Annotated in this window: 349 protein-coding genes, 1 other RNA gene and 2 riboswitches (1 of these 352 cut by a window edge); of the genes, 156 read left to right on the top strand and 194 right to left on the bottom strand. The window is 68.6% G+C overall.

Going from position 1 to position 362,500, the window contains the following annotated elements; translation table 11 throughout:
• Together AC1RRF_RS01750 and AC1RRF_RS01745 are read right to left on the bottom strand one after the other, a co-directional pair.
• Positions 1-244, bottom strand: the 5' portion of a protein-coding gene (locus AC1RRF_RS01750; RefSeq protein WP_492832243.1) for a CBS domain-containing protein. 185 nt of this gene lie to the left of the window's left edge; 244 of the gene's 429 nt are visible here — the first part of the coding sequence; its start codon is at positions 242-244; its stop codon lies beyond the left edge, outside the window.
• Between the two features lie 48 nt (positions 245-292).
• Entirely contained in the window at positions 293-967 is a 675-nt protein-coding gene (locus AC1RRF_RS01745; RefSeq protein ID WP_492832241.1) for a rhomboid family intramembrane serine protease, read from the bottom strand.
• Positions 968-1,099: 132 nt separating this feature from the next.
• Between AC1RRF_RS01745 and hfaA the strand changes: the two genes are divergently transcribed.
• From hfaA to AC1RRF_RS01725, 4 genes are all read left to right on the top strand, one after another.
• Entirely contained in the window at positions 1,100-1,525 is a 426-nt protein-coding gene (gene hfaA, locus AC1RRF_RS01740) for a holdfast anchoring protein HfaA (RefSeq protein ID WP_492832239.1), read from the top strand.
• Positions 1,522-2,538: a holdfast anchoring protein HfaB gene (gene hfaB, locus AC1RRF_RS01735; protein WP_492832237.1), complete on the top strand. Its 1,017-nt coding sequence runs from the start codon at positions 1,522-1,524 to the stop codon at positions 2,536-2,538. Before hfaA ends, hfaB begins: the two co-directional genes overlap by 4 nt.
• A complete protein-coding gene (gene hfaD / locus AC1RRF_RS01730) occupies positions 2,465-3,721 on the top strand; it encodes a holdfast anchor protein HfaD (protein WP_492832235.1) in 1,257 nt (418 codons plus the stop codon). Before hfaB ends, hfaD begins: the two co-directional genes overlap by 74 nt.
• Positions 3,722-3,856: 135 nt before the next feature.
• Complete coding sequence (locus AC1RRF_RS01725; RefSeq protein WP_492832233.1) at positions 3,857-6,703, top strand: M16 family metallopeptidase; 2,847 nt, start codon at positions 3,857-3,859, stop codon at positions 6,701-6,703.
• A 126-nt stretch (positions 6,704-6,829) separates the two neighbouring features.
• Here the strand turns inward: AC1RRF_RS01725 and AC1RRF_RS01720 are convergent, their stop codons facing one another.
• Entirely contained in the window at positions 6,830-7,681 is an 852-nt protein-coding gene (locus AC1RRF_RS01720; protein ID WP_492832231.1) for a hypothetical protein, read from the bottom strand.
• Between the two features lie 153 nt (positions 7,682-7,834).
• On the opposite strand from AC1RRF_RS01720, the gene AC1RRF_RS01715 reads away from it, so the two are divergent.
• Positions 7,835-8,377 carry a PAS domain-containing protein gene (locus tag AC1RRF_RS01715; protein ID WP_492832229.1) on the top strand — a complete coding sequence of 181 codons (543 nt, stop codon included), beginning with the start codon at positions 7,835-7,837 and terminating at the stop codon, positions 8,375-8,377.
• Here the strand turns inward: AC1RRF_RS01715 and AC1RRF_RS01710 are convergent, their stop codons facing one another.
• Entirely contained in the window at positions 8,378-8,911 is a 534-nt protein-coding gene (locus tag AC1RRF_RS01710; protein ID WP_492832227.1) for a gamma carbonic anhydrase family protein, read from the bottom strand. It abuts the gene before it with no gap.
• A gap of 287 nt (positions 8,912-9,198) precedes the next feature.
• Between AC1RRF_RS01710 and AC1RRF_RS01705 the strand changes: the two genes are divergently transcribed.
• A complete protein-coding gene (locus AC1RRF_RS01705; RefSeq protein ID WP_291835247.1) occupies positions 9,199-9,990 on the top strand; it encodes a PhoH family protein in 792 nt (263 codons plus the stop codon).
• 19 nt (positions 9,991-10,009) lie between these two features.
• Here the strand turns inward: AC1RRF_RS01705 and AC1RRF_RS01700 are convergent, their stop codons facing one another.
• On the bottom strand, positions 10,010-11,272 hold the full coding sequence (locus AC1RRF_RS01700; protein WP_492832225.1) for a cation:proton antiporter domain-containing protein: 1,263 nt from the start codon (positions 11,270-11,272) through the stop codon (positions 10,010-10,012).
• Positions 11,273-11,447: 175 nt separating this feature from the next.
• Here AC1RRF_RS01700 and lspA point away from each other — a divergent pair, with 175 nt between their 5' ends.
• Both lspA and AC1RRF_RS01690 read left to right on the top strand, forming a co-directional pair.
• Complete coding sequence (gene lspA / locus AC1RRF_RS01695; protein ID WP_492832223.1) at positions 11,448-11,990, top strand: signal peptidase II; 543 nt, start codon at positions 11,448-11,450, stop codon at positions 11,988-11,990.
• Between the two features lie 60 nt (positions 11,991-12,050).
• Complete coding sequence (locus AC1RRF_RS01690; protein WP_492832221.1) at positions 12,051-12,614, top strand: DUF3035 domain-containing protein; 564 nt, start codon at positions 12,051-12,053, stop codon at positions 12,612-12,614.
• Between the two features lie 76 nt (positions 12,615-12,690).
• On the opposite strand, the gene AC1RRF_RS01685 is transcribed toward AC1RRF_RS01690, so the two are convergent.
• From AC1RRF_RS01685 to AC1RRF_RS01620, 14 genes are all read right to left on the bottom strand, one after another.
• On the bottom strand, positions 12,691-13,596 hold the full coding sequence (locus AC1RRF_RS01685) for a DMT family transporter (RefSeq protein ID WP_492832219.1): 906 nt from the start codon (positions 13,594-13,596) through the stop codon (positions 12,691-12,693).
• A gap of 81 nt (positions 13,597-13,677) precedes the next feature.
• Positions 13,678-14,157 carry a single-stranded DNA-binding protein gene (gene ssb / locus AC1RRF_RS01680; RefSeq protein ID WP_492832217.1) on the bottom strand — a complete coding sequence of 160 codons (480 nt, stop codon included), beginning with the start codon at positions 14,155-14,157 and terminating at the stop codon, positions 13,678-13,680.
• Positions 14,158-14,324: 167 nt separating this feature from the next.
• Positions 14,325-14,759 (bottom strand): hypothetical protein, encoded by a 435-nt coding sequence (locus AC1RRF_RS01675; RefSeq protein ID WP_492832215.1) that lies wholly within the window; start codon positions 14,757-14,759, stop codon positions 14,325-14,327.
• The gene (locus tag AC1RRF_RS01670; RefSeq protein WP_492832213.1) at positions 14,759-15,430 is read right to left on the bottom strand and encodes a hypothetical protein; all 672 of its coding nucleotides are present in this window, start codon (positions 15,428-15,430) and stop codon (positions 14,759-14,761) included. The genes AC1RRF_RS01675 and AC1RRF_RS01670 overlap by 1 nt, the downstream gene beginning before the upstream one ends.
• A 73-nt stretch (positions 15,431-15,503) precedes the next feature.
• Positions 15,504-18,230 carry a transcriptional regulator gene (locus tag AC1RRF_RS01665; protein WP_492832211.1) on the bottom strand — a complete coding sequence of 909 codons (2,727 nt, stop codon included), beginning with the start codon at positions 18,228-18,230 and terminating at the stop codon, positions 15,504-15,506.
• 262 nt (positions 18,231-18,492) lie between these two features.
• Entirely contained in the window at positions 18,493-19,326 is an 834-nt protein-coding gene (locus AC1RRF_RS01660) for a flagellin (RefSeq protein WP_492832209.1), read from the bottom strand.
• Between the two features lie 129 nt (positions 19,327-19,455).
• The gene (locus AC1RRF_RS01655) at positions 19,456-19,740 is read right to left on the bottom strand and encodes a flagellar protein FlaG (protein ID WP_492832207.1); all 285 of its coding nucleotides are present in this window, start codon (positions 19,738-19,740) and stop codon (positions 19,456-19,458) included.
• 97 nt (positions 19,741-19,837) lie between these two features.
• Positions 19,838-20,671 (bottom strand): flagellin, encoded by an 834-nt coding sequence (locus AC1RRF_RS01650; protein ID WP_492832205.1) that lies wholly within the window; start codon positions 20,669-20,671, stop codon positions 19,838-19,840.
• Between the two features lie 346 nt (positions 20,672-21,017).
• Complete coding sequence (locus AC1RRF_RS01645) at positions 21,018-21,503, bottom strand: hypothetical protein (protein ID WP_492832203.1); 486 nt, start codon at positions 21,501-21,503, stop codon at positions 21,018-21,020.
• Positions 21,500-21,883 carry a M15 family metallopeptidase gene (locus tag AC1RRF_RS01640; protein ID WP_492832201.1) on the bottom strand — a complete coding sequence of 128 codons (384 nt, stop codon included), beginning with the start codon at positions 21,881-21,883 and terminating at the stop codon, positions 21,500-21,502. The genes AC1RRF_RS01645 and AC1RRF_RS01640 overlap by 4 nt, the downstream gene beginning before the upstream one ends.
• Complete coding sequence (locus AC1RRF_RS01635) at positions 21,883-22,158, bottom strand: hypothetical protein (protein ID WP_492832199.1); 276 nt, start codon at positions 22,156-22,158, stop codon at positions 21,883-21,885. The genes AC1RRF_RS01640 and AC1RRF_RS01635 overlap by 1 nt, the downstream gene beginning before the upstream one ends.
• Positions 22,155-22,310 carry a hypothetical protein gene (locus AC1RRF_RS01630; RefSeq protein ID WP_492832197.1) on the bottom strand — a complete coding sequence of 52 codons (156 nt, stop codon included), beginning with the start codon at positions 22,308-22,310 and terminating at the stop codon, positions 22,155-22,157. Before AC1RRF_RS01630 ends, AC1RRF_RS01635 begins: the two co-directional genes overlap by 4 nt.
• 8 nt (positions 22,311-22,318) lie before the next feature.
• The gene (locus AC1RRF_RS01625) at positions 22,319-23,797 is read right to left on the bottom strand and encodes a DUF2793 domain-containing protein (RefSeq protein ID WP_492832195.1); all 1,479 of its coding nucleotides are present in this window, start codon (positions 23,795-23,797) and stop codon (positions 22,319-22,321) included.
• A 147-nt stretch (positions 23,798-23,944) separates the two neighbouring features.
• On the bottom strand, positions 23,945-24,424 hold the full coding sequence (locus AC1RRF_RS01620; RefSeq protein ID WP_492832193.1) for a DUF4112 domain-containing protein: 480 nt from the start codon (positions 24,422-24,424) through the stop codon (positions 23,945-23,947).
• A gap of 31 nt (positions 24,425-24,455) precedes the next feature.
• Here AC1RRF_RS01620 and AC1RRF_RS01615 point away from each other — a divergent pair, with 31 nt between their 5' ends.
• Complete coding sequence (locus AC1RRF_RS01615) at positions 24,456-25,448, top strand: endonuclease/exonuclease/phosphatase family protein (protein ID WP_492832191.1); 993 nt, start codon at positions 24,456-24,458, stop codon at positions 25,446-25,448.
• Here AC1RRF_RS01615 and AC1RRF_RS01610 read toward each other — a convergent pair.
• Genes AC1RRF_RS01610 through AC1RRF_RS01585 form a run of 6 tightly spaced genes read right to left on the bottom strand, consistent with a single transcriptional unit; the run spans position 25,429 to position 30,276 of the window.
• A complete protein-coding gene (locus AC1RRF_RS01610) occupies positions 25,429-26,646 on the bottom strand; it encodes a CCA tRNA nucleotidyltransferase (protein WP_492832189.1) in 1,218 nt (405 codons plus the stop codon). The genes AC1RRF_RS01615 and AC1RRF_RS01610 overlap by 20 nt on opposite strands.
• A complete protein-coding gene (locus AC1RRF_RS01605; protein WP_492832188.1) occupies positions 26,643-27,305 on the bottom strand; it encodes a CoA pyrophosphatase in 663 nt (220 codons plus the stop codon). Before AC1RRF_RS01605 ends, AC1RRF_RS01610 begins: the two co-directional genes overlap by 4 nt.
• Positions 27,302-27,865 (bottom strand): DUF1285 domain-containing protein, encoded by a 564-nt coding sequence (locus tag AC1RRF_RS01600; protein WP_492832186.1) that lies wholly within the window; start codon positions 27,863-27,865, stop codon positions 27,302-27,304. The genes AC1RRF_RS01605 and AC1RRF_RS01600 overlap by 4 nt, the downstream gene beginning before the upstream one ends.
• Before the next feature lie 41 nt (positions 27,866-27,906).
• Complete coding sequence (locus tag AC1RRF_RS01595) at positions 27,907-28,380, bottom strand: GNAT family N-acetyltransferase (RefSeq protein WP_492832185.1); 474 nt, start codon at positions 28,378-28,380, stop codon at positions 27,907-27,909.
• A gap of 34 nt (positions 28,381-28,414) precedes the next feature.
• On the bottom strand, positions 28,415-29,188 hold the full coding sequence (locus AC1RRF_RS01590; RefSeq protein ID WP_492832183.1) for an enoyl-CoA hydratase: 774 nt from the start codon (positions 29,186-29,188) through the stop codon (positions 28,415-28,417).
• Positions 29,185-30,276, bottom strand: a complete 1,092-nt coding sequence (locus AC1RRF_RS01585; protein WP_492832181.1) for an MBL fold metallo-hydrolase — start codon at positions 30,274-30,276, stop codon at positions 29,185-29,187. The genes AC1RRF_RS01590 and AC1RRF_RS01585 overlap by 4 nt, the downstream gene beginning before the upstream one ends.
• A 136-nt stretch (positions 30,277-30,412) precedes the next feature.
• Here AC1RRF_RS01585 and AC1RRF_RS01580 point away from each other — a divergent pair, with 136 nt between their 5' ends.
• The 5 genes from AC1RRF_RS01580 to AC1RRF_RS01560 all read left to right on the top strand — a co-directional run bounded on the left by AC1RRF_RS01580 (position 30,413) and on the right by AC1RRF_RS01560 (position 34,873).
• Entirely contained in the window at positions 30,413-31,420 is a 1,008-nt protein-coding gene (locus tag AC1RRF_RS01580) for a hypothetical protein (RefSeq protein WP_492832179.1), read from the top strand.
• Between the two features lie 109 nt (positions 31,421-31,529).
• A complete protein-coding gene (gene xth / locus AC1RRF_RS01575; protein ID WP_492832177.1) occupies positions 31,530-32,327 on the top strand; it encodes an exodeoxyribonuclease III in 798 nt (265 codons plus the stop codon).
• A gap of 11 nt (positions 32,328-32,338) precedes the next feature.
• A complete protein-coding gene (locus AC1RRF_RS01570) occupies positions 32,339-32,845 on the top strand; it encodes a hypothetical protein (protein WP_291838819.1) in 507 nt (168 codons plus the stop codon).
• Positions 32,846-32,924: 79 nt separating this feature from the next.
• Positions 32,925-33,830, top strand: coding sequence for a cobalamin biosynthesis protein CbiG (locus AC1RRF_RS01565; RefSeq protein ID WP_492832175.1), 906 nt, complete (start codon positions 32,925-32,927; stop codon positions 33,828-33,830).
• Between the two features lie 41 nt (positions 33,831-33,871).
• A complete protein-coding gene (locus AC1RRF_RS01560; RefSeq protein WP_492832173.1) occupies positions 33,872-34,873 on the top strand; it encodes a glycerophosphodiester phosphodiesterase in 1,002 nt (333 codons plus the stop codon).
• Here AC1RRF_RS01560 and glyS read toward each other — a convergent pair.
• Genes glyS through AC1RRF_RS01545 form a run of 3 tightly spaced genes read right to left on the bottom strand, consistent with a single transcriptional unit; the run spans position 34,870 to position 38,530 of the window.
• On the bottom strand, positions 34,870-37,176 hold the full coding sequence (gene glyS / locus AC1RRF_RS01555) for a glycine--tRNA ligase subunit beta (protein WP_492832171.1): 2,307 nt from the start codon (positions 37,174-37,176) through the stop codon (positions 34,870-34,872). The genes AC1RRF_RS01560 and glyS overlap by 4 nt on opposite strands.
• Entirely contained in the window at positions 37,176-37,646 is a 471-nt protein-coding gene (locus AC1RRF_RS01550) for a DUF2314 domain-containing protein (RefSeq protein WP_492832169.1), read from the bottom strand. The genes glyS and AC1RRF_RS01550 overlap by 1 nt, the downstream gene beginning before the upstream one ends.
• Positions 37,643-38,530 carry a glycine--tRNA ligase subunit alpha gene (locus AC1RRF_RS01545; RefSeq protein ID WP_492832167.1) on the bottom strand — a complete coding sequence of 296 codons (888 nt, stop codon included), beginning with the start codon at positions 38,528-38,530 and terminating at the stop codon, positions 37,643-37,645. The genes AC1RRF_RS01550 and AC1RRF_RS01545 overlap by 4 nt, the downstream gene beginning before the upstream one ends.
• Positions 38,531-38,646: 116 nt before the next feature.
• Here AC1RRF_RS01545 and AC1RRF_RS01540 point away from each other — a divergent pair, with 116 nt between their 5' ends.
• Positions 38,647-39,387 (top strand): polysaccharide deacetylase family protein, encoded by a 741-nt coding sequence (locus AC1RRF_RS01540; protein ID WP_492832165.1) that lies wholly within the window; start codon positions 38,647-38,649, stop codon positions 39,385-39,387.
• Between the two features lie 163 nt (positions 39,388-39,550).
• Here the strand turns inward: AC1RRF_RS01540 and AC1RRF_RS01535 are convergent, their stop codons facing one another.
• The 5 genes from AC1RRF_RS01535 to AC1RRF_RS01515 form a co-directional block, all read right to left on the bottom strand.
• Positions 39,551-40,471: a hypothetical protein gene (locus AC1RRF_RS01535; protein WP_492832163.1), complete on the bottom strand. Its 921-nt coding sequence runs from the start codon at positions 40,469-40,471 to the stop codon at positions 39,551-39,553.
• A 113-nt stretch (positions 40,472-40,584) separates the two neighbouring features.
• Positions 40,585-41,517 carry a fasciclin domain-containing protein gene (locus tag AC1RRF_RS01530; protein ID WP_492832161.1) on the bottom strand — a complete coding sequence of 311 codons (933 nt, stop codon included), beginning with the start codon at positions 41,515-41,517 and terminating at the stop codon, positions 40,585-40,587.
• A gap of 222 nt (positions 41,518-41,739) precedes the next feature.
• Positions 41,740-42,606, bottom strand: a complete 867-nt coding sequence (locus AC1RRF_RS01525; RefSeq protein ID WP_492832159.1) for a 4-(cytidine 5'-diphospho)-2-C-methyl-D-erythritol kinase — start codon at positions 42,604-42,606, stop codon at positions 41,740-41,742.
• Between the two features lie 3 nt (positions 42,607-42,609).
• Complete coding sequence (locus tag AC1RRF_RS01520; protein WP_492832157.1) at positions 42,610-44,469, bottom strand: tetratricopeptide repeat protein; 1,860 nt, start codon at positions 44,467-44,469, stop codon at positions 42,610-42,612.
• 67 nt (positions 44,470-44,536) lie between these two features.
• Positions 44,537-46,189 (bottom strand): electron transfer flavoprotein-ubiquinone oxidoreductase, encoded by a 1,653-nt coding sequence (locus AC1RRF_RS01515; protein WP_492834122.1) that lies wholly within the window; start codon positions 46,187-46,189, stop codon positions 44,537-44,539.
• A 199-nt stretch (positions 46,190-46,388) separates the two neighbouring features.
• Here AC1RRF_RS01515 and AC1RRF_RS01510 point away from each other — a divergent pair, with 199 nt between their 5' ends.
• Together AC1RRF_RS01510 and AC1RRF_RS01505 are read left to right on the top strand one after the other, a co-directional pair.
• Positions 46,389-47,183 carry a uracil-DNA glycosylase gene (locus AC1RRF_RS01510; RefSeq protein ID WP_492832155.1) on the top strand — a complete coding sequence of 265 codons (795 nt, stop codon included), beginning with the start codon at positions 46,389-46,391 and terminating at the stop codon, positions 47,181-47,183.
• Between the two features lie 150 nt (positions 47,184-47,333).
• The gene (locus AC1RRF_RS01505; RefSeq protein WP_492832154.1) at positions 47,334-49,001 is read left to right on the top strand and encodes a lytic transglycosylase domain-containing protein; all 1,668 of its coding nucleotides are present in this window, start codon (positions 47,334-47,336) and stop codon (positions 48,999-49,001) included.
• A gap of 185 nt (positions 49,002-49,186) precedes the next feature.
• Here the strand turns inward: AC1RRF_RS01505 and AC1RRF_RS01500 are convergent, their stop codons facing one another.
• On the bottom strand, positions 49,187-49,831 hold the full coding sequence (locus tag AC1RRF_RS01500; protein ID WP_492832152.1) for a glutathione S-transferase: 645 nt from the start codon (positions 49,829-49,831) through the stop codon (positions 49,187-49,189).
• A gap of 10 nt (positions 49,832-49,841) precedes the next feature.
• Complete coding sequence (locus tag AC1RRF_RS01495) at positions 49,842-51,200, bottom strand: Gfo/Idh/MocA family protein (RefSeq protein ID WP_492832150.1); 1,359 nt, start codon at positions 51,198-51,200, stop codon at positions 49,842-49,844.
• A 103-nt stretch (positions 51,201-51,303) separates the two neighbouring features.
• On the opposite strand from AC1RRF_RS01495, the gene purB reads away from it, so the two are divergent.
• Genes purB through AC1RRF_RS01480 form a run of 3 tightly spaced genes read left to right on the top strand, consistent with a single transcriptional unit; the run spans position 51,304 to position 53,838 of the window.
• Positions 51,304-52,605, top strand: a complete 1,302-nt coding sequence (gene purB, locus AC1RRF_RS01490) for an adenylosuccinate lyase (RefSeq protein WP_291837775.1) — start codon at positions 51,304-51,306, stop codon at positions 52,603-52,605.
• Positions 52,605-53,336 carry a 2OG-Fe(II) oxygenase family protein gene (locus tag AC1RRF_RS01485; protein WP_492832148.1) on the top strand — a complete coding sequence of 244 codons (732 nt, stop codon included), beginning with the start codon at positions 52,605-52,607 and terminating at the stop codon, positions 53,334-53,336. Before purB ends, AC1RRF_RS01485 begins: the two co-directional genes overlap by 1 nt.
• Entirely contained in the window at positions 53,323-53,838 is a 516-nt protein-coding gene (locus AC1RRF_RS01480) for a DNA-deoxyinosine glycosylase (protein ID WP_492832146.1), read from the top strand. The genes AC1RRF_RS01485 and AC1RRF_RS01480 overlap by 14 nt, the downstream gene beginning before the upstream one ends.
• A gap of 63 nt (positions 53,839-53,901) precedes the next feature.
• Here the strand turns inward: AC1RRF_RS01480 and AC1RRF_RS01475 are convergent, their stop codons facing one another.
• Positions 53,902-54,225, bottom strand: a complete 324-nt coding sequence (locus tag AC1RRF_RS01475) for a DUF1476 domain-containing protein (protein WP_492832144.1) — start codon at positions 54,223-54,225, stop codon at positions 53,902-53,904.
• 275 nt (positions 54,226-54,500) lie between these two features.
• Here AC1RRF_RS01475 and purC point away from each other — a divergent pair, with 275 nt between their 5' ends.
• The 8 genes from purC to purQ all read left to right on the top strand — a co-directional run bounded on the left by purC (position 54,501) and on the right by purQ (position 61,653).
• Positions 54,501-55,259 (top strand): phosphoribosylaminoimidazolesuccinocarboxamide synthase, encoded by a 759-nt coding sequence (gene purC, locus AC1RRF_RS01470; RefSeq protein ID WP_492312498.1) that lies wholly within the window; start codon positions 54,501-54,503, stop codon positions 55,257-55,259.
• The gene (gene purS / locus AC1RRF_RS01465; RefSeq protein ID WP_492832143.1) at positions 55,259-55,495 is read left to right on the top strand and encodes a phosphoribosylformylglycinamidine synthase subunit PurS; all 237 of its coding nucleotides are present in this window, start codon (positions 55,259-55,261) and stop codon (positions 55,493-55,495) included. Before purC ends, purS begins: the two co-directional genes overlap by 1 nt.
• Entirely contained in the window at positions 55,492-55,623 is a 132-nt protein-coding gene (locus tag AC1RRF_RS01460; RefSeq protein WP_492832141.1) for a hypothetical protein, read from the top strand. Before purS ends, AC1RRF_RS01460 begins: the two co-directional genes overlap by 4 nt.
• A 50-nt stretch (positions 55,624-55,673) precedes the next feature.
• Positions 55,674-56,144 carry a YbhB/YbcL family Raf kinase inhibitor-like protein gene (locus tag AC1RRF_RS01455; protein WP_492832139.1) on the top strand — a complete coding sequence of 157 codons (471 nt, stop codon included), beginning with the start codon at positions 55,674-55,676 and terminating at the stop codon, positions 56,142-56,144.
• A gap of 70 nt (positions 56,145-56,214) precedes the next feature.
• A riboswitch (cobalamin riboswitch) is annotated at positions 56,215-56,419 on the top strand.
• A 105-nt stretch (positions 56,420-56,524) separates the two neighbouring features.
• The gene (gene metE, locus AC1RRF_RS01450; RefSeq protein WP_492832137.1) at positions 56,525-58,879 is read left to right on the top strand and encodes a 5-methyltetrahydropteroyltriglutamate--homocysteine S-methyltransferase; all 2,355 of its coding nucleotides are present in this window, start codon (positions 56,525-56,527) and stop codon (positions 58,877-58,879) included.
• Complete coding sequence (locus AC1RRF_RS01445) at positions 58,876-59,634, top strand: acyl-CoA thioesterase (protein WP_492832135.1); 759 nt, start codon at positions 58,876-58,878, stop codon at positions 59,632-59,634. Before metE ends, AC1RRF_RS01445 begins: the two co-directional genes overlap by 4 nt.
• Before the next feature lie 45 nt (positions 59,635-59,679).
• Entirely contained in the window at positions 59,680-60,957 is a 1,278-nt protein-coding gene (locus AC1RRF_RS01440; RefSeq protein ID WP_492832133.1) for an MFS transporter, read from the top strand.
• Positions 60,958-60,990: 33 nt separating this feature from the next.
• Positions 60,991-61,653, top strand: a complete 663-nt coding sequence (gene purQ, locus AC1RRF_RS01435) for a phosphoribosylformylglycinamidine synthase subunit PurQ (RefSeq protein ID WP_492832131.1) — start codon at positions 60,991-60,993, stop codon at positions 61,651-61,653.
• 8 nt (positions 61,654-61,661) lie between these two features.
• Here purQ and AC1RRF_RS01430 read toward each other — a convergent pair whose 3' ends face one another.
• Entirely contained in the window at positions 61,662-61,856 is a 195-nt protein-coding gene (locus tag AC1RRF_RS01430) for a hypothetical protein (RefSeq protein ID WP_492832129.1), read from the bottom strand.
• A gap of 78 nt (positions 61,857-61,934) precedes the next feature.
• Between AC1RRF_RS01430 and AC1RRF_RS01425 the strand changes: the two genes are divergently transcribed.
• Positions 61,935-62,732, top strand: coding sequence for a TspO-related membrane protein (locus AC1RRF_RS01425; protein WP_492832127.1), 798 nt, complete (start codon positions 61,935-61,937; stop codon positions 62,730-62,732).
• On the opposite strand, the gene AC1RRF_RS01420 is transcribed toward AC1RRF_RS01425, so the two are convergent.
• Complete coding sequence (locus tag AC1RRF_RS01420) at positions 62,729-62,974, bottom strand: hypothetical protein (RefSeq protein ID WP_492832126.1); 246 nt, start codon at positions 62,972-62,974, stop codon at positions 62,729-62,731. The genes AC1RRF_RS01425 and AC1RRF_RS01420 overlap by 4 nt on opposite strands.
• Entirely contained in the window at positions 62,974-63,120 is a 147-nt protein-coding gene (locus AC1RRF_RS01415) for a hypothetical protein (RefSeq protein ID WP_492832124.1), read from the bottom strand. Before AC1RRF_RS01415 ends, AC1RRF_RS01420 begins: the two co-directional genes overlap by 1 nt.
• Positions 63,121-63,225: 105 nt before the next feature.
• Here AC1RRF_RS01415 and purL point away from each other — a divergent pair, with 105 nt between their 5' ends.
• Genes purL through AC1RRF_RS01395 form a run of 4 tightly spaced genes read left to right on the top strand, consistent with a single transcriptional unit; the run spans position 63,226 to position 68,481 of the window.
• Entirely contained in the window at positions 63,226-65,424 is a 2,199-nt protein-coding gene (purL, locus tag AC1RRF_RS01410; RefSeq protein ID WP_492832122.1) for a phosphoribosylformylglycinamidine synthase subunit PurL, read from the top strand.
• Complete coding sequence (locus AC1RRF_RS01405) at positions 65,424-65,783, top strand: DUF305 domain-containing protein (protein ID WP_492832121.1); 360 nt, start codon at positions 65,424-65,426, stop codon at positions 65,781-65,783. Before purL ends, AC1RRF_RS01405 begins: the two co-directional genes overlap by 1 nt.
• Positions 65,780-66,859, top strand: coding sequence for a glycosyltransferase family 4 protein (locus AC1RRF_RS01400; RefSeq protein WP_492832119.1), 1,080 nt, complete (start codon positions 65,780-65,782; stop codon positions 66,857-66,859). The genes AC1RRF_RS01405 and AC1RRF_RS01400 overlap by 4 nt, the downstream gene beginning before the upstream one ends.
• 47 nt (positions 66,860-66,906) lie before the next feature.
• Complete coding sequence (locus AC1RRF_RS01395) at positions 66,907-68,481, top strand: alkaline phosphatase D family protein (RefSeq protein ID WP_492832117.1); 1,575 nt, start codon at positions 66,907-66,909, stop codon at positions 68,479-68,481.
• Between the two features lie 2 nt (positions 68,482-68,483).
• On the opposite strand, the gene AC1RRF_RS01390 is transcribed toward AC1RRF_RS01395, so the two are convergent.
• From AC1RRF_RS01390 to AC1RRF_RS01320, 15 genes are all read right to left on the bottom strand, one after another.
• Positions 68,484-69,323, bottom strand: a complete 840-nt coding sequence (locus AC1RRF_RS01390; protein WP_492832115.1) for a DUF5694 domain-containing protein — start codon at positions 69,321-69,323, stop codon at positions 68,484-68,486.
• Positions 69,324-69,407: 84 nt separating this feature from the next.
• A complete protein-coding gene (locus AC1RRF_RS01385) occupies positions 69,408-69,725 on the bottom strand; it encodes a BlaI/MecI/CopY family transcriptional regulator (RefSeq protein ID WP_492834121.1) in 318 nt (105 codons plus the stop codon).
• Between the two features lie 5 nt (positions 69,726-69,730).
• Complete coding sequence (locus AC1RRF_RS01380; protein WP_492832113.1) at positions 69,731-70,186, bottom strand: hypothetical protein; 456 nt, start codon at positions 70,184-70,186, stop codon at positions 69,731-69,733.
• Positions 70,187-70,243: 57 nt separating this feature from the next.
• A complete protein-coding gene (locus AC1RRF_RS01375) occupies positions 70,244-70,678 on the bottom strand; it encodes a hypothetical protein (protein WP_492832111.1) in 435 nt (144 codons plus the stop codon).
• Positions 70,679-70,740: 62 nt separating this feature from the next.
• A complete protein-coding gene (locus AC1RRF_RS01370) occupies positions 70,741-71,562 on the bottom strand; it encodes a TIGR00282 family metallophosphoesterase (protein WP_492832109.1) in 822 nt (273 codons plus the stop codon).
• A 2-nt stretch (positions 71,563-71,564) separates the two neighbouring features.
• Positions 71,565-72,125 (bottom strand): 5-formyltetrahydrofolate cyclo-ligase, encoded by a 561-nt coding sequence (locus tag AC1RRF_RS01365; RefSeq protein ID WP_492832107.1) that lies wholly within the window; start codon positions 72,123-72,125, stop codon positions 71,565-71,567.
• Entirely contained in the window at positions 72,122-72,349 is a 228-nt protein-coding gene (locus tag AC1RRF_RS01360; RefSeq protein WP_492832105.1) for a hypothetical protein, read from the bottom strand. The genes AC1RRF_RS01365 and AC1RRF_RS01360 overlap by 4 nt, the downstream gene beginning before the upstream one ends.
• Positions 72,350-72,372: 23 nt before the next feature.
• Positions 72,373-72,534, bottom strand: a non-coding RNA gene (gene ssrS / locus AC1RRF_RS01355) — 6S RNA.
• A 52-nt stretch (positions 72,535-72,586) separates the two neighbouring features.
• Positions 72,587-73,945: a S41 family peptidase gene (locus tag AC1RRF_RS01350; RefSeq protein WP_492832103.1), complete on the bottom strand. Its 1,359-nt coding sequence runs from the start codon at positions 73,943-73,945 to the stop codon at positions 72,587-72,589.
• Complete coding sequence (locus AC1RRF_RS01345; protein WP_492832101.1) at positions 73,942-74,424, bottom strand: MarR family winged helix-turn-helix transcriptional regulator; 483 nt, start codon at positions 74,422-74,424, stop codon at positions 73,942-73,944. The genes AC1RRF_RS01350 and AC1RRF_RS01345 overlap by 4 nt, the downstream gene beginning before the upstream one ends.
• Positions 74,425-74,490: 66 nt before the next feature.
• Positions 74,491-75,945 (bottom strand): TIGR01777 family oxidoreductase, encoded by a 1,455-nt coding sequence (locus AC1RRF_RS01340; protein ID WP_492832099.1) that lies wholly within the window; start codon positions 75,943-75,945, stop codon positions 74,491-74,493.
• 1 nt (position 75,946) lies between these two features.
• Entirely contained in the window at positions 75,947-76,612 is a 666-nt protein-coding gene (locus AC1RRF_RS01335) for a DUF4166 domain-containing protein (RefSeq protein ID WP_492832097.1), read from the bottom strand.
• A 16-nt stretch (positions 76,613-76,628) separates the two neighbouring features.
• The gene (locus AC1RRF_RS01330) at positions 76,629-77,171 is read right to left on the bottom strand and encodes a GbsR/MarR family transcriptional regulator (protein ID WP_492832095.1); all 543 of its coding nucleotides are present in this window, start codon (positions 77,169-77,171) and stop codon (positions 76,629-76,631) included.
• Between the two features lie 59 nt (positions 77,172-77,230).
• On the bottom strand, positions 77,231-77,545 hold the full coding sequence (locus AC1RRF_RS01325) for a cell division protein ZapA (RefSeq protein WP_492832093.1): 315 nt from the start codon (positions 77,543-77,545) through the stop codon (positions 77,231-77,233).
• The gene (locus tag AC1RRF_RS01320; protein WP_492832091.1) at positions 77,545-77,802 is read right to left on the bottom strand and encodes a hypothetical protein; all 258 of its coding nucleotides are present in this window, start codon (positions 77,800-77,802) and stop codon (positions 77,545-77,547) included. The genes AC1RRF_RS01325 and AC1RRF_RS01320 overlap by 1 nt, the downstream gene beginning before the upstream one ends.
• A gap of 97 nt (positions 77,803-77,899) precedes the next feature.
• On the opposite strand from AC1RRF_RS01320, the gene tkt reads away from it, so the two are divergent.
• The 4 genes from tkt to purT are packed head-to-tail and all read left to right on the top strand — an operon-like array spanning position 77,900 to position 82,341.
• Positions 77,900-79,894 carry a transketolase gene (gene tkt, locus AC1RRF_RS01315; protein ID WP_492832089.1) on the top strand — a complete coding sequence of 665 codons (1,995 nt, stop codon included), beginning with the start codon at positions 77,900-77,902 and terminating at the stop codon, positions 79,892-79,894.
• A gap of 4 nt (positions 79,895-79,898) precedes the next feature.
• On the top strand, positions 79,899-80,297 hold the full coding sequence (locus AC1RRF_RS01310; protein WP_492832087.1) for a VOC family protein: 399 nt from the start codon (positions 79,899-79,901) through the stop codon (positions 80,295-80,297).
• Complete coding sequence (locus AC1RRF_RS01305; RefSeq protein WP_492832085.1) at positions 80,297-81,130, top strand: alpha/beta hydrolase; 834 nt, start codon at positions 80,297-80,299, stop codon at positions 81,128-81,130. The genes AC1RRF_RS01310 and AC1RRF_RS01305 overlap by 1 nt, the downstream gene beginning before the upstream one ends.
• Before the next feature lie 14 nt (positions 81,131-81,144).
• A complete protein-coding gene (gene purT, locus AC1RRF_RS01300) occupies positions 81,145-82,341 on the top strand; it encodes a formate-dependent phosphoribosylglycinamide formyltransferase (protein ID WP_492832083.1) in 1,197 nt (398 codons plus the stop codon).
• On the opposite strand, the gene AC1RRF_RS01295 is transcribed toward purT, so the two are convergent.
• From AC1RRF_RS01295 to AC1RRF_RS01285, 3 genes are all read right to left on the bottom strand, one after another.
• On the bottom strand, positions 82,312-83,568 hold the full coding sequence (locus tag AC1RRF_RS01295; protein WP_492832081.1) for a S41 family peptidase: 1,257 nt from the start codon (positions 83,566-83,568) through the stop codon (positions 82,312-82,314). The two genes, purT and AC1RRF_RS01295, sit on opposite strands and share 30 nt — an antisense overlap.
• A gap of 9 nt (positions 83,569-83,577) precedes the next feature.
• Positions 83,578-84,831 (bottom strand): S41 family peptidase, encoded by a 1,254-nt coding sequence (locus AC1RRF_RS01290; protein WP_492832079.1) that lies wholly within the window; start codon positions 84,829-84,831, stop codon positions 83,578-83,580.
• A gap of 104 nt (positions 84,832-84,935) precedes the next feature.
• Positions 84,936-85,655, bottom strand: a complete 720-nt coding sequence (locus tag AC1RRF_RS01285; protein ID WP_492832077.1) for an EF-hand domain-containing protein — start codon at positions 85,653-85,655, stop codon at positions 84,936-84,938.
• A 129-nt stretch (positions 85,656-85,784) separates the two neighbouring features.
• Between AC1RRF_RS01285 and AC1RRF_RS01280 the strand changes: the two genes are divergently transcribed.
• From AC1RRF_RS01280 to AC1RRF_RS01245, 8 genes are all read left to right on the top strand, one after another.
• Positions 85,785-86,501, top strand: a complete 717-nt coding sequence (locus AC1RRF_RS01280; protein ID WP_492832075.1) for a response regulator — start codon at positions 85,785-85,787, stop codon at positions 86,499-86,501.
• The gene (locus AC1RRF_RS01275; RefSeq protein ID WP_492832073.1) at positions 86,498-88,024 is read left to right on the top strand and encodes an ATP-binding protein; all 1,527 of its coding nucleotides are present in this window, start codon (positions 86,498-86,500) and stop codon (positions 88,022-88,024) included. The genes AC1RRF_RS01280 and AC1RRF_RS01275 overlap by 4 nt, the downstream gene beginning before the upstream one ends.
• Positions 88,024-89,331 (top strand): S41 family peptidase, encoded by a 1,308-nt coding sequence (locus AC1RRF_RS01270; protein ID WP_492832071.1) that lies wholly within the window; start codon positions 88,024-88,026, stop codon positions 89,329-89,331. The genes AC1RRF_RS01275 and AC1RRF_RS01270 overlap by 1 nt, the downstream gene beginning before the upstream one ends.
• Before the next feature lie 114 nt (positions 89,332-89,445).
• Complete coding sequence (gap, locus tag AC1RRF_RS01265) at positions 89,446-90,453, top strand: type I glyceraldehyde-3-phosphate dehydrogenase (protein WP_492832069.1); 1,008 nt, start codon at positions 89,446-89,448, stop codon at positions 90,451-90,453.
• Complete coding sequence (locus AC1RRF_RS01260) at positions 90,453-90,791, top strand: hypothetical protein (protein WP_492832067.1); 339 nt, start codon at positions 90,453-90,455, stop codon at positions 90,789-90,791. The genes gap and AC1RRF_RS01260 overlap by 1 nt, the downstream gene beginning before the upstream one ends.
• Complete coding sequence (locus AC1RRF_RS01255; protein ID WP_492832065.1) at positions 90,788-91,987, top strand: phosphoglycerate kinase; 1,200 nt, start codon at positions 90,788-90,790, stop codon at positions 91,985-91,987. The genes AC1RRF_RS01260 and AC1RRF_RS01255 overlap by 4 nt, the downstream gene beginning before the upstream one ends.
• A gap of 11 nt (positions 91,988-91,998) precedes the next feature.
• Positions 91,999-92,775, top strand: coding sequence for a crotonase/enoyl-CoA hydratase family protein (locus tag AC1RRF_RS01250; protein ID WP_492832063.1), 777 nt, complete (start codon positions 91,999-92,001; stop codon positions 92,773-92,775).
• Positions 92,776-92,860: 85 nt separating this feature from the next.
• Positions 92,861-93,886 carry a class I fructose-bisphosphate aldolase gene (locus AC1RRF_RS01245; protein ID WP_492832061.1) on the top strand — a complete coding sequence of 342 codons (1,026 nt, stop codon included), beginning with the start codon at positions 92,861-92,863 and terminating at the stop codon, positions 93,884-93,886.
• A gap of 43 nt (positions 93,887-93,929) precedes the next feature.
• On the opposite strand, the gene AC1RRF_RS01240 is transcribed toward AC1RRF_RS01245, so the two are convergent.
• Complete coding sequence (locus AC1RRF_RS01240; RefSeq protein ID WP_492832059.1) at positions 93,930-94,568, bottom strand: DUF2799 domain-containing protein; 639 nt, start codon at positions 94,566-94,568, stop codon at positions 93,930-93,932.
• A 126-nt stretch (positions 94,569-94,694) separates the two neighbouring features.
• Between AC1RRF_RS01240 and AC1RRF_RS01235 the strand changes: the two genes are divergently transcribed.
• From AC1RRF_RS01235 to rpoH, 4 genes are all read left to right on the top strand, one after another.
• Complete coding sequence (locus AC1RRF_RS01235; protein ID WP_492832057.1) at positions 94,695-95,696, top strand: RluA family pseudouridine synthase; 1,002 nt, start codon at positions 94,695-94,697, stop codon at positions 95,694-95,696.
• Complete coding sequence (locus AC1RRF_RS01230) at positions 95,693-96,394, top strand: hypothetical protein (RefSeq protein ID WP_492832055.1); 702 nt, start codon at positions 95,693-95,695, stop codon at positions 96,392-96,394. The genes AC1RRF_RS01235 and AC1RRF_RS01230 overlap by 4 nt, the downstream gene beginning before the upstream one ends.
• Before the next feature lie 12 nt (positions 96,395-96,406).
• On the top strand, positions 96,407-96,712 hold the full coding sequence (locus AC1RRF_RS01225; protein ID WP_492832053.1) for a GNAT family N-acetyltransferase: 306 nt from the start codon (positions 96,407-96,409) through the stop codon (positions 96,710-96,712).
• Positions 96,713-96,924: 212 nt separating this feature from the next.
• Positions 96,925-97,812, top strand: a complete 888-nt coding sequence (gene rpoH, locus AC1RRF_RS01220; protein WP_492832051.1) for an RNA polymerase sigma factor RpoH — start codon at positions 96,925-96,927, stop codon at positions 97,810-97,812.
• An 81-nt stretch (positions 97,813-97,893) separates the two neighbouring features.
• On the opposite strand, the gene AC1RRF_RS01215 is transcribed toward rpoH, so the two are convergent.
• The 16 genes from AC1RRF_RS01215 to AC1RRF_RS01140 form a co-directional block, all read right to left on the bottom strand.
• Positions 97,894-98,700, bottom strand: a complete 807-nt coding sequence (locus AC1RRF_RS01215) for a response regulator (RefSeq protein WP_492832049.1) — start codon at positions 98,698-98,700, stop codon at positions 97,894-97,896.
• Positions 98,701-98,773: 73 nt separating this feature from the next.
• Positions 98,774-100,069: an adenylosuccinate synthase gene (locus AC1RRF_RS01210; RefSeq protein ID WP_492832047.1), complete on the bottom strand. Its 1,296-nt coding sequence runs from the start codon at positions 100,067-100,069 to the stop codon at positions 98,774-98,776.
• Positions 100,070-100,141: 72 nt separating this feature from the next.
• Positions 100,142-101,305: a phosphoserine transaminase gene (locus tag AC1RRF_RS01205; RefSeq protein WP_492832045.1), complete on the bottom strand. Its 1,164-nt coding sequence runs from the start codon at positions 101,303-101,305 to the stop codon at positions 100,142-100,144.
• A 7-nt stretch (positions 101,306-101,312) separates the two neighbouring features.
• Positions 101,313-102,233, bottom strand: a complete 921-nt coding sequence (locus AC1RRF_RS01200) for a DnaJ C-terminal domain-containing protein (RefSeq protein WP_492832043.1) — start codon at positions 102,231-102,233, stop codon at positions 101,313-101,315.
• A gap of 90 nt (positions 102,234-102,323) precedes the next feature.
• Positions 102,324-106,028 (bottom strand): baseplate multidomain protein megatron, encoded by a 3,705-nt coding sequence (locus tag AC1RRF_RS01195; protein WP_492832041.1) that lies wholly within the window; start codon positions 106,026-106,028, stop codon positions 102,324-102,326.
• Positions 106,029-106,033: 5 nt separating this feature from the next.
• A complete protein-coding gene (locus AC1RRF_RS01190; RefSeq protein ID WP_492832039.1) occupies positions 106,034-106,489 on the bottom strand; it encodes an NlpC/P60 family protein in 456 nt (151 codons plus the stop codon).
• Complete coding sequence (locus tag AC1RRF_RS01185) at positions 106,486-107,136, bottom strand: phage/gene transfer agent baseplate hub protein (RefSeq protein WP_492832037.1); 651 nt, start codon at positions 107,134-107,136, stop codon at positions 106,486-106,488. Before AC1RRF_RS01185 ends, AC1RRF_RS01190 begins: the two co-directional genes overlap by 4 nt.
• Positions 107,137-107,139: 3 nt before the next feature.
• Entirely contained in the window at positions 107,140-107,763 is a 624-nt protein-coding gene (locus tag AC1RRF_RS01180) for a phage distal tail protein, Rcc01695 family (protein ID WP_492832035.1), read from the bottom strand.
• A complete protein-coding gene (locus AC1RRF_RS01175) occupies positions 107,763-108,290 on the bottom strand; it encodes a phage tail tape measure protein (RefSeq protein ID WP_492832033.1) in 528 nt (175 codons plus the stop codon). Before AC1RRF_RS01175 ends, AC1RRF_RS01180 begins: the two co-directional genes overlap by 1 nt.
• Positions 108,283-108,459 carry a phage tail assembly chaperone gene (locus tag AC1RRF_RS01170; RefSeq protein ID WP_492832031.1) on the bottom strand — a complete coding sequence of 59 codons (177 nt, stop codon included), beginning with the start codon at positions 108,457-108,459 and terminating at the stop codon, positions 108,283-108,285. Before AC1RRF_RS01170 ends, AC1RRF_RS01175 begins: the two co-directional genes overlap by 8 nt.
• Complete coding sequence (locus tag AC1RRF_RS01165) at positions 108,456-108,746, bottom strand: GTA-gp10 family protein (RefSeq protein ID WP_492832029.1); 291 nt, start codon at positions 108,744-108,746, stop codon at positions 108,456-108,458. The genes AC1RRF_RS01170 and AC1RRF_RS01165 overlap by 4 nt, the downstream gene beginning before the upstream one ends.
• Positions 108,746-109,156, bottom strand: coding sequence for a phage major tail protein, TP901-1 family (locus AC1RRF_RS01160; protein ID WP_492832027.1), 411 nt, complete (start codon positions 109,154-109,156; stop codon positions 108,746-108,748). The genes AC1RRF_RS01165 and AC1RRF_RS01160 overlap by 1 nt, the downstream gene beginning before the upstream one ends.
• Positions 109,157-109,173: 17 nt before the next feature.
• A complete protein-coding gene (locus AC1RRF_RS01155; RefSeq protein ID WP_492832025.1) occupies positions 109,174-109,572 on the bottom strand; it encodes a DUF3168 domain-containing protein in 399 nt (132 codons plus the stop codon).
• On the bottom strand, positions 109,569-109,877 hold the full coding sequence (locus AC1RRF_RS01150) for a phage head-tail adapter protein (protein ID WP_492832023.1): 309 nt from the start codon (positions 109,875-109,877) through the stop codon (positions 109,569-109,571). The genes AC1RRF_RS01155 and AC1RRF_RS01150 overlap by 4 nt, the downstream gene beginning before the upstream one ends.
• Positions 109,874-110,140 carry a head-tail connector protein gene (locus AC1RRF_RS01145; protein ID WP_492832021.1) on the bottom strand — a complete coding sequence of 89 codons (267 nt, stop codon included), beginning with the start codon at positions 110,138-110,140 and terminating at the stop codon, positions 109,874-109,876. The genes AC1RRF_RS01150 and AC1RRF_RS01145 overlap by 4 nt, the downstream gene beginning before the upstream one ends.
• Before the next feature lie 92 nt (positions 110,141-110,232).
• Positions 110,233-111,456: a phage major capsid protein gene (locus tag AC1RRF_RS01140; RefSeq protein WP_492832019.1), complete on the bottom strand. Its 1,224-nt coding sequence runs from the start codon at positions 111,454-111,456 to the stop codon at positions 110,233-110,235.
• Between the two features lie 109 nt (positions 111,457-111,565).
• On the opposite strand from AC1RRF_RS01140, the gene AC1RRF_RS01135 reads away from it, so the two are divergent.
• Positions 111,566-112,357 carry a hypothetical protein gene (locus AC1RRF_RS01135; protein WP_492832017.1) on the top strand — a complete coding sequence of 264 codons (792 nt, stop codon included), beginning with the start codon at positions 111,566-111,568 and terminating at the stop codon, positions 112,355-112,357.
• On the opposite strand, the gene AC1RRF_RS01130 is transcribed toward AC1RRF_RS01135, so the two are convergent.
• From AC1RRF_RS01130 to AC1RRF_RS01115, 4 genes are all read right to left on the bottom strand, one after another.
• The gene (locus AC1RRF_RS01130) at positions 112,341-112,787 is read right to left on the bottom strand and encodes an HK97 family phage prohead protease (RefSeq protein ID WP_492832015.1); all 447 of its coding nucleotides are present in this window, start codon (positions 112,785-112,787) and stop codon (positions 112,341-112,343) included. The genes AC1RRF_RS01135 and AC1RRF_RS01130 overlap by 17 nt on opposite strands.
• Complete coding sequence (locus tag AC1RRF_RS01125) at positions 112,784-113,011, bottom strand: hypothetical protein (protein ID WP_492834120.1); 228 nt, start codon at positions 113,009-113,011, stop codon at positions 112,784-112,786. The genes AC1RRF_RS01130 and AC1RRF_RS01125 overlap by 4 nt, the downstream gene beginning before the upstream one ends.
• A gap of 2 nt (positions 113,012-113,013) precedes the next feature.
• Positions 113,014-114,174: a phage portal protein gene (locus AC1RRF_RS01120; protein WP_492832013.1), complete on the bottom strand. Its 1,161-nt coding sequence runs from the start codon at positions 114,172-114,174 to the stop codon at positions 113,014-113,016.
• Positions 114,175-114,344: 170 nt separating this feature from the next.
• Entirely contained in the window at positions 114,345-114,812 is a 468-nt protein-coding gene (locus AC1RRF_RS01115) for a YcgN family cysteine cluster protein (protein ID WP_492312446.1), read from the bottom strand.
• Between the two features lie 88 nt (positions 114,813-114,900).
• Between AC1RRF_RS01115 and AC1RRF_RS01110 the strand changes: the two genes are divergently transcribed.
• On the top strand, positions 114,901-116,607 hold the full coding sequence (locus AC1RRF_RS01110) for an Hsp70 family protein (protein WP_492832010.1): 1,707 nt from the start codon (positions 114,901-114,903) through the stop codon (positions 116,605-116,607).
• On the top strand, positions 116,598-118,454 hold the full coding sequence (locus AC1RRF_RS01105) for a J domain-containing protein (RefSeq protein WP_492832008.1): 1,857 nt from the start codon (positions 116,598-116,600) through the stop codon (positions 118,452-118,454). The genes AC1RRF_RS01110 and AC1RRF_RS01105 overlap by 10 nt, the downstream gene beginning before the upstream one ends.
• Positions 118,455-118,457: 3 nt before the next feature.
• On the opposite strand, the gene AC1RRF_RS01100 is transcribed toward AC1RRF_RS01105, so the two are convergent.
• Together AC1RRF_RS01100 and AC1RRF_RS01095 are read right to left on the bottom strand one after the other, a co-directional pair.
• Positions 118,458-118,796 carry a DMT family transporter gene (locus AC1RRF_RS01100; RefSeq protein ID WP_492832006.1) on the bottom strand — a complete coding sequence of 113 codons (339 nt, stop codon included), beginning with the start codon at positions 118,794-118,796 and terminating at the stop codon, positions 118,458-118,460.
• Positions 118,793-119,371: a TetR/AcrR family transcriptional regulator gene (locus tag AC1RRF_RS01095; RefSeq protein ID WP_492832004.1), complete on the bottom strand. Its 579-nt coding sequence runs from the start codon at positions 119,369-119,371 to the stop codon at positions 118,793-118,795. The genes AC1RRF_RS01100 and AC1RRF_RS01095 overlap by 4 nt, the downstream gene beginning before the upstream one ends.
• A gap of 52 nt (positions 119,372-119,423) precedes the next feature.
• Between AC1RRF_RS01095 and AC1RRF_RS01090 the strand changes: the two genes are divergently transcribed.
• From AC1RRF_RS01090 to AC1RRF_RS01060, 7 genes are all read left to right on the top strand, one after another.
• On the top strand, positions 119,424-121,280 hold the full coding sequence (locus AC1RRF_RS01090) for an ABC-F family ATP-binding cassette domain-containing protein (RefSeq protein ID WP_492832002.1): 1,857 nt from the start codon (positions 119,424-119,426) through the stop codon (positions 121,278-121,280).
• A 56-nt stretch (positions 121,281-121,336) separates the two neighbouring features.
• Positions 121,337-122,320 carry an alpha/beta hydrolase gene (locus AC1RRF_RS01085; protein WP_492832000.1) on the top strand — a complete coding sequence of 328 codons (984 nt, stop codon included), beginning with the start codon at positions 121,337-121,339 and terminating at the stop codon, positions 122,318-122,320.
• Between the two features lie 644 nt (positions 122,321-122,964).
• A complete protein-coding gene (locus AC1RRF_RS01080) occupies positions 122,965-124,011 on the top strand; it encodes an ABC transporter substrate-binding protein (protein WP_492831998.1) in 1,047 nt (348 codons plus the stop codon).
• Positions 124,004-124,759: an ABC transporter ATP-binding protein gene (locus tag AC1RRF_RS01075; RefSeq protein ID WP_492831996.1), complete on the top strand. Its 756-nt coding sequence runs from the start codon at positions 124,004-124,006 to the stop codon at positions 124,757-124,759. The genes AC1RRF_RS01080 and AC1RRF_RS01075 overlap by 8 nt, the downstream gene beginning before the upstream one ends.
• Positions 124,756-125,508: an ABC transporter permease gene (locus tag AC1RRF_RS01070; protein WP_492831994.1), complete on the top strand. Its 753-nt coding sequence runs from the start codon at positions 124,756-124,758 to the stop codon at positions 125,506-125,508. The genes AC1RRF_RS01075 and AC1RRF_RS01070 overlap by 4 nt, the downstream gene beginning before the upstream one ends.
• A 75-nt stretch (positions 125,509-125,583) precedes the next feature.
• Positions 125,584-126,474, top strand: coding sequence for a hypothetical protein (locus AC1RRF_RS01065; RefSeq protein ID WP_492831992.1), 891 nt, complete (start codon positions 125,584-125,586; stop codon positions 126,472-126,474).
• Positions 126,471-127,565: a DUF2336 domain-containing protein gene (locus tag AC1RRF_RS01060; RefSeq protein ID WP_492831990.1), complete on the top strand. Its 1,095-nt coding sequence runs from the start codon at positions 126,471-126,473 to the stop codon at positions 127,563-127,565. Before AC1RRF_RS01065 ends, AC1RRF_RS01060 begins: the two co-directional genes overlap by 4 nt.
• A 63-nt stretch (positions 127,566-127,628) precedes the next feature.
• Here AC1RRF_RS01060 and AC1RRF_RS01055 read toward each other — a convergent pair whose 3' ends face one another.
• From AC1RRF_RS01055 to AC1RRF_RS01035, 5 genes are all read right to left on the bottom strand, one after another.
• Entirely contained in the window at positions 127,629-128,060 is a 432-nt protein-coding gene (locus AC1RRF_RS01055) for a Ros/MucR family transcriptional regulator (protein ID WP_492834119.1), read from the bottom strand.
• A gap of 143 nt (positions 128,061-128,203) precedes the next feature.
• Complete coding sequence (locus AC1RRF_RS01050) at positions 128,204-129,421, bottom strand: DUF2336 domain-containing protein (RefSeq protein WP_492831989.1); 1,218 nt, start codon at positions 129,419-129,421, stop codon at positions 128,204-128,206.
• 111 nt (positions 129,422-129,532) lie between these two features.
• Positions 129,533-130,513 (bottom strand): cysteine synthase A, encoded by a 981-nt coding sequence (gene cysK, locus AC1RRF_RS01045; RefSeq protein ID WP_492831987.1) that lies wholly within the window; start codon positions 130,511-130,513, stop codon positions 129,533-129,535.
• A 140-nt stretch (positions 130,514-130,653) separates the two neighbouring features.
• Positions 130,654-132,165, bottom strand: coding sequence for a methyl-accepting chemotaxis protein (locus tag AC1RRF_RS01040; protein ID WP_492831985.1), 1,512 nt, complete (start codon positions 132,163-132,165; stop codon positions 130,654-130,656).
• Positions 132,166-132,295: 130 nt separating this feature from the next.
• Positions 132,296-132,784, bottom strand: coding sequence for an Lrp/AsnC family transcriptional regulator (locus AC1RRF_RS01035; protein WP_492831983.1), 489 nt, complete (start codon positions 132,782-132,784; stop codon positions 132,296-132,298).
• 90 nt (positions 132,785-132,874) lie between these two features.
• Between AC1RRF_RS01035 and AC1RRF_RS01030 the strand changes: the two genes are divergently transcribed.
• The 5 genes from AC1RRF_RS01030 (at position 132,875) to AC1RRF_RS01010 (ending at position 138,057) form a co-directional block, all read left to right on the top strand.
• Positions 132,875-133,783 carry an EamA family transporter gene (locus AC1RRF_RS01030; protein WP_492831981.1) on the top strand — a complete coding sequence of 303 codons (909 nt, stop codon included), beginning with the start codon at positions 132,875-132,877 and terminating at the stop codon, positions 133,781-133,783.
• A gap of 63 nt (positions 133,784-133,846) precedes the next feature.
• Entirely contained in the window at positions 133,847-135,193 is a 1,347-nt protein-coding gene (gene fliI, locus AC1RRF_RS01025; protein ID WP_291832623.1) for a flagellar protein export ATPase FliI, read from the top strand.
• Between the two features lie 13 nt (positions 135,194-135,206).
• A complete protein-coding gene (locus AC1RRF_RS01020) occupies positions 135,207-135,617 on the top strand; it encodes a flagellar export protein FliJ (RefSeq protein WP_492831979.1) in 411 nt (136 codons plus the stop codon).
• Positions 135,618-135,721: 104 nt separating this feature from the next.
• Positions 135,722-136,927 (top strand): alpha/beta hydrolase family protein, encoded by a 1,206-nt coding sequence (locus tag AC1RRF_RS01015; protein WP_492831977.1) that lies wholly within the window; start codon positions 135,722-135,724, stop codon positions 136,925-136,927.
• A 56-nt stretch (positions 136,928-136,983) separates the two neighbouring features.
• Positions 136,984-138,057 carry an endo-1,4-beta-xylanase gene (locus AC1RRF_RS01010; protein WP_492831975.1) on the top strand — a complete coding sequence of 358 codons (1,074 nt, stop codon included), beginning with the start codon at positions 136,984-136,986 and terminating at the stop codon, positions 138,055-138,057.
• Here the strand turns inward: AC1RRF_RS01010 and AC1RRF_RS01005 are convergent.
• A complete protein-coding gene (locus tag AC1RRF_RS01005; protein ID WP_492831973.1) occupies positions 138,054-138,809 on the bottom strand; it encodes a competence/damage-inducible protein A in 756 nt (251 codons plus the stop codon). The genes AC1RRF_RS01010 and AC1RRF_RS01005 overlap by 4 nt on opposite strands.
• A 23-nt stretch (positions 138,810-138,832) precedes the next feature.
• On the opposite strand from AC1RRF_RS01005, the gene sfsA reads away from it, so the two are divergent.
• Positions 138,833-139,555, top strand: a complete 723-nt coding sequence (gene sfsA, locus AC1RRF_RS01000; RefSeq protein WP_492831971.1) for a DNA/RNA nuclease SfsA — start codon at positions 138,833-138,835, stop codon at positions 139,553-139,555.
• Positions 139,556-139,597: 42 nt separating this feature from the next.
• The gene (gene map / locus AC1RRF_RS00995; RefSeq protein WP_492831969.1) at positions 139,598-140,422 is read left to right on the top strand and encodes a type I methionyl aminopeptidase; all 825 of its coding nucleotides are present in this window, start codon (positions 139,598-139,600) and stop codon (positions 140,420-140,422) included.
• 84 nt (positions 140,423-140,506) lie between these two features.
• Here the strand turns inward: map and AC1RRF_RS00990 are convergent, their stop codons facing one another.
• Positions 140,507-145,417, bottom strand: coding sequence for a putative Ig domain-containing protein (locus AC1RRF_RS00990; RefSeq protein ID WP_492831967.1), 4,911 nt, complete (start codon positions 145,415-145,417; stop codon positions 140,507-140,509).
• Positions 145,418-145,726: 309 nt separating this feature from the next.
• On the opposite strand from AC1RRF_RS00990, the gene radC reads away from it, so the two are divergent.
• Both radC and AC1RRF_RS00980 read left to right on the top strand, forming a co-directional pair.
• Entirely contained in the window at positions 145,727-146,464 is a 738-nt protein-coding gene (radC, locus tag AC1RRF_RS00985; protein ID WP_492831965.1) for a RadC family protein, read from the top strand.
• A gap of 28 nt (positions 146,465-146,492) precedes the next feature.
• Positions 146,493-147,011, top strand: a complete 519-nt coding sequence (locus AC1RRF_RS00980; protein ID WP_492831963.1) for a GNAT family N-acetyltransferase — start codon at positions 146,493-146,495, stop codon at positions 147,009-147,011.
• Between the two features lie 10 nt (positions 147,012-147,021).
• Here AC1RRF_RS00980 and AC1RRF_RS00975 read toward each other — a convergent pair whose 3' ends face one another.
• Positions 147,022-148,320: a calcium-binding protein gene (locus tag AC1RRF_RS00975; protein WP_492831961.1), complete on the bottom strand. Its 1,299-nt coding sequence runs from the start codon at positions 148,318-148,320 to the stop codon at positions 147,022-147,024.
• Positions 148,321-148,565: 245 nt separating this feature from the next.
• On the opposite strand from AC1RRF_RS00975, the gene AC1RRF_RS00970 reads away from it, so the two are divergent.
• From AC1RRF_RS00970 to AC1RRF_RS00955, 4 genes are all read left to right on the top strand, one after another.
• A complete protein-coding gene (locus tag AC1RRF_RS00970) occupies positions 148,566-148,805 on the top strand; it encodes a BolA family protein (protein ID WP_492831959.1) in 240 nt (79 codons plus the stop codon).
• A 4-nt stretch (positions 148,806-148,809) separates the two neighbouring features.
• On the top strand, positions 148,810-149,733 hold the full coding sequence (locus AC1RRF_RS00965) for an aldo/keto reductase (RefSeq protein WP_492831957.1): 924 nt from the start codon (positions 148,810-148,812) through the stop codon (positions 149,731-149,733).
• Positions 149,734-149,883: 150 nt separating this feature from the next.
• Positions 149,884-150,237, top strand: a complete 354-nt coding sequence (gene grxD / locus AC1RRF_RS00960; RefSeq protein WP_492831955.1) for a Grx4 family monothiol glutaredoxin — start codon at positions 149,884-149,886, stop codon at positions 150,235-150,237.
• A complete protein-coding gene (locus tag AC1RRF_RS00955) occupies positions 150,237-150,665 on the top strand; it encodes an acyl-CoA thioesterase (RefSeq protein WP_492831953.1) in 429 nt (142 codons plus the stop codon). Before grxD ends, AC1RRF_RS00955 begins: the two co-directional genes overlap by 1 nt.
• Positions 150,666-150,671: 6 nt before the next feature.
• Here AC1RRF_RS00955 and AC1RRF_RS00950 read toward each other — a convergent pair whose 3' ends face one another.
• The 6 genes from AC1RRF_RS00950 to rpsD form a co-directional block, all read right to left on the bottom strand.
• Positions 150,672-151,286 (bottom strand): energy transducer TonB family protein, encoded by a 615-nt coding sequence (locus AC1RRF_RS00950; protein ID WP_492831952.1) that lies wholly within the window; start codon positions 151,284-151,286, stop codon positions 150,672-150,674.
• Between the two features lie 66 nt (positions 151,287-151,352).
• On the bottom strand, positions 151,353-151,739 hold the full coding sequence (locus AC1RRF_RS00945) for a hypothetical protein (protein ID WP_492831950.1): 387 nt from the start codon (positions 151,737-151,739) through the stop codon (positions 151,353-151,355).
• Positions 151,736-151,864 (bottom strand): hypothetical protein, encoded by a 129-nt coding sequence (locus AC1RRF_RS00940; RefSeq protein WP_291832670.1) that lies wholly within the window; start codon positions 151,862-151,864, stop codon positions 151,736-151,738. The genes AC1RRF_RS00945 and AC1RRF_RS00940 overlap by 4 nt, the downstream gene beginning before the upstream one ends.
• A 136-nt stretch (positions 151,865-152,000) precedes the next feature.
• Positions 152,001-152,381: a hypothetical protein gene (locus AC1RRF_RS00935; protein WP_492831948.1), complete on the bottom strand. Its 381-nt coding sequence runs from the start codon at positions 152,379-152,381 to the stop codon at positions 152,001-152,003.
• Positions 152,378-152,596: a hypothetical protein gene (locus tag AC1RRF_RS00930; RefSeq protein WP_492831946.1), complete on the bottom strand. Its 219-nt coding sequence runs from the start codon at positions 152,594-152,596 to the stop codon at positions 152,378-152,380. The genes AC1RRF_RS00935 and AC1RRF_RS00930 overlap by 4 nt, the downstream gene beginning before the upstream one ends.
• A 224-nt stretch (positions 152,597-152,820) precedes the next feature.
• Positions 152,821-153,438, bottom strand: a complete 618-nt coding sequence (gene rpsD / locus AC1RRF_RS00925) for a 30S ribosomal protein S4 (protein WP_492831944.1) — start codon at positions 153,436-153,438, stop codon at positions 152,821-152,823.
• Positions 153,439-153,643: 205 nt separating this feature from the next.
• Here rpsD and AC1RRF_RS00920 point away from each other — a divergent pair, with 205 nt between their 5' ends.
• Positions 153,644-154,810 carry a serine hydrolase domain-containing protein gene (locus AC1RRF_RS00920; protein WP_492831943.1) on the top strand — a complete coding sequence of 389 codons (1,167 nt, stop codon included), beginning with the start codon at positions 153,644-153,646 and terminating at the stop codon, positions 154,808-154,810.
• Here the strand turns inward: AC1RRF_RS00920 and AC1RRF_RS00915 are convergent.
• Positions 154,807-157,203 (bottom strand): bifunctional diguanylate cyclase/phosphodiesterase, encoded by a 2,397-nt coding sequence (locus tag AC1RRF_RS00915; RefSeq protein ID WP_492831941.1) that lies wholly within the window; start codon positions 157,201-157,203, stop codon positions 154,807-154,809. The genes AC1RRF_RS00920 and AC1RRF_RS00915 overlap by 4 nt on opposite strands.
• A 262-nt stretch (positions 157,204-157,465) precedes the next feature.
• Positions 157,466-158,080 carry a superoxide dismutase gene (locus AC1RRF_RS00910; RefSeq protein ID WP_492831939.1) on the bottom strand — a complete coding sequence of 205 codons (615 nt, stop codon included), beginning with the start codon at positions 158,078-158,080 and terminating at the stop codon, positions 157,466-157,468.
• A gap of 158 nt (positions 158,081-158,238) precedes the next feature.
• On the opposite strand from AC1RRF_RS00910, the gene AC1RRF_RS00905 reads away from it, so the two are divergent.
• On the top strand, positions 158,239-158,481 hold the full coding sequence (locus AC1RRF_RS00905) for a hypothetical protein (protein ID WP_492831937.1): 243 nt from the start codon (positions 158,239-158,241) through the stop codon (positions 158,479-158,481).
• On the opposite strand, the gene AC1RRF_RS00900 is transcribed toward AC1RRF_RS00905, so the two are convergent.
• The 6 genes from AC1RRF_RS00900 to AC1RRF_RS00875 form a co-directional block, all read right to left on the bottom strand.
• Complete coding sequence (locus tag AC1RRF_RS00900; protein WP_492831935.1) at positions 158,478-158,705, bottom strand: hypothetical protein; 228 nt, start codon at positions 158,703-158,705, stop codon at positions 158,478-158,480. The genes AC1RRF_RS00905 and AC1RRF_RS00900 overlap by 4 nt on opposite strands.
• A complete protein-coding gene (locus AC1RRF_RS00895) occupies positions 158,702-159,673 on the bottom strand; it encodes a motility-associated ABC transporter substrate-binding family protein (protein WP_492831933.1) in 972 nt (323 codons plus the stop codon). The genes AC1RRF_RS00900 and AC1RRF_RS00895 overlap by 4 nt, the downstream gene beginning before the upstream one ends.
• 26 nt (positions 159,674-159,699) lie before the next feature.
• On the bottom strand, positions 159,700-160,533 hold the full coding sequence (fghA, locus tag AC1RRF_RS00890) for an S-formylglutathione hydrolase (RefSeq protein ID WP_492831931.1): 834 nt from the start codon (positions 160,531-160,533) through the stop codon (positions 159,700-159,702).
• An 8-nt stretch (positions 160,534-160,541) separates the two neighbouring features.
• Positions 160,542-160,925 carry a VOC family protein gene (locus AC1RRF_RS00885; RefSeq protein WP_291838376.1) on the bottom strand — a complete coding sequence of 128 codons (384 nt, stop codon included), beginning with the start codon at positions 160,923-160,925 and terminating at the stop codon, positions 160,542-160,544.
• Positions 160,926-161,003: 78 nt separating this feature from the next.
• Positions 161,004-161,402 (bottom strand): VOC family protein, encoded by a 399-nt coding sequence (locus AC1RRF_RS00880; protein ID WP_492831929.1) that lies wholly within the window; start codon positions 161,400-161,402, stop codon positions 161,004-161,006.
• Between the two features lie 16 nt (positions 161,403-161,418).
• Positions 161,419-162,525: an S-(hydroxymethyl)glutathione dehydrogenase/class III alcohol dehydrogenase gene (locus tag AC1RRF_RS00875; RefSeq protein WP_492831927.1), complete on the bottom strand. Its 1,107-nt coding sequence runs from the start codon at positions 162,523-162,525 to the stop codon at positions 161,419-161,421.
• 260 nt (positions 162,526-162,785) lie between these two features.
• Here AC1RRF_RS00875 and AC1RRF_RS00870 point away from each other — a divergent pair, with 260 nt between their 5' ends.
• On the top strand, positions 162,786-163,508 hold the full coding sequence (locus tag AC1RRF_RS00870) for an NAD-dependent deacylase (protein WP_492831925.1): 723 nt from the start codon (positions 162,786-162,788) through the stop codon (positions 163,506-163,508).
• Here the strand turns inward: AC1RRF_RS00870 and AC1RRF_RS00865 are convergent.
• The 5 genes from AC1RRF_RS00865 to AC1RRF_RS00845 form a co-directional block, all read right to left on the bottom strand.
• On the bottom strand, positions 163,505-164,077 hold the full coding sequence (locus AC1RRF_RS00865; RefSeq protein WP_492831923.1) for a manganese efflux pump MntP: 573 nt from the start codon (positions 164,075-164,077) through the stop codon (positions 163,505-163,507). The two genes, AC1RRF_RS00870 and AC1RRF_RS00865, sit on opposite strands and share 4 nt — an antisense overlap.
• Positions 164,078-164,297: 220 nt before the next feature.
• Positions 164,298-164,612: a YnfA family protein gene (locus AC1RRF_RS00860; protein WP_492831921.1), complete on the bottom strand. Its 315-nt coding sequence runs from the start codon at positions 164,610-164,612 to the stop codon at positions 164,298-164,300.
• Between the two features lie 5 nt (positions 164,613-164,617).
• The gene (locus AC1RRF_RS00855; protein ID WP_492831919.1) at positions 164,618-164,848 is read right to left on the bottom strand and encodes a hypothetical protein; all 231 of its coding nucleotides are present in this window, start codon (positions 164,846-164,848) and stop codon (positions 164,618-164,620) included.
• A complete protein-coding gene (locus AC1RRF_RS00850) occupies positions 164,841-165,635 on the bottom strand; it encodes an RNA methyltransferase (protein ID WP_492831917.1) in 795 nt (264 codons plus the stop codon). Before AC1RRF_RS00850 ends, AC1RRF_RS00855 begins: the two co-directional genes overlap by 8 nt.
• Before the next feature lie 38 nt (positions 165,636-165,673).
• Positions 165,674-166,702 (bottom strand): phospholipase C/P1 nuclease family protein, encoded by a 1,029-nt coding sequence (locus tag AC1RRF_RS00845; RefSeq protein WP_492831915.1) that lies wholly within the window; start codon positions 166,700-166,702, stop codon positions 165,674-165,676.
• 137 nt (positions 166,703-166,839) lie between these two features.
• Here AC1RRF_RS00845 and AC1RRF_RS00840 point away from each other — a divergent pair, with 137 nt between their 5' ends.
• The gene (locus AC1RRF_RS00840; protein ID WP_492831914.1) at positions 166,840-167,865 is read left to right on the top strand and encodes a M28 family metallopeptidase; all 1,026 of its coding nucleotides are present in this window, start codon (positions 166,840-166,842) and stop codon (positions 167,863-167,865) included.
• A 5-nt stretch (positions 167,866-167,870) separates the two neighbouring features.
• Here the strand turns inward: AC1RRF_RS00840 and AC1RRF_RS00835 are convergent, their stop codons facing one another.
• Positions 167,871-168,455, bottom strand: coding sequence for a glutathione S-transferase family protein (locus AC1RRF_RS00835; protein WP_492834118.1), 585 nt, complete (start codon positions 168,453-168,455; stop codon positions 167,871-167,873).
• 218 nt (positions 168,456-168,673) lie between these two features.
• On the opposite strand from AC1RRF_RS00835, the gene AC1RRF_RS00830 reads away from it, so the two are divergent.
• The 4 genes from AC1RRF_RS00830 (at position 168,674) to AC1RRF_RS00815 (ending at position 171,963) form a co-directional block, all read left to right on the top strand.
• Positions 168,674-169,294 (top strand): 3D domain-containing protein, encoded by a 621-nt coding sequence (locus AC1RRF_RS00830; protein ID WP_492831912.1) that lies wholly within the window; start codon positions 168,674-168,676, stop codon positions 169,292-169,294.
• A gap of 90 nt (positions 169,295-169,384) precedes the next feature.
• Positions 169,385-169,759: a BlaI/MecI/CopY family transcriptional regulator gene (locus AC1RRF_RS00825; protein WP_492831910.1), complete on the top strand. Its 375-nt coding sequence runs from the start codon at positions 169,385-169,387 to the stop codon at positions 169,757-169,759.
• On the top strand, positions 169,756-171,531 hold the full coding sequence (locus AC1RRF_RS00820; protein WP_492831908.1) for a M56 family metallopeptidase: 1,776 nt from the start codon (positions 169,756-169,758) through the stop codon (positions 171,529-171,531). Before AC1RRF_RS00825 ends, AC1RRF_RS00820 begins: the two co-directional genes overlap by 4 nt.
• Positions 171,532-171,636: 105 nt before the next feature.
• Complete coding sequence (locus AC1RRF_RS00815; protein WP_492831906.1) at positions 171,637-171,963, top strand: UrcA family protein; 327 nt, start codon at positions 171,637-171,639, stop codon at positions 171,961-171,963.
• A gap of 19 nt (positions 171,964-171,982) precedes the next feature.
• Here AC1RRF_RS00815 and AC1RRF_RS00810 read toward each other — a convergent pair whose 3' ends face one another.
• Complete coding sequence (locus AC1RRF_RS00810) at positions 171,983-172,306, bottom strand: Mpo1-like protein (protein ID WP_492831904.1); 324 nt, start codon at positions 172,304-172,306, stop codon at positions 171,983-171,985.
• 117 nt (positions 172,307-172,423) lie between these two features.
• Between AC1RRF_RS00810 and AC1RRF_RS00805 the strand changes: the two genes are divergently transcribed.
• Positions 172,424-172,633, top strand: coding sequence for a flagellar hook protein FlgE (locus AC1RRF_RS00805; RefSeq protein ID WP_492831902.1), 210 nt, complete (start codon positions 172,424-172,426; stop codon positions 172,631-172,633).
• Here the strand turns inward: AC1RRF_RS00805 and AC1RRF_RS00800 are convergent.
• On the bottom strand, positions 172,630-173,157 hold the full coding sequence (locus tag AC1RRF_RS00800; protein ID WP_492831900.1) for a hypothetical protein: 528 nt from the start codon (positions 173,155-173,157) through the stop codon (positions 172,630-172,632). The two genes, AC1RRF_RS00805 and AC1RRF_RS00800, sit on opposite strands and share 4 nt — an antisense overlap.
• A gap of 75 nt (positions 173,158-173,232) precedes the next feature.
• Positions 173,233-173,916 carry a winged helix-turn-helix transcriptional regulator gene (locus tag AC1RRF_RS00795; RefSeq protein WP_492831898.1) on the bottom strand — a complete coding sequence of 228 codons (684 nt, stop codon included), beginning with the start codon at positions 173,914-173,916 and terminating at the stop codon, positions 173,233-173,235.
• Between the two features lie 99 nt (positions 173,917-174,015).
• On the opposite strand from AC1RRF_RS00795, the gene AC1RRF_RS00790 reads away from it, so the two are divergent.
• On the top strand, positions 174,016-174,366 hold the full coding sequence (locus AC1RRF_RS00790; RefSeq protein WP_492831896.1) for a DUF1428 domain-containing protein: 351 nt from the start codon (positions 174,016-174,018) through the stop codon (positions 174,364-174,366).
• Positions 174,367-174,412: 46 nt separating this feature from the next.
• Here the strand turns inward: AC1RRF_RS00790 and AC1RRF_RS00785 are convergent, their stop codons facing one another.
• The 3 genes from AC1RRF_RS00785 to dnaG all read right to left on the bottom strand — a co-directional run bounded on the left by AC1RRF_RS00785 (position 174,413) and on the right by dnaG (position 179,157).
• Complete coding sequence (locus AC1RRF_RS00785; RefSeq protein ID WP_492831894.1) at positions 174,413-175,162, bottom strand: extensin-like domain-containing protein; 750 nt, start codon at positions 175,160-175,162, stop codon at positions 174,413-174,415.
• A 102-nt stretch (positions 175,163-175,264) separates the two neighbouring features.
• Positions 175,265-177,217, bottom strand: coding sequence for an RNA polymerase sigma factor RpoD (gene rpoD, locus AC1RRF_RS00780; RefSeq protein ID WP_492831892.1), 1,953 nt, complete (start codon positions 177,215-177,217; stop codon positions 175,265-175,267).
• Between the two features lie 68 nt (positions 177,218-177,285).
• On the bottom strand, positions 177,286-179,157 hold the full coding sequence (gene dnaG / locus AC1RRF_RS00775; RefSeq protein WP_492831890.1) for a DNA primase: 1,872 nt from the start codon (positions 179,155-179,157) through the stop codon (positions 177,286-177,288).
• A 215-nt stretch (positions 179,158-179,372) separates the two neighbouring features.
• Between dnaG and AC1RRF_RS00770 the strand changes: the two genes are divergently transcribed.
• Positions 179,373-179,639 carry a hypothetical protein gene (locus AC1RRF_RS00770; protein WP_492831888.1) on the top strand — a complete coding sequence of 89 codons (267 nt, stop codon included), beginning with the start codon at positions 179,373-179,375 and terminating at the stop codon, positions 179,637-179,639.
• Positions 179,640-179,675: 36 nt separating this feature from the next.
• On the opposite strand, the gene carA is transcribed toward AC1RRF_RS00770, so the two are convergent.
• A complete protein-coding gene (carA, locus tag AC1RRF_RS00765) occupies positions 179,676-180,833 on the bottom strand; it encodes a glutamine-hydrolyzing carbamoyl-phosphate synthase small subunit (protein ID WP_492831886.1) in 1,158 nt (385 codons plus the stop codon).
• A gap of 46 nt (positions 180,834-180,879) precedes the next feature.
• Positions 180,880-182,217: an amino acid permease gene (locus AC1RRF_RS00760; RefSeq protein ID WP_492831885.1), complete on the bottom strand. Its 1,338-nt coding sequence runs from the start codon at positions 182,215-182,217 to the stop codon at positions 180,880-180,882.
• 121 nt (positions 182,218-182,338) lie between these two features.
• On the opposite strand from AC1RRF_RS00760, the gene AC1RRF_RS00755 reads away from it, so the two are divergent.
• Positions 182,339-183,331 carry an acyl-CoA thioester hydrolase/BAAT C-terminal domain-containing protein gene (locus AC1RRF_RS00755; protein WP_492831882.1) on the top strand — a complete coding sequence of 331 codons (993 nt, stop codon included), beginning with the start codon at positions 182,339-182,341 and terminating at the stop codon, positions 183,329-183,331.
• Between the two features lie 4 nt (positions 183,332-183,335).
• Here the strand turns inward: AC1RRF_RS00755 and AC1RRF_RS00750 are convergent, their stop codons facing one another.
• Positions 183,336-184,202: a hypothetical protein gene (locus tag AC1RRF_RS00750; RefSeq protein ID WP_492831880.1), complete on the bottom strand. Its 867-nt coding sequence runs from the start codon at positions 184,200-184,202 to the stop codon at positions 183,336-183,338.
• Positions 184,203-184,362: 160 nt separating this feature from the next.
• On the opposite strand from AC1RRF_RS00750, the gene AC1RRF_RS00745 reads away from it, so the two are divergent.
• On the top strand, positions 184,363-185,058 hold the full coding sequence (locus AC1RRF_RS00745; protein ID WP_492831878.1) for an HAD family hydrolase: 696 nt from the start codon (positions 184,363-184,365) through the stop codon (positions 185,056-185,058).
• 78 nt (positions 185,059-185,136) lie between these two features.
• Here AC1RRF_RS00745 and AC1RRF_RS00740 read toward each other — a convergent pair whose 3' ends face one another.
• Positions 185,137-188,079: a TonB-dependent receptor domain-containing protein gene (locus tag AC1RRF_RS00740; protein WP_492831876.1), complete on the bottom strand. Its 2,943-nt coding sequence runs from the start codon at positions 188,077-188,079 to the stop codon at positions 185,137-185,139.
• Between the two features lie 360 nt (positions 188,080-188,439).
• Between AC1RRF_RS00740 and AC1RRF_RS00735 the strand changes: the two genes are divergently transcribed.
• From AC1RRF_RS00735 to AC1RRF_RS00710, 6 genes are all read left to right on the top strand, one after another.
• Entirely contained in the window at positions 188,440-188,754 is a 315-nt protein-coding gene (locus AC1RRF_RS00735) for a hypothetical protein (protein ID WP_291838124.1), read from the top strand.
• Positions 188,755-188,782: 28 nt separating this feature from the next.
• A complete protein-coding gene (carB, locus tag AC1RRF_RS00730) occupies positions 188,783-192,082 on the top strand; it encodes a carbamoyl-phosphate synthase large subunit (protein WP_492831874.1) in 3,300 nt (1,099 codons plus the stop codon).
• 2 nt (positions 192,083-192,084) lie between these two features.
• Complete coding sequence (locus tag AC1RRF_RS00725) at positions 192,085-193,374, top strand: glycosyltransferase (RefSeq protein ID WP_492831872.1); 1,290 nt, start codon at positions 192,085-192,087, stop codon at positions 193,372-193,374.
• Positions 193,371-193,643 (top strand): DUF1294 domain-containing protein, encoded by a 273-nt coding sequence (locus tag AC1RRF_RS00720; protein WP_492831870.1) that lies wholly within the window; start codon positions 193,371-193,373, stop codon positions 193,641-193,643. The genes AC1RRF_RS00725 and AC1RRF_RS00720 overlap by 4 nt, the downstream gene beginning before the upstream one ends.
• A 71-nt stretch (positions 193,644-193,714) precedes the next feature.
• Positions 193,715-194,338, top strand: a complete 624-nt coding sequence (locus AC1RRF_RS00715; protein WP_492831868.1) for a methyltransferase family protein — start codon at positions 193,715-193,717, stop codon at positions 194,336-194,338.
• A 67-nt stretch (positions 194,339-194,405) separates the two neighbouring features.
• Positions 194,406-195,191 (top strand): COG4705 family protein, encoded by a 786-nt coding sequence (locus tag AC1RRF_RS00710; protein WP_492831866.1) that lies wholly within the window; start codon positions 194,406-194,408, stop codon positions 195,189-195,191.
• Between the two features lie 10 nt (positions 195,192-195,201).
• Here the strand turns inward: AC1RRF_RS00710 and AC1RRF_RS00705 are convergent, their stop codons facing one another.
• A complete protein-coding gene (locus tag AC1RRF_RS00705; protein ID WP_492831864.1) occupies positions 195,202-196,497 on the bottom strand; it encodes a dicarboxylate/amino acid:cation symporter in 1,296 nt (431 codons plus the stop codon).
• 111 nt (positions 196,498-196,608) lie between these two features.
• On the opposite strand from AC1RRF_RS00705, the gene AC1RRF_RS00700 reads away from it, so the two are divergent.
• The 4 genes from AC1RRF_RS00700 (at position 196,609) to AC1RRF_RS00685 (ending at position 199,111) form a co-directional block, all read left to right on the top strand.
• Positions 196,609-197,271, top strand: coding sequence for a glutathione S-transferase family protein (locus AC1RRF_RS00700; protein ID WP_492831862.1), 663 nt, complete (start codon positions 196,609-196,611; stop codon positions 197,269-197,271).
• Between the two features lie 79 nt (positions 197,272-197,350).
• Positions 197,351-197,551, top strand: coding sequence for a hypothetical protein (locus AC1RRF_RS00695; protein WP_492831860.1), 201 nt, complete (start codon positions 197,351-197,353; stop codon positions 197,549-197,551).
• 103 nt (positions 197,552-197,654) lie between these two features.
• Positions 197,655-198,128, top strand: a complete 474-nt coding sequence (gene greA / locus AC1RRF_RS00690) for a transcription elongation factor GreA (RefSeq protein ID WP_492831858.1) — start codon at positions 197,655-197,657, stop codon at positions 198,126-198,128.
• 50 nt (positions 198,129-198,178) lie between these two features.
• Positions 198,179-199,111: a mitochondrial fission ELM1 family protein gene (locus AC1RRF_RS00685; RefSeq protein WP_492831856.1), complete on the top strand. Its 933-nt coding sequence runs from the start codon at positions 198,179-198,181 to the stop codon at positions 199,109-199,111.
• Here AC1RRF_RS00685 and AC1RRF_RS00680 read toward each other — a convergent pair.
• A complete protein-coding gene (locus tag AC1RRF_RS00680; protein WP_492831854.1) occupies positions 199,108-199,422 on the bottom strand; it encodes a glycine zipper domain-containing protein in 315 nt (104 codons plus the stop codon). The genes AC1RRF_RS00685 and AC1RRF_RS00680 overlap by 4 nt on opposite strands.
• A 69-nt stretch (positions 199,423-199,491) precedes the next feature.
• Between AC1RRF_RS00680 and trxB the strand changes: the two genes are divergently transcribed.
• On the top strand, positions 199,492-200,502 hold the full coding sequence (gene trxB / locus AC1RRF_RS00675; RefSeq protein ID WP_492831852.1) for a thioredoxin-disulfide reductase: 1,011 nt from the start codon (positions 199,492-199,494) through the stop codon (positions 200,500-200,502).
• A gap of 12 nt (positions 200,503-200,514) precedes the next feature.
• On the opposite strand, the gene AC1RRF_RS00670 is transcribed toward trxB, so the two are convergent.
• From AC1RRF_RS00670 to AC1RRF_RS00655, 4 genes are all read right to left on the bottom strand, one after another.
• Positions 200,515-200,922 (bottom strand): response regulator, encoded by a 408-nt coding sequence (locus AC1RRF_RS00670; protein ID WP_492831850.1) that lies wholly within the window; start codon positions 200,920-200,922, stop codon positions 200,515-200,517.
• Positions 200,923-201,024: 102 nt separating this feature from the next.
• Positions 201,025-202,548 carry a sensor histidine kinase gene (locus tag AC1RRF_RS00665; protein WP_492831848.1) on the bottom strand — a complete coding sequence of 508 codons (1,524 nt, stop codon included), beginning with the start codon at positions 202,546-202,548 and terminating at the stop codon, positions 201,025-201,027.
• Between the two features lie 83 nt (positions 202,549-202,631).
• Positions 202,632-203,771, bottom strand: coding sequence for a cell wall hydrolase (locus tag AC1RRF_RS00660; protein ID WP_492831846.1), 1,140 nt, complete (start codon positions 203,769-203,771; stop codon positions 202,632-202,634).
• Positions 203,772-203,924: 153 nt separating this feature from the next.
• On the bottom strand, positions 203,925-204,404 hold the full coding sequence (locus tag AC1RRF_RS00655; protein ID WP_492831844.1) for a Dps family protein: 480 nt from the start codon (positions 204,402-204,404) through the stop codon (positions 203,925-203,927).
• 297 nt (positions 204,405-204,701) lie between these two features.
• On the opposite strand from AC1RRF_RS00655, the gene AC1RRF_RS00650 reads away from it, so the two are divergent.
• Positions 204,702-208,232, top strand: coding sequence for a PAS domain S-box protein (locus AC1RRF_RS00650; protein WP_492831842.1), 3,531 nt, complete (start codon positions 204,702-204,704; stop codon positions 208,230-208,232).
• Between the two features lie 45 nt (positions 208,233-208,277).
• On the opposite strand, the gene AC1RRF_RS00645 is transcribed toward AC1RRF_RS00650, so the two are convergent.
• The gene (locus tag AC1RRF_RS00645; RefSeq protein WP_492831840.1) at positions 208,278-208,640 is read right to left on the bottom strand and encodes a DUF6481 family protein; all 363 of its coding nucleotides are present in this window, start codon (positions 208,638-208,640) and stop codon (positions 208,278-208,280) included.
• Positions 208,641-208,788: 148 nt separating this feature from the next.
• The gene (locus AC1RRF_RS00640) at positions 208,789-208,974 is read right to left on the bottom strand and encodes a hypothetical protein (RefSeq protein ID WP_492831838.1); all 186 of its coding nucleotides are present in this window, start codon (positions 208,972-208,974) and stop codon (positions 208,789-208,791) included.
• Between the two features lie 522 nt (positions 208,975-209,496).
• On the opposite strand from AC1RRF_RS00640, the gene AC1RRF_RS00635 reads away from it, so the two are divergent.
• Positions 209,497-210,495, top strand: coding sequence for a cell wall hydrolase (locus AC1RRF_RS00635; RefSeq protein ID WP_492831836.1), 999 nt, complete (start codon positions 209,497-209,499; stop codon positions 210,493-210,495).
• 3 nt (positions 210,496-210,498) lie between these two features.
• On the opposite strand, the gene AC1RRF_RS00630 is transcribed toward AC1RRF_RS00635, so the two are convergent.
• From AC1RRF_RS00630 to ku, 10 genes are all read right to left on the bottom strand, one after another.
• Positions 210,499-210,714, bottom strand: a complete 216-nt coding sequence (locus AC1RRF_RS00630; protein ID WP_492831834.1) for a hypothetical protein — start codon at positions 210,712-210,714, stop codon at positions 210,499-210,501.
• Between the two features lie 76 nt (positions 210,715-210,790).
• Entirely contained in the window at positions 210,791-211,636 is an 846-nt protein-coding gene (nadC, locus tag AC1RRF_RS00625) for a carboxylating nicotinate-nucleotide diphosphorylase (protein ID WP_492831832.1), read from the bottom strand.
• Between the two features lie 5 nt (positions 211,637-211,641).
• The gene (locus AC1RRF_RS00620) at positions 211,642-213,162 is read right to left on the bottom strand and encodes an L-aspartate oxidase (protein WP_492831830.1); all 1,521 of its coding nucleotides are present in this window, start codon (positions 213,160-213,162) and stop codon (positions 211,642-211,644) included.
• Positions 213,159-214,010, bottom strand: a complete 852-nt coding sequence (locus tag AC1RRF_RS00615; protein ID WP_492831828.1) for a metalloprotease — start codon at positions 214,008-214,010, stop codon at positions 213,159-213,161. Before AC1RRF_RS00615 ends, AC1RRF_RS00620 begins: the two co-directional genes overlap by 4 nt.
• A 111-nt stretch (positions 214,011-214,121) precedes the next feature.
• Complete coding sequence (gene nadA, locus AC1RRF_RS00610) at positions 214,122-215,201, bottom strand: quinolinate synthase NadA (RefSeq protein ID WP_492834117.1); 1,080 nt, start codon at positions 215,199-215,201, stop codon at positions 214,122-214,124.
• Between the two features lie 238 nt (positions 215,202-215,439).
• Positions 215,440-215,964 (bottom strand): methylated-DNA--[protein]-cysteine S-methyltransferase, encoded by a 525-nt coding sequence (locus tag AC1RRF_RS00605; RefSeq protein WP_492831826.1) that lies wholly within the window; start codon positions 215,962-215,964, stop codon positions 215,440-215,442.
• The gene (locus AC1RRF_RS00600) at positions 215,945-217,048 is read right to left on the bottom strand and encodes a bifunctional transcriptional activator/DNA repair enzyme AdaA (protein ID WP_492831824.1); all 1,104 of its coding nucleotides are present in this window, start codon (positions 217,046-217,048) and stop codon (positions 215,945-215,947) included. The genes AC1RRF_RS00605 and AC1RRF_RS00600 overlap by 20 nt, the downstream gene beginning before the upstream one ends.
• A gap of 157 nt (positions 217,049-217,205) precedes the next feature.
• Positions 217,206-218,303: an HAAS signaling domain-containing protein gene (locus tag AC1RRF_RS00595; RefSeq protein WP_492831822.1), complete on the bottom strand. Its 1,098-nt coding sequence runs from the start codon at positions 218,301-218,303 to the stop codon at positions 217,206-217,208.
• 26 nt (positions 218,304-218,329) lie between these two features.
• A complete protein-coding gene (locus AC1RRF_RS00590) occupies positions 218,330-218,659 on the bottom strand; it encodes a PadR family transcriptional regulator (protein ID WP_492831820.1) in 330 nt (109 codons plus the stop codon).
• Positions 218,660-218,796: 137 nt separating this feature from the next.
• Complete coding sequence (ku, locus tag AC1RRF_RS00585; protein WP_492831818.1) at positions 218,797-219,654, bottom strand: non-homologous end joining protein Ku; 858 nt, start codon at positions 219,652-219,654, stop codon at positions 218,797-218,799.
• Between the two features lie 134 nt (positions 219,655-219,788).
• Between ku and AC1RRF_RS00580 the strand changes: the two genes are divergently transcribed.
• Genes AC1RRF_RS00580 through AC1RRF_RS00565 form a run of 4 tightly spaced genes read left to right on the top strand, consistent with a single transcriptional unit; the run spans position 219,789 to position 223,510 of the window.
• Complete coding sequence (locus AC1RRF_RS00580; RefSeq protein ID WP_492831816.1) at positions 219,789-221,042, top strand: GTP cyclohydrolase II; 1,254 nt, start codon at positions 219,789-219,791, stop codon at positions 221,040-221,042.
• On the top strand, positions 221,029-222,267 hold the full coding sequence (locus AC1RRF_RS00575) for a URC4/urg3 family protein (protein WP_492831814.1): 1,239 nt from the start codon (positions 221,029-221,031) through the stop codon (positions 222,265-222,267). Before AC1RRF_RS00580 ends, AC1RRF_RS00575 begins: the two co-directional genes overlap by 14 nt.
• Before the next feature lie 20 nt (positions 222,268-222,287).
• Positions 222,288-222,917 carry a uracil phosphoribosyltransferase gene (gene upp / locus AC1RRF_RS00570; RefSeq protein ID WP_492834116.1) on the top strand — a complete coding sequence of 210 codons (630 nt, stop codon included), beginning with the start codon at positions 222,288-222,290 and terminating at the stop codon, positions 222,915-222,917.
• Entirely contained in the window at positions 222,917-223,510 is a 594-nt protein-coding gene (locus AC1RRF_RS00565) for a hypothetical protein (protein ID WP_492831812.1), read from the top strand. Before upp ends, AC1RRF_RS00565 begins: the two co-directional genes overlap by 1 nt.
• Positions 223,511-223,555: 45 nt before the next feature.
• Here the strand turns inward: AC1RRF_RS00565 and AC1RRF_RS00560 are convergent, their stop codons facing one another.
• Together AC1RRF_RS00560 and AC1RRF_RS00555 are read right to left on the bottom strand one after the other, a co-directional pair.
• Positions 223,556-227,131, bottom strand: a complete 3,576-nt coding sequence (locus AC1RRF_RS00560) for an ABC transporter permease/M1 family aminopeptidase (RefSeq protein ID WP_492831811.1) — start codon at positions 227,129-227,131, stop codon at positions 223,556-223,558.
• Positions 227,132-227,136: 5 nt separating this feature from the next.
• Positions 227,137-228,015, bottom strand: a complete 879-nt coding sequence (locus AC1RRF_RS00555; protein WP_492831809.1) for an ABC transporter ATP-binding protein — start codon at positions 228,013-228,015, stop codon at positions 227,137-227,139.
• A 164-nt stretch (positions 228,016-228,179) separates the two neighbouring features.
• On the opposite strand from AC1RRF_RS00555, the gene AC1RRF_RS00550 reads away from it, so the two are divergent.
• Positions 228,180-229,985 carry a type I secretion system permease/ATPase gene (locus tag AC1RRF_RS00550; RefSeq protein WP_492831807.1) on the top strand — a complete coding sequence of 602 codons (1,806 nt, stop codon included), beginning with the start codon at positions 228,180-228,182 and terminating at the stop codon, positions 229,983-229,985.
• Positions 229,982-231,385 (top strand): HlyD family type I secretion periplasmic adaptor subunit, encoded by a 1,404-nt coding sequence (locus tag AC1RRF_RS00545; RefSeq protein WP_492831805.1) that lies wholly within the window; start codon positions 229,982-229,984, stop codon positions 231,383-231,385. The genes AC1RRF_RS00550 and AC1RRF_RS00545 overlap by 4 nt, the downstream gene beginning before the upstream one ends.
• An 86-nt stretch (positions 231,386-231,471) precedes the next feature.
• Here AC1RRF_RS00545 and AC1RRF_RS00540 read toward each other — a convergent pair whose 3' ends face one another.
• Positions 231,472-233,586 carry a malate synthase G gene (locus tag AC1RRF_RS00540; RefSeq protein ID WP_492831803.1) on the bottom strand — a complete coding sequence of 705 codons (2,115 nt, stop codon included), beginning with the start codon at positions 233,584-233,586 and terminating at the stop codon, positions 231,472-231,474.
• A gap of 256 nt (positions 233,587-233,842) precedes the next feature.
• Here AC1RRF_RS00540 and AC1RRF_RS00535 point away from each other — a divergent pair, with 256 nt between their 5' ends.
• The 3 genes from AC1RRF_RS00535 to AC1RRF_RS00525 all read left to right on the top strand — a co-directional run bounded on the left by AC1RRF_RS00535 (position 233,843) and on the right by AC1RRF_RS00525 (position 236,632).
• Positions 233,843-234,478: a DUF1345 domain-containing protein gene (locus tag AC1RRF_RS00535; protein WP_492831802.1), complete on the top strand. Its 636-nt coding sequence runs from the start codon at positions 233,843-233,845 to the stop codon at positions 234,476-234,478.
• Positions 234,475-234,858 (top strand): hypothetical protein, encoded by a 384-nt coding sequence (locus tag AC1RRF_RS00530; RefSeq protein WP_492831800.1) that lies wholly within the window; start codon positions 234,475-234,477, stop codon positions 234,856-234,858. Before AC1RRF_RS00535 ends, AC1RRF_RS00530 begins: the two co-directional genes overlap by 4 nt.
• Positions 234,859-235,126: 268 nt before the next feature.
• Positions 235,127-236,632 (top strand): DEAD/DEAH box helicase, encoded by a 1,506-nt coding sequence (locus AC1RRF_RS00525; RefSeq protein WP_492831798.1) that lies wholly within the window; start codon positions 235,127-235,129, stop codon positions 236,630-236,632.
• A 95-nt stretch (positions 236,633-236,727) separates the two neighbouring features.
• Here the strand turns inward: AC1RRF_RS00525 and AC1RRF_RS00520 are convergent, their stop codons facing one another.
• Together AC1RRF_RS00520 and ctrA are read right to left on the bottom strand one after the other, a co-directional pair.
• A complete protein-coding gene (locus tag AC1RRF_RS00520; protein WP_492831796.1) occupies positions 236,728-238,023 on the bottom strand; it encodes an OmpP1/FadL family transporter in 1,296 nt (431 codons plus the stop codon).
• Between the two features lie 242 nt (positions 238,024-238,265).
• Positions 238,266-238,973 carry a response regulator transcription factor CtrA gene (gene ctrA / locus AC1RRF_RS00515; protein ID WP_492831794.1) on the bottom strand — a complete coding sequence of 236 codons (708 nt, stop codon included), beginning with the start codon at positions 238,971-238,973 and terminating at the stop codon, positions 238,266-238,268.
• 280 nt (positions 238,974-239,253) lie between these two features.
• Between ctrA and AC1RRF_RS00510 the strand changes: the two genes are divergently transcribed.
• From AC1RRF_RS00510 to AC1RRF_RS00500, 3 genes are all read left to right on the top strand, one after another.
• Entirely contained in the window at positions 239,254-239,610 is a 357-nt protein-coding gene (locus tag AC1RRF_RS00510; protein ID WP_492831792.1) for a helix-turn-helix domain-containing protein, read from the top strand.
• Entirely contained in the window at positions 239,607-240,317 is a 711-nt protein-coding gene (locus AC1RRF_RS00505; RefSeq protein ID WP_492831790.1) for a DUF6456 domain-containing protein, read from the top strand. The genes AC1RRF_RS00510 and AC1RRF_RS00505 overlap by 4 nt, the downstream gene beginning before the upstream one ends.
• Before the next feature lie 159 nt (positions 240,318-240,476).
• Positions 240,477-241,016, top strand: a complete 540-nt coding sequence (locus AC1RRF_RS00500; RefSeq protein WP_492831788.1) for a hypothetical protein — start codon at positions 240,477-240,479, stop codon at positions 241,014-241,016.
• Here AC1RRF_RS00500 and AC1RRF_RS00495 read toward each other — a convergent pair.
• Positions 241,007-241,438, bottom strand: coding sequence for a SufE family protein (locus tag AC1RRF_RS00495; RefSeq protein ID WP_492834115.1), 432 nt, complete (start codon positions 241,436-241,438; stop codon positions 241,007-241,009). The genes AC1RRF_RS00500 and AC1RRF_RS00495 overlap by 10 nt on opposite strands.
• Before the next feature lie 173 nt (positions 241,439-241,611).
• Between AC1RRF_RS00495 and AC1RRF_RS00490 the strand changes: the two genes are divergently transcribed.
• Entirely contained in the window at positions 241,612-243,306 is a 1,695-nt protein-coding gene (locus AC1RRF_RS00490) for a sensor histidine kinase (RefSeq protein WP_492831786.1), read from the top strand.
• 4 nt (positions 243,307-243,310) lie between these two features.
• Here AC1RRF_RS00490 and AC1RRF_RS00485 read toward each other — a convergent pair whose 3' ends face one another.
• Entirely contained in the window at positions 243,311-244,012 is a 702-nt protein-coding gene (locus AC1RRF_RS00485) for a winged helix-turn-helix transcriptional regulator (protein ID WP_492831784.1), read from the bottom strand.
• A 151-nt stretch (positions 244,013-244,163) separates the two neighbouring features.
• Here AC1RRF_RS00485 and AC1RRF_RS00480 point away from each other — a divergent pair, with 151 nt between their 5' ends.
• Entirely contained in the window at positions 244,164-245,294 is a 1,131-nt protein-coding gene (locus AC1RRF_RS00480; RefSeq protein ID WP_492831782.1) for an acyl-CoA dehydrogenase family protein, read from the top strand.
• On the opposite strand, the gene AC1RRF_RS00475 is transcribed toward AC1RRF_RS00480, so the two are convergent.
• Positions 245,291-246,706, bottom strand: a complete 1,416-nt coding sequence (locus tag AC1RRF_RS00475; RefSeq protein WP_492831780.1) for an aldehyde dehydrogenase family protein — start codon at positions 246,704-246,706, stop codon at positions 245,291-245,293. The genes AC1RRF_RS00480 and AC1RRF_RS00475 overlap by 4 nt on opposite strands.
• A 96-nt stretch (positions 246,707-246,802) precedes the next feature.
• On the opposite strand from AC1RRF_RS00475, the gene AC1RRF_RS00470 reads away from it, so the two are divergent.
• Positions 246,803-247,702 (top strand): LysR family transcriptional regulator, encoded by a 900-nt coding sequence (locus tag AC1RRF_RS00470; protein ID WP_492831778.1) that lies wholly within the window; start codon positions 246,803-246,805, stop codon positions 247,700-247,702.
• Here AC1RRF_RS00470 and AC1RRF_RS00465 read toward each other — a convergent pair.
• Entirely contained in the window at positions 247,699-248,571 is an 873-nt protein-coding gene (locus tag AC1RRF_RS00465) for a hypothetical protein (protein ID WP_492831776.1), read from the bottom strand. The two genes, AC1RRF_RS00470 and AC1RRF_RS00465, sit on opposite strands and share 4 nt — an antisense overlap.
• A 56-nt stretch (positions 248,572-248,627) precedes the next feature.
• Between AC1RRF_RS00465 and AC1RRF_RS00460 the strand changes: the two genes are divergently transcribed.
• From AC1RRF_RS00460 to AC1RRF_RS00450, 3 genes are all read left to right on the top strand, one after another.
• Positions 248,628-248,966, top strand: a complete 339-nt coding sequence (locus AC1RRF_RS00460) for a DUF1491 family protein (RefSeq protein WP_492831774.1) — start codon at positions 248,628-248,630, stop codon at positions 248,964-248,966.
• A gap of 130 nt (positions 248,967-249,096) precedes the next feature.
• Positions 249,097-249,477, top strand: coding sequence for a hypothetical protein (locus AC1RRF_RS00455; protein ID WP_492831772.1), 381 nt, complete (start codon positions 249,097-249,099; stop codon positions 249,475-249,477).
• Between the two features lie 73 nt (positions 249,478-249,550).
• Positions 249,551-251,098, top strand: coding sequence for a DUF1570 domain-containing protein (locus AC1RRF_RS00450; protein WP_492831770.1), 1,548 nt, complete (start codon positions 249,551-249,553; stop codon positions 251,096-251,098).
• A gap of 6 nt (positions 251,099-251,104) precedes the next feature.
• Here AC1RRF_RS00450 and AC1RRF_RS00445 read toward each other — a convergent pair whose 3' ends face one another.
• Complete coding sequence (locus tag AC1RRF_RS00445; RefSeq protein WP_492831768.1) at positions 251,105-251,245, bottom strand: hypothetical protein; 141 nt, start codon at positions 251,243-251,245, stop codon at positions 251,105-251,107.
• 207 nt (positions 251,246-251,452) lie between these two features.
• Here AC1RRF_RS00445 and AC1RRF_RS00440 point away from each other — a divergent pair, with 207 nt between their 5' ends.
• Positions 251,453-253,093 carry a DUF1570 domain-containing protein gene (locus AC1RRF_RS00440; protein ID WP_492831766.1) on the top strand — a complete coding sequence of 547 codons (1,641 nt, stop codon included), beginning with the start codon at positions 251,453-251,455 and terminating at the stop codon, positions 253,091-253,093.
• Between the two features lie 51 nt (positions 253,094-253,144).
• Positions 253,145-254,776, top strand: a complete 1,632-nt coding sequence (locus AC1RRF_RS00435) for a peptide chain release factor 3 (RefSeq protein WP_492831764.1) — start codon at positions 253,145-253,147, stop codon at positions 254,774-254,776.
• Here AC1RRF_RS00435 and yczE read toward each other — a convergent pair.
• Entirely contained in the window at positions 254,751-255,368 is a 618-nt protein-coding gene (gene yczE, locus AC1RRF_RS00430; protein ID WP_492831762.1) for a membrane protein YczE, read from the bottom strand. The two genes, AC1RRF_RS00435 and yczE, sit on opposite strands and share 26 nt — an antisense overlap.
• A 59-nt stretch (positions 255,369-255,427) precedes the next feature.
• On the opposite strand from yczE, the gene yczR reads away from it, so the two are divergent.
• From yczR to AC1RRF_RS00415, 3 genes are all read left to right on the top strand, one after another.
• Positions 255,428-256,864, top strand: coding sequence for a MocR-like transcription factor YczR (gene yczR / locus AC1RRF_RS00425; protein WP_492831760.1), 1,437 nt, complete (start codon positions 255,428-255,430; stop codon positions 256,862-256,864).
• Positions 256,865-256,970: 106 nt separating this feature from the next.
• Positions 256,971-257,315, top strand: a complete 345-nt coding sequence (locus tag AC1RRF_RS00420) for a hypothetical protein (protein ID WP_492831758.1) — start codon at positions 256,971-256,973, stop codon at positions 257,313-257,315.
• Positions 257,316-257,416: 101 nt separating this feature from the next.
• Positions 257,417-258,658 carry a hypothetical protein gene (locus tag AC1RRF_RS00415; protein ID WP_492831756.1) on the top strand — a complete coding sequence of 414 codons (1,242 nt, stop codon included), beginning with the start codon at positions 257,417-257,419 and terminating at the stop codon, positions 258,656-258,658.
• Between the two features lies 1 nt (position 258,659).
• Here AC1RRF_RS00415 and cysQ read toward each other — a convergent pair whose 3' ends face one another.
• Positions 258,660-259,445 (bottom strand): 3'(2'),5'-bisphosphate nucleotidase CysQ, encoded by a 786-nt coding sequence (gene cysQ, locus AC1RRF_RS00410; protein WP_492831754.1) that lies wholly within the window; start codon positions 259,443-259,445, stop codon positions 258,660-258,662.
• 89 nt (positions 259,446-259,534) lie between these two features.
• Between cysQ and chpT the strand changes: the two genes are divergently transcribed.
• From chpT to AC1RRF_RS00380, 6 genes are all read left to right on the top strand, one after another.
• Positions 259,535-260,191, top strand: a complete 657-nt coding sequence (gene chpT, locus AC1RRF_RS00405; RefSeq protein WP_492831752.1) for a histidine phosphotransferase ChpT — start codon at positions 259,535-259,537, stop codon at positions 260,189-260,191.
• Between the two features lie 104 nt (positions 260,192-260,295).
• Positions 260,296-260,667, top strand: coding sequence for a response regulator (locus tag AC1RRF_RS00400; RefSeq protein ID WP_492831750.1), 372 nt, complete (start codon positions 260,296-260,298; stop codon positions 260,665-260,667).
• A 4-nt stretch (positions 260,668-260,671) separates the two neighbouring features.
• Complete coding sequence (locus AC1RRF_RS00395) at positions 260,672-261,487, top strand: CheR family methyltransferase (protein WP_492831748.1); 816 nt, start codon at positions 260,672-260,674, stop codon at positions 261,485-261,487.
• A 65-nt stretch (positions 261,488-261,552) separates the two neighbouring features.
• Positions 261,553-263,448: a M20/M25/M40 family metallo-hydrolase gene (locus AC1RRF_RS00390; protein ID WP_492831746.1), complete on the top strand. Its 1,896-nt coding sequence runs from the start codon at positions 261,553-261,555 to the stop codon at positions 263,446-263,448.
• 163 nt (positions 263,449-263,611) lie between these two features.
• Positions 263,612-264,712, top strand: coding sequence for a recombinase RecA (recA, locus tag AC1RRF_RS00385; RefSeq protein WP_492831744.1), 1,101 nt, complete (start codon positions 263,612-263,614; stop codon positions 264,710-264,712).
• A gap of 297 nt (positions 264,713-265,009) precedes the next feature.
• Positions 265,010-265,471: a hypothetical protein gene (locus tag AC1RRF_RS00380; RefSeq protein WP_492831742.1), complete on the top strand. Its 462-nt coding sequence runs from the start codon at positions 265,010-265,012 to the stop codon at positions 265,469-265,471.
• 59 nt (positions 265,472-265,530) lie between these two features.
• Here AC1RRF_RS00380 and AC1RRF_RS00375 read toward each other — a convergent pair whose 3' ends face one another.
• Entirely contained in the window at positions 265,531-265,869 is a 339-nt protein-coding gene (locus AC1RRF_RS00375) for a hypothetical protein (RefSeq protein WP_492831740.1), read from the bottom strand.
• A 225-nt stretch (positions 265,870-266,094) separates the two neighbouring features.
• Here AC1RRF_RS00375 and alaS point away from each other — a divergent pair, with 225 nt between their 5' ends.
• The gene (gene alaS, locus AC1RRF_RS00370) at positions 266,095-268,746 is read left to right on the top strand and encodes an alanine--tRNA ligase (RefSeq protein ID WP_492831738.1); all 2,652 of its coding nucleotides are present in this window, start codon (positions 266,095-266,097) and stop codon (positions 268,744-268,746) included.
• 1 nt (position 268,747) lies between these two features.
• On the opposite strand, the gene AC1RRF_RS00365 is transcribed toward alaS, so the two are convergent.
• From AC1RRF_RS00365 to AC1RRF_RS00350, 4 genes are all read right to left on the bottom strand, one after another.
• Positions 268,748-269,455: a hypothetical protein gene (locus tag AC1RRF_RS00365; protein WP_492831736.1), complete on the bottom strand. Its 708-nt coding sequence runs from the start codon at positions 269,453-269,455 to the stop codon at positions 268,748-268,750.
• Positions 269,456-269,490: 35 nt separating this feature from the next.
• Entirely contained in the window at positions 269,491-270,042 is a 552-nt protein-coding gene (locus tag AC1RRF_RS00360; protein WP_492831734.1) for a DUF2939 domain-containing protein, read from the bottom strand.
• A 77-nt stretch (positions 270,043-270,119) separates the two neighbouring features.
• On the bottom strand, positions 270,120-270,713 hold the full coding sequence (locus AC1RRF_RS00355; protein WP_492831732.1) for a DUF2939 domain-containing protein: 594 nt from the start codon (positions 270,711-270,713) through the stop codon (positions 270,120-270,122).
• Between the two features lie 243 nt (positions 270,714-270,956).
• Positions 270,957-272,171, bottom strand: a complete 1,215-nt coding sequence (locus AC1RRF_RS00350) for an NADP-dependent isocitrate dehydrogenase (protein ID WP_492831730.1) — start codon at positions 272,169-272,171, stop codon at positions 270,957-270,959.
• A gap of 254 nt (positions 272,172-272,425) precedes the next feature.
• Between AC1RRF_RS00350 and AC1RRF_RS00345 the strand changes: the two genes are divergently transcribed.
• The 3 genes from AC1RRF_RS00345 to AC1RRF_RS00335 all read left to right on the top strand — a co-directional run bounded on the left by AC1RRF_RS00345 (position 272,426) and on the right by AC1RRF_RS00335 (position 275,793).
• Positions 272,426-273,580, top strand: coding sequence for a DUF1176 domain-containing protein (locus tag AC1RRF_RS00345; protein WP_492831728.1), 1,155 nt, complete (start codon positions 272,426-272,428; stop codon positions 273,578-273,580).
• Positions 273,577-274,488, top strand: a complete 912-nt coding sequence (locus AC1RRF_RS00340) for an NAD(P)/FAD-dependent oxidoreductase (protein ID WP_492831727.1) — start codon at positions 273,577-273,579, stop codon at positions 274,486-274,488. Before AC1RRF_RS00345 ends, AC1RRF_RS00340 begins: the two co-directional genes overlap by 4 nt.
• 351 nt (positions 274,489-274,839) lie before the next feature.
• Positions 274,840-275,793: a LysR substrate-binding domain-containing protein gene (locus AC1RRF_RS00335; protein WP_492831725.1), complete on the top strand. Its 954-nt coding sequence runs from the start codon at positions 274,840-274,842 to the stop codon at positions 275,791-275,793.
• 4 nt (positions 275,794-275,797) lie between these two features.
• Here the strand turns inward: AC1RRF_RS00335 and AC1RRF_RS00330 are convergent, their stop codons facing one another.
• The 8 genes from AC1RRF_RS00330 to AC1RRF_RS00295 all read right to left on the bottom strand — a co-directional run bounded on the left by AC1RRF_RS00330 (position 275,798) and on the right by AC1RRF_RS00295 (position 286,887).
• The gene (locus AC1RRF_RS00330) at positions 275,798-277,603 is read right to left on the bottom strand and encodes a DUF885 domain-containing protein (RefSeq protein WP_492831723.1); all 1,806 of its coding nucleotides are present in this window, start codon (positions 277,601-277,603) and stop codon (positions 275,798-275,800) included.
• A gap of 10 nt (positions 277,604-277,613) precedes the next feature.
• A complete protein-coding gene (locus AC1RRF_RS00325) occupies positions 277,614-279,443 on the bottom strand; it encodes a DUF885 domain-containing protein (protein ID WP_492831721.1) in 1,830 nt (609 codons plus the stop codon).
• 85 nt (positions 279,444-279,528) lie between these two features.
• Positions 279,529-281,382 carry a M61 family metallopeptidase gene (locus AC1RRF_RS00320; RefSeq protein ID WP_492831719.1) on the bottom strand — a complete coding sequence of 618 codons (1,854 nt, stop codon included), beginning with the start codon at positions 281,380-281,382 and terminating at the stop codon, positions 279,529-279,531.
• Positions 281,383-281,451: 69 nt separating this feature from the next.
• Positions 281,452-283,506: a cell cycle histidine kinase CckA gene (cckA, locus tag AC1RRF_RS00315; protein WP_492831717.1), complete on the bottom strand. Its 2,055-nt coding sequence runs from the start codon at positions 283,504-283,506 to the stop codon at positions 281,452-281,454.
• Positions 283,507-283,735: 229 nt separating this feature from the next.
• Positions 283,736-284,827 (bottom strand): Glu/Leu/Phe/Val family dehydrogenase, encoded by a 1,092-nt coding sequence (locus tag AC1RRF_RS00310; RefSeq protein WP_492834114.1) that lies wholly within the window; start codon positions 284,825-284,827, stop codon positions 283,736-283,738.
• A 152-nt stretch (positions 284,828-284,979) separates the two neighbouring features.
• Positions 284,980-285,978, bottom strand: a complete 999-nt coding sequence (locus tag AC1RRF_RS00305) for an alpha/beta fold hydrolase (protein ID WP_492831715.1) — start codon at positions 285,976-285,978, stop codon at positions 284,980-284,982.
• A complete protein-coding gene (locus AC1RRF_RS00300) occupies positions 285,975-286,559 on the bottom strand; it encodes a uracil-DNA glycosylase family protein (RefSeq protein ID WP_492831713.1) in 585 nt (194 codons plus the stop codon). The genes AC1RRF_RS00305 and AC1RRF_RS00300 overlap by 4 nt, the downstream gene beginning before the upstream one ends.
• 13 nt (positions 286,560-286,572) lie before the next feature.
• Positions 286,573-286,887 (bottom strand): DUF3253 domain-containing protein, encoded by a 315-nt coding sequence (locus AC1RRF_RS00295; RefSeq protein ID WP_492831711.1) that lies wholly within the window; start codon positions 286,885-286,887, stop codon positions 286,573-286,575.
• 48 nt (positions 286,888-286,935) lie between these two features.
• Between AC1RRF_RS00295 and AC1RRF_RS00290 the strand changes: the two genes are divergently transcribed.
• Complete coding sequence (locus AC1RRF_RS00290; RefSeq protein ID WP_291832232.1) at positions 286,936-287,370, top strand: PaaI family thioesterase; 435 nt, start codon at positions 286,936-286,938, stop codon at positions 287,368-287,370.
• Here AC1RRF_RS00290 and AC1RRF_RS00285 read toward each other — a convergent pair.
• Positions 287,354-287,890, bottom strand: coding sequence for a TetR/AcrR family transcriptional regulator (locus AC1RRF_RS00285; RefSeq protein WP_492831709.1), 537 nt, complete (start codon positions 287,888-287,890; stop codon positions 287,354-287,356). The genes AC1RRF_RS00290 and AC1RRF_RS00285 overlap by 17 nt on opposite strands.
• Positions 287,891-288,115: 225 nt before the next feature.
• Between AC1RRF_RS00285 and AC1RRF_RS00280 the strand changes: the two genes are divergently transcribed.
• From AC1RRF_RS00280 to AC1RRF_RS00270, 3 genes are read left to right on the top strand one after another with little or no spacing between them, the layout of a single operon-like run.
• A complete protein-coding gene (locus AC1RRF_RS00280) occupies positions 288,116-289,312 on the top strand; it encodes an efflux RND transporter periplasmic adaptor subunit (RefSeq protein ID WP_492831706.1) in 1,197 nt (398 codons plus the stop codon).
• 7 nt (positions 289,313-289,319) lie between these two features.
• Positions 289,320-292,562 (top strand): efflux RND transporter permease subunit, encoded by a 3,243-nt coding sequence (locus AC1RRF_RS00275; protein ID WP_492831704.1) that lies wholly within the window; start codon positions 289,320-289,322, stop codon positions 292,560-292,562.
• Positions 292,562-294,001: an efflux transporter outer membrane subunit gene (locus AC1RRF_RS00270; RefSeq protein WP_492831702.1), complete on the top strand. Its 1,440-nt coding sequence runs from the start codon at positions 292,562-292,564 to the stop codon at positions 293,999-294,001. Before AC1RRF_RS00275 ends, AC1RRF_RS00270 begins: the two co-directional genes overlap by 1 nt.
• 85 nt (positions 294,002-294,086) lie before the next feature.
• Here the strand turns inward: AC1RRF_RS00270 and AC1RRF_RS00265 are convergent, their stop codons facing one another.
• Positions 294,087-294,740 (bottom strand): hypothetical protein, encoded by a 654-nt coding sequence (locus AC1RRF_RS00265; protein WP_492831700.1) that lies wholly within the window; start codon positions 294,738-294,740, stop codon positions 294,087-294,089.
• A 195-nt stretch (positions 294,741-294,935) separates the two neighbouring features.
• Between AC1RRF_RS00265 and AC1RRF_RS00260 the strand changes: the two genes are divergently transcribed.
• Positions 294,936-296,099 carry a helix-turn-helix domain-containing protein gene (locus AC1RRF_RS00260; RefSeq protein WP_492831698.1) on the top strand — a complete coding sequence of 388 codons (1,164 nt, stop codon included), beginning with the start codon at positions 294,936-294,938 and terminating at the stop codon, positions 296,097-296,099.
• A 40-nt stretch (positions 296,100-296,139) separates the two neighbouring features.
• Positions 296,140-297,609, top strand: a complete 1,470-nt coding sequence (locus AC1RRF_RS00255; RefSeq protein WP_492831696.1) for a S41 family peptidase — start codon at positions 296,140-296,142, stop codon at positions 297,607-297,609.
• Positions 297,610-297,628: 19 nt separating this feature from the next.
• Here the strand turns inward: AC1RRF_RS00255 and gltB are convergent, their stop codons facing one another.
• The 4 genes from gltB to AC1RRF_RS00235 all read right to left on the bottom strand — a co-directional run bounded on the left by gltB (position 297,629) and on the right by AC1RRF_RS00235 (position 305,824).
• Positions 297,629-302,110 (bottom strand): glutamate synthase large subunit, encoded by a 4,482-nt coding sequence (gene gltB / locus AC1RRF_RS00250; protein ID WP_492831694.1) that lies wholly within the window; start codon positions 302,108-302,110, stop codon positions 297,629-297,631.
• Positions 302,107-303,540, bottom strand: coding sequence for an NAD(P)-dependent oxidoreductase (locus AC1RRF_RS00245; RefSeq protein ID WP_492831692.1), 1,434 nt, complete (start codon positions 303,538-303,540; stop codon positions 302,107-302,109). The genes gltB and AC1RRF_RS00245 overlap by 4 nt, the downstream gene beginning before the upstream one ends.
• 170 nt (positions 303,541-303,710) lie before the next feature.
• Entirely contained in the window at positions 303,711-304,391 is a 681-nt protein-coding gene (locus AC1RRF_RS00240; RefSeq protein ID WP_492831690.1) for a TorF family putative porin, read from the bottom strand.
• 89 nt (positions 304,392-304,480) lie between these two features.
• Positions 304,481-305,824: an ammonium transporter gene (locus AC1RRF_RS00235; RefSeq protein WP_492831689.1), complete on the bottom strand. Its 1,344-nt coding sequence runs from the start codon at positions 305,822-305,824 to the stop codon at positions 304,481-304,483.
• Between the two features lie 254 nt (positions 305,825-306,078).
• A riboswitch (SAM riboswitch) is annotated at positions 306,079-306,202 on the top strand.
• 99 nt (positions 306,203-306,301) lie between these two features.
• Between AC1RRF_RS00235 and metX the strand changes: the two genes are divergently transcribed.
• The 3 genes from metX to AC1RRF_RS00220 are packed head-to-tail and all read left to right on the top strand — an operon-like array spanning position 306,302 to position 309,707.
• The gene (metX, locus tag AC1RRF_RS00230; RefSeq protein ID WP_492831687.1) at positions 306,302-307,291 is read left to right on the top strand and encodes a homoserine O-succinyltransferase MetX; all 990 of its coding nucleotides are present in this window, start codon (positions 306,302-306,304) and stop codon (positions 307,289-307,291) included.
• The gene (gene metB, locus AC1RRF_RS00225; RefSeq protein WP_492831685.1) at positions 307,288-308,478 is read left to right on the top strand and encodes a cystathionine gamma-synthase; all 1,191 of its coding nucleotides are present in this window, start codon (positions 307,288-307,290) and stop codon (positions 308,476-308,478) included. Before metX ends, metB begins: the two co-directional genes overlap by 4 nt.
• Positions 308,478-309,707: a homoserine dehydrogenase gene (locus AC1RRF_RS00220; protein WP_492831683.1), complete on the top strand. Its 1,230-nt coding sequence runs from the start codon at positions 308,478-308,480 to the stop codon at positions 309,705-309,707. Before metB ends, AC1RRF_RS00220 begins: the two co-directional genes overlap by 1 nt.
• Positions 309,708-309,766: 59 nt before the next feature.
• On the opposite strand, the gene AC1RRF_RS00215 is transcribed toward AC1RRF_RS00220, so the two are convergent.
• A complete protein-coding gene (locus AC1RRF_RS00215) occupies positions 309,767-312,640 on the bottom strand; it encodes a TonB-dependent receptor (RefSeq protein WP_492831681.1) in 2,874 nt (957 codons plus the stop codon).
• Between the two features lie 229 nt (positions 312,641-312,869).
• Between AC1RRF_RS00215 and AC1RRF_RS00210 the strand changes: the two genes are divergently transcribed.
• Positions 312,870-314,195: a pectate lyase family protein gene (locus tag AC1RRF_RS00210; protein WP_492831679.1), complete on the top strand. Its 1,326-nt coding sequence runs from the start codon at positions 312,870-312,872 to the stop codon at positions 314,193-314,195.
• Here the strand turns inward: AC1RRF_RS00210 and kduD are convergent.
• Positions 314,192-314,947 carry a 2-dehydro-3-deoxy-D-gluconate 5-dehydrogenase KduD gene (gene kduD, locus AC1RRF_RS00205; protein ID WP_492831677.1) on the bottom strand — a complete coding sequence of 252 codons (756 nt, stop codon included), beginning with the start codon at positions 314,945-314,947 and terminating at the stop codon, positions 314,192-314,194. The genes AC1RRF_RS00210 and kduD overlap by 4 nt on opposite strands.
• 203 nt (positions 314,948-315,150) lie before the next feature.
• On the opposite strand from kduD, the gene AC1RRF_RS00200 reads away from it, so the two are divergent.
• On the top strand, positions 315,151-315,810 hold the full coding sequence (locus AC1RRF_RS00200; RefSeq protein ID WP_492831675.1) for an RpiB/LacA/LacB family sugar-phosphate isomerase: 660 nt from the start codon (positions 315,151-315,153) through the stop codon (positions 315,808-315,810).
• A gap of 31 nt (positions 315,811-315,841) precedes the next feature.
• On the opposite strand, the gene AC1RRF_RS00195 is transcribed toward AC1RRF_RS00200, so the two are convergent.
• From AC1RRF_RS00195 to AC1RRF_RS00175, 5 genes are all read right to left on the bottom strand, one after another.
• Positions 315,842-317,314: a serine hydrolase gene (locus AC1RRF_RS00195; RefSeq protein ID WP_492831673.1), complete on the bottom strand. Its 1,473-nt coding sequence runs from the start codon at positions 317,312-317,314 to the stop codon at positions 315,842-315,844.
• A 92-nt stretch (positions 317,315-317,406) separates the two neighbouring features.
• Positions 317,407-318,648 (bottom strand): M56 family metallopeptidase, encoded by a 1,242-nt coding sequence (locus tag AC1RRF_RS00190; RefSeq protein WP_492831671.1) that lies wholly within the window; start codon positions 318,646-318,648, stop codon positions 317,407-317,409.
• Positions 318,645-319,010, bottom strand: a complete 366-nt coding sequence (locus tag AC1RRF_RS00185) for a BlaI/MecI/CopY family transcriptional regulator (RefSeq protein ID WP_492831669.1) — start codon at positions 319,008-319,010, stop codon at positions 318,645-318,647. Before AC1RRF_RS00185 ends, AC1RRF_RS00190 begins: the two co-directional genes overlap by 4 nt.
• A 70-nt stretch (positions 319,011-319,080) precedes the next feature.
• Positions 319,081-320,124 (bottom strand): LacI family DNA-binding transcriptional regulator, encoded by a 1,044-nt coding sequence (locus AC1RRF_RS00180; RefSeq protein ID WP_492831667.1) that lies wholly within the window; start codon positions 320,122-320,124, stop codon positions 319,081-319,083.
• A gap of 61 nt (positions 320,125-320,185) precedes the next feature.
• A complete protein-coding gene (locus AC1RRF_RS00175; protein WP_492831665.1) occupies positions 320,186-321,553 on the bottom strand; it encodes a pectate lyase family protein in 1,368 nt (455 codons plus the stop codon).
• Positions 321,554-321,683: 130 nt separating this feature from the next.
• On the opposite strand from AC1RRF_RS00175, the gene AC1RRF_RS00170 reads away from it, so the two are divergent.
• From AC1RRF_RS00170 to AC1RRF_RS00135, 8 genes are all read left to right on the top strand, one after another.
• Positions 321,684-322,499, top strand: coding sequence for a 2-keto-4-pentenoate hydratase (locus tag AC1RRF_RS00170; protein ID WP_492831663.1), 816 nt, complete (start codon positions 321,684-321,686; stop codon positions 322,497-322,499).
• The gene (locus AC1RRF_RS00165) at positions 322,496-323,485 is read left to right on the top strand and encodes a TRAP transporter substrate-binding protein (protein ID WP_492831661.1); all 990 of its coding nucleotides are present in this window, start codon (positions 322,496-322,498) and stop codon (positions 323,483-323,485) included. The genes AC1RRF_RS00170 and AC1RRF_RS00165 overlap by 4 nt, the downstream gene beginning before the upstream one ends.
• A gap of 40 nt (positions 323,486-323,525) precedes the next feature.
• Positions 323,526-324,035 (top strand): TRAP transporter small permease, encoded by a 510-nt coding sequence (locus AC1RRF_RS00160; protein ID WP_492831659.1) that lies wholly within the window; start codon positions 323,526-323,528, stop codon positions 324,033-324,035.
• 2 nt (positions 324,036-324,037) lie between these two features.
• Positions 324,038-325,318, top strand: coding sequence for a TRAP transporter large permease (locus tag AC1RRF_RS00155; RefSeq protein WP_492831657.1), 1,281 nt, complete (start codon positions 324,038-324,040; stop codon positions 325,316-325,318).
• Entirely contained in the window at positions 325,315-326,409 is a 1,095-nt protein-coding gene (locus tag AC1RRF_RS00150) for a sugar kinase (RefSeq protein WP_492831655.1), read from the top strand. Before AC1RRF_RS00155 ends, AC1RRF_RS00150 begins: the two co-directional genes overlap by 4 nt.
• A gap of 96 nt (positions 326,410-326,505) precedes the next feature.
• The gene (locus tag AC1RRF_RS00145; protein WP_492831653.1) at positions 326,506-326,724 is read left to right on the top strand and encodes a hypothetical protein; all 219 of its coding nucleotides are present in this window, start codon (positions 326,506-326,508) and stop codon (positions 326,722-326,724) included.
• A 291-nt stretch (positions 326,725-327,015) separates the two neighbouring features.
• Positions 327,016-328,647, top strand: a complete 1,632-nt coding sequence (locus tag AC1RRF_RS00140; RefSeq protein WP_492831651.1) for an MFS transporter — start codon at positions 327,016-327,018, stop codon at positions 328,645-328,647.
• On the top strand, positions 328,640-329,086 hold the full coding sequence (locus AC1RRF_RS00135) for an MAPEG family protein (RefSeq protein WP_492831649.1): 447 nt from the start codon (positions 328,640-328,642) through the stop codon (positions 329,084-329,086). The genes AC1RRF_RS00140 and AC1RRF_RS00135 overlap by 8 nt, the downstream gene beginning before the upstream one ends.
• A gap of 5 nt (positions 329,087-329,091) precedes the next feature.
• Here the strand turns inward: AC1RRF_RS00135 and AC1RRF_RS00130 are convergent, their stop codons facing one another.
• Complete coding sequence (locus AC1RRF_RS00130; RefSeq protein ID WP_492831647.1) at positions 329,092-330,381, bottom strand: cystathionine gamma-synthase family protein; 1,290 nt, start codon at positions 330,379-330,381, stop codon at positions 329,092-329,094.
• Between the two features lie 153 nt (positions 330,382-330,534).
• Between AC1RRF_RS00130 and acs the strand changes: the two genes are divergently transcribed.
• Positions 330,535-332,487: an acetate--CoA ligase gene (gene acs, locus AC1RRF_RS00125; protein ID WP_492831645.1), complete on the top strand. Its 1,953-nt coding sequence runs from the start codon at positions 330,535-330,537 to the stop codon at positions 332,485-332,487.
• A gap of 39 nt (positions 332,488-332,526) precedes the next feature.
• On the opposite strand, the gene AC1RRF_RS00120 is transcribed toward acs, so the two are convergent.
• The 17 genes from AC1RRF_RS00120 to AC1RRF_RS00040 all read right to left on the bottom strand — a co-directional run bounded on the left by AC1RRF_RS00120 (position 332,527) and on the right by AC1RRF_RS00040 (position 353,188).
• A complete protein-coding gene (locus AC1RRF_RS00120; protein ID WP_492831643.1) occupies positions 332,527-334,347 on the bottom strand; it encodes an alginate lyase family protein in 1,821 nt (606 codons plus the stop codon).
• The gene (locus AC1RRF_RS00115) at positions 334,344-336,470 is read right to left on the bottom strand and encodes a bi-domain-containing oxidoreductase (RefSeq protein ID WP_492831641.1); all 2,127 of its coding nucleotides are present in this window, start codon (positions 336,468-336,470) and stop codon (positions 334,344-334,346) included. Before AC1RRF_RS00115 ends, AC1RRF_RS00120 begins: the two co-directional genes overlap by 4 nt.
• A gap of 120 nt (positions 336,471-336,590) precedes the next feature.
• On the bottom strand, positions 336,591-337,361 hold the full coding sequence (locus AC1RRF_RS00110) for an AglZ/HisF2 family acetamidino modification protein (protein ID WP_492831639.1): 771 nt from the start codon (positions 337,359-337,361) through the stop codon (positions 336,591-336,593).
• A gap of 3 nt (positions 337,362-337,364) precedes the next feature.
• Positions 337,365-337,979 (bottom strand): imidazole glycerol phosphate synthase subunit HisH, encoded by a 615-nt coding sequence (gene hisH, locus AC1RRF_RS00105; protein WP_492831637.1) that lies wholly within the window; start codon positions 337,977-337,979, stop codon positions 337,365-337,367.
• On the bottom strand, positions 337,976-339,193 hold the full coding sequence (locus tag AC1RRF_RS00100; protein ID WP_492831635.1) for an N-acetyl sugar amidotransferase: 1,218 nt from the start codon (positions 339,191-339,193) through the stop codon (positions 337,976-337,978). The genes hisH and AC1RRF_RS00100 overlap by 4 nt, the downstream gene beginning before the upstream one ends.
• Positions 339,194-339,325: 132 nt before the next feature.
• Positions 339,326-340,648 (bottom strand): hypothetical protein, encoded by a 1,323-nt coding sequence (locus AC1RRF_RS00095; RefSeq protein ID WP_492831633.1) that lies wholly within the window; start codon positions 340,646-340,648, stop codon positions 339,326-339,328.
• Positions 340,649-340,676: 28 nt separating this feature from the next.
• Positions 340,677-340,907, bottom strand: coding sequence for a hypothetical protein (locus AC1RRF_RS00090; protein ID WP_492831631.1), 231 nt, complete (start codon positions 340,905-340,907; stop codon positions 340,677-340,679).
• Positions 340,908-341,025: 118 nt separating this feature from the next.
• Positions 341,026-342,009 (bottom strand): glycosyltransferase family 4 protein, encoded by a 984-nt coding sequence (locus AC1RRF_RS00085; protein ID WP_492831629.1) that lies wholly within the window; start codon positions 342,007-342,009, stop codon positions 341,026-341,028.
• A gap of 126 nt (positions 342,010-342,135) precedes the next feature.
• Entirely contained in the window at positions 342,136-343,395 is a 1,260-nt protein-coding gene (locus AC1RRF_RS00080) for an MATE family efflux transporter (protein ID WP_492831627.1), read from the bottom strand.
• Positions 343,392-344,300 (bottom strand): GDP-mannose 4,6-dehydratase, encoded by a 909-nt coding sequence (locus tag AC1RRF_RS00075; protein WP_492831625.1) that lies wholly within the window; start codon positions 344,298-344,300, stop codon positions 343,392-343,394. Before AC1RRF_RS00075 ends, AC1RRF_RS00080 begins: the two co-directional genes overlap by 4 nt.
• On the bottom strand, positions 344,284-345,318 hold the full coding sequence (gene gmd, locus AC1RRF_RS00070; protein ID WP_492831623.1) for a GDP-mannose 4,6-dehydratase: 1,035 nt from the start codon (positions 345,316-345,318) through the stop codon (positions 344,284-344,286). The genes AC1RRF_RS00075 and gmd overlap by 17 nt, the downstream gene beginning before the upstream one ends.
• Positions 345,319-345,465: 147 nt before the next feature.
• Entirely contained in the window at positions 345,466-346,653 is a 1,188-nt protein-coding gene (locus tag AC1RRF_RS00065) for a DegT/DnrJ/EryC1/StrS family aminotransferase (RefSeq protein WP_492831621.1), read from the bottom strand.
• A 135-nt stretch (positions 346,654-346,788) separates the two neighbouring features.
• Positions 346,789-347,373, bottom strand: coding sequence for a sugar transferase (locus tag AC1RRF_RS00060; RefSeq protein ID WP_492831619.1), 585 nt, complete (start codon positions 347,371-347,373; stop codon positions 346,789-346,791).
• Positions 347,370-348,617, bottom strand: a complete 1,248-nt coding sequence (locus tag AC1RRF_RS00055; RefSeq protein WP_492831617.1) for a glycosyltransferase family 4 protein — start codon at positions 348,615-348,617, stop codon at positions 347,370-347,372. The genes AC1RRF_RS00060 and AC1RRF_RS00055 overlap by 4 nt, the downstream gene beginning before the upstream one ends.
• A gap of 10 nt (positions 348,618-348,627) precedes the next feature.
• Complete coding sequence (gene wecB / locus AC1RRF_RS00050; RefSeq protein ID WP_492831615.1) at positions 348,628-349,743, bottom strand: non-hydrolyzing UDP-N-acetylglucosamine 2-epimerase; 1,116 nt, start codon at positions 349,741-349,743, stop codon at positions 348,628-348,630.
• Positions 349,740-351,002, bottom strand: coding sequence for a UDP-N-acetyl-D-mannosamine dehydrogenase (wecC, locus tag AC1RRF_RS00045; protein WP_492831613.1), 1,263 nt, complete (start codon positions 351,000-351,002; stop codon positions 349,740-349,742). The genes wecB and wecC overlap by 4 nt, the downstream gene beginning before the upstream one ends.
• Before the next feature lie 272 nt (positions 351,003-351,274).
• Positions 351,275-353,188 carry a nucleoside-diphosphate sugar epimerase/dehydratase gene (locus AC1RRF_RS00040; protein WP_492831612.1) on the bottom strand — a complete coding sequence of 638 codons (1,914 nt, stop codon included), beginning with the start codon at positions 353,186-353,188 and terminating at the stop codon, positions 351,275-351,277.
• Positions 353,189-353,308: 120 nt separating this feature from the next.
• On the opposite strand from AC1RRF_RS00040, the gene AC1RRF_RS00035 reads away from it, so the two are divergent.
• The 5 genes from AC1RRF_RS00035 to AC1RRF_RS00015 all read left to right on the top strand — a co-directional run bounded on the left by AC1RRF_RS00035 (position 353,309) and on the right by AC1RRF_RS00015 (position 359,588).
• Positions 353,309-354,154 (top strand): polysaccharide biosynthesis/export family protein, encoded by an 846-nt coding sequence (locus AC1RRF_RS00035; protein WP_492831610.1) that lies wholly within the window; start codon positions 353,309-353,311, stop codon positions 354,152-354,154.
• 168 nt (positions 354,155-354,322) lie between these two features.
• Positions 354,323-356,608: a GumC family protein gene (locus tag AC1RRF_RS00030; protein ID WP_492831608.1), complete on the top strand. Its 2,286-nt coding sequence runs from the start codon at positions 354,323-354,325 to the stop codon at positions 356,606-356,608.
• 74 nt (positions 356,609-356,682) lie between these two features.
• Positions 356,683-357,849, top strand: a complete 1,167-nt coding sequence (locus AC1RRF_RS00025) for a hypothetical protein (protein ID WP_492831606.1) — start codon at positions 356,683-356,685, stop codon at positions 357,847-357,849.
• Between the two features lie 116 nt (positions 357,850-357,965).
• Positions 357,966-358,190 carry a hypothetical protein gene (locus AC1RRF_RS00020; RefSeq protein WP_492831604.1) on the top strand — a complete coding sequence of 75 codons (225 nt, stop codon included), beginning with the start codon at positions 357,966-357,968 and terminating at the stop codon, positions 358,188-358,190.
• A 153-nt stretch (positions 358,191-358,343) separates the two neighbouring features.
• Positions 358,344-359,588, top strand: a complete 1,245-nt coding sequence (locus AC1RRF_RS00015) for an O-antigen ligase family protein (RefSeq protein ID WP_492831602.1) — start codon at positions 358,344-358,346, stop codon at positions 359,586-359,588.
• 93 nt (positions 359,589-359,681) lie between these two features.
• Here AC1RRF_RS00015 and AC1RRF_RS00010 read toward each other — a convergent pair whose 3' ends face one another.
• Together AC1RRF_RS00010 and AC1RRF_RS00005 are read right to left on the bottom strand one after the other, a co-directional pair.
• Positions 359,682-361,004 (bottom strand): hypothetical protein, encoded by a 1,323-nt coding sequence (locus AC1RRF_RS00010; RefSeq protein WP_492831600.1) that lies wholly within the window; start codon positions 361,002-361,004, stop codon positions 359,682-359,684.
• Positions 361,005-361,312: 308 nt separating this feature from the next.
• Positions 361,313-362,500: calcium-binding protein (locus AC1RRF_RS00005; protein WP_492831598.1), on the bottom strand; the 1,188-nt coding region annotated here is incomplete at its 5' end.

Here is a 362,500-nt window from a genome sequence, read left to right as displayed (position 1 = left end):
CGAAGACCACGTCGCCGGTCATGAAGTCGGACACCGGCCGCGTCAGCCCGCCCGCGCCCTCACGCGCCACGGCCCGAACCACGTCTCGTTCGGACAGGACGCCGACCACGCGGTCGTCCTGACAGACGATCAGCGCGCCGACACGGCGGCGCTCCAACTCGCCGCAGGCCTCGGCCAGGCTCAGGCCCGGCGCGATGGCGTAGACGGCGTCTCCCTTGTCCTTGAGAATCTCGGCGACCAGCATGGCGGCGTCTCCCCTTCCCTTGAGAGCGGCGGCCGCGGCGGGGCCGCATCAGACGGGAGGATCACCCGGATCGGCTTTCGAATCAAATCCGGTCCGATCGCTGAACATCCGGCTCCACGGCCCGATCGCCACCAGTCCGAACAGATAGCCGAAGGCGTGCGCCTCCCAGGCGACCCTTCCGCCTTCGGAGCCCGGAACCAGGCCGATCAGCCCGATCGCCAGGTTCACGCCCATCAGAATCGCCGAAATCGTCAGCACCCGGCGGTCTGTCAGGGGACGCAGGCGGCCGTTTCGGCGGCCGAGCAGCCGGATCGCGGCTCCGGTCAGGCCGAACACCGCGCCCGACGCGCCGACGACGATGTCATGGCTCTTTATATGCAGCAGGCCGTAGCCCAGCGCGGCGACCAGGCCGCACGCTATATAGAAGAGCAGGAAGCCCGCCGCGCCGCGCAACCCGGGCATCAACCGCGCCACGGGCGGACCGAAGGCGATCGCCCCCGCCGCGTTCATCGCCACATGGCTCCAGCCGGCATGCAGGAACATCGCCGTCAGCACGCCCGGCCACCAGCCGCCCTCGGCCAGCGACGCGGGCTGGAAGGCCAGTCCCAGTCCGCCGTCGGGCAATTCTCTCTGCATTATAAAGAGTGCGGGGATCGAAACGGCGACCAGCAGCGACGCCAGGGGCGCGTTGAAGATCCGTTCCGGAGGCGGCGTTTCACTCATCGGGCCGTCCGCTCCGCGAAGTGCGAGGTCGCCGTCCGACGTTCTGGCAAGCGGTTCTTAATAACCATGTCCCAGATTGGCGCGCGGAGTGCTTAGCGCTCGGTAAACCGTGTTTCGGGGAGAATCGTCGCCATGCCAGCCAGATTGAAGGTCGCCGCCGCGATCGTGCTCGCCGCCGCCACCCTCCCCGTCACCGCCCAGGCCCAGTCCGCGGGCTCGTCCAGCATGGGGACCTATACGTCCGGTTATGGCGGCGCGCGCTACAGCACCGCCCAACCCCAGACGGGCTCGACCCGCGACGCCAACGGCAACCGGCTGATCGTCAACGGCATCATCCAGTCGGGCGCCAGCAGCTATTCCAGCACCTCGGGCGGCGTGGGCTCCACCTACACCGGCGCGGGCCGAGGCCAGACCATCGGCGGCTCCACCGCCATCGGAAACAGCCTGAACGTCGTCGTCCAGGGCAACCACAACACGGTCATCGTCAACTCCAGCCAGGTCAACAACGGCAACGTCACCGCCGGCACCGACCTCAACGGCACCCTGAGGCTTCCATGAGCGCTGGCCGGACCCTTCGGCTGTTCAAGACCTTGGGCGTGGCCTGTGCGGCCGCCGCCCTGTTGAGCGGCTGTATCTCTGCGACCGCGAACTCGCGCGGCGTCTACGCCACCCCGATCGGCAATGCGCCGGTGACGGCCAACCCGACGCCCTATTCGGCGGCCTTGTACTGCATGGCCGACTACGCCCGCCGCTACAGCCTGCCCTCCCCGCGCATGGCGGTGGGCCGGATCGCCGACTACACCGGCACGGTCTCCGCCGACGGCGGACGCCAGGTCACCGGCGGCGCCTCGCTGATGGCCATGACCGCGCTGGCCAAGTCCGGCGCCCGGATGGTCGAGCGCTATGACACCTCGATCTCCGAGATGGAGCTGCGCTACGCCAACAACCGCCTGATCGGGGACGAAGGCCCCGGCGGCGCGGACGACGTCCAGTACCGCCGCATCATCGCAGGCTCGGTGCCGGGCTCCGACTTCTACATCATCGGCGGCATCACCGAGGTGAACCACAACATCCGCTCGGGCGGATTCGACATGGCCGCGGGCCAGGCCTCGACCGACACCCCGCTGTCGACCGCCTTCGCCGGCCGGGCCTATGTCATGAACATCGCCATCGACCTGCGGCTGGTGCAGACCACCACGAACGAGGTCGTCGATGTCGTCTCGTACCAGAAGCAGATCATCGGCCGCGAGATCTCGGCCGGGGTGTTCGACTTCCTGAACGGCAACGTCTTCGACATCTCGGCGGGCGAAGGCGCGCTGGAGCCCGTCCAGTTGGCCGTGCGCGCCCTGATCGAACGAGCGACGGTCGAGTTCATGGCCAATCTGTATGGCGCTCCCGGTCCCGAGGTCTGCCTGCAGGCCGGTCCGGATCCGCTGGGCGGCACGGTCGGCGCGACCGGCGGCTACTATCCGGCTTACCCCAACACGGAGACCAACAATGGTCAGACCCGTGCGGATCCGTCTCGCTGGCACGATCGCCGCGACGGTGATGTGCGTCGCAGCCGCTACTGAGGCCGCCGCGCAGACACCCCCGCAGGACAACAGCCTTGTCCTGAACAACCAGCTTCAACTCGGCGATGTCTTCGCCGACCAGACGCTGAACGTGGTCGATTCCCAGGATCAGGTGACTGTCGGAACCACCGCAAACGGCAACAGCGCCTCGGGCGCGGTCGAGAACGGCACGGTTACGGTCCGCTCGACGCAGGACATGCGGGGCGATTCCATCGCCACGACCTCGGTCGCCCTCGGCGGCGACACCTCGGGTCCCGTCGCGGTGCAGTCCAATGCAGGCGGCAACTATCTGGCGGTCAGCGGCTATGGCGCCGACGTCACCGTCGAGGCGACCCAGCGCAACACCGGCGGTCTGGTCGGAGCCCAGACCGAGGTCGGCGACGAGAACGCGCGCCTGCTGGCCGGAGGCGTCGTATCGGCCACGGCTACCTCCAACACCGTCTCCCTCTATGGCGAAGGTAGCGTCGTTCAGGGCACGATCGAACAATCGTCCTCCGCCACCGTGCGGGCCTACAGCCGTCTGGACAGCCAGTATGTTCCGGCCGCCGCCGAGGTGCAGGCCCAGGCCATGGGCAACGCCATTGGGGTGAACAGCGGTCAGACCTCAGGGCAGAACTTGGCCTTCGACCAGACCTCGACGGGTGCCTTCATCGAGGCCGAGGCCAGCGCCAATACCGGCAACGGTTGGGATCTGGCCGCGCGCGCGCGCGCCGTCGGCAACTACGCCAACAGCTACAATTCCGGCGGCTCGGTCGTGACCAGCTCGGCGCAGGACAACTCGTCCTTCATCCGGTCGGCGGCGACCACCACCGCCTATGATTATGGTCGTGCCCAAGCCTATGCGTCGGGCGCGGGCAACCAGCTGTCGGTGGGCAACAACGACGTCTACGTCGAGATCGACAACAGCCAGATCAACACCGGCGGCGTCGACGTCTCGGCGACCTTCTCGGGCACGAACGGTTATGACGTCTATGTAGGCGCCGAGGCCGTGGGCAACGCCGTCACCGGCTACTCGTGCTCGGAATGTCAGGGCTATCTCGAGGCCCGCAACACCCAGACCAACTCCGGCGATGTGTCGGCCCAGGCCAACACCGCCGTCGCGGGCTCCAATCGCGCGGTGATCTCCAGCGCCACGGCCACCGGCAACTCGGCCAACTTCTACGTCTCGCGGCCGTCGCATTAAACTTCGGTAACTTGAGCAGAAGGGGCCGGTCGCCGAAGGGTTGCGTCGGGGCGTCGGCGTTTTCAGATATCGCGGTCCTTCCTGTTTGCCGGCGCGCCCGCACGGGCTCCATTGCGCCATCGGAGTCGACCGACCATGCGTTCCGCACGCCGCCTTCTTCTGCTCGTCGCCGCCTCGGCCGCCGCCCTGACGGCCGCCGCCCCGGCCCTGGCCCAAACCGCGCCGACCGACCCGTTCGCGCAGGGCGCTAGCGACATTCCGGCCGATACCAATGTCCGCTTCGGCGTGCTGGCCAACGGCATGCAGTACGCCGTCATGCGCAACGCCACCCCGCCGGGGCAGGCCTCGTTCCGCCTGCGGATCGACGCGGGCTCGCTGATGGAGAACGACAACCAGCTCGGCCTGGCCCACTTCATGGAGCACATGGCCTTCAACGGGACGACCAACATCCCCGAGAACGACCTGCTGCGCATCCTCGAGCGTCTGGGCCTGGCCTTCGGCGCCGACACCAACGCCTCCACCGGCTTCGACCAGACCCTTTATATGCTGGAGCTGCCGCGCACGAACGACGAGACCGTCGACGCCTCGCTGCGCATCATGCGTGAACAGGTGTCCGAAGCCCTGATGGCCGCCGACGCCGTCGACGCCGAGCGCGGCGTCATCGAGGGCGAAGAGCGCCTGCGCAACACCCCCGGCCTGCGCTCGGTCAAGGCCCAGCTGGCCCTGCTGGCCCCCGGCCAGCGCATCTCGCAGCGCATGCCGATCGGCGACCTGAACATCATCCGGAACGCCCCGCGCGACCGCTTCGTCGAATTCTACAACGCCTACTACCGCCCCTCGCGCGCGACCTTCATCGCCGTCGGCGACTTCGACGTCGACGTCATGGAAGCCAAGATCCGCGGCGCCTTCGAGAGCTGGCAGCCCAAGGCCGCCGACGGCCCCGAGCCGGACCTCGGCACCGTCGCTCCGCGCCAGCCGGAAACCCGCATCCTGGTCGAGCCGGGCATCCAGTCGAACATCCAGCTGAACTGGACCAAGGCCCCGGATCTGGATCCCGACACCGTGGCCGAGCGCCGCGACAACCTGATCACCAACCTGGGCCTGGCCGTTCTGAACCGCCGCCTGGGCGAGATCTCGCGTCGCGACAACCCGCCGTTCACCTCGGCCAGCGGCAGCGCTTCGACCCTGGTCGACAGCCTGGAGATCGCGTCGGTCTCGGCTAGCTTCAATCCGGGCGGCTGGAAGGCCGCGCTGGAGTCGATGGAGCAGGAGCAGCGCCGTCTGGTCCAGTACGGCGTGTCCGACGCCGAACTGCAGCGTGAGATCACCGAGTACCGCACCGCGCTGGAGAACGCCGTCGCCGGCGCCGCGACGCGCCGGACGCCCGCCCTGGCCGGCGGCATCGCCAACGCGGTCAACGCCCGCACGGTCTTCTCCTCGCCGCAGACCAACCTGGACCTGCTCAACGCCGCGGTCGCCGGCCTGACGGCGGCGCAGGTCAACAGCAATCTGCAGACGGTCTTCACCGGCGGCGGCCCGCTGGCCCTGGTCGTCACGCCGGTCGAAATCGAGGGCGGCGAAGCCGCCGTCACCGCCGCGCTGACGGCCTCGCGTCAGGTTCCCGTCTCCGCCCCGGCCGCCCAGGCCGCGCTGGAATGGCCCTACACCCAGTTCGGAACCCCGGGCACGGTGGCCAACCGCCGCGAGATCGCCGAGGTCGGCGCCACCGTGGTGACCTTCGCCAACGGCGTGCGCCTGACCGTCAAGCCGACCGACTTCCGCGACGAGCAGATCCTGGTCAGCGTCCACACCGGGATCGGCGAACAAGGCCTGCCGACGGATCGCTCGACTCCGCAGTCGCTGGCCGGCTTCTACGTCGCGCCGGGCGGTCTCGGCCGCCTGACCTTCGACGAACTGAACCGCGTCCTGAACGGCCACGTCTATTCGGCCGGCTTCTCGGTCGACAGCGACAGCTACTCGTTCTCGGGCGCCACCCGTCCGGCGGATCTGGGCCTCGAGATGCAGGTCCTGACCGCCTACCTGACCGATCCGGGCCTGCGCGCGGCGCCCTTCGAGCAGATCAAGGGCCTGTTCCCGCAGATCGTGGCGCAGCAGATAGCGACCCCCGGCGGCGCCTTCCAGGTGCAGGCCTCGGGTCTTCTGGCCAGCGGCGACAAGCGCGAAACCTTCCCGTCGGCGCAAGAGGTGGCCAGCTGGACCATTGAAGACGCCCGCGCCGGCGTCACCACCGGCCTGAGCACCGGCCCGATCGACGTGGTCGTGGTCGGCGATGTGACGGTCGAGGACGCCATCGCGGCCGTCGCTCCGACGCTCGGCGCCCTGCCCCGCCGCGGTCCGGACGCCAGCCCGGCGCCCGGCGCGACCGAACTGCGCTTCCCGGCCCCCACGGCCCAGCCGGTTCGCCTGACCCACAACGGTCCGGCCGAGCAGACCCTGGCCTACATCGCCTGGCCGACCACCGACGCCGTGGAAGACCGGACCGAGGCCCGCCGTATCTCCGTCATGATGGAAGTGATGAAGCTGCGCGTGCTGGACGAAATCCGCGAGAAGCAGGCCCTGGCCTATTCTCCGAACACCAGCGCCAGCGCCTCGGACACCTACCGCGGTTACGGCTCGATCGCCGTTCGGGCGGAAATCGCGGCGGACAAGGTCGATCCCTTCTACGCCGCGGTCGGTTCGATCGTCGCCTCGCTGCGGGACGCCCCGCCGACCGAGGACGAACTAAACCGCGCCCGTCTGCCGGTGATCGAGGCCCTGCGCCGCAGCCAGGCCAGCAACGAATACTGGCTGGCTCAGCTGTCCGACGTGGCCGAGAAGCCGGGTGACGTGCAGCAGACCCTCACCCACATCTCGGACCTCGAATCGGTCACTCCGGCCGACGTTCAGGCCCTGGCCCGCCAGTACCTGCGCGACGACACCGCCTGGAAGGCCATCGTGGTCTCGGCTCAGGCCCAGCAGTAAGCGATAAAAAAGGCCCCGGTCTCAGGACCGGGGCCAGTTTCGCTTCTCAGGATCGCCGGCGGAGAGCCGACGACCTCATATCTTTAGGCGTTCGCGCCTGACGGCAGGCTGAACACGCCGTTCAACCTAGAACACCCGTCCGCCGACCCCGCCGTCCAGGGTCATGGCTCCGCCGGACACGGCCATGCCAGACCGTTCGACCACTTCCTCGCGATACTCGGTGTAGGTTTCCTCGCGCATCCACGTCAGGATTTTCACCCCGGCGCCATAGCGGCGCAGCAGCGAACGCTCGTTGCACTCCCGCTCGGCCCGCTGGGTCCGGCATTCGACGTTGCCGCCGCCGTACCACAGGGCCTCGCCCTTGCGGCAGCTGACGGTCTCGCCGTGGTCGAAGCGAACCTCGCCCTGATATTCGGCCCAGGTGAACTGCAGCGAGGCGCCCGCCAGGCAGCGATACAGCTCGCCCTCGTAAGATCCGTCGACCTCCCGGTCGGGACGCACCTGCGAGGCGGGATGCGGAATGGCGCGGTCGTCGATGCACACAGCCTGGATGACCACGCGCTTCTCCCACCGGCGGCGCGACTCATAGGGCACGCGCACGACTTCGCGCACCCGCGCACCCTCGACCATCAGGCCGTTGATCGTGGTCGGATAGGGCTGATCGACCGTGACATAGGCCGAACCGCCGCCGCCGACCCAGGTCGAGCCGCCGGCGCGGGCGTTCAGGCCCACATTGGCGCGGGCGCCGGCGTTGGCGGCCGCGTTCACGTTCACATTGACGTTCACATTGCCGCCGCCGCAGCAGGACGGGGGCGGAGGCGGCTGGCAGCACACCGGAGGCGGCGGAGGGGGCGGCGGAGGCGGAGGCTCGCAGCACGGCGGGGGCGGCGGCGGACAGCCGCCGTTGCACTGGGCCGCGGCGTCGTCGGCGACCGCCGACAGGGCCAGAAAGCCCGCCGCAGCCGGCAGCCAGGTCATGATCCGCACCCCCATGGGCCGACCTCCAGATGAGTTTTCGCGCGGCCCGCAAAGCGCGCGGACCGTTCCAAACTGCATCAGACGCCAAAAGCCTTGCGTTTCCGTTGCCTTCGCGGCCCGCCCCTTGCGGCATTCCGTCCGGAGACGAATGTCGTGTTTCACCCTGATACGCAGCTGCTGATCGATCACTGGACCGGCCTGGCCCGCGCCGCGGACGTGCGCGGCGGGATTCCGGCGCGCGCCGGGCTGCATCCGGAGGTCCTCGGCCGCCGCCTGCCCCGCGTCTTCGTGGCTGACTGGCAGGACGGCCAGGCCGTGCTGCGCCTCGCCGGGACAGCGCTGGAGCTCTTCTATCGCCGCCCACTCGCGGGAGAATCACTGGCGGCGCTGTGGCGGCCCGCCTCGAGCGACCTGATCGAAGCCGCCCTGGCTCAGTCCGTTCGCGAAGCCCGGCCCGTGGTCGTCGTCGGCCTGGCGCCCGGCGATCCCGCTGTTCCGGTCGAGATGGTGGTCGCCCCCCTGCGCGGCGCCACCGGGCGACCGGATCAGCTTCTCGGCCTGTTCGCGCCCGCCGCCGCCCTGACGCCGCTCGCCCGGGGGGCCGCCCTGCTGACCGCCCGCGTCGCGGTCGCCGCCGGAGAGCCTGGGCGTCCCCCGCTCAGCCTCGCCGCCGTCCAGGGCCGCCGCATCGCCTGATCACGCCTCGACCACGGTCAGGTCGCGCACATACCGCTTCCAGTTCTGGACATAGTGGGCGGCCGAAACCCTCAGCGCCTCGATCTGTCCGGGCTCCAGCTCGCGCACGACCTTGCCCGGCTGACCCATGACCAGGGAGTTGTCGGGAATCACCTTGCCCTCGGTGATCAGGGCGTTGGCGCCGATCAGGCAGTTCTTCCCGATTTTCGCCCGGCCCAGAACCACCGCGCCGATGCCGATCAGGGTGTTGTCGCCGATCTCGCAGCTGTGAAGCATGACCATGTGGCCGACCGTGACCCCATCTCCGATGGTCAGGGGCTCGCCGGGATCGGAATGCAGCACGCTGCCGTCCTGGATATTGGTGTCCCGGCCGATGGTGATGGGGTCGTTGTCGCCACGCACGACAGCCCCGAACCAGACGCTGGCGCCGGGTTTGAGAATCACGTCTCCTGTCACCACAGCATTTGGCGCAACCCAGTATTCGCCCTTCGGCGGAAGCTGCGGTTTCTTGTCCGCCAACGCATAGATCGTCATGGAACCATCACCTCATCTTTGGCCTAATCAGCGCTTTAAGCCTTCGTAAACCACGCTAGCATCAATCTGTTGATGCGATTCGAGACCGACATTTCGGCCCCGGATCCGTAACCGGATCAAGCCCGGTCCGGTCAAGCAGGGGGAACGCGCGTGGTGCGTTCGGTTCGGCGGCTCCGTCCGCTGGAAGTTGGTCCTTCCTCCGACCCGGGCGGATGCGTCGCATCCTCTTCTCTCCTCCCCACGATCGTTCGAGGCGATGCTTTTGCGGCATCGCCTTTTTTCATGCCCTGGAGGCGTCCATGACCAAACGTGCGGCCCTGAAGCGTCAGACCCGTGAAGCATCTCGTGAGTTCGGGGTGCTCGATACGAGCCAATTCATCCAGGACTCCAAGGTACGGCGCTTGCCGACCCATGCGGGCTGGTCGCCCAATCCGTCGAATGACGAGCGGGACCAGGCCTATCTGAAGACGCTGAAGCCCAAATCGGACGGCCAGGCCGAGCTGATGACCATGATCGATCATCACAACCTGGTCCTGGCGCTCGGGCCGGCAGGCACGGGCAAGACCTATCTAGCCGTGGCCAAAGCGGTCGAGGCGCTGGAAGCCGGCAAGGTCGGACGCATCGTCCTCAGCCGCCCCGCTGTCGAGGCCGGCGAATCGATCGGCTTCCTGCCGGGCGACATGGAGGACAAGCTGGCCCCTTATCTGCGCCCGCTCTACGACGCCCTGTCGGACCGTCTCTCGATGAAGCGGGTCAAGGCGCTGATGGCCGAGGGCCTGATCGAGATCGCCCCGATCGGCTACATGCGCGGCCGCACCCTGAACAACGCCTTCATCGTCGTGGATGAGGCCCAGAACTGCACCTATGTGCAGCTGAAGATGCTGCTGACCCGCCTGGGCTGGCACTCGACCATGGTGGTCACCGGCGACCCGCAGCAGTCCGACTTGCTGCCGGGCATCTCCGGTCTGTCGGACATCGCCGAACGCCTCATGCCCGTGCCGGACATCGCCGTGGTGCGGCTGGCCGAACAGGACATCGTCCGTCACCCGCTGGTCGCCTCGATGATCGGCGTCCTCTAGAGACCGCCAACCTTTCCGATCAGATCAGGTCGCGAACCGGAACGCTCTCCACCTTGGGGGGCGTTTTTGGTTTGGCCCCGATGCGGTCGATGAAGGCGAAGACGAACGGGTTCAGCGAAATCGACAACAGGGCGGCGGCCAGGATCAGGTCATGCGTTTCCTGCCGCATCCCGCCCAGTTGGACGCTCAGCGCCGCCAGGATGAACGAGAACTCGCCGATCTGGGCCAGGGCGGCGGCGACGGTCAGGCTGGTCGCCTTGTCCAGCTTGAACACGGTCGTGATCGCCAGCGCCGCGATCGACTTGCCGACGATGACGATGGCCAGCAGGCCCAGCACAGCCAGCGGACGGTCAATCAGGATATGCCAGTCGAACAGCATCCCCACGGAGACGAAGAACAGCACGGCGAAGGCGTCGCGCAGCGGCAGCGACCGCTCGGCGGCGTTGTGGCCCAGCGGCGAACTGTTCAGCACCAGCCCGGCCAGGAAGGCGCCCAGGGCGAAGGAGTGGAACAGCGCATAGGCCACCCAGGCGATGCCCAGGGCGATGGCCAGAACGCCCAATGTGAACAGCTCGCGCGACTTGGTATGGGCGATGCGCACCAGCACCCAGGGCAGCACCTTGGCGCCCACGACCAACATGACGGCGGTGAAGCCCGCGACCTTGAACAGCGTCCAGCCGATCGACCCGGCCAGCTCGCCGCCGTTCAGCGTACTGCCCGGCTGGATCACCAGCAGGGGCAGGATGACCAGGGCGATGACGATCACCAGATCCTCGACGATCAGCCAGCCCATGGCGAGACGACCGACGTCGCCCTTGACCTGTTTGCGCTCTTCCAGCGCCCGCAACAGCACCACGGTCGAGGCGACGGACAGGGCGAACCCCATCAGTATGGCCTCGAGATCGGTCATGCCCATCAGCCTGCCGAGGCCCCAGCCCAGCGCCGTCGCCGCCGTGATCTGCACCAGGGCGCCCGGGATGGCGATCTTTCGCACCTTCATCAGGTCGGCCAGCGAGAAATGCAGCCCGACCCCGAACATCAGCAGGATCACCCCGATCTCGGCCAACTGGGGCGCCAGTTCGGTATCCGCGACGAAGCCCCCCGTATGCGGTCCGACCACGATGCCGGCGACCAGATAGCCCACCAATGGAGACAGCTTCAGCCGGTTGGCCAGCATTCCGAACAGGAAGGCCAGCACGAAGCCGCCCACCAGAGTCAGGATCAGGCTGTCGGCATGGCTGGCCACGTTGGCGGCTTGCTCGGCCACATCGGCATGCGTCATCGGCGCTCCTTCGAGTGCGTGGGGGAATCCTTGCGGGTTGAAGCGTCACATCTGGGGCCTGAAGCCCCGCCGGACAAGGAGAAACCGGGTTCCGCGACGCTGTGCCGCCAGAAAAACCCTTCGCGCGCGAGGCGCGGGCTGCTAACCCGAACCGCTCAATCTTTCAGCGAACCGAATGAAAATCCCTCGTATCGCCTACGCCGCCTACGGCTTCGCCCTTGTTGTGGTCATCCTCGATCAGCTGACCAAGGCCTGGGTCCTGTCGGGCCTGAACATGCTCGACGCCGGCGGTGCGATGCTGGACCGGGAGCTGTGGGGCTACCGCTCGATCGAGGTGCTGGGCTCGTTCTTCAAGATCACCTTCGTGGCCAATGACGGCGTCAGCTTCGGCCTGTTCGGCGGCGGCGCCGGCCGCTGGGTCCTGAGTGTCTTCTCGATCGGGGTCGCGGGCCTGCTGGGCTGGTGGGCGTTGAAGGCTGACCGCCGTCTGCTGATCACCGCCATCGGCCTGGTCATCGGCGGCGCCATCGGCAATGTGATCGACCGCATCCGTTTCGGCTTCGTGGTCGACTTCGCCGACTTCTCCGGCACCGGCGTCTTCCCGTGGGTATTCAACGTCGCTGACAGCGCCATCACCATCGGCGTGATTCTGCTGATCCTCGACAGCCTGCTCTCCGAACGCGCGGCCAAGGTTGGCCTCGCCGCCGAAAAGTCGTAATCAGCCGCTTCCACTAGGGTTTACGCGTGCGCCTGTCGGCGCGCTGCACCGGGATTGATCATGCGTCTTCGCACTACCGCCGTTCTGACCCTCGCCGTGTCCACGCTCGCGCTCGGCGCCTGCAGCAGCCTTCAGCAGGGCATCGGCCTGTCCAAGGTGACGCCGGACGAGTTCCTGACGGTCTCCACCGCGCCGCTGACCATGCCGCCGGAGTACGGCCTGCGTCCGCCCGCCCCCGGCCAGCCGCGCCCGCAGGAGCTGGCTCCGGAATCGGCCGCCCGCCAGATCCTTCTCGGCCAGCGCCAGGCCGTCACCCGTTCGCCCGGTGAGCAGGTGCTGGTGGCCCATGCCGGCGGCGACCGCGCCGACCCGCTGGCGCGTTATGTGATCGACGACGAGTTCGGCGACCTGGCCCACAAGGAAGAAAGCTGGGCCAACCGCATCATGTTCTGGCGCCGCGACGACGCATCTACCCAGGCCGCGACGACCACCCAGACCTCGGAAGGCGCCCAGACCATCGACGCCGCCAGCGAGTACGCCCGCATGCAGGCGCTCACCGGCGGCCGCGGCGGCATCACCATCACGCCGCGCCGCGACTCGGGCTTCAAGCTGCCGGGCCTCTAGGTCCGGATCCAGCACCACGGAATCAGGCCCGGACGCCCACGGCGTCCGGGCCTTTTACGTTCAAGACTCCTGGAGGTCAGGCCTTGGCGGCGCCGGCGCGCAGGCCCCGCTCGGCGAGCGCCACCACAGCCACGCCGCCCAGGGTCATGGCCGCGCCGGTCAGGATCTGCGGGGTCAGAACATCGTCCAGCAGGGACCAGCCGATCAGTATCGAGACCACCGGGGTGGCGAGCAGATAGGGCGTCACCCGGCCTGCCTCGCGCTTCTGCACCAGCCAGAAGACCAGGGTCGTGGCCAGCACCGACGAGACCAGCCCGGCCCAGATCAGGCAGGCCCAGATCAGGGCGTCGGCGTTCTGGATCGCTTCCCACTGCCCCCGCTCGAACATCGCCGAACCGAACGCGAGGGTCGGCAGGGCGACAAGCGACAAAAGACCCTGCATCTTCAGCGGCGGGATCGAGGTGGTGCGACGGGCGATGACCGTGGTGATGGCCCAGGCGCTGGCGGCGGCCACGCCGACGGCGATTCCCTTCCAGTCCTCTATGGCGTGGGCGTCCAGCGTCATCCAGGCCACGCCCAGGAAGGCCACGCCCATTCCGATCAGGGCGAATCGCGACAGCCGCTCGCCCAGCAGCAGGAAGGCGAACAGGGCGGTGAACGGCACCCACAGCTGGGTCGCGACCGACACCGGACTGACGTCGTGCGCCAGCCAGAAGGCGAAATAGACCAGACCGTAGTGCAGCGGCCCGCCGATGCAGACGATCAGCAACAGGCTCTTCCAGTTCGGGAAGGGCGGACGGACGAAGGGAATCAGACAGGCCGCCGCGATGGCGAATCGCAGGGCGCCGGTCATCAACGGCGGCAGAACTTCGGTGGCCACCTTGGCGGCGGCGTTGTTCACGCCCCAGATGACGACGATCGCGACGATGGCGCCGATCTCGATGAGGCTGAGCGGGCTGTGAGGCTTGTCCGGGGTGATCACCGCACCGGGTTAGCCCGTGAACGTGTCGGGTGCGAGACCCGCACCCGACACTTCACATTTCGGAATGTGGCTTTCGGCCGATCAGAACGGGATGTCGTCGTTCAGGTCGTAGCTTTCCTTGGGACCCGAGGGCTTGTTGGCACCGCCGGTCGAGAAGCCCGAGGAATAGTCATCATCGCCACCACGCGACTGACCGCCGCCGGCGCTGTCGGCCCGGCCGCCCAGCATGGTCAGCTCGCCGCGGAATTTCTGCAGCACGATCTCGGTGGTGTATTTCTCAACGCCGCCCTGCTCGTACTTGCGGGTCTGGAGCGAGCCCTCGATGTAAACGGTCGAGCCCTTCTTCAGATAGTTCTCGGCGACCTTCACGATGTTCTCGTTGAAGATGACCACACGATGCCACTCGGTCTTTTCCTTGCGCTCGCCGGTCGCCTTGTCGCGCCACGTCTCCGAGGTCGCCAGGGACAGGTTGGCGACGCGTTCGCCCGAGTTGAGGGTGCGGATCTCCGGGTCCTTGCCCAGGTTGCCGACCAGAATGACTTTATTGACGCTGCCCGCCATCATCGAGCTCCTTTAGCTAGCTGGCCCACCGCGCTTTCCGCGCTGATTCAGGCCCTTCCCACGTGGCCTAGCGCGCTTTCGCGCCGCCGGGGCCGATTTGTCGTCGCAATCCACAGAAGCGCGACTTGTTCCACCTTTGTTCCGCACTGTCCAGCGCGAAGCCGATCCTATCGCGGCGGAGCGGCGACCGGCGCGGGCGGCCCGCGGGGAGCGTCCACTTCCTGCTGGATCGCGCCGGGAATGGCCAGGCGGCCGTCGCCGGTCCGGGCCAGCGCCATGAAGCGCGAGCCCTCCAGGGTCTTGCCGAACGAGACGCCGGCGCGATCAATGAAGATGAACTGTCCCTGATAGGAGCCGATGACTTCGCGACGGCTGCCGCCCAGACCGAGGAAGCGCAGCCGCATTTCTTCGAGACGGGCGGCGCAGAATTCGATCTGCGGCTGGTCGCGCGCGACGACGTTGAATGTCGGCGCTTCGCCTTCCTTGCCCAGTTCGACCGCGTAGCAGACGCCCGGATCGAAGGGCGCTTTGGTGGTGTTCTGGCAGGCGGCCAAGGCCAGGACCCCGAGGCCAGCGGCGAGAATGATGGAGGTGTGCTTCATCAATGGAGATCCGGGAACTGGCAGCGGCGATCCTGATCCGCCAGCAGGCGGAAGCGGTTGTTGTCGGGCGATTGTTCCACGCGGCGCGGGACAAGGCGCAGGGTCGTTTCGCCCCAGCGGCCATACAGCGCCTCGCCCGGGCGCACGCAGGTGCCGGCGTACAGGGCGACGACGCACTGGTTCAGGCTCACGCCCGACGACACCGTCCGCCAGTCCGATCCCGTGTAGCGCAGGCAGGCGCTTCCGCCCGTCGGCTGCGGCGCGGGCTGGGCCGGCTGGGTCGATTCGATCGGTGTGGCGTCGGGTTGGACCTCGGTCAGCTCAACCGGAGGCGCGGACGGCGGCGGGGTCAGGGAGGCGGTCGGGGCGGCGACCAGATTGCCGGTCGCATCGACGCCGACGTCCAGCGCATCCGTGGCCAGGCCGTTGCGGCGCGCGCAATCGGTCAGGGTCGCCATGCCGACAAACTGGCCGTCGACGTAGCAGCGCAGTTCGCGGGTGGAATCCAGGCCTGGCGCATCAGCCACGGAGACAGTCAGCCCGCCTTGCGCCGCGGGCGGCGGCGCGGCGGGCTCGTCACGCCCGCCCGTCATCAACAGGCCGACGATGACGGCGATCACGACGGCTGCAGCAGCGCCGATCGCGATGAGGATACGGTTGTCCTTGGGCATGAAAGGCTCGCGCGGATGAAGGCCCCAATAACCCCGCCGGAGCAGGGCCCGTCAACGCTTTACGTCGACAGGGTCAGCCGCCGGTCAGGCGCGACAGCGCCGCCTGGTAGTTGGCCAGCTGGGCGGTCAGGTAGGCCGGGGCCTGGCCGGTGACCGCGGGCTTGTTCGATTCCGGGGACAGCGAGCGATAGGCGTCGCGGATGGCCTTCATCGCGGCCTGCAGCTTCTCGCCCGACGTCTTGATCGCAGCGGCGTCGGTCAGGGTCAGGTTGGTCGGAAGGCCCAGGCCGAAGGTCTTGGTGACGTCGTCGCCGGTCGTCTTGCCGATATAGCCCTGCGACAGGCCCAGGCCCGCCAACGCGTCGCGGCCGGTCTCGCCCGAGGTCAGTACGGCGCCCTTCACCCCGTCTCGGGCGACGATGGACAGGCGCTGCAGGCCGGTCCGCAGGGCGGTGGCCAGGTCGCCTGGCTCGGCGCCCTTGGCTGTTTCGGACACCACGGTGACCTTCAGCCTCATGTTCGAGGCCTGCTCTATCTTGCGGCCCAGGCTCTGCAGCGTGTCGCGGGCCTCGATGGTGACCGGCACGGCGCGGCCGCCGTCGGCGGGCGACACATAGAACCGGTCGCCGACCCTCAGGGAGGTGGCGTTGGTCAGGGTCTTGGACTGGCTCTGGTCGATCTCGCCCTGCGGCAGGCCCAGCCGGTCCAGCACGCTGGCCCCGCCCGAGGCGACCGCCAGCGTCAGAGGCTTCGCCTGCCCTCCGTCGCCTTCCCAGTCGCGCCGCCACTCGACCGCGCCGGTCGTCGGATCGATACGGGTCAAATAGGCCTTGGTCGGATCGGTGGCCTTGGCGGCCTCGGGCCGGTCGGCGATGCCGGTCAGCCAGACCTTGCCGTTCTGGATCTTCATGTCCGCGGCGCTGTCGTCGCCCGCGCCGCCGATATAGGTCAGGCGGTCCTCGGTCGAGGCGGCCAGACTGTCGTCGATCACGGCCACGAAGGCGTCCTTGCCGCCATGGTGAGCCGTGGTGATCGTACCGATGCCCAACGAGGCGTTGCGGGTCGTGCCGCTGATGATCACCTTGCCGTCCACGACGGCCAGGCCGCCGATCTCGCCACTGGCCTCTCCCAGGTCGCGGGTGGCGGCCAGGGTCGGTTTGCCGTCCGCCGCGAGGTTGAACTGGCGCACGACGATGCGGCCGTCCTCGACGCCCGCCGAATAGAGCTTGTTCCCGTCCACCACGATGGCGTCGACGCCGTCGGTTCCGGCCGTGCCAAACTGGGAGACGCCCGCCGCCTTGGAGACGACAGGCGCATACTTGTGTTCCTGGGTCTCACTGAAGGCCTGGACGTAACCGTCCCAGCCGCCGACCCCGACCGTGCCGGTCATGGCCGACTGGGCGCGCCCGCCGACATAGATGGTGCCGTTCGGGCCGAAGCTGACGGAGGTCGCCTCGTCGGCGGCGCGGGCCCCGCGACGCTGGGTCCAGACCTCCTGCCCTTCCGCGTCGAAGACAGTCACGAAGCTGTCGGCGACGGTGGCCACGTCGCCCGCCTTGCCCGCATCCAGCGCGCCGGTGACCGAACCGGCCACGGCCACCCGGCCATTGGCGTCGACGGCGATGGCGTAGCCGCTGGCGGTGGAGGCGGCGCCGATGGCCTGGGTCATGACCACGCGGCCAGCGGAGTCGAGCTTGATCAGCGCGACATCCTTTTGACCCTTGATCGGCTGGGTGTCCGGACCGGCCTTGAGGTCGGCCACCATCCAGACCGAGCCGTCAGGGCCCGTCGTGCTGGCGCGGACGGTCTCGACGCCTGGCGGCAGGGCCGTCTGGGAGGCGCGTCCCTCGACCCACTGGGTCTCGCCGACGCCGGCGACAGGCGGGGGCGCGGCGCCGCCGGTGTCGCTCTGGAATTTGAGCATCTGCAGACCGCCGGCCGTGCCGGAGCCCTGCACCACATAGACGGCGTCCGCGGCCGTGGTCGGGGTGAAGCTGACCTTCTCGGTCGTCACGCCGCGCACGACCAGGGCGAATTGGTCGGGTCCCGCCGGCAGGGTGACGGTCTTGCCGTTGACCGTCATGGTCTTGGGCTCGGGCTTGACCAGCTCGCGACCGATGCGCGTCTCCACGCCCGCATCCCCGAGCTTGGCGTTGATGTGATCCAGCACATTGGTCAGCGTCCGGGGCTTGGTCCCCATGTCCTTAAGGTCGATGGCCACCGACTTGGTGGTGTTGTCGCCCTTCTTGACCGTGATGTTGAACTGCACCTCGCCGGCGAACGCCGGGGCCAGTGCATCGGGCGAGCCCTCGTGGATCGGCCCCGTGACCGAGATCGCCCCGTCGCGCGCCACCGCGGCCGTGGTCTTGCTGGTCGTGGAAGACGTGCCCTGGACCAGACGGATGCCGTCCAGATCGGCGCCCGGCAGCCATTTGCTGACCTCGGCCATGCCCGCCGCGAACCGCTTGTTCAGCTGCGTCATCTCCAGGGCGCCCACACCCTTGGTCCCCGCGCGGGTGATCAGGGCGTTCATGGTCTCGAGGCCCTGATAGAGGGCGAAAAGCTTCTTGTAGTCGGTCGAGGCGTCCTTGATGTCGAGCTGGGCCGCGCCTTCGTTGATGAAGTCCCGGCCGCCCAGGGCGGCGCGCAACAGGGCGCTCTGCTCCGGCGCCTTGACCGAGGTCGACCATGGCGGCGTCGGCTGGGCCTTCGACTTCGCGAGCGCGTTCAGGGTCGAGTACGACGTCGAGGGCGACGCCGTTCCACCGTACAGACCCAGAAGATAGCTGTTGTTGATCACAGGACGCTCCTGACGCGCAGTGTGACGCCTGAGCCGTAACGAGGGCTTAACGACCGGGTTCGGAGCGACTTCCGCAGCGACTCAGGGAACAATGGTCGTCAGCGCCCGTTTATCGCGTGCCGGATACGGAGGAGTGCCCCATGAGAGCCTTCGTCAACGCCCTGAAATCATTGCTTTCCTTGTACGGCTTCGGGCCGCGCGGCGCGAACCGCCGACGACCCGAACCCGTTTCCATCGGCCGCTCCGGGAGCCGCCGGCTGGCTTAGCCCTGGAAGAGCGACAGGATGATCTGCGGCGCCTGGTTGGCGATCGACAGCGATTGCACGCCCAGTTGCTGCTGGACCTGCAAGGCTTGAAGCCGGGCGCTTTCCTTGGCCAGGTCGGCGTCGACCAGGTTGCCGATGCCCGATTCCAGCGTGTCGACCAGCTTGGATACGAAGGTGTTGTGCGCCTCGATCTGCTTGGCCTGGGCGCCGATCTCGCCGAGGGCGGCGTTCAGTTGGGTGATCGAATCGTCCAGCTTGTCCAGGGCCGTGGTCGCGCCCGTCAGGGTCAGCAGGCTGTCGCTCAGCGACAGTTCCAGGATCGAGCCGCCCAGCGACAGGTTCTTGGACGCCAGGGTCACGAAGGCCGAAGCGTCGGCGTTGGCCAGGAATTTGATGCCGTTGGTCAGCGAGCCGTTCAGGATATTGCCGCCGTCGAAGCTGGCGTTGTCCACGGCCGACTTGATCGCCTTCATCAGGGCCTTGAAGTCGGCGTTCAGCAGCTGACGCGACTGGGTCTTCAGTGACGTGTCTTTCGCCGCCGTGACCTTTTCCTTGAGCTGGTTCAGCAGGTCAGAGATCGATTCGCCCGCCGACAGCGCCACGTCCGCGATCGAAGTCGCGCGGTCCAGGCTCTGCTTGACCGCGCCGAGCGCGCCAACATCCGCGCGCTGGGTCTGGGCGATGGCCCAGATCGCGGCGTTGTCCTTGGCGCCCTGGACCTTCAGGCCCGTGGAGACGCGACCTTGCACATCCGCCAGGCGGCTGTTCGTCGTGGTCAGGTTTTGCAGCGCGATCTGCGCGGCGACATTGGTATGGACGCTATTCGTCATCCGACTCGGCCCTTCGAGGTTTGGCCAAGGCTAGAGGACGAACTGTGCACACATGGTTAACGGCGATTCACCACGCGTCTTAACCGCGCGGATCGCTCCTGCGCGGCGTTTCGATGGGTCTCGGATGCGTCAGGCCCGGGTGTCGATCACCGCGCCGGCGCTATAATCGGTGTCCTGCATCAGGCCGACGACCTGTTCGCGGGGCAGTTGCTTGACGACCTCGCCGGTGATCCGGTCCATCGTCTTGTAGATGAACGATCCGGACCGGGGTCCTTCCTCGATCACCAGGCGGTAGCGAGCGGCCTGTTCGGCTTCCTGCTGCGCCCTGGAATCATGGAAATCGCCGCCGGTGGCGACGGGGACGGACGGAACCTCGTAAGCGGCTACGGCGCCGATCTTCGCATTGCTTTGCATGTCTCCTGCCGACCGTTTTTAAAACGGCGGTTCCCTTCAAGGGGACTGGAGAGCGGTTGGGCGGGGCCCGAGGACCCCGCCCTTCCGGTCAGATTCCTTAGCGGAACAGTCCCAGCAGCGTGGAGGTCGAGGAGTTGGCGATCGACAGAGCCTGCACACCCAGCTGTTGCTTGGTTTGCAGCGCTTGCAGTCGGGCGCTTTCCTTGGCCAGATCGGCGTCGACCAGGTTGCCGACACCGGCTTCGATGGTGTCTTGCAGCTTGCCGACGAAGGTCAGGTGCGTGCCGAACGACTTCGAACCCGTACCCAGTCGAGCGAGCGAGGCCGAAACCTTGTCGATCGAAGCGTTGACGGCGGTCAGCGCGGTGCCGGCCAGCGTCGAGGTGCCGATCGTCATGGCCGCGGTGACCGTGACGTTGGCGCCGCCCAGCGACAGGTTTTCACCCGACACCTTGATGGTCGTGCCCGAGGTGTTCGCCAGGGCCTTGTAGCCACCCGTGCCGGTCGAGTTGTCCAGCAGGTTGACGCCGTTGAACTTGGCGTTCGAGACCACGGTCCCGATCTGGTCGCGAATGGCCTTGAAGTCTTCGTTCAGGGCCGAACGGGCCGAGGTGGTCAGGCTCTTGTCGGTGGCCGCGAGGGCCTTTTCCTTCAGTTGGCCGAGCAGGTCAGAGACCGACTCACCAGCCGAAAGCGCCACGTCCACGGCCGACTGACCGCGGTTCAGGCTGTCCTTGACAGCGCCCAGGGCGCTGATCTCGGCACGTTGCGAGGTGGCGATGGCGAAGATGGCGCCGTTGTCCTTGGCGGACGAAACGACCTTGCCGGTGTTGATACGGTTTTGAACCGTTTGCAGTTCGCTGTTGGTGACCGACAGGTTCTGCAGGGCGACCATTGCGCCCACGTTCGTATTAACGCTGTTCAGCGCCATGACGAGTATCCTTGTTTCAAGGTGTCCGACGCCATTTTGGCTGCCGGGAGCATTTTGCTCAGGGGACACCGCAGCAAGGGCGGGGCCAGTCGCAATTCCGCCGTGCCAGACCAGCGATCGTTGTTTTTGCTGCGTTAGTTCCTGTTAAGCACGTACGAACCCCGGCAGTTTTTGCCGGGTCCCGGCAAGATCTGCCGGGCAAGGCCTGCAGAAACTGCCGCAGCCCTACGATCCGCCCTTCCGCCAGCGGTCCTGCAGGTCGCGTTCGGCCCGCAGGGTCTCGACCGCCGCCTGCCGGGCGGCGTCACACTCCGCCAGGGCCTGGCCGCGCGCCATATAGGACGCCTCAAGGTCGGCCAGGGTCGGCGCCGAAGGCAGCTGATCCAGCCGGCACGGCGTCAGCGCCGCCTGCGGTAGAGCCAGCCTGGGCGGCGACACAGACGGCCGGGGCGAGGCGGCACAGCTCGCGGTCATGATCGCGCAGACGAGCGGCGCGATCAGGAGGCAGCGGGAGATCGGAATCATGGGCGTTCCTCGCCTCGGCCTCGGCGGCGGCGGTGACACGCGCCAGACCGACCGATTGTTGATGTTGTTGTTCAAGGCGGCGGGCTTGCGCCGTCGCGCCTTCGACCTCGAGCCTGCGGGCGTAGGCCTCGGCGGACGCCGCCTCAGCCTGCCGCTCGGCGCGGTCCAGACGTCGGGCGCCGAGACCGAACGGATCCCAGTGCAGGCCCAGGCCGCGCCCGGCGACAAGCAGCGCCACGATCAGGATGATGGCGGCCAGTCCGACGCCCGCCGGCGTGAGGGCGCGCAGGAGGGTTCGGGGGCTCACGGGAAGACCTTCCGGTCGAGCTCGAAATGCGGGCCGTCGCGCAGGGTCGTCCAGTCTCCGCCCCAGACGATGGCCGTTCCCTGCAGGGCGGCGGCGGCCTTGAAGGCCGCGGCGATGCGCGGATACAGCGGCCAATCCCATCGCACCTGCCCGTCGACCAGGGCGGCGACGTCGACCGCGTGGCCGGTCAGGTGACGCGAGCGGTTCGTCCGGCTCGCCCCGGCGCGCACGAGGGCGGCCTGACGATCAGGGGTGCGCAGCCCCTCGGTGACCATGAAGTCCACCGGCGTCAGGGTGATCGCCTCCCGGACCACGGCGACCAGGCGGGGGTGCACGCCGGCCATGCGGGCCTGCGAGCGGGCGGAAAGGCGGAAGGCCATCAGCGCCCCTCCCCGTCCGGGCCGGGCCGCAACAGGCGCAGGCTGACGATCAGCTGCTGCGCGCTGGGCGCGACCAGATAGAGCACCATGGTCAGGGCCAGCAGGCTCATCAGCCCCTCGACCAGCCGCGGCGCCGCCTCGGCGGGGACCAGGGGGATCAGACGGTCCAGCACCAGCCAGGCGACGCCGCTGGTGGCGAACACATAGAGGCGGCGCCACAGCCACCGCCCCTCGGCCAGCGGCGAGACCTCGTCAGCGGGCGCAGGGTCGGTCATCGGTCGTCCTCCATCTCGTCAAGGCGCCATCCGTGGCGCCGCCAGCCCACATCCGCGGACGCGAGCAGTTCATCCTTCGTCAGCCGCAGCGGGATCTCCCGGGCTTCGGGATCCAGGGTTTCGGCCTCGTCGGGGGTCCAGTCGGGGTGCATGTCGGACCTCATCCCTGGGCGATCAGCCAGACGACGCCGGGCGCGCCGGAGCCTCCGACACCGCCCGCGGCCACGCCGGCGCCCCCGCCCCCGCCGCCGCCGCCCGCCGTCCCTGCGGCGCCTCCGGCATGACCGGCGCCCGACGCGACGGCCCCGCCGCCTCCACCGCCGCCGCCTGCCCAATGAAGGGTCGTGAGCGGCGCGGCGGCCCCGACTCCGCCCACTGAGCCGACGCCGGCCGCGCCGCCGGCCGCCCGTATCGCCACCGCGCCACCATCGCCGCCCATACCGCCGGATCTGACGTTTCCGCCGGCATCGAGGCCGCCGCCCGCGCCGCCTCCGCCCGAGCCGTCCGGCCGATCGAAGGTTCGGCCCGCGGCTCCAGCGGCCGAAACGCTCGAGGCCCCTCCGCCATTGGCGTTGGGCGTACCGGCCCCGCCGTCGCCCGCGGCTCCATTGACGCCGCCGCCCAGTCCGCCGCCCCCGCCGCCGCCGGCCGAGATCAGCGCGGTCCCGCTCAGGTGCACGATGGAGGCGCCGCCCGCGGTTCCCGCCGCGGCTGCGCCGCCGGCGCCGCCGGCGCCGATCGTCACGGTCAGCGCCGAGGTCAGCCGATCCGCCGCCCAGACAGCTCGAACGGCGCCCCCGGCGCCGCCGCCTCCACCACCGTATCGAGCGCCCGAGGCGCCGAAGGCTCCGGCCCCGCCGCCGCCTCCACCGCCGACCACGACGGCCTCCACGCTTCGCGCCCAGGCGGGCGGGGTCCATGATCCGCCGGAGGTGAAGACCGTGGTCTCCCGGCGACCCGCGCCTTGGCTGAAGGATACCCGCCCCGTCGCGCGGTCGACGCTCAGCGCCGTGCGCCAAGCCACCCCGTCGGGACTGACCTTCAGCGTCAGGTCGTCGTCGCCGACGAGCCCCAGTTCGGCGCGGCCTCCGTAGCCGGACTGGAACAGCAGGGAGAGAATGTCCGTTGGCGACGCCTTGTTGAGCGTCATCCTCAGATCGCCGTCGCCGCCCTCGGCGGTTTCCCGCGCGGTCCACAGCGCCTTGTTCAGCTTGGCCGCGAAGGGATTGGCCGCGTCCGCCGCCGTCCCCACGCCAAGACGGTCCAACGGCCCGACCTCGCCCAGCCGCGCGCCAAGCCGGTTCCAGCCGCCGTCTTCTCGCACCACGAACACGGCCTCGTCGGCCACCCAGGCCAGCAGGCCCTCGGTCGCTTCGACGCCGATCCAGCCGCCCATCTCGGCCCGAACCAGATCACCGGCGGCGAAGGCGCTCCAGGCAGACCCCTCGGCCCCGTCCGGCAGGATATGGAGCCGGCCGTCCTCGGGCGCCTCCGGCTGGACCGCCGTCGTCCGGCTGGCGACCGTGGTCTGGACCAGGGCGTCCAGCCGGGTCAGCGCCTCGTTGAGGGTCACATGCTTCTGCATCTGCCCGGCCGCCAGATAGGGCAGGCCCAGGCGCGCGGACTGGTCGTCGCTCATGAAAGTCTCCGAAACATCGTCGGAGATCAGTGTGCGGGCGTGGCGTCCTCAGGCGGGATCATGACGCTGGAGAGGAGCTATTTTCCCATTGATTCAGAGCGTTAGACGTCGCCAATCCGATGGTTCAACATTAACTCCCGCGCCTTCTCAGTCGTGGAGATAGACGATGCGGCGCAGGTTCGGATCGCTCTTCACCTTGGCGACATGACGGTCATGCTCGCCGGAGGCGCGAGCCTCGCGCTCATTGGCCTCGACCCAGTGGGTGGTCTGGATATCCTTCTGCAGCGCCTTGGCCGCCATCAGGTGACCCGGAAACAGCACGTCGACGACGTTCGGCACGAAGTCGAGGAAGGGCACCTCGCCCACCGCCGTGGTCACGCTGTCCAGACCCAGATAGCCCGCCATCCGGACGATGGTCCCGGGCGCCGCCTTGGCCCGCACCGCCTGGACCATCAGCCAGCCGGCGGCGCCGATCGTATAGACGCTGCCCACCAGCGGAACCCAGGTCAGCAGGCCGTCCATGCCCACCCCGAACGGTCCGATGCCGATCACCCGGTCCGAGAGCTTTTTGACGCCCTCGACATTGGTCCAGATTTTCTCGATATCGCCGATGGTCCGTCTGGGCATTCCATCCTCCGAAGCGAGACCGTAACGCGCCATGGAGACCGGCGTTCATCATAAAGCGCAAGGGCGTTCTTCCACCTGGGCGACGGTCCGGCGCTGGGGCGGCGCCCTGTGCGCGCTCGGCTTCATCGGGGTGCTGATCGTCTCCGCCGCCATCCGCTTCGGCGTGGGGCATCGCTGGGTGGACATCCTGGCCCAGTTCACCGCGCCGGGACTGCTCGCGGTGATCGTCGCGACCCTTTTGCTGGCCGCCCTGCGCCTGAAGGTCGCCGCATGGGCCGGCGTGGCGGCGAGCCTGGCCTTGCTGGCCTGCGTCGCGCCGCAGTGGTTTCCCCCAGCAGGCAAGCCTGAAGCCGGAGCGCCCATGGTCCGGCTGTATTCAGCCAATGTCTACTATCTGAACGACGACGTCGCCGCGATGCGCCGCTCCATCGAGGCGGCCGACCCGGACATCGTCATCCTGATCGAACTGGGACGCGGACCGATCGGTCGGCTGGATGAGTTGCTCGCGGACTATCCCTACCGCGCCGCCTCGATGCGACCGGACGTGACGCGCGGGCCGTCGCGTTCGATCATCGCCTCGCGCTGGCCGTTGCGGCAGATCGAGAACCGGCCGGACGGGCTGCATTCGGTCACCGCCGTCGCGCAGACCCCGCTGGGCGCGCTGAACGTCGTCGGCGTCCACCTGACCCGTCCCTGGCCGTTCCAGCCGCAGTGGGGCCAGATCAGCCAGACCATGGCTCTGGGCGACATCCGCCGGACGCTGACCGGGCCGGTGATCGTGGCCGGAGACTTCAACAGCGTCTCTGACGCCCGCATCGGGCGACAGATGAAACAGGACCTGGGCCTTGCTCCAGCCGGCGGCTTTCCCGGCACCTGGCCGAGCCAGTTGCCTTCGCCCCTCGGCGTCACCATCGATCAGGTGTGGCGCTCGCCCGACCTGGCCTTCGTCAGCCGCAAGCTGGGGCGGCCCAACGGATCGGACCACCGTCCGGTCGTGACCGAGTTCACCCGCGCGGCGCGCTGACCAATGCGGCCAGCCGTTCGGCGTGGCCCTCGCTCGGGAAGTCGGCGGCGATCCAGCTGTCCTCGAAGGCCTTGAGCAGGCGACCCGTCTCGGGACCCGGTTCAAGGCCCAGGCGCGCCACCTCCTTGCCGCCGACCGGCAGGCGCGGCGGAACCCAACCCTTCGCGACGGCCAGCAGCCGCGCGGCGTCCTCGCTCCGTTCCGGCGCGGCGGCGTGAAGGCGCATCAGTCCGTCGGCCACGGCGCGTCCGCCCTGGCGATAGACCGCCGCGCGAGCCTGGGCGTCGCTCATATCCAACGACACGACCGGCGCCGCCAGGGCCGAGCCGACCAGCCGGTCCCGCGCCGCGTTCGGGAACCGCAGCCGTTCCGACGCCCGGCGCATGGCCTCCGCATCCACGGGGAACAGGGTCATCAGCCGGACCACCGGGTCTTCGCTCAGGTCCACCACGGCGTCGAACAGCGTCAGGGGGCCGGCCTCGGGCAGCACCTGCGCCAGCACGCCGGTCTGCGCCATGGCCGCCATGGCGGGACGCGGGTCCTTCGCCGCCAGCAGCTTCATCAGCTCCTTGGACACCCGCTCGGCGGACAGCCGGGTCATGCCGGGCGCCAGGTCACGGCAGGCGTGCAGCCCGGCGGCGTCCGGCTCGCCCCGCCCGTACCAGGCGAAGAACCGGAAGAAGCGCAGGATGCGCAGGTAGTCCTCCTGGATGCGCGTGCGCGGGTCGCCGACGAAGACGATCCGGCCCGCCGCCGCGTCATCGACGCCCTGCCCCGTCGGATCGAACACCCGGCCCTCGCCGTCCGCATAGAGGGCGTTCACCCGGAAGTCGCGGCGCGCGGCGTCCTCGGCCCAGTCGTCGGTGAAGGCCACGGTGGCGTTGCGCCCATCGGTCGAGACATCCCGGCGCAGGGTGGTGATCTCGAACGGCTGCCGCTCGGCCACCGCCGTCACCGTGCCGTGGGCGATGCCGGTGGGCACGGCCTTCAGCCCGGCGGCGCGAATCGCCCGCTCGGTCTCTTCCGGTTTCAGCGTCGTGGCGATGTCGATGTCGTCGATCTCGCGGCTCATCAGGGCGTTGCGCACGCAGCCGCCGACGAAGCGGGCGCAGCCGGGGCCGCCCGCCGCTTCCAGCGCCGCCAGGACCGCGCGGGTCGCGGACGCCGTCAGCCAGGCCTGTCCGGTCAGCACGGTCACGCCGCATCCTCACCCGCGGCGGCGACCGGTTCGGCCTCGTCGCCGTACAGCCGGGCGCACAGCCCCCGCACGATCCCCGCCGTCGCGCCCCAGATGTAGCGCTCCTCATAGGGCATGGCCCAGAACCAGCGGCGCGGCTGGCCCTCCAGCTCGTAGGACTCACGCCGGTGATTGGCCGGATCCATCAGGAAGTCCCACGGGGCCTCGAACACCTCGGCCACCTCGTCGGGGGAGGGGGTCACGGACGGCGGCTCGGCCAGCCAGCCGATCACCGGCGTGACCAGGAAGCCGGTCACGGTTTCATAGGCGTCGCCGACGCCCAGCACCTCGACCACGCCGGGGTCGAGGGCGACCTCCTCGAAGGCCTCCCGCAGAGCGGCCTCGACGGCCGTCTCGCCGGGATCCAGGCGACCGCCGGGGAAGGCGATCTGACCGGTGTGGCTGGCCAGAGTGTCGGAGCGACGGGTCAGCAGCACCGTCGCGCCTTCCGGGCGGGCGATGACGGGCACCAGAACCGCGGCCGGGCGCAGGGCTTTCCCCGTCGATCGCGCACCGGGATTCAGATCGTAGTCCGAGCGTGCGGCGGCGTCGTCCACCGACCAGCCGTCAGGATGGATCAGATGCTCGATCAGCCGGGTCCGAAGCGTCGCCAGACTCATTCGACGCCGGCCCCGACCGGTCCCAGGGCGAAGGCCGCGCCGCCCGAGCGGACGGTCAGCCGTCCGTCCTCGACCGAGGCCGCTTCGACCAGCTCATAGAAGACCGGGCGGGCGATCCGCGCCCACAGGTCGGCGCGGACGCGCACGCGGGGCGCGGGCTCTCCGGTCGCCGAATCGGTCTCGACCACGATGGGCGCGTCCGGCCCGGCCGCGGTCTCGTCGCCGACATCGGTCGTGAAGACCAGCGCCTCGCCCCGGCGTTCGACCGACACGGCGCGGAACGGCAGGTCCTCGACGGTGATGGCCAGCTTCTCGCCCGGCGTGACCAGCACATAGCCGTCGGCGTCCTTGCGCAGGATGGTCGAGAACAGCCGCACCAGTTCGGCCCGGCCGATGGGCGAACCCTCGTGCAGCCAGACGCCGTCGCGGCGGATGAGGATATCGATGTCGCCGCAATGGGCCGGATGCCACAGGTGCACCGGCGGCAGGCCGCGGCCCGGAGCCTGCTTCGCCGCCTCGGCCATGGCGGCCAGTCCTGTTGTCTTGTCGGCATCGGCCATGGGAGCAGACTTAGGCGGTCCGCCCCGGCGTGCAAACCCGCTCAGGCGGGATGGACGATTCCGGAGGGCTCGCCCTCGCCCAGCCACAGCACGCGGCGCGGATCCACCGGCCCCTGCAGGCGGACCTCCGGGGCGTGGCGGAAGCCGAACCGGCCGAAATACGGCGCGTCGCCGACCAGCAGCACGCCGGTCTGACCCGCGTGGTCGATGCAGGTCTGCACCAGATCCGCGCCCAGCCCGCCCTTTCGGCTGTCCGCCGAGACGGTGATGGGCCCCAGGAACAGGGCGGGACGGTCGCCGACCATGACGGTCCACAGCCGCACAGCGCCGATCACCCGGCCGTTCTCGCGCGCCACGAAGCCGGCGGCGACGCCCGCCTGCTCGCGGATGCGTTCGGCGGTCTTGGCGTAGCGGCCCGGGCCGAAGGCGGCCATGACCAAGGCTTCCACCGACGCGGCGTCGGCGGGCGTTTCGGCGTCGATGCGCACGGCGGTCTGGAAGGCGGCGTCGGTCATGAGCGCGCGCACCTAAGGCGCGCGCTCCGGGGAATCAACCGACTTTCGAGAAATCGGGCGCGCGCTTCTGGGTGAAGGCCATGAAGGCCTCCATCGCCTCAGGGCTCTTCATCTGGCTGCCGAAGGCTTCGCCCTCGCGCTGCATCAGCGCCCACAGGCGTTCGGCGTCGCGCATCAGCCGCTTGGTCTTGCGGATGGAGTTGGGCGCGCGGGTGGCCAGTTTGGCGGCCAGCTCCGCGGCTGTGGCCTCGACCTGATCGGCGGCGACGGCGCGGTTGGCCAGGCCCCAGGCCACGGCGGTCTTGCCGTCGATCGGCTCGCCCAGGGCGAAGACCTCGAACGCCCTCTGGTGGCCCAGCACCGCCGGCAGCAGCATGGAGGACGCGGCCTCCGGCGCCAGGGCCAGGTTGATGAAGGGCGCCGACAGCAGCGCGTCCTCCGCCACCACCACCATGTCGCAGTGAAGGAGCAGGGTGAGCCCGATGCCGACCGCCCGTCCGCGCACCGCCGCCACCGCCGGCTTGTCCAGGTCGGCGAGGGATTTGAGGAAGCGGAACACCGACATGTCGAAGGGCTTGTCGGTCTGCGAGCCGATAGCGATGAAGTCGCCGATATCGTTGCCCGCCGAGAAGCTGTCGCCCTCGCCCCTGAACAGCAGCACCCGCACCGTGTCGTCGGTGCGGGCCCGCTCCGTCGCCTCCGCCAGGGCGGCGTACATGTCCTGGGTGATGGCGTTCTTCTTGTCGGCCCGGGCCAGGGTGACGGTCAGCACGCCGTTCACCAGCTCGGTCTTGATGTGGTCGGTCATGCCGCCTCCTCCCCTTGTGTCGTTGAGCGCCACCAGTCGACGCCATCCGCATCGCGTTCGCGAACGGCCAGCCCTCGCAGCAGCATGTAATTCAGGTGGGCGATGCTCTCGCCCGTGGCCATGCCGCGCACGCCGTCGCCGACCGGGCGGGCGAACAGGGCCGGAAATACATCCACCGCCCGCTTCGGCTCCCTCAGCGACCGGTCGAGGCGTTTCAGCGCCACGTGGTGCCCGCGGATCAGGGCGTCGAGCCGGGCGTGGGCGCCGCGGAACACCTCGCCGTGCGACGGCAGGATCAGGATGTCGTCCGGGAAGACCGTCTTCATCCGCTCCAGCGACGCCAGCCAATCGCCCAGCGGATCGGCGTCAGCCTCGGTCGGCCAGACGGAGACGTTGGAGGAAATGCGCGGCAGGATCTGGTCGCCGCCTAGGACGACGCCGTCGTCCTCGCGCCAAAGGCAGGCGTGCTCGGGGCTGTGGCCCTCGCCGACGACAATGCGCCAATCGCGGCCGCCGATGCTCAGTCTGTCGCCCTCGCGAATCCGTTGATATCCGGCGGGCAGCGGCGAGACGGCCATGCCGAAGCGCCCGAACTCTCGCCGGTAACGCTCGATCTGCGGCTCATCCCAGCCCGAGGCGCGATAGAAGTCGGCTCCGCTTTCCGGCGCCGGCTGGCCGGTATCGGCCAGCAGCATCCGGGCCATCACATACTCCAGCCGGGTCATGACCAGCGGCGCGTTGAATCGCTCGCACAGCCAGCCGGCCAGGCCGATATGGTCGGGATGCATGTGGGTGCAGATCACCCGGGTGACCGGGTCTCCGCCCATCGGGCCGGCCAGCAGGAGCTCCCATTCGGCCCTGGTCGCGTCGAGCGCCAGGCCGCAGTCGATGACCGCCCAGCCATCGCCGTCGCGCACCGCATAGACGTTGATGTGATCCAGCTGCATCGGCATGGCGACGCGCATCCACAGCACGTCCGGCGCGACGACGACCGCCTCTCCCGAGGCCGGAGGTCCGGCGAACGGATAGGTCAGGCCCCGCTCGGCGGGCCTCGCCTCGGTCTCCGCCGGGATCACGCCATCCGCCAAGTCCGTCTCCAATCGCAACGCAGGATGGATAGACCGAACCGCAGCCTCCCGTCCAGCATCACCGGTCAGAGCCTTGACCCGGCTCGAACCGCTCGCCAAGGGTGTCGATCGAAGATTTACCTTCCGGAGTGACCCCGTGTTCAACAGAAAGATCATCGGCCTGGCGGGCGCCTTTGCGGTGCTGATGGGCATAGCCCAGCCAGCGTTTGCCCAAACCACGCCCGCGCCCGCAACGGGCGGCCCGATCTCCGAAACGGACCGCGCCAGCGGCGCGATCCGCGGTACGCGTGTCCAGCCGGGCCGTATCAGCGACCGTTCTCAGACCCCCACCGCCCCGCGCGAGCGCCGCCAGGATCGTTCGAGATCGGCTCCCGCCACGCCGCCGACGCCGGAGCAGGTCCGCGCCGCCGCCCAGGCGCAACTGACCGCCGCCGGCGTCGCCTGCGAACTGACCGAAGCCTCCAATCCGGGCCTGATCACCGGATCGCAAATGTACGAAACCGTTTGCGCGAACGCCGAGGGCTACATCCTGATCGCCTCCACGCCGCCCCAGGCCTTCAGCTGCATCGAGCTGGCCGGCACGGCCGCCATCGCCCGGGCGCGTGATCCCAACGCTGACGTTGGCCAGCAATGCGTCCTTCCGGCGAACCAGAACACCGTCGCCGTTATCGGCGGCTGGGCCCGCACCGCCGGCGTCACTTGCACCGTCGACGAGGCCCAGGCCATCGGCAAGAGCGACGACAACAACATGGTCTACGAAGTCGGCTGCGCCGGCGCCGACGGCTATTGGCTGGAAAAGACCGCCGCCGGTTGGGATCTGAAGGATTGCCTGCAGATCGCGTCCATGAACGGTTCGTGCCGCTTCACCACCGCCCAGGAACAGGCCCAGAGCTTCCAGCCCAAACTGGCCGGCACTGACGCCTCGGATTGCAGCGTCACCCAGGTCCGCATGATGGGCCAGAACGCCAACGGCAGCTTCTACGAAGCCAAATGCGCCGCCGAAGGCGAAGGCTTCATCGCCCGCGTCAACAATGAGGGCGTGACCCAGCAGGTCTATCCCTGCGCCACCGCCCAGCGCATCGGCGGCGGTTGCACCCTGACCCCGGCTCCGGCCGCCGCCCCGGCGACCGGCGGTCGCCCGTAGGCGTCGACGCCGTCAGAACGATCAGCGCCCCGGAGGAAACTCCGGGGCGTTTTTCGTTGCGGCGATCAGCGCTTCACAGAGCCCCCCGACGCGCCTTAGCTTGCGCCCCATGCGCATCGCCACCTGGAACGTGAATTCGGTCAACGCCCGCCTGCCTACCGTGCTGGCGTGGCTGGAAGCGGCTCAGCCTGATGTCGTCGGCTTCCAGGAAATCAAATGCGTGGACGAGAAATTCCCGCGCGAGGCCTTCGAGAGCCTCGGCTACAACGTCGAGGTCCACGGGCAGAAGACCTACAACGGCGTCGCCCTGCTCTCGAAATTCCCCATGTCCGAGGTCCGCCGCGGTCTGCCGGGCGAGGACCAATCCGGCGTTGAGGACGAGGGCGTCCACTCCCGCTACATCGAGGCGCTGATCGAATGCCCGCGTCCAGTGCGGGTCGGCTGCCTCTACCTGCCCAACGGCAATCCGGTGGAGAGCCCCAAGTTCGCCTACAAGCTGGGCTGGATGGAGCGGCTCGAAGCCCACGCCCGAACCCTGCTGGCGCAGGAAGAGGCCTTCACCCTGTGCGGCGACTACAACGTCATCCCGACGCCGGAAGACGCCAAGAACCCCAGCGCCTGGGTCAACGACGCCCTGTTCCAACCCGAGAGCCGCGCCGCCTTCCGCGCCCTGCGCTACCTCGGCCTCAGCGACGCGGGCGAACTCGGCAAGCAGCCGCCGGGGACCTACACCTTCTGGGACTATCAGGCCGGGGCCTGGCAGCGTGACCACGGCATCCGCATCGACTTCCACCTGCTTTCGCCGCAGGCCGCGGACCGCTTCCGGAGCGTCGAGACCCACCGCGACGCCCGTGACATGGACAAGCCGTCCGACCACGTGCCCGTGGTCGTCGAGCTGGAGGACTGACCTTGAGCGAGGTGTTCCGGGTGGTCCTGCTGGTGGCGCTGGCCGCGGCGGCGCTGACCACCGGGGCGCTTCTGCTGGTCTGGTGGATGGAGCCCGTGCGCCGGATGCGCCGGGCGCTGCTGAAATCGCTGGGCGCGGTCCCCGAGGCCGAGGCCCTGTCGCCCGCCGAGGGCCGCGCCGCCGGTCTCGACTTCGACGGCGCGCAGGTGGCCGTGCTGTGGAACCGCGGCGCCGCCGGGCTGGTCTACGCCTTCGAGGAGATCGAGGGCGGCGAGATCATCGTCGATGGCCATGTGGTCGCCCGGGTCCGCCGGGGCGAGGCGCGCAAGTCACTCGACATCCTGGCCCCTGACGCCGAGCAGGTGGTGCTGCGGCTGATGTTCGCAGACGCCCGCCACCCCGAGTTCGAGCTGGCCCTATGGGACGCCACCCTGCCCGTCCAGACCAGTTCGCCCGGCGAGGCCCTGCGGCTGGGCCGCCGCTGGCTGTCGCATCTGGAAGCCCTGCTGAAGGGTTGAGCGACTGCGGGGTTCCTCCCCCGACGCGGGAGCGCTAGAAGCGCCCATCCTGTTCTGAGTAAGCCTGAAGGAGCCCGCTGTGGCCCGCCTGTTCGACGCCGTGATCATCGCTGACTGGACCGCCGCCGAGGGCAAGAAACTGGGCGATCAGTCGGTGTGGATCGGCGTGGCCAAGCGCGATGTGCGCTTCCGCCTCTACACCGAGACCCACAATGCCGCGACGCGCGCCGAGGGCGAGGCCCTGCTGAACAAACTGGTCTCGGAACACCGCAAGCGCGGCGACCGGGTGCTGGTCGGCTTCGATTTCAACTTCGGCTACCCGGCCGGCACGGCGGCGCGGCTCAAGCTGGACGGGACCCCGTGGTCGGCGATGTGGAAATTCATCGCGGCCAACATCGTCGACAAGGCCGACAACACCAACAACCGCTACCAGGTCGCGGCCAAGATCAACCGGCTGATGACCGACGAGGCCTGGCCGATGTGGGGCGCGCCCGCCAAGCAGGCGCAGCGCTGGCTGACCACGACCAAGCCGCCCGTGGGCGCCGGCGCCGACATCCCCGAGTTCCGCGCCACTGAGGACGCAGTCCGCAAGGGCAAGCTGCAGCCCAAGTCGGTCTGGCAGATGCACGGCGCTGGCGCCGTCGGCGGTCAGACCCTGGTGGGCATCCCGATGGTGCGCCGCCTGTTGGAGAGCCTGGGCCCCTCGGGCGCCGTCTGGCCCTTCGGTACCGGCTGGCGCGCGCTGGACACAGCGGACGTAGAGCCCCTGTCCGCCGTGGTCGTCGAGGTCTGGCCGTCGATGTTCGACGCCAAGCCGGAAGCGGGCGAGTTCAAGGACCAGGCTCAGGTCCGCGTCACCGCCGAAGCCATCGCCAAGATGGACGAGGCCGGCGACCTGGCCAAGGCCTTCGCCCCGCCCAAGGGCGCGGACGAGGCCCTGATCGCGCGGGTCGAGCAGGAAGAAGGCTGGATCCTGGGGGCCTAGGCCTTCACCGGCCTGTCGCCCGCCTGCTCTATCCGGAACCCATGTTCCGGATCATCCTGACTGCCCTTCTGTTGCTGACCGCGAGCCCCGCCGTGGCCGACGTGCTGATCATCGCCCACCGCGGCGCCTCGGGCGAACGACCCGAGCACACCCGCATGGCCTATGAACTGGCGATCCAGCAGGGCGCGGACATCATCGAGCCGGACCTGGTGATGACCCGCGACGGCGTCCTGGTGGTCCGGCACGAGAACGAGATCGGCGGCACGACGGACGTGGCCGCCCATCCGGAGTTCGCCGACCGCCGGGTCACCCGGACCATCGACGGGCAGGCGGTGACCGGCTGGTTCACCGAGGACTTCACCCTGGCCGAGCTGATGACCCTGCGCGCCCGCGAGCGGCTGCCGGCGCTGCGCGGAACGGCCTTCGACGAGCAGGAGCCGATCCTGACCTTCGAGGACGTGCTGGCCATCGCCAAGGCGGCCTCGGCGCGCACGGGCCGGACCATCGGCGTGGCGCCGGAGTTGAAGCATCCCTCTCACTTCGCCGCCCTGGGCCTGCCGATGGAGGACGCCTTCGTGGCGGTGCTGGAGCGGCACGGGCTGACGGGCGCGGAGGCGCCGGTGCTGGTCCAGTGCTTCGAGGTCGGGCCGCTGGAGCGGCTGAGCGCGCGGATCGACACGCCCCTGCTGCAGTTGATGGCCCGGGGCGGCGGCCCGGCGGACCGCCCCGAGCTGACCTATGCGGCGATGGCGACGCCCGAGGGGCTGGGGCGGGTGGCGTCCTATGCCCGATGGATCGGGGCCGACACGGCGATGATCGAGCCGACGCCGGGCGCGCCGACGGCCCTGATCGCCGACGCCCATGCGGCGGGGTTGAAGGTCGCCGCCTGGACCTTCCGGGCCGAGAACGTCTTCCTGCCGGAGGCGGACCAGATCGGAGACGAGCCGGGCGAGCACGGGCGGCTGACCGCACGGCTGGCGCGGTTCGCCGGCTATGGGCTGGACGCGGCCTTCATGGATCAGCCGGGACTGGCCCGCCCCTAGCCCGCAATCATGCCGAAGTCGGCCACGCGGCCCATGACCGCGCGGACTTGTCCCAGCAATTTCAGACGGTTGTCGCGTTCCTCAGCGACATCCGAGTTGACCATCACATGGGTGAAGAAGGCGTCGACCGGGGCGCGGAGCGAGGCCAGCGCCTTCATGGCGGCGGCGAAATCCTCGGTCTCCAGCGCGGCGTCCACGGCGACCCGGGCGGCCTCAGCGGCGAAGGCCAGGGCGGTCTCGGGCTCCGGCTGCTCGGGCAGGCCGGTGCGGACCATGCCCTCGGGCACCGGCCCCTTCTTCTCCTCGGCCTTGAGGATGTTGGACGCGCGCTTGTAGCCGGCGAGCAGGTTTGCGCCGTCGTCGGTGGCCAGGAAGGCGTCGAGGGCCTCGACCCGGCGCACGATGCGGACCAGGTCGTCGTCGCCGAGGGCGAAGACGGCGTCCACGAGATCGTGACGCTTGCCCTGATCGCGCAGGAGGACCTTCAGGCGGTCGGCGAAGAAGGGCAGCAGCGATCCCGTCAATGCCTGCCAGCGGGAGAACGAAACTTCAAACTGCTGCTCAAGATCAGCGACGAGCCATTCTCCCCCGATCGGGAGCGGATCAACCGTGAGCCATACGGCTATGAGACCTTGCCGCCACTTTTCGAGATCGAAGGCAACCGATCGAACCGCTTCACTTCGCGCTAATTCGTCGGCGAAACCATACCCCCGCGTAAGTGCCTCATCCCGCAGTTCTTGAGTTCGTTCTGCGGCAAGTTTTTCGACCGCTAGGAAGATGGGCTTTGTCGCCGCCTGATTGATCAAATTTGCGGCTGCTAGCCAGACCAGATGATCCAGCGACACCTTGGAGCCTGTCTCGATGACAGCGCGAGTGAACCCAAGCGTAGCTCTTCGCAGCGCGAACGGGTCCTTGGAACCTGTGGGCTTCTCGTCGATAGCGAAGAAGCCGACGAGGGTGTCGAGCTTGTCGGCCAGGGAGACAGCCACCGTCAGCGGCGCGGTCGGGACCGAGTCCGAGGGGCCCTGCGGCTTGTAGTGGTCGCGGACGGCGTCGGCGATCACGTCGGGCTGGCCGAAGGCGCGGGCGTAGTAGCCGCCCATGACGCCCTGCAGTTCCGGGAACTCGCCGACCATGCCCGAGGCGAGGTCCGCCTTGGCCAGACGGGCGGCGGTCTCGGCCTGATCTGGATCAGCGCCGACCAGCGGGGCGATCTCACGGGCCAGGGCGGCGATGCGATCGACGCGCTCGGCCAGGGTGCCCAGCTTGGCGTGGAAGGTGACGCCTTCCAGCTTCTTCGACCAGGCGTCGAAGCCGGTCTTCAGATCTTCGTCCCAGAAGAAGCGGGCGTCGTTCAGGCGGGCGCTCAACACGCGGCTGTTGCCGGCGGCCAGGGCCTTGCCGCCGTCCGAGGCCTCGACGTTGGCGACGACGACGAAGTGCGGGGCCAGGCCGTGCTTGGCCGGATCGCGGACCGCGAAATACTTCTGGTGGACCTTCATCGACAGGCGGACGACCTCGGGCGGGAGGTCGAGGAACTGCGGGTCCATGTCGCCCAGGATCGGGGTCGGCCATTCGGCCAGGCCGGCGACCTCGTCCAGCAGGCCGTCGTCGTCGACCAGAGCCAGCCCCTTGTCCGAGCAGACCTTTTTCGCGGCTTCGATGATGCGCAGCTTGCGGTCGGCGACGTCCAGCAGGACGTAGTTCTTCTCAAGCTGGGCGCGGTAGTCGGTGAAATTCTTGACGCGCAGCACCTGGCCCGAGCCGAGGAAGCGGTGGCCCTCGGTCACGTCGCCGCTCTGGATGCCGTCGATGTCGAACGGGACCACATGGCCGTCGAACAGGGCGATGATCCGCTTCAGCGGACGGATCCAGCGCAGCGTGCCGGAGCCCCAGCGCATCGACTTGGGCCAGGGGAAGGTACGGACGATCTGGTCGACCATCTCGGGGATCAGGTCGGCGGTGGCGCGGCCCTTCTGGCTGATGACGGCGAACAGGACGCCGTCGCGCTCGACCAGTTGCTCGCGGGTCAGGCCGGTCTTGCGCAGGAAGCCCTCCAGCGCCTGTTCGGGGGCGTTGGCGCGCGGGCCCTTCAGCTCTTCCTCACGATCGGGCGTCGAGGTCGGCAGGCCTTCCACCACCAGCGTCAACCGGCGCGGGCCGCCGAAGGTGGTCAGCGCCTCATACGACAGCCCGGCGGCCTTCAGCCGTTCGGCGGCCATCCGCTCCAGGTCGCGCGCGGCGCCCTGCTGCATGCGAGCGGGGATTTCTTCGGAGAAGAGTTCGAGGAGGAGTTGGGGCATCAGTTGAGCGGCTCGAGAGGCGTAGGCGAAAGGACGGAGAGAATGTCAGCCGCATCGGCGGGATGCAGTCGGCCCGCGATGACGCGCGTGGTGAAGTTCCCGTACTGCTTGCCGTCCTTTGAATAGGTCCAGTCCGAGACCTGCTCAGCAGTGAACTCGACCCGATCCCCAAAACCGGTCGCCTGAAGATACATGGGATCACAAGCCAGATAGCCGACGAGGTGATCGCCCTCCCTGCTCACGCCATCGACCCACACGTGTTCAGTTCCATTTGGCGGATATGACAGCCCCACCTTGAGTCCGAATGACTCGGTGTCGTCGCTGGAGGAATGCCGGTCCCAGAAGACTGGCAACGCCTTCCTGGCCTCGTCCTGCGCGGCATTCATCTCGGCATCTGCGCCTTCGAACATCTCGACGGGATCACCGTCCAGAGGTCTGACTCGCACCTTGTTCTTGAACGGCCAGATCACGCCTCCGCCCTCTCGCGTTCGACATAGGCCGTCGCGCAGGCCTTACACAGCTCGCGGATGCGGCCGATGTAGCTCTGGCGTTCGGCGACGGCGATGGCGCCGCGGGCGTCCATCAGGTTGAACAGGTGCGACGCCTTCAGGACCTGGTCGTAGGCGGGCAGGACCAGCTGCTGGCCTTGTGGGCCAGTCATGGCGAGCAGGTTGGAGACCTCGGCCACCATGTCCTCGAAGCGGCGCTTCAGGCCATCGACGTCATAGCCGTGGAAGTTGGCTTCACTCTGTTGGCGCTCGTTCTCGAGGAAGACCTCGCGGTAGGTCAGTCCCTCCTTGGTGAACTTCAGGTCGTAGACGTTATCCACGCCCTGGACGTACATGGCCAGGCGCTCCAGCCCGTAGGTCAGCTCGCCCGAGACGACGTCGACCTCGATGCCGCCGACGCCCTGGAAATAGGTGAACTGGGTCACCTCCATGCCGTCGCACCAGACCTCCCAGCCCAGGCCCCAGGCGCCGACGGTGGGGTTCTCCCAGTCGTCCTCGACGAAGCGGATGTCGTGCAGGCTGGGGTCGATGCCGATGGCGCGCAGGGAGCCGAGGTAGAGCTCCTGCAGGTTATCCGGGTTCGGCTTCAGAAGGACTTGATATTGATAATAATGTTGGAGCCGATTGGGGTTTTCCCCATAGCGGCCGTCGCCCGGACGGCGGCTGGGCTGGACGTAGGCGGCCTTCCACGGCTTGGGGCCGAGCGCGCGCAGGACGGTGGCCGGGTGCAGGGTGCCCGCGCCGACCTCGATGTCATAGGGCTGAAGGATCGCGCAGCCCTGATCGCCCCAGTATTTGTGGAGCGTCAGGATGAGGTCCTGGAAGGCGAGCGGTTCGGTGGTCACGTGGAGCTGTTCGCAGTCGCAAAATGAGAGGCGCGGACCCTAGACGGCGGGCCTTTGCGGGGCAAGTTGAAGCCCGCCACACGGTTCTTTAAGCGCATTGGATACACTCTGCAGCCATGAAGCAGATCGACCAGATGCGCCGGCGGGCGGCTCGTTATCTCGAGGTGGAGGCGGTGCAGATCGCCCCCGCGAAGGGCGTGTTCTCGCTGAGCTTCGACGACATTCCGGCGACGGCCTGGACCGAGGCGGGGCCGATCCTGGCCGAACACGGCATCAAGGCGACCTACTATGTCTGCGGCGGACTGGCCGGCGGGCGGAACATGGACCGCGACCAGTTCCAGGTGCGCCACCTGCAGGAACTGCACGCGGCGGGCCATGAGGTGGGCTGCCATACCTACGGTCACACCAGCGTGCTGCGGATGGATGTCGACGCGCTGCGCCTGAGCCTGGACGCCAATGCGGCCTGGGTGAGCGAGCGGCTGGGCGGATACGAGATGACGACCTTCGCCTATCCGTTCGGCGACGCGACCCTTTCGGCCAAGCGGCATGTGCGCGGGCGGTTCGACCTGGGCCGGGGCGTGCGCGACGGGGTCAATGCGGGGCGCGAGGACCGGGGGCTGATCAAGTCCATCGGGCTGGAGAGCCGCCGCCTGCCCCACTACGATCTCGAGGGCTTGATGGCCGGGGCGGCGGCGTCGAAGGGCTGGCTGACGGCCTACGCCCACGACGTGTCGGAGAACCCGACCGACTATGGCTGCACCCCGGATGATCTGGACCGGGTGATCCGGCTGGCCAAGGCCGCCGGGCTGGAGGTTCGGCCGGTCGGCGAGGCCTGGCGGGCGATGGCCGCAGGCTGAATCGGACTGGTGGAAAACACCGTCCGATGCGTCCGATGCGTTCGGATCGCACCGTCGAAAAACGGGGTGCGAACAGTGCGAAGAGTGCGGATGCGCGCCGGTCATGGCGCGGAGTCTGGCACGCCGGCGCGTCAGGATTGGACGTGCCGCCCGCTGACGGACGTCAGGCCGCTTGCGCCAGCTCCGCCTTGCGGCCCTCCGCCCATTTGATCAGGGCGGCGCGGGGCCAGGCCACGATCCAGGAGCGGGCGGTGTACTCGCCCTTCTCGATCATCGCGGCGCGGGTCGGGGAACTGGTGGCGGCGCGCTGGGTGTGGATCTCGCCCGGGCCCTGATGGACCAGGAAGGCGCCGTGCTTCAGCGGATTGACGCGCAGATAGGCCAGGCGCGGGCTGATCTGCTCCAGCGGCGGATCGTAGAACCAGGACGAGCCCAGCATGCCCGCCATCTCGGGGCGGCGCTTGAGGATCTCGGCGGCGGTCGCCCAGGCGCGGTCCCAGCCGGCCTCGTTGAAGTCGCTGAGCTCGCGGCTTTCGGTATGGACCTCGAGCCAGGGCTTCCAGGCCTGGGCGGCGGCGTAGGACGGGATCACCGACCAGCCCCAACCTTCGCGGGCGTGGCGCAGGATCTGGCCCGGCCCCATGGGCGAAGAGAGGTCGATCATCTGGGTGCGGGCGCCCGGCACGCTGAGGACCAGCGAGATGCGCACGTCCTTGGCCCAGAAGTCGCGGTCATAAGGGTTGGCCGCTTCGGTCAGGAAGGCCGCGAGGCGGTCGATCCATTGCGGATAGAGCTCGAGCGAGGCCGAAGGCAGGTCGGCGGCGGGCACCCGCGCCGGCATCTCCAGCGCCCAGATCGCCACCAGGGCGCGGCGGTGGTCGTCGGTCAGGGCCGGGCCGAAGGCGGCCTGCAGGGCCTCCTCCGCGCGGTGGCCGGGCTGGTCGAAATCCCAGTGCGGGGCCGAGGCGGCGGCCGCGTCGGCGGCGGCGGCCTTGAGCGCATGGAGGCGGGCGCGGTCCTCAGACGGGACCCTGTCCAGAACGGCCTCGAACGCGGCGATGTGGGCGGGCGTGAGCGTTTCCATGCCCGCACCCTAATCCACCACCGGTTTGCCGACGGTTAAGCGCGCACGAGAAAGGCGAACACGAGAAAGGCGGCGGGCCGGAACCCGCCGCCTTCGTCAGTCTGTCGCCCCGATCAGTTCGGGGTAGGCGTGGGCGCCGGGGCCGGAGTCGGCGCCGGATTGGCCGGGTCCTCCGCGTCGTCGACCTGGCCGTCGGTCGGGTTCGGGACCGGCGGCGACTGGACCGTGGTGGTCACCGCCGAGGGCTGGCCGTTCGGGGCCGTGGCGCCGGCCGAGGCCGGGCGCTGGGTCTCGGTGACGCCCGTCGGGTTCGGCGTCGGGTTGGCCGCCGCCGGAGACGGGGGCTCGGTCGGGGCCGGGGTCTCGGTCGCGGGCAGCGGCGGGGTGGCCTCTTCCGCCGGGGCCGGGGCGGCCTCGTCGGCGGCCGCGGCGGCTTCCTCATCGCCCATGGCGGCCAGCGACTGGGCCGGGTTCAGGACCTTGTCGATCGCGAAGACGGCGCCGTTGGAGGCGTCGATATCGGCGCGGGTGACGGTGGCGCCGTCGACCTTGATGGCGTCGCCGGTGCCGTCCAGCAGCACCTGGCTGCGGGCCGCGGTCTCGACGCCGCCGCGCGCGCCGGTGATCTGGCTCGACGACACGTCAGCCACGACCACGTGATAGAGCAGCAGGCTGCGCAGCTCCTGGGCGTTGGCGGGGTCCATCAGGCGGGTGCGGTCCGCTTCCGGCAGGGCGGCGAAGGCCGCGTCGGTCGGGGCGAAGATCGAGATGGCCGGACGAGTGCGCAGCGTCTCGGTCAGCTGGGCCCGGTCGAGGGCTCCCAGCAGGGTGGTGAAGTCACCCTGGGCGCGCAGCACGTCGATGACGTTGTTGGGCTGGGCCGCGGGCGCCGCCGGGGTGGCGGCGGGGGCCGCCGCGGGCGCGGGCTGGGCGGCCGGCTGCTCCTGCGGCGCCGGGGCCGGGCTCTGCGTCGTCTCCTGGGCGAAGGCGGGGCCGGCCAGCAGGGCGGTGGCGGCAGCGGCGGTCAGCAGTTTAGTGCGAAGCATGACAGTATCCCTTGCAATGAAAAATCCGGCCGCCGGGGGAGTCGGTGACGACCTGAAGTACGCTTGACTGCAGCGTTCAAGACCCAAGCAGGGCCTTGAGTTCCATATGGAGATTGATCATCCACTGTTCATCGTAACGGCCAAGGTATTGTCTGGGCCATTTGTCGGCGAGCGGCACAATACCGGCGCCATGAGGTCAATAACCTCAAATATCGCCACATATCAGGCGAGTATGGTCGACCGCACCCACCAGTCCGGACGGCTGTCGGACAGGCGCCGCGCGGCCGCATCGGCGGCGGCGGCGGTTTCGAACAGGGCGAAGACGGTCGCGCCCGATCCGGACATGCGCGCGAGGCGGACCCCGGGCAGGCCGGCGGCGGCCTGCAGCGCCGCGCCGATGGCGGGCTGCAGGGCGATGGCGGGCGCCTGCAGGTCGTTGCGTTGCGCCGCCAGCCAGACGAGCACGGCGTCGAGGTCCCACGACGGCGGCGGCGCGGGACGGTCGGCGGCGGCGGGCGGCCCGGCGTCATAGGCCCGATAGACCGCTCCCGTCGGCGAGGGGACGCCGGGATTGATCAGGACGGCGGGCAGCGGCGGCAGGGCCGGCTCGAAGGTCAGGATATCGCCCCGACCCTCGGCCCAGGCGGCGCGGGCGTGCAGGCACATGGGACCGTCGGCGCCGACCGTGGCGGCGACCTCGGCCAGGGCCGTGTCATCGAACGGCAGGGCCAGGGCGTCGCGCGCCAGCTTCAGCGCCGCTCCGGCATCCGACGAGCCGCCGCCCAGGCCGGCGGCGATGGGCAGGCGCTTGTCCAAGGTGAAGGCGAGGCCGGGCTCGGGCCGGCCCGCCGCCTGCGCGAGCGCCCTGACGGCGCGCAGGACCAGATTGTCGCCCTCCCCCGCGAGTCCGTCCGCGAAGGGACCGGAGACGGCCAGGGACAGGCGGTCCGCAGGCGCGACCGTGATGTGGTCGCCCACATCGGCGAAGGCTGCGAGGCTGGCCAGCGGATGATAGCCGTCGGCGTCGACGGGGCCGACGTGCAGGAAGAGATTGACCTTGGCGGGCGCGAGCACCGGGGCGTCAGCCATGGATCAGGGCTGGCTTCCGGACACCGGGGTCGGATCGGTCAGACCCGAGGTCAGCTTCTGCTCCACCTCGGCGCGGCGCTCGGCGTCAGGCGATAGCGTCAGGACCCGGCTCCACTGCCACTGGGCCTCGCGGCGGCGGCCGACCTGCCAGTAGGCGTCGCCCAGATGGTCGTTGATCTCGGCGTTGGCCGGCTCCTTGGCGACCGCGCCCTCCAGCGTGTTCACGGCGACATCGTACTGGCCCTGACGGTACTGGGACCAGCCGAGCGAGTCCTGGATGTTGCCGTCGTCGGGCTGCGCGGCGTGGGCGCGGGCGATCATCTCGGCGCCCTGTTCGACCCGACGGCCGCTGTCGACCCACAGATAGCCGAGGTGGTTGAGCAGGATCGGGCTGTCGGGATGGGCCTGAAGGGCCGTCCACAGCTCGGTCTCGGCCGCATCGACCCGGCCGAGGGCTTCCAGGGCCGCGCCGCGCAGGAAGCGGACATCGGCGGACTGGTCCGGAGTGTTGATGTCCGCATGGTTGAGGACGGTCAGCGCCTCCTCAAAGCGGTCCATGGCCATCAACTGGCCGGCGAGGGCCAGGGTGATGCGGCTTTGCCCCGAAGCGACGGCCTGGGCGCGGGTGTAGGCGGCCAGCGCCTCTTCGCCCCGCTCCTCGCGCTGGTAGCTGAGACCGATGTTGTACTGGGCGCCGGCGTAGATGATGTCGTTGGCGCGCCCCACGCGAGCGAGGGCCTGACGGGCGGGCTCTTCCTGACCGTCCGCCGCGAGCGCCATGCCGAGGCGCAGGGTGGTCATGTCCGAAGGCCGCAGGGTCTCGGCCAGACGCAGCAGGATGGCGGTCAGCTTGTGGTCCTGGCGCTCGCCGGCGACGATCGAGGCGAAGTCTAGGGCGTCGGCGACGCCGTCGCGCGGGGTCGGCGCGGGCGGCGGGCGGCGGCGGGCGGCGGCGCGCTCCAGCCCATCGAGAGCGGCGGGATCCGCGGCCGGACCGGTCAGGGAGTTGCGGTACTGGGCCACGGCCTCCTCGCGGCGGCCGCGGCGTTCGAGGAACTCGCCGTAGTCGACGCTGTACAGGCGGGCGCCGTTGGGGATGGCCACGAGCGCCTTGTACTCGGCGTCGGCCTCGTCATAGCGGCGGCGGTGTTCCAGCAGTTGCGCACGCTGCAGGCGCAGCACCAGGCCGGTGGGATCGCCGGGCGGGGTCTCGACCGGCTTCAACGCAGTGTCCCAATCCCCGGCGGCGGCGGCCAGAGAGGGCGCCATGAACAGGCCGACGATGGTGAAGGGCTGGCCCAGCAGCCGGCCGTTGAGCGAGGCCCAGGCCCCGCGCCCGTCGCCGTGGTTCAGGGCGCTGACGATCGAGACCAACCGGCCAGCGTCGGCCAGTTCGGGCGTGGCCTCCACCGTCGACGTCAGGCGCACGACGGTGCCGAGGTCGCCGTTGAACAGGCTGGTCAGGAAGGTCTCGCCCTGCAGCAGCGGCTGTTCGGGCGTCAGTTGCTGGCTTTCGGCGATCAGACGGGCGGCCTCCGCCCCCTCGCCGCGGAAGCCCGCGATGCGGCCCGACAGATAGAGGCCGTAGGCCGACTGCCCCTGGGCGTCGACCGGAACGGGCGCCCAGACGGCGGGGATCGGCGGCGCGACCGGCTCGGCCTCTGCGGCGGGTTCATCGATCAGAACGACGGCGGGCGGATGAATGCGGGCTGGATCGACGGCGTCCCCATTCGCCGGAACCGGCGCGACGGGGCCGTTCAGCGGCGGATCGACGACGATCGGCGCGTCCTGCGCGAAGGCGGGAGACGTCAGCGCCAGCAGGGCGCAACCGGACATGAGAAGGCGAAGCGAGGAAGGGCGCATGAGCCAACCCTTCCCACATTATGCGGCGGCGACAAGGCCCCTCGCCGCGAGGGCGAGGGTTTTGGGTCTACATATTCGGATAGTTGGGCCCGCCGCCGCCTTCCGGCGTGGTCCAGACGATGTTCTGCGACGGGTCCTTGATGTCGCAGGTTTTGCAGTGGACGCAGTTCTGGGCGTTGATCTGGAAGCGCGGATTGGACTTGCCGTCCGCGTCGTACAGCACCTCATAGACCCCGGCCGGGCAGTAGAGACGCGCGGGCTCGCCGTATTTGGGCAGGTTCACCCGGATCGGGATCGTCGGATCCAGCAGCTTCAGGTGAGCGGGCTGGTCCTCGGCGTGGTTGGTGTTGGAGATGAAGACCGAAGACAGCTTGTCGAACGACAGCTTCCCGTCCGGCTTGGGATAGGCGATCGGCTTGTGCTTGGCGGCGGGCTCGGTCGCCGCCGCGTCGGTCTTGGTGTGCTTCATCGTGCCGAACAGCGAGAAGCCGCCGGTCAGGGTCTGGAACCACATGTCGAACAGGCCGGCCGCGCCGCCCAGGGTGGTGCCCAGCTTGGACAGCAGGGGCTTGGCGTTCCGGACGGTCTTGAGTTCCTTGTGGACCCAGCTGTTCTCGTAGGCGGTCTGGTACGCGGTCAGCTCATCGCCCGAGCGCCCGGCCATGACGGCGTCGTAGGCGGCGTCGGCGGCCAGCATGCCGGTCTTCATGGCGTTATGGCTGCCCTTGATGCGCGGCACGTTCACGAAGCCCGCAGAACAGCCGATCAGGGCGCCGCCCGGGAAGGCCAGCTTGGGTACGGACTGGAAGCCGCCCTCGGTGATGGCGCGGGCGCCGTAGGAGACGCGCGTGCCCCCCTCCAGATGCTCGGCGATCGAGGGGTGGTGCTTGAAGCGCTGGAACTCGTCGAAGGGCGAGATGAAGGGGTTCTTGTAGTTCAGGTGAACCACATAGCCGACGGTCACGTAGCGATCGCCGAAATGGTACAGGAAGCTGCCGCCGCCGGTGAATTCATCCAGCGGCCAGCCGGTCGAGTGCTGGACCAGGCCGGGCTGATGCTTCTCCGCCGGGATCTGCCACAGCTCCTTGACGCCGATGCCGAATTTCTGCGGATCGGATGCATCACACAGGTTGTGACGGGCCATGATGGTCTTGGCCAGCGAGCCGCGCACGCCCTCGGCGATGAAGACGTATTTGCCGTGCAGTTCGATGCCGGGCTGGAACTCGCCGGTCGGCTTGCCCTCGCGGTCGATGCCGAAGACGCCGGCGACGACGCCCTTCACCCGGCCGGACGGTTCGTCCCAGACCACATGACTCGCGGCCATGCCGGGATAGACCTCGACGCCCAGGGCTTCGGCCTGCTCGCCCAACCAGCGGGCGACGTTGCCCAGCGAGGCGATGTAGCAGCCGTGATTGTGCATCAGCGGCGGGAAGGCGAACATCGGCAGGGACACGACGCCCTGCGGCCCGAGCAGCAGGAATTTGTCCTTGGTGACGGGCGTCTCCAGCGGCGCGCCGCGTTCCTTCCAGTCAGGGAAGAGCTCGTTCAGCGCCTTGGGGTCGATGACGGCGCCCGACAGGATGTGGCCGCCGATCTCGGCGGACTTCTCCAGCACGGCGACGGAGATCTCCTTGCCGTCCCTTTCCGCCCGCTGCTTGAGCCGGATAGCGGCGGACAGGCCGGCGGGACCGCCGCCGACGATGACGACGTCATACTCCATGACTTCGCGCTCGACGCCCGCCAGCGCCTCGGCGGGCGGCAGCTTGTCGATCACCGCCTCTTGCCAGGCGTTCGTCGCGCCGCCTTCGATCTCGGCTTCGGCCATGCCCGATGTCCTCGTTATGCGTATGGTCTTCCCTGCTGTCGCTTATCGGAAGGTGACGCGGGGGCGGTCAAGGACTATCCCTGTGCGGACCGACATGAACGCCGCAACTCTCGACACCGCAGCCGCCGAAAGCCTGCTCGCCTTCTGGCGCGACGCGGGGGTGGACGGCTGTTTCGAGGACGCGCCGGTCGACCGCACCCACGTCGCCCCGCCGCCCGCCGTGAAGGCCGTGGCCAAGGCGACCGCCTCGGTGGTGGCGGCCCCGTCCGTGGGCGACGCGGCGTCCGATGCGCGCCGCCTGGCCGCTGGGGCCGAGACGCTGGAGGCGCTGGGCGAGGCCATCGCCGGCTTCACGGGCTGTCCACTGAGGGACATGGGGGCGCGCCAGTCGGTGTTCTCGCGCGGGGATCCGCAGGCGCCGATCATGATCATCGGCGAGGGGCCGGGCGCCGACGAGGACGCGCGCGGCCAGCCCTTCGTCGGCAAGGCCGGTCAACTGCTGGACCGGATGCTGGCCGAAGCGGGGCTGAAGGACAGGGTCTTCATCACCAACACCGTCTTCTGGCGGCCGCCGGGTAACCGGACGCCGACCCCGGCGGAGCAGGCCGCCTGCGCGCCCTTCGTGGAGCGGGCCTTCGCCCTGTTGCAGCCGAAGGCCGTGCTGCTGCTGGGCGCGGCAGCGTCCAAGTCGGTCCTGGGAACCGACGAGGGCATCATGCGCCTGCGCGGACACTGGAAGGAATGGCGGTTGGCCGAGGGCAATGTCTCGGCGCCCGTGCTGCCGACCTTCCACCCCGCCTTCCTGCTGCGCACGCCGATGGCCAAGAAGGCGGCCTGGGCCGACCTGCTGGCGCTGGCGGCGCGGCTGGACGCCGCGGAAGCCCGTTAACCTTCGCGACGCAAAAGCGCCCCAAAAATCGGGCAAATCTTGACATGGGTCGAGGCCGTGGCGCCTTTCTGGCCTGACGACCGAACGAACAGCGGGCCTGCGGATCGAATCGAGACGATCCCGCAAACCGCTCTCAGGGGGGCCGCCTCAGTGCCTGTAACCTTCCGCCGCGCGATCTTCGCGCCGACGCTGGCCATCGCGCTCGCCGCCTTCGGCGCGGCGGCGCATGCCTCCGATGACGACCGCCGCGCGCCGTCCGCGCTGAGCGCCGCGGACCGCCTGAGCTACACCACCGCCTTCGACGCCCTGCGCCGCGGGGACCTGGACGCCGCCCGCGCTTCGGCCCGGCAGGCTCAGGACCGCGTCCTGCTGGGACAGGTCGAGTTCGAGCGGATGTTCCACGCCGACTACACCGCCACCTATGAGGAACTGGCGGCGTGGCTGGAGGAGTATTACGACCTCCCCTGCGCCGACCGCGCCTACAATCTGGCCCTGCGCCGCCGTCCCGACGGGGCGGCCGAGCCGCGCCGTCCGTCGCGCTTCTCGAACCGCAGCTGGGCCGCCGCCTCCGCCGCCGGGCAGAACACCGAGGGTGATCCGATGAAGGCCGCCCGCGTCGCGCTGAACCGCGACGACCTGGCCGGCGCCGTGGTCATCGGGCAGGAGATCGGCGACTGGTGGACCGTGGCCCTGGCCCAGTACCGGCTGGGCGAGTTCGGCGCCGCCGCCACCGCCTTCGAGCGGGTGCTGAACGATCCGACCGAAGACGGCTGGATTCGCTCCGGCGCCGCCTTCTGGGCCGCGCGCTCGGCCGCGCGGTCGAGCCAGCAGGACCGCGTACAGCCGCTGCTGCGCCGCGCCTCCGCCTGGCCCGCGACCTTCTACGGCCAGATCGCCATGCGCCAACTGGGCGAAGAACCCGCCATCGAGAACATGGGACCGCGCCCCTATGGCGCGGCGACCCTGCAGCAGGCCGTCTACATGCCGGACGAGCCGCTGGGGGTCGACGCCGACGAGCTGGAAGAGTTCGTGCGGTCCGAACCGCGCGCGCGGCGCACCGTGGCCTTCTCCGAGATCGGCCGCCGCACCGACGCCCGCGACGAACTTCGCACCGGCATGCGCTCGGCCGTCACCGACCGCGCCCGCCAGCTGTGGGCCGCGCTGGGCCGCGCGCTGGGTCCGCGGGTGATGGGTTCGGACAACGACGTCCGCCGCATCGACGCCAACAACTACGCCCAGCCGGTGATCGAGCCGGAGGGCGGCTTCACCATCGAACGCTCGCTGGTCTATGCGATCGCCCGCAAGGAGACGAGCTTCAACGCCCGCGCCCGCTCGGGCGCCGGGGCCTATGGGCTGATGCAGGTGATGCCGACCACCGCCGCGGAACTGTCGGGCGACCGCGGCTTCGTCAGCGCGCCGGACCGGCTGTTCGACCCTTCCGTCAACGCCCGCATGGGTCAGGCCTATGTGAACCGCGTGCTGGCCCTGCCCGAGATCAACGGCGACCTGCTGCGCGTCGCGGCCTCGTACAACGCCGGGCCCGGTCCGATGATGGCGGCGGTGCGCAAGCTGGGGCCGGACGCCGACCCGCTGCTGCTGATCGAGACGATCGACGTGCCCCAGGCCCGCGATTACGTGGAGAAGGTGGTCGCGGCCTACTGGATCTACCAGCGCATGAACGGCCGTCCGTTGAATACGCTGGACGCGGTGGCCGGGGGCGCGACCCTGGCGCCGTTGAGCCTCGACTACGTTCCGCCGCCGCCTCCGACGCCGGCGCAGCCGATGGAAGTGGCTTCGGTGCAGGCGGCCGGGAGCTAGATCCCCGCCAGCAGCAAAGCCGGAAGGCAGCAGGCGACGACGATCAGCAGGCCATAGACCAGAAGGCTGGGGCGACGGGCGACGGGCTGTTCGGCTTGCATGGACATGGCGGACCTCGAACGCGTCGGCGTTCACAGGGCTCCAGACATACCGTCGTTGTCTTAAGGTCGGGTTCGGGTGTGCGGTTAACGCAACGCCTCGGCCGCCCATTCCAGGAAATCGGGCTGGGCCAGCAGGACGTCGCAATAGGCCTGAGCCGTCCCGTCGTCGCCGAAGTCCGCCAGATCGACCTGGAAGTGGCGGAAGCGGGTGGCGACCGGGGTGAAGAAGGCGTCCGGCACGGACCAGGCTCCGAACAGGTAGGGCCCGCCGGCGCCGAAGCGGCCGCGCATCTCCATAAACAGAGAGACCAGCCGGCGGATGTCGCGCTCCAGCCCCGGTTCGGACGGCAGGGGCGAACGGTCTGGACCGACCATGGTGTGGTCCGGCCCCATGCCGCAGTGGGTGCGCAGCGCCATGAAACCGCCGTGCATCTCGCAGGCCGCCGAACGGGCCAGCCAGCGGGCGTGGGCGTCGGCGGGCCACAGCCGGGCCTCGGGATAGCGTTCGGCGGCCCAGACCGAGATGGCCATGGAGTCCCAGACGGTCTCGCCGTCGACCTTGAGCAGGGGCACCAGCCGCGAGGGCGAAATGCGCGCCAGCTCGGCCTGGCCGGCGTCGGAATAGATGTCGATCTCGGTGGTGACGAAGTCCGCGCCGCAGCGCTTGAGCACCAGCCAGGGCCGCAGGGACCAGGTCGAATACAGGCGCGGGCCGATGATCAGTTCCATGGGATATCTCTCAGTAGCGGTCGTCGAGGGCGAAGATGGGCGCGCGGTCCCGCCAGGCGCCGCCGGTGAAGTCGGGGAAGTCGATGGTGCGATTGCCCTCGGCGATCGAAGCCTCGGACAGGGGCGTCACCGCGCTCCAGGTCACGGCGTCGTAGATGTCGATCGGCATCGGCGCCTGGGCCTTCAGCGCCTCGACGAAGGCGTGGATGACGAAGAAGTCCATGCCGCCGTGCCCCGCGCCCTCGGCCTTGGCCGCGTGGGCCTTCCACAGCGGGTGGTCGTAGCGGTCGAACCAGGCCTGGGCCTCGTCCCATCGGTGCGGCTGGCTCTGGCCTTCGACGTGGACGGACTTGTTGACGTCCATCCACAGCCCCTTCTCGCCCTGCACCCGGAAGCCCAGCGAATAGGGGCGCGGCAGGCTGGTGTCGTGGCTGAGCATGATCGTCTCGCCGTTCTCGCAGCCGATCATGGTCTGGACCACGTCGCCGAGGCGGAAGGTCACGCCTGCATTGGGATGGTCGGGGCCGCCCTTGGCCACGATGTGGTTGTGCAACCCGCGCGCCTTGGAAGCGTAGCTGGTCAGGCGGGTGAAGCGGTTGCCTCGATTGACGCCGGCCCACATGGCGCAGGGACCGATCCCGTGGCTGGGGTAGAGGTCGCCGTTGCGGCGGACCGAATGCCCGGTGCGCCAGCGGGCCTCGGACCAACCCCGGTCGCCGAACTCGACGCCGCCGCCGTAGGCCTGGCCCGGAACGCCGGCGTTGAACTTCACCTCGCGCAGGTCGTGCTGGTAGCCGCCCTCCAGATGGATCATCTCGCCGAAGACGCCCTGCCGGACCATGTTCAGCGCCGCCATCACGTCGCGGCGATAGCAGACGTTCTCGAGCAGCATGTAGGGCGTGCCGGTCTCCAGCTGGGTCCGCAGCACCTGCCAGTGGTCGTCGAGGGTGATTCCGGCCACGACCTCGCAGGCCACCGGCACCCGGGCGCGCATGGCGCCGATGGCCATGGGCGCATGCAATTCCCATGGCGTGGCGATGACGACGCCGTCCAGATCAGCGCCGGTCAGCATCTCCCGCCAGACTTCATTGGAGCCCGTGTAGAGGCGCGGCGCGGGCTTGCTGGCCTCGGTGAACTGTTCGAGGGCCTCGTTCAGGGTGAAGGCGTCGATGTCACACAGGCCGACGACCTCGACGTCGTCGCGCCGGACCAACTCGCGCAGCAGCACCCGACCGCGCATGCCGACGCCGATCATGCCCAGCCGAAGGCGATCCGACGGCCGGGCGGCCCGGGCCTGCGTCGCTCCACCCGCCAGGGCCGCCGCACCGCTCGCCGCCGCCGCGGCGGTGATCAGATCGCGTCGATTCATGGGGAAGCTCCGGACGGGGAAGGCACCGGACCAGACCTGAAATCGCCGCTCCGGACAAGGCGCAGGTTGACTCGCGAGGCCATGCGACCGACACGGCGCATCCATGATCACGCGCTATTCCCGCCCCGACGCCGTCGCCATCTGGTCGCAAGAGACCAAGTACAAGATCTGGTTCGAGATCGAAGCCCACGCCGCCACCAAGATGGCCGAGCTTGGCGTGATTCCGACCGACGCCGCCGAGGCCATCTGGGCCAAGGGCAAGGACGCGGTCTTCGACGCTGATCGGATCGACGAGATCGAGCGCACGACCAAGCACGACGTCATCGCCTTCCTGACCCATGTGTCGGAAATCGTGGGCGAGGAAGCCCGCTTCCTGCACCAGGGCATGACCTCGTCGGACGTGCTGGACACCTGTTTCGCGGTGCAGCTGGCGCGCGCGTCGGACCTGCTGATCGGCGGGGTCGACCGGGTGCTGGCGGCGCTGGAGACGCGGGCCAAGGAACACAAGTTCACGCCGGAAGTGGGCCGCAGCCACGGCATCCACGCCGAGCCGATCACCTTCGGTCTCAAGCTGGCCGGCTACCACGCCGAGTTCCAGCGGGCGAAGCGTCGCCTTCTGACGGCCAAGGAAGAGATCGCCACCTGCGCCATCTCGGGCGCCGTGGGCACCTTCGCCAACGTCGACCCGGCGGTGGAGGCCTATGTGGCCGAAAAGATGGGCCTGCAGGTCGAGCCGGTCTCGACCCAGGTGATCCCGCGCGACCGCCACGCCGCCTTCTTCGCGGCCCTGGGCGTGGTCGCCAGTTCCATCGAGCGACTGGCCACGGAGATCCGCCACCTGCAGCGTACGGAAGTCCTCGAGGCCGAGGAGTTCTTCGACAAGGGCCAGAAGGGCTCGTCGGCCATGCCGCACAAGCGCAACCCGATCCTGACCGAGAACCTGACCGGCCTGGCCCGTCTGGTGCGCTCGGCGGTGGTGCCCGCCATGGAAAATGTTGCGCTGTGGCATGAGCGGGACATCAGCCACTCGTCGGTCGAGCGCGGCATCGGGCCGGACGCCACCATCCACCTGGACTTCGCCCTGCACCGCCTGGCGAACGTGGTCGAACGGCTGAACATCTATCCCGAGAACATGCAGAAGAACATCGACCTGCTGGGCGGGCTGGTGCACTCGCAGCGGGTGATGCTGGCTCTGACGCAGGCGGGGGTGAGCCGCGAGGACGCCTATGCCGCCGTGCAGGAGAACGCCATGAAGGTCTGGCGCGGCGAAGGCCGGTTCCTGGACTTCCTGAAGGCCGACGCGCGGGTAACCCTGCCGGAAAGCCAGCTGGAGGCCCTGTTCGACCTTGGCTACCACACCAAGCACGTGGACACGGTGTTCGCCCGGGTGTTCGGCGCCGACTGATGAGCAATCCGCCGATCCGGATCAATCCCGACCTGGACCTCGCCGCCGCGGCGGCGAGCTACAAACGTGATGGATGGGTCCAGATCGCCGACATCTTCGAGCCGGAGACGGCGGAATACCTGGCGTCGATGCTGGAGACACGCATCGACTGGGACCTGGCCTTCCAGGGCGAGGACGGCCGTCCCGCCGTCCTGAATCGTGATCAGATCCTGGCCCAGGGCGACGCGGCCCTGCAGCAGCGGCTGCGGGCGATGATGACCAAGGCGGGCGCCGGCTACGGCTTCCTGTACCTGGCCTATCCGCTGATCACCGCCTACCTGACCGGCCGCGATCCGGGGCATCCGATTCACGGGCTGACCGAGTTCCTGAACGACGCCTTCGTGAAGCTGGGCGTCGCCGTCACGGGGCGGTCGGACATCGTCAAGGCGGACGGCCAGCTGACCCGCTATCGCCCCGGCGACTTCATCGGCCTGCACAACGACGTGGGATCCGAGGCCAGCGACCGGCTGGTGGCCTATACGCTGGGCCTGACCCGGACCTGGCGCGCCGACTGGGGCGGCCAGCTGCTGTTCCATGACGCGGCCGGCGACGTGATCCGCGGCCATGCTCCGCGCTGGAACACCCTGACGCTGTTTGAGGTCCCGCAGTATCACTCCGTCGCGCCCGTGGCCGCCTACGCCCAGGGGCCGCGGCTGTCCGTCGTCGGCTGGATGAGAAATGCCGGACGCTGATCCGTCGGCGCGCAAGAGCGCCTTCGATCCCGTCGTCGATGCGAATACCCGACTGCTGATCCTGGGCAGCCTGCCCGGCGACGCCTCGCTGAAGGCGGGCCAGTATTACGGACACCCGCAGAACGCCTTCTGGCGGCTGGTCGGCGGCGTGATCGGACGCGACCCGGCCGCCCTGCCCTATCCCGACCGGCTTGAGGCGCTGAAGAGCGCGCGGGTCGGCCTGTGGGACGTCATCGCCCGCGCGGAAAGGAAGGGCAGCCTGGACGCCGACATCCGCAACGCCGAGGCGGCGGACCTGAGGCGACTCGTCGCGGACCTGCCGCAGCTGAGGGCGGTGGCCTTCAACGGGGCCACGGCGGCGAAGATCGGACGGCGCTCGCTGGCGGGGACCCAGGGCCTGACCCTGATCGACCTGCCGTCCTCCAGCCCGGCCCATGCGACGCGCAGCTTTGTCGACAAGGCGCAGGCGTGGGCGGTGCTGACCGCGATTCTGCGCGGCTGAAACGGAAAGAGGCCGCTCCATCGCTGGAGCGGCCCCTGTTCTTCCAGTCCGAGGGGCCGAAGCTTATTCGCCGTTGCGGATCTGCTCGCGCGCGACCGACGACAGCTCGTCCATCTTGCGGCGGATTTCACCTTCCGAGACGGTCAGGCCGGCGCCTTCGAGGTCCTGGGCGATCTTGCGGTAGACGTCTTCCTCGCCCGGCTGCTCGAAATCGGCCTTCACGACCGCTCCGGCGTACTGGGCGGCGCTTTCGGCGGACAGGCCCATCTTCTCGGCGGCCCACAGGCCCAGCAGCTTGTTGCGGCGGGCGACGGCCTTGAATTCCTGTTCCTGATCGAGTGCGAACTTGGACTCGAAGCCCTTTTCCCGATCGTCGAAGGTAGTCATGGGCGTCCGCAGGCTCCGTCAGGCGGCCCAGGGGAGTGGCCGCATCGGGGTGTCTATAGCCCCCCGTGGGCCGAACGCAACCGGAACCCGCCGGGTTGCGGCGGCGTGTCGTCCGACGGTGTCATCGACGCCCGCCGTTTGTATCCAGCATCGGCTTCCGCTAAGGAGACCGCGACGATTTTACCCGCCCGCCCGATTCCGGATCGCGCTGACCAGACCTACGCGCTGGCCGCGCGATTTTCGTTTCTGACGAGGCCCCGCCCGGACGAGACCCCATGAACGTCAAGCGCAAGAAGCTCTACGAGGGCAAGGCCAAGATCCTGTACGAAGGACCTGAGCCCGGCACCCTGATCCAGTATTTCAAGGACGACGCCACCGCCTTCAACGGCGAGAAGAAGGCCCAACTCGAGGGCAAGGGCGTCATCAACAACCAGATCAGCGAATTCGTCATGTCGCGCCTGAACGGCATCGGCGTGACCAACCACTTCATCAAGCGCCTGAACCTGCGCGAGCAGCTGATCCGCGAAGTCGAGATCATTCCGCTGGAAGTGGTGTGCCGCAATGTGGTGGCCGGCTCGATGAGCCAGCGCCTCGGCATCGCCGAAGGCACGCCCCTGCCCCGTTCGATCATCGAGTTCTACCTGAAGAAGGACGAGCTCAACGATCCGATGGTCACCGAAGAGCACATCACCGCCTTCAACTGGGCCTCGACCCAGGAGCTGGACGACATCCTGGCGATGACCGTGCGCGTGAACGACTATCTGTCGGGCATGTTCGGCGCCGTCGGCATCACCCTGGTGGACTTCAAGATCGAGTTCGGCCGCATCTGGGAGAACGATTTCGCCCGGGTCATCCTGGCCGACGAGATCAGCCCGGACAGCTGCCGCCTGTGGGACACCACCACCGGTGAGAAGCTGGACAAGGACCGCTTCCGCCGCGATCTGGGCAATGTCATTGAAAGCTATACGGAAGTCGCGCGTCGCCTGGGAATCATGAAGGGCATGCCGACGGTGATTCAGGGGGGACTGCACTAATGGCCAAGGTGAAGGTGCATGTGTTCCTGAAACCCGGCGTGCTGGACGTTCAGGGCAAGGCCGTCGAAGGCGCGCTGAACGGCCTGGGCTGGGGCGGCGTGGCCAACGCCCGCGTCGGCAAGCTGATCGAGTTCGACTTCAGCGGCGAGGGCGACCCCGCCGCCGAGGCCAAGAAGATGTGCGAGCAGCTGCTCGCCAACACCGTGATCGAAAGCTACCGCATCGAGGTCGCGTGAAACGCGTCCTGAAGCTGCTGGTCGTCGTCTTCATCGTCGGCGGGTGCGTGGTGTTCGCCGCCGCCCTGGCCGGCGGGTTGATGGACGACAGCGCCTTCACCACGGCAGCCAAGGAACAGGGACACTGACGGCGTCCGGCGCGTTAGGATCGCTTGACGCTCGCTGACCGGAGACCGCCATGACCTTCATCCTGACCTCGAACGACCTCACCGACGGCGGCGTGCTGCCGGACGCGCAGGTGCAGGCCAAGGGCAACGCCTCGCCGCACCTGAAATGGTCGGGCGCGCCCGAGGGCACGAAAAGCTACGCTGTCACCTGCTATGACCCGGACGCCCCGACGGGCTCGGGTTTCTGGCACTGGACCGTAGCCAACATTCCCGCCGACGTGAGCGAACTCCCCACCGGCGGCCCCGTCCCGGCCGGCGCGGTCGAGGGCCGCACGGACTTCGGCGCGCCCGGCTTCGGCGGCGCTGCTCCGCCTCCGGGCCACGGCCCGCACCGCTACATCTTCACCGTCTTCGCCGTGGACACGGACAGGCTGGACGTGACCTCCGAGAACTCGGGCGCCGTGTTCGGCTTCAACCTGCATTTCCACACCCTGGCCAAGGCGACGATCACCGCCACCTACGAGAACACCGGCCAGGGCTGAGGTCAGGGTCGAGGTCGGGGAAACACATAAAGATATCCTTATATGTTTCTTGACTTCGCCGGGAGACCCGCTTCTATGCGGGTGTCGTGGTCTGCGCGTCGTCTTCGGACGGGGCGGAGCTAAGAGGGAAGCCGGTGTGAAACCGGCGCTGCCCCCGCAACTGTAAGCGGCGAGCCGAAGGTCCATCGTGTGTCACTGGGGGTCCGCCTCCGGGAAGGCCGGGCCCGAAGCCGTGACCCGTGAGCCAGGAGACCTGCCCCGACAGATAACGTCCTCCGGCGGGGTGTCCGGTCAGGCCGCCTGTGCGCCGCCGGACCGTTTCCGCGCGGGCGTTCGCGCGTCCCTGCCCGAAGCCTTGCCACCAGCAAAGGCTTCGCATCATGACCGCCCGTCTCCCCGTCCAGGTCGCCACCCTCGGCTTTCCCCGCATCGGCCCGAAGCGCGAACTCAAGACCGCGCTTGAGCAGCATTGGTCCGGCCGGATCGACGACAAGGCCCTACTGGCCGTCGCCGCCGAGCTGCGCGGTCAGGCCTGGCTGCGCCAGCGCGATCTGGGCGCCGACATCGTCCCGTCCAACGACTTCTCCCTCTACGATCATGTGCTGGATGCGACCGCCATGGTCGGCGCCGTGCCGGACATCTACGGCTGGACCGGCGAGCGGGTCGGGCTGGAGGCCTATTTCGCCATGGCGCGCGGATCGCAGGGCGAAGGAGAGGCGACCTGCGCCCACGGTCATTCGCACGGCGGCGACGGGGTTCCCGCCGCCGAGATGACCAAATGGTTCGACACCAACTACCACTACCTGGTGCCCGAATTCACGGCGGACCAGGCCTTCCGGCTGGGCTCGACCAAGGCGCTGCACGAGTATCTGGAGGCCAAGGAACAGGGGATCGAGACCCGGCCCGTGCTGCTGGGGCCGGTCAGCTATCTGCTGCTGGGCAAGGCGCGGACGACCTCAAGCGGTACGGCGGCGAACGATGCGGGCTTCGACCCGCTGACCCTGCTGCCCAGGCTGCTGCCGGTCTACGCCGAGGTGCTGCGGTCGTTGGCGCGGGCGGGGGCGACCTGGGTGCAGATCGACGAGCCCTGCCTGGTCACCGACCTGAGCGACGCGGCGCGCGAGGCCTATGCCCACGCCTACGCCGTGCTGAGCGACGTCACCCCGCCGATCAAACTGATGCTGACGACCTGGTTCGGCGCGATCGGCGACAATCTGGAAACGGTGCTGGCGTTGCCGGTGCACGGCCTGCACGTCGATCTGGTCCGCGCGCCGGAGCAGCTGGACGCCGTCGCCGCGGGGGCGCGGCCGGACCTTGTCCTGTCGCTGGGGGTGCTGGACGGGCGCAACGTCTGGAAAGCCGATCTGAACGCCGTGCTGGACCGGATCGAGCCGGTGATCGCGTCCGGCCGTCAGGTGATCATCGCCCCCTCGTGCAGCCTGCTGCACACCCCGATCGATCTGGAGCGGGAGACCGCGTTGGACGCCGAGGTGAAGGATTGGCTGGCCTTCGCGGTGCAGAAGATCGCCGAACTGGCGACGCTGGCGAAAGCGCTGAACGAGGGGCGCGCCGCGGTGCGCGAGACCCTGGACGCCTCCACCGCCTCGGTGGCCTCGCGCCGGGTCTCGCCGCGGATCAACGATGCGGCGGTGCAGGCCCGCGCCGCGAACCGCGACCCCGACCTGATCCGGCGCCCAGCCTCGTTCGAGGTGCGCCGCCTGCTGCAGGACGCCCGGCTGGGTCTGCCCGACTGGCCGACGACGACGATCGGCTCCTTTCCCCAGACGCCGGAGGTCCGCAAGGCCCGCGCGGACCACGGCAAGGGCGTCCTCGACGACGGGGCCTATGAACAGTTCCTGCGCGAGGAGACCGCCCGCACGGTCAGATGGCAGGAGGAGATCGGTCTGGACGTGCTGGTCCACGGCGAGTTCGAGCGCAACGACATGGTCCAGTATTTCGGGGAGCAGTTGTCGGGCTTCGTCTTCACCAAGGCGGCGTGGGTGCAGTCCTACGGCTCACGCTGCGTGCGCCCGCCGATCCTGTACGGCGACGTGTCGCGGCCGAAGGCGATGACGGTGGAGTGGTGGCGCTACGCCCAGTCCCTGACCGAGCGGCCGATGAAGGGGATGCTGACCGGCCCGGTGACGATCCTGAACTGGTCCTTCGTGCGCGATGACCAGCCGCGCAGCGAGACCTGCCGCCAGATCGCCTTCGCGATCCGCGACGAGGTGGTCGACCTGGAGGCCGCGGGCGCCCCCATCATCCAGATCGACGAGGCCGCCCTGCGCGAGGGCCTGCCGCTGCGCCGCGCCGACTGGCAGGCCTATCTGGACTGGGCGGTCGAGGGCTTCCGGATCACCGCTTCGGGGGTGCGGGACGAGACGCAGATCCACACCCACATGTGCTATTCCGAGTTCAACGACATCATCCGGTCGATCGGAGCCATGGACGCCGACGTCATCTCCATCGAGACCTCGCGCTCGAAGATGGAGTTGCTCGACGCCTTCTCCGGTTATCGCTACCCGGCCGGAATCGGGCCGGGCGTCTACGATATCCATTCGCCGCGCGTGCCAGCGGTGGAAGAGATGTCGGCTCTGCTGAAGGCCGCGGCCGCCAAGCTGCCCGTCGGCCAGCTGTGGGTGAACCCGGACTGCGGCCTCAAGACCCGGCAGTGGCCCGAGACCGAGGCCGCCCTGCGTAACATGGTGGCGGCGGCGAAGGCGGCGCGGGCATGACCGTTCGCCTGATCGACATGGTGTTCCCCGGGGACGCCAACCACCACGGCACCCTGTTCGGCGGCGTGGGCCTGGCGCATCTGGACAAGGTCGCCTTCCTGGCCGCCAGCCGCCACGCGCGGCGGGCGGTGGTGACGGCCGGGTGCGAGCGGATCGACTTCGCCGCCCCCGCCCGCATCGGCGAGATGGTCGAGGCCACGGGCCGGGTCGTGCGCACCGGTCGGTCATCGCTCGGCGTGGAGGTCGAGCTTCACGCCGAGGCCCTGCTGACCGGCGAGCGGCGACTGTGCACGCGCGGCCTGTTCAACATGGTCGCCTTGCGCGAGGACGGAGACGGGACGCCGCTGTCGCCGGTCCGGGACGAGGCGGACGAGACCGGCGACTGGCTGCGGACGGTCGAGATGGTGTTTCCAGGCACGACCAACCACTACGGCACCCTGTTCGGCGGCGACGCCCTGAAGCTCATGGGCAAGGCGGCCTTCGTGACCGCGACGCGTCGGGCGCGGGAGGTGGTGGTCATGGCGGCGACCAATCGCATCGACTTCAAGGCCCCCATCGACGGCGGCGACATGATCGAACTGGTCTCGCGCGTGAAGATGACCGGCCGCAGTTCCCTGGCGGTCGAGGTGCAGTTGTGGGCGGAAGGCCTGTTGACCGGCGAACGACGCCGCTCGGCCACGGCCGAATTCGTCATGGTCAGCGTCGATGGCGGCGGACGGCCGAAGCCGATCGGAGACCCCGCTCACACGACGTGATCGATATCCGCTCCGGCGACGGTTGATCGGTGAGCGGAAGGCCCCATGTTGCGCTGCAGCATCCTCCCCTCCCCGGTGATCGCCATGTCCCCTGCCGACTGCACGACCTGCAGCGACGCCGATGTCGTTTCCGAAACGCCTGCGCGCGGGCCTTTGGCGGTCACCCTGGTCCTGACGGCCCTGGCCATGGGCGGTTTCGCCATCGGGATCACCGAATTCGCGGCGATGAGCGTGCTGCCGGACTTCGCCAGCGGCCTGGGCGTCGACGAGCCGACCGCCGGCCACGCCATCAGCGCCTATGCGGCCGGGGTGGTGGTGGGCGCGCCCCTGCTGGCGGCCTTCGGGGCGCGGCTGCCGCGCTGGATCCTGCTGATCGTGCTGATGGGCCTGTTCGCGGTCGCCAATACGCTCAGCGCCCTGTCGCCGAATTTCGAGACCATGCTGGTGTTCCGCTTCCTCAGCGGCCTGCCGCACGGAGCCTATTTCGGCGTGGCCGCGCTGGTGGCGGCCTCGATCGTGCCGCTGAAGTTCCGCACCCGGGCGGTGTCGACCCTGCTGATGGGACTGACCCTCGCGACGGTGCTGGGGGTGCCGGTGGTCAATCTGATCAGCCAGGCGCACGGTTGGCGCTGGACCTTCGGCATCGTTGGAATGCTGGCGGTATTGACCATGACGCTGGTGGCCCTGTTCGCGCCGCGCGATCCGGCCCATCCGGACGCCAGCCCCCTGCGCGAGCTGAAGGCCCTGAAGAACCGGCAGGTCTGGCTTACGCTCGGCGTCAGCGCCATCGGCTTCGGCGGCATGTTCGCGGTCTACGCCTATCTGGCCTCGACCCTGCGTGAGGTGACGGGCGTGGGGCCGGAGGTCCTGCCCTGGGTCTTCGCCGTGTTCGGGGTCGGCATGTTCAGCGGCAACCTGCTGGGCGCCTGGGCCGGGGACCGATTCGGCTTCAAGGCCGCGGCCGGAGTGCTGATCTGGAGCGCCGTGTCGCTGGCCCTGTATCCGCTGGCCTCGCATCACCTGTGGTCGATGCTGATCATCGTGCTGTGCGTCGGCGCCGGCGGCGGGCTGGGCGCGATCCTGCAGACCCGGCTGATGGACGTGGCCGGCGAGGCGCAGACGCTGGCCGCGGCCCTGAATCACTCGGCCTTCAACACCGCCAATGCGCTGGGCCCGCTGCTGGCGGGCGCGGCGGTGGCGGCCGGATTCGGCTGGGGCTCGACCGGATGGGTCGCCGTGGGGCTGACGCTGGGCGGCCTGGCCATCTGGCTCTGGGCCTGGCTGGACGGGCGTGCCGTGCGTTCGTCAGTCACGGCGGCCTGACAAACGCCCCGAACCCTGCTAGACGCCCGCGCCATGAGCGCAGCCGTCATCGTCTTCCCCGGTTCCAACTGTGATCGCGATTGCAAGGTCGCCGTCGAACGCTCCACCGGCGAGCAGGTCCAGATGGTGTGGCACCAGGAGACCGAGCTGCCGCAAGGCCTCGACCTGATCGTCCTGCCCGGCGGCTTCTCCTACGGCGACTACCTGCGCTGCGGCGCGATGGCGGCGCAGGCCCCGATCATGCAGGCGATCCGCAAGGCCGCCGACGACGGCGTGGCCATCCTGGGCATCTGCAACGGCTTCCAGGTGCTGTGCGAGGCCGGGATGCTGCCGGGCGCCCTGCTGCGCAACTCGGGCCTCAAATACGTCTGCAAGCCGATCAGCCTGACGGTCGCCAACGGCCAGACCCGCTTCACCTCCGGTTACCAGGGCCAGCGCGAGGTCGTCATGACCCAGGGCAACGGCGACGGGAACTACTTCGCCGACGCCGAGACTCTGGCGCGGCTGGAGGGTGAGGGTCAGGTGGTGTTCCGCTACGTCGACAACCCCAACGGCTCGGTCGCCGACATCGCCGGCATCCAGAACGCGCGCGGCAACGTGCTGGGCATGATGCCCCACCCGGACCGCGCCTTCGAGGCGGAGCTGGGTTCGGCGGACGGCGCCACCCTGTTCCAGAGCATCTACAACGCCGCCTGAGCCGAGCGTCAGCCTTCCAGATCGTCCGCGATATTGCGGACCACCGGATCGCCCGGCTCGTCATCCTCATCGACATCAGGCGTGACGATCCCGCCCGGATCGCGCTGGGCCTTCAACTCACGCTCGCCTAGGCCCAGGCCCTGCTCACGCGCGCGGTCCGTCTGGACGAAGTCGGTTTCGAAATGGGGTTTCTCGTCAGCCATCGGTCTTCTCCGCAGGTGTGCAGAGGGAACCGGTCCGGGGCGCGGCGGTTCCGATGAAGCGCCGCCGCAGGAGCCTGTATGTCGTCCATCGTCCGTCCCACCGCCGCCCAGCAGACCCGGCGCCTGATCGTGCTGGCCTGCGCCGTCTTCGCCGTCGTCGTCGCCCAGGCGCAGATGCTGCTGGGCTGGGGCCAGACCGCGGGCGAGTTCGCGGCGGACAGCGACGCGACCCTGAAGGTGGCGGGTTACGCCTTCGCCATCTGGGGCGTGATCTATCTGGGGCTGCTGGTCTACGCCGTGCGTCAGGCGCTGCCCGCGACGGGCGAGAGCGAGCTGTTGACCCGGCTGGGCTGGCCGTCGGCGGCGGCCTTCCTCGGCATCGGCTGGTGGATCGTGGCGGCGGCCGTCGATTGGGAGGCCGGCACCGTGATCCTGATCTTCGGGTCACTGCTGGTATTGCTGATTCCGCTGCTGCTCAACGCCCGATCCATCCGGGCCCTGCCCCGCACCGACCGGGAGCGATGGACCGTAGTCTGGCCCCTGGCCCTGCTGGCGGGGTGGCTGGGCGTGGCCGCGCCGGTGAACCTGCTGACGGTGTTGACCGGCAACGGCGACCTGCCGACCGTGCTGTCGCCGACCCTTTGGGCCCTGCTGGCCATCGTGGTCGTGATGGTGAAGGCGCTGGCGGTCACATGGACCCTGCGGACGCCCGCCTACGCCCTGCCGGTCGCCTGGGGCCTGCTGGGGGTGTTCGTGGCCGAGCTTGAACGCAACCCGGCGCTGGCGGGCGGCGCGGTGGTGGCGTCGGGCCTGACCCTGGTCGGCGCCTTCATCCTGACCTTCCAGCTGAAACCGCCCGTCGAGAAGCCGATCTAGAGCCGCCCGGCGAAAGGCGGAGCGTCAGGCTCGGGGTCATCGGGGTCGTCGTCCGCGGCGCCCACGTCGAAGGCGCCCGATTCGTCGAAGCCGACGCTGCCGACGCCCGTGGCCGAACCGGTCAGGCGCTGGCGGCTGGCCATCGCCAGTTCGGGGGCCAACGCCTTCAGCCGGGCCGCCTCCGCCGGATCGTTCGAAAGATCCATCTGCTGATGGTCGGGGGTGATGTCGTCGCGTCGCATCAGTGGTCTTCCTGTCCGTGGTCGTCATTGGCCGCCTCGCGGGCGGCGCGTTCAGCCAGGGCCGTGGCGCCGGCGTCATCGGCGGCGATGGTCGGGGCGTTCGGGTCTTCCGGCGTGGCGGCCGGATCGATGGGCTGGTCGGGCATGGGAAGCTCCTTCAGCGGGCGTTCCCCGATTCAATGACCACGCGGGGCCGATGTTCCGCTCTGCAAGGCTGACAGAGGGGTCTTCTGTCGCTAGAAGGCCGGGCCATGAGCGCTCCTGAAAAGACCATGGCCGAACTGGCCGCCGAATACGGCCTGGCTCCGAACGAATATCAGGTCGTCCTCGACCGGCTGGGCCGCGAGCCCAACCATGTCGAACTGGGCGTCTTCTCGGTGATGTGGTCCGAGCACTGCTCGTACAAATCCTCCAAGATCCATCTGGGCAAGTTCCCGACCAAGGGACCGCGCGTCATCTGCGGGCCGGGCGAGAACGCCGGGGTCATCGACATCGACGACGGCGACGCCTGCATCTTCAAGATGGAGAGCCACAACCACCCGTCCTATATCGAGCCCTATCAGGGCGCGGCGACGGGCGTGGGCGGCATCATGCGCGACGTCTTCACCATGGGCGCCCGCCCGGTGGCCCTGCTGAACGCCCTGCGCTTCGGCGATGTGAACCACGAGAAGACCAAGCGTCTGGTTTCGGGCGTGGTCTCGGGCATCGGCGGCTACGGCAACTGCGTCGGCGTTCCGACCGTGGCGGGCGAGACGAATTTCCACGCCGGCTACAACGGCAACATCCTGGTCAACGCCATGTGCGTGGGCCTGGCGAAGTCGGACGCGATCTTCTATTCGGCCGCGCCGTCGGCGGGCTTCAGCGTCGTCTATTTCGGCTCCAAGACCGGCCGCGACGGCATCCACGGCGCGACCATGGCCTCGGCCGAGTTCGACGAGGATTCGGATGAGAAACGCCCCACCGTGCAGGTCGGCGACCCGTTCGCCGAGAAGCTGCTGATCGAAGCCACCCTGGAACTGATGGCCTCGGGCGCGGTGGCCGCGATTCAAGACATGGGCGCGGCGGGCCTGACCTCGTCCTCGGTCGAGATGGCCGGTAAGGGCGGCGTCGGCATCGAGCTGAACATGGACGCCGTGCCCCAGCGCGAAGAGGGCATGACGGCCTATGAGATGATGCTGTCGGAAAGCCAGGAGCGGATGCTGGCGGTCCTGAAGCCGGGCCGCGAGGCCGACGGCCACCGCATCTTCGAGAAGTGGGGCCTGGACGCCGCCGTCATCGGCGTGACCACCGACACCGGTCGTCTGGTGCTGAAGCATCACGGCGAGACGGTCTGCGACGTGCCGCTGGCCCCGCTGTTCGACGACGCGCCGATGTACGACCGCCCGTGGGTCCAGCCGGCGCTGCACCCGCGCCTCGACCCCAAGGAGGTTCCCGCCCCCGAGAGCTGGGTCGATGCGGTGATCAAGGTGCTGACCTGCCCGGACATGGCGTCCAAGCGCTGGATCTGGGAGCAGTACGACCGTCACGTCATGGCCGACACCCTGCAGGACTCCTCGACCGGCGCGGACGCGGGCGTGGTGCGCGTGCACGGCACGGACAAGGGGTTGGCGGTCACCTCGGACTGCACCCCGCGCTACGTCCAGAACGACCCCTACGAGGGCGGCAAGCAGTGCGTGGCCGAGGCCTGGCGCAACCTGACCGCCGTCGGCTCCCTGCCGATCGCGATCACCGACAACCTGAATTTCGGCAATCCGCAGCGGCCCGAGATCATGGGCCAGATCGTCCGCGCCATCGACGGCATGGCCGAGGCCTGCCGCGACCTGGACTTCCCGGTCGTGAGCGGCAACGTCAGCCTCTACAACGAGACCAACGGCGCCGCGATCCCGCCGACCCCGACGGTCGGCGCCGTGGGCCTGCTGTCCAACTATGACGTGACCGTCGGCTTCGGCGGGGCCGTCGAGGGCGACGTGCTGGTGCTGATCGGCGAGACGCACGGCGAACTGGGCGCCTCCATCTATCTGCGCGAAGTGCTGGGTCGCGAGGACGGCGCGCCGCCGCCGGTCGACCTGAAGCTGGAGCGCAAGACCGGCGATTTCGTGCGCGACCTGATCGCGACCGGCGACCTGACCTGCGTCCACGACCTGTCCGACGGCGGCCTGATCGGCGCGGCGGCGGATATCGCCCTGGCCTCGGACGTCGGGATCGAGCTGGACGCCACCTCGGCGACTCACGCCCACGTCTTCCTGTTCGGCGAGGACCAGGCCCGTTATCTGGTGGCCGTCGGCGATCCGACGGAGGTGATCGCCAAGGCCCAGGCCGCCGGCCTGCACGCCTCGGTCGTCGGCCGCGCCAAGGGCCGGGACTTCCGCTCGGGCGAGCTCTTCAGCCTCCCGCTGGATCACCTGCGCGAGATGCATGAAAGCTGGATGCCGAACTGGATGAACGGCTGATGCGCGCCGCCGCGTCAGGGCTGGCCGCGATCCTGACGCTGGCCGCCTGCGACGGCGGCGGTGATCCGGTCGAGCAGGCCCTGCGCGAGACGGCGGCGGCGAACCAGTCGGCGACGGTGACCTATGACGAGACCGCCGCGCCTGAGGGGACTTCGCCCCGGGCCGCGCCCACTGCAGCCGAGGCCGCCTATGCCGAGGTGATGATCCGGGAGAACCGCGAGGCCATCACCACGGCGAGCGCCGTTCTGGCGGAATCGCGGGATTCGCGGATTCGCCGTTCGGCGCAGGCGGTCATCGACAACCGCACCCGCGAGATCGCCGAGCTGGAAGCGTTCGTCCCGGACTCCCCCGCCGAATGAGAATCGCCATCGTCCTGCCCCCGGGCGGCTTGTTCGCCGCCGAGCAGCCGAACTCCATCGAGACCGTGATCCGGACGCTGGCCTCGCAGGCGGGCGAGGACGAAGTCCTGAAGATCTTCTGCGAAGAAGGCGCCAGGTCGCATGGCGACCTGCCGATGCACGTCATGCCGGCGGGCGGCGACCGCCACGCGCATCTGGTTCAGGCGCTGGAAGCCTTCGCGCCGGACATCATCGAGTTTCACCAGCACGCCATCAGCGCGGCCCGGCTGGCCCGCCGGTTCCCAAAGGCGCTACGGCTGCTGTACCGCCACAACGACGTCAAACCGCCTCGCAACCCGATCGACATGTGGCGCTATCGCCAGCGCTACAAGACATTCGATGGGCTGATCTTCGTCAGCGAGGCGTCCCGCGCCGCCTTCGTGGCGATCTATCCGGCCTTTGCTGACCGCGCCTTCGCGGTGCGAAATCCGATCAACGCCACGCTATGGGCCGCATCCCCCGAAACGCGGGATCCACTGATCGTCTTCGCCGGTCGCGCCATTCCCGAGAAGGGCATGGACCTGCTGTGCGAGGCGCTGCCGGACGTGCTGAACCGGCGCCCCGGGTGGCGGGCGGAGTTGTTCCTCGGCGACTGGCAGAAACACGTCGGCTGGGCCGGCCCGCACGTCGAACGGATGCTGGCGCGGACGGACCGGGTCACCATCCGGCCCCACGCCCCGCTGACCGAGGTGCGCGAGGCGACGCGGCGCGCCGCCATCGCCGCGGTCCCATCCGTCTGGGCGGAGCCGCTGGGCCTGTCGGCGCTGGAGGCCCACGCGGCCGGCGCCGCCCTGGTGTCTTCCGGCCGGGGCGGTCTGCGGGAGGTCAGCGGGCCGCACGCCGTCTATGTCGAACCTCTGACGGCCGACGCCCTGGCGACCGCCATCGAGGACCTGATCACCGACCCGGAACGCCGCCTCGCCCTGGCCCGCGCCGGTCAGGCCCACGTGATGGAAACGCATACGCCCGCTGCTCGCGCGGCCGAACTGTCAGCCCTGCGCCACCGTCTGCTGGACGCCCGCGCGCCGGCGGAATGACCGTCACATATACGGTCTAGGTCGAGCTCCTGCTCAAGGAGTTCCCCATGGCCATCCTGCCCGATTCTGTTTCCCGCCGAGGCCTGATGCTGGCGTTGGGCGCCGGCGGCGTGGTCTTGGGTTCCGGTCGGCAGGCGCTGGCTGATCCGGTCTTCTCCGACTATCCGTTCCAGCTGGGCGTCGCCGCGGGCGACCCGGCGCCGGACGGCTTCGTGATCTGGACCCGGCTGGCGCCCAAGCCGTTCGACATCGGCTACGGCATGTCGACCCAGCCGGTGCCGGTGAAGTGGGAAGTCGCCACGGATCGGGGCTTCGGGACAGTCGTGCAGCGGGGCGAGGCGATCGCCCGCCCGGAGCTGGGCCATGCGGTCCACGTCGAGATCACCGGCCTGCAGCCCGGCCGCGCCTATTTCTACCGCTTCATCGCCGGAACCGAGCGGACCGCCACGGGCCGGGCCAAGACCGCGCCGGCGGCAGGCGCGGCGGTGGCGCAGGCCCGTTTCGGCGTGCTGGGCTGCCAGGCCTGGGAGCAGGGCTACTACACCGCCCACCGGGCTGCGGCGGGCGAGGATCTGGATTTCATCTACTTCTACGGCGACTACATCTACGAAGGGCGCGGCAGCCGGGTGTGGAACAGCGCCGACGGTCCGCGCGAGAACCCGCGTCAGCATTTCGGCGGCGAGGTCTATTCGCTGGATGACTACCGGCGCCGCTACGCGCAGTACAAGATGGATACGGACCTGCAGGCCAGCCATGCGGCGACCGCCTGGTTCTGCACCTGGGACGACCACGAGACCGACAACAACTGGACCAGCGCCTGGGATCAGGACGGCACCCCGCCCGAGGTCTTCCACCTGCGGCGGCAGGCGGCGGCGCAGGCCTATTACGAACACATGCCGCTGCGGCGCTCAGCCTTCCCGCGCGGCGCGGACATGCAGCTGTACCGCCACGCGACCTGGGGCGACCTGCTGGACCTGAACTTCCTCGACACTCGCCAGTTCAGGACGGCCATCCCCTGCGACGGCGCGTGGGCGGGGAACTGCGAAGGCGTGCGCGACCCGGCCGCGCAGGTGATGGGCGAGGCGCAGGAGCAGTGGCTGTACCGCAACCTCGACCAATCCCGCGCCCACTGGAAGGTGCTGGCGCAGCAGGTGATGCTGATGGATCTGGACCGCAAGGAAGGCGACGGGACCGGGTTCAACCTGGACAGCTGGGCCGGTTATTCGATCCCGCGCCAACGGCTGCTGGACCGGCTGCGCGAGCGCCGCATCGGCAACACCATCGTGCTGACCGGGGATGAGCACCAGAACTATGCGGGCGAATTGTACCGCGACAGCCGCAATCCCGAAGGCGCGCCAATCGCCGCGGAGTTCGTGATCACCTCGGTCAGCTCGGGCGGGGACGGCCAGGACCAGCGGACCGACGGCCGCCGCTACCTGGCTGACAATCCGTTCCTGAAGTTCAACAACGCCCAACGCGGCTACGCCGTCTGCGACGTGACGCCGGAGCGCTGGCAGACCGAGCTCAAGGTGCTGGACAAGGTGTCCGAGCGCGGCGGCGTGCTGTCAACCCGGACGAAGCTGGCCGTGGCCAGTGGCGACGCCCGGGTGACGGCGGCCTAGCTCTAGGGCAGCAGGTAGTCGTTGGGCTCGACCAGCTTGTAGCCCGGCGTGGTGCTGACCATCTGGCGGAGCCAGTAGTTGTGGCCGGCGCCGTAGAGGATCACGATCCGGTCGCCCGGCCGCGCGACCTGCCGTAGATGGGCGAAGATGATGGCGTTGCGAGTGTACCAGCGGCCGTTGAGAACGGCGCCCGGCTGGGCGTCGCCGGCGCCGAACGCCAGGAGTTGGGCATAGATGCCCTGGCCATAGGCGATGTGCTCGGGCGTGTTCATCCAGGCCAGCAGCTCGGCCACCGTGCCGGTGTGCTGGCGGCGTTCCATCTCGGACGAGATCGCGCCCATCTGACCGTTCAGCGCGGCGAAGTCGGCGTCCCGGCCGTTGGCCTGCACCCACTGGATCACCTCGTCGAATGGGAAGTAGGAAGGCTGGCCCTCCCGGTCGTTCTCATCGATGGCGTAGACGCGCTGGAGTCCGAGATCGTGGGCGAGCCGGTAGCCGATCTGCACCCGCTCGTCGGCGTCGGTCAGCAGGTCGGCAGGCGTGAAGTTCGGATAGGCCTGATCGAGCAGGGTCGCCCGGTCGTCCGCGATCCGCTCGATGCCCAGGGCGGTGGGATTGAACCGCGCCAGCGCCCGCGACACGGCCTGAAGCTGAGCCTGCTTGTCCGGCGTCAGGACCGAGTCGATACGGGCGTTGTGAACGTCCTGGCCCGGATTATCCATGTGATAGCTGCCGAGGATCATCACTTCGATCGGTGCGGGCTCAGGCGCCGGTGTGGCGGTCTGGGCCATGGCGGCGGTCGGCAGGACAAGGGCGGCGAGGGCCGCGATGACTTTCAGCATGGTGATTTCCCCGGAGGCTTTCGCCTTATGAGGCGACGGCTGTAGCGCACGGATGCGCCGGGGCGAATTAAGTCTTCGACAGGTTCAGCCCTTGCCCGACCGGTCCCGTCGCGCATGCGCGACAAGCGCCTCGAAATCACCGCCGAACAACCGGTCGACCAGATCGCCGACCTCGGCGTCCAGCCAGGCGTCGCGCTCCAGCACGGCGTGGTAGCGCTGGCGCCCGTCCTCGCGCTCGGAGCGGACGGCCCCCTTCTGCATCAGGCGATGCAGAAGGGTCTTGATGGTGGCGTCGCCCCATGGCTGGCGCGACTTCACCTCGTCCATCAGGGAGGCGGCGGACAGCGGACCGCAGCGCCACAGGGCGGCGAGGACGGCGCTCTCCGCCTCGGTGACGGCGATGCGGGTCAGGACCGCAGCACCGCGCGGTCGATGCGCGCCTCGACGATCCAGTTGCAGATCACGGCGACCACGCCCGCGATCAGGCCCAGCACGAACAGGAAGGCCGCCTCGGCCGCGCCGGGGGCCATGACGTGATAGGGCGGCTGCTCGCCGATGTTGGCGATGGCCAGGTTGACCATCAGCACATTGTAGGCGGCGCCGAGCAGGCCGATCAGCGGGCCGCCCAGACGCAGGGCCTGCAGATAGGCGGAGCCGCCGGTCAGGCGCGGCCCCGACAGGACCTTGCGCACCGTGACCACGATGGCGGCCAGCGCGGCGACGAGCAGCGCCAGCATGATGATCTGCATTGGCAGGGCCGCGTCCTGGAAGACGACGGCGGGCGTGAGCTTGGGACGGGCCTGCGCCAGTCCGGGAACAAGCGACGCCGCGGCGCCGATGGTGATGAAGCGGATAGCCGACATGACGCCCTCTCGGATTACGTTTGTAATACGATTAGATTACGCATGTAAACTTCTTCGTCAATCCCTCGTCTTCGCCCCTCGCCGGGCGCTGTCCATACGGAGGATGGCGGTGAAGATGACCCCGAGAGCGCCACAGACCGCGCTGGTCGCGATCACCCATGCCGACACCATGAACGACGGGGCCCAGACCGCCGGATTGGCGATGTTCTGCTCAGCGACGAAGAGGGCGGTCGTCGCCAGCTGCATCGCCCCGCCGAACAGGCCGAGCAAGGGAGCCAGCAAGGACAGCATCCGGGTCAACGCCAGGGCGCTGGTCCGAAAGCGGCCGCCCCGGATCAGATCGATCAACGCGATGATGACGACGACGAGCGTCACCAGCACGACGCCGAGCAGGACGTGGTGGGTAAGCGGATCCGTGGAATGAACCACCGCTTCGGTAAGGCTGAGGCGGTGAACGCTCCCCCCCGGCACAACCGCCTCTTCGCTGATCATGACCCTGCCCCCGAACAACAGGGATCACGATAGGCCGGTTCTTCGGCGAGGCGCCAGCCTCCTCAGACGACGGGGATCGCCTGGCTCAGGCGGCCGCCGACGCGGATGGGCTCGACCCGGACGGCCAGGCCCGTGCGGTCGTCGGTCTCGACATAGACGCCGCAGATGGTGGCCGGGCCGTGGGCCGGGGTGTAGCGGCCGCCGGACAGGCGGGTCGTGAAGCGCCGCAGGGGCTCTTCCTTCTCGTTGCCGATGACCGAGTCATAGTCGCAGCAGCCGCCGGCGTCGGTCTGGTAGGCCGTGCCGCCGGGCAGGATCTGGCAGTCGGCGGTCGGGACGTGGGTGTGGGTGCCGACGACCAGGGAGGCGCGGCCATCGCAGAAATGGCCCATAGCCATCTTCTCGCTGGTCGCCTCGGCGTGCATGTCGACGATGATGGCGTCGGCGGCCATGCCCATGGGACAGGCGGCCAGCTCCTTCTCGACAGCGCCGAACGGGTCGTCGACCGCATCCATGTGCACGCGGCCCAGGGCGTTCATGACCAGCACGGTCTTGCCCGAGTGGGTCTCGAACAGATTGGCCCCGGCGCCGGGGGCGTCCATCAGGCGCGGATAGTTGAGCGGCCGGATCAGGCGCGGCTCGCGCACGATATAGGTCAGGGCCTCGCGTTGGTCCCAGCTGTGGTTGCCCAGGGTCAGGCAGTCGGCGCCGGCCATGAACAGCTCGTTGGCCGTATGCTCGGTGATGCCGAAACCGCCCGCGGCGTTCTCGGCGTTGACCACCACGAAATCGAGCTTCAGGTCCCGCTTGAGACCGGGCAGGTGGTCGGTGAGGCCGTCGCGGCCGGACTTGCCGACCACATCGCCGAAGAACGCGAGACGCATATTCAGAGTACCTTTCGGGCGGCGGTATAGCCGACCTCGGTCAGAACGCCATGCAGGCGTATGTCGTGCCCCTCGAGCGGCAGATCCTCGACCTGCTGTCCGGCGTAGGCGAAGCCGATGCGGATAGCCTCCGGCAGGGCGGCGAAGGTGCGGTCGTAATAGCCGCCCCCCTGCCCCAGCCGACCGCCCTGAAGGTCGAACGCCAGCAAGGGGGTGAGGATCAGTTCCGGCGTGACCGTTTCGGCCAGCAGCAGCGGCGCGGGCACCCCCGCCTGATCCAGCTCCAACGGATCGCCGGGCGACCAGCGGCGGAAAATCATGGGGGCGTCCGGCTCAAGCACCACCGGCAGGCACAGGGTTCGCCCCTGTCCGGCCAGGGCCAGGGACAGGGCGTCCATATCGAGCTCAGAGCCGATGGCGCGATAGACGGCGACCGGATCGCCCGGCGGAAGGGCGCCGACATGTTCAGCCGCCCGCTGCGCCGCCCCGGCGTCGAGGCCTGACAGCCGCTTGCGCAGGGCGCGGGCCTCGGCGCGCAGGCCGGCCTTGTGATGAAAGGTCAAAGCGAGGTCCGGGCGTCGCTGCGGTAGGTGAAGGCGACAACGGCGAGATAGACGGCGATGATGAGGCCGCGCGCGCTCCAGGCGAGGGCGCCGTCGGCCGGATCGATGACGACGCCGGCGCCGATCATGGCCAGGATCATGACGACGGTGGCCACCCAGCCCTCCCACGAGGCCGGGGACGCGCCCCAGCCGAACACCTTGGGTCCGAACCAGCCGCGCTTCATCGTAAGCTCCGGGGAGAAAGGGTGGCGGCGCCGCAAGAACCGTGAAGGACGTTTAAATCCTCTCGAACCTGGGTAGCCAGGTGGGCTCCGTGTGCCCGGGCCCTCGAGCCCAAACAGGGACAGATCCCTTCGAGTGAATTAAGGTCGCGAGGAAATGTTGCCTTCGACGTGGGCCGCAGCAGGACCCGCCGTCGAGCAAGATAGTCCTTCACCCCCTCCGGCGCCAGTCCCGCGTCCTTAGGAACGGGGGAAGCGGATGGGCGCCGCGTCGCTGATCCATTGCGACTCCAGTGCATCGCCGGTCAGGCGGATGCGGAATCGGTCGTCGAAGCCTTCGACAGCGAACAGGCCGTCGGCGGTCAACGGGGTCAGACGGGCGGTCTGGCCATTGGTCCGGCGGTAGAGCAGGCCTCCATCGACGAAGAGGATCCGGCGGCTCTGATAGTCGCCGGCCAGGGTGCGGAGCCGGGCGACGGGAATGGTGACGGGGTGCATTCGCGCCTCGATCCCGATGCGGGCCCATTCCCAGTCGGCGCGGTCGGCCGGGTCCGCGTCCGGGCGGGCCTCAAGGGCGGCCAAAGCCAGGGCCTGGGCGGCGTCCAGCTCCTGACCGTCGGGCGCGGCGACATCGGGAGAGATTCCGACCGCCTCCCAGTTGGTCCCGGAGACCGGATGGACCGGACGGCCGAAGGAAACACTGAGCATGAAGGCGGGAGCGACGGGCTCGAAGCCGTTGTTGTTGGCGGCGCCGGCCGTCTTGGACCCGACCAGGGTGCCGAGATGGAATTGCTGGATGTCGTAGGCGAAGGCCTCGGCGGCGGAGCCGACGTTCGCGTTGATCAGGACATAGACCGGCTTGCCCTTGATCCGGCCGGACGGGAGATATTCGAGGGTGCGGGACTGCGAGGGCTCCTCCCCGCTCTGCAGGAAGGTCATCTCCAGCTGATCGCCGTCCATGAAGTGGCTGATGAAGTAGCGGACGGCGCCGTGCGAACCGCCGCCGTTGTTGCGGATATCGATGATGACGGCGTCCCCCTCGCGCAGGAAGCGGGCGGCGGCGTCATAGGCCTCGCCGGTGCGGTCATCGACCCAATGGAACTGGTTGATGCGCAGGTAGCGGACGTTGCCGGGCAGGAGGCGCATGTCCGACAGGCCGTGGTTGGCGCGCACGGCGCCGCGTTCCCACAGAGCTTCCAGCGCCGGGTTCCGAGCCTCCGGCTCGGCCGAGCCGGAGATCGCGGCGGCGTACTGGGCCGGATCGACGTTCACATACATGTGCCGGTCGCCGCTGGAGTCGCGCAGGTCGTCGGTCAGCCGGTCGGCGAAGGTCCGGGGAACGGTCTCGTCATAGCGGCCGGACGCCAGTCCCTGGTCGAGCCGGGCCAGGATGGCGGGAACGCGGTCGGGGAAGACATAGCGCTCCTGGACGATCTGCTTGATGCGGGCGACGGCGGCGGCGCGCTGATCGGCGGTGAGAGGAGCGAGCGGCGCTTCGCTCCGGGCGGCCGCCACGGGGGCGGCGCGCTGGGCGAGCGCGGGGGAGCCCGCCAGGCAGGCCAGGGCGCAAACGGAAACGACGAGGCGGAAACGGGTCATCGGTCAGCTCCAGATCGGGGGGAGGACGCCGCCGCGAGGCGGTCGGAGAAGGATTGGCGGTCGAGGACGTCGAGGGCGCGCGTCAGCACGTCGGCAAGCGGTTGGCCGATATCCGCGTCGAGCCCCGCCGCCGCGGCGGCGGTGGCGGCCCAGCACCGCTCCAGCAGGGGAAGCTGCTCCACCGCGAAGGGAGTCAGGGCGACGATGCGTTCACGGGCGTCAGCCCCCGGCTCCAGCGCGACCCAGTCCCGGCTCGCCATCTGGCTGACCGTCTGGCTGACGGCCGAGTGGGTGACGCCGGTTCGCGCCGACAGGGCGCGAAGACTGGCCGGGCCATGGTTCACCAAGGCCCGCAGGATGGGTGTGAAACGCGGGCGATAGTCGAGGCCCGCGTCAACGTAGGCCTGCTCCACCGCGCCATCGAGATGCTCGATCAGGCGACGAAGCAGAACGCCATGGGTGCGCTGTGAATAGGTCATGCCGAAAGATGTATAAGCGCTGTTACATCTCCGCAAATGACAAATCGGACAGGCGACGGCGCGGCGTCAGACGCCGCGCGGCCGGGCCCCGACGATGGCGGCAAGCGCCTCGTCGATCTCCGGATCGCGGAAGCGGAAGCTAGTGGCCAGCGCCTGGCCCGGCACAATCCTTTGGCCGCCCAGAAGAAGTTCCTCGGCGAAGTCCCCAAAGACTAGCCGTAGCGGCGCGGCGGGCGCGGCGAGCCATGCGGGCCGGTTCAGGGCGCGGCCGAGCGCGCGACTGAGGTCGCGATTGGTGACCGCCCCCGGAGCCACCGCGTTCAGCGGACCGGCGAGGCGCGACTCGGCGACCGCATGCAGGATCAGGCGAACGCAGTCGTCGAGGGTGATCCACGACATCCACTGCCGCCCAGCCCCCATCGGTCCGCCGAGACCGAATTCGAACGGGGTCAGCAGCTTCGACAACATGCCGCCGTCGGCGCCGAGAACCAGGCCGATGCGCAGGGTGACGACCCGCACGCCGAGAGTTTCGGCGCGTAAGGCCGCCTGCTCCCACGCATGGCAGAGGCGGTGGCTGAAGCAGGGGTTGCCGGGACCGGTCTCGTCCAGGGTCTCCTCGCCATGCAGGCCGTACCAGCCGATGGCCGAGCCGCTGACCAGCACCTGGGGTCGAATCTGCAGGCGGGCGATCAGGTGGCGCACATCGCGCGTGACCTTCAGGCGTGAGCGCAGGATGCGGCGGCGCTTGGACAGGGTCCACGGGCTGTCGCTGATCGGTTCTCCCGCCAGGTTGATGACCGCGTCGATGCGCGCATCCGCGGCGATCTGGTTCAGGTCGGTGACGACCGTGATGGGCGCGGGCAGGTCCGCAGTTCTTGGATCTCGGACCAGGGCGATGACGTCATGCCCCGCGCCGGTCAGGGCGGCGATCAGGCGGCGGCCGATGAAGCCGGTGGCGCCGGTGACCAGCACCCGGCGGCGACCGGACAGCTCGCGACCCATGGCGGCGGGATCAGGCTGGACCAACCGGTCGGAGCGTTCGCTCGCCGCCAGATCGCGCAGGCCGAAGATGAAGACTCCGAGCGCCGCCCCGGTCGCCATCAGGCTCCACAGGCCGTGCGAAACCATCAAGAGCCCAGCCGGCTCGCCCGCCCAGTTCAGGAGCAAGGGAACCAGCAGGGTCAGGATGGCCCCGTAGTTCAGAGCCAACAGGGTATGGGTGACGCGCTCGGACGCCGGGAGGCGGCGGGTGCGATCCTCCTCGACGAAATCGGTCAGGGTGATCACCACCTCGACCGCCAGAAGGATCAGGATCGCGCCGGCCAGCAGGCCTTTCGGCTCTGCCCAACCGATCAGCAGGAACAGGGCGGCGTAGATCAGGTTGCGGACGCCGTGCAGACGGAGCTCGGCCTTCTGCGACGGTCGCCACGCCAGCCGCTCGGTCAATTCGTGATGGAACAGGGTGTCGAAAGCGCCCAGGACGATCTGGAGCGCCACAAGGGTCCAGAGCAGGTCGGTCATTTCATGCCTCGTCGGCCGGGGGATCCCGGAAGACCGCGTCCTGGCCGAGGAGCCGACCAAGCCACGGATGATCCAGCGCTAGGGTGAAGGCGAATCGGCCCTCGCCCAGGTCGCGGTGGGTGATGGTCAGGGCGCCGGGCTCGGTCCAGCGCGGCAGGCGAAGGCGCAGGCCCAAAAGGGTCGCGAAGTAAAAGGCGCTGCGGAACACCAGAGCTCCCTCCTCCACCGTCACGGTCAGGGCCATGCCGACGCCGCCGCCGACATGCTCTTCCAGTCCGGTCGGACCCGTGAAGCGTTTGGCGCTGTGGACCACCTGCGGGAAGCCGCCCTTGCGCACATACATGCGGCTCCAGACCTGACCCTGACCGACGGCGTCCTCCGTGACGGCGACCACCGCCGCGCCTGGTTCGAACACCAGCGGCAGGGGGCCGCCGATCAGCCGGGCGGCCTGGGCCAGCAGACGGCCCATTGGATGCGCTTCGACGGCGACGACCTCGCCGCGATAGACAACGGTGGCGCCGCCCTTCATTCGCTTGGAGAAGCGACGGCGGACCGCCGGAGGAAGCGCGGTCCAGTCCTCGGCGGGGAGCAGGGCGCGGAAGCGGAGGTCGGCGAGTTCGCCGTCCCGCGGCTGGACCTCAGTCCTGATCGTCGCAACAGCCCCCACCGTCCCCTCCTCTTCGCTATTTGCCGCCGGGAATGAGCGCCGCGATGCGGGCGCCCAGTTTCAGCAACGCCATCAGCTTGGGCCGGGCCACCGTGGTGATCTGGCCGTACCAGCGGTCGATCGTCTCGGTGAACTCCAGCATCTCCTTCAGCCGCTTCAACGCGACCGGATGGACCGTGGGATCGCCTTCCGCCTCGATGACGCAGGCGCGCAGCGTCGCCAGCGCCGGGTCGATCTCCTTGGCCTTGCGCCCGGCGGCGATCCGGGAGGCGACCTCCCAGATGTCAGCCTCGGCCTCGAAATGCTCGCGCCGGTCGCCGCGGATCGGCACCCGGCGGATCAGGTTCCAGGCCAGCAGCTCCTTGAGGGAGTTGGAGACGTTGGACCGCGCCATCTGAAGGGTGCCCGCGATGTCTTCGGCGGTCATCGGCTTCTCGGCGGTCATCAGGAAGGCATGGATCTGGGCGACCGAACGGTTCACGCCCCAGAAGCCGCCCATCTCGCCCCAATGAAGGACGAAGCGTTCGAGCGATCCGGGAAGTTTCGTTGTTTCTGTCATGACAGAAATATCAGACAGAACAGATCGAGTGTCAACGAGACGCAAGCTGCGTCCGGTCGTCACAGTCCCTGGGCGATTTTCTCCAGCCGCGCGGCGACAGCGTTCAGCGCCTCGGCGACACCGTCTGTGGTAGCGACCGGGTCGGTCGCGACGGAGGCCCCGCCGCCGTTGGTGCGGGCCTCGTGCAGTTCGTCGGCCAGCAGCAGGCCGGCCATCAGGAACAGACGCAGATCGCCGACGTGACCGACCTCGCCCGAGACCTGCCGGACGTGACCGTCGAACTCGGCGGCCAGGGCGCGGACCCGGTCTTCCTGGCCGTCGGCGCAACCGACGGCGTAGGGCCGGCCGTTGATTTCGACCGTGACGGTGGCCATCAGCGCCCCTCCTGTTCGGAGAGGGTCAGACGGATCGCATCGGCGGCGCGGGCCAGGGTCTCGGCGGCGTCGCGGCCGGCGGCCTCAAGCTCGTGAATCCGGGCGCGGTCGGTCTCGCTGGACGGCTGGGGCGCGAAGAGGTCGTCCTCGGGCACGCGGCTGCTTCCCGCGGCGCGGCTTTTCAGGTCGAGCAGACGGCGTTCGAGCAGGGCGAGAGCCCGATCAACGCGATCCTTTGCGGCCGATGCAGCATCCATCCGGTCAGAACCTCCAGAATCCGTATAGAACCCGCGCACGCGTCGGGGTAAAGCGGCGCGCCTCCCTTTTTCCGCCTTCCGACGAAAGGTCTCCACAGTGACCGACGCCAAAGCCGTATCCGCGAAAGCCACCCCGAAGCAGATGGCGGACGCGATCCGCGTACTGGCGATGGATGGCGTAGAGAAGGCCAAGAGCGGCCACCCGGGCATGCCGATGGGCATGGCGGACGTGGCGACGGTGCTGTTTTCCAAATTCATGAAGTTCGACGCGAGCCGCCCCGACTGGGCCGATCGCGACCGCTTCATCCTGTCGGCGGGCCACGGCTCGATGCTGATCTACGCCCTGCTGCACCTGACCGGGTACAAGGCGGCGACCAAGGCGGAACTGTCAAACTTCCGCCAATGGGGCTCCAAGACCGCCGGCCACCCCGAGTACGGCCACATGCCGGGCGTGGAGGTCACGACCGGCCCGCTGGGCCAGGGTCTGGCCACCTCGGTCGGATTCGCGCTGGCGGAACGTCACCTGGCCGCCAAGTACGGCGACGACCTCGTCGATCACCGCACCTGGGTCATCGCCGGCGACGGCTGCCTGATGGAAGGCGTGTCGCAGGAGGCCATCGCCCTGGCCGGCCGCCTGAAGCTGAACAAGCTGACCGTGCTGTGGGACGACAACGAAATCACCATCGACGGCAAGGTGTCCCTGTCGGACGCCACCGACCAGAAGGCGCGCTTCAAGGCCGCCGGCTGGGCCGTGAAGGCCGTGGACGGCCACGACATGAAGGCCGTGAAGTCGGTGCTGGCCTGGGCTTCAAAGCAGGACAAGCCGACGCTGATCGCGTGCAAGACCAAGATCGGCAAGGGCGCCGCCACGATGGAAGGCAGCCACAAGACCCACGGCGCGGCGCTGGGCGCCGCCGAGATCGCCGCCACCCGTCTGGGCCTGGCCTGGGATCACGATCCGTTCGAAATGCCGGAGAACATCCTGTCGGCCTGGCGCAAGGTCGGCCGTCGCGGAGCCAAGGACCGCAAGGCCTGGGAAGCCCGCCTGAACGCCTCGAAGCAGGCGACGGACTTTACGCGCGCCATGAAGGGCGACCTGCCGGAGAGCGCCTTCGCCAAGCTGGACGCCAAGATCGCCGAACTGGTCGAGACCAAGCCCGCCCAGGCCACGCGCCAGTCGTCGGGCGCGGCGCTGGACGAACTGTTCGCCGCCATCCCGGAACTGGTCGGCGGCTCGGCCGATCTGACCGGCTCGAACAACACCTTCGTCAAGGACACGCCGATCCTGGACGCGCCGACCTATGAGGGCCGTTACATCAACTACGGCATCCGCGAGTTCGGCATGGCCGCGGCGATGAACGGCCTGGCGCTGCACGGCGGGGTCATCCCCTACGGCGGCACCTTCATGGTGTTCTCGGACTACAGCCGCCCGGCGATCCGCCTGGGCGCCCTGATGGGCGTGCGTGCGATCCACGTGCTGACCCACGACTCCATCGGCCTGGGCGAAGACGGTCCGACCCACCAGCCGGTCGAGCATCTGGCCGCCCTGCGCGCCATTCCGAACCTGCTGGTCTTCCGCCCGGCCGACACGGTCGAGGCGATGGAGAGCTGGAAGATCGCGCTGCAGACCAAGAACAAGCCGTCGGCCCTGGCCCTGTCGCGCCAGAAGACCGCCGCCGTCCGCGTCACGCCGTCGTCGGAGAACCTGACGGCCAAGGGCGCCTATGAGCTGCGCGCCGCGAAGGGCGAGGCCAAGGCGACCCTGTTCGCCACCGGCACCGAGGTTCCGCTGGCCCTGGCCGCCGCCGACCAGCTGGAAGCCGAAGGCACGCCGACCCGCGTGGTCTCGGTCCCCTGCTTCGAACTGTTCTTCCAACAGGACGCCGCCTATCAGGCCTCGGTCATCGGCCGCGGCACGGTGCGCGTCGCCGTCGAGGCCGCGATCCAGCAGGGCTGGGAGCGCTTCATCGGCGAGGACGGCGCCTTCGTGGGCATGACCGGCTTCGGCGCCTCGGCCCCGGCGGAAGTGCTGTACGAGAAGTTCGGCATCACCACCGAGGCGGTGGTCGCGGCGGTCAAGGCGCGGCTGTAAGGCCGTGTCCCGTCTCGGCGCCGTCAGCCTGCTGGTCCGCGAGTACGACGAGGCGATCGCCTTCTATGTCGGCAAGCTGGACTTCGACCTGACCAGCGACCTCGACATGGGCGGCGGCAAGCGCTGGGTGACGGTGACGCCGAAGGGCGGCGACACCGCCCTGGTGCTGGCCCAGGCGACGACGCCGGAGCAGGTCGCCCGCATCGGCGACCAGGCCGGCGGGCGGGTCTGGCTGTTCCTGGAGACCGACGACTTCGCCCGCGACCACGCCGCGTGGACCGCGGCGGGCGTCGTCTTCCGCGAGGCGCCGCGGCATGAACCCTATGGCGTGGTGGCGGTGTTCGAGGACCTGTACGGCAACGCCTGGGACCTGATCGAACCGACCAAAGGAGAGACCGTCTGATGATCCGCGCCGTCGCCGCCCTGATCGCCCTGCTGGTTTTCGCGGCCCCGGCGGCCGCGCAGACCACCGGCCCCGAGCCGACGCCCATCGTCATCGGCCAGTCCTATGCCCTGCCCTCCGCGACCTATGGCGGGACGCGGGAGATCAATGTCTGGCTGCCGCCCGGCTATGCCGAGAGCGGTAAGACCTATCCGGTGCTCTATCTGCTGGACGGCGGACAGGCGCAGGACTTCCACCACATCTCGGGCCTGGCCCAGCTGGGGACCATCGTCGGCACGACGCGGGACGTGATCGTGGTCGGCGTCGCCTCGGTCGATCGCCGCAACGAACTGGCCCTGCCGACCGAGGATCCGGAGCTGATCGCCCGCTATCCGACGCAGGGGCAGTCGGCGCGCTTCCGCGACTTCCTGTGGAAGGAGGTCCAGCCGTTCGTGGAGGGGCGCTTCCGCACGAACGGCGAGACGGCCCTGATGGGCGAGTCGCTGGCCGGGCTGTTCGTGGTCGAGACCTTCCTGAAGGAGCCGCAACTGTTCGACGCCTATGTCGCCGTCAGCCCCAGCCTGTGGTGGGACGGCGGACAGCTGGCGCGGCAAGCCGGGGCCCATCTGCGCGATCACTCGAACGATCCCCGCACCCTGATCCTGACCATCGCCGACGAAGGCGGAGAGATGCAGGCGGCCATGGACGTGCTGGTGGGCAATCTGCGCCAGTACGCCATGCCCGGCGTGACCTGGGACTATCAGCCCCGCCCGACCGAGAGCCACGCCACCATCTATCACGACGCGGCCTTGGACGCCTTCCGTCGGCTGTACGCCGTTCCGCCCGAAAACTGACTGGAGACCCCGCGATGAAATTGGGAACGCCGCTGTCCGACACCGCCGTGCGGGTCATGCTGCTGGGCTCGGGCGAGCTGGGCAAGGAGGTGGCCATCGAGCTGCAGCGTCTGGGCGCCGAGGTGATCGCGGTGGACCGCTATCCCAACGCCCCGGCCATGCAGGTGGCGCACCGCAGCCACGTCATCCCGATGACCGATCCCCAGGTGCTGAACGGCGTCATCATGGCCGAGGCCCCGCACATCATCGTGCCGGAGATCGAGGCCATCGCGACCGAGGTGCTGGCCCATATCGAGGCCGCCGGCCTGGCCACCGTGATCCCGACGGCGCGCGCGACCCAGCTGACCATGAACCGCGAGGGCATCCGGCGGCTGGCGGCGGAAGAATTGGGCCTGCCGACCAGCCCCTACGCCTTCGCGACCTCGGCCGCCGAACTGGCGGAAGCGGCGCACCGCATCGGCCTGCCGGTGTTCGTGAAGCCGGTGATGTCGTCCTCGGGCAAGGGACAGTCGATGATCGAGGCGCTGGAAGACGCCGGCGCCGCCTGGGCCTACGCCCAGTCCGGCGGACGGGTCGAGACGGCGACGGTGATCGTCGAGGGCCGCATCGACTTCGATTTCGAGATCACCCTGCTGACCGTGCGCTCGAAGGCGGCGGACGGTTCGATCGCGACCTCCTTCTGCGCCCCCATCGGCCATCGGCAGGTGAAGGGCGACTATGTCGAAAGCTGGCAGCCGCAGGCGATGAGCGCGGCCGCCCTGGCCTCGGCGCAGGACATCTCGGGCAAGGTCACAGACGCGCTGGGCGGTCTGGGCGTGTTCGGGGTCGAACTGTTCGTGAAGGGCGATCAGGTCTGGTTCTCGGAAGTCAGCCCGCGCCCGCACGACACCGGACTGGTCACCCTGGCGACCCAGACGATGAGCGAATTCGCCCTGCACGCCCGTGCGATCCTGGGCCTGCCGGTCGACGTCAGTCAGCGCGACATCGGCGCCAGCGCGGTGATCTACGGCGGCATGGACGCCGTGGGGATCGCCTTCGAGGGCGTGGCCGAGGCCCTGTCGGTGCCGACCGCGGACTTGCGGCTGTTCGGCAAGCCCGAGAGTTTCGAGCGCCGCCGCATGGGCGTGGCCCTGGCCCGGGGCGCCGACACGGACCAGGCCCGCGAGCGCGCCCGTGAAGTGTCAGGGAAGGTCCGTCCGGTCCACAGCTGAGACGGTCCGGTCGCGGACAGCGGCCAAAGCCGCCTCCAGCGCCGGGTCACGCCCCTCGCGGACGGCGCGCCAGTCGTCGGGCACGACGATGTCGGGAGTGACCCCGACCTTCTCGAGCGTACGCTTTTCGGGCGTGACCATGACCAGCATCCCGACTCGCAACAGACCGCCGTCCGGCAGGTTTATCGCCCGGGTGCCGGTGACGGCGCCGCGGGTGGTTCCACCGACGACGGTGACCCTGCCATGCTCCTGCATGACACCCGCGAGCAGTTCAGCCGCGCTGGCCGAGCCGGGTCCGGTCAGGATGACGACCGGTCCCAGATAGGGTTGCGGCGCCGGATCGACGTGCATCCGCCGGTCGATGAAACGCCCCTTGAGGATGACGACATCCCGGTCTTCGGCGAAGAACCAGGACATCGTCAGGGCTTCGAGGTTCAACTGCCCACCGCCATTGGTGCGCAGGTCGAGGATCAGGCCAGGGGGCGGATCGCCCGCCAGCCGCTGCATCTCGGTCTTGAACTGGTCGTAGCGGACCTGGTCGAAATCATCGAAGCGGATATAGGCGACACCGCCTTCCAGCGTGCGCGTCTCGAAGCGGGCGATGGGCGGGGTCAGGACGGCGGTGAGGTCCAGGACGTGTTCCCGGCCCTCCTCGTCCAGGAAGACGACCCGGTCCGTCCGGCCGACGACGGGCGGCGAGGCCAGAAGGGCCGGACGGCCCGCGATCGTGTGAATCTTCCAGCCCGGCAGGACGCCCGCCTCCGCCGCCGGCATGCCCGGACGGACAAAGGCGACATAGCGCTCGTCGCCGCGCGGGGTGACCACGATGCCGAAGCCGGCCCGCGCCTCGCCCTGTTCGCGGGCGCGCACCATCTCGCGCTCGACGGGGCTGAGGGTGTGGGTGTGGTCGTCGTCAAGCAGATCCAGCAGTTCGGTCAGCCGGGCGTAGAAGCCGTCCTCGTTCGGCTCGGCCACGGCGGCGGCGCGGCGAGCGGCGGCGGCCTCCATGAAGGGCACGCCGCCGAAGTCGCGCTTGTAGAACAGCCGTTCCACATAGCCGACCGCGGCGTCATATACCTGGGCGTTGAGAGCCGCCCGCGCCGGCGAACCGTCGGCGACCTGCACGGGCGGGGGCAGTTCGTCCGACCGGGCGTAGGGGATCGAGGCGCAGGCCGCCAGCGACAGGGCGAAGGCGACGACAAGGACGCGGCTGACGATGCGGAGCATTCGCCCAAGCTAGAGTGAAGGGGTCCCCGCGGCCAAGGCTGTTTCGCCCTGCCCCCGGGCGGCCAGGGCGGAAATCGCCGCCTGAAGGGCCGGGTCGCGACCGGCCTGACGATCCTCGCGGGTCGCAGCAGCCTCATGATCGGGGGTCACGCCCCGCTTCTCCAGCCGCAGCCCGCCCGAGGTGACGAAATCGGCGCGGCTGAGCGTCAGGCGCCCGCCGTCGGGCAGGCGGGTCTCCTGCGAGACCAGGACGGCGCCGGCGGTCCGCTCTCCGACGACCATGGCGCGCCCGGCTTCCTGCAGGGCCGCGGGGGTCAGTTCGGCGGCGCTGCGGCTGTCGCCGTCGACCAGGACGGCGACGGGATTGACCACCGGCCCATCCAGTTCGCCACACCCCCCGCCGGTGCGCATGATGATCTGACGGCCCGAGCGCGGCGTGCGCGTGGCCCAGACCTGGTCGCGCGGCAGGAAGCAGCTGAGCACGGCCTCAGCCTCCATCAGCCGTCCGCCGGGGTTGCCGCGCAGATCGACGATGACGTCGGTTTCGGGCGGCAGGCCCGCCAATTCCCGCCCCATCCAGCGGCCCAACCCGGGCTCGAACCCATCCACCCGCAGCACCACCACCCCAGGTCGCGAACGGTCGGCGACGAAAGCAGGTTGGGGGTCCATGACGACGGGCGTGAGATCCAGCGGACGCGGTCGCCCCTCCTCGTCAAGGAAGGTCAGGTTGATGGTGCGGCCCTCGATCACATCCTGTTCGGGGCTCCACAACCCCTCACCCGTGTGCAGCCGCCAGCCCTCGGTCACCCCCGCCGCCTCGGCCGGAGAGCCGCGACGGACGGACTCGATGGTGTAGTCGCCGGGATGGGCCGAGTCCGGCCGCAGGGTGACCCCGATGGCGGCGCGGCGTTCGCGCAAACGGTCCTGGCGGCGCACGACGGCGGGCGGGGCGGCGCCGGCGTGGTCGTCGTCAAGCAGGCCCAGCATCTCGTCCAACACGACATAGAGGGCGCGGTCGTCGGGGGCGGCCAGGGCGCGGGGGCGGTAGGCGCCGCGCGCCGCGTTCCAATCAACCCCGTGCAGCCGGGGATCATAGTATTGGGTGCGGACTTCGCCCCAGACCTGGTCGAAGACCCGCTGGTTCATCCGCGTCCGTTCGCGCGGCGACAGGACAGTCGAGGCGATCGGAGCCACGACAGCGGGCGCCTCGTCAGCAGCGCGCGCCCCGGCGAACGACGGAGCCGCGACGAGCACAAGGCCCATCGCGGCTGACACGGTCAGTCGTGAAACGAGACGACGGAAAGACATCAACCCACGTTAGGGCGCCCGCCGTATGACGGCCAAATCACGAATTCGCCGGGTGCGGATCACTCGCCGTCGGTCGGCGCGGTGCGGCGGGCGAAGACGTGGACCTGGTTTTCGCCGGCGCCCTCGCCCTCCTCGACGAAACCGGAGTGGTCGGCGTCCATCCGGGAGAAGGCTTCGCGCAGCGGCGCGACAAACTCGGCCTCGCTGATCTTGCCGTCGCCGTCCTTGTCCAGATCGTCGGAGTCGTGGCCGGAGCCGCCGACTGTACGAACCTCGACCCTGGCGTCCCGCCCGCCGCCCGGACCGCGCCGGATATGCACCGCGCCAGGGCCGCCATCCGGCAGGGTGCGGACCACAACGCGGGCGTCCTCGCCCGGGCCGTCCGGACCGACGAAGACCATGGTGTGCTCGCCGTCGCGTTCGAAGCGGGCTGCGCGCTCGCCCCCCGGACCCGGACGCCGAAGTTCGAAACGCTCCACGCCGGCCCCGCCGCCCAGACGCCGGACGGCGACATGACCGCCGCCCGGCCCATGGTCGGACGCCATTTCGTCCCGCGACAGGCGACCATCGCCGTCCTTGTCCATCCGGCCGAAGGCGTCGTTCAGGGGCGCGGCGAATTCCTCGCGGGTGATCTGGCCGTCGCCGTCCGCGTCGATATTGCCCGGACCGTCGCCGCCGGCGCCCATGAAGACAAAGTGGCTGCTGCGCGCTTCCGGTGCGGGCGGCGGCGCGGGCGGGTCCTGCATCAGGGCGGCGGACAGGGCGATCAGGGTCAGCATGGGCGAGGGCCTTCAGACGTTTCGATGGCCTGTTGAAGCACCGTCGCCTTGCATCGATATTTCAGCGTTCGCGGACAATGTTTCAGTGCTGAAATGACGGCGTCTTCAAGGTTCGACAGAATGGCGGCCATGCAGAACGACACCCAACGCATTCTCGTCGTCGACGACGATCCCGGCATCCGCGAGGTGCTGTGCGACTATCTGATCCAGCACGGCTATGACGCCGTGGGCGCCGCCTCGGCCGCCGAGATGGACCGCGCCATCGCGACCCGCGCGCCCGACCTGATCGTGCTGGACCTGATGATGCCGGGCGAGGACGGGCTGTCCGTCTGCCGCCGCATGTCCGGCAAGGGCGTGCCGATCGTGATGCTGAGCGCCATGGGCGAGGACACCGACCGGATCATCGGCCTGGAACTGGGCGCCGACGACTACCTGGCCAAACCCTGCAATCCCCGCGAACTGCTGGCCCGGGTGCGGGCCGTGCTGCGCCGTCCGCGCGAGGAGCCGGGCACGACCGGACCGGCGTTGAATTTCGCCGGCTGGCGGTTGGACCTGCTGCGGCGCGACCTGACCCGGCCGGATGGCGAGCCAGTCAGCCTGTCCGCCGGCGAATTCGCCCTGCTCCGCGCCTTCGCTGAACGGCCCGGACGGGTCATGACCCGTGACCAGTTGCTGGAACGGGCTCGGGGCGCGGACGCCGATGTCTTCGACCGCGCCATGGACGTGCAGATAAGCCGCCTGAGGAAGAAGCTGGACGACGGTTCGGGGCTGGAGATGATCCAGACCCTGCGCGGCGAGGGCTATATGTTCGACGTGAAGGTCGAACGGCAACGGGCCGCGACTTGAAGCGTCCCTCCTCCTTCCCGGTCTTCGTCCAGGTCGCCGCGCTGGCGGCGGTGGCGCTGATCCTGTCGCAGGCCGTGACCTTCGGCCTGGTCGTGCTGTCGCCTGATCCCAAGCCCGTGGGCTTCAGCATGGCCGCCGCCGTCCAGGCCCTGAAAGGCGAGACCGCCGAGACCTCGGACGGGCGCCCCCTGCGCCGCCGCATCACCGATGAACCCGTCAAACGCAGCGACCGTGACGCCGGCGATCCGATAGCCCTGGCCATAGCCGGCTACCTGGCCCAACGGCTGGATGTCGCGCCGGGCAAGGTGCGGGTCTCCGTCGAACACGGTCCGCGCCGTCGGGGTCCGCGCCGCGAAAGGCCGCCCGAGGAGGAGGACGCCCGCGGGCGGCCGCGCGAGGCGGATTTCATCTTCGTTCGCCCCGACGGGCCGGGTGGCGCGACCACAGTTCGCAGCGGCGCCGTCGTGACGTCCCGGGATGGCCCGACGCGCTTCACCATGCGCCGTGCGGAAGGCGACGGCCGCACGATCATGAACTCGACCATCCAGCAGTTCACCATCCAGGCCGACCGGCTGACCTTCGCCCCCTTCACCGCCTCGGTGCAGCAGGACGACGGGCGCTGGGCCACGGTTGAGCCCCCGCGCGGCCTGCTGTCGCCGTGGCAGCAGAGGGTGCTGCTGGGGCTTCTGATCTCGATGCTTCTGCTGGCGCCGCTGGTGTGGTGGATGGCGCGGCGGCTGACGCGGCCGATCCGGGTCTTCGCCGACGCCGCCGAGCGACTGGGAGCCGATCCCGACGCCGAACCGCTGACGCCGTCAGGACCCAGCGAGGTGCGCACCGCCATCCACGCCTTCAACGACATGCAGGCGTCCTTGCGCAACCACATGCGCCAGCGAACCCAGACGGTGGCCGCCATCGCCCACGACCTGCGCACCCCGCTGACCCGGCTGCGCTTCCGGGCCGAGCAGGCGCCGGACACGGTGCGCGACCGCATGGCCGCCGACATCGAGGAGATGGACGCCCTGATCGCCCAGGCCATGGCCTTCGTGCGCGGCGAGACGCAGCCGGAGCGGCGCGAGGCGCTGGACCTGGATACCCTGGCCGCGGACTGCGTGGCGGGTTTCGCCGAGACCGGGGCGGGGGTGGCGTTCGACGGCGGCCAGACTCTGTCTGTGATGGCCGACCCGGCCGCCCTGCGCCGGGCGCTGGACAACCTGGTCGGCAACGCCGTGAAATACGGCGGCGGCGCGCGGGTGAAGGCCTTCGCCGCCGACGGAGCCGCGGTCGTCACCGTCGAGGACGACGGGCCTGGCCTGCCGGAAGAGGAACTGGAGACGGCGTTCGAACCCTTCCATCGCGGCGAGCGGTCGCGCAGCCGCGAAACCGGCGGCGCAGGCCTCGGCCTGACCGTCGCCCGACAGGCGGCGCGCGCCTCAGGCGGGGACGTGGTCCTCTCCAACCGAACGGGCGGCGGCCTGACCGCCCGGCTGCACCTGCCCCTGAACACAGCGGAGCCTGCCTGATGCGTCATCTCCTGATCGCCGCCGTCCTGCTGGCTGCGACGCCCGCCGTCGCCCAACAGCCGCCCGCGCCGGTCGCGGCGGCGGAGCGGCTGACCCCGCGCCAGACCGCCGACGCCGTCGCGGCCCGCATCCGTCAGCTCTATTTCGATCCCGCCGCCGCCGAGCGGATCGCCGGCGCTCTGGAACAGGCCGCCGCCTCCGGCGCCTTCGACGCCCTCACGGATGGGCCGGACCTGGCCGCCGCGCTGAGCGCCCGTCTGCGGCCCGCCGATGCGCATTTCAACGTCGCCTACGATCCGGACGCGCCCGCCGTGCGCTTGCGTCCGGGCGAAGGCGGACCGCCGCCCCGCCCCACGGCGCGGGGCCAGAACCCGGAGGCGCGCGCCCACTACGGCTTCCGCAAGGTCGAGATCCTGCCGGGCAACATCGGCTACATCGACCTGCGCCAGTTCTCGAACATCGACTTCGCCAATCCGGATGATCCGGCGCGCAAGGCGGCGGACGCGGCCCTGGCCTTCGTGGCGGATGCGGACGCGGTCATCTTCGACCTGCGCGACAATGGCGGCGGCGCGCCGTCGATGGTCGGCTACCTGACCAGCGCCTTCACCCCGGCCAATGCGCCGATCTACAACATCTTCCACAGCCGCGAGGGAACCCGGAGCGAGGCGCCGACGGTCTTCTATCCGACGCCCCGGCTGGATGTGCCGCTGTATGTGCTGATCAGCGCCCGGACCGGGTCGGCGGGCGAGGCCTTCCCCTACACCCTGCAGGGCGCCCGCCGGGCGACGATCGTCGGCGAAGCCTCCGGCGGCGCGGCCAATCCGGGCGGCATGGTTCCGGTCGGCGGCGGGTTCGCGGTCTTCATCTCGCAAGGATCGCCCCGCAATCCCGTCACGGGCCGGAACTGGGAAGGAACCGGCGTGCAGCCCGACGAAGCCACGCCGTGGAGCGAGGCGTTGGACCAGGCCCAGGTGTTGGCGCTGGAGCGAATCGTCGCGGCTGACGCCGGCCGACGCGACGCCGTCTGGGCGCTGGAAGCCCTGACCGCCTCGGCCGCGCCGGGCGACCTGGTTCCCTATGCGGGGACCTATGGCGAAGCGACGGTGTCGGTGAGCGGAGACGGCCTGGCCATCGCGCGCGGCCGCCGTCCGCCGGTTCTGCTGCGACGACTGGACGGAGACACCTTCACCGTGGTCGGCGATCCGTCGCGGCGCTACCGCTTCAGCCGCGATGCGAGCGGGCGGGTGACGGCCTTCGACGGCCTGAGCCCGAACGGCCCGGGGCCGCGCGCACGCCGCACCGATTGAGGGTCGGCGTTACAGTTGATCACGCCTTGTTACGGCCGCGGGGTTGAATCCCCGGCCCGAGGGTTCCATTGAAGCGCCGACCCTGAACATCGCGCTTCCAAAGGAGCCCTGCCCATGACCGTCCGCGTCGCCATCAATGGTTTCGGCCGCATCGGCCGCCTCGTCCTGCGTTCGATCGTCGAGCACGGCCGTCGCGACATCGAGGTGGTGGCGATCAACGATCTGGGCCCGGTGTCCACCAACGCCCACCTGCTGAAGTACGACTCGGTCCACGGCCGCTTCCCCGGGACGGTCGAGCACGGCGACGACTGGATCGACGTGGGCCTGGGCAAGATCAAGGTGACCGCCGAGCGCGATCCCGCGAACCTGCCGCACAAGGAACTGAACGTCGACATCGCGTTCGAGTGCACCGGCATCTTCACCGCCCGTGACAAGGCCGAGGCCCACCTGAAGGCCGGCGCCAAACGCGTGCTGATCTCGGCGCCGGGCGAGAACGCCGACAAGACCATTGTCTACAAGGTCAACCACGAGACCCTGACCGCCGACGACATCATCGTCTCGAACGGCTCGTGCACCACCAACGCCCTGGCGCCGGTGGCCAAGGTGCTGAACGACCTGTTCGGCATCGAGCGCGGCTACATGACCACCATCCACGCCTACACCGGCGACCAGCCCACGCTGGATACGATGCACAAGGATCTGTACCGGGGCCGCGCCGCCGCCCTGTCGATGATCCCGACCTCGACCGGCGCCGCCAAGGCCCTGGGCCTGGTGCTGCCGGAACTGAAGGGCAAGCTGGACGGCTCGTCGATCCGCGTCCCGACCCCGAACGTCTCGGTCGTCGACCTGAAGGTCGTCGCCGGTCGCGAAGTGACCGTGGCCGAGATCAACGCCGCTCTGCAGGCCGCCGCCGACGGTCCGATGAAGGGCGTGCTGTTCACGACGACCGACCCGCTGGTCTCGTCGGACCTGAACCACATCGCGGCCTCGTCCACCGCCGCCCTGCCCCAGACCCAGGTCGTTGACGGCAAGCTGGCTCGTGTCCTCAGCTGGTACGACAACGAGTGGGGCTTCGCGACGCGGATGTCCGACACCGCGCTGGTGATGGCCAAATTCCTCTGATGATGACGGAGGCCGGTGAGATCGTTCGCCGGCCTTCTTCGTTTCCGGCTCGGACCGCGCCGGCTCGGGTCGCCGTCGGCTTCCTCGTCTACCTTTGGTGCGCAATCGCACCATTCCTGCCGTTAGGCGGTCTCACTGACCTGGCCTACTCGGCGGTCGGCCACCTTTGGCCGGCATCCATTTTGGCCTTGGCCATATGGGCGCTTGTCGATCATGTGATGACCCGCAAGTGGCTTCTTGCCTTCCTGCTCGTTCCTGTGGTGACCGTCTTCCACTTCATCGCAACGGGAGCCGTCGTGATGCTCTTCTCCTTTCTTGCTACCGGACAGATGTCATGACCTTCCGCACCCTCGACGACGCAGGCTCCCTCGCCGGCAAGACCGCGCTGGTTCGTGTGGACTTCAACGTGCCGATGGAGGCCGGGAAGGTCACCGAGGACACCCGCCTGCGCGTCGCCTTGCCGACGATCAACAAGCTGCGCGATGCGGGCGCCAAGGTGGCCCTGCTGGCCCACTTCGACCGGCCCAAGGGCCAGCGCGTGCCGTCGATGAGCCTGCAGCCGGTCGTCGACGACCTGGAGCAATTGCTGGGCGCGCCCGTCCGCTTCGCCAATGACTGCGTCGGCGACGAGGCCAAGGCCGCCATCGCCGACCTGGATGCGGGCGGCGTGGTGCTGCTGGAAAACGTCCGCTTCCACGCGGGCGAGGAAAAGAACGACCCGGCCTTCGCCAAACAGCTGGCCGAGCTGGGCGACGTCTATGTCAACGACGCCTTCTCCGCCGCGCACCGCGCCCACGCCTCGACCGAGGGACTTGCCCGCCTGCTGCCCGCCTACGCCGGCGAGTCGATGCGCCGTGAGCTGGATGCGCTGGACAAGGCATTGGGCAATCCGGTCAAGCCGGTGATCGGCATCGTCGGCGGGGCCAAGGTCTCGACCAAGCTGGACCTGCTGCAGAACCTGGTCGCCAAGCTGGACCGCCTGGCCATCGGCGGAGGCATGGCCAACACCTTCCTGTACGCCCAAGGCGTCGATATCGGCGGCTCGCTGGCAGAGAAGGACATGGCCGACACCGCCCGCGCCATCATGGAGACGGCGAAGGCCAAGGGCTGCGAACTGCTGCTGCCCATCGACGTGGTGGTGGCGACCGAGGTCAAGCCGGGCGCCGCGACGCGCACCCTCAAGGCCGGCGAGGCGCTGGCCGCCGACGACAAGATCCTGGACGCCGGTCCCGAGACCGTGGCGCGCCTGATCGCCGCCATGGACGCCTCCAAGACCCTGATCTGGAACGGCCCGCTGGGCGTGTTCGAGGTGCCGCCCTTCGACGCCGCCACGGTGGCGGCGGCCAAGCACGCGGCCGAACTGGTCAAGGCCGGCGCGCTGGTCGCCGTGGCCGGCGGCGGCGACACCGTCGCAGCCCTGCATCATGCGGGCGTGGCGGACGACATGACCTTCGTTTCCACCGCCGGGGGCGCCTTCCTGGAGTGGATGGAGGGCAAGCCCCTGCCCGGCGTCGAGGCGCTGCAAGTCAACTAAGGACGCGAACCATGCCGGACACCATCACCATCGAGGATCGCGGTCACGTCCGGCTGATCGGACTGAACCGGCCCGAGAAGCGCAACGCCTTCACCTTCGCCATGCTGGCCGAACTGGCCCAGGCCTATACCGATCTGGCAGACGCCCCGGACATCCGTTGCGGCGTGCTGTTCGCCCACGGCTCGATGTTCACCGCCGGTCTGGACCTGGCCGACGTGGCCCCGCGCGTTCTGGCCGGCGACGACCTGATGGGCGGCATCCGTGTCGATCCCTGGGGCCTGTACGGTGAGCGCTGTCCCAAGCCGATCGTGGCGGCGATCCACGGCAAATGCCTGACGCTGGGCATCGAACTGGCTCTGTCGTCCGACATCGTGGTCGCCGACGAGACCGCGACCTTCGCCCAGATCGAGGTCGCGCGCGGCATCTTCCCCTTCGGCGGGGCCACCATCCGCATGGCCCAGGCTGGCGGCTACCAGAACGCCATGCGCTGGCTGCTGACCGGCGACGAGTTCGGCGTCGAAGATGCCCGGCAGCTGGGTCTGGTGCAGGAGATCGTCGCGCCGGGTCAGGCGCTGGAGCGAGCCGTCGCCCTCGCCGAGCGTATCTCGGCCCAGGCGCCGCTGGGCGTCGCCGCCACCCTGAAGTCCGCCCGTCTGGCCCAGACCGATCCGGACGCCGCCAAGGCCACGCTGTTCAACGACGTGCGCGCCCTGATGGCCACCGAGGACGCCCAGACCGCAGTAGCCGCCTTCATCGCCAGACAGACACCGGTGTTCAAGGGCCGCTGAGCCCCGCGCCTGTAACAAGGCGTGATGACTTCGTCCGCGTTCGGCGCTAGACCGCCACGCAAATCATCAACTCAGGGGAAATCCGATGGATCTGGCGGCTCTCAACCTCGTGGCCGAAGCCATGGTCGCGCCCGGCAAGGGCATTCTGGCGGCTGACGAATCCACGGGCACGATCAAGAAGCGCTTTGACGCGATCGGTGTCGAAAATACCGAAGAAAACCGCCGCGACTATCGCGAGCTGATGTTCCGCGCCGAGCAGACGATGCGCGAGCACATCTCGGGCGTGATCCTGTTCGAGGAAACCCTGTATCAGGACGCCAAGGACGGCACGCCGCTGGTCGACCTGATCTCGGCCGCCGGCTCGATCCCGGGCATCAAGGTCGACAAGGGCGCCTCCAAGATGGCCGGCTTCCCCGGCGAGACGGCGACCAAGGGCCTGGACGGCCTGTCCAAGCGCCTGCGCGCCCACTACGAGCGCGGCGCCCGCTTCGCCAAATGGCGTGGCGTCATCGACATCGCCGACGGCGTCCCGACCTGGGGCGCCATCAAGACCAACGCCCACGCCCTGGCCCGCTACGCCCGCATCTGCCAGCAGGAGCAGATCGTGCCGATCGTCGAGCCGGAAGTGCTGATGGACGGCTCGCACGACATCGCGCGCTGCGACGAAGTCACCCGTCAGGTGCTGCAGACGGTCTTCAACGAACTGGCCGAGCAGCGCGTGGCGCTGGAAGGCATCATCCTGAAGCCGAACATGGTCATCTCGGGCAAGGGCAGCCTGCGTCAGGCGACGGTCGACGAAGTCGCCGAACGCACCATCGCCGCCCTGAAGGCCACCGTGCCGTCGGCCGTGCCGGGCATCGCCTATCTGTCGGGCGGGCAGACGGACGAACAGGCCACGGCCCACCTGGACGCCATGAACCGCATCGGCGGCTTCCCGTGGAAGATGACCTTCTCGTACGGCCGCGCCCTGCAGGCCGCGCCGCAGCGCGCCTGGTCGGGCAAGGCCGAGAACGTCGCCAAGGCCCAAGCGGCCTTCCACCACCGCGCCCGCATGAACGGCCTGGCCTCGCTGGGTCAGTGGGACGCCAAGCTGGAAAAGAAGGCGGCCTGACCGCCGATCGGCAGGGCGGGCGCATGACGCCCGCCCGCCAGATTCACCAGGAGCCGTAGTAACGCTGTAGGCGATAGCGCACGTCGCGCGCGTTGCGCTCTGCGTCGTCGAGGTCGCGCTGCGCGCGGCGCCAGTTGCGTTCGGTGTCCTCGCGCTCGCGGCGGATTTCCTGGATGCGGTTGCGGAGCTGGTCGCGCTGCTCGTCCGTCAGCCCCTCGCCGCGCAGCTCGCGCTGTTTGGAAATGAGCTTGTCGTCCAGCTCCTCCAACCGTCCGCCCAGGCTGTCGACACTGCTGCGCGCGTTGGAGATCGCTTGCTCCGACGCGTAGACAAGCTGACCATCCTGATAGGCGGGCAGGAAGTCATCCTCGAGGTTCGCGGGGCAGACCCCGTTGTAGGCGGAGCCGCTGCGGCCCTGCGCGAAACCGTTCGGCGGGGTGCAGTAGCGCAGCACGCCCTGGGCCCAACCGGCGCGGTAGGCGTCATCGTCCGGCGTGATCCCATGCTTGGTGCAGGCTTGGGCATGTTCGCCCAGACGGCTCTGAGCGTAGCCCGCCGCGCCGTCCGAGAAGCCCTTGCCGTTCCAGTCGCCGGCCGCGCATTCTTCCGCGCTCATCGTCGCGCAGCTGCCCAGCAACGTGGCGGCGACAATCAAGCCGATGCTCAACAGAACGGTACGCATGGGACCCCTCCCTCGAAGACGGGCGGAGGGTAACTTACGGTTAAGCTTTGACCAAGCCCCCGTTTGACGCCGACGGTCCGGAGCATGCTAGACGGACTGAACCGCCGTCCGGCGGCGGAGCGCCTGGTGTCCGACGAACCCCTGCTGACGGAAGACGACGAGACGACGGTGCTGGAGGCCCGCATCGAGACGCCGGGCGTGCGTCTGGACAAGGCGCTGGCCGATGTCTTCCCCACCCTGTCGCGCGCCCGTTTGCAGGCGCTGCTGGCCGAGGGCGCCGTCAGCTTCGAGGGAGTCCCCGTCGCCAGCGGCTCGGCCAAGGCGCGGGCGGGTCTGTACATCGTCACCCTGCCGCCCGTGGCGCCGGCCACGCCGCAGCCGGAGGCCATTCCGCTGACCGTGCTCTACGAGGACGCGGATCTCATCGTCATCGACAAGCCGGCGGGGATAGCCGCCCATCCGGCGCCGGGCAGCGAGACCGGCACCCTGGTCAACGCCCTGCTGGCCCACTGCGGCGACAGCCTGTCCGGCATCGGCGGCGTGGCCCGACCGGGCATCGTCCACCGGCTGGACAAGGACACCTCGGGCGTGATGGTCGCGGCCAAGACCGACCGGGCGCACGCGGGACTATCGGCCCTGTTCGCCGCCCATGACATCGAGCGGACCTACATCGCCCTGACGCGGGGCGCGCCCAGCCCGGAGAAGGGCCGGATCGAGACCCTGATCGGCCGCTCATCGTCGGACCGCAAGAAGATGGCCGTGCTGCGCTCCGGCGGCCGCAACGCCATCACCGACTATGTGGTCCAGCGCACCTTCGGCGAGCCCGCCCGCGCGGGCGGCGCGCCCCTGGCCGCCCGGGTCGCCTGCACCCTGCATACCGGCCGCACCCACCAGATCCGCGTGCATCTGGCCTCCAAGGGTTCCCCCATTCTCGGTGACGCGACCTACGGCTCCGGCAGCCCGGCGACGCCCGTTCGCGCGGCGATCGCCGAGGCCGGCCTGACGCGGCAAGCCCTGCACGCCGCCGTGCTGGGCTTCGTCCATCCCGTGACCGGCGAAGCCCTGCGATTCGAGACTCCCCCTCCCGATGACATGCGGGCGCTGGAAGATGGACTCTCCGCTCTGTGAGGGGTTTCGCGCTCCTGCTGCTGCTCACCCTAGCCGCCTGCGAGCGGCTCGCCCTTCAGACGCCCTGGACCGGAAAGCCGGGTTCGACCACGCCTAATGAAGCAGGCCTCGTCACCCTGCCCTGCGACGGCTCGACGCCGCTCGAGCCCACGCGCCCCTACTACTGCCGTCGCGACCGGCACTATGTGACGCCCGCCGCCCGCGACGCCCTCGTCGCCGCCGCTTCGGCCATGCGTGAGCGTTATCCGGGCGAGGTCCTGCGCTTCATGGACGCCTCGGGGCCGAAAGGGATCAAGCCTTTTCCGCCGCACCTCAGTCATGGAGACGGGCGTCAGATCGACCTGGGTCTCTACTATACCGACGTCCGGGGCAGGCCGTTGGACGCCTTTCCGTCGACCGATCGATATGGCGGCTACTGGCCCGCGGAGCCGCCGCGCGTCGGCGAACAGGTCGCCTGCCCGAACGGCCGTCCGAGCCGCGCCGAAAAGCCGGATCCGCCCGCCGATCGCCCCTGGCGACTCGACGAAGCCCGGACCAAGGCGTTGCTGGAAACCCTCATCGCGGAATCCCGGGTTCGCCGCGTCCTGATCGAACCCCATCTTGAGCGGCGTCTGGGCCTGTGGGGCCACCCCAAGCTACGCTTTGCAGGATGTCAGGCCGCGCGGCATGACGACCACATCCACATCGACTTCTATTGAATGGAGCGCCCCATGGCCGACCCTGACATCCGCGATAACGCCGACGCCAAACGCTACGAACTGCCGATCGAGGGCGACATCGCCGTGGTGACCTATAACCTGTCGCCACCCAATCTGATGATCACCGAGACCCTGGTGCCCGTGAAGCTGGAAGGCCGCGGCATCGCCAGCCGTCTGGCCAAACATGTGATCGAGGACGCCCGCGCGCGCGGCCTTCTGATCCTGCCCGTCTGCCCGTTCTTCTCGGCCTATTTCCAGAAGCACCCGGAACATGCGGATGTCGTCCACCCGACCTACCGCCAGATTCTGGGCCTCTGAATAGTCAGTCTTGATTGAGGACTGACTATCGGTTATAAGCGCCCTCGACTGGCGTAGTGGCGCCCGGGCAACGGTCACGCTTTCGTGTGACGATCCGCCTCTGACAAAGACGGAAACCCGTCCCTACTTCATCAGTTGAGGGGTGAGGCGACGGCGCACATTCGGTGGCCGTTTCCGATGGACCCGCTCATAGTTTCGGTCGGAGGGACCAAATGGCTGTCGCTAAATCTCTCGCGGTAATGTCGCCTGAACAGGGGCTGTCGCGCTATCTCACGGAAATCCGCAAGTTTCCGATGCTGGCCAAGGACGAAGAGTTCATGCTGGCCAAGCGCTGGACTGAGCATCAGGACCCTGAAGCCGCCCACCGCCTCGTAACCTCGCACCTTCGTCTCGTGGCCAAGATCGCCATGGGCTATCGCGGCTACGGCCTGCCGATCGGCGAAGTGATCTCCGAGGGCAACGTCGGCCTGATGCAGGCCGTCAAGAAATTCGATCCGGACAAGGGCTTCCGCCTGGCGACCTACGCCATGTGGTGGATCCGCGCCTCGATCCAGGAATACATCCTGCGCAGCTGGTCGCTCGTGAAGATGGGCACCACCGCGGCGCAGAAGAAGCTGTTCTTCAACCTGCGCAAGGCCAAGAGCCAGATCTCGGCCTTCGAGGAAGGCGACCTGCGTCCCGAGCACGTCGAGGCGATCGCCACCAAGCTGGGCGTGACCAATGAGGACGTGATCAGCATGAACCGCCGCCTCGGGGGCGACGCCTCGCTGAACGCGCCGCTGCGCGCGGACGGCGAGAGCGAATGGCAGGACTGGCTGGCCGATGACACCGCCGTTTCGCAGGAGACGGCGCTGGCCGAGAGCGAGGAAAAGTCGCTCCGCATGGGCCTGCTGCAGGAAGCCATGCAGGAGCTGACCGAGCGCGAGAAGCACATCCTGACCGAGCGTCGCCTGAAGGACGATCCGGTCACGCTGGAAGAACTCGCCGGCCAATACGGCGTCAGCCGCGAGCGCGTGCGCCAGATCGAGGTGCGGGCCTTCGAGAAGCTGCAGAAGGCCATGCGCGCCGCCGCCGAAGAGCGGAACCTGGTCAACGCCTGATCCAGAGCGAAGACGCGCTCAAGCAGCGCGCCGCCGGGCGGCAAGCGTTAGCGCAAACAGAAGTGACGAAGGCGGGCTGTTTCAGCCCGCCTTTTTCATGGGCTGGGCCTGATGCATGGCCAGCAGGGCGCCGATGGGCGCAGACAGCGTCTCCTTCGTGCCCGGCCCCGAGGCCAGGCTGACTTCCAGTGCGCCGACGGCGACCACCAGCCGCGTGTCCGAAACCTTCATGGCGATGGTCTTGAGCGTCGCGGCCTGCTCGCGGATCGCGCGGACGGCCTGCATCGGATCCTGATCGAACTGGTCCAGGGCCGAAGCCAGGATGCGCATGGCCTGATCCTTGGCGGCTTCAACGGCGGCGGCGCCGCTGGCGGCGCGATCCCCCCTGCGCTTGGCCGGGCCCGTGTATTCGCCCGAGTTGAAACGGCGGCGGTCAGGACCGACGTAGCCGACGGCCTCGATCCAGTCGCGCGGCTTCAGGGCCACGTTCTCGACTCGCTTGAGCAGATCGCCGCTGGTGAAGGGCTTGCGCAGGAATTCATGCACGCCGGCGTCGCGAGCGCCGAGAATGGTCGTGGCCGTGGCCTCCGCCGTCACCATGATGATCGGTGCGCGCCGGCAGTCCATGTCGGAGCGGCGGATGCGGCGGGACAGGCTTTCACCGGCCAGGCCCGGGCCGGTGCGTTCGGTGAAGACGATCCCGGGCTCCAGCGCCGCGGCGGCCTTCATCGCCCGCTCCTCGTCGGCTTCGATAATGATGTCGCGGGCGCCCAGCGCCTTGACGATATCGGTGAGCAGGCGCGCGGCGTGAGGGTTCGGATCCACGATCAGGACCCGCTTCGTCACCGGTTCGATCCGGGCCAGGATACGACGATCAATTGCGAACACGCACGAACCTCCCTCAGGTCCGCCACCCTATGACCGCGCCGGGTTAAATTGCCTTGAACGCTGGCTTCCCGGCTCAGCCGAGGAAGGGATCGCGCATCATGATGGTGTCGTCCCGCTCGGGGCTGGTCGACAGCAGGGCCACAGGCGCGCCGATCAGTTCCTCGATCCGGCGCACGTATTTCAGCGCGTGGGCGTTCAAGTCCTTGAACGTCCGCACCCCGCCCGTGCTCTCGGTCCAGCCTTCCAACTCCTCGAACACCGGCTCGGCCGAGGCCTGGTCCTTCAGGCTCGAGGGCAGGTAGTCCAGCACCTCGCCGTTGATGCGATAGCCGACGCAGATCTTCAGCGTCTTCAGGCCGTCAAGCACGTCCAGCTTGGTCAGGGCGATGCCGTCGATGCCGTTGATCGCCACCGACTGACGCACCAGAACCGCGTCGAACCAGCCGCACCGCCGCGCCCGACCCGTGTTGACGCCGACCTCGCGGCCCACGACCGCCAGATGCTCGCCCACTTCGTCATTCAGTTCACAGGCGAACGGGCCCTCGCCGACGCGGGTCGTATAGGCCTTCACGATGCCCAGCACATAGCCGACGCCGCGCGGCCCGATGCCGGATCCCGCCGCCGCCTGTCCGGCCACGGTGTTGGAGCTGGTGACGTAGGGATAGGTGCCGTGGTCCACGTCCAGGAAGGCGCCCTGCGCCCCCTCGAACAGCACGCGCTTGCCGTCCTTCTTGGCCTGATCCAGCACCCGCCAGGCCGGCTTCACGTAAGGAAGAATCTTGGGCGCGATCTCCAGCAGTTGCGCCAGCAGCGCCGCCGGATCGATCGGTTCCAACCCCAGGCCGGCGCGCAGCGGATCGTGGTGCGACCGCAGGCGGTCGATCTTGACCTTCAGATCTTCTTCGTTGGCCAGGTCGCAGACGCGGATGGCGCGGCGACCGACCTTGTCCTCATAGGCCGGGCCGATGCCGCGGCCGGTCGTGCCGATCTTGGCGCCCGGCGCGCTGGCGGCGGCCTCGCGCGCCACGTCCAACGCCGGGTGGATCGGCAGGATCAGGCAGGCGTTGTCGGCGATGGTCAGGATGTCGGAGGTGATGGCGACGCCCTGGGCCTGGATCTTCTCGATCTCGCCGACCAGATGCCAGGGATCAACCACCACGCCGTTGCCGATGATTGAAGGCTTGCCCTGCACCACGCCCGACGGCAGCAGCGCCAGCTTGTAGACCTTGCCGTCTACGACCAGCGTGTGGCCCGCGTTGTGACCGCCTTGGAACCGCACGACCATGTCGGCCCGGTTCGACAGCCAGTCGACGATCTTGCCCTTGCCCTCGTCGCCCCACTGGGCGCCGACCACTGCGACGTTCGCCAAGGTTCACTCTCCGCTTGTCCGGTATCCGGAATGCGGGCGCAGCCTATAACCGGGGAATCGCCGGGTGTCCCGTCAGTCGGCGGAATATTCCGCCATCGCCGTCGCAAACGCCCAATCCAGCCACGGCGTCAGGGCTTCGATGTCGGCGACGTCGATCGTGCAGCCGCACCAAACCCGCAGTCCGGCCGGCGCATTGCGGTGGCCCTCAATGTCGAAAGCGGCGCCTTCGTCCTCGACCAGCGCCTTCATACGGGTGACCAGATCGCGGCGGGCGTCTTCGTCCATGCCGGTGACGCGCGGATCGACGATGTTCAGACAGATGGAGGTGGTCGAGCGGATGTCGGTGGTCGCAGCCAAGTATTCGACCCAAGGCGTGCGCGACACCCACTGATCCAGCGCCGCCGCGTTGGCGTCCGTTCGGGCGATCAGGGCGTCCAGACCGCCGACCGACAGCCCCCATTCGACTCCGTCGATCCAGTCTTCCAGCGTCCAGACCGAGAAGGTGTTCAGCATCGAGCCGGTCGCCAGCAGCCGGTCGAAGCCCTTGTCGTCGCGCAGACGCAGCACCTTGGGCACCGGCCGCGGCGGCTCATAGCGGTCCAGCCGTTCCACCGCCCGGGGCGACAGCGCGGCGACACCCAACCCGGCTTCGCCCCCCAACGCCTTCTGGAAGCTGAAGGTCACCACATCCAGCTTGTTCCACGGCAGGGGCATGGCGAAGGCGGCCGAGGTGGCGTCGCAGATCACGATCCCCTCGCGGTCCGCCGCGATCCAGTCGGCCCCCGGCGCCTTCACGCCCGAAGTCGTGCCGTTCCAGGGGAAGATCAAATCCTTCGCCGGATCGACCTTCGACACGTCTGGAAATTGGCCCCATGCCGCCGACAGCACCTCGGGTTCCAGCTTCAGGTGGGTTTTCGCGTCCGTCGCCCAGACCTTGCCGAAATTCTCGAACGCCAGGACCTGCACGGGACGCTCGCCCAGCATCGACCACATGGCCGCCTCGACAGCGCCTGTGTCGGAGCCGGGCACATAGACCAGCACCCAGTCCGCCGGGACCTGCAGCAGGTCGCGGGTCAGCTTCAGTCCATGGGCGAACCGGGCCACCACTTCCGGCGCGCGAATGCCGCGGCCCAGCAGGTCGTGAGGCAGGGCCTGCGACGACCACCCCGGTCGTTTCGCCGTCGGCCCTGAGGAGAACCACGGGCGAGCCGGCTTCGCATTGGGTTTGTTCGCCATCGCCGCCCTAGTCCCGGAATGGCCGGATCGGCCCCTCGTCCCGCGCCTTCTGCGCCAGCTTGGTCAGCGCTGCATCGCCTTCAGGCAGGACGATCATCAGCTTGGCCAGCAGGTCGCCGCGCTTGCCGTTGGCATAGGCGCCCCGCCCCTTCAGGCGCAGCACCTTGCCCGAACTCGACCCGGCGGGAATCGTCATGCTGACCGTGCCTTCAGGCGTCCGGACCGGAACCTTGCCCCCCAGCACCGCGTCGTACAGCGGCACCGGCTGATCCATGGTCAGGTCGGCGCCGTCACGCGTGAAGATTGGATGCGGTATCAGTTTGAGCTCGATCAGGGCGTCGCCGTTCTCGGCGCCTCGACCGGGCATGCCCTGCCCCTTCAGCCGGATCGTCTGGCCGTCGCCCGCGCCCTTGGGAATGGCCACATCCAGGGTGCGCCCGTCCGAGAACTGGATCCGCCGGGTCGCGCCGGAGATGGAGTCCTCAAGGCCGATTTCGAGCGTCGCGCGCAGATCCTGGCCCTTGGTCGCGAACCCACCGCCGCGCGCGCCGCCGGGACGGGCTCCGCCGCTGAACATGCCGCCGAAGATTTCATCCAGGTCGATGTTCTCGAAACCACCGCGCTGGCCGCCCTGGCCGAACGGGTTCTGGCCGGGGCCGCGCCCGCCGCCCGCCGAACCTCCGCCATAACCGCGGAACTGCTCGCGCCCGTCGGCGTCGATCTCGCCGCGGTCGAACTTCGTTCGCTTGTCCTTGTCGCCCAGGATGTCGAAAGCCGCCGTGACGCGCTTGAATCGCTCGTCGGTTTCCTTGTTGCCGGGGTTCTTGTCCGGATGGAGTTCCTTGGCGAGCTTGCGGAACGCCTTCTTGATCTCGTCCTGGCTCGCGCCCCGGGCCACGCCCAGTTCCTTGTAGGGATCGCCCGCCACGTTCGAGTCCGCTCCTGCGCTGGATGCCGAGGGTTTCAGTTAGGTCATCCGGCGGATTCCGCAAACCTCTTCCGTCGTTCAAGGACGAATTCAGAGCATCACGGTCGCGGGCTCACCCCAACCATAGCCTTCGCCCCACTGCGCCACGGAGATCATCACGCCTTCGGGAAGCCCCGCCGGGAAATCGGCCACAAGGTCAGAACCCGCGTAGACGGCCGCTTGCGCCTCGACCTCAAAGGTCCTGACAGGCGTCCCCTCGTGAATGATTTGAACCCGGAACCGCGAAGGATCGCTCGCGGCGACTTCACCATCCCAACGATCCCCATCGAGACGGGCGCGCGGAATCCAGGTCAGGTCATAGCCGCCTTCCGATCGCGCCCGGCATCGCAGGTGCGCCGGGCTCCACGGCCGGTCATGCACCCCCGTTGGCGTCCAATGAAGGTCGCTGACGCCCCGCCCGCCTGGCAGGCCGGTCGGCCCCGCACGCCAGATCAACGGCAGACCGCGCTCCGACCGAGGCGACAGCACCTTAGGCGGGGCGGTGTCCAACAGCACTGCGACGGCTCCGGCGCCGGCGCCCGCCCGCATCGCCCCTTCTGCGCCCTGCTGCCCCCTGAGCAATCCCGAAAGTCGCCATACGCCGTCACCGAGCAGGTCCGCCCGCCGGAACTGGAGCAACTCCCATCCCGCAGGAGTCTCGACTGCGACCGTATTGGCCCCGGCCAGCACTGCGGCGTCGCTTCGACTCTCCGGCGCCCGTCCCTCGACCCGAACCATCAGGACCGAGATTTCGTCCCAGCGATGCCGCGGACCGGACGGCAGGGGCGCGGTCAGGACGCCCACCGTCGCGGGCCGGTCGATGTCTGCACGCAAGGTCAGGGCGTCGGTCGACACCCCCGCCCGGACCTGCATCGGCCGCCAAGGCTCCGCGGCGACCACCGCCAGTGGACCCGCGGCGTCTTCCGCGCCCGGCAAGGGCGGTAGATCAAGCATGCGGAAGAAGGGTGCGCCGACCACCGCGCCATCATCGGGACGATCCGGAACCGTCATGTCCTCGCCGGGGTGAACCGTTCGAACCGGTTCCAGCGTCGCCGACGCCGTCTCTGCGATATCGAGACCGCCGACGCGCCAGAGCCCGCTCCATCCTTCGACGGTGACGACATCGCCGGGCTCCAGCCTTAAGGCCTCAACCGGGCCGAGCACCGCCTTCAGGCGCTCTCCCTCGCCCTCGATCAAAGCGCGTTCCGCCGCCGCGTAGGCCAGCGCCGGACCGCACACCGCGGGCAGGTCGAGATTGACGCTCCCGTCGTCGCCGGCGGTGCGCGCCAGGACCGAGCCGATTTGATAGTCCCGCGCGCCGTCGATGAACCGCACCCGCGCGATGGCCGGACGCGGCTCCAAGCTTCGTTCCACGCTGACGGCGCTTCCCTCGTCCGGCAAGGCGAGGGCCTTGGCCTGAAGGGTCGCCATCACCGGTTCATCGCCGATCACGGCGACACGCCCGCCTCGTTCGACCAGCCGCATCCCGAGACCCGCCAGCAGAGGTTCGAGCGCGTCGCGCAACCGCATCGGCCGGTCGACGACATATCCATCCATCTGACCCGTCACCGCGCCGATCTCGAACGCGTCCAGCCCGCCTCTTTCCAGCACCGCGTGGATCAGGTCCCGCGTCTCGCCATGCAGCCGGCCATTCAGCCAATGGCCGCAGCGCCAGCCTGATGCATCGGCCCAGACATCGTCGCGGCCGGGGAAGGCCGGCCATGGCCGGGCGTCCCAGCACCAGGCGTCAGCGGCTTCCAGCATCGGCCCGCCGTAGATGGAAGACAGCGGGTTGCTCGTCGCGAAATGGCCCAGCACCGCCTCAAGTGCGCGCCGTTGCATCCGGTCGTCCCTCGCCCCGGTTGAGAACGGCGGCAGGGCGCTCTCGGTGCTTTTTGGGTCCTGAAACAGGTTCGGCGCATTGCCGCCCCGGTCCACCGCGGCACAGCCGAACTCCACCAGCCGCACCGGCTTCATGCCGGGCAGCCAGGCCGTTGGCGCCGCACTCCGCACCCCGCCGGTCCGCTCGTGATGCGGATGGCTCCACCAGCCCGCCAGGTCCTTGACCCGAAACACCCAGTCCTCACCCGCCAGACCATCGGCGATTGGGGTCCGCACCTGCGCGGCGCGATCCGCATTGTCGCGATAGAACCAGTCGAACCCCTCGCCGCCTGCGACCTGCGCCGCCAGATAGGCGGGGTCGTCAGGGCCGCCGTGGATCGCCGCATCCAGTCCGCCATCCCCGTCGCGCCAGTCGCCCAGCGGCGGGTACCAGTCGATGCCCACGTAATCGATGTTCGGATCGGCCCACAGCGGATCAAGGTGGAACCGGATGTCTCCGCCATCGCGCGGACCGGCGTACTCCGACCAGTCGGCGGCATAGGACAGCTTGATGTCGTCCCCCACCACGGCTCTGCATTCGGCCGCCAGGTCGCGAAATGCACCAACCGCAGGAAAGCTGCCGGCGGCATCACGCGTCGTCGTCAGTCCGCGCATTTCCGAGCCGATCAGCAATCCGTCGGCGCCGGCTTCCACGGCCAGAGCTGCATAGTGCAACGCCAGACGCCTGAGGCCCCAACCACCTTCCGCGCCGAACACCTCCGCCACATCGTCCGCCGCGGTCACACCGTCACGCCCTTTCAGGCGCCCTCGCCACGGATAGGCCGCCTGCGCCGCTCCGCCGTATGGATCGGGCAAGGTGTTGTCTGCCGGAACGTCCATGAAGACAAAGGGATACAACGTCACTTCCAGCCCCCGGGCCTTCAGTTCCGCCACGGCCTGTCGCACGCAGTCATCGGAAGGCGTGCCGCCATAGGCGGGGCCGCCGTTCGATGCTGAGATCAGGTGCGCGTTCTGCCGCCCCAGCCCGGCCACCGACCAGGCCAGGGGCTCGGTCGCCTTCCCGATGCGTTCGACGCCGGGACGGATCCGGCAATGCGCCGCACGCAAGTCGTCACCGAACCAGCCGAGCACCAAACTGACGCGCTTCAGATTCGGCAGTTGCGCCTGGAGCTGATCCAGTGAAACCGCCAGATCGGCGCGCCCGTCGCCATGGACGTTTTCCGGCGTCGTCCGCGTCAACCCTTCGCGCCGCAGGACCGCCTCGGTCGCCAATACGAATTCCCCGGCGCCGGGGATCAGGCAGACTCCCTCGAGCCGGTCTTCCAGCCGCGCCTCCGCGCTCCGGGGTCGCCTGAAGACCTCGAAGGCCAACTGCGGAATCCGATTGCCGAACGATCCGAGAGGCAGATCCTCGAACACCACATAAGCTGTCCCGCGATACGCGGGCGCCGCATCCTCAACCGCCTCGATCAGGGGATCCGGCGCCTGGGTCTCGTTACCCCGATGCACCCGGAGAGTGACGCCGGACAAATCCATCAGCTGGCCGTCGGCCCAGATTCTTCCAACCCCGTCGATCTCGCCTTCGCACAGCGCCACCGCGAAGCTCAGGGAATAGCCGTACTCCACTGTACGCGGCCCGCCCTTTCCGGCCGATGACGTGTGGCGATCCTCCAGGAAGCGCGCGGCCCATATGATCTGCCCAACCACCCGGCCACGTCCCAGAACACAGGCCATCGGCGCGCCTTCCGAGGTGCTCTGCAGCTTCAGGCCTTCCAGCCTCGGCCCGCGTTGTCGAGCCGGCTGCAGGCCCGCGACGATCGCCTGATCGATGCCACGGCCGATGAAATTGCCCAGCATCGCGCCCGGCGCGCCGCCCAGGGCCTGCCCAATGCCGCTCAGCACCACCTGCGCCATCTTCTCTAATCTCCGTCTGTTTCCGGGACGTTGGGCGCGGGCCAGGCGAAGGCTGCGACCAGCCGCCGGCGCCACCACCGCCCCATCCAGCTCTCCACCACCGCCCGCCCCCAGTAGGCGTGGATCATCCTCCCATCGCCGGTCGCATCACTCAGGATGGCGCAATGCTTGGCCGGGACACCCGCCGCCATGCGAAACAGCAGCACGTCTCCCGCCTGCGCGCGCGTCACTGGAATTTCGACCAGCCATCGCCGCGCCGCCGCCCACAGCAGTTCCTCGCCGCCCGCTTCCGCCCAGTCGGGCCCATAGGCGGGGGCAGGCTCCGGTTCTGCGCCGATGACCTCGCGCCACACACCGCGCACCAGTCCCAGGCAATCCGCCCCTCGCGCCTTCATACTGGCCTGATGCCGATAGGGCGTGCCCAGCCAACTCCGGGCGGTCGCCAGCACCCGCGCCCTCACCGACGGCTCCCCCCGTCGTTTCGACCGCCTTCCACAGGCGAGGCCGCGAGGAAGTCATCGCCCGGAATGTCAGGAAAGCCGCGGAAATTGGCCCCGTTTCCGAATGTTCCGACGCAGGTCTTCCAGCGCCGGTCACAGGTCATGCCCGGAAAGGCCGTGCGAACCACGCCACAACGACCGTCGCCCAATTCAGCGTCGCAGCCGCGCCCGAAAGTCCGACCCACGACCCGATCCAGCGCCGCCAACGGCCCTTCGAGTTCGCCCGTAAAAGCCTCGCCCTGCCGCCGCACCCTGGCCAACTGTCCGCACCAAAGCCGTACCTTGAGGTCCGGCCTGGCCCAATCCAACCGCCACAGGTCGATGGTCGCACCGTCGTACAGGCCGACGTCCAAATCCTCCGCACGGATCGCCGCGTCATCCAGACCACCCGCCACCGAGACCGTCCCGACCCGATCGGCCGCGCTCTCCATCATCCCCGCCGTCCAGCCGCTGGCCGCGCGGCAAATCACGCCATCGACCTCCAGGTCGCGGTCGTGGTCCGTAAAGCCCTTTCGCTCGCCGTCCCGACGCGTCAGCAGCCAGACATGGCACAGCGTCGCCGCCCCGCTTTCGATACGGGCGACCATCTCGCTCGGAATGTCGCGCATGGCTCAGATCCTGATCTCGATCAGCGGCAAGGCGGCCATCCTGCCGGCGTCGAAACTCTCCAGCGTCACCTCGATCCGGTCGGAGTCGAAGCGCACGGGCGTGTCGAACTCGAACCCCGCGGTGACCGCCGCTCCGGTTGCAGGAGCCGCCGCCAGCGTCACCCGACCGGTCGTCGTATCGACCGTGAAGGCCGAAGTCTCGACGCCATTAACGGCCACGCGCACCGATCCGCCGACCGGCTTGGCGACTAGGCGACTCCACGCCTCCCGCCCCTCGCCATAGGTCTTGCGCAGGGTGAAGATCGTTTGCCCGCCGTCGCCCTGACCCAGCACCTGATCCCCCGCCCCGATGCTCGCGCCCGGCGCACAGGATTTGAAGTCCGCGAAATCCCGAAATCGGAAGCCGTACAGGCGCCCCCGCCGCGCCTCGAAGAAGGCCGTCAAGGTCGCCATGTCGTCCAGCGACCGCAGGTTGGCCCCGATCAGATAGCGTCTCCGCCCGGCCGCCCATGGCGTCGACCGACGCTCGTGGCCTGAGCCCAGCGTCACCACCTCGGTCCGCCGCTCGACGCCGCCCGTCGATCCGAACGCCAGACGGGCGGGCAGCCTCACCTCATGGAAAGACATCAAAGCCTCCTCGCGCCCAGGGCCACCGCCCGGGCCAGCATCTGTGCGATCTGGGCCTCGGAGCGCAGCAAGCCCGGGGCGCCGCCGCCGAGGGTGACATTCACCGTCACCGCGCTTCCCGTCGCCGTTTCGATCGTCCCCGAACCCATCGGGCGAAACACTTCCGGTCCACGCTCGCCGACCAGATAGGCGCCCCCGCCGGAGACCGGTCCGCCGTCCGCCCGGCTGCCCGAAAACAACCCCGACACCGCATTGGCGATCGCGCTCGACAACCCCGGCGATGCTCCGCCACCCGCGCCATTGACGACCGTCAGCACGGCGCGCGCCAGCTCGGCCAGCGTGACCTCGCCATCCGCAGCCGCCCTCGCCAGCGATCGCGCCAGTCCGTCGGCCGCCCTGCCGAAAGCGTCCTCGACCGCCGCCGCCGCCCGCTCCGCGGGTTCCCGCAGACTGTCCAGGGCCGCCGCCGCTTCCGCGACCCGTCGGGGCGTATCCTCCAGCCCATCGGGCCTGAACGTCTCATTCATCCGGCCATGCCTCCGCCAGTCGTTCGAACACATCGCGTCCCATGGGCTCCGGCCCGGAAGGCCGCGCCGTCAGCATCCGCCATTCCCTCAGCGACAACCGCCAGAAGGCCGTAGGCTCAATCCCCAGGCTCGCCGCGGTCCGCAGCATCTCGCCCCAGCGGGTGCTCATTCCGCCGCCGCCGTGAACGCCGTCGCCACCGCTTCAGCGGCCTCGCGCGGATCGATCGCCGCCGCGGCCAGGTCACCGGCCAACGCCGTCTCGCCCCCGCCTCTGAGCAGGGCCGCCAGGACCGCCGCCAAGTCGCGCGCGGACAGCATGCGCATTCGGTCCGCCAGTCCACCCAACCCGGCGACACCCAGCGCCGTCTCGATCTCCGCCAGCGCGCCCAGCGTCAGGCAAAGCGTGCGTTCCTCGCCGGCCAGCCGAACCCTCGCCTCTCCCCGCGCGCCGTTCATCACAGCGCCTCGAAGGCGATCTCGCCGGCGCTGGCCAGACTGATCGCAAAGGTCGCCTCTCCCTCGTGCTCCCCGGCGTACTCCAGCGCCGCCACCAGGAACGGCCCCTCCAACTGACCGAAATCCGGCACGATCAGACGCCAGATTCGCGCCGCTTGGCTGAAGAAGGCCTCGCGGATCAGGGCGTCCGAGGCCGCGTCCCGGAACACGCCCTGGCCGTTCACCGCCGCCGACCGCACTCCGGCGCCGGACAGCAGTTCGCGCCAGCGTCCGGCGCTGTCGCCGTCGGTCGCATCGATCGTCCGGGCATTCAGCGCGATGGTTCGCGCCCTCAACCCGGCCACGGTCGTAAAACCACCGCCCTCGCTTTCGATCTTCAGCAGGATGTCCTTGCCACGTTGAGCGCCCATGTGAATCTCCGTCCTGTTCAGGTCTCTTCGGTCACGGCCCGCACGCGCAGGACCGCATAGGTTCGGGGACCGGTGGGCGACCGCCAGACATCGCTGAAGCGGACGCCCAGGCTGACCGTCCGCACCCCATCGGCCACCAGCGTTGCATCGCTCAGGCAGGCGCGGACCGACGCCAGGGCGGCCTTGGCCTCCTCTCCGCCCTGGAAGCGGGACACGATGGTCAGGGTCAGCAGGTGCTCGATCCCGCCGCCGTCCGCCGCGACGGGCCGGCTCTCACTGCGGCCGATCAACAGGTGCGGATAGCTCGGCTCCCGTGGCGCCGCGTCCCAGATCCGATCGCCCAGCAAGGCCGAGGTCGCCGGGTCGCTCTTCAGATGCGCGACCAGCGCCTTCTGCACGGCCAGTTCATGGCTCATCGCGTCCGCTCCAGATTGAGGATGCTCCGGCCGTTGGCGGGCTCGCCCGAGACGATCCGCCAGTCCGCGCCGTTGAACCGCAGCACGCGACCGACCATCAGCCGGGGATCCGACCGGCTTTCGGCCGTCAGGGTCTCAACCGTCGTCGGGGTCCCCGCCTCGCTCCGGTCCCGCCGTCGCGCCGGCCCCGGCCGGATCCAGGCCGAACCGATCGGTTCATAGGTCAGGCTGCGACCGCCATACGGAGTTTCCGCCTCGATGACCTCGAACACCTGGGCCAACAGCGGCAGGCGCGCGGCGATCACAGCCGCGCCTCGCGATACGGCGCCAGCCAGGCCTCGACCGGCTGGATCGGCATCTCGGTCTCGTCCCGCTCATAGGCGCGTAGCGTCAGCATCAGGATCGCCAGCCGCAGCGGGGCGGGCGAGGTGGAGGTCAGGGCCAGGCCCACGTCGCTCTCGACCCGCGCCCGAGCGGCGTCGATCAATGTCTGGATCAGCCCATCCTCGGCGCCGTGCTCGACGCGCAGGAACAGCTTCGCCTCGGTGAGGGACACCGGTGCGGTCATATCGACCTCGTTTTGCTTGATGGTGGCGAACGATGGATGGCGAGCGGCGATCCTCTCGCCACCCGCCACCGACTACTCACTCCCTCAGCGCCTTAGGTCGCGCTGAACTTCATCACCTTGATCGCGTCGAAGTCCTGCACCCCGCCGCCGACACGCCGGGTGGTGTAGAACAGCACATAGGGCTTGGCCGAGTACGGGTCCCTCAGCACCCGCACCCCCGCCCGGTCGACGATCAGATAGCCGCGCCGGAAGTCGCCGAACGCGATCGCCGCCGCATTGGCGGCGATGTTCGGCATCGTCTCGATCTCGGTGACCGGATAGCCCAGCAGCGAGGCCGTCTCGCCCGCCCGCTGCGCCGGCTGCCAGATGTAGTTGCCGTCCGCGTCCTTGAACTTGCGCACCGCCGAGACCGTGCGCCGGTTCATCACAAAGCGGGCGTTGGGTCGATACTGGGCCTTGGGCGCATAGATCAGATCGATGAGGCGATCCGCCGGACTGGTCGGTGCGAAGGCGCCCGCCGCGCCTGAGGCGACGTAGCCGATCTCGCCCCAGTCCTGATCCGCATCCGCGACGATCGTGTAGTTCAGGAAGCCGCGCGGTTTGTTGCTCCCGTCACCGTTGACGAAAGCCTGGGTCTCCTGTGCGGCGAAGGCGTCCTCGACCTCCGCGGCCAGCCACTCATCCAGATCGACCAGGGCGTCGTCCAGCAAGGACTGGGTCGCCGCCGGGCAGGCGTAGAGGTCGGCCGACGGGAACTCCAGCAGCGCCAGCGTCGCCGGATCGGTCTCGGGTCGCGCCGCCGTCTCCGCCACCCAGCCCGAGCCCACGCCGGCGATGGACACCGGCTTGCGGAACACGCCCGCCTGCACTGTCCGCACCGTCGATATTTCGCGCATCGGCGACCCCGCCATCAGCCGTCGCTCGATGGCCCGCTCGGTCTGCTCGGGAACCACGTGGCCGGCCGAGTTCGACGCCGATGACAATCCCGCCTTCAACTCCAGCCCGAACGATCCGCCCGCGCGCAGATAGCCGTCGAAGGCCGCCTTGGCCTCGGGCGCTTCGATCGTTTTGGGTTCAGCCCCAAGCGGCGGTCGGCGTCCCTCGCTGACCACTCGATCCAGCCGCGCCTGAGCGTTGGCGACCGCCTGGTCGATGCGCGCCACCTTCTCTTCCAGCAGCGTATCGGCCGCCGCCTTGCGCTCGATCTCGTCCAGCCGCGTGTCGTTGGCGCCTTTGAACGCCTCGAACGCGGCCATCATTTCGTGCATGGCGGCGCGCGCCTCCGGCGTGGCCGGGGCCTGTTTGGTCTCTTTCATTCTGTCTCCGGTGTTGAAGAACCGCCGATCGCGGTTAGGGTCGGGACGTGAACCGCCCCGGAACTCTTCGTCTCGCCCGCCTCACGGCCGCGCTCCCGGGAGCCGTCCGATGAGCCGCTACACCCGTCTCGAACGGGCCGTCATGGACGCCCTGGCCCACGACCTCCGCACGGAGATTCCTGATCTGGCGGGCCAGTTCGAGGAAAGCCGGCCCAGCCAGCGTCGCAATTCCGGCTTCGGCCTGTTCACCGAGATGATCGTCGATCGCACTCGGCCGGCGCCGGCCACGGGCCCGACTGGGGACTTCGGCACGGTCCACGTCATGGTCGGCCACCTGCCCGATCCGATCGCCTTCAAGGCCCGCGTCCGCCATGGCGTCCTGCTCGGCCTCATGGGCGACAGCTACGGTCAAGACACTCGCGCCATCGACTTCTCGACCGTGGCCTTCGACCAGGTCTTCACCGTCAACGCCCAGGGCCACTCCATTCCCTTCGAGCCGGCCCGGCAGATGCCGCCCAGCCCCTTGCTCGACCTGCATCGTCACAACGACCATGACCCCGCCGCCCGGTCGATCGAACCGCCCCCGCTCGTCAATGTCGGCGCGCTCCAGCGGGTTCAGCAGGTCGATGCGCCACCGCGCCACCTCCCGGCCTCGCTCCTGACGCCCGAGCCCATGCCCCAACCCCGGATTCCCACGGACCAGATGTCGCTGCTGATCGGGCTCTGGGCCCTGATCGGCGTGATCTCCCTCCTGCTCGTGTTCGTCTTCCGCCTGCCGTTCGCCCTGGGCGTCTTCTTCGCCGTCCTCGCGGGCCGGGCCGTGAAACAGCCGAAGGTCCTCTCAGCCGTCCGCAAGGTGGTCGATGGATGGCAAACGTCCCGGGTCATCGGGACGGACTGAACCGCGCGCCCGGCAGCATCGGGAAGGTCACCAGCGACACCTCCCACAAATCCACCTCTGTCAGCACCCGCAGCCCCCCGTCGCGCCGGGCCCTAACCGCGCGAAAACCGATGGACAGCCCATCCATCGCTCCGGCCTTCGCCAACGCGCCCGCGAACCGCGCCTCGGCCGACCAGTCCATGATCCGCCCACTGACGAACAGGCCGCGATCGTCCTCTATCATCCGGTCCCAGAGGCCGACCACCGCCCGCCCCTCATGCTGGTGCAGCATCCGCACCCCGCCCGCGCCGATCCTGGCCAGGCTGGCCTCGAACGCTCCCTTCGCCACCACGTCCCGGTTCAGGTCGGCCACGCCCCATAGCGAAGCGTAACCTTCGATGACCACCGCTTCCGACAAGGCCGACGTCGGCCGTTCCGCCAGCCGGCTCATCGTTGCGTCTCCAGCCGTCGCTCGATCCGGTCCATCGCCGCCCGAGTCGCCTCGCCCTGGGCCTCCAAACGCGCCAGCCGTTCGGCGACCAGCCTCTGTTCGGCGACCTGGTCCTCCAGGGTGCCGATCCGCGCCGCCGCGCCGCCCGCCCAGACCAGGCCGCCGATCGTCTGCACCGCCAGCGTCGTGATCAGGGCCACCGGAATCTTGCGCACGCCGTCCATGCTCAAGCCCCCACGCCGGCCATGCGCCGACGCTCCTCGTCGGTCAGGAAACTCGCCGCCTCCAGCCGCGCCCACAGCGCCTCCCGCTCAGGCTGCAGGGCCGGCACCGCATCCATGTCCGGCTCGATCCGCACGTCCGGAAAACGGGCGCCCAGCCAGCCGGTCAGCGCCGCCGCCGTCTTGCGCACCAAAGGCGCCACCGTCCCGCGCCAGAAGGCGACATTGGCCTCGCGATAGTTGGCGTAGGTTGCGTCTCCCGGAATACCCAGAAGCTGCGGCGGCACGCCGAAGGCCAGCGCGATCTCGCGCGCCGCCGCGTGTTTCCCGGCGATGAAATCCATCTCCGCCGGCGTCCAGCTCAGCGGCTTCCAGTCCAGCCCGCCCTCCAGCACCAGCGGCCGGCCCGCATTCGCCGTGCCGCTGTGCAGGTCATCGATCTGCGCCTTCAGGGAAACGAACTGCTCGTCGGTCAGCCGCTCGCCGTCCCGCGCCGAGAAAACCAGGGCGCCTGACGGTCGTGCGGAGTTGTCCAGCAACGCCTTGTTCCACTGCCCCGACGCATTGTGCACGTCGATGGCGAAGGCCGCCGCCTCCAGCGGCGAGAAGCCGTAGTGGTCGTCGACCGGGTGGAACAGCTTCAGGTGCAGCACCGGCATCCAGCCGTCCGCCGCTCGCGACAGGGTCACCGACCGCCCGTGCACCGAATACTCATAAGCCTCGGGCCAGCCGCTTCGCCCCGGCACAACCTTCATCCGATCAGGCCGCAGCGACCACAGCTCGTCCGTCGTCGAGTCCCCCGCCGCTTCGACGTAGGCGTTTCCCGCCGTCTGCAGCGCGCCGTAAACTCCTTCCAGCCATTCCACCCCGGACTGCTCCTGGTTAGGCCGGGCCAGAAGCGTCGCCAGAGGATGATCGTCGGCCCGAACACCGCCCGCGAACACCGCCAACGGCGTCGCCGCCGCCGCTTCCGCGATCATTCGCACACAGCGGTATGCGACCGGGTTTTTGGTGAAACCCTCCGTGGCCAGGCTGGCGTAGTCCCGCGGCGTCCAACGCGCTCGGCCGCCACCCGCCAGCGCGATCAGGGCGCCCACCCGACTGTCCTTGGTTTCCGGCGCGGCGACACGTCGCCGGTCCCCGAAGGGCCGTCGCCAGTTCAGCATGGTGATCTCCGTTGGCTCGGAACCGGGGTCGCCGCCTGCCGGTCTTTTCCGTCTTGCCAAGAGTATGGGGCGCCAGCGTCCGACCGTTGGAAGATCGCCGACTCATTCTTGCAAGCGGCTGATCTTCAGGTGCTTTTCAGCGCCAGATCGGACGAAGGTTCGCGGCGGCCCTAGACGCCGCGCTCTTCGCGCCACTCGGGGGCCTCGAAGTCCAGCGCGTCCTCGGCCTCTTTCAGAGCCAGTTCCGACACCGTCTGCCCACGCACTGAAACGCCCGCCTCATGCACCGTCTCCCGGCTACCCGAGACAAGGTGGTGCCACGGCGCCAAGGTCCGGCCCTCGTGGATGCGGCGATAGGCGCAGGACTTCGGCATCCATTCCAGCGCCTCGATATTCCAGGGCGTCAGCTTGATGCAGTCCGGCACATGCTCCTTGCGGTTGGCGTAGTCGGAGCAGGTGCAACGCACTGGATCGAACAGCTTGCAGTGCACCCGCGTCGGGATCACCTCGCCGGTGTCCTCGTCCTCGAACCGCACCAGGCAGCACAGGCCGCAGCCGTCGCACAGGCTTTCCCACTGTTCGCGGGTCATCTGGTCGAGGGTCTTGGTTTCCCAGAAGGCGGTCATCGGCGGCTCCATACGCCGATCATGGCCTCGTGTCGCCGGGGCACTTCCCCGAAAGCCGCCGTCAAGGTAGGGAAAATCGAGTGGCGTTCGGGGGATACGCGTGATCATCGGCATCGATCTGGGCACGACCAACAGCGCGGTCGGTGTCTTTCGCGACGGCAAGGCGGAGCTGATTCCGAACAGCCTCGGTCACGTCCTGACGCCTTCGGCCGTCAGTTTCGACGAAACCTCGGGCGAGGTCCTGGTCGGCCTGGCGGCGCGTGAGCGTCAGTCCACCCACCCCGGCCACACCGCCACGGCCTTCAAGCGCTACATGGGCGCCAACCGCGCCACACCGCTAGGCCGCCGCGAGTTCACGGCCGAGGAACTGTCGGCTCTCGTCCTCGGTCGCCTTAAGGCCGACGCCGAGGCCTATCTGGGCGAACCGGTGACGGAGGCGGTCATCACTGTCCCCGCCTACTTCAACGACAAGCAGCGCAAAGCCACCCGCCGCGCCGGCGAACTGGCTGGCCTGCGCGTCGAACGTCTGCTCAATGAGCCCACCGCGGCGGCGCTGGCCTACGGCATCCACGAACTCGGCAATGAGAGCCGCTTCTTGGTCTTCGACCTCGGCGGCGGCACCTTCGATGTCTCCGTGCTTGAAATCTTCGAGGGGGTGATCGAGGTCCGCGCCTCCACCGGCGACAACCGTCTGGGCGGCGAAGACTTCAACGATGTTCTCATCGACGAATTCCGCCGCACCGCCGGCAAGGACATCAGCGAGAAGGATCGCGCCGACCCCACCCTGCGTGAGCGCATCCGCATCGCCGCCGAACGGGCCCGCCGCGCCCTGACCGAACATCCCTCGACCACCATGTCCATCGTCTGGAAGGACCAGGCGATCGAGCGGCAGATCAGCACCGACGAGTTCGAAACCCTCTGCGCCGGCCTACTCAACCGCCTGCGCGATCCGGTCCTCCGTTCGTTGCGCGACGCGGGCATCCGTTCCGAAGACCTGTCCGAGATCATTCTGGTCGGCGGCTCGACCCGCATGCCGGTGGTCCGCAAGGCCATCACCCGCATGTTCGGCCGCTTCCCCGCCAATGCCGTCAATCCGGACGAGGCCGTCGCTCTCGGCGCCGCCGTCCAGGCCGGACTCAAGTCCCGCGACGTGGCGCTGAAGGAAGTCGTCATGACCGACGTCTGCCCCTACAGCTTGGGAGTGGAGGTCGCCGAGCGGGGGCCGAACGGGCGCATCATCGACGGCATCTTCTCGCCGATTATCGAGCGCAACACCGTCATCCCGGCCAGTCGGACGCAAAACTACGCCCCGATGCGCGATCACCAGCGCGAGCTGATCCTGCGCATCTATCAGGGCGAGTCGCGCCACGTCGTCGACAACGTCCACCTCGGTGAGATCAAGGTCCCCCTCGCCGGGGGCCGCGCCGAGGATGGCGCCACCGACGTCCGTTTCACCTACGACATCAACGGCCTGCTCGAGGTCGACGTCACGGTGATGAAGACCGGCGAGACCCGTCAGCTGATGATCGTCGATGACGAGGTCGCCGCCGCGCCGGACTTCGAAAAGCGCCGCGCCGCACTGGCCGCGCTCAAGCAACACCCTCGGGATTCCGATGCGGTAAAGACCGTCCTCGCCCGCGGCCACCGCTGCTACGAGGACGCACTCGGCGAAACCCGCCAGTTCCTCGGCGACCACATCACCCGGTTCGAACTGGTGGTCGAGGGCCAGGATCCGCGTGAGATCGAGCATGCCATCGGTCAGCTCACCACCGTCCTCGACCAGTTCGAGGGCCAGACGTGGCTCTAGGCGGATCCATCTGGTCCATCCTCGGCATCGCGCCGACCAATGACGAACGCGAAGTTCGCCGCGCCTACGCCCGCCGTCTGAAAGAGGTCCATCCCGAAGACGACGCCGAGGGCTTCCAGGCCCTGCGGGAAGCCTACGAACGCGCTCTCGACATGGCCCGCCGAGGCTGGGCCGTCCCCCCCGCGCGGAAGTCCCGCGACAAGGAAGCGGAGCTGGTCTTCGATGCCCCGACCTCCGACGACCGCTGGGCCGACGATGTCGCGAACCGTTGGAGCGAGCCTGAAGACGGCCTCGGCGAGGGCTGGGCCGCAGCCGAAGCCGATCGTTGGAACCCGGTCCCTCCACCACTCGCGCCTGAACCGACGCTGTCGCCTGAGGTCGCCGCCGAACTGGAGGCCGAAAAGGTCCGGCAAGAGGCGCACGCCGCCCTGTGCGATCAACTGGAAGGCCTGCTTCGCCAGACCACCGCCCCCTCCGGCGATGCGCTCAGCGTCATGCTGCGCATCTTCCGCTCGCCCGCGATGGACTCCCTGCGGGTTCATGCGAACACCGAATACTGGCTGGCGCACGCCATCGCCCGCGGCGGCCCGGCGGCCGACAGCCTGATCGAGCCCGCGGTCAAATTCTTCGGCTGGGATAGCGGTCGGGTCGGCGTGGACATGTCTCACGCCCAGCCCGTCCTGCAGCGCCGCGAGACGGCCCGGATCATCCAGCAGCTTGCCCGGCCCATGACCGCCGGCCACGACGCGTGGAAGGCCCTGCGGACCAAGCAGACCCTGTTCCGCCGCATCGCCGACCGACTTGATCCCTTCCTGTCGCGGCAGGTGATCGATCTGCTCTCGCGCGCCGATCACGATCTGCCGGACCTGTACAGCCACCTCGATCCGGACGCCGTGGCGACCTGGCGAGCGCGTCTGGCCCATCCCCGGTTCAGCGCCCTTTTCCTGCTTAGCCTGCTGATCGCACCGATGATCCTCGCCTTGATCGTCGTCAGCACCGGCGTGTTCGGTCCAACGACCCTGCCCAATATCCTCGCCGTCTGGATCGTCGCCCTGGCCGCCGCGACCGGGATCGGCGCGGTCTGGATCAACGGCGTGCTCAAACCGGCCCGTGAATGGGCGGACCGTTATCCGTGGGACGCACCGCTGTGGAAGCGACTGGGCTGGGCGCCCGCCTCGGCAGCCCTGTTGGCGATCGCGCCCCTCTTCACGGGCGTGGACTGGCTATGGCCGGGAATCCTGCTGGCGGGGCTGGGCATCGTCGCCTGGGCGCGGATCGTCACCGCCCACATCCCGCCTCCGCCGGTGTCCCGCTACCGGATCGCTGAGTTCATCGGCATCGTTCCCATCGTCCTGTACGTCGTCCTCACGCCCGGCTCGGCCTCGCAACCGTCATTGGTCGCAGCCATCGTCAGCGCGACCCTGGCCTTCCGTTTCGGCGGCCATGCCATTGTGCAGGAGTGGCTGTATCAGAGCCCAGACCGCCAGCGTCGGGTCTCGCTCGCCCTGATCGGCGGCGCCGTCGCTGTCGGCGCCCTGGCGGTGCTGACGGCATGGATCGGCGCGCCCGGCCTCGCCATCGGACTGGTTTGCGGCTTCGCCTTCATGGATCGGGCGCTGGCGACAGATCGCTTCGGCCCCGCTTTCCAGCTCCGGCGCGGCTGGCTCATGTTCGGCTGGCTGGGCGCCGTCACCCTCTCGGGCGTCATGGGGGCCATGGACAGGACCGCGCCGGCCGCTCTCGCCCTTTGGGTGGTGATCGCGGGCGCCCTCACCGGCATCGGCGCCTTCCTCCCCGAACCCGGCCAGAAGTCGCGGAAAAAGCGCCGCCCCGGCGCGCTGGCCTGACCGTCAGTGGCTGACCGACTTTGAGAACAGGTTGATCACCAACACCCCGCCGACGATCATCGCCAGCCCGGCCATGGCCGGCAGGTCCAACTTCTGTTTGAACAGCACCGCCCCGATGGTCGCGATCATCACCACCCCCAACCCGCTCCAGATGGCGTAGGCCAGACCGACGGGAATCTGCTTCAACGCGATCGACAGCAGATAGAAGGCGATTAGATAGCAGACGCCCATGCCCAGCGTCGGCCATGGCCGGGTGAACTGCTGCGACATCTGCAGCATCGTCGTCCCCGCCACTTCCAGCCCGATCGCGCCGGCCAGGGCGGCCCAGGTCAGGGGATTCATCGGGCCGTCTCCATCAGCACATGGCCCGGCGTCAGAAGCGACAGCAGCGCCCTGCGCTGCTCCGGCGACACGTCGTAGACTCCGAAGATGTCCGACATCCACAGGCCGTCGGCCACCAGCCTCAACAGCAGGGCGTCATCCGCCCCGACCGGATCGGTGGGATCGTCCGCCCGCACGGGCGCCGTCGCCTTCGACCAGCGATCCCGCAGGGACGGCTCGATGGCGCAGGCGGCCAGGATCGCTCGCCCGACGCTGACGTCTTCCGACGTCACCGCATCGTTGATCGTCACCCGCAGATAGGCTCGCGCCAGCCGTCCGTAGGGTTCCGGATCGCGCGCCGCCTCGGTCAGAATCGACGCGCTGAACATCTCGCCCAGATGGTCCACCACGCCTTCGAGCAGGGTCATCTTGGTGGGGAAATGATGCAGCAGTGCGCCCTTGCTGACCGTGGTGCGCGCCGCGACCGCGTCCAGGGTGAAGCCCTTCGGCCCCAATTCCGCAACAACCTCCAACGCCCTGTCCATGATCTCGGCGCGGGTGGTGTCGGGCGCGCGGCGGCGTGTCTTGATGTTCATTCGGCCTACATACCGGCTGGACGGTATGGGTCAATCGCGCAAGGCCGTGGCGATGCGTCGCCCCCTCCTCTATATGGCCGCCATGGCTGCCCGTCCCCCCCTCGTCGCCCTCAAGGATGTCCGTCTTCAAGACGGTCAACGCCCGCTGTTCGACGGTGTCGACATGGCTATCGAACCGCGCACCCGCGCCGCCCTCGTCGGCCGCAACGGAGCGGGCAAATCGACCCTGATGAAGATGGTCATGGGCCTGATCGAGCCCGACGCCGGGGACCGCTCGGTGCAGGCCGGCGTCCGCTTCGCCTATGTTCCGCAGGAGCCGGACATCACGGGCGACACCCTGCTCGACTACGCCGCCTCGGGCGGCGCCCAGCCCTGGACCGCCGAAAGCTGGCTGACCACCTTCGGCCTCGACCCGCACAAGCCCGCCGTCAATCTGTCCGGCGGCGAGACCCGCCGCGCCGCCCTGGCCAAGGCCTTCGCCGAAGAGCCGGACCTGCTCCTGCTCGACGAGCCGACCAACCACCTCGACATCCTGGCCATCGAATTGCTGGAAAGCGAACTGCTCTCGGCGCGCTTCTCCCTGCTGGTCGTCAGCCACGACCGCGCCTTCCTCAACCGCGTCACCCAGTCGGTGCACTGGCTCGAAGGCCGCCGCGTCCGCACCCTCGACAAGGGCTTCGTCGCCTTCGACGACTGGGCCGACAAGGTCATGGAGGAAGAGGCGGAATCCCTGCGCCGCCTGACCAAGAAGATCGAGGCCGAGACCTATACCTTCTACCGCTCCATCACCGCCCAGCGCACTCGCAACGAGGGCCGCGCCCGCGCCCTGATGGCCATGCGCGCCGACCGCGCCGATCGGGTCAAGGACCTGCCGCGCGAGCTCCAACTCGGGGTCGACAGCGGCGTCACCTCCGGCAAGCTGGTCGCCGACCTCAAGGGCGTCAGCAAGCGCTTCGGCGATCGCGTCATCTTCAAGAACCTGACCACCCGTGTCATCCGCGGCGACCGGCTGGCCATCGTCGGTCCCAACGGCGCGGGCAAGACGACGCTGGTCAAGGTCCTGCTGGGCGAGCTCCAGGCCGACGAGGGCAGTGTCCGCCTCGGCGCCAATCTGGACCCGGTCTACCTCGATCAGTCCCGCGAGGGGCTGAAATCCGACATGACGCTGTGGGACGCTCTCACTCCCGGCGGCGGCGACAGCATTCTGGTGCGCGGCATATCCAAACACGTTGCCGCCTACGCCAAGGACTTCCTCTTCTCCGAGGCCCAGCTGCGCCAGCCGATCTCGACGCTCTCGGGCGGCGAGCGCAACCGCCTGCTACTGGCCCGCGCGCTCGCCAAGCCCGCCAACATGCTGGTTCTCGACGAGCCGACCAACGACCTCGACATGGACACGCTCGACAAGCTGGAAGAGCTGCTGGAGTCCTACGACGGCACCCTGATCCTGGTCAGCCACGACCGTGATTTCGTCGACCGCCTGGCCACCTCGACCATCGCCATGAACGGCCGCGGCGACATCGTCGAAACGCCCGGCGGCTGGACCGACTTCATCCGCCAGAATCCCGGCTTCCTCCAGCCCGGCGCTAATCCGCGCCCGCAGGACAAGGAGGCCGCCAAGCGCGCAGAGGCCAACCCCGCCCCGGCCTCCGTCGCCGCCGCGCCGAAGAAGCCCGGCAAGCTGACGTTCAAGGACAGCCACCGCCTCAAGGAGCTGGAAGGCCTGCTTGAAAGCCTGCCCGGCCAGATCGCCAAACACGACGCCACACTGGCCGACCCCGATCTCTACAGCCGCGATCCCAAGGCCTTCGACCGCGCCATGACCGCCGCCGCCCAGGCACGCGAGCAGCTCGAGAACGCCGAACTGGAATGGCTCGAACTGGAAGAGAAGAAGGCCGCGCTGGGCGCCTGATTTCGGCGTCCGAACGCCGCATCGCCAAGCGCGGCCGTTCGGCCTAGCCTTCTCCCATGCCCGCTGTCGTCCGCCGTCTTGAGCTGACCCCGTCCGAACGCCGCGCCGCGGCTCGGATCAATGCGGCTCTCGGCGTCATGCCGCGCCTCAAGACTGATGGCTGGCGGCTACAGGCCGGCCAATGGGCTAGCGGCGCGTTCGGCGGAGCCGCCCAGACCGTGACCGCCGCCTGGCTCCGCCGGCGCGGCGTCCGCGTCGAGACCCTGCGCATCCCCTCTCCCGACGGCGGCGTCGCCCTGCGCATCCTGCATCCGCCCGGGCCGCCGCGCGGCGTGGTTCTCGACATGCACGGCGGCGGCTGGGTGGTCGGCAGCGCCGGCCTCAACGATCACCTCAACGCCGACATCGCCGCCGAGACCGGCCTCGCCGTCGTCTCGGTCGACTACCGCCTGCTCAGCGAAAGCCGCGGCGTCCTGCTCCAGCACGCCATCTCAGACTGCGCCGCCGCCGGGCGCTGGTTGGTCGACAACGCCGCCGCCCGCTTCGGCACGACCGACGTCTTCATTTGCGGCCAATCCGCCGGCGCCCATCTGGCCGCCCTGACCACCATGACCCTGCGCGACGAGGGCCGTCTCGGCGCGGTGCGCGGCTGCGTCCTCGTCTATGGCGTCTACGATTTGAGCGGCACGCCGTCCGTCCGCGCCGCGAGCCGCGACGCCCTTCTCCTCAACGGTCCGACCCTGGCCGCCGATCTCGGTCGCCTGCTGCCTGATCGCGACGAGGCGGGACGCCGTCGTCCCGACGTCTCCCCGCTGCACGCCCCTATGCGCGATCTGCCGCCCGCTCTCTTCATCGCCGGAGATCTGGATCCGCTGCGCGACGACAGCCTGCTGATGGCCGAGGCCTGGTCCGCCGCCGCGCCCTCGGAGTTGATCGAAATTCCTCTCGCCCCGCACGGCTTCATCCATTTCGGCGGCCCCGTCGCCCGGCGAGCGCTCAGGGAAATCAGCGACTGGCTGGACCGCACCGTCCCCGGTTGAGCGAATTTCCGGGCAATTCAGATCAGAATTGACCCTGTTTCGCGCCCCTGTGAATAACGCCGCAATAGCTTCACAATTCGAAGAAATTCGTCGTTGCGCGAAAGTCGATACAGGGTTCGGACAAGTTTTATCCCGAAAACCGTCCACAACCGGATGATTCGGGGTGCTTGCTGGATCCCGGATTTGGAGCGAGCTTGATCAGGCCGAGGGACACGGCGGCGCGGAAATCCGGGGAGACCCGGGGCTCAAAGCGAACCGGCCCGGCTCTCTGACCCGACGCTACGGGCGGTCTTCGGATCGTAACGGGCGGGAGGCAGGATCAAGGCCCCAAGGGGATGTCGAAGGCTTCGGCTGGAGACGGAACCGGATGGGAACCGGATCGGGATCAAAGGACGGCGCAGGCCAGACCTGTGGAACGCCGGAGACCAGGAGCGCGAGAAGATACAGCTGACCATCGTCGGGGTTCGCCCTGCTGATGCCGAAGCCAGGGTCTGAAAACCTCAAAGGCCAAGTCCAACCCGGACTTGGCGAGGGGACGAGGAGCACCGGTTCGCCGAGGCCCTTCGTCCCCTCGCTCAATTCCGGCGTCCGGCATCCTCTTCCTTCGCCCTTTCGCCGCCATCGCCTTGGCCGTACATAAGGCCATGACCTCGCGTGGGAATCGCCGCTTCGCGCCTGACCGCCGCACCCTGCTCGCCGGAGCCGGGGCTCTGGCCGCCACGACCGTGCTGGCGGCATGCAATGGTTCCGAGGTTGAACCCGACGCCGACGGCCGCATCCGTCTCCGCTTCGCCACCGACTGGCGCGCCCAGGCCGAGCATGGCGGCTTCTACCAGGCGGTCGCCTCGGGGGCCTATGAGAAGCGCGGCCTGAACGTCCAGATCATCCAAGGCGGTCCCGGTGTAAACGTGCCCCAGCTGCTCGCCGCCGGCGCCGTCGAACTGGGTATGGGTTCCAACAGCTTCATCCCCATGAGCCTGGTCGCCGAGGGGGCGCCGGTGAAGGCCGTCGCCGCCTTCTTCCAGAAGGACCCGCAGGTTCTCATCGCCCACCCGGATCCCGCGTTGAGGAGCATCGCGGACCTGGCAGGACGCCCCTTCCTGCTGGCCGACGCCTCGATCAACGCCTTCTGGGTCTGGCTGAAAGCCAAATACGGCTTCACCGACGACCAGGTCCGCAAATACACCTTCAACCCCGCGCCCTTCCTCGCCGACCCACGCGCCGTGCAGCAGGGCTATCTGACGTCCGAGCCCTACACGATCGAGAAGGAGGCGGGCTTTGAGCCGCGCGTCTTCCTGCTCGCCGACGAGGGCTATCCCTCCTACGCCACCATGGTGCTGGCTCCGAACGCCTTCGCCCGTGACAACGGCGACGCCCTGCGCGGCTTCATTGCGGCCTCCGCCGAGGGCTGGCGCGACTACATCCAGGGGGACGGCAAGGCCGCCGACGCCCTGATCCGGAAGGACAATCCGGAGATGACGCAGGACATCCTCGATCAGGCCCGCGCCAAGCTGAAGGCCAACGGCATCGTCGATGGCGGGGACGCCGCCCTCTACGGCCTCGGGACCATGACCAACGAACGCTGGCAGGCCTTCTTCGACGTCACCAGCCAGGCCGGCGTCTATCCGACCAACCTGGACTGGCGTCAGGCCTTCACCACCCAATACCTGCCCGGCCGTGGCCGTGGCTGACGCCGTCGCGGCGCTGACCGGCGCCGTCGTCCGCTATCCGGATCGGGCCGCGATCGGCCCGCTGAACCTGTCGGTCGCCCCCGGCGAGATCGTCGCCGTGGTCGGCGCCTCAGGCGCGGGCAAGTCGACGGCCTTGCGTCTGCTCGCCGGACTGGAACGTCCGTCCGAGGGCCAGGTGGTCACCACGGCGCCGGGCCGCACCGCCTTCGTCTTCCAGGCCCCGACCCTGATGCCCTGGGCCGACGCCCAAACCAACGTCGCCCTGCCGCTGGAGTTGTCCGGAACACCCAGGGACGAGGCCCGCGCCCTGGCCGCCGCCGCCCTCGCCTCTGTCGGTCTCGGCGAGCGCCTGACCGCCCGTCCGCGTCAGCTCTCGGGCGGCATGGCCATGCGCGCCTCCTTGGCCCGGGCGCTGGTCACGCAGCCCGACCTGCTCCTGCTGGATGAGCCCTTCGCAGCGCTCGACAGCGTCACCCGTCGCCACCTGATCGAGGACCTGCACAGCCTCTGGGCCGGACGGTCGCCGCGCCCCGCCATCGTCTTCGTCACCCATGACATCGAGGAAGCCGTCTACCTGGCCGGACGCACCGTCGTGCTCGACGCCGTCAGCGGACAGGTGGCCATGGCACGCCCGACGCCGGGCGATATCCCGCGCCAGGCGGGCTGGCGCGCCGATCCCGACTACCGCGAGACAGTCGAGACCCTGGCCGCCGCCCTCGCTCACGCCATGCCGGACCGCGTCGCGTGACCCGCCTTGTCGCCCCGCTGGCGCTGATCATCCTGCTGCTCGCGGCCTGGGAGATCGCTTGCCGCCTGTGGCAGGTCCCCGTCTACTTCCTGCCGCCGCCCAGCGCGGTCGCCGCCTCCCTCATCGAGCGCGCGCCCATCCTCGCGGGCTCCGCCCTCCAGACCTTCCGCATGGCGCTGCAGGCCCTGGCCGTCGCGGCCCTGCTCGGCGGCGGTCTGGCGCTGGCGGTCTCTCTCAGCCGCCCGGCCGAGTATGCCGTCCGCCCGCTCGCCGTCGCCCTGCAGGTGACCCCGATCGTCGCCATCGCGCCTTTGGTTCTGATCTGGGCGGGCCTCGACCACGCCGACCGCGCGGTCATCGCCCTGGCCGCCGCCGTCGCCTTCTTCCCCATCTTCTCGGGCGTCCTGACCGGGCTGAAATCCGCCGATCCCGACCTTGAGCGGCTGTTCGATCTCTACGGCACCTCACGGATTCAGCGCCTCATCCGCTTGCGCATCCCCGCCGCCCTGCCCTTCGCGCTGGAGGGCCTGCGCGTCGCCTCGGGTCTGGCGGTCATCGGAGCGGTGGTCGCGGAATTCGTCTCCGGCTCCGGCGCGACCCAGGGTCTGGCCTGGCGGCTGCTCGAATCCGGCAATCGCCTGCGCACCGCCGACATGCTGGCGGCCCTGGTCTGCCTGATGGCCATGGGGCTGGCGCTCAGCGGTCTGGTCGGCCTCGTCGAGCGCCGCGTGCGGGCGCACCTCTCCTGATCCGGGCGTTAGCGACGGGTTAAGCCCGCCGCGGATACCGTGCCTCTCCAAACCCCCTGCGTTCGGAGACGCCCCTTGCGTCGCGCCAGCTGCCAGACCTTCGGCCTTGCGGTCCTCGTCCTCGCGACGACGGGCTCAGTCAACGCGGCCGCCGCCCAGGCCCCGACGCCGCCCCAGGCCCGTTATCTGAACTGGGCCGGCCGCGGCGCCGTCGTCGCCACGCCTGCGCCCGCCGACATCTCGGCCAGAGCAAACACGCAGCCGCGCCGTCCCAATCGTGTCATCCCCCACGGCGGCGCCGACGAGGCTCTTCCCTCAGCCCCAGCTGTCGCCTCCGAGGCGCCGCGCCGCACCCTGACCCCGGCCAACGCCTGGCTCCGTGCGCCCGCGCCTGCTCCGGAACCGGCGCCGATGGTCATGGCGGCCCCCGCCGCGCCGCCGCCGGCGCCTGCGGTCCGTACCGTTCCCGACTTCCTCCCGGACCAGGGCGGGCGCGGCCAGCCGGCGCCCGCCGAGATCGCTCTCGCCGCCGCCCCTCCCGCCGCCGCCGTCGCGGGTCCGTCGGACGATCCGATGGCGCCGCGACGCGACGCTCCGATCTTCCGCCTACAGCGAACGCCGGCGTCCGCTCCGGCGCAGACCGCCCCGGCTCCGGAGCCCCAGGAACGGGCCGAAGCCGCGCCCCCCGCGCCCCAGCCTCCCCGCGTGGCCATGGTCGCGGCCAATCCCGATGATCGTCCCTCCACTCAGAGCGCCCGCTACTATTCGGTGCATCGTCAGAACGGGCGTGAACCCGACGCCCTGACCCTGCCGCAGCCGACCTATGTCGACGCCCTGGCCATCACCACGCCCGTGACCATCGCGTCCCAGGACCTGGCCCAGCCCGAGCAGGCGCCGACCCTGATCCGCGATGCCCAGGGCCGGGTCCGCGCCCAACCCGCCGCGCCGGAAGGGGATTATCAGTGAGCGACACCGTGGCCGTGTCGCGCCTCCCCGACCTGATCGCCCTCGCTGAAGAAGGGTCGAGCGAGAAGCGCCGGGCCCTGCTGCGCGAGCTGACTGAGCATTTCTTCGGTTCGCCCGACCGCACCGCGACCGAAGACACCCTGTACGGCGCTGTCCTGGCCAAACTGGCCGATGACATGGAGACGGCCGTTCGCGCCGAGCTCTCCAGCCGCTTCGCCGCTACCCCGGATGCCCCCCACGCCCTGATCCGCCGCCTCGCCAACGACGAGGCCGCCGTCGCCGGCGCCGTTCTGGCCCACTCGCCGGTGCTCACCGACGAGGACCTGCTGGGCGTCGTCCGCAACCACGGTCAGGATCACCTGCGCGCCGTCTCGGCCCGGCCCTCGGTCTCCGAGGCCATCTCCGAGGTCATTGTCGAGCGCGGCGACGACGAGACGCTCGGGACTCTGCTGCGCAACGACGGCGCCCGCCTGTCGCGAAAGGCGTCCGAGGTCGCGGTCGAGCGGGCCAAGGCCAACCCGGCCCTGCATGACGCCACCGTCTCCCGCGCGGGCCTGCCCGCCGACCTGCTCAACGATATGTATTTCGTCGTCGAGGCCCGGCTGCGGAATCAGATTCTCGAACAGAACGCCCGCATGGACCCGGCCCTCCTGGACGCCGCCCTCGCCGCCGGCCGCACGCGCGTGGCCACCGACGACGGCGCCCTGCCCGCCGACTATTCGGAATGTCTCGCCTACGTCGAGGAACTGAAGGCCGCCGGGCAACTGACGCCCCAGATGCTGGCCCGCTTCCTCCGCTCGGGCGGCCGGACATCCTTCCTGATCGCCTTGGCCCAGTTGTCGGATATCGACTTCCACACCGCGCGCCAGATCGTCGACCGACGTGAGCTCGACGCCCTCGCGGTGGTCTGCAAGGCGGCCGATCTCGATCGCGCCCTGTTCCTGACCTACGCCGTGGTCCTGTTGAACGATGACGGCGACGCCATGGCCAAGGCCCACTCCTACGCCCGCATGTACGCCGAGCTCAGCCGCGAGGCGGCGCTCCGCACCCTGCGCTTCTGGCGTATGCGCCGCGGCGCCCAGGCCGCCTGATCCCAAAACAAAAACGCCCGCCGGAGCGATCCAGCGGGCGTCTTCGTCTGTCCTTGCGGACGCTTACTTCTTGGCGCGGGTCGCGGCGCGGGCCGGCTTGCGGCCGCCCTGGCCCAGGCCCATCTGCTTGGCCAGATCCGAACGCGCCTTGGCGTAGTTCGGAGCGACCATCGGATAGTCCTTCGGGAGGTTCCACTTGGCGCGGTATTCCTCGGGGCTCATGTTGTACTTGGTCCGCAGGTGGCGCTTCAGCGACTTGAACTTGCGACCGTCTTCCAGGCAGATCAGATAATCCGGCGTGATCGACTTGCGGACCGGAACGGCCGGCTCGCGGGGTTCCGGCTCCGGCTCGACCGCACCGGTCGAAACCTGCGACAGCGCCGCGTGGATGCTCGAAATCAGGCCAGGAACTTCCGAAGCCTGCACGTTATTGTTGCCGACATAGGCCGACACGATATCGGCGGTCATCTCGAGCAGTTGCGAAGTCTCTTCCATAGCCATCCCGCCTACAATCTCTGTTCGGTTCGACTGAATCAGCATCGACCAATCGTCGGCGCTTTGAATAGAGAGCTTCTGTTTTGAAAGCAATGGCGCCGTGTTGGGGCCCCAAATCTGATGAGGGACGGCGGTTCGATCCTTCAGCGACCGAAGTTTTCCGCCAACGCCAGCATCGCCGCGCGCTCCGGGGCCGAATAGTCGTCCACCCCCTCCTCTTCGCCGTCCCGGATCGCCCTCAGTAGAGCGGGGGTCAGGGCCGAGGACAGCGACCAGTTCCAATAGCGCAGAACCGTTTGCGCCCGGTCGACGGCCAGCATCTCATAGGTGATCTGCACCCGTTCCCAGACCGGATCGGTAGAGCCGTCCAGCAAGGTTTCGGGACGCCGCATGGATCGCCACAGCAGCTGAAGCTCGCCCCGGCCCAGTCCCGTGGCCTTGCACAGGATGGCCAGCGGCTCGCCGCCCGGATCGCCCAGGATCTTGGCGCCGGTGATCGGCTTCACCCCGGACAGGTAGGCGATCTCGGTCGCGATCTCGCGCGACAGCCCCATCTGGCCCGCCGCGGCCACCGCCTCCTCCAGGCCGCCATACGGGCTCTTGGCGATCGCGGCGCGATTGCGTTGGCGACGCTCGATAAACTGCAGCGCCTTGCGCGACACCGGGTCCTGCCAGCCTTCCTCGGCGGCCATGGCGAAGACGTCCTCGGACACCTCCTGCATCACCTCCCGCGACACGGCGAACCGCTGCAGAATGGTCCGGCGATCCTCGGGACCGCTCCACCAGAACATCACGTAGGCGCCCGATGGTCGCAGCTCGGGCCGCTTCAGCAGGTGGGCGCACAGGTGCCGGTCCGTCCGGCTCAGACTCACCACCCCTTCGACCGCCACCTGGCTCAGTCGCGCCGTCGTATTGCGCAGCACCGCCTCGATGACCTGGCTCTCGCCGAAGCTGAGCAAGGTCTCGCTGACCACCTCCGACAGGCCGCGACGGCTGGCCATCAGGAAGCGGTGCTCGACCTCGGCGTCCCGCGCGCAGGCGACAAGATCGGCGTCGGATAGCGAGGCGCATTGCTCGATCAGCAGGCCAGCGATCTGCGGTTCGTCGCGCAGCAGCATCCGCGCCAGGGCGTTGGGAAGCTCCGCCAGCGGGGCCAGTCGCGCGGCCACCCTGCGTCGGTCTTCCGGGGAGGCCAGACGCAGCATCTCGACCAGAAGGTCGCCGGTCACCGACCGTTCAAACGCATTGATCCGGCTGGCCGGCAGGGACACCACGTCCGCCAGCCTTTTCAGCAACGCATGGCGCGCGCGAAGACCGGCGACGGGCGCGGTCTCCTCAGGCTGGACGGCGGGCTCGGACATATCGTGCCCACGATAAATCGGGCGCGGTTAACCGCCTGTGACGACCGCCGACATCCGACAACCTGAAGTAAAGCCTGTTCTTCCGTCGCCCATAAGCGCCGGCTGATCCGCCTACAGCCCCTCGAACAAAGCCGTCGACAGATACCGCTCGGCGAAGCTCGGGATGATCGCCACCACCGTCTTGCCGGCGTTCTCCTCGCGCGACGCCACGCGGAAGGCCGCCGTCAGGGCCGCGCCGGACGAGATGCCGACCGGGATGCCCTCGACCCGCGCCGCCTTGCGCGCCATCTCGAAGGCGTCCTCGTTCGACACCTGCTCGACGCCGTCGATGACCGAGCGGTCGACGATGGTCGGGATGAAGCCCGCGCCGATGCCCTGGATCTTGTGCGGCCCCGGCTCGCCGCCCGACAGCACGGGCGAGGCGGTCGGTTCGACCGCGATCATCTGCACCGAGGGCTTGCGCGCCTTCAGCGCCTGGCCGACGCCCGTGATGGTGCCGCCCGTGCCCACGCCGGAGATGACGATATCGACCGCGCCGCCCGTGTCGGCCCAGATTTCCTCGGCCGTGGTTTCGCGGTGGATGGCCGGATTGGCGGGGTTGTCGAACTGGGCCGGGCTGACGGCGCCGGGCGTCCGCTCGATCAGATCCTGCGCCATGGCGATCGCCCCCTTCATCCCCTTCTCGGCCGGGGTCAGGACCAGTTCGGCGCCCAGCAGGGCCAGCATCTTGCGGCGCTCGATCGACATGCTCTCCGGCATGACGAGGATCAGCTTGTACCCCTTGGCCGCCGCCACGAAGGCCAGGGCGATGCCGGTGTTGCCGCTGGTCGGCTCGATCAGCACGCTGCCCGGTCCCAGCTTCCCGGCCTGCTCCAGCGCCTCGATCATGGCCACGCCGATGCGATCCTTCACCGAGGCGATCGGATTGAAGAACTCCAGCTTGGCCAGCACCCGCGCCTTGGGCTGGTATTCGGCCGATAGGCGCGGCAACCCCACCAGCGGCGTGTCGCCGATCGTGTCGATGATGGAGTCATAGATCTTGCCGCGGCCCGATTTGCGGTGGCGGCTGGCGTCGTACGAAGCGTCGGTCATGAGGAGGTTTCCGGGCGGCGATCAGAGCGTGACATTAAAGCACGTTCTGCGGGGCTGAACCTCTCCGATCTGGGGTAGGCGCGTCATGACGCAAGGGCCGGATGAAGCCTTCGCGGTCAGTCTGACGCCTGTTCAGGCGATCAGAACTCCTGCCAGCCGTCCTCTTGCACCGTCCCGCCGGCCGCCGCGCCGCCGCCGGCGAAGGCGACGATACGCGCCCGCTCGCGCACCAGCGGCGCGGGCGGTGCGGCGCGAGGCCGAAGGGTGTGCACCGTCGGCGCCGCGCCCCCCGCCCGAGCTCCGGTCTCGAAGCGTTCGACCAGGGCGGCCAGTTGCGCGGCCTCGGTCTTCAGGTTCGCGGCCGCCGCCGTGGTCTCTTCGACCATGGCCGCATTCTGCTGGGTGACCTGGTCCATCTGGTTCACAGCGCTGTTGACCTGCTGCAGACCCGTGGCCTGTTCCTGCGCCGAGGCCGAGATTTCGGACACCAGGGCGTCCATCTCCGCGACCCGTACGACGATGGCCGACAGGGCCGATCCCGCCTCGTCCACCAGCTTCACCCCCGCCGCGACCTGGCTGGTCGAGGCCGAGATCAGCGCCTTGATCTCCTTGGCGGCCTCCGCCGACCGCTGCGCCAGCGACCGGACCTCCGACGCCACAACCGCGAAACCGCGGCCGGAGTCTCCGGCCCGAGCCGCTTCGACCCCCGCGTTCAGCGCCAGCAGGTTGGTCTGGAAGGCGATCTCGTCGATCACCCCGATGATCTCGCCGATCTGCACCGAGCTCTTCTGGATTTCATCCATGGCGGAGATGGCGTCGCGCACGACCTCGCCCGAGCGCTCGGCTTCCGAGCGCGCGCCCGCCGCCGCGGTCGAGGCCTGCCGGGCGCCCTCGGCGCTGCGCCGCACGGTGGCGGTAATCTCGTCCAAGGCGGCGGCGGTCTCCTCCAGCGAGGCGGCCTGCTGCTCGGTACGGCGCGACAGGTCGTCGGAGGCCGACGAGATCTCATCCGATCCGCCGCGCAATCCGCCGACCGCCTCCGTCACCTGCGTCAGCGCCGCCCGCAAGCTGCCGACCGCCGAGTTGTAGTCCTCGCAGATCCGTTGGTGCCCGCCGCTCATCTGCCCCTCGATCGAGGTCGTCAGATCGCCGTCCGACAGGCGCGACAGGCTGGAGGCCAGGGCGTCGACCAGCGTCGTCTGCGCCTGTTCCGCCTCGATCCGCGCGGCCTCGCTGCGACGGCTCTCCTGTTCTTCGCGTGTGATGTCGACGGCCAGCTTGATGACCCGGACCGGGCGACCGTCCGGCCCCATGATCGGATTGTAGGAGGCTTGCAGCCAGATCTCGCGGCGTCCCTTGGCCAACCGCCGGAACTTGCCGGCGGCGAACTGCCCCTCGTTCAGCGAGCGCCAGAAGGCCGCGTACTCCGCCGAGGCCGCCTCGTCCCCATCCATAAAGGTGCGGTGGTGCGCGCCGCGGATCTCGTCCAGGCTGTAGCCCATCGCCAGAAGGAAGTTTTCGTTGGCGTTGATGATCGTGCCGTCGAGATTGAACTCGATGACCGCCTGCGAACGGCCGATCGCCGCCATCCGCCCTTCAAGCTCGGACACCTTGTCCAGCAGTTCCGTATTCTGACGACGCCCGGTGAACATGACAGTCTCCCGCATCGGGCGATCACGATCGCATCGCCACCCCTGATTGCATGCTGCCGCCGTGTAACTTTATGATTGGTTGTCCATGCCTCGCGGATAAACGCGTAGATTGCTCTTAACCCGGAGGTAATCAGCCTTGGCCGGACAAGACCGCTCGGGCTGGGTCGAAGCCGACCACCTCGCGAATGGTGATCATGCTCTTGAACGCCCGCACGTGGGTGTCGGTCGTCATCTCCCGCTGGCAGAAGGCCTCGTACTCGGCCATCGACCGCACCGAGACGTTCAACAGGAAGTCGGTCTCTCCCGTCACATCCCAGCACGCCTGGATTTCGGGGCTGGCCGCCATCGCGGCCTTGAAGGCGTCGGTGTGCCGGCGCTCCTGGGTGTTCATCTCAACCAGCACATGCAGCACGATGCGCGGCTCCACCCGCGCCGGGTCGACCACCGCCACGTCGGCGACGATCACCCCCTCCGTTCGCAACCGGCGCAACCGACGCAGCACGGCCGATTCCGACAGGCCGACCGCCTCCGCCGTGACCCGTGCCGGTTCCAGGTTGTTGCGCCGGACGCGCGTCAGCAACTCGTGGTCAAATGCGTCGAGAGTGACGAATTCCGTCATATGGAGAACTTTTGTGACGATTTCAGCTGCATTGGAGCCTGAAATCGCCGGGAAGCGCAATCGGTTCCGAGCTATGCTTTGCTTATGTATATGACCGCCGCCCGCCGCTCCCTGTCCTCCCCCGCCTTCCTGACGGCCATGCCCTATCTGGCGTTGCTGCTGGGCATGGTGTCGCTGGCGGTCGGCACGTCTTACGCCAAGCAACTCTTCCCCATCGTCGGCGCCGAAGGCACCTCGGCCCTGCGCGTCGGCCTGTCCGCTCTCGTGCTGGTCGCGATCTGGCGGCCCTGGCGGTTCCGGCTGAACCGCGCCGACGCCGGGCGGGTGCTGCTCTACGGTCTGGTGCTGGGTCTGATGAACCTCAGCTTCTACATGTCCCTGCGCACCATCCCGCTGGGCCTGGCCATCGCCATCGAGTTTTCAGGCCCTCTGGTCCTGGCCTTGATCCACGCGCGGCGACTGATCCATTTCGTCTGGATCGCCTGCGCCGTCGCGGGCCTGGGCATGCTGCTGCCGATCTGGAGCGGGACCCACGCGCTCGATCCCGTCGGCGTGGCCTTCGCCGCCGCCGCGGGCGTGTTCTGGGCGCTCTACATCGTCTTCGGCAAACGCCTGTCGCACATGCATGCGGGCCAGTCGGTCGCGCTTGGCATGAGCACCGCCGCCCTGGTCATCTTGCCCTTCGGCGTCGCCACCGCCGGGATGAACCTGCTGGCCCCCGCCGTCCTGATCGTGGGCCTGTGCGTGGCGCTGGCCTCCAGCGCCCTGCCCTATTCGCTTGAGATGATCGCGCTCCGCCACATCCCCAAGCGCACCTTCGGCGTCCTGCTCTCCGGCGAGCCGGCCATCGGCGCGATCGCGGGCCTGATCCTGCTGCACGAACAACTCAGCGGCCTGCAGTGGCTGGCCATCGGCTGCATCATCGTCGCCTCGGTCGGCGCCATCCTGACCACGGGTCGCGACACACCGTCCGACGCCCCGGTTCCCACAGCCAACTAGGCCGATCTTCACCTCCGGTTAACCACGATCCCGCATCCGTGGAGGCCTGTTCAGGGGTCCCGTTTGCGCAATCTCGCCGCCGCCGTCGAAGCGATCGATCCGCTGGTCGTGACCGGCAAGGTCGCGGGCGTCAGCGGGTTGCTGATCGAGTCCAAGGGCGGACTCAGCCGCCTGGCCGTCGGCGCCCGCGCCGAGATCGAGCGCGGACGCGGCCTCAGCGCCCTGCCCGCCGAGGTCGTCGGCTTCCGCGACGCCAAGGCCCTGCTGATGCCCTTCGGCCCGGTCGAGGGCGTGGCCCCCGGCGCCGACATCCGCATCATCGACACCGCCGCCAGCGTCCGCCCGACCACGGCCTGGCTGGGCCGCATCATCGACGCCTTCGGCAATCCCATCGACGGCAAGGGCCCGCTGCCCCAGGGCCCGGCCTCCTATCCCCTGCGCGCGCCCCCGCCCCCGGCCCACTCACGCGGCCGGGTCGGCGAGCGCCTCGACCTCGGCGTGCGCGCCATGGATGTCTTCACCACCACCTGCCGGGGCCAGCGCCTCGGCATCTTCGCCGGCTCGGGCGTCGGCAAGTCGGTGCTGCTGTCCATGCTGGCCAAACAGGCCACCTGCGATGTCGTCGTCGTCGGCCTGATCGGCGAACGGGGCCGGGAGGTCCGCGAGTTCATCGAGGAGACCCTGGGCGAGGAAGGTCTGAAGCGCGCCATCGTCGTCGTCGCCACTTCCGACGAACCGGCCCTGAAGCGCCGCCAGTCAGCCTACATGACCCTGGCCATCTCGGAGTACCTGCGCGATCAGGATCTTGAGGTCCTGTGCCTGATGGACTCCGTCACCCGCTTCGCCATGGCCCAGCGCGAGATCGGCCTGGCCGCCGGCGAGCCGCCGACGACCAAGGGCTATACGCCGACCGTCTTCACCGAACTGCCCAAGCTTCTGGAGCGCGCGGGCCCCGGCCCGGTCCGCCCCGACGGCACCACCGCGGGGCCGATCACCGCCCTGTTCACCGTACTGGTGGACGGCGGCGACCATGATGAGCCCATCGCCGACGCCGTGCGCGGTATCCTGGACGGCCACATCGTCATGGACCGCAAGATCGCCGAGCGCGGCCGCTTCCCGGCCATCGACGTGCTGAAGTCCGTCAGCCGGACCCTGCCGGGCTGCCAGACGCCGCCCGAGCGCGAGCTGAACAAGCGCGCCCGCCAATGCCTGTCGGCCTATGCGAACATGGAGGAGCTGATCAAGATCGGCGCCTATCGCACCGGCGCCGACCCCATCGTCGATCGCGCCATCGCGCTGAACCCCGCGCTGGAAGCTTTCCTGGGCCAGGACAAGGACGACCACACCGGTCTTTCCGATTCCTTTACCCGGCTGGAAGCAATTCTGAACCAAGGCATGATCAGCCAGTGACTGGAGTTTACCTATGACCGCCTGGGCCCAATCGCTGATCCGGATCTCCAACTACGAGGTCGAGACGCTGCAGAAGCGCCTGGCCGAGATCACCGCGCGCCGCGCCTCCGCCGAAATGCGGCTGGCCGTGCTCGACGCCGAGGTCGAGGTCGAGCAGGAGCGCGCTCGTCAGGACGCCGACGCCGCGATGCTGCTTCAGGCCTATCTCAACGGCTGGAAGCTGCGGAAGTCCGCCGCCCAGAATGACGTGGCCGAAATCGACGCCGAGGAAGTGGGCGCCCGCGACGCCCTGACCGGCGCCTTCGAGGAACTGAAGAAGTTCGAGCACGTCGCCGAAACGACCCGTCTGGCCGCCATGATCGCCGCCGGCAAGCGCGAGACGGCGGCCTTCGACGAAATGGGCCTGCGCCGCCGCGCGAGCTGATCCGTCGCACGGCCAACATCCGCCACAGTCCCCCGAAATCTATCCTTTAGCTTGGCCGTTCACATGGCCTTGGCGCCGCGTTTCGCGCATGTGGGAGTTCGGTGATGCGTCTTCGTGTTCTGGTGTCCGGCCTCGTCGCCCTGGGCCTGCTCGCCGGCTGTGTCGGCGCTCCGAGCGAGCCGCTGCTGCGTCCCCCCCCCGCCGCCGGCGCCCCGCTCCCCGGCTGGGTGATCCGCCTCGACCCAATCGAGACGCGGGACCGCGCCGCCCTTCAGCGAACCGCCGACGACCTGCCGGGCGCGATCCGGGTCCGCAACGACGTCGACCTGTATCGGCTGGTCTACTGGACCCAGGTGAAGGGACGGCCCGTCCCGGTCTCGGGCCTCGTCGCCATTCCACGCGGCGGCGCGCCCAAGGGGGTGGTCGTCTATCTGCACGGCACCACGACGACCCGCGCCGTCTCGCCCTCCCTCCCCGGCCGGGCCGACGGCGACCAGGAGGCGGCGGTCTTCGCCGGCTCGGGCTACATCACCCTGCTGCCGGACTACGTCGGCCTGGGCGAGTCCGACCTGCCGCAGGCCTATCTGGTGGCGCAGCCGCAGGTCGACGCCGCCGTCGACATGCTCAAGGCGATCCGCGGGGTGGGCGGCGTTCCCGGCCTCCCGGAGCGCCTGCCCCTGTTCCTCATGGGCTTCTCGCAGGGCGGCCAGAGCGCCGCGGCCTTGCATCGCGCGCTCGAGCGGCGCCCCGCCGGCGGCTACGACCTGGCAGCCACCGTGGCCATCGCCGGTCCGCACGACCTGCTGGGCGCGGTCGTCGGCAAGCTGGACGGGCCCGACGCCGAAAGCCCGCGCAACGTGGCCTATCTGGCCTTCGCCGCCACGGCCTACGCCGCCTACTACGATCACCCCCTCGACACCCTGCTGACGCCCGAGCTGGCGCGGATCGTCCCGGGCCTGTTCGACGGGACCCATTCGCCCGAGGACATCGTCGGCCAGTTGCCCTCCGACACCCGCCGGCTGTTCCGGCCCGAGGCCCTGGCGGCGCTCAAGGCCGGGACCGGCTGGTTCGCCCGGGCCCTGCGCGAGAACCAGACTGCCGCCTGGACGCCCCGCGCCCCGCTGCGGCTCGTGATCGGCGAGGCGGACGAGGACGTGCCACCCGCTTCGTCCCGCGCGCTTCTCGACCATGCCCGACGGAGCGGGACGGTCACGGCGCAAACCGTGCCGGGCGCCGACCACATGGGTGCGGCGGCGCAAAGCTACGCGCCGACCCTGACCTGGTTCGAGAGCCTGTCCGGCGGCTCCTGAGGGACGACAGCCCCGTCTTCACCAAATGGGTACGACCGGCGCCCTAGGTTGCGTCCATGATCTCGCGCCGGACATGCCTGACCGCCCCCCTGGCCCTCGTCGCCTGCGACCGGCTGGCCTCGGCCCAGCCTGCGCCCGGTCCGATCGCCGCGCCGTTGAAGGGCATCGTCCCCGCCCCCTTCGGCGCTACCGGCATGACCTGGCAGTTGGACCAGCCCGACTGGATCGCCGCCGTCCGCCGCCATTGCTCGCAACTGACCCCCGAGTGGGAACAGAAGATGGAGCGGACGCTGGGCGCCGGCTTCGCCTACGATTTCTCCGCCTCCGACCAGGTCGTCGCCTTCGCCCGCGACAACGGCCTGCGCGTCCACGGCCATACCGTGATCTGGTATTCACAGGGTGCCGAGGTCTTCAACGACGCTGCGGTTCCGCGCGCCCGCTTCGCCGCCGAGTATGACCGCTACATCTCCACCTTCGTCGGCCGCTATCGCGGTCAGATGGCCGGCTGGGACGTCGTCAATGAGCCGGTCGCCGAGGACGGAAACGGCCTGCGCGACTGCCACTGGAGCCGCGCGCTGGGCATGGACGGCTACATGGTCCGCGCCTTCGAACAGGCCAAGGCGGCCGACCCGGACGCGATCCTCTTCCTCAACGAATACAATCTCGAGAACATCCCGACCAAGGGCGCGACCTTCCTCAAACTGGTCGAGCGCCTGCTGAAACTGGGCGCCCCCATCGGCGGCATTGGGACCCAGTCGCACCTCGATATCGAGATTCCGGCCGGACAGATCACCAGCTTCATGCGCGACGCCGCCTCGCTGGGCCTGCCGATCCATGTGTCGGAACTGGATTTCCCGATGCAGCGAGACGGGCGCATGCCCGACCTGCGCTCCATGACCGAAAAGCGCGCCCAGCAGGCCGCCCGCGTCGGCGAACTGGCTGAAGCTTTCGCCCTCCTGCCCGAGCGCCAGCGCTACGCCTTCACCACCTGGGGCCTGCGCGACATCGACAGCTGGCTGGTCCGCGAAGGCCGCAGCAAGGACAGCCCGCTGCTGCTGGATGCGGAGGGCCGGGGCAACCCGGCGTATCAGGCGGTGGTGGACGCCTTCACGGGACGGGCGGGCGCCTAGATCAGCGCCGCGCTGATCCCCGCCGACGCCAGGTCCGCCAGCAGTCCAGCGACCGCCGCCGCCACCTTGGCCTCATCACGTCCGCGCACGACCAGATGGGTCCCGACCTCTCCGACCGATCCGTGCCCGAACGGATAGCTGCCGAAGCTGACCTCGCGCTCGGCCTTCGCCGCCGCCGTCAGGATGTCGGCGATCGCGCCCTCACCCACGCCGCTGACCCGAACGGTCCGTGACAGCACCACCGCCCCGGTCCGCAGGCGCGGCGCCACGTCCTCCAGCATAGCGGTCATGATCTTGGGCACGCCCGCCATCACGAAGACATTGCCCATCTGGAAGCCCGGCGCGTCCGTCACCGGATTGGCGATCAGCGTCCCGCCCTCCGGGATCCGCGCCATCCGCCGCCGCGCGGCGTTGAACTCTCCCGGTCCATAGCGCTTCTCCAGGATCGCCACCGCGTCCGGATGCTCCGGCAAGGCAACCCCAAACGCCTTCGCCACCGCATCAGCGGTGATGTCGTCATGCGTCGGCCCGATGCCGCCGGTGGTGAAGACATAGTCGTGGGCGTCGCGCAGGGCGTTCAGGTTGTCGACGATCTGCTCGGTCCGATCCCCGACCGTCCGCGCCTCGATCAGGTCGATGCCCAGCGCTGTCAGGAACCGCGCGATGGTGTTCAGATTGGTGTCCTGCGTCCGCCCGGACAGGACCTCGTCCCCGATGATCAGAACGGCGGCGGTGGGGGATGCGTCGGTCATGCCTCCAAGCTAGAGGTTGCCGCATGCGCTTCAAGTCGCCCCTCGAACGCGGAACCCTGATCCGCCGCTACAAGCGCTTCCTCGCCGACGTCGCGCTGACCGACGGGTCGGAGACCACCATCCACGTCCCCAACCCGGGCGCCATGCTGGGTCTGACCGAGCCGGGTCTGCCGGTGTGGATGTCCCGCTCGCCGGATCCGAAGCGCAAATTGGCCCTGACGCTGGAGATGGTCGACCTGCCCGGCGCGGGTCTCGTCGGCGTCAACACCATGAACCCCAACCGCATCGGCGAAGCGGCCATCGCCGACGATCTGATTCCCGAACTGGCCGGCTATCCCATCCTGCGGCGCGAGGTCCGCTACGATGAGAACAGCCGCATCGACATCCTGTTGCAGAGCGATGCCGACGCCCTGCAGCGCCCATCCGCCTGGGTCGAGATCAAGAACGTCCACTTCAGCCGCGCCGCCGGTCTCGCCGAATTTCCCGACTGCAAGACCGAACGCGCCGTCAAACACCTGAAGGCGCTGGAGCGGGTGGTCGACGTGGGCGGCCGGGCGGTCATGCTGTTCATCGTCCAGCGCATGGACTGTACGGCCTTCACCACCGCCGATGACATCGACAAGGCCTACGGACCCGCATTACGCGAGGCCGCCTCCCACGGGGTTGAGGTTTTATGCTACAGTTGCCACCTCACGCCTGAAGCGATCCGGCTGGATCGCGCCCTGCCATGGCGGCCCAACTCCTGACGAAGAGGTCGGGGATACAGGGGTCGCACCGAAAGACGACGCATGTACGAGACCCCCGAACTGGACGCCGACACCTTCGTCCGCACCCACGAGATCCGCGTCCACCAGGACGAGGAAGCCTGGGAGGGCATGCGCGCCGCCGGCAATCTGGTCGCCCGCGCCCTGGACATGATCACCCCGCATGTCGTGCCGGGCGTCACCACCGGCGAGATCGATGACCTGATCCGCGAGTTCACCCTCGACAACGGCGGTCTGCCCGCCTGCCTCGGCTACAAGGGCTACGAGAAGACCGTCTGCACCTCGATCAACCACGTCGTCTGCCACGGCATTCCGGGCGACAAGGTTCTGAAGGACGGCGACATCGTCAACATCGACCACACCGTCATCGTCGACGGCTGGCATGGCGATTCCAGCCGCATGTTCGCGGTCGGGACCATCAACGCCCGCGCGAAGAAGCTCATCGACGTCACCTATGACTCGTTGGAAGCCGGTCTGGCGGTGATCAAGCCCGGCGCCACCTTCGGCGACATCGGCTACGCTATCCAGCAGGTGGTCGAGGCCCAACGCATGTCCGTCGTTCGCGACTTCTGTGGTCACGGCATCGGCCGTCTGTTCCACGACAGCCCCAACGTCCTGCACTACGGCCGACGCGGCGAGGGCGCGACGCTGAAAAAGGGCATGTTCTTCACCGTCGAGCCGATGGTGAACCTGGGCAAGCCGCACGTGAAGGTCCTGTCCGACGGCTGGACCGCCGTGACCCGCGACAAGTCCCTGTCCGCCCAGTGCGAACATACCTGCGGCGTCACCGACGACGGCGTCGAACTGTTCAGCGCCAGCCCGACCGGTCTGTTCCGCCCGAAGTTCTGACGACGTCACGCGGGACGCCAAATCTGGCGAAGGTCTGAAAAGAACAGGGGCCGGAAGCGATCGCTTCCGGCCCCTTTCTCTTGGCTAGAACGGGGTCTCCAGCCGGACCCCGACCTGATGCTGGATCAGGTCGCTGCCGGCCTGGACCTGGTAGTCCAGGCCCAGCTTCAGCCCCTGGCGCTTCAGCAGCTCCAGCCCAGCGCCCAGCAGGATCCGATCCTGCCCGTAGGCGCGCGGCGCGACCTGATAGGTCTGGCCGCCGACCCAGTCCACATACGACAGACCCGCTTCGTCTGAGTTGTCGAAGTCGTGGCTGTACTCAAGCCGGAACCGCGACGTCAGACCGGCGTCCCGGATCTGCCAGCCCCGCTCGGCCCGCAGGCCCAAGCTGCCGGTGGTCGTCGTCAGGACCTGCTCATCGTAGGCCAGCGCGTACAGACCGCCCGTGGTCTCCGCATAGGCTTCGAGCACGGACCGGGACAGGGCGACACGGCCATATGGCGACACGCTCCAATCGCCGCGGTCCAGATCCCAGCCCCCGGTCACCGCACTGAACCACTGATCGCCGTCCCGCTGGCCGTCGGCGAGGTCGCCGGTAGCGCCGATGTAGCGGGTCGCTTCGTAGTCCAGCACGCCATAACCGATGATGCCGTCGAGGAAGCTGGTCGGCGACGGGCGAATGCCGCCGTACACAGCCGCGCTGAAGGCGTTCGACTCGCTGCGCGAACCGTCCTCGCCTATCCGGGTCACGTCCCGGCCGTAGCCGAGGCCGAGGCCGAGCCAGCTTTGTTCGCTGATCCGGTAGTCGATCCCGGCGGTCAGGCCGCTGGTCGTGAACTTCGCGCCTTCCTGGCCAGACCGTTCGTCATGGCGGCCGAAGTCGACCACCCCGGCCGCCCAGACTCCCAGCGGTCCGTTGGACGCCTGCCCGCTCTGCGACAGGCCCGACAACCCCAGGCTTCCCGGGGCCGCATTGGCCGCGATCTGCTCGGCTAGGCTGTCGCGCAGATCGTTCTCGGAGCGATCAAGGCGACGCACCGACGGGTCCAGACCATAGTCATAGTCTCGGCTCCCGCCGCTGAAGCCGAGCTGGAGGCTGGCTCCGCCCGAGGCGCCGCCGCGGCGAAGCGCGTCCATCCGACCGCCGATGTTGTCGATCTGGCTGGCGGCGAAACGACGGGCCGTTTCGCCTTGAGCCGCGATGAGGCCGGCGACTTCGGCATCGATCGTCGGATCCGGCCGGGCTTCAACGACGAAGGTCACCGTGCCCGGCGCCGAAACGCCAGTCGCATTGGTCAACGTGTAGGTGGCCGTGGCCGTTCCCGAGAAGCCGGGGGCCGAAGTGAAGGTCAAGGTATAAACCCCCGCCGCCGCCCTGTTGATGAGCGCCGAGCCGGCGCTCGACACACCCGAACCGATGACCGCCGAGCCTGCGTTCGACGGGCTCAGGCTGACCAGGGTCGCACCCGTGAACGGTCCGCCTTGCGCACCGGTGGTCAGGTCGACCACGACCGGTTCACCGGCCAGGACTTCCGCCCGCACCGGCGGCTGGACAACCACCGACGGGTGGACGGCCAGGGCGTACGGCGCGGAAACGATGAAGCCGTTCGCATCGGTCGACCGGATCGTGACGTTGTAGGCGCCCGCCGTGGTGGGAGCGCCCGACAGAACGCCTTCCACCGTCAGCGCAAGTCCGGCCGGCAGCGCGCCCGCCACGATGTCATAGGCATAGGGCGCGACACCGCCGGTGGTCGTGAAGGTCTGGCTGTAGGCCTCGCCCGTCCGGCCGTCGGGGACAGTCGTCGGAGTCAGGGTCAGCGCGGGCGCGCTGACTTCGATCGTGTAGCTGACCGCCGCGCTGCTGAACGGTCCGGCCGGACCGGGGCTGGCATCGGTCGCGCGGATTGCGAAGTTGAAGGTTCCCGCCTGGGTTGGCGCGCCGGACAACACCCCGGCGCCGGACAGAGTCAGACCGGGCGGCAGGCTTCCACTTGCGACGGTGAAGACATGCGGACCCGTCCCGCCGGCGGCGGTGAAGGTCCGGCTATAGGCGGTTCCGGCGATCGCCGCAGGCAGGGCGCCCGTGACGGGCGTCGTCACCGTGACGGTCGGCGCTGCGATCGTCAGCGTCGCGTGGGCGTCGGCCCGGTGGGTGAGCCTGTCCATCACACCGAAGTAGATGGTGTAGACCCCCGGGGTCGGATTGGCCCAGGACACGACGCCGGCGTCATTGATCCGCAGCCCTTCCGGATCGCTCGGCGCCGGAAGCTGAATGAAGGTGTAGGGCGCCAGGCCGCCCGTGGCGCTCAGTTGCACCGTATAGGGTACGCCTGCGTTCCCGGCCGGCCAGGTGGTCGGCGTCAGAACCATGGGCGGCGTGGTGATGCGCAGGGTGAAGTTCGCCGAGGTGGAGGCGCCCACGGTATCCGTCACCTGGACGGTCAGCGGGAAGGTCCCGACCTCAAGCGGGACGCCCGACAGGACGCCGGTCGCGCCGAGCGTGACGCCTCGCGGCAGGGGATCACTGGTCGCGAAGCGGTAACCGCCCACGCCGCCAGTCGCCGTGAAGGTCTGGCTATAGGCCTCGCCCGCCAGACCGTCCGGCAGGACCCGGGCCGTCAGAGTCAACTGCGGGATCGGAGCCGCCGCGACGGTCACATAATAGGTGAAGATCCCGCCATAGCCGTTGGTGTCGCGCACCCGGACCATTACGTCGAAGGAGCCCGCCTGGGTCGGCGTGCCTGACAACACGCCCGCGCTCGAGAGCGTCAGGCCTCCCGGCAGCGAAATCGCGTCCGTGAAGGTGTGCGGGGCCGTCCCGCCGCTGGCGGTCAGAGTGGCGCTGTAGGCCGTGCCGACCTCGCCGCCCGGCAGCATCGCAGGCCCCTGGACGATCGTCGGTTCAACCACTGAAAGGCCGTAGGACATCGTGCCGGAGAAGCCGTTGGCGTCCGTCGCCTGAATCGAGACGTTGAAGTTTCCAGTGGCGGTCGGCGTACCGGACAGAAGTCCGGCGCCGCTGAACGTGATCCCTGCGGGCAGGGGGCCCGAGAGGACGGAATAGGTGTACGGACCGGTCCCGCCGGTCGCCGAAACCGTCTGGCTGAACGCCTCATGGACCGTGACGGCCGGGAAGCTGGGCGGCGTCACGCGGATGATCGGCGCGCCTACCGTCAGGAAGTAGGGCATGAGTCCCGTCACGCCATTGGCGTCCGTGGCGGTGATGGTCAGGTTGAAGTTACCGGTCACGGTCGGCGTTCCCGAGAAGACGCCGTCGCTGCTGAAGACGATGCCGGCAGGCGGGGCGCCCGCCGTCACGCTGTAGGTATAGGGACCGGTCCCCCCGCTGGCGGACATCGACTGGGCATAGGCGACGTGGGCGACGCCCGCCGGCAGGGAAGACGGGGTCAGGGTCACCACGACCCGCGGCAGCACCGTCACCTGGATGATCCTGATGGCGCTCACGCCATTCGCATCCGTCACCCGGAAGGTCATCTGGTTCAAACCTTCGACCTGCGGCGTGCCGCTCAGGACGCCGCTGCTGCTCAGGCCGAAACCGAGCGGGAAGGCCGAAGTCTCCACGAAGGTGTAGGGCGCGGTTCCACCCAATGCGACGAGCGTCTGTGTGTAGCTCTGTCCCGCGATCGCGGACGGCAGGGTGGCGGGCGAAACCGTGATGACCTCCGGGTCAACCACGAAGGTGTAGGCGTGGTCGCCCCGGAAGCCTCGCCCATCGGTCGCCTGGACGGTGAAGTTGAAGGTTCCGACGCTGATCGGCGTGCCTTCGACCCCGCCGCTGGCGTTCAGCGTCAAGCCAGGCGGCAGGGCTCCCGACGTGACGGCGAAGGTGTAAACGCCGTTACCGCCAAAACCGTAGATCTGCTCCTGATACCAGCTCCCGACACGCCCGTTCGACAGCGACGGCGTCATGGTGATCACCGGCGTCTCGACCTCGATGTAGTAGACGTTCTCGCCGGTGAACCCGTGCGCGTCCGTGGCCCGGACGGTGAAGGAGGAAAGGCCCACGGTGTCGGGGGTTCCCGCCAGCAGCCCGCTTGGCGACAAGGTCAGGCCGTTGGGCAGGGCTCCGGCGACCACCGACATCGTATAGGGCGCCGCGCCGCCCGTGGCGGTGATCTGCTCGCTGAACGGCGCCCCCGGAACGGCGGCGCTCGTGAAGTAGCTCGGCGCGACCCGGATCAACGGCGCCTGGACCGAGATAGCGTACGAGCCGGTGCCGGTCAGACCATTGCTGTCGGTGATCCGGATCGTGAAGCTGTAGTTCCCCGGCGTCGTCGGCTGGCCCGAAAGGCTTCCCGACGGCGACAGGGTCAGACCGGGCGGCAAGGTCCCCGCGTCCAGGGTCACGGTGTAGGGAAGCGAGGTCTGTGCACTGTAGATGGCGCCGTATGGCTCGTAGGCGGTGGCCGAGGTGTTGTGCATCGCGCTGAGCAACAGGCTGTTGACCTCGATGCTGTAGGCGCGGGTCGTCGAAAAGCCGTCCGCGTCAACGGCGCGGATGGTGAAGTTATGAATGCCCGGCGTGTTGGAAACGCCGGTAATGCTGGAGAACGCCAGCGACAGTCCCGGCGGCAGGGCTCCGGCCACGATGGAATAGGTGTAGGGCGCGCGACCGCCGAAGGCGGAAAGGCTCTGGTTATAGGGCTGGCCGTTCACGGCTGGCAGGCTGTTCGGCGACAGGGTGATGGTAGGCGTACGCACCAGCACCCGGTAGGGCCTCGAGCCCGTGAAACCGTTCACGTCCGTCGCGCGGATTGTGAAGTTGTAGGTGCCGTCCACCGTCGCGGTCCCCGTCAGGGCGCCGGCCGGGCTCAGCGCCAGCCCATCCGGCAGCGCACCCGCCGAGACGGTGAAGGTGTAGGGCGCCGTTCGCCCCGACGCCGTGATCGTCTGATTATAGGGGACGCCGTTAAGAATGGACGGCAAGCCCGGGGGCGATATCGTGATGCCCTGCGCCTGGGCCTCAACCGGCATACACAACGCCGAAGCGATGACGACCACGAAAACGGCCGCAAACGACCACAGGCGCGCGAACGCCTTTACAACACCACCAACCAACACGGAGCCCCCACCGATACTTGAACTGACCGCGCATGCGAGCAGCACGGAAAACGAGCTTCGTATGAAGCCCGTTCTATTTTTGCGATATCTACTGCCAAGCTCTCCGGCAAGTTCATAAATCGCTAACACTATGGAGAGAATGGCCCGGCCCGCCGCCTGAGCATGACCTGAGGTTGAGCAAGACGACATCGTGGTGCACCTTTGGTCCGCACAGGATGCGCCATGCCCGACCCTTCCCGGCCCCCGTCCTCCAAGTCTGCGGCGCCTCATCACGCGGGTCATCGCGAACGGCTGCGCGACCGCGCCCGCGGCGCGGGCGTCCACAACCTGCCCGACTATGAGCTGCTGGAGCTGTTCCTGTTCCGCAGCCAGCCGCAGGGCGACGTCAAACCCGTCGCCAAGGCCCTGCTGGCGCGCTTCGGCTCATTGGCGGCCGTCCTCGCCGCCTCGATCGAGGACCTGATGACTGTCCGGGCGGAGGACTCCCGCGGCCGTGCGAAAGGCGTCGGCGCCGAGACCGCCCTGGACCTCGCCGCCCTGCACGAGGTCGCCCGCCGCGTCGCGAAGGAACAGGCCGGCAAGCGCACCGTCATCTCCTCATGGACCGCGCTTCTGTCCTACGTCCGGCTGTCGTTGCAGCACGAGCCGCGCGAGCAGTTCCGCGTCCTCTACCTGGACAACCGCAACCAGCTGATCCTCGACGAGGTCCAGAACCGCGGCACCGTCGATCACGCGCCCGTCTATCCGCGCGAGGTCGTGCGCCGGGCGCTGGAGCTGTCGGCCAAGTCGATGATCATCGTGCACAACCATCCCTCCGGCGATCCGACCCCGTCCCGCGCCGATATCGACATGACGCGTCAGGTGGTGGACGCTGCCCGCGCGCTCGAGATCTCGGTCCACGACCATCTCGTCGTCGGCCGCGACGGCGTGGCCAGTTTCAAGCAGCTGGGATTGATGTGACGGGGCAAATGCGGGACCTGTTCGGCGCATGACCACCACCCTGATCACCGACCGCCTGACCTTGTCCCCGGTGCAGACCGCCGACTTCCCGGACCTTGTGAAGCTGTGGAGCGATCCGGCCTTCGCCACCGCCATCTTTCCCGCCGCCCTGTCCTCCGAGGAGGTCTGGTTCCGTCTGCTGCGCGACATCGGCCACTGGGAAGTGCTGAACTACGGCAACTGGTCGATCCGCGAGACCGCCACCGGCGAGTATGTCGGCGGTGTCGGTGTTCTGGACTACCGACGCGTTCTGACGCCCGCCATCGATGCGCCAGAGCTGGGCTGGGGCATCGCCCCGCGCTTCCAGGGCCAGGGCCTGGCTTTCGAGGCCGTGTCGGCCGCACTGGCCTGGTGCGACGACGCGCTGAACGCCCCGCGCACCGTCTGCCTGATCTCACAGGACAACGCACCATCGCACGCCCTGGCGAAACGCCTCGGCTACACGCCCTACGCGGAGACCGTCTACAAGGGCGGACTCAATATCCTGCTTGAGCGGATCTCGGCTTGAGTTGCGCCGCTCAGCCCCACGGATCGTGGGGCTGGATCAAGGACAGGCCCGCATCCAGAGGACCGGACTCCAAGGGACCAGAGGGGGCCGTTGGCGAATCCAGCGGGCGGGGCGCCAGGTTCAGGAAGACGATCGACTCGATCTCCTCGATATAGGTCGAGCCATCCCGACCGGCGACGCTGTCGGTGATACGATATCCCGCCCCCTCCGCGACGACGGTATAATCCGCTTGCGCGCCGCGGACCCGGATCTCGTCGTAGCCGCTTCCGCCGAAGATCTGGTCGTTCCCGCCCAGGCCCACGAAGATGTCGTCGCCATGGCCTCCGCGCAGGACGTTGGAGCCGGCGTTGCCGACCAACAGGTCATTGAAACTCGACCCCGTCAGGTTCTCGAACTCGTAGAGCTCGTCCTGCGACCCGTCGCCGTCGGCGTAGGCGAAGCCTGCGGACAGGTCGACGTCGACGCCCGCCGCCGCGGTGCTGTAGTCCGCCGTATCGACGCCGGAGCCCCCGACCATCACGTCGTAGCCCGCGCCGCCGCTGATCACGTCGTTTCCGCCCGCCCCGAGCTCCTGATAGCTCGACCCCGTCCACAGGTGGTCGCCCCAGAGGAGATCGTCGCCGGCGCCGCCGCTGATCACGTCATTGCCGAAAAATCCGAATAGCTCGTTGTTGACCGAGCTGCCGATAATGGTGTCGTTCGACTGACCGCCGATGACGTCCTCAATACCGCTCAGGGTGTTGCTGTAGCCGTAAGCGTCCGTCGCCGAGCCCGTCGTAAGGTTGACGTAGACGCTGCCCGAGCCGCCCTCGTCGAAGCCGACGATATCCCGGCCGGCGCCGCCGTTCAGCGTGTCGCTGCCCGACCCCCCGATCAGGAAATCGTTGCCGTCGCCCCCGGAAAGGTCGTCGTGGTCGGCTCCCGCCTCCAGGTGGTCGTTCCCTATCCCGCCGTACAGATGGTCGACGCCGCTCCCGCCCACCAGGAGGTCGGCGCCATCGTCACCGTAGAGCCAGTCCTGGTCCTCATCACCGTACAGACGGTCGTCCCCGCCTCCACCGTGCATTTCGTCCTGACCGGTCCCTCCATAAAGGAAGTCGTTTCCACCCGTCGACGAGCTCATGGTGTCGCCCCAGAGGGTGTCGTTGCCTGACTGACCGTAGAGGGTATCGCTGCCGTCCGCGCCCCACAGGACGTCGTCGCCCTCCCTGCCCATGATGTAGTCGTTTCCGCCTTCGCCGAGGATCTGGTCGGCCGTCGCAGTGCCGTTGAGGGTGTCGTTGCCGGGCGTACCGATGATGAGAGGCATGTGTCACTCCTGGTTGTGCCATGAAAACCGCACGCAATGCGCACCATGACACAACCTCAGGATTATCCAATTGACGCAACCTGACGATGCAGCCCAGCTAGACTCCCAGCGCTGGGGCGACCGGCGGGGTTCGCGGCGTCGCTTCTGCATTGGACGTCGGCCTAAGGATGCCCATGTGTCGCCCTGTAGCTGGACATTAAGGTTTATCCGCCAGTCTCCCCGCTGAATCCGGAGTGCGTCCGCCCATGCCCATGTCCGTCGAAGATCTTCGCGGCCATCTGACCGAAGCCTTTCCCGACGCCGAGATCGCCATCGACGATCTGGCGGGCGACGGCGATCACTATCGCGCGCGGATCGCCTCTTCGGCCTTCGCGGGCATGCCCCGCGTGAAACAGCACCAACTCGTCTACGCCGCCCTGAAGGGCAAGATGGGCGGCGAACTGCACGCCCTGGCCCTCGAAACCTCGGTCCCGACGGAGGGCTGACCCCATGCGCTATCGTCCCTTCGGCAACCTCGGCCAGGCCGTCTCGGTGGTCACCCTCAGCCTGGGCGCCCGCGACATCGCCGATGGCCCCCAGGCTGGACGCGAGCTGATCTATTCGGCGCTGGAAGCCGGCATCAACAGCTATCGCCTGCAGTCCGCCGACCCCGTGCTGGCCGAGGTGCTGGGCGAGGCCTTGCGCCACGTCGACCGTAAGCTGGTGCAGGTGTCGCTGATGCTCGGCGCCGGCGACGGCCGTCGCGGCTCGGACCGCGATTTCTCCGCCGAGGGCATGACCAGCGCCATCGACCGCGCCCTGCACGCCTCGGGCCTGGGCTGGTTCGACCTGGCGGTGCTGGACGAACCGGACGACCACGAACTGCCCCAGTCCTCGCTGAACGCGCTGAAGGCCCTGCGCGCCACGCAGCGCGTCCGCCTGCTGGGCATCTCGGGCGAGAGCGAGGTGATGGACACCTATGTCTCGACCGGCGCCTTCGACGTGCTGTTCACACCCTTCCACGTGAACTCGCCCTGGCAGATCCGCTCGCGTCTTCGCGACGCCCGCGAACGCGACATGGCCATCTTCGTCTACGGCTACTTCCCCGACAGCCTCGACACCGCCAAGAAGGCTTCCACGGCGCACGAGGATGAGAAGAAGGGCTTCTTCGGCTTCGGCAAGTCGTCCCGACCAAAGGCCGATCCACTGGCCGGCGCCGGCACCTTCGCCTTCCTGCACCAGACCAACGCCTGGACCGCCGAAGCCATCTGCCTGGCCTATTCGCTGACCGATCCCTCGGTCGCCAGCATCCTGATCGAGGCCTCGGACATCGAGCGGCTCAACACCCTGGCGCTCGTTCCTGACCGCGACCTGCCCCCCGGTCTCGCCGCCCAGATCGAAATGGCCCGCGTCGCCGGCGCCAAGGCGGCCTGACAACGCCGCCCTTCTCCACTTGAAGAGAGCCCTGTACCGCGGGTTCCCGGGCCGTCGGCGCCCGCGCGCCCGTCCCGGCGTAACGCCGCACGCCCTTGACCCCTGCCTCATCGGTCCCTAGCTGACGCCCTTCACCGAAAGGCCTACCCAGTGACCGATCAAGCTGTCGCAGACCCCGTTCACACCTTCATCGCCGACACGCTCGCACAGCACGACGTGGTGCTGTTCATGAAGGGCACGCCGGATGCGCCGCGCTGTGGCTTCTCCTCGCTGGCGGTTCAGATTCTCGACCATATCGGCGCGCCGTTCGTTGGCGTCGATGTGCTGCAGGACGAGAACCTGCGCGAGGGCATCAAGGCCTTCACCGACTGGCCGACCATCCCGCAGCTCTATGTGAAGGGTGAATTCGTCGGCGGCTCGGACATCGTGCGCGAGATGTTCAACGCGGGCGAGCTCCAGGCCCTGATGACCGAGAAGGGCGTACCGCTGGGCCAGGAAGACTGATGGCCCGCGCCCAGCTGGAGCCGCGCGAGGACCGCGAGATCTTCGTCCTTCCGCTGGAGGTCCGTCCCGAGCACATCGACGAGAACGGCCACGTAAACAACGTGGTCTACGTCGGCTGGCTGCAGGACGCGGGCACGGCCCACTGGAACGCCAGCTTCGACGAGGCCACCCGCACCAAGTGGTCGTGGGTCGGCGTCCGGCATGAGATCGACTATTTCCGCCCCCTGATGCCCGACGCGACCGGCGTCAGGGCGCGCACTTGGGTCGGTGATCCGCAAGGACCACGCTTCGCCCGCTATGTCCGCATCGAGGACAGCGAAGGCCGGCTGTGCGCCCAGGGCGTTTCGGAATGGGTGCTGGTGGATTCCAAGACCATGCGCCCGCACCGCATTCCGGCGGACATGTTGCCCGCCTTCGCGAAGCGCTGACGCGCCTCAGCGCAACAATCCGGCCAGCACCTGTACATAGAGCCGGTTCGGCTGGCGCTCGCACTCGGTGATGAGACGCGGCCAGGCCGCTTCAACCCTTCCGCCGGCGCGTACGGCGTCAGCGCCGCCGGCGCCGCCGTTCATGGCGACCAGAGCGATCATCCCGACCGAGGCCGTATAGAGGATCGTGTCCTTGATGTTCTTTTCCGGCCACGTCGCCTCGAACCAGCGCGTCTGCCGGGTCAGGCTGCTGCACTTCATCTCAAGGAAGCCGTAAGGCTGGAACTCGACTTCAATCCGGTAACGGGTCGCGGTCGCCGGCGCCCGCAGGGTCGCGCCGTTGATCAGGGCGAGGGCTTCGGCGTCGAGGATGTCGGATCGCGAAGACTCCGCGACACGCGCCGCGCCCTTGGTCCCGTCCGGCTGCAGGTCGATCTCGACGATCACCGAGCCGGCGTGGCCGGCGGCCTGTCCCGCCTCGCTGTTGGTCTCCACCGGCCGCACGGTCAGGATGGGCAGAGGAGCCGGTGTCTCCGTCGCCGCTTCCACGGCAATGGGCTCGACCGGCGCCGTGGGCGCAGGATCCTGCGCGGCCAGCAACAGCATCAGAATGGAAATCACGACAGCCTCCCCCAAGAGCTGAAACCCGTATCGCCGACCGGCGACCGGGCTTCAACCCTCATGGGTTCAGAGCTTCGTCGGATTGATCAGCCGCGCCTGGGTGCCGGGTTCGATACCCAGCTCGGTCAGCGTCCAACTGACCTCCACACCGTCCGGAACCAGGGCTTTGCACAGGTCCTGGGCGTTGCGGCGCAGCGCGATGTCGGTCCAGCCGTCGCCGGCCGGAGTCAGGTCGACCGCGAAGTGAGACGCGTCGGTGCAGCCGTTCGACTCCACCCGCACGGTCAGGCGACCATCGGCGATCCGCGCCGAGCGGACGGCTTCCAGCGCGGGCGCGGACTGATCGCCGCTCCAGCTGACGATCACGTCCTTCTGGGCCGAGTCATCCGCATAGATGACGCAGCCCGAAAGCAGCGGCGCCGAAAGCGCCGCCGCGATCAGGACTCGGATCACTGACCGGCTTCCGCCGGGGCCTGGTGCACCACGCGGGTGGTCGGCTTGTCGGTGGCGACGATGATGCAGCCGCTCAGGACCGGAGCAGCGATGGCGAGAGCGAGAACGAGGGCGATACGGCGCATGTGGAAATCCCCTTCCAGATGATGAGAGCGCTTCTTTATGAAGCTTGCGGACAATGTGCCGTTCGTCGGGCTGAATAGCACGTGAACAATCGGCAAGGCGGCCGCTCACCCAAATCCGCCTCACGGCGGCGGACGATCAGGCCGTCGGTCTCAGCTGATAGGGGTTCTCGACCGTCACCCGCGAACCGGGCTTCAGCCCCAGCTCCTCGAACGACCAGCGCATCTCGACGCCCTCCGGCTGGATGTCGGCGCAGAGATCCTGCTTGATCCGGCGCAGGGTGATGACCGAGGCGTCCCCGGAGCGCCGCACCACGACGGTCAGGTCGTTCTTGCGAGTGCAGCCATTCGAACTGACCCAGAAGACAGCCTGGTCCCGAGCGACAGCGGCGGCATGGATGGGCTCGATCTGACCCTCGGCGGTACCGACCGCCTGGTCGGGCAGAAGGCTGCCCATCAGGGCGCACGCCGACATCAGCGGCGACAGCGACAGCACGGCGAACACGGCGGCCCGTTTCATTCCTGGATCTCCGTCGCGACATCGGCCGTCGTCAGCCCGCTGCGCCGCGCCTTCGTCAGGATCTCGATCATGCTGCCCAGGTTGCTGACGGGAACCACGACCCGCACGCGCGGCTCGAAACGGGCGTCGCCGGTCAGGCTCACGAAATCGATCCGCGCGGTGTCACCGACGATCCGGAGACTTCCGATCCCATCCGCAAAGACTTCAGCGGTCATCGCCGCGCCTCCGAACCGGCCGGAAGGCAGGGACCCACGGATAAGCAGCGACGCGAACGTCGGCCAAACTTCGACCTCATCCAAACCTCCCGCCTGAAATCCTGAACCCCCGGATTGTGCGCGTGTTCTCTGGCGAAGTGAACCGGCGTACGGGGTCGGAAAAGCAAAAGGGCCCCGGATTGCTCCGGGGCCCTTCAACTTTGATTGCGCTGACGCGCCGGACCTTACGACGAGTAGTATTCGACGACCAGGTTCGGCTCCATCTTCACCGGGTACGGCACGTCGGCCAGTTCCGGCACGCGGACGTAGCGGACCGAGAAGCCGCGATCACCGATTTCCAGGTAATCCGGGATGTCGCGTTCCGACGACTGCTGAGCTTCAAGCACCAGCGCCATGGCGCGGGACTTTTCCTTGACCTCGATGACCTGGCCCGGCTTCACGCGGTACGAACCGATATCGACCTTCTTGCCGTCGACGGTCACGTGGCCGTGGCTGACGAACTGGCGAGCGGCCCAGACGGTCGGGACGAACTTGGCGCGATAGACGATCGCGTCCAGGCGCGATTCCAGCAGGCCGATCAGGTTTTCCGAGCTGTTGCCCTTGCGGCGCGTGGCTTCGGTGTAGGTCGCGGCGAATTGCTTCTCGGTGATGTTGCCGTAGTAGCCCTTCAGCTTCTGCTTGGCCTTCAGCTGCAGACCGAAGTCAGAGACCTTGGACTTGCGGCGCTGACCGTGCTGGCCGGGGCCGTACGAACGCTTGTTCACCGGGGACTTGGAACGGCCCCACAGGTTTTCACCCATGACCCGATCGAGTTTGTACTTGGCGCTGTGGCGCTTGGACATGTGTCACTCTTCTTCAGCGATGCGGCCCGGTCTCTCCCCAACTGGAGAGACAATCCCAACGGCGGTCCACGCATCATCCGTCATAAATCCCGCGCCCGACCGGAGTCGGGTGCGCGAAGGCGGCGCTTATGCCCATGGACGATCCTTAAGTCAACGTCGTCGCCGACCCGTGCTACGGCGAAGTTGACCTTCAAGGAGCCCCGACATGACGTCCCGACTGCTTGCCGCCCTCGCCGCCGCCCTCGGCCTCTGCGCCGCCCCCGCCGTGGCCCAGACCGCCCATCGGCCCCCCGCCGGTCCCGAAATCGACGCCGCCGTCGCCCGCCTGATGCAGCAGACCGGCTCCCGGGGCGTCGCCGTGGCGGTCATCGACGGCGGTCAGGTCGCCCATGTGAAGGCCTATGGGCAGCGCAACGCCGCCGGCGATCCCCTGACATCCGACACCATCATGTACGGCGCCTCCCTGACCAAGGCGGTCTTCGCCTATTCGGTCATGCAGATGGTCGATGAGGGCCTGGTCGATCTCGACCGCCCGATCTCCGCCGCCCTGCCCGACCTGCCGTCGCTCTACGACGAGCGTCTCGCCGACCTCTATTCCGACTATCGCGGCCTGGCCGAGGACGCGCGCTGGCGCGCCATCACGCCGCGCCACAGCCTGACCCACAGCACCGGCTTCGCGAACTTCTACTGGCTGGAGCCGGACGAGAAGCTCCACATCCATTTCGATCCCGGTTCGCGCTTCGCCTATTCGGGCGAGGGCCTGACCCTGCTCCAGTTCATGATCGACCGCGGGCCGGGGCCGAACCTGGGCGACTGGACCCGCGACCGCACCTTCGCTCCGTTGGGCATGACTCGGACCAGTCTGATCTGGCGGCCCGACTTCGCGGCCAACATGGCCGACGGCTGGAAGATCGACGGATCGACCGAGCCGCATGACGAACGGTCCAAGGTCCGCGCCGCCGGGTCGATGGACACCACCATCACCGACATGTCCCGCTTCGCCGCCGCCCTGATCCGCGGCGAAGGCCTCAGCCCCGCCTCGCGCGCCGAACTGGCCCGGCCTCAGCTGCCGATCACCACCGCCAGCCAGTTCCCGACCCTCCAGGAGGAATTGCCGCCGGCGCAACGCCGCCCCGACCTTCAGTCCGGGCTGGGCGTGGTCACCTTCACCGGTCCGCAAGGGCCCGGCTTCTTCAAGGGCGGCCACAACGACACGACCGGCAACACCATGGTCTGTCTCGAGCGCGGCCTGCGCTGCGTGGTCATCCTGTCCAACGATGTCCGCTCCGAGCCCGGCTTCGCCGACCTGGTCCGCTTCATCCTGGGCGAGACCGGCGTGCCTTACGACTGGGAGTACGGACCGAACCGCTAGCCCGTCAGCACCGCTCGCGCCCGCTCTACTGAGCCGTTCTCGCCGTCCGGCGCGATGATTAAGGCATCGATCGCAGTGCCGCTCTGACTGTCCCGCTCGGGGCGACCCAGCAGATAGCCCTGAGCCTCGTTGCAGCCCTGTTCACGCAAGAACTGCAGCTGACCGCTGGTTTCCACGCCCTCGGCCAGAACCGGGATGTCGAGGCTCTCACCGAGGGCCAGCACGGCGCGGATGATCGCGCGCGATTGCGGGCTGGCGTCCACCTCCGACATGAAGGAGCGGTCCAGCTTGATCTTGTCGAACGGGAAGGCCCTGAGCGTCGACAACGACGAATAGCCGGTGCCGAAGTCGTCCATGGCGATCGACACGCCCAACATTTTCAGTTGGCGCAGGACGTGGGTGGTCCGGTTCAAATCCGAGATCATGGCCGTCTCGGTGATTTCCAACTCCAGCCGGCTGGGCGACAGGCCGGTCTCAACCAGGATCTGGTGGACCAGCCGCGGCAGATCGGTATGCGACAGCTGCACCGGCGACAGGTTCACCGCAATCTTGTGAGGCTCGGGCCAACCGGCCGCCTCGGCGCAGGCCCGACGCAGCACCCATTCGCCGATCTGCAGGATCAGCCCGGTCTCCTCGGCGATGGGAATGAACTCCGAAGGCGGAATGAAGCTCCCGTCCGGCTGCCGCCAGCGCAGCAGCGCCTCGAAGCCCGTCACCTTGCCGGTCTCCAGCGAAGCCTGGACCTGGTAGTGCAACTCGAAGCGGTCGGCATCCATCGCTTCGCGAAGCCCCTGGGTGATGCGCCGGCGCTCGCGCACCGCCTCGTCCATGGCCCCTTCATAGAAACAGATGTCGTCCGTCAGTGAAGACTTGGCCCGGTACATCGCCAGGTCGGCGTCATTGATCAGGATCGAGGCCTCTGCGGCGTCGCTCGGCCAGATCGCTATGCCGATGCTGGCGCCGCACTGCAGCTCGGCGTGCTCGGCCTCGACGGGCGTCACCAAGGCATTGCGAAGGCGCTCCGCGGCGTTGAACGCCTCCACCCGGTCTTCAATCGGCACGATGGCCACGAACTCGTCGCCGCCGAGTCGCGCCACGAACTCACCCTCTTGGGTCGCCTCTTTCATCTGGCCCGCCACGTGCACGAGCAGCTGGTCGCCGACGGCGTGACCGTAGAGGTCGTTGATCTCCTTGAACCGGTCCAGGTCGATGGCCAGGAGCGCGAACTGCTGTCCCGATTCGGCGACCACGATCTGCCGGTTCAGCTTCTCCAGGAAAGAGGCGCGGTTGGGCAGGCCGGTCAGGCTGTCGTTCCGGGCCAGGTGGGCGATGCGCCGCTCCTGGGCCAGTCGGGCGCGCAGATCGCGCACCGCGAAAACACGGAAATGACCTTCCTGGCCGTCATCGCGCCGCTCCTCGCGTACCGCGACCTCGACCGGGATCGCATGGCCGTCGCGCGCCTTCAGCTCGCTCTGCACCAGGATGCCGCCCTGCATCTCCTGAGCCTGGTCGATCCAGGCCGAGACCGCCGTGCCCTTCAAGGCCTCGGCCGGCACGCCGCAAAGATCGGCGAAGGCCGCGTTAGCGACCAGGATGCCGCCGTCGCTCTCGACCAGCATGCCGTCGACGCTGCCCTCGATGAGATGACTCAGGCGCTTCTGGGCCAGACGCCGGGTTTGGTTCTCCAGCGCCTGGCTGGCCATGGCGACGCTCAGGATCAGGAAGGCCACAGTCGCGACGCCGACGGCCATCAGGCCGCGGGCGGTCTCGCCGGTCGCCGCGCCCTCCAGCGGGGCCAGCGGTTGCACGACCAACGCGCCCATCGCCGTGAAGTGCAAAGCGACGATCGTCAGCACCATCAACCCCGGCGCGATCAGCGCCGCGCGCCCCTCCAGCCCGCGACGGACCTGGACGAAGGTCAGGACGCCGCCGACCGTCGCGGCGAGGACCGACGCGACGACGTAGGGAACAGACCAGGTGACGAAGGCGTCCGCGGTGAACGCGGCCATTCCGGTGTAGTGCATGGCGGTCACCGCCACGCCGAACAGCACACCGCCCAGCACGTCGGCGCCGCGCATCGGCAACGATCCCGCCATCAGCGCCGCCGCGCAGCCGATCATGGCGACCAGCAGCGACAGTCCGGTCAGGATGGGCTCATAGGTGGTCTCGGCGCCAGGCTGATAGGCCAGCATGGCCACGAAGTGGGTGCACCAGATCGTGGCGCCTCCCGCGATGGCCGCCATGAACCCCCAGGAGAACCTGGCCCCGCGGCCGCCTGTCCGCAGCTTCTCGTACAGGCGGATCGTAATGAACGCTCCCAGTACGCAGATCAGCGCCGCCAAACCGACCAGAAAGAGATTATGTTCGCCGACAAGGCAGGAAAGGATGCGCATCGCGACCTTCGGAAAGAAGAAAAGCGATCCTGCTTTAATTCACAGCGATAATATTCTGCCTAACCGTTACGATTAACCCGCGTTTACACAATAAACACTTACGAATAGAATATATCTACTCGATACAACTTATAAATGTATCGCGACGTGAATACTTACGTACAAATACCAGGTTCTTCCTGCTTTGATCGCTCTCTGAAGAAACGCAAGCAAAAGGCCGGGCCCCTGCAAGGGGACCCGGCCTTCCCGGCTTCTGGATTAATCAGGCCGTGGCGGCGGCGTAGAGGTCGTTGACCTTGTTCCAGTTCACCACCGACCAGAAGGCCTTCAGGTAGTCGACCCGACGGTTCTGGTATTTCAGATAATAGGCGTGTTCCCACACGTCGGCGGCCAGAAGGACCGCGCCCTTCTCGTCGGCCAGATCCATCAAGGGGTTGTCCTGGTTCGGGGTCGAGGTGACCTTCAGCTTGCCGTCCTGAAGGATCAGCCAGGCCCAGCCCGAGCCGAACTGGCCGGCGCCGGCGGCGTCGAAGTCCGCCTTGAACTTGTCCAGCCCGCCCAGCTCGGCGTCGATCTTGGCGGCCAGCTCAGCCGACGGCTCGCCGGTCTCGCCCTGCGGGGCCAGCAGTTCCCAGAACAGGCTGTGGTTCCAGTGCCCGCCGCCGTTGTTGCGGACGGCCTTGGGCAGTTTCGACATCGTCGCGAACAGCTCCTCCAGCGACTTGCCCTGCAGAGCCGGGTCGGCGTCGACGGCCTTGTTCAGGTTGTCGACATAGGTCTGGTGATGCTTGTCGTGATGGAAGGTCATCGTCTCCTTGTCGATCGCCGGCTCCAGGGCGTCATAGGCATACGGGAGGGGCGGAAGGGTGAAGGCCATGGGGAGGCTCCTTTCGACAGGTTGAGTTCTGGTCCGCATGTAGGCGGCCCGGGGCCGTGACCCAAGGCGCGGCGGTGGAAATCTTCGGCGGCGGAGCGCTTGCGCCCGTGGAACGGCTGCAACATCCTGCCCCCGATGACGGCTGGGTGGAGACGAAGATGAACAGGATCGTTCCAGGGGCCGCCGTCGGTCTGTGCGTGCTCCTCGCGGGTTGCGCGGGGCTCGAGGATCCGGCCAACGCCCGGTCGACCTGTCACACCAGCACGGGCGAGTATGTGAACGTGCCGACCGGCTGTTCGATCAGCTGGTCTTCATCGCGGACCACCTCGACGACGACCACAACCACCACCACGAGTCCCGCCCCGGCCAAACCGGCCGAGGAAGGCGACGACGAGGACTAACCGGCCGTCGGCAGATTGGCCTTCAGGCAGTCGCGCACGGCGCGGCGGTGGTCCCCCAACGCCGCCATATAGTCGACACCCGCGGCTTCGAACGCCACCTTGGTCGCCGCGTCCAGGCCCTGCGGCAGGGCCGCGATCACGCGCTTCTGGCCCTTGTCGTGCAGGCAGAAGCCCACCTCGGTGCAGAGGGCCGCGAACATGTCGTCATAGGAAGCGTCGGTCATCTCAGGCCCTCAAGGCGGCTCAGCCAGTGCAGCAGGTTCAACGCGAACTGCTGATCATCGTGGCCGGGGGTCTGTAGACCGAAAACCATGTCCTCGCGCCCGGAATCGGCGGGAAACTTCACTACCTGCGCCGTCAGCATCCCGGCTTCGCCCAGCACCACCACCCGACCGCGCCCGTGTTCGAAGGCCAGACCCTGCGCCGGCAGGGCCGGTCGCGCCAGTTCGGCCAGAACCGCGTCCCGGGTCGAGGAGTCGCCCTCCACCCGGTTGTTGATCTGCCCCAGCACCTGAACGTTCGCCGCCTCATGGTCGTCCGGCCGCAGGGCCATCAGCACCGTCGATCCCGGCGGCCCGGACAGCGACTGGCCCGTGAAGCTGCGCACCCGGCTGACCGCCTCCGACGCGTCGCGCCCGCGCAGGATCGGATGGTCGCCCAGCGTCCCGTCTTCGGATGAGAAGTTCATTTGCGAGGTGATCTGACCATCCTCGAAGCGGAAGGCGTAGCCCTTGCCCATGCCGACGCCCAGCGCCCGGCCCAGGGTCTCGTTGGCGCTGCCATAGGGCGCATGGTCCGCCGCCAGCAGCAGGGAGCCGCCCGCGCGCACCCATGCGTCAAGCGCCGCGATCTCAGTCGGGGTGAAGGCGTCAGGACTGCCGTCGGCGGCGGGGCGCACGGCGTTGGAGATCACCAACACGTCCACGCCGTCCAGCGCGCCCGGCTGGTCCAGCTTCTGCTCGCCCGCCCGGATGCGATAGCCGTCCGCCCGCACCAGCGCCGCGAAGCCGGCATAGCGCCCGCCGATGGTCTGCACGCTGCCGTGCGCCGCATCCAGCTGGATCAAGGGTCCCTCGCCCGCATAGGCGGGACGCGTCACCACCGGATGGAAGGACGGATCGCCCATCTGCTCCTGCGCCAGAGCGGGCCCGGCCAGCGCCAGGACGGACAGGATCAGTACAGGCCACTTCATCGGCGTCGCTCCGGTTCGCCCGGAGCCTACGCCTTCAGTCGCGCCGCATGGAAGGCCACGTGGTCGGCGATGAAGCTGGCCATGAAGAAGTAGGAGTGGTCGTAGCCGGGCTGCATGCGCACCGTGACCGTCTGCCCACTCGCCTTGCCCGCCGCGAGCAACAGTTCCGGCTTCAACTGCTCGGCCAGGAAGCCGTCCGCGTCGCCCTGGTCGACCAGGATGTCGTCATAGACGCCGCGCGCCGCGCCGCTCTCGATCAGCCGGGATGCGTCGTGTTCAGCCCATTCCGCCCGGTCCGCGCCCAGATAGGCGGTGAAGGCCTTCTCGCCCCAGGGACAGCGGGTCGGCGAACTGATCGGCGCGAAGGCCGAGACCGACCGGAACAGCGCCGGATGACGCAACGCCAGCGTCAGCGCCCCATGCCCGCCCATGGAGTGCCCGGAGATCGAGCGTGTCCTGGTCGTCGGGAAGTTCGCGTCGATCAGCTCGATCAGCTCGCCGATGATGTAGCTTTCCATGCGGAAATGCGGGGCCCACGGCGCCTGGGTCGCATCGACATAGAAGCCCGCGCCCTGCCCCAGGTCATAGGCCGGGTCGTCGGCCACGCCCTCGCCGCGCGGGCTGGTGTCGGGCGCGACGATGATCACCCCGTGCGCGGCGGCGGCGGCGTAGGCCCCGGCCTTGGTGGTGAAATTGTCCTCGGTGCAGGTCAGGCCGGACAGCCAGATCAGCACCGGGAACGGGCCCTCGCCGGGCGGGGTGAAGACCGACAGCGTCATCGGCGTGCCGGTCGTGACGCTGTCATGCTTCAGATAACGCAGCACGCCGCCGTGGACGGCGTGGGTCTTGGTGGTTTCCACGCGTTCGTTCACCCCGGCCGGTGCATGGCGCAGATCTTGTTGCCCGACGGATCGCGCAGATAGGCCAGGATCATCGGGCCGAACGGGCCGATGCGCTCGCCGGGCGGGTCCTCGATCGCACGGCCGCCGGCGGCGACCCCGGCGTCGTGGAAGGCCTGGACCATCTCGGGCGTCTTGGCGTGGAAACCGATGGTGCCGCCGTTGGCGTGGCAGGCCGGGTCCCCATCGATGGGCTTGCCGATCGCGAAGGCGCCGCGCGCCGAACGCCACCAGTAGCGGCCCTTGGGATCCGGCCCGGCCGCGGGCTCCAGACCCAGGGCGCCGAGCGCGGCGTCATAGAATTTGCGCGACGCCTCGATGTCGTTCGCGCCGACTGTCATGTGGGTGAACATGGCTTTCCCTCCCCGCTTTGCTGATGGTTAGTCTTTTTAGAGAACTGATCTCGACACGCAAGCCGATCTGGCGAGATCTCAGCCGCCGCCCGGATCGCTCGGATCGGGGAAGTAGAGCTGGTTGCCGTCCGGATCAGTCACGATCAGGGAGCGGTAGCCCCACCAGCCCCGGGAAAACTCCACGCCGCGGGCCGCGAGGGCTTCAGGCAGCGCCGCCCAGTCTTCATCGGTGAGCTCAATGAACAGCATTCCCGTCCCGACCTTGTCGGGCCATTGCTTGCTGAAGATGATCTCGCACTCATCCCGCTGCACCTGGGCGACGATGGACGGTCCACCGGGCGTCGACGGCGCGGGCAGCGACGGCGCGTCGTCCTGGCCGAACTTCCACGCCTCGGCGAAACCGAGCCGGCCATAGAACTCCAGCGCCACGTCGACGTCCGTCACGAACAGGACCGGCCGGGTGTACCATTTCGCCATCGTCAGGGCCTCCGCCCTAGAAGACCACCACGCTGCGGATGCTTTCGCCGGCGTGCATCAAGTCGAAGGCCTCGTTGATGCGTTCCAGCGGCAGGGTGTGGGTGATCATGGGATCGATCTCGATCTTGCCGTCCATGTACCAGTCGACGATCTTGGGCGTATCGGTGCGGCCGCGCGCGCCGCCGAAGGCCGAGCCGCGCCACACCCGGCCGGTGACCAGCTGGAACGGGCGGGTGGCGATCTCCTTGCCGGCCTCGGCCACGCCGATGACGATGCTCTCACCCCAGCCGCGATGGCAGGCCTCCAGCGCCTGACGCATGACGACCGTGTTGCCGGTGCAGTCGAAGGTGTAGTCCGCGCCGCCGCCGGTCATCTCGACCAGATGGGCGACCACGTCCGACACGTTCTTCGGGTTCACGAAATGGGTCATGCCGAAACGGCGGCCCCACTCCTCCTTGGTGTCATTGATGTCCACGCCGATGATCATGTCGGCGCCGACCATCTTCAGCCCCTGGATGACGTTCAGGCCGATGCCGCCCAGGCCGAAGACCACGGCGTTGGCGCCCGGCTCGACCTTGGCCGTGTTGACCACCGCGCCGACGCCCGTCGTCACGCCGCAGCCGACGTAGCAAGCCTTGTCGAACGGCGCGTCCTTGCGGATCTTGGCCAGCGCGATCTCGGGCAGCACGGTGTAGTTCGAGAAGGTCGAGCAACCCATGTAGTGGGCGATGGCTTGGCCCTTGTAGCTGAAGCGGCTGGAGCCGTCGGGCATCAGCCCCTTGCCCTGGGTGCCCCGGATGGCGGTGCACAGGTTGGTCTTGCGGCTCAGGCAGCTTTTACACTGGCGGCATTCCGGGGTGTACAGCGGGATCACATGGTCGCCGACGGCCAGCGAGGTCACGCCCGGCCCGACCTCAACCACCACGCCGGCGCCCTCGTGGCCCAGGATCGAGGGGAAGATGCCCTCGGAGTCGAGACCGTCCAGCGTATAGGCGTCGGTGTGGCAGATGCCCGTGGCCTTGATCTCGACCAGCACCTCTCCGGCGCGCGGCCCTTCCAGATCGACCTCGACGATCTCCAGCGGACGTTTGGCCTCAAAGGCGACGGCGGCGCGGGTTTTCATGGGTCGGGCTCCTTGGATTTTCGCCTGTGTGTCACGAGCCGCGTCGGAAAGGCCAGCCCGCGGCCGCGCCAAAAATGCGCTCAAAAAAAATTGAGTGCACATAAGTGCACATTTGGAACGTCTGCCTGACACCAGCACCGCGACCTCAACCAACCTACCGGGTAGGCGCGTAAAAATCGGTCGTATGAGTCATCGCATATCTCCCCCTCCCTCAAGGGGGTGGGCTTTGAGGGAGGGGGGAGAAGGGCTCTAATAGCCGCATGACCCACCGCAACCTCGTCATCCTGACCGGCGCCGGCATCTCGGCGGAGAGTGGGGTTCCCACCTTCCGGGCCGACGATGGCCTGTGGATGGGGCATCGCATCGAGGACGTGGCGACGCCCGAGGCCTTCGCCCGCGACCCCGCCCTGGTGCAGGACTTCTATAACAAGCGCCGCCGCCAACTGGCGGAGGTCGAGCCCAACCTGGCCCACCACGCGCTCGCCGAACTGGCCGCGCGATGGGAGGGCGATTTCCTGCTGGTGACTCAGAACGTCGATGACCTGCATGACCGCGCCCATGTGGCCCAGCCGCCCGGCCCCGGCTTCGAGCTGATCCACATGCACGGCGAACTGCTGAAGGCGCAATGCACCGCTACCGGTCGGGTGCAGGATTGCCATGGCGACCTGGACCCGCGCCACGACAGCCCCTTCAGCAGCGAAGGCTGGTTGCGCCCGCATATCGTCTGGTTCGGCGAGATGCCCCTGCGCATGGAGCGGATCGAGGCGGCCATCGCCGAGGCCGATCTGTTTGTCTCCATCGGCACCTCGGGCGCGGTCTATCCGGCCGCCGGCTTCGTCCAGCTGGCCGGCATGGCCGGGGCGAGAACCGTCGAGATCAATCTCGACCCCACCCCCGGCGCCCGCCAGTTCGACGACGGCCTCTACGGCCCGGCGACAGAGACCGTGCCCGCCTTCGTCGATCGCCTTCTCGCGAAGGCCTAGCCCAGCCAGCCCATGTGCTCGGCCAGGATCGAGGCGCCGATCACGATCAACGCCACCCCGCCCAGGAACTCGGCCACCTTGCCCATGCGCGCGCCCACGGCCTTGCCGATCAGCATGCCGATGGTCGTCGCGACGAAGGTGGTGCAGCCGATCGACAGGGCGATGATCCAGATGTTGGCGCCGATGAAGGCCAGGCCCACGCCCACGGCGGCCGCATCGATCGAGGTGCCGATGGCCGTGGCGACCAGGGCCAGCACGCCGTTGCGCGCCGCCCGCGCCCCGCCGTCCTCCTCGTCGACCGGCTGGAAGGCTTCCCACAGCATCTTGGCCCCGACCGCGCCCAACAGGCCGAAGGCGATCCAGTGATCCACCTGCTCCACGAAGCCGGCGGCGATCAGGCCCAGCGCCCAGCCGATCAGGGGCGTGATCGCCTCGATGACGCCGAAGACCAGGCCATTGCGGACGGCCGTGGCGAAGGGAGGACGGTGAGCCGCGCCACGCCCCACGGCGGCGGCGAAGGCGTCCGTCGACATGCTGAGCGACAGCACCGCGATGGAAAGAGGGGTCATGAAAACGAATCCGCCGGGCGCACGAGACAGCGCGTTCGCGAACCCTGCCGGTGACGGCTCGCGAAGCACGCTGGTCTCGCCAGGCGGACACTTGGTCCACTGATCGCACCACGAGTCCGGAGACTGCGAGTGTGTTGACGCGATCCCGGCTGAACGTCGCCGGCGGCTACTCCCCAACGAGGCGGCTCCTACAGGAGTCGATTTGCCGGATCAACCGGGCCTATCCGCGCGGCGCGAACAGGATGATCCCCGCCCCGGCTAGGCAGACAACGCCGCCGATCAGGTCCCAGCGGTCCGGAGGGCTTTTCTCGACCAGCGCCATCCAGATCAGCGAGGCGCAGATATAGACGCCGCCATAGGCGGCGAACGCCCGCCCCGCCGCCGCCGTCGGGATCAGGGTCAGCAGCCAGGCGAAGGCGATCAGACAGGCCACGCCCGGAACCAGCCACAGCGGCGAGCGGTCCAGCTTCAACCAGGCCCAGAAGGCGAAACAGCCCGCGATCTCCGCCAGCGCCGCCAGCGGATAGATCCACATGGCCTTCACCGCGCGGCGTCCAGATGCCGCGCCGCCATATCCCGCACGGCAGCCTTCAAGCCATCTCGTGGATCACCATCGTAGTCGAACCCCTCGGCGGTGAAGACCGCGCGAGCAAACGCATCGGCGGTTTCAGGCGGATGATCAGCAATCCGGTCATAGCCATCCGGCGACAGGCAGAAGCCAAGCTCTACGCAAAGCTCGCTCAGAAGCGCCCCGACCTGATCCTCAGTCATCGTCCGAGACCTTCCGGTCCGCCGCCGCCCGCGCCTCCGCCATCTTGGCCAGCACCCGGCCGCGGCCCTTGGCCAAGGCGTGGATGGCGCCGCGGAAGGTGGCGACCTCCTGCTCGCTGAAGGCCGACCGGCCCAGCATGACACGCAGGTTCTGACTCATCGACCGCTTCTTCTCGGGCGGGAAGAAGAAGCCCCCGGCCTCCAGCTCCGCCTCGAAATGCTCGTACATGCCGATCAACAGCTCGTTGGACGCCGGCGGGTCGATCTCGCGGAAGCGCGGCGGCGGGGCGTCCAGGATCAGGGTGCGCCACTCATAGGCGTTGATCGCCACCGCCTGCGCCAGGTTCAGCGAATGGTGCTTCGGGTCGATCGGAATGGTGGTGATCCCGGCGGTCAGGGCGATGTCGGTCGTCTCCAGTCCAGCGCGCTCGCCGCCGAACAGGATGCCGGTCTTCAGGCCCGAGGCGGTGTCGTCGTAAAGGATGCGCGCCGACTCACGCGGCGTGCGCACAGGCATCCGCGTCTCGCGCGGGCGGGCCGTGGTCGAGAAGACGGTGTTCAGGTCCGCGACCGCCTCGGCCACGCTGTCGAACACCTTGACCTCGTCCAGCACCCAGTCGGCGCCCGAGGCCGTGGCCCAGGCGCGCTCCTGCGGCCAGCCGTCGCGCGGGCTGACGAGGCGCAGTTCGCTCAGGCCGAAATTGGCCATCACCCGCGCCACCGCGCCGATGTTGTCGGCCAGCTGGGATTTGTCGAGGATAACGACGGGCGGGGTCAGGTCGGACATGGGCCGTCCCTACCCCCGCAGACCGTCGGGCGAAACCCTCAGTCCTCGCCGATCATGGCCAGCCATGGATCGGCGGTCCCGGCTTCGACCTCGGCCACCTTCACCGCCGGCCAGCCGATGCTGTCGTCGGCCGAGTCGCGCCAGGCCAGGATGTAGAAGTCGCGCAGCTCCGAGGCGCCGGCGGCCAGTCGGGCGATGGTGAACTGTGCGCCGCGCGCGTCGCCGTCGCCGAAGCCCCCGGCCTTCTCCAGCCGGTAGAAGGGCGTCACCTGCGACAGGGTCTCGCGCAGATAGGCGGGCACCCGGGCGCGCAGGTCGAAGCCGTCCAGCTTCGGTGCGGCCATGGCGGCCTCGATGGCGTCCAGACGGGCGACCTTGGCGGTGAAGGCGCCCTCGAACTGGCTGTGGGTCTGGCGCGAGGTGGTAAAGCCTTCGGGGTTCGGCGTGTTCCGGTCCCAGCCGTTGTAGTGGATGGTCGTGTGGTGCGGCTGCGAGCCGTCGCCGATGTAGTGGCCCAGCACGCCCATATCACGCAGGATCAGGGCCTCGCGCCGCTCGCGGTCGACACGGTACCAAGCCCTCTTCGTCGGATCGGTCTCACGCGCTTCCTGGGCGTTCAGCACGCGCCAGTAGGCGAAGTCGCGCACCAAGTTCTGATAGCCGTCCCAGATCGCATACGGCAGGTAGCCCGCGTCATTGACGTCGAGCCCGGCGGTCGTGAGCGCGGCGTCGTATTCCGACTTCAGGCGCGGCAGGGCGTCGATCGACGGGCCCGCGGCGCTCATGATGAAGCCGTTGTCGTCCATGTCCACGAAGTGGGCCGTGTCCCGTTCGCGGTCGTGCGGCTGGCCGCCGCCCTTCCAACGGTCCGGCTCGCGCGCCAGCTCGCCGATGTCGGCCGCCGCGCCCGGCGTGCGCAGGAAGGCGGGCATGTCGTCGGGCAGGGCGCGCATGGCGGCGATCCCGATCAGCCGGTGGCCGGTGTTGCCCCACGCCTGCACGGCGGCGGGAACGGCGACGGCGGCCAGCACGCAGACAGCGGCGGCGGCGAGGGCGAAACGCTTCATGGGGGGCAAGGTCCGGATTGTGGATGTGATCGCGTTAGATCGCCCTCGCGGCGGCGTCCAGCGGCATCTTGTGACGCCAGCTTGACCGCAGCCTCGCGCCCGCCCTAACGCTGGTCATCCCTGTTGTGAGGTCCGTCGTGTTCAAACGTTCCCTGTTGCTGGCCGCCGGCCTGATCGCCCTCGCCACCGCCGCCCAGGCCCAGACCGCCGCGGCGCCCGTTGCGGCGCCGGCGCCGCTGGTCGTCGATCAGGCCCGGGTCGAGGCGCATGAGGCCTTCCTGGCGGGCGACGCCCTGCGCGGCCGCGGCAGCGCTTCGCCGGACGAGGCCGTCGCCGCCGCCTATGTCGCCGCCCGCTTCGCCGAATACGGCCTCAAGCCCGCGCCGGGCATGAACGGCTATCTGCAGACCGCCGGCGTCGTTCGCCGCGAGCCCGTCGCCCCTAGCCGCCGCGCGCGCTGGGAGGTCATCGCCCCCGAAGGCGCCGAACGCATCACCACCAACGCCGTCGGCTGGCTCCAGGGCTCGGACCCGTCGGCGGGCGTGATCATGATCTCGGCCCACCTGGACCACCTCGGCGTCCGCGACGGCGTCATCATGCACGGCGCCAATGACGACGCCTCCGGTGTCGCCGCCGTGCTGGAGCTGGCCCGCACCCTGGCCGGGGGCGAGCAGCCGAAGCGCTCCATCCTGTTCGTCTGCTACGGCGCCGAGGAGATGGGCCTGCTCGGCTCCCTCTGGTTCGCCCGCAACCCGCCGGTGCCGATCTCGGACATCGTCGCCAATCTCGAGATCGAGATGATCGGCCAACAGGACCCCAACATGCCCGCCGGCGTCATGATGATCACCGGTTTCGAGCGCTCCAATTTCGGCCCGGCCCTGAAGGAGCGCGGCGCCCTGATCGCGCCCGACATCTATCCGGACCAGCATTTCTTCGAGCGGTCGGACAACTACCAGCTGGCCCTGCAGGGCGTGGTCGCCCACACCGTGTCCGGCTGGGCCACTATTCCTAACTACCACACGGCCGACGACACCATCGCCAACCTGGATATTCCCTTCATGACCCGGGCGATCCAGTCCCTGGTCGAGCCCATGCGCTGGCTCGCCTCCAGCGACTTCAAGCCCGACTGGGTCGAAGGCGGCCGGCCGCAGCCGCGGCAGTAGGGGCGTCAGCCGATCCCGAACGCGGCCTCGGTCCGGTCGACCCACGCCCTGACCGCCGGATAGGCTGACAGGTCGAAATCGCCCTCATGCGCCACGCGGGTGTAGGCGACCAGCGCCAGGTCGGCGAGCGAGGCCGCCGCGCCCGCCAGCCAGTCGCGCCCGGCCAGCCCCGCCTCCATACGCGCCAGAGCCGCATGGCCGCGCTCCATCAGCCGGGGCTCGATCTCGTCCGCCGTTTTCCCGGCCAGCACCCGCTGGAACCGCGCCACGGCGATATAGGGCTCGTGGCTGTACTGCTCCCAGAACAGCCATTCGAACATCCTGGCCCTCTCGTAGGCGTCGGTCGGGATCAGGGCCGTCCCCTCGCCCATGTGGACAAGTATGGCGTTCGACTGCGCCAGCGCCCGACCGTCCTCCAATACAATCGTCGGCGTCTGCCCGGCGGGGTTCAGGGTCAAAAACTGTGGAGATCGGGTCACACCGGTTGTGACATCAGTTTCGATCCAGCGATAATCACGCCGCAACCAATCGAGCAACCACTTGACCTTCAAACAGTTGCCGGAACGAATATCACCATAGACAGTAAGCATCGCGCACCAGCAAAGAGTTTGTAACCTGCGAATACAGCTTACAGACTTGTCATCGTCAGCCAAGCACAGTTCCGCTTAACCATCCAGAAGCCCCACTTATCCACGGACGATCCGGACAGGAGGTCGCACCCGGGTGCGAATGTCTGTCTTTTGACACAATTGGAAACGAAAAGCCCATCGCCGGACAAGTCGGGGCCGGTGATTCCGCGAGTCTGTTCATGCTCGGCACTGCCGCCGCGTTCGCCCTGCTTTGGGCGATGGCCTTCCCCGCTCAGGCGGACGTCACGGAAGATCCGGTCTCCTACGAAGCGGCGTCGTCGCAATCGTGGGGTGCTGAAGAAACCTCCGCGACCGATGAAGGTTCCAACGACGGCGCCGTGGTCGAGCTGACCTCCGAACAACAGGCCCTGATGGACGGCGACGCCCGCTGGAGCGCCTCGGCGCGCCTCTATCACGCGGGCGGCGGCGGCGCGACGGGCAACGATAGCCTCGGTTGCCGCCCGATCGCCATGCGCACCGTCGCCGTCGATCCCCGCTACATTCCGCGCCGCAGCGTGCTGTTCATCCGCGAGACGGTTGGGCTGCGCCTGGCCGACGGCACCATCCATGACGGCTACTGGTACGCCTCCGACACCGGCGGCGCGATCAAGGGCCAGAAGGTCGACCTCTACACCGGCCACGGTCGCGGTTCGATGCAGCAGGCCATGCGCCTGAACATGCGCACCCTGACCATCGCCGACGCCGGTCGTTTCGACGGCTGCCCGCCCTCGTGGGACGCCGCCCCCAGCCGCGCCCCGCTGATGGCCGCCTCGGCCCGCACCAACGGCGCATCCAACTAGACCCGCCCAAGCCTACCTGACACCGATTTAATGTGACTCCCTGCTACACCTGTAACATGCTACATATGTAGCAGAGTACAGGAGGTCGCCGTGATCGAGTCCCTGCCCCGCCGTGAGCGCGAGGTGTTCGAGGTGCTGTGCGGGCTGGAGTCCGCCACGGCCAGCGCCGTTCGCGCCGGCCTCAGCGATCCGCCCAGCGACTCCGCCGTTCGCACCCTGCTGGGCCGGCTGGTCGCCAAGGGGCTGATCATCCACCGCACGGTCAATCAGGCCTATGTCTATGCGCCCGCGCCCGCGGCGTCCTCGATCGCCGAGGGCGCGCTGCAACGGCTGGTCCGCACCTTCTTCGACGGCTCCGCCGCCAGCGCCGCCACCGCCCTGCTCGGGATGGCGGAAAGCCTGAAGGACGAAGAACTCGACGCCCTTCAGAAGGCCATAGATCAGGCCCGGGAGCGGGGGTTGTGAGCGCCGCCGTCCTGTTCGACATGGCGTGGAAGTCCGGGGTGGTCGCCGCCGCCGTCCTCGCCGCCGCGAACCTGGTGCGATCCCGCCCGTCGGCCGAGCGCGTGGCCCTGCTGCGGCTCGGCGTTGTGGTGGTGCTGACCCTGCCCCTGCTGACGACCGTCATTCCGGCCCTGCGGATCCAGGCCCCGGCCCTCGCTCGCCTCGTGCCCGCTCCGGCCGCCGCTCCCGCCGTCGCCCCAGCGCCCGTCCCTCTCCCTTCCATCACCACCGCCGCTCCGCCCCGCCCCGCCGCTGCGGTCGCGCCGGCGCGCGCCGCGCCTCCGCACCGCATCACCCCGCTCGCCATGCTCGGCGTCGTCTGGGCGACAGGTGTCGCGGTCCTGCTCCTGCGCCTGCTGGCCGGAGTGGCCGCGCTGGCCCTGTGGACCCGCCGCGCCGATCCAGTGAACGATCCGGCCTGGCGCGCGGCGCTGGACCGCGCCATCGCCGGCGGCCGGCGGCCACGCCTCAAGGTCTCGTCGCGCATCGCTTCGCCGCTGAGCTGGAGCTGGCCGCGCGGCGTCATCCTGATCGACGAAGCCACCCTGTCGCGACCTGACCGCGCCGACGCCGTCCTGACGCATGAGATGGGCCATATCCGCCATTATGACTGGCTGTTCCTGATGCTGTCGCACGCCCTCGTCGCCATGCAGTGGTTCAACCCATTCGTCTGGCTCCTTCAGAAGGAACTGGCGCGCCAGTCCGAGCACGCCGCCGACGCTTGGGCCGTTCGCCGTATCGGCCGGACGGATTACGCGGGGGCCCTGGTCGCCATGGCCCGGAGCGCCCGCCCGCACGCCGCGCTGGGCATGGCGGGACCGACCGCCAGCGACCTGGCGCGCCGGGTCGCCGCCATCCTGGATGCGTCTCGCGGCAAGGGCCGCCCGTGGTCGACCGCCGTGGCCGCGGCCGCCTGTGTCGGCATGGCCGGTCCGTTGGCGGCGCTGGAGTGGACGCCGGAAGCCCTGCCCGCGCCCCTGCGTCCCGCCGCCGCCCCGGCGTCTGGCTCCGCCGCTTCCGCCGCTCCCACCACCGCCGCGGCCGTCGTCGCCCTGTTGCCGCAGGGTCTCGCGACTCCCTCCGGCGCGAGCCCGGCCGAGCCCCCATCCCCCGACGCGCTCGCCGCCCTCATCCGCCAGCGTGATCGCGGCCTGGCCATGTTCGAAGCCGGCGCCCGCACAATGGAGGCCGGCGCCGCACAGATCCGCCGGCATATGAATCTTGTGCCCGACCCAGGGGAACGGGCCGAAATGGCGCAGGAGGCTGACAACCTGATCCGTGAGGCCGCCGGGCTGCGCGCCCAGGCCCGCGACCTAGCCGCCCGCGATCCCGCCACTCTGAAACCCATGTCGGAGGAGGAGGAGCGTCAGATGGCCGGCGAGTTGCAGAGCCTGCTCGCCATGCCGGCACAGATGGGCATGGACTTGCCGGTGAACGCCAATATCCCCGTGGGTGTAGAGGCCGGCGCCGCCCTGCCCCTTCCCGTCCCGCTCGTAACGCCCGCCGGTCCGCCGCAGGCCCGCGAGGGGCTCGCCGCCGGGCTGCGCGAGGGGGCCGGGCGAACGCGCGACCAGGCCGCCCGGATGGACGCGGAAGCCGCACGGATCGAGCAGGATAGGTCGCGAACGCAGGAGGCGGCCGATCACGCCGTCAACCTGCGAAACGACGCCTCCGCCCTCCGCCAGCAGGCCGACGATCTTGATCAGCAGGCCGCCGACACGATGTCCGACTGACCTGATCCCCGCCCCCTGACCGCCTTCGTCCACGCCGCTCCCACGGCGTCACGCCACCCCCTTGCCTGACGGCAGGATCTTCCCCCCCCAAACCGGAGATACCCGATGCGACCCCTCGCCATCGTTTGCGGGCTGCTGCTCGCCGCCTGCCCCGTCACCGCCGCCCTGGCCCATGACGACGCGCTCGCCCCGCAGGCTCGCTTCATCTACGGCGACCTGAACCTGCGCCGCCCGACGGATCAGGACGAATTGGTCGTTCGCGTCGCCCGCGCCGCCGCCGACTATTGCCGCGACCACGCCGAGGTGGTCACGCCCCATCATCAGCGTGCGAATGCGCGGTACTGTCCGACCACCATGCGAGTGCAGCTGATGTGGGCCATGCCCCCGTCCGTCCGCCACGCCTATGACGCAGGCTGGCGACGGCGGCCCTGAGCACGCCGGGGTTCCTTTTCTAGAACTTCCGCCTGCCGGAGACCGTCTCGAAGAACATCCGCCAGTCGCCCATCAGGCTCCACAGCGGGTATTTGAAGGTCGCCGGCCGGTTCTTCTCGAAGAAGAAATGCCCCACCCAGGCGAAGCCGTAGCCGATCACCGGCATCAGCAGCAGCCACCACGGGTTCAGCGTCGCGATCGCCAGCACCACGACCCCCAGCACCAGGGCGCTGCCCACGATGTGAATCCGCCGGCACGTCCGGTTGGAATGCTCGTGGATATAATACGGATAGAATTGGCTGAACGACTGGTAGCGTTCGCCGGGAGCGGGCTGGCTGGTCATGGGAGCGAAGGTTCCGCCCGGAACGCGACGCGGTCAAGCGCCGCCCGTTCACCATCCCTGTCAGCCGCCGGGTAAGGCCTTGCATCCCATGATGCCGGCCTCGACGGGAGCATCTCCATGCAGGCCTTCTCCATCGCCGCCTCCGGCATCTCCGACGCCACGGCCCGCTTCGCCGCCAGCGCGGAACGCACCGCCCGCGCGCCTCTGGACGATCTGGCGGGCGAAAGCGTCGAACGCATTGAGGCCGAGGTCGCGCTGAAGGCCAATGTCGCCGTGCTGAAGACCGCCGACGAGATGTACGGCAGCCTGCTGGATATCCTCGCCTAGACCTCCGCCGGCTCCGGCCCCAGGAGCCGTCGGATCATCGGCCAGATGTTGGCCAGGGCCGAGAAGAAGCCGACCACGCTCGAGACCCACTGGAACGCCGTCCACACCCAGCCGAACAGGTCGCCGTCGCCGATCGCCTCGCTGATCGGGAACAGCAGCCGCGCCACCCCGATCTGGAAGGCGGCGTAGGCCTGGGAGTATTCGATCGAGCGGTCGGCGAAGAAGGCGATGGCCACCGCCGCCGACACCGGCGCCCACAGCAGCGGCAGCGCCAGCAGGGCCGCCAGAACCAGCACCGCCAGCTTGGTCCCCAAGGTCTGGGGCGACAGCAGGCTGGCGATCACGCCGGCCCCGAGGCCCAGAAGGACCCCGATCATCACCGCCGGCAGCACCAGGTCAGCCGCGTCGATCAGGTCCACGAACACCGCCGCCAGCCAGACCCCCGCCCCCGCCAGCAGGAAGGCTCCCACCCACAGGGCGGCGTACTGTCCCAGACGGCGTTTCAGATGAGCCAGGCTGATCATGGCGACGACTCCGCGATGCCCCGAGCATGGCCCGACCAGGCGTCCAAGTCCACTTGCCGAACAGCGGTCTGGCGGTCAGACGTCCGCCTTGGCCGGGAGTTCGAAAAAGCCGGTGAACCGCTCGAAGACCGCCGCGTCGCCCGCGACGGCCACCTCGCCCGAGGCCCGCAGATCGTCCAGCGTCCGGAAGCCGTAGACCATAGCCGCCACATCCGAAGGCCGCGCGGTCAGCATGACCTGCGCCGTCTCCGCCGCGCCCCGTTCCGCGGTCAGCACGCGGTCCGCGACCGTCACGACGAACTCTTCCGGGCCGAAACGGAAGCCGATCGACAGGCAGACGTCGCCGGCCTTGTCCGCGTCGAACATCGTCTTCAGCGACAGCATCATGGAGACAGAGCTCAACGGCAGGGTCGGGTCGTGGGCCGGCGACCGCGCCGCCCACTTGCCCAGCGCCCCGATGATCGGCTCGGCCTCCCGACCCCAGTCGGTCAGCTCATAGACCTGCACCGAGGCCGGCGGCGGCAGGCGGCGCCTCACCATCAGCCCGGCGGCCTCCAACCCCTCCAGCCTCTGCGTCAGCACATTGGCGCTCAGTCCCGGCAGACCCGCCTTGAGGTCCCCGAACCGCTTTGGGCCCAGCATCAGCTCGCGCATCACCAGCAGCGCCCAGCGCTCGCCGACCAGGTCCAGCGCGTGCGCGGTTCCACAGGCGTCCTCATAACGCCGCGCCGGCTGCTTGGTTATCTTTTCTAACTTCATGCTTGCGTTTAGTAACATTCCAAGTCAGATTTCTCAAGCCGCAAGACGCCGGCGCAAGATGAAGCGCCGCCTGCCGCGCTCAAACCCCAGGAGAGAGACATGCCCTTCCTCGACATCACCGTCATCCCCGTGCCCACCGCCAAAAAAGACGCCTATCTCAAGCACTCCTCCGTGATGTCGCCCCTCTTCCGCGAGCAAGGCGCCCTGTCGGTCACCGAGACCTGGGGCGAGGACGTGCCGGACGGCAAGGTCACCGACTTCAAGCGCGCCGTGGCTCTGCAGGACGGCGAGACCGTCGCTGTCGGCTGGATCACCTGGCCCGACAAGGCGACCCGCGACACGGGCTGGGAAAAGCTGATGCAGGACGAGCGCATGATGGGCGGGGACGAGCCGCCCTTCGACGGCAAGCGCATGATCTTCGCCGGCTTCGACGTCATCGCCGAGAACTGAGACGCCCCGCGGCAGCGTCCTCGTGTCGTGGCGACGCTGCCGCCGCCTACCGGCAGAACCGCGTGTCCGTCGCCTCCAGATGGAGGTGGTCGGCATGGACCGTGTTGTAGTCGGGGCTCAGCGTGGTCCCGAAGATCCGGCAGGCGTCGTCGCGGATGCGGCGCAGGAAGCGCTGCTCGGCCTCGTCGCCGCCGAACCAACGCTCCTTGACGCTGATCCGCCGCCCGTCGCGCAGCCGCACGCCCGCGAAATCCAGCGCCGCGGCCTGGGCGTGGGCGCTGATCCGGGTGCTGGCGCCGCCCGTATTGATGTTTCGGCAGGCGTAGGCCCCGAAATGATCGATCTGGACCACATCCGAGCCGAGGATCTCCCGCGCCGCCGGCTCCAACGACTGCCGCCGCCAGAGGCTGACCGCCAGCGCCGTGCGGCAGGTCATCTCCACGTCGCCGGGCGCCATCCGCGCCACCGTGCCCATGTCGGGCCCCAGCACGCCTCCGGCGGTCAGGCCGCAGCCTTGCGGGTCGCCCCGGTCGGGCACGGGACGGAAGGTCACCCTGGCCGCCGTCAGCTGGGCGACGCATTGGCTGAGATCGGCGCTTTCGCGGATCACCGCCGCGCGGGAGCCGGCGCCGATGGGTTGGTCGACCAGATTGCCCACCAGCGGCGCCTCGGTGCGCGAAGGCATGGTTGGATAGCGTGTCGGCGCGGGCCGGCGCTCGGGCAGCATGGGGCTGCAGCTCGCCAGCAGCAGCAGGCCGGACAGGGCGGTCGCGAGGGTGCGGAAGGGAAGACGCATCGGGCGGGACGCTAGGGTGATTTGCGGTCCGGCTGCATCACGAGAGAGCGAGGGCGCCTCAACGAAAAAGGGCGGCTCTTTCGAACCGCCCTTTCCTCATTCTCAGCTGTCCAGGAAGGACCGCAGCTTCCGCGACCGGCTCGGGTGCTTCAGCTTGCGCAGCGCCTTGGCCTCGATCTGACGGATCCGTTCGCGGGTCACGCTGAACTGCTGGCCGACTTCTTCCAGGGTGTGATCGGTGTTCATGCCGATGCCGAAGCGCATGCGCAGGACCCGTTCCTCGCGCGGCGTCAGCGACGCCAGCACGCGGGTCGTGGTCTCGCGCAGGTTCGACTGGATGGCGGCGTCGATCGGCAGGACGGCGTTCTTGTCCTCGATGAAGTCGCCCAGGTGCGAGTCTTCCTCGTCGCCGATCGGCGTTTCGAGCGAGATCGGCTCCTTGGCGATCTTCAGGACCTTGCGGACCTTCTCCAGCGGCATGGCCAGCTTTTCAGCCAGCTCTTCCGGGGTCGGCTCGCGGCCGATCTCGTGCAGCATCTGGCGGCTCGTGCGGACGATCTTGTTGATCGTCTCGATCATGTGCACCGGGATACGGATGGTCCGCGCCTGGTCGGCGATCGAGCGGGTGATCGCCTGACGGATCCACCAGGTCGCATAGGTCGAGAACTTGTAGCCGCGGCGGTACTCGAACTTGTCGACCGCCTTCATCAGGCCGATGTTGCCCTCCTGGATCAGGTCCAGGAACTGCAGGCCGCGGTTGGTGTATTTCTTGGCGATGGAGATCACGAGGCGCAGGTTGGCCTCGACCATTTCCTTCTTGGCCTGACGGGCCTCGCGCTCGCCCTTCTGGACGGTCTGAACGATGCGGCGGTAGTCGTCGATCGGCAGGCCGGCTTCGGTCGCCACGGCGGCGACGTCGGCGCGGATCTGGGCGATCTGGCCGGCTTCGTTGTCGCTGAACTTGGTCCAGCGGACGCCCATTTCCTTGACGTTGTCGGCCCAGTTCGGATCCAGTTCCTTGGTGAAGTAGGCCTTCAGGAACTCGGGACGCGAGATGCCGTAGCTGTCGGCCAGACGCAGCAGGCGGCCTTCCAGCCCCATCAGACGCTTGTTGATCGCGTACAGCTGCTCAACCAGCGCCTCGATGCGGTTGTTGTTCAGCTTCATCGTCTTCAGGCGGCCCGAGATGGTCGCCGTCAGGGTGTCATAGGCCTTCTGGTCCTTGGCGTTCAGGATCTCGCCCTTCAGGCGCGCCTCAACCAGCTTGTCCTGCAGCTTGCGGAAGCCGCCGAAGTCCGACGCGATGGCGTCCAGCACTTCCATGACGCCGTCGCGCAGCTCGGCTTCCAGCGCCGAGATCGACATGCCGCCGCCGTCGTCGAAATCCTCGTCGTCGTCGTCAGATTCCGGCTTCTCTTCGCCTTCGGCCTTCTCCTCGACTTCTTCCTCGACCGCTTCACCGGCCGGCGGCTGGTTGTGCGGCAGGGACGAGGGGTTCAGCACGCCGTAGGTGGCGTCCAGGTCGATGACCTCGCGCAGCAGGATGCGGTTGTTCGCCAGTTCGTCGCGCCAGACCATGATGGCCTCAAAGGTCAGCGCGCTTTCGCACAGACCCGAGATCATGGCGTCGCGGCCGGCCTCGATGCGCTTGGCGATGGCGATTTCGCCCTCGCGGCTCAGCAGCTCGACCGAGCCCATTTCGCGCAGATACATCCGCACGGGGTCATCGGTGCGGTCATAGGCGGCCTTGGCCGGCGTCTCGGCGACGTTGGTCTCGGCGCGCTCGGCGACTTCGCCGCCCTCGCCTTCCTTCTGCTCGGCGTCTTCCTCGGCCTCAACGACGTTGACGCCCATCTCGCTGAGCATGGCCAAGGTGTCCTCGATCGCGTCGGGGGTCACCTCTTCGGACGGGAGGACCTTGTTCAGCTCCTCCATCGTCACATAGCCCTTGGCCTTGGCTTGCTTGATGAATTTCTTGACGCCGGCGTCGGTAAGGTCGAGCAGCGGGCCGTCGCTCTGAACTTCGGCTTCCTGCGTCTCGGTCTGGGCGCTCATTCAGTCTCTTCTCCGCGGGGAGGGCTGATCAGGCCCGCCGCCAATACAACGTGTGGCGAGGTCGTTGGTTACGAACTCGCGCTGTCTTCCCAAATCTCACCGGTTTTGATCGCACGGCGAAGCGCATCCCGCTCGGCCTTCAGCCGGCGAAACGCCTCGTCCTGCCCCGGCACGCTACGCGCCGAAGACAGGGCGTCTTCCAAGGCGGCGACACGGGTTAACGCGTCGAACGCCTGCGACCATCGGATCCTCGTCTCGCCGAGGGGCTTGTCTGCAGCCAGGAAAGGCGCGCCGGACTTTGCCGCCGCCTTCTCGACCTCACGCATTAAGACGTCATGACCCGATTGCGCCAGATGGCGACGGAGCGCCGCGGAGTCAAGGTCCTGACCCGAGAACCGCAACCGGACCATCTCCTGCGCCAGTCCATCCAGCGACGGATCGCCGAAACCGTGCGAGGCGATCGCCTCCAGATGGTCGTCCATCCGTTCGGGGTCGTCGATGGCGCCGTGGGCCAGGGCGGCGGCCACGGGTTCGATGGCGCGGCTCAGCGACTGCATGGCCTGGGCCCCCTCCACGGTCTGGCCCAGCTTGGGCGGCGGACCGCCGAAACGGCCCTTTCCATAGGAGCCCTGCCCCCCTTGTTGGCCTTGAGGCGGACGGCGCGAGGGGAAGGCCGCATCGAACCGCTCGAACATGTCACGGCGGTACTGCTCAGCCAGATCCTTGTCCTGGATGGCCGAGGCCTGCTGGCGCAGTCGGCCCTTGAAGCCCGCGCGGCGCTCGGGCGAGTCCAGCGGTTCGGCCTCGGCCTCTTTCTGGAACAGCACCTCGGCGAAGGGCTTGGTCGTCGCCAGCGCCTGACGAAGGGCCGGAGCGCCACGGTCACGCAGGATGTCGTCCGGATCCTGCCCGCCCTCCAGCAGGGCGAAGCGGAACGAACGCCCCGGCTTCAACTGCGGCAAGGCTCGGTCAATGGCGCGATAGGCGGCCCGCCGCCCGGCCGCGTCGCCGTCGAAGCACAGCACCGGCTCGGCCGACACCCGCCAAAGCCGCTCCATCTGCTCCTCGGTCAGGGCCGTGCCCATCGGCGCCACGGCCGGAATGCCCGCGCGCTGGCAGGCGATCACATCCATATAGCCTTCGACCACGACGATGCCCTGCTCGCCCCGGGACTCGGCTCCCAGGATGCGTCGCGCCTCGGGCAGGCCGTACAGGGTCGCGCCCTTGTGGAAGAGCGGGCTCTCGGGACCGTTCAGATATTTGGCCCGATCGTCCGGGTTCATCGCCCGCCCGCCGAAACTGACGATCCGCCCGCGGGCGTCGAGAATGGGGAACATCAGCCGGTCGCGGAACCGGTCGTAGGGCTGACCGCCGCCCTCGGGCGAGATCAGCATCCCGGCCTCGACCAGATCGCCCGGCTTGGCCCCGCGCTGGACCAGGGCCTGCTTCAGCCCCTCGCGGTCATTCGGCGCATAGCCGAGGCCGAAGCGCTCCCACTGGTCCTCGGGCAGACCGCGCTTCTCCAGATATTCGCGCGCCGCCTTGCCCGTCGAACGGCGCAGATTGGCCGCGAACCATTTCTGGGCCAGGTCCATCCAGTCGTTCAGGCCCTGCCGCTTCTGCTCGCGCTCCTGCGCCTGCGGGTCTTCGGCGGGCAGTTGCATCCCGGCTTCCGCCGCCAGCCGCTGCACGGCCTCGACGAAGCTGAGCCGCTCGGTCTCCTGCAGGAAGCTGATGACGTCGCCGTGCTTGCCGGAGCTGAAGTCGTGGAAGAAGCCCTTGTCGTCGTTGACGAAGAAGGACGGCGACTTCTCCTTCGAGAAGGGCGACAGGCCGACGTACTCGCGTCCCTGACGCTTGAGCTTCACCGACCGTCCGATGATGTCGGACGGGCGAAGGCGGGCCTTCAGTTCCTCGATGAAGCGTTCGTCAAAGCGCACAGCCGCCTTATAGCGCGCGACTCAGCCAAACGGGGCGATTTACCTTTCGTTAACCAAGAAGGCAAAACAGCGACCCTAAGAGACTGATTCAAAGCACAATTTTCGGGAACAATCCACAGGCCTTGTGGATTATCCACGCGACCGTTCCAGAAGCGGGACGGAACCTGACGACTTCCCAGCGGACGCTGTGGGATCGCCCGGATTGAAAGCTGCCCATGTTCATCGCCATCGCCCGCCCGGCGGTGGAGCCCGAAGGCCCCGACGCCGTCGCCGTCCCCGGTTCCCCCGCCATCCCTTCCGCCTCGCCGCGCGCCCTGCATGCCCGACTGCTGCAGAACGCCGCGCTCCGGCGGATGCGCGGGCTCGAGAGACGTCGGAACAACCGTCCCGAGGATGCCGACTACTGGCTGCACGCGGCGCCGGTCGCCGTGCGCAAGGCCTGCGCCCTGCGCGAAGGCGCCGACTTCATCCCCCTGCCCTGACTTCGCTTCGCCTTCCCCATGAGGGAAGGAGATTCCTTACTTCATCGAATCCGCGAAGCGCTGGAACAGATAGAGGCTGTCCGTCGGTCCCGGCGAGGCTTCCGGGTGGTGCTGGACGCTGAACACCGGGCGGCCCTTCAGGGCGATGCCGCAGTTGGTGCCGTCGAACAGGCTGACGTGGGTCTCTTCGACCGCCTCCGGCAGGCTGTCGCGGTCGACGGTGAAGCCGTGATTCATGGACACGATCTCGACCTTGCCGGTCGTCAGGTCCTTCACCGGATGGTTCGCGCCGTGGTGGCCCTGATCCATCTTCACGGTCTTCGCGCCGAGCGCCAGCGCCAGCATCTGGTGGCCCAGGCAGATGCCGAACACCGGCTTGCCGCTCTCGACCAGCTTCAGGATCTCCGGAACCGCATAGACGCCCGTCGCGGCGGGATCGCCCGGACCGTTCGACAGGACGACGCCGTCCGGATTGCGGGCCAACACGTCTTCGGCGGTCGTCGTGGCCGGGACCACGGTGATCTTCGCGCCCGTCGAGGCCAGCGCCCGCAGAATGTTGCGCTTCACGCCGTAGTCGATGACCACAACTGTCTTGTCGGCGGCGTCGACCCGCGGGTGGCCTGCCGGCCATTCCCACAGCCCCTCGTCCCACTCAAACGCCTGCAGGGTCGAGGCGGGCTTGGCCAGGTCGAGACCGACGAGGCCCGTCCAGGCCTTGGCCTCGGCGACCAGGGCGTCGAGATCGAACCGGCCGTTCGGGTCATGGGCGATCACCGCATGCGGGGCGCCGGTGTCGCGGATGCGGGCGGTCAGGGCGCGGGTGTCGATCCCGGCCAGACCGACGACGCCGCGACGCTTCATCCAGCCGTCGAAGTCGCTCTCGGCGCGGTAATTGGCCGGATCGGTCGGCACGTCGCGGAAGATCGCGCCTTTGGCCGACGTGTCCGACCCGCCGCCGATCTGTTCGATGTCCTCGACATTCACGCCGACGTTGCCGACGTGCGGGAAGGTGAAGGCCAGGATCTGGCTCATGTAGGACGGGTCGGTCAGGATTTCCTGATAGCCGGTCATGGCGGTGTTGAAGACCACCTCGCCCAGCGCCGCGCCGGTCGCGCCGCAGCCGACGCCCTGAAAGATCGTGCCGTCAGCCAGCGCCAGAACGCCTGTGACTCCGGGAAGAAGGGTCTGGGTCATGGCGGGCTCCGTAAGGCCGTAATCCGGCGAACAAACGGCGGGGTGGTTAGGCCCCCTGACCCTCAGGGTCAACGCGCGATCCGGACTTTCTCAGAAACACGAACCAAGCGACGGTCATCAGGGCGACGAAACCCGCGGTCGGCAGGATGTATCCGGGCGCCGCGGCCGCCACGGCGGCGACAGCGAACACCATGCCCAGAACGGCGATGGAACGCGCGCCCGGCGTCTTCGCCAACCGGAACAGCGACAGCGCGCAGACGGCGTAGATGGTCAGGCTCAGAACCGAGGTGACGCCCACCAGCATGCCGAACTGCTTACCCAGGGTGGGCTGGCCCGAGAGGACGGCGATCACGCTCATGAAGGCCGCGCCCAGCAGGGGGGTGACGATCGGCGTCTTGGTCGGCGAGCCGAAGCCCGAGGGCAGATAGCCCTGCTGCGCGGCGGCGCGCGCCGTCTCACCGCCCATCATCGTCCAGCCGCCGATGGTGCCCAGGGTCTTGGTGATGGCGCACACCGCGACGATCCCGGCGATCGAGGCGCCGAACACCCGCCCGGCCAGGTCGGCGTAGGGGCTGGTCGAATGGGCCAGCTGGGCCACGGGAATGACGCCGAACACGGCGACCGTCGCGCTGACGTAGACCAGGGTGGCCAGAAGCGCGCCGGCGACCGAGGCTCGGCGCACGTCGGTGGCCGGATGGCGCACGCGATGCGACAGGGCCGCGGCGCTCTCCACGCCCAGATACGCCCAGAAGATGATGGCCAGCGAGGCGGGCACGGTCTTGAGCAACGGCTCGCCCGACGGGCTCCATGAGGCCGCGAAGACCGCCGGATCGAAGGCGACGACACCCGCCGCCACGGCGATGCCGATGGGAATCAGGCCCACCACCAGCGCCACGGCCGCCAGCCACGAGGCCGTGCGGGCGCCGATGATGTAGGCGAGGGTCGCGATCCAGATCAGACCCAAATTACACAGCGTCGCCGCGACCGGGTCTTTCAGCACGGGCCAGAAGAAGCCCAGGTAGCCAGTCGCGGCCACGGCCACCGCGACATTGCCGATCAGGCAGGCCATCCAGAAGGCCAGCGAGACCTGGAAGCCCGCGAACCGGCCCAGACCCAGCTCGGCGAAACCCGACAGGCCGTCGGCCTTGGGCGCGACCCGGCCCAGCGCACCGAACACCAGCGCCAGGGTCGCCGCGCCCACGGCCGCCACCAGCCAGCCGATCAGGCTGGAGCTGCCGGTCGAGGCCAGGCTGACGGGCAGCAGATAAAGGCCCGAGCCGATCATGTTCCCGGCCACCACCAGCGCGGCCAGCCCCCAACCCAGTTTGTGCCGGTCCGAGAGCGGGTCCTCGGGCAGCGGGATGGAGTGTTCGACGTGGCTCATGCCGCAGAGGTGCATCGGCTCAGGCCGCGGCGTCAACAGGCGTCGGATGACGGGGGTTTGCGAGCCTCATTGACTTCCTCTTCACTTTGCATTTTAAAGTACTTGATCAATGGAGATCCCAATGTCCTTCGCGCTGTCCGCCAGCCTTCCCGCCGCCGTCGCCGCCCTGCTGCTGGGCGCCTTCGTCCTGACCGCTCCAGCGGCCGCGCAGACGCCCCCGCCCGTCGCTGCCGCCCCCGTCGCGGCGCCTGCCGCCCGGGCCGCCGACGTGACAATCCGGGAGGAGGGCCTCGTCGCCGAGTATTTCGCCCCCGCGCCCGGAACGCAGGCCTCCGCCGGCGCCGTCATCGTCCTGGGCGGTTCGGAGGGCGGGCTGCGCGGCGGGCGCGGCCTGGCCCGCCGCCTGTCCGACGCGGGCTTCGCCGCCATCGCCGTCTCCTATTTCGGCGAGCCGGGCCAGAAGCCGATCCTGAACGAGATTCCCATCGAACCGGTCGACCGCGCTCTCGCCTGGCTCAAGGCCCGGCCGGAGATCCACGGCCCGGTCGCCGTCATGGGCGTGTCCAAGGGCGGCGAACTGGCCCTGCTGACCGCCAGCCGCAATCCGGAGATCCGGGCCGTCGTCGCCGGCGTACCCTCCCACGTCGTCTGGGCCGGCATCGATCAGACCGGCGGCGCCGTCGGCTCGTCCTGGACCGCCGGCGGCCAACCGCTCGCCTACGTCCCCTACAACATGTCCAACGGCTTCACCGGCGTGTTCAACCTCTACAACGACAGCCTGGCGACCGCCTCCGCCGAGGCGGAAATTCCGGTCGAGGCGATCAACGGCCCGGTGCTGATGATCTCCGGCCAGGCCGACGGCCTTTGGCCCTCATCGGAGATGGCCCGGCGGGTGGAGCAACGGCTGCAGGCCCACGGCTTCCGTCATCCGGTCATCAACCTGAGCTATCCGGACGCCGGCCACGCCGCCTTCGGCGCCCCGGTCGCCGCCGATGCGCCGGGGCTGGAGCGCGCGCTCGCCCTGGGCGGCACCCTGCCCGGCCTGGTCGCCGCACGCGCCGACGGCTGGCCCCGCGTTCTACAGTTCCTGCGCGACGCCCTGAACGGCGGTTGAGAGGTCAGACGGTGACGGCATCCATGCCGGCGAAGACCGCATGGGTCGCGCCGGCGGCCTGCGCGGCCAAGCCGCGGTCCGGCCTCAGGTTCAGCAGCATGACCTGGCCGCAGACCTGACGGGCGGCCCCGATCAGGGCGGCCGCCTCCCGCCAGTCCTGGGCGGCCTCGTGGCTGACCCCGGCAAAGTCGATCGACAGGCAACGGCCCGGCGTCCCGGCCAGCCGCCGCACCGCCGCGATGTCGGGAGCGACGTGCAGGATCACCCCCTGGGCGTCGGTCTCGAAATGGCCGATGGCCGACTGGATGGCCTCGACGGGCGCGCTTTCCAGCCCGCCCATCACCTCGACCAGAAGGGTCCCCGGCGTGTTCTCGTGCTGCATCTCGGAGCACAGCAGCGAGAAGCGGCCCCGGCTGGTCGCCACGGTCCGCCAGAACACCGGCAGCACCCCGCTGTCGTTCTGGCCCAGGCGCAGCATGTCCAGCCCGTGCCGCAGGGTCTGCAGGTCGATCCTTTGCAGGTCGGTCGCCTCCAGGGTGCGGCGGTTCAGTCCCGCCAGCGCCCGCTCCCCGCCGCGGTGGCGGATGGTGCGGCGAATGCGACGGCTGACCGGCAGAGAGCGAGCCAGGTCGAACACCGGCTGGGCGGCCAGCGTCACGGTCAGCTCACGCCGCGCCCGCGTGACCATGGTGAAGGTCAGGCTCTCGTACGGCGCGGCATACGACCGCCGCCCCAGGGGCTGGATCGCGTCCGGCTGTTCCGTGTCGGGCGGCGCATAGGCGCGCCGCTCCGGCGTCGTTTGCGGCGGGAGGTCCTCATCACCCCACGCCGTGGTCTCGGGCGGACCGATCCGCCCCGCTTCATTTCCCATGACCGGCTCCGTTCGCGCGGCCCCCCGGGATCTGCCTCGAGGTTGAGGCTGAACCGGGTTTGCGAACATATCCCTGACGAATGTGGTCAAGATCGCATTGACCATTAACCGCCCTGCGCCCCGCTCGACGGGCGCGCGAATCCGGTTCAGGGAACGCGACATGAGCATCACCACGGTCGGCCTCGACGCCGACGACACCCTTTGGCACAACGAGACGATCTTCCGGCTCACCCACGACCGGTTCGTCGCCCTTCTGGCCGATCACGGCGACCGCGACATGATCGAGAGCCGCCTGGCCGAGGTCGAGCGGCGGAACCTGCGTCTCTACGGATACGGGGTTAAGGGGTTTACCCTGTCGATGATCGAAACGGCCATGGAGCTGACCGGCGGAGAAGCGCCTCCGGTGGTGGTGCGTGAAATCCTGGCGGCGGGCCGCGAGATGCTGGCCCATCCGGTCGAGACCCTGCCCGGCGTCGATGAGGCCCTGGCCGCGCTGTCGGAAAAGTATCGCCTTGTTCTGATCACCAAGGGCGACCTGATGGATCAGGAGCGCAAGGTCGCGGCCTCCGGCCTGGGCGATCTGTTCGCCGCCGTCGAGATCGTGTCCGAGAAGGATCGCGGAACCTATGAGCGCGTCTTCGCCCGCCACGGGACCGGCCCGGAAGAGGCGGTGATGGTCGGCAACTCGATGAAGTCCGATGTCCTGCCCGCGCTCGAGGCCGGCGCCTTCGCCGTCCACATTCCCTACGCCATCACCTGGGCGCACGAACTGGCCGAAGCGCCCGAGGGCCATGCCCGGTACGGCGCGCTGGATGCGATTGACGCCCTCCCGGACTGGATCGCCGCCAGAACCTGACGCGATCGTCGGACGAGCGGGCGCAAAAAAGGGGCGGCGTCATCGACGCCGCCCCTTCATTCTGTTCCGCGCGACGTCCTAGAAGCGGGCGCGGATACCGCCGAAGACCGACCGACCGAACAGTTCGTAGGTCGAGGCCGTGCCGTTGCCGCTCAAGCCGTAGGGCATCTGCTCGTCGGTGATGTTGTTCACCCCGGCAAACAGCTCGACGTTGTCGACTCCACCGAAGCCGCCGTCGATCCGGTAGCGCACGATGATGTCGTGGTAGACTTGGCTCGGCACGTAGTTCGGGTAGATCGACTCGGCCGGGTTCACCCCCGCCTTCGGCGTGACGTCGAAGCGCGCCACCTCGTCCTCGAACCGGGTTTCCCAGGTCACGGCCAGGCCGCCGCCGTCCCAGGTGAGGCGGGACTTGTAGGACCATTCGGGGTTGCCGATCTCGCCCTTCTCGATGTCGATTTCGTCGGGACGGTCGGCGAACGCGAAGAAGTTCAGCTCGTCCAGGTAGTTAGCAGTCAGGCTGCCGGAAAGCCGGCCGCGCAGTCCGCCGAACAGCTTCGGATAATCCGCCGCCAGAGCGTCCAGGTCGCGCTGGTAGGTCAGCTCGAAATCCCAGCCTTTGGTGGTCAGCAACGCCGCGTTGATGAAGGTCGTCTCGACGAAGTTGATGTTGTTGTCGGCACCGCGGGTGAGCAGCGAGCAGAAGTTCGCGTCCAGACCGCCGGTGGCGCCGTAGCAGTTGTCGATGATGTCCTGGGCCCCGATCGACGCGATCGCCTTGTCGATCTTGATGTCATAGTAGTCGGCCGTGAAGGCCAGACCCCGGATCCAGCGCGGCTGGAAGATCAGGCCGTAGGTGAAGCTCTCGGCCTCTTCCGGATTCAGGTTCGGGTTGCCGCTGGACGTTCCGTTGATCGAGGCGTTGGTGTTGGAGTTGAAGCCCACCGGAACGCCGGCGGCCGCGCAGTTGGCCACCCGATCCGGATCGGCATTGATGTTGTTGACGTCGCAGGGATCGACCACCGAGAAGAAGCCCGCCGTCGTCGGCAGGAAGGCCTCGGTGATGTTCGGGGCTCGAACGGCGCGCGAGTAGGTTCCACGGAACGTCAGGTCACGGACCGGCGCGTAGAGGGCGCCGACCTTCCAGGCTTCCGCGCCGCCCACCGTCGAGTAGTCCGCGTAGCGGTACGCGCCGTCGATCGACAGCCGGTAGGCGAAGGGCAGGTCGGCGAGCAGCGGAGCGTTGAACTCCAGGAACACTTCGGTGACGTCGAACTCACCATAGGCGTCCGGCTGCGCCGCGTTCTCCGTCAGGCCCGATTTGACGAACGGGTCGTTGACGTTGTCGCTGGTTTCCTTGCGGTATTCGAAGCCGCCGGCGAAGGCGAGCGGACCGCCCGGCAGGCTGAAGAACTTCGAGGTGTCGAAGTTGAACAGGCCGGTCACCACTTCCTGGGTGATGGTGTGGTTCCGGGTCGCCTCGTAGGTCACGTAGTCGATGGCGGCCTGGGAGTTCTGGCGGCCGAACGGGTTGAAGGCCACACAGGGTTCCGACGTCTGGTTCGGACCAGGGGTCATGTTCCGGCAGACGATCTCGCCGGTCGGCAGGCGGATCGCATCGATCGCCGCGGCGTAGTTGCCCGGAATCATACCGCCGGTGCTGTCGAACTGGTTTTTGGTCTCGCCATAGTTGTACGACAGGTCCCAGCCGATGTCGGCGAAGCCGGTCTCGAACGTGCCGCGCAGGCCGGTCACGACACGATAGGTCTCACGCGCGATGTTGTTCACCCGCGCGCCCATGTCCGCGTTGAAGCGGCCGAAGGTGATGTCCCGGCCGGCGATGACAGCGGCCAGCTCCGGCGTGATGAACGCGTTGTCCGGCTCGATCAGATAGTCGCCGAAGGTGAAGGAGGGCTGGACGGCGTCCTGAATCTCGGACCGGACGAACTTGGCGTCCAGATAGCCCGTCACATTGGGAGAGAAGTCATAGCGAAGCCGGACGTTGGTCCCGTACCGGTTCGTCCGGGGCACCAGCGTGACGTAGTCCTCCAGCGAGGTGCAGGTCTCACAGTCGCCGAACTGGCCAAAGGCGAAGCTGTTTTCACCGATGCGCGGCTGCTGAGGAACGGGCGACCCGTTGTTGCGCAGCGCGGTGATGATCTCGAACGTATTGGCGTCGATGATGACGCCGTTCTCATCGAGATAGTCGGTGAGCACGTTCGGCACGATGATACGGTCCGGGATGCCGTCGTTGGGCCCGGTGTCCAGCGGATTGATGATCGAGCCGTAGTCGCGCAGCGCACCGACCTCGCTGGCCATGACCCGGTCCGAGTGATCGTAGAACAGGCTGACGGTCGCGTTGGCGCGATTATCCATGAAGTTACGGCCGTACACGCCGTTCAGGGACCAGGTGCGGCCGCCGCCGTCGGGAACACCGCCGGCTTGGGCGGTCATCTCGCCGCCTTCGAAGTCGTCCTTCAGCAGGATGTTGACCACGCCGGACACGGCGTCCGAGCCGTAGATGGCCGATGCGCCGCCGGTGATCACTTCAACACGCTCGACCAGTGCGGCCGGAATCGAGTTCAGGTCGACTGCGGCATTGCCCGCGTCGCCGCCGACGTGGCGCTTGCCGTCCACCAGGGTCAGGGTCCGCGCGGCGCCCAGGTCCCTCAGGTTGGGGAAGTTCAGGCCGCCCGAGTCGCCGAAGCTGTCGGAGTTCGCGCGAACGGTCGAGTTCGCGCTCAGCGCCGGAAGCTCCGACAGGATCTGGCCCAGATCCTGCGTGCCCGCGGTCTGGATCGCTTCCTGGGAGACAGTCGCGACCGGGGTGGGTTGTTCAAGATTGGGGCGCGGAATGCGCGAGCCCGTGACGACCACCTCCTCGATCTCGGTCGCTTCGTCCTGCGGAGCAGGCTGTTGGCCGCGCGCATCTTGCGCGAAGGCGGGCGTGGCGAGCAGCGCGGCGGCGAGGAGGCCGCCGGTCAGCGCTGACGAATCGCGGAGGCGATTGCGGAATGACATGAATTTAGGACCCCGATGAATGCGGCCAATGACGGCCGGATTGAGTGACGCAAAATTGGACGCTCGCAGAAACTCCCCCTGCGAACGTCCGTTGGGCAACCCAAAGCGGCGGGAACTTGTTCCATTTGCCTTGAGTGTGTTCGTCTTGCGGGAGAATTCCGGCAATGATTTGTCACATCATCGACACACCCCATGCGAACGCCCCCGGACGGCTTGAAGTCCGGGCGCCGCCGGGGCGTCTTTTCACCTTGCCGCCGACGCCCCCCTTCTCTAGACGGGCCGCTTAACCGACAACCCGAACGAAACCGCGCCGGCAGCCGCTCGCGCCGGGTTCGCGCGCGCAAGGAGCCTCCCCCGCCCGTGTCCGCCTCCGACGCCAGCCATGACGAACGCGACGCCGCCGTGCGCGCGGCCCTGGCGGCCCAGGGCGACAACGGCGTCACGCCCCGGCACACGCTGTTCTACTTCTACGGCGAGGGCGACCACGACGACCTGAACGAGGTGGCGCGGCGCGCCGGCTTCGTGACCCGGGGGCAGGACGACATGACCGTTCTGGAAACGACGATCCCGGTGGACGAGACTTCATTCGCGCCCGTTTCCTCCATGATGCAATCCTGGGCCGCGGCCTTCCAGCTCGACTACGACGGCTGGGAGTGCGCGGTCGTGACGAACTGACGATCCAAAGAAGAAGAGCCTCAGGCCCATGCCCAAACGCACAGACATCCAGTCGATCCTGATCATCGGCGCGGGCCCGATCGTGATCGGTCAGGCGTGCGAGTTCGACTATTCCGGCGTCCAGGCCTGCAAGGCGCTGAAGGCCGAGGGGTACCGGGTGATCCTGGTCAACTCCAACCCCGCCACGATCATGACCGACCCGGAGGTGGCCGACGCCACCTACATCGAGCCGATCACGCCCGAGATCGTCGAGAAGATCATCGCCAAGGAGAAGCCGGACGCCCTGCTGCCGACCATGGGCGGCCAAACGGCGCTGAACACGGCGCTGGCGCTGGAAGCCTCGGGCGCGCTGGCGAAATACGGCGTCGAGATGATCGGGGCCAAGGCCGACGTCATCGACAAGGCCGAGGACCGTCAGAAATTCCGCGACGCGATGGACAAGCTGGGCCTGGAAAGCCCCCGCTCCAAGGCCGCCCACTCGATGGAAGAGGCGCTGGAGGGACTTGAGTTCGTCGGCCTGCCCGCCGTCATCCGCCCTTCCTTCACCCTGGCCGGCACCGGCGGCGGCATCGCGTTCAACCGCGAGGAGTTCGAGGAGATCGTCCTGCGCGGCCTCGACCTGTCGCCGACCACCGAAGTGCTGATCGAAGAGTCGGTGCTGGGCTGGAAGGAATACGAGATGGAGGTCGTCCGCGACACGGCGGACAACTGCATCATCATCTGCTCGATCGAGAACATCGACCCGATGGGCGTCCACACGGGCGACAGCATCACCGTCGCCCCGGCCCTGACGCTGACCGACAAAGAGTACCAGCGCATGCGCACGGGCTCGATCAACGTCCTGCGCGAGATCGGCGTCGAGACCGGCGGATCGAACGTCCAGTGGGCCATCAACCCGGCCGACGGCCGCATGGTCGTGATCGAGATGAACCCGCGCGTGTCGCGGTCCTCGGCGCTCGCGTCCAAGGCCACCGGCTTCCCCATCGCCAAGGTCGCCGCGCGTCTGGCCGTCGGCTACACGCTGGACGAACTGCAGAACGACATCACAAAGGTCACGCCCGCCTCGTTCGAGCCGAGCATCGACTATGTCGTCACCAAGATCCCGCGTTTCGCCTTCGAGAAATACCCGGGCTCCGAGCCCCTGCTGGGCACCTCGATGAAATCGGTGGGCGAGGTCATGGCCATCGGCCGGACCTTCCAGGAATCGATGCAGAAGGCCCTGCGCGGCCTCGAGACCGGCCTGACCGGCTTCAATGAGATCGAGATCGAAGGCGTGGCCGATGTCGAGGACGACGCCTCGGCCCGCGCCGCCGTCATCCGGGCGCTGGGCCAGCCGACCCCCGACCGCATCCGCGTCATCGCCCAGGCCTTCCGCCACGGCCTGACCGTCGAAGAGGTCAACGCCGCCTGTTCCTACGAGCCGTGGTTCCTGCGCCAGATCGCCGACATTGTCCGCACCGAGGGCCATGTCGTCGTGCAGGGCCTGCCGACCACCGCGACCGACTTCCGCAGGCTGAAGGCCAAGGGCTTCTCCGACGCCCGTCTCGGTCAGCTGACCGGTTCGACCGAGAAGGCCGTCCGCAAGGCCCGCCGCGCGCTGGACGTGCGCCCGGTCTTCAAGCGCATCGACACCTGCGCCGCCGAGTTCGCCTCGGCCACGGCCTATATGTATTCGACCTATGAGACCGGCGCCCTGGGCCAGGTCCCGGAATGCGAAGCCGCGCCGTCGGACAAGAAGAAGGCCATCATCCTGGGCGGCGGTCCCAACCGCATCGGCCAGGGCATTGAGTTCGACTACTGCTGCTGCCACGCGGCGTTCGCCTTCGACGACATCGGCGTCGAGTCGATCATGGTCAACTGCAACCCCGAAACCGTCTCGACCGACTACGACACTTCCGACCGCCTCTATTTCGAGCCTCTGACCGAAGAGGACGTGCTGGAGCTGATCGACGTCGAGCGCTCGAAGGGCGAACTGATCGGCGTGGTCGTCCAGTTCGGCGGCCAGACCCCGCTGAAGCTGGCCCATGCGCTGCAGGAGGACGGCGTGCCGATCCTCGGCACCACGGTCGATTCCATCGACCTGGCCGAGGACCGCGAGCGCTTCCAGAAGATGCTCAACGACATCGGCCTGAAGCAGCCGCCCAACGGCCTGGCCCGCAGCGCCGAGGAAGCCGCGCAAAAGGCGGAAGAAGTCGGCTATCCGGTCGTCCTGCGCCCGTCCTACGTGCTGGGCGGACGCGGCATGATGATCGTGCATGATCGCGAGCAGCTGGACCGCTACGTCCACGAGGCCATGCGCGTCTCGGGCGATGACCCCGTGCTGATCGACCATTACCTGAACCGCGCCACCGAGGTGGACGTCGACGCCCTGTGCGACGACGAGACCGTCTTCGTCGCGGGTGTGCTGGAGCACATCGAGGAAGCGGGCGTCCACTCGGGCGACAGCGCCTGTTCGATGCCGCCCTATTCGCTGTCCCCGGCCATCGTCGCCGAGCTGAAGCGTCAGACCGAGGCCATGGCCCGGGCGCTGAAGGTGCGCGGCCTGATGAACGTGCAGTTCGCCATCGAGGAGCCGCACAGCGAAACCCCGCGCATCTTCGTGCTGGAAGTGAACCCGCGCGCCAGCCGCACGGCGCCCTTCGTGGCCAAGACCATCGGCCAGCCGATCGCCGCCATCGCCGCCAAGGTCATGGCCGGCGTGCCGCTGAAATCCTTCGGCCTGGCCGACAAGCCGTACGACCATATCGCGGTCAAGGAGGCGGTCTTCCCCTTCGCCCGCTTCGCCGGCGTCGACATCATCCTGGGCCCGGAAATGCGCTCGACCGGCGAGGTCATGGGCCTGGACTGGAAGCGCGACGGCGAGGCCGACATGGCTCCCGCCTTCGCCCGCGCCTTCGCCAAGTCCCAGCTGGGCGGCGGCACCACCCTGCCGACCGCGGGCTGCGCCTTCATCTCGGTCAAGGACGAGGATAAACCCTTCATCCTCGACGCCGCCAAGACCCTGCTGGCCGAGGGCTTCACCCTGATCGCCACCGAGGGCACCCACTCCTATCTGGTCGGCGAAGGCGTCGAGGTCGGGCTGGTCAAGAAGGTGCTGGAAGGCCGTCCGCACATCGTCGACGCGATGAAGAACGGCGAGGTCCAGCTGGTCTTCAACACCACCTCGGGCAAGCAGTCCCTGCAGGACAGCTTCAGCCTGCGCCGCACCGCCCTGATGATGAAGATCCCCTACTACACCACCGCCGCGGGGGCCCTGGCCGCCGCCCAGGCGATAGGGGCGATCAAGGCGGGCGAACTGGATGTCCGCCCGATCCAGGACTACGCCTGATCATGGACGCCGGTCGCATCGTCCTCGCGACCGGCGGCTCCCTCGGTGATCTGCATCCCTTCATCGCCCTCGGCCGCGCCCTCCAAGCCCGCGGCCATGAGGTGGGCGTCGCCACGGCGGTCGACTACCGCGAGAAGATCGAGGCGACGGGCCTGGCCTTCCATCAGGTCGGGCCCAGCGTCGCCGACCTGATGCACGACACCGGCATGGACCTGTCGGCCCTGACGGAAGCCATCGCGAAGTCGGACCGCTTCCTGTTCGGCGAGATCATGTTGCCCCGCGCCGGAGAGGCGGCGCGCCAGCTGATCGCCGTCACGGAAGGCGCCGTCGCCGTGGTCGGCTCGACGCTGGCCATCGGGGCCCAGATGGCCGCCGAGCACTGGCGCGTCCCCGGCGTGGCCGTGTCCCTGCAACCGACCATGGTCTTCTCCCGCCATGACCCGCCCTTCCTGCCGGCCGCTCCGTGGCTCAAACCGGCGACCGGCGGGCCGCAGCTGTGGCTGAACGACCTGACCCGCGCGCTGGGCCGAATGAGCACCGCCCGCTGGACCGGTCCGATGAACGCCGTGCGCGCCTCGGTCGGCCTGCCGCCGACGACGGACAACATCATCTTCGACGCGGGCCGGTCGGCGGACCTGTCGCTGGGCCTGTACTCGCCCCTGCTGAGCCCGCGTCAGCCCGACGCCGCTCAGAACTTTCACGTCGTCGGCTATGCGCCCTACGACAGCGAGACGAGCGGGCCGCCTGCCCTGTCGCCCGAATTGGGGGCCTTCCTGAGCGCCGGGCCGCCGCCGCTGGTCTTCACCCTTGGCAGCGCGGCGGTGCACATCCCCGGCGACTTCTATGTCGAGAGCCTGAAGGCCGCCCGCATCCTCGGTCGCCGCGCCGTCCTGCTGGTCGGACCCGACGGTGATCTGTCGGTGGCCGGGGATGATCCGGCCATCCACGTCGCCCGCTACGCCCCCTTCTCCCTGCTCTTCCCCCGCGCGGCGGCGGTCGTGCACCAGGGCGGCGTCGGCACCGTGCATCAGGCGCTGCGAGGCGGCCGTCCCCAGCTGATCGTGCCGCATCTGGGCGACCAGTACGACAACGCCGCCCGCGTGGTCCGGCTGGGCTGCGGCGCGACGCTGGCGCGCGGGAAGTATCGTGGAGAGGCGGTGGCGCGTGTTCTGGGCGGCCTGCTGGACGACCCGGTGGTTCTGGCCCGCGCGGAGGCTGTGGCGGCGACGGCTCGCGCGGAGGACGGGGCGGAAGCGGCGGCCGATCTGATCACGGCGCTGGTCCGGGCGTGATCGCGACCCTCCTGATCGGGATCGCCGCGCTCGAGGCCATCGCCTTCGTCCTGTTCGCCCACGACAAGGCCCAGGCGCGCGGCGGTGGACGGCGCATCCCCGAGCGGACCCTTCTGCTCGCCGCCCTGTGGGGCGGCGTCGGGGCCTGGCTGGCTTCCGTCCTGTTGCGCCACAAGACGCGCAAGCGACCGTTCCGCGCCCTGATGACCGGGGCGGCGATCCTTCATCTGATCGGAGTGGCGGCGGTGGTCTGGGGGTTAGCCCGATAAGCGGACGCCGCTGGACCCGCCGTGGGCTGCGGCGTATCGAGAACCTGAAACTCCAGGACGAAAACGAGTTGATGACCGCTCCCGATCCTCATCACCTGCGGCGCGTCCAGCTGATCCGCAAAGGCGTTCTCGCGATCTGCCTCGTCGCCGTCTGCGGCCTGGCCGCGATCAGCCACACGCTGAGCGGCGAGCACGACCTGCACGAGGCGATTGAATCGGTCGGTCTGGCCCTGATCGGCATCTGCATCGTCGGACGGTCGTGGTGCTCGCTCTACATCGGTGGGCGCAAGAAGGCCGAGATCGTTGATCGCGGCCCCTATTCGATCAGCCGTAACCCCTTGTACGTCTTCAGCTTCATCGGCGCCTTCGGCATGGGGGCTCAGACGGGCTCGATCGTCATGGCCTGCCTGTTCGTCGTGATCGCCTTCTTCGTCTTCTACGCCACCGTGCGCCGCGAGGAGGACTGGCTGAAGGCCACCTTCGGATCGGTCTACGAAGACTATATGGCCCGCACGCCTCGCTTCTGGCCGGACTTCAGCAAGTGGCGCGATCAGGAAACGCTGGAAATCCGCCCCGTCCTGTTCCTGACCACCCTGCGGGACGGCCTGGCCTTCCTGCTCGTCATCCCCCTGTTCGAAGCCCTGGAACACGCCCAGGACGTGGGCTGGGTGCATGCCATGTTCACCCTGCCCTAACGGCGTAATCTCGCCGCCTTTGCGGCGGATCGTTCCGACGCGCCGCTAAAGGCGCGGGGTTCAGCCGATGACCGAAGCCGACCGCCTCAACACCCTGTCCAAGGTCCCCGCCGTGACCCTGGGCTTCTGGGTCATCAAGATCCTGGCCACGACCTTGGGCGAGACGGGGGGCGACACCGTCAGCATGACGATGAAGCTCGGCTATCTGGCCGGCACCGCCATCTTCGCCGGCGCGCTGATCCTGCTGGTCGTCCTTCAGATTCGGGCGAAGCGGTTTCACCCTTTCCTCTACTGGGCCACCATCATCGCCTCGACCACGGCGGGCACGACCCTGGCCGACTACGCCACGCGCTCGCTGGGGATCGGCTACACGGGCGGGTCGGCTCTACTGCTCGCGGCGGTGTTGGCGTCCCTGGCCGCATGGAAGCTGACGCTCGGTTCGGTGTCGTCCGACCGCATCGCCGGCCCCCGGGTCGAGATCTTCTACTGGCTGACCATCACCCTGTCCCAGACCCTCGGGACCGCCCTCGGCGACTGGGCGGCGGACACGGGCGGATTGGGCTATCTGGGCGCCGCCGTGGTGTTCGGAGGCCTGCTCGCCGTCGTGGCGGGACTGGCCCTCTGGACGCGGGTCAATCGCGTTCTGCTGTTCTGGGCCGCCTTCATCCTGACCCGGCCTCTGGGCGCGGTCGTCGGCGATTTTCTGGACAAGCCGCTGGATCACGGAGGGCTGGCGCTCAGCCGGCCTCTGGCGTCGGCGGTGCTCGCCGTGGCCATCGTCGCCCTGATCCTGCTGATCCCGCAAAGGGCCGGCGAGCATCCTCGCAAGGCATCGGTGTCGGCCAAGGCCTGAGCGCCCGCCCCTAGATCCCCGCCCCCGGCTCCGGGTCCAGATCGGCGTCGCGGCCCTCGACGATCCGCGCGGCGGCCAGGTCGGCGGTGACGTTGCCGATGGTGCGGAAGATGTCCGGGATCACCTCGACCGCCAGCAGGAGGGGCAGGACCTGCACCGGGACGCCCATGGCCAGGCAGATCGGGGCGATGGAGACGAAGAAGCTGACCTGACCGGGCAGGCCGACCGTGCCCACCGACACCGCCAGCGCCGTCAGGCCGCCCGCGATCCACAGCGCCGGCCCCAGATGAATGCCGTGCAGGTGGGCGACGTAGATGACCACGGCCAGGTTGGCGACCGGGCTGGTGATGCGGAACACCGCCACCGCTAGCGGCAGGACCAGCCCCGCCGTCGCCGTGGAGACGCCCAGGGCGGCGCGCGCCTGCTCGACCATGGCTGGGAGGCTGGCGAGCGAGGATTGGGTTGAGAAAGCCACGACCTGCGCCGGAGCCACGCCGCGCGCGAACCGGCTCAGGCCGATCCGCCCGAACGGCACGGCCACGACATAAATCAGGATGATCAGTCCGACCTGGGCCAACACCACCAGGGCGACGTAGTGGCCCAGCACGCCCAGCGCGCCCAGGCCGGCGTTCAGCCCCACCCCCATCGACAGGGCGAACACCCCGATCGGCGCGGCCAGCAGCACCCAGTGGACGATGACGATCATCGTCTCGGACAGGGCCTCGAAGAAGGTCACCAGCGGCGCGCGCAGACGGGCCTCCAGCCGGGTGGTGGCGAACCCGAAGGCGATGGCGAAGACCACGATGCCCAGAATGGCGTCCTCGGCCGCCGCACGCACGGCGTTGGGCGGCGCCAGGCTGGCCAGGAAGGCGGGCAGGCCGCCGCCGTGGGCGCTGCTGATAACCACCGAAGCGTCCGGCGCACTGGCCAACAGAGTGCGTGCGCCCTCCGGACTGATGGGCCACAGCATGTGCAGCCCCTCGGACGCGAGGAAGGCGTAGGTCACCGCGCCAAGCAGCATCAGGCCGAACACCAGCAGCGCCTTCAACGCCAGCCGTCCGGTCGAGGCCGCGTCCGCGATGGAGGCGATGCCGGTCACCAGCAGGCTGAAGACCAGCGGAATGATCGTCATCTTCAGGGCGTTGAGCCACAGGGATCCGATGGAGGCGATCAGCGTCGCCGTGCCTTCCCCGCCCGGCAGGCCCCAGGCCTGGGCCGCCGCTCCCGCGAACAGGCCGGCCAACAGGGCGATCATCACCCAGAGGCTGAGGGATTTCAGGGCGGAACGAAGTCGGGAAACGGCCATGCGGTGAAGCTAGGCGGGGTTTGCGCCGGACGCCATCCATCTTGTGCGTTCGCCTCTGGACGGACGCAGCGTCAACGCCGCACAACGGTGATCCCCTGACGGAGCCCGGCCATGATCATCGTCCACCATCTGAACGACTCGCGCTCGCAGCGTGTGCTGTGGCTGCTGGAGGAGCTGGGCGTCGAGTACGAGGTCAAACGCTATGAGCGGAACGCCCAGCGGCTGGCTCCGCCCGAGCTGCGCGCCATCCACCCGCTAGGCAAATCCCCAGTGATCCAGCACGGCGACATCATCGTCGCCGAGACCGGCGCCATCGTCGAATACCTGCTGGAGACCTTCCCCGATCCGGGCCTGAAGCCGCCCGCCGGCACGCCCGAGGCCCGGCGCTACACCTACTGGCTCCATTATGCCGAGGGCTCGGCCATGACGCCCCTGCTGCTGAAGCTGATTTTCAGCGTCATCCCGCAGCGCTCGCCGCTGCTGATCCGCCCCATCGCGCAAGGCATCTCGAAAAAGGTCGGGGCCAGCCTGATCGACCCGCAGATCGCCAACCACATGGCCTACTGGGAGGCGGAACTGGGCAAGGGCCAATGGTTCGCGGGCGACCGCTTCAGCGCCGCCGACATCATGATGAGCTTCCCGCTGGAGGCCGCCGGCTCGCGCGCGCCGTTCGGGCCGAAGATGGCCAAGGCCAAGGCCTTCCTCGAGCGAATCCACGCCCGCCCGGCCTATCAGCGCGCTCTGGAGCGCGGCGGCCCCTACGCCTACGCCTGACCGGCCGGGCGGAAATGACACAGGCGCGGGGGATCGTCCGGTGGGCGAAACCCCCGGGCCCGGGCCGCGTTAACGACTCATGCGCCTGAAGACCGTCCAGATCATCGCCGCCCTCGTCGCGGCCCTCGCTTTCGTCCTGGCCTTTATCGCCGCGGGCGTCCTGCTGCTCTCCGGCCTGTTCATGGCCCTCGGCCTCGCGGCCGTGGCCTGGCTGGCCTGGAGCCTGATCCGGCAGGCCCGGATTCAAGCCCGCAGAACGGCGGACGCCACGCGCCCTTGAACCTTTGGGCCTGGCGCCCTACCCTCTTGGGCCGGTCGCGTGCGCCCAGCGACCTCTGTGCCGAGTAGTCTGTCAGTCGGGCGAAGCAAGAAATTCACGACATATGGAAAAAGTGCCGATGACGGCCGAGGGCTACCGTGTCCTCGACGATCAGCTCAAGCAATTGAAGTCGGTCGAAAGGCCGAGCGTCATCGCGGCCATTTCGGAGGCTCGCGAACACGGTGACCTGTCCGAAAACGCCGAGTATCACGCGGCCAAGGAACGGCAGGGCTGGATCGAAGGCTCGATCGCCGACATCGAGGACAAGCTGTCGCGCGCCCAGGTGATCGACGTGTCCAAGCTGTCCGGAACCCAGGTGAAGTTCGGAGCCACGGTCACCGTGGTCGACGAGGACACCGAGGAAGAGGGCCGCTACCAGATCGTCGGCGAGCATGAAGCCGACGTGAAGCAGGGCAAGATCTCCATCGCCTCGCCGATCGCCCGCGCCATGATCTCCAAAGAGGTCGGGGACGTGGTCGAGGTCAACACGCCCGGCGGCGTGAAGGCCTATGAAATCCTCAAGGTCGAGTGGAAGTAGGCTCGCAAAAGCCTCTTTCGATCCGGGTCGTCTCTGACGGTCGGGTCGGCATGGAAAATCAGGCGCTGGGGTTGGCGGAAGCCCTCCAGCGCCTTTCGCCGTCCGAAATCACCGTCCGCCGCGTGCAGTGGCGCAAGGCCTTCGACAAGCTGCCGTCGGCCCTCAAGGCGCCGTGGATGCTGGACCCGGCCTCGGACGATCCATTCCCCGCATCCGGCGAGACGTGGCCGGACGTGTGGATCGCCACCGGTCGGGCGACCCTGCCTCTGTCGTTGATCGCCAAGCGCCGCTCGGGCGGGAAGACCTTCGTCGTTCAGACCCAGGATCCGCGCTGGCGCACCGGCGACTATGATCTGGTGGTCGCCCCCCGGCATGACGGGATCGAAGGACCCAACGTCCTGTCGATCACCGGCTCGCCGCACCGCGTCTCCGCCGCACGGCTGGCCGAGAGCGCGTCGGCCTTCGCTGACCGGCTGGATCCCCTGCCCCGCCCGCGCGTGGCGGTGCTGATCGGCGGCAAGTCCCGCGCCCACGACCTGCCCGAGGCCCAGGCCGCCGACCTGGCCGAGCGCATCGCCGCGGCGATCACGGCGGCGGGCGGGTCGCTGATGCTGACCTTCTCGCGCCGCACGCCCGAGGCGGCGAAGGCGGCGATGACGGCGCGTCTGTCGCACCTGCCGGGCCTGATCTGGGACGGGAGCGGGGCCAACCCCTATTTCGCCTTCCTGCAGGCCGCCGACCATATCCTCGTCACCGAGGACAGCGCCAACATGGCCGCCGAAGCCGCTTCGACCGGCAAGCCGGTGCACATCCTGCCGATGGTGGCGACCAAGCCGGCGGACAAGTTCGCCCGCCTGCACGCCGACTTGCGCGAACGCGGCGCGGCGCGGCCGTTCAACGGCGTACTGGAAAGCTGGAGCTATGAACCGCTGGCCGAGACCGACCGCGCGGCGCGGATGATCCTGGAGAAGCGGGGGCGTTAGTCCCCGCCGCCGCCGCCGCCGCCGCCATCGGAACCGCCGCCGTCGGAGCCGCCGTCCGAACCGTTGTCGTGACCGCCGCGGTGGCTGTCGCCCGGATAGACGGTCCCGCTGCTGTCCGAGCCGTCCCTCTTGCCCTTGTCCTTGGCCGCGTTGACGGCGCCCATCAGGGCGAGGCCCAGGCCCCCGCCGATGGCGATGCCCAGGCTGAGGCCCAGCGCCAGATTGTCGGTCGCCACCCCGATCGCCGTCCCCATGCTGACGCCCATGGCGATCCCGAGCGGCAGGAAGGCCGCACCTTTGTTCGTCTTCATCCCCGACTCCCGTGGCTACGGGCTCAACCTACCATCGCGAAAAGCGGAATCAGCCCTTAAATAGGGCCCATGAGCACTCCCCGTACCGTTCGCGTCGCCATCATCGGTTCCGGCCCCGCCGGCTGGACCGCCGCCATCTATGCGGCGCGCGCCATGCTGCAGCCCGTGGTCATCGCCGGTCTGCAGCCCGGCGGCCAGCTGACCATCACCACCGACGTCGAGAACTATCCCGGCTTCGCCGATGTCATCCAGGGCCCCTGGCTGATGGAGCAGATGCAGAAGCAGGCCGAGCACGTCGGGACCGAGGTCATCCACGACATCGTGGTCAAGGCCGACCTGTCGCAGCGTCCGTTCCGCCTGACCCTGGATTCGGGAACCGAGATGCTGGCCGAGACGGTCATCATCTCCACCGGCGCCCAGGCCAAGTGGCTGGGCCTGGAAAGCGAGCAGAAATACCAGGGCTTCGGCGTCTCCGCCTGCGCCACCTGCGACGGCTTCTTCTACCGCGGCAAGGACGTCATCGTGGTCGGCGGCGGCAACACCGCCGTGGAAGAGGCGCTGTTCCTGACCAATTTCGCCTCCAAGGTCACCGTCGTGCACCGCCGCGACGAGTTCCGCGCCGAACGCATCCTGCAGGATCGCCTGTTCGCCCACCCGAAGGTCGAGGTGGTCTGGAACAACGCCATCGACGAGATCCTGGGCGAGACCAACAGCTTCGGCGGCGTCAACGTCACCGGCGCGCGGATCAAGAACGTCCAGACGGGCGAGACCCGCGACATCACCGCCGACGGCGTCTTCATCGCCATCGGCCATGCCCCGTCCTCGGAACTGTTCGCCGGCCAGCTGGCAACCAAGCAGGGCGGCTATCTGGTCGTGAAACCGGGCACCGCCGCCACGGCCATCGAGGGCGTCTGGGCCGCCGGCGATGTGACCGATGACGTCTACCGCCAGGCCGTCACCGCGGCGGGCATGGGCTGTATGGCCGCGCTGGAGGCCGTGCGCTTCCTCGCCGAGGAAGACCACGCCAAGGCCCACCACCCGATCACGCACAAGGAAGCGGAGAAGATCGGGGTCTGGTAGGCGCCGCTCCGGTCAGCCGAACAGCTGCAGTCCCGGCGGGGCGTACTCGATCAACTGGCCGGTGCGGCGACGCAGAGCGTAGTCGACGGCCGTCTGCACCGCCCATTCGTCGGTCGGCTTGCAGAGCACGCCGATGGTCCCGGCCACGCCGTTGCGGACCATGCCGGGATTGGCGGTCATGAACAGGACCGAGACGCCCAGATCCTGACCCAACTCGCGCCCCAGATCGACGCCAGTCGGCCCATCCGACAGGTGGATATCCACCAGCGCCAGATCGACCTCCGTCTCACGCACCAGATTGCGGGCGGTACGGGCGTCCGATGCCATGCCCACCACCTCGTGACCCAGGTCCTCCAGCACGTAGCGGAGCTCCATGGCGACGAGGGCTTCGTCTTCGATGATAAGGATACGGGCAGTCATAAACGGCGCTGTACGCGGACTTTCAAAACAGTTTCAGCGTGCACTTTCTGGACACGCAGACGAGAACGCATAGGTCGTCAGCAGGTTTCGCGCCAATGTCGTCTACCGGACATTCAGGGCCGCTCGCCTTCGGGACAAGGCTGTGGCGGGAAGATCAGCGACCACGCGCAGGCCCTCGGCCGCCCAGTCCCGTTCAAGCCGCCCGCCCAGTTGCCCCTCGACGGACAGGGTGGCGAGCGAGGAGCCGAAGCCCGAACGCTCAGGCGGCCCCGCCACCGGAGGCCCACCGGCCTCCCGCCAGGTCAGGATGAAACGCGCGCCGTCATTGCGCGTCTCCAGATCGACATGGCCGCCCTCGACCGACAGGGCGCCGTACTTGGCCGCATTGGTCGCCAGTTCGTGGAACAGCAGGGCCACGGAGGTCGCGGCCTGATCGTCAAACGCGGCGTCATCGCCTGACAGCCGCACCCGTGCGGCGCCGTCCGGGCCGGCGTAGGCCTGGAACAGATCGGCGAGGAAGGCGTGCAGGGTCATCGTCCCCACGGTGGGCCGCGAGGTCTCGGTGTGGGGCCGCACGAACTCGTGGGCGCGGGCCAGCGCATTGATCCGCGTCCGCAGCGCCGAAGCGAAGCCCTTGGCCTCGGGGAACTGCCGCGCCGACAGGGCGATCAGAGCCGACACGACCGCGAAGATGTTCTTGATGCGATGGCTGAGTTCCTGGCTCAGCAGCTCCTTGGACTGCTCCATCCGTTTCAGGTCGTCGATGTCCGTGCAGGTGCCGAACCACCGGGTGATTTCGCCGCTCTCGTCACGGATCGGCATGGCCCGGCCCAGTGTCCAGCGATAGACGCCCGAGCGATGCCGCAGCCGGTAATCGATCTCGTAGGGTTCCCCCGTCGCCAGCGAATGACGCCAGCGGGTCCAGGCCCGCTCCTGGTCTTCAGGATGGAATATATCGTTCCAGCCCTCGCCATCGGTCGAGCCCGCCGGCACGCCGGTGAACTCATACCAGCGGGCGTTGAAGTAGTCGTGGAAGCCGTCCGGCCGGGTCGACCACACCATCTGCGGCATGGCGTCGGTAACCGCCCGGAACTGGGACTCGGACTGCTGTTGCAGGCGCAGGGCGCGACGGAGTTCCAGCTGAGCCATGACCTGGGCGGCGAGCACCTCCAGGGTCTCCAGCTGCAGGGCCGTCGGCCCTTCGTGCCGGACCCGCGTGTCGAGCACGCACAGGGTGCCGATCGGCAATCCCTCGACGGATTTCAGCAGCTGGCCCGCATAGAACCTCAGGCCGTTCTCGCCCGTCACCAGCGGGTTACAGGCGAACCGTTCGTCGATGGTGGCGTCCGGAACGATCATCCGGTCCTGTTCGAGAAGAGCATGAGCGCAGAAGGACGTCGCAAGCGGCGTCTCCCGCACGCCTAGCCCGACCTCGGCCTTGAACCATTGCCGCTCCTCGTCGATCAGGTTCACAACCCCGATCGGCGCGTCAAAGACCCGGGCGATCAGGTTCACGATCCCGTCGAACGCCGGTTCACGTTCGGTGTCGAGAATATCGTAGGCGCGGAGCGCCGCCAGACGGTCGGCTTCGGTCCAGACGGGCGGCGGATCGGAAGGAGCTGACAAGCGGACCTCTGATGGCGGGCGAATGACGCCCGGCCCACATCAATGCGGTCGGCTGCACAGCGTTGCAATGACGCCCGAAATCATCAGGACGAAGGGCGACCGACTTCCTCGACAGCCATCGGCGTCACGCCGGGCGCCGGTGGCGCGGGCGGGGCGGCCGCGGGGGCCGGAGTCTCGAATGCGGCCAGCCGCTGATTGATGGCGGCGATATCCTGGGCGGTGGCCTGACGACGCCCGCCCAGCGACGTGACGCCGACGACGCGGGTCTGTCCATCGATCTGGACAGTACGCATGGCGCTTTGGCCGTTGGCGGCGGCCAGGGTGAGGGCGGCGTCCGCCTCGGCCGCCGTGGTCGCGTCGGGGATCTGGATGCGGGGCCGCGAGAAGCGCGCCTCGTCGATCAGCGGCTCACGCCCGGCGTAGGCCTGACGGAAGGCCGCCGGTTCGCCGTAGACGCCCTTCCAGCGATAGAAGATGTGCGCCCCGATCTGGGTCAGCTTGTTCAGCGTCGGCGCCCACCACGGGTGGACATAGTCGGCGTGATAGTGGGTCGCCGTCCCGACCCTGGTCGAAACGTAACCGGCCAGGGCCCGGTCCGCGACCTTGCGCGCCCGGTCCCAGGCCCAGGCCACCGGGGCCTGCCCCAGGGCGCCGTCGCAGGTGAAGCTGAACTGGCAGCCGGTCGTCCGCTCGGCGCCCTCGAAGACGACGCCGCAGACGGTGTTGGCGTAGTTGGGGTCGCGCACGCGGTTCAGGATCACCTGGGCCACGCCTTCCTGGCCCTCGGTCGGCTCCAGCGCCGCCTCGTAATAGATCGCCTGCGTCAGGCAACGTTGGGCGCGGCGGCGGTCTTCAGCCGAGGCGGGGCGGAAGGCGAAGGGCTGGGCCGCGCGCAACAGCCCGGACGTCGTCGGCGTGGCGGCGTTCAGGCGCATCGCGTCCAGGCCGGTCTCGCCGAAGTCCAGCGTCGGCTTGCCCGCCAGCGTCAGGCTCTCCCACCCCGGGGTCAGGCCATAGAGGGCCGCGCGACGGAGCGAGGGATCGAACCGTTCGGCCAGCGCCAGCTGCGACGGCGTCATCCGGCCGGCGATGGCGCTCAGCCCCTTGTCGGACAGATCGCCGCCGGTCAGCTGGCGCACCGCTTCGACGCGCCGGTCGATTTCGGGACGGGGGGTCGAGGACGCCGCCATGGCCACCCCGAAAACGGCCATCGCAACAGGCACGGCCGGCCCCAGCCGTCGCGCCGCCTTCACTGCCGAGGTCAGGGTCGTCCTGTTCAGCGTCCGTCTCCAAAGCGTCCGGTCACGGGACCGGAGCAGGGTTCATGCCCGCGAAGGGCGGCGCTTTTCGGGCGGAAAAGCGCCGTTCGACCAGCCTTAACGGCCGCCGAGGGTCGACCGCAGCATCCAAGCGAATTTCTCATGCGCCGCCAGACGCTGGGTGAGCAGGTCGGCAGAGGCCTCGTCGCCCGCCTTGTCGGCCACTTCGAACGCCGCGCGCGCCGTGGCGATCAGGGTGTCGTGATCAGCCAGCAGCTCCTTGAGCATCGGGCCGGCTTCCTTCTCGGGATCGCCGTCCTTGATCGAGGTCAGATTGCCGAAACCCGAGAAACTCTGCGGGGCCAGCACGCCCAGGGCGCGGATGCGCTCGGCGATATCGTCCAGCGCGGCCCAGATGTCGCGGTACTGTTGTTCCAGCAGGTTGTGGTAGCCGAAGAACTCCGGTCCACGGACGTTCCAGTGATAGCCGTGCGTCTTCAGATAGACCGCGAAGCTGTCGGCCAGAACCTTGGTCAGTTCCGTGGCGACGTCATTGCGTTCGGTTTTGCTCAGGCCGGTATCGATGGTCACGGTCATGGTGAGTCCTGCTCAGAAAGGCTGTAGGGTCGGCGATACAATTAGGCGCCCGGACGGCTGCGGCCAAGTCCGACCATAGGCGTCCTTGATGACACAATGGGATATGTTGGGCGTTCGGGAACGCCCTTGACGAGAAAGCGTTGCAGTCTGTCGCGCTGATCGACAGCCGCGCAGGGAAGAAGCAGTTTGGGGGCGGACAGGTTCTTCAGACAACTCGCGCTGGCCCAGCCCGGCCGCCCCGGTCAGGCAGTCCTGACCGGCTTGCTCTGCGGCGCCGTAGGGCTGGCTATCCGCGCGATGCTGCAACCCCTGTTCGGCGGCGCCAGCGGCCTGACCGTGCTACTGCCGGCCGTCCTGATCGCAGCCTTGTGGGGCGGCCCGTTCGCCGGCTACGCCGCCATCATCATCAGCATCATCGGCGCGGTCGCCCTGACCCAGCTGGCCGGCGGTCTGATCGCGTTCAACGCGATCAACCTGGCGGTCGGCGTGGCCAGCTTCATCTTCGCCGGCCTGTTCGGCACCGTGCTGGGCGCCTCGCTGCGCTCCACCCTGCGCGATCTCGACGACACCGTCCGCCGCCTGCGCGCCTCTGACAGCCTGGTTGACGAAACCACCTCCGAACTGCGCGCCATGGTCGAGCAGGCGTCCGCCGGCATCGCCCGCGTCGGACTCAACGGCGAGATTCTCAGCAGCAACGCCCGCTTCGCCGAAATCCTCGGCCTGACGCCCGACCAGGCCGTCGGGATCACCACCGGCGACGTGACCCATCCGGACGACATCGCCCTGACCCGGAGCGCCCTGGACGCCGCCCGTGCGGGCGGCGACGGATCGATCGAGAAGCGCTACCTGCGGCCTGACGGCTCGACCGTCTGGGCCCTGACCAGTCTGCGCGCCCTGACCTCCCCCGCGGGTGAGCCGATGGGCTTCATCGCCGTGGTCGTCGACATCACCGCCGCCAAGGCCGCCGAAGCCGCGCTGCGGGAGAGCGAGAGCCGCTTCCGCCTGATGGCGGACACCGCACCCTCGCCGGTTTGGATGACCAACGCCCACACCGAAGTCGAATTCGTCAACAAGGCGCTGGTCGAGTTCTACGGCCGCCCCGCCGAGCGAATTCTCGGTTCGGTCTGGCGCCAGAGCGTCCACCCCGACGACGTGGCTGACATGACCGCCGTCATGGAGGTCGCCCGGCCGGGCCATCACCCCTACGGCTTCGAGGCGCGCTTCCTTCGCTACGATAACGACTGGCGCTGGATGCGGATCGCGGTCAATCCGCGCTTCAACGCCGCCGGAACCTTCCTGGGCTACGTCGGCATGTCATTCGACATCACCGAAACCCGCAACGCCATGCAGGCGCTCGAGGCCCAGGAACGCCGCCAGACCTTCCTGCTGTCCCTGACCGACCGCCTGCGCGACCTGACCACGCCCGACGACATCATGGCCGAGGTTGAACGCTCCCTGGGCGACGAGCTCCGCGCCGACCGCGTCGGCTATGGCGAGGTCGATCAGGAGCGCGGCGTGGTGTCGATGAGCCGGGACTGGACCACCGGCGCGGTCAGCGCCCAGGGCCAGTTCAGCCTCGGTGAACTCGGCGCCGACCTGATCAGCGATCTGGCCGAGGGCCGGCTGATCCGCATCGCCGACGTGCACAAGGACCGGCGGACGCGCGACGCGCTCCAGGCGTTCGAGCGGCTGGGCACCCGGGCGCTGATGCGCGCGCCCCTGCATCGCGGCGGCCGTCTGCGGGCCTTCCTCTACGTCCACAACGCGACGGTCCGGGAATGGACCGACGCCGAAGCCAAGCTGCTGCAGGAGGTCGGGCGTCGCACCTGGACGGAGATCGAACGCGCCCGCGCCGAGGGCGCCGTGCGCGAGAGCGAGGAACGATTCCGCGCCATCGCCGACACCGCCCCCGTGCTGATCTGGGTCACCGGCGCCGACCGGGTGCGCGAATTCGTGAACCAGGCCTATGTCGCCTACAACGGCGGTTCCTATGAGGAGGCTCGGCTGGCCGACTGGCGCGCCGTGATCCATGTCGACGACCACGACCGCATCCTGCAGGAATCCATCGCGGGCGAAGCCACCGGCCAACCCTTCTCGATGGAGGCCCGCTACCTGCGCCATGATGGCGAGTACCGTTGGCTGAAGTCCTTCTCGCGGCCGCGCCTGGACGCTGACGGCGAAGTCATCGGCTTCGTGGGCGTCGGCTTTGACGTCACCGACATCCGCGAGGCCCAGGCCCGGCTGATGGAATCCGAAACCCGCTTCCGCACCATCGCCGACAGCGCCCCGGCCCAGATGTGGATGACCGACGAGACCGGGGCCGTCGTCTTCGCCAACAGGCGTTACCGCACCTTCTTCGGTGTCCGCCGCGACGGGGACCTTCAAGCCAACTGGGCCGCCACCATGTCGGCCAACGGATTGGAGACCTTCCATTCCGCCTTCCTGACCGCCCTGGCGCAACGCGACCGCTACGAAGGGATCATGGAGATCGTCCACCCGCAGATGGGCCGCCGCTGGCTGCGCTGCGAGGGCATTCCCCGCTTCGACGGGGCCGGTCACTTCCAGGGCTACGTCGGCGCCAACATCGACATCACCGAGGCCCGGCAAGCCGAAGAAGACCTCAAGCGCATCAACGAACTGCTGGAGGAGCGCGTCAGCGAGGCCATGGCCGAGAAGGCCAAGGCCGAGGCGGACCTGATGCACGCCCAGCGCATGGAGGCCGTCGGCCGCCTGACCGGCGGGGTGGCGCACGACTTCAACAACCTGCTGACCGTGGTCATCGGCGCGCTGGACATGATGCTGCGCGCGCCCAACGACCTGGCCCGCCAGAAGAAACTCGGCGAGGCCGCCCTGGCCGCCGCCCGCCGCGGCGAAGGCCTGACCCACCAGCTCCTGGCCTTCTCACGCCGTCAGGCCCTGCGGCCCGAGTCCCTGGACCTCAACGGCCTGATCCGCGAGAGCGAGCCCCTTCTGCGCCGCGCCGTGGGCGAGGCCGTCGAGTTCAAGCTGAAGCTGCGACGCGGCGGAGCGCGCGTGAACGTCGATCCGTCCCAGTTCGAGGCCGCCCTGCTCAATCTGGTCGTCAACGCCCGCGACGCCGTGGGCGACAAGGGCGGCCGCATCACCGTCCAGACGCAGAGCTGCAAGGTCCGTGCGGGCGACGTGCCGGAACTGGCGGCGGGCGACTATGTCTGCGTGACCGTGGCGGACAACGGCTCGGGCATCGACCCGGAGGTGATCAGTCGTGTGTTCGAGCCCTTCTTCACCACCAAGGCCATCGGCAAGGGCACGGGTCTGGGCCTCAGCCAGGTCTACGGCTTCGCACGGCAGTCGGGCGGCGGCGTACGTATCGCCTCCACCCCCGGCCGGGGCTCCGAAATCCGCCTCTACCTGCCGCCGCTGGACCGGTTGAGCGAGCTGGAGACCGTCGAGCGCGGGATATCGCCCTATCCGCAGGTCGCGGCCCGCCGCATCCTGCTGGTCGAGGACGATCCCGGCGTGGCCGCCATCGCGCTGGACCTGCTGACGGCCATGGGCATGGACGTGGCGACCGCCGACACAGGTCCGCGCGCGCTGGAGATGCTGCAGGTCGAAGGCTTCGACCTGATGCTCAGCGATGTCGCCATGCCCGGCGGCATGACCGGGATCGAGTTGGCGCGCGAATGTGCGAAGAAGTGGCCGGACATGCGGATCGTCCTGACCTCGGGCTATGCCGGCGAAGATGTGGACGAGGCCCTGTCGGACGCGCCGTGGCCGTTCCTGCGCAAGCCCTACTCAGGCGCGCAACTGGCCGACATTCTGGGGCAGGTTCCCGCCGGAGCGGAGTGACGCCCGCGACCGCCCAGGCGGTCGCGGGAGATCGTCAGAAGCAGATCAGCGCGAACGCGCCTTGCGGGCGGCGTAGCGGGCGTCGCGCGCGGCCTTCTGCTCTTCCTTGGTGAGCTGCTTGCGCTCCTTGCGGGCGGCGCGCTTCTCGGCGTCCAGCTCGTCCTGGACGGCTTGCTGAGCGGCCAGACGCGCGGCGTCCTTTTCGGCCTTCTCGCGGCGTTGCTCGGCCTTGGCCAGCTCGTGCTGCTGGCGCAGGGCTTCCTTTTCGGCGGCGCGCTTGGCGGCGAGCTTCTCGAATTCAGGGTCGGGGGCGGCGGCCTTCGGCTTGAACTTGGCGAGCAGGGCCTTCTTGGCCTCCTGCTGGGCGGTCAGGCGATCGGTGAAGCCGGTTTGTTTCAGATCTCTCATGCGTGGAGTCGTCGTATCCTTGATCGATTGTCAGATGCGCGTACGCCGGAGCGAGCATGGCTCAGCCCCGGGCCGGTCCGCTAACCCCATATGGGCGCGAAAAGCAAGGTTGCGAGGGCGGATGAGCGCATCCGCCCCGCGCAGTGTGTCAGTTGGGGCGCTGTGCGTGACCCACGGCGGCGCCCGCCGCGCCGCCGACGGCGGCGCCCACCGGACCACCCACAACGGCGCCGGCGACGGCGCCCGTGGCGGCCTTCTGTTCAATGGTATGCCCGCAGGCGGCGGCTCCCACGGCGATGGCGGCGACGGCGAATACGGTGGCGATACGGCGCATGATGGTTCTCCTGTTCGGTTTATCAAACGTCAGCGTCGCCGCAGCGGTTCCACGCTGTAACCAGAAGTCGCACGACGCCCCCGACCCCCGCGCGATAACAGACCAGTCGTCCCGAAAAGACTACGGCCGCCAACCGGGCCGCGCCAAAAGGATGAGATGACGAAGAATAATACAGTCATGGCCACATTAACTGGCTCCATATAGTCTGGATTAAACCTCTTTAACCGGTCGACTTCACTGCGGGCATCACGCGATGTTGCGCCGCACCCAATTCTTGCGAATCAACCACATTGGCGCCACAAACGGCTGGCTTAAGGCGCGTCCTTCGATTTCCGCCCATTCGCCGAACATCGAAACTGCTGCAGCCGGTCCGCGATCCTCGCATCGCCCGGCGGCGAGACTACCCGGGGGCGGCACTGCGCCCTGCCGAACAGGACCGAGCCTTTGTCGAAACCGTCTCAGACGCGCGCGAACCCGACTGCTGAACACGTGGCCCGCATCCGGCCCGGTACGGCGGCGGCTATGTTCGGCGCTCTGGTGGGATTGGCTGTGGGTGGCGCCTATCTGGGCGGCGCGGCGGCCAAGGCTTCGACTGTGCAGGCCCAGGCTGAACGTATCGACGGCGCGACCTCCGCCGGCTTCACCGAGGAAGCCCTGGCCGCGGCGGCCGGCGGCCTGGACGAAAGCGCGCTGACGATCGCGCGCCGCCATGACCCCTATACTGTCGCCGGCCCGACCCAGCGCGACCGCCAGGCCGAACTGCTGACCGCCCGCCTGGAACAGTTGCGCGGGAACGCCCCGCTGCGCGCCGACGGCCTGCGTCAGGTCAATCTCTCGGCCCCCATCGCGGCCCAGCCCTTCCGCCTCGGCGGCGCCCTTGAAGCCTCGCGCGATCTCGATTGCCTGACCCAGGCCGCCTATTACGAAGCCCGCGGCGAAGGCCGCGACGGCATGCGCGCCGTGGCCCAGGTGGTTCTGAACCGCGTGCGTCACCCCGCCTTCCCCAAGACCGTCTGCGGTGTCGTCTTCCAGGGCGCGGGTCGCCAGACCGGCTGCCAGTTCAGCTTCACCTGTGACGGCTCCATGCGCGGCCGCGTCAACCGCGGCGCCTGGGACCAGGCCCGCGCGATCGCGTCCGCCGCCCTGTCCGGCTCGGTGTTCGGCGGCGTCGGCAACGCCACCCATTTCCACACCACCGGCGTCGCGCCGCAGTGGCGCAACTCCCTGATCCGCGTGACCCAGGTCGGCGACCATCTGTTCTATCGTTTCGGCGGTCGTTCGGGCGCCAGCGGGGCCTTCTCCTACGCTGCCCGCCGCTCCACCGCCGCTGATGCCGCACCGCAGCTGATCCAGGCCAGCCTTGATCCGACCGGCCCGGCGCGTGAGGTCGGCGCTGTCGCCTACAACCTCCTGGTGGCGCAGGAAGGCCGCGCTACGCCGCAGGCTGAAACGCCCGCTCCGGCCGCTCCGGCGACTGCCGCCGCCCCGGCGCCCGAAGCCCCGGTCGCGCCCGCCGCCTGATCCTCAGCGCTCCTGCACCTTCCAGTGGGTGGTCAGGTTCTGACGCAGGTTGCCGAACCGGCCCTGCTCGTTGAGATTTACGTCCTCATCACCCGGCTGTCCTGACTGGACGCCGGTCTCAAGGTCGCGACCGTCGGCCTGTTTGGCCTCGTCCAGCGGCTTTCCGCCCCGGTCAGCGAAACTGCGCTGTTCCTTGGGAATCCTGGGGGCGTGCGTCATCCGAAGTCTCCTTCCGTATCAGGAAGAAAACCGTCCTGCGCCCAGGTCGTTCCGTAGCGGAGTTCGCCGGACGGTCTCAGACCGCGTCCAGGCCGATATCCAGCGACGCCGCGGAATGGGTCAGGGCGCCGACCGAGATCGCGTCCACGCCGGTCTCGGCGATGGCGCGCACGGTCTCCAGATTGACCCCGCCCGAGGCCTCCAGCGTCACTCGGCCGGCCGTCCGCGCCACGGCCTCGCGCAGCATCGGCAGGGTGAAGTTGTCCAGCAGGATCACGTCGGGGCGTTCGGCCAGGGCTTCATCCAGCTGGTCAAGTCCGTCGACCTCGACCTCCACCTTCATCAGATGGCCCGCCGCCGCCTTGGCCCGCCGCACGGCCTCGCCCACGCCGCCGCAGACGGCCACGTGGTTGTCCTTGATCAGGATGGCGTCATCCAGTCCGAAGCGATGGTTCAGCCCGCCGCCGCACAGCACCGCGTGCTTCTCCAGCGCGCGCAGGCCCGGTGTCGTCTTGCGGGTGTCGGCGATGCGCGCCTTCGTCCCGGACACGGCCTCGACATAGGCGCGCGTCAGGGTGGCGATGCCGCACAGCCGCCCCAGCAGGTTCAGCGCCGTCCGCTCGGCCGACAGGAAGGCGCGGGCGTCCGCCTCGACCTCGGCCAGCACCGCGCCGGCCTCGAAGGCGTCGCTGTCACGCAGTTTCAGCTCGATCGACGCCTGCGGGTCCATGGCCAGAACGGCCAGCCGCACGCAGTCGATCCCGGCCAGCACGCCGGCCTTGCGCGCCGCGAACACCGCCCGCATCCGGGCGCCCTCGGGAATGCAGGCCTTGGCTGTCACATCGCCCGCCCGGCCCAGATCCTCGGCCAGGGCCAGGCGCACCACGGGCTCGATCAACAGGTCAGGCAGGGTCGGGATCATGCGGCTCACTCAGCGGCCAGAACGGCGGCGGGGGCGACGACGGGCGCGCGGCTCAGGCGGGTATGGCGCGCATCGGCGTCCGTCTCGGGATAGTCAGACCGGTAGTGACCGCCGCGGCTCTCGCGCCGCTCCAGCGCGGCCCCGGCGATCAGGCGGGCGGCGATGACCGGCAGGGCGCCGCGCGCCTCCTGCTCCAGCCGCTCCATAAGGGCCAGGGCCCGCGTCAGCCCGGCCGCGTCGCGCACCACGCCGACATTGTCGCTCATGGCCACGCGCAGGGCCGTCAGGGCTTCGGGCGCCAGATCGGGGGCGACGACGGCCTTCACGACCTTCCCGTCTCCGCCTGTTTCCGCACCGGCGGCCCGGCCCGTGCGCCGTCCGAAGGCGGCGGCCTCAAGCAGGGAGTTGGACGCCAGCCGGTTGGCCCCGTGCACGCCCGTCGCCGCGCATTCGCCCACGGCGAACAGGCCCGGCAGGCTGGTGCGCCCGTCCAGTCCGGCGGCGATCCCGCCCATGTGGTAGTGGGCGCCCGGCGCGACCGGGATCGGCGTCTCGCGCGGGTCCAGCCCGGCATGCATGCAGGCGGCGAACACCGCCGGGAACTCAGTCGGGAAATGCGCCCCCACCGCCGTGCGGGCGTCCAGATAGGCGCCGCGCCCCTCGGCCCGGGCCTGATGCACGGCGCGGGCGACGATATCGCGGGCCTTCAGGTCGGCGTCGGGCGCGTCGCCCAGCAGGAAGTCGCCATGGGCGTCGATCAGCCGGGCGCCTTCGCCGCGCAGGGCCTCCGTGGCCAAGGGCATGGGATCCACGCCGACGTCGATCGCGGTCGGATGGAACTGAACGAATTCGGGGTCGAGGATCTCCGCGCCCGCCAGCCAGGCCAGCGCCATGCCTTCGCCCAGCAGGGCCGCCGGGGTGGTGGTGCGGGCGTAGAGGCCGCCCGCGCCGCCGGTCGCCAGCACCACCGCCGGGGCCAGCACCTCCGTCAGTCGCCCGTCACGCTCGATCACGGCCCCGCGCACGCGGCCCGTGGCGTCCTGCACCAGGGCGCGCAGGCGTCCGTTCTCCCACACTTCGATATGCGGCGCGGCCCGAACCGAGGCGACCAGCGCCGACAGGATCGCCCGCCCCGCGCCGTCGCCGCCGACCCGAGCCACCCGGGCCTTCGAGTGCGCGGCCTCCAGGCTGACCGCGAAACCGCCGTCCGCGTCGCGATCGAAGGGCGCGCCCAGCGACGCCAGCCACTCGACCGTCTGCTTTCCGTCGTCCGTCAGGGCTCGAACCGCCTCCGGATCGACCAGCCCCGCCCCCGCCGAGGCGGTGTCGGCGGCATGCAGCGCCGGGCGATCTTCCGCCGACAGGGCCGCGGCGACCCCGCCCTGGGCCCAGGCCGAGGAACAGGCCTGCAGCAGGGGCGCCGGCGTCACCACCAGCGTCGGGCGCGGCCCGGCCTCCAGCGCGGCCGACAGGCCCGCCAGCCCGCCGCCGATGATCAGCGGCCCGTCATGACGGATGCGATTCAACGGCCGAACTCGAACACGCGGGCGCCGTGGGTCAGGCCTTCGGTCAGCGTCTCCATCCCGGGCGCCAGCGCGGCCAGCCCCACGCCGACGCAGGCGAAGGTGGTCAGCACGAACAGGCCGGTCGACTTCGCCGCCTCGCCCCAGGTCAGGCGACGCCCTTCAGGCCTCCAGGCGCCGCGGCGCAGGTGGCTGAACAGCGCCAACGCCAGGAAGCCCGCGAACAGCCAGCTTCCGTTCGACACGCCCCACAGGACGGCCAACGCGCCGACGGCCAACAGGGCGACCTTTTCCAGCATGGGGTGGATGCGGGCCAGCACCGGGCCCAGCGCCTTGGAGCCGTCCAGCGGCGGCGCGGGCGCCAGGTTGATCAGGTTGATGAAAGCGATGGCGAACACCCCCTGCAGCCAGATCCCCTGCCCGCTCCACAGATACAGACCGTAGAAGGGGATGGCCGCCAGCAGGCCGAACGCCGGCCCCGCCAGCGACACCAGCACCCCGTGCCATTCGCTGACCGGCAGCCGCTGGCCCTTCGCCAACCCGCCCAGGAAGGGCACGATGTAGATGCGGGCCGGGCCCATGCCGAGCCGGTTCATCGCCAGCACATGCCCGTACTCGTGGACCAGCAGGCCGAACAGCACGGCCGCCACGATCACTAGGCTGCCGGACCAGTAATAGATCAGCCCGCCCAGCAGCAGGGTCGATATCAACGCCCAGAGTGGATGCTGCCCCTTGTCCAGCGGCGCTTCGCCGACGCGGGCGGGGCCGGAAACCGGAGCGCCGGGCGCCCGGACCTCTTCGGGGCGGGGATCCCAGGGACCGGGACGGCGGGGGGTGTCGATGTCGCTCATCCCTGCGACGTGGCCTTTTCCGTCCTCAGCCACAAGGCCAGTACGGCGAGAAGCCGCAGGGTCTTGTGGTCGACCCCGGCGACGATGCGGACGGGCGGGACGTAATGCACCTCAGATCAGCTCCACCGCCACGTGATGCCGCGCCTTGATGAGGTCGTAGCGGGCCGGAACGGCAGGCGGCGGCAGATCGACCATCCGCTGCACGGCCAGCCGCGCGCGTTCGATCATCTCTTCCGGCACGGTCACCTCGAACTGCATCTTCAACAGGCAGTCGCGAATGTTCTCCAGCGTGATCCGCTTCATGTGCGGACACAGATTGCACGGACCGATGAACTGCACGCCGGGCACGTCGCCCGCGACATTCGAAGCCATGCTGCATTCGGTGATCAGCACCACCTGTTTCGGACGGCGCGCCTCGACATAGTCGACCATCGCCGCGGTCGATCCGGCGAAGTCCGACGCGGCCAGGACGTCCTCCGGGCATTCCGGATGAGCCAGGATCTCGGCGCCCGGATAGGCGGCGCGCATGTCGGCGATGTCGTCGGCGGTGAAGCGCTCATGCACCTCGCAGCGGCCCTTCCAGGCGATGATCCCCACGGTCGTCTGCGCCGCGACGTTGCGCGCCAGATATTCGTCGGGGATCAGGATGACGCGGTCGACGCCCCATTCCTTGGCCGCCCATTCCACCACCTGCACGGCGTTGGCGCTGGTGCAGCAGATGTCGGTCTCGGCCTTCACATCAGCGGTCGTGTTCACATAGGTGACCACCGGCAGGCCCGGGTAGCGCTGCTTGATCAGGCGCACGTCCGCGCCGGTGATCGAGGCGGCCAGGCTGCAGCCCGCGCGCAGGTCGGGGATCAGCACCGTCTTGTCGGGGCTGAGAATCTTCGAGGTCTCGGCCATGAAGTGCACGCCCGCCTGGACGATCACCTTCGCCTTCGACCGGGCGGCTTCCTTGGCCAGTCCCAGGCTGTCGCCGACATAGTCGCCGACCCCGTGGAAGATCTCGGGCGTCATATAGTTATGCGCCAGGATCACCGCGTCGCGTTCGCGCTTCAGCTGGTTGATCTCGTGGATCAGCGCCGCCTGCGCCGGCCATTCCAGCGGCGTCACGTGATCCTTGATCTTGGCCCAGACCGGGGCGGTCTCCCGCTCCAGGTCCTTCGACAGGCCGAACATGCCGTCCGCCATCTCACCCACCCTTTTGCTCCAATTGAGCAAATCAGAGTTCCGAAGAACGGCGGCCCGGCTCATCGGCCCGCCGCCGACTTATGCTCACTTTCAGCATAAGCAGGAACAATCTAGGCCGATGGCGGAGAAATTCAAGCCCTGCGGTCACATCGCGATCAGCGGCCGGCCCAGAAGGCTCCTGGTCATTTTCGGACTTCCGCCCCGGAGCGCATCACGCCCCTCCGGGACCGAGTGTCCGTCAAGCCACCGCCACGCCTTCGTGCTTCAGCAGCCAGCGCTTGCGCTCCAGCCCGCCCGCATAACCGGTCAGCGTTCCGTTGGAGCCGATCACCCTGTGGCAGGGCACGATCACCGCGATCGGATTCTGGCCGTTGGCCAGGCCCGCCGCCCGCACCGCCTTGGGCGAGCCGATCGCCGCCGCCAGCTGGCCGTAGCTGCGCGTCTCGCCCGCCGGGATGCCGCGCAAGGCGCTCCACACCGACTTCTGGAAGTCCGTGCCGCCGGTCTTCACTGCCAGCCCGTCCAGCGCTCGCACGTCGCCGCCGAAATAGGCCTCGACCGAACGGCGCACCGCCTCGGGCGCGCGCCCCTCGACCAGGATCGGCTCGCCCCAGTGCCGCCGCAGCAGCCGGTGCATCCGATCCTCATAGCCGGCGAAGTCCAGGGCCCGCACCGCGCCCTCGGGGCCGGTGATCAGCAGCACCTCGCCCACCGGCGTGGCGACCCGGTCCAGGGTCAGGGTCTCAGGCTGCGTGTTTCGCATCGTTTCTCTCCATCAGTTCGGCGCCCGTGATCCCCGCCAACGCGAGGTGCAGCGCCCCATAGGCCCGCCACGGTCGCCACAGTTCGGCGCGCGCGGTCAGGGTTTCGTCTTCCAGCCGGTCGTTTGGCGGATCGGCGCCCTCATCGACCCACAGGCCCGGCAGTCTCAGCCCCGGTCGCGCCGCGACCAGCGGCTGCAGCAGAGCGTCGGTGGACAGGTCGCGGGCGATGGCGTCCGGGTCCGCCGACAGGTCGAACACCCGCCGCACCCGCGCCAGCACGCCGGGAAGAGCCTTCAGCTCCGCCGTCTGGACGCAGACCGAGACCCGGCCCGGCTGGCCCGGCTCGACCGAGACCGAGCCCTCGGCGCCGTCAATCTCGCGGGCGAGGATGCGTGACCATTTGCGGCCCTCGACCGTGTCGCCCCGCCCTGCCAGCGCCGCCAGCAGGGTCTCCCAGTCATAGGGCGGACGGTAAGGCAGGCTCAGCACCACACCGCCCTCATGCGCCCGCTCGCCGCGACGCCGCAGCGCCGACGGCGGGCGCTCGTACAGGGCCTGAAAGGTCTCGTTGAAGCGCCGCACGCTGCCGAAGCCCGAGGCCAGCGCCACCTGCGCCATCGACAGGTCCGTCTGGTGGATCAGCGCCTTGGCCAGCAGCACCCGACGGGTCTGCGCCACACTGACCGGCGCGGCGCCCAGATGCTGGCGGAACAGGCGGCGCAGGTGCCGCTCGCCGACCCCCAGCCGTCCGGCCAGGCCGTCTACGTCGCCTTCGTCCAGGGCGCCCGCCTCGATCAGGGCCAGCGCCCGGCTGACGGTGTTGGAGGTCCCGCGCCACGCGCCCATGTCCGGCGCCGTCTCGGGGCGGCAGCGCAGGCAGGCGCGGAAGCCCGCTTCCTCGGCCGCGGCCGCCGTGACCACGAAGATCATGTTCTCACGCTTCGGCGTCCGCGCCGGACAAACCGGCCGACAGTAGATGCCCGTGGTCTTCACACAGCCGAAGAACCGCCCGTCGAACCGACCGTCACGCGTCAGCACGGCGCGGTAACAGGCCTCCTGATCAAGTTCGTTCGCGTTTTCCATGACCGGGAAGATAGGCCCGTCCGAACGCGAACGCTCGCGGTTTTCGGACATGGGTGTGATCGCTCCCCGCCGTCCGGGGGATCAGGAGACCCTCTCGCGCGAAACCCCGGCGGCTGGACAGCCGCCGGGGTCAGACTCCACGCCGCGTGACCGCCGCTCAGACCTTCGGCAGCCGCTCGTCATAGCCGGTGGCCAGACGGAAGGCCGAGCGCGCCACCTTCACCACCGCGCTGGCGAAGCCGAAGGCGATGCACAGCATCAGGACAGTCGACAGCGGCCACCAACCCTCCTGAATGGTGTTGGTGACCCGCGACGCGAAGGCCTCGATGGTCGGCACGAACACCACCTTCGACAGGGGCGAGTACAGCCACAGCCAGCCGAACAGCGCGCCCTCCGCCAGGCCGAAGCCGATGTCGCCCAGGGCGGTGAACCGCACCCCGTCAGGCCGCGCCACCCGCATCACGTCGAAGACGATGCGCGCCAGCCCGAAGGCGATCACAGGCCAGTAGAGCAGCGCGTGGATCTGGCTCAGCATCCGGCCATAGTCGACGCCGCCCACCACCGCGCCCAGGGTCTCGGGCGTCGTGTGCGTCAGCGGCAGCCAGCCGATCCACCACAGCAGGACCACGCTCCAGCCCACGGCGCTGCCCACGGCCCGCGCCATCGGGGACGCACGGCGGCCCTTGTGCGGCGTCTTCATGCTCCAGTCGCCTTCAGTCAGCCCCCGTGACACGGCTTCCGCGTTCAGCCCGCCGCCAAACTCGAACAGGCCCAGGTCCTTGACCCGCCATTCGCGCAGGAAGCTGGGCTTCTCCTTCTGCCGCTCGATGATGAAGCCGCCGAGGGTGGCGAAGCCGATCAGCATGATCGCGCCGTTGAAGATGCTGTGGAACGCTTGGCCGATGGCCCGGCCGATTTCCTCGTCGCCGATCAGGATGCGCACCAGCGCTCCGATCGCGGTGATCGCCACGATGGCGATCAGGCCGGCGCGCACGCCGAACATCCACCACGGATAAAGCTCCGGCCCCACCACATGCTGCGGCCCCGAGCCGTAGCGCGCCGCCACCGACAGCGGATGGCCGACATCGCGCAGGATCTCTTCCTGTTCGGCTTCGGTCAGGGGACGGCCCAGGGCCTCCTCCTTCTCCTCGAAGCGGCTCAGGATCATGTCGCGCAGCTCGGCGACGATATCGGCCCGCTGGTCTTGCGGCAGCTGGGCGGCGACGGCGTTCAGATAACGATCAATCAGGTTCATCAGACTTTCCCCTCGTCCCTGGAATTTCAAAGAATCTTGTCGAGCGAGGCGTTGATGCCCCGCCATTCGTCGGTGAGCGCGGCGAGCATCGACTCGCCCCCCGGCGACAGGCGGTAGAAGCGCTTCTTGCGCTTCTCCTCCTCGCGCCATTCGCTCTCCAGCAGGCCCTGGCTCTCCAGCCGGCGCAGCAGCGGATAGAGGGTCGATTCCTCCATCTCGAGCCCGTCGGCGGCCAAGGCCTGGCGCAGGGTGTAGCCGTACCGCTCGGTCCTGAGGCAGGCGAGCACCGCCAGCACCAGCGACCCACGGCGCAACTCCAGCCGCATGCTTTCAAAAAGGTCCGGATCGGCGTCCATGCCGTCCCTCCTGTTGCGTCACATAGTGTGTGACACACAGTGTATGCGACATACTGTATGAGGGAGTCAAGCGCTCACCTCCCCGTCGCCCGTTCAAGGCGATGGGAGGGCGGTTCTCTCAGTAATCGGAGGTGAGCCTAGGCTGCCTTCTTCTTGGTCGCCGCCTTCTTCGCCGGGCTCTTGGCCTTCACCAAAGCCTTCTTCGACGCGCCCGTCGCGGATCCCTTCAGGCTGTTCCGCAGCGCGGCCATCAGGTCGATGACATTGGTGTCGTCAGGCTCGGGCGCCTCGACCAGGGCCTTCTTGCCGCCCTTCTGCTTGGCCTTGATCAGGGCCTTCAGGGCGTCGTCGTAGCGGTCCTTGAACCCGGATGGATCGAAGTCCGCCTCCTTCTGGCCGATGATGCGGGTCGCGATCTCGACCATGTCCTTGTCGGCCTTCACCGCCGGGATGTCGTCGAAGAAGTCGCCGGCGTCGCGCACCTCGTCGTGCGGCCGCAGGCTCCAGGCCAGCAGCCCCTTGCCCCGCACCTCCAGCGCGATCTGCCGCTCACGGTTGCGCAGCACCAGGGTGCCGATGGCGATCTTGCCCGCCGCCTTCATGGCGTCGCGGATGACGGCGAAGGCCTCGGCCCCGACGCCCTTTTCGGGCACGACGAAGAAGGGATCGTCCCAATACAGCCGGTCGATCTCGTCCTCATCGACGAACTGGCCGATGTCGATAGTGCGGGTGCTTTCCAGCTTCACCTTCTCGAAGTCGGCGTCGTCCATCAGGACGTACTCGTCCTTGGACACCTCATAGCCCTTCACCAGATCGGACCGCTCGATCGGACCGGTGTCCGGATCGGTCGGGATCATGCGGATGCGGTTGTTGGTGTCCGGATTGATCAGGTGGAAGCTGACATGGCTGGCGGTGGACGTTGCCGTGTAGAGCGCGACCGGGCAGGTCACGAGCGACAGCTTAAGATGTCCCTGCCAGGTGGGGCGGGCGGCCATGGCGAACTCCTTCGATACCCGCTGAAAACGCCGGTCGCCGGGACTCGTTCAACCCACTGGACAACCTCGCGTTCCGGGTGTGTCCTGATGAGTCCGGCGCAAGAAAAACAACAAGCCGGATCGAGTGAGGAAACATGACCAACCGACCGAGCCACATCCGGCTCAACTCCCACCCCGGCGCGGGAACCGTCAGCCGCTTTCCCCTGAACTGGGGCGCGCCGACCGCGCAGGAGCGCGGCCCCGTCATCGGCACCGTCAATTCGGGCAGCGACCGCAACGCCATCGGCGCCCACGGCGGCGCCTATTCGGTCTATCGCGCCCTGGCCGTGTCTTCGGGCGCGATGAGCGCCAACAACCGGCCCGACCTGACCAACACCTCGCCGACCACCCCCATGGGGCCGTTCCCGCAGTGGACCGACGGCGGCAAGATCGTCTCGCTGGATCCCTGGGGCGCCCGCGTGGCCGAGGACTTCGCCGCCGAGATCCAGGACGGCGTCGACATCCGCCCGACCATCGCCGTCACTCGCGCCCGCCTCCAGCTGAGCGAGATCAACGAGGCCATCGCCGCCGGCCGGATCAAGGTCGACGGGACCGTGGTTCACGACACCGGCGACGTCGCCGTGACCAAGGCCGCCATCGACCCGGTCTGGTATCTGCCGGGCATCGCCGAACGCTTCGGCGTCACCGAGACCGCCCTGCGACGCACCCTGTTCGAGCAGACCGGCGGCATGTACGCCGACCTGGTCACCCGCCCGGATATCAAGGTCTTCCTGCCCCCCATCGGCGGCATCACCCTGTATATCTTCGGCGATCCCTCCGCGATCGCCGACCCGGCGCGGCGCCTGACTTGCCGGGTGCATGACGAGTGCAACGGCTCGGACGTGTTCGGCTCGGACATCTGCACCTGCCGCCCCTATCTGACCCACGGCATCGAGGAGTGCGTGCACGAGGCCCAGAACGGCGGCGCGGGCCTGATCGTCTATAACCGCAAGGAGGGCCGGGCCCTCGGCGAGGTCACCAAATTCCTCGTCTACAACGCCCGCAAGCGCCAGCCGGGCGGCGACCAGGCGGCCACCTATTTCGAGCGCACCGAATGCGTCGCCGGGGTGCAGGACGCCCGCTTCCAGCAGCTGATGCCTGACATCCTGCACTGGCTGGGGATCACGAAGATCGACCGCTTCGTCTCCATGTCCAACATGAAGCACGACGCCCTGACCGGCTCGGGCATCGAGATCGGCGAGCGCGTGCCGATCCCCGATTATCTGATCCCGCCCGACGCCTCGGTCGAGATGGAGGCCAAGAAGGCGGCCGGCTACTTCACTCCCGAAGGCGCCAAGTCCGCCGACGAACTGACCCGCGTGGTGGGCCGCGATCTTGAGCAGTTCTGAAGCCGAGCAGGCCAAGGGCCTGCTGACCCCCGCCGCCGTCCGCGAGCGGGCTCATGAGATGCTGGCCATCGGCGTCGCCGGCGGCCTGGATCACTGGCGGGTCGATCTGGACCGTCTGCCGGAGACGGCGCGTTACGTTGCCGCGGTCATCCGCGACCAGTATCCGACGCTGGCGGTGCCCTTCCACGCCCGCTGGCGGCATTTCGCCATCCAGGGCCAGGACTTCTGGACGCCGGTGGCGGAGTCCCGGGCCTGGCCCGACGCGGCCAACCGGGCGCGGACCGAGTTCGACCTGGCGATCGTCTCGGTGCTGCTGGACGCCGGATCCGGTCCGGGTTGGGCCTATCGCGACGCACGCACGGGGGTGACCCTGACCCGCTCCGAAGGCCTGGCCATCGCCAGCTTGCGGATGTTCGAGGCCGGGGTCTTCTCGATCACGGAGCGCGACCCGTGGCGGGTCGACGCCGGGGCGCTGGCCGCCCTGACCACCGAGGCGCTGGCGGAAGGCTTCCAGGTTTCGGACGCCAATCCCCTGGCCGGGCTGGAGGGCCGCGCGGCCCTGCTCCGTCGGCTGGGCGACCAGTGCCTGAAGCGGCCCGACCTGTTCGCGACGGCCGACACCCCGCGACCGGGCGGCCTCGCGGACGTTCTGCTCGCCCAGGCCGCCGACGGCGCCCTGCCCGCCCCCGCCATCCTCGAACTGCTGCTCGAGGCCTTCGGCCCGGTGTGGCAGGACCGGCTGACGCTGGGCGGCGTCGATCTGGGCGACTGCTGGAAGCATCCGGCGATGACGCGCGGCGACGCCACCGACGGCCTCGTGCCGATCCACAAACTGTCCCAGTGGCTCAGCTATTCGCTGGTCGAACCGCTACAGACCGCGGGGCTGAGGATCACCGATCTCGACGGCCTGACCGGGCTGGCCGAGTACCGCAACGGCGGCCTGTTCACCGACCTGGGCGTGCTGACGCTCAAGGATCCGGCGGACGCGGACAAGCCCTGGCCGGTGTCCGACCCCCTGGTGGTGGGCTGGCGCGCCATCACCGTGGCCCTGCTGGATCGGATCGCGCCTCTGGTGCGGGCCGAACTGGGCGTCACCGCCGAGGCCATGCCGCTGGCCAGCGTGCTGGAGGGCGGCACCTGGGCCGCCGGACGCCGCGCCGCCGCCGAACGCAGACCCGGGGGCGGACCGCCCCTGACCATCCTCTCCGACGGGACCGTCTTCTGATGCCGAAAGCCGCCTTCAAGATGGACGGGGTCACCGTCGTCGATCACCCGCTGGTCGCCCACAAGCTGTCGATCATGCGCTCGAAGGACACCTCGACCGCGCGGTTCCGGGCCCTGCTGCGCGAGATCTCGACCCTGCTCTGCTACGAGGTCACCCGCGACCTGCCCCTGGAAGACTATCCGGTCGAGACGCCGGTCGGGCCCACCACCGGCTCCCGCATCGAGGGCAAGAAGCTGGTGTTCGTGCCCATCCTGCGCGCCGGCCTGGGTCTGGTCGAAGGGATGCTGGACCTCGTCCCCTCCGCTCGCGTCGGCCACGTCGGCCTGTACCGCGAGCCCGAGACCCTGGACGCGGTGGAGTACTATTTCCGCGCCCCGGAAGATGTCGGCGACCGCCTCTGCATCGTCATCGACCCCATGCTGGCCACGGCCAATACGGCGGTCGCGGCCATCGAGCGGCTGAAGGAGCGCGGCGTCACCAACCTGCGCTTCGTCTGCCTAGTCGCCTCGCCCGAGGGGCTGGAACGGCTGCGCGGCTGGCACCCCGACGTACCCGTCTGGGTCGCCGCCGTGGACGAACGGCTGAACGACCACGGCTACATCGTGCCGGGCCTGGGCGACGCCGGCGACCGGCTGTTCGGGACGCGATGATGCGGCGCGCCGTCGTCCTGGCCAGTCTTATCGGGATGCTCGTCGCGAGCGTCCCGGGTTCTGTCGCCGCCGCGCCCGAGGACGTCATCCGCAGCGCCCGGGTCACCCCCCATCGCAGGGAGGGACTGCTCTTCGGGTGCGAGTTGAACATCCTCGTCCTGCGCCGGGCCGGGCCGGATCAGCCCCCGACCCAAGCCTTCGCGGGGTCCGTGATGGTGCTGAATCATATGAGCGGAGAACAGGCCGCCGTCCTGCGGCTGGGCATCTCCGGACCGGACAGGCAGTTGCGGCCCTTGTCTCACGGCGTCTTCATCGGAGACGGCGCGGAGACCTCGCGCGAGTTCATCCGACGCGAGGCGTCCGACGGCACGGGGGTCGAGATGTTCGTCTACAGGATGGGTCCGCAGACCTCGGCCTTCTTCAGCCGCCTGGCGGATCTCGGGATCGGCGAGGTCGCCTACCAATCCAGCCCGGACGCCGCGCTGGAGCGCTTCCGGATCGATGTCAGCGGCCGACCGGAACTGCTCGCCGAGTGGCGGGGCTGTCTCTCCGACCTGGAGGACAGCCCCGCCCCGGCGGGGCCGCCCTCCTAGAAGCCCGAGTTGAGCTGGACCGCGTCCAGCTCAACCGATTTCGCCCTAATCCACCGTCCTGACGTTGTCGTCCGAGTTGCGGTCGATCCACTTGTTGTAGGGATCGACGCCCGCGAACGACGGCTTCTTCGTCGTGATGAAGCGCAGGGTCTGCACCCCGGTCCGGATCGGACGGCGCTCCAGCAGGATGACGTCGCTCTCGTTGAAGCGGCCCTTGCCCGGCTCGGCGCTGAACAGGCCCACGTCGAAGCTTTCGTTCAGCGGCGCGTCCGTCTCCTTGCCCTGTCCGTCCGCATACAGCTTGCGGGCGTCGACGGTGATCGTGACGTCCCAGCGGCCGTCGGCGCGGCGGGTCGCCGTCGAACCGGTGGTCTTGACGTCATACAGGGTGATCTTCTCGAACAGGTCGGTGATCAGGGCCTGCTTGTCCGCCGGCGCCTCGGCCCGCAGGGCGGCGACCAGGTCCAGGGAGCGGGGATAGGGCGCGCCCTTGAAGGCGTATTGCGCCAGCACCCGACGCAGGGCGCGGTTGACCGCGTCCTCGCCGATCTGATCGCGCAGCAGGTACATGACCAGCCCGCCCTTCTGGTAGTGGATGTATTGCTGGTTCTCGTTGCGGAACAGCGGCATCTCTTCCAGGCGCTCGGTGCCGCGCGAGCGCAGGTAGCGGTCCAGCTCGAACTTCAGGAAGCGGCGGATCTGATCCCGGCCGTACTTCTTCTCCATCACCATCAGCGCCGAATACTGCGCCAGGGTCTCGGACAGGGTGGTCATGCCCTGCTGGTTGGAGCCGACGATCTGGTGCGCCCACCACTGGTGGCCGAACTCGTGCGCGGCGACATAGGTGACGTAGTCGATCTTGGTCGGATCGCTGAGGTCGGCGATGAAGCCGAGCCCTTCGGACCAAGCGAAGGTGTTGGGGAAGGACTGGGCGTACGACGCGTAGTCCGGGAACTCCACGATCCGCGCCTGATGGAACTGGTAGGGGCTGAAATTGGCCTGGAAGTAGTCCAGCGACGACTCCAGCGCGTCCAGCATCCGGCCCACGTTGCGGGTGTGGCCGGGGTCGTGGAAGACCACCAGCTCGACCCCGTTGTGTTCGCGCCGCGTCTGGGCGTAGCGCGCCGACTGGATCGAGAAGAAGTTCAGCACCGGAGACTCGGTGACGAAGCGCGCCGTGCGGCGGCCGTTCGCCGTGACGTCCGAACGCTTGTCTCCGGGCGCGACCACGGTCTGGTCTGCGTCAGTCGTGACGGTGATGTCCGCCGTCACCCAGTCGGCGCCGATGTAGTTGTGGGCGCGGGCGCTTTCGTCTTCCAGCTTGGCCGGACGCAGCTCGGCGGGCAGGCCCAGCTTGCGGCGCTTGGTGCGGTCGGTGAGCAGGCCGCTGCGATCCATACCCACCTGAGGCGCGAATTCGCCGTTGGTGACGAAGGTGCCGTTGTCGACCAGGCGGGTGGTGTTGCCGCTGTTCTTGAAGCCGCGCTGCTCCAGCACGGTCTCGAACTGGACGGTGCGGCGCTCGCCCGGCTGCATCGGGGTGTCGAAGCGATAGATGCGGTAGTCGAACTCGGGCCACTGGCGGGCGATCGCCGCGCCCTGCACGACCAGTTGCTTCATCTCCAGATCGTCGCTCCAGCGCAGGTGCACCTCGCGCAGGGGCTGGTCGGTCTTGTTCTCCAGCACATAGGTCCCGCGCGTGGTCAGCTTGGGCGCGTGGGGATGCAGGTCCATGACCAGACGCACGTCGGCGACCGACGGCTGCGGCAGGGTCTCGTAACGCAGCAGGGTCTTCTCGGCGTCGGCCTGAAGCCGTTCGGTCTGGCTGTCGGTGCGGTACTCGTTCCAGACGTTGGTGTTCGTATAGATGAAGACGCCCAGGCCGACGAAGGCCGCCAGGGCCACGCCGCCGATCACGCCCGCCGGCCCCGCCAGCCGCCGCGGGAAGCGCTTCAGGCGCGGCCACAGGCGGGTCTCGGTCCCACGGCGCCACAGGCCGTAGGCGACGACCAGGAGCACGACGGCGAAGGCCGTCCAGTAGGTGTCCAGCCAGCCCGAGAAGACCGCGAAGTCGCCCGTGCCGTTCATGTCCGACAGCGGCACCCCGATGCCACGGCCGTAGGCGTAGAGCACATGGTCGAAGCCGAGGTTGGACAGCACGATCGTCGAGATCATGTAGACGACCATGATCGCCCAGCCGACGAACTTGTTGGGCGACAGGGCTTGGATGAAGATCGCCAGCACGGCCAGCAGGCCGAAGCTGACGGCCTGCGGGAAGACGTACCAGACCAGGTATTTGCCGAACTCGAAGTCGGTGTAGCCCTTGATCGTCTGGGTCACGACGCCCGCCAGGACCCCGATCAGGGCGGTGGAGATCAGCACCAGCGCCAGGGCCAGGGCCTTCGGAACCAGGAAGGTCCAGTCCGGGGTCGAGGTGGCGTCGATGATCTCGTGGACCTTGCGGTCCCGGTCACGCCAGACCAGTTCGCCCGAATAGTAGATGGCGATGACGATGGAGATCAGGCCGAAGGCGCCGGTGAGGCCGGCGATCACCACCCGGGTGACCAGCAGCAGCGGCGCGCCATAGATCTCGCCCGTGAAGAACAGGGTCGTCATGGCGAAGGCGAAGCCCAGCAGGATCAGAACGACATAGGCCGGGCTCTTGAAGATCAGGGAGGTCTCGAAAGCCGTGCGCGAGACCAGCCGCGCCACGCCGCTGGCGAAACCATGGCTCGGGGCCGGCAGGGCGCCCAGCGGGGCGGATGCGGGCGCGGCGGCCTCGGCCAGCGCGCGCAGGCGTTCCTGCTTCTTCGGCTTCGCGCCCTTGGCGGCGGGCCGGTACAGCAGATAGGCGCCGGCCAGCAGTGCGGCGCCGACCGCGACCCAGATCACCCGGTTCCACAGCAGCACGCCTTCCAGCGGCGGGTTCAGCGTGTTCCGCTCGGCCGCCGTCCAGTATTTGGTCACCAGCCCGTAGGCGCCGCTGCCGAAGGGCTCGGCCCAGGCCATGGCGGTTTCGAACTCGGGCTTCGTCCCCAGGGCGCCGGTGGTGCCCAGATAGACGATCAGCACCGCGACCACGCCGACATAGGTGGCCATCATCGACCGGGTGAGGGTCGCGAGGGTGAAGAACAGGGCCGAGGTGAGGAACAGCCCCGTCAGGCCGAAGACGCCATAGGCATAGAGGTAGTCCTGCGGCCGGAACGCCCCCACCGTCTCGGGATCGACCCAGGGCATCAACGTGCCCAGCAAGGTGCCGATGGAGATGCTGAGGTAACAGAGCGCCACCGCCGCGAACGCCCCGAAGAAGCGGCCATACAGATAGGCGCCCTTGGTGATCCGGGTGCTCTGGATCATCGGCCCGAAGCCCGTCTGGGTGTCCCGCGCCACGACGTTGGCCACGATGGCCGTGGTGGCCAGCATGAAGAAGACGTTGAAGATGATGTGGGCGATGGCCAGGGCGTAGGGCGCGTTCTTGTGAACGTTGCCGCCCGATCCCAGCGCGACGTTGTCGCTGGCGACCGCGCCGAAGGCGAGCAGGCCGAAGACGATGGCGATGACCCAGAACGCCGGCTGGCGCAGCTGGTAGCGGAACTCGAAGCTCGCGATCTTGCCGAACATGGGGATCAGGCCGCGCGGCGGGTTTTGGCGACCGTCGCCAGATAGACGTCCTCAAGCCCGCCCGGCGTGCTGCTGAAGCCGTCGCCCGGGTGGTTGTCCGCCAGCACGTGCACGACCGTGCGGCCGGCGAACAGGCGGGTGGAGATGACGGTGTAGCGCTTCTGGAACTCGGCCAGTTCGGACTTGTCGATCGTCCGCTCCCAGACCTTGCCCTCCAGGTCGTGCTGCAGCTCGGTGGGCGCGCCCTCCAGCTGGATCTTGCCGCCGGCCAGCACGGCCATGCGCGGGCACAGGTCGGTCACGTCCTGCACGATGTGGGTCGAGAGGATGACGACGACGTTCTCGCCCACCTCGGCCAGCAGGTTGAGGAAGCGGTTGCGCTCCTCCGGGTCCAGACCGGCGGTGGGCTCGTCGACGATGATCAGTTCGGGGTTGCCGATCAGGGCCTGGGCGATGCCGAAGCGCTGGCGCATGCCGCCCGAGAAGCCGGCCAGCGCCTTGCCGCGCACGGGCCACAGGTTGACCTGCTGCAGCAGGGCCTCGACGGTCGCCTTGCGATCCTTGCCGTTGGCGATGCCCTTGAGCACCGCCATGTGGTCGAGCATGTCGTAGGCCGAGACGCGCGGATAGACGCCGAAGTCCTGGGGCAGGTAGCCGAGCACGCGGCGCAGCTTCTCCGGCTCGCTGACGACGTCGATGTCGCCGAAACGGATCGAGCCGGAGGTCGGGGTCTGCAGGGTCGCGATCGACCGCATCAGGGTGGATTTGCCGGCGCCGTTGGGTCCCAGCAGCCCGAACATCCCCTTGGGAATGGTCAGGCTGACATCATCCAGTGCGCGAGTTCCGTTGCCGTAGATATGGGTCAGGTTCTCGATCGTCAGCATGCCACGCCCTCCGTGAAGGGGCGCACCCTGTCGCGCCGTCCTTCCTGCGGCAAGTTAAACATGGGTCAGAAATGGGCTCGCCCGGCCGGCGCGCGGCGCCGCTATGGGATTGGCGTTCCACGGGTTAGAGTGGCCACGCAATTCCGTTGGACCCGACCCGACACGTGCTGAAAAACCTGCTGCCCAGCAAACCGGGAACGGAGCCCCTCGCCGAGGCGCTCATCGCATGCCGCTCGCACTTCGTGTGGGCGGCTGTGTTCTCGGCGCTCGTGAACCTGCTCTACCTGACGCCGACCCTGTACATGATGCAGGTGTACGACCGGGTGGTGCCCACCGGCGGCATCCTGACCCTGACCCTGATCACCTGCGTGGCCGTTCTGGCCCTGGGCGCGCTGGCGGGACTGGACTGGTTGCGCGGACGGCTGATGCTGCGCGCCGGGCTGCGGCTGGACCGCATGTTGTCGGGCAAGGTGCTGCAGCGGGTCATGGACCTGCAGGCCAAGGCGCCCAACACCCAGGCTCTGCGCGAGTTCGACAATGTGCGCGGCGCCATCGGCGGCCAGGGCATGCTGGCCCTGTTCGACGCCCCATGGACCCCGATCTACCTGCTGTGCTGCTTCCTGCTGCACCCGGCCATCGGCGTCCTGACCCTGGTTGGGGGGCTCACCCTGTTCACCCTCGCCTGGTTGAACGAGCGCGACACCCGCCCGCGCCTGAACCGGGCCATCCAGTCGCAGAACCACGCCTACGCCGCCCAGGAGGGGATCGCCGGGCAGGCCGAGGTGGTCCGCGCCCTGGGGATGCGCCAGTCCTCCATCGCCCGTCAGGTCGAGCAGCGCCGCCACGCCACGGCCGCCCAGGCCGACGCCCAGTTGGCCGGGGGGCGCTACTCCGGCGCGATCAAATTCCTGCGTCTGGTGATGCAGTCCGCCGCCCTGGGCCTTGCCGCCTATCTGGCGGTGAAGGGGGATATCTCGCAGGGCTCCATCATCGCCTCCTCGGTGCTGCTGAGCCGCGCCGTCGCCCCGGTCGAACTGCTGGTCGGAGTGTGGCCTAGCCTGGTGCAGGCCGTGGCCAGCTGGAAGACCCTGACCGACCTGTTCGGCAGCACCGCCTCGGTTGAGCGCGAACGCACGGCCCTGCCCGACCCCAAGGGCCGGCTGCAGGTCGAGGCCGTGTCGGTGAAATTCCCCGAGACCCAGAACCCGCAACTGCGCGGCGTCGCCTTCGCGCTGAAACCCGGCCAGACCCTGGGCGTCGTGGGCGCCAGCGGCTCGGGCAAGACCACCCTGGCCCGCGTCATCGCCGGCGCGCTGAAACCGCAATCCGGGGCGATCCGCCTGGATGGCGCCGAGTACGAGGCGCGCGAGGGCGACGAGCTGGCCCGCTGGATCGGTTATCTGCCGCAGGTGCCCAGCCTGTTCGCCGGCACCATCAAGGACAACATCTCGCGCTTCGCCACCGCAACCGGCGTCGATCAGGACACCGCAGACCGCGCGGCCGTGAAAGCCGCCGTGCAGGCGGGCGCCCACGAGCTGATCCTGCGCCTGCCCAATGGCTATGACACCCTGTTGGGACCGTTCGGTCAGGGCCTGTCCGCCGGTCAGGCGCAACGCGTGGCGCTGGCGCGGGCGCTGTACAATGAACCCGTCCTTCTGGTGCTGGACGAGCCCAACTCCAACCTCGATCAGGAAGGCGAGGCGGCCCTGATGCAGGCCATCCTGGGCGCCGCCGCCCGCGGCGCGGCCGTGGTCATCATCGCCCACCGCGCCGGGGTCCTGGCCCGGGTCGACCGGCTGCTGATGATGCGCGACGGCATGGTTCAGCTGGAAGGCCCACGCGAGGAGGTGCTGGAGAAGATGCGCGCCGCCACGCCGCGCACGACCGCGCCGCAGCAGGCGCCGGGTCAATCCCAGCAAGCCCAGGGCCGGATCGCCAGCCCCGCCCAGCCGCCGCGACGCAGCCAATGACCGACGCCACAGCGCCCCAGGACCCGGCCGCCCCCGCGCCGGAGACCGCCGCCGCGCCGCCGCCCCTTCCCCTGCCCGACGCGCCGCCCGGTCCGATGGCCGTCGCCGACACGCCGCGACTGGAGCTGTGGATCGGCGGCGTCATCATCCTCGTCTTCTTCGTCATCGGCCTGGGCTGGGCCGCCATCGCGCCGTTGGACGCCGGCGCCTATGCGGACGGCCAGGTCGCCGTCTCGGGCAACCGCCAGGCCGTGCAGCATCGCGAGGGCGGCGTCGTCAGCGCCCTGCTCGTGGCCGAAGGCGACACCGTCCAGCGCGGCCAGATCCTGCTGCAGCTGTCCAGCGGCGAGCTGAAGGCGACCGAGCGTGGCGTGGCCAGTCAGGTCTACGCCCTGATCGCCCAGCGGTCCCGGCTGGTCGCCGAGCGCGACCGGATGGGCTCGATCCCCACCCCGCCGGAGTTCGCCGACCTGCAGCCCGAGGACGCCGCCCTGGCTCAGGAGTCGCTGCGCATCCAGCAGCTGCAGTTCAGCGCCCGCCGCACCGGCCGCTCGACCGAGACCGGCGTGCTGAGCCAGCGGATCGCCCAGCTGAACGACCAGATCGACGGCTATCAGCGCCAGATCGAGTCCAACCAGGAACAGCAGCGCCTGATCCAGGAAGAGCTGACCGGCATGCGCGGCCTGGCCGAGAAGGGCTATGCGCCGCAGACCCGCGTCCGGGCGCTGGAACGCACCGCCGCCCAGCTGGACGGCGAGCTCGGCTCCCTGCGCGCCCAGATCGCCCGCTCGCGAGAGGCCGTGGGCGAGACCCGGCTGCAGATGGCGGGCGTGAACACCAAGATGGGCGAGGACGTCGCGGACCAGCTGCGCCAGATCGACGTGCAGCTGAACGAACTGCGCCCCCGCATGATCGAGCTCAGGGCCCAGATCGCCCGCAACGAGGTGCGCGCGCCGGCCTCGGGCCAGGTCGTGGGACTGACCATCTTCACCCAGGGCGGGGTCATCCAGCCGGGCCAGACCCTGATGGAGATCGTGCCCAACGACGCCTCGCAGGTGATCGTGGCCCAGGTCAGACCCACCGACATCGACAACCTGCGCATCGGCCAGACCACCGAGGTGAAGTTCCCGGGCCTGCGCGAGCGCAATCCGCCGATCATCCACGGCACGGTGAAGAGCATCTCCGCTGACAGCTTCACGATCGAGGAGAGCGGCGCCAGCTACTACCGCGCCGAGATCGTCGTCCCCGCCAACGAGCTGGCCAAGCTGGGCCGGGGCGCCGAGGCCCTGCGTCCGGGCGCGCCGGTGCAGGTGGTCATCCTGCTGCGCAAGCGGACGGCGCTCGCCTATCTGCTGGAGCCGCTGACGAACAACCTGTGGCGCTCGGGCAGCGAGCAGTAGGACCCAGAGATTAGGGGTTAGGGGTTAGGGGTTAGGGGTTAGGGGTTAGGGAAGCGCTGTTCCGGCTCGCCCACCTGGCTTCGTCCCTAGACCCTCGCCCCTAGACCCTTCTTCTCCGCCCTGAACCGGTGCAGCAGCGGCTCGGTGTAGCCGTTGGGCTGTTCGGTCCCCTCGAACACCAGCGCCCGCGCGGCCTGGAAGGCGAGGCTGGCGTCCGGGTTCAGGGCCATGGGCTCATAAAGAGGGTCGCCCGCGTTCTGGGCGTCGACCTTGGCGGCCATCTTCAGCAGGGCGGCCTCGACCTGTTCGGTGGTGCACACGCCGTGCAGCAGCCAGTTGGCCATATGCTGGGAGGAGATGCGCAGGGTGGCGCGGTCCTCCATCAGGCCGACGTCGTGGATGTCAGGCACCTTGGAACAGCCGACGCCCTGGTCGATCCAGCGCACGACATAGCCGAGCAGGCCCTGGGCGTTGTTCTCCAGCTCCTCGGCGACCTCTTCCCCGGACCAGTTGCGGCCCTCGGCGAGCGGCGCGGTCAGCAGGGGCTCGAGCCCGGGAACGGGCTGGGCCGCGATGGCCTCGCGCAGGGCGAAGACGTCGGTCTGGTGATAGTGGAGCGCATGCAGGGTCGCCGCCGTCGGCGACGGCGTCCAGGCGGTGTTGGCTCCGGTCTTCGGATGCGCCGCCTTCTGCTCCAGCATGTCGGCCATGCGGTCGGGCGCGGCCCACATGCCCTTGCCGATCTGGGCCTTGCCCGACAGGCCGCACGCCAGGCCGATGGCCACGTTGCGGGCCTCGTAGGCGCTGATCCAGGCGGAGGACTTCATCTCCGCCTTGCGCACCACCGGACCGGCCCGCATGGCGGTGTGGATCTCGTCGCCGGTGCGGTCCAGGAAGCCGGTGTTGATGAAGACCAGCCGGTTCATAACCTGCTTCAGGCAGGCGGCGAGGTTGGCCGAGGTGCGGCGCTCCTCGTCCATGACGCCGACCTTCAGGGTCCAGCGGTCGAGCCCGAGGATGTCCTCGACCCGCCCGAACAGATCGTTGGTGAAGGCGACCTCGTCCGGCCCGTGCATCTTGGGCTTCACGATGTAGATCGAGCCTTCGCGGCTGTTGCGGAAGCGGCCCCGCCCCTTGAGGTCGTGCAGGGCGGCGGCGGCGGTGACCAGCGCGTCCAGCACGCCCTCGAACACCTCGGAGCCATCCGCCAGACGGACGGCGGGGGTGGTCATCAGGTGGCCGACGTTGCGCACGAACAGCAACGACCGGCCCGGCAGGGTCACGGCCGAGCCATCCGGCGCGGTGACGACCTTGTCCGGGTTCAGGGCGCGGGTCAGGGTCTGGCCGCCCTTCTGGAAGGTCTCGACCAGATCACCCTGCATCAGGCCCAGCCAGTTGCGGTAGGCGGCGACCTTGTCGGCGGCGTCGACGGCGGCGATCGAGTCCTCCAGATCGACGATGGTCGAGAGCGCGGCCTCGAGCACCACATCGGAGATCCCGGACGGGTCGGTCGCCCCGATGGGATGGGCGGGGTCGAAGACCACCTCGATGTGCAGGCCGTTGTGGCGGAAGACGCGTCCCTGTTCCGTCTGGCCGACGTACTGGCCGGGATCCTTCAGGGCGACGCCGCCCGAGGGGTCGCCGAGGTCCGCCCATGATCCGCGCGCCAGCGGCACGGCCTGGTCGAGGAAGGCCTTGGCGCGGGCGACCACGCGCGCGCCGCGAGCGGCGTCATAGGGACCGGGGGGCGGCAGGTCGCCCAGGGCGTCCGTGCCATAGAGGGCGTCGTAGAGACTGCCCCAGCGGGCGTTGGCGGCGTTGAGGACGAAGCGGGCGTTGAGCGCCGGCACGACCAGCTGCGGCCCGGCCAGGGTCGCCACCTCGGCGTCGACCTTGGTCGTCGCGATGGCGAAGGGGGCGGGCTCGGGGACCAGATAGCCGATCTCGCGCAGGAAGGCGGTCGTGGCCGCCGGGTCCTGCGGCCGGCCGGCGCGGTCGATGTGCCACCGGTCGATCCGGGCCTGCAGGTCGTCGCGCACATCCAGAAGGGCGCGGTTGCGGACGGCGGCGTGGGCGAACAGGTCGGCGGCCCCGGTCCAGAAGCGGTCGGCGTCCACGTCGAGGCCCGCAAGCACCTCCGTCTCGATGAAATCGGCCAGTTCCTGTGCGACCTGAAGTCCGGCGCGCGGCGTCATCGACATGGGCGTCTCCCGTGGGGCGAGGCTGTAACATTCCGTGATGACGCGGGGGAAGTCGAGGGCCATTTCGCGGATGCGAAGGGATTTCGCACCCGGAAAAAACGAGTGCGAAGAGCGCCAAACTCGTGCGGATCGGAAACAACGAAAAACAGGATGCGGTGCGAGATCGCCCATCTTCGCACGCCGGTGCGTCAGGAACGGACGCGTCCCGCCTCCTCATCGCCTTGTATGGGGAATGGAGAGGTGATGCAGTGTCCCCATGACCTGGCTCCGCCTCCACTGGCCTCTCGCCGTACTGATCCTGATCGCGGCCTCGGGCGTTCTGTGGCCCCTGTCCGGAGGCTGGCTGTCGCGGATCGCGCTGGCCTGGGACATCGGCGTCGGCCTGTTCCTGATCGAAAGCGCCGTGAAGGTGATCCGCACCCGCTCGGCCGATGCGATCCGCAAGCGCGCCTCGGCGCTGGACGAAGCGGGTCCCGCCATCCTGCCGCTGGCCCTGATCGCGGCGGTGGCGAGCGTGGTCGTGGTGGTCGGGGAAGCGGCGCAGGGCGGCGGCGGATCGGCGGTGTTGGCCCTGACGACGGTCGTGCTGTCGTGGCTGTTCGTGCACGTGATCTTCGCCTTCCACTACGCCCACGTCTTCTATTCGGCGGGCGACAAGGGCGACCGCGGCGGCCTGCTGTTCCCCGGCGACGACCCGGAGCCCGACTACTGGGACTTCCTGCATTTCTCGCTGATCATCGGCGTCGCCTCGCAGACCGCGGACGTGCAGATCACCGACCGGGGCGTGCGCCGCACCTCGACCGTGCACAGCCTGGCGGCCTTCGTCTTCAACACCGTGGTGGTGGCCCTGACGGTCAATATGGCGGTGGGGCTGCTGGGGGGCGGGCAGTGAATTTCGAAGCCCTGCTCGATAGGGTCAGACGTCGCGCGCCACCGTCCTTAGACTTCGACGGGCTGGTCAAACGGGTTCAGACGCGAAACATCGCGCTGATCGCCGATTGGCAGGAACGCCTTCCGGGTTCGGTATCGGCCGTGCTTGAGGTCACCGTTCGCGCGAGCGGTCACCCGCGCCGGCGCCTGCGGCGCTACCAGGAATTCAGGGAGGTGCGCGGCGGACATCCCGGCGCCCTCGTCTTCTCGCACGCTACCATGTTGGGCGATTACGTGGACCTGTACGTCATCCAGATCGCCGCCGCTGCCGCCCGGGCGGACGTCTTCGATATCGACTGGCGCCTGCTCACCGTCTCAGAGGCGCTGGCCGCCACGCCTTGACTTGAACACCTTTGCGGGCCATTTGCCTGCTGCATCGCACCATTTGCGATCTCCGGCGTCTCCAGCGCGTGTGGGTCTTCCTCCCCGAAGACCTGACTGTAGCAGCCGCCGGCTCCTCAAGTTCATTCGCTGCCCGGACACGCGGGGCGGCGCCCGATCCACCCCGAAGGTCTCACCTTGAGACCCTTATCGGGACTGGCGGTGCGCGGCCCTTACGGCTTTCGAGCCATGGCTGATGCGCGTCGCCGCATGCGAAAGAAACCGCTCCGTGAGCAACAACACCTTTGAATCCATGGGCCTGAATCCGGCCCTGCTGCAGGCGCTGACCTCGGAAGGCTACACCACGCCGACCCCGATCCAGCAGAAGGCCATCCCGGACGTCATGGCCGGCCGCGACCTGCTGGGCATCGCCCAGACGGGCACCGGCAAGACCGCCGCCTTCGCCCTGCCGATCCTGCATCGCCTGGCCGCCAACCGCGTCGCCCCCCTGCCCCGCACCACGCGTTGCCTGGTGCTGAGCCCGACGCGCGAACTGGCCACCCAGATCGGCGAAAGCTTCAAGGCCTACGGCAAGCACCTGGGCTTCCGCGTCGCCGTGATCTTCGGCGGCGTGAAGTACGGCGGGCAGGAACGCTCGCTGAACCAAGGCCTGGACATCCTGGTCGCCGCCCCGGGCCGCCTGCTGGATCATATCCAGCAGAAGAACCTGGACCTGTCCGCGACCGAGATCTTCGTCCTGGACGAAGCCGACCAGATGCTGGACCTGGGCTTCATCAAGCCGATCCGCCAGATCGTGTCGCGCATCCCGGCCAAGCGCCAGAACCTGTTCTTCTCGGCCACCATGCCGTCGGAGATCGGCAAGCTGGCCGGCGAGCTGCTGAAGGATCCGGTCAAGGTCCAGGTGACGCCGCAGGCCACGACGGTCGAGCGCATCAACCAGTCGGTCATCCACATCGAGCAAGGCCGCAAGCGCGCCCTGCTGACCGAGATGTTCTCGGACCCCGAGTACACGCGCTGCCTGGTCTTCACCAAGACCAAGCACGGCGCCGACAAGGTCGCGGCCTATCTGGAAGCCGGCGGCGTCGAGTCCGGCGCCATCCACGGCAACAAGTCCCAGCCGCAGCGTGAGCGCACCCTGGCCGCCTTCAAGGCCGGCAAGCTGCGCGTGCTGGTCGCCACCGACATCGCCGCGCGCGGCATCGACGTGGACGGCGTCTCGCACGTGCTGAACTTCGAGCTGCCGCACGTGCCGGAAGCCTATGTGCACCGCATCGGCCGGACGGCCCGCGCGGGCAAGGACGGTTCGGCCATCAGCTTCGTCGCCGGCGACGAGATGAAGCTGCTGCGCGACATCGAGAAGGTGACCCGCCAGAAGATCCCGTCGAGCGACCGCCGCAACGACAAGTCGCTGGCCCTGCTGGACCAGTCGATCATCGCCTCGGGCGTGAAGTCCAAGGCGACGATGCCCGACGACGGCCGCGGCGACCGCCAGCAGCAGCGCGGCCCGCGCAATCCGCGCCGCGACGGCGTCAAGCTGGAAGGCGGCGGGCAACCTCACCGCGTCCGCAAGGCCGGCCCCGGCCGCGACGCCCGTCCGACCCCGGAACGCGCCTTCGACCCGATGGCCCGCGACCGGCCGCGCAACACCAACAACGACCCGCGCCACTCCTCGGCCCCGTCGTCCAACGAGCCCAAGCCGGTCGGCGAGATGAAGCGCCGTCCGCGTCGCCGCAAGCCGTCGAACGGCGGCAAGGGTTACGCCGCCAAGGCATAGGCCAGACGACCTGAGACAAGGCAGAACGCCCGCCGGATCGCTCCGGCGGGCGTTTTTGCATCAAGGCCGGTCAGCGGCCCGATGAACAGCCTGGATCAGAAGGCCATGCGGGTGCCGAGCGACCAGACCAGGCCGTAGCCCTCGGTCGTGCCGCGCAGGCTGGACAGGGTCGCGGCCGGCGTGCCCGGATACTGGGTCCGGTCGCTGTGGGCGTCGCCGTCCTGGAAGGCGATGTAGGTCAGGCCGAAGTCGACCGACATCCGGTCCGTGGCCTTGGCCGTCAGGCCGCCCGAGATCAGCCAGCGATCCGAGTCCGGGATACGGGCCGTGCGCTCGTTCTCGCGGGTCGGGGTCGGGGTGTAGCCGAGGCCGCCACGGAAGGTGAGCTTGTCGGTGGCGACGTAGTCGAAGCCGACCGCGGCGGTGGTGACATCCTTGTAGTCCAGGCGGATGGTCTGGCCGCCGGTCGGATAGGCGACCTCGATGGCGTCGAACTCGGACCAGCCGATGCGGTTGACCTGGGCGTTCAAGGTCAGGCGATCGTTGACCGCATAACGGGCCGAGGCGGCGATGTAGGACGGGGTGCTGAAGCCCGCCACGCCCGAAGCGCTGGTGTTGGCGCCGGCGAGCGGGCCGAGCAGGCCGGAGATGACCACATCGCCGTCCAGCTCATGTTCGATGGCCGAGCGGTAGCTCAGACCGAGGTCCAGCTTGCCGAAATGGCCCTGGGCGCCGACGTTCCAGCCATAGTCCCAGCCGTCGCCTTCCAACGAGGAGAAGCCGTCCGGCAGGGCAGGCGACAGGTTCGGCAGGGCCGAGGTCAGCTTGGCCTTCACATACTGGGCGTCGAAGCCGACGCCGACGTCCAGCCAGTCGGTGACGCGCATGGCGCCGACCAGGCTGATGTTGGCCGAGCGCAGCTCGGACGTCAGGGCGTCGTAGCGGGCGAACGAGTCCGGCTCGTACTTGGTGGTGAAGTTGTAGGGGGCGGCGACGCTGAGGCCGACGGCGAACCGGTCGCCGATCGGGGTGGCGATGGCGAAGTTCGGAACGATGCCGCTCTCGATCGGGCTGGACGCCGGGCTCGTGCCGGAGACCGGGACGGTGACGCCGCCCGGATAGGTCAGGCTGGAGCCGGCGTCGCGGACCTCGGAATTGACCGCCACGGCGTGCAGGCCGACGGTCACTTCACGGCCGCTGCGGGCGATGGCGGCGGGGTTCCACCACAGGGAGGCGACGCCGGTGTCGGCGGCTTCGCCGGAATAGGCGCGACCGGCGCCGCGGGCGGCTTGCTCCTGCAGATAGTAGGATTGGGCCGCGGCCGGAGCGGCGACGGCCAAAGCCAGCGTGGCCAGAGCCACGCCGGTGAACAGCGACTTGGTGGGGGTCATTACTTTTTACTTTCGGAGGCCCGGGGGGAGGGCGGCGTTTCCATAACTATGCCGGGGAGGCACGGTGGGAATGCGCGTCCGGTCCTTTGGCTGCAACGGATTGAAGGTTTTGTCGCAGCAATGTGATCAATGTTCACCTGGTCGGTGAACAGCGTCTTTCGCAGGTCTGCGCCAGACAGCAGAACGCCCGCCGGAGCGATCCGGCGGGCGTCTGATTTTCCGTCGTGTCTTCCCTGAAGGGATCAGGCGGCGGCGGACGCCGGCTGGATGCCTTCGGCCGGGTCGCGCAGGACGTAGCCGCGGCCCCAGACGGTCTCGATGTAGTGTTTGCCGCCCGCGGCCGTGGCCAGCTTCTTGCGCAGCTTGCAGATGAAGACGTCGATGATCTTCAGCTCGGGCTCGTCCATGCCGCCGTACAGGTGGTTCAGGAACATCTCCTTGGTCAGGGTCGTGCCCTTACGCAGGGAGAGGAGCTCCAGCATCTGGTATTCCTTGCCCGTCAGGTGAACGCGGTGGCTGTTCACCTCGACCGTCTTGGCGTCCAGGTTCACGGCGATCTCGCCGGTGTGGATGATCGCCTGGGCGTGGCCCTTGGAACGACGGACCACGGCGTGGGTGCGCGCGATCAGCTCGTCCTTGTGGAAGGGCTTGGTCATGTAGTCATCGGCGCCGCCGCCGAAGGTCTTCACCTTGGTCTCGATTTCCGAGGTGCCCGACAGGATCATCACCGGCGTGTTGACCTTGCCGACGCGCAGCTGGCGCAGCACTTCCAGGCCGTTCATGTCCGGGAGGTTCAGGTCGAGCAGGATCAGGTCGTAGTCATAGATCTTGCCCAGATCGATGCCTTCTTCGCCGAGGTCCGTCGTGTAGACGTTGAAGCCTTCCGACTTCAGCATCAGCTCGATGCTTTGCGCCGTCGCGTGATCATCTTCGATTAGCAGGACGCGCATGAGTGCCCCTCCAGGCAGAGCTTGGCCGTAAATGTATTGGTACCGTTTCCGGGTAACCTTGTTCGAACGTTAATCCTTCAAAACCTTAAGAAGGGTTAACACGAGTGGTTAACGGCGAATCTAGGCTGATTTGCGAATCGCCGTCGAGAGTCGCGAGTCAAGCAGCCGAACTTTTTTCGAAGGCGCCGCCCATACGTCCATTTCCGACGTGTCGCAGGAATATAGTCCTACTCCAAGGCCGGCGATCAGACCGGCCCATGACGAGCATGGAGATGGGACAATGGAGGACCTTTATCGAACCCCCGCGACGGGCGGGGACCGGCTGAGGGCGGGACTGGCGTTGCAGATGGTGGCCGCCGCCACCGGCGTGCCGGTCGACACGATGAGCGGCGGGGTGCGCCGGAGCGGGCAGGCGTGCCGGGCGCGCTGGCTGGCCATGTATCTGGCGCATGTGACCTTCGGCTGGCCGATCGAGCGGGTGGGCCACGCCTTCGGCATGAACCGGGCGACGGCGGCGCAGGCTTGCCGCTGGGCCGAGGACGAACGGGATCGACCCTGGCTGGACGATCTGCTGAACCGGCTGGAACGGGCGGTCCGCGACCTGCTGGACGCGCCGCGCTGCGAGCTGCCGGTATGAGCGGCGGACACAGGCTGGAGCGGGCGCGGCGGCTGTTGGCCCTGCCGGACGGGTGGCTGGAGGCGGTCCCCGGCGGCTACGCGTTGCGGACAGGGCGGGACCGGCGGGCGCGCGTGATGCTGACGCTCGACGAGACCGAGTTCCGCGCCCTGGCCGAAACGCCGGGACTGAAGACCCGCGACGGCGGCGGCTGGACGGCGCGCGGGGCGATCGCCCTGCCCGCCTCCACCGCGGGTCGGCCGGGCGTGACCGAGGGACTGCGCACGATCATGGAGGCCGGGGGCCCGACCGCGCTGAGGGCCAATCTGACGGTTTCGCCCGTCGCCTGGCTGGCGGGCCGGGCCGATGCGGACGGCCGCCCCTGGCTGAGCCGGACGGAGATCGCGGCGGCGGAACAGCTGGGACTGGAGGCCGAAGCGGCGCTGCGCGGACCCGGCCTGACCATGCGCTGGGACGCCCCGCCCCGCTCCCGGTCAGGCGGCGGCGCACGGCGGCATGAGCCGGGCGACGCGGCGCTGGCGGCGGCCCGCCGGGTGGAGGCGGCGCTGGCCGCCTGCGGCCCGGCCCGGACGATGGTGCGGACGATTTGCATCGAGGCGACGCCGTTGCAGGCCGCCGAACAGGCGCTGGGCCTGCGCCGTCGCACGGGCAAGGCGATGCTCAAGCAGGGACTGGCCGCGCTGGCCCGGCACTACCGGCTGGCGTGATCGCCGAACCGCGACAGAAGCGCCGAACCTTACAAGCTGGTAACTTTTGTCCGACGAACATCGGTCCTAGGGTGGCCCCCGTGACGCGCTCCGAAAGGGGCGCGTCCGCGTTTTTAAGGCGTCGCTCTCACCGGCGCCGGGCTTGTCGGGGGAAGTGGCGTGAAAACAGTACTGGCATCCAGCCTTGCGGCGGGGCTGATCCTCGGCATGACCGCCGCACCGGCGACGCCGGCGATGGCGCAACAGCACCTCACGGCTCAGATTCTGGATGACGTCTGCCTGCCATACGCCAACCGGTCCAAGAGCTTCGAAAAGGCCATCCGCGCCGCTCGCGACCTGCAGTTCCGCCGTCCCGCGAACGAGCGGGGCCAGGTGCTTGAGGAGTATGCCTCCGAGATCAATCTGGTGTCGCAGGACGGCGCCTGGCGGGTGCGTCTCGAGGAGGGCTCCGTCCCGGTCGGCGACGTCGAGGCCTACGCCGTGACCTGCACCCTGTCCTCGACCCGGGCCAGCGCCCGCGAGCTGGCCGACCTGGGCCGCCGGGCGTTCCGCAACGAGCAGTACTGGACCACCGACCAGACCGCCCCGAACCAGTGGGACCGGCGCGTCCGGAACCCTGACGAGCGCCGGCTGGAAGTGCGCGTCGTCGAGGACAACGGCGAACGCCCCGCCCTGACGATCCGCGGCCTCTATTTCTGAACCGAGGCCGCCGCGTCCCTGATGCGGCCGACCATGCTGTTCAGCCCGTTGGCGCGCTGACGCGTCAGGGCCGAGGGCAGACCCAGCCGATCCAGCGCCGCCCGGGCGTCGAAGCCCAGGATCTCGGCCGGCGCGCGGTTCGAATAGAGCTTCAGCAGCAAGGCGATGTTGCCCTTGCTGATGGCGCTGTCGCTGTCGGCTAGGAAGACCAGCCGATCGCCTTCGTGACGCACGGCCAGCCAGACCTGCGCGGCGCAGCCCGGCACCTTGTTGGCCTCGACCCGATCGGCGTCCGGCAGGGGGGCCAGATCCTTGCCCAGGTCGATGACGTATTCGATGCGGCCTTCCCAGTCGCCGAGCAGGTCGAACTCCTCGATCAGTTCGGCGAGGACGGCGTCGATGGGGGGCGGCGGGGTGGTCATCGGGGGCAGATAGGCCGATGCCGCGTTAACGACAACCACGCCGGTCATCCCCCGAAATCGGTCCGGACGGCCTTTCAGGCAGTCGCCTCATAAGGGTGCGGACTTTGGACGACTCAAGCGGGCGGCTAGGCTGGCCGTCGGTATTGTCGCCATTCCTCCCATTTCGCCCGCCCTTGAACAGCAGCTCCAGACCCGAGCCGGCCGAAAGCGCCCCCCGCGCCGGGGGCAGCGACCGCGCGGCCCTGGCCGCGTGGCACGCCGGCTGGGCCGTGGCCGCGGCCCTGCTGGCGCTGGGCGCGCGCTGGATCGGCGGCGTCGAAGGCCCGATCTTCTACAGCGTCCTGGCCATGATCGTGCCGGGCCTGATCGGCCTGAACCTGCTGCAGCGCGACGGCATGCGCGAGCGGATGATCCTGCTGGGCGTCTGGGGCATGGCCGCGGCGACCACGGCGGCCCTGTCGGGCGGCCTGACGGGTCCATTGGCCGGCTTCGTCTTCCTGCCCCTGACGGCGGGCATCGCCCTGGGCGGTCCGCGCCCGGTGCAGGTCGGCGCCCTGGGCGTCGGCGTCGCGGCGCTGGCCGGGCTGGCGACCAGCTGGATGCTGGGCGGCCCCGGCCCTCACCTGCCCGCGCTGGCGGCCCTGTCGGCGGTGCTGACCGCGGCGGCGGCGGCGCTGGCCGTGCGCCTGTCGTGGCGGCAGCGCGAGCAACGCATGGCCACGGCCGAAGCCGAGGTGCGCCGGGTCGAGGCCCTGATGGCGGCCCAGCCCGGCCTGACCCTGATCCTGGAACCCTCGGGCCGCGTCGTGGCCGCCTATGGCGCGCCGCCGCCGTCCCTGCCGGTCGATCCCCTGTTCGAGCAGGGGCTGGTGGCCGCGATCCACGCCCCCGACCGTCCCCGCCTGCTGGCCGCGCTGGCCCGGGCGGCGGCGGGGCTGGAGGGCTCCGCCACCCTGGCCCCGCGCATGGCGCTGGATCGCCGGATCCAGCTGGTCATCCGCCGGCTGGAGGATCCTTCGACGGGCCCGCGCGTGATCGCCCAGGTGTTCGACGCCACGGCCCAGTACGCCCGCGAACTCGGACTGGAAGTGGCGCGCAACGAGGCCGAGGCGCGCGAACAGGGCAAGACCCGCTTCCTGGCCAATATGAGCCATGAGCTGCGCACGCCGCTGAACGCCGTGCTGGGCTTCTCGGACATCATGCGCCAGCGCCTGTTCGGGCCGATCCCCGACCGTTACGCCGAATACGCCGACAACATCCACCAGGCCGGCGGCCACCTGCTGGACCTGATCAACGACCTGCTGGACGTCTCCAAGATCGAGGCCGAACGCTACACCCTGACCGTCGAGAAATTCGACGCCCGCGAGGTGGTGTCGGACGCCATGGCCCTGGTCCGGGTCAACGCCGAGGACAAGGGCGTCAACCTGTCCGGCGTCCTGCCCGCCGATGCGGTCGAGGTCTCGGCCGACCGCCGCGCCCTGAAACAGGTCGCGCTGAACCTGCTGTCCAATGCGGTGAAATTCACCCCCGAGGGCGGCGCCGTCACCGTCACGGTCGAGGCGGTCGGCCCCTACCTGGAGATCATCGTCGCCGACACCGGCGTCGGCATCGCCCCGGAAGACGTCAAACGCCTGGGCCGCCCGTTCGAACAGGCCGGCGCGCCCGAGCAGCGGCGCCAGGGCACCGGCCTGGGCCTGTCGCTGGTCCGCGCCTTCACCGAACTGCACGGCGGCCGGATGAGCATCGAGAGCACCCTGGGGGAAGGCACGGCGGTGACGGTGCGGATGCCGGTGGCCCTGGTGGCGCGGGCGCCCGCGCCGGAGGGCGGCGCCGAGATCATCCCCCTGCCGGTGGCGAACGGCGGCTGAGCGCTCAGGCCACCATCCGCTCGGTGCGCGAGAAGGGGCTGAGGCCGAGCCAGGTCTGCATGTCGGCCATCAGGTCCGCATCGCCCGTCAGCATCAGCCGCCCGCTCGCCCGGGCGGCGGGGACCGTGTCCAGGCCCATCCAGATGGCCGTCATGGTCCGCAGGTCGCAGACCACATAGAGATCGACGTCGAAGCCCGGATCGACGGAGCAGAGATCGACCTCGGCCTGCTCCGGCTCGACCAGCAGCCACCAGGCGCGTTCCTTCGGCTGCTCCGGATACTGGAAATGGATAACGCTGCGGCGGCGCGGCAGGGGCGTCAGGTCCAGTTGGCGGCGCATGTCCCACATCAGCAGCTGGGCATCCAGTTGCTGCAGCGAGACGTCGCTTTCGATCCAGCGCTGCCCCCATACGCCGAAGGCCTCGACGAGGGGGCCGAGTTCCCGGCCCGCGTCGGTCAGCTCATATTCGAAGACCGCAGGGTCGGAACGGGACGCGGACCGCCGCACCACCCCCGCCGCCTCCAGATCCTTGAGCCGCTGCGACAGCAGGCCGGGCGACATCCGCGGCACCCCGCGCCGCAGGTCGTTGAAGCGGGTCGTTCCCGCCACCAGCTCCCTCAGCAGGACGATGGTCCAGCGCGAACACAGGATCTCGGCGGCCATGGCGACCGGACAGAACTGGCGATAACTGCGCGTTTCGGACATTCGCGACCTCCCACATTCCGATGTTACGCTTGGGGCCGGCAGGGCTCCAGTTCAGTTTCTGTACCGGGCCGGTTCAGTTCCTGAACTGGCTGCGCGCGGAGGAGCTCCGTCATATCGCCGTTCGAGCGACAACGTGCAGCAAGGACGCCCCATGACGACCCCGATCTCCACCTCCGAAGACTGGCTGGCCCGCGCCGACCGCGTGGCCGCCGCCATCGCCGCCGAGGCCGCCCGCCACGACGACGACGACAGCTTCGTCGCCGACGCCTATGCGCGCCTGAAAGCCGAGGGCCTGTTCAAGGCCCTGGTCCCCGTGGACTTCGGCGGCGGCGGGGCGACGGTGACCGACCTGTGCCGGGTGATCCGCCGGCTGGGCGCGAGCTGCGGCTCGACCGCCCTGGCCTTCGCCATGCACAGCCATCTGGTGGCGGTGGCGGCGTGGCGACACGCGCATCAGGGCGCGCCGACCGAGGGGCTGCTGAAGCGGGTGGCGGCGGAGGATCTGGTGCTGGTGTCCAGCGGCGGTTCGGACTGGCTGGCCAGCGGCGGGGCGGCGGTGAAGGTCGACGGCGGTTTCCGGGTCACGGCGCGCAAGCCCTTTTCCAGCGGCTGCCTGGGCGGCGACCTGCTGATGACCAGCGCGGTCTGGAACGATCCCGAAGGCGGCCCGACCGTTCTGCATTTCGGCGTATCTCTGAAGGCCGAGGGCGTGAGCATCCTCGACACCTGGAAGACGCTGGGGATGCGGGGCACGGGGTCCAACGACATCGTGCTGACCGAGGTGTTCGTGCCGGAGGCGGCGGTGTCGGGACGACGGCCCGCGGGGCCCTGGCACCCGCTGTTCCACATCATCAGCATGATCGCCTTCGCCCTGATCTATTCCGCCTACGTCGGGGTCGCGGAAGGCGCACGGGCCCGCGCCCTGGAGATCGCCCGCAAACGCCCCGAAGACCCGACCCTGCCTATCGTCGTCGGCGCGATGGAGAACGCCTTCGCCCTGACCGAGATGGCGTGGGAGCGGATGGTCCAGAACGCTGAAACCGGTGCGCCGGGACCCGAGGCGACGGGCCGGGCCATGTCCGCCCGGACGCTGCTGGCCAAGGGCGCGATCGAGACCGTGGAGAAGGCCATGGAGGCCGCCGGCGGAGCGGCCTTCTACCGCAGCACGGGACTGGAACGGGCCTTCCGCGATGTGCAGGCGGCCCGCTTCCATCCCCTGCAGGAGACGCCCCAGCTGCGCTACAACGGCCGCCTGGCGCTCGGCTGGGACATCGACGGCTAGGCGAGAACCGCCTTGGGCTCCATGTGCGCCTCCAGTCCGAAGACGCCGCGTTCGCGGCCGATGCCGGACTGTTTGAAGCCGCCGAAGGGCGCCTGCGGCTCGTGCGGGGCGCCGTTGATGTGGACGCGGCCGGCCTCGATCCGGGCGGCGACGCGGCGGGCGCGGTCGAGGTCGGACGACAGGACATAGGCCTGCAGGCCGTAGTCGGTGTCATTGGCGATCCGGACCGCCTCCTCCTCGTCGGCGTAGGCGATGACCGCCAGCACGGGACCGAAGATCTCCTCGCGCGCCACCCGCATGTCGTTGGTGGCGTCGACGAAGACGGTGGGGCGGACGAACCAGCCGCGCTCCAGCCCCTCGGGGCGGCCCTCGCCGCCGGTCAACAGGGTCGCGCCCTCCTCCAGCCCCAGGCGGATGTAGCCCTGCACCCGCTCGTACTGGCGCTGGCTGACCATCGGACCGATGTCGGTGGCGGCGTCATTGGGATCGCCGACCCGAACCGCCTCGACGGCGGCCTTCAGCTTGGGCAGGAACTCCGCCATCCGGCTTTCGGGGACCAGGACGCGGGTGCCCGCGACGCAGGCCTGGCCGCTGTTCATGAAGCCGGCGCCGACGATCGCCGGTAGGACCGCATCGAGGTCGGCGTCGTCCAGCACGATCTGCGGACTCTTGCCGCCCAGTTCCAGCGTGACGCGCTTCAGGGTCTCGGAGGCGGCGCGCAGGATGGTGCGGCCGACGGCGGTGGAGCCGGTGAAGGTCACCTTGGCCACGTCGCGGTGGCTGGAGAACTCGGCGCCCACGACGTCGCCGCGGCCGGTGACGATGTTGAACAGGCCCGCCGGGGCGCCCGCCTCGTGCAGGGCTTCCATGACCACCTGGGTCTGCAGGGCGCTCATCTCGCTGGGCTTGATGACGACGGTGCAGCCGGCGGCGATGGCGGTCGCCATCTTGCCGCAGATGAAGCTGGCGTTGCTGTTCCAGGGGGTGATGGCGGCGACGACGCCCAGCGGCTGCATCACCACCTCGGCGCGGCCGATGGTCTGGTGGAAGTCATAGGTCTCCAGCGTCTGGGCGGCCTCGAGGAAGGCGCCGGCGGCCATGCTCGCCATCCATTCCAGCCGGGCCGCCGGCGCGCCGTACTCCTCGACGATGGCGGCCAGCAGATCGGCCTGGCGGGCGGCCATGGCGTCGTGCAGGCGATGCAGAACGGCGATGCGCTCATCCTTGGTGGTCGCGGCCCAGGCCGGAAGGGCGCGCTTCGCGGCGGCGACGGCGGCGCGGGCGTCAATCACGTCGCCCAGCCGGACGCGGCCGATCACGGCCTCGGTCGCCGGGTTGTGCAGGTCGAACAGCTCGTCGCCGTGCGGGGTGACGAAAGCGCCGTCGATGTAGATCTGTTCAAGGGTGCGCATGGGGAAGCTCCTGTCGTTGACGGAGCCGATGTAGTCCCGCGCATTTCCGGCTATAAGCCGTACAAATCGGCACGCACTGATGAGCATAATCACACAATGAATCGCACCGGCCTGACCGAGCTGGAAGCCGTGGTGGCGGTGGCGCGGCGTGGCGGGTTCCGCGCGGCGGCGCTGGACATGGGCATGTCCCCCTCGGCGCTCAGCCATGCGGTGGCGGCGCTGGAGGCGCGGCTGGGCGTGCGGCTGTTCAACCGGACGACCCGCAGCGTGTCCCTGTCCTCGGCCGGCGAACAGTTCATCGCACAGGTGGCCCCGGCCCTGGGCGCCATCCACGGCGCGATGGAGAACGTGGACGAGCATCGCGACCGGCCCACAGGGCTGCTGCGGCTCAACGCGGCGCTGGGCGCGGCGCAACTGCTGCTGAGACCGCTGATCCTGGAGTACCTGCGCCGTTATCCGGACACCCAGGTCGAAGTGGTCACCGACAACGCCTTGGTCGACATCGTCGCCGGCGGGTTCGACGCCGGTTTCCGATTGGCCGAGGTCGTGCCCGTCGACATGACCGCGGTGACGGTGATCCCGACCATCCGCTCCATCGTCGTGGGCGCGCCCGCCTATTTCGAGGGCCGCGTCCCGCCCCGCTCGCCGTCGGACCTGAAAGACCACCGCGCCGTGCGCGCCCGCATGGCGTCGGGAAAGGTCTATCACTGGGAGTTCGAGAAGCGCGGCCAGGTGGTGACCATCGACGTGCCCGGCGATCTGACGCTGGACGATGCGGGCCTGATCCGAGAGGCGGCCCTGGCGGGGGTCGGGCTGGTCTATCTGACCGAAGCCTCGGTGCTCGACGACATCCGGGCCGGACGGCTGGTGCAGGTCCTGGACGACTGGACGCCGTCCTATCCGGGGCTGCAGCTCTACTATCCCGGACGGCGGCACGCCCCGGCCAAGCTGCGGGCCTTCATCGACCTGGCGCGCGAGTACGCCCGAACGGCCTAGAGACTGCCCATGGCCAGGAAGGCGCGGCCGGCGGCGAAGTCGCCAGCCTCGAACGGCACGGTGGCCACGCTGCCGTCGCGGAAGTGGAACTCGATGGCGAAGGCCTCGCGCGGGTCCAGCCGGTCCAGGGCGTCGGCGGCGAAGGGTGCGAACCGCCAGGCCTCGCCCGCGCGCTTGCCCGCCGACAACAGCATGGGATCGGCGGCGGAGACCTCTGACGCCCACAGGCTGGCCCGGGCCGAGGCCGGGATCAGGTTGTTTCCGGCCAGCCAAGGCCGCGGCGCCTTGGCCGGATCACGGAAGACCAGCCGGGCGGCGGTGGGGCGTGGGCGGCCGTACCAGCTGACCACGGCGGTCAGGGCGGCCTCGTCGCCCTTGCCCGCGTAGCCGAAGGTGACCGGCGAAGCGCCGACCATCGAGGCCTGCTGCAGGCGCCAGGTCGGACGGGCGTAGCCCGTGCGGTTGGCGATCCAGTCCAGCCGGTCGCCGGGGAAGGTCATGCGCGGCGTGCGGGCCCAGCCCTCGAACGCGCCATCGACGCGGCTCTTCACCACCGTCAGCTGGGGATCGCGGCAGGAGACGGCGCCGGCGCGAGCGCGGGCGCGGTAGGCCGCATCGGTCAGATCCGCGGCGGCGGCGCCGGAACGCAGGGCCGCCCCACGCGCCTGGGCGGTGGCGGCGACCAGGGCGCGTCCGATATGGGGTTGGAACAGGTCGCAGCGGGCGTCGGCGGCGACCACGAAGGCGCGCTCATAATAGGTGTCGGCCGGACCGGCGAAGGCGGCGCCGGGCGCGAACAGGGTCGCTGCAACCAGCAAGGCCGTCACGATGCGCGGCTGGGTCTTCGGGGCGTTCTGCCGTATCGTCATGCCCCGCACCCTACGCATCGAGCGTTCAGGTCCGGTGTCCGAGCAGGGTTAGCGATTTGCTTCTTTCAAGCGATGTCTGGGTGTCCGCCCTCATCCGCCGCGCCGAGATCGGCGGGGGTTTCGCCACCGTCGCGCGCAAGGGCGACGCGCGCGCGGGCACGGTGATCGTCAAGGTGTTCGACACCTCCAACCGTCGCGCCAGACTCTATAGTGAAGCCTTCGGTCCCGACGGCGAACGGCTGTGGATGCAGCCGGTCGAAAGCGAATTCGAGAGCGAGCTGGACGACTATCTCCAGCGGCAGATCAGATACGATCCCGACCTCTGGATCGTCGAGATCGAGGATCGGCAGGGCCGGCATTTCATCACCGAGAAGGTGGCGGGGGAATCGTCCTGAGCGACCGGTTAACGCCCCCGCCGCCGGTGCGAAATCCTTAACCGCGTTCGCACACGGAACCTCAAGCGGAGGGCTTTAGGGTCACCTTCAACGGGCCAGATGAGCCCGGCGTGATGGTGGGTGTTTCCGGATGCTGTTTCTTCTGAACGACGTGGTGTTTGATCTGGACGAGGCCTGCCCGGTCACGGCCGTCGACGCGCGCCGGTTCGAAGCGCTGGATCTGGACTATGTGCTGGAGCTCGGCTGCGAGCTGTTCGCCGAAGACCCGCTGCTGCACCACACCGACCCGCAGCGCGCGCGCCGTCTGGCCTGGTTGATCCACGACCGCTCGCCGGACGTGAACGCCGCCCTGTTCGCCGCGCCGGCGGCCGGCTGCAATCCCGATCTGGTCGAGCCGCAGTTCTGCGCCCTGCCCGAGCCGGTCATGCGCCAGCTGAAGGCCCGCGCCACCAAGGGCAAGCTGGACGCCGTCGCCGCCGACCGCGCGGTCTGGATGCGTCTGGCGGCGTAAGGTCGCGCTTGTATCGCGCCCGCTCCCCTCGTTAGAGTTGCTCCCGGAGCTGGGGAGCCGGGGGATTTCGACGATGATGAAGGTGCTGAGGGCGGTCGCGCTGCTGGCCGCGACCTGTTTCATGCTGGCCGCCGCGCCGGCCCACGCCGAATGGCGCAAGGCCACAAGCGAGCATTTCGTCGTCTACGGCGACACCAGCGAAGGCGCCCTGCGCAACTACACGCAGAAGGTCGAACGCTTCGACCATCTCCTGCGCACCTGGTTCCCGCCTCGAGACTCTGACCTGATCGCGCCGCGCCTGCCCATCTATCTGGCGGACGGCCGGGCCGAGATGCTGAAGATTTGGCCCGATATGCCGGCCAACGTCGGCGGGTTCTACACGCCCGGCGAGGAGCGCATCTTCGCCGTGACGGGCGGAACGGGCCCGGACAATGACCACACCCTCTTCCATGAGTACGCCCACCACTACATGCAGCAAAACCTGACCGGGGCTTATCCCGGCTGGTTCGTGGAAGGCTTCGCCGAATATTTCGCCACGGCGGACCTGTCCCCCGGCCGCATGCGGGTCGGTCTGCATAATCCGGGGCGCATGAACTCCCTGACCATGGGCGCCAACAGCTGGATGCCGATGGATCAGGTCCTGAAGTCGCGCTCGTACGACACCGGCTCGCGCGGCCATTTCTATTACGCGCAATCGTGGGCGCTGACCCACTACCTGATGAGCACCCCCGAACGGCGACAGATGTTGGGTTTGTACCTCACCGCCGTGATGGACGGGCGCGATCCCGTCGAAGCGCTGAACGGCACGATCAATCGCACCCCGGCGCAGTTGCAGGACGACGTGCGGCGCTACATCACCGGCAGCATCAACTTCCTGTCGCAGGCCCACGACTTCCCGGTGGCCGAAGTGGCGGTGGAGCGTCTGAGCCCGGCGGAGAGCGACCTCATCTGGCTGGACCTGCGACTGGCGCGCTTCGTCCCCGAGACCCTGCGCGCGGGCAATCTGGCCGAGGCCCAGCGGATCGCCGGTCGCTATCCCGGCGACCCGCTGGCCGCCCGGGTGCTGGCCCAGGCCCATCTCGACATGCAGCAGCCGGACGAAGCCGTCGCCGTGATGCGGCCGATCGTCGAAAGCCACCCCGACGACCCGCTGAGCCTCCGGTTCTTCGGCTCGGCGCTGATGGACGCGGGCGACAAGGCCGACGAGGCCGGCGATTCCACGCGACGCGACGCGCTCTATGTCGAAGCGCGCGGGGCGCTGGCGCGCGCCTATGCCGCCGATGCGATGGACTACCGGACCTATCTGGCGCTGGCGCGGAACCGTAACGGCGCGGCGACCTATCCTTCCGACAATGATCTGGCCATCCTGCGCACCGGCGTGGAACTGGCTCCCCAGGTGTCGTCGCTGCGTTATTTGGCCGCTCAAGCGATGATGCATCGCGAGCGCTACGCGGAGGCCGTCCTCTATCTTCAGCCGCTGGCGAACAATCCCCACGGCGGAGACCGGCTGACGGAACTGCGCGACCTCCTGCAGGAGGCGCGGGAGAAGGCGGGCATGGCAGCCGACGCCAAGACCGACGAGGAAGAGGCGGATCCTGTCGCGGAACCCGCCGCGGAGTAGAACGCCCTAAATCAGGGAGTTGAAGACGACGTGCACCACGATCGCGCCGACGACGATGACCGCGAAGCCAAGCGTCAGGCAGAGAGCGGGGTGCGGGCCGCCTTCGCGAGCGGCGGGACGGTCGTCGAGGGGGTGATGCAGGGCCATTTCCGTTCCTTCGTTTCCAAAGGCGGCGCCCGATTGCGTGACCGGACGTCTCGCCTGAAGGGACGATGACTCCAAAAGCCACGTTTGGCGAGGGGTTATTCACCGCGGAGATCGTCGGCCTGGATGCGCGGTCTGAAACAACCTTGATCTGCAAGCGCGCCTGCGGCTAGCTGGAGAGGTTCGCCCAGGGGTGGGGGAGGAAGCACCATGTCGATCATCACGATGCGCCAGCTTGTTCTGGTGTTCACGGCCCTTTGTCTCTGCGCCGCGTCGCCGGCCCGGGCGGACTGGTTCCGCGCCGAAACCGCGCATTTCATCATCTACGGAGACACGTCGGAGCGGGAAATCCGCAACTACGCGCAGAAAATCGAACGCTTCGACTCCTTCCTGCGAACCTATTATCCGATCCAGGTCGACCATGAGATTCCCAAGCTGGAGATCTTCATGGCCAACGGGGCCCGCGACATGGAGCGGGCCTATCCTGGGATCCCTTCCACGGTGGCCGGCTACTACACGCCGAACAACGCCCGCATCCACGCCGTGAGCAACACCGCCAGCCGTCAGGCCGACGAGACGATGTTCCATGAGTACGGCCACCATTTCATGTTCCAGATGGCGGCCACCGCCTATCCGTCCTGGTTCGTGGAGGGCTTCGCCGAATACTATTCGACCGCGGAGATCCGGTCCGACCGGATCCAGTTCGGCCGTCACAGCCCCGGCCGCATGAACTCGCTGACTCAGGCGGCGAACCAGTGGGCGCCGCTTGCGGACGTGCTGACGTGGCGGATCTCCGCATCCGGCCGCTATCGCGGGTTCGATTACTACGCCCAGTCCTGGGCCCTGACCCACTATCTGATGAGCACGCCCGAGCGGCAGGCGATGCTGCGGCGGTATCTCGCCGCGGTCGCGGGCGGCACGGGCTCGATCGAGGCGATGCAGGCCGCCACGGGCCGGACGCCGGACCAGCTTCAGAACGATATCCGGATCTATCTGACCGGCACGATCAGCGTGCTGACGCCACAGATTCAGCTGCCCACGCCGGAGGTCGCCGTCACACGGCTGACCGAGGCCGAGGGCGATCTGGCGTGGCTGGACCTGCGGCTGGATTCCATGGAGCCCCGCGTCGAGGACGAGGTGGAAGAGGGCAATCCGGACGAGGTCGAGACCCCCGCCGTCATCGCCCGGCGCGAACGCGAGGCCCGGGAGAGGGCCGAGGCGCGGGTCAACCTCATTCGCGACGCCTCGGCCGGCGCCGCCCGCCACCCCGGCGACAGAATGGCCGCCCTGGTTGAGGCCCGGGGGCTCCGTCTGAAGGGAGATCCCGTCGCCGCCTTCGCCGTGCTGGAGCCGCTGATCGCCTCGGGCTCCCAGGATCCGATCGCGCTGCGGCTCGCCGCGGAGATGCTGATGGATCAGGCGCGGAACAAGACTGACGCGGCCGAGGCTCTGGCGGATCGCCGCGAGGCCCGCACCTACCTGGCCCGAGCGCTGGAGGTCGCGCCGCTGGACTTCCGCATCTATGGCGGTCTCAACCAGTCCCGCCGGTTCGACAGCAACTATCCGTCGGCCAACGACATCTCGACACTGGAAGTCGCCGTGGCCCTGGCGCCTCAGTCGTACGACATGCGGATGCGGCTGGCGGACGCCTACCTGACCAAGGGTTTGACGCGCGAGGCGATCGACACCGCCCTTCCGGTGGCCAACAGCCCGCACGGCGGCGGCTGGACGCGACGCGCCCGCGCCCTGGTGGCGGCCGCGCGAACCGCCGCGGGCCAGCCGGTGCAGGCCGACGAAGCCCCTCCGGCCGAGGCCGCAGCGAACGTCGAGGCTCCAGTCCCGGCCGGCTGACAGCGCTGGACGCATCGACAGACGCGCCCGCGCGCGCTATCGCGCCCCACCATGTCGAAGCTCACTCTCGAACAGGAGGCCCTGCGCCGCAGGACCTTCGCCATCATCGCGCACCCTGACGCCGGCAAGACGACGCTGACCGAGCATATCCTGCTGTCGGGCGGCGCCATCCGCGCGGCCGGCGCCGTGCGGGCGCGCGGCGAGAACCGGCGCACCCAGTCCGACTGGATGAAGATCGAGAAGGAACGCGGCATCTCGGTCTCGGCCTCGGTGATGACGTTCGAGCACGACGGCAAGATGTTCAACCTGCTGGACACGCCGGGGCACGAGGACTTCTCGGAAGACACCTATCGCACCCTGACCGCCGCCGACTGCGCCATCATGGTGCTGGACGCCGCCAAGGGGATCGAGCCGCAGACGCTGAAGCTGTTCGAGGTCTGCCGCCTGCGCGACATTCCGATCATCACCTTCATCAACAAGCTGGACCGCGAGGCCCAGGACCCGATGGCCCTGCTGGACGAGATCGCGTCGCGGCTTCAGCTGGACCCCGCCCCGATCTGGTGGCCGGCCGAGAGCGGCAACCGACTGCGCGGCATGGTCGAGATGGGCACCGGCCGCTTCCAGCCCTACACCCGCAAGCCCGCCGGTTCGACCGAGGACGTGCCCCACCCCGAGGCCCTGCCGCTGGCCGACGCCGCGCAATATTTCGAGGCGGGCGAGCACGAGGCCCTGATCGAGGCGCAGGAACTGGTTGAGGCCGGCTATCCTGTCTTCGACCGCCAGTCTTTCCTCGAAGGCCACATGACCCCGGTGCTGTGGGGTTCGGCGCTGCGCCACTTCGGCATCGATGAACTGCTGAGGGCCATTGGCGAATGGGCCCCGGCGCCCAAGGTGATGAAGGCCCAGAAGGCCGCCCCGCCCGAGACCCGCAACGCCCCCGCCCCGATCGATCTGACCGTCGAGCCGGGCTCGGCCGAGGTGACCGGCTTCGTCTTCAAGGTCCAGGCCAACATGGACCCCAACCACCGCGACCGGATCGCCATGTTCCGCATGGCCTCGGGCTCGTTCAAGCGCGGCATGAAGCTGAAGGTGCAGAACACCGGCAAGCAGCTGAGCGTGAACGCTCCCATCATGTTCTTCGCCTCGGATCGCGAACTGGCCGACGACGCCTTCGCCGGCGATGTGATCGGCATTCCCAACCACGGCGTCCTGCGGGTTGGCGACAGCCTGTCGGAAAGCGGCATGATCCGCTTCGCCGGCCTGCCGAACTTCGCCCCCGAAATCCTGCAGCGCGTCCGGGTCAAGGATCCGCTCAAGGCCAAGCACCTGAAGAAGGCGCTGGAGGGCCTGGCCGAGGAAGGCGTGACCCAGCTGTTCCGCCCCGAGCTGGGCTCGGACTTCATCGTCGGCGCCGTCGGTCAGCTGCAGTTCGAGGTCATGGCCGACCGCCTGGGCGAGGAATACGGGCTGGAGGTCATCTTCGAGCCCAGCCCCTACGCCGAGGCGCGCTGGATCGGCGGAGCCAAGGCCGACCTGGAGGACTTCATGGGCAAGTACCGCGGTCAGATGGCCACGGACATCGACAGCGACCCGGTCTTCCTGGCCAAGTCGAGCTGGGAGACCGGCTACGTCGGCGAACGCTTCCCGAAAGTGGCCTTCACGAAGACGAAGGAACGGGGCTGACCCTCGCGGGGGCGGTTTCGGGCCGGGTGAACATCGGCAGGAAGATCTGAAGCAGCGGCCCCGTGGTCAGCACGAACAGGATCGTGCCCACCCCGACCGTGCCGCCCATCAGCCAGCCCAGCGCCAGCACCGTGGCCTCGACGCCCGTGCGGATCCAGCGAATGGGCCAGTGGGTGACCTTGAGCAGGCCGGTGGTGATGCCGTCGCGCGGTCCCGGCCCCAGCCCGGCGCCGATATAGGCCCCGGTGGCGGCGGCGTTCAGCACCACCCCGACGACCAGGCACGCGCCCTTGAGCCATAGCCCCTCGAGCGGCGGCAGGATCCACAGGCTGAGGTCCGCCACCGTTCCGATCAGCAGGACGTTGCAGATGGTGCCGATCCCCGGCTTCTGGCGCAGCGGGATCCACAGCAGCAACACCAGGACGCCGACACCGCTGACGACCATGCCGAGACTCAGCCCCGTCACGTCCGAGAGGCCCTGATGGAACACGCTCCACGGATTCAGGCCCAGATCGGCCCGGACCATGAGGGCGGTCGACAGCCCGAACAGGAACAGACCGATCTGAAGCTGGATGAAGCGGCGCAGGAACATCCCGCAGACCTAGCTCAACCGGCCTTGTTTTACAGAGCCACTTGTTCGAGTGTGGCCCTGTGAACGCTCCCATCGTCAATCCTCTCGCCCTGACCCGCCAGCTGAACGAGTGGCGCGCGGCGCATGGCGACGACGCCGCCTACCGCAGCCTGGCCGAGGCGCTGAAGCGGCTGGTGCTGGACGGCCGCCTGCCGCTGGACGCCAAACTGCCCGGAGAGCGACGGCTGGCCGAGACCCTGGGGCTGAGCCGGATCACGGTCAGCGCCGCCCTGGACCGCCTGCGAGCCGACGGTTTCGTGGTCAGCCGGGTCGGGTCCGGCAGCTTCACCGCCTTGCCGCCGGGACCGGCCGGCCGTCGCGACCCGCTGCACCACCGCGAGGCCTCAGGCCTGATCGACATGGCCACGGCGGTGATGCCCGCGGGCGCCCATCTGCACGCCGCCTACGCCCAGGCGCTGGCGTCCCTGCCCGCTCACCTCCCCGGCCACGGCTACGGCCCGGTCGGCGTCCGGTCCCTGCGCGACGCCGTGGCGCGAGACTATGAGCGGATGGGGCTGGCGACATCGGCGGACCAGATCGTGGTCACGGCGGGCGCCCAGAACGCGCTGGCGCTGCTGCTGCGGTCGCTGGCGCGGCCCGGGGACGCGGTGCTGATCGACCATCCGACCTTCCATCACGCCATCGACGCCATCGTCCGGGCCGGACTGCGGCCCGCGCCGGTCGCCCTGCCGGCGGAGGGTTGGGACATCGACGCCCTGACCGCGACGATCGAGCGGGCGAGGCCGCGCCTCATCTATCTGATCGGGACGCACCACAATCCGACCGGGCGGGTCATGACGGCCGAGCAGGAGGCCGCCATCGCCGCCGCCGCCGGGCGCGCCGGCTCGACCCTGATCCTGGATGAGACGCTGCGGGAGCTGGGTTTCGACGCGCCGCCGCCCCCGCCGCGCGAGCTCGGGGGTCACGTGATCCGGCTGGGTTCGATCAGCAAGAGCTGGTGGGGCGGACTGCGGATCGGTTGGCTCCGGGCCGCGCCGACGGTGGTCGAGGCGGTGGTCCGCAGCCGGGCCTCCATGGACCTGGGCGTGCCCATCATCGAACAACTGGCGGCGGCGACGCTGCTGAGCGGAGATCGGGCGCCCCTGGCCGAACGGCGCCGGCAGCTGGCGGCGCGCGAAGCTCATCTGCGGACCCGGCTGGCGGCGGCATCCCCGGATTGGGAGGCGTGTCGCCCGGCCGGGGGATTGTCGCTGTGGGTGGGGCTGCCACGCCCCGCCAGCGAAGCCCTGGCCGAAGCGGCGGGTCCGCTGGGCGTGCGGATCGCGCCGGGCACGCGGTTCGGCGTCGGCGGCGCCTTCCGGCGCTTCGTGCGCCTGCCCTTCACCCTGCCGGAGGCCGATCTGGAGCAGGCGGTGGACCGGCTGGCCGAGGCCTGGGCGACGCTGGACCGCAAACGACCCCGCGCGTCGCGCCGCGACGAGGGCGTTGTGCTCTAGCCACCGGTGGACAGCCGCATCTGGGGTGAATCACGGACTTTCTTCTGTCACTCCCCCGTGGTTTGCTGTTCCGGCAAAACGGCCCGGGCGTGCCGTGGAGGATCCGATGTTCGCGATGGCCTTCCTGGCCGTGCTGTCCCTGGCGGGTGCGCAAAGCGCGCCCGAACAGACCCTGCCTTATGACGAGGTGGTGCGCTGTGCGGGGCTGACCCAGGCGGCGTCCGAACTCGAGGGCGGGGAGACCGGCGAGGGTCGGACCCTGTACGACGCCGCCCTGTACTGGTCGTTGAACGCGACCCAGTCCGCCGCCGCCGCGGGCCGCACCCCCGCCGTCGCCGAGGCCGAGCAGACCCGCGCCCGGATCCGCGCCGTGCGTGAGCTCAGCACCAACAACGCCGAGGCCCGCGCCGGCCTGCAGCGCTGCCGCGCCCGCACACCCCGCCTGGGTTGAAGTTTTTTCGAACGAACCACCGACGCGGCGCTGCGTTTGCTTGAGTGCGACCCGGGGACCATTCGTCCGTCCCGAAGCGGGACGGCGCCGGAGCTGCGTGCATGTTTGAATTCGGCCGCGATCTGAGAAAGCTGTTCGAGAAGGCTCGCGAAAGCGAGGACCTCGGCTGGCTGGAGCTGGTCGGCGCGGATCTGGTTCAGGTCGAGGCCCGGCGCGAGGGCGTCGATGCGGGCCGGGTATCGGCGACGCGGCCCTTCGACGGCTGGATGCGCTCATCCACGCTCTGGCGCGAGCATGCCCGCCGCACCGGCAGCCGGATCAGCCTGGAGCGCGCCGGAGCCGCCGCCTCCGACGCCGCCCGCCACACCACCAGCCCGGACCAGACCGCCGCCGCCGCGATCGAATCCGCCGCCATCCATCTGCTGCGCTTCGACCTGTTCGGCGGCCCGGCGGCCCTGACCGCCGCCCTATCGGATGTGCAGAGCCTGACCTGCGAGCGGCCGGCGACCCGATCGTCCGCCGCCGCCCTGCACGCCCGCCTGTGCGCCCGGCGCGCCCGACTGAGCGGCGACACCCACGCTCTTCTGGACGCCGGCGCCCTGCTGGACGCCGCCGTTCACGACGCCCGCGCCCTGCCGCCGACGGTGGCCGACGAGCTGCGGCTGGACCGCGCCGCCCTGTCGCTGGAGGCCGGGGTGACGCGCCGCGATCCGCGCATGCTGGATCAGGCCGGACGCGACCTGCGCGCGCTGGTGGAAGCGGCCTCGCCCGATCATCGCCCCCTGACCCGCGCCCGCGCGCTTTCGCTGGCCGGCGCCGGCATGGCCGCCCTGGCGGTCCTGGCCCGGGATGACGCCGCGGCCGCCCAAGGCCGGGCCCTGTTCGACGCCGCCGCCGATCAGTTCACCCCTGACCATAGCCCGCTCGACTGGGCCGCCGTGCTGCTGGCCGGGACCAGCAAGGACACGCCGCTGCTGATGCTGGCGCAGGCCGAGGCCCAAACCCGCGAACCGGGCCTGCTGCTGGGCGCTCTGGTGCGCGAGCGGCGCCTGTCCGCCGAAGTCGCGCTGGCCGAGGCCCTCGGCGACCTGACTGCACTGAACGGACTGGAAGCGGTGGTTCGCCGCCGGCTGTCGGAGCCCCTGCGGGTGCAGCCGCTGGACTGGGCCGCCGATCAGATCGGCATGGCGCAGCTGTTCCTGGCCCGCGCCCGCCTGACCGGCGTGGAGGCGCGGTCCGTCGGCCTGATGCTGGCCGAGGCGATGGAGACCGCGCGCGAAATGGGCGCCCCGGCCCTGGCCGACCGCGCCGTGCTGGCGATGCCGGAAGCCGTCGAGATCTAGATCAGCCGCCCAGGGCGACGAAGCCGCCGTTGGCGTGGCACGGCTTGCCGTAGCGCAGCGGCTGGCCGTCCTCGGCCATGACCCGCCCGCCCGCGGCTTCCAGCACCGCCTGCCCGGCGGCGGTATCCCATTCGGACGTCGGACCGGTGCGCGGATAGGCGTCGAAACGGCCCTCGGCGATCAGGCAGAATTTCAGCGAGGAGTCCGTGCCCTGCCACTGGACGCAGCCGTGGCGCGAGGCCAGGCGCGCCGCCTCGTCGTCGGTCATGCTGTGGCTCAGCAGGGCGGTCGGCGAGGCCGGGCGTTCGCGCACCTTGATCGTGGTCCACGCCTCGCCGAAGCGGCGGCGGAAGGCGCCCTTGCCCGGCGCCCCGCTGCGCCAGGTGACCTGGGTCGCGGGGGCGGTGACCACGCCGGCGACCGGGGTGTCCTTGTGGATCAGGGCGATGTTGACGGTGTAGCTCTCGCGGCCTTCGATGAAGCCGCGGGTGCCGTCCAGCGGATCGATCAGCCAGAACCATTCGCCCAGGATCTCGGCGACGCCGTTCGCGGCGACCTGCTCCTCGGCCACGGCCTGCACCTCGGGATAGAGGGCGGCGAGGCGCTGCAGGATCAAGGCCTCGGCCTCGCGGTCGGCCTGGGTGACGGGACTGTCGTCCTTCTTGCTCTCGGCCACGACGCCCGAACGCCAGTACGGAAGGATGACCCGCGCGGCTTCTTCGGTGATGTCGGCCAGCGCCTCGGCCAGGGCGCCCGACGCGAGGTCGGCGATCAGTCGGTTGCTCATGGCCGATCCGATAGAGCATCCGGGCGGTTTGAAGAACCGGCAAATCAGGTCAGCCTTGGGGATACTCCGCCCAACCGCCTCCGGACCCGATGACCGACACCGCGCCGACCACCGCCCTGCCTGACGGGCAGGCCCTCGCGACCCTGGTCGCGGGCAAGCTTTGCCATGACTTCATCAGCCCGGCGGGCGCGATCAGCTCAGGGCTGGACCTGCTCAAGGACCCGTCGGCCCAGGACATGCGCGACGACGCCATGGGCCTGATCGAGGCCAGCGCGAAGAAGATGATCGCCCTGGTCAGCTTCGCCCGCGTCGCCTTCGGCGCCGCGACCTCGGCCGAGCGTTTCTCGGGCGCGGAGCTGGGCGAGCTGGTGTCCGGCCTGACCGAAGGCGGTCGCGCGACGCTGCAATGGGCCGTGACCGAGGGGACCTATTCCAAGCCGCAGTCACGGGCGCTGGTGAACCTGGCCTATCTGACCGTGGCGGCCCTGCCCTCCGGCGGCGTGGCGACCGTGCGCACGCGCGCCGAGGGTGACGGGCTTGTGATCGAGGGGATCGCCGAGGGCGCCCGGGCCCGGCTGAAGGCCGAGGCCGTGGCCGGCCTGGCCGGCCAACCCCTGTCCGAAGGCCTCCCGGGCCAGTGGATCCAGCCCTACTGGCTCTGGCTGACCGCCCACGACGCGGGCGGGACGCTGGAGGTCCAGGTCGAAGACGGCCGCGTGGCGCTGATCGCCCGCATGCCTAACTGACGCTTAAGGCGGTTTCCCAAGGACTCGTTAACCGGCTCAAAGCGATCATAGGCCTAGATGCACACGCGGGCGTTGCGCCTTTGTTTCGCCCCCAGGATACGAACTTGACCCCCAGAACGTGTCTGATCGTCGACGACAGCCGGATCATCCGGAAGGTCGCCCGTCGCATCGTCGAGGGCCTGGGGTTCGAGGTCGACGAGGCCGCCGACGGCTCCGAAGCCCTGGCCTTCTGCGCCGGGTTGATGCCCGAGGTGATCCTGCTGGACTGGTCCATGCCGGTGATGGACGGCCTGACCTTCCTGCGCCGCCTGCGAACCCTGCCCGACGGAGCCGCGCCCAAGGTGCTGTTCTGCACCATCGAGACGCGCGCCGAACGCATCGCCGAGGCCCTGTCCGCGGGCGCCGACGACTATGTGATGAAGCCGTTCGACGGTGAGATCCTGACATCCAAATTCGCCGAGGTGGGAGCCGTCTGACCCCATGTCGCCCGAGGATTTCGATCGCCTGCAATCGCTGATGGCCTCGCGCGCGGGGTTCCGGCTGACGCGCGACCGGATGAAGCTGGCCGAGCACCGCCTGGGCCCCGTGGCCCGGCGCGAAGGGTTCGAGACCGTCGACGCCATGCTGGGCTCGCTGTGGGCCAAGCCGGTGGCGACTCTGGGCTGGTCGATCATCGAGGCCCTGCTGAACCCCGAGACCTGGTTCCGCCGCGACCGTCCGACCTTCGACACCCTGGGCGGCGAACTGCTGCCGGCTCTTAGCCGCGCGCGGACCGGCCAGCCGGTGCGCGTCTGGTCGGCGGGTTGCTCCACCGGGCAGGAGCCCTGGTCGATCGCCATGGCCGCGCTGGACGCCGGCGCCCCGGTCGAGATCGTCGGCACCGACCTGTCGCAGCGCGCGCTGGAGAAGGCCCGCACCGGCGCCTACACCGGCTTCGAAATCCAGCGCGGGCTGAAGGCCGAGACCATGCTGCGCTGGTTCGAACAGGCCGACGACGCCTGGATCGCCAAGCCCCAGCTGCGCGCCACGGTGCATTTCGCCCGCGCCAACCTGCTGGACGCGCCGACCGACGACGCGCGCTTCGACGTCATCTTCTGCCGCAACCTGCTGGACGACATGGAACCGGCGCGGCGGATCCAGGTGCTGGACAACCTCGAGCGGCGGCTGGTCGATGACGGCGTGCTGTTCCTCGGCCCCGACGAGCGGATCGAGGGCGACAGCGTCGCCTTCCGCGCGGTGGCCGGTCGCCGGGGCCTGTTCGTCAAGTCGCCGACGGCCGTGCGCCGGGCGGCCTGATCCCCCTTCGCCAAACCGAATTCCTGTCGTAGCGTCGCTTCCGGTCGTCCCGGGGGAATGTCGACATGCGTCTGTTCTGGCTGATCGGATCGTTGGCTCTGGCGCTGGCCATCGGGGTGCTGACCCTGCAGGTCCCGCGTCCCGTCGCGGCGGACGCCCCCGCGACAACCTTCTCCGCCGGACGGGCCATGGCCGATGTGCGCCAGATCGCGCAACGCCCCCACCCCATCGGCTCGCCTGATCATGCGCGGGTGCAGGCCTATCTGCTGCAGCGCATGGGCGCCCTGGGTCTGCAGACCTCGACCCAGACCGGGCCGATCTCGCCCGGCTCGGCGCGGCGGCTGAGCCAGCAGGGCGGCGATCCGGCGGCGGCCGACTTCAGCGCCACCAATCTTATCGGCGTGCTGCCGGGGCGGAACCCCGCCCTGCCCGCCGTGGCCCTGATGGCCCACTACGACACCGTCCCGCATTCGCCCGGAGCGGCGGACGACACCACGGGCCTGGCGGCGGTGCTGGAGACGGTGCGCGCGATCCGCGCGCGGGGCCCGGCGGAGCGCACCCTGGTGGTCCTGTTCACCGACGGCGAGGAGCTGGACCTGGACGGGGCGCGGGTGTTCTGGGGCGGCCACCCCCTGCGCGACCACATCGGCGCCGTGGTCAATCTGGAGGCGCGCGGCGGCGGCGGCCGAGCCATGATGTTCGAGACCGGACGCGGCAACGCCCAGACCGTCGCCCTGTTCGGCGGGGCGGGGGTTAAGGCCACGGGCGGGGTGACCTCCAACTCCCTGGCCGTCTTCGTCTACGAGACCATGCCCAACGGCACCGACTTCACCGTGCCCAAAGCGCGCGGCGTGCAGGGGGTCAATTTCGCCTTCATCGGCCGGCCCGCACAGTACCACGCCTCCACCTCGACCCCGGAGACCCTGGATCAGGGCAGCGTGCAGCACATCGGCGCGCAGGCGCTGGAGACGGCGGACGCCCTGGTGCGCGCGCGCGCCCTGCCCGCCGCCACGACCAACGCCGTCTACGCCGACGTGTTCGGCCGGTTCGTGATCCACTATCCGCCGGTGATCGGATGGGGGCTGTGGGTCGTGGCCGCCGCCCTGCTGGCCGGCGCCGCGGCGCTGGCGCGGCGGCGCGCGGGCCTGACCTTCGCCGACGTCGGGCGCGGCATGGTCGACGGCCTGTGGTTCCTGACCAGCGGACTGGTGCTGACCCATGCGGTGCGGCTGGCCGGCGGACCTCTGTCGGAGCGGGCCGAGAGCGCGGAGGCCTATTACACCCTGCTGGCCCGGCTGCCGTGGCTGGAGGCGGGCGCGGCGCTGGCCGTGCTGGCCCTGATGCTGGCGGTGCTGGGCGGCCGGACGCGGTCCGACCGGCGCGTGACCGCCGGGGCCCTGGCGGTCCTGACCGTCCTGACCATCGTGCTGGGCGGATTCAATCTCCTGATCGTCGGCGCGGGCGTCGTGGCCGTCGGCCTGTCGCTGGCGCCCGGACTGGCCGCGCGCAGCGTCTGGGGCGGCTGGACCGGACTGATCGCCCTGGCCCTGGTGTTCGCAGCGGGCGCGCAGGCGGCGGCGCCCGAGACGGCCTTCCTGTTCCTGTGGCCGGCCCTGCTGGCCGGGCTGGCGGCGGTCGCCGCGGCCGCGCTCGATCCGGGCCTGACCCGGCCCAAGTCGCTGACCGCCGTCGCGGTCGCCGCCGTCCTGGGCGGGGCCTGGCTGATCGGCATGGCCCACCCGGTCTTCCTCGGCATCGGCATGGACCTGCCCGGGGTGCTGGCCCTGCTCGGCCTGCTGGGCCTCATGCTGGTCCGCCCCTTCAGCCCCGAGCCCGCGGCCGAGCGACCGTTGCTGATGGTCGCGCTGGGCGTGCTGATCCTCGGCGCGGGGCTGTCGGCCTATGCCCAGGCCGCCGAGCCCATGGCCCGCGATCCGCAGGCGTCGTCACGGAACAGCTAGGCCGCCCCAGGCCCAATACGTCAAATTTGGACGTATGAAACCGGAACTGGACGGGGACAGAAAGAGAACATCTTGTGAACCAGAACAAACCATGCACATAGTCCGCCTCACATAACGAGGGGGCGGGTCCATGGCGGGTCTCTCCCGAAACCAGATGGGAATCATGGCAAGGGAGACGAAGGCAGTGTCACAGGCGGCTTTGAAATTGGTGGGCAAGGAAGACGGCGACAAGCAACGCGCCCTCGAGGCGGCGATCGCGCAGATCGATCGCGCCTTCGGCAAGGGCTCGGTGATGAAGCTCGGCAAGGGCGGCGTCGTCGCCGAGATCGCCAGCGTCTCGACCGGATCGCTGGGCCTGGACATGGCGCTCGGCATCGGCGGCCTGCCGCGCGGCCGGGTCATCGAGGTGTTCGGCCCGGAAAGCTCGGGCAAGACGACCCTGGCCCTGCACACCGTCGCGGAAATCCAGAAGGCCGGCGGCGTCGCCGCCTTCGTCGACGCCGAACACGCGCTCGACCCCGGCTACGCCCAGAAGCTGGGCGTGAACCTGGACGACCTGCTGGTCTCGCAGCCCGACACGGGCGAGCAGGCGCTGGAGATCGTCGACACCCTGGTGCGCTCGGGCGCCGTGGACATCGTGGTGGTCGACTCCGTCGCCGCCCTGACGCCGCGCGCCGAGATCGAGGGCGAGATGGGCGACAGCCTGCCCGGCCTACAGGCGCGCCTGATGAGCCAGGCCCTGCGCAAGCTGACCGCCTCGATCAACAAGTCTCAGTGCATCGTCCTGTTCATCAACCAGATCCGTCACAAGATCGGGGTCATGTACGGCTCGCCGGAAACCACGACCGGCGGCAATGCGCTGAAATTCTACGCCTCGGTCCGTCTCGACATCCGCCGCACCGGCGCGATCAAGGACCGCGACGAAGTGGTCGGCAACACCACCCGCGTGAAGGTGGTCAAGAACAAGGTCGCCCCGCCGTTCCGCGAGGTCATCTTCGACATCATGTACGGCGAAGGCATCTCCAAGCTGGGCGAGATCATCGACCTGGGGGTCAAGGCCGGCATCGTCGAGAAGTCAGGCAGCTGGTTCTCCTACGACAGCCAGCGTATCGGCCAGGGCCGCGAGAATGTGCGCGCCTTCCTCAAGGCCAATCCGGATGTCGCCGACTCGATCGAGAAGGCCGTGCGCGCCTCGACCAACAAGATCGCCGACGAACTGCTGGGCACGCCCGAGCCGGACGAGGGCCAGGACCTGGAAGGCTGACGTCAGGCTGAGCCTGGCAAAAGTCCACTAAAGTGCACTCGAAAAAATTTCGGGCGCCCATTTCACCAACACTTCTCCGGCCGGGTTCGCCGACCCGCCATCCGACCCCGCCGGGCCGGGCCGGATGGAGCGGCCGCTCGACCCCCGCCGGGTCGGGCGGCCTTTTTTCATCCGGGCTTGCCAGTCCGGAGGCGGAGAGGGCCGTGCCGCCCTGAGGGCCTCAATCGAACCCGCGCGTCGCGATGGGATTGCCGGACGGGCCGGAAGGGGTGATCGTCGGCGCCGGGAGGACTTCACATGATCAAACCGGGTTCCGGCGCGCGCGCCGCCCTCTTCGCTGGCCTCGCCGGCGGCGCGGCGGACATTCTGACCGCCTTCGTCATCTACCGGCCCGCCTCGCCGGAACAGATCCTGCAGGCGGTGGCCTCAGGACTGCTGGGCCCCGCGGCCTTCCAGGGTGGATGGGGCGCGGCGGCGATCGGGCTGGCCGCGCACTTCGTCCTCGCCGTCATCTGGGGCGTCATCTTCATTCTCGCCGCCACCCAGGCCCCCGCGGTCCTGCGCCGTCCGGTCCTGTCGGGCCTCGGCTTCGGCGTGGTCGTCTACGGGGTGATGAACGCCGTCGTCGTCCCCCTGTCGGCCGCCCCGGCGCGCGCCGCGCCGGCGGCGGAGATGATCGGACTGGGGCTGCTGGCTCATGCCCTGTTCGGTCTGGCCCTCGCCTTCACGGCCGCCCGCCTGCTGCGCGCCGACCGCTGACGCAGAACGGGGCGGCCCTTCCGGACCGCCCCGCTTCCTTCGTCAGATGGACGCTCCGCCTACCACTCCGGCGGCAGATAGGGGCCGAAGCCCGAACAGACGTACATCGGGGTCTTCACCTCATAGCCGGCCGGCAGCCACGGCGAGGTGACGAAGATCATCGAACCCGACTGGACGCAGCTGTCGGACCCGCTGCCGATCAGGTTGGCGTGTTCCGCGTCCGAATAGACCTCATAGGAATAGGCGATCGGGAAACAATCGCTATGGCCGCTGAAGCAGTAGATCCCCGGCCCGGGGTAGTACTGCTGGACCGCCGCCGCGGGAGCCGGAGCCGCCGCTCCGAGCGACATCGACAGGGTCAGGCCCGCCACGGCGGCGCCAAGCATCTTGATCGACATGATACCCTCCTTCACACGCCCCTCCGGCGCGTAGGTAGTAAGCGGCGCCATTTACACAACCTTAAATAACAAGTTCGTGTGAGAGGTGAATCCGCACCGGCGCACCCGCCGGCGGGCCTCGACGGCGACCGGCCCGCCGCCACGGCTCCGACATCACGCCCGGGTGATGCAAAGGGGCCAGAACCCCTATATGACGGCCGATCCCCCTTCTCGAATGCGCGTCCCATGACCAGCCTCAAACAGATCCGTTCGACCTTCCTCGACTACTTCGCGGCCGATGGGCACGAGAAGGTCCACTCGGCTCCGCTGGTGCCGCAGAACGACCCGACGCTGATGTTCGTCAACGCGGGCATGGTGCCGTTCAAGGACTACTTCACGGGCGCGGCCACCCCGCCGTATCCGCGCGCCACCAGCTCGCAGAAATGCGTCCGCGCGGGCGGCAAGCACAACGACCTGGACAACGTCGGCTACACCGCGCGCCACCTGACCTTCTTCGAGATGCTGGGCAACTTCAGCTTCGGCGACTACTTCAAGGAACACGCGATCGACCGCGCCTGGGAGCTGGTCACCAAGGACTTCGGCCTGGATCCCAAGCGCCTGCTGGTCACCGTCTACATCGACGACGACGAGGCCGCCGCGATCTGGAAGAAGGTCACCGGCTTCAGCGACGACAAGATCATCCGCATCGCCGGTTCGGACAATTTCTGGGCCATGGGCGACAACGGCCCCTGCGGTCCGTGCACCGAGATCTTCTGGGACTACGGCGACCACGTCCCCGGCGGCCCTCCCGGCTCGCCGGATGAGGACGGCGACCGCTATGTGGAGATCTGGAACAACGTCTTCATGCAGTTCGAGAAGGAGAACGACCAGATCGTTCGCCAGCTGCCCAAGCCCTCGGTCGACACCGGCATGGGCCTGGAGCGCATCGCCTCGGTGCTGCAGGGCAAGAACTCGGTCTTCGACACCGACCTGTTCCAGACCCTGATCGCCGCCTCGGCGGATGCGACCGGGACCGATCCCAACGGCGAGATGGCGTCCAGCCACCGCGTCATCGCCGACCATCTGCGCTCGTCGTCCTTCCTGATCGCCGACGGCGTCACCCCCTCGAACGAGGGGCGGGGCTATGTCCTGCGCCGCATCATGCGCCGCGCCATGCGTCACGCCCACCTGCTGGGCGCGAGCGATCCCCTGATCCACCGCCTGGTGCCGACCCTGGTCGGCGAGATGGGCGACGCCTTCCCCGAGCTGAAGCGCGCCCAGGCCTTCGTCGAGGATACGCTGAAGCAGGAAGAGATCCGTTTCCGCACCACCCTGTCCAAGGGCATGAACCTGTTCGACACGGCGGTGCAGGGCTTCAAGCCCGGCGACATGCTGGACGGCCAGACGGCCTTCACCCTGTCCGACACCTACGGCTTCCCGCTGGACCTGACGCAGGACGAGGCGCGTCGCCGCGGCTATTCGGTCAACGTCGACGGCTTCGAGGCCGCCATGGCCGAGCAGCGCCAGCGCTCGCGCGAGCACTGGAAGGGTTCGGGCCAGACCGCCAACGCCGGCGAATGGCTGACCATCCGCGACCGCCTGGGGCCGACCGTCTTCACCGGCTATGACGCCATCGAGGGTTCGGGCGAGGTCCTGGCCATCATGAGCGGCGGCGCGCCGGTCGATGCGGCCGAGGCCGGCGACATCGTCGAGGTCCTGTTCGACACCACCCCCTTCTACGCCGAGAGCGGCGGCCAGGCGGGCGACCACGGCACGTTCGAGTGGCCGGGCGGCGAGGCCGAGGTCATCGACGTCAAGAAGCACGCCGGCGACCTGCACGTGCTGTCGGTCCAGATCACGGCGGGCAAGCTGGAGATCGGAACCCGCGCGGCCCAGCTGGTCGACGCCGAGAAGCGCCGCACCACGCGCGCCAACCACTCGGCCGCCCACCTGCTGCACACGGCGCTGAAGAACATCCTCGGCCCTGCGGTGGCCCAGAAGGGCCAGCTGGTCGACGCCGAACGCGCGCGCTTCGACTTCAGCCACAACGCCCCGCTGACCGAGGCCGAACTGTCGGCCATCGAGACCGAGGTCAATGCCGTCATCCGCCAGAACGTCCCGACGGAGACCAAGCTGATGGCTCCCGAGGCCGCGATCGAGGCCGGCGCCATCGCCCTGTTCGGCGAGAAGTACGGCGACGAGGTTCGCGTCCTGACGCTGGGCCGCTCGCTGACCGGCGACAACGCCCCCTATTCGGTCGAGCTGTGCGGCGGCACCCACGTGGCCCGCACCGGCGACATTGCCCTGTTCAAGGTGGTGCAGGAAACCGGCATCGCCGCCGGCGTCCGCCGCATCGAGGCCCTGACCGGCGAGGCCGCGCGCCAGTACCTGCTGGCCCAGGCGGGCGTGGCCAAGGGCCTGGCCCAGAGCTTCAAGGTCCAGACGGGCGACGTGCCCGCGCGGGTCGAGGCCCTGACCGGTTCGGTCAAGGCGCTGGAGAAGCAGGTCGCCGAGCTGAAGAAGCAACTGGCCCTGGGCGGCGGCGGGGCTTCGGCCAATACCGCGCCCGAGGAGATCAACGGCGTCAAGCTGATCGCCCGCGTGCTGGACGGCGTCGACGGCAAGGGTCTGCGCGGCGTGGCCGAGGACTTCCGCAAGCAGGTCGGTTCGGGCGTTGTCGCCCTGATCGGCGTGACCGAGGGCAAGGCGGCGATCACCGTCGCCGTCACCTCGGACATCACCGGCACGGTCAATGCGGCGGACCTCGCCCGCGCGGCGGTGCTGGCGATGGGCGGCCAGGGCGCGGGCGGCAAGCCCGACTTCGCCCAGGGCGGCGCCCCCGAAGGCGGCAAGGCCGAAGAAGGCCTGGCGGCGGTGCGGGCGGCGCTGGCGGGCTAGGTCAGCTCTCGGGCGTGACGGTGCGCGTTACACGGCCGGCCTCGTCCAGGAACTGGATCGAGGCCTGGCCGTCCGCCGTCACGTGCAGACGCAGCCGCGTCCGGCCCTGGGCGTCACGCAGCTCCATCTTCGACGCCCGTTCCGCGTCCTTGCCGAAGTAGGCGCGCTGGTTTCCAAACGCGCCCTCAGCCCTCAGGCGCGCGAGCTCGGCCGTCCGGGCGTCCCCGGTCAGGCCCTGCAGCCGGGTGGTGGCGACCTCGATCGACTGGTCCGGCCGGTCCGAGATCGTCAGCCCGGCCGTGCGCTCGCCGCCCTCCTCGATCTGGTTCAGGGCGACCACCTGGTCCTGCTCGAACTGATCGAAGCTCAGGTGGCCGTACCCCTCGACCGACCCGTCGGCCTTGCGCGCGCCGCCGAAGATCAGCCCGCCGTTCTCGGTGCCTTCGTCGTTGAAGAACAGCATGCCCGCGGTGGTGCGGTTCGGATGCGGATGCTCCTCCCCGCGGATGATGAGGCCCGGGAAGCGGGCGGTGTTGGAGATGGTCATCCGCAGGGTGCCGTCGTCCTCGCGGATGTTGATGCGCTTGACGTCGATCTCCTCGAAAGCCGTGCGCTCCGGCCCGCTGACGGCCTCTGTGACCACGAAAGCCCCCAGGATCGTGGTGGCGATGGCGGAGTAAACGACTAGGAACGACGGGCGGCGGGACATGGGAGGACTCCGGACAGGACGATCCTCCTTCCTACTCATTCCTCGTTCTGCAGGTCCACGGCGGCCAGCTTCCAGGTGAACAGGCCACGGCGTTCCAGGATCAGGGCCAGGTGCTGGTCGGGATGATCGCGGTCGGTCAGGGTCACGGCGAAATGGTTCAGGTCGCGGTAGCCCCAGGCCTGATGGATGTCCTTGTCGCTCTTCCGATCCCCGGGCTCCGACGGGGTCCGGCGGCCGGGATCGGGCGCCTCGGCGGTGGTGACCATCTGAGCCAGCACCTCAGGCGTGACCGCGGTGTCGACGGCGCCCGACAGGATCATCGGCGCCAGCATCATGCCCAGCCCGCCCAGGCCGCTTTCGACCACGCGCGGATCACGGCCCATTCGCGCGACCAGCTCCTTGTTCAGCTCATCCTTCAAGCTCCCGCGCAGGGCCGGGAAATCGACCAGCTGTTCCAGCTTGCGGGCGTCCCCGGCCTTGGCCGCGCGGATCAGGGCTTGGCCGGCGACGATGGGCGCCACGGCCCAGGCGGCGGCGAACAACGCCACCGCCGCCAGCACGGCGCCGGTCAGCAGTCTCTTGGTCATGTCATCCCTCTGGCGTCGTAACGCCTTCCCACCGTCACGGTTGCCCGAGTCGAGGCGGCGCGCCAGTGGAAGCGGTGTCAGCCGCCTTTCGTGCCGCCCGACTCCACCCGGGGAACGGGGGCGCCTGAGAGGGGCGGGGCGGCGCCCTCGGGCAGGCCGACATGGACCAGCCGCCACTCGAACGGACCCTTGCGCTCGAAGGTGAAGACCGTCTTGGACCCGCCTTCGTCCGTGACCGCCATGCGGGCGCGATTGACGCCCCAGAAGACCGGCTCCGGGAACAGGTCCCGGCGTTCGCCCTCCGGCGCGGGTGCGGTGCGCTGGGCGGCGTAACGGCCCTCGCCCCGCGTCAGGGCGGCGACGGCGGCGGGGGTCAGGTAGATGTCCGGCTGCGGGCCGAGGGCCGGAGCGGCCTGCTCGAACTGGCGGCGCACGGCGCCGATCGGGTCTTCGAGGAAGGAGGCCGCCGGGGCCTGGGCCGCCGCATTGCCGTTCAGCTGGGGCCGCAGCGACTGGCGCACGGCGGTGTAGTCGATCAACCGCGACAGGGCCGCGGCGTCATTGGCGTCCGCCGCCGAACGGATGGCGAAGAAGGCCACCCCCGGCGCGGCGAAGAAGCTGATCGCCGCGATCACGATCGCCGCCAGGATGAGTCTGCCGATGAGTTTCACGCCCGCCCTCCGTTAACGCCGTCATCAATGCACGAACCCGCGGCCCGCTCAAACGAAAGGCCCGCCGGACGCGAATCGAGCGGGCCTTTGTTTCTGGGCCGCGGTCGTCGGCCCTGCGGGACCTCCCGACCCGACGCGGCCTAGCGCTTCGCGCACAGCTCGCGCTCAAGCAGCGAGGCTCCGCGAGCCGAGCGGTAGCGCGCAACGAAGCGAGCCGCCGCGCGGCGAGCGATAGCGCCCTTCTTAGGAAGCCATGGCCTTGTCGAGGTTGGCGGCGACCTTGTCGAGGAAGCCCTCGGTGGTCAGCCAGCCCTGCTGGTCGCCGACCAGCAGCGCCAGGTCCTTGGTCATGAAGCCGCTCTCGACGGTGTCGACGACGACCTTCTCCAGGGTCTCGGCGAAGTGGGCCAGCTCGGCGTTGCCGTCCAGCTTGGCGCGGTGCTTGAAGCCGGCGGTCCAGGCGAAGATCGAGGCGATCGAGTTGGTCGAGGTGGCCTCGCCCTTCTGGTGCTGGCGGTAGTGACGGGTCACGGTGCCGTGGGCGGCCTCGGTCTCCATGATCTTGCCGTCCGGGGTCATCAGGACCGAGGTCATCAGGCCCAGCGAGCCGAAGCCCTGCGCCACGACGTCCGACTGCACGTCGCCGTCGTAGTTCTTGCACGCCCAGACGAAGCCGCCCGACCACTTGATCGCGGCCGCGACCATGTCGTCGATCAGGCGGTGCTCATAGGTCAGGCCGCGCTTCTTGAACTCTTCGGCGTACTCGGCGTCGAACACCTCCTGGAAGATGTCCTTGAAGCGGCCGTCGTAGGCTTTCAGGATCGTGTTCTTGGTCGACAGATAGACCGGATAGTTGCGGTTCAGGCCGTAGCTGAACGAGGCATGGGCGAAGTCGCGGATCGAGGCGTCCAGGTTGTACATGCCCATGGCCACGCCGGCGCCGGGCGACTGATAGACCTCGTGCTCGATCACGGCTCCGTCTTCACCGACGAACTTGATCGACAGGGTGCCCTTGCCCGGGAACAGGAAGTCGGTGGCCTTGTACTGGTCGCCGAAGGCGTGACGGCCGACGACGATGGGCTGGGTCCAACCGGGGACCAGACGCGGCACGTTCGAGCAGATGATCGGCTCGCGGAAGACGACGCCGCCCAGGATGTTGCGGATGGTGCCGTTCGGCGACTTCCACATCTTCTTCAGGCCGAACTCGGCGACGCGGGCTTCGTCCGGGGTGATGGTGGCGCACTTGACGCCGACGCCGTGCTTCTGGATCGCGTGAGCCGCGTCGATCGTCACCTGGTCGTCGGTGGCGTCGCGGTGTTCCATGCCCAGGTCGTAATAGTCGAGCTCGACGTCGAGGTAGGGGAAGACCAGCTTGTCCTTGATCCACTGCCAGATGATGCGGGTCATCTCGTCGCCGTCGATGTCCACGATGGGGTTGGCGACCTTGATCTTGGCCATGCGCGTGCTGCCTTTGCCTTGGGAGATAGGATGGGTTGGCCGGGGGTATAGCCGCCGCGCGCCGGGGCGCAAAGCCCGGGGCGCCGCGACACAGATTACCGTCGTTCACCCCGCCCGGGAAAACGCCGCCTCCGTGTCGGAACCGATGCGCCTCAGGCCCGCTGACTAGGAATGCGGATATGGCGACGGTCGGGATGGCGAAAGCTCCGGCCCCGCGAGACAAGGTCGAAATCGGCCTTCAGGGGAGAGACACCATGCGAGCCTTGATCGTGACGGCCCTGGCCGCGGTCAGCCTGACCGCCTGCGGACGGGACGCGCCCGGGAAGGCCGGCGAGACCCCACAGGCCCCGGCGCCCGTCGCGGCGGCGGACCCGGCCGCCACGGCCGCGGCGGCGACGCCGAGCGAGACGCGGGAATTCCGCGACTGGCGCGCGGTCTGCGATAACGGCAACCAGTGCATGGCCTACAGCGGCTCGGACGCCACCAGCTGGATCCGGATCACCCGAGCCGCCGGCGCCTCCACCGACGGTCCCTGCATCGGCTTCGGCCTGGGCTTCACCGGACAGGACGACACGCCCAACCCGGTCACCCTCTCGGCGGACGGCCGTCCGCTGTTGCGCATGCAGGGAACCGACGGCCGCTACTGCGCGGACGGGCTCGCCGGTTCTCCGGCGACCGCGCTCATCGCGGCGGCCGACGCCCAGGCCCTGACGCTGGAGGGCGGCGGACAGAAGGGCGCGGTCCCCGCCTCGGGCCTCAAGGCCGCCCTGCTATGGATCGACGAACGTCAGGGACGGCTGGACACGACGACGGCGCTGATCCGGCGTGGAGCCCGCCCGGACTCGACCGTGCCGCCCGCCCCGGCCCTGCCCCGGGTGACACCCGCGCCGCCCGTATCGCAGGCCGGGTTCGAGGGCGCGGCCAATCCGATGGCGGACGAGCCGCGCGGCCTGACGGTCCCGGCGGCCATCGAGGGGTTGAAAAAGGTGAAGACCTGCCGGGCGGATAACAACGAATACCTGAACAAGGCCGTGCTGGCGGCGCGGCTGGACGCCTCGACGGTGTTGTGGGGCATCCCCTGCGGCAGCGGGGCCTATAACGCGACCTACGTCCTTTACCTGGCCCGACCGGACGGCTCCGGCGTGCGGCCCGCCGCCCTGCCCGAACGCACCCCGCGCACCGAGGGGGATATCGGCGGCGAAGGGCCCTGGCTGGTCAACCCGATCTATGACCCGCAGCGTCAGACCCTGACGGTCTTCCCGCGCGGACGGGGCTTGGGCGATTGCGGGACCATCACCACTTGGACTTGGACCGCGCAGGGCTTCGCCCTGTCCGAAGAGCGCGGCATGGGGGATTGCTGGGGCATGAACTCCGGCCTCTGGCCGACCCTGTGGCGCACAAGGGGGTGACGGACCCCGAGGTCCTGATCGTCGGCGCCGGCCCCGCCGGGCTGACCGCCGCCACCTATCTGGCGCGGTTCCGGCGACGGGTGTTGGTGGCCGACGACGGGCCGTCGCGGGCCTGCTGGATCCCGGTCAGTCACAACATGCCCGGCTTTCCGCAAGGCATCACCGGCGACGCCATCCTGCGGCGCATGACCGAGCAGGCGACCGAGTATGGCGCCGGGATCGAGGCGGGCCGCGTCGAGGCGCTCGAGCGGGACGGCGACGGTTTCGTCGCCCGGCTGAACGGACGAACCATCCGCGTACGGGCCGTGCTTCTGGCCACCGGCGTCGCCGACCATCATCCCGATCTGCCGGGCGTCGAGCGGGCCATCGAACGATCGCTCGTGCGCATCTGCCCGATCTGCGACGGCTATGAAGCCATCGACAAGGCGGTGGCCGTGATCGGGATGGACGACCGGGGCGGGCGCGAGGCCGCCTTCCTGCGCACCTATTCGGAACAGGTGGCGCTGATCCATGTGGGCGGCGCGGACGCCCTGACCTGCCGGGATGAGCTGACGCGGCTGGGCATCGAACTGATCTGTGCGCCGATCGACAATGTCCGCCTGGAAGGCGACCGGGTCACAGCCCTGAGCTGGGGCGGGACATTCCGCAGTTTCGACCTGGTCTATTCGGCGCTGGGGACCTCGCCGAACGCGGCGCTGGCGGAAGGGCTGGGCGCGCGCACCGGCGACGACGGCCGCCTGTTCGTCGATGCGCACCAGCAGACCAGCACCCCCGGCCTCTACGCCGCCGGAGACGTGGTGCGCGGCCTGAACCAGATCGCCGTGGCGAGCGCCGAGGCCGCGGTGGCCGCGACCGCGATCCACAACCGATTGCGCGAAGCCGACGGCCTGGTCGTGCCGCCGAATTAAATCAGCCCGAACTCCGGGATTGGGTGGGTCCGGAGTTCGGGCCACGGCCCTTGGAGGCAAGGACCGACGGTCGAGGCGGAGAAAGAGGGAGCTCCCCGCAGCGTACCGGATCGGGGGAAATCAGCGCCGCGTGGCGGCGGACGAACCGGCCTGGGCGCGTACAAGGCGGCGCGTGCGGCTACGGCGCCACTCTTCGAGGACCGCAACCCAGCCCCATGCGGGCTCCTTATGCGTGTGGTGTACCTCTTCCATCTCGGCCTCCTCTGGTTGGCGTGGGTGACAGGCGGCAATATCGGCTTGACAGCGGAAGCGGACAAACCAGATTGTGCGCCTCCCACATAAGGTTCACTTATGGCCGACCCCCTTTCCGGCATTCCCCTGGCCTCGATCCGCGTGTTCGAGGCGGCCGCGCGGCTGAGGAGCTTCACGCGCGCCGCCGAGGAGCTGGGCATGACCCAGGCGGCGGTCAGCTGGCAGATCAAGGCGTTGGAGGGCCGGCTGGGTCAGAGCCTGTTCCGCCGCCTGCCGCGCGAGGTGCAGCCGACGGAAGCCGGCGAGCGGCTGTCGCGCGCCGCCACCGAGGCCATGAGCCTGCTGCGCCGCGCGATCAGCGACCTGACCGAGGCTGACGAGCACATCCTGTCGATCACCACCCTGGCCACACTGGCGACCCAGTGGCTGGCTCCGCGGCTGGGCGCCTTCCAACTGGCCAATCCGGGGCTGGCGGTGCGGATGGACACCAATCCCGCCCTGCTCGACCTGGCGCGCGAGGGTTTCGATGTCGGGATCCGGTCCGGACACGGCGACTGGCCGGGCATGGAAAGCCAGCTGCTGATGCCCAGCGTCTTCACCCCCGTGTGCAGCCCCGCGATGGCGCAGAAGCTGAACCTGACAAATCCGTGCGACCTGCTGGATGCGCCCCGGATCGGGATGGAGAAGGAATGGGCCGCCTGGTTCGCGGCGGCGGGACTGGACGACGGCGTGCGCCCGGCGACCCGGCTGACCGCCGACTACCAGGTGCTGGAGGTCGCGGCGGCGCTGGGCGGACAGGGCGTGGCCCTGGCCTCGCCGATCCTGTTCGCGCGCGAGATCGAGACCGGGATCCTGGTCCGCCCCTTCGAGGAGATGGTGGCCTTCCACACCGGCTATTATCTGGTCTGGCCCGAGGGGCGGCGGCGCTCGCCCAAGATCAAGCGCTTCCGCGACTGGATCATGGCCCAGGCCGACACCGACCCGGCGGTCGCCGCGGCCCGCTTCGGGCACGAGGCGCGCACCGCCAGGAAGGTCGCCGCCCCCCGGCCCTGAGGGATCAGCTCCGGATCAGCCCTTCCAGCACGGCCAGCGGGACCGAACCGTTGACCAGCACCTTGTCGTGGAAGGCGCGCAGGTCGAAGCCGGGCTTGGCCGCCTCCTCCGCGCGCAGGCGGGCGATGACGGTGTGGCCGATCTTGTAGGCGCAGGCCTGTCCCGGCATCGAGGCGTAGCGGTTGATCTCGCTGTTGGCCGCGCCGACCGGCTTGGCGCCCGAGGCGACCATGTAGTCGACGGCCTGTTCGCGGCTCCAGCCCTTGGCGTGCATGCCCGTGTCGACCACCAGGCGGACGGCGCGGAACAGGTAGGACATCAGGAAGCCGACCCGGCCCAGCGGGTCTTGGGCGTAGACGTCCAGATCGTCGGCCGCGACCGCCTCGGCGTACAGGGCCCAGCCCTCGTTATAGGCCGAGAAGCCGTTGGCGCGGCGGTACTGGGGCAGGCTCTCGGTCTCGCGCTGCAGGGCGACCTGCAGGTGATGGCCCGGCGACGCCTCGTGATAGGTCAGGGTCGGCAGCGAGAATTTCGGCCAGTTCTTCGTCTCGCGCAGGTTGATGTAGTAGGCGCCCGGCCGCGAGCCGTCGAGCGGCGGCCCCTGATAGTAGCCGCCCGGCGCGCCCGCCTCGATCGCCGGGGGCACGCGGCGGACCTCCACGGCGGCGCGGGGCAGGCGTCCGAAGACGCGCGGCAGAAGCGGCTGCAGCGCCTGCACCTGCCGGTTCAGGGACGCGATCAGCGCCACCTTGTCCGCGTCGGTCTCGCCCCACAGCTGGGCCGGGTCCTTGTTCAGGGCGTCGATGCGCTGGCCGACGGTCCCCTGGGTCAAGCCCTGGGCTTTCAGAATGGCGTCGATGCTCGCGCTGATCTCGGCCACCTGTTCCAGGCCGATGGCGTGGATCTGGTCGGCGGTCAGGGTCGTCGTGGTCCAGTGCTTCAGGGCGTGGGCGTAGAAGGCCTCGCCCTCGGGCAGGCGGCGAGTTACGCCGGCGTCGTGCACGGCGGCGGGGCGCAGGGCCTCGAAGGCCGAGATCTGGCGCGCCAGGGCGGGCTTGACCTCGGTCTCGACCAGGCGGGCGGCGCGGTCGCCGTAGCCGCTGAGGCCCAGGGCCGACGCCTTGCGCTCCAGCGAGCGGACCATGGCCATGTCGGGCGCCGCCTGCCCCGCCAGCGCGCGCAGCTGGCCGGTGGTCAGGTCGATGATGAAGTCGGGCGGAACGACGCCCTTGCCCGCGTCGGCGCGGATCCGCTGCGTCTCCGCATCCACCGAGGGGGCGAATGCAGACAGGCGCGACAGGAAGGCGTCGGCGCCGGCCGCATCTTCGACCCGGTGTTGGCTGTCCAAGAAGTCCGGCACGGTGAAGTAGGCGCCGGTCAGCTGGTTGACGACATAGGGGCCCATCCGCCCGCCGCCCATGGTCGAGCCGTAGTCGAAGCCCGCGCCGGTGGCGGCCGTCTCGGTCCGGAAGGCGGCGACGGCGTGGTTGACCTTGCCCGCCTCGGACAGGCCGTCGGTCCCGCCGAAGGCGCGGAACACGCGCCAGCGCTCCACCGCCTGCGCCCGCTCCTCCCGCCAGGCGCCCTCGCTCTGGTCGCTGAGCTTCGAGGCCAGTCCCGCCCGCGCGCCGCGGTCGAGGCCCAGGTTGGTGGCGCTCTCGGGCGACTCGTCGATGTCCTGGTCGAACCAGCCCTGAAGCAGGGCGTCCAGTTCGGCGTCGGCGTCACGCGGCGCGGCGATGGCGACGCCGGAGGCGGCGAGGCCGGCTCCGGCGGCCGCGGTCACGAGCAGGCGGCGGCGGTCGATCATCTGGCGTTCCTCAGCCCCGACGGCTGGCGACCCAGTCGCCGATCACCCGTTCCAGCACCGTCAGCGGCACCCCGCCGGCGTCCAGGCCGGTGTCGTGGAAGCCCTTGATGTCGAAGCGGGAGCCGAGCGTGGCCTTCGCCTCCTCGCGCAGGCGCACCCAGGTGGTGTGACCCACCTTGTAGCTGGAGGCCTGGCCCGGCCAGACGGCGTAGCGTTCGACCTCGGTGGTGATCGAGCTTTCCTGGTCGCCCAGGGTCTCGACCATGTAGCGGATGCCCTGCTCGCGGCTCCAGCGCTTGTAGTGCAGGCCCGAATCCACGACGAGGCGCGCCGCGCGGAACATCAGGGACTGGATGGAGCCGATCCGGCCCCACGGGTCGTTCTCGTACATGCCGATCTCGTCGGCCAACTGCTCGGCGTACAGGCCCCAGCCTTCGGTATAGGCCGAGAAGCCCAGCACCTTGAGCATCAGCGGCGTCTCGGTCTTCTCCTGCTGCAGGGCGATCTGGAAGTGATGGCCCGGCACCGCCTCGTGATAGGTCAGGGTCGGCAGGGTGAATTTCGGCCACTCGGACGTGTCGCGCAGGTTGATGTAGTAGGCGCCCGGTCGCGAACCATCCAGCGACGGCGGCTGATAGTAGCCGCCCGGCGCGCCGGCCTCGATCTCCTTGGGCACGCGGCGGATGTCGCAGGCCGCGTTGGGCAGGCGGCCGAAATACTCGGGCATCCGCGCCATGACCGTCGACATCTGCGCGTTCAGATCCGCCAGCAGCTGTTCCTTGGCGGCGTCGGTGTTGGGATAGACCTGGCCCGGCACATGCGAGGCGATCGAGGCGATGCGCTCGCCGACGGTGCCCTGGGTCAGGCCTTGCGCCCGCAGCAGGACGTCGGCCCGCGCGCTCAGCTCGGCCACCTGCTGCAGACCCATGTCGTGGATCTCCTGCCCGGTCAGGGAGGAGGTCGTGTAGAATTTCAGTCCGTAGTTGTAATAGGCGTCGCCGTCCGGCAGGCGCCAGCAACCGGCGTCGTGCGTGGCCGTCGGCAGGCCGGCGGCGAGGGTGTCGCGCTGGCGCGCGAGGGCGGGCAGGACCGTACCGTTCACGATGGCCAGGGCGCGCTCGCCCCAAGCGCCCGGCAGGCCCTTCTCGGCCGCGCGGCGGGCCACGGAGGTGACCAGCGTCAGGCCGGCCGGATCGGCGCCGAGGATCGACTGCATCTGGCCTGTGGCGCGCTGGATGACGAAGTCGGGCGGCACGGCGCCGGCCGCGAACTCGGCCTTCACCCGCTCGGTCTCCTGATCGAAGACGGTGGCCAGCGCCGACAGACGCGACAGATAGGCCTCGGCGTCCTCGGCGGTTTCGATGGAGTGCTGGCTGTCGAGGAAGTCCGGAACGCTCTGATAGGCGCCGCCCAGCTGGCTGATCGTATAGGGCGACGGGAACAGGCCGCCGCCATAGGGGAAGTCGTAGCCCTGGACGGCCGTCTCGCCGAAGAACTGGACCGTGTCGTGATAGACCTTGAAGCGCGGCGACAGGGCCTCGCGGTCGATCCCCTTCAGGGCGGTCATGGAGGCCAGGAACTGGGTCTTGTCCACCGCCTGCTTGGCCAGCGAGCGGTCGTCCAGCTGGGACTTCATGGCCGCGCCGGGCCCCTTGTCCATCCCCAGCATGGTCAGCAGCTCCGGAGAGCTGAGCAGGTGGTCGCGGGTGATCCCGTCCATCACCGTCGTCAGGGCCGCATCGGCGCCGTTGGCCTCCCGGGCGAAGACCGCGCCGCCCGTGGTGGCGGCCAGACCGGCGCCCGCAGCGGTGGTCAGAAGGAAACGGCGACGATCAAGCATGACGAACTCCCATGGTCATGAATATGCGTATCCCCGGCACTGAACGCTGCCTGACCCTCGCTGGCAAGCCTGCGTTCGCGACGGCTCAGGGCTGGGCGGGCGCCGCCGTATCCTGTCCCAGCCATGCGGCGCGGAAAGCCAGCTGCGCCGGGGTGGCCGCGCCGCCCATCGTCTCGATGCGCGCCAGTTCGAAGGCGGGATCGGCCGCCAGCCGCAGCTGGGCGGTGCGCTCGGCGCCGCGCTGGATGTAGGTGATCGCGACCGTATCGCCGGGCTTCAAGGCCTTCAGGGCGTCGTCCCAGTTCGCCTGGCTGTCGATGGTCGTATCGCCGAGGCGGACGATCTCGTCGCCGCCGTCCAGCCCGGCCAGGTACAGCGGGGTGTTCGGCGCCGTGGCCCCGGCCAGCCGCACGACCGCGTCGGCGATCTGCAGCCGCGCCGGACCGGCCCAGGCGCCGGTCGGATTGCGCGGCTTCATGACCACGCCCGCCTGAGCCAGCAGGGGCGCGAGGTCGGGCATTTCGCTGCGCTGGACGCTGGCGTCGAAGAAGGCCTGGGCGAAGGCCGGATCGCCGGTCACCTCGGCCAGGCCGGCGCGCAGGTCGTCGGGCGTGTAGGCCTTCTCGGTCCGGCCGTGGGTGCGCCACATCTGGCGCATGTAGTCGTCCAGCGTCAGCCCGTCGAACCGCTGGCGCAGGGTCAGGTCCAGCGTCAGGGCCAGGGCGGCGCCGTACGTATAGTACGAGGTGAAGATGTTCGGGTTGGTCGGGTCGATGGAGGCGGCGGCGTCCACGAACGGCGCCCGCAGGCTCATCTCCTGCGGCGAGCCGTAGCCGCGGGCCGGGGTGTTGACGATGACGTTCGCCTGCCCGCCGACCTCGGCCAGGAAGCGGTCGACGGTCGATAGACCCGCGCGGCGGATGGCCAGGGGGCCGTAGTAGTTGGTGAAGCCCTCGGCGAACCACAGGGACGGGGTGGCGTTGGCGCGGGTGAAGTCGAAGGGCTCCAGCTCGGCGGGACGCAGGCGCTCGACATTCCACGCATGGAAGAACTCGTGGCTCAGGGTGCCGATCTGGCCGTAGTCGGCGTCGGCCAGCGAGCGCGAGCCGCTGATGACGGTGGAGTTGCGGTGCTCCATGCCGTCGCCGCTGACCTGCGGCATGTAGTCGGCCAGGAAGGTGTAGGCGCCGAAGTCGAAGTCGGGAACGTCGCCGAAGATGGCGATCTGCTGATCGACGATCCGGCGGGCCCTGGCGGCGAAGATGTCGGCCTGCTCGGCCGTGCCGGGATGGTGGATGGCGATGCGGATGGTGCGGGGCGTGCCCGCGTCGTCGACCTGCCACTCACGGACCATATGATCGCTGAGCTCGGTCGGGCTGTCCATCAGGTACTGCAGGTTCGGCGCGGTGAAGACGTCGGGCCGGGCGGTCGGGGCCAGCTGGGTGGCGATGCGCCAAGTGGGGTTCGGCGAATGGAAGGTCAGCTCCACCGGGCGGTCGTCGAAGCCCCGCGCCCACATCAGGGTCGCGGGCATGTTCAGGTGGGCATGGGCGGCGTCGATCTGGGCGTAGGTGCCGTCGGCCCGGTCGCCGTAGAGGGTGTAGGTGACGCTGACCGTCCCGTCGTGCCCGCCGACGGTCCAGCCGTAAGGATCGGTGCGCTGGACGGTCAGGGGACGGCCCGCGCCGTCCGTCGCCGTGACCGAATAGACGTTCTTGGCGAACTCATGCAGCGCATAGCGGCCGGGCGAGGAGCGGGACATCTCGAACCGCACCGGTGCGCGGCCGACATCGCGATAGGTGACGGTGATCCGCGCCTCGTGGTGGACCGCGTTCTCGAAGCTGAGATCGTAGCGCACCGGGGGCGCTGTCTGGGCCCGGACCGGAGCGGCGGCGAGGCCGAGCGAGAGGGCCGCGAGACCGGCGATGGCGAGCTTCATACGGATTCCCCTGCGACTAACGGCGCGGACCGTGGCGCGGGTCGGAACGGCTGACAAGTGAACGATAGTTCAGCCGGCGTGGAGCTCCTGCTTCACCCGTTCCGCCAGGGTCTTGATGTCCAGCGGCTTGGGCAGGAAGGAGACGCCGACCTCGTCCTGCAGCAGGTCGGAGAAGTCGCTCTCGGCATAGCCGGAGATGAACATGACCGGCGCATCGCCGAGGAAGGGACGCGCCTTCTTCAGCAGGGACGGACCGTCCAGGCCCGGCATGATGACGTCGGAGATCATCATGTCGATCTGGCCTGCCCATTCCTCTGCCAGTTCCAGCGCCTGTTCGCCGTCCTCGGCCTCGATGACCTCATAGCCGCGCTGGCGCAGCAGGCGGGCGGCGATGCCGCGCACGGCGGCCTCGTCCTCGACGAACAGGATGCGGCCGGCGCCCGAGAGGTCGCGCGGGGTCTTCACCTTGATCTCGACCTGCGGCACCTCGGCCAGCTCGGCCTCGGCGGCCTCGGGCAGGAAGATGCGGAAGGCGGCGCCCGCCCCCTCCAGGTTGACGACCTTGATGTGGCCGCCGGCCTGCTCGACGATGCCGTAGACGGTGGCCAGCCCCATGCCGGTGCCTTCGTTCACCGCCTTGGTGGTGAAGAAGGGCTCGAAGATCTTGTCGAGGAGTTCCGGCGGCACGCCCGGGCCCGTGTCGGACACCTCGATCAGCGCCACGGCCTCGGTCTCGGCGGCGGCCCAGCCCATCTGGCGGGCCTCGTCGCGGCTGAGGCGGCGGGTCTTGATGGTGACCACGCCCGCGCCCGGCTCGACCACGCCGCGCATGGCGTCGCGGGCGTTGACGGCCAGGTTCATGACCGCGGTCTCGAGCTGGCTCTTGTCGGCCAGGACCACCGGCAGGTCGCGGCCATAGTCGGTCTCCAGCCGCACGTCCTCACGCAGCAGGCGGCGCAGCAGGACGGCGAACTCGCCGACCAGTTCGCCCAGATCGAGGCGTTCGCGGCGGACCGTCGACTTGCGCGAGAAGGCCAGCAGCTTGCGCACCAGGTCGGCGGCGCGGATGCCCGTCTGGCGGATCTGGTTCAGGCCGTCATAGGAAGGATCGCCGACGGGATGGCGCTCCAGCAGCTCGGACAGCTGCATCTGGATGGCGGTCAGCAGGTTGTTGAAGTCGTGCGCCACGCCGCCGGCCAGCTGGCCCACGGCCTGCATCTTCTGGGCCTGCGACAGCTGCAGCTCCATCGACTTCTGGGCCGAGACGTCGAACAGCCAGACGCGGCATTTGCCGTTCTCGGGCGCGACATAGAGGTGGAGCATCCGGTCGGGGTGGGCGCGGGCGACCAGCTCGATCGGGCCGGACGAACCCGCGGTCAGCTTGGCCTTGGCCTCGATCACGCCGGTGGGCTCGAACAGGTGGCCGAAGGCGGCGTCGCGGGCCGCGGCCGGACCCGTCAGCAGGGCGAGGGCGGCGTTGGCCTCCTCGACCTTGCCGGCGAACAGATCCTCGGCCTGGAGCAAGGCCGAGCCGAACGGCGCGCCGGCGGCCATGGCGCGACCGCCGGGACCATTGGCGGCCGCGACGGGACGATCCGTGGCCGGGGCGGAGACGGGCAGGACGGCCTCGGGCGCGGCGCGGATCAGGAACCGCCCCTCCCCCGCCTGGCCGATCAGGACCTCGAGCTCGCGGTCGCCGACCGGCACGATGGCGCGGCCCTGCTCCCCGGCGCGGGCCTGGGCGAAGGCCATGTAGAGGGCGGAGGCGGACTTGCCGCCGGAGCGGGCGGGCGGCAGGGCGGCGGTGGCGCCCCCGGCCTCGGCCCAGGCGCCGTTGAAGGCCAGCACCTGGCCGGTGGCCCAGACCAGGGCGGCGGGCTCGGCCATGGCGTCAAGCAGTTCGACGGTGGCGTCGCCGGTCGGCTTCTTCGCCTCGCCCCGGGCGTAGGTGAACAGGCCGATCAGGGCCACGGCGCCGACGGTGAAGATCAGCATCAGGCCCGGCGCGCTCATCGGATCGGCGCGGAAGGCCGGATAGGCCAGGGCGCCGACCGCCACCACGAAGCCGAGCGCCATCACGATCAGCAGCGGATCGATGGAGCGGCGGGCGGCGGTCGTCGTCATGGCGTCTCGGCCCGAATCAAAAACGGGTGAAGGCGTGATGATGGGCCGTATGCCCCTGAGGCGCGAATCCGGGCGAAAAACACAGTGCGAAGAGTGCGAACAGTGCGGATGGAAACACCGTCCGATGCGTCCGATGCGTCCGGGTTCGCGACGGGTCGCCCAAACGAAAACCGGCTACCCCGCGGATCGCAGGATAGCCGGTCGTTCCGTCAGGATTGGACGTGGAGGCTTACGCCGCCTTCAGAACCTCGCCGCGGGCTTCGCGGGCGGCGTTGATGCGGGCTTCGGCGATGGCGTCGGCGATCTCGTGGGTCGGACGCTTTTCGGCGGCCGAGCGTTCGAGGACTTCGTCCAGGGTGTCCATCAGGCGCGAGAGCTTGGTCTCGACCCAGGCCGCGTCATAGGCGCCGCCGGTCTGGCGGGCGCGCAGTTCCGAGGCGACATTGATGATGCCGCCGCCGTTGACGACGTAGTCGGGGGCGTAGAGCACGCCGCGCTCGAACAGCTTGTGGCCGATGTCGGGGGTGGCCAGCTGGTTGTTGGCGGCGCCGACCACGGCCTTGGCGGTGATGCGGTCCAGCGTCTGGGGGTTCAGCGTCGCGCCCAGAGCGCACGGGGCGTAGATGTCGGCCTTGACGTCATAGATGGCGTCCGGGGCGACGATCTCGGCGCCGGTGCGGGCGGCGACTTCGGCCAGCAGGGCGGTGTTGACGTCGGTCATGACCAGCTTGGCGCCGGCGGCGTGCAGCTTGTCCGCCAGATAGCCGCCGACGTGGCCGATGCCCTGCAGGGCGACGGTCAGGCCGGTCAGGTCGTCCTGCTTCCACAGGCGGCGGGCGACGGTCAGGGTCGAGCGGAACACGCCCTCGGCGGTGACCGGCGACGGGTCGCCCGACGCTTCCGGACCGTCGGACAGGCCCAGCACATATTCAGTGGTCTTGCGCGCTTCGGCGATGTCGGAGACCGACACGCCGACGTCCTCGGCGGCGTAGTAGCGGCCGCCCAGGGTGTCGACGGCGCGGCCGAAGGCGCGGAACAGCTCGGGCGACTTCTGGGTGCGGCTGTCGCCGATGATGACCGACTTGCCGCCGCCCATTTCCAGGTCCGCGACGGCGTTCTTGTAGCTCATGCCCCGCGACAGGCGCAGCACGTCTTCCAGCGCTTCGGCCGAGGAGGCGTAGTTCCACATGCGCGTTCCGCCGACGGCGGGACCCCGCGCGGTTGAGTGAACAGCGATAATAGCGCGCAGGCCGGTCTTTTCGTCAAAGACAGCGTGGACGCCTTCATGGTTCGCGAACGACGGTGAATCGAACAGGGTCATGCCCATAAGCGCTACTCCCAAGGTATTTTTATTGCGCGGCTGATTACGCGCGTCGGAGTAACACCGCAAGCATGGCGGTTTCGTGATGAGGGTGTGGCGGGGGCTGGCGCGCGAGCCGCGGGCTGCGGTGGCTGAAAGTGATTAGTGGTTAGTCACTTCTCGAGCGCCGGCAGCACCGGTTGGGCGCCGGACGGCAGCGGAGCCGCCGCGTCTCTCAGCCAGGCTTCGACGTCGCGGTACATGGTCTCGGCCTGGAGGTCGCGGTTCAGGATATGCCAGCCGTCCGGGTAGTAGCCCGTACGGAAGCCGGGGCGGTCGCCCGCCCGCTGCAGGGCCAGGCGCATGGCCGGCTTCTGGATCACATTGTCATGGGCGCCGTAGAGCAGAAGGGTCGGGGCGCGGATCGACCCGAGCCGGAGAGAGGCGCTCTCCATCAGGTCGACGAGGCCGTACAGCGCATCGAACCGGGTGGAGATGATGCTGTTGGGGTCGCGGCCGTTCCGATAGAGCTCGACCATATTGTCGGAGGCCGGATGGGCCTTGATGGCCCACTCGGGCGCATCGACCGAGTAGGGGCCCATGGCGCGGGCCGCCAATTGCAGGCCGGCGGAGTTGATCGGGCCCTGCGCGCTCCAGCCCCAGACCCCGGGCGCCAGCAGGATGACGCGGTCGGCGGCGGGCGGACGGTCCGAGCCGAAGGCGGCGACGGTCACCGAGCCGCCCATGCTTTCGCCCGCCACGGCGATGATCGCGCGCGGATGGCGGGCGCGGGCCAGGGCCACGGCGGTGCGCAGGTCCTCGGTCATGCGCGCCTCGCCGGCCCAGACGCCGCGGCCGGGCGCCTCGCCGAAGCCGCGCTGATCGACGGCCCAGGTCTCGATGCCATGCTCGGCCCAGTATGGCCCCGCCAGGCGGAAGGAGGCGCGGCTGTCGTTCATGCCGTGCAGGGCGACGATGACGGCCCAGGGCTCGCCCGTCTCCGGCGTCCAGCGGGCCAACGGCAGGCGCGCGCCGTCGTCCATCAGCAGGGTCGAGGTCTCCAGCGCCGGACCGGTGAAACCCGGCGGCGGGGTCAGCACCGGCTGGATCGCCGGCGTCGCGCAGGCGGCGAGCGCGAGGGACAGGAACAGGGCCGCGAGTGTCCGGGTCATGCGGAGAGAATGCCCCGAACCCGTTCGCGCAGATAGGGGACCACCTCGGCCTCGAACCAGGGGTTCCTCCTCAGCCACGCCGTGTTTCGCCACGAGGGATGGGGCATGGGCAGGATCGAGGGGGCGTAGTCGCGCCACGCCCGGACGGTCTCGGTCATATTGGCCTTGGCCCGGTCGCCGAGCGCCCAGGCCTGGGCATAGCCGCCGACCAGAAGGGTCAGCTCGACCTTAGGCAATTCAGCCAGCAGCCGGGACCGCCACAGCTCGGCGCATTTCCTCGGCGGGGGATAGTCGCCGCCCTTCGGAGCCGTGCCGGGATAGCAGAAGGCCTGCGCCGCCACGCCGAAGCGGGGTTCGGCGTAGAAGGTCTCGTAGTCCACGCCCATCCAGTCGCGCAGGCGATCTCCCGACGGATCGGTGAACGGCAGGCCGCTTTCATGCACGCGGCGGCCCGGCGCCTGGCCGCAGATCAACAGCCGGGTCTCGGGGAAGACGCGGACGACGGGGCGCGGGATGTGCGGCAACTGGCCGAGGCAGGCCCGGCAGGCGCGGATGTCAGCGAGAACGGCCTCAAGGCTCATCCCGTCAGACCTGTCAGTCCTCGTCGTCCTCGACGACCGGCGGGAGCGCGGCCAGGGCGGCGGCGGTCTCTTCCGGAGTCGGCAGACGCAGGCGGATGACGCCCTTGAAGCTGTTCGGATCGACCGCCTTGCCCTTCTTGGTGATGGTCAGCTTGCCCTGACGCATCAGGCCCAAGGCCACGGCCTTCACCTTGGGCAGCATGCGCTGCCACTGCTCGGGCTGCAGCTCCTTGGCCACGTCCGACGGTTCAATGCTTTTTCCGCCGACGCTTTTAGGGTCGGCCTTCGCCAGTTTTTCGAAGATGGCGGTTTCGATGGGGTCGCTCATCGGGCCTATATGCTGCATTGCGAGAGCCAGAAGAAGGCAGGGATCATCATGGTCGCGAAAATCACGGTCACGGAAGGCGAGTTCACCGGCTGGCGGACCTATGACCTGCACGGCACCTTCGACCAGGTGGTGGGCCCGTTCTACTTCAAGCCGGACGCCGACGGGCGCATGCGCTGCGCCTTCAGGGCCGAGCAGAAGCATATGAACGCGGGCGACCGGATGCACGGCGGCTGCCTGATGACCTTCGCCGACATCTCGCTGTTTCAGACAGCCTATCAGGAGATGGAGGGGGCCTCGGGCGTGACCGTGTCGCTGGACTCGACCTTCATCGACGGCGCCTATGTGGGCGAACTGGTCGAGGCGACGGGCGAGGTGGTGCGCGCGGGCAAGAGCCTGATCTTCGTGCGCGGTCAGATCTGCGTCGGCGAGCGCATCCTGATGACCTTCTCGGGCGTGATCCGAAAATTCACGCCGCGCGGCTGAGCGCCGGGCCGTCGTCGATGATGCCCTGAAGGATGACGGCCATGCGGTCCTCCATCCGTTTGCATTCCTCGCCGTTCAGACCGAAGCCGGCGGTGATTTCGCGGCTGACGGCCATGCCCATGATGGTGGCCGCGGCCAGCCGAGCCCGGACCGGGGCGTCCTCGCCGCCGACCCATTCGGTGAACGGGTCGAAGAAGCGCTCGCTGCCGGTGCGCTGAACCAGTTCCATGGCCTTGGTCGAGCCGACCGAGCGCAGCATGATCAGCAGCCCCTTGAGCTTGCCCTCTTTCTTGGGCTCGAAGATCACCGCATGGGCGACGCGGCGGCCGAACTCGGAGCGCTCGCCGTCCATCAGCTCGCTGCCGTTCGAACAGCTGTCGAGAACAGAGGTGAAGAGGTCTTCCTTGGAGCCGAAATAGCGGGAGACCAGCGCGGCGTCGACGCCGACGTCGCCGGCGATGTCACGCATGCCGACGTCGTCATAGCTTTCGCGCGAAAACCGTTCCTGCGCGGCGGACAAAATAGCAGCGCGAGTCGCCTCGGCATTTCTTGGCCGTGGCGCGACATGACAAAACAATGGGTTAGGTCTCCGGAATAGCCCCAGCGGGAATATGGCTTTGTCATCACCCGTTGACAAGTCGGGGTCGCATCACCATTAAGTCACCGGGCGTTGACTAGCGGCTTCCTCCCCGAATGCCATGGTCGACAGAGACAGGGATTTGCTCCCATTCGGAGACTAGCATTCATGCGCACGGTGAAGATCGTGACCGCGTCGGCCCTCATGGCCGTCGCGCTCTATGGCTGTTCCCAGCCGAGCGAAGCCCAGGCGCCCCCGGCGCCCGCAGTGACCGTGGCGACGCCGCTGGTCCGGGCCGTTCAGGACTGGGATGAGTTCACGGGCCGCTTCGAGGCGACCCAATCCGTCGAGGTGCGTGCGCGCGTCGGCGGCTATATCCAGGGCGTTCACTTCCGCGACGGCGACTATGTCAGCCGCGGCCAGCTGCTGTTCACCCTCGACCCGCGTCCGGCGCAGGCCGCGCTGGCTTCGGCCCGCGCCCAGCTGGCGCAGGCGCAGGCCCAGGTGAACCTGGCCCGCACCGAACTGACCCGTTCGGAAACCCTGCTGGCGTCGCAAGCCGTCTCGCAGGCCGAGGTCGACACCCGCCGCGGCGCCCTGCAAACGGCGGAAGCGGCCATCGCCGCCGCCAACGCCGCGGTCCGCGCCCGTCAGCTGGACCTGGAATTCACCCGCGTCACCGCGCCGATCTCGGGCCGCGTGTCCGATCGCCGCGTCGATCCGGGCAATCTGGTCGCCGGCGGCTCGTCGCAGGCCGACGTCCTGACCACCGTGGTCTCCAGCGCCCCGATCCACTTCGTCTTCGACGGCTCCGAAGCCGTGCTGCTGAAGTATCAGCGCCAGGCCCGCAACGGCGCCGCCCCGATCCAGGTGCGTCTGCAGGACGAGAGCAGCTACGATCGCAGCGGCACGCTCGACTTCACCGACAACGCGGTCGACACGGCTTCGGGCGTCATCCGCTTGCGCGCCCTGATCCCGAACGCCGACGGCTTCCTGAAGCCCGGCATGTTCGGTCAGGCCCGTCTGGCCGGCGCCGGCACCTATCAGGCCATGCTGGTGCCCGACGCCGCCGTCGCCACCGACCAGGCCCGCCGCATCGTCTACGTCGTCGCCGCCGACGGCTCGGTCGCGCCCAAGCCGGTGCAGCTGGGACCGCTGGTCGACGGCCTGCGCGTGATCCGCTCGGGTCTGCAGCCGACGGACCGCGTCATCATCAACGGCGTCCAGCGCATCCAGGCGCCCGGCATGAAGGTGCAGGCCAGCAACGGCCGTATCACGCCCGTGGTCCAGCAGGCGCAGGTCCCGGTGACCCAGGCCGCTCCGGCGTCCACGGCCACCTTCGCCGCCAGCGTCTCGGGCGATTGATCCGACAATGAACATCTCACGCTTCTTTATCGACAGGCCGATTTTCGCGGCCGTGATCGCGGTGTTCATCACCCTGATCGGCGTCTTCGCCTATCCGCTGCTGCCGCTATCGCAGTATCCGGAGATCGCGCCGCCGACGATCACCATCAACGCCTCCTATCCCGGCGCCTCGGCCGAAACCCTGGCCGAGACCGTCGCCGCGCCCATCGAGCAAGAGGTCAACGGCGTCGAGGGCATGCTGTATCTGTCCTCCTCGTCCACCTCGGACGGGGTGGCCTCGATCACCGTGACCTTCCAGCCGGGCACCGACCTGGACGCCGCACAGGTGCTGGTCCAGAACCGGGTGGCCCTGGCCGAGCCCCGCCTGCCTGAACAGGTCCGCCAGACCGGCGTGGTCGTGAACAAGCAGGAAAGCGGCTTCCTGATGATCCTGGGGCTGACGTCCCCGGACAAGTCGCTGGATAACGACTACGTCGGCAACTACGCCAACTCGACGCTGCGGGACCGCCTGCTGCGCCTTGAAGGCGTGGGCACGGTCCAGATCTTCGGCGGCGGCAACTATTCGATGCGGGTCTGGATCGATCCGTCCAAGGCCGCAGAACGCGGCCTGACCGGTCCGGACATCATCGCCGCCCTGCGCGCCCAGAACGTGCAAGCCGCGGCCGGCGCCATCGGCCAACCGCCCTTCCCCACCAACGCCGCCGCCTTCCAGTTGCCGGTGCAGGTGCAGGGCCGTCTCAGCGATCCTGATCAGTTCTCCAACATCGTCATCAAGACGGACGCTCAAGGCCGCGTGACCCGCGTCCGCGACGTCGCTCGTGTCGAGCTGGGCGCCCAGGACTACGGCATCCGCGGCTTCTTCGACGGCGAGCGCGGCGTCGGTATCGCCATCGTTCAGCAGCCGGGCGCGAACGCGCTGGGCACCGCCGAGCGCGTGATGGCCGAAATGGAGGCCGTGAAGGCCGAACTGCCGCGAGGCATGGACCTGTCCGTCGCCTACAACCCGACGGAGTTCGTCGCGGCCTCGGTCGAGTCCGTGCAGCACACCCTGTTCGAAGCCGTGATCCTGGTCGTGCTGGTGGTCATCGTCTTCCTGCAGACCTGGCGGGCGGCGATCATCCCGATCGTGGCCATCCCGGTGGCGCTGGTGGCGACCTTCGCCGTCCAGCTGATGCTGGGCTACTCGATCAACTCGCTGAGCCTGTTCGCCCTCGTCCTCGCGGTCGGCATCGTCGTCGATGACGCCATCGTCGTGGTCGAGAACGTGGAACGCTACATCCGCGAGGGACTGACGCCCAAGGAAGCCGCCTACCGCTCCATGCAGGAGGTTTCCGGCGCGCTGATCTCGATCGGCCTGGTGCTGGTCTCGGTGTTCGTGCCGACCATGTTCGTGCCCGGCATCCCGGGCATCTTCTACCGCGAGTTCGCCATCGTCATCACCACGGCCTCGGTCGTGTCGCTGCTGGTGTCGTTGACGCTGTCGCCGGCCATGGCCGCGCTGCTGCTGAAGCCGCACAAGGAGCATGACACGCATCGCAAGCCGGGCGTGTGGGGCACGGTCACCTATTACGGCGGCTATGCCGGACGGAAGTTCAACGAGGGCTTCGACTGGCTGTCGGACAAGTACGGTCGCCTGACCGCCCGCCTGGTGCGGACCGTCGGCATCGTGCTGATCGTCTATGTCGCCCTGCTGGGCCTGACCGGCTGGCGCCTGATGGACACCCCGTCAGGCTTCATCCCGGAACAGGACCAGGGCTTCCTGATCGGCGTCATCCAGCTGCCTCCGGGCGCCTCGCTGGAACGCACCGAAGCGGTGATGCGCCGGGCCTCGGACACGATCAAGAAGACCGAGGGCGTGGAAGGCCTTGTCGCCTTCGCCGGCCTGGACGGCTCCAGCTTCTCGTTCGGCTCCAACTCGGCGACGATCTTCGTCCGTCTGGACGCCTTCGACGAGCGCAAGTCGGCCGAGCAAAGCGCGGCGGCCCTGGCCGGCGCCATCACCGGCGCCACCATGGGCATCGAGGACGCCAACATCTTCGTCATCGCCCCGCCCGCGGTTCAGGGTCTGGGCAACGGCAACGGCTTCCAGATGATGGTGCAGGACCGTTCCGGCGCGGGCTACCGCCCGCTGGAAGGCGCGACCTTCGCCATGATGGGCGCCGCCGCCCAGGCGCCGGACCAGGTGCAGCAGGTCTTCTCGACCTACAACACCGGTTCGCCGCGCATCGCCGCCGACGTCGATCGCGACAAGGCGCTGATGATGGGGGTGCAGCCGTCGGACGTGTTCAACACGCTGGGCGTCTATCTCGGCTCGTCCTACGTCAACGACTTCAACTATCTGGGCCGCACCTTCCGGGTGACGGCGCAGGCGGAGCCGACGTCGCGTGACGATATCGCCGACATCGCCAACCTGAAGACGCGTTCGGCCACCGGCGCCATGGTGCCGATCGGTTCGGTCGCCAACCTGCGTGAGGACTCCGGTCCGTCGCGGATCGTGCGCTACAACCTGTTCCCGGCTTCCGAGCTTCAGGGGCAGGCGGCGGCGGGCGTCTCGTCCGGCCAGGCGATCGCGAGCATGGAGCAGCTGGCCGAGGCCACCCTGCCGCCGGGCTTCTCGTACGAATGGACCGGTCTGGCGCTGCAGGAGAAGCAGTCGGCGGGCGGTGCGACCGTGGTGTTCATCATGGCCGTGATCTTCGTCTTCCTGGTGCTGGCCGCTCAGTATGAGGCCTTCACGCTTCCCATGGCGGTCGTGCTCATCGTTCCGATGTGCATCCTGGCGGCCATGATCGGGATCAACATCCGAGGCCTGGACAACAACATCCTGGTCCAGATCGGGTTGGTGGTGCTGATCGCGCTCGCGGCCAAGAACGCCATCCTGATCGTGGAGTTCGCCAAACAGGCCGAGGACGAGGGACTGAACCGCTGGGACGCCGCTGTCCGGGCCGCTCAGACCCGTCTGCGTCCGATCCTGATGACCTCGTTCGCCTTCATCTTCGGCGTCGTGCCGCTGATGCTGGCGACCGGCGCCGGCGCCGAAATGCGCCAATCGCTGGGCACCGCGGTCTTCTCCGGCATGCTGGGCGTGACCTTCTTCGGCCTGATCTTCACGCCCGTCTTCTACGTCGTGATGCGGTGGGTGGCCTCCAAGCTGCCCGGCGCGCCGCAGAAGGAGCGCGAGATCCCCACCACCGGCGGCCTGCCGCCGCATGAAGCCGACGCCGCCACGGCGCGCTCGGGAGACGTCTGATGACCCTGCAACCCTCTCTCCGGATCCTGACCGCAACCGCCGGAGCCAGTCTTCTGCTGGCCTCGTGCGCGGTCGGGCCGAAGGCGCCTGACGCTACCCTTCCCCCCTCAGCGTCGGGCGCCTTCATCGGGGCCGCCTCACCGGCGGTCTCGGCCAATACCGCGGCCCGCGACGACTGGTGGCGGCTGTACAACGACCCGGTCCTGGACGGCCTGGTCGGCGAGGCCCTGGCCAACAACAACGAGCTGGAGGCCGCGGCCGCCAACCTGCGTCGCGTCCGCGCGGCGCTGGGCGAGGCTCGGGTGGGCCGGTTCCCGTCGACGACGACCTCGGCCGGCGTGACCACCGGCCGGCCCTCGGCCGCCACCGTGCCCGGCCTGCCCGCCGGGACCGAGGCGCCCGAGTCCGACACCTACAGCGCCGGGCTGGACGTCTCCTATGAGGTCGACCTGTTCGGCCGCGTGGAGTCGACCGTCCGCGCCGCCCGCGCCGACGCCTCCGCCGCCGAGGCCGCACTGAACGTGGTGCGCGTCACGGTCGCGGCCGAAACGGCCCGGGCCTATGCCGACGCCTGTTCGGGCAACGCCCAGATCGCGGTGGCCGAACGGACCATCACGCTGCAGATCGACACCGTCGGCCTGACCCAGCGTCTGCTGGACGCCGGTTCGGGCAACGGTCTGGACGTGGCGCGCGCCCGTTCGGCGCTGGAGTCGACCCGTTCGACCCTGCCGCCCCTGCGGGCCCAGCGCGACGGCGCCCTGTTCCGTCTGGCCACCCTGACCGGGCGCACCCCGGCGGAGACCAGCCAGGCGGCCCGGGCGTGCGCGGCGCCGCCGCAACTGGCCCAGCCGATCCCGGTCGGCGACGGCGCGGCCCTGCTGGCGCGGCGTCCCGACGTCCGCCAGGCGGAACGCAACCTGGCCGCCGCGGCGGCGCGGGTGAACGTGGCCACCGCCGACCTGTATCCGCGCATCACCCTGGGCGGTTCGGCCGGAGCGACGGCGCTGGACGCCAGCGGCCTGGGCGACAACGAGAACTTCCGCTTCTCGGTGGGTCCGCTGATCAGCTGGTCGTTCCCGAACGTGTTCGCCGCCCGCGCGCGGATCGAACAGGCGGGCGCGAGCTCGGACCAGGCGCTGGCGACCTTCGACCAGACGGTGCTCGTCGCGCTGCAGGAAACCGAAACGGCCCTGGCCAACTACGCCAATGAGCTGGACCGCCGGTCGGCCCTGCAGTCGGCGCGGGACCAGGCCGCCAACGCCGCCCGCCTGTCGCGCCTGCGCTTCGACGCCGGCGCCGACAGCTTCCTGACGGTGCTGGACTCCGAACGGACCCTGGCCGCCGCCGACGCCCAGCTGGCGTCGTCGAGCGCGCTGGTCACCACCTACCAGATCGCCCTGTTCAAGGCGCTGGCGGGCGGCTGGACCAACGAGGGCTGAAGCCTTCGAACCAGAGCTGGAATGACGAAGGGGAGGCTGGAAACAGCCTCCCCTTTTTCATTGGGCCGCGCCGGGCGGCCCGGCCCTACTGGCGCACCTGCACCGTCCAGCTTTCGTCCGGATGGAACACGACGCTGATATCGGTGTGCCCGCCGGTGAAATCGCAGAGGGCCGCCTGGGCGGCCGAGGGGCCGAACGCGATCACAGCGCCCCGCCCCTGCCCGCCCACTCCGATGTAGAATTTGTCGGAGGGCCTGCAATCCACATTGTAGTTGGGCATGGCCTCAATGAAGCTGGACAGCACGAGCTCGCCGTTCACCTCCGCGGCCGCCCCGAGATTGACGCGGGTCGTGGGCTGATAGGCCGGGGTCGTGATCCGGAAGGCGCCCGGCTGGACGCCGTGACCGGAGATGGGCCGTGACAAGCCCAGCGGGTCGATGGAGGCGGTCACCCAGTCATTCCCCGGCGACAGGTCGATCAGCCGGGAGGCCGAGCTGTACCCCGAGGCCTGCCCGATGCGCGGACTGTCGAAGGCGCTCTGGACACAGGCGTAGGGCTGACGGTTGACCTGGAAGGTTAGGATCGCTCCGGAGGCGTCATAGCTATGCAGGCTGCGAGAGCCCAGGCTGTTGCTGAAGACCTGGGGGCCGCCGGTGAATTCCGCAGGCTGCTGAAAGAGAAAGAAATCCCGAGGGCTAAACGCCCCGTTGGTGATGTTGATCGTCAAGAGGCTCGTCATCGCGTCCGATCCCATGCTGTGTTTCCCGTGAGCAGATTGGCGGCAATCGGTTGAACCGCACAACCATAATCGACCAAGAGTTGCGCTGACTTCTCCGTGCGAGCTTGAGCGTCGCCTTACCGGACTGGACGCCGACGCGGTCGCTCGATGAGTCCCGGCTTCCTGCCGAGGGCAGCAGCGACTAGCGTCCCGGAGATGGCGGACGGACAGCTCTATTTCGGATGGCGAACCGCCTTGCTCGGCGTCGCGATCCTGCAGTGCCTCCTGCTCGCCGGCGCACTGGCGCGGGAGCCCGGCAACCGGGCGGCCAACCGCGCCCTGGCCGCCGCCCTGATCGTGATCGCGGGCCTTCTGATCCCTTATGCGATCGGGTTCGCCGGCCTCTATGACCGGTTTCGCTGGCTGACGTTCGCGCCCTTCGCCCTCCCGCTGGCGCTCGGCCCCCTGCTGTACGGATACGCCCACGCGCTGGCGGACGGCGCCGCTCCACGCGGGATGCGCCTGCATCTCGCCCCGGCCGCCGCCCAGCTGGCCTATTTCACCCTCTGCTTCCTGCTGCCCGAGGCGGCCAAATGGGATTGGTACACGGGCGGTCATCGCGACTGGATCACGCCCGCTCTCGACGTGCTGGGGCTTGCCAGCCTGGCGGCCTATACCGTCGCGATCGGGAGCGTGCTGAAACGGCAGCGCAGGCGGTTGGCCGATCAGCGCAGCGATGATGACCGGTTCTCCGCGACCTGGCTGGGCCAGGTCCGGATCGTGATCCTGGCCGGCCTCGCCGTGGAGGTCGGCTTCTGGCTGTGGTCGGCCGTTACGGGCGGCATAGACTTCTTCCAGGAGACCGGGATGTATCTCGCCCTGGCCGTCGTCGGCGTCTATCTGGGCGTGGGCGGCTGGCGGCGGGCCGCGCTTCCCGTGCCCCTGGCCAAGCCCTCAGACCTGGCCGACGCCGAACCGGAGCCCTCGCGGACGCAGGATTGGCCGGGCGTCGCCGCGGACATCGCGGATCGCACGCGTCAGGCGGGATGGTGGCGCGAGCCCGACCTGACGCTGGCGCGTCTCGCCCGCCTGCTGGGCACCAACAGCGGGCGCCTGTCCCGGGCGATCAATCTCGGCTTGGGGATGAACTTTTCCAGCTTCGTGAACGGACTGCGCGCCGAGGCCGTGGCCCAGGCCATCGAGGCGGGTTGCGCTGACGACCTTCTGGGGCTGGCCCTCGACATGGGTTTCGCCTCCAAGGCCAGCTTCAATCGCGCCTTCCGCGCCCGGTTCGGCCTGTCGCCCTCACAGTTCCGGCGACAGGTCTCAGATCCTGCTTTTTCGTCTCCGGATACGAAAATGAGGCGAGCCGCGACCTGACACGGCGCAACCCTTTGGTCCCGTTCACGAGGATCGCCCGATGTCGTCCATCAACCGCCGTCACCTGTTTCAGCTTTCGGGCGGACTGGCCCTCGCCGCCGCCTCGCCCAGCTGGGCGGAGACGGCGACCGATGACTGGGGCGGCGACGTCGCGATCCTGCGCCAGGCCTGGGAAGCGCTGCATCCGGGCGTCTATCGATACAGCACGCCGCAGGAGATCACGGCGCGGCTGGACGGCCTGGCGCGCCTCTGGTCCGCCCCCGGTTCCTTCCGCGACCGGTTCCTCGCCCTGACGCACGTGACGGCCTCGCTCAGGTGCGGCCACACCTATCCCAGCCCCTACAACAGCAGCGCCGCCACCGTGGCGCGGATGTATCCGGACCGGTCCCTGGTCCCGTTCCTGTTCCGCTGGATCGACGGCCGCATGGTGGTGACCCGCGACGACAGCGGCGCGAGCCTGTTCCCGCCGGGCAGCGTGATCTCGGCGATCGACGGCGTCCCGACCGAGGCCCTGCTGGCGCGGCTGATCCCGCTGGCCAGGGCGGATGGAAGCAATCGCGGCAAGCGCGTCAGCCTGATGGAGGCGCGGGGCGACGACCGCTACGAGACGATCGACATCCACCTGCCGCTGGTGCTCCCGCTCAAGGATGCCGCCGCCTTCACCCTGGCCGACGGACGGATCGTCCAGGCGGGCCTGCTGACCCTGGCCGACCGCAGGGCCGGGCTGCCGGCGTCGGTCGATCCGGCCGGGGACGCCAACCCCTGGAAGCTGGAGAAACGCGCTGACGGCGTCCAGCGGCTGACCATGCCGAGCTGGGGGCTGTACGATTCCGACTTCGATTGGAGGGCCTGGCTCGGCCAGGTCATGGACGACCTGACCGCCGACGGCGCGCGGGGCCTGATCGTGGACCTGCGTGGCAACGAGGGCGGCCTGGACTGCGGCAATGTGATCCTCAGCCGCCTTACAGACCGCGACCTGCGACTGTCGCGCGACCAGCGCTGGACCCGCTATCGGAGGGCGCCGGACGCCCTGCACCCCTACCTCGACACCTGGGACCGAAGCTTCCTGGACTGGGGCGACGCCGCCGTGGTTTCCGACGAACGCCCCGGCTTCTACCGGCTGACCCGCTCCGGCGACAGCGCCGAGGCCAACCTGATACGGCCCACCGGGCGACGGTTCGAAGCTCCGGTGGCGGTGCTCTGCGACGCTTCCAACAGCTCAGCGACCTTCGGCTTCGCCCAGACCGTGAAGGACAATGGCCTGGCCACGCTGATCGGCCAGACGACCGGAGGCAACCGGCGCGGCATCAACGGTGGCGCCTTCTTCTTCCTCAAGCTCCCGGCCTCCGGACTGGAAGTCGACCTGCCCCTGATCGCCAGCTTTCCCTCGACGCCCCAGCCGGACGCCGCCATCGAACCGGACCTTCCCGTGCCGACGACGGCGGATGACATCGCCGCCGGCCGGGATCCGCAGATGGTCGCCGCGATCGCGCATATCGGTCGAAGCTGACGCCTGCGGCGCGCGGGGCTCAGGCCCGCTTCGCCTTCGCCGCCGACGCCTCTTCCCTCGGCAGGACGTGGCGGAAGTGAGTGACCGCGACCGGCCAGGTTTCCAGCAGGCGACGCGCCAGCGGGGAGCCGGTCTCGACGGCGTGACGGGTGACGAGCTCGTGCAGCCGTTGGCCCGCCTCACCCATGACCACGCCGGTGACGACCGAGACGGCGCTTAGGCGCTGGTGGGCCGTGCCTTCGGGGTCGTGGATGAAGGCCTCGCCGCCGCTCATGCCGGCGCCGAAATTCCAGCCGGTAGAGCCCAGCACGACGACCGCGCCGCCGGTCATGTATTCGCAGCCGTGGGCGCCGACGCCCTCGACCACCGCCGTGGCGCCCGAGTTGCGGACCGCGAACCGCTCGCCCGCGGCGCCCGCCGCGAACAGCTTGCCGCTGGTCGCGCCGTACAGGCAGGTGTTGCCGATGACCGCCGCGCCCGCCGCCCATGACGGCGGGCGGACGATGATCTCGGCGCCCGACAGACCCTTGCCGACATAGTCGTTGGCCTCGCCGTCCAGGATGATGCGCAGCCCCTTCATCCCCCAGGCCGCCAGCGACTGCCCGGCCGCGCCGCGCAGGTTCAGGGTCAGGTGGCCGTCGGGCAGGTCGGAGCCGTATTTGCGCACGATGTGGGACGAGATGCGCGTGCCGATGGTGCGCTGGGTGTTGGCCACCGAATAGGTCAGCTGCATCTTCTCGCGCCGCGCCAGGAAGGGCTCGGCGTCCAGCACGATGCGGGCGTCCAGCGCGTCGGGCACCGGGTTGCGCGGGGCGTCGGCGGGCATGCGCTGGTCGCCCTCGCCCACCCGGACCAGCAGGGGGTTGAGGTCCAGGTCGTCCAGCTGGGCCCCGCCGCGCGACACCTGGCGGAGCAGGTCGGTGCGGCCCACCGCCTCGTCCAGCGAGCGCAGACCCAACGAGGCCAGGATCTCGCGCGTCTCCTCGGCGATGAAGCTGAACAGGTTGACCACCTTGTCCGCCGTGCCGGTGAACATGGCGCGCAGCCGCTCGTCCTGGACGCAGACGCCGACCGGGCAGGTGTTGGAATGGCACTGGCGCACCATCAGGCAGCCGACCGCGATCAGCGACGCCGTGCCGATGCCGAACTCCTCGGCGCCCAGCATGGCGGCGACGACGACGTCGCGGCCGGTCTTGATGCCGCCGTCCGTGCGCAGGCGGACGTGGCCGCGCAGGCCGTTCAGGCTGAGCACTTGGTGCGCCTCCGACAGACCCAGCTCCCAGGGCATGCCCGCGTGCTTGATCGAGCCCATGGCCGAGGCGCCGGTGCCGCCGTTGTGGCCGGCGACCAGGATGATGTCGGCCTTGGCCTTGGCGACGCCGGCGGCGACCGCGCCGATGCCGGACGAGGCCACCAGCTTGACCGTCACCCGCGCGACCGGATTGATCTGCTTCAGGTCGTAGATGAGCTGGGCCAGGTCCTCGATCGAATAGATGTCGTGGTGCGGCGGCGGTGAGATCAGACCCACGCCCGGCGTCGAGTGGCGCATGCGGGCGATGAATTCGGTGACCTTGAAGCCGGGCAGCTGGCCGCCCTCCCCGGGCTTGGCGCCCTGGGCCACCTTGATCTCGATCTCGCGGCACTGGTTCAGATATTCGGCGGTGACGCCGAAGCGGCCCGAGGCGATCTGCTTGACCGCCGAGTTCGGATTGTCGCCGTTCGGACGCGGGCGGTAGCGCTCCGGATCCTCGCCGCCCTCGCCCGAGACCGAGCGGGCGCCGATGCGGTTCATGGCGATGTTCAGCGTCTCGTGCGCCTCGGGCGACAGGGCGCCCAGGGACATGCCGGGGGTGACGAAGCGCTTGCGGATCTCATTGACGCTCTCGACCTCCTCGACCGGGATCGGCAGGGCTTCGCGGAAGTCCAGCAGGTCGCGCAGGGCCGTGGCGGGCAGCTCGCGCGCCCGGCGGCTGTAGGCCTTGAACCGCTTGTAGTCGCCGCGCGTGGTGGCGTCCTGCAGGCGGTGGATCATCTCCGCGTCCCAGGCGTGGGTCTCCTCCCCCGCGCGGATGCGGTGCGCGCCGCCGATGCGCAGGCGCGCCCGGTCGGCGGAGAAGCCGCGCGAGGCCTTGGCCACCGACGACTGCTCGATGCCCGCCAGGCCGACGCCCGAGATGCGCGAGGTCATGCCGGGGAAGAACTCGGCCACCAGGGCGCGCGACAGGCCCAGGGCCTCGAACTCGCAGGCGCCGCGATAGGCTGAGATGACCGAGATGCCCTTCTTGGCCAGGATCTTCATCAGGCCCGCCTCGACGGCGACCTTGTGGTTCAGGCAGGCGTCGCGCAGCGTCAGGCCGGGATAGCGTCCGCCCTCCAGCCGCTCCAGGAAGGTCTCCTGCGCCAGCCAGGCGTTGACGGCCGTGGCGCCGCAGCCGACCAGCACGGCGAAGGCGTGGGCGTCGATGGCCTCGGCCGAGCGGACGACCAGCGAACAGAAGGTGCGCTGGCCCTCGTCGACCAGGCGCCCGTGCACCGCCGCCGTGGCCAGGATCATCGGGATCAGGGGCCGGTCCTCGCCCGCCCGCTCGTCGGTCAGGACGATCAGGCCCGCGCCGCCCCGGGCCGCCGCCACCGCCTCGTCACGGATACGGTCCAGCGCGCCCTGCAACGCCAGGCCCGCGCGGTCGTCTTCTGGCGGCGCCGCGAAGGTGCAGTCGATCACCGTGGTCGCGCCGGCGCCGACGACGTCGAGCATCCGCTCGTACATGCCGTTGGTCAGGACCGGGCTGTCCAGCACGAAGACCTTCGTCTGGGTCTCGTCCTGGGCCAGGATGTTGCCCAGGTTCTTGAACCGGGTCCGCAGGCTCATCGCCCCCGCCTCGCGCAAGGAGTCGATCGGCGGATTGGTGACCTGGGCGAAGGCCTGGCGGAAGTAGTGGGCGAAGGGCCGCGACTGTTCCGACAGCACCGCCGGCGGGGCGTCGTCGCCCATGGAGCCGACCGCCTCCTTGCCCTCGCCCGCCATGGGGTCGAGCAGGGATTCGATGTCTTCCTGGGTCCAGCCGACGGCCGCCTGGAAGCGGGTCAGGGCCTCGCCCGACAGCTTGCGCGGCTCGGGGCCAGGGCCGACCTCGGGCTCCAGCTCGACCATGTTAGCCAGCCATTCGCGATAGGGATGCTGGGCCGCCAGACGGTCGATGGTCTGGGTCTCGTCGTAGAGTTCGCCAGCCTCCAGATCGACGGCGATCATACGGCCGCCGCCGATGTGCAGGCGGCGCGCGATCCGCTCGTCCGGCACGCCGGTCATGCCCGCCTCGGAGCCGCAGATCAGCAGGCCATCGACGGTCTCGGCGACGCGCAGGGGACGCAGGCCGTTGCGGTCCTTGCCCGCCACGACCCAGCGGCCGTCGGTGGCGCAGATCGCCGCCGGGCCATCCCACGGCTCCATGACGGAGTTGCAGTAGGCGTAGAGGGCGCGGTGGTCGTCGGAGATGACGCCCTCGATCGGCGCCTCGGGGATCAGCAGGGCCTTGACCATGGGCGCGGGGCGGCCGGCGCGGACCAGAACCTCGAAGACGTTGTCCAGCGCGGCGGAGTCCGAACCGCCTGCCTGGATCACCGGCTTGACCGTCGCGTCGTCGGCCCCGAAGGCCTCGGCGGTCATGCGGATCTCGTGGCTGCGCATCCAGTTGGCGTTGCCGCGCAGGGTGTTGATCTCGCCGTTGTGAGCCAGCATCCGGAACGGCTGGGCCAGCCGCCATTCGGGGAAGGTGTTGGTCGAATAGCGCTGGTGGAACAGGGCGACATTGGCCTCGACCCGGGGGTCGGTCAGATCCGGGTAGAAGTCTCCCAGCGCCTCGGCCAGCATCATGCCCTTGTAGATCACCGACCGCGCCGACAGGGAGCAGACGTAGAAATGCTGCAGCCCCGCCGCCGTGGCGCGCGCTTCGATGCGGCGGCGCAGCAGGTAGAGGGCGCGCTCCAGATCCTCGCCCTCCAGCCCGTCGGGGGCGCTGAGCATGATCTGCTCGATCTCGGGCCGGGTGGCGGCGGCGCGCTGGCCCAGCACCTCGGCGCGGTGCGGCACCTGACGCCAGCCGTACAGCCAGAAGCCGGCGGCCATGACCTCGCGCTCGACGATGGTGCGGGCCTGCTCCTGGGCGCCCAGGTCGACGCGGGGCAGGAAGACCATGCCGACGGCGATGGGGCCGGGACGCGGCTCATGCCCGGCGTCGCGCACCTGGGCCTCGAAGAAGGCGCGCGGCAAGCCGATCAGGATGCCCGCGCCGTCGCCGGACTTGCCGTCAGCGTCTACGGCACCTCGGTGCCAGATGGCCGACAGGGCCTTCAGCGCCAGATCGACGACCTCGCGGCGCGGCTTGCCGTCAATGGCGGCGACCAGGCCGACGCCGCAGGCGTCGCGCTCTGAGGCGGGATCATAGGCGTGGGCGTCGACGAGCTTTTGCCGGTCGGCTTCGTATTGAACGGGATCAAAGGTCACGCGGCAGCCCTCCGGCGCGAGGACAACCAGGTATCGATTTCGGCGGCCGCGTCCTGACCGTCGCGGACGGCCCAGACGACCAGCGAGGCGCCGCGCACGATGTCGCCGGCGGCGAAGACACCCTCCAGCGTCGTCGCCTTGGTGTGGCCCGCCGTGCGGATGGTGCGCCAGTCAGTCAGGGCCAGGTCGGGCTCCTGGAACAGGGTCGGCATGTCCTCCGGCTCGAAGCCGAGCGCCTCGATGACCAGGTCGGCGGGCAGGTCGAACTCTCCGCCCGGGACCGGCTCGACCGACCAGCGGCCGTCCGCCGACTGGGCCGCCAGCGCCATGCGCTGGGCGCGCACGCCGGTGACGCCCGAGGCGCCGCCCAGCACGGCGCGGGGCGCGGCCAGCCATTCGAAGACCACGCCCTCCTCCTCGGCGTTCTGGGTCTCGCGCGCGCTGCCCGGCATATTCTCGCGGTCGCGGCGATACAGGCAGGTGACCGAGGTCGCGCCCTGACGGATCGCCGTGCGGACGCAGTCCATGGCGGTGTCGCCGCCGCCGATGACGACCACCTTCTTGCCCGCCGCGTTCAACGGGCCGTCGTCATAGGCCGGGACCGCATCGCCGAAGCCTTTGCGGTTCGAGGCGATCAGATAATCCAGCGCCGCCACGACCCCGTCCGAGCCGCAGCCCGGCGCGGTCAGTCGACGCGCCTGGTAAACCCCGGTCGCCACCAGCACCGCGTCGTGGGCGGCCCGCACCTCGGCGAAAGGCAGATCACCCCCGACGTCAGCACCCAGCCGGAACGCGACCCCGCCGTCGATCAGGCGATCAATGCGACGCCCGACGACGTGCTTCTCCAGCTTGAAGCCGGGGATGCCGTAGGTCAGCAGGCCGCCCGCGCGGTCGTGCCGGTCATAGACGGTGACCGCATAGCCCGCGCTGCGCAGGCGATCCGCCGCCGCCATGCCTGCAGGGCCCGCGCCGACGATGCCGACGGACTGGCCCTTCTCGGCGCGCGGGCGGATCGGATCGACCCAGCCGTTCTCGAACGCCATGTCGCCCAGCCAGCGCTCGACCGAACCGATGGTGACCGTCTCCCATCCCGACTGTTCCAGCGTGCAGGAGCCCTCGCACAGCCGGTCCTGCGGACAGATGCGGCCACAGATCTCGGGCAGGGTCGAGGTGGCTTCCGACAGGCGCCAGGCCTCCTCGGCGCGCCCTTCGGCGGCCAGCCTCAGCCAGTCGGGAATGTTGTTCTGCAGCGGACAGCCGGTCTGGCAGAAGGGCACGCCGCACTGGGCGCAGCGGCCGGACTGACCCTTGCCGGCCTCGGGGGCGAAATTGGCGTAGATTTCGGCGTGATCCTGCACGCGCTCAGCGGCCGGCGTCTTGGCCGGACCGGTCCTGGGGACGACAACGAAAGTCTGGTTCACGGACGCCAAGGCAAGCCCTCTTCGCAACTGCACAAGTTGTAGGGTCTTTGGAGAGGGCGCGCAATTTCCATCCGAATTGTGCGCGAAACGGTAAGCTTCAGGAAAAGGCAAACCGGCAAGGCCTGCCAAGAAGGCAAGACCTTGCCGGTCGCGGCCAGACGGAAGGGACGTCCGGTGTTCTAGAAGAGGAACTTCAGCGTCGCGACCGCCCGATCATCCGCCAGCGGGGTATCGACGTCGGCGCCGTGGTAGCGGGCGTCGACGATGATGTTGTCGGTGATGGCGTAGGCCACCCCCGCGTTCCAGGTCGTGTAGTCGTCGCTGACGTCCAGCGCCTGGTAGCCGACGGCGCCATTGACGGTCCATTTGGGCGCCGGAGTGAAGCTGGCGTTGGCTTCGACATAGGTGGCTTCCTCGTCCACGCCGAAGAAGTCGGGGGAGAAGTAGACCGCGGCGCCCAGGGTCACCGGGCCGACGGCCCGCGAGGCGGCGGCCTTGACCTCCAGATAGTCATAGGAGTTATCGCGGCCCGCGCCGACGTACAGATAGCCGATCAGCCCGACGTCGATGGCGAACCCGGCCGCCTCGGTGCGATAGCCGCCGTAGACGTCGACCTCGGCGTCGGTGTTGTCGCCGAAATCGATGTTGGAGGCCCAGGCCCCGGCGTAGAAGCCGGAGGCGAAGGTCACGTCGACGCCGCCCTGGAGGGCCGGATTCTCGTCGGACTGACTGAAGCCGCGGAAGACATAGTCGGAGGTCACCGCCACGTTCCAGGCCACGTCGGGCGTCTGGGCCTGGGCGGCGCCGGCGGTGGCGAACAGGGCGGCCGCGACGGCCGCGCTAGCGAAGGCGAGTTTCATAGTCGTATCCCCAATGTTCTCGATGTCGGCACGCGGACGCTTACTGACGGACCGGCGCGGGGAGAGAGCCCGCGCCGGGCCACACGGGATCAGACGGACTCCAGCGCCTCGCCATGGAGGTGGGTGTCCAGCCCTTCTTCTTCGCCCGCCGGGCTGACGCGCAGGCCGGTGGTGAACTTGCAGATGATCAGGACGACCAGGGTGCCCACCGCGCTGTAGGCGATGGTCCAGCCCAGGCCGATCAGCTGGGTCATGACGTTGGCCCCGTCCGACAGGCTGTTGATCGCGGTGGAGGCGAACACGCCGGTCAGCAGGGCCCCCGCCAGACCGCCCGCGCCGTGGATGCCGAAGGCGTCCAGCGAGTCGTCGTAGCGGAGCAGCTTCTTGATCCAGACCGAGGAGGCGTAGCAGACCGGACCGGCGATCAGGCCGATCAGGACCGCGCCCTTGGGATCCACGAAGCCGGCGGCCGGAGTGATGGCGACCAGGCCGGCGACGATGCCGGACAGCACGCCGATCAGCGACGCCTTCTTCTTCTCGATGACCTCGACGATCTTCCAGGTGATGGAGGCGGCCGCGGCGGCCAGGATGGTGTTGATCAGGGCCACGCCCGCCAGGGCATTGGCGCCGCCCGCCGAGCCGGCGTTGAAGCCGATCCAGCCGACCAGCAGCAGGGAGGCGCCGATCATGGTCAGCACCGGATTGTGCGCCACGATCGGCTCCTTGCCGTAGCCCTTGCGGGCGCCGAGGAAGAGGGCGCAGACCAGACCGGCGACGCCGGAGTTGACGTGCACCACCGCGCCGCCGGCGAAGTCCAGCACCCCGGCCGAGCCGAGGAAGCCGCCGCCCCAGACCCAGTGGGCGATGGGCGCATAGACCAGCAGCGACCACAGGGCGGTGAACAGCAGCAGCCCCGTGTACTTCAGCCGCTCGGCGAAGGCGCCGGTGACCAGGGCCGGGGTGATGATGGCGAAGGTCATCTGGAAGGAAATGAAGACGAACTCGGGAATGCCCGGCAGCAGGCTGTGCGCCGTCTCCATGCCCACGCCGTTCAGGAAGATGGACTGGAAGCCGCCGATGAACTGGTTGACGGTGTCGGCCGGATAGCCGCCGAAGTCGCCCGCCTTGCCGAAGGCGATGGAGTAGCCGGCGATGAACCACACCAGGGTCGCCACGGCGAAGACGCCGACCGACTGGGTGATGGTCGCGATCACGTTTTTGCGGCGCACCATGCCGCCGTAGAAGAGCGCCAGACCCGGCAGGGTCATGAGCAGGACGAGGGCCGTCGAAGTGGCCAGCCAGGCCGTGCCGGCGCCGTCCAGTTCCAGTGGAACCTGGTGTCCCAGAAGCGCGGGCGCCGCCTGGGCCCCCGTCGCGATCACCGTGGTCAAGAGGCCGAGCCCGAGAGCCAGGCCGTTGCGAAGTCGAGTCATCTCAATCCCCCAAAAGGACGCCGTTACGCATTTGCGAACTGTTTACCGCACTTGCGAGATGCGCAAGTGGGCGGAGGAAGATTCAAGGAAATTTGTTGCGTCTGTAGCGCACCTGAATCCGACTTTGGCATTCTTGATGCTTCATTATTGGAATAATGAGATGAAACTACTCACTCTAAGGCCACGCTTGGCAATTCGCAGTCGCAGCAATTTTGGGGGATTGACGACGGCGGCCGCGTTCGTCACCGTAAGGACACTCATCAAGACCGGCTGAGGGATAGGCCCTTTGACGCCGGGGCAACCTACCCAGGATCCACCCGATCCTTGGAAAGGTGCCAACTCCTGCGAGGCCTCTTCGGAAGCCGCGAGAGATGAGTGAAGCGACAGGACCCTTGCGGGTCCGACGGACTTCACGGGTCTTTCGTCACAGGTGTTGGTCTGCCCCATCGGTTTCGCTGAGCGGAACCGGAGCGGACTGTGGCGTCCACCGAATGGATCATCGACGAGGCTCCCGGCCGTGACGTGACGGCCGTGATTCCGGCCGACTTCCGGCTGGCCTCGGGCGAGCGTCTGGCGGCGGACACCCTGACCGGACGCCTGCATGGCCCCACCGAGGGCCCGCTGGTCGTCGTCGCCGGCGGCATCTCCAGCGGCCGCTTCGCCGCCAACTGGTGGTCGTGGGCCGTGCGTCACGGCGGTCCGATCGACCTGGACCGCGCCCGCGTGCTGGCCTTCGACCTGCTGCCCGGCAAGGCCGATCCGGGCGTCACCATCACCACCGCCGATCAGGCCCGCCTGCTGGTCCTGCTGCTGGACGCGCTGGACGAGCCGCGCATCGACGCCTTCGTCGGCGCCTCCTACGGCGGCTGCATCGGACTGGCTTTCGCGGCGGACTTCCCCGAGCGGATCGGCGAACTGGTGGTCATCTCCGCCGCCCACCGCGCCCATCCCGCCGCCACCGCCTGGCGCGGGGTGCAGCGCCGCCTGCTGGCCTTCGCCCGCGACTGCGGCCGCGAGGCGGAAGGCATTTCGCTGGCCCGCGAGCTGGCCATGACCACCTACCGCACCGCCGACGAGTTCGACTGGCGCTTCGCCGGAACCGCCCCGGCGCAGGCCGGCGACCCCTATCCCGTCTGCGACTATCTGATCGCCCGCGGCGCCGACTACGCCGAGGCCACCAGCGCCGACCGCTGGATCACGCTGTCGGACTCGCTGGACCGCCACGCGGTCGCCCCCGAGTCGGTGACCTGCCCCCTGACCCTGCTCGGCTTCACCAGCGACCGCCTGGTGCCGATCGAGGACCTGCGCGACCTGGCCGGCCGCGCCCCCGCCCTGCGCCGCTTCGGCGAGGCCAGCTCCATCTTCGGCCACGACGCCTTCCTGAAGGAGCGCGAGCTGGTCGGCCGCACGCTCCACGACGCCCTCTCTCCCCTTTACGCCCGCCAGCCTGACGAGATCGCCGCATGACCTGTTCCAGCGAAGCCCACCCCTGTACGACCGCCGCCCGGCACGGCGTGAACAACGATCCGGCGCACGGGGCGGTGATGCCGCCGTTGTACCTGTCCTCGAACTACAGCTTCGACGGGCTCGATGGGAAACGGAAGTACGACTACACGCGCTCGGGCAATCCGACCCGCGACGTGCTGGGCGAGACCCTCGCCAAACTCGAAGGCGGCGTCGGCGCGGTGGTGACCGCGACGGGCATGGCCGCGGTCGATCTGGCCCTGTTCTCGCTGGAGCCCGGCGACCTGCTGCTGGCCCCGCACGACCTTTACGGCGGCACCCACCGCCTGCTGTGCGCCCGCGCCCGCCGCAACCATTTCGACGTCCAGTTCGTCGACCAGAACGACCGCGAGGCGCTGGACGCCGCCTTCGCCCTGAACCCCAAGCTGATCCTGATCGAGACGCCGTCGAACCCGCTGATGCGCGTTGTCGACGTGGCCGACATCTGCGCTCGCGCCCACGCCGTCGGCTGCAAGGCGGCGGTAGACAACACCTTCCTGTCGCCGGCGCTGCAGAACCCGATCGCCCTGGGCGCCGACCTGGTGATCCACTCGACCACCAAATACATCAACGGCCATTCCGACGTGGTCGGCGGCTGCGTGGTGGCCAAGGACCAGGCCGATCTCGAACAGCTGACCTGGTGGGCCAACTGCCTGGGCGTCACCGGCTCGCCCTTCGACGCCTATCTGACCCTGCGCGGCGTGCGCACCCTGTTCGCCCGGGTCGAGCGCCAGCAGGCCACGGCGGGCCGCGTCGCTGAATGGCTGGAGGTCCATCCGGCGGTGAAGACCGTCAACTATCCGGGCCTGAAGAGCCACCCGGGCCACGAGATCGCCTCGCGCCAGCAGAAGGGCTTCGGCGCCATGCTGAGCTTCGAACTGGCCGACCTGGACGCGGTGCGGACCTTCGTCGACCAGCTTGAGGTCTTCACCCTGGCGGAGTCGCTGGGCGGGGTCGAAAGCCTGATCGCCCATCCGACCCTGATGACCCATGCGGCCATGACGCCGGAGGCGCGCCTGACGGCGGGCATCACCGACGGCCTGCTGCGCCTGTCGATCGGGCTGGAGCATCCGGAAGACCTGCTGGCCGACCTGTCGATCGCGCTGGACGCCGTCCTCGCCGCTTCCGCCCTGGAAGCCGAGGCCGCCTGATGACCGCCGCCTCCCTGCCGCTTCCCCGTCCCGTCGCCGGGGCGGACGCCGTCCCGCACGGCGTCGAGGAACCCGTCGCCCTGCTCCAGCTCGACGTCGCCGACGCGGCCGAGGCCGCCAGCGCGGTCTATCGCGAAGTGCGACGCGGACGCCGGGTCGTGGCCGTCGCCTCGGGCGCCGCGGACGCCGCCGCCCGCCTGGCCGCGGCGCTCGACGCCATCGGCGTCACCTCGGTCCACCCCGGTCCGGGCGAGGCCTTGCTGAACGCCCCCGTCTCCATCGTCGCCGGACCGGAAACGGCGACCATCCATGCTCGGCCGAAGCCCGAACGCCCGCTGCGCGTGGCGCTGGCCGGCTGCGGCGTGGTCGGCGGCGGCGTGCTGGCGCGGCTGCTCACCGACGACCGCTTCACCGTGGTCGGGGTGTTGGTGCGCGATCCGAAGAAGCCGCGCGATCCCGCCGCCCCGGAAGGCCTGCTGCTGTCCGATCCCGCCGCCCTGCTGGCGCGCGAGCCGGATGTGCTGGTCGAGGCCATCTCGGACGCGTCCACCGGCCTGGCCCTGATCCGCGCCGCCCTGTCGCGCGGCGTCGACGTGGTCAGCGCCAACAAGCAGGCGGTGGGCGGCGATCTGCCCGCCCTGACCGCCCTGGCCGAGGCCCATGACGCCCGGCTGCTCTATTCCGCCAGCGTCGGCGGCGGCTCGCCCCTGATCGAGACCGTGCGCCGGGCCCGCGCCCATGCGCCGGTGGTCCGGATCGAGGCGGTGTTGAACGGCACCTGCAACTTCATCCTGAACCGGCTGGCCGATGGCATCGCCTTCGACGACGCCCTGACCGGCGCGCGCGAAGCGGGCTTCGCGGAAGAGGATCCGACCGCCGACCTGAGCGGTCTGGACGCCGCCGCCAAGCTGGCCATCCTGGCGCATGAGGCGCTGGACGGCGGACTGACGCCGGAGCGGATCGCGCGCGAGACCCTGGCCGCGGATGCGGTCCTGCCGCCGGGCCGGGTGCGCCAGCTGGCGCGGCTGGACGTGCGCAACGACCGCGCCGACGTGGCCTTCGCCGCCGCCGACGGCGATCCCCTGTTCGCCGACCTGCCCGATGAGTGGAACGCCCTGCGCGTCACGACCGACGACGGCCGGGTCTTCACCGCCCGCGGCCGCGGCGCGGGCCGCATCCCCACGACCGAAAGCGTCTGGGCCGACCTGACCGATCTGGTCGCCGGATAAAAAAGCGCCGCCGACCCGGGTGGGTCGGCGGCGTAGAGTACGCTTCGGTTCAGGAGTGATCAGAAGCGATAGCGGGCGCCGACATAAACTTGCCGGCCGGTGTGGTGGTAAACGGATGTGCTCTGGCGATCCGCGCCGTCGCCGACGTACTGCTGGTTCTCCTCGTCCGTCAGGTTGAGGGCCTCCAGCGTCAGGACCAGCTTGTCGGTCAGATTGTACGAGGCCGAGGCGTCCAGATTGAACGTCTCCATCTTGCCTTCGACATTGTTGCCGTTCCGGCCCGGCACGTTCTGGATGTAGCTGTCGCGGAAGGCGCCCGAGACCCGCGCCGAGAACGTGTCGTCCTCATAGTACAGGGTCGCGTTCCACGATTCCGGCGACAGGTTGATCAGGTCGGCCGTCACGAAGGTCGTGCACAGGGCGTTGTTGCAGTAGTCGATTTCGGATTCGACGTGGGTGTAGTTCAGCTGCACGCCGAGGTTTTCCAGCGGACCCGGCAGGAAGGTGAAGGGCTGCTGGTAGCTGATCTCGAAGCCCTTCAGCGGGCCGCCTTCGGTGTTCACCGCGGCGGTCAGCTGGAAGATGGTCGAGGACGAGCAGGTGCCCGTGCAGAAGCCCGGCGCGAAGGCCGACGGGTTCAGCGCGGTCAGGTCCGAATAGGCCAGGTCCTGACGCACGATCTGGATGTAGGTGTCGATGTCCTTGTAGAAGTAGGCGAAGGACAGCAGGCTTTCGCGGGCGAAATACCACTCGACGCTGAAGTCGTAGGTGTTGGCCTGGAACGGCTCCAGCTTCACATTGCCGATCGAGGCCGTGTAGTTCGGTCCGGTGGCGGCCAGCGAGGTGGTCGGCACCAGGTAGTTGGTCCCGGCCAGGGTGTTGCCGATCTGCGGACGGGCCATGACCGTGGCCGCGCCGAAACGGACGATCAGGTCGTCGATCGGCTCATAGCTGATGTTCAGCGACGGCAGGGTGTTGTCGTACTGGTTCTCGCCGGTGACGAGGGTCCCGCCGCCGGTCGAGCTGTAGCCCGAGGCGTTGAGCGTGGTGCTGACCTGACGCACGCCGACGTTGCCGCGGAACGGACGGCCGAACAGATCGGTGTCCCAGTCGGCCTGCAGATAGACGGCAAGATCGTCTTCGGTGATCGACCGGTTGCCGCCGCGCGCATTGCCGTTGGTGATGCTGGTGAGGCGGAAGTCGCCTCCCGGCAGGCCCGTGTCGCAGTTGCAGTAGATGTTGAACAGGCTGGCCAGGGCGCCGAGGTTGGGGCGGACCCAGCTGCTGGCCGTGCCGCCGGGGATCAGGTTGGCGCCGAAGCCGGTCAGCACATCGGTGATGCCGGCCATCGTCGTGCCGGCCGGAAGCGCCGGAACCACGGTCTCGTCCGCGCGGCGGAACTCGTAGGAGTCCGAGGTGTAGCTCTTCCAGTTGATGCCCGCCTTGAACGTCAACCAGTCGCTGGCGTCATAGGCGAAGTCGGCCTGGGCGGACTCGAACAGGGTGTCGACGCCGTTCGGACGGATGCGGATTTCCGAGCGCGGCACCACGGCGGTCGACGGGCGCCATTCCCAGTTGGCCGGGTTGGCGACATCGAAGCCGTAGCTGATGACCGGGGCGTTCGCATTGCCGCGGAAATCCCACGAGTAGTTCTGGATATTGTTCCGGTCGAGAGTGACCGTGGTCTGGATCGGGTTCTCGAAATTCGACTCCGCGCGGCCGTAGTAGAACCGGCCGTGCAGGCGGTCGGTGAAGTCATGCTCCGCCGTCAGGCTGATCTGCAGATAGTCGGTCGAGAGTTCGTCGTAGCGGCTCTCGGACCGGACATCGACGTTGTTGAACACGCCGTAGACCAGCATGTTGTTCTCGACGGCGGCGTTCTGGACCGTCACCTGGGGCTGACCGCCGGCCGCGGCGTTGCGGCTGAAGGACAGGGCCTCGAGGAAGTCCTCCTGACGGGTCGCGTCCAGCGAGGAGTACAGCACGTCGAGCGAGAACACCGTGGTCTCCGCCGGGCGCCATTGCAGGGCGCCGGTGACGCCGAGGCGTTCCTGGCTGTGGGTCAGGCGGCCGTAGCGCGGCAGGCGCGGGATGAAGACGGTGCTCTGGTTGGCCAGGGCGAAGGCCGCGGCGTTCGATCCGGCGGAGGCGAAGCCCCCCGAGCTGTTGGTGCCGACGGCCGGCGCCCAGCGCACCGAGCTGAAGCCCTCTTCGAGCAGGTCGCGTTCGCTGTAGGCGACCGAGATCAGGGCGCCGAACTCGTCATTGGCGCCGAACCGGTCGCTCAGCAGCAGGGCGACGCGCGGATTGTACTGCTCCGACAGGTCGTTGTAGCCGACCTGGGCCGACATGGCGGCGGTGAAGCCGTCGTAGTCGAACGGGCGCGTGGCCTGCAGATCGACGGTGGCGCCCAGCGAGCCCTCCTCCGTCTCAGCCGCCGCGGTTTTGCGCACGGTGATGGAGTTGAAGAGCTCCGAGGCGAAGACGTTGAAGTCGAAGCCGCGGCCCCGGTTGGCGCCGCCCGAGGAGTCGGTGCCGCCGGCGGTGGCCTGGGCCTCCATGCCGTTGATGCGGGTGCGGGTGAAGTCGGCGCCCAGGCCGCGGACGGTGATCGAACGGCCTTCGCCGGCGTCACGGTCGATGGCGACGCCCGGGACCCGCTGGATCGACTCGGCCAGGTTCAGGTCGGGGAAGTCGGCGATGTCCTCGGCCATGATCACGTCGACCATGCTGGTCTCGCGACGTTTGGCGTCGAGGGCGGCGTTCAGGCTGGCGCGATACCCCGTGACGACGACTTCATCGATCTCGACGGCCTCGTCCTGCGGCGCGGGTTGCGGCGCGGTCTGCGCGGCGGCGGCGCCGACCCCCAACGACAGGGCGACGGCCAGACCGGACGCTCCGACGAATAGGCGACGACGAAGGGCACGGGTCATCCCCGGCTGGATAGCTTGCAACATATGCCTCCTCCCAATGGGCATACAGGACGCCGGAGTGACCCCGGTCTATCTGTTTTTTGCGGTCCGACATCGTTGGCCGTCCCGTTTGACACCGGTGTCATATCTGTGCGGAATGCGCCCTGACACCGGTAGCAATCACGAGCCTAACCTGATGATCGGCGTTTTCGCAAGCGGCCTTCGACACAAAGCGGTCACAAGCTTCACCGTGGCGCTGTTCGCCGTGTCGCTTGGGGCACACACGGCCTCAGCCCAGGCCGGGCCCGAAGCCGTCGTCGCCTTCCCCGGCGCGGAAGGCGCGGGGCGGCTGGCCTCGGGCGGTCGCGGCGGCGCGGTGCTGCGGGTGACCAATCTGAACGACGCGGGCCCTGGCAGTCTGCGGGCCGCGGTCGAGGCGGACGGTCCGCGCACGGTCGTGTTCGACATCGGCGGGACGATCCGGCTGGAGACGCCGCTCCGCATCCGGCGAGGCCGCATCACCATCGCCGGCCAGACCGCGCCGGGCGGCGGGATCACCCTGCGCGATCAGGCGCTGATCGTGGCCGCCGACGATGTGGTGGTGCGCTACATCCGCTCCCGGCTCGGGGACGAGAGCCGCATTGAGTCGGACGCCGTCACCATCGAGCGCGGACGCCGCATCATCCTGGACCACATCTCGGCCTCCTGGTCGGTGGACGAGACCCTGTCGGTCGGCAGCCGCTACGACCCGCCCGAGCGCGGGATCTACGACGTGACCGTGCAATGGTCCCTGATCGCCGAGTCGTTGAACCGGTCGGGCCACGCCAAGGGCGATCACGGCTATGGCTCGCTGGTGCGCGGCGGATATGGCGCGCGCTTCACCTTCCATCACAATCTGTGGGCCGCCCACCGGGCGCGCATGCCCCGGCCGGGCAACTACAATCCGCCGTCCGTCGATCCCGAAGGGCCGCGCTTCGCGTTCCGCTCCAACGTCTTCTACGACTGGGGCGGATCGCACGCGGGCTACAACGCCGACACCGACAGTCGCTCGGCCTACGCCTTCATCGGCAACGCCTACATCCCCGGTCCGGACTCGGCCGGACGCCGGGCGTTCGAGGACTCCAATCCGCTGGCGAGGGCGTGGTTCGAGGCCAACAGCATGGACGGCGCGATCCCCGCCGATCCGTGGACGCTGGTGAAGAATTCAGACCGGCCCGACTATCGCCTGCCCGTGCGGCCCGACTGGGCGGAGGCGACGACGGAGACGCCCGAAACCGCCGCATTGGCGGTGCTGGAGCGAGCGGGCGTCGGCCGGGTGCGCGACGCCGTGGACCTGCGGATCATCGAGGGCGTACGCGACCGCACGGGCAGGATCATCGACAGCCAGAGCCAGGTCGGCGGCTGGCCGGAGCTGGAGGCCGGAACGCCGTGGATCGACCGTGACGGCGACGGCATGCCCGACGACTGGGAGCAGGCGCACGGGCTGGATGCAGCCGACGCCGCCGACGGCCCCGCGGATCGGAACGGCGACGGCTTCACCAACCTCGAGGACTGGCTGAACGACTTGGCGGACTAGCGCGCCAGCCAGCCGCCATCCACCGCCAGCACCGTGCCGTGGACATAGGCGGAGGCGTCGGAGGCCAGGAAGACCGCCGCGCCGCCCAGGTCGGACGGATCGCCCCACCGCCCCGCCGGGATGCGGGCCAGGATGTCGCGGTTACGCGTCTCGTCGGCGCGCAGGGCCTCGGTGTTGTTGGTGGCGAAATAGCCCGGTGCGATGCCGTTGACGTTGATCCCCCTGGACGCCCACTCGCAGGCCAGCAGGCGGGTCAGGCCGGCCAGGCCGCTCTTGGACGCCGTGTAGGACGGCACCCGGATGCCGCCCTGGAAGCTGAGCATCGAGCAGATGTTGATGATCTTGCCGCCGCGCCCGGCGTCGACCCAGGTGCGCGCCACGGCCTGGCTGAGGAAGAAGGCGGTCTTCAGATTGGTGTCGATGACCGCGTCCCAGTCCTCCTCGGTGAAGTCGAGGCTGTCGTTGCGGCGGATGATGCCGGCGTTGTTGACCAGGATGTCGACCGCGCCGACGGCGTCCACGGCCTTGGCCACCACGTCCTTGATCGGGGCGATCGAAGAGAGGTCCGCCGAGATAGCGTGCAGGGTGCGGCCCGCCGCCCGCACCAGCTCCGCCGTTTCGGTCGGGGCCGAGCGGCCGACGGCGACGATGTCCGCCCCCGCCTGCGCCAGCCCCACGGCGATGGCCTGCCCGAGACCCGTGTTGGCGCCGGTGACGAGGGCCGCGCGGCCGGATAGGTCAAACGGGTTCATGTCAGCAGGCCTCGCCAGGGGTGAGCACATCACCGGTCAGACGGAGGATGTCGCACGGATGCGCCTTGGCCGACATGCTTTCCCTCCCCGACTTGAATGTGCGGATTGCCGACATAGGTAACCGGTGTCATAAGCTGATGCAAACGGGGACGGGGCTGGAGCCGAACCACCGCTTCACCCATTATCCCGCCCGGAGAAACGCCATGAAAATCGCCCTGATCATCGAGAACAGCCAGGCCGCCAAGAGCGAGATCGTTCACACCGCCCTGACCGCCGTGGCCGAGCCGCTGGGCCATGAGGTGTTCCACTACGGCATGTACTCGCCCGAGGACAAAGCCTCGCTGACCTATGTGATGAATGGCCTGCTGGCCGGCATCCTGCTGAACTCGGGCGCGGCCGATTTCGTGGTCACGGGTTGCGGCACCGGCACGGGCTCCATGCTGGCGGCCAACGCCATGCCCGGCGTCTTCTGCGGCCTGATCATCGACCCGACCGACGCCTTCCTGTTCGGCCAGATCAACGACGGCAACGCCATCGCCATGCCCTACGCCAAGGGCTTCGGCTGGGCCGCCGAGCTGAACCTGCAGGACGTCTATCGCAAGCTGTTCGAGGGTGAACGCGGCCTGGGCTATCCCAAGGAACGCGCCGAGATCATGCGCAAGAACCGGGGCATCCTGAAGGACCTCAAGGCCGTCACCTGCCACGATATGCTGACCGTCCTGAAGACCGTCGATCAGGACCTGCTGAAGGCCGCCGTCGCGGGCGAGCGGTTCCAGGAATACTTCTTCGCCAACGCGACGGACGAAGGCATCCGCGCCTACATCAAGGGCCTGGTCCAAAGCCCCGCGCTCGAGACCGCCTGAGACCTGGGACGTGTCCGCCGCCGGCGCCGCCTCAGCGAGGCGGGCCGGCGCGTAGTTCCTCGAGATGGCGGGCCGCGCCGGTGTTGCTCGGGTCAAGCGCCACGGCCCGCGCGTAGTGGATGGCCGCACCGCTGTCGTCGCCGTTGATCAGCAGGGCCTGGGCCAGGCTGTCATGGGCGTTGCCGCTGTCGGGATAGCGATCGGCCGCCAGGCGGAAGACCTGCAGCGCATCGCGGGGACGGCCGGTGCTGAGCAGGCGGTAGCCCCAGTCGTTCAGCTCGGCCTCCGGCCAGATCAAGCCCGCATGGCCCCGCTCGATCGCCGAGGCGGCGGTCATGACCTGATCATAGCCCCCTTCCTCAAGCGCGATGCGCAGCGCCGGGACGCCGGCCAGGTCCAGACCGGGGGCGTAGATCGAGGCGATCTTGTCGATCATGTCCTCCGGATACGAACCGGTGAGATTGGTCAGAATGACCACCCCGACGCCGTCCTCCGGATACAGGGAGACCGCGGCCCGGCCGCCCCCCGTCATGCCCACCGACCGATGGGTTCCGCGGGTCAGAACCTGCCATCCCAGCCCCCACTGCCCCTTCTGTCCGTCGTTGAAGGCGACCGGGGTCCAGAGTGTCTCGAGACTGGCTTCGTTTAGGATCTTCCCGCCCTGGATGGCGATCAGCCACCGCGCCAGGTCGCCGACCGAGCTGTTCAGGCCCGAGGACGCGCGGCGGAACGGCAGGAACCGTTCGGAGACGGCCGTCATGACGCCGGGGCTCGTGGCGGAGGCGGCGCGATAGCCGGCGATCATCGGCCCGCCGAGCGTCCAGCGATAGGTCGGCGCCCGGTTCGCGATGACGGAGTAGGCGTCGCCATAGTGGGTGCTCGCCATGCCCGCGATGGCCAGCTGTTCCTCGGCCAGGGGCGCGTCCGGCGCCCGGCCCTCAAGCTGGTTCACCACCCGCTGGATGAGGGTGTAGTTGGTCTGGCAGTAGTTGAACCGCTCTCCGGGCGGGAAACGGAGGTCCTGGGTCTGGACCCAGGCCCAGGTCGCCGCCGCGTCGGTCTCCACCGTAGGCGCGCGCATGATGTCGGGCAGGCCGGACATGTGGCTGAGCAGTTGGCGGATGGTGACGGCGCGCCAGGCCTCGGGCAGATCGGTCAGATAGCGGCCGACCGGCGCCGACAGGTCCAGCCGCCCCGCCTCGACCAGGCGCATGGCGGCGACGCCGGTGAAGGCCTTGGTCACGGAGTTGATGGCGAAGACGGTGTCCGTGGACACGGGCACGCCGAACTCGACGCTGGCGGTTCCGTAGTGGCGCTCAAGAACCAGCCGGCCGTCCTTGACCACCGCGACGGCCAGCCCCGGGATCTGAAGCCGCTGCATCTGCATCTGGAGATACCGATCGACCTGTTCCGTCGTCTCCGCCGGGCCGGCGCCGGTCTGGGCGACCGCCGCCCCCGGAACGATCAGCGCGACTGCGATCAGCGCCTGTCGGAGGACGCGCATCAGGCGCGAGGATCCGGTCGGGCGGAGTCCGCCCGTCGATGGGTTCTGCATGGTCATACGATCCTGCTGGAGACGGCCGCGACGAAGCGCGGTCAGGGCGCGAGCGAGAGGGATGCGGGGACGGGGCGACCGCGGGCGCGCGCGGCCTCGGCCGGATGCTCCATTCGCCACTGGCTTCTGGCCAGACCAACCGCCCGTCGTCGGGCCAGATACTCGGGTGAGGTCCGGTCCTCATCCACCGAGGGCGTCGTTTCCGCGGCGACGGCCCGTGCCGCGACGTGCTCGGACGCGGGCGCCACGGGCGCGGGCAGGGGCGACGCATGGCGGCGAGACGGCGCCCGGCGACCCGGCGACGGGACGCTGTTAGGCGTCGGCGACGGGGACGCCGCCGGGGACGGGGCGGGCTCCGGCCGAGCCGCCGCCGATACGATGTCCGCCACGCTGTCGGCTCCGCTGATGCTGATCGGGGCGGTCGCCGCCACGGCCAGGATCACCGCGGGAGCGAGGGACGCCGCCACGTATCGCGGCGAAAGACCGGCGGGCCGGGTCAGGGCGACCAGCCTCTGCTTGATCAGGTCCGCCTTGCCCAGCGCGCAGACGGGACTGGCGCCGCCGGTCCGCGAGGCGCTCGCGATCAGCCTGCCGTAGACCTCGGAAGAGGCGGGCGAGGCGGCGATGACGTCCCGATCGCAGGCCAGCTCCTGATCCAGCCGAAACAGGCGGTAGGCGTGGTGAGCCCATGGATTGAACCAGTGGACCGAGACCGCGACCAGGGCGACGAAATTCCAGGCGATGTCGTGCCGGCGATGGTGGGCGCGCTCATGGGCGAGGGCCAGCGACCGCTGATCCGGGTCGAACCGCTGGCGGAAGTTCAGCGGCAGGAAGATGCGCCGCTTCCAGATCCCGGCCGCCACGGGCCCGGTCACGAAGGCGCTGGTGCGCACCGCGACGCCGTCGAGACTCTCCCCCGGGCCGACCACCGCCGCCCCGGCGCGCTGCATGAACCGGACATAGTCGAACAGGCCCCGGCCGAGATGGACGAGGGCTCCAGCCGCCCAGAGCGCGACGAGGATCTGCACCAGCATGTCAGGCCGAACGATCTGGGGCGCGACCTGGGCCGCGACGCCCGTCGCCTCCTCCCCGAACGCGACCACGGCGGAACTATGGACGCTCCAGGCGGGCATCGGCGGAAGCACCAGACGAATGACCGGCAGCAGCCACAGGCCATAGGCCATCCGGGGCCCCAGGCGGCGCAGGACCCAGGGCCTGACCAGCAGAACGACGCCGCCGAGAACCGTCGAGCCCAGCAGGGCCTGGAACAGCCAGTCGGTCATGACTTCAACGACTGCAGCAGCGCCTCGATCTCGGCGAGATCCCGGTCGGACAGCTGATCCTGTTCCGCCAGATGGGCGACCAGCGGCGCCGCCCGGCCGCCGAACAGGCGGTCGATCATCCGGCGCGACTCGGTGGCGAGGAAGGCGTCCCGGGTCAGCAGCGGCGAGTAGAGGAAGCGGCGCCCCTCGCCCTCGTGCGACACGGCGCCCTTGGTCACCAGCCGGGCCAGCAAGGTCTTGACGGTGCTGGCGCTCCAGTCGCGCGACGGTTCGATCCGGTCGATGATATCGGTCGCCGAGAGCGGGGCCTGACGCCACAGCACCTCAAGCACCGCCTGCTCGCCTTCACTGATCCGTTCCATCCGGCGCCCTGCAACTACAGCTGTAGACGATATTGCATCTACATCTGTAGTCGTCAATAGCCCTCGGTCGTCAGCCCTTCGGCGGCGCCGTCGATTCCCGCACGATCAGCGACGGATCGACCTCGGGCTGAGCCAGCGTCGCCGGGTCCAGCCCGCGCAGACCCGCCGTCAACTTCTCGGCGGCCATGCGGCCCATGTCGCGGATGGGCAGGCGGACGGTGGTGAGGTTGGGCCAGACGCGCGAGGCCATGGGCAGGTCGTCGAAGCCGACGATGGACAGGTCGCGCGGCACATCCAGACCGGCATCGCGCGCGGCCTTCATGACCCCGATGGCCATTTCGTCATTGCCCGCGAAGATGGCGGTCGGCGGGTTCGCCATGGCCAGCAGGCTTTGCGCCGCCTCGGCCCCGGATTCGAAGGTGTAGGCGCCCGCGCGGACATAGGCGTCATCCATCGACAGGCCATGCTCGGCCAACCCCTCGCGGAAGCCCCTGCCCCGCTCGAACGACGAGCGGAAGGTGTCGGGACCGGAGATGAAGGCGACCCGCGTGTGGCCCAGTTCGGCCAGGTGACGCGCCGCCTGGGCCGCGCCGCGGCTGTCGTTCGTCACCACCATGCAGGCCGGCTCGTCCAGCGACACCGAGGCGATGCGGACATAGGGGCAGTCGGCGTCCTTGAGGATCTCGATGACCCGGTCGTCCTCGGACACCGACGGCGGCATGACCACGCCGAACAGCTTCTGGCGCACGACGAAGGCGCGCACCTCATCAAGGAAGGTCGGCGAGGCGCGGTTGCAGGGGTGAACGACCAGTTCCAGGCCCGCGACGCGCACCGCGTCCAGCACGCCCTGCTGCATGTTCACGACGTAGTTGGGGCTGGGGTTGTCGTAGATCATCCCCACCAGGAAGGACCGGCGGAAGGCCAGCCCCCGCGCCTGCGGGTCCGGGCTGAAGCCATGCTCGGCGATCACCGCCTCGACCCGCTTGCGCGTCTCCTCCTTCACGAAGGGGGAGTTGTTGATCACACGCGACACCGTCTTCTTCGACACCTCGGCCAGGCGGGCGATGTCGTTGATGGTGGCGGGCTTGCCGCCGGGTCGCTTGGTGTCATTCACGCAGGTGAGTCTCTCTGGCCGAACACCGTCCTTAAACTGAGCCGGTCGCCCTGTCAGCGGTTCAGGTGTGGTTCCTCGACGCGGGCCGGTCCAGGACCTCGTCGCGCAGGGGCGTCATGAAGCGCAGGTCCCAGTCGTCGGGATTGAACGGCTTGCGGGTCGCCTCGCGGATCGGCGGATAGCCGCCGACCTCTCGCTCATGGTCGATGATCTCGCCGCGGCCCTCGGCCACCTCGGCGACCAGCAGCACGTCGCGCATGTCACGGTCCCACGGGCGGGCGCCGGCCTGCGACAGAACCGCGACCTGCACCTGGTCGGCCGGAATAGGGGTCAGCCCCTCCCACCACACCGGCGGGCGGCGGGTTTCGATGATGCGGGCCGGGGCGGTGGTGTAGCGGCCGAACATGCGGATCGGCTCGCCGACCTGGTCCACGGCGATGTTGTCGCGGCCGTAGAACTCCAGATCCCCCGCCCCGCCGATCATCAGGAAGGCCAGGTGGTCGGTCGGCGTGGACGGCCCGGCGCGCAGGACGTTGCCGACGGCGGTCATCTTGCCGACCTCATAGGGGTGATCCAACCACTCCTCCGGGGCCAGGTTGTAGTGCAGGGCGCGGGGTCCCGGATTGTAGATCAGGTTGTTGACGATGACCCCATGCACCCCGCCCTTGAACAGCGGGCTGCGCTCATAGTTGTGGGCGTACAGATTGCCGACGATCAGCAGGCCGGTGACGTTGTCGTGGATCAGCGAGCCCTTGGAGTGTTCGCCCTTGGCGTGGGTCGAATAGGCCAGACTCTCGGCGATCAGGTTGTTGGAGAAGGTGATGTCGTGGCTGGTCCCGGCGCGCCACTCCTCGGGCGTCGAGCCGGTGAAGCGCGGGCCCGAGGCGGACAGGTTCTCGTCGGTGCCCCACTCCAGGCTGCAGTGGTCGACGATGACGTTGTAGGCCGCCTGGGTGGAGATGCTGTCCTCGTCCCAGCCGCTCATCCAGCCCTGTTCGGCCGAGCCGGGGCGGACGCGGATGTGCTGGACGATCACGTCATGGCCGCCGATGTCGATGCCGCCGCGGATCAGGGTGACGCCCGGCGAGGGCGCGGTCTGGCCGGCGATGGTGATGAAGGGGTTGGTGATCTTCAACGTCTTGCGGTCCAGATTGATCACTCCGCCGACCTCGAACACCACGATGCGCGGGCCGTCGGCCTCGATCGCCTCGCGCAGGGAGCCGGGGCCCTCGCCGTTCAGATTGGTCACGCGGATAATACGGCCCCCGCGTCCACCCGGCGTCCGCGCGGCCCAGCCCAGGGCGCCCGGGAAGGCGGGAAGGGCGGCCTCGGCCGGAGCCGTCGCGGGCGATTGGGCGAGACCCGCGGACGGGGCCGCCATCGGCAGCAGGAACGCGGCCGCCACGGCGGCCAGACGGGCGAGGGTCATGTTTCCATCCTGTAGCCTGACCGACTGTGACCGCGGCCTTGTGCTGAAAGCGCCGCCGGACGGGCGTCGCCGGATTCAAATTGACACCGGTTTCCTTCCTGCGCAATGTCCACTGCAAATGGGAGGCGGCGTGAGCCACGCACACGACAATTCAAGCGGTTCGCCGATCGCGCGCGCCTTTACCGAGGCCCGTCGGACGGCCCGGGCCACGCCGTCCTATCCGGGCGCGCACCCGGTCTCGCTGGAGGCGGCCTATGCCGTCCAGGACGAGGCCATCGCCCTGTGGCCGGACCGGATCGCGGGCTGGAAGCTGGGCCGGATCAATGCGCCGTGGGACACGCGCTTCGGCGCCGGACGCCTGGCGGGGCCGATCTTCTCCCAGAACGTCTGGACCGCCGAGGCCGACCGTCCGACGCCCTTCGGCGTGATCGACGGAGGCTTCGCCGCCGTCGAGGCTGAGTATGTGATCGAACTGGCCGACACGGCCCCCGACCGCGACGGCTGGACCGCCGAGAGCGCCGCCGCCCTCGTGGGCCGGGTCTTCACCGGCGTCGAGATCGCCGGCAGCCCCTTCCCCGGGATCAACGACCACGGCCCCGCGGTCACCGCCTCGGACTTCGGCAACAACGCCGGGCTGATCCTGGGCGCCGAGATCACCGACTGGCGCGAGCGACTGGCGGGCCTGACCTGCACCACCGCCATCGACGGCGAGATCGTCGGCGCGGGCGGCGCCGCCTCGATCCCCAACGGCCCGCTGGACTCCCTGGCCTTCCTGCTGAACCTGCTGCACCGCCGCGGCCGTCGCCTTGAGGCTGGACAGCTGATCTCGACCGGCGCCGCCACCGGGGTGCATCAGATCTTCATCGGCCAGTCCGCGGTCGCCGACTTCGGCCCGGACGGCCGCATCGCCTGCGTCGCGATCCCGGCCAGTGGAGCCGCCGCATGAGCCTGACCCGCCGCACGCTCGCCCTCGCCGGGGTCGCCGGTTTCGGCCTGGCCGCCTGTTCGCCGCGCGCGACGGGCGGGCGGACGGTGCTGAACGCCGTCGACGTCCACCCCGCCGACTACCCCACCGTCGCCGCCGTCAAATGGATGGGCGAGGAGCTGGGCCGGCTGACCGACGGCCGCATCGGCATCCGCCAGTTCCCGGCCGGACAGCTGGGCACCGAGGACGACTCCATCGGCCTGACCCGCTTCCAGGCGGTCGACATCTGCCGCGTCGCCGTGGCCGCGCTGAACAACGCCTTCCCCGAGACCCGCCTGCTGGCCCTGCCCTATGTCTATCGCGACGTGGCGCATGTGCGGGCGGTGGTGGACGGCCCGATCGGAACCGAACTGCTGAACGTGTTCGAGGGCCGCGACCTGGTCGGCCTGGCCTATTACGACGCCGCGCCGCGCAGCTTCTACAACGTCCGCCATCCGGTGAGCGAGCCGGGCCAGATGCACGGGCTGAAGATGCGGTCGCCGCAGTCGGACATCTTCCTCGATTCCATCAGGGCGATGGGCGCCAATCCGACGCCGCTGACCTTCGGCGCCGTCTTCTCGTCCCTGCAGACCCATCTGATCGACGGGGCCGAGAACAACTGGCCCAGCTACCAGTCCAGCCGCCAGTTCGAGGTGGCCCGCTACTGGAGCGAGACCGAGCATTCCTTCGCGCCTGACGCCCTGCTGATGTCCAAGGCCAGCTTCGAGCGGCTGACGCCCGCGGACCGCGACCTGGTCCGCGACGTGGCCCGCCGGTCGGTGCAGGTCATGCGCGTCGCGTGGGACAAGCGCCAGGCCGAGGCCCGCGCGACGGTGCTGGCCGCCGGGGTGCAGGTGAGCCAAGTCGACAAGGCGGCCTTCGCCGCCACGGTCCGCCCGGTGCTGGACAAGTATCTTTCCGAGCCGCGCCTGCGCGCGCTCCACGAACGTATCGCAGCGGTCGCCTGAACGGCCGCGCACACCCCATCGGTGCTCAGGGAGGGCCCGCATGTCTGAATCCCGACGCGGCCTGACCCGCGCGCTCGACGGCCTGGCCGTCCTCGTCCTCGGACTGGCGGGGGTGGCGCTCGTCGCCATGGCCCTGATCCAGGCCTGGCAGGTGTTCGCCCGCTATGTGCTGAACGACAGCCCCGGCTGGACCGAGCCCCTGGCCCTGTTGCTGATGAGCTTCGCCGTCATGTTCGGGGCCTCGGTCGCGGTGCGGCGCGAGACCCATTTCGCCTTCCAGACCCTGCTGCACGCCCTGCCCGCCCCGGTGCAATGGGCGTTGAAATCGGTCTCGCGCCTGATCGGCGCGGCGGCGGGCGTCGGCCTGATGGTGCTCGGCGGAACCCTGATGATCGACGAGTGGCCCGTGACCATGGCGGGCGCGCCCCTGCCGTCCGGCCTGAAGTTCGCCGGCCTGTGCGTCGGCGGCGCCCTGATCCTGCTGTTCTCGGTCGAGCGCCTGCTGACCGGCGATTATCACGCGCCCGAAACCACCGAAGCCGGGGACTGATCATGGAGTACATCATCCTCTTCGGCCTGCTGGCCGTGCTTCTGATGATCGGCGTGCCGGTCGCCTTCTCCCTGCTGGCTGCGACGCTGGCGACGGTGCTCTACCTCGCCCTGCCGCCCATCGTGGTGTTCCAGCAGATGGGGTCCGACATCACGTCCGTGGCCCTGCTGGCCATTCCCCTGTTCATCTTCACCGGCGAGCTGATGATGAAGGGCGGCCTGTCCGACCGCATGATCGCCCTGGCCTCGTCGATGGTCGGCCATGTGCGCGGCGGCCTGGGCCAGGTGACCGTCGTCGGCTCGACCCTGTTCGGCGGCGTCTCGGGCAGCGCCATCGCCGACGTCTCGGCGATTGGCGGCACCATGATCCCGCAGATGCAGAAGCGCGGCTATGACAGCGACTATGCCGTCAACGTGACCATATCGGCGGCGCTGGTCGCCCTGCTGGTGCCGCCGTCGCACAACATGATCCTGTATTCGGCCTCGGCCGGAGGCGGGGTGTCGATCTCGGATCTGTTCGCGGCGGGCATCCTTCCGGCTGGCCTGCTGGCGATCTCGCTGATGGTGGTCTCCTATGTGATGGCGCGCCGCCGCGGCTATGCGGCCGAGCCCTTCCCCGGCTTCCGCGTCGTCGCCAGCCGGCTGGTCGCCGCCATCCCCGGCTTGCTGCTCGTCGGGATCATCTTCGGCGGCATCCGGGCGGGCATCTTCACCGCCGTGGAGAGCGCCTCGATCGCCGTGGTCTACGCCACCGTGATCACCGGCATCGTCTATCGCCACATGAAGTGGGAGGCCTTCAAGGCGGCCTGCACCGGCGCGGCCCGCACCTCGGGCGCGGTGCTGTTCATCATCGGCTGCGCGGGCGCCTTCGGTTGGCTGATGGCCTATCTGCAGGTGCCGTCGATGATGGTCAGCCTGCTGCAGACCCTGACCGACAACCCGATCCTGATCCTGCTGCTGATCAACGTCATCCTGCTGATCCTGGGCACCTTCATGGACATGGCGCCGCTGATCATCATCTGCACCCCGATCTTCCTGCCGGTGGCCAAGGCCTTCGGCGTGGACCCGGTGCAGTTCGGCGTCATCCTGCTGCTCAACTGCGGCATCGGCCTGATCACACCGCCGGTGGGCTCGGTGCTCTTCGTAGGCAGCGCCATCGCCCGGGTGCCGATGACCCATAGCCTGCGCTCGATCTGGCCCTTCTATCTGGCTTGCACGGCGGTGCTGATGCTGGTCACCTTCGTGCCGGCGCTTTCGCTGTGGCTGCCCTCGCTGTTGAAATGACCGACCTGAAGGGCCTTCGTCCGGCCGAAGACTGCCGCTGGGACTGTGTCGCCCTGGGCGAGGTGATGCTGCGCCTCGACCCCGGCGAGGGCCGCATCCGCACCGCCCGGTCCTTCCAGGTCTGGGAGGGGGGCGGCGAGTACAATGTGGCGCGCGGCCTGCGAAAGACCTTCGGCCTGCGGACCTCGGTGGTCACCGCCCTGCCCCGCACCGAGACCGGGGCGCTGGTCGAGGACCTGATCCTGCAAGGAGGCGTGGATGCGTCCCACATCCTGTGGCGCGACGCTGACGGCGTGGGCCGCAACACCCGGGTCGGGCTGAACTTCACCGAGCGCGGCTTCGGCGTGCGCGGGGCGCTGGGCTGTTCGGATCGGGCCAATTCCTCGGCCTCGCAGATCCGGGCGGACGAGGTGGACTGGGACGCCCTGTTCGGTTCGGAAGGCGTGCGCTGGCTGCACACCGGCGGCATCTTCGCCGCCCTGTCGGAAGCCACCGCCGAGACGACCCTGGCCGCCATCCGCGCCGCGAAACGGCATGGCGTGGTGGTTAGCTATGACCTCAACTACCGCGCCAGCCTGTGGTCCAGCCACCCGGACCCGGACGCCGCACGCCGCGTGAACCGCGAGATCGCCGGACTGGTCGATGTGCTGGTCGGCGACGAATACGCCTACGCCTCCTGCCTCGGGGTCGAGACCACGGACCGCCGCGCCGACCCGGCCGACAGCGGCCCCTTCGACGCCTTGGCGGCCCGGTTGGCGCGCGAACTGCCGAACGTGCAGGTGTTCGCCGCCACCCTGCGCGATCCGATCTCGGCCTCGGTCAACCGTTGGGGCGGGGTGCTGTGGATCGGCGGGACGCGCTACGCCACGCCGGTCACGGAAGTCGCCGTGCTGGACCGGGTCGGCGGCGGCGACGGCTTCGTCTCCGGCCTGGCCTGGGCCTTCATGAGCGGCCTCGGCCCTCAGGCGGCGGTGGACTACGGCACGGCCCACGGGGCCATCGCCATGACCACGCCCGGCGACAACGCCATGACCTCGCTGGCCGAGGTGAAGGGGCTGGTCGAGGGCAAGGGCGCCGCCGCCGTCCGCTAGACCGGGAGTCTCCTCAAATCTCCCATGGCGGTGGAAATCCCGCCCCGGCCGTGCGAGCTCGGAGGTCGCCATTCCCGACCTTGGAGGAGAACCAGAATGAAGAAAGCCATCACCGCGGTCGCCGTCGGCGCCCTGCTCGTCGCGGGCCAGGCCGTCGCCGCCCAGACCACCGCCGCCGCCCGCGTCGGCGACCGCGTGGGCGCCCAGGCCGACGCGTCCAGCGAGTTCACCGGCATTCCGCTGGCCGCCATCGCCGCCGGCGTGGTGCTCGTCGCTGTCCTGGTCGCCTCGGACGACGACAGCGACAGCGACTGACCCTCGGCTGAATCCTCCCCGGCCCGGGGCCCTCGTCGCGCGAGCGGCGGGGGCCCTTTCGCATTCAGCGGACGTGGAAAAACACCGTCCGATGCGTCCGATGCGTTCGGATGACCGGCGCAAGTCCTTGTTATCGCTGAGGGTGGATTTCCGGACCATCCGGACTCCTCCAGACCGTGGATCGACGGACCGCAGGATCGCACGCCGATGCGTCAAAACCGGTCGCAAGGCGGCTGGCGTCCTCTGAAAATCCGGTCCACGCTCCCTTCCGCCATTGTCCGGGGAGGGACCATGACCGAGGCCGCCGCCGAAGGGCGCACCGTCGACCGCAGTGATCGGCTGGTCATCCTCGCCTCGTCCGTCGGGACGGTGATCGAGTGGTACGACTTCTATCTGTACGGCTCGCTGGCGGCGATCATCACGGCCCAGTTCTTCTCGGGCGTGAACGAGACCACCGGCTTCATCTTCGCCCTGATGGCCTTCGCCGCCGGGTTCGCGGTCAGGCCGTTCGGGGCCATCTTCTTCGGGCGGCTGGGCGACCTGTGGGGGCGCAAGAACACCTTTCTGGTGACCATGCTGCTGATGGGGCTGTCGACCTTCGTGGTCGGGCTGCTGCCGTCCTACGCGGCCATCGGGGTGGCGGCGCCGGTGGTGCTGGTGCTGATGCGGCTGGTGCAGGGCCTGGCGCTGGGCGGCGAGTACGGCGGCGCGGCCACCTATGTCGCCGAGCACGCCCCGCCCGGAAAGCGCGGCTTCTATACCAGCTTCATCCAGATCACCGCGACGGCGGGCCTGATGCTGAGCCTGCTGGTCATCCTGGGCGTGCGCTCGGTGATCGGCGAGGACGCGTTCAAGGAGTGGGGTTGGCGCATCCCCTTCCTCGTTTCGATCCTGCTGCTGGGCGTGTCGCTGTGGATCCGGCTGAAGCTGGCCGAGAGCCCGGCGTTCGCCCGCATGAAGGCCGAGGGCAAGGGATCGACCACGCCGCTGAAGGACAGTTTCGGCAAATGGCCCAATCTGAAGCTGGTGCTGCTGGCCCTGTTCGGTCTGGCCGCCGGTCAGGCCGTGGTCTGGTACACGGGCCAGTTCTACGCCCTGTTCTTCCTGGAGAAGACGCTGAAGGTCGATCCGGCGCTGGCCAATGTGCTGGTCGCGATCTCGCTGGCGCTGGCCACGCCCTTCTTCGTCTTCTGGGGTTGGCTGTCGGACAAGGTGGGGCGCAAGCCCATCATCCTGATCGGCTGCCTGCTGGCGGCCCTGACCTATTTCCCCCTGTTCCACGCCCTGACCGGCGCGGCCAACCCGCGGCTGGCGGCGGCGGCGGCGAGCGCACCGGTGACGGTCGTCGCCGACCCGGCCGACTGCGCCTTCCAGTTCGATCCCGTCGGCAAGACCGTGTTCGACAGCTCCTGCGACATAGCCAAGAGCTATCTGGCCAAGGCCGGCGTCACCTATGAGACCGTCGCCGCGCCCGCCGGGGCCGTGGCCGAGGTCCGGATCGGCGACACGGTCGTGCCGGGCCTCGCCGATCCGTCCGGCAAGGCGGCGTGGGAGAAGGCCCTCGGCGCCGCCCTGACCGCCGCCGGCTATCCCGCCAAGGCCGACAGCGCCCTGGTCAACAAGCCGCTGGTGGTCGGAATCCTGTTCGTGCTCGTGCTGTATGTGACCATGGTCTACGGCCCGATCGCGGCGGCGCTGGTGGAGATGTTCCCGACGCGGGTGCGCTACACCTCCATGTCCCTGCCCTATCACATCGGCAACGGCTGGTTCGGCGGCTTCCTGCCGACCACGGCCTTCGCCATGGTCGCGGCCACGGGCAACATCTACTACGGCCTCTGGTACCCGATCGTGGTCGCGTTGCTGACCGTCGTCGTCGGCGGCCTGCTGATCCGGGACCGCAAGGACGTGGACATCCATGCCTGACCTGATCCCGCTGCTCACGGCATCGACAGCGGGACTGCTGATCCCGCTGTTCCTCCATTTCGGCCTGATCGTCTGCCTCTACGCCGCCCTGACCTGGGCCCGGCTGGTGGTCGTGCGGCGCGGGGAGGCGGCGAAGAACGACTTCGCCCGAGCGGACGGCGACCCGCCCCTGTCCGCCCGGCTGCAACGCAACCTCGCCAACCAGTTCGAGGCCCCGCCCTTCGCCTGGATCGCCGCCGTGCTGCTGATCCTGACCTCGAACGTGACGAGCTGGGACATCGCCGCCGCCTGGGTCTTCCTGATCGGCCGGATTCTGCACAGCCTCGTGCAGTGCACCGGCGACAACGTCGCCCTGCGGGGTCAGGTGTTCACGATCAACTTCCTGGGCCTGCTCTGGCTGATGGGCCATGCCTTCCTGGCCGTCGTCGGAGCCGTCTGAGGGCCCTAGATCGCCTCCAGCGCCTGCGACAGATCAGCGAACAGGTCCTCGACGTTCTCGATGCCGACCGACAGGCGCACCAGATTGTCGCCGATGCCGCAGCGGGCCTTGGCCTCGGCGGTATAGTCCGAGTGGGTGGTGCTGGACGGGTGCGAGACCAGACTTTCGGTGCCGCCCAGGCTGACCGCCAGCTTGAACAGCTGCAGCGCGTTGAGCATGCGGAAGGCCTCGGCCTCGCCGCCCTTGAGCCGCAGCGAGAAGGTCGATCCCGCGCCCGAGCACTGGCGGCTGAAGATGGCCTGCTGTTCGGCCGAGCTTTCGGCGCCGCCCGCGTCGAGCACCGCCTCGATCTTGGGATGGCCGCGCAGGCGACGGACCAGTTCCGAAGCGTTGTGCTGCGACCGCTCCATGCGGATCTGCAGGGTCTCCAGGCTGCGGGTCAGAAGCCAGGCGGTGTGGGCGTCGGTGATCGTGCCGCAGATGGTGCGCATCTCAGCCACCCGGCCCATGAGGTCGGCGCGCCCCAGGCAGGCGCCGGCGATCAGGTCCGAATGGCCGCCGACATATTTGGTCAGGGAGTAGAGGATCAGGTCCGCGCCATGCTCGAACGGCTTCTGCCACAGGGGGCCCAGGAAGGTGTTGTCGACCACCAGCGGCGGCGCCTCGGCCTGGCCGAGAGCGCGGATGGCGTCGGCGGCGGCGCGCAGGTCGATGAGCTGATTGGTCGGATTGGCTGGGGTCTCGACGTAGACCGCGGCCAGTCGTCCCCCGCGCGCCGCCGCCCGCGCGGCGGCCTCGGGGATGGCGTCGACGAGGGTCCGACCGCCGTCGCATTCCGACACGCTCATCGTCTCCACGCCCATGCGCGGCAGGATGCGGTCGAACAGGTATTCGGTGCCGCCGTAGGCCGGGGCGGTGTAGATGACCACGTCATTGGGCCGGCTGAGCGCCAGGATGGTGGTCGAGATGGCCGCCATGCCGCTGGAGAAGACCAGCGCCTTGTCCGCGGCGTCCCAGACCGCCAACCGGTCCTCGAGGATTTCGAGGTTGGGATTGTTGATCCGCGAATAGATCAGGCCCAGCGCCTCTTCCGGATCCTTTTCGCGCAGGCCGTAGGCGACCTCGAAGAAGCGCTTACCGTCCTCGGCCGAACGGAAGACGAAGGTCGAGGTCTGGAAGACCGGCGGCTTGATCGACCCTTCCGACAGGGTCGGGTCGTAGCCGAAGCCCATCATGAGGGTTTCGGGCGCGAGCGTGCGGGTCCCGAGCGTGCGGGCGCGATGGCGATAGGTCATGGGTCATCTCCTGATGGGCGCGTCTGGCGGCGCCCTTGTTCCCTTGGCCTCGCGATACGTGATCCGGCCGAGGTTCGCCAGCGCTACAGGTCGGTGCTTCCCCTCGCGTCGGCTGTCGTCCTAACGTGGGCTGTCCGACGCGAGGAGCCGCCCATGACGACCGACCCCGAACTCTATCCCGTCCCATCCGAATGGGCCCAACGCGCCCGGATGACCAAGGCGGGCTATGAGACGGCGCGGGTCGCGGCGCGCGAGACGCCGGACGCCTTCTGGGGCGAGCAGGCCCGCCGGCTGGACTGGATGACCGCGCCCGCCGGGATCAAGGACGTCTCATTCGACAAGGCCGACTTCCGCATCCGCTGGTTCGCCGACGGGGTGCTGAACGTCGCCTGGAACTGCCTGGACCGGCACCTGGCGACGCGCGGCGACGAGACGGCGATTATCTGGGAGGGCGACGAACCGACCCAATCGGGCAGGCTGAGCTATCGCGAGCTGCACGCCGAAGTCTGCCGCATGGCCAATGTGCTGAAGGACCTCGGCGTGGTGAAGGGCGACCGCGTCACCCTGTATCTGCCGATGATCCCCACGGCGGCTGTCGCGATGCTGGCCTGCGCGCGGATCGGGGCCGTGCACTCGGTCGTCTTCGGCGGCTTCTCGCCGGACAGCCTGGCCGGACGGATCGAGGACTGCGGCTCCCGGGTCGTGATCACCGCCGACGAGGGGCTGCGCGGCGGCAAGCGAGTACCGCTGAAAGCCAATGTCGACGCGGCGTTGGAGAAGGTGAGGGTCGACAAGGTCCTGGTCGTCTCGCACACGAACGCCGACGTGCCGATGGTCGTGGGCCGGGACGTCCGCTACGGCGAGGCGAAGCAGGGCGTCAGCGACGACTGCCCGTGCGAGCCGATGAACGCCGAGGATCCGCTGTTCATCCTCTACACCTCGGGTTCGACGGGAAAGCCCAAGGGGGTGCTGCACACCACCGGCGGCTATCTGTTCTGGGCGTCGTGGACGCATGAACTGGTGTTCGACTACCGGCCCGGCGAGGTCTTCTGGTGCACCGCCGACGTGGGTTGGGTCACCGGCCACAGCTATTGCGTCTACGGCCCGCTGGCCAACGGGGCTACCACCCTGATGTTCGAGGGCGTGCCCAACTATCCGACGGTCAGCCGCTTCTGGCAGGTGGTGGACAAGCATCAAGTCGAGATCTTCTACACCGCCCCCACGGCGCTACGGGCCCTGATGCGCGAGGGGGATGAACCGGTGAAGGCGACCAGCCGGTCCAGCTTGCGCCTGCTGGGCAGCGTCGGCGAACCGATCAATCCGGAGGCCTGGCGCTGGTATCACGAGGTGGTCGGCGAGGGCCGCTGCCCCATCGTGGACACCTGGTGGCAGACCGAGACCGGCGGCGTGCTGGTCTCGCCCCTGCCCGGCGCGACGGACCTGAAGCCCGGGTCGGCGACCAAGCCCCTGCCCGGCGTTGAGCTGCAGCTGGTCGATGCGGACGGCGCGGTTCTGGAAGGGGCCACCTCGGGCAATCTGGTCATCACCGACAGCTGGCCCGGCCAGATGCGCACCGTCTGGGGCGATCATCAGCGCTTCTTCGACACCTATTTCAGCGCCTACCCGGGCAAGTATTTCACCGGCGACGGCTGCCGCCGGGACGAGGACGGCTACTACTGGATCACCGGGCGGGTGGACGACGTGATCAACGTCTCGGGCCATCGCATGGGCACCGCCGAGGTCGAGAGCGCCCTGGTGCTGCACGACGATGTGGCCGAGGCGGCGGTCGTCGGCTTCCCGCACGACATCAAGGGCCAGGGCATCTACGCCTACGTCACCCTGAACAAGGGCGTGGAGCCGACCGAGGAACTGCGCAAGGCCCTGATCGCCCACGTCCGCAAGGAGATCGGCCCGATCGCCGCCCCCGACGTGATCCAGTGGGCGCCGGGCCTGCCCAAGACCCGCTCGGGCAAGATCATGCGGCGCATCCTGAGGAAGATCGCCGAGGGGGATGTGGGCTCACTCGGGGATACGTCGACGCTGGCGGATCCGGGGGTGGTGGAGGAACTGGTGCGTACGTCCAAGCGAGGCGGGGCGGGAGAATGAGCTGAAACGGGTGGTCGAGACTGACCCCGCATCGGTAGGTCAGCTCGGCCAGCGGACCTGTGTCGTCAGCAGGCACGGCTCAGCCACCTCCACTTCGAGCACCGGCAGCGCGGTCTGTTCCAGATAGTGACGGGACTCGCGCCCCTCGACCAACTCGAAGCGCACAATGGCCGCTGTCGCCGACAGACTGATCGTGCGCGTTCCGCACACCAGGGTGTGATCATCCTGGAGGGTCCAGTCACCGGGCGCGAGACGCCAGCGGAGCACGGCGGACTCAGCGAAGCCTGAGATCTGGTCTTCGACGATCATGCGGCCGGGCTCGAGCCGAACACGGCGCCGATGGGTCGCCCCCGCTCCGTCCCGATAGGCCGCACCAAAGCCGGCCGCCTCCTCCGCCTCGCGCAGGGGGTCCACTTCGGAAGTGCACAGCCAGTCAGCGAACAGGAACCGGCCCAGGCGCGGCATCTGGTCCCGCCCATCGAACTGAACGGTATTGTGGCTGCCCACGCCGCCAAAGTAACCGACCGCTTCGGCGTCGGCATAGGTGAAGGTGCCGCCGTCACGGAGCAGGTTCTCGGAGCCGATCCACAAGTCGAGATGGAGGGCATCCGCCTGGCTGGGACGAAACCGGAAGCGCGGGTAGCGAAGGACCGCTTTCGCCGCGCCCCGGATCAGGACGGCAAAACCGGTGTCGTCATCGACGCGACTTTTGAGGGACGATGCCGGCGTGGCGGGCGTATCGACGCCGAGGAGGGCGAGCCCCTCGCTCCACGCGCCATCGTCGTAAGCTCGCCGATCAAGGAACAGCGCCGCCGCCAACTGCACCGTCGGGCGATGATCGCGATAGGCCGTATCCGTGATCTGCAGCAGCCGGGCGCCGTCGTTGGCCCCGACGTTCGGGCCGTCCCCGGCTTCAGGGTCAATCATATGCCGCAGCCATTCGGTCGCGGCCTGGGCACGGGCTCGCCAGCCCGCCGAGAACGGCGCACGCTTGAACTTGCGTCTCCAGAGCTCGCTCATGCTGAGGGTGTCCAGCATGAGGCGATGATAGTTCAGCGAATACTGGCTGAACCCGCCGTCGGCGCCGACCAGTCGACCGACCCGTTCCTCCAGCCATTTCCGTCCCGACCGCTCCCAGGCGACGCCGCTCCGACGCCCGTTGTCAGCCAGCCAGCTCCCGCCGATGAACAGGGCGGCGGCTTCCGAGGTCCCGTGATTGTTGTCCTGGGCCACTGCGTACTGGATCGTCGGGGCGATCCGTTTCAGATGAACCTCGACGAGGTCCAGCATGCCCGACGTCGGCCGATCGTCCTGCCGCAGGATCAGGGCCGCCATGGCCAAGTTCATGACCCTGAGCGAGGCCTCCTGACCACATTTCCAGTTGGGACCGCGGTACGGCGGATTGTGCGCGACCCAGTCCGCGACCCAACGCTCGAGACGGTCGTCACGGCCGGGGCCTTCAGACCAGAGGCGCCGGGCGAAACGGGGGGCCCAATCAAGGCGGGAGAGCTCCCAGATGCGCTTGATGTCCCCCACGGCGGGATCAAAGTCGGGGATGAGCCACCACGGCTGGTCCGCCCGGTCGATACGCTTTCCGGTCAGGGGGTCGGCCAGCCAATCGGGCGCCTCCCCTGACCCGGTGATCGGCCAGCGGCTGAACAACAGGAGCGGGTCCGCGGGTGGAGTGACAGATCCGTCTGGTTCCCCGCCCTGAAAAAAGGGTCCGCTCGGCGCGGCGGCGCTTATCCGGCGCACGGGGTGCAGACCCGTGCGGACGCCGAGCCGGTAGCCGGCCACCCGCATCAGATTCGTCAGGCCCAGGCTGAGTGCGGTTCGCGCTTTCGAACCGAGACGGGTCATTGTTCGCGCAGTTGGTGCGCCGCCTCGATGGTGATGCGGGCCACCTCGAAAAGCTCCGCCGCGGGAATGGCCGGCGTTCCCACCTCAAGCGCTTTCAGGAAGGCGGCGGCTCCCGCCTTTTGTCCCTTGTCCTGGGTCCGCAAATTCATCTGACGGAAACCTGGCCAGCTGAACCCGGTGAGCTTGCGGAAATTATCAAGCTGCAGTGTCCGGCCCGCCGTGAACACCTCGATCCGTTCCTTGGGGAAGTTCGCGGCGCCGTTGGCCAGATACAAGATCGTGCCGAACGATCCGTCCGCGAAGCCCAGCGTGATGGCCGCCTTGTCCTCGGTGTTCCCGACGCCACCCATGCGGCGCGCCTGCACCGAAACGATGGGGCTGTCAGCGAGGAAACGCATGAGGTCGATGAAGTGACAGGCTTCGCCGATAATGCGCCCGCCGCCGACCTCCACGTCCTGGGTCCAGTGGTCGCCGGGGATCGCGCCCGCATTCATCGTCATGATGAAGGCCTTGGGCTCGCTGACGCCATCCAGCAGTTCCTTGACCTTCTGGACCTGCGGCGCGAAGCGGCGGTTGAACCCGACGGTCAGTTGCGGCCCGGCGCCTTCGCGGTGGGCCTCGGCGTAGGCCGCCTCGACGCCGGCGAGGCTCTCGAGATCGATGGCCAGGGGCTTTTCGACAAACACGTTCTTGCCGGCCTCAAGCGCCTGGATCACGAACCGGGCGTGGGTGTCGTGGCGGGTGGCGACGACGACGGTATTGACCTCGGGAGCCGCCAGCATCGCGGTCACATCATTCGAGGCCTCGGCGAACCCCATGGATCGGCCGTTGATGACACCGCTCAGGCCCGCGGACGTGACGACCGTATGCAGTTGCGCGCCCGCCGCCTTGAATGCGGGGATCAGGACTCGCGAGGCGTAGTTTCCCGCCCCGATGAAGCCGAGGACGGGCCGCTGGGGATCGAACCGCGCCGTGCTGTCGAGTGAAACCTTGTCAACGAGGCGGGTTTCGGTCGGTGACTTGTAGTCGAGCAGTATGCCCAGGCCCGATTTGTCCTCGCCCAGCTTGGCATAAGCCTCCTTGGCGTTTTCAAACGGGAAACGGTGGCTGATCAGGGGCTTCACGTTCAGCTGGCCGGACGCCAACAGGTCCAGTATCGCCTCGAAATTGCGCTGTTCGGTCCAACGGACGAAACCGAGCGGATAGTCCACGCCCTTCTGCTCGTAGTCGGGGTCGTAGCGCCCAGGTCCGTAGGAACATGACACCTGGAACGTCAGTTCCTTCTCGTAGAAATCGGCCCGGTTCAGTTCCAGCCCGGTGACGCCGACCAGGACGATCCGACCCCGCTTGCGACACATGCGGGCCGCCTGGGTGACCGGATCACTGGACTTGGTCGAAGCGGTGATGATGACGCCGTCGACGCCCTGGCCGCGCCCGAACGCCATGCCGGCCGCGACCGGGTCCTCGCCCTTGGCGGGGTTGCAGGTTTCCGCGCCGAACTGCCGCGCCAGCTCCAGCTTGGTCTCGTCGAAATCAATCGCCAGGACCCGGCAGCCTTGTGCGCGCAGAAGCTGCACCGTCAGCAGACCGATCAGACCGGCCCCGGTGACGACGAACGCCTCGCCCAGGGTCGGCTGAGCCAGGCGAATGCCCTGGAGGCCGATGCTCGCCACAACCACGAACGCCGCCGAGTCATCGTCGACGGCGTCGGGGATACGGGCGCACAGATTTTTGGAGACCCGAACGACGTCGGCGTGCGCGCCGTTCGACACGACCCGGTCGCCCGGCTTGAAGCCGGCGACGCCGCCGCCCACGGCCGAGACGCGACCGACGTTGCAGTAGCCCAGAGGCAGGGGCTGGGCCAGCTTGGACTGGACCGCGTCGATGGTGGCGGTCAGGCCATCGGTCCGCACCTTGTCGAGGACCATCTTGACCCTTTCGGGCTGCTGAAGGGCCTTGTCGATGAGATTGGCCTTGCCGAAATCAACCAGCATCCGCTCGGTTCCGGCTGAGATCAGCGTGACCGTAGACGCGATGATGAGCGACCCGTTCTGGAGCGACGGGGCCGGGGCCTCAACGATCTCCGTCAGGCCGCTGCCCATGTGTTGCACGATCTGATGCATGATATCTCTCGGTCTCGTCGCGGCAGCGAGACCGCAGAATTGGGCACATAGTTCAAAATCGACGGCGTCGCCACGACCGAGGGCTTTGGTCGCTGATGCGTCCGACGGTTTGAGGCGGCTCTAGGCCAGGGCCGCCTGAAGCGCCTGCCGCTCGGCTTGCGAAGGATAGCTGATCAGGACCGCTCGAAACTGCCCTTTGAACACGAACAGGCTGCCCGCGCCGACACCTACCACTCCGAGACGCTGAACGGCCTGCTTCATATCGTCGACCGAGCCGGCGCCGCCCATCACCGTGATCGGCACGGAAACGGCGCGCCGGATCTCTTCGGCGATCGCCAGATCATAGCCCTTCATCATCCCGTCATTGTCGATCGAGTTGATGACGATCTCGCCCACGCCGAGCGATTCAAGCTCCCGCGCGAACTCCACCGGATCGCGCTTGGCGTCCTTGGAACCGTTGCGGACGTAGGTGCCGTATCCACCGAGCAGCTTCTTCTTGACGTCGAGGACGACGACCACGCTCTGGCTGCCGACCTGCTCCGCCATCTCGGCGACGAGGGCGGGGCGCGCCACGGCGGCGGCGCTCAGCGACACCTTCTCGACGCCCAGGGCCATGATCCGCTTGGCCTGCTCGACGGTGGAGACGCCGCCGCCATAGCCCAGCGGCATGCGGCATTCGGCGGCCATGTTCTCGATCAGGGCGTAGTCAGGTTCGCGTCCCTTCGCCGTCGCGTCGATGTCGAGAACCATAAGTTCATCGACGCCCTTCTCGTTGAAGATCCGGACGGCGTTCAGGGGGTCACCGACGTAGCGGTCGTCGCCGAACTTTCGCGTTTTCACCAGCCCGCGATCACGAACCAGAAGGCAGGGAATAATGCGGGCTCGCAGCAAGTCTCAAAGCTCCGCGAAGTTTTTCAGGAGGCGTACGCCGTTGTGGTGGCTCTTCTCGGGATGGCACTGCGTCCCATAGACATTTTTCTCCCGCACGACACAGGCGAAACGGCCGCCGTAGTCAGCGTAGGCGATGGCGTTGTTGTCGCTGTCGCATTCGAAGCGATAGGAATGCAGGAAGTAGAACCCCGCTTCCGGATCCAGCCCCGACAGCAGGGGCTCGCCGCCTTTCGGCTCAATCGAATTCCAGCCCATGTGCGGAAGCACATGCCGGGTGTTGGAGCCGTCGAAGCGCATCTTCCGGACGACGCCCGGAACCCACCCCAGCCCCTTTTCAACACCTTCCTCGCTCGACTGCGCCAGCATCTGCATGCCGACGCAGACGCCCAGCACGGGAACGCCCTCGCCCATGACCAGGTCTTCGACGCGCTCGGCCATGCCGGACGTCCGAAACTGCTGCATGGCATGGTCGAATGAGCCCACGCCCGGCAGGATTATCTTGGTCGAGCCGACCAGGTCGTCCGCCGTTTCAGCGATCTGAAACGGGATGTTCGCCTCGTTGTAGATATTGGCGAAGGCTTTGATGTTGCCCAGGCCGTAGTGGAGGATGGAGATCATCGTTTGATCGCCTTCTCCACGCCGATCGCCTGCAGGATCTTCGCGCCGATGTTGAACATCCAGAGCGAGTTTTTGTAGTCGCGGTAGGTCTTGAGCGGCATTTCGAAATACCCGCGCAGCTCCGCGCTGGTGATGCCCAGCTTCTTGGCGATGTAGTCGAACTCGTGACCGATCGTCTCGGGATCATAGGCGGGACGCTCCAGCTGGCTGAGCGCGTCTTCGCGGGTCATCTGGCCCGTCAGGATCAGGCTGGAGAACTGCACCCGGCGGGTGTCGAAACCGAACCGTTCAGGCAGCCAATACCCCTCATAGAATTTGGTGAAACGCGATTCGAAATGCTTCTGGGGATAGGGCTTCCATCCATATTCCCGGGTGAGCGTCTCGCGCGCCAGGGCCTTCGTGTACGGCATCCAGTCGAGCGGCTTCACGACCTTCAGGCCACGGACATAACGCAGATAGATCTTGTGGAACAGAATATCGCTGAACGGATAGGTCTTCATCGGGTTCGTTGAGAACTGTCTCCGGATGTCGTTGATCTGCGCCATATCCGTACCGTAGTACAGGAACTCCAGCGGGTTCCGAACGCACTCGGTGGCGATGTTGCCGCCATTCAAGATATACTTGATGTCGTGCTTGTTCGCGAACTTATAGAGGGTCGCGACGAACGCATGGTCTTGCGGGATGTCGATGTGAGGCACGCCAGACTTGAAGAAAGCCAGCTGGAAGTCTTTCATCTCCTCCCAGTTGATGACTTCAGTGAACAGCTCAAGACCCAGCTTCTCGACCAGCACCTGGATGTTGTTGACCGCAATGTCTGTGTTCCAACCGCCGTCAACGTGGAAGACCAGCGGCCTCAGTTGAAACTCGGTCACGCATTGATGGAGCAGGAAAGAGCTGTCGAGGCCGCCGCTCAATCCGATAATGCAATCGAACGGCTTGCCTTTGCCGTGCTGGCGAATCTCATCGACCGTGCGGGCGAACATCGCGCGCCCCTTATCGTCGGGGTGCCATTTGGGAGCGACATGGACGCGAAAGTCATTGCAGTGGTCACACACACCCTGCGCATCGAATGTGATGTTCGTATCCGAGGTGTCCATCACGCAGTTGGTGCAGATCTGGTAGTTTCTCATCTTGCTCACATTTCGAGTGCCTGCGCCGCAGACGGGTGACACCGCAGCCGAAACAGCCCCCCGGGGCCGGCGCCAGTGCTTCACGAATCGCCTGTAGACGCGATGGGCGTTTCACGCCAGCCATCTCTCGATGTCTGCGGGATCATGCGTCGATGAGGCCTCCGCCGCGGCCCTGACGGCAACCCGACCTCGCGCGACGCGACAGCGATCGGGCGTTCAACGACGGATCGGGGCGCTTCGTCGGGCACTGGAGAACTTCAGGAGAAACAGCGCGGCGACGATCGCAATGGAATAGCCATGATACCCGCCGGCCGAGTTGATGAGGCCGACGAAAAGGCAAGGCGTGCCGAAGATCGCGATCGGACTATCGGACCGCGACATCAGATTGGCCACGAAGCCGAACAGCAGGAAGCCCAAGACCAGGCCAAACGACGACAGGGCCAAGGGGAACAGCCCGAAATCGAGCAGCGACATCTCCTGGGCCTGCATGAGCTGGGCGTGGGCGCCGAGGCCGTACCCGGTGATGCCGCGCCACGACTGCGCAAGATCGTTTATGAGCAGAAGCATGGACGTGTAGCGGAAGATCCCGCCCTGTTCGACGTTGGCCCCCGCCCGCGTCAGATCGATGCCTGTCTGCAGCACGCTCATCGCTTCCAACAGCCGGTCCAAGACCACGCGGTACAGCGTGGAATCCCCGAAGGAGGTCCCGATGATGTTGGCGCGCATTTCCGTTGCGAACGTCGAGATGGGGCCGCTGGCGATCGCCAGAAACGCGAAGAGAACCGGCACCGAATAGAGGATCACTCGGCGGAGCAGCACGCGGTTTGCCGACGACGCGACCAACAGACTGATGCCGCCGAACGCGAGCGCGGCGCAGAAGCCGATAAAGGCGATCACCGAGCTGCTGAGCACGACCGCGATCAGCGCCGGCGCCAGCCGCCAGTATTTCCGAACGAACAGGGCATGGGCCACATAGCCGGCCAACAAGGTGGCGGTGCCTGAAGGCTCCGTCAGGAATCCCTGCGCGCGCGGCACGTCGCCGTACAAGATGATCTGGAAGGGAATCCCGGTGATCCGGTAGGCGATCGAAGTCACTATCATTACGGCGATCGTGACGTGGATGAGGTTGATCACCGCCTTCAGAAAATCATCTGGCGACGAGTATCTGACGATGGCGACACAAGTCAGGAGCCAGAACAGCCCGCGCAAAATTCCCAGTATGGCTTGGCCGGCGCCGAGCGGTTCCAGGAACAGCAGGAGGACGTGGACGGTCGAGACAAGGGCGAACAGCAGGAAAACGTTCAGGAACAACGGGTCCCGCTGGAAGTTCCTTGGCTCCAGCACATACCTTAGGCAGACGAGAAGGTGAGCCGCATACCCCATCAGGGTGGTGGTGGTCCCCGTGAACTCGTCATAGGACGCGGCCGCGCCATCACCGCCGATGAAGACGCGCTGGAAAAAGACCGGAGCGAGGAACAGGTAAATCCAGATCGGATTGTAACCTGAAGCGACCGCGCCGGCAGGCCGCGGCCGGTTCACCCGCCAGAGACTCTCCTGGACACTCATCTCAGACGGCGGACGTGACGAAAAAGGCGTTCCGGACGGCCTCGTCGAGGGTGTGATCAAACGTCAAAAAGGCCGAAGTCGACTTCATTTCGAAACCAGTGTTGGGCGGAAATCGGGAGAAATCCGTCGAGAACGAATAGCTGATCCTGCGGGTTTCGCCAGCCTCTACGGCGCCGTGATCATTGGTCGGGATCGGAATCTCGGAGCGTAATTTTCGCAACAACACATCCACTTGTCGATCCCGGCGGATCGAACCCCTGCGCCCCGTCGGGCGCCGTTTGATCAGTGCGCCTGGCGATCCAAGGTTCGCATGCCTGTCGAGCGGCGTCCGGGAAAGCCCTTCGGGGTCGTCACGCTCCCGGGGAGCCCGACGAGGAAACGCTCAGGCTTCGGAGGATCTGATCGAAGTTCGACTTCTTCCCGGCGAAGGAAAACAGCCGCTGTATGCGTTCGGCGGCGCGGGAGTTTATGTCGGCGATCCTGTCGGGGTCAGACAGTAGATTTTCGACGGTGTCGGCAAGGCCTTCGCTGTCGCCCGGTTGAACGTAGGCCCCGCCGTCGCCGACGACGGTTGGAACCTCGCCCACTTCCGTCGTGATGACGCAGCACCCCGCGGCCATGGCTTCCGCCGTGGCCAGGCCGAAGCCCTCGAAACGCGAGGGCTGGAGATAGAGCTTCGTACGGCCGAATAGATCGAGCTTCTCCTCCAGCGTCACTTCCCCGACGGCCCTCACACAGTCGCTCAGCTCAAGCTCCACGATGCGGTTCTGGACGGCCTCGAAGCCGTCGCCGCGCTTGCCCGCCAGCACCAGGTCGAACTGCCGTCCCCGCTGCTTGAGCAGCGCCGCCGCATCCAGGATCGTCCACACGCCCTTGCGCTGCAGGTTTTGCGAACCCGACCAGGCGAGGTTGAGGAGCAGGGAGCGCCCGGCGACGCCTCGATTGGCGGCGAAATACGCCTCGCCGACGGCGCACGGCGCATAGTGCGAGGTGCGCAGGCCGAAGCTGTCGGTCACCTCTTCGAACTCACGCTTGCTGACAAACAGATTGGCGTGCGCAAGCCGGGTCGCCAGACCGATCACGAAGCGCTGGAACCAGGGACGCCCGAAATAGTCGGTTCCGGTCGTCGGGTCCTCGAAGCGGAAATTATAGACCCCGGCGATGATCGTCTTTCGACCGGTCAGTCGGGCCAGCAACACCGGCGCCAGGGCATAGGTCCACCACCAGACGAAAAGCACGTCGAACCGCCACGGGATGTCCCGATAGCGATTGCAGACCACCACCTCATGGCCCAGCGCCCGCAAGGCGTCGATATCCTGTCGATAGTATTCCATCGAATGGATATTTTCCAACGTGTCGTTACAGTAGAAGGCAATCCTAGCCATATCAGGACCTTAACGCTCCACTCTCAACATCTGGCAGCTAGAAATAGCCTGCAATACAATTACGCGACGTCGCATCTACACAGAATAGCTGGTGGACAAGTCCGCCTTGCCGGGCGGCTGATCGTCATCAGCTTCGTACACCTTCACGCCTCGCAGCAAATAGGCGAAGGCCGTCATTGAACACAACGACAAGCACCCCAGCAGCAGCGGCAACCGCCCCTCGACGGCGAACGGCCAGAGTCCCACGAGGAGGAAGCCGGCCAGCATCGCGAACCGGATCGCGGAGTAGACGTGCAGCCGATGCACCAGCCGATGGTTCACCTGCGTGATCGACTGGACGAACAGATTTCCCATCTCGAAGGCCATGAACACGCCGAACAGACCGGTTTCGAGCAGGCCGATCTGCACGGGGTTGCCGATCAGCGCCAGCGCCTGGCGGCCCGCCAGGACGAAGAGGGGCGGCAGCGCCAGCATGAACAACAGGTTGAGCCGGCGGTAGATCGGCAGCCGCGACTTGCCCGTCAGGTCGGCCTGCCGCGCCTTCAGGAACACGTCATAGAGCTGGTACAGGTTTATCAGGACGAAACTGTGAAGGACCGCCAGCTTCGCGACCTGCGCTTCGGGCAGAACGCGGCTGCTCAGCCAGATGAAGCCGCCATAGGTGAGCAGCCCGCTCAGGGTGTTGACCATGAACGGGATGGCTTCCCGGAGGACGCGGAGCGACTCCGCCGGCGGGGCCAACCTGAACGCCTGCGCCAATGGAATATAGCGGGCGGCCGCCGCCACGGTCAGCAAGCCGCCGAGCAGGAAGGTGGCGTTCAACAGGACCAGCGCCAGCCGGATGTCGGCGCCCGCCCAGGCGATGAGCGCCACACTGATCGCGGCGACCACATAGGCGGCCAGCTCGATCGCCTTGCGGATCTTGAACTGGTTCACGGCATTCAGCACCGCCGCGAACGGAATGGTCACGATCCGCGCGACCAGCAGCACGGACATGGTGATCTTGTACGTCGCCGAGACGTCGCCGAGCGACAGCAAGACGAACAGTCCCGCCGCGAGCGCGAGCGGGATCAGCGTGCCGAGACTTTCACTGACGTGTCGCGCCCATTCGCGCCTGTCGGAGTTGATCAGCCTGGTGACGGTGTACTGGCCGATCCCGAGATCCGAGGCGGTGGCGACCACCAGGATCGAGGACGTCACCGACCAGACGACGAAATCCTCAACGGCGAAATGGCGCAGCACCAGCCAGTTCACGAAGAGTGCGACCAGCGCCTTGAGGCCGTGCAACAGCACGCTCAGGCCAGCATCGGCCCCGAAGAGGCGGATGACCTTCATGCCGGACCCGCGTCGAGAGCCGCCAGCAGTCTCCTGAAGATTTCGACCGGCGGGACCGGCTCCATCGGGCCGATCGTCGCCTGCAGAAGGGTCGGGTCGCCGGTGAGGGACTCGATTTCGTTGGCCCGAACCAGTTTGGGATCGATGGAGATTTCCGGCTCGTGGCCCGTGAGGTCGCGCAGGATCTGAAGCGCCTCCTCGATCGAGACGCTGCGTCCCGAGCAGATGTTCAGCGCCGTCGAATCCACATCGGACAGCAGCAGGCGATGATAGGCCTCGGTGACGAAGGACACGTCCGACAGGTCACGCGCGACCCGGAGATTGCCCAGATTCAGGACCGGAGCGCGACGGTGGAATTCCCCCGCCAGCTTGGCGAACAGGAAGGCCTCGGTCTGCCCCGCCCCGGTGTAGTTGAACGGACGGGCCACGACGATCGGGAAGCGCGTGAACCACTGCCTTGCGACCCACTCCATCGCCGCCTTGCTGGCCGCGTAGTGGTTGGCCGGCATCGGCGGCTCGGCTTCGCTGATCGGACTGGCGAGGGTCTGACCGTAGATGTTCGCACTGCTGGCGATCAGGACCTTCGCCGGACGGACATCCGCCCGGTGGATCGCCTCAAGCAGAGACTCCGTTCCCAGCACATTGACCTGGTAGAACGGCAGGGGCGGCCCCACCACATGGCTCAGCGCCGCCAGGTGAACGACATGGGTCGGCTGGATCGAACGGATCCACTCAGCCACCCGGTCGGTTTCCCCGAGGTCGGCGCACAGACTGGGGACGGGCCCCTCGTCCGGCGAATTGGTCAGCCCGAAGACCTCACAGTCCGCCGCGGCGAGCCTGTTGGCCAGGTGCACTCCGGTGAAGCCCGAAATGCCGGTGATCAGGACCCTAGAAGGATGCGCCATCCCGCACCCGTCGAAGGTCGGCCTGGACCATGGATTGGCACAGCCCTTCCAGCGTGGTCTCCGCCTTCCAACCCAGCTTGCGTTGGGCGTAGGCGGGGTCGCCGATCAGGAGCTCCACTTCGGCGGGGCGGTAGAACTGCGGATTGACCTTCACCAGGACGTCGCCGGTCCGCCGGTGGCGGCCCACCTCCTGTTCGGCTTCCCCGGACCAGTCGATCTCGATGTCCGCCACGGCGAAGCTCATGGTCACGAAGTCCCGAACCGTCTCGGTCCGGTTCGTCGCCAGGACGAAGGTGTCCGGCTCGTCCTGCTGGAGCATGAGGTGCATGCCCTTCACGTAGTCGCCGGCGAAGCCCCAGTCCCGCTTGGCGTCCATGTTGCCCAACTCGAGACAGTCCGCCTTGCCGTGGACGATACGCGCGACGCCGTCGGTGATCTTCCGGGTGACGAACTCGCGCCCCCGCAGCGGGGATTCATGGTTGAACAGGATCCCGCTGGCGCCGAATATCCCGTAGGATTCCCGGTAGTTGATCGTCATCCAGTGCGCGAACAGCTTGGCCACGCCATACGGGCTGCGCGGGTAGAAGGGCGTGGTTTCGCTCTGGGGCGTCGCCTGGACCTTCCCGAACATCTCCGACGTGGAGGCCTGGTAGAAGCGAATGGTGGGATCGACGATCCGGATCGCTTCAAGCAGGTGCACGGCCCCCTTGCCGGTGATGTCGGTGGTGAGGAGCGGTTGATCGAACGACACGGCGACGAAGCTCTGCGCCGCCAGATTGTAGACCTCGTGCGGACGATGCGTCTGAAGCAGACGAATGGCGCCGGCCTGGTCGGTGAGGTCGAACTCGACGAGTTTGAGGTTGGGGTGACGCTCAATCCCCAGCTCTTCAAGCCGCCAGAAATTTATCGAACTCGTGCGGCGGAAGGCGCCGATCACTTCATATCCGAGCCCCAGCAGATACTCGGCCATATAGGCGCCGTCCTGGCCGGTGATGCCCGTGATAAATGCCCGCCTCATCAGCACTCGCCCCTTAGGTCGTGATTTTCGACGCAGGGCTCAGCCGCCGGCGCCTCTGGTATCAGTCCGCTTGGCTTGTCGTGCCCGACTGGCTTGAAATCAAGCGGATTCAGCCGCCCGGCGCGGATGCCGCGGAGCCGGTCTCCGCTACTTTTCCTGCCCCGCCGTCGCCTGAAGGAGGACGGCGTTGATCGCGTCGCAGGTCTTTTGCACCTCCGCGTCCGTCAGGGTGGGATGCACCAGGAAGGCGATGCTGGTTTCACCCAGTTCCCGCGCGACCGGCAGGCGCTCCGCCGGGCGCCAACCCGTCCCGTCGAAGGCCCGCTCCAGATAGACCTCGGACGCCGAGCCGTGGAAACACGGCACGCCCTCGGCGACAATCGCCTCGACGATCCGGTCGCGGGTCCAGCCGGGGGCGAGCGCCTCGGGACGGACGAAGGCGTAGTACCGGTACCAGGCGTGGACCACGTGGTTCGGCGTGATCGGCGTACGAAGGGCCGCATGCGGCGCGCAGGCGTTCGCGATCGCCACCGCGATCTGGGTTCGTCGAGCCGTCCAGTCCGGCATGTAGTCCAGCTGAAGCAGGCCGATGGCCGCCTGCATCTCGATCATCCGCCAGTTGGTGCCGAAGGTGTCGTGGACCAGTCGCGGCCCCGGCGGATGCGGCCGCTCATAGACGGCTTCCCAGCTCTTGCCGTGATCCTTGTAGGACCACATGAACGACCACAGGTCGGGATCGTCGGTCGTGACCATGCCCCCCTCGCCCCCGGTGGTCATGATCTTGTCCTGGCAGAAGGACCATGCCCCGATGTGGCCGATCGAGCCCACGCTGCGGCCGCGATAGAGGGCCCCGTGAGCTTGCGCGCAGTCCTCGATCACCTTGAGGCCGTGCTCCTCGGCCAGGGCCATGATGGGATCCATGTCGCACGGCATCCCGCCCAGATGCACGCAGATGATCGCCCGCGTTCTGGGGGTCAGGACCCGGGCGATCGTGTCAGCAGTGATGTTCTGGCTGTCGGGGTCGACGTCGGCGAACACGGGGACGGCCCCGGCCGTCACGATGCAGGAGGCGGAGGCGAGGAAGGTGCGCGAGGTGGTGATGACCTCGTCACCCGGTCCGATCCCCAAGGCCTTCAACGCCACGTCCAGCGCCACGGTCCCGTTCGTCAGCGCCACGGCATGCTTTGTGCCGACCCATTCGGCGAAGCGGGTCTCGAACTGGCGGCAAAGTTCGCCGGTCCAGTAGTTCACCCGGTTCGAAGCCAGGACGGCGGCGACGGCGTCGATCTCAGCCGGGGTAAAGCTGGGCCAGGGGGAAAATGGAGTGTTAAGCATTCGATCGCTCTCCAATTGGGACCGGGCCATCGTCAAACAGCCCAGTATTTTGACGCCCCGGCTCCTGCGCGCAGTCCGCTGCAATCAGACCAGGTCCGCTAGCGCCGGGAATTGCGAATGAGCGCATGCCTTATGCTAGCCCATGAACCGATCTGCGGTGGCCGATCCCTGCGCCGTGATGCCATCGCGCTTGATGATGCGTTTGACCGTCAGAACCAGGATTTTCAGATCTAGCCAGAAATTGTGGTTGTCGACGTATGAGACATCCAGAGCAAACTTCTCATCCCAGCTGATCGCGTTGCGACCGTTGACCTGGGCCCATCCGGTGATGCCGGGCCGAACTTCATGACGGCGCATCTGGACGGGCGAGTAGAGAGGCAGATATTCCATCAGCAGGGGGCGTGGCCCAACCAGACTCATCTCGCCCTTCAGCACATTCCAGAGCTCGGGCAACTCGTCCAGGCTGCTGGCGCGAAGCCACCGCCCGAAGGCCGTGAGACGTTCGGCGTCGGTCAGGGGCTGGCCGTCCGGACCGGTCGCATCCCGCATGGTGCGGAACTTGATCATCTCGAATGGACGACCGTGCAGGCCCGGCCGAACTTGCCGGAAAAGAACGGGTGTTCCCATACGATCCCGAACCATCAGGACGAGGATGGCCAGCACCGGCGACAGAATGATCAGCGCGGACGCGGAAACGACGATGTCGAAGAGACGCTTCATAGGGGCGCGCGTCCCCGCACGACTGCGGCGTGGACACCCTCCAGCGTCTCCACGAACTCTTTGGCCAGAATCTCACGCGCGAACATGCGCGTCCCCAGAGCCAGCGCGGCCGCGCCTCGCCGTTCCGCCTCTTCACGATTGTCGGCGGCGGCGATCAGGGCATCCGCGAACGCAGCCGGGTCTTCCGGCCGGACCGTCCATCCACAGCACTGCTCGCCCACCAAAGTAGCCAACCAACCAGGGTAGTTGATGATGACCGGCCGCCCCGCGGCCAGGTAATCGAAGAACTTGTTCGGCGACGTCCCCTCGTAGAATACCGGCACGTTCGCCAGCACCTGCAGCCCCGCATCCGCGCCGCGGATAAGCGAAGCCACGCGCAGCTTCGGCAAGGGATCGGCGAAGCAAACCGTCGCGATCCCGGCGGCATCTTGCATCAGTTGCGGCTTTTCCGATCCACCTCCGACCAGCAACAGCTTGATGTCGGTGCGTCCCCGCTGTTGCAGCACCTTGCCGGCCGAGATCACGGCCTCCAGGCCGTTCGCCTTGCCATGAGCGCCCGCGAATACGGCGACGAAGTCGTCGGGGGCGATCATCTCGGGGAACTGGTCCGACGGCTTGATAGGCGCGGCGGCGGCGAACAGTTCCAGGTCACAACCGTTCGGAACCAGGGCAATCCGATCCTTCGGGAAGCCGGTCCTGGCCACGCCATCCCGGATGCCCGGCGCCAGCGCGATAACCCGGTCGGCCATGGCGTAGGCCGAGCGTTCCAGCACGGTCATGGCGCCGAGGATCAGAGGGTTCTTGAGCCCCATGGCCCGGGGCAGCTCCGGCCAGAGATCCCGCACCTCGAACACGAACGGCTTTCGACGGAAAAGCTTCGCGGCGATCCCGGGAACCGCGGCGGTCAGAGGCGTGGAGGTCGCGAAGATCAGATCGTACGGCTCTCTCAACGCCGTTCCGATCGCCCTTCTGGCGAAGATCAGGAAGCGCCAGGCCCGCGTGAGAAGGGGATCGCTGTTCGAATAGCCCAGGGCGAACTCTATGACCCGGAAACCGTCCACCAGGCCTTCCCGACGTCCCCTGACGAAGGCGTTCGTCAGGCCGGTCGCCGATCGGTCCGAAGAGGCGCAAACCATCGTCACCTCATGGCCCGCATCAGTCAGCGCGCGAGCCATTTCATAGGAACGGGTTCCGCCGTTCCCCGCCGGCGTTCCAAAATACTGATGGACGTAGAGAATGCGCATCTAGGTCATTCTACCGGTCGGTAGCGGCCGCACCGCCCATGTATCGAACCGACAGCGCATCGACGATCCTTCGGGCGGACTGGCCATCCCCATAGGGGGAATGGTTGACCATCATGGCTTCGCGCGCTCGCGCGTCATCAATCAATCGGAGCGCGTTCTCGACGATCGAAGCCTGTTCCACGCCGACCAGCAAAGCGGCGCCGGCGTGGACGCCCTCCGGCCGCTCCGTCTCTGTCCGCAGCACCAGGACCGGCGTTTTCAGGGTCGGCGCCTCTTCCTGGACTCCCCCTGAATCCGAGAGCGCAATCGAGGCCCCGGCCAGCGCCGACAGGAACATGCTGTAGTCGAACGGGTCCCGCAGATGGACGTTCGGCAGATCTCCCAGCGCGCCGTAAACCTGGGTCTGGATGTTGGGATTGGGGTGCACGGGCCAGACGAAGCCGAAGCCGGGTCGCGCCATGGAGATTTCGCGAACCGCGGCGATGATGTTCTCCAGCGGACGACCGAAATTCTCGCGCCGATGAACGGTTATGAGCCCGAAGGCGTCAAAGCCCGGCAGAACCATCGGCTCGACACGGCTACGGGCGATCTCAACCGCATCGATGACCGTGTTGCCGGTCATCAGGACGCTGGCCGGATCAAAGCCCTCGCGCAGGAGCGTATCTCGCGCGAGATCAGTCGGCGCAAAATGCAGGCTGGTGATCTTGCTCGCGGCGACCCGGTTGAACTCTTCGGGGAAAGGACTGCGCAGGTCGCCGCTGCGCAAACCGGCTTCAACGTGCGCGAAGGGCACCCCGCGATAGAACGCCGCCAGGGCGGCGGCGAACACCGTGGTGGTGTCGCCCTGCCCCACCACGCACGCGGGATCGCAGTCCGTGATCAGCTGGTTCAGGCCGGTCAGACAGCGCGCGTTCAGATCCGCGAGAGACTGATTGGGCGTCATCAGATCCAGATCGTAGTCGGGAACGATCTCGAAGATGTCCAGAACCTGATCGAGCATCGCGCGGTGCTGCGCCGTGACGGCCACCTTATACGGCACGCCGACTTGCCGTAGCCGGCGCACGACCGGGGCCATCTTGATGGCCTCAGGCCGAGTGCCAAAAACACAGAGAACCGGCTTGGTCATTGGGCCGACGCTGCTCGCGGCAGAACGCCACGGGTGTCAACGACCCGAGCCCCTTGTGCGATGCGCGCACCGTTCTCCTTGAAGACCTTGTGATCGACCAGCAGGGCGACGGCGTCGGCGCGCGCCAGGGCGGTCTCCAGATCGACGAGCTCGACGCCCCCGTCCAGCATCCCCGCAGGCAGTCGATCGATGTTGGGCTCAACCGCCAGGACCGTGACACCCGGCAACCGCGCGACGTCGAGCACGATATCGACCGCGGGACTTTCGCGCAGATCGTCAATGTCCGGCTTGAACGCCAGCCCCAGGCACGCAATCACCGGCGACTGCAGACCCTCGACCATGGCGCGGATCTTTTCCACGACCCGATGCGGTCGCCCGTCGTTGACGCCGCGCGCGGCCTGGATGACCGGAGTGTCGTTCGGAGCGGATTCAACAATGAACCAGGGATCGACCGCGATACAGTGGCCACCCACGCCGGGGCCGGGGTTCAGGATGTTCACCCGCGGGTGGCGGTTGGCCAGACGAATGACCTCCCAGACATCCACGCCTTGAATGTCACATACGTTCGCCAGCTCGTTGGCATAGGCGATGTTGACGTCCCTGAAGGCGTTCTCGGCCAGCTTGCAGAGTTCAGCCTCGCGGGAGCGGGTCGGCACCAGCTCGCCTTCCACGAACAGCGCGTAGAGATTGACAGCCAGCTCCGTGCAAGCCTGGGTCATGCCGCCGATCGCGCGGTCATTCGACACCAGCTCTTCGATGACCTTGCCCGGCAGGACCCGCTCGGGACAGTAGGCCACATGGATGTCGACGGGGCCGTCGACGCCGGACTGAGGGAAGCGCAGGTCAGGGCGGGCGGCGGCCATGCGCCGGGTGATGAGATCGGTGCTGCCGACGGGCGACGTCGATTCAAGCACGACCAGATTGCCCGGCTGGAGAACCGGCGCGATGGCGTCCACGGCGCTGAGCACGGCGCGCATGTCCGACGCCTTTTCGGCGGTGATCGGGGTCGGCACTGCGATCATGAAGGCGTCGGCGGCCTCCGGACGGATCGCCGCCTTCAGGCGACCGGACCCGACAGCGCCTTGAACCACCGCATCGAGGAGCGGCTCGACGATATGAACCCTGCCTTGATTGACGGAATCCACGACTGACGGATTGATGTCGACGCCAACGACTTCAATGCTTCGGGAGGCCATCAGCGCCGCGGTGGGCAAGCCGATGTAACCAAGACCGAGGACACAGACCTTCTTGAAACTCATCAACCTACACTCCCGGGAGTTCGTCAGGTCCGCGCCGGCCGGACCAGCCGCTTCCTGCATGTCACACTCTCGTTGATCTCACGTCGCCCGGCCCTCAGCGCGAACCTCGGTGCGCTAGAACCTTTCGGCTCGCGGCGACATCAAGGCGCGTATCGATCCGCCGTTTTCGCCGCCAAGCCCCGTCACGATCGGTGGACGGAAAACCACAGCCCCAAAGAACTTACAACCCCATTTGGTCCGGCTCGAAGGCGTGACTGGACCTTCCTGTATTTTCAGGCGCGAATTCTATCGGCCATGGCCAGAGCGTCACTGCCGGAGGGTTTACTGGCCAACCTATACTGATCCACCAAAGCAAGGACATCCGTCAGCGAGACGGTATCCGGATTGTGCCGCCAGAACAGTTCCGTGATCCCCTCCACGCAGGGCCGCACGACCTCGCCCGCGTCGCTCAACACCTCGGAGAGCTTCTCGCCGGGTTTCAGGCCGGTGAATTCGATCATGACATCGACGTCCGGGGTCTTGCCGCTGAGCTCGATCATCTGCCTGGCCAGGCTGGCGATCTTCACCGGCTCCCCCATTTCCAGCAGGAATTTGCGCGGACCGTTCGCCTGCGAGCCGGCGCCGATCGCGGCGCTGTGGAGAACCAGCTGCACCGCCTCGGGTATGGTCATGAAGAAGCGCTCGACCTCGGGGTGAGTGACGGTGACCGGACCTCCCCGCGCGATCTGGTCGCGGAAAATCGGCACGACCGAGCCGGCGGAGCCGAGAACGTTGCCGAAGCGGACGGCGGTCATCCGCGAGCGCCCTTCCGGAGCCAGGTCGAGAAGCGCCTCGGCGATGCGCTTGGTCGCGCCCATGACGTTGGTCGAAGCCACGGCCTTGTCGGTCGAGATCAGTACGAACTGGCCCACATCATGCGCGATCGCCGCCTGGATGACGTTCCATGTCCCCAGCACATTCGTCAGGACCCCCTCGGACGGATTATTCTCGACCAGGGCGACATGCTTCAACGCCGCGGCGTGGAAAATGATGTCGGGCCTTTCGTTCCTCACGACCTCGCTGACACGGTCGGTGTCCCGAACATTCGCGAGGATGGCGCGGCGCTCGGTGGAGCGGCCGACGGCGGCCAGTTCGCGATCCACTTCAAACAGCAGGAACTCAGAATGATCGATCATGCTGAGGTGGGAGCAGCCGAGCGCGAGAAGCTGGCGGCAGATTTCGGAGCCTATGCTGCCGCCCGCCCCGGTGACCATCACCCGGCGGCCGACGATCAGATCCCGGAGCGGATCGGTATCCAGAGCGATCGGCTTTCGCTGCAGGAAGTCCTCGAGCGGAATCTCCTTCAGCACGTTGACCGTGCTCGACCCGTCGCCGATCTCGGTGAGGTTTTGCGGCTTGAGCAGCGTATGCCCCGCCCTGCGCAGCTCACCGATACGTTCGGTTGAGAAGCCGTAGGACTGAATCGGATCGTCCAGGAAAACGATGGCGTGCGGCGTCGCTCCCCGCGCCGTCAGGCTGCTCTGGTTGGGGGTCCAGGTCGCCAGGGAGGCGAGGAAGGGCACGCCGTGGAGGCGAAGACCGACTTCTTCTGGATGAGGAGTAATGACCCCGATGGGCTGATATTTGGTGTGCGGGTCACCTTGGAGCATTCTCAGCTGACGGTCAGCCGAAGCCATGGGGCCGACGATAAGCATCGGCACGCGGTCGGTCGTCGCTCGCGGCCACCAGCTGGGCAGGATGTGAGCGGCCAGGCCTTGGTCATGAGGCAAGCGCCAGACCATGCGAAATCCGACCAGCAACGCCAGACTGACCAGCCACGTCAGCGGAAGCACCGATCGCGGCAACTCCACGCCGCGATCCAGGAAGAAGATCAACCCAAGGAAGATGCCTGTGGTGAGAGTAACGTTGCGGAGCAGTCCCACCACTTCGCGCATCGAGGCGAACCGCCAGGCGGATCGTTCCGATTGGAAGACGAGTTCGACCATGGCGCCGACGAGAGCATAGAGGCCGGCCCAGCGGATCACGCGGATCGCGTCCGGGTCGGTCAGCCACCACACAAGCGGCACAGGGCGGCGTAGCTCATAGGCCAGGACCAGGCCGAGAAACAGCAAACCGACATGAAGGCCGAACTTCGCCAGCCAAGCCAAGGTCAGGCGGGTCCGCGCGATACTAGCAACAGCCGACATGTATTCCCTTGATGGCCAAGCCCGCCTGTCTCACAAGCCTGAAGGCCCAAACCCCGGCTTGCGCTGCGAACGGAGCCGTCTTACAGCCTCCGAAACCTTTAGCAAATGCATACAGATGGCGTGTTCCATGTTGACCGCAACATCTTGATGCCGGAGTTAAGACATCTTCGCGCGGGAGTAGGCAGCTGGGCTGACCCGTTGTCCTACCTACGGTGCTATGGTTTTTCGTCCGGCCGCTCGGCCATCGTCCTTTCCGAGGTACAGTCGCAGATGACACGTGCACTTTCGCTGCTGTTGATGCTTGCCGCCGTCACGCTTGCCGGTTGCGGCGGCCCGCGCATGAACATCAACCAAATGACCGCGGCTCAACCGGTGGATCTGCAGGCGGTTCAGACGATTCCGGCGGCCTCCACCGAATACCGCATAGGCGTTGGGGACAAGCTCGACGTCCGGGTATTCCAGGTCCAGGACCTGTCGTTCGAGGAGCTGGTGGTTGATACCTCGGGCAACATCAATATGCCGCTGATCGGGGCGGTGCGCGGCGCGGGCAGCACCGCCGGCGAAATGTCATCCGACATCGCCGCGCGGCTGGCGGCGCGGTACCTGCGCAACCCTCAGGTGACGGTCACCGTCAAGGAAGCGGCCAGCCAGAAGATCACCGTCGACGGCGCCGTCACCAAGCCCGGCGTCTATGAAATGCGCGGATCCACGTCCCTCCTTCAGGCTGTCGCGATGGCGCAAGGACCTACTCAGGTCGCCGACCTGACCCAGGTCGCCGTCTTCAGGGTCATCGACGGAAGACGTTCGGTCGCCCTGTTCGACCTGAGCGCCATCCGCCGGGGCTTGGCGGCTGATCCGCTGGTGTTGGGCGACGACGTGGTTGTCGTGGACACGTCCCGTCTCAGCGCCGCCCTTCGAGACGCTATCGGGGCCCTCCCGGCGATCGCGGCCTTCGCATACTTCTGATAATCTCGCCGGGTTGTCGGTCGTGTACGCCCCTGGCTGAACCAGGTCGGTCGCGGCTCGATCCCCCCTGCATCTTGGCGATTTCGGGTGCGTATAGTTGGGCTTTACGATATCAGCCCGAGTTGTTTCAACGCGGCTTCAGCTGCTAAAAGTGTTACGGATAGCATGATGTTGGGCGACAATTCCTTCGCTGATGAACGCGCCGCCCGTTCGAGGTCGGGAATCGACCGTTCGCGGGATGTCGCGGTAAATTCCCAGCCTGCGGGTTGGGCCGACGAACGCGAAGACGCGACCGTCTTTGATTTGGCCGTTTACTGGCGTCTCGCGCTTAAACATCGCATCCTGATCATCGGCTGCTTCTTGGGAGCGCTGGTCATCGGCGCAGCACTGACGCTGCTGATGACGCCAATCTACACCGCACAAGCGACACTGCAGATCGATCGGGAGTCTGCCCGGGTGTTCAACTCGGAGGAGGTGGCTCCGCGCGAGAGCATGATCCAGGGCGAAGAGTTCTTTCAGACCCAGTACGGCCTTCTCCGCAGCCGTTCGCTTGCTGAACGCGTGATCGAAAACCTGGGCCTCGCCAAGTCGGACGAGACCCTGAAGGCGCTGGGGGTCGAACCGCCGCCTTCGAGGGGCTCCGCCGCCGACCAGGCCGCCCGTCGCCGGGCCGCCGCTCTTGAAGCCATCCAGGAGAACCTGAGCGTTTCTCCGATACGGGGCTCTCGTCTGGTCGCCGTCGGCTACAACAACCCCAACCCGGAAGTGTCGGCCCAGATCGCCAACGGTTTCGCCGAGAACTTCATCCAGGCCAATCTGGACCGCAAATTCGAAAGCTCCGCCTACGCCCGCGAATTCCTTGAGGAGCGTATCGCCCAAACCAAGGACCGGCTGGAATCGGCCGAACGTGAGCTGGTCGCCTATGCCGCCAACCAGCAGATCATCAATATCAGCGAGCCCGGGGAAGGCGCCAACATCGGCGCGAGCCAGTCCCTGACCTCCAATAATCTGGTCGCCATCAACGCAGCCTTGGCGGAAGCGCGGGCCGCACGCGTGGCGGCGGAAGAGCGGTGGCGTTCGGCGCGCTCGTCGTCCCTGATGACCCTGCCCGACGTTCTGCAGAATCCGGCGATTCAGCGCCTGTCCGAACAACGGGCGGTATTGAGCGCCACTTACCAGCAGAAGCTCAGCGTCTATCAGCCAGACTTCCCGGAGATGGTTCAGCTGAAGGCGCAGATCGACGAAGCTGACGGACAGATTGCGGCCCTCGCGACCAACATTCGCAGCTCTATCCGCAGCCAGTATGAGATTGCGGCCAGACAGGAGCGTTCACTGCAAACGCAAGTCAGCGCACTGACCGGTGATGTGCTGAATCTCCGTGACCGTTCCATCCAGTACAACATCCTGCAACGCGAACTCGACACGACTCGGACGCTCTATGACGGCCTTCTGCAGCGCTACAAGGAAGTCAGCGTCACTGGCGGCGTCACGGCCAATAACATCTCGATCGTCGACCGCGCCTCGCCGCCGGAAAAGCCGTCCAAGCCGAATTTGCTGATGAACATGGCCATGGCCATGCTGCTCGGCCTGGGCATCGGTGTTGTCGCCGCCTTTGTGCTTGAGGCGCTTGATGAAACGCTCGCCACGCCTGAAGACGCCGAGAGCAAGCTGGGCGTGCCGGTTCTGGGCGTCATTCCCCTGCTGGACAAAGGACAGACCACGGCGGAGGCGCTGGTCGACCTCCGATCCGGATTCTCCGAAGCCTATTACTCCTTGCGAACAGCGCTCCAGTTTTCGACTCCGGAAGGCGCGCCCAGCAGCCTGTTGGTGACCAGCGCCCGACCCGCCGAGGGTAAGTCGACCACGGCCTATGCCATTGCGCTGAACCTCGCCCGGGTCGGGCGGAGGGTGTTGCTGGTGGACGGCGACCTCCGCAATCCGTCGATGCACCGCGTCGTTGGTGTCGAAAACGAGCGCGGGATGAGCAACCTGCTCTCGGGTTCATCGGACCTCGTCTCTCTCGTGCAGCGCACGAGCCTGGAAAACCTGTTCTTCATTCCCTGCGGGCCTCTTCCGCCCAACCCGGCCGAGCTCTGGGGCAGCGACCGGCTGCGCCAGGTTCTGGCGGAGGCCCGGAACAATTTTGACCATGTGGTCATCGATGGCCCCCCCGTTCTCGGCTTTGCGGACTCGCCCCTACTGGCGGCCTCCGTCAGCGGCGTCGTGTTCGTGGTCGAGTCTCGCGGCACGCGTCGGGGCCAGGCACGGGGCGCGCTGCGGCGCCTGAAGGTCGGTCACGCCCACCTTCTGGGACTGGTTCTGACCAAGTTCAGCGCCAAGAGCACGTCCTATGGCGGCTATGACTACGCCTACGACTACAACTATGGGGGCGACGCGGATCGCGGCGGCTCCGCCGCGAGCGACAAGGCCGGTAAAAAGGCCAACCGGAATTGAGGAATAAGGCGGATACATCCGGTCCGCCGCGACGGGCGGATGTTGTTCCGTACATATTGGTCGTCGGAGCGATCGTGCTCGGCTGGCAGATCGCCATCCAGCCCCTCATGCAGCGGGCGCCCGTGGCGGCCGCGATCCGCATCGCCCCGGGCTCGCCTCTCGTCCTGCGACGCGCCGCGGAAGCGGAGCTGGCCGCCCAGCGTTTTGACAACGCGGGCGCGCTCGCCCGGGACGCCGTCCGGCGGTCACCGTTCGATGTGCGCGCGCTTCGGGTCGTGGGCCTCTCGGAGGCGCGCGCCGGCCACCTGAATGCAGCGAACGACATCCTCACCCTCGCGGGGAACTGGAGCTTGCGCGACGACCCAGCCCACGCCTGGCTGGTGGAACACCGCCTTAGAAGCGGCGACTACGCCTCCTCCTTCGCCCACGCAGACACCCTGGTGCGGCGCCGCACGGATATTCAGCCTCAGATTTTCAACCTGTACACGACCGCCGCCGTCGCGGATCCTCAGCGGGCATTGCCGGTGGTCGCCAAACTGTTGGCGGCCAATCCGCCCTGGCGATCCGCCTATCTGACGAGCCTCTATGCGACGAACGACGGCCTGCAAACCGCGGCCAGCCTGGCCGTCATGCTGCAAGCCAGCGCTACGCCTCTGACGACGGCGGAACTTCAGCAGCTCTATCTCGAACTGCTGGCGAAGGAGCAGGTCGGGGCTCTCGCTGTCGTCCGTGCACGTATCAACCGGCCCGCCGCCGGCGCCGCGGTGACGAACGGCGAGTTCGATGACCCGTCCGCTCCCCAACCATTCCAGTGGGCGCTGGTCCAGAAGGCCGGCGCGACCGCGGAGGTTGTCGCCGACGACCTTGATCCGTCGAACTCCGCCCTCAGGGTCGAATATGACGGCTACTCAGCCGCGAATATCGCTGAGCAACGGATGTTCCTGACGCCGGGTCAGTACCGGCTCCAGGTCCGGTGGAGACGGGAATCCGGCGAGCAGGCCGACCGAGTGGCATGGGCGCTCACGTGTAAACCCGGAGAGCCGTCACGGCTCTCGCCGCCGGCCGCCGCCGGCGGCGGCGCGCCCCCGCGGACCTGGACGCAGTCGGTAATGGACTTCTCCGTACCTCAGGACTGTCCTAGTCAATGGCTGGTTCTCCGGGGCCGTCCGATGGATTATCGCTCACCGTCGGTAACGTGGTTTGACGGTATAGTGATCACGCCGCGCACGGCGTTGAACTGAGCAACAACGGTCGAACAACCGGAAAATCTTGTTGCCTTTGAAACCTTCGCCCCCTACAAACGCTCTCGATACAACGGGTCAGCCCGTTTAACGATCTGAATATGGGGATCCAAAGCATGCGTAAGACCATCGCCGCTGTCACGGCGGGCCTGCTGCTCGTCGCTGGCCAAGCCGCTGCAGCCAACAACTCCGCCGTCGCCCGCGTGGGTGACCGCGTCGGCGCCGAAGCCGGTGAAGCCAGCGAATTCGCCGGCATTCCGCTGCCGGTGCTCCTGATCGGCGCCGCCGTCGTTGTCGCGACCGTCGTTGTCGCCACCGACGACGACTCGGAAAGCGACTGATCTGACCCGGTGCGGGTAGCGTTCGCTTAAGTGCAGACGTAATTGCCCGCAGTAGGCAAATTTCTTAAGGGCCAGTGGGACGCCGTTGCAATAGCATCGGCCATCCTGCTGGCCCTTTCGTTTGTCCTCGGCGGGGCGACGCAGAACCACGCCATGCGGCTGGCTTTGGTCGAACTCGCCGCCCTTCCGCTTCTTGTAATCGCCGTGACCCGCCTGATCCGGGCCGGCGGTTGGCGTGAGCATAGATTCGCCTTCGGCTTGCTGGCCGCGCTCATGGCCATTCCGCTCATCCAGCTGATACCCCTGCCGCCGGGGATTTGGACAAGCCTCCCGGGGCGCGACCAGATGGTGCTCGCCCTTGATCTCGCCGGCCTGCAGCCGGGATGGAATTCGCTGAGCCTGGCGCCCGAGCACACGTGGCGATCCTTCCTGGCCCTGATACCGCCGGTCGCCTTCTTCCTCGCCACGCTGTCGATGTCGCACGAGCAACGCGAACGGCTGATCTATTTCTGTATCGCCGCCGCCCTCATCGGGATTGTTCTCGGCGCCGCCCAACTGGCGAGCGGAGGAGGCAAACTCTATGTCTGGAGCTGGACAGACGCCGGTTCGGTGAATGGCTTCTTCGCCAACCGCAACCACTTCGCCTCTTCGCTTGTCGCCACCCTGCCCTTCGCCGTCGCTATCGGCGCCGCGGCCCTGAGACGGAACGGCCGGAACACGTCCTTGTGGCTCGGCGCCCTGTTCGCGGGCCTCGTGGTCGTAGCCCTTGCGGCGATCCGGTCGCGCGCCGGTATCACCCTGTTGGCGCCTGCCATGGTCGGCAGTCTGCTGGCCGCCTGGATCGCCGCCGGTCGCGGCCGCCCCCGCCCGGCGCTTCTGCTCGTGGCCGGCGCGGTGTGCGCCGCGCTCATGGCCGTAGCGGTGCTTGCGCTGCCGCCGATCCTCGCCCGCTTCGACACCGCGGGCGCGCCAGAGGGCCGGTTGGACCGCTGGCCCCTCGTGGCGGAGGCGGCTCAGACCTATCTGCCGCTCGGAACCGGCATCGGCAGTTTCGACACCGTCTACCGCTCGGTGGAGCCGCTGGAGCAACTGGACCACAGCTTCTTCAACCAGGCCCACAACGACTACCTCGAGACATGGCTTGAAACCGGCTGGCTCGGCATCGGCCTGGTCGTGGCCTTCTTCGTCTGGTTTTTCCGCCGCAGCTGGGCCGCGTGGAAGTCGCCGCCTTCGCGGGAAGGCGATCTTCAACGGGCGGCGAGCGTCGCGATCGGCGTCGTGCTCCTCCACTCGGCCGGCGACTACCCGCTCAGGACGACCACCATGGCTGTCGTCTTCGCCCTGTGCTGCGGTCTGTTGGAACTGGCCGCGAGGGCTCCGCGCGCGCACCGAACCTAGGCCGGGCTGCGGCGACGAAATGCGGGCCCGCGGCATGTTCGCGGCGAGCAGATAACAGACCTTCGCCGAGTTGGCGGTTTGCCGGATCGCCCGTCAGGCGGGCTCAAGCAGGCCTTGAACGGTAAGACTGGCCATATGGATGTCGGCTGCGGTCAGGGCGGGGCTCCGGTTGGCGGACCCCGGCAGGAACGCGCGCACCTCGACCGTTCGCTTGGCGATGAAACGGGCGCTCGCGAGCAAGGCGTTACCCGATCGGTCCATCGCCGTGACGCTGCAGAACGATGTGCTGGTCTTCACGTCGCGGTCGAAATTGACATGGTACCGGCCGGTCGACTGTTTGGAGACGTCCGGCGTCAGGATGCCGCTGGCGTAGCGCACGGAGTCGCCGTCCATGAAGACAACCATCGTGGTGTTGTAGTCCGCCGACTGGATGTCGCACGCGCCGACATAGCGCGCGTCGATGTCATAACGCGTGTTTCCGCCTCCGCTGACCAGCCAGATGTCGGACGCGGTGACCTGGTTGTCCTTCACCTGTAGCCGGTCGGTGTTTCTGGCGTAGATGTGGCCGCCGGACGGCGCATCGCCGTGGATGTCCGAACGGATGATGACGCAGCCGGTCAACCGGTCGTCGGGGCTGTCGCCTTCCAGCCGCCACGTGTAGGCCTCCGCCTGTCCGATCCCGTTGCCTTCGATGTAGGTGTTGACCCATTGGTGGTTGGCGGTCGTTTGCTGCCTGGCCGAGCTTCTGGCCCGGAACACAACGGGCTGGGCGTTGCCCTGCAGGACACATTTGTGATCCCAGGTGCAGCTCGACGCGTCCTCGATCAGCACCGCCTCGGCGCCCGTCCTCAAACCGTCTTCATAGATGCACGCGCGGTGCGTGACCGTCGTGGGGAAGGAGACGCCGACATACGGCTTGCCGATGCGCTGATGGAGCCGGTTTCTGTAGAAGCGGCACTGGTCGAGAATGACGCTCTGAACCCCGAGCTGCATTTCGAGGGCATGGCGGGACGTGTCGAAGTTCGTAAATCCGACCCGCGACAGGGTTGTGATCTTCTGACCGACCATCTCCAGCGCATAGGCGCTCCCGGTCGCGTTCACGCCGTCAATCGTGAAGTCTCGCCACTCGGTCAGATAGCTGCTGGTGTTGTTGTCGATGCTGGCGCGCAGCGCCGGGCCGGTGGACATGGTGGGCCGCAGACCACAGCGGCCGGGCCCAACCCCTTCGATCGCCACATAGGACGGCACGTTGATGGTGGCGGTTGTTTCGTAAAAGCGGCTGAAGCGCACAATGCGGGCCACGTTCTGCCCATTGAGCACATCTCCCGCTGAATCGAACGCCGCCTGCACCTTCTCGGTGTCCGTGCCCCCGAACTGTTCGGGCAGGACATACAGGCGCCTCAGGGTGGCCTGCATCGACTCCGGGACGGCTCCGCGTCCGGACTGGGTGATGCTCAGGACGCCGGGATCCGCCCTCATGATGGGCTCTCCAGAGGCCCCGATCGCCAGGACGCCGCCGGTCAGAAGGTCTCTCCGCGGCAACTGCATGGTCTCGTCTCCGGCACAGGGAAGACCGTATGTCCGATCCTCGTGAGATGGGTTCGACCCAGGCTAGTCTGACAACGTCTACGGAAAGGCAACCGGCGACAGAGCGTCCGCCCCGAAAAGCCGGAGCGGACGACGAGACAGCATCGTCAGACCGCTCCGGGGTTCGTGGTTCGCGCCTAGTTCCAGTCGTGGTGCCGGCCGGGCGACGGCATGGACCAGTCGTCGAGCGAGGGGGCGCCGTCGACGAGGTGCATCATGTGCCCGTCCGCCAGCGAGAACAGGTCATTCGCGACGTCCACCGCGTCGATGGCGGACGTATCGAAATCACCCTCGAGCGACGGCAACACCGGAGGACTTTCGAACTTGCCGGTCAGGATGAAGTCGTCGTCCAGAACCGGCAGAACCTCCGGCGATGCCGGATTCTCCGCGACGGACATAAAACCGTCGTTCCAGGCGAATCCGCCGGCCATGGAGACCGTCGCCGCGATGTCGTCGGTCTGGGCCGGCTGGACCAGCGGCGCGTCAGCCTTGGCCATATCGGCCGGCGCGACCGGCAGGACCTCGGCTCCAACCACCTTGACCGTGTCGTCGGAGACGGCGGGCAGAACCTCGGGGCCGGCTCCCTTGACCGTATCGTCCCATGCAACGGGCAAGACCTGAGGTCCGGCATCCTTGCCCCCGTCGTCAGAGACGACCGGCACGACCTGGGGTCCCGAATCCTTGGCCGAACCGTCGGAGACCTGAGGCAGGGCGAGCGCCGCCCCCGAAGCATCCGTGAGCATATCCGCGAACAGAAGCCGCTCCACATTAAGCAACGTATCGACGCCGTCCGGTCCCGACACGGTGGTGACGCCGTTGAGGACGCTGATCGTGTAGGCTGAGCGGTTGCCCGAATAGACAGCCGTATCCATTCCCTCGTTCCCGTCGAGCAGGTCGTTACCGGCGCCCCCGATCAGAGTGTCGTTGCCGTCCAGCCCGCGCAGGTCATCATCGCCAGCCAGCCCGCTCAGCCGGTTGTCACTTCCGTTTCCGGTAAGGTAGTCGGTGGCGGCGCTGTTGGTGCCGATCAGGTTCTCGATACCGGACAGGGTGTCGCCCGCCGCATCGGGGTCGCCGTAGGCCAGGCCTCGCGTAAGGGACACGTCGATCCGGTTCACAGCCGCGGAGTAGTCGACCGTGTCGACCCCGGCGCCGCCGATGAACGTATCGGCTCCGGCCCCGCCGATCAGGATGTCGTCGCCTTCACCGCCGTCGAGGGTGTCCGCCCCGGCGCCGCCGAGCAGGGTGTCGTTGCCGCCCAGACCGCGCAGGTCGTCATCGCCCGCCAGCCCGCTCAGCCGGTTGTCACTTCCGTTTCCGGTAAG

It is taken from the genome of Brevundimonas sp. GW821-FHT12C05, from assembly GCF_058807475.1.
Note: the sequence above shows the minus strand (reverse complement) of the source record. Positions and strands in the feature narration are given on the sequence as shown.

Excerpts from the sequence above, each read along its gene's own strand:
- AC1RRF_RS01745 (WP_492832241.1), bottom strand. The coding sequence starts at position 967 with ATGAGTGAAACGCCGCCTCCGGAACGGATCTTCAACGCGCCCCTGGCG.
- hfaA (WP_492832239.1), top strand. The coding sequence starts at position 1,100 with ATGCCAGCCAGATTGAAGGTCGCCGCCGCGATCGTGCTCGCCGCCGCC.
- hfaB (WP_492832237.1), top strand. The coding sequence starts at position 1,522 with ATGAGCGCTGGCCGGACCCTTCGGCTGTTCAAGACCTTGGGCGTGGCC.
- hfaD (WP_492832235.1), top strand. The coding sequence starts at position 2,465 with ATGGTCAGACCCGTGCGGATCCGTCTCGCTGGCACGATCGCCGCGACG.
- AC1RRF_RS01725 (WP_492832233.1), top strand. The coding sequence starts at position 3,857 with ATGCGTTCCGCACGCCGCCTTCTTCTGCTCGTCGCCGCCTCGGCCGCC.
- AC1RRF_RS01720 (WP_492832231.1), bottom strand. The coding sequence starts at position 7,681 with ATGACCTGGCTGCCGGCTGCGGCGGGCTTTCTGGCCCTGTCGGCGGTC.
- AC1RRF_RS01710 (WP_492832227.1), bottom strand. The coding sequence starts at position 8,911 with ATGACGATCTATGCGTTGGCGGACAAGAAACCGCAGCTTCCGCCGAAG.
- AC1RRF_RS01700 (WP_492832225.1), bottom strand. The coding sequence starts at position 11,272 with ATGACGCATGCCGATGTGGCCGAGCAAGCCGCCAACGTGGCCAGCCAT.
- lspA (WP_492832223.1), top strand. The coding sequence starts at position 11,448 with ATGAAAATCCCTCGTATCGCCTACGCCGCCTACGGCTTCGCCCTTGTT.
- AC1RRF_RS01690 (WP_492832221.1), top strand. The coding sequence starts at position 12,051 with ATGCGTCTTCGCACTACCGCCGTTCTGACCCTCGCCGTGTCCACGCTC.
- ssb (WP_492832217.1), bottom strand. The coding sequence starts at position 14,157 with ATGGCGGGCAGCGTCAATAAAGTCATTCTGGTCGGCAACCTGGGCAAG.
- AC1RRF_RS01675 (WP_492832215.1), bottom strand. The coding sequence starts at position 14,759 with ATGAAGCACACCTCCATCATTCTCGCCGCTGGCCTCGGGGTCCTGGCC.
- AC1RRF_RS01670 (WP_492832213.1), bottom strand. The coding sequence starts at position 15,430 with ATGCCCAAGGACAACCGTATCCTCATCGCGATCGGCGCTGCTGCAGCC.
- AC1RRF_RS01660 (WP_492832209.1), bottom strand. The coding sequence starts at position 19,326 with ATGACGAATAGCGTCCATACCAATGTCGCCGCGCAGATCGCGCTGCAA.
- AC1RRF_RS01655 (WP_492832207.1), bottom strand. The coding sequence starts at position 19,740 with ATGCAAAGCAATGCGAAGATCGGCGCCGTAGCCGCTTACGAGGTTCCG.
- AC1RRF_RS01650 (WP_492832205.1), bottom strand. The coding sequence starts at position 20,671 with ATGGCGCTGAACAGCGTTAATACGAACGTGGGCGCAATGGTCGCCCTG.
- AC1RRF_RS01640 (WP_492832201.1), bottom strand. The coding sequence starts at position 21,883 with ATGGCCTTCCGCCTTTCCGCCCGCTCGCAGGCCCGCATGGCCGGCGTG.
- AC1RRF_RS01635 (WP_492832199.1), bottom strand. The coding sequence starts at position 22,158 with ATGACCGACCCTGCGCCCGCTGACGAGGTCTCGCCGCTGGCCGAGGGG.
- AC1RRF_RS01630 (WP_492832197.1), bottom strand. The coding sequence starts at position 22,310 with ATGCACCCCGACTGGACCCCCGACGAGGCCGAAACCCTGGATCCCGAA.
- AC1RRF_RS01625 (WP_492832195.1), bottom strand. The coding sequence starts at position 23,797 with ATGAGCGACGACCAGTCCGCGCGCCTGGGCCTGCCCTATCTGGCGGCC.
- AC1RRF_RS01620 (WP_492832193.1), bottom strand. The coding sequence starts at position 24,424 with ATGCCCAGACGGACCATCGGCGATATCGAGAAAATCTGGACCAATGTC.
- AC1RRF_RS01615 (WP_492832191.1), top strand. The coding sequence starts at position 24,456 with ATGGAGACCGGCGTTCATCATAAAGCGCAAGGGCGTTCTTCCACCTGG.
- AC1RRF_RS01605 (WP_492832188.1), bottom strand. The coding sequence starts at position 27,305 with ATGAGTCTGGCGACGCTTCGGACCCGGCTGATCGAGCATCTGATCCAT.
- AC1RRF_RS01600 (WP_492832186.1), bottom strand. The coding sequence starts at position 27,865 with ATGGCCGATGCCGACAAGACAACAGGACTGGCCGCCATGGCCGAGGCG.
- AC1RRF_RS01595 (WP_492832185.1), bottom strand. The coding sequence starts at position 28,380 with ATGACCGACGCCGCCTTCCAGACCGCCGTGCGCATCGACGCCGAAACG.
- AC1RRF_RS01590 (WP_492832183.1), bottom strand. The coding sequence starts at position 29,188 with ATGACCGACCACATCAAGACCGAGCTGGTGAACGGCGTGCTGACCGTC.
- xth (WP_492832177.1), top strand. The coding sequence starts at position 31,530 with ATGCGCATCGCCACCTGGAACGTGAATTCGGTCAACGCCCGCCTGCCT.
- AC1RRF_RS01560 (WP_492832173.1), top strand. The coding sequence starts at position 33,872 with ATGTTCCGGATCATCCTGACTGCCCTTCTGTTGCTGACCGCGAGCCCC.
- glyS (WP_492832171.1), bottom strand. The coding sequence starts at position 37,176 with ATGCCCCAACTCCTCCTCGAACTCTTCTCCGAAGAAATCCCCGCTCGC.
- AC1RRF_RS01540 (WP_492832165.1), top strand. The coding sequence starts at position 38,647 with ATGAAGCAGATCGACCAGATGCGCCGGCGGGCGGCTCGTTATCTCGAG.
- AC1RRF_RS01535 (WP_492832163.1), bottom strand. The coding sequence starts at position 40,471 with ATGGAAACGCTCACGCCCGCCCACATCGCCGCGTTCGAGGCCGTTCTG.
- AC1RRF_RS01530 (WP_492832161.1), bottom strand. The coding sequence starts at position 41,517 with ATGCTTCGCACTAAACTGCTGACCGCCGCTGCCGCCACCGCCCTGCTG.
- AC1RRF_RS01525 (WP_492832159.1), bottom strand. The coding sequence starts at position 42,606 with ATGGCTGACGCCCCGGTGCTCGCGCCCGCCAAGGTCAATCTCTTCCTG.
- AC1RRF_RS01520 (WP_492832157.1), bottom strand. The coding sequence starts at position 44,469 with ATGCGCCCTTCCTCGCTTCGCCTTCTCATGTCCGGTTGCGCCCTGCTG.
- AC1RRF_RS01515 (WP_492834122.1), bottom strand. The coding sequence starts at position 46,189 with ATGGAGTATGACGTCGTCATCGTCGGCGGCGGTCCCGCCGGCCTGTCC.
- AC1RRF_RS01510 (WP_492832155.1), top strand. The coding sequence starts at position 46,389 with ATGAACGCCGCAACTCTCGACACCGCAGCCGCCGAAAGCCTGCTCGCC.
- AC1RRF_RS01500 (WP_492832152.1), bottom strand. The coding sequence starts at position 49,831 with ATGGAACTGATCATCGGCCCGCGCCTGTATTCGACCTGGTCCCTGCGG.
- AC1RRF_RS01495 (WP_492832150.1), bottom strand. The coding sequence starts at position 51,200 with ATGAATCGACGCGATCTGATCACCGCCGCGGCGGCGGCGAGCGGTGCG.
- purB (WP_291837775.1), top strand. The coding sequence starts at position 51,304 with ATGATCACGCGCTATTCCCGCCCCGACGCCGTCGCCATCTGGTCGCAA.
- AC1RRF_RS01485 (WP_492832148.1), top strand. The coding sequence starts at position 52,605 with ATGAGCAATCCGCCGATCCGGATCAATCCCGACCTGGACCTCGCCGCC.
- AC1RRF_RS01480 (WP_492832146.1), top strand. The coding sequence starts at position 53,323 with ATGCCGGACGCTGATCCGTCGGCGCGCAAGAGCGCCTTCGATCCCGTC.
- AC1RRF_RS01475 (WP_492832144.1), bottom strand. The coding sequence starts at position 54,225 with ATGACTACCTTCGACGATCGGGAAAAGGGCTTCGAGTCCAAGTTCGCA.
- purC (WP_492312498.1), top strand. The coding sequence starts at position 54,501 with ATGAACGTCAAGCGCAAGAAGCTCTACGAGGGCAAGGCCAAGATCCTG.
- purS (WP_492832143.1), top strand. The coding sequence starts at position 55,259 with ATGGCCAAGGTGAAGGTGCATGTGTTCCTGAAACCCGGCGTGCTGGAC.
- AC1RRF_RS01455 (WP_492832139.1), top strand. The coding sequence starts at position 55,674 with ATGACCTTCATCCTGACCTCGAACGACCTCACCGACGGCGGCGTGCTG.
- metE (WP_492832137.1), top strand. The coding sequence starts at position 56,525 with ATGACCGCCCGTCTCCCCGTCCAGGTCGCCACCCTCGGCTTTCCCCGC.
- AC1RRF_RS01445 (WP_492832135.1), top strand. The coding sequence starts at position 58,876 with ATGACCGTTCGCCTGATCGACATGGTGTTCCCCGGGGACGCCAACCAC.
- AC1RRF_RS01440 (WP_492832133.1), top strand. The coding sequence starts at position 59,680 with ATGTTGCGCTGCAGCATCCTCCCCTCCCCGGTGATCGCCATGTCCCCT.
- purQ (WP_492832131.1), top strand. The coding sequence starts at position 60,991 with ATGAGCGCAGCCGTCATCGTCTTCCCCGGTTCCAACTGTGATCGCGAT.
- AC1RRF_RS01430 (WP_492832129.1), bottom strand. The coding sequence starts at position 61,856 with ATGGCTGACGAGAAACCCCATTTCGAAACCGACTTCGTCCAGACGGAC.
- AC1RRF_RS01425 (WP_492832127.1), top strand. The coding sequence starts at position 61,935 with ATGTCGTCCATCGTCCGTCCCACCGCCGCCCAGCAGACCCGGCGCCTG.
- AC1RRF_RS01420 (WP_492832126.1), bottom strand. The coding sequence starts at position 62,974 with ATGCGACGCGACGACATCACCCCCGACCATCAGCAGATGGATCTTTCG.
- AC1RRF_RS01415 (WP_492832124.1), bottom strand. The coding sequence starts at position 63,120 with ATGCCCGACCAGCCCATCGATCCGGCCGCCACGCCGGAAGACCCGAAC.
- purL (WP_492832122.1), top strand. The coding sequence starts at position 63,226 with ATGAGCGCTCCTGAAAAGACCATGGCCGAACTGGCCGCCGAATACGGC.
- AC1RRF_RS01405 (WP_492832121.1), top strand. The coding sequence starts at position 65,424 with ATGCGCGCCGCCGCGTCAGGGCTGGCCGCGATCCTGACGCTGGCCGCC.
- AC1RRF_RS01400 (WP_492832119.1), top strand. The coding sequence starts at position 65,780 with ATGAGAATCGCCATCGTCCTGCCCCCGGGCGGCTTGTTCGCCGCCGAG.
- AC1RRF_RS01395 (WP_492832117.1), top strand. The coding sequence starts at position 66,907 with ATGGCCATCCTGCCCGATTCTGTTTCCCGCCGAGGCCTGATGCTGGCG.
- AC1RRF_RS01390 (WP_492832115.1), bottom strand. The coding sequence starts at position 69,323 with ATGCTGAAAGTCATCGCGGCCCTCGCCGCCCTTGTCCTGCCGACCGCC.
- AC1RRF_RS01380 (WP_492832113.1), bottom strand. The coding sequence starts at position 70,186 with ATGTCGGCTATCCGCTTCATCACCATCGGCGCCGCGGCGTCGCTTGTT.
- AC1RRF_RS01375 (WP_492832111.1), bottom strand. The coding sequence starts at position 70,678 with ATGATCAGCGAAGAGGCGGTTGTGCCGGGGGGGAGCGTTCACCGCCTC.
- AC1RRF_RS01370 (WP_492832109.1), bottom strand. The coding sequence starts at position 71,562 with ATGCGTCTCGCGTTCTTCGGCGATGTGGTCGGCAAGTCCGGCCGCGAC.
- AC1RRF_RS01360 (WP_492832105.1), bottom strand. The coding sequence starts at position 72,349 with ATGAAGCGCGGCTGGTTCGGACCCAAGGTGTTCGGCTGGGGCGCGTCC.
- AC1RRF_RS01350 (WP_492832103.1), bottom strand. The coding sequence starts at position 73,945 with ATGACCCGTTTCCGCCTCGTCGTTTCCGTTTGCGCCCTGGCCTGCCTG.
- AC1RRF_RS01345 (WP_492832101.1), bottom strand. The coding sequence starts at position 74,424 with ATGACCTATTCACAGCGCACCCATGGCGTTCTGCTTCGTCGCCTGATC.
- AC1RRF_RS01340 (WP_492832099.1), bottom strand. The coding sequence starts at position 75,945 with ATGACCGACCTGCTCTGGACCCTTGTGGCGCTCCAGATCGTCCTGGGC.
- AC1RRF_RS01330 (WP_492832095.1), bottom strand. The coding sequence starts at position 77,171 with ATGACAGAAACAACGAAACTTCCCGGATCGCTCGAACGCTTCGTCCTT.
- AC1RRF_RS01325 (WP_492832093.1), bottom strand. The coding sequence starts at position 77,545 with ATGGCCACCGTCACGGTCGAAATCAACGGCCGGCCCTACGCCGTCGGT.
- AC1RRF_RS01320 (WP_492832091.1), bottom strand. The coding sequence starts at position 77,802 with ATGGATGCTGCATCGGCCGCAAAGGATCGCGTTGATCGGGCTCTCGCC.
- AC1RRF_RS01305 (WP_492832085.1), top strand. The coding sequence starts at position 80,297 with ATGATCCGCGCCGTCGCCGCCCTGATCGCCCTGCTGGTTTTCGCGGCC.
- purT (WP_492832083.1), top strand. The coding sequence starts at position 81,145 with ATGAAATTGGGAACGCCGCTGTCCGACACCGCCGTGCGGGTCATGCTG.
- AC1RRF_RS01295 (WP_492832081.1), bottom strand. The coding sequence starts at position 83,568 with ATGCTCCGCATCGTCAGCCGCGTCCTTGTCGTCGCCTTCGCCCTGTCG.
- AC1RRF_RS01290 (WP_492832079.1), bottom strand. The coding sequence starts at position 84,831 with ATGGGCCTTGTGCTCGTCGCGGCTCCGTCGTTCGCCGGGGCGCGCGCT.
- AC1RRF_RS01285 (WP_492832077.1), bottom strand. The coding sequence starts at position 85,655 with ATGCTGACCCTGATCGCCCTGTCCGCCGCCCTGATGCAGGACCCGCCC.
- AC1RRF_RS01280 (WP_492832075.1), top strand. The coding sequence starts at position 85,785 with ATGCAGAACGACACCCAACGCATTCTCGTCGTCGACGACGATCCCGGC.
- AC1RRF_RS01270 (WP_492832071.1), top strand. The coding sequence starts at position 88,024 with ATGCGTCATCTCCTGATCGCCGCCGTCCTGCTGGCTGCGACGCCCGCC.
- gap (WP_492832069.1), top strand. The coding sequence starts at position 89,446 with ATGACCGTCCGCGTCGCCATCAATGGTTTCGGCCGCATCGGCCGCCTC.
- AC1RRF_RS01260 (WP_492832067.1), top strand. The coding sequence starts at position 90,453 with ATGATGACGGAGGCCGGTGAGATCGTTCGCCGGCCTTCTTCGTTTCCG.
- AC1RRF_RS01255 (WP_492832065.1), top strand. The coding sequence starts at position 90,788 with ATGACCTTCCGCACCCTCGACGACGCAGGCTCCCTCGCCGGCAAGACC.
- AC1RRF_RS01250 (WP_492832063.1), top strand. The coding sequence starts at position 91,999 with ATGCCGGACACCATCACCATCGAGGATCGCGGTCACGTCCGGCTGATC.
- AC1RRF_RS01245 (WP_492832061.1), top strand. The coding sequence starts at position 92,861 with ATGGATCTGGCGGCTCTCAACCTCGTGGCCGAAGCCATGGTCGCGCCC.
- AC1RRF_RS01240 (WP_492832059.1), bottom strand. The coding sequence starts at position 94,568 with ATGCGTACCGTTCTGTTGAGCATCGGCTTGATTGTCGCCGCCACGTTG.
- AC1RRF_RS01225 (WP_492832053.1), top strand. The coding sequence starts at position 96,407 with ATGGCCGACCCTGACATCCGCGATAACGCCGACGCCAAACGCTACGAA.
- rpoH (WP_492832051.1), top strand. The coding sequence starts at position 96,925 with ATGGCTGTCGCTAAATCTCTCGCGGTAATGTCGCCTGAACAGGGGCTG.
- AC1RRF_RS01205 (WP_492832045.1), bottom strand. The coding sequence starts at position 101,305 with ATGGCGAACAAACCCAATGCGAAGCCGGCTCGCCCGTGGTTCTCCTCA.
- AC1RRF_RS01195 (WP_492832041.1), bottom strand. The coding sequence starts at position 106,028 with ATGGCGCAGGTGGTGCTGAGCGGCATTGGGCAGGCCCTGGGCGGCGCG.
- AC1RRF_RS01185 (WP_492832037.1), bottom strand. The coding sequence starts at position 107,136 with ATGCGCGACATTCCGAGCGAGATGGTCGCCCGTATCGAAAGCGGGGCG.
- AC1RRF_RS01180 (WP_492832035.1), bottom strand. The coding sequence starts at position 107,763 with ATGTCTTTCCATGAGGTGAGGCTGCCCGCCCGTCTGGCGTTCGGATCG.
- AC1RRF_RS01175 (WP_492832033.1), bottom strand. The coding sequence starts at position 108,290 with ATGAATGAGACGTTCAGGCCCGATGGGCTGGAGGATACGCCCCGACGG.
- AC1RRF_RS01170 (WP_492832031.1), bottom strand. The coding sequence starts at position 108,459 with ATGAGCACCCGCTGGGGCGAGATGCTGCGGACCGCGGCGAGCCTGGGG.
- AC1RRF_RS01165 (WP_492832029.1), bottom strand. The coding sequence starts at position 108,746 with ATGAACGGCGCGCGGGGAGAGGCGAGGGTTCGGCTGGCCGGCGAGGAA.
- AC1RRF_RS01160 (WP_492832027.1), bottom strand. The coding sequence starts at position 109,156 with ATGGGCGCTCAACGTGGCAAGGACATCCTGCTGAAGATCGAAAGCGAG.
- AC1RRF_RS01155 (WP_492832025.1), bottom strand. The coding sequence starts at position 109,572 with ATGAGCCATGAACTGGCCGTGCAGAAGGCGCTGGTCGCGCATCTGAAG.
- AC1RRF_RS01145 (WP_492832021.1), bottom strand. The coding sequence starts at position 110,140 with ATGACCGCACCGGTGTCCCTCACCGAGGCGAAGCTGTTCCTGCGCGTC.
- AC1RRF_RS01140 (WP_492832019.1), bottom strand. The coding sequence starts at position 111,456 with ATGAAAGAGACCAAACAGGCCCCGGCCACGCCGGAGGCGCGCGCCGCC.
- AC1RRF_RS01135 (WP_492832017.1), top strand. The coding sequence starts at position 111,566 with ATGAGCCGCTACACCCGTCTCGAACGGGCCGTCATGGACGCCCTGGCC.
- AC1RRF_RS01130 (WP_492832015.1), bottom strand. The coding sequence starts at position 112,787 with ATGAGCCGGCTGGCGGAACGGCCGACGTCGGCCTTGTCGGAAGCGGTG.
- AC1RRF_RS01125 (WP_492834120.1), bottom strand. The coding sequence starts at position 113,011 with ATGGACGGCGTGCGCAAGATTCCGGTGGCCCTGATCACGACGCTGGCG.
- AC1RRF_RS01120 (WP_492832013.1), bottom strand. The coding sequence starts at position 114,174 with ATGCTGAACTGGCGACGGCCCTTCGGGGACCGGCGACGTGTCGCCGCG.
- AC1RRF_RS01115 (WP_492312446.1), bottom strand. The coding sequence starts at position 114,812 with ATGGAGCCGCCGATGACCGCCTTCTGGGAAACCAAGACCCTCGACCAG.
- AC1RRF_RS01100 (WP_492832006.1), bottom strand. The coding sequence starts at position 118,796 with ATGAATCCCCTGACCTGGGCCGCCCTGGCCGGCGCGATCGGGCTGGAA.
- AC1RRF_RS01095 (WP_492832004.1), bottom strand. The coding sequence starts at position 119,371 with ATGAACATCAAGACACGCCGCCGCGCGCCCGACACCACCCGCGCCGAG.
- AC1RRF_RS01090 (WP_492832002.1), top strand. The coding sequence starts at position 119,424 with ATGCGTCGCCCCCTCCTCTATATGGCCGCCATGGCTGCCCGTCCCCCC.
- AC1RRF_RS01085 (WP_492832000.1), top strand. The coding sequence starts at position 121,337 with ATGCCCGCTGTCGTCCGCCGTCTTGAGCTGACCCCGTCCGAACGCCGC.
- AC1RRF_RS01080 (WP_492831998.1), top strand. The coding sequence starts at position 122,965 with ATGACCTCGCGTGGGAATCGCCGCTTCGCGCCTGACCGCCGCACCCTG.
- AC1RRF_RS01055 (WP_492834119.1), bottom strand. The coding sequence starts at position 128,060 with ATGGAAGAGACTTCGCAACTGCTCGAGATGACCGCCGATATCGTGTCG.
- AC1RRF_RS01050 (WP_492831989.1), bottom strand. The coding sequence starts at position 129,421 with ATGTCCGAGCCCGCCGTCCAGCCTGAGGAGACCGCGCCCGTCGCCGGT.
- cysK (WP_492831987.1), bottom strand. The coding sequence starts at position 130,513 with ATGACCGACGCTTCGTACGACGCCAGCCGCCACCGCAAATCGGGCCGC.
- AC1RRF_RS01040 (WP_492831985.1), bottom strand. The coding sequence starts at position 132,165 with ATGTTCACCGGGCGTCGTCAGAATACGGAACTGCTGGACAAGGTGTCC.
- AC1RRF_RS01035 (WP_492831983.1), bottom strand. The coding sequence starts at position 132,784 with ATGACGGAATTCGTCACTCTCGACGCATTTGACCACGAGTTGCTGACG.
- AC1RRF_RS01030 (WP_492831981.1), top strand. The coding sequence starts at position 132,875 with ATGACCGCCGCCCGCCGCTCCCTGTCCTCCCCCGCCTTCCTGACGGCC.
- AC1RRF_RS01020 (WP_492831979.1), top strand. The coding sequence starts at position 135,207 with ATGACCGCCTGGGCCCAATCGCTGATCCGGATCTCCAACTACGAGGTC.
- AC1RRF_RS01015 (WP_492831977.1), top strand. The coding sequence starts at position 135,722 with ATGCGTCTTCGTGTTCTGGTGTCCGGCCTCGTCGCCCTGGGCCTGCTC.
- AC1RRF_RS01010 (WP_492831975.1), top strand. The coding sequence starts at position 136,984 with ATGATCTCGCGCCGGACATGCCTGACCGCCCCCCTGGCCCTCGTCGCC.
- AC1RRF_RS01005 (WP_492831973.1), bottom strand. The coding sequence starts at position 138,809 with ATGACCGACGCATCCCCCACCGCCGCCGTTCTGATCATCGGGGACGAG.
- sfsA (WP_492831971.1), top strand. The coding sequence starts at position 138,833 with ATGCGCTTCAAGTCGCCCCTCGAACGCGGAACCCTGATCCGCCGCTAC.
- map (WP_492831969.1), top strand. The coding sequence starts at position 139,598 with ATGTACGAGACCCCCGAACTGGACGCCGACACCTTCGTCCGCACCCAC.
- AC1RRF_RS00990 (WP_492831967.1), bottom strand. The coding sequence starts at position 145,417 with ATGCCGGTTGAGGCCCAGGCGCAGGGCATCACGATATCGCCCCCGGGC.
- radC (WP_492831965.1), top strand. The coding sequence starts at position 145,727 with ATGCCCGACCCTTCCCGGCCCCCGTCCTCCAAGTCTGCGGCGCCTCAT.
- AC1RRF_RS00980 (WP_492831963.1), top strand. The coding sequence starts at position 146,493 with ATGACCACCACCCTGATCACCGACCGCCTGACCTTGTCCCCGGTGCAG.
- AC1RRF_RS00975 (WP_492831961.1), bottom strand. The coding sequence starts at position 148,320 with ATGCCTCTCATCATCGGTACGCCCGGCAACGACACCCTCAACGGCACT.
- AC1RRF_RS00970 (WP_492831959.1), top strand. The coding sequence starts at position 148,566 with ATGCCCATGTCCGTCGAAGATCTTCGCGGCCATCTGACCGAAGCCTTT.
- AC1RRF_RS00965 (WP_492831957.1), top strand. The coding sequence starts at position 148,810 with ATGCGCTATCGTCCCTTCGGCAACCTCGGCCAGGCCGTCTCGGTGGTC.
- AC1RRF_RS00955 (WP_492831953.1), top strand. The coding sequence starts at position 150,237 with ATGGCCCGCGCCCAGCTGGAGCCGCGCGAGGACCGCGAGATCTTCGTC.
- AC1RRF_RS00940 (WP_291832670.1), bottom strand. The coding sequence starts at position 151,864 with ATGCGCCGTATCGCCCTCGTTCTCGCTCTCGCCATCGCTGCTCCGGTC.
- AC1RRF_RS00935 (WP_492831948.1), bottom strand. The coding sequence starts at position 152,381 with ATGAAACGGGCCGCCGTGTTCGCCGTGCTGTCGCTGTCGCCGCTGATG.
- AC1RRF_RS00930 (WP_492831946.1), bottom strand. The coding sequence starts at position 152,596 with ATGACCGCTGAAGTCTTTGCGGATGGGATCGGAAGTCTCCGGATCGTC.
- rpsD (WP_492831944.1), bottom strand. The coding sequence starts at position 153,438 with ATGTCCAAGCGCCACAGCGCCAAGTACAAACTCGATCGGGTCATGGGT.
- AC1RRF_RS00920 (WP_492831943.1), top strand. The coding sequence starts at position 153,644 with ATGACGTCCCGACTGCTTGCCGCCCTCGCCGCCGCCCTCGGCCTCTGC.
- AC1RRF_RS00915 (WP_492831941.1), bottom strand. The coding sequence starts at position 157,203 with ATGCGCATCCTTTCCTGCCTTGTCGGCGAACATAATCTCTTTCTGGTC.
- AC1RRF_RS00910 (WP_492831939.1), bottom strand. The coding sequence starts at position 158,080 with ATGGCCTTCACCCTTCCGCCCCTCCCGTATGCCTATGACGCCCTGGAG.
- AC1RRF_RS00905 (WP_492831937.1), top strand. The coding sequence starts at position 158,239 with ATGAACAGGATCGTTCCAGGGGCCGCCGTCGGTCTGTGCGTGCTCCTC.
- AC1RRF_RS00900 (WP_492831935.1), bottom strand. The coding sequence starts at position 158,705 with ATGACCGACGCTTCCTATGACGACATGTTCGCGGCCCTCTGCACCGAG.
- AC1RRF_RS00895 (WP_492831933.1), bottom strand. The coding sequence starts at position 159,673 with ATGAAGTGGCCTGTACTGATCCTGTCCGTCCTGGCGCTGGCCGGGCCC.
- AC1RRF_RS00885 (WP_291838376.1), bottom strand. The coding sequence starts at position 160,925 with ATGTTCACCCACATGACAGTCGGCGCGAACGACATCGAGGCGTCGCGC.
- AC1RRF_RS00880 (WP_492831929.1), bottom strand. The coding sequence starts at position 161,402 with ATGGCGAAATGGTACACCCGGCCGGTCCTGTTCGTGACGGACGTCGAC.
- AC1RRF_RS00875 (WP_492831927.1), bottom strand. The coding sequence starts at position 162,525 with ATGAAAACCCGCGCCGCCGTCGCCTTTGAGGCCAAACGTCCGCTGGAG.
- AC1RRF_RS00870 (WP_492831925.1), top strand. The coding sequence starts at position 162,786 with ATGACCCACCGCAACCTCGTCATCCTGACCGGCGCCGGCATCTCGGCG.
- AC1RRF_RS00865 (WP_492831923.1), bottom strand. The coding sequence starts at position 164,077 with ATGACCCCTCTTTCCATCGCGGTGCTGTCGCTCAGCATGTCGACGGAC.
- AC1RRF_RS00860 (WP_492831921.1), bottom strand. The coding sequence starts at position 164,612 with ATGTGGATCTATCCGCTGGCGGCGCTGGCGGAGATCGCGGGCTGTTTC.
- AC1RRF_RS00855 (WP_492831919.1), bottom strand. The coding sequence starts at position 164,848 with ATGACTGAGGATCAGGTCGGGGCGCTTCTGAGCGAGCTTTGCGTAGAG.
- AC1RRF_RS00850 (WP_492831917.1), bottom strand. The coding sequence starts at position 165,635 with ATGTCCGACCTGACCCCGCCCGTCGTTATCCTCGACAAATCCCAGCTG.
- AC1RRF_RS00845 (WP_492831915.1), bottom strand. The coding sequence starts at position 166,702 with ATGAAGCGTTTCGCCCTCGCCGCCGCCGCTGTCTGCGTGCTGGCCGCC.
- AC1RRF_RS00835 (WP_492834118.1), bottom strand. The coding sequence starts at position 168,455 with ATGCTTACTGTCTATGGTGATATTCGTTCCGGCAACTGTTTGAAGGTC.
- AC1RRF_RS00830 (WP_492831912.1), top strand. The coding sequence starts at position 168,674 with ATGCTCGGCACTGCCGCCGCGTTCGCCCTGCTTTGGGCGATGGCCTTC.
- AC1RRF_RS00815 (WP_492831906.1), top strand. The coding sequence starts at position 171,637 with ATGCGACCCCTCGCCATCGTTTGCGGGCTGCTGCTCGCCGCCTGCCCC.
- AC1RRF_RS00810 (WP_492831904.1), bottom strand. The coding sequence starts at position 172,306 with ATGACCAGCCAGCCCGCTCCCGGCGAACGCTACCAGTCGTTCAGCCAA.
- AC1RRF_RS00805 (WP_492831902.1), top strand. The coding sequence starts at position 172,424 with ATGCAGGCCTTCTCCATCGCCGCCTCCGGCATCTCCGACGCCACGGCC.
- AC1RRF_RS00800 (WP_492831900.1), bottom strand. The coding sequence starts at position 173,157 with ATGATCAGCCTGGCTCATCTGAAACGCCGTCTGGGACAGTACGCCGCC.
- AC1RRF_RS00795 (WP_492831898.1), bottom strand. The coding sequence starts at position 173,916 with ATGAAGTTAGAAAAGATAACCAAGCAGCCGGCGCGGCGTTATGAGGAC.
- AC1RRF_RS00790 (WP_492831896.1), top strand. The coding sequence starts at position 174,016 with ATGCCCTTCCTCGACATCACCGTCATCCCCGTGCCCACCGCCAAAAAA.
- AC1RRF_RS00785 (WP_492831894.1), bottom strand. The coding sequence starts at position 175,162 with ATGCGTCTTCCCTTCCGCACCCTCGCGACCGCCCTGTCCGGCCTGCTG.
- rpoD (WP_492831892.1), bottom strand. The coding sequence starts at position 177,217 with ATGAGCGCCCAGACCGAGACGCAGGAAGCCGAAGTTCAGAGCGACGGC.
- AC1RRF_RS00770 (WP_492831888.1), top strand. The coding sequence starts at position 179,373 with ATGTTCATCGCCATCGCCCGCCCGGCGGTGGAGCCCGAAGGCCCCGAC.
- carA (WP_492831886.1), bottom strand. The coding sequence starts at position 180,833 with ATGACCCAGACCCTTCTTCCCGGAGTCACAGGCGTTCTGGCGCTGGCT.
- AC1RRF_RS00760 (WP_492831885.1), bottom strand. The coding sequence starts at position 182,217 with ATGAGCCACGTCGAACACTCCATCCCGCTGCCCGAGGACCCGCTCTCG.
- AC1RRF_RS00755 (WP_492831882.1), top strand. The coding sequence starts at position 182,339 with ATGTCCTTCGCGCTGTCCGCCAGCCTTCCCGCCGCCGTCGCCGCCCTG.
- AC1RRF_RS00750 (WP_492831880.1), bottom strand. The coding sequence starts at position 184,202 with ATGGGAAATGAAGCGGGGCGGATCGGTCCGCCCGAGACCACGGCGTGG.
- AC1RRF_RS00745 (WP_492831878.1), top strand. The coding sequence starts at position 184,363 with ATGAGCATCACCACGGTCGGCCTCGACGCCGACGACACCCTTTGGCAC.
- AC1RRF_RS00740 (WP_492831876.1), bottom strand. The coding sequence starts at position 188,079 with ATGTCATTCCGCAATCGCCTCCGCGATTCGTCAGCGCTGACCGGCGGC.
- carB (WP_492831874.1), top strand. The coding sequence starts at position 188,783 with ATGCCCAAACGCACAGACATCCAGTCGATCCTGATCATCGGCGCGGGC.
- AC1RRF_RS00725 (WP_492831872.1), top strand. The coding sequence starts at position 192,085 with ATGGACGCCGGTCGCATCGTCCTCGCGACCGGCGGCTCCCTCGGTGAT.
- AC1RRF_RS00715 (WP_492831868.1), top strand. The coding sequence starts at position 193,715 with ATGACCGCTCCCGATCCTCATCACCTGCGGCGCGTCCAGCTGATCCGC.
- AC1RRF_RS00710 (WP_492831866.1), top strand. The coding sequence starts at position 194,406 with ATGACCGAAGCCGACCGCCTCAACACCCTGTCCAAGGTCCCCGCCGTG.
- AC1RRF_RS00705 (WP_492831864.1), bottom strand. The coding sequence starts at position 196,497 with ATGGCCGTTTCCCGACTTCGTTCCGCCCTGAAATCCCTCAGCCTCTGG.
- AC1RRF_RS00700 (WP_492831862.1), top strand. The coding sequence starts at position 196,609 with ATGATCATCGTCCACCATCTGAACGACTCGCGCTCGCAGCGTGTGCTG.
- AC1RRF_RS00695 (WP_492831860.1), top strand. The coding sequence starts at position 197,351 with ATGCGCCTGAAGACCGTCCAGATCATCGCCGCCCTCGTCGCGGCCCTC.
- greA (WP_492831858.1), top strand. The coding sequence starts at position 197,655 with ATGGAAAAAGTGCCGATGACGGCCGAGGGCTACCGTGTCCTCGACGAT.
- AC1RRF_RS00685 (WP_492831856.1), top strand. The coding sequence starts at position 198,179 with ATGGAAAATCAGGCGCTGGGGTTGGCGGAAGCCCTCCAGCGCCTTTCG.
- AC1RRF_RS00680 (WP_492831854.1), bottom strand. The coding sequence starts at position 199,422 with ATGAAGACGAACAAAGGTGCGGCCTTCCTGCCGCTCGGGATCGCCATG.
- trxB (WP_492831852.1), top strand. The coding sequence starts at position 199,492 with ATGAGCACTCCCCGTACCGTTCGCGTCGCCATCATCGGTTCCGGCCCC.
- AC1RRF_RS00670 (WP_492831850.1), bottom strand. The coding sequence starts at position 200,922 with ATGACTGCCCGTATCCTTATCATCGAAGACGAAGCCCTCGTCGCCATG.
- AC1RRF_RS00655 (WP_492831844.1), bottom strand. The coding sequence starts at position 204,404 with ATGACCGTGACCATCGATACCGGCCTGAGCAAAACCGAACGCAATGAC.
- AC1RRF_RS00650 (WP_492831842.1), top strand. The coding sequence starts at position 204,702 with ATGCTGCAACCCCTGTTCGGCGGCGCCAGCGGCCTGACCGTGCTACTG.
- AC1RRF_RS00645 (WP_492831840.1), bottom strand. The coding sequence starts at position 208,640 with ATGAGAGATCTGAAACAAACCGGCTTCACCGATCGCCTGACCGCCCAG.
- AC1RRF_RS00640 (WP_492831838.1), bottom strand. The coding sequence starts at position 208,974 with ATGCGCCGTATCGCCACCGTATTCGCCGTCGCCGCCATCGCCGTGGGA.
- AC1RRF_RS00635 (WP_492831836.1), top strand. The coding sequence starts at position 209,497 with ATGTTCGGCGCTCTGGTGGGATTGGCTGTGGGTGGCGCCTATCTGGGC.
- AC1RRF_RS00630 (WP_492831834.1), bottom strand. The coding sequence starts at position 210,714 with ATGACGCACGCCCCCAGGATTCCCAAGGAACAGCGCAGTTTCGCTGAC.
- nadC (WP_492831832.1), bottom strand. The coding sequence starts at position 211,636 with ATGATCCCGACCCTGCCTGACCTGTTGATCGAGCCCGTGGTGCGCCTG.
- AC1RRF_RS00615 (WP_492831828.1), bottom strand. The coding sequence starts at position 214,010 with ATGAGCGACATCGACACCCCCCGCCGTCCCGGTCCCTGGGATCCCCGC.
- nadA (WP_492834117.1), bottom strand. The coding sequence starts at position 215,201 with ATGGCGGACGGCATGTTCGGCCTGTCGAAGGACCTGGAGCGGGAGACC.
- AC1RRF_RS00605 (WP_492831826.1), bottom strand. The coding sequence starts at position 215,964 with ATGCGAAACACGCAGCCTGAGACCCTGACCCTGGACCGGGTCGCCACG.
- AC1RRF_RS00600 (WP_492831824.1), bottom strand. The coding sequence starts at position 217,048 with ATGGAAAACGCGAACGAACTTGATCAGGAGGCCTGTTACCGCGCCGTG.
- AC1RRF_RS00595 (WP_492831822.1), bottom strand. The coding sequence starts at position 218,303 with ATGAACCTGATTGATCGTTATCTGAACGCCGTCGCCGCCCAGCTGCCG.
- AC1RRF_RS00590 (WP_492831820.1), bottom strand. The coding sequence starts at position 218,659 with ATGGACGCCGATCCGGACCTTTTTGAAAGCATGCGGCTGGAGTTGCGC.
- ku (WP_492831818.1), bottom strand. The coding sequence starts at position 219,654 with ATGGCCGCCCGCCCCACCTGGCAGGGACATCTTAAGCTGTCGCTCGTG.
- AC1RRF_RS00580 (WP_492831816.1), top strand. The coding sequence starts at position 219,789 with ATGACCAACCGACCGAGCCACATCCGGCTCAACTCCCACCCCGGCGCG.
- upp (WP_492834116.1), top strand. The coding sequence starts at position 222,288 with ATGGACGGGGTCACCGTCGTCGATCACCCGCTGGTCGCCCACAAGCTG.
- AC1RRF_RS00565 (WP_492831812.1), top strand. The coding sequence starts at position 222,917 with ATGCGGCGCGCCGTCGTCCTGGCCAGTCTTATCGGGATGCTCGTCGCG.
- AC1RRF_RS00560 (WP_492831811.1), bottom strand. The coding sequence starts at position 227,131 with ATGTTCGGCAAGATCGCGAGCTTCGAGTTCCGCTACCAGCTGCGCCAG.
- AC1RRF_RS00555 (WP_492831809.1), bottom strand. The coding sequence starts at position 228,015 with ATGCTGACGATCGAGAACCTGACCCATATCTACGGCAACGGAACTCGC.
- AC1RRF_RS00545 (WP_492831805.1), top strand. The coding sequence starts at position 229,982 with ATGACCGACGCCACAGCGCCCCAGGACCCGGCCGCCCCCGCGCCGGAG.
- AC1RRF_RS00540 (WP_492831803.1), bottom strand. The coding sequence starts at position 233,586 with ATGTCGATGACGCCGCGCGCCGGACTTCAGGTCGCACAGGAACTGGCC.
- AC1RRF_RS00535 (WP_492831802.1), top strand. The coding sequence starts at position 233,843 with ATGACCTGGCTCCGCCTCCACTGGCCTCTCGCCGTACTGATCCTGATC.
- AC1RRF_RS00520 (WP_492831796.1), bottom strand. The coding sequence starts at position 238,023 with ATGACCCCCACCAAGTCGCTGTTCACCGGCGTGGCTCTGGCCACGCTG.
- ctrA (WP_492831794.1), bottom strand. The coding sequence starts at position 238,973 with ATGCGCGTCCTGCTAATCGAAGATGATCACGCGACGGCGCAAAGCATC.
- AC1RRF_RS00510 (WP_492831792.1), top strand. The coding sequence starts at position 239,254 with ATGGAGGACCTTTATCGAACCCCCGCGACGGGCGGGGACCGGCTGAGG.
- AC1RRF_RS00505 (WP_492831790.1), top strand. The coding sequence starts at position 239,607 with ATGAGCGGCGGACACAGGCTGGAGCGGGCGCGGCGGCTGTTGGCCCTG.
- AC1RRF_RS00495 (WP_492834115.1), bottom strand. The coding sequence starts at position 241,438 with ATGACCACCCCGCCGCCCCCCATCGACGCCGTCCTCGCCGAACTGATC.
- AC1RRF_RS00485 (WP_492831784.1), bottom strand. The coding sequence starts at position 244,012 with ATGTCCGAAACGCGCAGTTATCGCCAGTTCTGTCCGGTCGCCATGGCC.
- AC1RRF_RS00480 (WP_492831782.1), top strand. The coding sequence starts at position 244,164 with ATGACGACCCCGATCTCCACCTCCGAAGACTGGCTGGCCCGCGCCGAC.
- AC1RRF_RS00475 (WP_492831780.1), bottom strand. The coding sequence starts at position 246,706 with ATGCGCACCCTTGAACAGATCTACATCGACGGCGCTTTCGTCACCCCG.
- AC1RRF_RS00470 (WP_492831778.1), top strand. The coding sequence starts at position 246,803 with ATGAATCGCACCGGCCTGACCGAGCTGGAAGCCGTGGTGGCGGTGGCG.
- AC1RRF_RS00465 (WP_492831776.1), bottom strand. The coding sequence starts at position 248,571 with ATGACGATACGGCAGAACGCCCCGAAGACCCAGCCGCGCATCGTGACG.
- AC1RRF_RS00455 (WP_492831772.1), top strand. The coding sequence starts at position 249,097 with ATGCTGTTTCTTCTGAACGACGTGGTGTTTGATCTGGACGAGGCCTGC.
- AC1RRF_RS00450 (WP_492831770.1), top strand. The coding sequence starts at position 249,551 with ATGATGAAGGTGCTGAGGGCGGTCGCGCTGCTGGCCGCGACCTGTTTC.
- AC1RRF_RS00445 (WP_492831768.1), bottom strand. The coding sequence starts at position 251,245 with ATGGCCCTGCATCACCCCCTCGACGACCGTCCCGCCGCTCGCGAAGGC.
- AC1RRF_RS00440 (WP_492831766.1), top strand. The coding sequence starts at position 251,453 with ATGTCGATCATCACGATGCGCCAGCTTGTTCTGGTGTTCACGGCCCTT.
- AC1RRF_RS00435 (WP_492831764.1), top strand. The coding sequence starts at position 253,145 with ATGTCGAAGCTCACTCTCGAACAGGAGGCCCTGCGCCGCAGGACCTTC.
- yczE (WP_492831762.1), bottom strand. The coding sequence starts at position 255,368 with ATGTTCCTGCGCCGCTTCATCCAGCTTCAGATCGGTCTGTTCCTGTTC.
- AC1RRF_RS00420 (WP_492831758.1), top strand. The coding sequence starts at position 256,971 with ATGTTCGCGATGGCCTTCCTGGCCGTGCTGTCCCTGGCGGGTGCGCAA.
- AC1RRF_RS00415 (WP_492831756.1), top strand. The coding sequence starts at position 257,417 with ATGTTTGAATTCGGCCGCGATCTGAGAAAGCTGTTCGAGAAGGCTCGC.
- cysQ (WP_492831754.1), bottom strand. The coding sequence starts at position 259,445 with ATGAGCAACCGACTGATCGCCGACCTCGCGTCGGGCGCCCTGGCCGAG.
- chpT (WP_492831752.1), top strand. The coding sequence starts at position 259,535 with ATGACCGACACCGCGCCGACCACCGCCCTGCCTGACGGGCAGGCCCTC.
- AC1RRF_RS00395 (WP_492831748.1), top strand. The coding sequence starts at position 260,672 with ATGTCGCCCGAGGATTTCGATCGCCTGCAATCGCTGATGGCCTCGCGC.
- AC1RRF_RS00390 (WP_492831746.1), top strand. The coding sequence starts at position 261,553 with ATGCGTCTGTTCTGGCTGATCGGATCGTTGGCTCTGGCGCTGGCCATC.
- recA (WP_492831744.1), top strand. The coding sequence starts at position 263,612 with ATGGCAAGGGAGACGAAGGCAGTGTCACAGGCGGCTTTGAAATTGGTG.
- AC1RRF_RS00380 (WP_492831742.1), top strand. The coding sequence starts at position 265,010 with ATGATCAAACCGGGTTCCGGCGCGCGCGCCGCCCTCTTCGCTGGCCTC.
- AC1RRF_RS00375 (WP_492831740.1), bottom strand. The coding sequence starts at position 265,869 with ATGTCGATCAAGATGCTTGGCGCCGCCGTGGCGGGCCTGACCCTGTCG.
- alaS (WP_492831738.1), top strand. The coding sequence starts at position 266,095 with ATGACCAGCCTCAAACAGATCCGTTCGACCTTCCTCGACTACTTCGCG.
- AC1RRF_RS00365 (WP_492831736.1), bottom strand. The coding sequence starts at position 269,455 with ATGTCCCGCCGCCCGTCGTTCCTAGTCGTTTACTCCGCCATCGCCACC.
- AC1RRF_RS00360 (WP_492831734.1), bottom strand. The coding sequence starts at position 270,042 with ATGACCAAGAGACTGCTGACCGGCGCCGTGCTGGCGGCGGTGGCGTTG.
- AC1RRF_RS00350 (WP_492831730.1), bottom strand. The coding sequence starts at position 272,171 with ATGGCCAAGATCAAGGTCGCCAACCCCATCGTGGACATCGACGGCGAC.
- AC1RRF_RS00345 (WP_492831728.1), top strand. The coding sequence starts at position 272,426 with ATGCGAGCCTTGATCGTGACGGCCCTGGCCGCGGTCAGCCTGACCGCC.
- AC1RRF_RS00335 (WP_492831725.1), top strand. The coding sequence starts at position 274,840 with ATGGCCGACCCCCTTTCCGGCATTCCCCTGGCCTCGATCCGCGTGTTC.
- AC1RRF_RS00330 (WP_492831723.1), bottom strand. The coding sequence starts at position 277,603 with ATGATCGACCGCCGCCGCCTGCTCGTGACCGCGGCCGCCGGAGCCGGC.
- AC1RRF_RS00325 (WP_492831721.1), bottom strand. The coding sequence starts at position 279,443 with ATGCTTGATCGTCGCCGTTTCCTTCTGACCACCGCTGCGGGCGCCGGT.
- AC1RRF_RS00320 (WP_492831719.1), bottom strand. The coding sequence starts at position 281,382 with ATGAAGCTCGCCATCGCCGGTCTCGCGGCCCTCTCGCTCGGCCTCGCC.
- cckA (WP_492831717.1), bottom strand. The coding sequence starts at position 283,506 with ATGACGACGACCGCCGCCCGCCGCTCCATCGATCCGCTGCTGATCGTG.
- AC1RRF_RS00310 (WP_492834114.1), bottom strand. The coding sequence starts at position 284,827 with ATGACCCTGTTCGATTCACCGTCGTTCGCGAACCATGAAGGCGTCCAC.
- AC1RRF_RS00305 (WP_492831715.1), bottom strand. The coding sequence starts at position 285,978 with ATGACCCGGACACTCGCGGCCCTGTTCCTGTCCCTCGCGCTCGCCGCC.
- AC1RRF_RS00300 (WP_492831713.1), bottom strand. The coding sequence starts at position 286,559 with ATGAGCCTTGAGGCCGTTCTCGCTGACATCCGCGCCTGCCGGGCCTGC.
- AC1RRF_RS00295 (WP_492831711.1), bottom strand. The coding sequence starts at position 286,887 with ATGAGCGACCCCATCGAAACCGCCATCTTCGAAAAACTGGCGAAGGCC.
- AC1RRF_RS00290 (WP_291832232.1), top strand. The coding sequence starts at position 286,936 with ATGGTCGCGAAAATCACGGTCACGGAAGGCGAGTTCACCGGCTGGCGG.
- AC1RRF_RS00280 (WP_492831706.1), top strand. The coding sequence starts at position 288,116 with ATGCGCACGGTGAAGATCGTGACCGCGTCGGCCCTCATGGCCGTCGCG.
- AC1RRF_RS00275 (WP_492831704.1), top strand. The coding sequence starts at position 289,320 with ATGAACATCTCACGCTTCTTTATCGACAGGCCGATTTTCGCGGCCGTG.
- AC1RRF_RS00270 (WP_492831702.1), top strand. The coding sequence starts at position 292,562 with ATGACCCTGCAACCCTCTCTCCGGATCCTGACCGCAACCGCCGGAGCC.
- AC1RRF_RS00265 (WP_492831700.1), bottom strand. The coding sequence starts at position 294,740 with ATGACGAGCCTCTTGACGATCAACATCACCAACGGGGCGTTTAGCCCT.
- AC1RRF_RS00260 (WP_492831698.1), top strand. The coding sequence starts at position 294,936 with ATGGCGGACGGACAGCTCTATTTCGGATGGCGAACCGCCTTGCTCGGC.
- AC1RRF_RS00255 (WP_492831696.1), top strand. The coding sequence starts at position 296,140 with ATGTCGTCCATCAACCGCCGTCACCTGTTTCAGCTTTCGGGCGGACTG.
- AC1RRF_RS00240 (WP_492831690.1), bottom strand. The coding sequence starts at position 304,391 with ATGAAACTCGCCTTCGCTAGCGCGGCCGTCGCGGCCGCCCTGTTCGCC.
- AC1RRF_RS00235 (WP_492831689.1), bottom strand. The coding sequence starts at position 305,824 with ATGACTCGACTTCGCAACGGCCTGGCTCTCGGGCTCGGCCTCTTGACC.
- metB (WP_492831685.1), top strand. The coding sequence starts at position 307,288 with ATGACCTGTTCCAGCGAAGCCCACCCCTGTACGACCGCCGCCCGGCAC.
- AC1RRF_RS00220 (WP_492831683.1), top strand. The coding sequence starts at position 308,478 with ATGACCGCCGCCTCCCTGCCGCTTCCCCGTCCCGTCGCCGGGGCGGAC.
- AC1RRF_RS00215 (WP_492831681.1), bottom strand. The coding sequence starts at position 312,640 with ATGACCCGTGCCCTTCGTCGTCGCCTATTCGTCGGAGCGTCCGGTCTG.
- kduD (WP_492831677.1), bottom strand. The coding sequence starts at position 314,947 with ATGAACCCGTTTGACCTATCCGGCCGCGCGGCCCTCGTCACCGGCGCC.
- AC1RRF_RS00200 (WP_492831675.1), top strand. The coding sequence starts at position 315,151 with ATGAAAATCGCCCTGATCATCGAGAACAGCCAGGCCGCCAAGAGCGAG.
- AC1RRF_RS00195 (WP_492831673.1), bottom strand. The coding sequence starts at position 317,314 with ATGCGCGTCCTCCGACAGGCGCTGATCGCAGTCGCGCTGATCGTTCCG.
- AC1RRF_RS00190 (WP_492831671.1), bottom strand. The coding sequence starts at position 318,648 with ATGACCGACTGGCTGTTCCAGGCCCTGCTGGGCTCGACGGTTCTCGGC.
- AC1RRF_RS00185 (WP_492831669.1), bottom strand. The coding sequence starts at position 319,010 with ATGGAACGGATCAGTGAAGGCGAGCAGGCGGTGCTTGAGGTGCTGTGG.
- AC1RRF_RS00175 (WP_492831665.1), bottom strand. The coding sequence starts at position 321,553 with ATGACCCTCGCCCGTCTGGCCGCCGTGGCGGCCGCGTTCCTGCTGCCG.
- AC1RRF_RS00165 (WP_492831661.1), top strand. The coding sequence starts at position 322,496 with ATGAGCCTGACCCGCCGCACGCTCGCCCTCGCCGGGGTCGCCGGTTTC.
- AC1RRF_RS00160 (WP_492831659.1), top strand. The coding sequence starts at position 323,526 with ATGTCTGAATCCCGACGCGGCCTGACCCGCGCGCTCGACGGCCTGGCC.
- AC1RRF_RS00155 (WP_492831657.1), top strand. The coding sequence starts at position 324,038 with ATGGAGTACATCATCCTCTTCGGCCTGCTGGCCGTGCTTCTGATGATC.
- AC1RRF_RS00150 (WP_492831655.1), top strand. The coding sequence starts at position 325,315 with ATGACCGACCTGAAGGGCCTTCGTCCGGCCGAAGACTGCCGCTGGGAC.
- AC1RRF_RS00145 (WP_492831653.1), top strand. The coding sequence starts at position 326,506 with ATGAAGAAAGCCATCACCGCGGTCGCCGTCGGCGCCCTGCTCGTCGCG.
- AC1RRF_RS00140 (WP_492831651.1), top strand. The coding sequence starts at position 327,016 with ATGACCGAGGCCGCCGCCGAAGGGCGCACCGTCGACCGCAGTGATCGG.
- AC1RRF_RS00135 (WP_492831649.1), top strand. The coding sequence starts at position 328,640 with ATGCCTGACCTGATCCCGCTGCTCACGGCATCGACAGCGGGACTGCTG.
- AC1RRF_RS00130 (WP_492831647.1), bottom strand. The coding sequence starts at position 330,381 with ATGACCTATCGCCATCGCGCCCGCACGCTCGGGACCCGCACGCTCGCG.
- acs (WP_492831645.1), top strand. The coding sequence starts at position 330,535 with ATGACGACCGACCCCGAACTCTATCCCGTCCCATCCGAATGGGCCCAA.
- AC1RRF_RS00120 (WP_492831643.1), bottom strand. The coding sequence starts at position 334,347 with ATGACCCGTCTCGGTTCGAAAGCGCGAACCGCACTCAGCCTGGGCCTG.
- AC1RRF_RS00115 (WP_492831641.1), bottom strand. The coding sequence starts at position 336,470 with ATGCATCAGATCGTGCAACACATGGGCAGCGGCCTGACGGAGATCGTT.
- hisH (WP_492831637.1), bottom strand. The coding sequence starts at position 337,979 with ATGATCTCCATCCTCCACTACGGCCTGGGCAACATCAAAGCCTTCGCC.
- AC1RRF_RS00085 (WP_492831629.1), bottom strand. The coding sequence starts at position 342,009 with ATGGAATACTATCGACAGGATATCGACGCCTTGCGGGCGCTGGGCCAT.
- AC1RRF_RS00080 (WP_492831627.1), bottom strand. The coding sequence starts at position 343,395 with ATGAAGGTCATCCGCCTCTTCGGGGCCGATGCTGGCCTGAGCGTGCTG.
- AC1RRF_RS00075 (WP_492831625.1), bottom strand. The coding sequence starts at position 344,300 with ATGGCGCATCCTTCTAGGGTCCTGATCACCGGCATTTCGGGCTTCACC.
- gmd (WP_492831623.1), bottom strand. The coding sequence starts at position 345,318 with ATGAGGCGGGCATTTATCACGGGCATCACCGGCCAGGACGGCGCCTAT.
- AC1RRF_RS00065 (WP_492831621.1), bottom strand. The coding sequence starts at position 346,653 with ATGCTTAACACTCCATTTTCCCCCTGGCCCAGCTTTACCCCGGCTGAG.
- AC1RRF_RS00060 (WP_492831619.1), bottom strand. The coding sequence starts at position 347,373 with ATGAAGCGTCTCTTCGACATCGTCGTTTCCGCGTCCGCGCTGATCATT.
- AC1RRF_RS00055 (WP_492831617.1), bottom strand. The coding sequence starts at position 348,617 with ATGCGCATTCTCTACGTCCATCAGTATTTTGGAACGCCGGCGGGGAAC.
- wecB (WP_492831615.1), bottom strand. The coding sequence starts at position 349,743 with ATGACCAAGCCGGTTCTCTGTGTTTTTGGCACTCGGCCTGAGGCCATC.
- wecC (WP_492831613.1), bottom strand. The coding sequence starts at position 351,002 with ATGAGTTTCAAGAAGGTCTGTGTCCTCGGTCTTGGTTACATCGGCTTG.
- AC1RRF_RS00040 (WP_492831612.1), bottom strand. The coding sequence starts at position 353,188 with ATGTCGGCTGTTGCTAGTATCGCGCGGACCCGCCTGACCTTGGCTTGG.
- AC1RRF_RS00030 (WP_492831608.1), top strand. The coding sequence starts at position 354,323 with ATGTTGGGCGACAATTCCTTCGCTGATGAACGCGCCGCCCGTTCGAGG.
- AC1RRF_RS00020 (WP_492831604.1), top strand. The coding sequence starts at position 357,966 with ATGCGTAAGACCATCGCCGCTGTCACGGCGGGCCTGCTGCTCGTCGCT.
- AC1RRF_RS00015 (WP_492831602.1), top strand. The coding sequence starts at position 358,344 with ATGCGGCTGGCTTTGGTCGAACTCGCCGCCCTTCCGCTTCTTGTAATC.
- AC1RRF_RS00010 (WP_492831600.1), bottom strand. The coding sequence starts at position 361,004 with ATGCAGGCCACCCTGAGGCGCCTGTATGTCCTGCCCGAACAGTTCGGG.